Below are 461,373 nucleotides of genomic sequence, written 5' to 3' on the forward strand. Positions count from 1 at the left end.
CAATCAGCGGCGCTGGATGAGTGAACGCAGCTACGCTGACCTGGTTGCCCTGTGTCAGTTTCTGCCCGGACCCGCGAGCAGTCAGGTCGGTCTGGCAGTTGGCATGTCGCGCGGTGGATACCGCGGCGCCGCGGCTGCCTGGCTGGGTTTTACCATGCCTTCTGCGATCGCGCTGATTCTGGTGGCTCTGGGAATTGGTGTCTACGTCGACGGCATTAACTCGGGCCTGCTTGGTGGCCTCAAGGTCGCGGCAGTTGCGGTCGTGGCGCAAGCCGTGTGGGGGATGGCGCGAAATCTTTGCCCGGATACACCACGCATTACCTTGATGGCGATTGCTACCTGCCTGATGCTGATCAGTCAGACCGCCTGGTCGCAGGTGGCCGTTATCATTGCTGCGGGCGTGACCGGATTGTTTCTGTTCAAAGCCGACACACAGAGTTCGGTTGATGATGGCTTGCAGGTTTCGGTAAGTCGACGAGCCGGTATTTTCTGGCTCATGCTGTTTTTTGTTCTCTTGCTGGCGCTACCGGTGCTTGCAGGCACGATGTCATCCCAGACGCTGGATATGATTGATGCCTTCTATCGAGCCGGCGCGCTGGTCTTTGGTGGTGGCCACGTGGTGTTGCCGTTGCTGCAGGCTGAGGTGGTGCCGACTGGCTGGGTTAGCGAGGACAGTTTTCTTGCCGGATACGGAGCCGCGCAGGCCGTGCCGGGTCCCTTATTCACATTTGCAGCATTTCTGGGTGCGGCAATGAATCAACTTCCTACGGCTTGGCTGGGCGGATTTATCTGCCTGCTGGCGATATTTGTGCCATCCTTCCTGTTGATCGCCGGCGCACTGCCATTCTGGCAACAGCTGCGCCAGAGTCCGCGCATTCAATCAGCCCTGATGGGAGTGAATGCTGCCGTGGTCGGCTTGTTGCTGGCGGCACTTTATGACCCGGTGTGGACCAGCGGCGTCAGCGACGCCGCCGATTTTGGTCTGGCACTAATGGCGCTGGTGGCACTGGCAATCTGGCGCCTGCCACCGTGGCTGGTGGTGGCAAGCTGCGCCGTTGCTGGCTGGGCAATCAGCCTGGTCTGAGTCAGATGGCAATGTGGCCACCAGACTGCTTCAGTCCAGTGGCAGTATGCCCAGCGCGTTGTTGTTGTTCATCGGAATGATGATCTGGTTTTGCACAGAGTCGTAGCAGATTGAAGCGGCACTCGGGATGCCCTGCGCAATCACCTCAGCCTCTTCGCCCGGACGAATACGGGAAATGCTGCCGAATCGCACACTGCTGACGTACTTGGTGCCATCCTCAGTCACTATCACACCGTCATTGCCGGCTTCCACGGCATATTCAGTCTGCAGAAGTTCGCCAGAGGGGGCGAATGTCATCACATGGTTGTTGCCGATATTGATGACAACAATATTGCCATCATTGTCGATCGCCACGCCATTGGGTGCCATCAGCGGGCTGCCATCAATAAACACAGAAGTGTCGCCATCCGCTGTAATACGATAGACGCGCTGTGGATCACGGGTGTTGGAGGCGTAAATCGTGCCGTCTTCCGTCACACCAATGCCGTTGAGCATGCTGGCGCCGGCTTCTGCAACAGAGAAGGCCTCGAGGGGCTGACCACTGGCCAGATCAAACGTGCGCACGTGATCCATATCTGCCACATACAGCACGCCATTTCGAATCGCGCTGCCCAGAGGATGGTTCAGTGTCAGACCGTTGCGATCATTGCCAATCCACTTTGCAGTGTGCACGCTGCCATCGGGATTGATCAGCGAAACATAGCCGTCATTTGGCTGCATGTCTTCTGAAACGCCGGCGTTCATGGCCAGAATCAGATTTCGCTCTGGATCAAAGGTACAGCTCTCGGCAAAGCGGAAGCTGCCAAAGACTTTGACGTTGCTGGACATCGGCGTGGCCTGACCGGCCTGATTGACTGTACCCAGGGGCTCTCCAGCCTGAAAAGACCCGGTTTGTGCGACGACCGCTGAACTGGCCGCTATTGCAAGCACACTAAAAATGGTACGAAAACTCATAAGCGTTTCTCCTTAAACAGGACAGTTTGTATACTGTGCCAAACGTTCGGCCCAGTTTACTTGATACTGGCCGCCTCGATACAGGTATCATCGTCATTACTACGCAATTCATCGTTTCTGTGTTTCTGTTTGCCCTGGCAGCCGCCATCACCCCCGGTCCCAACAATGTCATGTTGATGAGCTCGGGCGTCAACTTTGGTTTTCGGCGCAGCGTGCCGCTTCTGCTGGGTGTGTGTATCGGTTTTCCGGCCATGTTTCTGGCTATTGGGTTCGGGTTGGGCACGGTATTCCAGCAATCTCCTCAATTGCACGAAATCATCAGCATCATAGGCATTGTGTATCTTTTGTACCTGGCCTGGCGCATTGCCCGATCGGGCGAGCCAGAGCGGGCGCGCGACATCAAGCCTTTGACCTTTCTTCAGTCTGCCGCCTTTCAATGGGTCAACCCCAAAGCCTGGGTGATGGCTACCGGCGCCATTGCCGCCTTCACGACAATCGAAGGGAACATCTATCTGCAGGTGATCAACCTGGCACTGATTTTTATTACTGCAGCCGTGCCAAGCGCGCTCACCTGGCTGTTCTTTGGTCTGGGATTGCAGGCCATGCTGTCCGATCCGAAGCGCCTGCGGCAGTTCAATTATGTGATGGCGGGCTTGCTGGTGCTGTCCATGGTCCCGGTGATTATGGATCTACTGGAATAAAAAAAGCGGCGTCTCCATCGGGAGATACCGCTCTTTATCAGACTATTGCTGGATCAAACGATTAAAAATGCCCGGCCTTGCAGAGCCAGACCGGGCTATTATCAATCAGTGCTGCGGGAAGTTGTCAGGCAGCAGACGGGGCACAAACTTGGTCATACCCTGCACCGGTCCTACTTCGCCAGCGTAGATATTGCCGTTTCGATCAACGGTCACACCTTCACCCATGGCACCAATGCCACCCATGCCGGTAGGACGCTCGGACATATGCTCCGGGATGTAGTACCAGACCTCGCCAGTGCGAGCACTGCCGATACGCAGACCTTTGCGCCAGCCCGGGTTGTAGTTGGCATCAGACTCGGAATCGATGGCGTACAGCACGTCGTTCTCGTCGATGAACATGCCGCTGATGCGGCTGAACTGATACCAGGTGTCCAGGTGATTGCCGTCCTGATCGAAAATCTGGATACGGCGGTTGCCACGATCCGCTACAAAAATGCGACCTTGAGAGTCCATCGCCAGCGCGTGTGGTGATCTCATCTCACCTTCACCGTAGCCCCAGGTGCCCCAGCTCTTCACGAATGTACCATCAGGTGCAAACTTGGAGATGCGGCTCAGGGCGCGCGGGCCTTCTTCATCCATAAACTGTGCACTGTGTGTCTCAGCCACAAAAATGTGCCCATCGGGTGCCACCAGTACATCATTGGGCTCAGTAAAGTGGGTGGGCGGGTTGCCAGTTTCGCCGGGCGTACCCAGCACCATCAGCACTTCCCCTTCAGGGCTGAACTTGATGACCTGGTTGCCACCTGAAATATTGGGATTCTCGGCCAGTTCCTGTGCATTGGGCAGGCGTGCGTCGGCAATCCAGACATTGCCTTCCTGATCCACTTCGATACCGTGTGGCCAGACAATCAATCCGGCACCGAAACTCTGCACCACGTTACCGTTCTGGTCGAGTTTCACAATCGGATCGACATCTGACAGCGCGCATGAGTTAGTTCCACAGCGATCGCCAGCCCAGATGTGAACGCCGTCGACATCTACATGGACTGCACTGACTGAACCCCAGCTGCGTCCGTCGGGCAGCGTACCCCAGTCGCGCATTGTCTCGTATGGGTTGGGCAGATTATTGATCGGGGCCACATCGGCGTGTTCCTCGGGACCAGTCGCGCCCGGTTGAGCCAGGACTGCCGGGGCGGCCACAGCCAGCAGAGAGCCGGCCACCAAACCTGTTAACAGGCTGCGTTTGTTCATTTGCTGATTTCTCCTTTTCTCTGGGTTGCGGGGCTGTGCCTCGCGATTCAGGACGCCGTTACAGCGCCGTTTCAAATATGGCGAGCATACGGCTCCAGGCTCTCTCGGCCTGTTCCTGATGGTATACCGCCGAATCAATTACACACCAGCCATGCATGGCATCTTCGTATACTTCGATCTCTGCGGGCACATTTGCAGCAGCAAAGGCTTCGCGCAGCACTTCTTTGGATTGTGGATCACGTTCGTCGTCATTCTCGGCGACCGCAATGAGCATGTGAGCATCCATGTTTGGAATGCCCAGGTGCGGACTATCGGGATTGTCGGTAACAAGCCCTCCACCATGGAATGAACCGCCCGCGCCGATCCGGTCAGGCAAAGCGGCAGCCGTGCGCATGACAATCGGGCCGCCCATGCAGTATCCCATGGTGCCAATCTTGCGGCCGGTATCCACAGCAGACTGCTGATCGAGCCAGGCGACAAAGGTTTCTGCATCAGTAACGTGAGTACGTGCATTCAATTGACCTGCCATCGGCAGAACAATCTCGCGGATAGCCGGATCCTGAAAGCTCGCACCCTCGCCGACGACTGGCGACGGTGCGCTGCGATAGAAGGGGTTAACGACCAGTACGGAATAGCCCGACTGGGCCAGCCGTTTACCCATTGCACGGAAGGCTGGGCGCAGGCCCAGAATGTCAGGCCACATCAGGACCGCCGCGTGGCTGCCGCTGGACGGGTGGACAAAATAGCAGTCGGCCATACCATCAGGTGTTTCAATCATGACGTCAGATTCGGTTACGTCCTGAGCATTGAGTACCGGTGGCAGCATGGCAGCCAGCGCGGCGCCAGCAGTCAGTTTGCCAAATTGACGTCGGGACAACTGACCCTTTTTACGCATGAATAAAATATCGTCTTCGAGGGTATGCTGGTCACACATTATTTTTCTCCTGAGTTGGAAGGCCTGCACCGTGACGAACCAGACACATGCTAATGCAAAGCATTCAGCAGCGCAAAGCCCGCCGTAACGGGCGATGACGGTTAACTTGACGCACCGGCTCCAGGTGCCCATAGTTGAGTAAAACGCCGGTTTATTGCTGTATGCATGACCGGGTTAGATAAAAAGGAGTTTCATTGATGAAAAAACTACTGGTAGGACTGTTGGCATTGGCCGTGATTATCGGGGCAGGGATGATGCTGTTGGTCAGTAATCTGGACAGCATCGTCAAACGAGCGGTGGAAAGCGCAGGTACCGATGCGCTTGGTACGCCGGTACGACTGGAGTCGGTTGCCATCGACCTCCGCGCTGGCACCGCCAGCCTCTATGGGTTTTCGGTCGCCAATCCGCCTGGCTACAGCGACCAGGATATGATTCGTGTTGATGAGTTAAGTGTCGCGATCGATATTGCCAGCCTTAACAGTGATGTTATCCGGATCACCAGTATCCGCTCGGTCAACCCCTATGTGCTGTACGAGCTGCAGGGTACCCGCGGTAATCTCAATGCGATCATGGACCAGTTCCCGCCAGCGGCCGAAACACAGGAGCCCGCCGGCCCCCTGCCAGTGATTGCAATCGACGAAATCAGTGTTAATGGCATCCAGGGCTCATTGCAATCCGCCCAGGTCAACAGAGCCGTCGACATCAATCTGGGCAATGTCCTGGTGACCGGCGTTCAGGGCACACCGGATGAACTGGCCACACAGATTTCGCGACCGTTGATAGCTCAGTTGGCCCGCAATGCGGCGGCGGCGCTGAGCTCCGCGATTGCTTCAGGCGCACTGGAAGGAGAACTACAGCAGCGTGCTTCAGAAGCGGTCGACGATCTGCGATCGGAAGCCGCCGACCAACTGGAACAGGCGGAAGATGCGGTACGTAGCCTGCGAGACCGCCTGTTGAACAACAACTGATCTTCCGAGGCGGGGAGCCTGGCTCTCCGCCCTGTTACGCATAGGGGCATGGCGCTACTACTGGCGCGGTTTGGTTTTTGCAGTCGCGACAGCTGTGGCTGGATCCTCTGGCCAGGGATGTTTGGGGTAACGGCCTCTCAGGTCCTTGCGTACATCAAAATAGCTGGTCTGCCAGAAACCGGCGAGGTCCCGTGTCACCTGAACCGGGCGCCGCGCCGGAGACAGCAAATGAACCAGTAGCGGTACTCTGCCTGCCACGATGGCGGGCGTTTCGCCCTGACCGAACATCTCCTGAAGCTTGACTGCCAGTATCGGCTCGTCCCCACTGTAGTCGATGCTGATGTTCGATCCGCTTGGCACTTTGATGTGAGTGGGTGTTAACTTATTTAGAGCATCCTGTAGCGACCAGTCCAGGCTTTCCAGCAGTATTTTTCCCAATGGCAGACGATCTACCTGATCCAGCCGATGCAGGCCGACAACATGGGGCGCCAACCATTGCTCAAGGGATTCGAGCAAGAGAGTCTCTTCTACCTCTGGCCAGGGATCGCCCACTGTGTTGTGCAACAGTCTCAACCGGCCCAGTAACTGGCGGTCTGCATCCGACCAGCGCAGGAATCCTCGTCGGCGCAGCCCCTGCAGCAATGCATTTGCAACAGTGTCAGCAGGCAAAGAGCTGACGCTGACAGTGCCGGGCCGAGTCGCCAGGGTGAGTTCACGGTGGCCAAGCCTCAGGCGGCGACACTCGTTGGCTACCAGCCTCTCGGCTGACTCATCCCAGAATGCCTGCGGCACCCAGTGCATCGATTCAGGATACTGGTGGGCTAACGTCGCTTCAGGTAGCGAAACCGCACTGAATATTCGTGCATTGGATGGTTGTCCATCCAGCTCCAGAGCCAGTAGCAAAAGCGACTGGCTGAGAGGGTGCTGCTGCGGCAGACTGGCCTGGCCCCCGGAGAATAATTTGTATCGACCTTCACCCTGACTAAGAGCTATCCGGTCTGGATACGCCTGCAGCAGTAACATCGGCGCCACCGATTGCATGGTTGTCATATTGGGCTGAGGCAAGCTGATTCGCAGCCGCTGCGCCCATTGTCTGGCCGTCTGCTCCAGTCGCCGCTGCCGATGTCCAGCAGATTGACCAGCCTTGATCATCGCTGCCAGGGCGCCCAGCGCATCAGGTTCCGATGACTCTGGCCGTTCCTCCAGCCAGGACAGCAACCAGCAGGCGATCCCTTTACAGTCGAGACTGTCCTGTTTGTCAGCGAACTCCAGCAGGCGCGCAAGTCTTGGATGTGTCGGCCAGCGCGCACACTGCCTGCCCAGCGGGGTCAGTTGACTGGCATCCTGATGCTGCAGTAACTCGAGCATCTGCAATTGTTCCTGGCTGCTTCTGAAAGCGCCGGGAGGAGGGGGTGTCACCCAGTTCAGACTGTCTGGGTCGCCGGCACCCCAGCGGGCCAGTTCAAACACCAGTCCGGCGAGATCAGACTGCTGGATTTCAGGCTCTCGGTGCGAGGCCAATACCGTCTCCTCTGACCACAGCCGGTAACAGAATCCCGCCGCTTCACGCCCCGCGCGACCTCGGCGCTGGTCGGCACTGGCACGATTGACCAGTCGGGTAGTCAACCGTGTCAGACCACTGCGGGGCTGATAGATTGGCACTCGCTCGCGGCCGCTATCGACGACAATTCTTACACCGGGGACCGTCACACTGGATTCGGCAATCGCAGTAGATAGAATTATTCTTCTGCAGCTTTGGCGGCTGGCGCTTAATACTTCCTGTTGTTGGGCAAGCGGAAGCTGTCCGTACAAGGGGCTGACTTCGATTCCTTCAGCAAGCCTGCTGGCCAGCGCATTATGCAACTCGCGGATTTCGCGTTGACCAGGCAGGAACACCAAAATGTCGCCGTCATGCGCGGCCAGAGCTTCTATGATCACATTAGCCTGGTGCGTGACTGGTGGCGTTTGAAGTGAGGCATTGCGGTAGAAGGTTGTTACTGGCCATTGCCGTCCAGGGCACTCGATGAGTGGTGTCTCGGGGCCGAGCAGATCCAGCAGCGCTCGGGTGTCCAGCGTTGCCGACATGATCAGGATTTTCAGGTCCTCGCGCAGCACCTGTTGCGCTTCAATCATCAAGGTCAGTCCCAGATCCGCATCCAGGCTGCGCTCATGAAACTCATCAAAAATGACGCCAGTTACGTCGCTGAGGGTGGGGTCGTCCTGCAGCATGCGGATCAAAATGCCCTGGGTGACCACTTCCAGGCGTGTCTGGGAGCTGGTTTTGCTGTCGCCCCTGACGCGGTAGCCAACAGTGTTGCCGACGGATTCGCCGAGTTGATCTGCCAAAAACGCTGCAGCGAGCCGTGCCGCAACTCGACGCGGCTCCAGTAACAGCCATCGACCGCTAGGTGGTGTATCTTCCAGCAGAGCCAGTGGCACGCGAGTCGTCTTGCCCGCGCCGGGCTGCGCAACCAGCAGGCAATTTGCATTCGCTGCCACGGCTGACCGTAGCGCTGGCAGGACTGTTTCAATCGGCAGCGTGCCGGACATCAAATTCCCAGCCTTGCACCTGCGCCCAGCAAAGTGGCGATACCCAGTGCAGCGAAGATGATGGCCGCGACGATGTGTATGGCTCTCACGGGCAGGCGGTCAGCCAGCTTGTCGCCAACATAAACAGCAGGGATGTTGGCGATCATCATGCCCAGTGTGGTGCCCAGCACAACCCAGACGAGCGCTTCGTACTGCGCAGCCAGGGCAACGGTGGCGATTTGTGTCTTGTCACCTATCTCAGCCAGGAAAAAAGTGATGAAGGTAGTACCAAAAACGCCAAATGAAGTCGTTTTGGTTTTGGTATCTTCCAGAGAGTCCGGGATCAGCACCCATACCGCCATGGCAATAAATGACACACCGAGGACCCAACGCAATGCCTGGGGTTCCAGCAGCGCATTCAGCCAGCTGCCTATCAGTCCGGCGACACCATGATTGGCAAGCGTTGCCAGCAAAATTGCCAGAATGATGGGTGCCGGACGGCGAAAACGCGCTGCCAGCAGGAACGCCAGCAATTGAGTTCGATCACCGATTTCAGCCAGCGTCACCAGTCCGGTGGACACCAAAAACGCATCCATCAGGAGCGCTCGTTGAACATGGCGGTACGACCACCATCAACAACGATGTCCTGGCAGTTGATATAGCTGCCTTCATCGCTGGCCAGAAACAGAGCAGTGTAGGCAATGTCCTCCGGCAAGCCGGAACGCGGGGTCGGCGTTGCTTTGGCGAGATTGCCCTGCAGTTTGGCCATCTTGCCAGCGTTCTCATCATCACTCAGCGTTTCCGCGCGTGACGAGCCACCCCAGAAAATAGGTGTGGCAATTGCGCCGGGAGATATGGCATTGACGCGAATATTGTGAGGTCCCAGTTCCACGCCGGCCAACCGGGTCAGGTGAGATACGGCGGCCTTGGCGCCCGAGTAAAGATAGCCGCCCTGGTTGATTCGGTGAGCAGCGATGCTGGCATTGTTGATAATGCTGCCACCGCCGCTGGATTTCATGACCCGGGCTGCGTGTTTCATGCCAAAAGTGACACTGCCGACCAGCAGTCGCATCACGCGATCGAACTCCTCTTCTGTAACCGACTCGACTGAGCTGCGCTCGCCCGCACCTGCATTGTTAAACAGGCAGTCAAGCCGACCGAATTTTGCCAGGCAGGCATCTACCAATCCAGCCATCTCGCCCTCGCGGCTGACATCCACGGCATGGAACATGAACCGTGCGCCATATTGTTCCGTAAGACTTTCAACCAGCGCTTCTCCACGCTCTTTGCTGCGCCCGGCAATTACCAGTTGCGCACCGTGTGCCGCAAAAATCCGTGCAGTTGCTTCGCCGATGCCACTGGTAGCTCCAGTGATAATGGCGACTTTGTCTTGTAAACGACATGACATCGTGGTTTCCTTCTCAAGTATTCAGTCACGGGGCATTCTACTGGGTTATTTATGGATAGAAAACGTGCAGTACTTACCGTGTTTTTGATTGGATGGGTCGGTGCAGGGAGCGCTCTCGCGCAGCAGCCACCAATCGACCCAAACGATATAGAACCAAATGTGGTCGGAGTCAGGGACGAATCGGAGATTACCGAAGAGGAGGCAGAAAGTCCGGCCATCGTTGCCGTAGCAGAGTACCGCGACCCGCTGCAGCCACTCAATCGGGCTATCTTTGCGTTTAATGATGTTTCCTACCGGTATGTCATTACACCTGCCGCCAGAGCCTATCGCACTTCTGTACCGCCGCCAGTGCGGACCGGCATAGGCAATTTTTTCCATAACCTGAAAACACCAATTTATCTCGTCAATCATCTGCTGCAGGGAAAACCACGCGAAGCAGGCACGGATGTGGGCCGGTTTTTGATAAACACGACGATCGGCGTACTGGGGTTCATGGATCCGGCCACGACACGGTTCGAGCTTGAGAAAAGAACACCCAGTGCAGGTGATACGCTTGAGGGTTACGGCGCAGGCTACGGAATATACCTGGTGCTGCCATTTATCGGTCCTTCAAACCTGCGTGATGGTGGCGGGACCATGTTTGATTCGATGCTCAATCCCATTCAGTACACGATGGATAATCCAGAGGGGCTCGCAGTCAGAATCTTCGACAACTTCCAGCAGTACGCACCGTTTGCTGAGACCTATTTTGATATCAGGGATGAAAGCCAGGACCCATATATCTTTATGAGAAACCTACATCTTCAGGGATTGGAACGCGATGCAGCCTACGCAGAAGAGTGACAAGCCGACTGGCGGAATCAGGGACAGCATTGTCAATCTGATTATCGCGCAGCCTCTGCTGATCCTGTTTCTGTTTCTGGTGTTGGCCGGGGGGCTGGGATGGCAGGCGCAGAACTTCGAAATAGATGCGTCACCTGACACCCTGTTGACGCGTGACAACGAACTCTATCAGCAGACCCAGCAGGTCAATGAGCGCTACGCTCCGCAGGAATTTCTGCTTCTCACCTACGAACCACTGAATCATCAACTTTACTCGGACCAGACCTTTCACGACATCCTGGCAATAGCGGATGACATCATGGAATTGCCGCGCGTTGAATCGGTGCGACATATTCTGAACGTGCCGGTGTTCTCAGGTGTAGAAGGTGTCACGGAGCTTGATGCTGATCTGTCAGGGCTCTCCATCGATCCGGAAAACTACGACGCTGAGGCATTGCGGGACTCGTTCGACAATCATCCGATTTATACAAATCTACTGGTCAACGAAGATCAAACTGCCACGGCCATGCAGATTCTGTTTCGTGATGTCGAGGGGGAGTACAGCCAGCAGGAGCTGGAGCAGATGCGTGTCGATGAAGTCGATCGCATTCGTGAACTGACAGCTCCTTATGCCGAGCGTGCCAGCATCCATCTTGGTGGCGTACATGTGATCGCGTACCAGCTGATCAATATTATCAGCAGTGATCTCGTTGTCTTTGGCCTGGCTATCGCGGCAATGATCTGTGTGCTGCTGCTTATTCTGTTTCGCGGATTGCGCTGGGTAGTAATTCCGGTTATCTGCTGTGCCTGCAGTGTGTTGCCTACCATGGGTCTGTTTGCCTTGCTGGGCATCAAGGCCACGGTGATCTCTGCCAACTTTATTGCATTACAGCTGATCCTCACGCTGGCCATTGTCATCCACTTGATTGTTCAGTATCGGGAAGAAGCTAATGATGATAGCGGTGACCACAAGAATCGAATTCGTCGGACATTAAAGCACAAGATAGGTCCGTGCCTGTTTGCCGGGGTGACCACCTCAGTTGGTTTTGCTTCGCTGATCTTCAGCGACATACAACCGGTGATCAGTTTTGGCTGGATGATGATCATTGCGATGGGTTTCTCGATTCTGGCCAGCCTGGTGCTGTTTCCGGTGCTGGTCCTGTTGCTGCCGAGAGGCGAGATTCACGACGATTATCGCGGACTGACCGGCCTGGTTGGCGGTATGCGAAAGCTGGCGCTGGGCCAGCCAGTGCTCGTGTGTATTGCTGCCGCGTTGATACTGGCTGTCGGTATAGCTGGCGCGACACTGTTATCTGTGGAAAACAGTTTTATCAATTACTTTCGAACGTCAACACTGATCCACCAGGAGCTTGCATACATAGATCAGGACTTCGGCGGCACCACACCGCTGGATATCACCTACCAGATACAGGAAACGCCTGATAACCCTGATCTGATCATGTCTGCCGAAGCTTCGTTGACGCTGCAGCGCATTCATCAGGTCATGGAGAACTTTGAGGCGACAGGTCGCATTCTTTCGCCGGTCAATCTGACAGACCTGGCCCGTGAGGTAAATAATGATCGACCCATCACCGAGTATGAACTCACAGCGATCTACTGGCTGATGGAGGAGGAATTCCGAGAAGATCTGGTGGGTTCCTTTTTTAATGAGGAGCTACAGGAAGTCCGCTTCAATGTCTGGATACAGGACCTGACACCCGGACTGAATCGTGCGGAGTTTCTGGAACAGGTCAGGACGGATCTGGCGGATATTGGAGTGTCGGAAGACAGCTATCAGCTAACCAATCTGTTCATGCTATATCAGCAGATCATGCAGAAACTGTTCGATTCACAGATAAAGACCCTGGGGCTGGTATATATCGCCATTACCCTGATGTTTATGTTGATATTCCGATCCGTGAAGATCGCGCTGGTGGCAATTGTCCCAAATATTATTTCAACAGCAGCGATATTTGGTGTGATGGGGTGGGCAGGGCTGCCGCTGGACCTGATGACAATCACGATTGCGGCAATTGTAATGGGTATCGCCGTCGACGATACCATTCACTATATTCACCGTTATCTGGAAGAGCGAGAATCCAATGACGCCGAGGCAGCGATTGTTAATACGCATCGCAGTGTCGGCATGGCAGTGCTTTATACATCTGTATTGATTGCTGCTGGATTCTCGATGCTGGCGTTTTCGGATTTTGTGCCAAGCGTGATCTTTGGCCTGTTGACGGCGCTGGCCATGATCATGGCGCTGCTGGCGGATCTCTGCTTATTGCCAGTATTGCTGAAGAAATTTGTTTCTGCATAAAAAAGGCCTGGATCACCAGGCCTTTTTTCGATCATTTTGTCCGATCGTCGTTGCGGGCCATGTTGATATCAACGACCTGCATACGCGAGACTTAGCAGTCTGCGCCACCTACAGCCTCACAGGCTTCTTCTGCGGCGTCTTCAGTCGCGTCCATTACTTCTTCGGCGGCGTTATCAATGTTCTCGCCAGCCTCTTCTGCAGGACCGTCGCTGCATGCGGCAAGTGTCATAAATCCCATAAATGTAAAAATCAGTGCAATCAATCGCATAAATATTTCTCCTGGTTTACGTCCGTGATTTGATCAGTGTGTGAAAGCTCAGTATTGGCTGAGTGTCCATCACTACATGGGAGGTTTGCCTCGCACGGCTCTTGCGATCAGTGCGATCACAAACAGTACGATAAAGACAAAAAACAGGATCTCCGCAATCCCTACCGCAGCGCCAGCAATACCGGTGAATCCCAGCAGGCCAGCAATGATGGCGATGACAAGAAACGTTAACGCCCAACCCAACATGTTACTCCTCCTTCAGACACTAAGTCTTGAGTGATTATTCATGTGGTGCCATTCGATAATGACAAATTTCCCTTTCAATAGCAAAACGGCTGCAAAGCGTTATTATTCCATTGGCTTTCCGTCAGCGATGTGACACAGCGCTTTGCAGTGCCTGTTGCTGAGCCACGAGTGGAGCGACAATCTGGAATTCAATGAGGTCATATAATCGGCCAAGATGGCCGCGGCGAGTGTCGCCGGGAGTGCTGTCAGAGGTCGCCACAACAACCATGTCAAACATGGGCAGTACAAAAATCAGTTGACCTCCGAAACCCCATGCGAGGGGTACCTGCAGGCCAGCCATGTCCCGCAGCCACCAGCCGTAACCGTAAAAGCGGCCTTCGCCGCGCGGTGACTGGGCGTGGGCCTGAAAAGACTCCTGTACCCAGTCGCCAGGGACTACCTGCTGGCCGTCAAAACGTCCCTGGCTCAGATACATCAGGCCAAAAGCCAGCATGTCTCTCGGGCGCATCTCCATATCATTGCCGCCAAAATAAACGCCTTTGGGGTCCTGGCTCCAGTATGCCATCCGAAATCCGAGCGGATCAGCAAGATATCGCTGCGCAAACGCTTTTGCATTCAAGCCAGACGCACGCTCCAGAATTGCAGACAAAATATGAGTCGTGCCGGTGCTGTAAATCATGCGGCTGCCGGGTTCAGCGATCATGGGCATGCGCAAAGCAGCATCGACCCAGTCATCGGAGACAACCCAGCGCCCGTAGTTGCGGCCGCTGGTGCTGGTCAGTCCGGATTGCATAGTCAGCAGGTCTTCCACTGTGATCGACGCCACCGTCGGCGCCAGGTCGGTATTCACGTATTCGGGGAAGAACTCAATGATCGGCTGCTCAACACTGTCGATGAACCCTTCTTCAATAGCGATGCCGATTAATGCAGAGATCACACTTTTAGACGCGGACTTCATGTTGGCAGGCTGGCTGGCGCTGCGACCATTGAAGTAGCGCTCATAAATGGTTTCGCCGTGCTGATGGATGATCAGACTGTGCAGGCGTGGCAATTGCTCTGCAGAAGTCTCGACCGCTTCAAGGTTGAGTGTGTTCGCTGCTGAAGATTCTGTTAGCTGTGCCGATAAGATCTGGGGAAGGGCAGCGCTAAAAGTCAGCCATATGATGACCGCCATGGACCTAGCGTGGAACAAAGTGTCGTCCTCCTGCTTGTTGCGGGTGTTGAGAGAGCATTGCTGAATTGCATCATAAACAATTACAGCCATAAAAAAACGTCTGTCTGAGTCAAGTGATTTACCTGTTCAGACAGACGTCATCGCCCTTCTCTCACTGCAAGTACGCAAACTGGAGTGAGTCGGTTCATTAAACTGGGCTGCAGTTATCATGCCATAACAGAAGCACCCGGTAGAGCGTTCGCCAGATTCACGTAAATTGGGGTTTTTTCGACTGTTTCTTTATTCTTGACGGGGTGTAATAATACCTCGATAAAAAAATCCGCCCACTTTTGGTGCGCAGCCTTCGTGCTAGCGACCAAAACAGGGCCGTGTGGCTTGCCTATATTGATATGACCGAGTCCCAGAACAAAAGTTACAAAATATCTCCATGGACCGCCGAATTTCGGGATCCGGTGATCGAGCGGGATTACTGCCGCACGGTTGAGCGTGACAACGCGCGCTTCCTGCGCGTGGCACTGGTCATCTGGGGCACTTTGCTAATGGTGTTTGTCCCGCTCGAGTGGATCGCATTGGGGAACAGCACGGCATTTTATGTATTGTTCGCCATCAGACTATTGAATGTTACTGCATTGCTGACGCTGGCATTTTTGCTGAGAGCCAGACCACATTGGGTCAGCTGGGGCTGGCCGGTCACCATCGTCACGATTCTAGGCTATCTGTTGTTTTTCGCCTACATGCGCTATATACCGGACAGTGGACCACTGGGTCTGGCAGTGCTGATGCTGTTGCTGTTCAGCCTCTATGTCTTTGTGCCCAACCGCATTCCGCTGAACAACCTGATCGCTGTTGTTGGGATCAGCACCGTGATGGCGTCCTCAATTATGGCCGGACTCGACGCAGTCAGTTTACTCTACATGGCCATATTGCTGATCTGGCCGGCAGGAGTAGGCTATTTCACCGCGCTCCGGATCAGCACGGGCAATCGACGGGCATATCACCTGTTGCAACAGGCCGAACAGAGTAACTCAGAACTTCAGCGTGAAATCCGGCGGCGTCAGCAGTTGGAGAAGGAGCTAAAATGGCAGGCTCAAACTGATCCGCTGACAGGTCTGTTCAATCGTCGCCAGTATGAGCTGCTGTTCAATCAGGAGATGGCCAGTGCCCGGCGCAACAAAACGCCCCTGACACTGGGGCTGATTGACCTGGATCACTTTAAGGCCATCAATGACAAATATGGTCACGATCTGGGCGACCACGTACTTTGCCAGGTCGCCGATATTCTTCAGCAACCGCTGCGTGACTCGGATATTATCGGACGGTTCGGTGGTGAGGAATTTATCATCATTCTGCCCAGGACCGACGTGGATCAGGCGCGGGTCGTGGCTGAGCGTATGCGCCTTGCCCTCACAGAAACCATCATCAGCCATCAGGGGCAGACAGTAGTAGTCAGCGCGACATTCGCACTGGCGGAATTGACGCCGGAAGACAAAGATATCAACTCCGTAATCCGTCGAGCGGATGATGCTCTCTACGAGGGTAAAGACAGTGGCCGTAACTGTGTTGTCTGTGTGAGAGCTGCCTGACCCCGATGCGACTTGATAAGTATCTCAGTCAGGCCAGCGGTCTGTCCCGTTCGCAAGCCCGCGAGACTATCAAGAGCGGCGCGGTCAAGGTCAATGACCAGGCGGTTAAACGCGTTGATCATCAGCTTGCTGCAGATGCCATTGTGACCTGGGGTGAGGAACTGGTCTCACCAGGCTCTGCCCGCTACTTCATGCTGCACAAACCGCCCGGATATATCAGTGCCACGCGAGACAGCGATCATCCTGTTGTACTGGACCTGCTGGATGAATACCCGCGGGGATTGTCTGTGGCAGGGCGTCTGGACAAAGACACGACTGGTCTGGTGCTGATCAGTGACAACGGTGCCTGGGTGCATGCCATCATTTCACCGCGGCGTGATTGCGAAAAGGTGTACCAGGCGGAGCTCGATGCTGAAATTGATGACGAGATAGTCGCGGCCTTTGCGCAAGGAATGACCTTGCGCAATGAAGACAAACCCACCTTGCCTGCACAATTAAAAGTTCTTTCCGGCCGTCTGGTCGAAGTCAGAATTCGTGAGGGAAAATACCATCAGGTGAAGCGCATGTTTGCCGCTTGCGGAAGGAAAGTCCTGACATTGCATCGAACACAGATTGGTTCTATTGTGCTCGACCCGTCACTGGCGCCAGGGGACTACCGGGCGCTGACTGAGGAAGAAGTCAGAAGTATAGAAAAAGGCTGACGGTGAGCGGGTTGGACGCAACAGTCATTGGAAAAGGGCCGACCAGAGATCCACGGTGAGAAAAAAGGCCTGCAGGAAACCATACTATGAAAGATGCCAGTCTTGACCAGCTAATGCTGGTGCTCAGCAACGCCCTGCAAAACCGCGAACAGGTACTTTGGGTTGCCGATGAGAATCTGTCCCCTGAGGTCATGATGCAGCTTCGCTCTGATACTGCACTGACGGCGATGACCAATCGTATTGATGTGGCTGATAAGCTGAAGGGCCTGGGTGTTGCTGTTTGTGCGAGTGATTTTAATTTTGACGGTCTGGGAAACTTCGACCGAATTGTGTATCGACTGTCGAAAGAAAAAGCCATTGTGCATCACGTGATCAATCAGTCACTTCAGCACCTGACAGAGCAGGGCGTGCTGACGCTGATTGGTGGCAAGCAGGACGGTATAAAATCCATTGTAAAAAATGCATCGGACACTTATGGGTTGAATGCGAAGGCTAAAAAGCAGGGCATCACCTATGTCGCGGAGCTGCCGGCTCCGAATGTCGATGTCCCGGCGGACACAGCATTACCCGACAGCAACTACGCCAATCTGCGCCAGATCAGTGTGGGTGGCGAAAAGTTCTGGACCAAGCCGGGCATCTTCGGTTGGGATAAAGTGGATCGTGGCAGCCAGTTACTTGCTGAATCGCTGCCTGGCGTTTGCCAGTACATCAAATCAGTTGACAGCATCCTGGACCTGGGCTGCGGCTGGGGCTATCTGATGTTGCAGACTAAGTTTCTGGAGGCAGCCCGTCGAGTCGCCACCGATAACAATGTCGCGGCCGTGCTGTCCGCCGAGAAAAATTTTGCCGAAGCTGGCATGAAAGTTCTGAGTCTTGTCGATGATTGTGGTGCATCACTGCAGGAGCGGTTTGACCTGATTGTCTGCAATCCACCATTCCACCAGGGCTTCTCACAAGGGGAAGCCGTCACGCTGAAATTCCTGCAGGCAGCCAGGCGGCTGAGCCGTCGCAGCACGCGTGCGGTGTTTGTGGTCAATCAGTTTATCCCGCTGGACAGACTGGGTGCGCAGTACTTCTCCCGGATTCAGGCGGTGGCCAGCAACAATGGTTTTACGGTGTACGAGCTGCGCCCCTGAGCGATTCAGATATTCTGACAAAATGAACAAACATTTCAGACTGGTCGCTGTAGCTGGCGTCTAGCGTTTGATCAGGATCTGCATTAAAAGGATTTGATGACGAGTTGTCGTAGACAGTTTCTGCTGTCAGCACTGTGCCTGCCGGCAACAATTTCTCAGAGGCAGCCCGATAGTCCAGCTGCCAGTTGTAATTGAAATTGGCGACGTTTATCAGAGACTCCTGGCGCCCATCCGGATAGGTGGCTGTCAGGTTCATGCTTTTTCCGCGACTGTGGGCGTGCGGTGAATAACTTTCCAGTCGTGCATCCTGTGTCAGCGGCTCGGATCGAAGTGTTTCGATATGATTGGCGGCATTGGCTGGGATATTAAGTTCGGGCTTCTCCAGCATGATGGTTCGCAATTGCCGCGCGGGTGCTTCGTCGTGGAAATACAAACCAATCTGAGAGCGGTCAACTGTTTCACGGCCTGAGGTCAGATAACGCAATTTAAAAGCCAGGTCGCGATCAGCACTCAGCAGAAAGCCGGTGTCATCACCAAACTGGTCACTGTGTTCGCCAGGCACATAAACGCTGATGTACTGCGCATTGTCCCCGGAGATCAGGGCATCCGGATCTGCTTCTGTCACCGATTCTTCCACGGCATAAACCAACAGGCTGTGCAGCACACTGCGATCACCCACCTTGTAAGAGATGGCGCGAAGCCAGCGATCTTCAGTTAAATCCAGAGCAACTTTTTCTACCAGGAAGTCGACATTACCCGTGGCCGGTATCTGTTGTTCCGGGACATCCACAATCAGGTCCGGTTCGCCCAGAGGCCAGTCTTCCATCGGTGCAGGCGGAACAAGCAGCGGATCTTCGCTGCCATCATTGGGCGCACCACGGTCTATCCAGGCAATCAGCATGGCCATTTCGGCATCGCTGAGCTCATGGGTCTGCTGCCAGTTACCGACGGCATTATCGATCTGTCCTGGCGGCATACGACGCGTGATCAGCACTTCTCGCATCATCGGGCTCCACCCCATCACCATGATATGGCGATTCATCGCCCAGGGCGCCAATCCGTTTTCAATGTGGCAGTAAGCACACCGTTGTTGCAACAGGGGCGCAATGTCGTCCTGGTAGGAAATACCACGTTCGTCCAATGCGGCAAGAAAGTGAAAGTCGATGGCCGTTCCCTGCTCAGGAGCCTCGAATCCGGTAATGGCGGCATCCTTGAAATCGACGGATGCGGGGTCCAGCGTGACCAGCTCTCCCAGTCGGGTGAAGCCGAGCGTGCCAGCAACCGTCTGTGAGCCGTCGATCAGCACGGGCAGGTTTCCGGGCGACTCAGCCTGATTACGAATTTCGTCGGCGGAGTCGGAAGCGTTCAGCAGCAGGCAGGCCAACTGTGAGGGTTCAGCCTGATCGCAGGCGTTGGCAAACTGCCGGGCCGCGGCGAGGGATTCAGCATCTTGATACGAGAATGTAAGCACGGCGACAGTCTCCACATTCCTGTACCGGTACAGGTGATGGAACTGGCCGTGCTGGTCAATCAGTCCAAAGTCTGCGGCGCTGGCGCGCGGGCTGGCGGCCAGCAGCAGAGTGGTAACTACAACTGTGATCAGGGCGAATCGCATGGCAGAAAAATCGTTATTGTTGTGTCTGTCTATTTAAGCACAGAGCCGTCACCAGGTAAGCCAGCAACAATACAAACCCTGACGGATTTTCGAATTCAGCGCTATTTTCTGCGCAGTCTGAGTGCGTTAGCAACGACAAACACGCTCGACATGGCCATCGCCCCCGCTGCCAGCATGGGTGACAACAGCAGCCCGGTAACCGGGTACAACACGCCGGCGGCGACCGGAATCAGGCTGATGTTGTAAGCAAACGCCCAGAAAAGGTTCTGTTTGATATTGTTCAATGTGGCCTGGCTGATGCCCAGTGCATTGACGACACCGTTCAGGTCGTCCCCCATCAGCACTACATCGGCCGCCTCGATGGCGATATCGGTACCGGTACCGACGGCAATACCAACATCTGCCGCAGCCAGCGCTGGCGCATCATTGATGCCATCACCCACGAAACTGAGCGTGCCGTGCTGCCGACGAAGGTTTTCCAGGGCGTCTACCTTGCCTTCTGGCAGCACTTCCGCTGCGACCTCATCAATACCGAGCTGATGCGCGATGGCCTCGGCTGTGCCCCGGTTGTCTCCGGTAATCATGGCGACTTTAAGGCCCAGTTCATGCAAACCCTTGATCGCGGCTCGCGCAGACTCCTTGATGGTGTCGGCAACAGCCAGAGTAGCAGCGGGTTCACCGTTGATGGCGGCGTAAAGCGGCGTAGCGCCTTCATTCGCCAGCAGCGCGCCCTGCTTCGCCATTTCAGTCAGCTCCGGGTGCTTTTCCGCCAGAAACCGATCGGCACCCACTTCGACCCTGACGCCGTTGACGAGAGCAGACATACCCATACCCGGCGTTGCCTGAAACTCATCAGCAGGCAATAGCGCGATGCCCTGTTCCCGCGCTGCGCTGACGATGGCACGCGCAATGGGATGCTCCGAGTGCTGCTCGGCGGAGGCGATCAATTGCAATACTTCCTCATGCTGGCGACTGCCGCGCAGAATCAACTCGATCAGTTGCGGCTTGCCTTTGGTCAGCGTGCCAGTCTTGTCGAAGGCCACTACCCGGGTGTCTCGCAGCAGCTGCAGGGCCTGGCCTTTACGCAGCAAGACTCCCAGGTCCGCCGCCCGGCCAATGCCAACCATGACCGACGTGGGTGTCGCCAGCCCCATGGCGCAGGGACAGGCTATGATCAGAACAGCGACCGCATTGATCAAAGCCATGGTGAATGCAGGCTCTGGTCCGACCAGCAGCCAGACCAGAAATGTCAGAGCAGCAATGCCCATGACAATTGGCACAAACACGGCCGTTACCCGGTCGACCAGTTGCTGGATCGGCAGTTTGGTATTTTGCGCTTCTTCGACCATCTGCACGATGCGGGCCAGCACCGTGTCACCACCGACACGAGTGGCGCGAAACGACAATCTGCCATTCTGGTTAACGGTACCACCAGTGAGCTCATCGCCTTCACGCTTGGCGACAGGCATCGCTTCGCCGGTCAGCATCGATTCATCGACATAGGAGTCTCCCGCCAGCACGATGCCATCAACGGCTATCCGTTCGCCCGGGAATACGTGGATGATGTCATCAAGCCTGATGTCTGACAGCGCAACTTCTTCTATGGCACCTTCTCGCTCTACCTTGGCAGATTTGACCTGCAGGTCCATCAGTTTGCGAATGGCGTCACCTGTTTTACCTTTGGCGCGTGCCTCCAGCAGTCGACCCAGCAGAATCAGTGTGACAATCACTGCAGCGGCTTCGAAATAGACATGACGTGTCTGCTCTGGAATGAAACTGCCAAACAGCGTGACAAAAACGGAAAAACTCCAGGCGGCCAGAGAACCGAGTGCTACCAGCGAGTTCATGTCGGGCGCACGGCGCAGCAGAGCCGGAAGACCTGCTTTCAGGAAGCGTCGTCCCGGTACAAACAATACAACGGAAGTAAGCACCAACTGCAGCCACCAGCTAGCAGTCTGGCCCAGTGTCTGCATCACCCAGTGATGGAAGGCAGGCACGATATGCCCGCCCATTTCCAACACCACCACCGGCAGCGTCAACACGGCTGCCAGAATGACATCGCGTTTGAGCTCAGCTAATTCGCGATCGCGGTGCTGTTCCTCCTGCTGGTAGGAGCTTTCCCGTATTGGCCGCGCCTGGTAGCCGGCATCGGTGACAGCGTGCGTGACGGGCTCGATGCTGGCGCCACTTGTCAGAGTGACCTCCGCACGCCCGGTCGCCAGGTTGACCGAAGCCGATTCCACGCCAGGTGCTTTTGCCAGGGCCTGTTCCACGCGACGCACACAGGAGGCGCAGCTCATGCCTTCAATGGCCAGTTGTAGTCGCTCACTCATTTCCAGTTTCTCCAGAGTCGGAAAGCTCATCAATAATGACACAATCAGGCGAATCATCTCCTGCGCACCGCGCAACAAGATCTTCAAGCATGGCCTGCATTTTTTTCAGTACCAGCATCTGCTGGTCCAGCTCCTGCAGATGCTTTTGTGCCAGTTGCTTCACTTCGCGGCTGGCGCGGCGCGGGTTGTCACGCAGTTGCAGCAGGTCGCGAATCTGTGCAATTGAGAAACCCAGGCTGCGAGCGTGTCGGATAAACCCGAGCTGGTCCAGCTGGGCCGGCGAGTACTGCCGATAACCAGCCTCGGTTCGCGCAGCGGGCTGAATCAGACCCACGTCCTCGTAATGCCGTATCATCTTGCTGCTCAGTCCGCTGTGCTGCGCAGCCTCACTGATTCGCATCATGTTGATCAGTGCTCCCTGTCGTTTGCGTATGGTATTAGTTTGAACCTTCCCATAGTGGTAAGGTCAAGCACAGGATGTAAATAGCGGTTAAACTTCGTGACTGATCTGCTGGATTGAGCCTGATACAGGAGCTAAACGGATGAAATTGATACTTAAACCCTTGCTGGCGATGGCGGCGATTGTGCTGCTGACTGCCTGCCAGTCAGCGTATTACGGGGCGATGGAACGATTGGGTGTAGCCAAACGGGACATCATTGTAGACCGTGTTGAGGAGGCACAGGACGCCCAGCAGGAGGGGCAGGAGCAATTTCAGAATGCGCTGGAGCAGTTTCGCAGTGTGGTCAATTTTGATGGTGGTGACCTGCAACAGGTTTATGACCGCCTGGACGCTGAGTTTCAGCGCAGCGAGCAGGCTGCCGACCGTATTCGTGATCGAATCGAGGCAGTAGAGGATGTAGCCGATGCATTGTTTGACGAATGGGAAGATGAACTTGATCTTTATACTAATCAGCAATTGCGCCGCGACAGCGAACAGCAACTTCGTGCAACGCGCGATCGCTACGATCAACTGGCGCGCGCGATGCAGCGCTCAGAAGCAACGCTGGACCCCGTGCTCGACAGCCTGCGCGACAACGTGCTGTATCTGAAGCACAACCTGAACGCCCGGGCGATTGCGTCGATACGCGGCGAGCTCGATACAATAGATGCAGATGTGGACGAATTGATGGCAGCGATGGAAGCCGCCATCGCCGAGTCAGATCGATTTATCGCGCAGATGCGCAGTTGAGCTGTCCTGATAGCTTCAGCAGACCCAGCCTAGCAGGGGCAGCGGCTTACCTTGCCCCCAGAACCGCTGCCATAACGGGCGTCGACGCGGTTTCGGTACCAGGCGGTGTAGTCGAGCGCGGGCATCTCCGGGTGATGCAACTTCATGTGCTCCAGGTATGCCTCGTAATCACCAACGCCAATCATCAGACGCAGCGTCTGGGCTGTCAATGACAGCCCTCGACGCAGTGTTGACGGGCGAAGAAAGTCGCCAGCAGTCATCATGCATACTCCTGAGCTGGAACCAGTTTGGCCGCATCAGGGTTGTTCAGAGACTGGCGTATGGTTTTGATGGCAAAGAACACCATCGCAACCACAATCACCATAAAAAACGCGGTCATGAATGCATTGATCCGATCGTTGAACAGCACCGCCTGCATCTGAACCATGGTTGTAGCTGGCGCCAGAATTTCACCGCGGGCAATGGCAGCGGAAAATACATCAGCATGTGACAGGAAACCAATGGCGGGAATCTCGCTGAACAGTTTCTGCCAGCCGGCGATCAGTGTAATCAGCAGGACCCAGGCCGCAGGCACAGCCGGCACCAGCGCCAGCCTGCCACGACCCATGCGCACCAGAGCCACGGTGGCCAGAATCAGTGCGATGCCTGCCAGCATCTGGTTAGAGATACCAAACAGCGCCCACAGGGTATTGATGCCGCCAAACGGATCAGACACACCCTGGTACAGGAAGTATCCCCAGCCGGACACGACCAGGCTGGTAGCGATCAGGTTGGCAAACAGATTGTTGGTATCTTTCATGGCGGGCACTGCAGTGCCCAGCAGATCCTGCATCAGGAAACGGCATACACGCGTACCGGCGTCCAGTGTGGTCAGGATGAACAGGGCTTCAAACAGAATGGCGAAGTGGTACCAGAACGCCATCATCGCGCCGCCGCCCATTGCCTGAGACAGAATATGGGCCATGCCGACGGCGAAGGTTGGTGCACCCCCGGTTCGAGACAGAATGCTGCCTTCGCCCATGTCATTGGCCAGCTGGCTTAATGCTTCTGGTGTCACTACAAAACCCCAGGAACTGATGGCAGCTGCGGCGCTTTCAACAGTCGTACCGATGACCGCAGGTCCGCTGTTCAGCGCGAAATAGACTCCCGGGTCAAGAACGCAGGCTGCTATCAGCGCCATGATGGCCACGAAGGATTCTACCAGCATGGCGCCGTATCCGATCGGGCGTACATGCCCTTCGTTATCAATCATCTTTGGCGTGGTACCTGAAGACACCAGAGCGTGGAAACCGGACACTGCACCACAGGCGATCGTAATAAACAGGAATGGGAACAGCGAGCCTGAGAACACCGGACCTGTGCCATCGATAAACGGCGTAACAGCCGGCATTAGCAGCGGTGGGTTGACCACCAGGATACCGATAGCCAGGCCAATGATGGTACCGATTTTCAGGAAAGTGGACAGATAGTCGCGCGGAGCAAGCAGCAGCCAGACTGGCAACACTGAAGCAATAAATCCATAACCCATCAACCACAGTGTCAGCGTTTTGCCGTCCAGGTTAAACACCTGACCCCAGTAAGGGTGAGCGGCAACGGTCTGCCCGTAAAGCAGTGCAAACATCAGCATTGCAAAACCGATAACCGAGATTTCTCCCACTTTGCCGGGCCGGATGTAACGCAGATAAACACCCATGAACAGTGCGATCGGAATGGTAGCCGCCAGCGTGAACACACCCCACGGGCTGCCGATCAGGGCCTTTACGACCACCATGCCGAGCACGGCGAGCAGGATGATCAGAATCGCCATGATGCCAACCAGCGCGATGATGCCCGCCACCGAGCCCATCTCGCGACGGATCATTTCTCCCAGTGACGCGCCGTTTCTTCGCGTCGACAGGAACAGAATGATCATGTCCTGCACGGCACCCGCCAGCACCACACCTGCCAGTATCCACAGCGTGCCCGGCAGGTAACCCATCTGCGCCGCCAGGACCGGGCCAACCAGTGGGCCGGCGCCGGCAATCGCGGCGAAGTGATGCCCAAACAGCACCCACTTGTGAGTCGGCACATAGTCCAGGCCATCGCTCATGGTGTGAGCAGGTGTCGGCCGCGTTGGATCGACCAGCAATACTCGATTGGCGATGAACCTGCTGTAATAGCGATAGGCAATCAGGTAAACCGAAATCGAGGCACAGACCAGCCACAGAGCACTGATTGTTTCTCCCCGGTGCAGAGCAAGCACTGCCAGACAGATACTGCCGAACACGGCTATGAACGCCCACATTATTTTCTGCTTCATGATTCAAGACCCCAGGGTCAATTGAAGGTTGAGAGGAAGGAAGTTATGGTTGAGAAAGCGTTGAGAGGAGTGATATTGATTGTCCAAATCCGCGAAGGACCCGCAGCTAGATTTGGCGAAGGCTAACAGTAAAATCAGGAAAAGATAGATGGGTCAAAGAATATTTTTTTGCGAGAGAAAACTGGTATGAGGTTTGCCGGCAGGCAAACGAGTTGAGTAGGAGAAATCGCTGGGATGCGCAATAGCTCTGCAGAAATATTTTTTAAATCAACAGGAAGATTCGGATTTATGCAGCTAATATCAGGCTGTACATCCGAACAACAATAACAAAGATCAAAATATGATGACGGATTATCAGGACGTAGACCCCGCCTACAAAACGCTGCTGCGACTTATCATCCTGATGGACACCGCATTGCTTCTGGTGCTCTGCGCATTGCTGACACGACTGGTACCGATTGTGCCGCTCTGGGCGGGTACTACCATAGCCGGGCTGATAATCCTGCTGGCAGGTACTTACGCGACCTTCTGGGTCAACAAGCGCTATCGTCTGACAGGTTTTCAGGTTCAGCCACAGGCGGTGTATTTTCGCACTGGTGCACTGTGGCGCACGCAGACGGTAGTCACACTGAACCGCATTCAGCATGTAGAAATCACTCAGGGTCCGCTCGAGCGGCTATTGAAACTGGCCAGGCTGGTAATCTATACCGCAGGCGGGCGTGGATCTGATCTGACAATCCCGGGGCTCCCGGTGGCGAGTGCAGAAACCATTCGTGATGGCCTGCTGCAACGAATCGATGAGCAGCCGCGATACGATGAACAGGGAGAGGCGGAGGCGGTCAGTGACGAACACTTATGAACGCGTTTCCCTGTGGGCACTGATCTACTTCATCGGGCGAACTCTGATTTTGTTTCTGCGTCAGGCAGTCAATCTGATTCCGCTGGCTGTGGTGATAGTGACTGGAGGTGACCAGTTGCGTCTGGTCATCCTGTGGCTGCTCGCTACGGGCTTACCAACACTCATCGTGGTGCACGCCGTTGCGTCCTGGTGGTGCTTCCGCTATCGGGCAGATGCACACACGCTGCATGTGCGTGAAGGCATTCTCAAGCGGACTCAGCTGACTCTGGACTACGATCGCATTCAACTGGCGGATATCCGCCAGCCCTGGTATTTCAGACCTTTCGGTCAGTCGATACTCGGAGTCGAAAGCGCGGGATCCGATGGCAAGGAAGTTGAGCTCGCAGGACTTTCATATGACCGGGCTGAGTCATTGCGTCAGGCCATGATGCAGCACAAGGAAAATGCTCAGGGTCTGGCGGCAATTGATTCGCCGGCCGATGACTTCCGAGTCGATATTGATAGCTCAGTCGCAGGCTTCAGATTGACCTTGCCTTTGTCAGAGCTTGTCCGTTATGGCTTGATGCATAATCCAGTGCTGTTGGCTCTTCCCGTTGTGGCTTATCCGCTAAGCCAGCTAGATTTTATTGATGACTGGGTGATCCCGCGAGTGGAGGGTCTGGTAACGCTGATCGAGAGGGGAGGTGGGGTCCTGCAGACGACTCTCTTGTGGGGGGGCGGCGTGCTTGCCGTGCTGGCGTTGTTGGTGGTGGCTTCCGTTTTGCTGTCAATCGTGCGCTACTACGGGTTCACACTAACGGTTACAGGACAGCGCTACCAGACACGGGCGGGCTTGCTCAGTATCGTCACTCGCAGCTTTCAGTATGTGCGGCTGCAGCGGCTGGTCTGGAGTCAGGGCATAATAGCTCGCGCCATGGGGCGCCGGTCGCTTCGCATAGATCAGACAGGCAGGCCGGATACCATGCAGCAGGCCAAGAAGTTTTTTGTTCCTATCCTCAATGCCGAACGTGAAGCAGGTATTAAACAGCAACTAAGACTGACAGACGCAAACTGGCAATCTGTTCACCCAGCCAGCATGATACTGCCATGGCTAATGACGACATCCGCGCTTACTTTACTGGTGGCGCTGTTAACTTCATGGAGTCTGGAGTGGGTGCTGGGATCGCTGTTACTGATCTGCCCTGGTGTAGCTTTGCTTGTATGGGCGAGCTGGCGCCTACGTGCAGTTTATGTCGATGATAACTGGATCGCGCTGCGACGTGGGATGATCGGCCAGCAGCAAAGCTGGATTCCGGCGTACAAAATGCAGACCTTGCGAATTCGACAGGGACCCTGGTTAAGACTGTGGGGAACATCAGCACTGCAAGTGCTTAGCGCAGGTGGTCGCGAGACAATAGCCTGGTTGCCCGTTGCACAGATTGAGGCCCTGCAGTCGCGGCTTACAAAGTGCACGGCGGTCTACCAGGGCCGCTGGATGTGAACATTTATTTGATCAGGAGATCACGCTGTGTACCAGATACATCTTACGCAGCGAATCCACGGTCAACACAAACGGATAGCTGTCGGGCTGACCCATACTGCGGGCCAGCACGTTGAGGACGCTGCTCAGTCGCACCCACTGATTAACCTTTTGCATAAAGCCGTCAGAGAGTTCGGAGTCAGCCATGTGAAATGGAAGCTCTGCAAGATCCTGCTGTGTGAAGGGATCGGTCTGAATGCTCAGTGCATCCGCAGCAATACCAAATTGCTCAGCCGCGCTTAGCGTGTCAGTCATGTGCAGATAATGCGCCCAGGTTTCTGCCCAGTCTTCCCAGGGGTGCGAGGCCGCATAGCTGCTGATGTAATGGCTTTGCCAGTCAGCCGGGGGACCAACATTGTAGTGATTCTGGAGCGAGGCCGTGTAATCCTGACGCTCATCACCAAACAGGCTTCTGTAAACGGGTAACCAATTGGTGTCGCGAATCAGGAGATCCCAGTAGTAATGCCCGGACTCGTGGCGGAAATGTCCCAGCAGTGTGCGGTAAGGCTCCTGCATCTGTTGACGAATCTGCTCACGAAAGGCAGGGTCGGCCTCGGCGATATCGATGGTTATGACGCCAGCTTTGTGACCAGTGACAGGAGCATCCTCTCCTGGCTGCCAGCGCAACAACTCAAAGCCCAGGCCCTTTTGCGGATCCATTTGCCGTGTTTTTACCGGCAGCCCCAACATCAGCAGCTGCGCAATCAGCCGCCGTTTGGCAAGCTCACACAGACGCCAGTAGTCGGGATTTCCAGACTGAGAAAGATCAGGAATGGTGATGTTGGTCGCGCAGGCAAGACACAGGTCGGCAGGCGAATCCTGGTCCAGCGAACCTGTGACAAGCCAGTTGCATTGTGCGGCAGAGTCAACATTGGCGCAGCGTCGATAGCTGGCAATAACGGCTTTGTCGCTGTCGCAGTCTGTCTGCAATACCCAGCGACCTGCCTGCTCGGCAGGCACCAGGCTTTGCAGTTGACCTTGCTCTGGGTGAAAGCCAAGCGCCGAGCCACAACGCAGGCAAACGCTGTTGTCAAAGAATACGACCTGGCCACATTGGCACAACTGCCGGTGACTGTATGAACTGAACAGGATCATCTATGAGGCCTGAGTCTGCACATTATCCTGTACGCGCGCGAAATAGGTCTTTGCCAGCGCGTCGTGAAGCTCACTGAAGTCCAGTTGAATATCGTCGACGAAGGCATGCAGGCGCTCCGGCTCACTGGCCAGCAGCGGGATATCCGCCCTGGAAAGATGCTCGCGGCAGGTCTCCACTTCGTTTAGTACAATCTCATGACGTGGTAGCGTCAATAGTGCATTCGCGAATCGTTCCAGACAGGTCCCGACAGCGCGCGGAAAGCTCCGATTCTGCAACAGGAAGCTCAATACATCCGGGCCCCGGATACGCAGTCGAACATGCTGGCGATACATTTGATAACCGCTGAGTGATTTGAGCACACTCATCCATTGAATATTTTCAAAAGGGGTCAGTTCTCCCGGGCTGCGCGGCAGCAGATTACCTGACCTCACATCGATAATTCGGGTGATCATGTCTGCACGCTCGAGCTGACGTCCCAGCATTAGAAACGTGCGCGCCTGCGTGTAGCTGAGCGTGCCCTCAATCAATCCATTGACAGTCTGGCAGCTGCGAATCACGCGTCTCAAAAATGCGTCGCGCTTGCGTGGTGTGATACCCGATTCAACCTGGTCGCGCACCGCAATAAACAGCTGGTTGACCTCTTCCCATATCTCTCTGGGGATAACGTCACGTGTGGTGCGAAGATTCTCACGTGCCGCTGCCAGTGAGCGGATGATGGAACCGTCATAGCGCTTATCCCCACATATGAAAGTCAGCACACTGACTTCATCACGATTGGGATAGAGCTCGTCAAACAGTTCGGCGTTGCCCGTGATCGCAATAATCTCTGACCAGCCGAGTTGTGTGGCGCGGGGCAGGTCCAGCAACAGGTTACTATTGACACTGAGCAGGCGTGCGGTGTCTTCGGTTCGTTCGATGTAACGTGCCAGCCAGTATATATTTTCAGCAACGCGAGAGAGCATGGTCAGCGGCCCTCCACATCGACAATCCAGGTGTCCTTACTGCCGCCACCCTGGGAAGAGTTGACGACCAGCGAGCCTTTGACCAGTGCCACTCGCGTCAAACCGCCGGTGGTCACGTAAGTGGATTGCCCCGATAGAATGAATGGACGCAGATCAACATGGCGCGGCTCCATCACGTTACCGATCAGAGTTGGAGACGTTGATAGTGCGAGAGTCGGCTGCGCCATGTAATTGCGAGGGTCCGCCTTGATCAGCTCGGCGAACTTCTTGCGTTCTTTTTTATTCACGTGCGGGCCGATCATCATGCCATAGCCACCCGACTCATTGGCGGGTTTAACGACCAGCTTGTCCAGATTGTCGAGTACGTATTTGCGGTCGTCCTCAAACATGCACAGATAGCTGGGTACGTTCGGGATCAGTGGTTCCTGGTCGAGATAATATTTGATGATCTTCGGCACAAAGGCATACACCACCTTGTCGTCTGCTACGCCAGCACCCGGCGCATTGGCCAGCGCCACATTACCTTTACGCCATGCGCGCATCAGGCCTCGGGCACCCAGCGCCGATTCGGGGTTAAACACCTCGGGGTCAAGGAACATGTCGTCAACGCGCCGATAAATGACATCGACTCTCTCAAGGCCGTCCACCATGCGCATGTACACGCAGTCATCATCACCGACCACGAGGTCGGATCCTTCAACCAGCTGCACACCCATTTGCTGTGCCAGGTAGGCATGCTCATAGTAGGCGCTGTTATAGATGCCTGGTGTCAGGATGACTATTGAGGGGTCATCACCAGGGCGCGGGCTCATAGATGCCAGCATTTCGTATAGCTGGGATGTGTAATCGTCGACTGGCTGAATGAAACCGGTAGCAAAAAGCTCTGGCATCACCCGCTTGGTGACATTACGGTTTTCCAGCATGTAAGAGACGCCCGAGGGTACACGCAAGTTGTCCTCGAGCACGTAAAGTGTACCGTCTTTGTCACGCACAAGGTCTGAGCCACAGATATGTGCCCAGATGTTGTGTGGGGTATTGATGCCGACGCACTGGGGGCGGAAGTTTACTGATTGTTTCAGCAATTCGGCGGGGAAGACACCGTCTTTGATGATTTTCTGGTCGTGGTACAGGTCATTGATGAACATGTTGAGCGCCTGTACACGCTGTTTCAGGCCGGCCTCGGTTTTTTGCCATTCCTGCAGCGGTATGATGCGCGGCACAATGTCAAAAGGCCATGCCCGGTCTATCATGCTGCCTTCGGTATACACGGTGAACGTGATGCCCATCAGTTGAATGGCCAGTTCAGCAGCAGCCTTGTGCTCGCCCAGTTCCTTCGCGTCAAGCCGTGCCAGATATTCGCATAGCATATGTGCTTCGGGACGGGGCTTGCCGGGTGCGGCAATCAGCTCGTCATAGAATCCATCAAAACTATAGGTATCCCAGTCTACATTGCTCATTCAGATCTTTTTGTCCAAAACGTGGATAGCGGTTTTCCTGCAATAATTGTGCAATCACTGTACCAGTTCATCACGTTGTATCATGCGGCTGGTTGATCGGCAACTGCGGCATGGTGCGGTTTAATCAAAACAGCTCACATTGCATTAACGGTTGAGTGTTTGTCATTTGCAATTGGCATCGCCCTTGCTATGCTCGATAGACCGTTCTATGAGCCGGACTTCCTGTCATGACGATTCGCGTAGCCCTGAAACACTCCACCCGCTATAACTTTGACAGACCCGTTCAGGTGCATCCGCATCATATTCGCCTGAAACCAGCACCCCACTGCCGCACACCCATCGAGGCCTACAGCCTCAAGATCACCGGTGGTCAGTACTTTATCAACTGGCAGCAGGACCCATTCGGCAACCATGTGGCGCGGCTCGTGTTCCCCGACAAGATGACCCAGCTTCACGTTGACGTGGAAGTCATTGCGCCGATGACGGTCATCAACCCCTTCGATTTTTTTGTGGAGGAGTACGCCGAACATTTTCCATTCAGCTATCCAGAAGCGCTTAAAAAGGATCTGGCGCCGTACCTGGAAACAGGTCGGGCAGGATCAGACGGGCAGGACGGACCCTTGCTGGAGGCCTGGCTGGAGCGGGCCAGAACAGAATTGCTGGGCACAAAAGACCTCTTGATCGCCAGTGCACTGGTGGCACTGAATCAGCAGCTCAGCAATGATATTGAATACCTTATCCGTATGGAGCCGGGCGTTCAGACGCCTGAGGAGACCTTGCAGAAGGCCAAAGGCTCATGTCGCGATTCGGCCTGGTTACTGGTCCATATTCTGCGCCGACTGGGGCTCGCAGCGCGGTTTGTGTCCGGATATCTGATACAACTGAAGGCGGACGTCAAAGCCCTGGATGGGCCATCGGGAACAGACGTTGATTTCACCGACCTGCATGCCTGGACTGAGGTATACATACCCGGTGCTGGCTGGATCGGTCTGGATCCGACCTCCGGACTGTTTGCTGGTGAGGGACACCTGCCACTTGCAGCCACACCTGAGCCATCTACCGCAGCTGCAATCACCGGCTCAACAGGAAAGTGTGAGGTTGAGTTTGACTTCGCCATGAGCGTGACCCGCATTCACGAGGACCCCCGGGTTACCAAGCCATACACAGACGCGCAGTGGGAAAAAATTGATGCGCTGGGCGAGCAGGTGGATACGCAACTGGAAACACTTGATGTGCGATTGACCATGGGAGGTGAGCCCACTTTTGTGTCAATCGATGATATGGATGCACCAGAATGGACCATCGCCGCGCAGGGACCCACAAAGCGCCGGTTCGCCGAGAATCTGCTGCACCGCCTGCGACCACACTACGCATCCAACTCCCTGCTGCATTATCAGCAGGGCAAGTGGTATCCCGGCGAACCGCTGCCGCGTTGGGCGCTTGCCTGTTACTGGCGAAAAGACGGCAAGGCAATCTGGAAAGATGATCGCTGGCTGGCCCGCATGGATCAGGACTATGGAGTTGGCGAGTCTCAATTACGTCAGTTTGCCAGTGTTCTGGTCAAGCGCCTTGCGCTCGACGAAAAGTACCTGATCCCGTGTTATGAGGATGCGTATCACTATCTATGGCTGGAGCGTCAACAGCCGGTTGATATTGATCTGCGCAGCGAAAAGCTGGGCAAGGATGAAGATCGCCTGCGACTCGCACGTTTGCTCGAGCGTGGTATGGACGCGTTGGTGGGTCTGGCACTTCCACTGACGGCAACTTCGGTGCAACAGAGTGAGTCAAAACAGCCGCGGCTGTGGTTGAGCGGCCGCTGGCATGTGCGTCGCGATCATCTGTATCTGATCCCTGGCGATTCGCCAATGGGTTTGCGATTGCCATTGAGTGCGTTGCCAGTCAAAAAGCGTGAAGAAGAGCAGGCGCCTTCCTGGTTTGGGGAGCTGCCACCGCTGGAGGACGAAAACGGCGAGGTCGCCCAGTGGTATAGCGAGTCGCCGCAAATACAGCCGGGGGTCACGCAAACTGGCCTGCATATTCATGGGCGGAGCCAGGAATGGCAGGAACAGATCCCGAATGAGAAAGCGGATGAAACCATCGGCACCGCATTGTGTCTGGAACCCAGAGACGGCAAATTATTCGTATTCATGCCGCCGCTGCCGCTGCTGGAAGACTATCTGGCTTTGCTGGCAGCTATTGAGAACACAGCGGCCGAGCTGAAGTTGCCAGTCTGCATAGAGGGATATCCACCACCTTCAGACCCCCGCCTGCAAAAATTCATGATCACGCCGGATCCCGGTGTCATCGAAGTCAACGTCGCGCCATCGAAGAGCTGGCGCGAACTGGTCACCAATACCCGTGTGCTGTATGAAGAGGCACGGCTGAGCAGGCTGGGAACGGAAAAGTTCATGCTTGATGGCCGGCACACCGGCACTGGCGGGGGTAACCATGTCACGCTGGGCGGGGCAACGCCGGCTGACTCCCCCTTCCTGCGACGGCCGGACCTGCTGGCCAGCATGCTGACATTCTGGCAGCACCATCCCAGTCTTTCCTACCTGTTCTCAGGAATGTTCCTTGGGCCGACCAGTCAGGCGCCGCGCGTCGATGAGGCGCGTCATGAAGCCCTCTATGAGCTGGAGATCGCGATGTCGCAAATGCCAGTTGGCGATGTTCCAGCCCCCTGGATTGTGGATCGCTTGTTGCGGAATTTGCTGACCGATATTACTGGCAACACCCATCGTGCCGAGTTCTGTATCGACAAGTTGTACTCACCGGACTCCGCTACCGGGCGCCTGGGCTTGCTGGAATTGCGCGGTTTTGAAATGCCACCGCATGCAGAGATGAGCCTGATGCAGCAATTGTTGATTCGGGCGCTGGTAGCCAGGTTTTACGCCTCACCCTATCGCAAGCCACTGGTGCGTTGGGGAACCGCGCTGCACGATAAATGGATGATGCCGTACTACATCTGGCAGGATCTGTGTGACGTGCTGGCAGATCTGCGCGATCATGGCTTCGAATTCCAGAGCGAATGGTTTGCGCCATTCCTGGAGTTTCGTTTTCCGCTGGCCGGCGAGGCGCAGTACGACAGCGTGCAAATTCAGCTGCGACAGGCAATAGAGCCCTGGCATGTGCTGGGAGAGGAAGCCAGCGGCGGCGGCACAGCGCGTTATGTCGATTCATCTGTCGAGAGGCTGGAAGTCAAATTGACAGGCTACAACCCGGCACGCCATGTCCTTACCTGCAATGGCTACAAGGTCCCGCTGCAGCCTACCGAGCAATCCGCGCAGGCGGTGGCGGCGGTACGTTTCAGAGCCTGGCAGCCACCATCGGCACTGCACCCGATGATCAAGGTGCACGCACCGCTGGTCTTTGATCTGGTGGATACCTGGAATGGGCGTTCTATAGGTGGCTGTACCTACCATGTGTCGCATCCGGCTGGCAGAAACTACGAGACATTCCCGGTCAACGCAAACGAGGCTGAGGCCAGGCGTATGGCGCGGTTCTGGGCCCATGGTCATACTCAGGGACAGATTGCTGAAATCAAGCGTGTGTCGGTGCGGGAGTACCCGCATACCCTGGACCTGAGGCGCAGCGCAGTCACTGATTCAGATCTGTAGTGCTCTGGCAACTGGCGGTCGCTCAAGAACTTTGCGAACCAGGCAGACTGGACACTAAGCATGTGTACTTGTCAGCCGATACACCGCATGACAAGATCTACCGGTTTTTAATCAGGAACAGGCCAACCCATGCAGTCCGCAAGCCCCGCTGACCCCGTCAAATCCCTGCTGGGCGACTACCCTGGTCATGGTGCTCATGACGAGTTGTACGAGCGTGGGCAGGTCAGGGCGCACTGGCAGCAGCTGCTGACTGAATTTGCAGCGCTGGGCGCAGAGCTTCTCACACAGCGCAGCGACGAAGCACAAAACCTGCTGCACGAGAATGGTGTCACCTTTAATCCTTACGAAGACGACCCCGGCCAGCAGCGCTCCTGGCGACTCGACTGCATGCCCTGGGTCATCAGTACGGCTGAATGGGACGCGCTGGAAAAAGGGCTGCAGCAACGCAGCAGGCTTCTGGCTCACCTGCTGGATGATCTGTACGGTGAACGCCATGTGATTGCTGAGGGTCTGTTGCCGCCGGAGCTGGTTTATACCCATCCCGGATTTCTGTTTTCTGCCGCTGACTCGCCCCCCATGGTTGAACGACCGCTGCTGATTTCCCACGGCTGCGATGTTGTTCGCGATCATGAAGGGCAATGGCTGGTGCTTGGCGACCTGACACAATCACCCTCCGGTGTGGGTTACGCACTGGAAAACCGGATCACACTGTCCCGCGCACTGCCGGGCCTTTACCGTGATGCACCACTGAAACGACTGGCCGGGTTTCTGCAGGCACAGCACCGATGCCTGGCGGCACTGGCGCCGGCGCACCGCGAGCAGGCCAATATCGTCCTGCTGACGCCGGGTCCAGGAAGTCCCGGTTATTTCGAACACGCCTGGCTGGCAAACTACATGAACGTGCCTCTGGTAGAGGGCGACGATCTGGTCGTGCGCGAAGGCCAGGTATGCGTGCGAACACTGGGTGGGCTGAACCAGGTTGATGTCATTCTGCGCCAGATCAATGACCCCTGGTGTGACCCGCTGGAGCTGCGACCGGATTCGCTGCTGGGTGTCCCAGGCCTGCTGCAGGCTGCGCGTGATGGTGAAGTCAGGATCGTCAACGCGCTGGGCGCCGGTGTGCTGGAGCATCCGGCCCTGGCGGCATTTCTGCCGGTACTCTGTGAACGTCTGCTGGGTGAAGCGCTGATGCTGCCATGTCGTGAAACACTGTGGTGTGGAGACAATGATGCGCTGCAGCGCATAAGACAGGCACCGGAAGAATGGATCCTGCGAGACATTACACAACCTGGCAAAGCCTTCAGGGTTGACCAGATGGGGCTTGAAGCTGCACGTCATCTTAGGATGGACCTGAATGCGCGCCCCCATCTGTTCTCTGCCCAGCGTCCCATAAAAACGGCCGTGACACCGGGCTTCAATCCCCGCACCGGTCAACTGGAGCGTCAGCAGGCCTCACTGCGACTGTTTTCACTGCTGGAACCGAATGACATTCCCAAGCCTGTTGCCGAGCAGCATTTCCGCATCATGCCTGGCGGTCTGGCCTGGGTGGGAGAACCCGGCTCAGCGATGATGAAAAGTGCAGTGGTCAAAGACATCTGGGTGCTGGCGCCGGTACCACAGCCGCACATCAGTATGCTCAGGCATGCCGGCGGTCCCATTCTGGTGACACGTGATGGCAAGGATCTGCCATGCCGGGTCGCAGAGAGTCTGTTCTGGCTGGGCCGCTACGGGGAACGCCTGGATGTGCGCGCCCGTCTGCTGCGTGAATCCCTGACCAAACTCCTGCAGGAAGACCCTCACAGCGAGGGCGCGACGCTGCTGCCTGACCTGATGACCGCATTGGATGTGGCACCTGATGCTGATGAACTTGAAGAAATGCTGAAGGAGCTTCCTGAGCATCCAAGATTTTCCAAGGCGCATACGCTGGCGCGGGACCGATTATTGAATTTGCTGGCAGACCAGGGGCCACAGGGTATGCCAGGAATTTTTGCCAGTTTTGTGCGCAACAGCCGTTCCGTGCGTGACCATCTTGGCGACGACCTCTGGCGCTCGGTCAGCAATATTCGCCAGCGCTGCAATGCCATGTCTCGCGCGCGCGGCGTAGTTGCTGGCCAGCGACTGCTGGAAGCCGTGGTATTGGATCTTGCTGCATTTTTTGGCCTTTGCAACGAAACCATGCCGCACCACTATGGCTGGCGCTTTCTGGACATTGGTCGCTTTATCGAACGCATTCTGGGCACGCTGGAATTACTGAAGCTGGCGCTGCTCACCGCCAGGCAGCCTGGCATCCCGCTATGGGAGGTGGTGCTGGCCACGACTGACAATTTCACGGTTTACCGACGTCGTTTCCGTTCACAACTGCATCCATCGGCAATCCTCGATCTGCTGCTGTTTGATGAGACCAACCCGCGTTCGGTGGGTTATATGTTGCGCCGCATTCAGCGGCAGGTGGCGCGTCTGCCGGGCCAATCGCAGTCGTCCTACCGTAACCTGGAGAACCGCCTGATCATCGAGGCGACCAGTACTCTGCATTTGATGGATATCGAGACCCTGGCTGATCTCGAAAACTCCGACTCGGCCCGAGAGGCCCTGACGGATCTGCTGGATCGGATTATTGCGCCGATGTCCGCGCTGTCGGATGCCATCTCGCACAGTCACTTCAGTCATGTTGAGGCGCCGCGCCAGCTGGTCACCATGCAGGTCAGCCCGGGTCTGGACGATGGCAAGACGCCAGCCAGGAGTGAGCGCCGATGAGATATCAGATTCGACACCTGACACGCTACGATTACAGTGGCCAGGCAACGCTCAGCCACAATGAAGCGCGGGTTCTGCCGCGCAATCTGCCCTGGCAGAAATGTCTGAACAGCGAGTGGCAGATCAGCCCGAAACCGGTCCGGCTGCGCGAGCGCAGCGATTTTTTTGGCAATCGGGTTGCCTATTTCTCGACCGAGAGCGTGCACGACAGCCTCGAAGTGGTGGTCGTAAGTGAGGTTGATGTCAGCGCGCGTCCTGCCCAGGACATATTCAGCACCATTACCTGGCCTGATGCGGTATCCGATGTCGCGCAAAGTCACCGTACCGGGAACAGAGAATGTATCGACGCCAGGCTGTACGTGCTGGAGTCGCCATTTGTCCGGCAGCAGCAGACACTTCAGCAGTACGCCGAAGAGTGTTTTGAAGACACTTCAGACCTGATTCAGGGCCTGCATATCCTGAATAAACGCATATTTGATGAATTCACTTATGATCCGGGGGTCACCACGACGGCAACCCCGGTGCATGAGGTTATGGCTGCCAAGCGCGGCGTCTGTCAGGATTTTGCGCATCTGATGATCGGATGCCTGCGCTCTCTTGGGCTGCCAGCGCGCTACGTGAGCGGTTACATGGAGACCCTGCCACCTCCCGGACAGGAGAAACTGCTGGGTGCTGATGCCACCCATGCCTGGATTGCGGCCTTCATTCCGGGTTGGGGCTGGCTGGAGCTGGATCCAACCAACGGCTGCCTGCCGGACGAGCGTTATATCGTGCTGGGCTGGGGCCGTGATTATGCTGACGTGACACCGCTCAAAGGTGTCATGACCGGCGGCGGGGAGCATGAGCTGTCAGTAGCTGTGGATGTCATTCCCAAAGAAGTCGAGCAGACCACAGCCGTGGCCCTGGATTTTGGCAAATAGCGGACGCGCTGTTTGCGACATAATATCCGGCACGCACAAATCAAGAGACAGGAGTCAGTGATGAAAAAAGTGGTACTGGTGACAGGAGCCTCCTCGGGCATTGGTGAAGCGACCGCGCGGAAGTTCGCCGAGCATGGCTTTGCCGTGATTCTGGCGGCCCGGAGCGAAGACAAATTGAAGGCGCTGGCGGACTCCCTGCAATCCGTCACTGATGTCCATGCGGCCCGTCTGGATGTTACCGATCCTGCATCCATTGATGCGTTTTTTCTGAGTCTGCCCAAGGCCTTTCAGCACATCGATGTGCTCGTTAACAATGCCGGTCTGGCGCTGGGTCTGGAGCCCGCACATGAGGCCCACATGGAAGACTGGGAAACCATGGTGCAGACCAACATCATGGGTCTGCTCAGGGTGACCCGGCGCGTGTTGCCAGGCATGGTGGAGCGCAATGTCGGGCACGTTATCAACATTGGCTCAACGGCCGGCAACTGGCCCTATCCTGGTGGCAATGCCTATGGGGCCAGTAAAGCCTTTGTGCAGCAGTTCTCGCGCGGCCTGCGCTCGGACCTGCGCGGCACGCGCATTCGTGTCACCAACATTGAGCCTGGGATGTGTGAGACCAATTTCTCCAACGTGCGCTTCAAATGGGATACTGACAAGGCCAGCAAAGTCTATGAAGGGACTCAGCCGCTCAGTGGCGAGGATATCGCCGACATCGTTTACTGGGTGAATTCAACCCCGGCCCATGTCAATGTAAACACGCTGGAAGTCATGCCGGTGAGCCAGACCTGGGCGCCGTTTCATATCCATCGCGAGTGAAATCACTCAATATTCTGGATCTGCTCGCGCATCTGCTCGATCAGCACCTTCAGCTCCACCGCATTCAGTGTGGTTTCGGCCACAATAGACTTGGATGACAGGGTGTTCGCCTCGCGGTTGAGCTCCTGCATCAGAAAGTCCAGGCGCCGGCCGATGGGCTCTTTGCGGCCCAGCACGCGCTCCACTTCAGCCAGGTGGGTATCCAGACGGTCGAGTTCCTCATCCACATCGGCCTTCTGGGCCAGCAGCACGGTTTCCTGCTCCAGACGTGCTGGATCGAGTTCTGTCTTGAAGGCGTCAAGACGGCTGCGGATGTTGTCCTGCTGACGCTGCAGAATCTCCGGCAGCCGGTCTCGCAATGAGCTGACTATCTCGGCGATGGCAGCCAGACGCTGGCGAATCAGCCTGGCCAGCTCATCGCCTTCACGCTGCCGCGCTTCGTTAAAATCGGCCAGGGTCTCCTGCAACAGCGCCAGCGCATCGCTGTGCATACTGTCGGCATCCAGTTCATGCTCCTGCATGACGCCCGGCCAGCGCAGGACGTCTGCGACGGTCAGAGGGCGCGCATCGCTGATGATGGCGCTGACCTGATCGCTCAGGGATTTTAGATGCTGAACGCGCTCGGTATTCAGGGCCTCCTGCACGGAGACATCCTCGCGCATCTGGTAGCGCAGTGCGCAATCGACCTTGCCGCGCGCGATCGCCTTGCGCAGGGCGTCCCGTACAGCGGGCTCAAGCGACTTGAACATCTCAGGTATGCGCAGGCCCGGCTCCAGGTAGCGATGATTGACGGAACGTATCTCCCAGCTCAGCGTGCCCCAGTCATACTCTTTTTGCTTCCTGGCGAAAGCCGTCATGCTGGCTACCATAGTGTCCCCTTTGTTCCTGTGCGTGTTGCTGCGGTGTGCGAGCAGATTTACATCTGTCGTAAACGATCAAGTGTAACCCAATCGCACAAAGATCGACGAGTGCAATGCCGGGGGGAATGCGGGATAATCACAGGCCGAACATTCATCAGTATTTTGAGGTTACATGTCTGACACTATCCAGAATTCCGTTATCCGTCCCAGTCAGCGCGCTGGCGACCAGCTTCGCGATATCCGCCTGACCCGCCGCTATACCAAACACGCCGAAGGCTCGGTACTGGTTGAGTTTGGTGACACCAAGGTTATCTGTACCGCTAGTGTGGAGGAGGGAGTGCCGCGATTTCTGAAGGGAAGTGGCCAGGGCTGGGTCACTGCGGAATACGGCATGCTGCCACGCTCCACCGGTTCACGAATGGATCGCGAGGCGGCACGAGGCAAGCAGAGTGGTCGCACACAGGAAATTCAGCGCCTTATTGGTCGCTCACTGCGAGCAGCTCTGGACATGTCACTGCTTGGCGAAAATACCATCAAACTGGATTGTGACGTGATTCAGGCCGATGGTGGCACACGTACGGCCTCCATCACGGGTGGCTGTGTGGCATTGCACGATGCGATCACTTTCATGCTTGAGAAAAAACTGATCAAGCAGAACCCGATCAAGCAGTTGATTGGCTCGGTTTCGGTTGGCATGTATCAGGGGATGCCAGTGCTGGATCTTGATTACGCTGAAGATTCAAACGCCGAGACCGATATGAATGTTGTAATGAACGATGCAGGACGCTTTATCGAAGTACAGGGGACCGCCGAAGACGGCGATTATGACTTTGAACAACTACAGCAGATGATCGGCCTGGCGCAAAAAGGAATTGCCGAATTGATTGTGAAGCAAAAGCAGGCGCTGGGGCTGGCATGAGCGACACACACGAGGAACAGGAGATGACTCTGAAACCGTATCAAATGCGTTTTCTGGAGTACGCGATAGAACATAACATCCTGAAGTTCGGAGAGTTCACGCTAAAGTCCGAGCGAGTGAGCCCTTACTTTTTTAACGCTGGTCTGTTTAATACCGGTGAGGCACTGGCTTTTATAGGAAGCTGCTACGCAAGCATGCTGGCCAGCTGTGGCCTTGATTATGATCTGTTGTTTGGGCCGGCCTACAAGGGCATTCCACTGGTGTCAGTGTCTGCAGCGGCCCTGGCATCCGAGCACGGCATCAACAAGCCCTACAGCTTTAACCGCAAAGAGGCGAAAGCTCACGGTGAAGGCGGCAACATCGTTGGATCACCGCTGCAGGGCAGGGTGATGATTGTTGACGACGTGATTACCGCAGGGACGGCGATTCGCGAAGTCATGAGCATGATCAAACAGGCAGATGCCAAACCGGCCGGCATTCTGGTTGCCCTCGACAGGCAGGAGCGCGGCCAGGGCGAACTGTCCGCCATTCAGGAAATCGAGAAGGAATATCATGTGCCGGTGCTGAGCCTGATCAACCTGAACCAGATCATGGATTTTCTACTTTATCAGGACGACGAGGAACTCAAGGCCTTTTTGCCGGCGATTCGCAATTATCGCCAGCGCTACGGTGTGTAACGCTGGCGCGGGCGGGTATTCTAGAAGTTGTATGGGCTGGGATTGGCAGTGGCCTCACTAAACGGCTGCAGCAGGTTCTGTTGCAGGTAGTGCCACTGCTCATCCCAGTGTTCAGTCGGCTTGCGGCTGAATTCGCTGCGGACAAACTGGACCAGGCGGCCTTCAGCGGCGGACAATAGCAGGTTCGCCAGAACCGCAGGTGAGACTGGTGGTTTGAGATTCTCGCGAATCTGCGCTTCCCGCAGTACCTGCTTGAGTTGTGCTTCCAGCCGGTCAAACAACTGGCTGATGCGTGCTCGGAGCCGGTCTGTTTCTCCAGTCAGTGCGTCGCCGACCAGCAGCCGGGTCATCCCCGGATTCTTTTCCGCAAACGTCACCAGCAGAGTCAGAATCTTCTCGCAGCGCTCGGCGGTAGTCAGTTCGTCCTGCAGGATGCGGCTGATGCGGGTGAACAGCGTATCTTCAATAAACTTGATAAGCCCCTCAAACATGCGCGCCTTGCTGGGAAAGTGCCGGTAAAGCGCGGCCTCGGAAACGCCCACCTCTCTCGCCAGTGCCGCTGTGGTAATGCGGGCGCCAGGGCCCGATTCCAGCATTTGCGCCAGAGACTGCAGAATCTGTTCCTTGCGGGATGTTTTTTTGGCAGCTCTGGAGCTGGCGTCTCTGGTCTGCGCAGCGGGTGTATTCATCAGGCAGATTCTCCTGTGGTGCGCGTGTTGCTGATCAATGTGCCGACGCCAGTGTGCGTAAATATTTCCAGCAGTACTGCGTGCTCAACCCGACCATCAATGATGTGCGCGCTACGCACGCCATGGTTCACTGCCTCCAGCGCACAGTTGATCTTTGGCAGCATGCCGCCGTAGATCGTGCCGTCGGAAATCAGCTCATCCACCTGGGCGGTTGTCAGCCCGGTGAGAACATTACCCTTTTTGTCCATGACGCCGGAAATATTGGTCAACAGCATCAGTTTCTCGGCGTTCAGCACCTTGGCAATTTCACCAGCTACTGTATCGGCGTTGATATTGTAGGTGGCGCCGCTGTCGTCAACACCAATGGGGGCGATCACCGGAATGAAATCACTGTGCTCCATCATGCGCAGCACCTCGGTATTGATGCGGGTGACCTTGCCCACCTGGCCCAGGTCCAGCAGTTTGTCGGCCTGGCCGTTGTCACCGGCTTTTTTCTTGAGCAGCTTTTCGGCGCGGATCAGGTTGCCATCCTTGCCGGTGATGCCGATGGCTTTGCCACCGTTCTTGTTCAGCAGAGCCACAATTTCCTGGTTTACAAGGCCGCCAAGCACCATCTCCACCACATCCATGGTCTGACTGTCGGTGACACGCTGGCCTTCGATAAATTCGGACTGAATGTTGAGCCGCTCCAGCAACGAGCCGATCTGCGGACCGCCACCATGAACCACCACTGGATTCATGCCAACCAGCTTCATCAGCACGATGTCGCGGGCAAAACTGTTTTTCAGGGTTTCGTCAGTCATTGCGTTGCCGCCGTACTTTACGACGATGGTGCTGCCAGTGAACTGTTGAATGTAGGGCAGTGATTCAGTCAGTACGTTGGCAATATTCTTGGCGGCTGCTAGGTCCAGGGGCATCAGAAATTCCACTCAATTCGTTGGATTACAAGAGTTTGGCAGTATATAACGACTTACTGCGTTTTAAAAATCAGGCTGTCTGCCAGTGTTGGTCAGAAGCGGGAAGTCCAGGATGGGATCAACTCGCTGCAGCAGGGCCCGGAATTCGCCCTGAATGCGCTGCATGACATCTTCTGTCTCAGCCTCAAAGCGCAGCAGCAGGGCGGGCGTGGTGTTGGACGCGCGAACCAGACCCCAGCCCCGATCAAAGTCAGCCCGAATTCCATCAAGCCGGTTTACAAGCGCTCCCGGAAAATCCGCCAGCTGTTCAAGACGGGCCATCAGTTCAAATTTGTGAGACTCATCGACCTCAATTCTGATTTCTGGTGTCACCAGGCTGGTCGGCAGCGACTGCAACAGGGCGTCAGAGGAAGCAGTACCCGCGGCGAGGATTTCCATAAATCTTGCTGCGGTGTAGAGACCATCGTCGTATCCAAACCATCGGTCCTTTATGAACACGTGAGCCGAAAACTCGCCGCCCACAACTGCGCCGGTCTCCTGCATCCTGTGTTTCATGAAAGAGTGGCCGCTGCGGCTCATTACCGGTTCTCCACCGCAGCGCTGAATGCGATTGATCAGCAGGCTGCTGCATTTTACATCAAACACCACGCTGGGCTTGTGGTCTTCGGCGGCCGAGCAATAGCCGGGCACAATATGATCGACCAGTAACATCAGCAGGCGATCTGTGTCCATCACCCGGCCCTGATCAGTAACCAGGACCACCCGGTCACCATCGCCGTCCAGAGCAACCCCCAGATCTGCTGAGTGAGTCTTCACTTGCGCCACCAGGTCTTTCAGATTGCTGTTGATGGTTGGGTCCGGGTGGTGGTTTGGGAAGGTGCCATCCAGCTGGCAGTACAGCTCGATAACCTCACAGCCAATGGCTCGATAAAGCGAGGGGGCGATCAGGCCCGGTACAGCATTTCCACAATCAACAACCACACGCAGGGGGCGCTTGAGCCTGATGTCCTGACAAATACGATCGATATACGCTGGCATGATGTCCAGCACGCGCCGGGACCCTCGCTGTAGATTGGACCCACGCACCTTGTCGGGTCGTCTGGCGAGAAAGTTGGCCTGCTCGCGAATGCCCTGGATCTCCTCCTGGTTCAGACAGCTGCGATCGCGCACGATCTTGATGCCGTTATAGTCCGCCGGATTGTGGCTGGCAGTCAGCATCACGCCGGAATGGCAATCGGTGGTGTGGGTCGCGAAATAAAGCAGTGGCGTGGGTATGGTGCCAAGATCAATAATGTGGCACCCGCTGTCGAGGATGCCCTCGCTGAGGGCTGCGGACAGGCTGGGGCTGGACAGGCGGCCGTCGGCGCCAAACAGGATTTCGTTGTGGCCATTGCTTTGCGCCAGATAACCAATGGCCTGACCAATGACACGAATATTGTCTTCTGTCAGGTCACGGCCAACGATGCCGCGAATATCGTAAGCCCGAAACATTCTGGCGGGCAATTCGCAGCTGGCGGCCTGCTGTGCCATGTCAGACACGCGTGCCTGTTTTTGCGTTGGCATTCAGCCGCTCCTTGATCAGCGCAAGCATGTGTCTGGCTATCAGATGCTTGTTGCCCGGCCCCAACGATTGTTGCTCCGTACCATCAGCTGAGGGCCAGAGGGCTGTTGCGGCAATTGAGTCGCTATTGAATGTTGCGGTGGCGTCATTGGCAAACAGCAGGTCCAGCTTCTTGCGTTTCAGTTTGTCTTCCCCGTGCTCGAGCAGCTGCTGTGTTTCGGCGGCAAATCCCACCATAAACGGGCGTGTCTCAAGCGCGGCAATGGTGCTGATGATGTCCGGATTGCGGACCAGTTCCAGCTGCAGCGTATCTGCGTTCTTTTTGATTTTATGCGGTTGCTGTTCGGCAACGCGGTAATCAGCGACAGCCGCTACACCAATAAACACATCAGTTTCAGGCGCCGCTGCCAGTGACGCATCCAGCATCTGCTGGGCGCTGACAACATTGACGAGCTGTGCACGCTCAGGCGGTGCCAGGGTCACCGGTCCACTGATCAGTGTGACGCGGGCACCCAGCTGAATTGCCTCGGTGGCCAGGGCATAGGCCATTTTCCCGGAGCTGTGATTGCTGATGAACCTGACAGGGTCGATGGCTTCACGCGTTGGACCTGCGGTGATGGTCAGATGCAGACCACTGAGTATGCCTGTGTCGAACAGTCCCGCGCAGGCTGTCGCCAGGTCGATTGGTTCCAGCATCCTGCCAGGGCCAATATCGCCACAGGCCTGAGATCCGGCGGCAGGCCCGAATACCATATATCCACGTTGTGTCAGCGTGGCCAGGTTGTCCTGAGTGGCCTGATTAAGCCACATGCCCTGGTTCATGGCGGGTGCGACAGCAATCGGCGCCTTGCTCGCCAGTAGCAGCGTGGTGAGCAGGTCGTCAGCGTGTCCGCGTGTGGCTCGTGCCAGGAAATCAGCGCTGGCCGGTGCGACCAGTATCAGATCCGGCCAGCGTGCCAGTTCGATATGGCCCATGCCAGCCTCGGCGTCGGCATCCAGCAGATCCAGGTGGACACGGTGGCCAGAAAGGGCCTGCATGGTCAGCGGCGTGATGAACTCGGTGGCAGCCCTTGTCATGACGACGCGCACTTCGGCGCCGGCCTTGGTGAACAATCGTGTCAGTTCCGCGCATTTATAGGCAGCTATTCCGCCCGTCAGTCCAAGCAGGATGCGCTTGTTGGCCAGCGTTGCCAGCGGGTTTTTCAGCATATCCGATTTCCATTCGCGGAGGGTATGAGGTGCATTCTATGCAAGCGGGCACCCCAGCGGCAAGGCGAGCGCGAAACCAGGGTGCTATAACCACTAGGGCGGTGACATCGCAACGCACATTTTCCAGGGACAGGAGAAATCGACAAGGTGGCAATCAAGGACTGGCCTGCTGGCGAGCGGCCACGGGAAAAACTATTGGCGGATGGCCCCTCCGGTCTGTCAGATGCGGAGCTGTTGGCCGTGCTGCTGCGAACCGGTACACGGGGGCAAACAGCGCTCGATGTAGCCAGGCGACTGCTGGTTGAGTTTGGCAGTCTGTCGGCAATCCTGACGGCCACGCTGGATGAGTTTTGCAGCAGTGATGGCCTGGGTCCAGGCAAATACGTGCAGTTTCAGGCTGTTCTGGAGCTGGCGCGACGCTATATGGCAGAACGGCTGATGGAAGCCGACGCCCTGACCAATTCAGAATTGACGCGCGATTATCTTCGGGCCAGGATGCGTGACTACCCGCATGAGGTTTTTGCATGTCTTTATCTGGATAATCAGCATCGCGTGACGGCAATGGAAGAGCTGTTTAAAGGCACCATCGATGGGGCTGCAGTCTATCCGCGTGAGGTGGTCAAACGCTGTCTGCACAACAACGCCGCAGCGGTCATATTTGCTCACAACCACCCCTCTGGCCTGGCGGAGCCCAGTCAGGCGGACATTGCTATCACCAATCGCCTGAAGCTGGCGCTCAACACCATTGATGTCCGGGTGCTCGATCATGTTGTGGTAGGTCGCGGGGAGGTTGTCTCATTTGCAGAGAGAGGGCTGCTGTGACGATGCTGCTGTCGCTGGAAATAGCCGAAATAAGTTGCCTTTGGGTAGCCGTTTTGGTATAAATCGCGGCTCAAATTTTTCTGCACGGGTTTGTAACGAGGCAAGATCATGTCCAACGTATGTATGGTAACCGGCAAAAAGCCGATTACAGGCAACAATGTTTCTCACGCGCACAACAAGACACGTCGTCGTTTTGTGCCAAATATCCAGACTCACCGTTTCTGGGTTGAGTCCGAGAAGCGTTTTGTGAAACTGAAAGTATCAACCAAAGGTATGCGTACTATCGACAAGAAGGGCATCGATGCCGTTCTGACCGATATCCGTGCCAATGGCGTTAAAATTTAAACATTTCCGGATTCAGGTGGTAATCAGCCATGCGCGATAAAATCAAACTGGTTTCTTCTGCAGGTACCGGTCACTTCTACACGACTGACAAGAACAAGCGTACTACGCCAGACAAGATCGAAATCAAAAAATTCGATCCAGTAGTTCGCAAGCACGTCATGTACAAAGAAGCCAAGATCAAGTAATACCTTTGCCGTCGCGCCCTGCGACGGGCAGCAATCAAACGCTGCGAAGGCCTCCGTTACAAAAACACCCGGTCGACGTCATGTCTACCGGGTGTTCCCGTTTCTGGACCACAAGAGGTCAATCGCCGCCATTTACGCGACGATAAATCTGCTTACTTCTGTTTGCTGAGTGATTTGGCCAGCTTCTGCGTTGCTGCGGCCAGCTTCGGATCGCTGACAAATTCCTTTTTCAGCTTGCCAACGGTTGTTGACACTGTGCCGTAGCGCTTCAGCTTGAACAACTTCGCGATTGCCTGCAGAGTTGAGGCTGACAATTCCTGGCACAGATACATCGCTACCCAGCGCGGAACGTTTTTGGATCCTGGGCCTCTGGCTGCCTGATAGATACTGTCTTCGGTCACTTTGAAGTGCTTGGCAACCGCCGTCACGATCTGCTTGCAGCTCGGCCGCCACTTGGCATTCACGCCTCTGGAAACCCCGCGTGCTTTGGTGGCGCTGCGCTTGCTGGCGGCAAATTTGCGGAATTTCTCATCGCCCATCACGGACGACAGATTCTTCTTGCCGTAGAAGTGAGCCATTTCCTCGTCGACACCTTCGTCGACGTAGGCCGCATAGCGCTGAAAGCGGCGATTAGCCGGACCATCCAGTTGCCCCAGCGCGTCATCGCGCACCAGCCAGACAGGCGGTTTTACTTTATTGGTATACGCCGGGTAGCTGGTCCAGTCGTTCTTCTCCAGGTCCTGTTTGCGCACACCCAGGTGAATGTAGCGTGTCAGTGGCAGCAGGTACTTGTCGGCCTGCACCAGGACAGCTTTGTAGCGACCTTTGAACAGCGAGCCGTCCGAACGCTTCATGCGCTGGTAGCTTTGTGTATAAAGGCCGTCGATCTGCCGCATAAAGCGGCTGAGGTTGCCCTCGGGAGTTTTTATCAGAAGATGGTACTGATCCTTCAGCAGTGCGTAGGCGTGAACCTGCACGTTCAAGCGCTGGCAGGTTTCCTCCAGTGCTTGCAGAAACGCCTCATAGTAGCGAGCTGACGGGAAGACACGCTGGCCTTCCAGCGCTACATTAGAGACGTGATAAACTGCATCCGGATACTCGATTCGAAGTGGTCGTGCCATGGCCTGAGTTCCTTTTTTGCTTACGTTCTGTAGTTTTATTCTTCTTTATTAAATACAGTTGACCCCACTAACAGGTCAAATAGTGAACCACATTGACGCGTCAGGTCAACAGCAATTCCCGGGTTTGCCTCGCAGCTAAAGCTCCACTCGGCGCACGGACAGGCAACGAGACTATTTGTGTGGCACCTCAGCCAGCGTGATTGCACGCTTGGGGCCAGGTAATCCCTCAATGCTGAGGCTGTGATCCTCAGGGTCCAGTCCATCAATCAGCGACTGGAATGGCATCCAGTCGGTGGTGCGCTGCTCCTGTGCGGAGGTCACATTGACATCTACAGTTCGAACGTTGACGAAGCCACAGCGCCTTAGCCAGCTCTCCGTAGTGGCTACAGAAGGCAGAAACCACACATTATTCATACGACAGTAGCGATCGGGGGGGGTTAAGGCATAGCCTTCGGGGCCATCTGCTATCAGGGTTTCAAGCACAAGCTCTCCGCCTGGGCGCAGGCTGTCGAACAATTGAAACAAATGGTCCAGAGGTGAGCGGCGGTGGTATAACACGCCCATGGAGAAAACAGTGTCGAAGGCAGCACTCTTGTCGGGGAACTGATCAAGCGTGACAGGTACCACAAAGACCGGCAGATCACGCAGGAAGTGCTGGATCAAACGGTACTGAAAAAAGTAGGCAGGATGCGGGTCAACACCCAGCACCATCCTGGCGCCTTCGCCCAGAGCGCGATAACAGTGATAGGCGTTGCCACAGCCAACATCCATCACGCGACGACCCGCAAGGGGCGCTATATGGGGCAGCAAGCGGTCCCACTTCATGTCGGAGCGCCATTCACTGTCTATTTCAACGCCAAACAGAGACCAGGGGCCTTTGCGCCATGGTATCTGCGTCCTGGCGGCTTCCAGAATCGTCTGATACTGCGAGTCGCTGCAGTCGGAGCGGTCGCCAATGCGCACTCCGTGTTTCAGATCCAGCACAGAGCGCTGGACATCAGGCAACGCATCGTACATCGCCAGCCATTTATCGGTCAGGCCATGCCCCCGGGAATACAGGTATTCTTCGCTGGCATAATTGGAAATATCCTCCAGCGGTGTGCCCTTCAGCAGTTGCCGCAGTCGTTGATCAGCTGTGGTATCGCGCATCAGCGTACAGCCACCATGGAACAGAAGTTAAAGCATTGAAACCAGACATCGCAGGACTGAAAGCCGGCTGACTGAAGGCGGGTTTTATGGGCGTCGATGGTCTCGGGGATCAGCACATTCTCCAGTGCTGCGCGTTTTTGTGCGACCTCCATTTCAGAATAGCCCTGCGCCTGTTTGAACTGATGGTACAGATCAACAAAAAGCTCATTCATGTCATCATCGGCGAAACGAATCTTCTCAGAGAGAATGAGTATGCCGCCAGGAGACATTCCGTCAGCGATCTTCTGTATCAGCGCCTGACGCTTTTGGGGAGCAATAAACTGAAGTGTAAAGTTCAGTACGACGACCGATGCATTGTTGATCTGCGTCTCGCACACATCTTCGCACAGCACACGGATGGGCAGGCCCTCATGCTCGTCTGTCTGCACCATGGCATTGAGCCGAGTGACCATGGCCTCGGAGTTATCAATGGCGAGCAGCTCGTAGTCTTGATGTTCAATCTGATGTGCCATCGCCAGACTGGCGCCGCCCAGTGAGCAGCCCAGATCATAGATCCGGGTGCCAGGTCTGCAATATCGAGCCGCCAGTACGCCGATCATCGACAGAATGGTCGCATAACCTGGCACCGAGCGATTGATCATGTCGGTAAACACCGACGCGACTTTTGCGTCGAAAACAAAATCGCTGCGCTGTTGTGGGCTGGCAAATATGTTATCGCGCAGCGGCGGCGTGTGCGTCGACTTGCTCATGCGGCTCTTCCGTAAAACTAGTCAGCAGGGACGTGTTGATGCCCGGCGTCGCGCAGGGACTGGCGAATACGAGCGGCAGTCAGGCGCTGGGCCTCTTCGTCACGCTCTTCTGCCAGCGAGAAATTCAGGTCACTGATGGCCTTAATGGGGACCAGGTGAATATGCGCATGTCGCACTTCCAGTCCGGCAATCATCATGCCCACTTTCTCGCAGGAGAACAGTGAACGCATGGTGCGAGATAACAGGCGGCTGACCGTGAAAACATGCTGCGTCAATGCCTCGTCCATATCATCCCAATGGTCAACTTCCTGGTGTGGAATCACCAGCAGGTGGCCTTCGCGAATGGGTTTGATTGTCAGGATGGCAAAGCACGTGCCATCGTTCCACAAAAGGTGTCCGGGTAACTCACCCTGACGGATGCGGGTAAACAGGCTGCTCATGGTGTAGGGCTCCTTTCAGGGCGCTATTATGCTGGATTTCGTGATACAGTCCAATCGCGTCAGTATCAGTGAGTCAGTCTTGATGTTTCTCCGTCGCAAAAGTGCCAAACCCGTCGCCGTTGTTGAAGAGCAGTGGTTGGACGACCTGCCCCTCGAATGCCGTCTGGTCCGCAGTCAGCGCAAGAGTCTGGCCGTGCATGTCAGCCACGACCAGATAGAAGTTCGTGCACCGGTTTTTGTATCAGAGGCCGAGATCAAGCGCTTTCTGGACAAACATCGTCGCTGGGTTCTGCGCAAGGTGGAAGAAAAACAGCAGCGGCATTCAGAGCGACTGGATCTTGGTGATGGCGGCCGCATCCTCTACAAGGCGCGTGACACCCGTGTTGTTCATCAGCTTGCCAGCAGCCCGGCGGTCACCGTTATAAACGAGACAGTTGGTCAGACCCTGCGTATCAGTGGTCAGGGGCTGGAAGCAGGAGCGCCGGACAGCCAGGCAGCGGCGGCCCGCATTCTCCGGCAGTGGCTGCAATCGCAGGCCAAAGCCTACCTGCCTCAGCGCACACAGGCACTGGCAGACTATCTGGGTGTCGGCGATAAACTCAAGGAAGTGGTGTTCAGGAAAACCCGCAGCAAATGGGGGCACTGCACCTCAGCCGGGCGCATACAGTACAACTGGCTGATCATGCTGGCCCCCGATGGGGTGATTGACTACATGATCAGCCACGAAGTGTGTCACCTTCTTCACATGAATCACTCGAAGGCCTACTGGCAGGCAGTGTCTCGTGTCTGTCCTGATTACCAGCGCTACGTGGGCTGGCTCAAGCAGCACGAACACCGACTGTGGTTCTGATCAGTTGGCGGCAGCCGATTGCTGGCGGCGCTGCATGATGGCAATACCCATACCTCCGATCAGCAGCACAGCACTGATGCTGAGCAGCATGGCCTGGCTGTAGCCCAGCATGCCGCCCGAGGGTGCTGCCAGCGTCAGTCCAGATACACATACAAGACCGCGACCGAACAGGCCGATACGACCCTCGCCCAATCTGCCGAAGCCAATCAAGTAGCCCTGCAGGCCGGCTGACAACAACGCCACGCCCAGCAGCGCTGTAGATATCAATAGCACAGCTTCGCTGATGTCGCCCTGCAACAGCAACGCCGGGTTGAAGACAAAAAAGAACGGGATGAAATAAATAATCGCGCCCAGTCGCATCGCTTCCCAGCCAGCGCGCATTGCCGACACCTGGGCGACGGACGCCGCAGCGAAGGCCGCCAGTGCAACCGGGGGCGTAATGAAGCTCAGCATGCCCCAATACATGATGAACATGTGAGCGGCCAGAGGATCCAGGCCAGCATTGATCAGAGCTGGCGCCAGTACGATAGCCAGGAAAATGTAGGCAGCTGTCACGGTCATGCCGATGCCCAGCACAAAACTGGTGATGGCACCCATGATCAGCAGCACCAGCGTGTTGTCACCAGCCAGATAGACCAGGTCGTTTGCCAGAGTGCCGGCCATGCCCGTAACTGCCAGGGCACCAACGATCAGGCCAATGGCAGCCAGAATGCCCGCCAGCTCCGCCATCAGCCGGCCCGTGGCGGCAACCATCAGCATGAACTTCTTAAGATCCATGCGATGGCTGGTGAACTGGTTGATGATCAGCAGGGCAGCGGTAGCAATGAATGGCGCTGTCGCCTCGCGCTGCATATAGACCAGCATCACTGTCAGGATTACGAAGACAGCAATAAAGTACCAGCCTTCCTTGAATACAGCTCCCAGTTTGGGCAGTTCCGGTTTGGGCAGGCCGCGCAGGTCATTGCGCGCCGCGTAGGCATCGATCTGTACAAACAGACCAAAGAAATACAGTACGGATGGAACGATGGCCGCGACCGCGATGGTCACGTAGCTCACGCCGAGAAAACTCGCCATCACGAAAGCCGTGGCGCCCATGATAGGCGGCATCAATACACCGCCCGTGGACGCGCAGGCTTCTACGCCTGCCGCATAACCGCGTGAGAAACCTACGCGCTGCATCGCTGGGATCGACAGCGGGCCAGTGGTCAGCACGTTGGTGATCGGGCCACCACTCATGGAGCCCATCAGACCGCTGGAGAAAATTGCCACTTTTGCCGGTCCGCCACGCATGTGGCCCAGAAGGGCAAACGCCAGATTGATAAAGAACGGGCCGCCACCGGTGTATTGCAGGGAGACACCAAACAGAATGAAGCCGAATACCAGCATGGCAAAGGAGTTCAGGGCCACGCCAAAGACACTCTCCTCACCCAGGACATGGAATATCGCGACATCATGAATCGGCATGCCGATGCCGGCCACCACAGCAGGCATCTTGTCTGCATAGGTCGGGTACAGTGACAGCACCAGCACGATGAAGAAAATTGGCCAGCCGCCAGCGCGGCGTCCGGCTTCCAGAATGATGACCCAGGTAATCAGCGCCAGCACAATGCCTTCCAGTGGTGCTGCATATTCCCAGGCGTCCAGGATGATGCGCTCGGCGTTGAAGGCAAAGTACGAAAAGATCACCGCCACCAGGCCAATAATCACCTTGTCGTACCAGGGCACAAAGGTCAGATTATTTTTGTTCGACGGGAAGGTAATGAACACCATGGACAGCATCAGGCCGGTTATTAAATAGAGATAGCGCCCATCAAGCATGGTGTAGTCGATAAAGAAACCCAGCGCAAAAATCTGGTTGATGGCCAGCAGCGACGCGGCCGCTGTCAGCACAGCCATCACTGCCCGCCAGCGAGTGGCCAATTGCCGGTAGCGCCCGATGGCGGGCAGCTCGGAGGTGTCTTTCTTTTCTTCTGGCGGCGCGATGGGCGGGATAATCTTATCAGTCATGGAATTATTCTTTATTATGGGTCTGTTGGGTGTGTCGGCAAGGTCTCTACTGAGTATCTGACAGCGTTATCAGCCCGCGTGCGGCCAGCGCCTGTTCGCGATGGGCCAGCCAGCCGGCTTCAAAGGAGGCGCGGTCTTCCGGCGCACCAGGCAGGTACTCCTGCCAGGCATCCATCAGGACCTGCTGACGGAAAAGGTTTTCCTGTTGCTTGGCTTCCGCCTCCTCAGTCCAGATACCGATTTCCTTGAAGTAGCGTATGGCGCCTTCGTGATATGGAATAAAGGCATTCTCGAGCTGCTGGCCATTGATGCGCCAGCCATTGGCGCCCGGTGCTGAGGTCTTGTAGTCATCATAGTGAACCGCAATAACCTTGGCGATGCCGTAGACCATTTCGGGGTCCAGATCTTCCATGGCGACCAGAAGTGGATAGGCTGAGGTAAATACTTCAATCCCCTCTGCAGGATCGATCGCCGGGCCTTCTGTGGCGACATGGGGGACATACCAGGGTAATCGGTCCCTGACGCGCTGCACGCCTTCAGCGTTCTCCGGCGGAAATTCCACCCAGTGCAGGCCACGCGGTGAGGAGTCCAGTCGCATAAAGGGCGGCGAGTTGCAGGCGCCACCGGCAATATCAGCACGATCATTGATCACAGCATCAATTGAGGCGTTGTAGCCACCCACTTCCACCATTTCGACGTCGTCCCAGGTCAGCCCGGCATAGGCCAGCAGAGCCGTGGTGGCATTGTTCAGTGATGGCGCGCCCTGCACAAAGGTCACGCGTTTGCCGCGAATATCATCAACGGTGCGGATTTCGACATCGGCAGCAGTTGCCAGACTGAATGAGCAGCTGGTTGAAAAGTTGGACAGAATCGCGCGAATGGGCTGTGGACCCCAGATGCGTGCGGCAAAGTTCAGAATACCTTCCTGTGCGTAAACGGCCTCTGAGCCACCGGCCGACATATTGACCCGACCGGCATTCAGGGTTGCCAGACGCGAGACATCATTGCGGCCCGGCACAACACGTAGATTGACCCCATACTGACGTTGCAGGATATTGCCTATTGCAACAGCCTGGCTGTAGCCGCCGGTGCCAGTCGGGTATGCCGACCAGGCTACGGTCTGCGGCATGTTGAGTTGGCCAGCAGGTGGGTTTTCGGGAAGTTCTTCAGTGTTACAGGCAGACAGGGTGACGGCCATGATACCGGCAGCCGACGCGCGCCTGAGAAGGGTTGCGAGTGCCGGTTGCCAGGGTTGGGCAAAAATTGTGGCCGGTCTTAACATCTGCGTGTCTGCTCCTGAAGGTCGCTATTTTTGAACCAGTCAGGAAGAATAACGCAGGATATTCACCAAAGCCAGAACGACTCCGGTGTGAATCAGGCCAATGGCGGTTGTTGTGGGGTGAACGTGTAGACCAGATCCCAGACGCCATGCCCCAGCCGATGGCCGCGCCGCTCAAACTTGGTTTCCGGGCGGCCGGTATTGCTCGCCCAGACAGCCTCGCCCGCACTGTTGCTTAGCTCGGCATCGGCTTCCAGCACTTCCAGCATGTGCTCAGCATAGTTCTCCCAGTCGGTTGCCAGATGTATGTTGCCACCGGGTTTGATTTTCTGCTTGAGACGCTCAACGAAGCCCGGCTGGATCAACCGGCGCTTGTGATGCTTCTTCTTGTGCCATGGATCAGGGAAAAATATCTGCACTGTATCAATGCTTTGATCGGCGATGCAGTCGCGCAGAATCTCCACGGCATCATGGCAGTAAATGCGGAGGTTGGTGATGCCCTGCTGGTGAATCGTGTGCAGTAGTTTGCCGACACCGGGGCGATGTACCTCAATGCCAATAAAATTCTTTTCAGGACTTTCAACAGCCATCTGAGCCAGCGAGTCTCCCATGCCGAAACCGATTTCGACCACCAGCGGTGCCTGGCGTCCGAATGTCTGCATAAGGTCGAGAGGCGCTTTGGTGTCCTCAATGACATAGGAAGACCAGTAATTCTCAATCGCTTCTTTCTGGGCCGTGGTCAGACGTCCGGCGCGAATCACAAAGCTTCGCAGCGGGCGATGGTGAGCCGTGTCCGGCGTCTTTTCTGTCATGGGTGCGGGTCTGCTTATATTGTCGACAAGGGGATCAGAAAAACGTGCCATCTATCGGCGAGGAAGCGCTGGCATAGAGCTTTCGTGGCATCCGACCAGCCAGCCAGGCTTCGCGCCCGCTCTCCACGGCTTTGCGCATGGCGCTGGCCATCAGCACGGGATTGTTCGCCTCGGCAATGGCAGTGTTCATCAGCACGCCGTCACAGCCCAGCTCCATGGCAATGGTGGCGTCTGAGGGTGTGCCGACGCCGGCATCCACAATTATCGGCACTGCGGCGTTTTCCAGAATCATGCGGATGTTGTAGGGGTTTCGAATGCCCAGGCCGGAGCCGATTGGCGCACCCAGAGGCATGACGGCAATACAGCCGATTTCTTCCAGTCGTTTGGCAATCAGCGGGTCGTCGCTGGTGTAGACCATGACGTCGAAGCCGTCAGCAACCAGCTGCTCGGCGGCCGCCAGCGTTTCAGTAACATCCGGGTACAGAGTCTTCTGGTCGCCCAGCACTTCCAGTTTCACCAGTTTGTGCCCATCCAGCAGCTCGCGGGCCATGCGGCAGGTGCGCACCGCATCGGTGGCGGTGTAGCAGCCAGCCGTATTCGGCAGGATGGTGTAACGGTCAGGAGAAATGACTTCCAGCAGGTTTGGTTGATCCTTGTGCTGGCCAAGATTGACACGCCGGATCGCCACGGTGATCATTTCCGCGCCGCTGGCTTCCAGTGCCGCCAGATTCTCTTCAAAGCTTTTGTACTTGCCGCTGCCGATGATCAGGCGCGACTGGTAGGTTTTGCCGGCAAGTGTCAGTGGCTTGTCAGTATGGGACATAAAGCGTGGTTCCTCTGTGTTCAGCCGCCGCCGATGGCGTGCACAATTTCTATAATATCGCCGTCATGCAGCTGTGTTTCCCGGTGGCTGCTGCGCGGGACAATTTCACGATTGACTTCAACCGCCACGCGTCCGGTGGCCATATCCAGGTGCACCAGCAGATCCTGAATGGTGCAGGGTGCTGTGACGTCGATAGTGTCGCCATTAACTGTCAGCTTCATCAGCTGCGCCCCATCAGCATGGCAGCAGCCAGCAACAACCAGCCTGTCAGAAAAGCGACCCCGCCTATCGGCGTGATGGCGCCCAACCAGCGGATACCGCTCAGGCTGAGGATGTACAGGCTGCCGGAGAAGATGACAATACCAACCACGAAGGCCCAGCCGCTGGCGCGTAACAGGGTGGATTCACCGTACTGCATGCACAGCAGGCCAACACCAAACAGCGCCAGGGCGTGATACATATGGTACTGCACGCCAGTCTGAAAGACTGTCAGCAGATCCTCCGGTAACCGCGCCCGCAGGCCATGGGCGGCAAATGCGCCCAGCGCAACAGCAAGAAAACCATTGATGGCCGCGATGGCTACAAAGACTGCGGGCATGCTGACTCTCCAGGAAGAAAGACGTTTCAGTTAAACGCACATCCATGCGTCATAATAAAAAAGGCCGCTGTGATTAGCAGCGGCGCCTTTTTGCGTCGGGTTGGTAACGCAGGTGGCCGGTCAGGCGGTCAATACGCCCCGGACCTTGCTCATGGCATTCTGTTCAAGCTGGCGGATACGCTCTGCTGAGACATTATATCGCGCGGCCAGTTCGTGCAGTGTTGCCTTGGGTTCGTTCAGCCAGCGACTGGTGATGATGTCACGGCTACGCTCGTCCAGTTCGCTCATGGCTAGATGCAGGCTTTGAGTCTGACGCTCTTCCCACTCGTTTTCTTCCAGTTCGCGAGCCATATCGGAGCTGCTGTCTTCGAGGTAATACGCCGGCGACATGTAGGCGTCGTCATCATCGGCGTCCGGGTCTGCATCAAAGGCTTTGTCGTAGCCGCTCATGCGACCTTCCATCTGACGGACTACCGCAGCATCCACACCCAGGTCATCGGCCACCGCCTGCGCTTCGTCATTGCTCAACCAGCCCAGGCTCTTTTTGGCGCTGCGCAGGTTAAAGAACAGTTTTCGCTGTGCCTTGGTGGTTGCGATTTTGACGATGCGCCAGTTACGCAGAATGAATTCGTGCATTTCGGCCTTGATCCAGTGCACGGCAAAGGATACCAGTCGTACACCCATTTCCGGGTTGAAGCGTTTTACGGCCTTCATCAGGCCCACATTGCCTTCCTGAATCAGATCCGCCTGGGACAGGCCGTAACCGGAATAGCTGCGAGCCAGGTGCACAACAAAACGCAGGTGCGCCAGTACCAGCTGGCGAGCCGCTTCAAGATTGTTCTCGTAGTAGTACTGGTTGGCCAGCTCGAGCTCCTGCTCGGCAGTCAGCACCGGGATGCTGTTAACAGACGCAACGTAGGCCGTAAGGTCACGTCCCGGGACGGCCGGGCCGACCAGTTGTAAACTTCTTCCTGTCGTCATATTCTCTGTACTCATATACGTTCAGTAGATCCTTGAGTAAATCCTGAGAGTCATCTGAATCAATGGCTGGATGATCGCACTGGCGTAGTGACCTGCAGTGGTAAAACGCTTGCGGCGATCACCTCGCCCTTGTCCGATCATCCTACTTCAGACCCTATTTTAGCACTATTTATTGCATGAGTGATGTCCCTATGTCCAGCCTCACATTAACACGCGCCATCCGTCTTGCCACACTGGGCATGGGCCTTGCCCTGTCGGCGGCAGCCTGCACACCAGAGTCAGGCGATACCCCCGCCAGTCAGGCGTCTGCTCCTGCCGAATCGGCAACTGTCGAGAGTTCACAGGCCGAGCTGGGTCTGGGCGTCAATCTCGATAACCTGGATCCTACGATGCGGCCCCAGGATGATTTCTACCGTTATGTGAATGGAGGTTGGGACGACCGCACTGAAATTCCAGCTGACCGTTCGCGGTGGGGCAGTTTTGACGAATTACGCGAGACAGCCGAACAGCGCGTTCTCGACATCATTGCTGATGTAACCGCACCTGGTGGTGCGCAGACTGAAGAACAACAGAAAGTCGCCGACATTTACCAGTCTTTCATGAATCAGGCGCGTATCGAAGAGCTTGGTTTGCAGCCACTGCAGGATGACCTGGATGTTATCAGCGCCATCAGCAGTCATGAAGAGCTGATCGATTACTGGGCCCAGGCGCCGGCTGAAGGCCTGAATGCACCATTTGTATTTGGTGTAGGGCAGGACCAGCGTCAGTCAGATCAGTACATCACAACCATGTTCCAGGCTGGTCTGGGTATGCCGGACCGGGACTATTACCTCAGTGAGGATGCCCGTTTTGCCGAGATTCGCGCCTTGTACCGTGATTATATCGCCCAGTTGCTGGAGCTGGCCGGGCACGCCGATCCCGCGGGTGCCGCTGACCGCATAATCACGACAGAAACGCGACTGGCTGAGGTGCAGTGGACCCGCATCCAGAATCGCGATCGCAACGCCACCTATAACCGCATGACACCACAAGAGTTGAATCTGGCGGCTCCCGGTATTGACTGGCTACGCTATTTTTCAAGTTCAGATCTGCCTGAGATCGAGGCGCTGGTGGTTCGACAGCCTGCCTACCTGGAGGCCGTCGCCGATATGTATCAGGATGTCAGCATAGAAGCCTGGCGCGATTACCACACCTTCCAGCTGCTGAGTTCAGCCGCACCTTATCTGAGCGAAGATTTTGTGCAGGCACATTTTGACTTCTTTGGACAGGAACTGAGCGGCCAGCCAGAGCTGCGCGCCCGCGATCGACGCGCAGTTGACACCGTGCAGTCGCTGATGGGGTTTGCGGTTGGCAAAGTCTACGTGGAGCGGCACTTCCAGCAGGAGTCCAAGGACCGTATGGATGCGCTGGTGCGCAATCTGCTGGCGCAGTTTGAGGTGGCTATCAATGAACTGGAGTGGATGAGCGCCGAGACTAAAGTAGAGGCTCAGGACAAACTCTCCAAGCTCAATACAAAAATTGCCTACCCGGATGTCTGGCGTGATTATGAGTGCCTGGAAACGGCCGCTGACGATCTGGTTGGCAACATCATCCGCGCCACCCGCTGTGAATTCCAACGGGACATGGAGCGACTGGGTGGTGAGGTGGATCGCGACGAATGGTTCATGACACCGCAGACCGTCAACGCCTACTACTCGCCAACCATGAATGAAATCGTGTTCCCGGCGGGCATCCTGCAGCCGCCATTTTTTAACGTAGAGGCGGATGATGCCGTCAACTATGGCGCTATTGGCGCCGTGATCGGCCATGAGATCACTCACGCCTTTGACGACCAGGGGCGTCGTTCCGACGGAGAGGGCAACCTGCGCGACTGGTGGGAAGAAAGTGACGAAGAGCAGTTCACCGAGCGTGCCCAGCGCATGATCGATCAATATGACGCCTATGAACCAATCCCGGGTATGTTCATTCAGGGCGCTCTGTCACTGGGTGAGAATATCGCCGACCTGGGTGGTCTGACCGTTGCATTCCAGGCCTGGCAGCGCAGTCTGGAGGGCGAGCCGGCACCGGTTATCGAAGGATTTACCGGTGAGCAGCGTTTCTTCCTGGGCTATGGCCAGATATGGCGAACGCTGTTCCGTGACGAGGCAATGCGCCGCCAGCTGACGACCGGCCCACACTCACCAGGTATGTACCGCGTGCGGGGAACACTGTCCAATATGCCGGAATTCTATGAGGCATTTGGTGTTACCGAAGGTGATGGTATGTACCGTCCAGCAGCCGTTCGGGTCAAGATCTGGTAAGGGCACGCAGGTGGCGCGAAACAGAGAGTTTTGCGCCCAGCCACCCAAGGCCGGCGCTGCCCAGCAACAGGGCGGCGGCGCCGATACCACCCAGCCCGATAAGCTGATATTGCGGTCCGTAACTGGCCAGCAGGGTACTTGCCGGCTCTCGCAGCAGTAGCAGCATGCATTGCAGCAGCAGCCAGGCTGCCATTCCCCCAAACAGTCCATACCAGAGCCCCATATAAAGAAAGGGTCGCGCCATATAGCTGCGTGTTGCCCCCATCAGATCCATGACACGGATCTCTGCCTGACGATTGGCAATCAGGGTGCGTATGCTGTTGCCGGTGATAAACAGCACTGCAAACGCCAGAATGATGACCAGTGTCATCACGGTACGATCAATCAGCCTCGAAATGCCAGCAAGCCGCTCCAGCCATCGTTGATCCACCTGAATCTGGTCGACTCCGCTTAGGCCATTCAGCAGCTCTTGCAGTGACACCAGTGTTCCGTCGTCAGCGCTGGTTGGCTGGACTACAAATGCAGCTGGCAGTGGGTTTTCGGCCAGGCTATCCAGCACATCACCCAGGCCCGACCAGCGCGCAAAGTCTTCCGCTGCCTGCTTGGAAGAAATGAAGCGCAGACTGCCGACCAGTTCACTGTTGTCCAGTGCCTCGCGGATCTCGCTGATGCTTTGCTCGCTAATGTCCGGCGCCAGGTATACCGTCAGTCGATTGGTTGCCTCGAGGCGGTCTGTAAACTGCCCCAGGTTACTGCCGGCCACGTACAGCAGAGCCGGTAGCAGTAAAGCGATGCCAATAACGGCCAGGGTCATCAGGGTCGCGACGGGTTGGGCCAGCATGCGGCGGATTGTATCGAGCGCGCAATCTCTGTGATTGCTGGCCCAGGCATTGATGCGGATACGACGATCGCGCTCGCGGCGCGCCCCTTTGGTGTTGGCAGGCCTGTTCATCCGGCAGTTGCCCCGCTGCGGCTGGGGTGGTGCTCGTCACGGATCAGCTGGCCGTGGTCCAGCGTCAGAATGCGATGTCGCAGCCTGGTGATCAAGGAAAGATCGTGACTGGCAATCAGCATGCTGACACCGATCTGATTGAACTGTTCAAACAGGGCCATGATTTCGGCGGCCAGTTGCGGGTCCAGGTTGCCGGTCGGCTCATCGGCCAGCAGTATCTGCGGGCGATTCACCACTGCGCGGGCGATGCCGATGCGTTGCTGCTCCCCGCCGGACAGGGTCATGGGGTTGAGTTTTTCCTTGCTGAGCAGGCCGACCTTGTCCAGCGCGGCTCTGACTCGTCGCGCGGCCTCATGCTTGTCATAGCCGTCAATCTGCAGCGGCAGCGCGACGTTGTCGTATACGCTGCGGTCAAACAGGAGCTGGTGATCCTGGAACACCACACCGATGCGACGACGATAGTAAGGGATTTTGTTGGCAGGCAATCGGTGGATATTGCGGCCACCGACCAGAATCTGTCCCTGATTCAGTGGCTCGGAAAGCATCAGAAGTTTCAGCAGGGTGCTTTTGCCAGCGCCCGATCGACCAGTCAGGAAAACCATTTCGCCGCGATTCATGTCGAACGAGACCTGCTTCAGGGCTTCGTGCCCGCCCGGGTATCGTTTACTGACATCATCGAAGCGAATCATTTAGCGTTCGACCGGACCAAACAGAGCTGCGACAAACTCGTCTGCGTCGAAGGGACGCAGGTCTTCAGCCTGCTCGCCAATGCCGATGAACCGGATCGGCAGCTGCATGGCCTTGGCAATGGCGAATACCATACCGCCTTTGGCTGTACCATCCAGCTTGGTCAGACAAAGGCCGGTCAGATTCACTGCGTCATTGAAGGCTTTTGCCTGACTGAGAGCGTTCTGGCCCGTGGTGGCATCCAGCACCAGCATGACTTCATGCGGCAGGTCTGGATCCTGTTTCTTGAGGACCCGGACAATTTTCTCCAGTTCCTGCATCAGATTGGCTTTGTTGTGCAGGCGGCCCGCCGTGTCGGCAATCAGGACATCCATGCCGCGTGCCTTGGCAGACTGGTAGGCATCAAAGATGACTGACGCGCTGTCTGAGCCGGTTGCCTGCGCGACAACCGGTACCTTGTTGCGCTCGCCCCAGGCCTGCAGCTGCTCTACTGCTGCGGCGCGGAAGGTATCCCCGGCGGCCAGCATGACCCGGTGATTCTGGTCCTGAAAACGCCTGGCCAGTTTGCCAATGGTGGTGGTCTTGCCAACGCCATTCACGCCCACGATCAGAATCACATAGGGTTTCTTGCTGGTGTCGATGACCAGCGGTGCCGTGCAGGGATCCAGCAGCGCCCGCAACTCCGCACGCAGCTGGGTCATGAGTGCATCGGCGTCACTCAGCTGCTTGCGTTTCAGCCGCGCCGTCAGGGCGGAAATGACCTGTTCGGTTGCCTCGATGCCGACGTCTGCCGTCAGCAGCTGCATCTCGATGTCTTCCAGCAGATCTGCATCAATTTCCTTGCGACCGCCCACCAGGCTGGCCAGGCCTTCAGCAAGGTTGTCGCGGGTGCGGCTCAGCCCGAGACGCAGGCGGCCAAAAAAGCCTTCCGTCCTGGGCGGCTCGCCAGTGTCTTTTTTGCTGTTGGCAGCCGACTCTGCCCTTACTTTGGCTGCTGTCTCGGCCGCAGGTTCGATGTCGGGCTCAATGGCAGTTGAAACCGGCTTGTCGGCTTCATCACCGTTCTGCTTTCTGTCGTCGGCGTCTTTGGATTTCTTTCCAAAACCAAACATATGTACTTCCTGAAATGCGACTGTGTGCCATACACGGCAATTCGGTGTCTGACTAATTCTTGATTCGGAGCGGCAGCTCACCGCAGCGGGGCGCCTAGTTTAGCATCCCTGTGCACATCTGTGGGCTGAGTCAGTACAATGCAGGTTTAATTGCCTGCACCTGTAAGCGTGGAAACCCCGGTGCAGCGTGGGCTGACACTGAAATGGAATAGCAGATAATGGTTCGGCAATTCGGCGGTAAACAGAGGGCACGAGGACCCAGTGTAAATGGCACGGGGTCGCTGCGCATCATTGCTGGTGTCTGGCGGGGGCGTCGTATCACGTTTGCTGATGCGCCGGGATTGCGGCCGACGCCTGACCGGGTTCGGGAGACTGTATTCAACTGGCTTCAGGCGCTGGTGTCCGCGGAAGATTGTCTGGACCTGTATGCTGGCAGCGGTGCCTGCGGGTTGGAGGCGTTATCACGAGGTGCTCGCTCGGTCACCTTCGTGGATGCCGCCCGTGTAGCAACCGATACGATCCGCCAGCATCTGGTCACGCTGGAATCTGCGCCCGGTTTCGAGGGTCGCTATCAACTCGTTAACGCGCGTGCCGAGCAATGGCTGGTGACACAGTCTGCTGCAGCGCAAGGCACCAGTTTCGGGCTAGTGTTTCTGGATCCCCCGTTTGCGGATAACGTGCTGGTCGCGCAGTGCCAGGCGCTGGAGCAATCAGGGCTGTTGAAACCCGTCAGCCATGTATACCTTGAGTCTGGCGATCCATTGCCCGCGCCCGGCATCACGGAGCAGTTTCCGGAGAACTGGCAGCTGACTAAAAGCGGTCGTGCCGGAGCTGTGCATTTTGGCCTGTATCGGCGGGAGGCACCGTGAGTCCGCTTAATGTCAGAGAGCCACTGCGGTCTTCAGATCAACGTATCGACCTTGGCGATGAGTATCAGTCACCCTGGTGGTTGCCGGGCGGTCACCTGCAGACTGTCTGGCGAAAATTCGGCGCTCAGCCGCCGCTGTCCCGGCGTCGCCAGCGTATTGAGCTGAATGACGGCGATTTCATCGATGTCGATATCGCCGAGCCGCAGCCGGGGACCGTCGGCAGGTATGCAGGTGATCTGCCGCTGGTTTTGTTGCTGCACGGACTGGCAGGTTGCTCTGGTTCTCCTTACATTCTGGCCATGCAGGCGCTTTTGCAGCAGCAGGGAATTCGCAGTGTTGCCATGAATCTGCGTGGCTGCAGTGGCGAATTCAATCGCCTGCCGCAGGCTTACCACTCTGGTTGCTCGGACGATGTGGAGCAAGTGGTTACTACGCTGTTGGATCATGAAAATAATGATTGTCGGATCTGTGTTATCGGATACTCACTGGGTGCCAATGTGTTGATCAAATGGGCGAGCGAGACCCCTCTAGCATCGCGTCTGCAGGGGATGGTCAGCGTGTCCAATCCGTTCTCACTTGATACCTGCTGTAGGCGCATGGACTCGGGTCTGGCGAGTCTCTATGGACGATACTTTCTACGCCGCCTGCGCAGAGACCTGATTGCCAAGTATGAACACTTTAAGGCTCAGGGCTATCATGAACACACTGCACAGATAGATGCTCTGGGCGATCTGTCACAGTTGACGACCCTGCGTGAATTTGATGATGCGGTGACTGCGCCGCTGCACGGTTTTGACGGCGCAGAGGATTATTATGCGCGCTGCAGCAGTCGCCAGTTCCTGACGCGGATCAAAGCTCCCGTTTTGCTGGTGCATGGTTTGAATGACCCGATTATCCCTCCCCAGGCGCTGCCGGATCCGCACGAACTGCCCGTCGGTGCTATGTGGGATCTGCATCCCGCCGGCGGACATGTAGGATTTGCGGTGAATCGACAGAAAGACTGGCTGGAGCGGCGCGTACTGCGATTCATTGAGCTGACATAAGTTGATACGTGGTGTACCTTATCGTCTCCATTACAGGTCGCCTTCTGAATAAGGCAGACGCAACAGGACCCGTGTCTGTATGAAAACAGCCGTTTACCCAGGAACCTTCAATCCAATCACCAATGGACACACTGATCTGGTCGAGAGAGCCTCGCGCCTGTTCGATCACGTGATTGTCGCGATTGGCGTAAACAAACAGAAAAGCACGTCACTGTCGACTGAGCGGCGGGTGGAACTGGCCCGCAAGGTGCTGGGGCATCTCGATAATGTCGAAGTATGCTCGTTTGACACACTTCTGATCGACTTTGTCCGCGAACGTGGTGCCAAAGTCATCCTGAGGGGGCTGCGCACAGTGGCGGATTTTGAGTACGAATTTCAACTGGTGGGCATGAACCGGGCGCTGGATCCCAAGATCGAGACCATTTTCCTCGCCCCGGAGGAACACCTGTCCTACATTTCATCAACGCTGGTGCGCGAAATCGCGTCATACGGTGGTGATATTTCCCGCTTTGTACACCCGCTTGTCAATGAGGCGATGATCCAGCATCTTGCCGAGCAGTCCCGCTAGCGCTGGCATCGACGGCAGAACACAGTGCTGCGCTGACCGACCCGCAGTTCGGTAAGTGTCCCGCCGCAAACCAGACAGGGCTGTCCGCCGCGGCCGTAGACATTCAGGGATTGGCGAAAATAGCCTGGTTGTCCGTCCCCACCCACGAAGTCCCGCAGCGTCGTGCCGCCAACCTCAATTGCTCTGGCGATCACCAGCTTGATTTGTTCGGCCAGACGATCGCATCGCATTCGCGATAACTTGCCAGCCTCGGTCAATGGTCGTATTCCCGCCAGAAACAACGCTTCGTTGGCGTAGATGTTGCCCACCCCCACAACAACCTGACTGTCCATAATAAAGCTCTTGAGAGGAACCTTTCGGCCGCGGCTGCGTCTGTATAAATAGGCCCCGTCGAAATTTATTGACAGTGGTTCGGGTCCAAGATGGCTCAGCAGTGCGTGTTGCATTGGGTCTTCTGCGGTCCACAACATGGCACCAAAGCGTCGAGGATCGTGATAGCGAACTGCAATGCCGTGTTCGAAAATCAGGTCTATGTGATCGTGGACACGCGGTGGTTCCTGGGGATCAACTATTCTGAGGCTGCCTGACATACCCAGATGCACAAGCAAAGTTCCCGCATCGGTATGAATCATCAGGTACTTGCCACGCCGTGAGGTGTGGGTGATCTGAAGTCCTGGCAGGACAGTGGTGATCTGTTCAGAAACAGGCCAGCGTAAACGATTCTGACGCACTACCGTGCGAATCACGCGGCGCCCACTGATGTGGGGATCGATGCCGCGGCGGCTTGTTTCAACTTCGGGCAACTCGGGCATGATGTCTACACTTGCAAATTTGACGGGACATTATAGAGTTAAGTCAGGCTTAGTCCACCGAACGCCCAACAATAAGAAACGGAGTGCATCATGGCTCACCGATATGGCTCAAAAGGTGTATTGTTAGTCGCGCTGGGCATCTGCATGCCTGGTCTTGCAGTTGCTCAGGACGAGGTCGATGCAGGACTGGCACTGGTGTCCGATCATGAACAGATGATGGCTCGCGTGGAGCAGCTGCAACAGGAGGTGTCGAATCGCGAGTTGCCAGGCAACAGCTGGAATGCAGATGTTGCAGAGGCCCTGATTACGCTCGGGCAGGCATTGCAGGAAGCCAACGATCATCAGACAGCGCTGGAACACCTGGAGCGCTCGGTTCACATCAACAGAATCAATCACGGTCTGTTCAGTCTGCAGCAGGTACCGGCGCTGACGCTGCAAATCAAAAGTCACGAGGCCCTGGGTCAGTGGGAAGATGCGGATGGCCTGCGCCAGTATGTTTTTTATGTGCAGAGCAAGTCTCATATAAACAACAACCCGGAACTTATACCCGCCCTGGTTGACTACGCGAACTGGCACCTTGATGCATTCGCTGACCGGCGCGGCACCGAACCTACCACGCGATTACTGGATGCTTACCAGTTGTACGCTGTGGCGCTGAGCACCATCGAGAAGCAGCCAAACCCTGAGGCGTATCCGAAAGAGGAATACCTGCAACAGCTGGCATTCATTTCGTGGCTGATGCATCAGACTCGCACACTCAGCCGAATGGAGCTGCTGTATCACGAAGAGCGCAAAGTAGATGACAGCTGGGCTGATCTTAGGACTGACAAGCAATACCATGGCCGCAACAACGCCTATCTGCGCGGGGAGCTGGCGCTGCAACAGATCATCGATATCAAAGCCGCTCATCTTGCCGAGGCAGATCCTGGTTCTGCCGTTCATGATGAGCTGTTGAAGCAGTACGTAGAATCAATGCTGGACCTGGCAGACTGGAATCTGTTGTTTGAGCGACGCAATGGCGCGTCCCGTCAGTATGAGGCGGCCTGGGATGCCCTCGCAGACACGAACCCTGAGCTGGTTTCCGAGGTCTTTGATCGTGTTGTGCTGCTGCCGCGCTTTGAGCCGCGCGTCGGGCCCTCGCAGTCCCAGCCGCAGCAGGCAACAAGCAGCGTGGCGGCAGCAACAAGCAGCTATGCGTCGACCTCATTCGCGCCCACCTACAATGACGTGGTGGAAGACCGCATCGCGCAGCAGGACGAACTCGGCTACGTCACAATCGAATTCGACATTAATCGTTTTGGTCGTGCCACCAACATCTCCTTGCTGGAGTCAGATGCCAGCGACGTGGATGACGAGATCAGTCGCAGAATGGTCAACGCCCTGCGCTATAGTAAGTTGCGCCCGCGCATCCGGGACGGCAAGGCCATCTCTGTCGAGGGACTGGTCTATCGTTTCCCTTATGAGATAGCAAGTGACGAGGCTGCTGCGCAATAATGGTGACAAGGCTCAGGTCTATTTAATAGTGCCTGACGATACACGTACGTCCAACTGCCTGACATGGCTGGAGTTGTAGAAGATGGACAGAACGGTGATTAAGACATTGACGACGCTTGCAGCGGCAGCATTGATTCTGAGCGCCTGCGAAACCACGCAGCAGACCCAATCGAGCATGCCGCAGATGCCCTCGATGCCATCGAGCAGTTCTTCCATGCCTTCTTCCAGTAGTTCCAGCGGTTCAAGCGGTTCCAGTGGGCCCTCAATGCCTTCTTCAGGAGGTTCCAGCGGTTCCAGCAGTGCCTCGATGCCTTCAGGTGGTTCCAGTGGTTCAAGCGGATCTTCCATGCCCTCAATGCCGTCCGGCGGCGCCAGCGGCGGTGGCAGTGCCTCAATGCCCTCGGGCACAGCTGGAACATCAGGTGCCTCGTCGTCCTCCGGCTTGCCTGATTTTTCCAGCGGACGCCGCCCGGCATCGTCAGGCGGCAGTTTTCCCGGCGGACAGACTGCCGGTGGGGGGCAGGCCAGTGCCGGCGGCCAGGCAGGTTCAAGTCAGGGCGGAACCTCAGGACAGGGCAGCGGCCAGAGTGGCAGCGGGCCAACCTTCCAGGTGGGCACCAGTGGTATGGGTTTTCCTGACGTAATTGGTGGTTCCATGCCCGGCGGTGGCAGCAGCGCTGGCGGCAGCATGCCCGGTGCGCCCTCAGGCAGTGGTATGCCAGGATCAGGCTCAATGCCGGGCTCAGGCAGTATGCCTGGCGCAGGTTCAATGCCGGGTTCCGGCAGTATGCCAGGTTCCGGCACTATGCCGGGTTCGGGGTCCATGCCAGGTGGAGTTGCAGGATCAGGCAGTAGCGGCACCAGTGGTGGCATGGGCACAGGTACCATCGCCGGCGGTGGCACCGGCAGTCGCGCAGGTTCGGGGACCGGCGCGGGCACTGTGAGTGGCACCGGACAGGGCGCAGGAACCGGCAGCAACCCGGGTTACGGGGGTGGCACCGGCAGTTATGGTAGTGGCTCGGGAGGCTACGGCAGCGGGACAATGACTGCCAGTGAGCGAGTCGCTGTGCTCGACGGTCAGCTGGGCAGCGCCTATGAAGATTTTGACGGCATGATTCTGGCTGAGCGCGGGCGCGCTCAAAGACAAAGCAACGAAGCAGGCGCTGATCCTGCCGGCCTGTATGACGAAGGTGGGCAGGGCGCTGGCGGCGGCTCGCAGACCGGGCCTGGTGGCGGGGGACTGCCAGGTGTGGTTGCAGCCGGGCAAGGCAGCATTACAGAGGGACAGGGTGGTGTGATCGCCTCGAATGGCGGCGGCCAGGGTCCGCAGTCGGGAGGCTCCGGCGGATCGGTTGGTGGTCTGAACGGTGGCAGTGCGGGGGAGCAGGGTGAATATCCAATTCCTGACGATATACCCCCCACTGACCGTGGCGACGATGTGGTCGCGCGTCAGATTCGCGAGGCCGCGATGCGGGAGCCCGATCCGGAATTGCGCGAGGCGTTGTGGGATGAATATCGCCGCTACACAGGTATCGGCGAATAAGGGGAGAGGTAACAGCAATGCGAGCACTGAAGTCCGTTATGGCGCTTGGCGCAGTCATGATGCTGGCGCTAACTGGTTGTGCGACCACATCAGTCAAATCCACTGAGTTTGTCCCGATTGAGCAGGGCGTGCTCCCCGCCGACGACAACCTGATCATGGATGTCGCTGTCAGGGTTTTCGACCCCGGTATTGATGAAGTGGAAGAAGATGAACTCGACCGGACCAACTTTGAGATCCGCCGTGCCGAATCACGTTACGCGCCGTATTTGATGGCTGAGACACTGCAACGCTCCGGCAACTGGGGCGTGGTGCGTGTTGTGCCCACTGAGCGCAGCGTCATGGATGTCATTGTCGAGGGCCAGCTGCTGCTGTCTAACGGCGAAGGCATGATCATTGATGTCACGGTGACAGATGCGACCGGCCGGCAGTGGTACAGCCGCGAGTACGAAGAGCACATCAGCCAGTACAACTACGATCCCACGCAGCGGCAGTCACATGACCCCTTCCAGGTGATCTACAACACTATTGCCAATGACATGCTCGAGTTCCGGCGCCAGAACCTGAGTGCCGAAGAAATTCGCAATATACGCACAGTGGCCGAGTTGAAGTTTGCCGCCGAGTTTGCCCCCGAGATCTACGGTGACTATCTGGCGACTGATGAGCGCGGCATCACACGTCCGGTCCGGCTGCCAGCCGACAACGACCCAAACATGGCGCGTATCCGCGACATCCGTGAGAGGGACAATCTCTTTGTTGACACAATTCAGGACTACTATGCCACTTACGTGCGCGAGATGCGTGGCCCATACGATGCCTGGCGTGAAGTCAGTTACCGGGAAACGCTGGCGCTGGAAGAAACCGAACGCTCTGCACGACGTCGCTTTCTGCTGGGTGCCGCTGCCATAGCCGGTGGTATTGCGGGGGTCAGCCAGAACAGCGCTGCGGCCCAGACAGCCGGCATCGTTGGCGTGGGTGCAGGAGCCTATCTGGTTCGTAGTGGTTTTGATCGCTCAGCCGAGGCCAGCATGCACATTGCGGCCTTGCAGGAGATTGGTGAATCGCTGCAGAATGAAGTGGCACCCAAGGTGATCGAACTGGACGACCGCACTGTGATGCTGAATGGCACTGTTGAAGAGCAATATGAACAGTGGCAGGACATCCTGATGGAGATTTATCGAACGGAGACAGGCGGGATCTGATGGCAGTAACGAACAAGGATAGAATTTCCCCCTGGGTGTGGGTCGCTCTTGCAGTCCTGTTCCTCCTGGCACTTGCCGTTATTTTTGTTCTACCCAGAGTTGTCGAACAGTACGAGCTGCCGCTGACCGCGCGAGTGGAGCAGACGGCTGCTCCTGCGCCCGCCAACGCCCCGTCACGTCCTGCCGGAACCAATGTTTCCCCCTTCGAGGAAGCGCAGCTGGCGCGACAGCGCCGCGAAGCGCAGGACATTCTGGCTGAATTACTGCGCAAACAATCCGAACTCGAAATGCTGGGCGTCGAACAATGGGCGCCAGACCGCTTTGCATCCGCTCTGACAACGGCTCAGGAAGGCGATACCTTCTACCGAAACGGCGAATTTGACGCGGCGACCCAGTCGTATCAGCAGGGTGATCAAGCGCTGGATGCGCTGCTGGAACAGGTCGATGATGAATTCGCGCGAGCGATGGAAGCCGGCAATGCTGCGCTGGCCGCCGTTGATTCAGGCACTGCCCGCGAACAATTCACCCTGGCCGCAACCCTGGATCCAACCAGTGAAGAAGCTGACCAGGGCCTGCGTCGTGCTGAAACGCTGGATGAAGTCCGTGGCCTGCTGGACCAGGGAATTGCCCTGCAGCAACAGGGTGATCTGACGGGTGCTCAGGATTTGTTTGAACAGGCCATCGCGCTGGACCCGCTGCATCAGGAGGCAGACAGTCTGTTGGCAGACAACCAGCAGCGCCAGACGGATGCCCGCTTTACGGCCATCATGTCAGAAGGTTTTGCCTATCTTGAGAACGACCAGGCTGATGCCGCGATCGCGGCCTTTGAGCGTGCCCTGCAGGTCAGGCCCGGATCAGAACAGGCCGCCGAAGCCATTCGCCAGACTCGTGAAGAATTGACACTGGATTCAATTGCGCGACTGCGCAGCCAGGCCGAAACTGCCGAAGAGAATGAACAATGGCAGCAGGCCATTGATCTCTACACGCAGGCGCTGGCACTGGATGCCAACCTGGTGTTCGCCACCGAAGGTAAGGATTATTCAGAGCGTCGTCTGCAACTTGATGTGCTGCTGCAGACGAACCTGGACGAACCACTGCGTCTTTCTGATCCGGCAGCGCACCAGGAAGCCATAGATGTGTATCGCATTGCATCCGAATTGGCGGCTGATCTGCGCGCCGACGGCGTGGATCCTGGTGAGCGCCTGGAGGCACAGATTGAGCAGACCGGCCAGCTACTCGACATGATGCAGGAGCAGCATCCGGTCACTCTGGTATCTGATAATGCGACCGCTGTGACGATCTACCAGATTGGTGAGCTCGGTACATTTCAACAGACCTCGGTAATGCTTCGCCCGGGCCGCTATGTGGCTGTGGGTACCCGCCCCGGATACCGTGATGTCAGACAGGAATTTGTTGTAGGATTTGGACAGGCACCTGGCACGGTCACCGTCAATATTCAGTGCAACGAGCAGGTCGCAGGCACTTAGCGAGCGTTAACTTCATGCAGGATTCGCGCAATACCCCTGATCACGATGATGATATCGATATCATCACTCCGGTCGACTTTACACCGCCGCCCGCTGCCGGGCGCCGTATTGGGTTGCGCCTACGCTGGTATCACGTAGCTCTCATGGTGGCCCTGCTTATAGTGGCTGGTGCGGCCTGGTTCGTGCTGACTGCGCGTTCTGTCTTCATCGATACAACACCGCCCATGGCAAGTGTGGAAATAACTGAAGGTTTCGCTGTACGAGTCGGACCCCGTTACCTGATGCTGCCAGGCGATTACGGTGTGACCCTGAGCGCCCCTGGTTACCATACCAGCGACACCAGCGTGACAGTGGGTGAGCAGCAGGCGCAGACACATCCGTTTGAACTGCAGCCCATGCACGGCTTCGTCAGTATCAGTGTCAGCGGGGAACAGCAGCAGCCACTGCCGGGTGCGCGCGTGACACTGGATGGTGTTGATATCGGTGAGACACCTCTGATCAACGTAGAGATCGAGCCGGGCGAGTATCAGTTGCAGATCCGCATGGATCGTTACCTTCCCTACGATCAGCCTATTCAGGTCACTGGACGCCTGGTGGAACAGTCACTGACTCCAACGCTCGACCCGGCATGGGCCAGTATCAGCTTTAATACCACACCAGCAGGCGCAGACATCATTGCCAATGGTGAGCTGCTGGGTGTTACACCCGCTACCATAGACCTTCTGCAGGGTGTTTATGACGTAACGCTGAAGCGCGCTGGCTTCAAGGCCTGGCAGGACGACCTGCAGGTCAGTCCCGGCGAGGATGTTGCCCTCCCCGATGTAGCGCTGGAAGCCGCTGATGGGCTGGTTTTCATTCGCTCGGAGCCAGGCAATGCCAATGTCACGATCAATGGAGAGTATCGCGGGCAGACGCCACTGGAAGTCTCTTTGCCGCCCGGTGAGACACATGAGGTCCGGCTGTTCCGGACCGGGTTCGAGACGGCCGTTCGCCGTGTCACAACCAGTGCTGAACAGGAAAGCGATATCACCATCGCTCTGGAACCGGTAACCAGTCTGGTAAGAATCATCGCCCAGCCTGCTGATGCTGAACTTTACGTGGATGGTGAGTATCGGGGCAGTGCCAATCAGACAGTCGAACTGCTCGCCGCCAGTCAGCGCATCGAAATTCGTAAAGAAGGCTACGTCGCCTATACCAGCAATTTCACCTCGCGCCCCGGTCTGGATCAGGAAATTCGCGTCCAGCTGAAAACCGAAGAACAGGCCCGGCTGGAGTCAATCGAGCCCGTCATTACCACGGTCGCCGGACAAACCCTGGATCTGCATTACCCGTCGCGATTCACGATGGGCGCCTCGCGCCGCGAGCCGGGTCGTCGGGCCAACGAGACCCTGCGCGATGTTATTCTGGAAAAACCATTCTACCTGTCGCGCAACCTTGTCACCAACGAACAGTTCAAGCAGTTCCGCCCGGACCACTCCTCCGGTGTGATCCAGGGTCAGTCGCTGGACCTGCCGCGCCAGCCGGTTGTGCAGGTCACCTGGCAGGATGCGGCACTGTACAGCAACTGGCTTAGTGAACGTGAAGGGCTGGACCCGTTTTACACGGTAGTAGACGGGCAGGTAACGGGCTTCAATCCGCAGTCCACCGGATATCGCCTGCCTACCGAAGCGGAATGGGAATGGGCTTCGCGCACTGATGAGCAGGACAATAGTTTTCGCTTTCCATGGGGCGATGCCTGGCCGCCCAGCGAGCAGATCGGCAACTTCGCTGACGAATCGACCAGCGCGTTCCTTGGGCAGTACCTGCGTGGCTACAACGACAGCTATCTGGCTTCCTCCAATGTCGGCTCTTTCCCGGCCAACGCGCGTGGTCTGTATGATATGGGTGGCAACGTGTCAGAATGGATGCACGATGTATACGGGGCGGTCAGTGGGCTCAGCTCTCAGGTTGACGTCGATCCACTGGGGCCTGAGGAAGGCCGCTACCGCACCATCAAAGGCTCAAGCTGGATGCACGGCTCCATCGTGGAGCTGAGGGCGTCGTATCGCGATTTTGGTGAACAGGCTCGCAATGATCTTGGCTTCCGGGTGGCGAGGTATCTGGGCGAATGAACACAATCTACACTGGTCTTAAATCCCTGACTGCGCTGGCCTGCTTATGCCTGCTGCTGGTCACGGCAGTTAATGCCCAGCAGCAGCCTGCGCAGCAGGCGGAAGGCCAGGATGATTCCCAGTCCTCGCAGCAGGCTTCAAGTGACGGGGATGTCGCCGATGAACCGAACGCCGAGATGCCGGACATTGATAGCCAGCCAATAGAACCGGCAGAGGGCGGCGGGCCAGGACGCTTTATTCCCTCCGAACAGATTTCTCAGGACCTGGGCGTCTCGTTTCCGGTCGACATTTAACTGACTGCAGGATTGCTGAATGAAACAAAAATACCTGTCTGAAATTATCTACCAGATCTTTGCCCTGATCATTGTGGTGATCGTTGTGCATGCCGTCTATGTGGCGGTCATCAGACCCAACGCCGACATCATTCAGCAGCAGCAGACCATGATGCAGGAGGCTGACGAGGACTACGTGCCTGAGCGGTCTTTGTATATTGTTCTGCGCGATTTTGAACAGGAAACCTGTATTATCCTGTTCCTCTGGGCCCTGTCCATTGTGGGCATGAAAATGGTTCGCACCATGCGGGAAAGAGCTCTGCTGGATCGCGAGATGCTACAGGTCAGCGACGGGACCAGTATCCTCCCCGAGGACGCGCGGCAGTATGCGCGACCTGTTCAGGCGCTACCGGACAGAGAAAAGGGATACCTGCTACCCAGGGCTTTGCTGGCGGGCCTGCACCGCTTCGGCACAACGCGCAATGTCCAGGATGTTTCAGCAACCATTCGAGATGTCTGCGACAGCGAGGCTGAGCGACTGGAAAGTGAACTGGCGATCGTGCGCTACATTGCCTGGGCCATCCCGTCCATCGGCTTCCTCGGAACGGTGCGCGGCATTGGTACTGCACTGGGTCAGGCGCACCAGGCTGTCAGCGGCGATATCCTGGGTGTAACTGTCAGCCTGGGTGTAGCGTTTAACTCCACCTTCGTTGCATTGGTGACCAGCATCATGCTGATGTTTGTGCTGCACCAGTTGTCGCTGATCCAGGATCGCCTGGTGCTAGACACACAGACTTACTGTGACAACCACCTGATCAACTACCTGCAAGTACCGGGTCGCAACAATAGCCGACCACTTGCTGGTGATGAAGTGCTGGAGCCTGCATGAGTGCAATTCTGGAGCTGAATGACCAGGCGCTGAACCTGTACCGTGATGGCCAGCTGGTGGCCAGCAGTCCGGGGTATGCGCTGGTCCACGGCAAAGTTCCAGTTTTTGGTGACGAGGCGGCCGCCCGGAGTCGTCTGCACCCAGTCAACAGTTACAATGAGTTCTGGTATCGGCTGGGCATGGATCCACTGCCGCGGCAGGTCGCCAACTTCCGGCACCATGCTGACATGGCTTATGCCCATCTGATGCACCTGTCGGAACTGAGTGGTTATCAGGGCGAGCTGGTGATCGCAGTTCCGGGCAGCTTCTCGCGCGAGCAGCTGGCCGTGCTGTCCGGAATCGCCCAGCAAAGTCCATTTGCCCCCCAGGCAATGGTCGACACTGCTATTGTGGCCACCACAGCAGCGCCGTCAGATAGTGAGCAATTGGCCTTTATTGATCTGCAGCTGCATCAGGCCACGATCACTGTGATTCGTAACGCAAATGGTCGCTTGCAGCGAGACCAGGTGGTTCGCGTGCAGGGCGGAAGCTGGCACGGCATGGCAAACTCACTGGTACAGACAGTCAACGACGCTTTTATTGAGCAGTGCCGATTCAATCCGCAGCACAGCGCCGAATGGGAGCAGCAGCTTTACAACGAAGTGCCGGACTGGCTGCGTGCCATTAACTCCGCAGCACCGGAAATATCCATCGAAATAGAGACTGACAAGGCACGTCACAAAGCAACGGTGCAGACGGCAGATATACTGGGTGACCTGCAGATGATGCAGTCGCGTATTGAGCAGCAGCTTGCTGGCCTTGCGTCGAGCATGGGCGGTTCACTGCCGGTTCTGTTGTCATCGCGAGCGGCATTGATGCCGGGGTTGAAGTCAACATTACAGGCCGGCGGCTACTTGGCCGCCACAGCAGTCGTGAGCGGCGAGCAGCTTGCCGAGGCAGCCTTGCGTCTGGCAGCCAACGCACCTGGAGGCCAGTCGGCTGTACCTTTCATCCAAAGTGCACGGCTGCAGCAGTCGGCTTCTGAAAATACGGCCACCCACAGACACGAACCAGCCACGCATGTATTGCTCGATGGCCTGGCATGGCCGCTGTCGCATCAGACATGGATTGCCGCCGCTGAAGTTCCGGCAATCATCGCAGACAACCCACCGGGTACAGTGCTGGAGAGGGCTGGCAAGCGCCTGCAGTTAATCAGGGTGCGACATGGCGGGTAAAAAAAAACGCGGCTCATTTAACCCCCTCAGCCTGGCCTTTCTGGATGTGATGTCCTGTGGCTTCGGGGCCGTCGTTTTGCTGTTTCTTATTCTTGACCATACCGCCACCGAGGCGCGCAACGAGGCAGACCCCAATCTGACGGCAGAAGTGAATCTGCTGGAAGACGAAATCGTGGAAGGTCAGGAAAACCTGTTCCAGATTCGCAATACGCTGGATCGCGTCAGTCTGGAAGTGGTTGAAGCACAGGGGCTGGCTGACCGGATTCAGAGTGAGATTGATGACTTTCTTGCGCAACTGGCCGCGCTGGAAGGTGACTCAATGGCCACCGAGGAAAGCGTCGAAGCCCTGCGTGCTGATATACAGGCCCTTGAGGAAGAACTGTTGCGGCTGCAGTCGACGGCCGAAGCCGAACGGGGCCAGAGCAACCGCCAGTTTCTCGGCGACGGCGATCGTCAGTATCTGTCAGGGATGCTGCTGGGGGGCAATCGTATTCTGATTCTGCTGGATACGTCAGCCAGCATGCTGGATGAAACACTGGTCAATGTGATACGCACCCGCAACATGTCGGATACTGTGAAAAAGCAGACCGCGAAGTGGCGCCGCGCCACGCGAATCGTCGAGTGGATCAGCGCCCAGTTGCCGGTAATCAGCCAGTATCAGGTGCTGACATTTAACGAAACCGTACAGCCGGTTTTGCCTGGCAGTGAGAACATGTGGCTGGAAGTAGCCGATCAGGACCAGCTCAATGAGGTCGTACGGCAGGTGCAGGAACTGGTTCCCGAGGGGGGCAATAACCTGCAGGCAGCGTTTCAGGCGGTCGCCAGCATGAACCCACTGCCCGACAATATTTATCTGATTACCGACAGTCTGCCCACGCGCAACAATCGTGAACCGCGCGGCAGCACCATTTCGGCGCGCGACCGGCTCAATCTGTACGCCGAGGCAATTGAAAGTTTACCCCGGAATATTCCGGTCAATACTATACTGCTGCCGATGGAGGGTGATCCCGCTTCGGCGGCCGCATTCTGGCAGCTCGCTCATTTGACGAGCGGTTCATTCATCACACCGGCGCGGGACTGGCCATGAGCAGACGCAGAAAAAGAAGCGAAGAGGACAGCTCCAGCATCTCCTTTCTGGACGTGATCTCATGTGGCTTCGGTGCCATCATTCTGCTGTTGATGATTACCGAGAGTTCCGCTCCGGTCAGTCTGGAAGTCACTATGGACCAGCGTGATCAGCCGGTTGCGGATCTGCAGCAGACGCTGTTCGAAATCCGCGGCGAAACCGATGTGGTCAACCGGGAATTGAACGCCAGGCGGGAACAATTGTCCGCCTACCGTGAGCGAATTGCCCGGCTGGAGCGTGAAATGTCCAATATTCGCGGCCGCTTTCAGACCTCTAACGAACTGTCTGAGGATATGAACGAGGAGGAAAACCGGCTGGCCATCGCACGGCAATCCCTGACAGCTGAAATGCAGCGACTGCTGGGGCAGAATTTCGAGCGCAGCAATAATGTGATAGGTGGCATTCCAGTCGACAGCGAGTACATCGTTTTTATCATCGACACCTCAGGCAGTATGTTCTACAACGCCTGGCCCAGGGTGCTGGAAATGATTACCGAAGTGCTTGATGTGTACCCCGAAGTACGGGGCATTCAGGTGATGAACGATATGGGCGACTATATGTTCCCTGCCTATCGCAATCAGTGGATTCCGGACACGCCAGCACGCCGCCAGGCCATCATTTCGACACTGCGCAACTGGTCGCCATTCAGTAACAGCAGCCCGGTAGAAGGCATCACCCGGGCGATCAGCACCTTCTACCAGCCAGGCCAGAAAGCGAGTATCTACGTATTTGGTGATGACTTCCTGCCTGGAGGGTCGATCACACAGGTCGTTCAGACGGTCGACCGTATCAATCAACCGAACGCAGATGGCGATCGATTAGTGCGTATTCATGCGGTAGGTTTTCCGGTATTGTTTGATCTGGACCCGAGATTTCATGAGAGTGTCTACCGTTTTGCCACACTGATGCGCGAGCTGGCTGAACGCAATGGCGGCAGTTTTGTCGGGCTTAACGCTTATCAATAGCGGTGACATCCAGATGACACATTCATGGATGGTCCCATAGGTTATGCTAGGGGCAGTTTTGCAAGTTTAAGAGAGGTGACAAGGTGATCGGCAGCATTAACCCAGTTCGCGTCCTGATAATGATGATGTTGGCCACACTGTGTGCCTGTGCCGCCAGTACGGTGGAAGTCAGAGGCAGTTACCCCAGTCCGACGATTCAGCGCATTCCTTTGACCCTTGGCGTCTACTATAGCGACGCATTACGCAACTATACGTACACAGAGCGGTCTCAAACAGGAGATGATGAGTATTATGTGGAGTCTGGACAGACCCACATGGAACTGTTCAACACCGTACTGCCGGCGATGTTCGAGAATGTTGTCCTGCTGGACGACCCGGCGCAGGCTGATGCCATGGGCGTAGACGCGATATTCATGCCCAGCATCGACGAATTCCAGCTGGGAATGCCGCAAAAGACCAGGCTGGAGGCGTATGAAGTCTGGGTCAAATACAATATGCGTTTGACCGGAACGGATGGTTCTTATATCGCTGATTGGGTAATGACAGCGTATGGAAATGCCACGGTAGGTGGTCTGAGTACCGCTGAGAGTGGTATCAATGATGCAGCGGTCGCAGCACTACGCGATCTTGCATCGAATTTCTCGATCAGCTTTACAGCTGTACCAGATGTCAGGGACTGGCTGGCGCGGCGCACGTGAAATGGCGTAACTGATACTTCAGGAGTCAGCATGAATACAACTAGAAAAGGGTGCACGCTGGCGCACTGCCGAATATGGCCAGCACTATGTGTTTTGCTGTTGGCAGGTCTGAGCGCGTGTACCAGCACGACAATCGATGAGTTCCGGCAGGCAGAAACCGGCATAAGTCATGACGAGACGGTCGTCATCCTTGGGCGACGTCAGGGCGCAGGTTATGAAACCGCTGCCGACTTTGTGCAGTGTGTAGGTGACCGCATGGGCCGCGGCAGAGACGGGTTAAGCGTTGTGCCCGAGCAGCAGTTCGTCGATGCCCTGTTCCCCTGGTTTGAGCCGCGCACCGCCCCTTTGCGCAGTGACGACCTGCAACAGCTGATGGCGCAGCCGATGGTCAGCGAGAAAATGAGCCAGTTTGGTATCCGTTACATTGTCTGGCTGGATGGGCAGACAGAAACCACCAATCGTATGGGGTCAATCTCCTGCACGGTGGGGCCGGGTGGTGGCGGCTGTTTCGGGTTTGGTTCCTGGGAAGATGATTCAAGTTTTGAGGCCCGCATCTGGGACGTATCCTCACATACCGCAGTAGGCACCATCAGTGCAGACGCCAATGGTCAGTCCTACATGCCGGCGGTATTTGTTCCCATTCCGTTGCTTGCCAGGGTTGAGGCTAACGCCTGCAACAGCCTGGCGGATCAATTGAAGCTGTTTGTGCAAGGCGGCTGAGGCGCCACAAGTCAGTATTTACAGGACGGGGCAGTTCATGAAGCCATTCGCAGTAGTTGGCAAGACAAAGATAGCAATTCTGGGGGCTCTGCTAGCAGCGGCCAGCCTGCAGGGCTGTGCCATCAACCCGGCGACGGGTCAGGGCAACCTGGTTTTGATGACTGAAAACCGGGAGCTGGAAATTGGCAAGGAAGAGCATGAAAAAGTGCTGGCCTCCATGCGTGTCATGGAAGACGAAGCTCTGAACGCCTACGTCACCGAAGTCGGGCAGCGTGTCGCCGCGACCAGCCACAGGCCAGACCTGGAATATACCTTCACCGTTATCGACAGCCCGGAGATCAATGCCTTTGCCTTACCGGGTGGCTACGTTTACATCAATCGCGGACTGTTGCTCTATCTGAAATCTGAAGACGAGCTGGCTGCAGTCCTGGCCCATGAGATTGGACACATCACGGCGCGGCACGCCATTCAACAGCAGGCACGCGGCCGGCTCGCAAACACTGCCGCAACAGTAGGTGGCGTCGTTGCTGCGGTTGCCACTGGCAGTGGTTACATCGGCTCCGAACTGGCGCAGATTGGTTCTATCTGGGCGGCAGCCGGTGTCAGTGGCTTTGGCCGCGAGAACGAACTGGAGGCCGACAGTCTGGGTGCCGAATATCTTCGCAATGCCGGCTACAATCCGCGCGCCATGATCGATGTACTTTCCGTGCTCAAGAACCAGGAAGACTTCAATGTGCGGGTGGCTCAGCGCCAACCCACCTACCATGGTCTGTTTACCACGCACCCGCGTAATGATATTCGACTGCAGCAGGCGGTTGCACAGGCCGGAACGGTGGATGATGCGCAGCTTCGCGAAAGTGATCCCTCGGTTTTCCGCCAACAGATAGATGGCCTGCCGTTTGGTGAAAACACGGTTCGCACAGGCGATCGCAATCGTTATTACCAGGATCTGCTCAGCTACACCATGGTCTTTCCCGATCAGTGGGAGATTCGCGAGACACCTACTACAGTGCAGGCAAGCGCCGCTGACGGCTCAGCCAGCATTCGTGTCGAAGCCCAGCGTATGCAGGAGAGCAAGGAGCCACGTCTCTTTATCCGTGAGAATCTGGGCATTGAAGACCTGCAGCGTTCTGAGGCGCTGTCGCAGTATCGCCTGCTGGGTTACACCGGTACGCATACCAACGAATCAGGCCATCACGAGCGGGTTGCAGCCATTTATCTGGGGCCACGAGTATTCGTCTTCAGAGCACAGGTGACAGACCCTGAAAAAGTCGATGAACTCGACCGGCTATTACTGTCCTCTATTCGTACGTTCCGCGCCATACAGATGAATGAGCGTGCCGGCAGTACCGGACTGCAGGTCCGCTACGTACAGGTGACCACTGGTTTTGACTGGGCGGCACTGGCGGCGCGCAGCCCGATCAGTCAGTATCCCGAAGAGACGCTGCGGCTGTTGAACGGTTACTATCCGATTGGCACCCCGGAGCCGGGCGAATGGATAAAAATTCTGCAATAAAAAAGGTTCTTGAGAGCCAGGGATTTGACAATGACAACAAGAAACTGGATTAAGGCATCGCTATTCGGCACTTCGGCAGCAGTATCTTTGCTGGCATTGATCAGTATCAGTACTGCGCAGGATGGCTCTCCGACTGGAGCCATTACCACCCGAACGCACACATTCACTCCCATCAGGGATGACATCTATCACGTAGTCGGCACGGGCACAGTCAACGTGATGAGTCACGCCATGCTCATTGAAGGCGAGCATGATCTCCTGGTGGTCGACTCTCATGTCACACCCAATGCCGGCATGGCGCTTCTGGATGCGATCAAGTCGGTCAGCGACAAGCCGGTGCGCTACCTCGTCAATACCCATTATCACTTTGATCACGCACACGGCAATCAGGTATTTCCGCAGGAAGTGGAAATAATCGGACACCCCTATACGCGACAGAAACTCTCCGGCGAACTCGGCAATGTGCTGGAAGAGTCTACCTTCCTGAGTTTTACTGAGAGCGTGCCGGACCAGATTGAAAACATGCGCGCTGAGCTCGCGCAGACAAGCGACCCGGCGCGTACCGAGGAGTTGCGTGCTCGCATTTCCATGCAGCAGGCACACTATGAATCGTCTCAGGAGATAGTGCCAACACCACCGAACATTACGGTTGACGACAAAATGACCATCTACCAGACCGTCGATGGTGGCGGGCGGGAAATCCAGATCGTTCACCTGGGTCGGGGACACACAGGTGGCGATGTTGTGGTGTTTCTGCCAGATGAGCGACTGGTTTACACAGGCGATCTGATGGTACCGGGTATTCCTTATATGGGTGATGCCTACCTCAATGAGTGGCCGGATGCACTGGAGCGTCTCAAGGCGCTGGATTTTGACACCATACTCCCCGGTCATGGGCCGGTTGTTCAGGGCAAGGATCGCATTGATGATCTGCAGGCTTACATGCGCGATCTCTGGCAGCGAACTGCCGAACTGAAAGCCCAGGGCCTTTCGTTCGAGGAGGCCGCAACTGCCATCGACCTGACGGGACACAGCAACAACTACCCTCAGTTGCGCGAGCCCGGTGCGGACCCGCGCGCGATACGCCGTATCTATCAATTGCTGGATGAACAGGATGGCCAGCCCTAAGAATATTGCAGTATCAGGTGTAGCCTCTGTAAACAGGGGCTACACCTGACATCTGCTGTCCAGTTGCACCTCTGTTCCGTGATGGCTATTCGTAGGTGAGCTCAGAAGTTTTTCCGCGAAAAATTCGGTAGACAAAGAATGTGTAGCCAAGAATAGCTGGCAGCACGATGGCAGTTCCCCAGAACGTGAATAGCAGCGACGGAGTGCTGGCGGCCGATTCCCAAATCGTCATCTGGCCGATAATGATGTCGGGCAAAATGCTGTAGGCCAGTCCAAGTGCGGCCAGCAGACAGAGTACGATCAGTCCCGCGAACAGTAGCCATTCGCGGCCCTCACGCAGCGCGTGTTGTCTATACAGCAAAAACATCATCCAGCCATAAGTCAGCGTACTCAGCACCGGAATGGGCAGCAGCATCAGTCCATTGGGGTAGCTGAACCACTTGTCAGCGATTGTCTGGCTGACTAGCGGTGTTGCGATAGACACCAACAGCAGCGCAACACCCATCGGCAGAATGGCTCGTGCTGCCCAGCGCATGGCCTTGTCAAACAGTTCGCCTTCCGTCTTGATCAGCAGCCAGGCAGCACCCAAAAGCACATAAAGCGCGGGCAAGGTAAGTGCAATCAGTATCGAGAAAAGCCAGCTCAGGCCGGTTTCAGCCAGTCCAGTGATATAGGTGCCCAACATCCAGCCTTGTGAGCAGGCAGTGATCAGTGAGCCCACAGAAAATATAAGGTTCCACATATCCTTCTTGTCGGATACCGCCTTGGCACGAAAGTCGAAGGCAATGCCGCGCAACACCAGGCCCATCAACATCAGAGTCACTGGAATGTACATGGCCGTGAGTATCTCGCCATGTGCCTGTGGGAAGGCAATTAACAGAATGCCAATGCCCAGTACGATCCAGGTCTCATTGGCATCCCAGAAGGGTCCTATTGAAGCAATCATCAGATCTTTTTCACTATCACTGGCCAGCGGCAACAGCAGGCCTATGCCCAGGTCATAGCCATCCAGGATTACATATATCAGAAGGGCAAGGCCCATGGCACCTGCAAAGAATAAGGGCAGCCAGGTTTCCATATTACGCCTCCTGTCTCTGTTGGTTGGCTTCGTATCCACCCAGTTGCCTGAGTGCCAAAAGCGAGGCAGCAGGTTTGGTAGCCATATACCTCAAGGTGGCGATGTATGAGATCATGACGAATATGTAGAGGGCTATGTAACCCATGAAAGTGCCAAGCATGACACCGCTGCTGTGGTCTGCAACCAGGTCGGCGGTGTTCAGCATCCCGTAGACTATCCACGGTTGCCTGCCAATTTCGGTGACATACCAGCCTGCCAGAACAGCTACCCAGCCAGAAAATGTCATTACGGATGTTGCTGTCAGCAGAGCGGGGCCGGGAGAGCGGCGCTGTTTGAACAGCACCCACCCGGCCCACCAGGCAACTACGATCATCAGCACTCCCATGCCCACCATGACGCGAAACGCCCAGAACACGGGTGCCACTGGCGGGTGTTCGCCAGCAAATTCATTGAGCCCCAGGATCTCGCCGTCGAGGTCGTGCGTCAGAATGTAGCTGGCGGCTCTGGGGATTTCGATGGCAAAACGTGTGCTGCTGGTTTCTTCATCTGGAAAACCGAACAGTGTTAACGGCGCGCCACGCTGTGTCTCCCAGATGCCTTCCATAGCGGCCACTTTGGCCGGCTGGTGTTCCAGGGTATTCAGGCCGTGCAGGTCGCCAACAAGGACCTGAAGCGGTGCCAGAACCATCGCGGTCGCCACCATGGCGCGGAAGATCTTGGCGGTGGCCGGGCCGTCAACTTTGCGCTTCATGCGCCAGGCGCTGATCCCCATTACCAGGAAGGTGGCGGTCAGCATGGAGGCGATCATCATATGCGCCAGGCGATACGGAAACGATGGATTAAAAATGACAGCCAGCCAGCTCTCGACATGGAAGACGCCATCAATCATCGTGTAACCGGTCGGAGTCTGCATCCAGGAATTCAGGCTGAGTATCCAGAACGCCGACAGCGTAGTGCCGACCGCTACCAGCGCGCAGGCAATGACGTGCATGCGATTGGAAACCCGGCTCTTGCCAAACAGCATCACGCCCAGGAAGGTTGCCTCCATAAAGAATGCTGTCAGCACCTCGTAACCCAGTAGTGGCCCGGCAATGTTACCGGCACGTTCCATGAAGCCGGGCCAGTTGGTGCCAAACTGAAAGCTCATCGTGATACCAGACACAACGCCGATGGCAAACGACAGGGCAAATATCTTGACCCAGAAGTGGTAAGCGTTCTCCCAATGCTGGTCGCCCGTGTATGTGTAGCGCAGGCGAAAGAACAGCAGGATCCAACCCAGGCCGATGGTGATGGAAGGGAACAGGATATGAAAGCTGATATTAGCCGCAAACTGGGCTCTGGCTAGCAAGTATGGGTCAAATTCAATCATACGCGTCGCCTTCGGTGTGCGTCTGACATGCCTGCCAGACGTGTGGGGGAGGTCTCTTGGTGAGTATGCCAATAATTCTGGCGATATGAAATTCATAGACAGCTTGCGGTGTAGATGTAAAAGCTGCGGAGCCACACAATAACGGTGTACGATCCCATGAGAAAACCGACTGGTGAGTAAGCGACAGACACGGACATCCGGTATTCCTTCATGAAAGCAACCATCAACGCGCAGGCAGCTGTTCGTCACCTGAAAAAGGCCGACCCGGTCATGGCAGGCCTGATCAAACAGGTAGGGCCGCTGCGGGTCCCGGTCAAGCAGGTGGATGATCTGTTTGGCACCCTGGTCGATGCGATCACCGCACAGCAGCTGTCAGTCAAGGCGGCAGCGACAATCTATCGACGCTTCTGTGAGCTGTACGGTGACCCGGATCAGGCACCGGATCCCGTGCGTGTACTGGAAACACCCGAAACCTCTTTGCGTGCCGTCGGCCTGTCGCGAGCGAAAGCACTGGCAGTGGTCGATCTTGCCCGCAACGTAGTGACCGGTGCGCTTCCGCCATTGCCCGAGCTGATCGACATGGACAATGAGCAGGTTGTGCAGTCTTTGGTCAAGGTACGTGGAATCGGGCGTTGGACGGCAGAAATGTTTCTTCTGTTTCAACTGGGCCGGGCCGATGTGCTGCCGGTAGATGACCTGGGTGTCCGCAAAGGATTCATGCTTGCCTATCGATTGGCTGAGATGCCTTCCCCGCGGGATTTGCTTGAGCACGGGGAATGCTGGCGTCCACATTGCAGCGCAGCAACATGGTATCTGTGGCAGGCGACGCGCCTGAATGAGCTAAGGCAGCCGGGCTGAGTCAGTCGCTTTTTGTTCGGGAACTGACGCGTAACGCGCTCTTCACCCAGTTCGCTGCGAGGTGAGTATCAGTGATGCGGGCAGGCCTGTCTCGGGGTTTAACGGCTCGCGCACGGAAACCAGTCTCAAGCCGCCCGTATTGACCAGCGCGACCCAGCTTTCCAGGGTGCGGAAATACCAGGGTGCCGGGTCCGTGAAGGTCTTATCAAAGCCCAGCCATGAACCCTCGCGCCAGCCATCCTGATAGGCGGCATCGCCACAGGCCATCAGCGGATGCAGAGTCTGTATCACCAGATGCCGGCCAGGTCGAAGCAGCGTCTGAGCGGCAGTTACGACTGCACTGCCTGACTCCTTGCCAAGCAGCGAAAAGTTGCAGACCATCAGGTCTACCGTGAGCTCCAGGGCTCCGCTGGCCAGTTCATCATATGTCATGACCTCAAAGCGATGGGCAGAGTGACGTCGTGCTTCTGCTATCAGTTCGGGAATGGCATCAATGCCGGTAACGCTGCCAACCAGCGGGCTGAGCTGGCGTGTCAGCCAGCCTTCGCCGCAACCTGTGTCCAGTACCGACGTCGGCTTGCAGTCCAGCACCGCACTGATCACGGCATCATTTGTCACCAGGCGGCGACTGGCGATCGTCTGTGCTTGCACCGCACGAGCCCACGGCGTAGCATTTTTGCGCCAGGAGTCGATAATGCGGGTTTCGTGAGATTCCTTCATGCGTGGCACTATATCACCAAAAACAGCACCAAAAATAAGAGCAAAAAAGGAAACCAGTGATGACTCGACGCCACCTCATGACCACCCTGTCTGGCCTGTTGCTAACGCTGGTCGTCACATTGACGGCGGTGGTGCAGCCCCATGATGCACACTGGGTGACTGCCTGGACAATGAGTCCAAGCACCCTGCTGCCGTCACCAGATGCGGAAGATGCTTTTCATAACCAGACCCTCAGGCAGATTGTCAGGGTGACTGCTACGGGGGAGTCCATCCGCCTCCGTGTGTCGAATGTGCATGGCAATAAACCTCTGGCGATTGGTGCGATGACCGTCGCCCTGCACGCGGGCGATGGCGCGTTAAGGCCCGGAACCTTGCAAGAAGTGACCTTCTCGGGAAACTCCCATTTTAATGTGGCACGTGGTGCGGTGGCGATCAGTGACCTGGTTGGGCTTAACGTGAGCGATCTTGATGAGCTGGCGGTCAGCATCTATTTGCCGCAGGGCTCAGGCAATGCCACCACCCATCGCGTAGGCCTGCAGACCAACTACCTGCTTGCGGGTGATGCCACCACAGAACTGCAACTGCCCGATGGTGCAGAAACCTTTGAAGTCTGGCATTTCCTGAGAGCGATTGACGTGCTTGCCGATGAATCGGTCAGCACCATTGTCACCGTCGGCGATTCGATTACTGATGGGGTTGGTTCAACACTGGATGCCAATCTGCGCTGGCCGGATCAGTTTCTGGCCCGCCTGCGAGCCGATAGCGACATGCCGCAGTATGCAATTGCCAATGCCGGCATTAGCGGCAATCGAGTGTTGCATGAGCGCGCTGAAATATTCGGTGAAAACCTCCAGGCAAGATTTGAACGCGATGTGCTGGCGCTCAGTGGTGTCAGCCATATTGTCTTGCTGGAGGGCATCAACGACATCGGTATGTCAGTCAGTCTTGCCACGGATCAGGAAGTTACCCCGGAACAGATCATTGCCGGTTATCGTCAGATCATCGCGCGTGCCAAAGCGCGTGGCATAGTCATTATTGGCGCAACGCTGACGCCGTTTGCCGGAGCCGGGTATTACACGGAAGAGGGCGAGGCCAAACGCCAGCAGGTGAATGACTGGATTCGCAGCTCCGGCGCCTTTGACGCCGTAATTGATTTTGATCGGGCGATGGGAGACCCGCAGAATCCGGGTCGATTGCCCGCCAGCTTCACGTCGGACAACCTGCACCCCAATGATGCAGGGTACAAGGCGATGGCCGACAGCATCGATCTGGGCATTTTCAGGTAAAGGCTCGTTTGTGTTTACCCAGAGGGCACAGGTACCCAAAGGGCACTTGTACCCCCGGGCGTCACAGGGTAACTTGCAGATATTCCTAAAATAAAAGTCGGAGAATTGTCTATGCGCAACGCCTATCCAGGACTGACACTCTTGTTGGCCGTCGGGCTTGTTGCCTGTTCGGAGCCAACGGAGACAGTGATCTCAGGCAGCGAGGAAACAACTTCAGGTGCTGTCGATGCTCTGCAGGAGGCCACGCAGGAAGCGGCCTCAACTCCCCAGATGGCAGCGCAGGAAGCGTTGAATGTAGAGATTTCTCTGGGCAGTGCCGTCAAGCGATTGTGCTCATCAGTGCTGGTCGGTGGAAGAGCCATTGAACATGTGATGGCGCAGGAGCTGAGCAATGCTTCTGCCGCAGGTGTGGATTTTACTTTCTCGATTGATGGCGACCTGGTGACGGGTGCGGGTGCAGGACAGACTGTACAGGCACTGTACCGGGAACACCTGGGTTGCACGCTGGTTAAAAATACCTCTGTTGAAGTACTGCAGGCGCAATTCGACCCGGCACTTTATCCCGAAAAACCTGCCGCCTCGGACGCTGAATGGCCCCTCGGTGATAGCGTGGTGCTGCCCGCAGCGCTGCCCGGGGTGGATCTTGACGCCATCAATGCCGCCGTTGACCAGGCCTTTGAGGATATCGAGCCGAATCAGAACATCAATACTCGCGCCGTGCTGGTCATTCACGAAGGCAAAATAATCGCCGAGCAGTATGCCGAGCCGTTTAATGCACAGATGCCGCAACTGGGCTGGTCCATGACCAAGACTGTCACTGCAGCACTGAGCGGAATGCTGGTTGAAGAAGGTATTTTTGATGTTGATGCGCCCCCGGGCATTCCAGAATGGCAATCCGCAGATGACCCGCGCCGCCAGATCACGCTGGAGAATCTGCTGCAGATGTCCAGCGGTCTGGAGTACTCCGAAGTCTACACTGCCGGATCAATGTCTGACGTCATTCTGATGCTCTATACAACAGGTGATACGGCAGCTTATGCAGTCGATCAGCCACTTGCACAAGAGCCCGGTAGCACTTTTTATTATTCCAGCGGCACAACCAATATCATCGCACGTACACACCGCCAGGCCTTCGATGGCTTTCAGGAGTATTTCAACTTTCCCCAGGAGCGACTGTTCAGCAAACTGGGTATGCGCTCGGCGGTGATTGAACCCGATGCCAGTGGCACCTTTGTGGGTTCGTCCTACATGTACGCAACACCACGTGACTGGGCCAAGATAGGCCTGCTTTATCTGCAGGACGGGCGGTGGAATGGTGAGCAGATTCTCCCCGAAGGCTGGGTCGACTATAGCGTGACACCTTCAAGTTCAGCTGACCAGGGGCAGTACGGTATTCAGCTTTGGCTGAACGCAGGCGCGCCCGATGACCCGGCGGACCGACCCTTACCCAATCTGCCGGCCAATACCTATTATCTGTCCGGGTTTGAAGGACAGAATGTAGTCGTGGTCCCGGATCACGATCTGATTGTTGTGCGCATGGGGGTGACCACCAGCGGGCCCCGTCCCATCTGGCAGCTGACCGAGTCTGTGCTTGATGCAGTTTCTCAGGGGGCGCAATAATCTTGATCAGCTCGCTTCCCCGGGAGTTGCTTGCAAAACTTCCACCATTCCTTGTGTACTGGGCTGTCAGTCTTCTGGCATGCCTGGTGTTTCTGCCTTTTCTGTCCTGGGTCGTTTTCTCAGGTGATGACTCCCACCTGATGCGTGTAGCGCTGGACTACGGTGGGCTTCAGCCATACCTGCAGCCCGAAGTCTATCGGGAGCTGTCCGTGGCAAACTACACGCCCTTCCCGATGACAATTTATCGCTGGGTATCCCTGCTGTTTCCAATGCGGCCCTTGTTCTTCCTCGCCTTCATGGTGGCCTGTATGAGTCTGGTTATCGCATTGGCAGCTACGTTAGCGTCACGGCTCACACATAATGTTGAAGCTCAGTCTGATGGGCACAACACACAGGCAGGCTGGTTGACGATTCTGCTGATGACATCCTTGCAGTCACTGCCCACCCTGCTGAGTCGTTTCTACACCATGCACTACCTGATCGGGGGAATATTTGCGCTGCTGGCTCTGCTTGTTCTGATTAGAAAACCAGCGTCTGAAAAATCCGACTATCTTTCGTGGCTGGCGGTCTGTGGATTGCTGTTTCTTGCGCTGCTATCCAAAGAAGTCTATCTGATGCTGTTGCCCGTCATACTGCTGCTGGCCTGGCAGCGCAAGCAGTGGGTCCTGGCGGGCGGCGCATTGATGGTCACACTGATTTACTGGCTGTGGCGCGGGCACATGCTGGGCATGCAACTGGATGTTGGCGGAGAGGGCAGTTACTTTGCAGGCTTCTGGAATATCGGTGCGGGTGCCTGGCTGGAATTTATTGGTTTCTACCTCAGCAGTCGCTGGCTCATCCTGTTGGCATTGCTGATTGCTTTCATCAGCGATGCACGGCTGTCATTAAAGCTGGTGGCGCTGGCTTTGTTATTCGGACTGCCAGGTCTGGCGGTAACCCACGGCATCGCAGAATACCAACTGCACTCTGATCGAATTTTCTTTGCCATGGATGTTGCTCTCGGAATTGTCGCTGCGGTTGTCATCTGTCGTGACCATCGCGCGCGTGCGATGTTCAAAACTGAATATGCTGCTGCGGCATTTGTGTTTGTGTTTTTTATTCAGGTGCTGGCTGTTCGCGACTATCGTCAGGAAGTTGTGACGCAGACGGACTACAAAATCACCCGTTATCTGCTTGACCGCTTTGCGGCCGTGGCAGATCAGACTGCGCTGGTACCAATGAACTACATCCAGGGCGATCTGATGCGGGTCAGTGAGCGTCTTGGCCTGAACTGGGTCTCGTTGACACAAAACTGTCTGGACGCGCAGCAGATTCCCGGCGATCAGCTGCTGATTTTTAATGATGCAGGCGACCTGATGCCACGAGGGGAGCTGCAGGCACAGTGCCAGTCAGCGACAGGGCTCACCGTTGATGTAGAGACGGCGCCGCAATACGACAGCGGCCTGCTGAGTTGGCAGCTTTCTGCCGCGCCAGACGTTCAGACGGGGGTACTGTTTGTTGACCGTGCATTCGCTGTTCCACTGCCAGCCTTCAACAGTCAACTGGTCAAGCCCGCACCTGACGAGCGGTACCAGCTGTTCGCACGCCAGGGCAATCAATGGTGGTTCTCTGAGCCGCGCCTGATCGAAATCCGCTAAGAGGCGTGCAGTGAGTGAAGCTGAAAAAGCGTCCTGAAATAGCCGGGGTCCTTGATCAGCACATCTGACTGCGCCGGATGTGTGCGAGCGTATTGTTCCCTCGATACCCAAAAGCGCAATGCCGCCAGCTGCAAAACCTTTGGCCAGCAACGTGTTTCTATAGAGCTGAGCGGGCGTATGCGCGAATAGGCATCAAGCATCGACTGCACATGCAATGGCTGGAAAATCAGTTCGCCTGAATCGAGCGCTCTGGTGCACCAGTCGTTGGCGCAGATCGCCAGATCCATGATCATCCACCCGGTGGCTGCATTGTAGAAATCGATCACGCCCGTTATCTGATTATCGATCAACATTGCGTTGTCACGAAACAGGTCACCATGAATGACAGTCTCGGGCAGTGTAGGCGCGGAATTGTACCAATGCTGCAGCTCCGTCAGTACGGGCAGCAGCCAGGGCGTTTCGTTCTTCCAGTGGCTGACTGCCAGTTTGCCAGCCTGTTGCAGCACCCAGCGCGGTCCGCGGTCGTTATCGCGCTGCAGAGGACTTTGCGATGTCGCCTGATGCATGCGCGCCACCAGCTCGCCCAGTGCGGCGCATTGCAGCGGCGAAGGCTGCGAGGGGTGTTCGCCCGGCAGGCGTGGCTGCAATAGCGCCGGGCGATTTTTCAGGCGGTGCAGTGCGCTGCCATTGCGATCTGCTACCGAAAACGGTACGGGCAAACCGGCCGCCTGCAGGCAATCCAGTAGTTCGACAAAGAATGGGAGCTCGTTGACCGGGCCACGCTCTACAAGTGTCAGCACAAAATGGCTGATTTCGCCATCGTGCCCGCGGGTGTCAACAAAGTAGTTGGTGTTTTCACTGCCGCCCCTGATGCCCTTAAAGTGTGCCAGTTCGCCCACGTTAAACGGTTCAAGAAAGGAACGTATATCCTCTTCGCTCAGCGGCGTGAAAACTGACATTCAATCGCTCTACTCGTACTGCGCCTCTATGTCCATCAAGGCCTCGCGAATCGTCGCTGCCCAGATGTCATATCCTGTCTCATTCAGATGCAGATTGTCTTCCACAAAAATGTCAGTGCGCACGGTGCCGTCCGCTTTCAGGAAGGGAGTCGCCACATCCACAAAGTGTATGCGTGGGTCACTGGCAGCGAGAGCGCGATAGCGCTGATTCAGTTCCGAGGCAATCTGCCAGCTGTCGACCCGTGCCACACTGGGTTTGACAGACAACACGTAGATCCGGGTGTCCTCGCGCTGCGCATGAATGCGATCAATGATCGTCTCCAGTTGCTGCATGATCTGCTCATTGGGGATGTTGTTGCGGCCGGTGTCATTGTCGCCTTCGTAAATCAGCACGGCGCGGGGCTGGTACTTAAGCACCACGCGATCCAGGTAATGCACGACGTCGTTCATGACGCTGCCGCCGAAACCGCGCGGGATGACAGTCAGTGGCGCCAGGTCAGCTGGTGCATCCTCGTTCCAGTACATGATGGACGAGCTACCAGTCAGTACGATGGCATCCTCGGGAGGAGGGTTTTGCGCATCGGCTGCTTCAAAACGTTCGATGGCCGCTTCAAAGCGGGTCGGGTCTGGCAGTTCCTGTGCCCAGCCATTGCTGGCAAACAGCACGGCAAACGCCATCAGGGCGGACTTACAGGTTTTTGTCACTAGGGTTCCTGGCACGGGTGCATCCTCGCTTATTAGTTTTTTATGATTGTAGCGCGTCTGCCAGCTGCCGCCTATGCCGGGCCGCAAGCAGTCATGTGTCAATTCACAGATCATGAGCTGGCTGCCATTATCCATCTCCGTTATGATTGTTCGCTCGATCCTTATTCAAAGTAATAACGCTCAAAACTACAAGGAGCTCCCTGCTATGCCTCGTCTGCCCAAATTTGTGCTGATTGCGGTTTCCGTTCTGATGACCGCATTGACTTCCTCCCTCGCGACTGCCCAGAGCATCGACCTCGGCCGAGGAGAGCTGCCAGTCACTGTGCCCGAGGGCTACTCGTCAGACACTCCCGCGCCCCTGATCGTGCTGCTGCATGGCTACACATCCAGCGGCACCGTAGCCGACCGCTATATGGGGCTCAGCGCGATTGCTGATGACTACGGTTTCCTGCTGGTCGCACCTAATGGAACGCGTGAACCGGGTGGTGACCAGAACCCCTACTGGAACGCTTCAGATGCCTGCTGCAACTTCTTCAGTACGGACGTCGACGACAGCGGCTACCTTATGTCCGTCATCGAGCGCATGGAGTCAGAGTACAACGTCGATCCCAAGCGCATCTATCTGGTGGGCCACTCCAACGGTGGTTTCATGTCCTATCGCATGGCCTATGAGCACTCGGACAAGATCGCGGCCATCGTCAGCCTGGCGGGCGCCAATCATCTGGAACAGCGTCCGGCCCCCGAGCATGCGGTGAACATTCTGCAGATCCACGGCACCGCGGATCAGACCATTGCTTATCAGGGCGGTGAGATTCAGGGCAATCGCTATCCGAGCGCCATGGGTTCCGTGCAGCGCTGGGCCAGCTACAACGGCTGTATCACCCAGGGCCGCGCCCGCGAACAGCGAGATCTGGATGCCAGCCTGCCGGGTCATGAAACCGGGGTGATGACTTTTGATGTTGGTTGTCGTGCCGGCGGCGCAGTAGCGCTGTGGACGATTTCTGCCGGTACCCACGTGCCGAGCGTGTCAGATACTTATGGCGCGCAGCTGGTGGAATGGCTTTACGACCATCCCAAGCCCTGATGGTCGAAGCCCGGGGCGGTCATCACTGACGATGCAGCCGCCCCCGGGCGAGTGAAAATGCGATGCCGGGCAAACAGACCAGTCCGGCTATCGCAAAACACACATCGATAGCGCGCGACAACTGAGGGATGCTGTCCTCGTTAATGACGGTATTTCCCACGATCAGGCTCACCACCAGCGCTACCAGCACCATGCTGTTCAGCTGACCCACCATTCGCGTCGTGGCGACCGCCGCCGATGCGCTGCCATAGTGACGTCGTTCGACAGAACCCATAATGGCGTTCACATTGGGTGACGAGAACAGCGCAAAACCCCCACCAGTGAATAACAGGGCGATGACCACACGGGCCGTGCTGCTGTCCGGGTGCAGTGTGGCCAGAATGAACAGGCCGCAGGCAGTCAGCGCCATGCCGGCCGACGCCAGCCAGCGCGGTTCAATACGGTCCGAGAGACGGCCCATCATCGGTGATCCGATGGCCATGGTCAGCGGCTGCACCATCATGATCAGGCCAGCCTGACTGGCACTCATGCCTTTTACCGACTGCAGATACAGACTCATCAGCACCACGTTAGCGTAGGTGGCGCTGTACATGATTAATGCGGACGCGGCCGACAGCGTAAACGTGCGATTGGTGAAAAAAAGGTTCACGTCCCACAGTGGATGCGGTGAGCGGCGCGCATGTCGCAAAAACAGGGTGATGGTGACGGCACTTGCGGCCAGCAGGGCGACGCTGTCCCAGGCCGGCAGCCGGGAGATGGCCAGGCAGAACAGACCAATACTGGCGATCCAGCCCAGTGCTCCGGGCACATCAAAACGGGTGTCCGTCTCACCATGCCATTCGTCGTGTACAAAAAACAGGCCCAGTCCCAATACGGCCAGCACCAGCGGCAGATGAACCAGAAACGAAGCCCGCCAGCTGACATGGTCAACCACCAGACCACCCAGTAAGGGACCCACTGACAGCCCGATATAGATCGATGCGGTCACCAGGCCGATGTAGCGCCCTCTCTGATTGGCGGGGAATGCCGAGCTGACAATGGCCATTTGCGTTGCGTTCAGCGCCGCTGCGCTGACACCCTGCAGAAAGCGCGCCGCCAGCAGCAGTTCCCCGGTTGGCGCCAGTGATGTCAGTATCGAGGACGCAATGACAGCCGCCGTGCCGATCATGAAAATGCGCTTGCGACCCACGCGGTCGGAGAGGCGACCGAATATCAGTACAAACATCGTACTGGCCATCAGAAATGCCATCGGCACCCAGCTCATTGCGACAGCTGTCATGGTCAGATCTTCACCCATGGCCGGCAGAGCGACGTTGGCAGCCGATAACATCAATGGCACCGCAAAGGAGTTAAGAAGGACCATGGCCAGGATGGCGCGTGACTGGGGGTGCTGTGACAAAACGCGGATTCCCTGCTGTCGGGCGGATGGCGGCAAACTGCCAGCGCGTATCATAACACCTCTGCCAGTACAGTCGATTGCAGCGCGCCTCGCAGACAGCGTGTTATAGTCCTGGGCAAAGAAAAACGGAGTTATTATGGAAATCATTTCTCTCAAGGATCGCCCGGAACATTTGATGACGCTGGCAAAATGGCATCATGCCGAATGGTCCTACCTCAATCCGGAACGTTCTTTCGAAGCCCGTGTCGAAGAAATGCAGTGTGACTTGCGCGGTGATGTCATCCCGATCACATTCGTCGCGGAGCGCGACGGTGAGTTGTTGGGTTCCGCCTCCATGCTGGCCGAGGACATGAGCACGCACCCCGAGCTGACACCCTGGCTGGCCAGTGTTTTTGTGGCACCGGCACATCGCAAACAGGGTATCGGTAGCGTTCTGGTTAAACGAATAATGGATCATGCGCGCGACAACGGCGTGAAGAAACTGTATCTGTACACCCCTGACCAGGAGCAGTTGTATGCCGGGCTGGGCTGGCAGATACTCAGTCGCGAGCCATACAACGGTACGCCAGTAACCATCATGAGTGTGGAATTTAACTGAGCTGATATCGCGCCAGGTCAGCAGACACAGGCAGCTTGAGTGAAATGGACCCTCACAACATCGCCCCGCAGGCTACCGCATATGTGATTGAACAGGTTTATCGCCGCGAGCGACGGCGGGCAATGGCAACATTGATCCGCCTGCTCAATGGTGATTTTGATCTGGCAGAGGATGCCCTGCATGAAGCGTTTACTGCTGCGGTCGCACAGTGGCCTGCTGACGGAGTACCCGAAAACCCGCGTGCCTGGCTGGTGACGGCGGCAAAGTTCCGCGCCATCGACCAGATTCGCAAGCGGCGGCGGCATGACGATGCCAGCGACGAACTGGTAAGAATGCTTGATGTTGCTGATGATGAGCAGACAGACGACCTTTCTATTGAAGACGATCGGCTCAGACTCATCTTTACCTGTTGCCACCCGGCCCTGTCGCCTGAAGCGCGTGTGGCACTGACGCTGCGCGAAGTCTGCGGTCTGACGACTGAGCAGATCGCAGCGGCCTTTCTGATACCCACGCCCACACTGGCGCAACGCATTGTGCGGGCCAAGAACAAAATCCGCGACGCCCGCATCCCTTACGAAGTACCCCAGACCCGCGATCTGCCAGACCGGTTGGGCGCAGTGCTGCAGGTTATCTACCTGGTTTTCAACGAAGGATACCTGTCATCGCAAGAGGATCCCGATCAAAGTCGGGAAGCGCTTGCGGTCGAAGCGATTCGCCTGACCCAGTTACTGCAGGACCTCATTCCGTCCAGCGAGGTGACAGGTCTGCTGGCGCTGATGTTGTTGCATGAGGCCAGGCGCGCATCACGCTACAACGAATCAGGCGAACTGGTGCCACTGGACGAGCAGGACCGCAGCCGCTGGGATAAACACCAGATTGCTCAGGGTTGTATGCTGGTCCGCAAGGCACTAACGCAGGGGCCGGCTGGGCCTTATGCAGTGCAGGCAGCCATCGCTGCGCTGCACGCCGAGGCCCCAAGCTCTGAAGATACCGACTGGCATGAGATCGCGGGTCTGTACCGTGTACTGCTGGCGCTGCAACCGTCGCCTGTGGTTGCACTCAATCACGCTGTAGCTATCGCGATGCGTGACGGTGAGGCGGCCGGGCTGGCACGCATAGACCAGTTGTGCGCAGATGGAGCGCTGGACAGTTATCACCTTCTGCATGCCGCGCGGGCCGATTTACTGCGTCGTCTGGGTCGTCATGATGAAGCCCGGTTGTCCTATCAGTCAGCCATTGAGTTAACCAATGCCAGTGCAGAAAAACGATTTTTACAGCGCCGCCTCAATGAACTGGGCACTCCTGACAGTATTTTGAAATAAACACAGTGTTAACTGTCGAATCGGACAAAGCTGACACGACAGGCATATAAAGACACATCAAAAACACTCAAAACAGGAGCACGTGTTTATGTCATACATTGACGGGTTTGTTCTGGCCGTACCAAAGGCCAATCGCGAGAAATTTATTGCTCATGCCAGGACTGCTGATGAAATATTCATTGAGGCGGGGGCCATTCGCGTGCTGGAGTGCTGGCAGGACGACGTACCAAAAGGCAAAGTCACGGACTTTTACGGGGCTGTCAAAGCCAATGAAGATGAAGTGGTCTGTTTTGCCTTTATCGAATGGCCAGACAAGGATGCCCGCAATGCCGGCATGAAAAAAATCGAACAGATAATGCACACTGATCCTCGCATGGATCCTGAAAAGAACCCGATGCCATTTGACGGCAAGCGCATGATATTTGGTGGCTTCGAGACTGTCGTCAAACTCGGGAATGATTGAGATGTTCCGGGCTCGATTTATCAACTAAGGAAAGGAGCAGAAAATGCAGAACAAACACGGAGATTTTGTCTGGTATGAATTGCTGACACCTGATGCAAATGCCGCGCAGGCGTTCTACGGGCCGATGCTGGGCTGGGAGTTTGTTGACAGCCAGATGCCGGATATAAGCTATCACCTGGTGTCAGCCGCCGATGTAGATGGTAATGGTCGACATGAGGTGGCAGGCGTTATGACCCTGACTCCTGAAATGGTAGAAGGTGGCGCCCGTCCTGTTTGGCTGGGTTATATCGCTGTAGAAAATGTTGATGAAACAGTTGCCAGTATGCAGGCCAATGGCGGACAGTTATTGATGCCGGCTCAGGATATTCCCGGTGTGGGGCGCATGGCCATGGTGGGCGATCCCGATGGCGTGCCGTTTTACGTGATGACAGCTGCCAGCGACACACCCAGCTTCGCCTTTGCAGCAGACAAGCCGCGCCCCGGCCATTGCGCCTGGAATGAATTGTGTGCTGGAAATCAGGCGGGCGCCTGGGACTTTTACGGAAAGCACTTTGGCTGGAAGAAAGACGGCGAGATGGATATGGGCGACATGGGCACTTATGACTTCATCCGACATGGTGGCATGATTGGCGCCATCATGCAGAAATCACCTGACATGCCCATGCCGACCTGGAGCTACTACTTCCGTGTGGTTGATATTGATGTCGCAGTGAAACATGTGAAGGCGGCGGGCGGACAGTTGATGCATGGCCCCGAGGAAATCCCGGGTGGCGAATACGTGATTGTCGGTGCCGACCCACAGGGCGCCGTGTTCTGTCTGATAGGCGTGAGGAACGCGGCATGAAGTACCTTTGCCTGGTGTATTACGACGAAAACATCATGAATCAGATGTCGCAACAGGAATGGGATTCGCTTAATCAGGAATGCATTGCCTGTGTGGGATCATTGACGTCGAATGGCCATTTCCTGGATGGAGCGCCTCTGCAATCAGTGAATACCGCTACCACTGTCCGGGTTCGCAACGGCAAGGCGGCTTTGACAGACGGCCCTTTCGCCGAAACCAAGGAGCAGCTGGCCGGTTTTTACATGCTGGAGGCGCGCGACATGAATGAGGCCATCAGGCTGGCGGAAAAAATCCCGCCGGCCCGCTATGGCAGCATTGAAGTCCGCCCTGTACGTGAGCTCAGAGAGGCGGAGAATACCCGCTAGTCACTGGCTTGGCTGGCCTGCAAACTAGGGTTATAGTGCCTCAGCTACCAAACTGACTTGCTGCAGGTAACTGAAAGATGACGCAACACTCGGTATTTACCCGGATGCGGCTGGCCGTCCCGCTGGCCGCGACACTTCTGTTGATGGCGTGCGGCAATGAAGAACCACCGGCACCAGTCGAGGTCCGCGCCCCCATCCAGGCGATTTCGCAAATACCCTTGCAGGACATGGTGGCCTGCGCCGAAGACGCGGCACCGCTGGTCAACAATACCGGCACCTTCAGTCGCTCCATCAACACCGGCATGGAGCTGGCGCAGGCTTATTTTGACCAGGGGCTACGGCTTACCTACGGATATTATTTCCCTGAAGCGATCGCCTCTTTTAATGCGGCACTATGCCTCGATCCCAATAACGCCATGATTCACTGGGGCAGGGCACTGGCCATGGGGCCCAACCCCAACAGCCGCTATGCAGGCGTTACTGACGATCCGGCCGGCGCTGGCAAGGCCGCCATCGATCGTGCCATGGCCATGGCTGACACGCTGCCACCGCCAGAGCGCGGGCTGGTGGAGGCTTTGGCGGTCCTGTTTGATTCAGAGACTTACCCAGATGCCATGGCGCGTACCAACGCATTTGTAGAGGCGGCTGAAGCCAACTACCAGACTCACAGCGATGATCTGGAAGCTGCCTTTCTGGTGCCGCACGGCATCATGATGACAACGCCCTGGACCTATTTCTCAGCAGAAGACGGCAGTGCCTTGCCCGGTGTCGCCCGCGCTCGCGATGTCATCGAGCAGGGCATGGCACAGAATCCCCGGCACCCGGGGCTGACGCATCTGCATATCCACCTTCTGGAGGCTTCATTTGAGCCGGAGGCAGCGGAAGCCTCTGCCGATCGGCTGGAATCCCTGACGCCCATGATCGGGCACATGGTGCACATGCCCGGCCATATTTATATGCGGCTGGGTCGTTACAATGACGCTATTGCTACCAACCAGCGCTCGCTCGAGGCAGATGAATTCCTCCAGCAGGCCTGGGGCAATCGAAGCCTGCCGCGCAATGGCACCTATTTTCTGTCAGCAACCAATCACGGCGGCCATGCGCGCATGTTCATTCACTGGGCAGGCCTGCTGCAGGGGAGTTTTGAGCGTGCTACCAGCGTTTCTGCGCCAATGGCGGCAATGGTTGATATAGAGGCGCTCAATCGCGGTTCAGGCTTGAGAGCACCGGTAGCGCACTGGATGACACTCAAAGCCTTCGGTCGCTACGACGATTTGCTGGCGCTACAGAATCCGGCTCCCGAGCAACCCTATCTGGCCGGCATGCTGCACTGGGTGCAGGGTTCCGCACATGCTGCTAACGGTGATCTTGCTCAGGCGCAGCAAGCATTGACGGCCCTGCAATCGATCAGACAGTCAGCTGCAGGGCTGGATACCATGCGTGCCAGCGTCAACACAGCAGAAGATCTGCTGGCTATCGCCGAACACATGCTGGCAGGCGAAATTGCCAACGCACAGGAAGACTATGCGGTTGCTGTGGGTCATTTTGAGCAGGCTGTTGCTCTGCAGGATGCGCTGCGATACATGGAACCACCAGACTGGTTGCAGTCGACCCGCTTGTTCCTGGGACAGGCGCTGATCAACGCAGGCCAACCTGAACAGGCCGTTTCCGTATTCGAACGTGATTTGTTAATGTTGAATGAAAACGGCTGGGCGCTCCATGGGCTTGCACAGGCTCTGGATATGGTCGGGCGCAGTGACGAAGCAGAGGCCGCGCGTGAAAGGCAGGCGCGGGCATGGGCAGACGCAGATGTGATGTTAAATGCGGCTCACTTTTGAAATACAAAACGTATTCTTATGAGAGTACACCGATGAGTAATGCAATTGAAAAACTGGCGGAACAGGTTTCTGATGCCAGTAACCTTGAAGAGCTGACACAGCCCATTCTGGATGTGCTGCAACGTGTTACCCACCTGGAAAGCACCTACGTGACAACCATCCACGAGCAGGAGGGTGTGCAGCGCATTCTCTATTCGCGTAACAGTGGTGAATTGCAGATCCCGGAAGGCCTGGAAGTGCCATGGAGTGACACGCTGTGCCGGCGCGCACTTGATGAGAAACGTTTTCTGACAACTGATGTGCCAAGCGTCTGGGGTGACTCTGAAGCAGCTGCCGCGCTTGGACTGAAAACCTACCTCAGCAATCCCATCTACACCGATGAAGGTGAGCTGTTCGGCACCTTATGTGGCGCCAGTGCCAACACTGTTGAAGTGAGTGACGCTGCCCTGGAAGTGCTGGCGCTTTTCTCGCGCATGATTGGACACCAGGCAAGTCGTGAGCAGTTGGCGCGTGAAGCGACGGCCCGCGCGCACGCCGCGGAAACGCGCGCCAGTGATATGCAGTTTGTGGCTGAAATTGGCGCCTTGTGCCTGTCGGGGGAAGAGCCTGATCAGGTACTTAAGGCAGTCAGTCAGAGCTTCAAGTCGCGTCAGGCATGGCAGTACGCGGCGCCATTCCTGTTGCCAGAAGTCAGTCCCATCTCCCTTGATCAAACCGTCAATGGTATCGACGCATCACATCTGACAACACCGGAAATGCTGGCCACCGAAGATGACCCGATGCTGCCGCTGCTGATAGAAATGTTAAACATGGCTCGTTACAGCGAAGGTTATGCGCCCACATTTTTAAGCCCACAACACAGCTCGCCAGAACTGCGTGCAGAAGCCGAACGCAGTGGTATTGGGAGTGAGTGTGAACTGTTCGTATTGACACTGGCACATGGCACTGACCTGATGGGGGGCGTGCTACTTATCAGTCAGCCCGGCGGTCTGGACGCTACCGAAAAAACCATGGTGCAGAGCTGCTGGCAGACACTGACTCTTTTCGCTGAACGGGAAGTTGAGCATGAGATGCTGGAAGTGGCCAATGCACAATTGACCCTGCACGCGCGGCATGATCCGCTGACTGGCCTGCCCAACCGTCGCTACCTGGTTGAGGAAATGCGACGTATGTTGTCTCATGCACAGCGTGCTGGCGAAGTGGTCTATGTGGCATTTATTGATCTGGATGGTTTCAAGAAAATCAATGACCAGCATGGCCATGATGTCGGTGACGATTTTCTGGAGGCGATGGCACACTGTCTAAAAAAAGCCGCTCGCACCGGCGACCTGACTGCTCGCTATGGCGGGGATGAATTTGTCATGGTGGCGGTTAACGATGAGCCGGCTACTGAACAGGCACGACAGGCAATTGCAGTTCGCATCGAACAGGCCATGAGTGGCGTGCTGAAGTTGCCAAGCTTGACGCTTGATTACCCGGGCCCCAGCGTGGGTGTTGTCGCGTGGCAGGGCGACACAGTTCCCGACGCCGACGAACTGATCGCCAGGGCCGACAAGGCAATGTACGTTGTTAAACAGGCGCGTCGCGCCGAGCGTGCCTGATACGTAAGCTTTTAATACGGGCATTTAGTGTGTGGAGGTCTATGCAAGCATTCAAACGCCGCACCCTGGCGCCCACCAGCTTGTTCGCGACCCTGATGTTGGTAATCAGCGGCTGTGCCTACCAGCCGCCGCCTGAATTGGTCGGACAGGATCTGCTGCGCAGCTATTTTCAGCCTGGTGTCTATGCAGGTATCGAGCAGACCCGCATCAGTCGCGACTGCGTCGCCTTTCATCCCATCAATATGAACGATGAACGACACCCCATTGTGGTCTGGGGCAACGGCACTTATGCCAGTCCTGCCTCCTATCGCCTGATGCTGGAGCACTGGGCGAGCTGGGGGTTTGTAGTTGTTGCAGCGATGACGCCCAATGCCGGCAGCGGCCGTGAAATGCTTGAATGTCTCGACGATATCCGCAATGAATATTCGCGCCGCGAGAGTGTTTTCTTTGGCAAAGTGGACACCACACGAGTCGCAGCAGCAGGCCATTCGCAGGGCGGCGGCGGTGCTCTGATGATGGGTCGTGATCTGCGTGTGGATACTGTCATTGCCATCCAGCCCTACACGCGTGGTCCGCGTTTTGTTCCCCAGGTCATCAGCGATCTCAAGGGGCCATTGCTGCTGTTGTCCGGTGCCGAAGATGTCACCGCTGCACCGGATATCCATCAACAGCCCGTTTTTGAGCAGTCGCCGGTCGATACAACATGGCTGAACCTGCGCGGCGCCACACACCTGGCACCCATGCAGACCGGCGGCAGCTATCTGGGGCCGATGACGGCCTGGCTACGCTGGATCCTCTGGGATGACCCGGTGCCGGCGCCGCTTTTTGAAGGTGACAACTGTGTCCTGTGTCAGCAGGATAACTGGACTGTCGAACGAAAATAGTCAGCCAGGCTTAGAGCCAGTGGAACATGCCGGCCGATTTACCCAGCACCTCGATTGAAGCGTTAGAGTCACTGGCACGACCAGCCATCGCGACACAGACATGCAAGGGCAGCAGGTGCTCCTCACGCGGGTGGCAGAACCTGGCATAAGGTGCCTGCTCCCACTCGATCAGCTTCTTCCTGCGTTCGCTCTCGCTCAGTTCCTCAGTGCTGCATAGTCTTGTCAGCCACTGTTCAAATGCGATGTTCATTTCTCTGGCTGACCTGTCATCCGGCGCCCGGAATGCCGTCATGTTGTGAAACGAAAAGCCTGAACCAATCACCAGCAGCCTGTCGACCTCCAGTGACCGCAGTGCCTCGCCGATACGCCAGTGCAAAGCTGCATCCAGGGTATTGACCAGCGACAATTGCACGCAGGGTATATTGGCCTGTGGGTACATCAGCTTTAGTGGCACAAACACGCCATGGTCCAGCCCTCGCTCGCCATCCATGTGTGCGTCGATGCCTGCCTCCTGCAATGCCTGTGTGACCTGCTGCGCCAGTTCGGGCGAACCGGGGCAGGGGTAGGCAATTTCGTAGGACTCGCGTGGAAACCCGTAATAGTCGTAGATCAGTTCAGGTTGCAGGGCGGAGGTTACTGTTGGCGAGTCTTGCTCCCAGTGTGCGCTGATGACCAGAATCGCGTCTGGCTGGTTAAGCTTGCCCGGCAATGCCTGCAGGTAGTCCACCAGCTCCCTGTGTCCAGGGTCGCCCAGCAGTGGCAGTGGGCCACCTCCGTGCGACAAAAATACAATCTGTTTTTCCATGGGTTTCTCTCCCGCTCAGATCTGAACCTTGTGACTGGTTGAGCAGACAATGGCGTCTACCCGGCCACTGCCACCCTCTTGCGTTATACAAGTTAGTGGCAGAGTGGCGATGGTCTTCATCTCACACCAGCCTGTTCAGCAGCGCACGGTCCAGGCTCAATGTACCTGCACCCTGAATCGCAAGTGCCAGCGTGGCTGCGAGCAGTGTCAGCGCATATTCATAACCGTTGTTGGACATAAAAAGACCGTTGCCAATGTGTGCGCTGAACATCGCTACCGCCATCGTGAATGCCGAAACCACGGCAGCGGGGCGTGTCAGCAGGCCCAGCAACAGAGCGAGCCCGCCGAAAAACTCGGCACTGCCGGCCAGCAGCGCCATCAGATAACCGGGCTCCAGCCCCAGGCTGCTCATGAACTGGCCGGTTCCCTCCAGGCCATAGCCACCAAACCAGCCAAACAGTTTTTGTGCACCGTGGGCCAACAGGATAATACCAACCGGTACTCGCAGCACCAGTGCCGCCAGACCGGCGTTGCTGTTCAGTGTTCGTTGAATCAGTGCGTTGTTCATGTCATGCCTCCATATCAGTCACTAATGTCGCCTGCCCGATGCAGGCGCGATGTTTATGATGTTTACTTTACTGTGAACAGATGTGGAGATTAAGATGGCATATATTGCCAAACTATCAACGCTGTGTTGATAATAAGATGGAAGGTCACAGAACTTGGACAAAATCGATACCATGCGGGCGTTTGTGTCCGTTGCCCGGCACAGTAGTTTCAGTCAGGCGGCTGATCGACTGCAGCTATCGCCACAGCTGGTCAGTAAATACGTATCCCGGCTGGAAGAAACCCTTGGCGTGCGCCTGCTAAACCGCAGTACACGGCGGGTCAGCCTTACAGAGGCTGGCCGCGTCTATCTGCTGCGCGCCGAAGAGTTGCTGGAAAGTTTTGATGATATTCAGTACCAGCTCGGCGACCTGCAGACTTCGGCCCGTGGTGAATTGCGCATCAGCGCCCCGGTATCTTTTGCCAGCCGGCACATGGGGCGATTGATTGCCAGCTTTCAGGCAGCCCACCCAGGGGTAACGGTAGACCTGCAACTGAATGACCGCAAAGTGGATATTGTTGATGAAGGGTTTGACGTCGCGATCCGCATTGGCCGGCTCAAAAGCTCCTCGCTTATTGCCAGATACCTGGCGCCGGTGCAGCTGGTGTTTTGTGCATCACCCGACTATTTGAAGGAGCATGGTCAGCCGGAGACACCGGTTCAATTGCAGACCCACCGCTGTCTGGGCTACAGCTATATGGAGCAACCACCGGATATATGGCCGGACGCCGGCAACGTTATCAGGTCCAACAATGGTGACCTGCTTGTGCAGTGCGCGATTGAGGGAGCCGGCATTGCACTGCAACCCACCTTTATCGCTGGCGATGCGCTGGCCGCTGGGCAACTGGTATCGATTCTGGATGAATTCAAACCGGAACCGTTTGGACTGTATGCGGTATACGCGCACCGCACCCTGCTGGCCAGCAAGGTGCGCACCTTTGTAGATTTTATGGGTGGTTACTTTGGCGAGATACCTTATTGGGATCGTTACTGATAACTGCTTCTGTAGCTGCCAGGCAGCCTCAGACCGGGCAACTCATCACACGGTTAACGCCTTGATATCCAACAGTGGATAACGTGCTATCGCTGCTTCATGACAGAACCTGAACACCTGACGCGACAAATTGATATTCCACAATCGGCTCGGTGACCGTCGCGGGATCGCCGCCAGCGTCTTCAATCAGGTGTTTACTGTCCTCCAGGCTCAGCTCAGTTTTTTCCATCATTCCTTCGACACGCACCTGCTTGCCCCGGATAGAAAACGGTACAAAAAAGCCGTAGTCCTTAAAGGTCACCCGGACGTCGCCAGCATCGCTGGAAAAGCCCAGCCAGCAGCCTTTGGCCTGGCAGACCGAGGTTACCTCAGCCTCCAGCAGCATGACATCCTGACTGCCAGCGTCGACAGCAGCGATTGCGTCAGGGACGGATTTAGCGGGACCGCTACCGACAGCGGCGCCGTATTGCTCCGCATGCGAGAAGTTCGAGCAAAGGAGTAACAGACTTGCAATAACGACCAGATTTTTCATGACAGCCTCCAGAATGTCCGGATTATAAATTGCCATTCTATGGCGATGTTGTAAACAATTATCATTAGCGGCCAATACACCGACGACACTCACGCAATCACCCAGGTGCAAGCAGTCACGTGGCGCTTTGCGCATGCAGCAAGTTTGATATAGTGCGACGACAGCACCCATCGGAAACCTTGTCCCATGATTCTTGCCGACTATCAACTGGCACTTAATCTGACCGCCGCCCTGGCCATCGGTCTGCTGGTAGGGCTGGAGCGCGGCTGGCGCAACCGTAACGACGAGGAAGGCAGCCGTGTCGCCGGTTTGCGCACATTTTCAATCATCGGCCTGTTGGGTGGCGTGTCGGCGCTGATGGCCGATCTATGGGGGCCGGTGATTGTTGTCATTGTGTTTCTGGCAGTTGCCTTGCTGGTCGCTGCTTCGCACGTGATGGAAGTCAGAGTCAACCAGGACAGGGGCACCACCACCGCCTTTGCGATGCTGTTGACCTTCATGCTTGCAGCCTGGGCCGCCTCAGGCCAACCAGTTACTGCACTGGCGGTAGCAACGGTACTTGTCGCCATTCTGGCCTACAAACGTGTGTTGCACGGCTGGCTGCGGAACGTCACCGAGCAGGAAATATCCTCAAGTATTACCTTGCTGTTGATCTCCGTGGTGATGCTGCCACTGCTGCCCAACCAGGGCTATGGGCCCTGGGAGGCGCTGAACCCCTACTGGATCTGGTGGATGGTCGTTCTGATCTGCGGTCTGTCCTTCGTTGGTTACATTGCGGTCAAACTGACTGGCGCACATATGGGTGTCCTGATCACGGCACTGGCCGGGGCACTGGCGTCATCCACAGCCGTTACCGTGACGCTGGCCAATTTTTGTCGACAGGCAACTCGCAAGCAACTGTATATCGCCGGCATTCTGCTCGCGGGTAGCGTCATGTTTGTGCGGGTGCTGATCGAAGTGTTTGTAGTGAACGTAGCGCTGCTGCCGCTGGTGGCTCTGCCACTGGGTCTGATGGCTTCCGGCATGGTCATCACGGCGGGCATCTTCTGGCGCAACCACAAGCAGGCGCCCGCAGATATGTCAGAAAAATTTAACCCGCCGAATCCACTGCAGCTGATAACCGCGATCAAGTTTGGCCTGTTGCTTGCTGTGATACTGCTGCTGTCGCGCGCTCTGGTGGACTGGTTCGGTGACAGTGGCATTTATCTGCTGGCGCTGGTGTCCGGGCTGATGGACGTGGATGCGATTACCCTGTCTCTTTCGCGGATGGCGCAGGAGGATATTGCGCCTGAGGTGGCGGCCACAGGCATACTGATCGCTGCAGTCACGAACACACTGGTGAAAGGCGCCATCTTTGCGTTTATTGTCGGATTCAAACAGAATCTCTGGCTGATCGGTGTGCTGCTGATGGCTCTGGCTCCGGGCCTGCTGGTGGGGTTATTGCTTTAGCTGGACGTTGTTATCGACACAAATAAACCAACAAAAATAAAGAGAGCGCCATGGACAATCGACTCACGCCACGTAATGCTTTTGCACTGACATGCTTGTGCGCGAGCCTGTGCCAGACCGCCCTGGCCCAACCTGTAGCAGAACTGCCTAGCCAGGCGCAGGCCGCAGACGCCACTTACATCACCTGGCGTGAGCACCTGATTGACGATCCGGCGGATGTTGATTTTGTCCTTAGTGGCGGCGATGGCCTGGTCATGGCTGACATTGATGGTGACGGTTACAACGATTTCATCTCCGTTCACGAATCCGATTCCAGTTACGACTCGGCCAGTTTTACGCCGGGTTTTGAGGCGCCACCAGAGGGCTATGTTCGCATAGCGTTCGGTGCCGCCGATGCTCAGCAATGGCAAAACATTACTGTCGCCGAAGGCCTCGATGCCGCCGCCCCGGAGGACGTCGCGGTAGCGGACATCAATGGCGATGGACATCCCGATCTGGTGGTGGCTGCTGAACTTTCACATATCCTCTATCTGCAGAATCCAGGTGGCTCTGATAGCCGCAGCACAGTCTGGCCACGCTTGAAACTTCCCATGACCGAAGGGCGTGGCAGCTATATCCGCGTATTTGCGGCTGACCTGGATGATGATGGCCAGCCCGAGCTGATCGCACCCAACAAGGGCGCCCAGATTCCCGGACCGGATGATTTTGCAGTCTCACATCCGGTGTCCGTATTTAAAGTGATGGGTGACCCGTTACAGGGAGAGAACTGGCAGGAGATCGAACTGGGTCGCTACAGTATCCCGCAAAACTCGGAGCCGGTTGATCTGGATGGTGACGGCGACCTGGACATTGTCATAGGCACCCGTGGCGAGGACCGACTGGCCTGGTTCGAAAACCCCGGCGATGGCTCGCTTGATTTTACCGAGCACGCCATTGGCATCAATGGCGCGCGCATGGCGGGGTTCAATCTGGCCTACGCCGACCTGAATCAGGACGGCCGACTGGATATCATTGGTGCAGGTGTTGGCAGCGTCGGCAACGGCCTTGTCTGGATCGCCCAGCCGGCGCGTAAAGGTGATGCCTGGAACGCACATTTTATAGGTTCGATCGCACCGGATACATTGATCAGCGTGACCGCCGCTGATATCAACAACAACGGGTCGACCGACTTTCTGGTTGGCAGTTACAGCCGCGGTGCCCGCGAGTCGGATGATGCCAACACCACTGTCAATGACCCGCTTGGCCGACTGGCCTGGTTTGAGAGCCCGGAAAACGTGAACGATCGATGGATCCATCACGACATCTCACGCAGAAAACGTGGCATGTTTGACAAGTTCATTCCAGTCGATATGGACAATGACGGTGATGTCGATTTTGTCGGCACGCGCGGTAACAGTTATCCCTATGACGGTGTCTTCTGGCTGGAGCAACAACGCGCTGCGTCGCCTGCGCAACGCTTTGTTCAGGCGCGCGAGCAGGACAGTGATGAAGTGGGATTGCCGGACTGATTACACTTGATAACAAATCAGCATAAAATCCCATACAAATTCGGGTAGCCAGAGTGGATACACTGTGCCCGTGATCCATTATGCCTTCGCAAGTGAGCCATCTTGACACGATTTTTGTTCTTGTTTGCCCCATCGGTACTTTGCTGCACGCTTGGCCGCTGTGCCACATTCGTATGGCACAGCGGCGTTTTTTGCGCGCTGAGTCTGGCTCTGGCGCTGCCAGCTGCCGCACAGACTGCGGTCGATGGCGCAGGTATCGATACCGACAGCCCGTGGACGCTTGGCGTTGCCGCAGGTTACGGGCGACGTGACAATCCTTTCGTTGGCTCTGACGATATCAAACTGAATGCCATTGTAGACCTGGCCTGGTATGGAGAGCGCTGGTTCTTCGATAATGGCGATATCGGCTTTACGCTGAACCAGACAGAACAATTCTCCGCAAATCTGCTGACCACCTTCGACAACGAGCGCAATTACTACAGTTACCTCAGCAATGGCAGCTCGGGCCTGGATCTGTCCAGCCTCAGAGAGCTGGCAATTGATAAGGGCTTCGGGATGATGGGCATCGCCGGTGGCGAGGGTGAAGACATTGAAGCACTGGATACTGAAGAACTGGAAGAGCTTATCTTCAAAGATCAGGACACTGCACTGCCCGAGCGAGACTTTGCCGTAAACTCAGGGATTGAGCTTCTGTATATCAGCCGATGGGGTGACCTGCAGGCACAACTGCTGACGGATGTCAGCGGCACTCACCACGGGGAGTCAGCCTGGCTCGCCTACTCCTACCCATGGATAACACGTAACAGCGAATTCAGCCTGACACTGGGCATGGAATGGAAAAGCCGTGACCTGGTGGACTACTACTATGGTGTGACACGCGATGAAGCGATAGATGGCCGCCCAGCCTATACAGGTCGCGCAGAAATAAACTCAGTCATTCGTTTTTCCGCCAGCCGCGCCTTGAGCAAACGCTGGCGACTGGTTGGCGTTGTTGAGCAGGAATATCTCGGCAAGCACATAAGGAGCAGTCCCATTATCGAGCGAGGTCGCGTGAGCACGGCGTTCATCGGCATCTATTACAAATTCCTGTAATCCTGCTTCAGCATGATGAGCATATTCGCATGTCGCAGGGTGAGTGCAGACACGGTCAGCAAAACTGTGGACTTTGTCTCGTCTGCAAAAACACTCAGCGTATTGTGGACCTGGCTTTTGTTACCAGTATCCATCCCGGCCGTGGCAGCAGAGGCGGGTGTGACACTGGAGGCACATCCACAGTTATGCGTGATTGCACCAGGGGAAGAGCTGTGTGTTGCACAGATGCATCTACAGTGGACAACTGCAAGAGAGCGAGATGTCTGTATTGGTTTTGCCCACCAGCCAGATTTTCTGCAATGCTGGGTGGGGCAGCAACGTGGCGACCATCGTGTTGACCTGGCATACGATGAAAACATCACGGTGCGCCTGCATGATGCGCAAAGCGGGCAGATTCTGGCAGAGCTGGATATCCCGGTTATCAAACGCGACCTGCGCGACACTCGTCGCCGACGTCGTCATGCCTGGAGTATTTTCTGATGAAACCTGACAGCCTTGAAACTCAGGCAGCTGCCTCTGAACATTCCTCTGCGGTCCGCCTGCTATTAATCGAAGATGATCTGCGACTGGCCAGTCTGGTTCGCGACTATCTGGCGCAGGAAAACTTTGCAGTCACTGTGTATCACCGGGGTGATGCGGCTCTGTCAGCTTTTGACGCCAGCCAGGTTGATATTGTGATTCTTGATTTGATGTTACCCGGCATGAATGGTTTGCAGATCTGTACCGAGTTGCGAAAAACCTACAGCGGACCAATTCTGATTCTTACCGCCAAAAGCAGCGACATCGACCATGTGATGGGACTTGAACTTGGCGCCGATGACTTTGTCACTAAACCCATCGAACCACCTGTACTGCTCGCACGCCTGCGCGCCTTGCTGCGACGCGCGTCGAAAACCAATCAACCAGCATCGCAGAACGTTCTGGTGTTCGGCACATTGCAGATTGACCTTCAATCTCACCGGGTCGTGCTGGCCGGTGAAGATATCGACCTGACCACTCAGGAGTTCGAATTGCTTTGCTATCTGGCGAAAAATGCCGGAACGGTACTCAGTCGCGATGATATTTACACTCAGATCCGTGGTATAGACTATGACGGCCTGGATCGTACAGTCGATGTTCGCATTTCAAAGTTGCGGAAAAAGCTGAACGATAATGCAGACCAACCGTTCCGGATTCGCACGATCTGGGGAAAGGGTTACCTCTTCGTCGCCTCAGCGTGGGCATAAGCAGGCCATGAAACAACAACTCACATCCTGGTATCTGATCCGCTCCTACAGTGTGATCGCTGCCGGTATCCTGATTATTGCGCTGGCACTGGACAGCCTGATGTTGTGGGTATTGCCTGGGACTGAGCAGAGCAGCTCAGAGCGCTATGCCACAGAGTTCGCGCTGATCGAACTGCTGTTGACGGAATCAGGCAGCGAAGCGGCAGGCCTGGCAGAACGTTTTGCTGAATTGTCGCAACAGATCCAGTCAGCTGCTGGCGTGCCTGTCCGACTGTATGAAGCGAGCGAACTTGCGGGCCAGGCAACGTTTCTTGACGCACTGCGTGACGGTTCAGTTCAGTCATTCCTGGATGGCGACTCGCGCGAGATTCTCTACCGGATGCTGTCAGAGAATGGCCCCATCATTGCGCTGGGACCTTTGCCACAGGTTCCAGCATCAACTGCTTTCATCGAAACGATGGTGATAGTCAGTTACTACCTACTGGTTGCTCTGCTGTTGTTCCTGTGGATCCGCCCCTTCTATCGTGACCTGAGCTCCTTGCGTCAGGCAGCGAGTCAGTTCGGGCGCGATGATTTTCAGACACGCGTGGCTGTATCCAGCAAATCCAGCATTCTGCCAGTGGCAAACTCCTTCAACAAAATGGCGGAGCGCATACAGTATCTGGTGACTGCTCACCGGGATCTGACCAATGCCGTTGCGCATGAACTACGCACGCCGCTGGCGCGCTTCAAATTTGGTCTGGAAATGATCCCGAAGATGCCTGCCGGTGAGCGCCAGGCAGAGCACCTCGACGGTATGAAGGCAGATGTGCAGGAGCTCGAGACGCTGATTGATGAGATGTTGTCTTACGCAAAACTGAGTGAGGACAATCTGCAATTACCGTTACACGAAGTTAACCTGACGGCCTGGCTGCAACAGCAGGTTTTGCCGTATCGGGACGCGCAGCCAAAAGTTGTCCTGATCAAAACACCCGACAGCGACACAGGACCAGTGGCGTTTAATCCCGATCTGTTGTCCAGGGCACTCAACAACGTCATCCGCAACTGTCTCCGGTATGCGGCGAGCGAGATTAGCGTTTCCTGCCAGATCGATTCTCAGACTGCCACGCTGCGCGTTTGCGATGACGGTCCCGGCATCGCCGAGAGTGACCGCGAGCGGATATTTGAACCCTTCGCCCGCCTCGACACCAGTCGCGACCGTCAGTCAGGTGGCTACGGTCTGGGGCTAGCCATTACCATGCGTATCATGCAGCGCCATGGAGGCCAGATTCACGTGGAAAGCAATGATCCACACGGCGCCTGTTTTGTAATGCGCTGGCCGTACAATTGATCACAATTTCAGTACAATCCTTCAACAGCTAATTCTCCCGCCTGCTTGCAAACTACGCTCAATTTCCGGCAATCGTGCCGGAAAGCATCGGAAGCATTTAGCAGGAGAGATCGGGATCATGAAATTCAAAACATTGAAACTGTTTGGCGCACAACTGCTGGTATCCGGCCTGATGGCCAGTATGCTGCACACCGCCAGCGCGCAGAGTGACAGCGTGCTCTACAAGGATGGTGAACTCACAATCAATGACGCAATCGTGGTGGAAGCAGGGGAAACCAAGTATTACTCGGGAGTGCGGCTGGCGCCAACCGCCAATGGTGACTTCCGTATCGTTGCGGCTGCTGAAAAGCAAATGGCTTACATCAATGAGCTGTCGGTGGCAGTTTCATTCACCGATCCGGTAGAAGTCGAGCTGGGCGTAGTCGGCTACATGTCAAACCCCTGTGTGGACATGAATATAGCTGTCAGCCGCAAAGGTAATACGTTCCATGTCGCAGTAGGTGAAACCCCACTGCAGACACTGGTCGCTTGTGCCCAGGTAACAGAGCCCTTTGATATCACCTTCCCGCTGGACGTAAAAGGACTGCCAGCCGGTGATTACCTGGTAGTTGTAAACGGCGATGAAATTGACTTCACGCTGGAGTAAGCAAGGAAGCCTTTAGATCCCGCGCTGGTACCACGCAGTTTAGTGGTGCCGGCGCGGTCTTTTAGAGGTGCAGCCGCAATGCGGGTACAAAATGCCGGATAAATAGCGCCATGGCCACAATTCAGGATACACTCAGTTCATTGACGACGAGTGGTACCCGATGCAGGACACCCTACAACAACGCATTCCAGACGCGCTGGCTCAGATCAATCGCGCCATTCTGGGCAAGGACTCGCAGGCTCGCCTGTCACTGTGCTGTCTGCTGAGCGGTGGGCATCTGCTGCTGGAAGACCTGCCCGGTATGGGAAAAACCACCCTGGCACATGCACTGGCGGGTGTGATGGGGCTCAGCTTCCGACGCATACAGTTTACCAGCGACCTGCTGCCTGCCGACATTCTGGGCGGCTCGGTATTCGACCCGGCGACCGCGACATTTCACTTTCACGAAGGTCCGGTTTTCTGTCAGGTGCTGATGGCTGACGAAATCAACCGTGCCACACCGCGGACTCAGAGTGCATTGCTGGAGGCAATGGAGGAGGGGCAGGTATCACTTGATGGTGAAACCCGTTCCCTGCCAGAACCATTTTTTGTCATTGCCACTCAGAATCCGTCCGAACTGGCGGGGACCTATCCCTTGCCGGAGTCGCAGACAGACCGCTTTTTGATGCGCCTGTCCCTGGGATATCCGTCAGCCACTGCCGAGCGTGAACTTCTGGCGCAGCCCGACCAGCGCCTCAAACCACTCAATATGACACCCTGTCTCAGTGTCACTGATTTGCAGGATTGGCAAAAGCACCTGTCCGAAACCCATCTGAGTGAGTCCGTTCTGGACTACATCCAGCGTCTGATCGACTTCTCCCGACAGAGCAAACGCATTCAGCTCGGACTGTCTCCCCGCGGCGGTCTCGCCATAGTACGTGCCGCCCGCTGTTATGCGCGTATGGCTGGTCGCGACCATGTCACACCGGATGACGTGCAGGCGATATTCCCGGCGGTCGCTGATCACCGGCTGCGAGCAGCTGACCACGTTGTTCCAGTGGGCGATTCTTCTGACAATTCAACGGCCCATCACCGAACAGTGGCGCAATGGATACTGGATTCAGTCGACGTGTTGCAGGGCTGACTCGAGTCATTCGACGCCCAGATGTCCGCTGGCGCGAACGCAAGGCGGAGAAGCGTACACCTGTCGTCGGCAAACTGCAGCTGGGCCAACGTACCATCTACATACTGCCGACCGTTCAGGGAGCCCTGTTTGCCTTGGGCGCGACTACCATCCTGCTGGTGGGTTTTGCCGATCGCAACCCAATAACCGTGGTGCTGGCCACCGCCATGCTCAGTCTTTTTCTGCTGAGCCTGGTGTTGTGTTATCGCAATCTCAGCGGGCTGACTTTACAGGCCTCAGAAGCAACCGAGCCCGGCAATCCCAGCGCACGCTGTTTTGCCGGTGAGCAGGCAAGCTTCATGCTCACCCTGTCGGCCGCCGGTCGCCGCCGTGCGCACAGGGATTTGTTGCTGGGATTCTCGCCTAAAGATGTGCAGCCGCTTGAGGTGGCACCCGGCGCTGTCACATCGGCTACGCTGACGGCGCCCGCCGAAAAACGCGGACTGATGGCTGCACCCCGTTTGCATCTGCGGACACGTTATCCAGCCGGGCTATGGCAGGCATGGAGTCGGCCCGATCTGGCCATGCATTGCCTGGTTTATCCCAGGCCGCAGCAGTGCAGCCTGCCTCTCAGCGCACTGCGTGTTCCGGCCCATACCGAGGGGCAGCAGTCGGGTGCGAGGAAACAGGGCGTTGATGACTTTCTGGGGCTGCGCAGCTATCAGTCTGGTGACAGTCGTCGCCTCATCGCCTGGCGTTCGCTGGCGCGTGGGCAGGGTCTGAAAACCAAACAGTTCTCCCAGGAAGCCGATCCGGAAGTGCATCTGTCCTTCGAGTCCTTTAAAGGTCGTGAGACGGAAGATATTCTCGGCTGCCTGTCGTTTCAGGTGCTGCAACTCAGCCAACAGCAAAAACGCATTGGCATGACACTGCCGGCGACGCAGGTGGGCGACGAAAAGTCGAATGCCGACAGCACACACCGGATAACGCGGCCGCGGCATATCAAGGCCGACCAGGGCGAAGCCCACAAACACTCCCTGCTGCAGGCGCTGGCACTATGGACATGAATACACAGGCAGCCGGAGCCCAGCCCAATCAGGCCGACCTGGTCATACCCGCGACCCTGATGGCTGCCATCATGCTGATTCTGCCGCCATTGCAGGCACAACCCTGGTGGCTGGTGCTGCCCTGTCTGATCTGCCTGATCCTGCGCTGGCCACTGTTTGCGTTTGCATTGCTGTTTGGCGCCATGACCTATGCCGACAGCTGGCTGGTTGCAGCGTACTACCTGGGATTGAGCCTGCTGCTGTTGATGCGTATGCATAGCAACAAACAGGCCTCCAGTCTGCTGCTGTTTGGCAGCGCCGTGCGCCAGGTGCTGCTGGCTGTGCCCATTTTTGCGGTCCTGTTAGTGTTGCTGATCGCCGCCGGGGCGCGCTGGTCAGACCGCAGCAATGTGAATAGTGCTGCCACTGGCGTTGGTGAAACCATGACACCCGGCGCTGTCAGCGAGCTGGTGAATGATCGCGACCTCGCCATGCGCGTACGCTTTACCGAAAGCGCGGCCAGTGCCCAGCTCGAAGCGAGCGACCTGTACTGGCGTGGCCTGGTGCTGGAAGACTTCGACGGCCGGACCTGGTCACGACGCATTCCGATGCAGCTGACACTCGACCCGATTCCGGGCGACGTGCCCTTACAGGATCGTCTGCAGTACCTGGTCGCGCTGGAGCCATCATGGCGGTTCTGGTTATACGGCCTGCATCAGGCCTACACCATGTTGCCCCAGACCTATCGTGACGAGCGCGGAATACTGGTCACCGACATCATGGTGCGCCAGCGTCTGCGCTATCCCGTTACCTCCATACCGCCGCCCCCCGAGCTGCAGCTCGACAGACGTACCCGCGAACGTAATCTGGCCTTGCCGGACGACAGTAATCCGCGAACCCGTCAATGGATTAACGAGTTTCGCAGTCAGTATATAGACGATCGGTCATTTACTGGTGCTTTATTGCAGCGGTTCAATGAGCAGGAATACTTCTACACACTGACCCCGCCAATCACCAGCGAGCACAGCGTCGATGATTTCATGTTCGATACTCGCCAGGGCTACTGCGAACACTACGCCGGCGCGATGACCTTCATGCTGCGGGCCGCTGGCATACCCGCGCGTGTTGTCACTGGTTATCAGGGTGGCCAGTACAACCCGATCACCGGCCACTGGTCTGTCTACGAATACAATGCGCACGCCTGGGTAGAAGCCTGGTACCCAGACATTGGCTGGCAACGACTCGATCCCACCGCCGCGATCGCGCCAGAGCGCATAGAGCTGGGTATGGACGCCTGGCTGTCATCCCTTGGCAGCGAGGCACGTTCAGAACTTGATACAGAAACACGCATCAGACTGACACTTGCCGAGATTCCCGGCTTCCAGTCGGTGCGCTCGGCTTTGGACGCCCTGGCGTTTGGCTGGTCACTGAGCATCTACGACAACGAAGGCAATCTGCGCACCGAAGACGCCAGCGACTGGCTGGAGCAACAGGGTCTGGGCAACCTGCCACTGTGGCTGCTCGCCCTGCTGCTGGTGGCCGTTGGCATCCGCGCCATGTGGGGCAGTAATCTGCGCCGCCAGCGCCAGTCCCCGGCAGTCAGAAGCTATCTGCGGTTAAATGCCAGGCTGCAGAAAAAGGGATTCGGTCGGAAACCCGGTGAGACCATAAAAGCGCATCTTGAACGGGTCGGTAAGAACCAGCCAGAAAATCTCGACCAATGGCGGAATCTGGGTATTATGTTATCGGATGCTGAGTATGGGCATCAGGATCTGGCAGCGGCAAAGTACCAGATGGCTGAGCTTTTGCAGACGTTGAGACGCACTAGCCAGTTGGCTAATTGACTTGGGTCTGGGGCGGGTTAGTTTGCATGGATTGTTGTGGATAGTGTGTGTGCGCGGTAAATTGGGAAGTCGTGCTGGAACTCTATACAAGTGTTATGCATAAAAACGAACAGAGTAGCTGATGGCTAATAATTGGAACATTCCAGCCTGGCTGGAAAAAGAAGTTCGAGAGAGGGATAAGGAGTGCGTGTATTGCGGCAGTCAATTCGTATCGCCCAAGGTGTCGGTTAGGTCTTCGGCTAGCTGGGAGCACATAATCAATGACGCTAAAATAATCACCAGAGAAAATATTGCGTTATGTTGTCGTGGCTGTAACGCGAGCAAGAGCCAAAAATCCGTTTCGGCGTGGCTGGCTACGAAGTACTGCCAAGAGCGTGGAATTACAGCCCAATCTGTAGCTCCAATAATTAAGCAGGCAATTTCAAATGGTCAGTAATTTTACGCATAACAAAGCGCAGCAGTTCGCGCCTTCGGCGCCGGACGCCCTTTTCGCTGCGCTACAAGGTCGCCGCTGTGCGCGGCGTTAAGCGGTAAGGTTTATTAATCGAGATAAGAATATGATCAAAGAAGAGCTGAAAGAGATATTTCTGCAGGCTCATGCGGGACCTTTCCTTTTTGTTGGTTCCGGATTTTCTAGACGCTATCTGGGGCTGGAAGACTGGGGCGGGTTACTTTCTAAATTCTGCGATGGTCTAAGGCCGTTTGAATACTACCTTTCAAAGGCAAATGGGCAGGTGCCTATGGTAGCCACGCTAATGAGCGCAGATTTTAATGAATACTGGTGGTCAAGCGAGGCATATGAGGCAAGCAGAACTAAGAATAAAGGAAAGATCAAAGATCAAACATCTGCGCTCAGAGTGGAAATATGTGAATACTTAAAATCTGCATCAGTAGGGAAATATAAAGATTCTGAATACTCAGAAGAGTTGAATCTAATAAGTCAGCTCAATGTGGATGGCATAATAACAACAAATTGGGATCGATTGTTGGAGGAGTTATTTCCGGACTATAAAGTATATATTGGACAGCAAGAGCTACTTTTCTCTAACCCGCAGTCAATAGGTGAGATATACAAGATACATGGCTGCAGCAGCAGGTCCAAGAGTTTGGTTCTGACTGATGAGGATTATATCGATTTCAATGATAGAAATGCTTATCTAGCTGCAAAATTAATAACAATATTTGTTGAGCACCCGATCATATTCATTGGGTACTCAGTTTCAGATCAAAATATAGCATCTCTACTTTTATCAATTGCGAAGTGCATTGGAGAGCGTGCAGCTGAGCAGCTGAAGAATAATCTAATCTTCGTGCAAAGGCTGAAGGAGGGAGAGAAAGAAGGACTTTCTGAAACATTTTTAACTATAGATGGTGTGAGGATTCCCATTATCGTAGTGAAATCGGAAACTTTTTCTTCTGTTTATGAAGCTATTCATGAAACTAAAAGAAAAATACCCGCGAGAGTGTTGAGGTATTGCAAAGAACAATTGTATGAGATTGTCAAAACACAGAGCCCCGAAGAAAAAATATGTGTAGTAGATATTGATCAGGTCGAAAATAAGGATGATATTGAATTTGTCGTTGGTGTTGGTGTTGTAAAAGAGCGTGCAGAGCAGGACCAGGAAGAGGTTGGGCAGTATGGCTATCAAGGCATTAAATCTATAGACCTATTTACCGACTTGCTGAGAAATAATGGCGGCTTTGACGCAAAAAGAATCATTGAGTACACAATACCTAGTATAGGGAAGGGGTCGTCTTATATTCCGGTATACAAATATCTAAGTGAAGCCGGGATAGCTTCTCAAGCTGATTACGAGCGGTCTGGGTATGATCTTTCCAAATGGCTCAATAGAAAGGACGATGCGTTTCATACTAAAACACATGCAAGGTCCTTTGTGAAAAATCACAAAGAGAGCACAGCACAGGAAATTGTGGACAGCTGCACACCCGAGAACGCAGCAATATTCTTAAGCTTCTTAAAGCCTGATAAATTTGATGCCAGTGTCGTCCGCCAATTCTTGGATGAACATATTGATAAGTTTGATTATAAGGTTTGCTCTGGGTCTAGCTACTTTAGAAAATTGTCATGCTACTACGACCAAACCGTTTATGGCTGGTAGGTTTCGCTTAACAAGTTGCTGTACTCGGACCCACTACGCGCCGCAAGCTTGTGGTTTGCTGCGCAAACTTACCACAAGCTTGCTCTGCTCCGTCGGGCCGGTAAGCGGCGTTATGAAACCTGAGTGAAAGTGATGCTGAGAATCCGCCTGATTTTATTCTGGTATCGGCTAACCCTGCCATTTCGGCATTGGCGGGCGGCCCGATTGAAAACTGTCGAGCCTAATGTCAGGGGCGGTGAAAGATTTGAATTAACGCAAGAAAGAGCAACTCATGGTTTAACCTCATGGCGAGCATCTTTCACTGGTGATTTTGAGTGCAGAATTCCTAAGGGAACATTGGTAGAGGTTCTTTATGACTCAGTTCCGCATGCGGATGGATTTACTTGCAAACCTGTTGAGTACGCGAGATTTGAAGCGGATCATGTGCCAGAGTCAGAGCGAACAGACTCCAGATATGGCGGTTACTATTTTGTTTTTAAGAAAAGCGATATAGGCACCTTATTAAAGCAGGTTTATAACAAGCACCTTCAAAGTGACGCGCACGCGCGCACTTGAGATGAGCGTTATGTGGCTAAGATCAGCACTACAGCATTGGAAGTTTATCGAATATAAGCAAAATATAAAAAAGACCAAAACTCCAAGAAGCACGTCAAGAATTCTATATTCGGCAAGAAAAAAATTGTCAGTAGCGACACAAAGTATCACGCACTCAAGGTGTGTCTGGAGGCACAATGATTTTTAGCAGATTAAGAAGTTACCTGAGAGAACGGAAATACGGCGTTCTTTTCTTAGAATTTATTATATTAGTTGTTGGTGTTTTTCTTAGTTTGCAGGCCAATCAATGGCAAAACAACCGGCAGAACAGAGCGATAGAGCAACAATATTTAGTTAGGCTTGAAAAAGACTTTGAGAGAAGCAGTGCTGCACTCAGCGAGAGTATTGCAAGAATAGAATTGTCCATAGAAAAATTGGAGCTCAGCCTGGCCATACTCAGCAAGGAGGCGCGTGAGGAAGGGGACTATCAGAAGCTTTTTGATGCAATGCAGAGCTCCAGCATTATGGGAAGTTTTGAGGTGTATTTGGCAACGTTCGAAGAGTTAAAAGACACAGGATATATGCGTCTTTTAGAATCTACTGAATTAAGGGAGAGCCTGGGGAATGTATGGCAGAAACACGTTACTATATTGAGAGTTAGTGAGATCAGGGATATGCTACGAGGTAATGCGCTTCCTATCATGGCTAAGTATGTAAAACCGCTAAGCGGTAATAAGCTCACATTTGATGCAGAATTGTTGGAGAAAGATCCCCGCGAAATTTATGTTGCTATGAGCATAATTCGCTCCAATCTCCGCTATGATCTAAATGATTCTGAGCAGTTGCTAGCTCTAATTGATCAAACACTGGACCTTGTTCACACGCAGATAGAATGAAAGTTAATTTCTTATAGCAAGCCACAATGGTTTTATATCCACATTTGGAAAGGCACTAAAATTATTGGGCAACTACAGTTTAGAAGCATATATAGCGCACAGAATACTGGATATATAAATTTGGACTATTTGGCTCCAGCGTATAGAGGCAGAGCTTACGGAAAACGCATTCATTCGTATATTGTAAAGTGTCTAAAGAATACGCAGTGTTCTACTGCAGTTATTTCCATCAGCAGAACTAATAAGCACGCTGTAATTTGTATAAAAAGCATGGTTGGGCATATTTAAAGTCTAACCCGAAGCATGAACTAACAGATTTTTATCAACTAAAATAAACACATTACAAGGCCAGGCAGCAGGGACTGCGCAAACTTAGTTTGCTTGCCCCTGGTGGCGGCGTTATGTACCCACAGCATGACGCAAAGAAAGAGGCATAAGGAGCATGGGTGATGATTGAGCTGAGGGGTTACGCAGCTAGCGATGCCGAGCGATTAACTGAGCTGGCAAATAGCGCCAATGTGTCGCAGTTCCTGGTCTACACTTTCCCCTACCCCTATACGCTTGAAGATGCAGTTTGGTGGATCACTATTGGATCGCAAGAAAACGGAGCGATAACCAAAGCTGTCGAATACCACGGCGAATTAATCGGAAGCGTAGGGATCACTCCGCAAACTGGTTGGAAAAGTCACACGGCAGAAATTGGATACTGGCTAGGTGAGCAGTTCTGGGGGCGCGGAATAGCAACGCAAGTGCTAGAGCGTATGACAAATGAAGTCTTTGCGGACGGACGGTGGGATAAGCTATTTGCTCCAGTCCTTTCTCCTAACCAAGCGTCTGTACGCGTGCTTGAGAAGAACGGATATCAGTTGGAAGGCATTCTCAAAAACGAAGTAATAAAAAACGGGCAACTTTTTGATGTGCATCATTATGCCAAACACCGCACATAACAATAGCAAACAGTTCGCGCGCCTTGCGCCCGGGCGCTTACTTCGTTCGCGCCGCTGTTGAGGGGTGTAATAAGACCAGTCAGTCACCGATTAATATTCAGGAATTAGTAGGGGATACATGAGCAAAGGAGGAGGATCGATCTTGGGAAATATTTGGAAAGGATTAGTCGGGGACGTCTTTATATTCGGCACGGCATTGTTATTAATGAGTGCTTTCGCCTTCACTTCCATTTCCAATGCATATCTCATAGTTCTATCAGTGGTGGCAGTCATCGTAGTAGCATTTGTGGTTCACAGAAGATCTGGAAATAAAGCGCGAGAGACGATCGCAGCATGCGGTGGTTCAGTCATGGAGGGAGAGTGGAGCAACCCTGTTTTCAAGATCTGCAATGTTAAAGATCCAGAAGGTAATCATATTCAGATTCGTGAGTTCAAGTCATAACAAACGCGCGTAATATGCCGCAAGAACGCGGCCGTACGTCCTATGCTGCGCTCTGTGCGTCGTTGGTGCTGGCTATAGGTGTACTGGAGGAGGGTCATCATGAGACTCAGACCGAAAATTAAAGATAAACCAACAGGTGATGGAATCAGCTCGCAAATTATCAGCCAGTGGGTGGCCATGGGTTTGTGTTTTGGAGTCACTGTTGGTGCTCTGACTGACAATGTTGGTTTAGGTATATCGCTGGGAATGTGTTTTGGGGCTGCTATCGGCTCTGTGATTTCCGAATATAGGAAGCGGGAAAAATCGGAAGGAAGTTAAGCTAAAAAGTATTTCCGCAGCAGTCTTATTGTTACAGGCGTTATGAGTAGCTGGGTATGGAAGATATTCTAAACAAAATGACAGGTTGTACGCTCGCATTGAGAGATGATTTAGAGCGCACATTGTAATAGCCGAAAACCGGATCCATGGCTGGTCAATGCTATCCGGCGACAACGGGCAAAGGGTTGCCAGAAAATGGCTGGCGTTTATTGAGGCGGCAGGAGTCGAACTTTGATAAACATGACAAGCAAATCAACATTGTTCACTGCGTCCTCCAGTCAGTAGAAACTAAAGGCAGCGCCATGTTTAAAAAATTCTGGTTATTCGGTCCGCTCACCGGCTTTACATTTGCCTCCATTGCGGCACTTATATTTACGATGTGGGACTGGCTGGAAAATCCTGGCGGGATATTTCGTGACGCGAACGGTACAAACTGGAATTTCGTCTACGACACTGCAGTAAGCTGGTTTGTGCCGACATTTATTACCGTGGCGATAATCGCCTCAGCCGGCCACATCCTGTTCTCCGCTTTGCTCCTGGCCTATAGAAAGCGCCTTTCAGCTAAACATGATAGATTCAACACATAGCATTGGGTGCGGCTATCGCAACCACAAAGGCCAAAAAATAAGATGTTGGTTCTGATGAGTGAGCTGCAGCCCGTGGTGTCTCTCCAATTGATCCTAACAGCCTGAAAAAGGAAGTATATGTCACTTACAAGTCTAATCGTTCCTACCTACACGCAGATGCTCGGCTCACTTTCTCGCTGGCTCTCAAAGGCGCAGCAACAAATGCCGGGAGACGACGCCGAGGCGCTACTGTCAGCGCGTCTGGCACCGGACATGTTTCCACTTTCCACGCAGATTCGCTTTGCCTGCGTTCAGGTTCATGAAGCGATCAGCAGGCTCCAGGGAGAGCCGCTGGCTCCAGTTGTCCAGGAGCTGCTGGAAGAGGGGCGTAATGCGGCGGATAAGCCTGGAACCCTGGCGGATGCGCAGGCCCTGATAGATAAAACTCTGTCGGCACTCAAGGAGCTCTCGGCAGATGCTCTGGACGTAAACGCAGGCAAACCACTTGTGCATGAGCTGCCGAATGGCATGATTCTGGATCTGACTGCCGAGCAGTACGCGCGCGACTGGTCACTCAGTCAGTTTTATTTCCATGTCATGATCGCTTATGCAATCTTGCGCAACAACAATGTGGAAATAGGCAAGGCCGACTACGTCGCGCACATGTTTCCGTATATTCGGCCAGAAACGATACCCAAAGGCTGACAGCCTTGCATTGCTGGAGTCGAACGATGAAAGGACTGCTCGCGATAACATTGCTGCTTGTATCAATGGCCAGCCACTCAGAGGAATGTGTGATTCTGTTGCATGGCCTGGCCAGAACGGCCTCGTCAATGTCAGATATCGAAGACAGGCTGACCGATGAGGGATACAAGGTTGTAAATGTTGATTATCCCTCGCGGGACGGCACGATCGAAGAGCTGGCTGAACTGGCAGTCAGTGAAGGTCTGGCTCACTGTAATAGCGCGGAAAGTTCCAGCATTCATTTTGTGACCCACTCGATGGGTGGGATTCTGGTACGGCAGTATCTGTCGCAGAACACAATAGAAAAACTGGGCCGCACGGTCATGCTTGGGCCTCCTAATCAGGGCAGCGAAGTTGTCGACAAGCTTGGCGAAATGCCCGGTTTCGAATTCATCAATGGTCCAGCCGGTATGCAGCTAGGCACAGGCACACATGATGTTCCGCAGTCGCTGGGACCAGCCAATTTTGAGGTGGGCATCATCGCCGGGACACGCTCAATCAATCTGATCCTGTCAGTGCTGATACCGGATACGGATGACGGCAAGGTTTCATTGGAGAGCGCCCATCTTGAAAACGAAACCGACTTCATTGAAATGCCGGTGACGCACCCCTTCATGATGCACAACGAAGAAGTGATTGATAACGTCGTTCATTTTCTGAAGAACGGCGTATTCATGGACTCGCAGGTATAAACAGCTGGTTAGAGAAACCAATGTGCTTTTCTCTAACCCGCAGATAGACGGCGCAATGGAGTGCAACTTGCGCCAGATGTTTAGAACACGTAGATAAAGCCTATGCCCACTTCCGCTTCATAATTATTGCGTGAGATTGGGCTGTCCTTGACGTCGCTGCCATACAACTCGTAAAGCACTTCGCCGAAGATCTGCCAGTTCTCGTTAATGTAGTTGCGGTAAGTGTAATTGAGTCCCAGCGAGCGGAAGCCGCTGTTCAGTTGCGTCTGAGGCAGTCCGGATGCCGCTGCCTGCTGTGTGGTGATACCAAAATCGGTATTGGCCCGGTCGCTGTCATGGATCACGGCAACGACACCCAGTTCAGATCCGGTGCCATCTGTCTGCTCTCCGAAGCGGCGTCCAACGCCAAAGATGCCCAGCGTACCGTTGTCTCCCGTCACCACGCGGCCATCCAGCCAGTACCGCCAATCGGAGCTGAATGCGCGGCGTGCTTGCAGCACAACCTCAAAACTTTCTTCGGCGTTGCCGAGGCCATTCAATCGGCCGTCATCGGAATCGCCTTCTTCGCGGCCTTCTTCAAAACCAATAGCGGCGTCGAAGAACCACGTGTCAGCACGGCGGCCGCGCCAGCCCAGCGCCTCACCTGCAAAGTAGAAAATGTTGTCGCCGCTGCGCCACTGCACTGAGCCCGCCGGATCGACTTCGAGCCCGAACTCGTCCGAGCCTTCGTACGCAGTCTCATACTCAACACCCAGGCCCAGTCCGAATGCCCAGCCATCTTCACCCCGGGTGAAGTCGTCGATTGAGGGCAGGGGCACCAGGGCTGTATCTCCCCCCTGTGCCAATGCCGATTGAGATATGAACAGGCTGGTTAAAGCTGTCAGTAGTAAACCTGTAGATTTGCTCATATGGATCCGTGCCACCTTAAGCTGATGCAGAGTGATTAGTGAGATGGCAAAAATACGCAAACTTTTCTTGTGCAGATCACAGGCAGAAGGCTCAACCAGGCTGGATGCCGGTGGCGCAGTGTGGGCGGCTGCAGTACCCAAAGCAATTTGCTCGAGTTTTGGAGATGGTTATCGCCAACACCTGGAATAAACCCTCGCCGTATTCGTTAAACAACCGTCAATACTACAAAATGGGAGGAATTGACGATGCGTAAGACGAATATTTCAGATGTATTCAAACCTTCAATGCTCGCGCTGGCTTGCGCGGTGGCAATTGGTGCACCGGCAATTCATGCGCAGGACAATGCCTCTGGCGCTTCTGTAAACGCTCAAACAAATGTATCGGTGCAAGCCGAGTCAGACACAACGGCCTCATTCGATACTGCTTCTGAGCAATCCACCGCTTCAGTAAATAACAGTAATTCGGTTGAAGCCGAGGCAGAGGCTGACGCCAGCGCCGATGCAGATACCCGCAGCGCGACTGACACTGCAGGTGAAATTGCCACGGCAGCAGAATCATCTGCAGCTCAAGCGGCAGGCACAGTAGAGGCGGGCCTGAGCACGGCTGCAACACAGGCAGAGCAGGTTGCTGTCCAGGCTCAGGCAACGGCCAGTGCCAATGTAGAACGTGCTGAAAACCTGGCGGTGAGCGCCCAGCAGCGTGCAGAAACGGCGGCCATGCGTGCTGAAGCCGCTACTGATTCGGCGAGAGTCGCTGTCATGGCGACTGCCGAGGCAGGTGCTAATGCAACTGGGCTTCTGGTTGCTGAGGCAGCCCAGCAGGCGCGAGAGGAAGTTCGCAACACAGCCGACGAAGCCACTCGCGAGGAAGTGCGGGGTGCAGTTGGTGCTGCGGTGAGCACCGCGGTCACTTCGACTACCAAGGCTCAGGTCAACGAGTCCGTTCAATCTGACGTCGGCGCAACTGTGTCCTCAGCGGTCCGCTCTGAAGTGTCGCAGAGTGTTGCTGAATCGGCACGCGGAAGCGTCGCGGCCAGTGTGCGTGAGAATGTACAAAACACCGTCAAGGAAGATGTGCGTGGCCAGGTTGGCAATGAAGTGAGTCAGCAGGTCAGCAGCCAGGTTAACAGCTCTGTGCGTGAGAGTGTGCGCGGCAATGTCCGTAACACGATCACTGGCATTGGCAGCTAAGACTGGCGTATGTACGGCCGGCGCCTCCCTGGCGCCGGCTTTTTCCTGAATGGTGAGAGTCATGAAGAAGCTGAAAACTCCAAAATTGAAAACAGAATTCGTGGCACTGCTGGCCAGCGGGCTTGTAGCCGGTGCCGCAATAGCGCAGGACGATGCACCACTGACTTTCAGTGGAACTCTCTCAGCCGGTGCTGAATACAACAGCAACGTCAGCGTTGCGGAGCTGGAAAGCGCCAGCGGGCAGTCCGATGTGGCTGCCATTGTTGATGCCGGGCTGGATGCCGACTGGCAGGTCAGCGACCAGCTCAATATCAATGGGGGCTACAGTTTCAGCTCCCAGCGATACCAGGATTTTGATGCTTTCGATCTGGACATGCACATGCTCTTCGGAGACATCAGCTACGATTTTGAGGCATTCACAGTGGGCACCAGTCACTATTTCGCCGATGCCGATCTGGGTGGCAACGAGTTTCTGCAGCTGAACCAGACGTCAATTTACGCCGGCAAGCTGCTGAGTGAACAATGGTATCTGCGCGGTGCTTTCAACATCGTCGACAAGTCGTTCACCGGATTTGAAGCTCGTGACGCCGATACAGAAGGCGTCAGCCTGGATGCATTCTGGTTCTTCAACCAGGGCCGCAGCTCGCTGACATTCGGTTATGCCTACGATGATGAGAGCACACGTGATCCAGCATTTGCCTATCAGGCGGATACGGTGCGGGTGCGCTACAGCAACGCGTTCTCCCTGTTTGGCAAAGACAGCGAAGTGGAGCTGGGCCTGCGGAATCAGCTGCGGGACTATAAGGCCAACACGCCATCTATTGGTGCGCCGCGAGACGACTCGCAGCTGTTTGTGGACGCCAGTCTGAAGATGGCGGTGCTGCCACGTCTGGCAGTGGTTGGCAAAATCGAACGCGGCGATTTTGACTCACGCCTGGCCAGTGCCAACTACTCGGAAGAGCGCGCCAGCCTCAGCCTGGAGTACGATTTCTAACCACGCTGTAACTGCGGGCAGGCCAAGACCTGCCCGCAGTGCCAACTCCCTGATTATGAGCTATTATCGGACGTGATATCTAAATCTGTCCGCATAAATCCGCTGATTTCAGGAGTCGTTGCAGTGAAAAAAGCCCTGTCCGTATTGAGTCTGAGCGTTTCAGTTTTGTTGGGTACCCAGGCATGGGCCCAGGACGACACCGTCCGTTATGAATGGGATCTGACCGACATCTATGCCGATGTGCCGGCCTGGGAATCCGCCATGGATACCATTTCGGAACGCATCGATAATCTCTCTACCTTGCAGGGCACGCTGGGCGACAGCTCGGCGTCAATGCTGAGCGCACTGCGTGAAATCTCCGCTACGAACAAAGAGGCTGTGCGGGCATACGTCTACACCTCGCTGGAACGCGACGCCGACCAGCGTGTGGCGGAAACCCAGGAACGCTTTGGCCTGGCCCGCCAGCTGTTTACCAATCTTGGTGAAGCGACCTCCTGGATCAGCCCGGAAGTGCTGGAAGTGGGCGAGGAGCGGGTCAACCAGTTCCTGGCCGAAGAGCCGGGTCTGGCTGACTTCGAGTTCATGTTGCGGGACATACTGAGACGCGCACCGCATACGCTGGATCAGCAAACCGAGGCAATTCTGGCGCAGGCGGGTCTGGTGCTGTCTTCGCCGGAGCAGATCTACGAAAACTATGCCAACGCTGACATCCCCTGGCCGACCGTCACACTGAGTGATGGCCAGGAAGTAACGCTCAGTCAGGCAGGCTATTCACGCTGGCGCACCGCCGAAAATCGCGACGACCGCAAGCTGGTCTTCGATACCTTCTGGAATACCTGGAATCAATATGCCGATGGTATGGGTGCCACGCTGGCTTCCGAGGTACAGTCCAATTTGTTTACCGCCCGCGTGAGAAATCACGAAAGTGTGCTGGCTCACAATTTGTTTGACGATGGTCTGCCACCGGAGATCTACACGCAGCTGGTGAGTCAGGTGAATGACGCACTGCCGGTGTTCCATCGTTATCTGCAATTGCGCGGTCGTATGCTGGGTGTGGACGATCTGCGCTACTACGATATCTATCCACCTCTGGTTGAAGTTGATACCGGCGAGTTCGGCCTCAAGCGTTCCGAAGAGATCACCTTTGCCGCGCTGGAGCCATTCGGTGAGCGCTATCTGGAGCTGCTGGCCTACGGGCTGTCGCAGGACTGGATGCACAGCCATCCGCAACCTGGCAAGCGTTCCGGTGCCTACATGAACGGCTCTGTCTACGATGTGCACCCCTACGTGTTGTTGAACCACACCGACGACTACAACGCGATGTCCACCTTTGCGCATGAATGGGGTCATGCCGTGCATTCGCTGCTGGCCAATGAAAACAATCCTTACGAGACTGCCGGCTACTCCACCTTTATCGCCGAGATGGCGTCCACCATCAACGAGATTCTGCTGGAAGAGTATATGATCGCTAACGCAGAAACCGATGAGGAGAAACTGTTTTACCTGGGTGGTGCATTGGAAAGTATACGTGGCACCTTTTTCCGGCAGACCATGTTCGCCGAGTTTGAACTGGCAATTCACCAGGCCGCCGAGCGTGGTGAGCCGCTGACCGGTCCACGCCTGACAGAAATCTACGGCGACCTGCTGAAACGCTATCACGGTCACGACGAAGGGGTTCTGACCATCGATGATGCCTATGCCGTGGAATGGGCCTTCATTCCGCACTTCTACTATGACTTCTATGTGTTCCAGTACGCTACCTCCATCTCTGGTGCGGCCTGGTTTGCTGAGCAGTTCCTGGCAGGAGATACAGAAGTGCGCGATGACTTCATTCGTGTGCTCAGCGCCGGTGGTTCCGACTATCCGCACGAGATCCTCTTGAACGAAGCCGGTCTGGATATGACGCAGCCCGAAGCATACGGCCCGGTGTTGCGTCGCATGACAGATCTGATGGACCGGATTGAGGCGCTGCTGTAGATTTGTGGAAAACAGTCCCGACAACAACAGGGTCAAGAAAGCCAGAGAGGCCATTAAAGAATGCCAGGTCCTCGAGCTACTCGAGGGCTACTCACCAGTAGTGGTCAGTACCATATTTGTGGGATTGGACACAGAACAAAGCGACATCGACATAGTCTGCCAGTACGATTGTCAGAACACCTTCGCATCGACATTTCTGGGAGCGTTCGGGCAATCAGAGCACTTTGAACTGAATCTGAATGACGATTATCTGGTTGGTCGATTTCACAGTCTGGGATTTTTGGTCGAAGTGTACGCGAGTCCCATGCTGGTGAAATCGCAGGCGGCGTTTCGGCATTATCAGGTTATGGAGCGTCTGGTGCGGCTGGGTGGCCCAACCATACAGAGGTCGATCCGGACACTGAAACGTCGTGGGTTGAAAACGGAGCCTGCCATTTGTCAGGTGCTGGGGCTCAACGGGGATCCTTATCAGGCAGTTTTGTCGCTGTCTTCATCGACAGACGGGCAATTGTTTGAATTGCTCCAGAGCCACTACAATAAAACGAAAAAGGGGGAACAGGAATGCCCGTATACGCACTGAATCTTTTCGATGTCTCAAACAAAGATGAATACATTGCCTACTCCAAACGCTCGGTCAAAGAAGTGCAGGCGCATGGAGGAAGGGTTGTTTCACTGGGCAAATTCCGTCAGGCCGCCCAGGGTGACATCAAGCCACGCACGGTCCTGATCCTGGTTGAATGGGAATCCATTGAGGCGTTTGAGAGCTACAGAAATGATCCCGCGCTGGCTGATCTGCATCCTCACCGCGAGAATGGCACCGAGAACTATATCTGGCACCTGTTCGACAAGCTGGAAGACTTGCGACCCATTTTGAAGGAATAGGCACAGCACAGGAAATTCAACATGCAGACGGCGGATGTACTAAAACTGATCGAAGCCGAGAGTGATGAGCGAGGCATCGCGCACTGGGACAATCTTGGTGAGCGCCGGGGTGGCCTTCGAAGTTTTGGTATTGGCCTTACGAAGTTGCGCAAGCTGGCAAAGCAGATTGGCCGCGACCGGGAACTGGCGCAGGCGCTTTGGAAAAGTGATATCTACGAAGCGCGTATCATCGCCCTGCTGATCGATGACCCCAAAAAGATCACCCGCGAACAGGCGGAGCAGCAGGTTGATCAGCTGCACAGCGGCATGCTGGCGCATGTGTTTTCGTCCTGTGATGCCACGCTTGCCAAAACGCCCTTTGCCATAGACCTGGCGGACCAGTGGATTCGCCACGGTGACCGAGCGCGACGCGGAAGTGGATACGGCCTGCTGTATGAGACATCCAAGTTCTCGGAAAAGAAGGCACCCAGCGATGAGTTCTTTCTGGAACATGTGGCGCTAATTGCGCAGACCTTCAATGACCAGCCCGAAGGCGTACGCATGGCCATGGGCCTGGCACTGATGGGCATTGGAAAACGCAATGCTGTTTTGAATGAGGCTGCGCTCAATGTTGCGCAGACCGTTGGGCCAATTGAATTTACATCCGCCAGCGGCACCTGTGAACCGTTTGATGTGGCCAGGCACCTGACCACCGAGCGCCTTAGAACAAAGCTTGGTATCCTTAACAATAACGATTCTACTCTCTACAACGCAACACTCTAGTTCTCTCCGGGAGACATCTTGAACTTCAGTTCTTATCTTAAGCGCGTGGCTATTGCGATCGGCGCGATACTGGCTGTGTGTGTTTCACTTTTCCTGCTGGGCGTGGTTTGGCCTGTCAGGTCGCCAGCTCCTGCGCATTCTGAGTCCCCGATCGCGATTGTTAATGTGTCGGTTGTTGATGCACAGGCGAACCAGGTAGTGGCTGGGCAGACAGTACTGGTTGAAGGCGGGCGCATCAGTGCGGTGGGCGATGCCGCAATGGTCGAACTGCCCGAGAACGTTCGTATCGTCAATGGCAGCAGCCGATACCTGATACCAGGCTTGTGGGATATGCACACCCACATTTACGCAATCTCACCACTTCTTGATTTGCCTTTGCATATTGCCTATGGCGTGACCAATGTTCGCGACATGCAGGGCTGTCCGCAGGAAGGTGACCCGTTTATTGCCTGTGCCGAAGACAAGCGCCGCTGGAGCGACGAAGCCATCGCCGGGCAACGTGTCGGGCCGCGCATTATGGCGACGACCAGTTTCATGGCAAACGGTTCCGTTATCCTCGACCGTATCGCTGGGCTGCCGGCATACTTTGCGACTGAAACACCAGAACATGCTGCAGCATTTGTCCAGCATTACGCAGATCGTGCGGATGCCATCAAAGTGTATGACCGTATATCCCGAGACGGATACGTCGCACTGGTGGAACAGGCACGACTGGTGGGAATGGACGTGGTGGGTCACCGGCCTCTCGCCGTCAGCGCGATCGAAGCTGCCGCAAATCAGAAGAGCATCGAGCATGCACGGTTTATTCTGCATGAGTCTTTTGCCGGCAGTGAATCGCTGCGTCAGCTTGCTGGCACGCCTGAATGGGCCGAAGACCGCCGGCGCATGCTGGATGAGCATGATCCTGAAATGGCGAGCTCGATTTTCTCAGCCATGCGTGAAGCAGGAACCTGGTATGTACCCACACATTTGACGCGCTGGGCGGACGCCTATGCTGACGACGCCAGTGTGCGGGAGGATCCACTGTTACGTTATCTGCATCCATTGATGAAATGGCAGTGGATGGAAGACGTGAACGGCCTGCTGGCTCAAGATCCATCGCCAGAGGCGCGTCAAACCTATCGCGAATTTTATGAGAAAGGTCTGGCGCTAACGGGCGAGGCCCATCGTGCGGGCGTGAAGACACTGGTTGGAACGGATTACATCCTGGCCGGTGCCTATGTACACCGTGAGCTGGAGCAATTGGTGATGGCCGGTCTTACACCGGCCCAGGCGCTCAATGCCGCAACACTGGCGTCTGCTGAATACTTTGACCTGCAGGCAGAGTACGGAACAGTCTCCGCCGGAAAGGTCGCTGACCTCATTCTTTTGAATGCTAATCCCCTGGAAGATATTACCAACACACAACAAATCGAGTCCGTTGTTTTTAACGGGAATCTGTACGACAGCGAGGCGATACACCAGATATCGCGACATGTGCAACGCCAGGCTCGAAGCTGGGCCGTTGCCTGCAAGATTCTGTGGCGGTTTATTCTTAATCCGGTGTCATACTGAAGGGGCAGTGCCCGACAGGCAAGTTGAGCCTGCCGGGCGACAGAGACAGGTCATTCCAGTGTCAGTATGACCTTGACTGAACCGTTAACGCTGGCGGCGTCAACATAACCGATGGCATCCGGATTCGCCGCCACATGCTCAAGCATGGCAGCTTCGTTTGCCAGTTCTGCGGGTGGAGTACCTTTGCCAGTAAATACCAGTTTGGACCAGTATGCCTTGAGCTGGGCAGAAGCGCGACCTGCGCCTTTCTCATCAAACTCGGAGCGGATCGGCATGCCCTCGGCAAGATTGACTGCGGTCAACGCTGATGAGCGGCCAGTGTAGAGTCGATTGAGCTCATCGATATCAATGGCCGCTGTATTGCTTGGGTGTACGATAACAGCGATATCTGCATAGGCTGGCCATGCGACAGTCAGGCAGATCAGTAACAAAATTCTGTTCAACATGGTCGTTCTCCTCAAAATACCAGATCGATGCCGACAGAGATCAATGAACGGCGGTCGCCAGTCAGCTGATTGTCCTGATCGGTAAACTGAGCCTTGAATGCGGCCGACGGATGGAAGTCATATCGGAAGCCCAGGTTCCAGGTGTCATTGTCTGCGGCCTGACTGTCCACCAGGCCTTTGACTGGCACGAACAATTGGGCCGGCAGTGTGGACTGATACGCAGAGTAGGCATCTACCTGTGCGGTGTTGTCATCTTTCTCGTAGGAGATATAAGGCGTGAAACTGCCAAAGCGATGACCTACAGACAGGTAGTAACTGTCCTGTTCCGCGATAAAGCTGTTATCGACTTCGATATTGGTGATCTCAGACACAATGATCCAGTCACCGTTGTCATACGTCACGCCAAAACCCAAAAAGCTTGAATCGTCTTCCTGGATGGCAAGGTCAGCGACCAGTGCCGAAAGACCAACCTGTTCAAGTGTACCGAACAGGCCGCCGAGTGTTACGCCCGGTGCCAGCTGTACAGGCGCTGTATCGAATGTGGTCTCTCCAACCAGGTAGGCAACGCGTCCGCTCAGTGAACCCTGGGTCAGTTCCCAGGTCGCGCCAACGATGCTGTCGATTTGGGCGTCGATTTCGGTGCCGGAGAATGAAGTTGTTGAATCATAGTTGCCCAGTACAAACTGCAGGCTCGAGTCCATGCGGCCAAGCTGGTCGGTACGGTACAGAGAGACACCTTCGATGTTCGCAAAACCCAGACCATAGACGCTCTGTGGTGGTCTGATCCAGTCGTAGGCGTATCCCACATCAAGGAAGTCAGAGTACTTGAAGAATGGTGTGCGCAGTCTGCCAGCGCTGACACGAGTCTGGTCATTCAGTTCGTATGACAAAAACGCCCATTCAAAGTCGACATCAAAATCATCAGCACCGCGGCCCAGCAGCTGACCCGTGACAGACAGTTTATCGCCAAGGTCGGATTGCAGCTGAATGGCAAACAGGCTTTCGTTTTTGAGCTCAAACTTGTCATCGTAGCCGTAAAGGCTTTCGTTGCTGCCAGTGGTCGCACCCGCATTGATGGATGCAAAGCCGTTGATTGTTACATCCGCGACTGCTGCCGAAGAGACGGCAGACGCGACAACAGCCGCACAAATAAACTTGATCATGCTTTCCTCTACTTTACTGAAGTTAAATCCCGATGAAGGAGATGGTGGTGATTGCTGATATCAGGTCTCGAACTTGGAGCTTACGGAAACCAGCGAGTCAGAAAGGCTGCGAAGTTTGTCGGAAATGTCGTAAACAGAAACCTGAATGGTTTTAGCCTCGACAAACGAAGATGTCATTTTATTGGTATTGGCGACAATCTGCTCCGTAGCCATGGATTGCTGCTCTGTAGCTGCAGCGATCTGTGCGTTGAGCAGACTGATCTGCTCGATTTCATTATTGATTTTCAGAATGTACTGTCCGGCATCGTTGGCCAGCGATTCTGATTGCTGGGCAACATCAACGGCCGATCGCATCATTCCCACAGCCGACGAAACGTTGTCATTCAATTGCTTGAGCACGTCCTGGATCATGGTGACCGAACTCGATGTTTTCACTGACAGGCTTCTGACCTCGTCAGCGACAACAGAGAAACCGCGACCCTGCTCGCCGGCGCGAGCTGCCTCGATGGCTGCGTTTAGTGCCAGGAGGTTGGTCTGGTCAGCAATATCGTTAATGCTTTTCAGAATCTCGGTGGCGTCTTTGGTGCGATCTGCCAGGTCTGAAATCACCGATTGAGTCTGCCGTATTTCATTGGACAGCTTCTGGGAGTACGAGACAACAGTCGACGTTTTCTCCTGTCCGATCTGCGACAGGTCGTGGCCGCTTTCGGCATTGCGTGCGGCATTGCTCGCCGACTGACTGATGTCGCGAACCGACAGCTGCAATTCAGACATGCTCTGAGTAACGATCTGCGAGTCTGAAGTCTGCGATTCGGTCATCGCGTCCAGTCGGTCCATCCCTTTGGACAGATTATGCGCGCTGGCGGTCAGTGGTTCGATAATGCTGGTCAGGTCCTTGAATGAGGATTGCAGCATGGTAATGAACTGGTTGAATTCGGTGGCCACGACGCCGAGTTCATCGCGGCCGTGGACTGGCAGCCGGCTGGCCAGACTGCCCTTGCCACTGGCAAGCTCGGCCAGCGAGTCACCCAGTTCGCGCGCGGATGAACTGATACGGTTGGCGGTATAGTGTCCAATGCTGATGGTCAGTGCCAACAGCACGCCGCCGAGAACCAGCATGAATACCAGCGCAAAATTCATGTTCTCAGACAGGGCTTCAATGGCCATTGAGAACTGCGAGTCGGCATTTTCCTCAAACTCGTTGAACTGTTCGTTGAGGCGTTCGAACAGTGCAGTTTTTGTTTCAATATCGGACCCGACGGTGGTGAAGTCGACGATGCCGTCAATAAAGTCCTGGGCAATGTCCGCTGAAATCTCGGCATACTGTGCGGCATCTTCCTGCAGAGATCGGAGTTGTGTCGCGCGCCCTGGATTCAGTGTTATCAGCCGGGAGATATTGGCCAGCAGGGCTTCGTTATTCTGTTGTGCAGTTGCCAGCAGGTCGGGATCCGACAACGTGACAGCCTGGGTAAAAAACTCATCAACGGCACGAAATTCAGTTTTAACTTGAGACGCCAGTTTGGAAGTCTCATACATGAATTCCCCCATTTCCTGGGTCGTGATATTGTTTCTGGCAGTAAAAAACACGCTTACTGCAACGACTGTCGAGAACGATATTACTGACAGGCCGAGTACAAGCCATACTTTCTTGACGATCGATAAATTTTTCATAACGTTTATAAATCTGAGCCTTGAGCAGCTAAAAGGGGCCCGTGAACAGATGAGACACATGCTCACCGCCGCGCGGAAAGGGGGCGGGCGGCGCTTTCGATTCAGCGGTATACCGGTTAATCGACGGACGCAGCCAAGACTTTAGGAGTTTTTGAATAATCTTTACGGGTGGGCGGGCTAACTGTCTGATTCCTATGGCCAGAGTCGCCATGTGAGGCTGCAGCGCGTACAATCGAACAGGTCAATTAACGATAGGGAACAACAATGATCAAACTACACGGCTTCTCCGCCAGCAACTATTACAACGTGCCCAAGCTCGCTCTGCTGGAAAAGGGCATCCCCTTCGAAGAGGTGCTGTCCTATTCAGGGGCCGGTCCCAAATACAAACCTGAATATCTGGACAAAAGTCCGCTGGGCAAGGTGCCGGCGCTGGAAACTCCGGAAGGCTTCATCAGTGAATCGCGGGCCATTCTTGATTACATCGAGCGTAGTTACCCGACACCGGCATTACTGCCAGACACGCCTTTCCACGTCGCGAAAGTTCAGGAGTTGGCCCAGTTCATTGAGCTGTATTTCGAGCTGGTTGCACGTCGCCTGATTCCAAGCCTGCTGCTGGGCACCAAGCCCGATCCAACTGCGCTGAAAGAGGTAGAGAAAGGCCTGGAGAAAGCCGTGACGGCACTGCCAAAACTGTCCAGCTTCGAGACGTTTGCCTATGGTGATCAGTTCACGCTGGCTGATATTGCTGCCATTTTGAACCTGCCGATTGTGCGTAATGTGGGCAAGGCCTTCCTGGGCGGCGATCCACTGACCCAGGTGCCCAACCTGGATGCCTATTGTGCGCGAATGGAGGAGCGTCCACACGTCAAAAAGGTGCGTGCTGATGCCGCTGCCAATCGCCCCGACTTCATGGCCCATCTGAAGGCACTTTACGGCCTGTAAGTATTCAGATCAGTTGCGTGCTTCATCAAGGAGCACGCGTAACTTTCTCAGAATGGGCAATGCCGATCGGGCATCTTCGAGTCCAAACTGTGGAATCAGCTTCATCACATCAGCTGTGATGTTTTCGACAGCCCGACTTCTTAACGAGCGACCGGCGTCTGTCAGATAAATCAGCTTGCCGCGCCCATCCTGGGGGTTAGGTACCATTTCTATCAGACCGCGCTTTTCCAGCCCTGCCAGTGTGTGAGACATGCTGGTCTTGGGCACCTGAAAGCCAGTAGACTTGATGCAGACGACAATCGAACAGGACAGACAGGCCAATGACCTTTATCCAGCCCATCACTCTGAACGCGAATGGCATCGTGCTGACACCACTCGACCACCACCATGAAGCTGGCCTGCGTGAGGCAGCGGCGGATGGAGAGTTGTGGAACATACGGGTGACTTCAGTGCCTGCACCGGGTGAAACCGATGCCTACATCGAGAAAGCTCTGGAAATGCGCAGGCTGGGTACCCGGTTTGCCTTTGCGGTTATCGAAGAGGCCACGGGTACAGTACTGGGATCGACCAGTTATCACGACATCCTGCCGGAAGTGAAACGTGTGGAGATAGGTTATACCTGGTACGCCCAGCGGGCACAGCGCACACATATCAATACCACCTGCAAGCTGATGCTGATGACACATGCTTTTGAGACACTGAACTGCAACATCGTGGGCTGGCGCACCGACAATTTCAATTTCGCCAGCCAACGCGCGATCGAGAGGCTCGGGGCTAAAAAGGACGGCGTGATCCGCGGCAATAGTCTGCGCCGCGATGGCACGATTCGCGACACGGTCATGTACAGCCTGAGCAACGGCGAGTGGCCGGAAGTGCGTGCGCATTTGCAGTATCTGTTAAATCGCCCTCTTTAGTCGTTCAGGAATCTGCGGTATAAGAACCCAATCATTACGCGGGGGACAACATGACAACCGTTTCGCCATGGACCGAGGAACGCCTGGCCAGTCTTGACCAGCACGGACGCTTTCAGCTTCGCGGGGGCAAGGTGACGCGGCTGGAAACCTTTGTCGATGCAGCGTTTGCATTTGCCGTGACCATGCTGGTCATTTCTGTTGACGACGTACCGCAGAATTACAATGAATTCATCGACGCCCTGCTTAGCGCCCCGGCATTTATCGCCAGCTTTTTTCAGGTCATCATGTTCTGGCTGGGCCACCGGGCCTGGAGTCAGCGTTATGGGCTGGAAGATGGAACAGCGCTGTTTTTGTCGCTGGTACTGGTCTGCTGCATCCTGATTGTTGTCTATCCACTGCGTGTCATGTTCGCAGCCGCCTTTGGTTATTTCTCTGGAGGTTGGCTGCCATTTCCCTTTACCTTGGGCTGGGAAGAAATGCGCGCGGTGTTTGCCATTTATGGTTTTGGCTTTTTTGTCATGTGCATGTTTATCAGTGCACTCTACATGCATGCCTACCGTCGCCGCGACTGGCTTAATCTGAATGCAGCCGAAGTAATCGAGACACGTAACGAAATTGAGGCCTGGCTGATTCCGGCACTTACCGGCCTGACTGGCATGGGCATTGCCCTTGTTGCTCAGGGTGAATGGCTTTTGCTGGCCGGGTGGGTTTATATAACCATGTGTGTGAGCCTGCCGCTGCATGATCGTTTTGCTGCGCGCAGACACAGCAAAACGTCAGCCTGATGGTGATACTTCACTGTACCGTTAACATATTAAATTAATCGGATCTCAAGACATACCACCCGCCCTGATCACAATAGACATGCAGAGGGGGCACGGCCTCGCCGAAGGCAGGCGACAGAAATAATCCAGACGAAGAGCAGACGATTCGCCAGCTGCTGGCTGCATGGCGCGAGCGCCAGTGGCCTGTCTCCTCCCAAACCGCCTGAGTCCCGACTTTTCTGGACAAGGCTCTGATTTTTTTAGTAATCTTCCTGGCTTTTGTACCTGAAGGTTTAGGGTGCAGTGGGGCGTCAGGCTGCCAGGAAAGGATACATCTGCCGACATTCCGATTGCGTACAAAAACAAATTTATTCAGTTTTTGGAGGATCAACAGTGGTCGGCAAGCCAAGTCAGCGCAGTTCGCGAAGTATCTGCACGAGTATCATTCCCGCCCTTGTTGCGCTGACGCTGGGGCTTTCTGCTCACACTGTCGTTGCCCAGGATCCCGTTGTCACCACCGAAGTTCGTCCCACCATGCAGGCTGCGCGGATGCCGCAAGGGGCGGAAATTGAGCTGGACGGCCGACTGGATGAGTCGGTATGGGCGCTGGCGACGCCGATCACCGAGTTTCGGCAGCAGGAGCCGGTGGAGGGTGGCGTCCCAAGTGAGCCGACCGAAATACGCATCCTTTATGATGACGACGCGCTGTACATCGGCGCCATGCTGTATGACTCCAACCCGGAAGGAATTCTTGCCTATCAGTTGCAGCGTGATGCCGGCCTTGGCACTGATGACCGCTTTATGTGGATTATCAGCACGTTCAACGACAATCGCACCGGCTACTTCTTCGAAACCAACCCGGCCGGTTTGCTGGGTGACGGCCTGATCGAGGGTGGTGGCGGCTTTAACAAGCGCTGGAACGGCATCTGGAATATCCGCACCGAAATTCACGACAATGGCTGGTCAGCCGAGGTCCGCATTCCTTTTTCCACGCTGAACTTTGACCCGTCGGCCGACTCCTGGGGTATCAATTTCCAGCGTACCATCCGTCGCTTTAACGAAGAGATTTTGTGGAATGGCTGGCGCCGTACCGAGGGGCTGTTCAGACCCGTCCATACCGGGCGGCTGGAAGGGCTGGAAGACATAAGCCAGGGGCGTGGCATTGAGCTTAAACCCTTTATCAATGCCTCAACCAATAGCGGACCTGCGGCTGGATCCAGCCGCGGCAGTGACACTGAGGTCGGTATCGATATTACATATTCCTTCACGCCTTCTCTGCGCGGTGCGCTGTCACTGAATACCGACTTTGCCGAGGTCGAAGTGGATAACCGGCAGGTCAACCTGACCCGTTTTCCGCTGCGCTTTCCGGAGCAGCGCGAGTTTTTCCTGGAAGGCTCAGGGGTATTTTCATTCAACTGGGCAGATCCTTTCTTCAGTCGTCGAATTGGTCTGGTGAACGGCCAGGAAGTGCCGATAGATTTTGGTGCGCGCCTCGGCGGACAGGTCGGTGACTACGAGCTTGGCCTGTATCAGGTACGGACCGGCGATACCACGCTGGATAATGGAGACGGCACCGTCCGGCCATGGGGCGCGGAGGACTTTACCGTCGGTCGCGTCAAACGCCGTCTGTTTCAGCAATCGCATGTGGGTCTGATTTATACGCGAAGAGCCTCAGAATCGGTAACTGGCGGTCCGATGCTGGACGATCGCCACACGATCGGTGCGGATTTCGACTTTTATACCTCGCAGTTCATGGGGCGTTATAACGCCCAGATTGAAGGTTTTATGGTCTACCACAACGACCCCGTACCCGGTGGCACCAGCAGTTCGTCGGACCGACGCTCTCAGGGCCTGCGCTGGTCCTTCCCAAACGACTTCTTGCGTGTGCACTCGTCCTATCGTGAATTTGGCGAGGCATGGGATCCCGCTGTGGGTTTTGTTGAGCGTCGTGGTTTCCGTCGCCACCAGCCCACCATCACCATTGCCCCGCGTCCGCAAAGCTGGCCATTGGTCAGGCAGACTGAGCACGAAGTGTTCTTTGAGTACCTGACCGATCTGGATGACCGCCTGCTGACCCGCAACCTGAATATCACGCCGCTGCAGCTGAATTTTGAGAGCGGTGACCGTCTGGGTTTTGAAGTCGGTCAGAATTTCGAGCGACTGGATCGGGCGTTTGCTGTGTATAACACCAGCGATGAGACCATTATCATTCAGCCCGGCGATTACGACTCCGATAAGTGGTCAATCAGCGGCAATACCGCCGGACGTCGCATGCTGTCGGGTAGCTTTGAGTACGAACAGTCCGAGTTCTGGGGTGGTGATCGCACCAGTCTTGATCTGCAGGGTACCGTTCGCTCACGCCGCGGCATGTCCCTGACAGCCAATTATCAGCACAATGAAGTGACGCTGCCGCAGGGCGACTTCGACACCAATCTGGTGCGGCTGTCCTGGGCCTGGAATCTCAACCCTCTGGTCTCATTTACCGGCAATGTGCAGTATGACGACATCTCCGAGGTCGTTGGGCTGTACGCGCGACTGCGCTGGATCATTCAGCCCGGCAACGATGTGTTTGTGGTCTGGAGCAACAACTGGCTGTACGACGATGGCCCGCTGCGGGACAGCCGCTTTACCCGACTGACCAGTGGTGGCGCGATAAAGGTCAACTACACCTTCCGCTTCTGACGTAAGAGCGCGCTGCGACACAGGGTGCGACACTGTGTCGCATTCTCCGTTGGACACCCAGCCACTAAAATGCCCCGCATATCAAAAGATTGTTGGTTTGCGAGGAATTATTTAGGTGTCTATACAAAGAGCAAAGTCTGTTTTTACCCGTTCAGCACTTTATAGTGCGGTATTACTGTCCATTTCCGGCACGCTGCACGCCCAGCAGGATGCTGCTCCCACGGCTGAACCTGCACCCCAGGTAGAAGAAATCATGATCTGGGGCCAGCAGCTTGGCCAGCGCAGCGACCTTTCGCACCCGGCCAGTGTGTTGACCCAGGCAGATCTGGTCAGCATCAACATTGCTACCACCGAAGATATCGTCAAATACGAGCCCAGCCTGGTCATTCGTCGCCGCTTTATTGGTGATTCAAATGGCACCATGGGGATGCGCGGCGCCAATATGTTCCAGACCTCGCGCTCGATGGTGTTTGCGGACGGTGTGCCTCTGCATTATCTGTTGCAGTCGCGCTGGAACGGTTCCCCGCGCTGGACGCTGGTATCTGCCAGCGAGATCGCCCAGGTCGAAGTACTCTACGGTCCGTTCTCCGCCCTTTACAGCGGTAACTCCATGGGTGGTGTGGTCAATATCGAGTCGGCGATTCCGCAGGAGCGCGAATTCCATTTTGACAGCTCCTTCTTCTCGCAGGACTTTAGCGCCTATGGTTTTGAGGATCGCCTGAACGGCTACAAAACCTTCTTCTCCGCAGGCGACAAAATTGGCGACTTCAGTGTATATGCCTCGTTCAACCGCCTGGAGAACGATGCACAGCCGCAGACTTTCTACAACGGCGCACCATCATCTGCAACCAATGCGACAGAAATCGACGGCGGTGTTGCCGGTAATGACCAGATGGGCATCAATCGCCTGTGGCTGGGTGATACCGGCGTAGTGGATACGGAAACCAACAACTACAAACTGAAGCTGGGTTACGATCTGAACGAGTGGTCGGCTCTGCTGAATCTGGCTTACGAAGATCGCTATTCCGACAATGCCCCGAACAGCTACATGCGCGCCACGGATGGCCGTACTATCTGGGGTGGCACTGTCCGTCAGGATGGCCGGACCGTTTCGGTACCCGCTTCGCGATTCAGTGTTGGCGAGCAGGATCGCGACAGCCTGTCGACAGGCCTGCGGATCCGCGGCCCGGTGCTGGCGCGTTCCGAGTTGGAGCTCAACCTGAATCACTTTACTATCCTGCGCGATGAGTCACGCAACTCGCAGCGTAACCCCGCTGATCCTGCACATACGCTGGCTGGCGAAGTCACAGACTTTGGCGACACCGGTTGGGAAGGTGCGGAGCTTAAACTGGTCAGCCCGCTGAATGACGACGAAACGCTGACGCTGACCACCGGTCTGCGCCACGACAGCTATGAAATGGCCATCGCGGTGTATGACTCCAATAATTATCAGGCTGGCGCCAAGTCATCGCTCTCCAGCCGCAGCGGCGGTCAAACTGCACTGCAGGCCGCCTTTGCGCAACTGAACTGGCTGCCGCATGAGCAGTGGGAAGTGCAGATCGGTGCGCGTCAGGAGTGGTTCCGCAGTCACGACGGCTTCTTCAGCAATGGCAGTGGTGCCGGTCTGACGCTGGAGAGTGTACCCGAGCAGAAGCGTAGTTCCTTCTCTCCCAAGTTCAGCACCTCGTACTCGCTGAACGACCGCTGGACGCTGAGCTACGCGGCGGCCAAAGCCTACCGTTACCCGATTGTTGAGGAGCTGTTCAGCCAGTATCAGGCCTACAATGCTATCAACCAGTCCAATCCTGAACTGAAGCCGGAAGATGGCCTGCATCACAACCTGGGTCTGGAGTACGCGATCACAGGTGGTTACATTCGTGTGAACGTCTTTCAGGAAAGTATCGAGGATGTGATCGAGTCTCAGTCGGAGACGCTGCCGGGCGGTCTTTCTGTGCGCACCTTTGTGCCGATAGATCAGGTCGACACACTGGGTACGGAGTTTATTTTTAACGCCAGTGGTCTTCTGGATGACAGACTGGATGTGCGCTTCAATGTGACCTACACGGACAATGAGATCGTAGAAAACCGTGTCGACCCCAGCATCGAGGGCAACGTCTATCCGCGTATGCCTACCTGGCGCAGCAACTTGATGGCAACCTATCGCATCAGTTCGCGATTTGATGTGGGAATCAATCACCAGTACGCTGACAGCAGCTTTGGTCGTAATGACAACATGGACATCGCGCAGGGTGTGTTTGGTGCGCAGGATGGTTATTCGCGTACCGGGTTCAAGAGCAATTATCGCTGGGACAACGGCTTTACAATGAGTGCCGGTGTGGACAATATTGCCAACGACATCGACTATGTTGCGCACCCATGGCCGGGTCGTACCCTGTACCTGAATGTGTCTTATGACTGGTAATAATCGGAGTGATTGATGCGGATTTTTTATAAGACTCTGGTGTTGGTTAAGGCGGGGCTGCTGGCATTTACTGGCAGCCTTGCCGTGACTGTCGCAACCGTTAACGCAGCTGCGTTGGAGCCCTGCGATGTGAGTAATCCCGGGTTGGTCCATTGCGGGTCGGCGCCGAGTGCCACATTTTCAGAAGATGGTACGCTTTGGGTTGTTTTTGAGTACCAGCAGCATGTCTGGTTGACTCAGTCCAGCGACAGCGGTCGGCAGTTTGCAGTTGCCAAACGTGTAACAGACGAGCCAGAAAACATAGAAATCAATGGCGAGAACCGTCCGAAGATTATCATCGACGAAGATAGTGATTCACTGTTTGTTTCCTGGACGCAAAAAACTGAAGGTATGCACACCGGTGATATCCGCTTCACCTATTCACCGGACATGGGCTCGACCTTTGAGTCAGTCAGAACCGTCAATGACGATGGTCTGCTGACCAGCCACCGTTTTGAGAGCATGCTGCTGACCGACGAAGGTCGGCTCTACATTACCTGGCTGGACAAGCGTGAGCTGGAGTACGCTAAAGAGCGTGGTGAAGAATACCGAGGCAGTGGAGTTTTCTACACGTTCTCCGACGACCATGGGCGCAACTTTGCACCCAACCAGCAGATTGCCGACCATAGTTGTGAATGCTGTCGAATCGCCGTAGCTCCACACGGCGACAATGGTATGGCACTTATGTGGCGCCATGTGTTTGATGTTAATACGCGCGATCATGCCATCGCCACCGTTAATGGCGCAGAGGTCACACCGGTAGTTCGCGCAACAGTCGATGACTGGCAGATCGATGCCTGTCCGCATCACGGGCCGTCAATGGTGCCGGCTGACTCGGCGGAAAATTATCACATGAGCTGGTTCAGCGCTGGCGACACGCATCGCGGCTTGTACTACGGCCGTCACAATGTTGCATCCGGAGAAACTACGCTTGTGCGTCAGATGGATGCGCGTCCAGGTGCCGGGCATCCCTCTTTGGCGGCTGCCGATGATGTTCTGCACATGGTCTGGAAGCGATTCAATGGTGTCGCCACCGACCTGATCCATGTCAGCTCAACGGATGGGGGGCAGAGCTGGAGTGAGGAGTCGGTACTGGCCAGCACCGAAGGTGGATCCGATCATCCATTGCTGGTTCAGGGCCCGGAAGCGCTTCATGTCAGTTGGATGACGCATGAAGATGGATACCAGTTTGTACGTGTTTCCGATGCAAAGCCTGACATCCGAGCCTTCACAACCACAACACTGGAAGACATCAAGGCGCAGCGTGACGGTGAGCCCTTTGTGCTGGCACTGTGGTCAGTAACCTGTCCGCCCTGCATGGTCGAACTGGAAATGTTTGGTGAGCTGTTGAAGGAATACCCGGACCTTCCCCTGGTACTGGTGTCGACCGATGACATCGCCGGTCTGGAGGATGCTCTGGACTTTCTGTACGACTACGAACTGGAAGGTATTACCTCTTGGATGTTTGCCGACTCGTTCACCGAACGCCTGCGCTTCAGCATTGACCCAAACTGGTTTGGTGAGCTGCCGCGCAGCTACTACTATGACCCAGCACATCAGGCCGAAGCCCACAGTGGCATTCTGAAAGAAGAGCAGGTGCGTGACTGGCTTGGCCTGTAATCAGATCGTTTCAGGCGGTGTCTGACAGGGGTTGCAGCCAATATCACCTTGTGTGACGATGGACTGACAACCCCTCTCTGGAGTCCACTGATGCGAAACAGCCAGTGCGCTACCCAATCGGAACCCGCCTCCCGTCCAGTTATCTGGAAACGTTCACTTCTTGTTGCTTTGTTGTTGGTTTTGCAGGCCTGCGCAGCCAGACCTTACGGTGATATTGATACTCTGCTGGCCGATCTTGCTGACTTGCATGGAAGCAGACCAGACATCGTTACACCAGATGATGTGCACTATTTGACCGATCAGCAGAAAAGTGAATTTCTGGATTACTTTAACCGTCTTGAACTAAGTGCTTATCCAGCGCACCAGCGGCTGTATTTCTACATGAAGGATAAAGAGTCGGGGTTCAATTACCAAACCGAGACGTTGCCGGCAGCTGAGACGCTGGAGACAAACAGTGGGAATTGCCTTTCACTTGCCATCAGGACAACAGCACTGGCGCAGCTGGTTGGGCTGGATGTTGGCTGGCAACTGATGAGTGAAGCGCCGGTCTATGACCTGACTGGCCCCTATGTGGAAAAAGGCGTACACGTGAGATCAGTCGTCTATTCGCTTGAGCACTCTCAATCTGACGGCGATGATAGGCTGAATCCATTTAACAGGGGCATTACAATCGATTATTTTCGCTCTGGTCGGGAGCGCTTCGTGGCCAACCTGAGTTACGAAAGTTATGTTGCGCTGTTTTACCGCAATGTGGCAGTGGAAGCTCTGCGTAAAGGCGATGTGGACCTGGCCTACTGGAACGCTGTTGAGTCGCTGAGATTTGCTCCGGATCACCCCGATGCCCTAAACACACTGGCGGTGATCAATCGACAGCAGGGCCGTTATGACGAGGCCGAGCAGATATACCGCTATGCCATAAGCCATGCTGACGACAAACTGACAGTATTGAAGAACTATCGAAGCCTGCTGGCCATTATGGGGCGTGAAGCGGACGCGCGGCGTATTGAGAGACAACTGATGTCCATGCCGGATAGCAGCCCGTTTCACTGGTACCAGGTGGCGCAGTCGGCCATGGAGGAAGGTGATTATCCGCGCGCGATCGAGTTCTTTTACAAAGCGTTGGAAGTGGCGCCCTATCTGCACGAAGCCTATGCAGGCATTGCGAGTGCGAACTACCAGCTCGGCAATATCCACTCAGCCCGTCTGGCGCTGACCGAGGCCATGGAACAGGCATCGCGCCGCAGCGCCCAACGAGTCTATAAATCCAAAATGGCAGCCTACTATTCAGATTGAATATCCATTGAACGTCATTTTCAGGCCCACTCACATCGCGTCTATTTCTGCTGCCACGTTCTGCAGCATGGTATCCAGTGCTTCACGATCATAGTACTGTTTTCCCATAAAAACGGCCTCAATCGTCATCGAATTACTGATGTCTTCCAACGGATTGGCGCGCAAAAGGATAAGATCGGCTACCTTGCCGATCGTTAAGTCGCCGTAGTCATCCTGCATGCCCAAAAACTCGGCAGCGGAAATTGTCGCCGCCTGCAGCGCCTGAGCAGGTGTCAGACCCGCCTTGACCAGCTCCTGTAATTCATCATGCGCGCTGGCGCCGAAGTACGAATAGCTGTCCCCTGAGTCGGTGCCCATCAAAATCCGCACGCCCGCGTCCTGCGCCTGGCCGGTCAGCTCCAGCCCTTTCTGATAGAAGCCGGCGACGATGGCTCGCTCCTCTGATGATGGTGCCATGGCCAGCATATTGTCGGCATCCGCATCCCAGCTTTGCAGCACTTCTGGCCAGATGTACTGGCGGCGCGGATCATTTCTAAAAGCGCTGTCTCCCGCCATGGCATCCATGCGTCGGGTGACATGCGTGGGGACGTACCAGGTGTCATTATCAGCCATGGTCTTGAGAATCTGTTCGCACTGTGCGCTGTTGTGTTCGGTTACCATGCGTTGCAGCCAGTCGACCGAAGGGTTCTGGGTGCGTTGCGTGCTGCGGAACTCCGACGAGCCCGGAAAGCAGTCGAATAACAGGTCACGGGCATGCTCCAGACTGTTAAGTCCGACCTGCACAGCTTCTGTCACGGTCATCGGCACAGGCAGATGCCCACTGACCATCAGCTCACGTCTTCCAGCTTCATCCGCCAGCCAGCGGAAGGCTTGTGGGCTGAGTCGAAAATATGTTTTGATCAGGTCAACGCCACGATTGTCCATTTCGGCGACCAGGCCACGGATCTGTTCCTCTGTGGCCTCATAGTCCCAGGGCGGATTGACAGGGAAACTGCTAAGCGCCAGCAGGCGAGGTCCGACAAGCTCACCGGCGTCAATCTGTTGTTGCCAGGTCTGCATTTGCTGCAGGCAGGGCGCGCCTGGTTGCGGGCCATCGCATTCAGAGTTCATCTCCCGTATGCCCGTCACACCATTGGCTACAAACTGTGGAAATATCAGTGTGGCTGCCAGTGGGTGTCGAATATGTGCATGCATATCCATCAGGCCAGGCATCAGGTATCCGTTATTGCTGTCTATTCGAAGAACTTCGGCATTGGGGTCGACGTTGTCTGCCACAGATTCACCAATAGCCACGATACGGCCGTCCCGAAGCAGAACCTGCTGAATGTCACTGACAGTCCCAGCTGTCACATCGATAATGTGCACTGAGTCGAGCAGGATGGTCCCGGGGTTTTGGGCTGTGGCCCGTGACTGGGCAAAGGCTGGCTGCAGAACTGACAGCGTTACAACGATAGTAAAAAGCAGTTTATTAATCCTGGTCATAAGCGTGCTCCTTGTCATTTGCCTCGAGGGCTTTGTTGTTTGTCGCCATTTGCCTGGCGTTGTGCCGAGAGACAATCAAAAATCGGACCAATTTCTATCTCTTTGAAAAGTAAGAATATATTGAAGATGATGATGGGGCGCGACTCAAATCCTTAGGCTATCTGACTATTAAGTGGTGCATTTGTTAAGGTATTTATATTGAATTTCTGAACGGGCAAACAGTAAAGTTCGACATCATCCAGCATCATCGTTGTTCATGCTGGCGAGACTGATGCAAAAAAGGCCTGCAAATTGCGGAATACGTAAGCAAAGGACAGCAGAGAAGGAGAATCTCAATATGACCAATAATATTACACTGCTTGTGGCCGCCACTCTGGCGATGGTCCTCCTGACCTTTCTGGTCGGCGCCAGACTGCTTTACACGCGGGTTACCGAGATGCGCCAGAAGCGTATCCACCCGCAGGCGGTCGCGACCTCATCCAAGATGGCTGCCAAGCTGGAGAACGTCCAGACGGCTGACAACTTCCGGAATCTGTTTGAAGTGCCGGTGCTTTTCTATGCATTGGTGGCTGTTTCTCTCTCCGTGCAGCATACGCCAGTCTGGCTGGCTTATGGGGCCTGGCTGTTTGTGCTGCTGCGTATGGCGCACAGCATCATTCACTGCGGCTATAACCGGGTGATGCACCGCCTGGTGGCATTCCTGGGCAGCTTCCTCGTTATTGTCTGCCTCTGGTTGACGTTTTTCCTCTCTTTACTTGGCCGGACTGCCTGAGCAGCCCGGTCTCTGCATGGTAGGTGCCGCGTATTTAATTTTTAGAAACTGACTGAGCAGTCATAAAAAATTAAAAATAATAATCATTGACGCAGCCCCGGATTGCTGTAGACTGCCACCTATGCCGGAATAAAGGCTATATCTATATCTGCAATACGAAGTGCCGCACGTAGACCCCTCGTCCTGTAAATGTATTTGTAATCGTCGTTTTCTGCTGACCGAAGTTAATTTCGGTGCGTATCTAATTTAAGTAATTTTTAAGGAATATTTTATGTCTACAGTGACAGGTCAAGTGAAGTTCTTCAACGAATCAAAAGGTTTTGGTTTTATTTCCCAGGACGGCGGAGAAGATGTATTCGTACATTACAGCGCCATTAACTCCAGCGGATTCAAAACCCTGACTGAAGGTCAGCGTGTTGAGTTCACGGTCACCAAAGGCGCCAAAGGCCTGCAGGCCGAGAACGTCATCGCTCAGTAATCACCTACTGACGCGGTAAACAAAAAGGCTGCCACGAAAGTGGTGGCCTTTTTTTGTTTCCAGTATTATCTGCAGTGTGGGGGCAGGGTCACCTTGGCGTAATCGTAAGGCGTGGCTACACTGAATGTCCCAGCCAACTGCGCCTGTGAGGCGGCTTGGGTGAACTGGAAACGTGAAGATTAAGAATACAGGCGCAATCTGGTTGCTGCCGGCAATAGTCGCTTTTATTGCGCCTGTTGTCGCAGGGTTCTGGTATGCGCGCGACGAGGCAGTCGATCAGCAGAATGCAGCACTGGCATCTGCCGCCGGTACCGTGCTTGCCCGCGCAGAAGACGTTGCTTACCAGTTTCGTGCCGCCACAGAGGGCCTGGTACCATTTGCCACAGAGCCCTGCGGTGATGAAGCGCTGAGAGCCATGCGGCTCAGCTCCCTCTCGTTTCGCTATGTTCAGTCTGCACTTTACATCGAAGGCGATAGTTTACGTTGCTCCAGTGTAGAGGTACATAGTCCGGCATTTGATCTGGGGGAGTCCACGGGTCGAAACTTTCGTGGTGCCGAAATTTGGATAGATGAGCAGCTACCCTGGGCTGTGGCATCCGCCCCTTTGATGATCCTCAAACAACCCTCAGGCTTTGGCGTTGCTCTCAACGCAGATGATATCTTCTATGGTTTTGAACCTGCGGGCACAGCTCTGGTTGTTCTGGAGTTTACAGAGAACGGCCCGGCACCCCTCGCGGAGTTCGGAGACATTCAGCCCGACCTGGCAATGATTGAGTATGTTTCTGGACAGGGTAGCGGTACCTATCCGTACAACGAATACGTGCTTCACTATAAGGCCAGTGAAGAGGATCTCACCATTGGTGTGCTGGTTATGGCGTTGCGCAGTGCAGCGAATGCAAGCGTGCTTCAGCAGATCTACCGGGTACTGCCGTTCGCTATTGTAGGCGGTGCGGTGCTGGCTGGTCTGGCCACGCAATTGTTCTTCCGTCGAAGGTCGTTTCGCAAAGACATTGAGGCCGGCATCAGGCTGCGTGAGTTCTATCTGGAATACCAGCCCATCATGGATATTCAGCAGCAGCGCTGCATTGGCGCCGAAGCACTGCTTCGCTGGCGCCGCAATGGAGAGCGAATTCAGCCTGATGTGTTCATTCCTCTGGCTGAACGCGAAGGTGTCATCCATGCGATCACTGACGAAGTTCTGCGCCTGATCGCCCGCGACATGTCATCCTTTTTGCAACAGACTGATGACTTCTACGTGTCGATCAATATCAGTGGCTACGATCTGGCCGATCCCAAACTGCCGGATCGCCTGTCGCGGCTTCTGGAAAGCTCTGGTGCTGATGCCAGTCGCTTTCTTGTCGAGATTACCGAGAGCAGTTTTGTCGACCGGCTGACAACACGCGAGGCCATTCAGGCGCTTCGAAGAATGGGATTCCAGATTGCCATCGATGATTTCGGAACCGGGTTCTCCAACTTTGCCTACCTGCAGCTCTACGATATTGATTACCTGAAGATTGATCGCCTGTTCGTAGAGACGATCGCTCAGGACGAAGTGAAAACACAGCTGGTATTCCATCTAATAGAACTTGCAAACAAGTTGAATGTAGAGGTGATTGCAGAGGGGGTCGAGCAGCAGATTCAGGCGGATGTGCTGCGGGAGAAAGGCGTCTGCTGCGCGCAGGGCTGGCTGTACAGCAAACCGGTCAGAAGCAGGAGGCTGATTGCTCAGTTGCAGGGCGAGCAGCCAGCCTCTGGCTGATGGTTTCAGGTGTTAAATGCAGACACCAGTGAGGTCATCTTTTTCGCTGACTTGTCCAGATCGTCCGCCGTGCCCGAGGACTTTTCAGCGGCGACGCGAGACTTCTGGGCCTGTTCTACCGCCAGCAACACATTGCGGTTGATTTCATCGGTAGCGTAGCTCTGCTCCTCGGCCGCCGTGGCAATCTGCGTGATCATGTCCTTGATCGACGCGATGGCCTGACCAATTTCATTCAGCGCCTGCTGTGAATCGCTTGCCAGCGTGACCGCCTCCGATGTTTTGGTCTGCCCGTGCCGCATGGCATCGGCCGCCGCACTCGCGCCATTCTGAAGCTCACTGATAATGCGCTGAATCTCGGTGGTGGATTCCTGCGTGCGCTGCGCCAGGGCCCTTACCTCGTCAGCAACCACAGCAAAACCGCGACCCTGTTCGCCGGCTCGGGCTGCTTCGATGGCAGCGTTCAGGGCAAGCAGGTTGGTCTGTTCGGCGATCGCCTGGATAACGTCCAGCACCGTCCCGATGCTACTGGTGTTTTCCTGAAGACGGTTCATCAGCGTCGCAATATGCTGAACATCGGTCGACAGCGAGTCGATTGCAGTCGATGTGCTGGTCATCAGTTTGATACCACTTTGTGCGCTCTGATCAACCTGTTCGGCAGCGCTGGCCGCCTGTACGGAGTTACTGGCTACTTCCTGGATGGTCTGACTCATCTCGGTGATGGCAGCAGCCACCTGATCGGTGTAGTTTTCAGAGTCTTGAGTGCGCACATTGATTTCTTCAGAGACTTCATTGATATCACCGGAAGCGGCGGCCAGCGTCGCTGCCTCGCTCTGCACCGAGCGAATAATGCTGGCCACTTTGTCCTGCATCTGCGAGAGCTCGGTGCTCAACTTGCCGAGCTCATCCTTGCGGTTGGATACAATCGGCTCTGCAAAGTCGCCATGTGACATCCGCTCCACGACCTTGCCTATGTCCAGCAAAGGCTGAATGAAGCCCCGGCTGATGACCAGGTGCGTGATCAGCAGCACCAGACCGGCGATCACGCAGATAGCCAGGTAGGACAGCAACACCAGACGTTCACTGCTTGCCGACAATGAGGTGGCAGACTGTTGGCTGGCAGCGCTGAGTTCATCAACCGCTTCCTGAAGCAGACGAGTGGGCTCGCGGTCGATGCCAGATACGGCCTGATCGCCAACCGTATGGTCGAAGCCGCTGAAGACAAATGCATTCAGTCCGCTCTGGTAAGCGTCATACAGCTCCTGGTGACGCTCACGAAAGTTGCTGACCAGCTCACGCGCATCGCCCGGATGCATTCGCTGCAACAGGCTCTGGCTGCGTTGCTGAATGCTTTCATGTAACTCGGTAAACCGTGTCCAGTATTGATCCCGCCGCTCGGCATCTGCGCCTCGCAGAAGGACGTTTTTCCACTCCTGAACCTGAATTTTGAAGTCCAGATTGATATTTTGAACATCACGTTCTATTGCTACCTGGTCAACAACCAGTTGTTCGTATGCAGCAATGGTTCGCTGCAGCATCGTAATGGCAATAATGCTGGCGACCAGGAAGGCGGCGAGGCCGATTGCCACAACAGTCATCAGTCGTGCTTTGATAGAGTTCATGTCTTTGCTGTCTTGGAAACTAAGTAGAGGAAATGTGTCTAGTCAAAATCAAGAAGCGGCAGTTCGGCGCAGTTCTTTAGGAAATGCGCGACGTTGTCACCAAACTGTCACATTTTTGGGAGGCGCACGACACTTTGTGCACTATTCGGGTGCAGTGCCGGCGTTTTCCGCGCAGATCACCCGGTTACGGCCACGATTCTTGGCGGCGTAAAGGGCATCGTCGGCTCGTGCCATAATGCTGATGGTGGTGTCCCCCACTTGATAGGCGGCAATACCCAGGCTGAGCGTTAATGAAATGCGAGCATCAACGGTGTTGATGTCCATACTGGCGACCTGCTGTCGCATGCGTTCAGCAAGCAAGCGGGCCTCTGACGCATCGGTGTTGAGACAGATAACGGCAAACTCTTCACCACCCGTGCGTGCCACCAGATCGCCAGAGCGAGCGCAGCCAGCCAGCGCTGAAGCCACCCCTTTGAGTACCTCGTCCCCCACCAGGTGGCCATACTGATCGTTCACGCGTTTGAAGTGGTCAATATCGATACTGATCAGCGCCAGGTTGCACTGGCCACGCGCGGCGCGGCTCAAGTCGCGATCAAGGCTTTCGAGGAAAAGACGCCGGTTGGAAAGGCCTGTCAAGGCATCGGTTCTGGCGTCCGATTCAGCCTGATGCCGGGCTGCTTCCAGCTCGCGAGTCCGCAGCGCAACCAGTGCTCGAAGACGCCATACGTGCAGCGTAAGCAGAGCCGCCAGGATTAGCGCTGTGGTGGCAGCAAGTGCGAAGCGGTAGCGCATTAGCAGGGACCAGAGACTGTCCTGCTGCGAGGGCACGTAGACAAAACCCGCGAGATCGACCGGAACGTCCAACAGTCCCTGCTCCCTGAATATGTTTTCGATGCGCTGCCAGCGCTCCAGGTTCATATAACCAACAGGCACAACGTTGGACAGTATCAGGCGTGCTGACTCCCGTGCTTCGAACATCAGGTGTTCCCTGGATTTCTGTTGGGTGTTGTAGTCGGTCATGATCAGGTCAACCATCTCTTCAATGTTGGCAACAGCATATTCCCAACCCCGAATTGTGGCCTGTCTAAAGTTGGCGACGACCTCAGGCTGTGTGTTCAAAAGCGATTCGCGTGTGATCAGGATGTCGCCATAAAAATCGACGCCGTAGTCCTGCGGCAGGAATACCCGAAATGGGACATTGCGCTGTTCCAGCATGTAGGGCTCATTGGTAGTGTAGCCGTTGTAGGCATCAGTCCCGCCGTTGATGAGTACATCGATAGAGGTGTTGCCAGGCACTAGCGTAAAGTCATTGCTGGTGATGCCAGCCTGCCGCAGCATTGACATCAGTTCGGCATTCATAAAGCCGCCGGCCAGCATTGCGCGCCTGTTGCGTAAATCGGCCAGGGTGTTAATGCCGGTGTCAGCTCGGGATATTAAAGCAGATGGCGAGTGCTGAAAGATGGCAGCCAGCACCACGATTGGGACACCGCTTGCCCGGTAGAGCAACGCGCCCGTGTCCGCGACCGCAAACTCTACCCGACCACCCATGAGCTGGTCGATAGGAGTGAGACCAGGCAGATGTTCAATCAATGTGACATCCAGGCCGGCCTCTTCGTAAAAGCCCTGATGAAGCGCAGCATAGTAACCGGCGAACTGAAACTGATGCGCCCACTTCAGTTGCACGCTAATGTGCTGCAGTTCTGGGTTTTGTTGAGAGTGACTGATGTTGGGCAGACTGGTCAGCACTGCAGCAGTGAGCATTGGCAATAAGATGCCACGTGTCGCGCGCATCGGCATGCCGCCGCATCGCAACAACACACCATGAAAGTTAAACAATATGCTGTCCCGCATTTGTTTTCTTGTCCGATCATTTTTTGCGCATTGTGTCTGGCAGTATACACACCGTTTATGTGGTCTGGGTATACTGACGGGGTGGTAATGCAGAGGATTACCCCATACAGTTAATGGTTAGTGAGTAATCGGGGGCAGGGTATTCAGTTATGCGAATGTCATACAAAAACACTCATCAACCGTTGAAGGCATTCCTGTCAGTAGTGGCACTCGCGGCGTTGCTGCTAGCGTGCAGCCAGGAACAGAACTCCGCGCCTCAATCATCGACGATGGAATCGAATAGTGCCGCGACGGAATCAGCGCCCACGGATCCGACCTTGCGGTCAATCGCTCAAGGCGAGCTGCGCGGCGCGGTGCAGGCGGATGGCAGCCTGGCATGGCGCAATATCCCCTACGCGCAGCCTCCCGTTGGGGATCTGCGCTGGAAGTTACCACAACCACCTGAGCCTTGGACGGGCGTGTATGAGGCAAGTGAAACAATCCAGCCCTGTGTGCAGTTCAGCTCGTCCTTGAGTGCCGGTATTGCGGATCCTGATGGCGATGGCATCGTGGGCAGCGAAGACTGTCTTTATCTGAGTGTTTATGCGCCTTCAGACATCCCGGAGGGAGAGCAGCTTCCGGTGATGTACTGGATTTTTGGTGGCGGCAACAACAGTGGTTACGCAGGTGACTACAATGGCGGTGAGCTGGCGCAGTCACAGGATGTGATTGTTGTGACGGTCAATTACCGGCTTGGCAGTCTGGGCTGGTTCTATCACCCGGCCATTCTGGAACCGGGCGCCAGCGGAGCCGCGGCCAGTGGCAACTGGAGTACAGTCGATACTATTGCTGGCCTGCTCTGGGTTCAGGAAAATATTGCTGCCTTTGGCGGTGACGCCGATAACGTCACAATATTTGGTGAGTCAGCGGGTGGTGGAAATGTCATGAGTCTGGTCACATCGCCAATGGCGGAAGGTTTGTTCCATCGGGCCATCGTGCAGAGTGGTGGTATCGATACAACACCACTGGCGGAAGGCGTGAACTATGTCGATGACGATGTCCCGGGGCACGAACACAGCTCCCGCGAAATCATCAACAAGATACTGGTGCGGGACGGACGCGCGCCTGATCGCGACAGCGCCAAAGAGTTGCAGGGTCTGATGAGTGATGAGGAGATCAGAGAGCTTCTTTACAGTCAGGACGCTGCATCCTTCCTTCAGCTCTATAACCCGGAAGCTGCCCGCAATTACCCGGCGCCCAAAAAGTTCATGGACGGTACGGTGTTTGTCGAGCAGGATCCGCTGGATCAACTGGCTTCGGGAGATTACAACCAGGTGCCGATCATTCTCGGCACCAATCGCGATGAGCGCCGTATCTATCTTTATGCTGCGATGGCAGACCTGATTCGTAACGATCCTGACGAATACATTCGCTTCGCACATTACCCGTCAATCCAGTGGAAATGGCGTGGTGTCGACAACCTGGCACGTCGCATGGCACCAGCGCAGGATGCCCCGGTGTATGCCTTCCGCTTTGACTGGGATGAACAGCGAATCAGCGACGCAGGAATGGATATGTCGATTGCTATCGGCGCGGCGCACTCGACGGAAATGGCATTTATTTTTGGTGACTGGGATGTTGGTTTCATACCCGGAGACGCGCTCTATCACGAAGCGACCAACCCGGGACGCGATGAACTGTCAGCGGCAATGATGTCCTACTGGTCAAATTTTGCCTATACGGGTGAGACAGACCGTGGGCGCGACGGCGACCTGCCGGTATGGCAGCCCTGGCAAAATGGCGAAGGCAATCCAAAGACATTGATCCTCGATTCGGCCAATGACGGCGGCATTCGCATGATGGATGAAGAAGTCACGCTGGAAAGCATCAAGGCGCAGTTTATGGCCGAGACCTGGAGTGATCCGCAAAATCGTTGTCGAACTTATCTGTCCACGTTTGGCGGCACTGAGGCATTTGATGCCGACGAGTACGCGGTATTAATCGAAGGCGGGTGTGCGGTGCGCTAATTAAACCCGGCTGGCCGACGCGGTTGTCTGACACAGGGAGTAATGGGGTTATGGCCAGAAACGCAATGTGGTATCTGATGCTGTTTGCAGCCTTCGGAGTCAGTGCTTATGCGCTGGCGCTCGGATTTGTACCAGCAGTCAGAAACAGTTTTGTCAGCGATATTGTGCTGCAGGCGCCCAGTGCCTCAGTGCTGCATTTTTTGGGTGGCGGAATTGTTCTGCTGGCAGGAGCCAGCCAGTTCCACGCCGGCCTTCGCAAAAAATACACAAAGCTGCATCGATGGCTGGGACGCGTCTATGTTGCCGGTGTCCTGGTAGGTGGTATCGCTGGCTTCACGCTGGCTTTTTATTCGGTAGGTGGACTGGCAGCCCAGGCGGGATTTCTGGTTCTGGCGGTATGCTGGTTGCTCAGCACCGGTCTGGCCTTTCGTTACATCCTGCGGCGTGACATCGTCGCACATCAGCGCTGGATGATACGCAGCTATGCGTTGACGCTGGGAGCCGTAACCCTGCGAATCTATCTGCCATTATTTTTAATGCAGGGTATCCCGTTTGAACAGGCCTATCCGGCGATCGCCTGGCTGGCCTGGGTTCCCAATCTGATCATCGCTGAGTGGGTGTTTGTTGCAGCCTTGATACCGCGACGCTGAGGCCCGGTTTCATCTGTGGTAGACTCTGCGGCTTTTCCGGAAACCGTAACTCATGTCAGTGCCTGTCAATCGACCGCCCATTTACCTGTTGGTTCCGATCAGCATGCTGTGCACGCTGGTGGCGGTCGTGTTTGGTCGACTGGCATACGGGCTGGTGCTGCCGGTCATGCGCGAAACCCTGGGGCTGACTTATACCCAGGCGGCCAATCTGGGCACGGTCACAGCGCTGGGATATCTGGTATTGCTGCTTTATGCGGGTGTGTTTGCAGGCCGGCACGGTGGCAAACGGTCGATTCTGCTGGGTCTTTCTCTCGCTGCCTGTGGTTTTGCGGGCCTGAGTCAATTCTCGGCTTATCCCTTGCTGATGCTGTGCATGACTCTGATGGGGTTCGGCACGGCCTTCACATTCACACCGCTGGTTTCGCTGCTGGGCGCCTGGTACCCCGAGCGTCGTGGCATGGTGATCGGCTTTTCCGGCAGTGGCGTCGGAATTGGCATATTGCTGGCAGGCTCGCTGGTACCGGTTATTACCCAGTCCGGCGAAGAGGCATCCTGGCGTATGATCTGGGCCGGATTCGCCGCTATCGCGCTATTTGTTATTGCCATGGTGGCAGTCTTTCTGCGCAACCCGCCTCAGCATGAGATGCCCGTGTCCATGGTGCAGGGGCTGAAAACCGTTTATCGAAATCCCCACGTGGTGCGAATGGCCATGATTTACGGCATAGTTGGTCTTACCTATATTGTCCAGGTGCTGTTTATGTACAGCTTTGCGCTGGATGCTGGTGTGCCAGCGCCAACGGCGGGTCGGCTGGTGGCGGTGATGGGCTTTATGTCAATTTTCTCCGGGCCAATATGGGGCTGGCTGGCAGACCGGGTAGGGCATGGGCGCGCGTTGACCTTCTGTATGTGTGTCGCCATATTCGCAACGTTACTGCCGGTAGTCTGGCCAGTCACTCTGGCATTTACGGTTCACTTTGTGCTGACCGGCCTGTCAGTTTCTGGACTGTTTACTTCCGTACTGGCCGCGGCAACAAGCACCGTTAAACCGCAGCATGCCGCCATGGCGGTCAGTTTTGTGACCGTATTTTTTGCACTGGGGCAACTGGTGGGTCCGGCGCTGGCGGGATTGCTGATAGACTGGCAACAGGACTTCAGACTGACGTTTGCGTTGAGTGCCGTCCTGATGCTTGTGGGTGCCGTCGCCAGTTATGGCAGCACGGCGGTTGCCAGGACACAGGCCCGCGCAGAATAAAGTTGTTGTTCGGCACCAGGAACATATCCGTGTAGAGGAACACCATGAACCCGCTGTTCTCCGCAATTGGCCGCGGCCTTGCCAATTACCTCAGCAAACCCCGTCCCGGTTACGAGCGACTCAGCCGCACCTCTTTGCAGGAGGTGATGGATGTACTGCAGCCCGGTGACATTCTGCTGGTCGATGGCAACAGCCGCATCAGTACAGCAATAAAATATCTCACACAGTCCACCTGGTCACACGCATGCCTGTATGTCGGCGCCAGTAAATGTGATCCTGATGAGCCATCGCTGATCGAAGCAGATCTGACACAGGGGGTCATCATGGTGCCGCTGAGCAAATACGAACAGTACAATGTGCGTATCTGTCGCCCCGTTGGTATCAGTGACACCACACGCGACACGATTATCAATTTTGCCCGCGAGCGCCTGGGTCACGTCTACGATCTGCGTAATATATTCGACCTGGCGCGATACCTGATTCAGAAGCCGGCTGTTCCCAATCGATTGCGACGGGAACTCATTACATTCGGCAGCGGTGAGCCCACCCGAGCTATATGCTCAACCCTGATCGCTGAAGCATTCCTGTCAGTGGGTTATCCCATTCTGCCAGAGTTCATCCGTGTGGAAGACCGCAAAGGGCAGCAGGTCACCATACAGCGTCATTACACGCATTATGTGCCGGGTGATTTCGACCTGTCGCCGAACTTTCGTATTGTCAAACCCACACTGGAGCGCGGCTTCAGCTTTGAGAAACTGCGCCAGTCCATGGCTCGGGATGTAGAATTTGATGAGGTGACGCAGTCATGAATACAGGACACAAGATCTACTCGATGCCGTTCGCCAAAGTCTATCCAATGTACGTCCAGAAGGCAGAGCGAAAAGGACGCACCAGGGCCGAGGTTGACCAGATCATTGAGTGGCTGACGGGTTACGATCAGGCCGGCCTGCAACAGCAGCTGGACAGGCAGACAGACTTTGAATCATTCTTTGCACAGGCGCCCGCCATGAACCCGGCCACCGCCAATATAAAGGGAGTGGTTTGCGGTGTACGTGTTGAGGATATCGAAGACCCTCTGATGCAGCAGATCCGGTGGTTGGACAAACTGATAGACGAACTTGCCAAAGGCAAGGCCATGGAGAAAATTCTCAGGCAGATGTGAGCCCATGAATCAACTCAACCCCAAGAAACTGCTGCACAGCAAATGGACTGCCTGTCACCCTGTCGAAAAGCAAAAGCACTTTGAGGTCACCCGTGTGGTTTATGATGCCAGTGGGCAGGTCATCGACTGCCGTATCACGGCGGTTCATGGTGGGCAGGCCCGGTCGATTGACTGGCGTGAACTGCAGTCATCGGAACACTGGTTGCAGGGCTGGAAATAATAGTGCGGTGATCGTGTTATATGACCCTTAAGCAATATCTGGAAAAGCGCCGCTGGTATGAAGTCGCGGCCTTTGTCGCAATGACCACCCTGTTCGGTCTGGTCAATGCCACGTCCAAGATTCTGGAGCGGGTGCGGGAAGGCATGTCAGCCGACTGGATACCTGCCCTGGTGTCTGAGCTGACTGGCACCCTGGCTGTGCTGCCACTGATCCCGCTTCTGGTATGGTTTATTGAAAGGCTGAATCTCTCCTGGTCAAATGTTCGCTGGCGCATTCTCTGGCATGTTCCTGCAGCCATAAGTTTCAGCCTGGCGCATGTTGCCCTGTTCGTCGCCATGCGCAAGATTTTTTGGACGCTGGCGGGCGGCAGTTACCAATTCGGGCCGTTGCTGCTGGGTCTGCTGTACGAAATGCGCAAGGGGCTGCTGGTATACCTGTGTATGGTTCTGCTGATTGTCAGCTACCGCTTTATACTGGAACGCCTGCAGGGAGAAGCGGGGTTTATAGACGCTCAATCCGATCCGTCGCCGGCGTTCAGGCACCAGTTTTTGGTCAGCATGCTTGATCGTTCCTATCTGGTGAAGTCAGAACAGATAGACTGGGTGCAATCGGCGGGTAATTACGTATTACTGCATTGCGCTGATCGCAGCTATCCGATGCGGATGACCCTGTCGGGTATGGTGTCGCAGCTGGATCCCGCGTTGTTTTTGCGCATACACCGCACAGCCATCGTCAACCTTTCCCGGGTTTCCGCCCTGAAAGAGTCCGGCGAGCTGCAGCTTGAGCTGACCAATGGCACACTGGTCCCGGTCAGCAAAACCTACCTGCCGGCATTGAAACAGCAGCTGTCCGGGCAAGCCGCCACCATTCATCCCTGAATGCGTGGGTTTCGTCACAGCATCCGTCCCCAGGCCACAAAGTAACTACACTGCACCTACTACTGGGTATTATCAGCTCACTGACTGTAGTGCGGAGCGCTGTTCATGAGCCCTGAAAGAATCCTGAAAACTGTTGTGCTGCTGGTCGTGTCCGGCATTGCGATGACGATGACGCATGCCCAGCAATGGGACCGTTATGGTGGCCCTGGCGGCCAGCAGTTTACGCACCTGACTGAAATAAACGCGCAGAACCTGCAGCAGCTGTCGCTGGCCTGGACGTATCGCACCGGCGACCTTAATGAAGGGTTTGTGTACAAAGGGCATTCCTTTCAGGCTAATCCAGTCATCTGGAAGGGGACACTGTATCTGAGCACCAGCGCCAATCAGGTGGTGGCAGTGGATGCTGCAAGCGGCGCAGAACGCTGGCGCTTTGATGCTGGCATTCCGCGTGATATCGCGTATTCGGAAAGTGCCTCGCGCGGTGTCAGCATATGGCACGGAGAGTCTGTGGCATGCCCGCATCGAATTTTCCTTGGGACACTGACCGGATTCGTTCACGCGCTTGATGCCGAGACCGGTCGGCCCTGTGCGGATTTTGGCAACAATGGCAGAGTGGACATGCGCGAGGGCGTGGGCAACCACGACAACCTTGCTGGTTACTATGGCATTACCTCACCGCCAGCGGTAGCTGGTGATGTGTTGATCGTTGGATCCGCCATTGGTGACAATCAGGAAGTTGCCTCGCCGAGGGGGATCGTCCGCTCGCTGGATGCTAGGAGTGGAGCACTCAACTGGATGTGGGATCCATTACCAGGTGGCGAGTCAGGCTCTGCCAATGTGTGGCCTCCCATCTCGGTTGACGTGGAGCGCGGTCTCGCGTTTTTGGCTACATCTTCACCCAGTCCGGATTTTTACGGTGGTGAACGTCCCGGCGACAACCACTATGCGAACTCTGTGGTGGCGCTTGCGCTAGACTCAGGTGAAGTGGTCTGGCATCAGCAGTTCGTCCATCACGATATCTGGGATTATGACGTACCGGCGCAGCCCGTGCTGACCAGTTTGCAACGCAATGGTGAGCTCGTTGATGCCGTGTTGGTCGTTACAAAAACTGGAATGATGTATACCTTTGATCGGTCAAACGGTTTACCCATTCATGCCATCGACGAGCGGCAAGTGCCTGCCAGCGATGTTCCTGGCGAGCAGGTATCGCCGAGCCAGCCTTTCTCTGCTCTGCCACCTCTGGTCGAGCACCGGGCGCTGACCGAGGATGACGCCTTCGGTATCGCCTGGTTTGACCGACTCAGTTGCAAGAAGACAATCCGGGAGTCACGCAACGAGGGTATTTTCACGCCGCCATCGTTGCAGGGCACCATCCTGTATCCAAGTTATGCCGGGGGTTCCAATTGGGGAGGTGTGGCAGTCGATGCAGAACGACAGATCGCCGTCGCCAATGTGAACCAGGTGCCTGCGATTGTCCGGCTGATACTCCGTGATGATCTGACTGCTCTGATTGACGGTGGAGAGCTTGAAGGTTGGCAGGTTTCCCCGCAGCGCGGAACTCCATACGCGATGGCTCGAAAAATTTTTCTGTCACCTTTGGGCCTGCCGTGCACGCGTCCGCCATGGGGCAAGCTTGTGGCGATGGATTTGCGGGCTGGCGACATTCTCTGGGAAATTCCACTTGGCTCTATTCGAGACCTGGCACCAGCGCCTGTGCCCAATTTTGATTGGGGAGTGCCTAATATGGGCGGCCCACTGGTCACTGCTTCCGGCCTGGTCGTCATAGGTGCAGCAGCAGAGAATAACCTGCGCATCTTTGATCTGATGAGCGGCGCGCAGCTTTGGGAGTATCGACTTCCCGCGCCAGCCATGGCGACACCGATAAGTTACGAAGTGGATGGCAGCCAGTACATCGTTGTGGCTGTTGGAGGTCATGGGCAACTTGGCACAGAGATTGGCGACTATGTGATGGCTTTCCGGCTGGAGTGACCGCAATGGTGTATTCAATTGAGCAAAGTGATGCGTTCACGAGACACATTCTGCCGATTTAATTTACTTGTCACCTCCATAAAAAACTTCTTTGGTCCTGATGTGCAGTGGTTTCGTAGCTTCCTCGCGAACCCAAATTAATCATATTTTGCGGCTGACATGCCAACAAACATCAATTAAGTTACTACTGTCACTTGTGTTGCCTGGCCATCGCGAGCCACTATCAGGCAAACACTGAGCGAAAGAGTCGGAACAGAACATGAATCGTCTGGGAAAAGCTGTAGTTATTGTTGTTGCACTGGTCGCAGTTGCTGCTGTTTATGTAATGAATCCGAACCTGCCAACACCGGACGGAGCGATCAGCGCTAGCTTGTACTCGCCTGGCGAGTTGGGCATGCGCCGGGAGTCGATCTCTCTTATAGACAGCTCTCGGCCAACCAGCGCCAATGGCGATTATGCGGGTGACCCGGCGCGGCAATTGGACGGGTTCGTCTGGTTCCCGGAGGATGTGGGGCAGGCGCCATTCCCGCTGATCGTATATAGCCACGGTTTCATGTCCTCGGTCGGTGAGGCTGACAATCTTGCCGAATTTCTGGTGCCCAAAGGCTATGTGCTGGTCGCCGTCGACTATCCGCTCAGTAATGGCGGTGCACCGGGTGGCCCCACTGTCACTGATGTGATTAATCAGGCGGGAGATGTCTCCTTTATTATTGACTCGATGTTGGCGCGTAGCATGGCGACAGACGACGAGCTGTCTGGCTTGATCGATGAGGAGCGGATAGCCGCAGTTGGCCTGTCACTGGGTGGTCTTACCACACAACTGGTCACCTTCCATCCGAGTGAACGGGACAGCCGCATCAAGATGTCGGTGTCGATTGCAGGCCCGAGTGCGATGTTGCAGTCCGGTTTCTTCGATAACGCCGATGTTCCCTTCATGATGATCGCCGGCAGCAGCGATGCCATCGTTCCTTACCAGGATAATGCCGCCAGTATTCCTGAGAGAGTGGACAATAGTTTACTGGTAACACTGGACCAGGGCAGTCATGCCGGATTCGCCGGTATCTCGAGCACTTTCATGCGCTGGTTCGAACATCCTGATGAACTCGTCTGCCCCATGCTGGTCAGCGGACTGGAACGGGATCAGGAAGAACAGGATTCGATTCTGGAAGCCAATCTTGCCGCGGGCATTACGGCGACGGTATCAACGCCTTGTGCCATGGAAAGCTTTCCGCGCGCCATGCGGCCAGGTCAGCAGCAGATGCTGACAAGGCTGGCCGTTTACGCATTTCTGGAAAGCTCATTTGCGGAAGAGTCGTCGCGCCGTCAGGCCATGTTGCAGTATCTGCAGCAGGACCTGGCGGCGGAGAATTCGCCGGACTTAAGCGTCACGGCGAATCAGTAATCAGCCTTACTGGTTCTGAACGGAAGAAACCCACTGGTCGACTCGACGCTCGAGCAGGTGCAGCGGCATGGCGCCGCCGAGCAGGATGGCGTCGTGGAAACCACGAATGTCAAAGTCTTCACCGAGTTGCTCGCGAGCTTCGGCACGCAGCTCCAGTATCCGGTTCATGCCGATTTTGTAGGAAGTGGCCTGTCCCGGCATGACGATGTAGCGACGGATTTCGGAACGGATCGCGGCAAGCGGTACTGAGGAGTTAGCCTGGAAGTAGTCGACGGCTTCCTGCTCGGTCCAGCCTTTGGCGTGCAATCCGGTATCGACGACCAGGCGAATGGCGCGCCACATTTCCGAGGTCAGTCGGCCAAATCGTGAATAGGGATCTTCATAGGTGCCAGGCATTTCACTCGCCAGATATTCAGAGTAAAGCCCCCAGCCTTCCGAATAAACCGTGAATCCAGCCTGGGTGCGGAACATCGGCATGTCTTCCAGTTCCTGCGCAATGGAAATCTGCATGTGATGGCCCGGCAGACCTTCATGGTAGGCAATCACTTCCAGCTCCGACTTGGGCATGGCCGTCATGTCGGACAGGTGCGCGTAGTAAACACCGGGACGACTGCCGTCAGGCGTGCCCGGGTAATAGTGCTGTGCGGCACCATCCTGTTCCCTGAATGCTTCCACGCGGCGTACAACCAGATCAGCCTGGGGCAGGGTTGCGAAATAGTCAGGCAGCACAGACTTGATATTTTCTATCGCTGCAGTGGCTTCATCGATGTAACCCTGACGACCTTCGTCGGTATTCGGGAAGTAGAAACGCTCATCGTCCCGGGTTTCACGCAGCATGACAAAAAACTCCTGCAGCGTGCCATCGAAGCCGACTTCATTCTTGATCTGTTCCATCTCGCCACGCAGACGTGCCACGTCAGCCAGGCCGATTTCATGAATTTCATCAGCAGTCAGGTCGGTGGTTGTGTAGGTAGACAGCAGGTAGTCGTAGTAGGCAGCACCATTATGCTGAGCGACCAGACCGGTGGAGACCTCAGGAACGTTTTCCTGTTCTGCCTGCGCCCAGTCAATGACGCGCTGGAATGCCGGGGCGAAATCATTGATCAGAGCATCCTGGGTGCTGTCCAGCAGCGCATCGGCGTCAGGTTGTTCCAGTTGGCCGGCTTCTACCAGATTTGCTACCTGTGCTTTTGCGTGAGCCCAGATGTCTGAATCATCGCCGGCCTCTGTAAAGGGCGCACCAGTGATCACTTTCTCGGATTGTTCGATGACACCATCGAGCGCAAAGCCGGGCATGATCACACCACGGTCACCTGCCTCAATGGCACGGTCCAGCAGTTGATTCATGGCGCGGCCGGCCTGGCTGATTCGCGAAACCAGTGCTTCGTAGTCAGACACCGATTCCACGTTGTGGAAGCTGATGAGGAAGGTGGGAAGGAAGCCCTGGGCGCCATTCATCTGGTCAAAAACAAAACCATTGTAACGAAACTCGGCAGCACGCACCGCCTGATCGGCCTGGTACATCCAGATGTCCCAGGACGTCTGGGCTTCCTGGTTCAGGTCATCGTAGTTGAACTCGGCATCGAGCTCTTCGACGCTGGCCAGCAGCCATTCAAGCTGCGCTTCTTCAGCGGCGACAGACATATCATCGAGGTCACCATAGCGCTCCTTGCGACCCAGGAAGGTCAAGTTGATTGGGCTGAACTGTAGTTGCTCTTCGTATTTCTCATCGAACCAGGCGTTTAATCGCTCCGATTCGGTCTGGGCTGTTTCTTCGATGGCTTCAGCCGGGGCAGTCAGATCTGCAGATGTTTCCGTGCCGGTGGTCGGCGCAGGCGTATCCGGTTGTCCGCAGGCGGCAAGTAAAAATGACAGCGACAATAGCAGTAGCAGTTTATACATGGCGGGTAAGTCCTTGGTTAGCGCAGCGTTCTTTTAAAACGCCACATCATGTGTTGTTGACGGGTAAGTCTGCGGCAAGTATCGCCGAATCGACTGTTGATCTCAAGGCAGCTAATGCGGGACCCGATGCAGATGCAACGTGGTGGAGTCTACAAAAGCCGGGTACACTTTCCAGACGGCCCGGCATGTGTGGCCCGAACAAGACGGAACTTTTCTGACGAGCGTAAGATAAAGGGCCTGGCATGACGGATTATCTGTTTCTCACTTTTCTATTCCTCATCGCAGGCGTGATCGCTGTGCCACTGGCCTCACGCCTGCAACTGGGCTCTGTTCTGGGTTATCTGATCGCGGGTATCGCCATCAGCCCTGTGCTCGGCCTATTCAACGTGGATGTGGTTTCTCTGCAGCACTTCGCCGAGTTCGGTGTGGTGATGATGCTGTTTCTGGTAGGTCTGGAACTGGACCCTCATCGTTTGTGGCAGTTGCGGATGCGCCTGCTGGGTCTGGGTGGATTGCAGGTGGGGTTAACGGTGCTGGCTGTGATGGGCATCGCACTTGCCCTGGGGCTGAACTGGTCAGTGGCTCTGGCCGTTGGTCTGGTGCTGTCACTGTCATCAACGGCAATCGTATTGCAGACACTTACAGAAAAAGGCCAGTTGCGTTCCGATGGCGGTCAGGCCGGGTTTCTGGTCCTGTTGTTCCAGGATATTGCAGTCATTCCGATGCTGGCGCTGTTGCCGTTGCTGGCTTTACCAGAATTGCAGAGTGCAGGTGGTGCTGATCACCACGACGCAGGCATGAGTCTGGTCGCACATCTGAACGCGTGGCAGACGGCTCTGGTGACCCTGGCTGCGATCGCCGTTGTTGTGTTCGGCGGTAGCTGGCTGACTCCCCGGCTGTTTCGTTTTATCGCCATGGCACGGCTGCGTGAGCTGTTCACCGCCTCGGCGCTAATGCTGGTGGTTGGTATCGCCCTGTTGATGTCGCTGGTTGGCCTTTCTCCAGCACTGGGTACTTTCCTGGCTGGAGTTGTGCTTGCAAACAGTGAATACCGCCATGAGCTGGAATCGGATATCGATCCGTTCAAAGGGCTGTTACTGGGCCTGTTTTTCATGACAGTAGGAGCGGGTATCAACTTCGGATTGCTGGGCGACAATCTGCTGTTGATTGTCTCACTTACGCTGCTGCTGATTGCTATCAAAGTTTTGGTGCTGTGGCTGGTAGGCAGTCTGTTTGGATTGCGTGGCGCAAATCTGTGGCTCGTGGCACTTGGTCTGGCGCAGGCAGGTGAGTTCGGATTTGTGCTGCTCTCGTTCACCGTTAGCAGCGCTGTGATACCGGTTACGTTGGCAGACCAGCTGCTGTTGATTGTGGCCTTGTCCATGCTGCTGACACCTCTGCTGTTTATTATTCACGAGCGCCTGATAGCGCCGCGTTATCTGCGTGAATCCGAACGGCAGGCTGATAATATTGATCAGGCCTGCAAGGTGATTATTGCAGGACACGGTCGCGTGGGTGGCATCGCTAACCGGATGCTGCGTGGCGCCGGCTTTGAAACCACCGTCATCGACTACAGTTCGGCCCAGCTGGAAATGCTGCGTGCTTACGGCATCAAGGTTTACTACGGCGATGCCACACGTCCTGACCTGTTGAATGCGGCCGGGATTGCGAATGCCGATCTACTGGTGATTGCCATCAACGATAAAGAAAAGATCACTGAAATGACGCGGTATGCCGTCGAGCATTTCCCGAATCTGCACGTTGTTGCGCGCGCAGTGGACCGGCATCATGTCTACGACCTGTGGGCGGTTGGGTGCCGTGACATTATTCGCGAAACCTTCGACAGCTCCCTGCGCATGGCGCGTTCAGCCTTGATCGCCCTGGGCATTTCGGAAGAGCGGGCGCGGGACATTTCAGCGCAGTTTGAAACAGTGGATCGACGTTATATGCGAGAGATGGCAGATCTGTACGATCCCAAAATCCCCAGCCACGAGAACCAGCCTTATGTCACCAAGGTGCGCGAACTGAATGCAGAGTGGGCCAGACAACTTAATGCTCGACAACAACAAGAAGAGGAGTGATACCGATGTCAGACAAGGACACAAGCGCAGGTCCTCAGAACGATTCGTACCGTCAGCCTGAATTGGCTGGTAGTCCGCTGCTGTCCAGGCGGGCCCTGTTGGCGAGTGCGACGGCCGTTGCAGGCGCAGCCATCTGGCCGGGGCTTAACAGTCACGCACAACAGTCTGCAAATGGCAATAACGGTACGGTTGTGTTCACCAATACGACGGTAGTGACCAATGATGCTGAACGACGCACGCTGCTGAATGTGGCGCTGGCCGTGCAGGGCGATCGCATTGCCGCTATCGGTGACACCGCCGAGATCATGGCCCGTTTCCCAAATGCAGAAGTGTACGACGGCAGTCGCAAGGCCATTCTGCCGGGAATGATCAATTGTCATGCGCACCTGGCTCAGGCGCTGGACAAGGGCTTTAATGAAGACTTCGGTTTTCCCAACAGTCTGCAATTGCCAGAAAACCCGGCCAGCCTGATATCGCCCGAAGAGTCCACGTTGATGTCCATGGTAGGCGCGCTGGAAGCCCTGCGTGGCGGCACAACGACCGTGGTGCAGAACGTCGGTGGCATTGCACGTGATGCCGCAGCGCTGGCATCAACCGGACAGCGTTGGGTGTTTGCCGAGTCGGTACGCGATATCGAAACCGTCGACGGGCCGATGTCACCGCCGCGTCTCGCGAACAGCGTTCCGCCAAGATACTCCGATCGATTACGGGAGGAGGGCATACAGCGCATCGCCGACCTGCACAGCGCCTGGCATGGACATGACAACGGCCGCGTGCAGGTGTTTCCCGCGGCAGCATTGGTGGAACTTTCTTCCCCGCAGTTGCTGCGCGACGTCAAGGCTTTTGCCGATCAGCACAATCTGGGTTACACCATTCACATGACCCAGTCGCAGCCTGAGGTCGACTTTATGCTTCGGTATCATGGTGTGCGCCCGGCTATCTTTCTGGAGCAACAAGGATATCTTGGGCCGCGTCTGTTTGCAGCCCATGCCCGCTATTGCGACGATACTGAAATCGCTGCATTGGCGCGCAGCAACACGATTGTCAGTCATCAGGCAGCGATGGCGGCCAATCGCGGAGTGAATCCGCCTGTCACTGCTCTGCGCGAGGCAGGCGTTCGAATCTCCATGGGCACTGACAATAATAACAATGACATGCTGCACGTCTTAAAGACGGCCATTTCCATGGAGCGCATCCAGCGCAATGATGAGATACCTGGCACTCTTCCTCAGCCGGAGGACATGCTGCATGACTGCTGTACCAATGGTGCGCACGCCGTGAATATGGGCGAAAGCCTGGGTTCGCTGGAAGTGGGCAAGAAGGCGGATCTGTTGGTGCTGGATGTCATGAAACCGCATCTGACGCCGTCGGGCCGGATCCTGTCGGCCTGGATTCACAATGGTCAGCCGTCCGATATTGAATCAGTAATGGTCGATGGTCGTTTCGTCATGCGTAATCACCGTGTGTTGACGGTGGATGAAGCAGCACTGATGGAAGAGGCCTATCAGATCGGACAGCGGGTCTGGGGTCGAATCCTGCGTGACGGGCCAGTACCATTACCCAGATTCTGACTACCGCCAAGGCAATCTTCTTGCGAGATAGTTGACTAATCAAATATAAGTCAATATAGTTGCGCCCTCAACTATCTCGCAAGGAGAATCGCGATGACCGCAATTAAACAAAGCACTTTGTTGATCAGTCTGATCAACCTGAACACTCGACTGGAAAAATCCCTGAGCGGTCCATTGTCTCTGCATGGTATCAGCCTGACCGAATACATGGTCCTGCGGCAACTGGCGCAGGCGCCCGAGCAGAAGCTACGGCGCATCGATCTGGCCCAGCAGGTTGGTCTGAGTGCCTCCGGTGTAACACGCCTGCTCAACCCGATGGAAAAGACCGGTTTGATAGACAAGGAGCAGGTTGAGCGTGATGCGCGTGTCAGTCTTGTCACGCTGACGTCGGCAGGCAAGAAAATTCTCGCAGATGCGGGCACGACCTTCGATCAGTCCGCGCAGTCGATGCTGGCGCCACTAAAGCCGGCAGAGCAAAACACCCTGCAGGCACTTATCAGCGCTCTGCTGTGAATCCATCGGTGCCTGGTGTAATGTAAGCGACTGTTGTGGTTGGGTAGTTGCTCCAGGTTTACATGATGAAAACGTTAATTGTCATGCTGCTGTTGGTCGCGACAGCAGCATCTGCCGCCGAGCGGGATGTATCAACAGCCGACTGGCACGAGTCGGCTGCGGTGGCCGCGCTGTTTCAGGATGCCGGTGTTGAAGGTGCCTTTGTCCTGTTCGATGTGACTGAGCAGAACATGCAGGGATTCAACCTGCGTCGGGCCAATCAGCGCTACGCACCTTCAGGAACATTCAATATTGCTCACACGCTGATTGGTCTGTCGACCGGCGCCGTTGCCAGTCTCGATGAGATTGTTCCGTACCGGGGTGGCGATCAACGCGTGGATGCCTGGGAGCGGGACATGTCCCTGCGTGAAGCATTCACCCTGGCCAACGACGCCTTTTATCAGACCATGGCGCGTGAGATCGGACCCAGTCAGATGCAGCAGCATATTTCGGCGCTGATTTACGGCAATCGTGAATTCGGCTCGACACTGGATCCGTTCTGGGAAGAGGGCATTCTGCATATCAGCGCCGTCGAACAGGTGAGGTTTCTGTCATTGCTGGTGCGTGACGCCTTGCCGTATCCCCGCGAACTATTGTCCACCGTACGTGAACTGATGTTGCTGGAGTCCGGCGAGAACTGGCAGCTATACGGCGACACTGGTTGGGAAAACGCCCCTGAAGCGGGTGTCGGCTGGTGGATAGGCTGGCTACAAAAGGATGGTCGCTGGTACACCTTCGCCCTGAATATGGATATCGAAGAACCCGCCGATGCGAACGAACGCCTGAGCCTGGGTAAAGCCAGTCTGCAGGCGCTCGGCTTACTCTGACGCAGATCAGGATCGATTTCAGCCTGGCAGCGGTGCCAGCGCATCATCCAGCTCTGTGGCACGTTTGTGAGCCGGGCGGGCCTGGATGCGTTCCACGTATTCAGAGAACACTGGGCGGGGCTCTATGGTCTTGAACTGCATGCCCCAGCCGAGATTGCTGGCCAACAGCAGGTCGGCCACTGTGAACTGATCACCACAAAGATACGGACCTTTCTTCAGCGCGCTTTCCAGGGTGCTCATGACATCAATCACTCGACCACTGCCAATCGAGGAGGCGGACTTCTCCGTGATCTCCCAGTTAAACGCGGTAGCGGTGGTGGCCATTTCCAGCGGCCCGGCGATAAAAAACAGCCAGCGGTAGTAGCATCCCCGCAGCGGACTGTCGACCGGCGGTGCCAGGTTTTTATCAGGAAACTGATCGGCCAGGTAAGTGCAAATGGCCGCGACTTCCGTGATCACCATGTCCCCATGTTTCAGGGCTGGTACTTTACCCATCGGATTGATGGCCAGGTAGTCCGGTGATTTGATGTCCTTTTCATAGCTGATAACAACGGCCTCGTAAGGCTGGCCAATCTCTTCCAGCATCCAGCGTGCGATCCGGCCTCGCGACCAGGGGTTGGTGTACAGCGTCAACGTGCTCATACCTGTCTCCTTGTTGATATTTCTGGTTCGCGAGCAGCTTACGACGTATATAGGTTATATTCCGCCCTATATAAATGGTAGTTTTGTAACTATCTTTCCTGACCTGACTTACCCGTCCCACGGAGGCGCCCATGTCCGGCCCGACCACGCGCGTACTCGCCCTGCTGGAACTGCTGCAGACCCATGGTCGCCTCAGTGGCGCGGAGCTGGCGCAGCGTCTGCAGGTCGACCGGCGTACAGTAAGACGCTATATCACCGTACTGGAAGATCTTGGCATTCCCGTGACCACCGAGCAGGGTCGTTATGGCGGCTACATGCTGGTTGCCGGATTCAAGTTGCCGCCGATGATGTTCACTGATGAGGAAACGCTGGCCGTGTCGCTGGGTCTTCTGGCCGCTCAGCAGCTTGGGTTGGTGGAGGCGGCGCCGGCCATCGCCAGTGTGCAGGCAAAGCTGGAACGTGTGATGCCACCCAGGCTAAAACAACGGGCACGGGCTGTTGGTGAAACCACACGTGTAATCCTGCCGCGTGTCGAAGGCAGCTTCGACAACAATGCGCTGCTGACGCTGACACATGCGGCGCAGTCTGAGAAACGGGTTTTTCTGCGTTATCACACACCCGATGGAGAGGTGCTGGAGCGCCAGGTTGATCCCTATGGGCTAGCGTTCTTGAGGGGGCGTTGGTATGTAAGTGGTTACTGTCACTTGCGTAAGGATATGCGCTCATTCCGGCTTGATCGCATCAGTGGTGTCAGGCAACTTGCCATGCCGTTCAAGCGCCCCGCCAATTTTGATGCCGCCGAACATCTGCGCAGCAGTATGTCGAAGCTGCCCCGTACCATGCCGGTCGAGGTGCTTCTGCAAACCGACGAAGATACGTTAACGCGCACAGTCGGGTTCTGTCCGGGCACCACCAATGTGTTTACGGAAACGGATAAGGGCTGGCTGATGCAGACGCGCACTGACAGTTATGACTGGTTTATCTGGTGGCTGGTCCAGCTGCGGATTCCGTTTCTTGTCAAAGGCCCCGATGGCCTGCGCGATGCCTTTCGCAGTTATATTGGCAAGCTTGGGGAAGCATTGTAGGCTGCAGGAATTACAGGAGAATACTCAATGCCGCAATCAGCACAGAACGTACTGGACTTCTGGTTTCGTGAAATAGAGCCAGCCATGTGGTGGAAAAAAGATACTGACTTCGACGCCACCATCGAAAGCCGGTTTGGCGACACGCTGCGGCGTGCAGCGCTGGCGGAGCTTTATGAGTGGCGCCGTGATGCCCCGGGCCGACTGGCGGAGATCATCGTGCTGGATCAGTTTTCACGGAATGTTTATCGGGAGACACCACAGTCATTTGCGCAGGATGCGATGGCTCTGGTGCTGGCGCAGGAAGCGGTAGCCAATGGCGCGCTGCAGGAATTGAATGAGAATGAGCGAACCTTTCTGCTGATGCCCTACATGCACAGTGAGTCAGCTGTCATTCATCAACAGGCTGAACAGCTATTCCTGGAGCATGCGCCCAAGCAAAACTATGAATTCGAGATAAAACACAAAGTCATCATCGACCGCTTCGGGCGCTACCCGCACCGCAATGAAATTCTGGGGCGAAAATCGACGGACGAAGAGGTCGAGTTTCTCAAGCAGCCCGGCTCAGGTTTCTGACTGCTTCGCTTTGCGGTCCACGTGTCCCAGGTCGCGATCCGGCGCAATGACATCCCGAACTTTCTGTTTAAGCACAGTAATCTCCGGAAACCCGCCATCATCCTTGCGTGACCAGACCCGTTGACCATTGGCATGCACCTCGAATATCCCGCCAGTGCCCGGACGCAATGTCAGCTCATCAATTTCCTGGTCAAAAGTCGTCAACAGCTCCTGAGCCATCCAGGTGCTGCGCAGCAGCCAGCGACACTGTGTGCAATAAGTTATAACGACATGATTACTCATACACAAAATCTCCGCGCCAGGATGGTGACAGGCATCGCAATTCAGGACTCGGGCGTCGGGAATATGCCCAGATTGCGCACGCTGTCGAAATAGCCAGCGACACGCAGCTGGATGACCACTTCCTGGTCGCTGTCGTTTCTGAAGTACCAGCCATGTTCACCGGTAACCGGGGCGACCAGGCTGCCGTAAGAACTGGTAGCAGCTTCCTGCTCCTCATAACGGTACCAATAGGAGTCGTCATCCGGGTCGTGACCGTGAAAGTCTACATACACCGGCGACAGCGAGTACCACTGGTACATCATGACCTGATCTTCTGCCATGACGGCCTTGAATTCAGTACGCTCAGTGGGCTGCAGCACAATCTCTACCTGCTCGCTGCGAAACGGGCCTGAGTGGCCTTGATAGTCCGCGGGATCAGGCATGGCGATGGGGTCGTCCGATGAGCCACCGGAGCACGCGCCAAGAATCAGCAGGGCGGCTGTCAGAAAACCAGTAAGGCGCATGTATCCATTCATTATTTGTGCTTCTCCAGTAACCAGCGGTAAAGTTGGATTCTATTGAGTTTGGACGGTGCTGACCATGGTTAAACTGGCAATACTGGATACTGATATCCTTTATGACCCCTTGCAGGAAAAATTTGATAGCTACGGAAAGATGTTCAAGGATCTGCTGCGCAGTGTCGGTGTGGCGGACGCTGGTTGGGAGCTGGCAGTATATCCCGTCATTAGCGGCAAATTCCCTGTCTCGCCCGATGACCATGATGCTTACCTCATTACTGGCAGCAAGTACGACAGTTTCTCTGATGAAGAATGGATTGCGCAGCTGAGAGACTATGTTCGCGAACTGTATCAGCTCGGCAAACCCATGGTGGGCGTCTGTTTTGGTCACCAGCTGCTGGCGCATTCACTGGGTGGTCATACCGATCGCAGTGATGCGGGTTGGGGGCTCGGGGTCATGGCCTATCAGGTTAATCCGCAGGCCTGGTTCACACCAGTGCCGGAAACCGTCAGTCTGATCGCCAGTCATCAGGATCAGGTCAAAAAGCTGCCGCCAGAAGCGCAACTGCTGCTCAGCAATGATTTCTGCCCGTTTGCCGCCTTTCATATTCCTGAAAAAGTTCTGGCCATCCAGGGGCACCCGGAATTCACCGTCGACTATACTCGAGCCTTGCTGGACTATCGCGCTGAAAAGCTGCCCGCAGATGCGCTGGGAAAAGCGCGCGAATCACTGGCCAATCCGCACAATGGCCGCCTGGTCGGCCAGTGGATCCGCGAGTTTGTGGAGCGAGCCGTCTGAGGGCCAGCATGTTTGTTTGCTGGACCAGATGGAACAAAATCCGCATGCACCGGGTCTGATTAGATAACAGGCTGTTGCGAACTATCGCAGTGCAACAACCTGCCGGACTGAAATCATTTCTGTGGGCCATCGCTTGATGCCTGGAAAATAGCAGTCAGTGCAGGGCGGTGTCCCTCTTGTTATCAGGAGGCGCCCATGCGCGTGCAAACTGATAGTGCAACACATGCTACGCAACAATCCTCTCTCGACGCTAACGAGCGCTTCGGTCTGCGCGACATCAAAATGGCTGACCTGCGTGAAGCCCTGCGCCGGGGAATGGACGATTTCTTTGCCAGCCCGACTCATGGTGTCTTTCTGACGATCATCTATCTGTTGATTGCTGCAGTCGCTGCGATTGCGGGCCTGGGCGAGAATCCCCTGCCATTGATATTTCCGCTGATTGCGGGTGCGGCGCTGATCGGCCCGCTGGCCGCCTGCGGCCTGTATGAACTGAGTCGGCGGCGTGAGAACGGCCAGAATTACGCCTGGTGGCATGTCTTTGATGTATTCCGAACACCCTCGCGATGGGCCATCGCGGGGATGGGCGCTATCCTGGCCTTGCTGTTTGTAGCGTGGATGCTGACCGCTGCAGCCCTGTACGGCACGTATTTTGGTGCCGTGCAGCCGGCCAGTATGCGGGCCCTGCTGGAACAGGTTTTAACCACAACGGCGGGTTGGCAGATGCTGATGAGCGGCGTGTTTATTGGTTTTTTCTATAGCGCTGTCGTTTATGTGGCCACCGTGGTCTCTCTGCCACTGATGATCCACCATAAAGTTGGTTTACCAGAAGCGGTTGGCCTGTCGATCAGTGCCGTGCTGCGCAACTGGCGTCCGATGGTGGCCTGGTACTTCCTGGTGGTCGCCCTGATGATAATCGGCAGCCTGCCCCTGTTGCTGGGGCTGGCTATCGTGGTGCCGGTGCTGGGTCATGCCACCTGGCATCTGTATCGGCGAGTTTGTCAGTCAGGGACGCAGTAACTGGCTTACGACTTCAGGGTTGCCATCGTTGTCTGCTGGCGTAATGCCGAGGATGGCAGCCATGACGTTATAGAGATCGACCATACTGATATTGTCGATAGCATGTGGCTGTCGAAACGCCGGACCATGGGCGATAAACAGACCCTGCATGTCCGCTGCCTGATTGTCGTAGCCATGGCCGCCACGGACCTGCTCAATAGTTCCGTCGCTCAGCATTCCCTCCAGCCAGCTGCGGCGCAGCATTGCCCAGCCGGGCTCAGCCAGCACCAGTACCGGTGCGATACGGTGATGACCTGAGAAACGAAAACGTTCCGGCAGTGTTTCCTGGGTGTAGACCTGTGCCTGTGGTGGCAGGTTTTGCTGCAAAGTCGCAACAATGGTGTCCTGTTGGCCTGGCTCCGGGAATATGCTGACCAGCTCGCGGGAATACAGCGCCTGCTCGGCCAGAGACGGATCGAACGCCTCGTCTATAATGATGTGATTATTTAAATCTACTGCCGCCATACCGTGATCTGAGGTCACCATCATGTTGACCTGGTCGAACAGTCCGCGAGCCTTCAGTCCAGCAATCAGATAGGCAATCTCGGTATCCACGGCATGCATGGCCTGAGCGACCTGCTCTGAGGCTGGCCCGAAGTTGTGACCGGCAGTGTCCACATCACTGAAGTACAGAGTAATGATCTGTGGCCGTTCAGGATCTGGCATCTCAAGCCACTCAAGTACTGTCTCAACCCTTGTCCGGTTGGTGATGCTTTCGTCATAGGTAAACCAGTATGTCGGGCTGATGCCCTGGATGGCTGCCTCGGACCCCGGGAAAAAGAAGGTACCTGACACCATATCATTGTGGGCAGCGGTCACCCAGATAGGTTCACCCTGCCACCAGTATGGGTTCTGCACCTGTTCCCGATTACCAAGACTGAACCGTTGCTGCGTCTGCGGATCATACATATTGTTGTCGACGATGCCGTGTCGCGCCGGATAAAGCCCGGTCACCAGCGTGTAATGGTTGGTAAATGTTTTAGTGGGAAACACTGGCTGCAGCGTATGCGCCTGCAGACCCATGGCTGCGAGCTCCGACAGCGCGGGTGCCTCGTGCAACCGCAGATAATCGTGGCGGGCACCGTCGATGGAAATCAGAATCAGGGTTGGGTCAAGGTCCTGATTGTCCGGGTTCCCGTTGCGCTGCGCTGCTGCCGTAACAGGCGTCAGGCAAAAACAAAGCGCCCAGGCCAGCAGGGCGCTGGCCATGATAGACATGCGCCCCCAGGTGGTCTGGAAATTCGAACGGTCACGGCTTGTCGAGCTGTTGTCCCTGTAATGTGTCATCTCGCTATCCTGTCAATGCAATGGCAAAGGGAGATAACACAACTATGTGACAATGCCATGTATGCGCCCTGCCGGGCATTCAACAGTTGACCGCGATGCTGTCGGGCCGCCTGCCTTATTCGGCGTCCTCGATCGGCGCTGGAATCCAGCGGTGTATCTCGGAAATGGAGCAGGCCGGCGCGCGATCGTTGTCAAAACCGATGCGGTCACCCGGGCTCAGGCAGACGCCTGTTCGAGACTCTACCGAAATTGTTGCAAAAGCCTCTGACGGCTGGCACGCGCCGACCAAGTCGACCAGATAATACTCGTCGATATTGGCGCGCAGGATGACAGACGTGGCGCTGTGCTCGCGCCAGCTGTCGATATTGCGACTGAAGCAGATGGAGTTGACCTGCTCGCCCGCCGTTCCATTTCTAAGCGCTTCGTTCTGCGGAGAGCTGCCGCAGGCACTGAGCGCCAGTGCGAGTGTTGAAGCAAAAGCAATGCCTGTAGTCCTGATTATCTTGACTGACATAAGAATCCTCCTGATTGCTGTCTCGAAATGCCTTGAGCAACCAGCTGTCTGACTCATTCCCTGCATCGATGGCAGTACTGGCATGCACAAAGCGTTTACAAGTTCATAAAAACATGTTGCTGCGGGCGAATCAATTTCCAGGCGGCTTTTGTGTGGCTCTGGTCACACGCAGAGCGCGACACAATGTCAGGCTCACAGCAATGCAGTACGTTCCTGTGGCGTCATGAAAGGCACCGGGTTACCGCTGCGATGGCCGTAAATGACCGCGTATACCAGAACGTTCTGTACGTAACCGCGAGTCTCGAGGAAGGGGATCGTTTCAATCCACACATCAATGGGGACCGGATTGTCTTCTGTGCGTCGCAGCCATTGTTTGACACGGTTCGGACCAGCGTTATACGCAGCAGCGGCCAGAATACGGTTATTGTCAAACTCTTCCATCAGGCTGGCCAGATAGTGGCTGCCCAGCGAAATATTGACGTCGGGTGTATAGAGATCATCACTGCTGATCTGCAGTCCCAGCGAGCGCCCCACCTCTCTGGCGGTGGCGGGCATTAGTTGCATCAGACCGCGCGCTCCGGCTGGTGAGCGCACGTCATGCATGTAGGCACTTTCCTGGCGGGTAATGGCAGACAGAAATTGTGGCTGCAGGCCTAGTTGCGCAGCAGCGGAGTTGAAATGATCCGCGTAGGCCAATGGGAAGCGCAGCTCAAGGTCGTCCCAGTGCTGCAACTGAATCATGGCCTGTATGGTATTGCGATGCCAGCCCCAGTCCAGCGCCAGACGTCCGCTGGCACCAATCTGTTCCGGACTCATGCGGGCAGTGGCGTGTGCCCATTCATTGCGGGCATTGATTTCATCGCCGATATGATACAGCTCATGTGCTCGGACAATCGCCGGCATGTCATACAGGGCCTGCCGCTGCGCCTGGCTGGCGGCCACTGGAATGTCTGTCATATCGTAGGGCTGACCCAGTCGGTCGGCTGCCAGATAACCATAAAAACTTCGATTGCCTGCCAGTGACTGATAGATGCCCTGCGCCTCGGCCTCGGCACCGTCATAATTCAGCATCACAATGGCTCTGGCGCGCCAGTACTGCCAGCGCTCCGAGGCCCGGTCTTCTTCGGGCAGGTATGTAAGCAATCGGTACAGGCCCGGCCAGTCCTGATCCCGCAGTGCATCACGTAGCAGCCAGCTCACCAGCGTCTCGGTTGCCAGGCCGGGCGTGTTGCGCATCAGGGTTTCAGTTTCTTCATCAAAGCCCTGTACCAACAGGCGCATGGCAATGAAGCGCTGCAGTTCCAGCATGACCTCATCATCAAAATTCTGGTGCTCATGATGCTGATTGAGCAGCAGCATCGCCAGCGGCGCATCGATTCTGGCCAGGCGGCGCACACCATGCAGAATGATTTCTCTTACTTCAGGTGTTCGGGCGCTGAGTGAATCCAGATTGCGCAGGCGCTCAGGCTGCTGATCAATTTGCAGGTAAAGCTGGGCCAGCTGTTGCTCGCGATCTGGCATCAGTGTGCTGATGTAGCGTGCCAGTGATCGGTTGCCAGCCTGAATATTTTTGCTGAAGCGCTGCCAGGCAATATCGGGTGTCAGATATCCGGCCGCCATCCAGGCCTCAAAAACCGGGTCGCACTCATTAGGCTGCGAGCGGGCTACGTTCCAGAGCTCACCTGCTGTCGCCAGCTGGCTGTCGTCGCCGAGCTCCAGCCAGGCACGATGGGCGTAGCAGGTCAGGCGGGTGTAGGTGTTGTCCGGATTGTAATAGCGGACGATATCTTCCCAGCGGCGTTCGTCAGCCAGTCGGGCAAGCCATTCGCGTTCCAGGCGTTCGGCCAGATAGGATCCGGCATAGCGTTCCAGGAATGTATCAACGTCATCGAAGGGCAGGCGATTCAGTCGGCGGCTGAGATCGGCATAGTCGATGTATTGCACCAGCGGATAGTCATCAAGCTCTGCGCGCAGCGCCTGGTACTCCTGCTGGCGGTTAAGCTGCAAAGCTTCGCGCGCCGAGAGGTAACGCTGGCGCTGTTCATTGATATTGGTGCCATAGTGAGGCGCCTGGGCAAGTGCGGCAGGCAGGGACAGTCCCATAAGCATTGCTGTAACGACAAGATTGCGAAGCATTCTTTGGCTGTCCATGTTGGTCTCTGTTGTTATCGTTGCTGCTAAAGCAGACCCAGTAGCAGTGTGATTCGTTTCATGGCGGATTAGCCTGCGCGCAATGCTGGTGGCTAGCGCGCGGGCAGGCGGCCATCCGGGTGATCCTGCCAGAACTCACGCAGCTCATGCAATTGTTCTGCAGTCCAGTTGTCGGGTTCGCTCATGGCCAGCCACACGTCATGATAATGCGCTGCCGCGTACCAGTGTCCAAAGCCACGTGGTGCGGTGCGGTTGGTCATATCGGCGGCAAGCTGCAGCATGGTGACCACGGGATACCATCGCAGCGTGGGCAATACGTCGGGACCGCGCTGAGCGCTCATCCAGGGCGGTTCGCGGTAAAAATACATCGGGTCAAAGAAGGTGATAGGGTCGCTGGCGTACTGAAGAAAGGCGATGCGAAACGCGCCCCAGGAATCCTCTGGATAGTTGGGTGAGCCGTATTGATTAAAGAAACGCACAACCGCGCCATCACGAAAACTGGGCCGCCAATGTGGCGTATCTGCATCGCGGCGCTGAGTGACATCGCGCCAGGTTTCGCTGCTGAACGGCGGGCCGCTCCAAAGCGCGCCATGAAACGGGTCATCAATGATGTCGTAGAAATCAAAGGACAGATCGGAGTTGCGGGCGCCCAGACTGAGCCCTGTCAGATAGAGTTTTGGGCGGGAGTCGGCAGGCAGCTCACTCCAGTAGCCGTATATGGTCTGGAACATCTGGCGAGCCTGCTCGACGCCATACTCACTCTCTGACAGCAGGGCCAGGGGGCTGGACAGGTAGGAGTATTGGGCCGCTACGCTGGCGACACTGCCGCGATGCAGAAATTCCAGCGGAGTCACACTGGCCGGATCAATCCAGCCGTCACCGGTCGGTGTGACCAGCAACAGCACGTCCCGGTCGAAGGCGCCGGTGCGCTGCAATTCGCGAAGTGCGAGATCGGCTCGGGCGGCATTGGATGCCGCGGAATTAAGCCCGACATACACGCGAATCGGGCGCATGGCTGGCGCGCCCGAAACCGATGCAATCTGCTCAACCGTCGGCGTTGCACTGATGTATCGTCGGCCCTGCCTGCCCAGAGATTCCCAGGCGATCAGTGATTGCGCGCTACCCACTAGACCCGCATCCAGGGGCTGGGCTATTTCTGGTTCGATCAGCTCGTCTATCTGTTGATAGGACCGGTCAGCAGCCTGAAACGCCCGCGTAAAAAAGACACCGTCAATGATGGACCAGAACAGGGCGAAGGCCAGCAGCAGGCCAATAAGATGAGACACCCGGGCTGGAACAAAGCGTTGCAGGCGCGCGGAGAGAAAACGAAAGGTTCGCACAAACAGATGTGCCAACGCTAACAGACTGAGAAAGACGAGCAGAGCAACCAGGCCGATCGTGCTGATTTGCACGCCACTGATTTCATTCATGCCCATCAGGCGTCGCAGCTCATTCTGCCATTCACCGGCCTGCCAGATAAAAAGTACAGCAATTGCCAGACAGATGGCGCCTGCCAGCCACTGCAGCCGCCACAGAACTCTGGCGTTGAAACGCGGCAGATGAAAGTAGACCCACAGATGATACAGCGCCGCACCGATGCCGTAGCCGGCCAACAGGGATAGTCCTGACAGCAGCCCCTGCATGGCACCCATGCGGGGCACCAGCGAGGGGCTGAGCGACAAGGCAAAAAACAGCGTGCCCAGCAATAAGCCAGTACTGTGAAAATAATGGCCTGCGCGGCGCAGCAATCGCCTGATGGTCCAGCGATTAATCGGCATGGTCAACAACTACCTGACTGTCCATAAAACATTACACGGGGTGGTTCAACTGATGAATAAAGCAGTATGCTTGAGCATTATTCATGCTACACGCCAGTATTGCGCACATAGATCCTGGGAGATACAGAATGCCAGCAAGATACCTCATCCCGACGGGAATTTCCCGGGCCCTGTTAACACTTTTTGTACTGAGTGCACCGCTGGCTTTTGGCAACGATGATGATCCGCGCGCGCGTGAGGTCGGTGTGGCGCCTGGCATTTACGAGCCAGGTCGACTCAATGCCATCACGGATGTGGCGGGCGTCAAAGTGGGGCAGGTGTCCATCATCGAGGGGGATGATATTCGCACGGGCGTCACGGCGATTCTGCCGCATGGCGGCAACCTGTATCAGGACAAAGTGCCGGCCGGTTATGCACAGGGCAATGGTTACGGCAAAATGATGGGCACCACTCAGGTGATCGAGCTGGGTGAGCTGGAGACACCAGTGCTGCTAACCAATACCCTGTCCGTTGCCGAGGCAGCAGCTGGCAGTATTGAATGGACGCTGGCGCAACCTGGAAATGAACGGGTCCGCTCGGTCAATGCCGTAGTCGGTGAAACCAATGACGCCAACATCAACAATATCAGGGCGCGAGCGGTGCAAGCTGAGCATGCCATCGAAGCCATTTCCGCGGCCACTGATGGCGCAGTGGACGAGGGTAGTGTGGGGGCCGCCATGGGCACCGTCACCTTTGGCTGGAAAGGTGGTATCGGCACCAGTTCGCGCGTGCTGCCCGAAGCCGATGGCGGATTTACTGTAGGTGTGCTGGTGCAGACCAACTATGGTGGTGAGCTTCACATCATGGGTGTTCCCATGTCGCCGGACGCGCTGGCATCAGCGACCCAGCGTGTGCCACAGGATCCAACACCTGACGGCTCCATCATGATCATCATCGCCACCGATGCGCCGTTGTCGGACCGCAATCTGCACAGACTGGCCAGTCGTTCATTCCTGGGGCTGGCACGGACCGGTTCCGCCATGTCCAATGGTTCGGGCGATTACGCTCTCGCGTTCTCCACAGCAGAGGCCGTGCGGAGGACGCCGCAACGGCGGGAGCAGGGCCATAGCATCGAGGCCTGGCCCAATGACCTGATGACACCGTTGTTCCAGGCGGTGGTAGAGGCGACTGAGGAGGCCATTTATAACGCGCTGTTCAAGGCAAGTGATGTTCGGGGTGTGAATGGCGATCAGCATCCGCAGTTGCCGGTGGGTGGTGTTATCCAGATTCTCCGCGAACGCGGCGTTATTGAGTAAAAAACTACCATCGTTGCGATTGCTTCGTTAAAAGCAGGCTCAAAATGCTCATTTACTACTCGTAAATTGCGCTTTTTCGCCAGCTTTTGCCTCGCACTCGCGGCCTCGGCTACGTTTTTTCCTTTCAATAAGCAGCTCATAATGTTTAGTAATAAGGCTATAAATTGGCAAGAAAACCCATATTGGAAATTCATTCCTATTCATGCCAGATTAATTTTTAATTTAAATACAGTGTGTTATGGGGATGGCTGCGAATTGGCCCGGCATTTGCAGTGCTTAGCTGGTGTACGATAAATAAATAGAAATTAGCAAGGAGCTTTACCGTGAAAATGACCGCCTGCCTGGCACTGGCCGCCAGTATCGTTGCCCCCGCCGCATTGGCTGATGATTGTCGTTACAGCAAAGACATTGATCTTGAATTTGATTCTGAAGATGTTGCCCGTCTGATTGTCGAGGTGGATTCGGGATACCTGAATGTCCGTGGCGCTGGCAACGGTTCCCAGCTGGTGATCCGGGGCCGGGCCTGCGCTGACGATGAGGACAAATTGGACGGACTTGATCTGGTTTCAGATCAGCGTGGTAGAGATCTTGAGGTTCGCATGGAAGCTGAATCGAATACCGGTAATTTGAATTTCAGTTTTTTCAATACAAGCTGGTCTACTTACGCCTACATTGACGTCGACATTGATATACCGGCTGGTATGGCGCTGGAAATCGATGATGGCAGCGGGTCAATTGATATTCGCGACACAGTCGGTGACCTGCGTATTGACGACGGCTCAGGCAGCATCAACATCCGCGGTGTTGCCGGTAACGTCGATATTCGGGATGGCTCGGGCGGAATCGAAATTCGGGATGTGACCGGGTCCGTGCGTGTTAATGACGGTTCGGGCAGTATTACGATTCGTGAGGTGTCAGGGGATGTCGAGATCCCTGACGATGGCTCGGGTTCAATCGATATCAGCAATGTTGGTGGCAGTGTCGTCATAGACGATGATGGCTCAGGCAGCATTGATGTATACGATGTAGATGGTGACTTCATCGCCCGCAGCACTGGCTCGGGCGGGGTCGATTATGGCCGCATCGGTGGCCGGGTCGACGTGCGCGATTGATCGCAGCTTAGATGTCGGGGGTTGAGCGCAGGACTGCGGGTCTGTCTATGATAGACCCACTGCTTGACCTGCCGTAGCGACCGTCGTAGTCTGAAGCCATGATCTCTGCAACCTTTTCTTACGGGTTCTCTGGTTTGCAAACTGCCTACCAGGGAATGACCCGATCAGCCCAGGACATTGCCAGCGCCAATACAGTGGATGCGGCGGGTGTGCGAGATAGCGCCACCGAGATTAATGCAGGGCTGACCGGTACAGCGGACACCAACACCGCCCTGATAAGCCTCAAACAAAACCTTCATCTGTTCGATGCCTCTGCCCGCGTGGTCAGCATCGCTGATCAGCAGATTGGCAGTCTGCTGGACATCACGGCCTGACAGGTCGCCGTCCGGCGGTATCGTCGACATAAACGTTTTACAAAAAGCATTCATCATAAGTCGGGTCTACCGAGGAACGAGTTATGTCTGCTACCGAGCCGGTGATTATTCGCCCTGAAACCCACGCCGATATCGAGGCGATCGAAGAAGTCATAGTGGCGGCCTTCGAAGATATGCCGTACTCGGACCACTCCGAGCAGTTGATAGTGCGTCAGCTGCGTGATGCCGGTGCACTGACGGTTTCGCTGGTGGCGGAATCGGAAGACGATGTGGTCGGGCATGTTGCGGTTTCACCGGTTGAAGTCTCTGACGGCTCATCTGGCTGGTATGGGCTGGGACCGATTTCCGTGTGGCCGTGCTGCCAGGGGCAGGGGATAGGTTCACGGTTGATGGATGCAGCGCTGCAGGCCTTGCGCGAACAGAACGCGCAAGGTTGTGTACTGCTGGGTGAGCCTGAGTATTATGGCCGCTTCGGATTTGTTGCTGACTCCGGGCTGGTGCTGCCCGACGTGCCGCCCGAGTACTTTCAGGCGCTGTTGCTGAAGGGAGAAATCCCTGGTGGTACAGTCGCCTATCACCCCGCATTCATGCAGGCCAATCCCTGACCCGTAAACCCCTGCATTTGTCACTTAGCTGTCATAGTCTCCGCCGGCGGAATTGCGCATAATGCGGCTTTGCCTGATGCCGAGCGTCTGACAGGACCATTGAGTGAGCCACAATCCTGACCTTATCACTATCGTTGCCATCGGCGGCGCCTCCGCCTCTGGCAAAAGCCGTTTTGCCGCCCAGCTTAAACGTCATCTTCAGGCACATTGGCCGCATCGCGAAGTCGCGCTGATTCCCGAGGATGCCTACTACCGGGATCAGCAGCATCTGAGCTTCTCTCAGCGACTGCAGACCAATTACGACCAGCCCGAGGCTTTTGAACACGCTTTGCTGGCGCAGCATCTTTGGCAACTGCGCCAAGGGGAAGCCATTGAACTGCCTGCCTATAATTTTACTGAGCATACACGCCAGCCTTATACCACACCCGTAGGGGTGCCAAACGTGGTGCTGGTGGAAGGTATCCTGGTGCTCAGTAACCCGGCGCTAAGGGAGGTTGTCGATCTGTGTATTTACATCGACACGCCATTGGATATCTGTCTGCAGCGCCGAATCCGACGCGATATGGCCGAGCGCGGCCGGACGCGCGAGTCAGTGATTGCGCAGTTCGAGACGACAGTGCGGCCCGCGTTTGAACAACACATTGAACCCTCAAGGCAATATGCTGACGTGGTTGTCGCTGGCAATGGTAGTGTGACTTCCGCCATTGAACATATCGCCAGTCGCATCATGGCGTTGCAAAAACCAGAACAATTAAATACAACGCAGGAGCGCGCCTCATGATGGCACTGGTCGGCATTGCCTTGCTGCTGTTGATTGCATATCTGGTGTGCAATGACAAAGCGCACATCAACTGGCGCACGGTGGGTGGTGCGTTTGCCATTCAGTTACTCTTGGGTGCCTTTGTTATCTATCTGCCCTTTGGGCAGGCGGTGCTGTTGCAGGTCACGCAGGTGGTCAGTAACATCATCAGCTACGCCAATGACGGCATCGTGTTTGTGTTTGGGGAAATTGGCAATTTTTCGCAGGGTTTTATTTTTGCTGTGCACGTGCTGACAGTGATCGTGTTCTTCTCTTCACTGATCGCGGTGCTGTATCACCTGCACATCATGGGCTGGATGATCCGGTTGATCGGTGGAGCTTTGCAAAAGCTGTTGCAGACCAGTCGTCCGGAATCCATGTCTGCAGCTGCCAATATTTTTGTGGGTCATACCGAGGCTCCGTTGGTGGTGCGTCCATTCATCCCCAGCATGACACGCTCCGAGTTGTTTGCCGTTATGGTGGGCGGACTGGCTTCTGTCGCCGGTTCGGTCCTGGCCGGATATGCCGGTCTTGGCGTTGAGCTCCGGTATCTGATCGCCGCCAGTTTTATGGCGGCGCCAGGTGGCTTTTTAATGGCCAAGCTGATTCTGCCTGAAACCCAGCGCACCAAAAACGATCTGGCAGAGGTGGTTGATGACGAGCGCTACACCAATGTCATTGATGCCGCAGCCACCGGCGCAGCCAACGGCATGAAGCTGGCGCTGAATGTTGGCGCGATGATACTGGCCTTTGTAGGCCTGATTGCGCTGATCAATGGCATGCTGGGCTGGCTGGGTGGCCTGGTCGGTTTCGAAGGCATCACACTGCAATTGCTGTTTGGCTATCTGTTTCAGCCACTGGCATTTCTGCTGGGCGTGAGCTGGGATGAAGCGCAGCAGGCTGGCAGTTTTATTGGTCAGAAGCTGGTGATCAATGAGTTTGTTGCCTACCTGAACTTTGTGCAGGTTCAGGAACAGCTAAGTGAGCATACGCAGATCATTGTCACGATCGCTCTGTGTGGTTTTGCCAATTTTTCTTCGATTGCGATATTACTCGGTGGCCTGGGCGGCATGGCGCCCAATCGCCGGCAGGATATTGCCGAGCTTGGCATGAAGGCATTACTGGCAGCGACGCTGGCCAATCTGATGAGCGCCGCGATTGCCGGCTTATTCTTCTCTCTCTTGTAGCGGGTCAGGTGACGCAGTATGTCGACAGCCGTACCAACATTAAACATTCAGGAACTGGACAGCGACACTGAGCGCTTTGTGGAAGCCCTGGGCAAGGCCTACATGCAGTTTGGATTCTGTGGCATCACCGGACACGGCATCCCCCCCAGTCTGATCAAGGAAAGCTACAGGCAGGTACAGACCTTTTTTGATCTGCCTCTGGCAGACAAACAGAAATACCACATCCCTGGAGTTGGCGGCGCCCGCGGCTACACGGCATTGGGCATTGAAACTGCCCGTGACAGTCAGCATCCCGACCTCAAAGAGTTCTGGCATGTCGGTCTGGAGCTTGATGGTGACGCGCCACACCAAAGCCTGTATCCCAATGTCTGGCCTACGGAGGTCCCCGGGTTTGAACCGGCTCTCAAACAATTGTATGCAGAGCTCAAAGGACTTGGCGAACGGGTTCTTCAGGCGCTGGCGCTGTTTCTGCAACTGGATCGAGACTACTTTGCCGACAAAGTGAATTATGGCAACTCCATCCTGCGGCCCATTCATTACCCGCCGGTACCCGGTGATACCGGGGGATCCATCCGGGCCGGACAGCATGAAGACATTAATCTGATCACGCTGCTGATTGGTGCCAGCGATGCGGGCCTTGAAATTTTGCGACCGGACGGCAGCTGGTTGCCAATTACCACTCAGGGCGACACCATTGTCGTCAATATTGGTGACATGTTGCAGCGATTGAGCAATCACGTTCTGCCCTCGACCACGCACCGGGTGGTGAACCCGGTGGGCGACGGCGCTACCCGCTCACGCTACTCACTGCCTTTTTTTATGCACCCCAACCCTGACTTTGAAATTCGTACGCTGACTACCTGTGTCAGTGAGGACCGCCCGGAGCTCTATCCGCTGCCCATCACTGCAAATGACTACCTGCTGGAACGACTGGCCGAGATTGGTCTGCTGAAGTAATATCCATCAGGTTGGTTTCAAAAGTGTTTTCGGAGGGTGTCATGCTTTTTGTTCGTCGGTTTGCGGCGCTCGCCGCATTATTGCTGCTGCCACTGAGTTTGCAGGCGCAGTATCTGAATACCACGTTCCACTTTGCACCGCAGGGTATGGCGGGAACAGACGCGCTGGTGATGCTGGTGCCTGCGGAAAGCGAACAGCTGCAGTTGTCCGGCTGGTCCCAGCAGACAGTTGCCCAGATAAGCCGGGCCATGGCTGCCGCCGAGTTTGATGGGGCCGTCCGTCAACGCCTGGAAATCATGGCGCCCGCCGGCCTGGACGTCGACCGGCTGATTCTGCTCGGCGTTGGCGATCCCGCCAGTCTGCAGCGTTCGGTAGCGGAAGAAATTGGCGCGGCGCTGAGTGCACACATCAACGGCAGTAATGCCCAGGTCATCGAGATTCATTCTGAGTTGATCGCTGACAATGCGCGTGCCGTAGACATCATGGCGTCCGTCGCGCACGGTGTAGATCTGCGTAACTATCGCTTTGATCAGCTCAAGAGTGAGCCTGATGATCGTCCCAGCCAGACCTATCATTGGGTCTCGGCTGCGACCGGAGACCTGCAGCAGCGCTATAACGCTTTGCGCGCTCTGGCGGAAGGCGTTTTCACCGCACGTGAGCTGACCACACTGCCCGGTACCGATGGCAACCCGGCTGCGTTTGCCGAGTATGCCGCCAATACACTCACACCCCTGGGCGTTGACGTTACTATCCTGGGGCCTGAAGAAGTGCTGGAAGCGGGTCTCGGATCTCTGTACGGCGTCAGCAAAGGCAGCCAGCACAAAGCACATTTGCTGATCGCACACTGGCGCGGCAGCGATGATCGTCCCATCGCACTGGTCGGCAAGGGCAATACCTTCGACACAGGCGGATATGATCTTAAAACCACCGACTCTATCCTGGTGATGCAGACAGACAAGGCCGGTGGCGCCGCGGTAGTGGGTGCTGTCAAGGCACTGGCGGGTCAGCAGGCTGCTGTGAATGTGGTGGGTGTTGTGCCTTTGTCGCAGAACTCGATTTCTGGTGAGGCAATGCTGCCGGGAGACGTGCTGACGGCCGGTGATGGCACCACTATTGAAGTGGCTTCCACCGATGCCGAAGGGCGACTGATTCTTGCGGACGGTATCTACTACGCCCGCGACCGTTACGACCCGGCAGTCATCGTAGACATTGCGACGCTGACCGGTGCCAAGTCTACGGCATTGGGCAGCGAGTTCTCTGCTATTTTCAGCGAGCATGATGATTTGATTGCAACAATGACCGAGGCGGGTAACATGACCGGCGAGCTGGTCTGGCGTCTGCCGCTTGGTCCTTATCCTGGCATTATCGACAGTCGCATCGCCGATATCCGTAATACGGGATCACCGGGTGCGCAGGCAGGTGCCGTGTTTCTGCAGCACTTTGCCCGTGATACACCCTGGCTGCACATAGACATGGCGGGCCAGGCGATTGTCAGCAGTCCCAGTGGGGTGCACCCGGCCGGTGGTACCGGTCACGGTGTACGATTATTGACTGAATGGGTCAAATTATACGCAGGTCAACAATGATTCCTATCCCTCGACAAGAAGATATCGTAAGCGGTCCGCATCGCATCGAGAAAGACCTGCTTGGCCCGCTGGCAGTGCCGGCTGATGTTTATTATGGCGTACAGACCCAGCGGGCGCTCGAGAATTTCATTCTTACTGGTGTGCCGCTGTCACACTTTCCCAAGATGATCATCGGCCTGGCCATGGTCAAGAAGGCTGCGGCGGCAGCCAACCATGACATCGGCTTATTGGATCCGCAACGTTTCAAAGCGATCGATTACGCCTGCGATCGATTGATCAATGGTGAATTCCACGATCAGCTTGTGGTGGACATGATTCAGGGTGGCGCAGGTACCTCCACCAACATGAATGCCAATGAAGTGATCGCCAATATTGCGCTTGAATATCTGGGACACAAAAAAGGTGAGTACAAGCACCTGCATCCGAATAATGATGTGAATATGTCTCAGTCCACTAACGACGTGTACCCCACGGCCATCCGTGTGGGTCTGCAGTTGTCTCACTCAGAGCTTGTCGACAGTCTGGCGGCGCTGCAGGCTGCGTTTGCCACCAAGCGCGATGAGTTCAAGGACATTATCAAAATGGGGCGCACGCAGCTGCAGGACGCTGTGCCGATGACACTGGGCCAGGAGTTTGGTGCCTATGCCACGACACTGGGTGAAGACATCGAACGTATCGGTGGCATGTATGACCTGCTGCTGGAGGTCAACCTGGGAGGCACGGCCATTGGTACGGGCATCAATGCTGATCCTCGCTATGCCGTGCTGGCAGTGGATCATCTGGCGCGGATTGCGGGCTACCCGATGCGACTGGCCGCTGATCTGATTGAAGCAACATCGGATATGGGGGCATTTGTCCTTTTTTCTGGCATGACCAAGCGACTGGCGGTGAAGCTGTCAAAGATTTGCAACGACCTGCGTCTGCTGTCAAGTGGACCACGCACCGGTCTGTTTGAGATAAACCTGCCGCCACAGCAACCCGGTTCGTCCATCATGCCAGGCAAGGTGAACCCGGTGATCCCGGAAGCGGTAAACCAGGTGGCTTACCAGGTCATTGGTAATGACCTGGCTATCACCATGGCCGCTGAAAACGGCCAACTGCAGTTGAACGTGATGGAGCCCCTGATTGCCTACAAGATCCTGGAAAACATGCGCCTGCTGCGCCGTGCCATGGATATGCTGCGTGAGCGTTGTGTAGTCGGCATCACGGCAAACGTCGACCGCTGCCGGGAGCTGGTGAACAACTCGATAGGATTGATCACGGCGCTCAACCCCTACATTGGTTACGAGAATGCCACGCGTATCGCGGCGCTGGCCCTGCAAAGCGGGCGTGGGGTGCTCGACCTGGTGCGCGAGGAAGGCCTGCTCGACGAAAAACTGCTGGAAGAAGTACTCAAACCCGAAAACATGGTCAATCCACGCCAGCGATCGAAGTGATCGCTGGCGTGACAATCATTTAACAGCCGTTTAAACCATACGCTGTGTCACGCCGTCTAACGCTACAAACAACGGACTTTGTTTGTAAATGTCTCAGCAACTTGATCTTGTCGTGGTGCGCGCCCAGCGTGGTGATCGGCAAGCCTTTTATCAGATATATCAAGAGCATGTCGGGCGCGTCTATGCGGTCTGCTGGCGCCTGCTGGGTGATCGGCAGAAGGCGGAAGACGCGGCGCAGGAGATATTCATCAAAGTCTGGGAGGCGCTGCCCGACTTCAAGGGCGACAGTAGCCTTGCGACCTGGCTGCGCAGTATTGCAACACGGACAGCCATCGACCTGTGGCGCAAGGACAAGCGCCTGCATTTTGTGGATGCGCAGGACTTTGTCGCGGACATAGACAGGCAGGGCGGCGAGCAGGGGATGGACGGCGAAAACCGGGATCTGGAGATGGCCATCCTGCGACTGCCGACCCAGGCCCGGGCGGTTTTTATCCTGTGTGCCCTGGAAGGCTACCAGCACAACGAAATAGCGGCCCTGCTGCAGATTGCAGAAGGGTCCAGCAAGGCCCAGTACCATCGGGCAAGAACATTGTTAAGGGGGTTTTTGAGTGAAGACTGAAGATCAGCTTGATCAGGCGATTGCCGGTCTGCGCCAGGACATCCAGCCCAAGCGGGATCTGTGGGCAGATCTCGAGCAGCGACTGCCGGATCGTGAAACCGCGTCGGCGCCAAAGCGCAACCGGTTTGCGGAGGGCGGCCGGTGGGCAGCCGTCTTTGCCATCGCTCTGGTCGGCACGCTGGCCCTGCGACTGGACTGGCTGCCGGATCCGGGGCTGGCACCGGGTAGCAACGGTGTGCAGATGGCTGAGACGGAAGGCCTCCCCCCGGAAGCCCTGATTGCACAGCAATTTGAAGCGGAAAAAGCCCGCCAGCTCAGCGAGCTGGGCGAGGTGAGCGACGATTTTGGCGACTGGCGTTACCAGATGGCGGTGTGGGACCAGGCGATCGGTCAGGTACAGCAGACCATGAACTATTACCCGGATGACCCGGCCTTACTGAACCAGATGGAAGGACTGTACCGACAACAGCTTGATTACATTCAGCTGATTGCCGTAACCGATACCAGCGGATATTGACCATTAGACTGCGCTGACGGCCACAACACAGACACATAAAGGTTTAAACAGGAGAGAGACGATGAAAACATTACTGACATTTATACAGGCAGCGGCGCTGATAGTATTGATCACCGCGCTGAGCATGGTTGAGGCAATTGCCCAGCAGGTATCCATTGATGAGATGCGAGAGGTATCCACCAATGAAAAAATCCGTATCGACGTGATGCGCGGCGATATCACCATAACCACCAATACGGACAATCAATTCACTGTCCGGGGCATGCTGGATGAAGATGCAGAGGGGTTTGAGCTCGACTCGGCGCGTGGTTTTACCGATTTTCGGGTGCAAATGCCACGGCGCCTGAATGGGCGTTCTAACAGTCGCGGATCAGAGCTGGTATTTACGGTCCCCGTCAACAGCGATATCGAGTTCACCGGTGTCAATGTCGAAGTCAGCGTCGATGGCGTGCAGGGTGGCAGTCGCATCCGCACCGTCAACGGTCCGATTGATGCACGTAATCTGGCCAACTTTGTGGAGCTGGATACCGTCAACGGGGAAATCACGACCATCGACAACCGTGGCCGGGTCACGATCACCACCGTTAATGGCGAGATCGAAGAGCGTGGCACCATTGGGCGTTTGATGGCGCAGGCCGTCAATGGAGAGATTAATGTCGACAGCCTGGCGGAAATTGTGGCGCTGAACGTCGTCAATGGGCGCATCCGTGGCCGTGTGCAGGGTGTACAGGAGCTTGAGATCGAAACCGTCAACGGGAGCATTGAATTGCAGCTGCCTGACAGCCAGGCGCCACGTGTCAGTGGTAGTAGCGTGAGCGGCTCCATGGTGCTAGGCTTTGATGCCAATGTCGACGCCCGGTTTACGCTGCGCAGCAATGCTGGTGGCAGTATCCGCAATGGCTTGACCGATGATGAGCCCGTGCGGGGCAGCTTCGGGCCATCGCGTCGGCTTGAGTTCACCACAGGAAATGGGGAAGGTGATGTGACGCTGACATCACTCAGTGGGCGCCTGGAGGTGGAGCAACAATAAAAACTGAGGAGTATCACATGGTTCGAATGTTCAGAGTGTTAATGGCAGCCATGCTGCTATTGCCAGTGGCCGGCGTGCAGGCGCAGGACGAACCGCTGGCAGTACTGGTGCCGGGTGGCGGAGATTACAGCCGCCCGACCTCACTGAGTAACCCACAGGCGCAGGCATTTTTCGATCAGGGCCTGCGCATGGCCTGGAGCTTCTACTTCCCTGAATCCATTGCATCCTACCAGGAGGCTGCCCGACTCGAACCGGATAATCCCATGCCTTACTGGGGTCTGGCACATGCCGCCGGCCCCAATCCCAACAGCCGCTACGCCAATCTGCCCGATGACCCGCAGGGCGCGGGTCTTGAGGCTATCCGCCGCGCGCTGGAGCTGTCCAATAACGGCACCGCCAAAGAGCGTGAAATGATCAACGCGCTGTTTGTGCTGTACAACAAAGATGCCATCCCCGATGATCGCGAACGCGATGCCGCCTACGTCAGCGCCATGGCCGATCTGCATGCAAAATATCCGGATGATCCGGACATCGCCACGGTCTACGCCGAGGCCTACATGAACACCACGCGCTGGGATTACTGGAATGCCGACGGCTCCGCCAAGCCAGGTACCGCCAATGCCCAGGCCGCCCTGGAGACCGCGATGACGGCCTCGCACGACCACCCCGGCGCCAACCACCTGTATATTCACCTGATGGAGGCCTCCTCGCAGCCCGAACTGGCCATGCCGGCTGCACAAAAGCTGGAGGCCACCGTGCCGATTTCCGGCCACATGGTGCACATGCCCGGGCACATCTATCTGCGCGTTGGCGAGTATGAAAAAGCCGTCAGCACCAATGAGCGCTCACAGATTGTTGACCAGCAGTTCGCCGAAATCTGGGGCGAGACCAACTTCCCCACCGTTGGTACTTACAACCTCTCGCATAAATCACACGCCGGTCACGCACTGGACTTTGTGCGCTACGCCAATATGCTGCAGGGCAATTATGCCAACGCTTCGGAAGCTGCTGCCCGTAATGCCGGTAACTCCATGCCAGGCATGGGCCGTGGACAGAAGTTCATCGCGCATGAGTGGGTGATGGACAAGGTATTTGGTCAGTGGGACAAGATTCATGCGGAAAATGCCGCGCGTCGCGAGCGCGCCACGACACCTTATTTGAGCGGCATGCTCAGCTATGTGATGGGTAGTGCCCACGTGGCCATGGGGCATATGGATGCCGCCCAGCAGGAGCTGGACAATATCCGCACCCAGATCGCTGCTGACAACGTCAATGAAGGTGTCGGCCCGACTCCGGCGGACCATGTCCTGACGCTGGCCATGCACGCGCTGATGGGCGAGATGGAAGAGGCCAATGGCAATCTTGACGCCGCCATCGGCCACTATCAGCAGGCGGTTCAGTATCAGGACAACCTGAACTACACCGAACCACCGGACTGGTCGCACTCCATGCGTCTGTACCTGGGCGCTGCACTGATTGATGCCGGCCGTGCTGAGGAAGCCGAAGCGGTTTACCGCAAAGATCTGGAATGGAACCAGCAGAATGGCTGGTCTAATTTTGGCCTGGCACAGGCGCTGGCAGCTCAGGGCCGCGACGCCGAGGCGCAGATTATATTCCGTCAGTTTGAGGACCAGTGGCGCAATGCGGACGTCGAGCTGGAACGCTCGCGGCTGTGACCTGAATGCTTTTTGGCTAGCTGCGGTAGTAAATCCCGGCCGGTGCTAACTCCAGGCCGGGTCCGCACGAATGATGCCTCATTCATGCAGAAGTTCTGCTTGTAACACATGGACATTCACTGGGTGCAGCGCTAATCTTTGTTTTAACGACAACAAGATTCGCGGCAGACGCGTGCGCACCGAGTCCAAAACTCATGCAAAATCCCCTGTTTTCCTGGCTGCATGTCAATCGTTCCATTCGGCGCAAATTTCTTGTTTTCACCGTAGGCCCTATCGCACTGCTATTTGCCCTGTTTCTTCCCCTTTCCCTGCAAGAGCTGGAGCGCGCAACCGCGACGCAGATCCATGCTGATCGCACGACTTTGGTCACGTTGAACTCCTCCGATATCAATCGCACATTTACACACCTGGCTGATGTTGCTGAATTGAATGCGGCGTTTATGGAAACCGCGCCGCAACTCGATGAAGAAAGCATTTACACCCTACTAAGGCAGACGCTGGAGCTCAGCCCGCATGTCTTCGGCGCCACAATTGCATTCGCGCCATTTGCGTACCAGGATGATATGCGGCTTTTTTCACCGTTTGCGTATCGCGAGAGTGGCGATATCGTCACGATGAATATAGGCAGTCAGTCCGATGGACGGGGTTACGACTACACAGACGGCAACTGGGAGTGGTGGTCCGGATCAGTGAACGCTCGCCGGGCGGTCTGGACACAGCCTTATTTTGATGAAGGCGCCGGCAATATTCGAATGATTTCTCATACGGTACCGTTCCGACGTGATGGTGAAATAGTCGGTGTCGCAACTATTGATGTGGCACTGGATTCGATCTTTGAAGTACTTGGCGAAATGCCCGCAGGCTTTGATGCGATTATTGATATGCAGGGTCGCTGGATCTACAACCCGCGCAGAACAAGTGACAGCGGCGGATTCCGTGATATGACCGACCAGTTTGATCTGGAGACCATTGAGGAGTTGCTTGTTCGCGTCGATCAACGAGAAAGTGGCCGGATCAGAGCTCAGCGCCATACTATCCCGGACTCGCCGGACGCGCTGATCACTGATCGTGTGATCTGGTGGTACTTCGCCCCCATTCCCACAACTGAGTGGTCCTATCTCTACTTCCAGTCAGAGAATGCGGTACTGGCTGCGGCGCGAGCGCAATGGCGTGCATTGGGTATGCTGTTTGCCCTGGTCGTCGTTCTCGTCATTGTCATCATCTGGTTTATTTCAGGCCGATTGACACGGCCCATAATTGAACTGCACGGTGCTGCAGAAAAAGTGTCACATGGCGACTACGAGATTTCGATCAAGTCGAAAAGCCCGGACGAACTTGGAAATCTGACGCGGGTTTTTAATCGCATGGCGGCGTCCATGAAAACACGCAATGAAGACCTGGAACGTGAAGTGCAGACACGGACGGAGGCATTGGAGTCCACCAAAAAACAAATAGAGCTGCAGAACAAAGAGCTGAAAATCGCCAAAGATGCAGCAGAAGCGGCAGCTGAGGCCAAAGCCAGCTTTCTGGCATCCATGAGTCATGAAATTCGTACACCGATGAATGGTGTACTGGGAATGGTTGAACTCATGCGCTATACACCGCTGAATGATGAGCAGCGACACATGATTGCGACGATTCATGACTCCGGCCAGGCCTTGTTGACAATTATTAATGACATTCTGGATTTATCCAAAATCGAAGCTGGCAAGCTGCGCCTGGAATGGGTGCCATTCTCGATGCAGGAACTGGTGGAGGGTACCGCAGAGACATTGATTCGGCCCGCCCTCGACAAACAGTTGCGGCTGGTTCCTTATGTGGATCCTGCCATACCTGCCAACTTGATAGGCGACCCTGCCCGTTTGCGACAGATCCTCGTCAATTTGATTGGTAATGCAGTGAAATTTTCCGAAACTGGAGAAATATCGGTGGTGGCGCAACTGGTTTCAGCCAGTAAGGCGACGCGTCCAGCCATTCGATTGTCAGTTCAGGATCAGGGCATGGGCATATCGCCGGACGTTCAAAAACAGTTGTTTCAACCTTTCACTCAGGCAGAGTCGTCAACGACACGTCGATTCGGCGGCACCGGCCTGGGGCTTTCCATCTGCCAGCGCCTTGCCAGCATGATGGGTAGTGTGATCAAGGTGGAGAGTGCGCCAGGGCAGGGCTCCGAATTTTCGGTTGTGCTGGAGTTTGATATCGGTGATCAGGCCGCTGAAGCACAGAGCCATGACAATTTTTCAGACGTCCACGTTATGGTCTTGTCGGCAAGCCCTACCGAGCGTCGGGCCTGTAGTGCGTATCTTGGCTACTGGGGTGCCAGAGTAACCGTGTTCGAAAACGAGGCTGAACTTCAGGTTGCCTTGCGCGAGGATAATGCACACATAGTCGTACTGGGCTCGACACTATCACCCGATGCGCAATCCAGTTGTATCCGCCAACTTGTTGAGCTGCCTGGTGCCAGCCAGACGAAGTTTTGCCTTCTGCAGTCGGGTCGCAGGGTCAAGCCGCGCTTGCAAAATGAAAAGGCGATTCTGGTGGACGCCAGCCCGTTACGCCGGGTAAATCTGCTGACCACGGTCTCTATTGCCTTGGGCAGACAGAGTCCCGAAGTTCAGCATGACACAGCGATTCATGCTGAAAATTATGTGGTCCCGGACCTCGAAGAGGCTATGGCTACCAATAGCCTGATTCTGGTGGCAGAGGATAACCCAACAAATCGTGATGTCATTGAGCGTCAATTGCGCGCATTGGGATATTGCTGTGAGCTGGTCGAGGATGGTGAGTTGGCACTGGAAGCCTGGCACAGTGGGCGTTACGCATTGCTGTTGACTGACTGCCACATGCCGCATCGTGACGGGTTTGGCCTGACAGCCGCCATTCGTGCGAAAGAGCAGGGCAGCGACCGGCGCTTCCCTATTATTGCCATCACAGCGAATGCACTGGAAGGCGAAGCCGAACGATGTCTGGCGGCTGGCATGGACGACTATATGTCAAAGCCAATAGAAATGAAGACACTGGCGGAAAAGTTGCAGACCTGGATGCCACATTACCGCCCACGCGAGCATTCTTCAGCTGAAAGCGAAAGGAAGGATCCGGCAGATCCGTCGGATAAATCTGCGGCGCAGCCGACAACCCTCGACACCAGCATACTTAGAGAGATGTTTGGCGACGATGAAGAAACCATCCACGAAATACTGCTGGCATTTCTTGAGCCTTCCCGGGCAATTGTTGAGGAAATAAAGCAGGGTGTTCAAGCGCATTCAACTGAGCTCGTGGCTCAGGCCGCGCACAAGCTTAAGTCGTCTGCTCGCAGTATTGGCGCTGTGGAACTGGCCGATCTTTGTGTGCAGTTTGAGTCTGCCGGAAAGTCGGGTGATCTGGCGCCTGTAGTCAATAAACTGGACAGGCTGGAAATGCTGATGTCTCAAATTTATGACGACATCACTAAGCTGGAGGGTCAGTGAGGGCCGGTCCAGCTGTTCAATAATTCGGTAAGCTGCTCGCCGCTGATGGGCTTGCTGCAGTAATAGCCCTGCACGTAGTCACAACCGCTTGTCTGAACGAGGTCCCAGTCTTCCCGGGTTTCGACGCCTTCAGCCACTATGGACATTTGCAAGCGTTTACCCAGCGCAACACTGGTTTCCAGAATGGCACGGGCGCTGTCGCTTTTGGCGGCGCCATTGACAAAGGAGCGATCAATCTTCAGTTCCGTGAAGGGTATGTTCATCAACTGCGACATTGAGGAGTTGCCAGTGCCAAAGTCATCGATTGACAGGCCAAATTTCTTAAGTCGCAGCCGCATCAGTATCTGTGTGCAGTTCAGGGCGTTTTCCATCACTTGTGTTTCAGTTGCCTCCAGGCACAGGAAGCGCGTTGGCAAGCCCTGATCTTCTGCCTCCTGGACAAGAAAGTCAGAGAACCCGACCGTTGCGAATGAATTGATGGAGATATTTACGGAAGTCGCCAAGGGGAAACCCTGGCGATGCCAGATGACTGTCTGCGCCACTGCCTGACGGTAAATCACTTTTGTCAGTTCGTCTATCAGGCCCGAGCGTTCAGCGACCGCAATGAAGGCGTTTGGGCCAAGCAATCCATAGTCCGGATGTTGCCAGCGCGCCAGTGTTTCAACGCTGGTGATTTCACCCGACGCAATGTTCACTTTGGGTTGGTACACCAGCACGGGATGGCAGTCTGTTGATCCTGCGATGCCAGCGCGTAAATCTTCGTGGCTCAATTCATGTTGCGGCCTGTTATTGGAGCTCCGCCTGTGAGGCTTGATACGCTGCAACAGGGCCAACAGTGGTTCAGGCTTGAGTGGCTTGGAGATGGCACCCAGGACATTCAGGTTTTGCGCCAGTACATGCCCAGAGGCGGTTTCCAGCATACGTTGATCTTCACCGCTCAGCAGAATGATTGCGCCGAGATAGTCCAGATTTGCAAGTTCCTGCAGAAACTCCAGGCCGTCCATCTCCGGCATATTGAGGTCACAAAGGATGAGTTGAAATGGTTCATTGGCAGTATCAATCGCCTGCAGGGCGGTGCTGCCACTGTTTGCAGAAGTTATGCACTGGTAACCCAGTTTGTTTAGCATCCTGGCTGCAAGGGTCAGCGCGAACGACTCATCGTCCACAACAAGAATGGGGGCGTCAAAGGCGAGTGGCGAGTTCATATTGTTCCTTGCCTTAAAGGCTGACCTCCTGTGCCATATGCTCAGTGTCCTTATAGCCAAACTGTCAATCAATTACAATTGCAAATCGTCGACAAGTCTTTATAAACGATCAAAAAGATGGTGCTGCCGACAATCAGTTGATACCCTGACAGGACAACATACAACGCAAGGGACTGCGTTTGTCCGTCCAAGATCAATAATAATGATTCGGGGGTAGTTCTGTATGCGTCACCTGTCCGACTTGTCGGCACGTTCTGTGCTGGCTGTTCTGCTTGTCCTGTCGTCCTCAACCGCACTTGCCCAGACACTGGAGCCCACCGGGCCCATGCCCTACGACATTGTCGAAAGCTGGGCCAAACCCTTTGCCGAGCGTGGTTACTCGTGGGGCGGCAACTCCGGCATTCATATCGAGAACGAGGATCGCATCATCATCGTTCAGCGCGGTGAGACCGAACTGCCTGATCCCATTCCACCGGAATACACCAACTTTCCCGGCTCAATGGGCTGGAATGTCATTCAGGGGCAAGGCCGGACCTGGCAGAATCTGCTTTATGTCATGAACAGCGAGGGTGAAGTCCAGGAGGTCTGGAATCAGTGGGATCATCTGTGGAAAGGCACAGACGGCCCCGGCCCGCACCGGCTGCGTGTCAGTCCCTACGATCCTGAGCGACGTATCTGGGTGGTCGAAGAAACCGGTCATGTCATCTATGTATTCTCCCAGGATGGCCAGCATCTGATTCGCATGCTCGGTGAAAAGAATGTCTCCGGCAGCGATGAAACGCATTTCGGCAAACCGCAGGATGTCACCTTCCTTCCTGATGGTCATGTGCTGGTAGCCGATGGCCTGGAAAACGCACGTGTTGTCATCCTGAATAATGAGGGACTGTACGTCGGTGAATTCGGCTCGCGTGGCGAAGCGCCCGGTCAGTTCCAGAGTGTGCACGGCATCGCCATGGGGCCGGACAACAAAGTTTATGTGGTCGATAGAGACGGCCTGAATATTCAGGTCTTTCAGCAGACCAATCCAGGGCAGGGTGAAGTACCCAACTTTGAGTTTGTCGATCGCTGGACGGGTCCCAACTTCCCGCTGGATATCATCGTCAGTGAAGAGTACGCCTGGGTCACTGACATTCGCCCGCCCAAGATCCTGCAGTTCGATCTGGAAGGCAATCACGTCTACACCTGGCTGCTGCCTGGCGAGGGCCCCACTGCCTGGCTGGAGATGCATTCATTTGCGGTGGATGCAGAGGGAAATCTGTACGGCACCGACAACCAGTATGCGCGACCTCAGAAACTGGTGCCGCGTGCGGATGCCGATCCAAAGCATCTGGTGCAAAGGCAGTATGTGCCGTGAAACTCGGTCAAGCCTGGAGTGTCAACGGCCTTGCATCAATGTGCAACGCCGTTGGCCGGGCTCACTTCTAGAATCAGCCCTCTACAAACACGTCTAGAACGCTGCAACCGAGCGGGCGCTCATGTATAGTGGCAGGCGTAACTTCCATCCGATAATCTAAGAGGAATGACACAACCATGTTCAGCCATGTCATGTTGGGTGCCAACGATATTGAACAATCAAAAAAATTCTACGATGCGATTCTGGGCACGCTGGGCGTCAAGCCTGGCTTTATTGATCCGAAAGGACGCTGTTTTTATCGCACCAGCGCCGGTGTATTCGCGCTGACCAAGCCTCTTGATGGCAATCCGGCCAGCCATGGCAATGGCAGCACACTTGGCTTCGCGGCGGAATCTCCTGAGGCTGTTGAGACCTGGCACAAGGTGGGGCTGGAAAATGGTGGGGTTGCCTGTGAGGACCCGCCCGGCATTCGCGAGGGTAACGGGATGAAGCTTTACCTGGCATATCTCCGGGATCCGGCCGGCAATAAAATCTGTGCGATGCACCGGGTTCCGTGATCTTAGAGAATAGCTAGCACTAGTCAGTTAGCTATCCACCGGCCAGAGCTCAGGCTCTGAACTTTGGCCGGTGGGTACTTCCCCAGAGACGGGAATGACGGAATCGACCGTTTGACCTTCGTCCAGCCCGGCCCCGCCACTCGTTTCCCGCCAGATTATGAAAAGACCGAGCAAGGCAATCAGCACCAGTTTGATCTGATGGGACCGCTTCACGGGGTTCAGCCCCTGGGTGGCATCGGTATCAGCACCGACGTACGCTGCTTGTAAGCCTGGTACTCGGCCTCGTCACCCCAGCGTTTGTCCGCCTTTTTCTCCAGCAGAGGCACACCACTGATTTTTGTCAGCAGAACGGTGACAAAGATCGGCGAAATCAATGTAGCGAACTGCCAGCCGCTGAGCACGGGCAGTGCGATCAGCGCCACACCGAACCACAGCGTAATTTCACCGAAGTAATTGGGATGCCGCGACCAGGACCAGATACCCGAGGTAATGAATCGACCCTTGTTATCCGGGTTGGCTTTGAACTGTCGTTTCTGAATATCTGCGGTCATCTCGATCAGCATGCCGACTACCCAGACCGCCAGACCCAGCCAGGCCAGCGCGCCGAGTGGTTCGCGGATGCCATTGGTGATAGCCGCCAGCGCCGCCGCACTGGTAACAAAGACCCACAGGCCCTGCAGCGTCCAGGTAAGAAAGAAGCGGCTGAAAACTGGTTTGATGGTATCAAAGCGGGTGTCTGCACCATCTTTCTTGATGCGCAGGAAGAGAAAACTGCCCAGGCGCAGAGTCCACAGAAGGATAAGCGCGGCCAGCAACATGCCGCGGGTGTCCAGATCGGGGGTCACCATCAGGGTTGTTAGCGTCACGGTGATAAAGCTCAGGCTGCCAGTCAGGTCGTAGTAATGCTCAGTCTGGGCCAGATACGAAGGCAGAAACACCAGCCAGTTGATGCCCATGGCAATAGCGGCACACAACATCAATATTGGCACGTCCAGTCCTGCCACAGTGGTTGTGTTGCCGTTCTGGCTGCCGGCGAAAGCGATAAGGCCTGTAAATGCCGCAGCCACCAGGCTGTAGAAAAACAGTTTGCCGTGTTCAGGTTTGTCTTGTTGCTGATCTGCCATAAGGATACTCCAGCGTCGTCGTCGAGCGTCATGTTGTTCGGGCAGGGTGAGTATCTGCTCGCTTAAACCGGATATACGCCTGTTTATCAAAATCAGTTTATCAGATCGAATAAAGTAGTTTGGCCGGTGTAGTATCCAGAAGGAACCAATCAGAGACGAATGCAGGTGCAACAGGAACTTTCAAAGGACTTGATCAGGCGGTGCCAGACGGGGGATCGAAGCGCCTTCTCAGAGCTGGTTGGCCAGCTGATGCGCCCGGCCTACTTTCAGGCACTGGCGCTGCTCGGCAACGAGGATGATGCCCGGGAAGTCTCCCAGGAAACCTTTGCCAGAGTCTGGCGATCGATCGGTCAGTATGATGCGGCACAGCCGTTTTACCCCTGGTTTTATACCGTGTTGAGAAACCTGGCAATGAATGCCCTGCGCAGCCGGCGTCGACATCCGCAGGTGGGCGGGGATTTTGCGGACGCCTGGCTGGAAACGGCTGCTGATCAGGCCGGTCGGGAGCCAGAGCAGGAATTGCGGCGACAGCAACAGGTGGCGCGCGTCAATGCGGCCCTGATGCTGCTGTCGGTCAGTGACAGGGAGATCATCAGCCTGAAAGACATGCACGATTATGCTTATAAGGACATTGCCGACCTGCTGGGTATTCCGATTGGTACGGTCATGTCGCGGCTTTATACGGCTCGCTCCCGCCTGCGGAGCCTGCTGGAGGAGGATGGTGATGAACAGCCCTGAGAAAAATGGGGACACATCAATCAGCGCGGACAATATCCATCAATGGCTGATGGCTGAACTGGACGGCGAGGTCAGTGACGCCCAGCGCATTGAAATACAGCGCTGGCTGGAATCTGACCCTGCCCTTCAGAAGGAATACGAAGCCATGAAACGAACACGGGAGCTCACTGTGACAAGCAGATTCAAAGAACCCTCACCCGAAGTATGGGATAACTATTGGCAGGGTGTATTCCGTCGGGTAGAGCGTGGCATTGGCTGGATCCTGTTTTCAATCGGTGCCATTGTACTGATGTTCTACGGTGCCTGGGAAATTGGGCGCAGCTGGTTTACCGACAGCAGCATTCCGCTTTGGATTCGCCTGGCTGGCGGCAGTATGGTGGCGGGTGGCACTATTTTGATGGTGTCGATTATAAGGGAGCGACTGTTTTTGCACAAAAACGAACGATACAAGGATATTCAACGATGATCATCGCAACGTCAGCAAGCATAGCCGGTCGGCCGGTTACCGAAACACTGGGAATCGTGCGGGGCAACACCATTCGCGCGCGTCATGTGGGTCGCGACATTCTGGCCGGACTCAAAATGCTGGTTGGTGGTGAGATACACGACTACACCAAAATGATGGCGGAGTCGCGTGAGCAGTCGATTGACCGGATGATTGCCGAAGCACAGGCGCTGGGCGCTGATGCCATTGTCGAGGTGCGATTTTCAACCAGTTACATCATGACCGGTGCGGCCGAGATACTGGTTTACGGAACAGCGGTAAGACTGGGCGCAAGCTGAAGCAGGTGCAGCTGAGGACGAGTGTTATTCGTCCTCAAGCGCCTGCCATTGCTCAAACAGCTGATCCAGTTTTTCCTGCAGGGCCGCCATTTTATCCAGCGTCGGCTGAATTTTATTCTGCGGCTGGTCGTAGAATCCCGGCTCGGCCATGCTGTCTTCAACGGCCTTGATTTCCTGTTCGGTTTTTTCGATCTGACGCGTCACCTGATCCAACGCCTTTTGTTTCTGTCTGTCGATTTTCTGATTGGTTTTCTGTTCGGTGCGCTGTTCCGTTTTTTGGATTGATGCCGTATTGCTGGTGGCTGTCTTCGTGTCCTTCTGTTTGCGCTCATCTGTCAGGAAGGACAGCATTTTGCCGCCCTGATCCAGCCAGTCCTGATAGCCGCCAACATACTCCTTCACGATGCCAGGACCTTCAAAAACGATGGAGCTGGTCACCACGTTGTCCAGGAATTTCCGGTCGTGGCTGACGACCAGCAGCGTGCCACTGAAATCCAGCAGAATTTCTTCCAGCAGTTCCAGCGTTTCCATGTCCAGATCGTTGGTCGGTTCGTCCAGCACCACCAGATTGGCAGGTTTGCTGAACAGTTTGGCAAGGATCAGACGGTTCTGCTCCCCGCCAGAGAGTGACTTGATCGGCTGGCGCACGCGCTTGGGCGGAAACAGAAAATCCTGCAGATAGCTAATGACATGTTTCTGCTTGCCATTGATGTCGATGAACTCACGACCCTCGGCCAGATAGTCGATGATGTTCTGTTCAAGGTCGAGCTGGTTGCGCAGCTGGTCGAAGTAAAGAATCTCCAGGTTGGTGCCCAGCTTGACCTTGCCGCTGTCGGGTACAATCTCGCCCAGCAGAATGCGCAGCAGCGTGGTTTTGCCACTGCCGTTGGCGCCAATCAGACCCACGCGATCGCCGCGCAGAATTTTGGTGGAAAAGTCCTTGAGTATGAGTTGATCACCGTAACGATGATGCAGTCCCTCGGCTTCCACCACAATTTTGCCGGAGCTGCCGGCCTGTTCCAGTGACATGCGCGCCGGGCCGCTGAGCTCGCGGCGCTGTTTGCGCTCTTCACGCAGTTGTTTAAGTGCCCGGACACGCCCTTCGTTACGGGTGCGTCGTGCCTTGATGCCCTGGCGAATCCAGCGCTCTTCCTCAGCGAGTTTCTTGTCAAACTCCTGGTTGGCTTTTTCTTCTGCTTCCAGTTGCTGTTCGCGAAACACCAGGAAGCGCTCATAGCCATATTCCCAGCTGCGCAGACGGCCGCGATCCAGCTCGATAATGCGATTGCTGATGCTCTGCAGGAACTGACGATCGTGGGTGATCACCAACACGGCGCCGCGGAATTCATTGAGCGTATTCTCCAGCCACTCAATGGTGGGGATGTCCAGATGGTTAGTGGGCTCGTCCAGCATCAACAGGTCGGGCTCGGCGATCAGCGCGCGGCCAAGTGCGGCGCGTCGTCGGCTGCCGCCCGACAAAGTTTTCATTTTTGCCTCGGCTGTCAGCTTGAGCACATCCAGCATGGCTTCGATGCGATGCTCCACCGCCCAGCCATCTACCTGTTCGATCTGTTTCTGCAGACTGGCCATGCGATCCAGCACCTGCTGATCGCTGAAGTCGGTGTTGCTGTCCCGCGTCAACTGGTGGTACTGACGCAGCAGGTCGCCCAGGCCTTCCAGACCGCCAGCAATGTAGTCGTACAGCGTCTGCTCGTCACGCTCCGGCAGTTGCTGGTCCAGATAGGCGACCTTGATGCCTTCGGCACGCCACAGCTCACCGCCATCCGCGTGTATTCGGCCCAGCAGAACCTTCATGAATGTGGACTTGCCCGCGCCATTGGGGCCGAGAATGCCGATACGCTCCCCTTTGTGGATGGTCAGCGATACCTGGTCCAGCAGTGGGTGGTCGCCAAAGGCGAGCGACAGATTGTTGAGTCTGAATAACAGCATGATGTCCAACAGTGTGAAGGCCGCGCTGGTCAAGCGCGCGGCTTGTATTTGAAGCGCTGCAGTATAAACTTAACTGCCTGGCCCAAACAAAGGATTACTGTGCTAATTACCGATCATCTCCCCGACGCCCTCAAACCCGTTCTCGAGCGATACTGGCAGCGTTTCCAGGAAGGCAAGCTACCCTCATCGCTGCTGCAGCGCCTGGAAGACCAGCCGGGCCTGCTGCGCGAGCTGGCCCAGGTCTGGGCCGCCAGCGACTACGCGGCTACTGTGTGCATCCAGCATCCGGAGTTACTGCTGGCGCTACTGGATTCGGGTACATTGCACCACCCACTGGGTGACGAATATCAGCAAACGCTGGTGCAGGCGGTGCAGGCTTCGGCAGAGTCTGAGGCAGATGTCACGAGCCTGTCGATGGACACACTAAAACAGCGCTTGCGATTGAATCAGCAGCAGCAGATGCTGCGCCTGATATGGCGCGATGTCACCCAGCAGGCCTCCATGCGCGATACCGCAGCGGAAGTGTCAACGCTGGCTGAAGCAGCGCTGGATGTGACTCTGGAGATCCTCTATCAGCAGACAGTTGCCGAGCTCGGCGTGCCGATTGGTGCGCGCAGCGGCGAACCTGTCCAGATGGTGGTGATTGGCATGGGCAAGCTGGGGGCAGGTGAACTGAATCTGTCTTCCGATATTGATCTGATGTTTGCCTATCCGGAGTCTGGCGAGACCACTTCTGAGAATGGCAAAGAGCCCATCACCTGCCAGCAGTTCTTCCTGAAACTGGGCCAGCAGCTGATTGACGCCCTGGATGCGGTCACAGCGGATGGCTTCGTATTCCGGGTGGACATGCGCCTGCGCCCCTATGGCAGCGAAGGTGTGCTGGTGTGCAGCTTTGATGCCATGGAGAACTATTACCAGTCGCAGGGGCGTGACTGGGAGCGTTACGCCATGATCAAGGCACGCGCCGTGGCGGGCGATATCAAGGCCGGCCAGGAGTTGCTGCAGCGACTGCGACCCTTCAGCTACCGGCGCTACCTGGATTTTTCGGCGATTGAGTCGCTGCGTGCGATGAAGCTGCAGATCAACAAACAGGTGCGCAAAAAAGGCATGGATCAGGATATCAAGCTGGGCGCCGGCGGTATCCGTGAAGTCGAGTTTATTGTTCAGGCGCTGCAGATGGTGCATGGCGGGCGCGACAAACGCCTGCAGCAGGAGTCACTGTACAAGGCCATGGATGCGCTGGTGGCCGGCGAGTATCTGTCAGCAGAGACCGTGCAGTCACTGCGAAATGCCTACAATTTTCTGCGCGATATGGAGCACAAACTGCAGGGCTTCGCAAACCAGCAGACACAGGCTTTACCCAGCTTAGAGCAGGAGCAGCTGCGGGTGGCCATCGCTATGGGCGTGCCTGACCTGAAAAACGCCTCATGGTCGACTCTGCTGGATGTGCTGGAGCAGCATCGCGCCATCGTGCGTGAGCATTACCGAGACGTGATTCAGGTTGATGACGAGGATGACGCGACCCGTCACGATGTCGATGACGCCGAACTGCTGGCGCTGTGGCAGCAGGAGTTGAGCGACGAGGCCGCCGTAGCCGAATTGCAGAATCTGGGTTTCGAGCGGGCAGAGGCCAGCTGGCAGACGCTGTGCGAGTTTCGCCAGGATCGGGTATTCCGTACTTTGCCAGCGGACAGCCGGCAGCGCTTTAACCGCTTCATGCCGCTGCTGCTTGCCACACTGGCCCACGAAGACACACCCAGTCTCGGACTGGAGCGGGTGATGAAGCTGGTTGCAGCAGTCGCCCGCCGCACCGCTTACCTGGTGCTGCTGTCAGAAAATCCTTCCGCCATGCGGCAGTTCGTTCAGCTGTGTACCGCCAGCCCTTTTATTGCCGACTTCATGAGCAAACATCCGGTACTGCTGGATGAGCTGTTATCCGTAGTACGGCAGCCGCCGGAAAAGTCCGAGCTGCAGGAAGAGCTGGTGCAGGGCCTGATGCGAATCAACGAAGACAATTTTGAAGAGCAGATGGAATTTCTGCGCTATTTCAAACAGTGCCATACCCTGCAGGTGGCCGCCGCGCAGATCACCGGAACCATGACAGTGATGAAAGTCAGTGACTACCTGACCTTCACTGCCGAGGCCATTCTGGAACAGGTGCTGGCACTATGCTGGCAGCACCTCACACGCAAGCACGGCTTCCCGGTCAACAGTCAGGGCAAGCACGGCGAGATGGATTTTGTGGTGATCGCCTACGGCAAACTGGGGGGCATCGAGCTTAGTTATCTGTCGGACCTGGATCTTGTGTTTGTACATGACGGTACGCTGGAGCACGACACTGTTGCTGCGGAAGGGCAGAAATCCATCAACAGCAGAGAGTTCTACACACGCCTGGCGCAACGTGTAATTACCATGCTGGGGACACACACCATGTCCGGCAAGCTGTATGAAGTCGATATGCGGCTGAGGCCCTCCGGCGAATCCGGATTGCTGGTGACCACCTTGCCCGCGTTTGAAAATTATCAACGCAAAGAGGCCTGGACCTGGGAGCATCAGGCGCTGGTGCGCTCGCGAGCAGTAGCTGGCTCTATGGTCATGGCCGAACAGTTTGAGAGCCTGCGTGCCACGCTGCTGAGCGAAGCGCGAGACATCGACAGGCTGGCAGCTGATGTGATCAATATGCGCAAAAAAATGCGCGATGAACTGACCCGTAAAGCGGGTCGCAAAGCGAACCAGCCTGCTTTTGTCATCAAGCAGGGGTTGGGCGGTATCGTTGATATTGAGTTTATCGTTCAATTTCTGGTGCTGTCGCAGTCTCAGGACTGCGCCAGTCTGACGCGCTATTCGGACAATATGCGCATACTGGAGTCCGCTGAGCAATGCGAGCTGTTGTCGGATCAGGCCATCAAGAACCTGATGGCCGCCTATCTGGCACTGCGCTCAACCCTTCACGAATTTGCCCTGCAGCAGACCGATGCCAGTGAGCTCAGTGAAGAGCAGTGTGAGGCAACCCTGGCCCCGCTGGCTGAATCGCGTGAACAGGTAGCGGCTATCTGGCAGCAGGTGTTTGCCCCTTATATGAAGTCGACTGAAGCTTCACCCACCGGAGTACCTCAGTGAGTACGCCACAACGCATTCTGATTGTTGGTCCCTCCTGGGTGGGCGATATGGTCATGGCGCAGTCGCTGTTCATTGAGTTGCGCCATCGTCATCCGGGGGCAGTTATCGACGTGCTGGCGCCGGCCTGGAGCCGTCCATTGCTGGCGCGTATGCCACAGGTCAATCAGGCAATCGATCTGCCGCTGGCGCATCGCGAGATTGGTCTTGGCAAGCGCTATCGATTGGGCCGCAAGCTGGCGGAACAGCGCTATGACCTGGCCATTCTATTACCCAACTCCTTTAAGTCCGCACTGGTTCCGCTGTTCGCAGGCATTCCCCTGCGTACGGGTTGGCGCGGCGAAAAACGCGGCTGGGTTTTAAATGACTGCCGCGACCTGGACAAACAGGCGCTGCCACTTATGGTGCAGCGATTCGTGGCGCTGGCGTTACCGGCAGACACGGTGTTGCCGACTGACCTGCCAGATCCATTGCCGGTGCCGCAACTGCAGGTAAACCGGGAGCAGGCCCGACAGGTATGTGAGCAGTTTGCTTTACCGCCAGATCAGCGTTTACTGATGTTGTGTCCAGGTGCTGAATTTGGTGACGCCAAACGTTGGCCCTGTGAGCACTATGCCGAAGTTGCCAGAGACCACATCAACAAAGGCTGGCATGTGGTGCTGATGGGTTCTGCCAAAGACCAGGCAGTGACGGGTGAGATTGCGGCGCTGGCAGGCAGTGACGCCTGTCATGACCTGGCCGGCAAGACCTCGCTCGATCAGGCCATTGATGTACTGTCGCAGGCAACTGCCGTAGTCAGCAATGATTCGGGACTGATGCATATTGCAGCCGCGCTGCATCGTCCGCTGGTCGCGGTTTACGGTTCCACGTCGGCAGACTTTACGCCACCGCTGTCTGACCAGGTAGCGATCCTGAATACAGACATCGATTGCAGACCCTGCTTTCAGCGGGAATGCCCTTTGCAACACAAACGTTGTCTCACTGAACTTGAGCCGTCACGCGTCATCAAGGCGCTGGAGCGGCTGTCCGCCAGTATCATAGTGGGAGACATGCAACCTTGCGTATCCTGATTGTCAAAACCTCATCGCTCGGTGATGTTATCCACACATTGCCGGCCCTGACTGACGCCATGCGGGCCATTCCCGACCTGCAGGCAGACTGGGTCGTCGAGGAAGCATTTGCGGAGATTCCGGGCTGGCATCCTGCTGTTGTTGATGTGATACCGGTTGCTATTCGCCGGTGGCGCAAGAACTGGTGGCAGTCACTGACCGGTGGCGAGTACAGGCGTTTTCGTCGTCAGCTCAAATCACAGCGCTATGATGTCGTGATTGACGCTCAGGGTCTGGTCAAAAGTGCATTGATTGCCTGGCAGGCCAGGGGGCAGCGTGTCGGCCTTGACCGGGACAGCATCAAGGAACCGGCCAGCAGTTTCCTGTATCAAAAGCGTATGGCAGTGCCAAAAGGTGGTCATGCTGTGCAGCGTGTGCGTCAGCTTTTTGCACAGGCAATGGGCTATAGCTTTGATCCCGAGGCAATCGACTACGGTATCCAGCCCGGTTCCCCGTTACCTGCGTCCGGCGACAGGCCAGCGTTGATGTTTTTGCATGGCACAACCTGGCAGAGCAAACACTGGCCCTTGCCGTACTGGCAGGAGCTGGCCCGGCTGGCAGTGGCGTCAGGATACGAGGTCAGGGTTTCCTGGGGCAATCTGCAGGAGCAGGAGCGTGCCGAAGCTATCGCTGATGGCCTGACCGGTGTCACTGTGCTGGACAAACAGAGCCTGACCGGACTTGCACAGCAGCTGCAGCAGTGCCAGGGCGTAGTCGCGGTGGATACTGGTCTGGGACACCTGGCAGCGGCGCTGAATATACCAACGGTTTCTATGTATGGAGCCACCAATCCGGGTCTGTCAGGAACGTTTGGCTACCATCAATTGCACCTGAAGGCAGACCTGGCCTGTTCGCCCTGCATGCGGCGCGAATGCAGTTATCGTGGTCAACCGCTGTTTGACACAACTGAGCGAGAGGGTGAGTTTCAGGTGCAGCCGCCGTGTTACCGATCGCTGGCGCCTGACATGGTTTTCTCTCATCTTTGTCGCATGATCACGGAAGCGGATACGCAGGGTGAGCAGCCGTGAAAATCGCCATGCTCATTTATAAGTACTATCCTTACGGCGGGCAGCAGCGCGACTTTATGCGCATTGCGTTGAGGTGTCTCGAGGCTGGTCACCAGGTCGATGTCTACTGCCTGTCCTGGCAGGGCGATGTTCCAGACGGTATTGTGAGACATCTGGTCCCCGTGTCTGCAATCAGTCGGCATGTTCTGTATCAACGTTATACCGAGTGGACCCAGGCGGCCTTGAAGAAACAGTCCTATGATGTGGTGGTGGGCTTCAGCAAAATGCCGGGACTGGATGTTCATTTCGCCGCTGATCCCTGTTTTGCGGAAAGGATGCGCCGGGAGAATCGCTTTATCAGCCGTTACCTGCCACGCTATCAGCACTTCCTTCGCTATGAGCAGGCGGTCTTTGGTGCCGACCGTCGCACTCAGGTCATGATCCTGTCGCCGCAACAGCAAAAAGATTTCACCGCGCACTATCCCGGCTGTGAAGACAGATTGCACATGCTGCCACCGGGTATCAGCCGTGATCGCTTGCCTGGCGACGACACTGAAGCCGTCCGCACTGCAGTTCGCGATCAATACCAGCGTACCCCGGACGAACTGTTAATTCTCCAGGTCGGCTCCGGATTTCGTGTCAAAGGGCTGGATCGTTCGATTCGTGCGCTGGCGGCGCTACCAGCGGCACTCCGGCAGCGGGCTCGACTTCTGGTCATTGGCCAGGGTCGTACTACAAAGTATCGACGCCTGGCCCGTCGCCTCGGGGTTGGTGACCGAGTGGAGTTTCTGGGTGGTCGTGACGACGTTCCCAGGTTTTTCGCCGCCTGTGATCTTTACCTGAATCCGGCTCACTATGAAAGTGCCGGGTACACCATAATAGAGGCTATCATCAATGGCATGCCGGTATTGACCACCGATGCCTGTGGATATGCATTCCATGTGCGTCAGGCTGGCGCCGGCCAGGTCTGCCCGTCGCCGTTTCGGCAAAAGGATCTGAATGCCCGACTGCACGAAATGCTCATCTCCTCCGACCGACATAACTGGCGCAGCAACGGGCTGGCATATGTAGACAAGGTCGACGTGTTCGGAATGGCGGATACCGCTCTGGCAATCATCGAGTCGGCGGCGAGGCTGGAGCAGGTGCCAGTATGAAGCAGAACCTGCAGATGCGCGAGGATATGCGATTGCACCTCGGTGACAGGGAAGTCTTCACCCAGGCTATGAATTTACAGGGTGACATTTACCGTCAGGCGCCCGGGCGACGGACTTTGCGATTCGAGGTGAATGGTCACGCTTATTTCGCCAAGATTCATCAGGGAGTCGGCTGGGCAGAGATACTCAAGAACCTGTTGACCTTGCGTATGCCAATCATCGGCGCGCGTACCGAATGGCAGGCCATCACGCATCTGACCGAACTGGGTGTGCCTACCATGAAAGTGGCGGCTTTTGGGGAGCGTGGCGCCAACCCGGCACAGCGCGAATCATTTCTGATCACAGACGAAATTGCACCAAGCATCAGTCTGGAGACCTATTGCGAACAATGGGCCAATGACCGCCCGCCGCGTCACTACCGCTGGCAATTGATCAGTGCAGTTGCTGAGATCGCGCGTCGCATGCACAGCAGTGGTATGTGTCACCGGGATTTTTATCTGTGCCATTTTCTGCTGAACTGCCGTAAGGACGGCAGCGTGGCTACCGACGCCGCACCGGTCCTGTCAGTCATTGATCTGCATCGCGCTCTGATCCGTCCGGCGCTGTCCAGGCGCTGGATCGTCAAGGATATTGCTGGACTGTATTTTTCGAGTGAGCCCGCGGGGCTAAGCCGCACAGACTGCTTTCGCTTTATTCGCGATTACACCGGACAGTCACCAGCACAGGTGCTTCGCGGAGACGCTGATTTCTGGCGCCAGGTCATGATCAAGGCAGGGCGCGTCGCCCGCCGGGACCGGCTGAAACCATTGCGCCGGATGGTATCTACGCTCTACCGCGATGGGCCGGACATTGCCCGGCAGCAGGACTTCGGGCGAGTAGCGCTGTTTCATCGCAGCGGTGACTGCGCCGCTCTTCAGCAGTTCATTGCTGATCCTGACGCAGCGATTGCTGAAGGCAGACTCCTTAAAGATGGTGACTCAACGACAGTCGTGAGCCTGCCATTGGGTGGCAAAACCTGTGTGGTTAAGCGGTATAATCTGCGCAATCCGGGCTACCTGCTGCGGCGCCTGTTTCGGCCAAGTCGCGCGTGGTACTGCTGGCGAAACGCGCACTGGCTGCAGCAGATGGGACTGAACACACCCAGGCCGGTTCTGATGCTGGAACATCGCTGGGGTCCGCTGCGGGGCGTTGCCTACTTTGTCACTGAGATTTCGGAGGGTACGGACTTACTTTCCATGCTGTCACAGGATGTGGAGTGCGAAGTGTGGACGGACGTGTTGCGGCAGTTCCGACGTCTTTTTGCGACGATGAAACAGTACCGGATGATCCACGGCGATATGAAAGCGAGCAATTTTCTGTATCATCAGGATGAGCAGGGCGGCAAGCTGATCACACTGGATCTGGATGCGATGCGGCGCGAAGGGCTGACGACGCGTTTTCACCGGTATTTTGAACGAGATGTGGAAAGATTTCTTGCCAACTGGCGCGATAAACCCACCGAGCAGCAGGCCGTCCGTTCGCAGCTTGGTGCTTCGATTACATTAAACAAGGCCGATTGATATGCCTGTGATCACATTGGGACTGTCTGGCGAACTGGGATACGACGCAGCCGCCGCATTGTTTATTGACGGCGAGGTGGTCGCAGCCGTAGAGGAAGAGCGTCTGGTCAGGCGCAAACACGCCCGCGGCATGATGCCAGTCAATGCCGTGCGCTACTGCCTGCGCTCCGCAAAACTCAAGCCCCGGCAGATCGACCAGGTCGCCATATCCTACGCACCAGTTTCCATCTTCGGACGCGCACGCTGGCACTACGCCGCGCGGATGTGGTACGCGCCTGATCGCGCACTCGATGCGCTGTTTAATGGTAATCGTCGTTATCGCCGCTACGTTAAACGCGTCAAGGCCATGCTGGCTGAACTGGCGATTCCCTGGGAGAAAGTGCGGTTTGTCCCGGTTGAGCATCAACTTGCACATGCCGCGAGTGCCTACAATCTCAGCGGCTTCAAAGGCAAAACCGCCATCCTGAGCCTGGACCTGCGTGGAGAATACGCCACGACACTGTTCGCTTATGGCGAAAACGGGCGCATCCACAAAATCAAAGAGCTTTATGAGCCTGACTCTCTTAAAGGTCTGTATGGTGCCATGTGTGATTACCTGGGTTTTGACTCGCTGGATGGTGAAACCAAAGTTATGGGCATTGCCACTTACGGCAACGCAGAAAAATACGACCTGTCGTTTCTGGCCGATTACAGTGGCAAGGATTTTCGCATCAACACCCGCATGATCCGCACTGTCGGTCTGCGGCGCTACAAGCAGCGCAGTGTCGGTTACCCCTACAGTGAAGATTTTATCGACCAGCTGGGCCCGCGCCGGGCTGGTGACGTGTTCCAGGATCCCTATGTGCACTACGCCGCCGCCATGCAGAAGTTGCATGAAAAGATTACAACCGGACTGGTCACCCATTATCTGGCAGATGTGCTGAAGGAAAACGGGCAGCTGGTGATCGCGGGTATGGGCGCGTTTAACGTTAAATTGAATAGGCGCCTGCTGGACCTGCCCTGGGTCAAACAGCTGTATGTACAGCCGATGGCAGGCGACGCGGGCACAGCCATTGGTGCTGCTGCCTACGCTATCAGCAAACAGAATATTGAGGTTGGCAAACTGCGGCATACCTACCTTGGTCCGCGCTTCACTACCGACCAGTGCATACGTGCTTGCAAGGCCCATCGCGATCGTCCGGTGTTCGAAATTCTCGACAGTCCTGCAGAAAAGGCTGCGGAACTGCTTGCCGAAGGTCATCTGGTGGCGTGGTTCCAGGGGCGCATGGAGTTTGGGCCGCGGGCGCTGGGTAACCGTAGTATTCTTGGGAATCCGCGCATCTCCGGCAGTGTTCAGGAGATAAATCAGAAAGTGAAGTTCCGCGAAAAGTGGCGCGCATTTTCACCCAGCATGCTGGAGTCGCTGGCCAAACAAATGCTGGACCTTGATCATGCAGCCGACTTTATGACCATTTCGTTTGACGTTGTGCCTGAATGGCGCGAGCTGTTTCCAGCTGTTGTGTACAAAGATGGCACCACGCGTGCCCATGTGGTGCGCAAGGCAAGCAATCCACGTTTTCATGCCGTGCTGGAGGCGATGGAGAAAAAAACCGGCTATGGGATTGTGCTGAACACTTCACTGAACCGTCCCGGTGAAGCGATGATCTGCAGCCCGGAGGATGCGCTGGACATGTTCCATGGGTCTGACCTGGAATACATGATCATGCAGGACGTGCTGGTTACCAAATCGGACGACGAGGTACAGGGCTGGTAGTCCGCTAAACGCCACGCTGACAGTCAGCGCTATGGCAGTTCCTTTTCAAACACCAGCAAATCTGCGCCGCGCTCGGCACTGAAGCTGCGGATCAGTCGCAGGGCGCCGCGATTGATCTCTGCCTGCAGTTGCTGATCAAAGCTGCCACGCGGTGTCAGGGCGAATATGGTGCCAGGCGAAGCCTGCATCAGTAGTTCCGGCTCCATCTCCCGGCGCACCACATCATAGTCTTCAACGCGGCCTGTTTCGTAGGCCAGATATATTTCATTGGTGACCAGTGGCGCATCGCGGCGCGTGCTCTGTTCAATCCATGCTGTGGCTTCCTGCAGGTGGCGCTTGGGATCCCCAAAAGAAATGTGTGAATCAATAAACGCAAACAGCAGCAGAAAAATCATCAGCCCGGCGAAACGTCTGATCCGGTTTTCGGCCGCAGCAATACGCCAGCTGCGATCGACAATAAACGGAATGAAGATCAGCAGTACTGTGCAGAACATCAGCGCATAGCGGGTAGTGATAAATCGCGTCAGCAGGATGAAGGCCAGCAATATCAGCAATGATGTGCCGGCCCATATCAGCAGCACGTTCATCGCCGGATGCTCAAGTTTTACCAGACGTTTGAGATAACCGTAGGCCAGCAGGGGCGCGCCGACCAGTCCCAGGCTGTCAATCAGGCAGGCGAGCAGTACCGCCAACAGTCCAACAAAAAGGAATATACCGGAATACTGGCCCACGAACTGCGCACCGTAGTCGCCGAACACTGCTGCATTCAGTGCAGCGTCGGGCTGAAAAATATCCTGCAGATTGTTGAGAAAAGGCTGGTAGATCAGCGCGAAGTTTTGCAGTTGTTGTTGCAGCTCGACCTGGCTGAACGCGAACACAATCAGCAGCGGCGCGATGGCCAGCAGGGCGATGATTTCCAGACGCAGGAAACCGCGCCGGCGATTGTTCTCTGACAGTGATTTGTTCATCAGCAGCGTGACAGGTGACACATACATCAGCAGCAGTGCCTCCGGTCGGAACAGGGCGGCAGCCAGACTTGCGGCGACAAACAGCACGGCATGGCGCAGCAGCAGGGTGCGATTGAAGTGGATCAGCTGCAGCATGGCTATCAGTGCAAAACCCAGAAAGCCAATGTCACGAATAATGTAGGCCCGGAACTCATTGATCAGTGGGAAACTGAGGATGACCAGCATGGCAAGCCAGACCACGCGGCGGGTGGGTGCCAGCGCCGCAACCAGATTGACAAAGGCAAGGCTCATCAAAGCGAAGGTAAGTGCGTTTAATAAATAGGCTGCCTGAAACATGCTCAGCCCGGTAATTTTGTGGATCATCGCGATCACAAGTGACATGTGCGCCCACTGATAGTGACCGTAGGCGGCCGACAGGCCCTGCTCAAGCGCGATCTCTGCCGTTCGAACGTAGATGTATGCGTCAGTATTGGGCTGCGCATTCAGGGTCACCGCCAGCCACGACAGCAACAGGCTGGCGAGCACAGTGATCAGTCGGATCAGGGTCAGTGGCGGGAGATGGGGCCTGTATGCCGGGTTCATGGTTGCACTCAGTGACGATCGTGGGAAGGAGGCAGCTGCCTGCTGTACAGATCCGGGCTGCCTTCGGGCCGCGTCTTGAACCGTCTGTGCAGCCAGATGTACTGTTCGGGTGCTTTTCGAATGGCAGCTTCGATCAGTGTATTGATTCGTTTCACGTCGGCGTGGTCGTCGCCCGTCGGATAGTCTTCCAGAGGTTCGCTGAAATACAGGTGATAACCACTGTTGTCGGCGTTGCGATAATGCGCCAGAAAGATGACCAGCGAATTATTAAACCCGGCGTATTTGCTGGTCGCAGTGATGCTGGCGGCAGGTATGCCAAAGAAGTCGACAAAGATGGAATGTCTGGGCCCGTAGTCCTGATCGGCGGCGTACCAGAGCACATGGCCTTCCTGCAGGCGGCGTAGCGCCCGACGTACTTCTTTGCGCTCAACAACGGCGCCGTAGAGACGCTGTCGGCCGCGTTTCATCAGGGCATCGAATAATGGATTCTTGTGGGCGCGATAGGTTACGTCAATTGGGTAAAGCAGCGACATCAGACTGCCAACAAACTCGATGGTCGAGAAGTGAGCGCTGACCAGCAGTACGCCGCGGCCCTGCTCATGTGCCTTGATCAGGTTTTCCAGTCCGGTGGACTGCACCATGTGTTTGAAATCGGCAGGTTTGCGGCACCAGGCCAGACCGATCTCCATGACACCCACGCCATTGGACTTGAAGGTTTCGCGCACGAGTTTACGCTGCTGATCCTTGCTCAGTTCGGGAAAACACAGCTCAATGTTGCGTTGACAGACCCAGCGACGGCTGCCCGCCAGCCGGTACATCAGCAGCCCCAGTATCTCGCCGATCCAGACCTGCAGGCGATAGGGCAGATGTGCAATCAGCCAGATAAACCCATAGGCCAGCCAGGTCGGCCAGTAACGCGGCCCCAGATAGTCGCGTGGATTGTCGCTGTGTTGCGGTCGCTGCCTGCTCACACTTTACCTGTCAGTCTGATTATTGTCAGGCCGCATTGTAGCAGGAACCGCGGCAGGCATGACAAACCGGTGTCCTGCCCGGCAGGATGTCCGGATGGCGGGCTGTGCTATGATGGCCGCCATTGATTGTGTGTATCGCCGACGGGCGACAGGACAGTGAATCCTCATGAATATCGATTTACCGCAATACCCCCTGGCTCGTGTACTGGTGGCCGGTGATGTGATGCTGGACCGCTACTGGCATGGCAAGGCTTCGCGTATTTCGCCAGAGGCGCCGGTGCCGGTTGTCAAAGTGGCAGCCAATGAAGATCGCCCCGGAGGCGCCGCCAACGTGGCCCTCAATATCGCAGCGCTGGGTGCCGCCGCCTCGGTAGCTGGCATCACAGGACGCGATGAAGCTGCTGACGAGCTGCAGGGCAAGCTGCAGGCCGCCGGTGTCGATTGCCAGTTCACATCAACAGACAATATTCCGACCATTACCAAGCTGCGCATCATCAGCCAGCAACAACAGCTGCTGCGGGTCGATTTTGAAGAGGCCTTCCCGGCAGAAGCAGTGGATGCCATGCATCAGCATGTCCAGCAGGCCCTTGAGGCGACCCAGGTGCTGGTGCTGTCGGATTACGGCAAAGGCTCGCTGGCACAGACGCGCCATCTGATCCAGGCAGCCAGAGAGCGCTGCGTGCCGGTCGTGGTCGATCCCAAGGGGACAGACTTCAGCAAATATCACGGTGCTACTGTTATTACCCCCAATCTTTCGGAATTCGAGGCGGTGGTGGGTGCCTGTCACAGCGAGGATGAGCTGATCGAGCGCGGGCAGCGGCTGCGGGAAACCCTGGCGCTGGACGCTGTCCTGGTCACTCGGGGCGAAAAAGGCATGACATTGTTGCAGGCCTCGCGTGCCGCGCTGCACCTGCCAGCCCAGGCGCGCGAAGTATTTGATGTAACCGGTGCTGGCGACACGGTGGTGGCTGTACTGGCCGCATCTTTGGCTGCCGGTGAGGACATGGAAAAATCCGTCATGCTTGCCAATCTTGCCGCAGGGCTGGCGGTTGCCCGTCTTGGCACTGCCGCGATCAGTGGCCCCGAGCTGCGTCGCGCCCTGCAGTCACTGCAGGGAACCGGCCGCGGTGCCATGACCGCAGATCAGCTGGTGATGGCGGTCGAAGATGCCCGCGCGCATGGCGAGAAGATTGTGTTTACCAATGGCTGCTTCGACATCATTCATGCCGGTCATGTGGGATATCTGGCACAGGCCCGGCAGCTTGGCGATCGCCTGATTGTCGCCATCAATGACGACGACTCGGTGCGCCGACTCAAGGGCGAAAGCCGCCCCATCAATCCGGTCGAACGGCGTATGGCGGTGCTGGCAGGGCTTGAGGCCGTGGACTGGGTGGTGAGTTTTACTGAAGATACACCGGAAAATCTGTTGACGCGCCTCCAGCCGGATATTCTGGTCAAGGGCGGCGACTACACCGATGAGCAGGTGGTCGGCGGTGATTATGTCCGCAGCTACGGCGGGCAGGTTAAAGTGCTTTCCTTTCTGGATAACTGTTCCACATCAGCCATTGTCGAGAAAGTGAGGCGCGGCTGAATTCATGTATACTCGCGAGAGACCATTTGCTTGTCAGTCTGAAACCAGGGAGTAAAAACAATGTTAAAAAAGGTGTTTGCTATTGGTACGTTGGTATTGTCGTCAGTGCTTGTTGTCACCGTGAGTGCGCAGCAGGATGAGCCCACACCGCAGGAGCGTGCTGCAGCATCGACTGAAACACGTCAGGCTGTTTTTAAACTGCTGGCCTTCAACATGGCACCGATTAGCGGCATGGCCCGCGGTGCCGAATTTGATGCGGCCCTGGCCGAGCGCAATGCGCGTCGCATTGCCGAGTTGGCTCCGATGATTCCGGAAGTGTTTGCTGCCAACGACACGCGTGAATTCACCGTGGAAACGGAAGCGCTGCCCATTATCTGGGACAATATGAGTGATTTCGAACAGAAAGCGAGTGAGCTGCAGGCGGCCGCGCTGACCTTTGCCGATGTCGCATCAGGCGGTGATCGTAATACCACGATCGCTGCAGTGCGCGCCTTCGGTTCGACCTGTGGCAACTGCCACCGTGAGTACCGCGTCGACTAACAGGCTGTTGAAAAACTATCTGCGTTGCCATTGCTTCGTTAAAAACAGGCTCAAAATGCTCATTTACTCCGTGTAAACTGCGCTTTTTCGCCTGTTTTTGCCTCGCACTGACTGCCTCGATTACGTTTATCAACAGCCTGCAAGCCTGCTGGGGCAATGGCAAATGGCCGGGTCGATAGAGACCCGGCTGTTCACAATCCCCGTTTAAAGAACGCTGCCATGGCTTGCCGGTCCTCATCGGTCAGCCGGCCGGTGTTGTGTTCAATGACCGGTTCCATCTTGCCACCGACATACTCGCCATCGGGTTTCAGTCCGATAAACAGGAACAGCGCCAGGTCGTCCTCAGACCAGTTGGCCAGTGACTCGGCGTCTATTGCTTCAACGTGCCCATCGGGCATTTCCCCGCCAGCAAACTCACGACTCATATCGCTGATGCCCAGTGCATTGCGCGGGGTGTGGCATTCGCCGCAATGGCCCAGATTGCGGCTCAGGTGGGCACCACGGGCAATCATCGGATCGGCGTACTCGGGCAACTCTGGTGTGTTCCAATCGGCCAGTAAGTTCCAGCCGGCCATCTGCCAGCGCATTACCCAGGCCGGCAGCTCATGCTCGGGGGGCTGATTGCTCACTGGGTCCTGCGCCATCAGCCAGGCGGCAATATCCAGTGCCTCGTCATCGCTGATTCCTGAATAGGCGCGGTAGGGAAAAGCGGGGTAGTAAAAACGGCCATCGGGCGAGCGACCATGTTTGATCGCGCGAACCACATCCTGGCCGCTCCAGCCGCCAATGCCAGTTGATGTATCAGGCGTGATATTCGATGCGTAGAAGGTGCCAAACGGTGACTCTATTGCCAGCCCGCCACTGAGTCCGCCAGCGTCCCCCTCATGACAGCTAACACAGCCGCCGGCACTGACGAGGTATTCACCACGCGCAATGGCATCAGACTCGCTGCTGATGTCGTAATCAGGAACAGATGGGGGAGAGAACGCAAAGATGGAGAGTGTAACAAGTAACGCGATGCTCAGGGCCAGGACGACCTCCAGGAGTTTCTTGATCATTGTGCGCTGTGCTCCGGCTGGTGGCTACCGGCAACTGGCGTAGCGAGCATCATGCCCGCCACGCCAGGTGGCACACAACAGACTATATCAGTCTGGCAGTGCCACTGCAGTCAGCTTGCTGCCAGTTTGCAGCATGACGTACTGCTTGCCTTCATGAACGTAGCTCATCATACCGAAATTGCTGGTATCAGGCACTTGTACACGACCAATCTCTTCACCGGTCATTTTATCTACGGCAAACAGGTAAGGTGTACCATCACTGCCTTCGCTGGCGTAGAACAGCATGTTGGCGGTAACCGTCATTGGTGCCAGAGCGCCGGTGCCGGTGCTGCCAATATCCACTCCTGCCAGTGCCGGGTGATCCTTGATACGGTCTGGCGTGTCGCCAACCGGAATCATCCACAGGTGTTCACCAGTGTTCATGTCGATGGCTGTGATGCGGCTGTACGGTGGCTTGTACAGGGGCAGGCCCTGTGGTCCACGTACCGGCAGTGATCGCAGTGCTGCAAAGCGCGAGAAGGTCTGGCCAGTCGGCAGCTCGATCATCGCATCACGTTCCTGTGCGTCAGTCACAACGCGTGAGGAGCAGGCTGAACGCGAAGTCACGTACAGGATGCCATTGACCGGATCAGCGACGGCAGGCCCAGGGATATTGGCGCCACCACCATCACCCGGACACCACAGAGCCGCCATCTTGCCCAGATCATTGTCACGGTGCAGTGGCGGGTTGAACAGCGGTCCAATCTCGTACTGAGCCAGCGAGTCGATTGCCTGCTGACGAAGTTCTGGCGTGAAGTCGATCAGATCTTCGTGCGTCAGGCCCTGCATGTCGAAGGGCGCTGGTTTGGTCGGGAAGGGCTGGGTCGGCGACAGTTGCTCACCCGGGATACGCGACTGCGGTACAGGGCGTTCCTCGATGGGCCACAGCGGCTCACCCGTCAGACGGTTGAAGGCGTATACAAAGGCCTGTTTGGTAGCCTGTGCAATGGCCGGCACCGTGCGTCCGTCGATTTCGACATCCAGCAGCACCGGGGCTGTTGGCGTGTCGTAGTTCCAGACATCGTGGTGAACGAACTGGAAGTGCCAGACACGCTCGCCAGTTTCTGCATCCATGGCGATGATACTGGTACCAAACAGGTTGTCACCGGGAGCATGACCGCCGTAGTAGTCGATCGTCGGCGGGTTGGTCACTGCGTACACAATGCCTGCTTCAACGTCGGCAGACAGCGGTGCCCAGGGCGATACCTCACCCGTCAGCTCTCTTGGGTTCGGGATGCCTTCCCAGGTTTCGATACCGAACTCGCCGGCTTCCGGGATGACGTTGAACTTCCACTTGAAATCACCGGTTGCGGTATCAAAGGCCAGGATGTCCCCTGGGATGTTTTCGATACGCGTCTGGTTATAACCCTGCTCGGCAGAGTTACCCACAACCACTGTGTTGTTGACCACGATGGGTGGTGATGAGGCCGTGATGTAACCTTCTTCCAGCGGAATGCCGTAGTAGGGGTCGAAATCGTAGCCCATGTATTCAGCAATGATGCGCTGCATGTCGACCACGCCGGTCTCAGGAAAACCTTCGATGCCAACCGGGCCGCCGAAGCCTTCCAGTGGGGCGCCGGTCTCGGCATCCAGAGCTGTCAGGAAGAATGCCGGGCTGATGATATAGATGACTCCCCGGCCGTCTACTTCACCGTAGGCAACGCCCTTGCCGTAGTCCTTACGCATGGAATATTCATGACGGAAGGTATGTGGCTCGCGGTAGGACCAGATGGTCTCGCCGCTTTCCGGATCGATGGCGATAACGTGGCGGCGCTCACCAGCAACGGTGAACAGTTTGCCGTCCACGTAGCTTGGGGTGGAACGACCACTGGAGGCATCAAAACTGGCACCATCCCAGATCCAGGCGGTTTCCAGCTGGGTGAAATTGTCTGCGTTGATTTGTGTGGCGGGGGTATAACGTGTGTGAGCGTGATCACCACCGAGGGTTACCCACTCGACGGTCTCCTGGTCCTGGGCGGACAGCGAGGTGTGCGCCAAACCAATACTTATGGCCAGCAGACCTGCCAGCCGCAACGGGTGTGCAGCTCGACCAGTCCCGGCCGGACGTGTGATTTTCATTGTTGTTACTCCTTGATTTTTATTATTCCCGGAGAACCGGAGAGCCTGAACTCCGACACGCAGGTTATGCCTGATTGCACAATGCTGCAAGTGGCAATTTTTACAGTGCGTGGATTCGTCATATACTCAGTGAATTGTGATAAAAACTGAACCAACTCAGGAATCTGCCATGTCAAATGAAAACAAGGACCTGCTTGATGTTGTGATTGTAGGGGCAGGTCTGTCCGGGATAGGCGCCGCCGTGATGCTGCAGCAACAGTGCCCAGACAAGCGCTACTGCATTATCGAAGCGCGGCAGTCACTGGGAGGGACCTGGGATCTGTTTCGTTATCCGGGTATCCGCTCGGACAGCGATATGCACACACTGGGTTATCGATTCAAACCGTGGCGCGATGCCAAGGCGATTGCCGATGGGCCGTCCATTCTCCGTTATGTCAAAGAAACTGCTGCCGAGCACGGTGTCGACAAACAAATCCGCTACGGACAGCGCCTGGTGGCGGCCAACTGGTCGGATGTGGATGCCTGCTGGACGCTGGAGCTTGAACAGGCTGATGATTCGGTCGTGACTCAGCGCTGTCGAATGCTACTGATGTGCTCAGGTTACTATCGCTATGAAAAGGGGCATACACCGGAGTTTGAGGGACAGGCCGATTTCAGGGGGCAGCTTGTGCATCCTCAGCACTGGCCACAGGATCTGGACTACAGCGATAAGCGCGTGGTGATTATCGGCTCGGGTGCCACCGCCATGACGCTGGCGCCTGCCATGGCGGACAAAGCCAGCCACGTTGTCATGCTGCAGCGCTCCCCAACTTATGTGGTTTCCATGCCGGATCGTGATCGTGTAGCCAACGCGCTGCGCAGGGTTCTGCCGGACACCTGGGCCTATGCTCTGACGCGTTTCAAGAATGTGCGGTTCCAGCAATGGGTATACCGGCAGTCGCGACGCAAGCCGGAAAAACTGAAGAAGCGCATTCTCGACATGGTACGTAAAGAGCTTGGGCCAGACTATGATGTCGCGAAGCACTTTACGCCCTCCTACAATCCCTGGGATCAGCGCCTGTGCCTGGTGCCGAACGCCGACCTTTTTCAGTCCATCCGCGAGGGGCGCACTGAAGTGGTCACCGAACATATAGACCGTTTCACCGAAAACGGCATTCTGCTGAAAAATGGCCAGGAACTGGCTGCCGACATCATCGTGACGGCGACGGGTCTGAATATGCAGATCATGGGCGGTGCGCAGTTCAGTCTGAACGGCAAACCTTTGGATTTCGCTGATACCTGGGCCTACAAAGGCCTTATGTATTCAGGCGTGCCCAATCTGGTCATGACATTCGGGTATATCAATGCGTCATGGACTTTGCGGGCTGATCTGACGGCAGAATTTTTCTGTCGCCTGATCAATTATATGGATGAACATGACGCGCGCGTCGTGCGCCCGACGCTGCGTGAGGAAGACCGGGGAATGGAGGCTAGACCGTTCATTGATGACTTTTCGGCGGGCTATATGCAACGCATGATGCATCGCTTCCCCAAACAGGGTGACCGGGCACCGTGGCTGAACACGCAGGATTACGGCAAGGACCGCAAACTGCTCAGCCGTGACTCACTGGACGACGGCGTGTTGGTGTTGGGGTGACTGTAGCCGCGCTGTAAGGCCTGCCAGTGCTCTTTGTTAAAGTGGAACGTCGCTTCGCGCTGTTCCCATTTGCCGAGTGAGCGGCGCAGGCGGTTGAGGTTGTCACGCCGCCAGCCCTTGTGCCGTCCGCGGCGGATGGCACACTTATCAAAGTCTATCAGGTAGATTTTTCCCGATCGGGTCAACAGGATGTTGCAGGCGTTAAGATCGGTATGGTCGATATTGTGGTGGTGGAAGCGCTGGATGATTCGCCCAATGGCTTCCCAGGTGGTGTCTGACAGGTTTTTTTCGCTGAGGACTTCTGCCAGTGTCTGGGCATCTGCGATACGTTCCGTGATCAGGTCACCCTGGTAGCATAATGGCGAGGTTCGCACACAGCGTGTTGCGACCGGGCGAGGGACGGGCAGCCCCAGGTCCCGCATCTGCCCAAGCAGCAGGAACTCGCGCCACATTCGGCTGCGTTCAGTGCCACTGAATAGATAGGAATTTTTGATCATGCGGCCCAGCAGGCCGCCACGGTGGTAGGTCTTCAGCACCAGCTGCAGGCTGTCATGTTCATAAAACATGACATTACCGCGCCCGCGCGAGCACGTGTCATGTTGTTCGCGCGCGAGTGTTTCGCGGCAGAACAGGCCTGGCTGGTAGTCGGCCAATACCTTCTGGTTGATCAGTACCGAGGCATTTTTGTCTTTATAGTGTTTATATTGCATGTGACCACTCTACGCGAAGGTCATTGTCATCTTCGTGACGTAGATCATTGTTCTTATGTACCAGACCGAAGATTACCGCGCCTGTTTTCGATAATATAGCGTTTTTTGAAAAATATGGTGCCTCATGAGCGAATACCCAGTCCCCCCGTCGCGCTGGTATGACGGCCTCTACGGCCGCTTCCTGCGGCTTGCCGCCGGTGGCATGGTGTCTCCGCGCTGGTTTCAGCGTGAGCTGCCGTCTCGCGAGCAACTGACTGCCAGAACAGGTCGGCTGCACCTGGAGATCGTGAGTCACTGCTGGAATTACGCGCATATGCAGACCTATCAGCTCAGTTCGCTGGTACTGTTCCCGCCGACTGACATGGATGTCACGATGACGGTGTTTTACGGCGAAGCGGATACTGAGACCGTGAAACTGCTGAATTTCTTCAGGCAGCAGAAAATTCCGGGCATTCGATGGAACTGGCGCCCTCTGCCAAAGCAGGCACTGTTCCGACGCGCCATTGGTCGCAATCTGGCAGCCAAAGAGACGACTGCCGACTGGGTCTGGTTCACCGACTGCGATCTGCTGTTCCGCGAGGGCTGTCTGGATGGTTTGAGCAAGGCGCTGCAGGGCCGTCAGGACGCGCTGGTGTTTCCATCGTCAGAATACTGCACCGATCTGCTGCCACCGGATGCACCCCTGCTGTCGCCGCCGATGGATCCGCCTGAGGTGGTGGATATCGACGAGGCGCTGTTTCAGCGATTCACCCGGGATCGCGCCACCGGGCCGCTGCAGATAACTCATGGGGACATGGCGCGCGCTGTCGGCTACTGCGAAGCGCTGCCCTACTACCAGCAGCCTTCGGACACATGGTGCAAGGCTTACGAGGACAGGGCGTTTCGCTGGTTGTTAAGGACTCAGGGTGTGCCGATAGAGGTGCCCGGCGTTTATCGCATCAAGCACCAGGCCAAGGGCAGATATACGGGTGGTGCCCTGAACACGGGCGTGCGCAGTGCGCTGCGGCAGGCTGCCGCGAAAGTCAAAAGCTGATGTTGTCGATGGAGTTTGCCGACTGATGGATCAGTCGGCTGGTTCGTTGTGGTAAAAACGCAGCCCGACGGCATCGCCATCATCAAACCCTTCCCAGGGATTGTCGCCCGCGCCGTCAGTCGGCAGCTCCAGATAGCGACGCTGGTTTTCATCCCCTTTCAGGTACAGATTCAGGAAGGCTGTCGCAAAATGCTGCAGGATATTGTTCATGCGCAGCGTGTCCCAGGCCGGGTCCGTGTAATGGCCTGCGCCAGCGGTATCTTCACGACCCAGAAATTCGGCAGGCAGGGGGATGGGGGCCGCCACGCTATGGCCGGCGTTCTTGAACACCAGCATATAACGCGGATCGGCATTAACGGCGCCATTGTAGGCTGCCTTGACGCCATTGTCGTAACCTGAAGTCTGGTCAGCATCGCCGGCCACAAACAATACCGGGCCGGTCAACCCTGCCAGGCCTTGCGCCTCCCAGAAACCCATGTTCATGCCCCAGGGCGCAATCGGAATGCCTGCCTTGATGCGCGGGTCGCGCAGGCTGGCAAATTCCGCATTGCTGGCGGCAAGCTCGTGCAGCAGGCGATTTGGGGGCGCACCAATAAAACCCACGCCCGCATCGCTGTAGCCGGCGCCCAGATTGTTTAGCACGCCGTAACCGCCCATGGAATAACCAATCAAGGCCGTATTGTCGGCATCGGTGCTGGCGCTGATAAAGGCGGCCTCGCTCTGGCCGCTGGCGATGGCATCCAGCACAAAACGCTGGTCCGGCGCCCGGTTGTAAAGCGTGCTGCTGAAGTTCTGCTGATCCTCATAGGTGCTGTCCCGATGGTCAATGGACGCAACCACATAACCCTTACTGGCCAGATTTTCACCCAGGTGGCTGAGCAGGTAACGGTTGCCCGGATAGCCGTGTGACATGATGACCAGCGGGAAGCGCTCAGCTGTTTCAGGTTCTGCATCACGAACCGCGCGCCCATGCAGCGTGGCAATGATGGCCGGGTTGCGGGTTGTGGTGGTGTATTCGGTGCCTGTCTGCGTACTCTGGTCCGCCGTGGCCGGATACCAGACTTCAACGGTCAACTCGCGATCGTAGTAGCTGATCTCTGCTCCGTCGCTGGCATTGAGAACATCCGGCCTGTCCGTGTCCACCAGTCGGATGGTACGTACGCCAATCGGATGATCGCCAAACACCGCCAGCGCAGGTGCGTCGGGACGGGTCAGGTCTATGCGATTGATGGGGTCGCGGTCTTGCGCGTGTGCGGAGGAGAAACTCAATGTCATCACCAGAATCAGTAGTCTTTTCATAGAATAATCTTCATTATGAAGCTAACAGGGCAGATGTACCAATGCCCAATTCTATCTGACTTTTAGTACACTCTGCCCGGGTCTCTGGTGAATAATCCGGGCAGAACTTCGCATTGCGACAGCTTACGTCACGAACGTTGCAGAAATATTACGTCACCAGGACAGCCACAGTGCATGCGGCCAGCGATTGACCGGCCTGCAAGGATCGACTAGTTTTAAAAAAGACCCATTGACATGATAAGGCGTCGTATTGCGGCGCGATGGACACAGAGCTCATGGACAAACTTCAGGCACTGAAACAGATGACCACCGTCGTCGCCGACACTGGTGATTTTGCGGGTATCCGGCGTTTTGAACCCGAAGACGCAACCACCAATCCCTCTCTGTTACTGAATGCTGCGAAGCAGGAGCAGTATCAGGAGCTGGTGGCCGATGCAATTGCGCATGGTCAGCGCACGGGCGCCAGCAAGGAGTCTCAGATTGATGCCGCCATGGACAAACTGGCCGTCAATTTCGGGCAGAAAATAACTGAAGCCGTGCCGGGTTATGTATCGACAGAAGCGGACGCCTGCCTGTCGTTTGATACAGAGGGCACGATACGCAAGGCACACGGACTGCTGGATCTGTATACCCAGGCTGGCGTTGACACCTCGCGAATCCTGATCAAGATTGCTGCGACCTGGGAAGGTATTCAGGCCGCCCGGCAACTGGAGCGCGAGGGTATCAAGTGCAACCTGACGCTGCTGTTCGGCTTCAACCAGGCTGTTGCCTGCGCGGATGCAGGCGTGTTTCTGATTTCTCCCTTTGTGGGGCGCATCCTCGACTGGTACAAGGCAAGTACCGGGCAGGAATACACGGCAGAGACCGACCCAGGCGTGCTGTCCGTGAAGCGGATCTATCGTTATTACAAAGCCAACGCGTATCAGACGATTGTCATGGGCGCCAGTTTCCGCAATATCGGTGAGATAGAAGCGCTGGCCGGCTGTGACCGTCTGACTATTTCTCCAGCCCTGCTGGAACAGCTGCAGGCCGATCAGGGTGAGCTGCCGCGACAGCTCGATCCGCAGCAGGGCAGCGATGATCCGCGGGGCAGCCTGACAGAGTCCGCTTTCCGCTGGCAGTTGAATGAGGACGCCATGGCCAGCGACAAACTGTCAGAGGGCATCCGTAAATTCCACGCAGATTATCTGGCGCTGCGTGAGGTGCTCAGTCGCTCTGTTTAACAGCCTGTTAGCATTTGCGGTTAAAGGCTACGGAAGAAGGCCCGAACATCATCAAGCAATAATTCGGGTTCTTCCATGGCGGCAAAGTGCCCGCCCCTGGGCATAAGCGTCCAGCGCACGATGTTGTACTGCTCCTCGGCCCAGCGTCTGGGCGTCAGGTAAATCTCCTTGGGAAAAATGGCGCCGGCAGTCGGCACTTCGACATAACCCAGTGGCTCTGCTGCCGGAAAGTTGCGGTTTTCGTAGTAGATGCGCGCAGAGGACGTGATGCTGGCGCTGAACCAGTAAATGCTGATGTCCGTGAGCAGGTCGTCTTTGCTGAACCTGGTGTCCAGACCATTGACGCTTTGCCGGTCAATATCGCTCCAGCCGTGGAATTTCTCAACGATCCATGCCGCCAGTCCCGCCGGTGAGTCATTGAGTGCAACACCCAGTGTCTGTGGTTTGGTGCCCTGAATCTGCTGATAACCGACTTCATCGGCCATGAAGGCCTGTCGCTCCCTGCGGGCCGTCATCTCTTCTTCTGTCACGTCGTCCCGGATGGCAGGATCCTCCGGAGGGCTGGCCAACACAAAATTGGAATGCAGGCCCAGCACTCGATCAGCAAACTGATGGGCATGAATCCTGTTAATAATCGCTCCCCAGTCTCCACCCTGCAGACCGTATTGATCATAGCCCAGCCGTTGCATCAGGGCGGCCAGTATCTGCGCCATGCGCTCCGGGTTAAACCCTCGCTCCTGAGGCTCTCCAGAAAATCCAAAGCCAGGCAGGCTGGGTGCGATGACATGAAAGGCGTCCTCAGCATTGCCGCCGTGTTGCTGGGGTTCTGTCAGTGGACCAATAATATGGCGAAACTCGGCGATGGAACCTGGCCAACCATGTGTGATCATCAGCGGTGTAGCGTCTGGGTTGGAGGAGCGCTGGTGTATAAAATGAATCGGTACGCCATCAATGGTGGTCACGTACTGATCCAGGGTATTCAGCTGACGTTCCTGTTCCCGCCAGTCAAACTGGTGTTGCCAGTAATCAACAAGCTCTGTCAGGTATTGAGCGTTGGTACCATATTCCCAGCCAGTGCCCGGGATCTGCGCCGGCAGCCTGGCGTTGGCCAGGCGATACCTCAGATCGGCAATTGCCTCGTCAGGGACATGAATCTCGAACGGCATAATGGCTGAATCGCCGGCAGGCTGAGCCTGCAGTGTGGTGCAGGCAATGCAGAGGCAGAGAGTGTTGATCAGGTGACGTATTGTTCTTGATACGGGCATTTTAATACCTCTGAATTTTATGCTTTTGAAAGGCTTTGCTAGTCGCTCAGCTTAGCGCGTTTTTGCCCTTCATAGCTGCTTCTGTGTCTGTTATTCGCGGGAGTGGTGAGGTGGGAATGGGGCCGATGATACGGCTACCGGCAGTGTTAGAGAACAGGAAGAGTCAGGGTTTGATGGAGAGAGAAGCCGGAGCGGCTTCTCTCTGTTGCTGCTATGTCCACTCAGCGGGCGCTGAGTGAAGTCCTCAGGCAGTCAATTTAGCGGCAATTTCTGCGACGCGTTTGCCCTGGTGACGCGCGATGGCCAGTTCACGATCATCTGGCTGGCGCGCGCCGTCGCCGCCGGCCAGAGTAGAGGCACCGTAGGGCGTGCCGCCGCTGACTTTGGAGATATCGAACATTTCACCAGTGGTATAGCCCAGCGGTACAATCGTCATGCCGTGGTGAGCCAGGGTTGTCCACGTGGATGTGATAGTCATTTCCTGACCGCCACCTGTCGCTGTCGATGTAAATACACTGCCAACTTTGCCAGCCAGTGCGCCTTTGGCCCACAGACCACCGGTCTGGTCCAGGAAATTGCGCATTTGCCCGGACATATTGCCGAAGCGGGTTGGTACGCCAAAGATGATGGCATCATAGTCAGCCAGTTCGGTCGGGCTGGCGATGTCAGCAGCCTGATCCGTCTTGCCGCCAGCCGCCTTGAACGCCTCTGTCGGCATGGTTTCCGGGACCCGTTTGATGGTAACCTCAATCCCTTCAACGCTGCCTGCGCCCTGCGCTACAGCGTTAGCCATCGTCTCGATGTGACCGTACATGGAATGGTAAAGCACTAAAACGCGTGTCATGAATCTGTCCTCTTGTGTGAATTGCGACTGCGACGTCAATAATCAGCATAGCTGGGAAGATTCCGATGAATGGTGCAGTTTTTCTGCGCGATAGATCGAATTTTTTAATGAATTGTTAGGAGATCACTGATGCGGCGATTTTTTTCGGGGCTGGGACGCCTGATCGACGGCCTGATGACCATTACTGGCAGAATCATTTTCCTTCTGGTTCTGGCTTTCGTTCTGTTGCTCATTTTCTCCAGTCCGGCGACCGTTACCGTCCCGTCCACCAGTGCCCTGGTCTGGGCACCTACCGGTGTCATCAGTGAACAACGTTCACCGGCGGCAGCCAGCGACCTGATGTTTGGAACCGGGCTGCCGCAAAACAGTCTGATGCCGGAACTGCTGGAGTCGCTGGCAGTTGCAGAAAATGACGGGCGTATTGGCGCGCTGGTGATAGATGTCAGTGAACTGCTGGGCGTCAGTCCGGCCCAGCTGGAAACCCTGGGTGATGCCCTGCAGCGATTTGCGGATACCGGCAAACCCATCTATGCATTTGGCGAATACTTTACCCAGGCTCAATACGCGCTGGCCTCCTACGCGGATAACATCACGCTGCACCCTATGGGTAATCTGATGGTGACCGGCTTTGGCGGTAACCAGCTTTACTTCCGCGATCTGCTGGAGCGCCTGAATGTTCAGGTTCACGTGTTCCGCGTTGGCGAATTCAAATCTGCTGCCGAACCATTCTCTCGCATGGACATGTCTGAAGAGGCGCGTGCCGACAATCAGAATCTGTTGAATGCACTCTGGTCGCGCTATCTGACGCGGGTGGCGGGCAACCGTGAAATGAGTACGGCCCAGTTGCAAAGCTATGCCGACAATTACCCGGCATTGCTGGAGGCGGCGAATGGCAATATGGCGCGCGTCGCCTTTGAACAGGGTCTGGTGGACAATATCGCGGATGCCAACAGTTTCCGGCGCCAGGTCGCGGCCGAGGTGGGCGTCAGCAATGGCAGTTTCTCGCAGATACACTACCTGGACTATTTGAACGCGACATTTACGCCACAGGTACCGGGTACCGATCAGGTCGGTGTGATTGTTGCGGAAGGTACCATCATGCCGGGTGAGCAGCCGCTGGGCATGATTGGAGCGGACAGCCTGACAGCGCTGATTCAGCAGGCGCAGCAGGATGCCTCCATCCGGGCGGTTGTCCTGCGTGTTGACTCTCCCGGTGGGTCGGCGCTCGCATCTGAACAGATTCGCGGGGCGCTGGATCAGCTGCAACTCTCCGGCAAGCCTCTTGTTGTATCGATGGGTGGCCAGGCGGCCTCGGGCGGCTACTGGATATCGGCCAGCGCCGACCAGATCTGGGCCTCACCATCCACAGTGACTGGCTCAATTGGTGTGATTGGCATGATCCCCACTTTTGAACGGGCACTGAGCGAGCTGGGTGTGGGGGTTGATGGAGTTGGCACAACCGAGTTGACGCGTGCCGGCGACCCCTTGAGCGGCCTGAACGAACCCATGCGGCGGGTGTTCCAGTCGAGCATCGACGATACCTATGCGCGCTTCATCAATCTGGTCGCAGAGGGTCGGGACCTGCCCCGTGAGGATGTTGAGAATATCGCTGGCGGGCGCGTATGGAGCGGTGAGCAGGCGCTGGAGATTGGTCTGGTGGACCAGCTGGGTGATCTGGATCAGGCGATTGCAGCTGCCGCCGAGCTGGCAGAACTTGAGGACTATGAGCGCGTTTATCTGAGCCGCCCACTGACCTTTGGGGAGCAGTTGCTGTTACAGCTGGCCGACAGTATGGGTGGTGCGCAGATCCTGTCGAGTATGATGGCAGCTCAGAATATGCCTGCGTCGTTCAGCGGCCTGGCGGCTGTTTTGCCGGCGCTGTCAGCCGAACAGCGCCTGCGCTTGCAGTCCCTGCTAAATCTGGTTTTGCCTGCCAACCACCGGCCGGATCAACTGCGTACCCTGATGTTGTGTGACGACTGTCTCGCGATAAAGTAGTCGAATCCAAACCCTGGTGCGCCGGTCTGCGTCTAAGCAGATACAGACTCTAGTTTATTGGTCAGCACCATGAGCACCAGCCAGACTGACAGCCACCGCCATGAGCCAGCTCAGGCCGGGTCACCGCCCGGTCCGCGCTCGCCGTGGTCAGCATTCTGGCTGACGGTGCTCGCCGGACAAAGCCTGTTGCTGGCGCTGTTGTACTTCCTGCCGTTACAAACCGTATCGCAGCCCGCGGCAATCTCGATGGTGCTGGGACTGGCAGCGCTGATCTATGCCTATTACCTGCCATTGCGTTTTGTGCGTCGCCGGGCGCTGCTGGCACATATAACTGTACAGCAGAGCATGATCAGAAAACTGCTCTGGAACAGTGCTCTGCTCAAATTCACGCTGGCAATCAGCTCGCTGGCGTTGGCGGTGCTGATGCTGGTCGCCGTTGCAGCCTTGAAGCCTCTGGACTGGATGGTCATGACCGTTGGCATTCCGTTGGCTGTGCTGGTGTTTCAGCTGGCTCGACGGCTGCTAGGTCCCCAGTTCAACAGCGTCTATCAATTCCCCTATGCCATTCGTGTCAGTAATCTGCTGTTGGTCGCTCTGTTGACCATCATGCTGGTGATCGTGAATCTGTTTTTGGTGGAGGTGCCTGATACGCGCTCGGCGGACATCGTTGTGCTGGCACAGCAGGCATTTGCCAATGCTCAGTCACAGGCCGCATTCCCTGCGGCGGGATGGCTGCTCGGAGCAAGTGCCGTGGTGGACCAACTCGGCTGGCATCTGATGCAGCAGCTTAGTGGCGCTGTGGCAGCAGACGGCTGGCTGAAGCTTTTGGCATGGCTGGCGTTCCTGCTGCTGAATGCCACGAAAGCAGGCTTGATCTGGACCGCATGCAGCGGGCTGACCATGCTGGCGAGGCCACTGGCGATCCAGGTCAGGGAGACTGGAGCGAGCGATTCTGCCGGCCTGCCGCCGACATTGCGATCTTTTGCGGTTATGGCAGCTGTCCTGGTGTTTGGCGGCTGGCTGAGTCAGCAGGGGATACAGGAAAGCGCCGCTCCTATGCGACTGACAACGCTGATTGATCCCTGCCGCTGGCAGGCGCCCCAGCAACAGCAGGAGCTGATCCAGGCCTCGTCCCAGGCGCTGGACAACCATCATCAGAATCTGGATGCTGTGATGCAGCAACGCATCGCGGCGGAAGTTGATGCGGCATTCGCCGCCGCACAGCCGGGTATCGAGAAATTCCTGGACTGGAATTACAGTCTTGGTGGTCAATACACACAACTGGCTTATCTTGGGGCCACCACACTTGGTCTGCCAGGCCTCGAGTACGCCAGTCTCGAAGAGCTGCTGGATGCACGTATCTTCGAGGCCTTTGGGCATCCACTGGATCAGTCGACGCAGCTGGCACTGGTGCGGGTTCATGAGACCTATGACCAGCAGGCCGGGCAGCTCCTGGCCAGTCAGACTGCCTTGCTGAGCCAGCTTGCGGCGCAGGCGGACTGTCTCAGTACGCCAACCACGTCCTTTTCGCTGCAGGCGTTTGCGGATAAATCGGCCGTCGGGGCTGGGGCGCTGGCAGGTCTTGCTACCGTCCGGCTGGCCAGTCGGGCTGGTGTCAGAGTCATTAGCGGCGCAGCTTCCAGGCGGGTTGTGTCGGCGGCTTCGGCACGCGCGGCCAGCAGCGCGGCCACGGGTTCCAGCGGTGCGCTGTGCGGCCCGATGGTCGTAATTTGCACGCCGGCACTGGCGGCTGGCGCCTGGTTGCTGACCGATCTAGCCCTGAACAGCATTGATGAAGCCAGGAACCGAGACGAGCTGCGCCAGCAGATCCTGATATCACTGGAGTCTCAGAAGGAACAGCTGAAGGCAGAGCTGACCGATCATTACGCCATGGCGTCCCGTCAGATGGTTGCTGCAGTGGACGGTTATCAGCAGCAGCGATTCAGGGTCTTGCGGGACGGTCTCTGATCCCTTTCAGGCTTTTTTGAATTCCTGTGTTGCCATCTCCCTTTGTGCACTTGTGCGGCGCACCACTCGCGCATCGTTGGTGCGCATGCATTTTTGCAGGGCGTTCCATAAGCGGCCTGATTCTTGCTCAGAAATAAACTGCACCAAAAACAGCCACTGAAACCCGGTTTTCAGCGCATCACTGCACCCATCAGGTGCGCATCGGGAATATTGGCACCATAAGAGTGCAAAAACCAAGATCAAAAACAATCCGGGAGAAAAGCTATGAAGATGATCGTAGCAATCATCAAGCCGTTCAAGGCGGACGATGTGCGCGAGGCCCTGAGTGAGCTGGGCGTCAGCGGCATGACCGTCACCGAGGTAAAAGGTTTCGGGCGTCAGAAGGGGCACACTGAGCTGTATCGGGGAGCCGAATATGTCGTTGATTTTTTGCCGAAAACCAAAATAGAGGTCGCCGTCTCTGACGACGTGGTAGAGCGTGCTGTCGAAGCAATCTGTCAGGCGGCAGCCACAGGAAAGATAGGCGACGGCAAGATATTTGTGCAGGCGCTTGAACAGGTGGTGCGGATCCGCACTGGCGAAACTGGCGATTCAGCAGTGTGACGGGGAGACAGATGCAAATGATCAATAGAACAATAAGCAAACTGGGTGTGGCAGCTGCTGCACTGGGCCTGCCAGCCACCGCGCTGGCGCAGGAAGCCATCAACGGCGCCAACACTGCCTGGATACTGACTGCGACCGCACTGGTACTGTTCATGACAGTGCCGGGTCTGTCGCTTTTCTATGCCGGGCTTGTGCGCAGCAAGAACGTCCTGTCAGTGCTGATGCAGTGTTTTTCGATTGCTGCAATCATTTCAATACTGTGGCTGATGTTTGGTTACAGCATTGCCTTCGGTCCGGGCGACACCGGGTTCTGGGGAGGGCTGAGCAAGGTCTTCCTGAACGGCATCACCGTTGATTCTGTCTGGGGCGACATCCCGGAGCCATTGTTTGTCGCATTCCAGATGACCTTCGCCATCATCACACCGGCGTTGATCGTTGGTGCATTTGCCGAGCGCATGAAGTTTTCATCACTGGTGATTTTTGTTGTGCTGTGGGCAACCCTGGTTTACTTCCCGGTCTGCCACTGGGTATGGAACAGCAATGGCTGGCTGTATCAGATGGGTCTGATCGATTTCGCTGGTGGCACAGTGGTTCACGTCACGGCAGGCGTGGCGGCCGTTATCATGGCCATCATGCTGGGCAAGCGCCGTGGGTTTCTTACCGCACCGCTGATGCCGCACAACCTGACCATGACCTTTACCGGTGCTGGCATGCTGTGGGTCGGCTGGTATGGCTTTAACGCCGGTAGCGCACTGGGTGCCTCTGGTGGTGCCAGTATGGCATTGCTGGCGACCCATATGTCAGCCTCGGCTGGCGCGCTGACCTGGATGGGCATTGAATGGGTGCGTCACGGCAAGCCGAGCGGCCTGGGTGCAGTCACCGGCATGGTTGCCGGTCTGGCGACAATTACACCGGCAGCGGGTTCGGTTGGACCGGCTGGCGGCATGGTGATTGGTATCATGGGCGGTGCGCTGTGTTTTGCGGCCACCAACTTCCTCAAGCATCGTGTGAAAATCGATGACTCTCTGGACGTTTTCCCGGTGCACGGTGTTGGCGGTATCCTTGGTACGCTGTTGGCAGCTGTGTTTGCCTCGCAGGAACTGGGTGTGTTCAGTGGCAATGGTTATGCCGAGGGCATGACCATGGGTTCACAATTCGGCGTGCAGGTCATTGGTGTGCTGGCGACCGGTATATACACGGCGGTTGTGACCATCGTGCTGATGAAAGTCGTTGGCGCGCTGACCTCCGGTAACCGCGTGACACCAGAGCAGGAATTGACCGGTCTGGATATCACCGATCACGACGAGAAAGGCTATTCCATGTAAGCATTGCCTGGCGCACGAGGGGTCAAATGGCCCTCGTGCGCTGACTGGCTTTTAGTCTAGACAGGCCCGGACGTTGTCGCGCAAGTGATGGGGGTTGATCGTGCCCACCACAACCGCGCTGACGCCGGGCTCCTGTAGCGAGAATTGCAGATTGCTGCGCACCGGGTCGGCGCTGCTATCCACGACAGCATGACCGCTGGCAAATGCCTTTTTAATCAGCACACCCTTGTTAAGCTTGCAGGCCTGCTGAATGACCTGTCGTTCTTCCTGTTGGTCTGGATTGAAGGTCACCATCACGACATCGCTGTGCTGCAGGGCGAGCAGCCCACCCTCGACGGTTTTGCCAGACAGGCCAAATGCGCGAATGTTGCCTGCCTCTTTTAACCTGGCCAGGGTTTCGAAGCAGTCGCTGTGTTCGATAATCTCACGGTCGCGCCCATCAGAATGGACCAGCACAAGGTCCAGATAGTCTGTGTTCAGCCGTTTCAGGCTGCGGTGTATACTGGCGCGCGTATGCGTGGCGCTGAAGTCGAATCGCGACTGGCCATCGACGAACTCTTCGCCAGTTTTTGTGCAGATGACCCATCGCTGCCTATCCCATAGCAACTCACCAAGACGTTGCTCGCTGATGCCATAGGCGGGTGCGGTATCGATCAGGTTGATGCCAAGCTCAGTTGCTGTCGCCAGCAGATTCAGAATGTGTCTGTCATCCGGAAGCTCAAAGCTTGAGGGATACTTGACGCCCTGATTTCTTCCAAGCTTGACAGTTCCCAGGCCCAGGCAGGAGACATCGATGCCAGTGCTGCCCAGCGTTCGTTTTGGAATCATCAGAACTTCATTCATCGCAGCGCCTCCCAGGGGGCAGTGGCGAGCGATGCTGCTGGCAGAGACTGCAACAGGGGAGCGGCATCCTGCCCGGCTGGAGTAAGCGTTTCGGCGACCTGCTTCAACACCGTATCTCCAAGGTCAGGACACAGCGTCAATTTGGTCGGCCAGCACACCAGCAGTGAATCGCAGCGCGATACATGTGCGGTATCGGGGCGGCGCAGGTCGGCAATTGCCGGTTCTGCGCGGTCGACATGTATGCTCTGCCAGTTTGCCCCTGATGTATTTACCCAGGGGAACAGCCGGTTCAGCTCCTGTTCGGCGCGCTGATGCTGTTGAGTATCCGGTAACCCTACGCCCGACTCTGCCAGTTCACCACCCAGGTACCAGACCCACTCATTGGTTTCTGGTGTTTTAACAGGGTGACAGGTGACAGTCAGTCGCGGTGTCATGCCAAAGCTGTCACCGACGCAGTGCACATAGGCGGGAAGGGGATGGTCGAGTCTGACAGCGACCATGTGCAGAGGGCGTCGCTGCATGGCGGGTTTGTTGACCTGGGGGGCTGCCGACCAGGACGCCAGCAGTGCCTCGTTACCAGCACCTGCGCACAGGATTGTCATCCGGCAGCGCAGAACTGTCTGCTCATCGCCCTCAGTCAGGCGGAGCAGCTTATCGCCCAGCTCAATGCGCTGGCATTGGCGGATACGGTCACTGTGAGCACTGGCAAGCGATTCAAGCAGGCTGGGGGTGTCGACAACAAAGTCAGTCAGCTGATACAAAGTGCCGCGTGTCCCGCCTGATGCTGCCTGTTGGAAAAACGCAGGATAGTCATCAGGTTTTAAGGCATCGATACGGCCGCGTAATGCCTTGCTGCCCAGGAATGTCTTGAAGCGCGAGCGCACCGAACCGTCTGACCACATATAGTAATTGGGTGACAGGACGCGCACATTACGAAGATCCAGTTCGCCCGTGCCGTCCAGGCAGGATCGCCAACGGTCCGGCATGTCGGCAATTGCGCTGCTGGCAGGGCTGAGTACACCATTAAGTGCATACTTCAGGCCGCCATGGATGATACCTTGCGAGGCAAGCGTCTGACCCTGCCCGATCTTTCCCTGTTCTACAAGCACACAGTCGTACCCAGCCTTCTGCAGGCGATTCAAAACCCACAGGCCGGCAATGCCGCCGCCAACAATGGCAACCTGTACTTGCTGTTCACTCATGAATTACCACCATCGTCGCCATTTAAAATATAGCAGCAGGCCGCCACTACACAGGGCCATAAAAAACAGTGCGGCAGGGTAACCCCATTGCCACTGCAGTTCCGGCATATTTTCGAAGTTCATGCCGTAGATGCCAGCAATGAAAGTCAGCGGCATGAAAATGCTGGCGAACATGGTCAGCACTTTCATGACTTCATTCATGCGCTGGCTGACGCTGGATACATACAGGTCCAGCAGACCCGCCAACAGGTCGCGGAGAGTTTCGATGTTATCAATGATGTGTATGGTGTGATCATAAACATCGCGCAAAAACATGCGAATCTCGTCGCTGAGAATGACACTCTCGTCACGGCTCAGGCTGCTGAGTACTTCCCTGAGCGGCCAGATGGCCTTGCGCAGCAGTAACATCTCGCGTTTGAAATGATGTATGCGGTTGACCGTATCCTTACTGGGCTTATCCAGCAGTTCAAACTCCAGGTCCTCAATCGCATCGCCGAGTTTTTCCAGAATCAAAAAATAATTGTCGACCAGCGCATCTATCAGGGCATAGGCCAGGTAGTCTGGACCCAGTCGCCGGATGCGGCGGCCACTGCGCAGCCGTTCGCGAACGCCGTCAAAGACATCGCCCGGTTTTTCCTGAAACGACAGTACGTAGTCGTCGCCAACCACCAGGCTTATTTGTTCGAATTCAATGTCGTGCGCCTGGTCATTGAACTGCAGCATCTTGATGACGATATACAGGTGTTTGTCGTGGACTTCGATTTTGGGTCGGTGATCGGTGTTCAGGATGTCTTCCTGAATCAATGGGTGCAGCTCGAAGCGGTCGCCAATTTCGCGAATGATGTCCGGATTGTTCAGTCCGTCAATATTGAACCAGCTGGTGATGTCCGAGGCTTCTGGTGGATGGCACTGTGCCGGGTCCGAAAGCTGGAATTCTTTCAGGCTGGATTCGTTATAAGCAATGAGCCGGATATTGATATCGGTGTTTTTTGTTTCACCGACGTGGATAAGGGTCCCGGGCGCGGCGCCCACTTTTTTGCCGCGTTTTTTGATCAGCTTTGCCGAGTGGTGTACACGATGCGGTTTTGCCATGTGCGCTCAACTTTATTTGATTTGCACGGGTGCCGGAATCCTGTAATCATTCCCGCCAGAACGGCGCTATGGTACCACGCCCGGGCGCTGACTTGTCATAAACGTCGCATTGACGCGTGTGTCCTCGCAGCCCCGGCCAGTCCCGAATCGGGCGTGATACCTGGCGTATTGCAGGACAGGAAAGGGAGTCTGAGTGAACAGGACTGTTTATAACCTGGCATTTTATATGGTGCTGCCACTGATCGTGTTGCGGCTGCTTTGGCGCGCCCTGTTTTTGCCTGCGCCCGAGTATGCCCGGCGCTGGGGCGAACGACTGGGGTTTGTTGACAAGGCGCGCGCCGGCCGACAGGAACGGCGGTGGATATGGGTACATGCAGCGTCCGTGGGCGAATCGGTTGCAATTTCACCACTGGTCAAGCGGCTCAGGCGTCTGAATCCGCACTGGGGTATCGTGGTAACCACGATGACGCCAACCGGTTCGGAGCGCGTACGCGAGTTGTTCGGCGACGACATTTGTCATGTCTACGCGCCCTATGACTACCGTGGCGCGGTCACACGCTTTTTGCGTGCTTTTAAGCCAGCCATGGTGATTCTGGTTGAAACGGAATTGTGGCCCAATCTGGTCCACTACAGCAAGCGCAGCGGCGCGGCCATCATGGTGGCCAATGCCCGCCTGTCAGAAAAGTCATTTCGCGGCTACGAGAAGTTCTCCGCGCTGGGTAAACCCATGCTGCAGCAGATCGATCTCATTGCTGCGCAGACTGCAGACGATGCCGAACGCTTCCGAAAGCTGGGTGTGCCAGATACGGCGCTGCGCGTTACCGGCAGTATGAAGTTTGATATCGGGCTGCCAGCCGATCTGCAGGCGCGTGTTGATCAGATGCGACTGCGCCTCGCACACTCCGACCGCCCGATCTGGATCGCTGCCAGTACCCGTGAAGGCGAAGATGAAAAAGTGCTGCGGGCCTTTGAGCTGATAAGAAGATCAATCCCGGATGCGCTGCTGGTTCTGGTGCCGCGCCACCCGGAGAGATTCAATTCGGCTGCCAGGATCTTCGAGAGCGCCGGTTACGAGGTTGTTCGCCGCAGCGAAGACACAAGCGTCAGTGCAGAGACAGCCGTTTTTCTGGGTGACAGCATGGGTGAGCTGCCCGTCTACATGAGTCTGGCGCAACTGGCTTTTGTCGGCGGCAGCCTGGTGAATACTGGCTGTCAGAATGTGCTGGAGCCCGCTGCGCTGGGGCTTGCTGTAATCACCGGCCCCTCCCAGTATAACTTTCAGGCCATTTGCGAGCAGTTGCAGGAGCGGGGTGCCCTGCTCACAGTGCACGATGAAACGGCTCTGGCAGAGCAGGTGATTAGACTGCTTCAGGATCGCTCTGCACGGGAGCAGATGGGACTGGCCGGCCAGCAGGCGATTGCAGCCAACCAAGGGGCGCTGGATCGCGTCTATGATCTGGTGCTTGAGCATCTGCCGAGCGTTTAATCGGGCAGCGGCCGCATGGTCAGATTGTGTGGCTGACCATTATTTATCCAGATATTGTCCTCAATCCGTATGCCGCCATATGGCAGCAATTCGTCTACCAGTTTCCATTGCACAAGACCCACGTGATCGCCAGCGCGTGCTTTGTCCAGCAGCATGGGGATGAAGTAAACACCTGGTTCGATAGTGAAGACCATGTTGTTCTGGATAGTACGCGTTGTCCGCAGGGCCGGAAACTGAGGTGGTGGAGTGGCGATGGTGCCATCCGGCGCGGTCATGCGCCCGCCGACATCATGGACCTGCAGGCCCAGCAGATGGCCAAGGCCATGAGGCAGGAATGTGGTCGTCAGGCCAGTCTCAAAAACCTCTTCAGCCGTGCCGATACAAACGCCGGTATCGACGAGCAGCCGAGCCAGCAGGCGGTGCGAATGGACGTGCAGATCGATGTAATTCATGCCAGGTTTGATGGCTTCGATCACCTCGCGTTGCAGTGATTGCACGCCGGCCAGCAGGGCTTTGAACTCGGGGTGACAATCAGGGCGAACCCAGGTGCGGGTAATGTCCGAGCAATATCCCGCACTGCGACAGCCGGCATCAATCAGCAATACCCGGTTGTGGCTCTGATCGGCTGAGGAACGGCGTTGCTTGTGCTGATAGTGCAGCGTCGCGGCGTGTTCATTAACCGCAACAATGCTTGGATAGGGAAGGTCCTGATCAAGCGCGCGGCAGGCACGCAGATAGGCCATGTGAATATCGTACTCATCGCTACCGTCCAGAAAGGCGTCATGGGCTGCCTGGTGACCGGTAAGAGCCAGCGCATTGGCGTTTGCGACTCGGTGCACCTCGTAAGCAGTTTTGAACGCCCGTCGAAAGTCGAGCTGGCTCAGCAGCCGCGGCGGATTGATGGCTTGCGGTGCGATATCCAGTGATTCGGCCAGTGCTATGCCTTCACCCAGAAACACAAGTTTTTCATGTGTATCAAGCCTCGGGCGTAGCTCTCTGGCGAGTTGTGATAAATCACTGAGAATCACGATCTCGAATTCTTTTGCCCACCACAAAGGCATATCCACATGCTGGTCATGCCAGAAATCCTGGGGAATGACGGCAAAGAACACGGGCGTTTTGCCTGGGCGAATCAGTACCAACTGATCGGGACGGTCGACGGGTAACCAGCGCAGGTAGTGGCCCCACGCGCGAAACGGCATGGCATGGTCGTCTGCGTAGTGGTCATGCGACATACCGCTATGGACCAGCACGCTGTGTTCAGCCAGTTTTGCTGCCTGAAGCGCCTCAGAGTATTCCGCTACCAGGCACTTCAGGTGTTCGGCAAATAATTCTTCGGTCTTCATGCTGTGTGATAATACGCCTAATAAGTGTCAAGTGACAGACCATGAACGCATTCAGTATTCGAAAGATTATCCATTGTGATTGCGATTGCTTTTACGCGGCCATCGAGATGCGGGATAACCCCGAACTGCGCGGCAAGCCTCTGGCCGTCGGTGGTTCAAGTGAGCGCCGCGGCGTCGTGGCAACCTGTAACTACGAGGCGCGCAAATATGGCATTCATTCTGCCATGCCTATGGCAACCGCACTCAGGCGTTGTTCGCAGTTGCGCGTAGTTCCGCCACGTATGGATATATATCGGCAGGTATCTCGCCAGGTTCAGGCCATTTTCAGCGACTACACGGATCTTATTGAACCATTATCGCTGGATGAAGCCTATCTCGATGTATCCGAGGCTCAGGCCTGCCGTGGCAGTGCCACGCTGATTGCATCGGAGATACGTCAGCGGGTCCGGGAAACGCTGGGTATTACGATTTCTGCCGGTATCGCTCCGAATAAGTTTCTGGCCAAGATTGCCAGCGACTGGAACAAGCCGGATGGTCAATATGTCATCCGTCCACAGGAAGTCGATGACTTTGTCCGCCAGTTGCCGGTAAAAAAACTCTTCGGTGTTGGCAAGGTGACAGCAGGGCGCCTGCACTCATTGGGGATCTCTACCTGTGAGGATCTGCGTGCTTACAGTGAGCAGGCCTTGCTGGCTCAGTTTGGCAGCTTTGGAGCGCGATTACATCAACTTTGCCGGGGCATAGACGATCGGCCGGTCAAGGTTGAGCGGCAACGCAAGTCACTTAGTGTGGAAAACACATTTGCGGCTGATTTGCCTGACCTTGACGCCTGTTTGCAGCATATTGATGAACTTTATCAGCAAATGCAGCGACGATGGCAGTCAATCCATTCACGTTACCGGGTATCGGGTTGCTTCGTGAAGCTTAAATTCAACAATTTTGTCTCAACCACCGCTGAGCACCTGGCTGATGATATGCATCGTGACTGGTTCCCGGGATTGATGGCCCAGGCCTGGCAGCGTCACCAACGCCCGGTGCGATTGATTGGACTTGGGGTGCGACTGAAACCGCGCGACCCGGAGACGGAAGTCGATCAATTGCAGCTGGCGCTGGACGACTGACAGGGTCTCAGTCGCGCAGGCGAATCAGACCTTCCTGACACACTGATGCCACCAGCACGCCGTCTCTGGTAAAGATATTGCCGCGGTTAAACCCGCGCGCCTGCGACGAAGACGGGCTGTCCTGGCTGTAGAGCAGCCACTGATCCATGCGGAAAGGGCGATGGAACCACATGGTGTGGTCAAGGCTGGCGATCTGCAGCTTGGGGTCGAACAGGCTCTGTCCATGCGGGCGCAGACTGGTCTGCAGCAGCGTCATATCGGACGCGTATGCCAACAGGTGTTCATGGTAGGGGTAGTCTTCAGGCAAATCGGTATTGATGCGGAACCATACGCTGGTCTGCGGCGCTTTTGGCGTGTTGTCGAACAGGCTGTTGATATCGACATGGCGCAGGTCCACTGCAAACTGCCTGGAGAAGCGGTCAAGCAGCTCATCCGATATTTTACCGCGAAACTGTTCAGCCATCTGTTTGCGATCGGCACATTCCTCAGGTGGCGGCACATCAGGCATATCGACCTGGTGCGACAGGCCTTCTTCGCGCACCTGAAATGATGCGGACATGTTAAGAATGGCTTTGCCGTGCTGGATGGCAACGATGCGCCGGGTCGTGAAGCTGCGACCATCCCGAATGCGATCTACCTGGTAAATGACCGGGTGCTTAAGGTCCCCAGGGCGCAGGAAGTAGGCATGAAGTGAGTGTACGTGACGATCCTCGGGAACGGTGTGAGTGGCACTCAGCAGCGCCTGAGCCAGTACCTGGCCGCCATACACACGGAACCATCCCTCATTGTTAGAGGAGGTTCGATACAGATTCTCATCCAGCTTTTCCAGAGCCAGATGATTCATAAGTTGTGTCAGTTGTTCGTTGTCGCTGCTCATTGTTGCGTTCCTGCTTGGCGATTATCAATGCGATATTACCGGTAGTTTACCAGTTTGCACGCAAGTCTACCGATGCATCTTGCCAGTCGACCGGGCAGAGAGCGCAGCTTTCTTTACCAGGCGACATGCCAGGCGTATGATTCAGGAACTAAGCAAAACAACAATAATCAAGATTAAAGGAGAGAGCAGATGCGACGGACATTGATGGGGGCTGCGCTGGTATCGGCCGCAGTTCTGTTAGCGGCAGTTTGGTCCAATGGATCGGCAGATGCAGCCCAGGATGACGCGCTGATGGCAGTCAAACAACAGTTTATTGGCCACTACGAACTGGTCAGTTTTGTCAGCTTCCCGGCCACTGGTGGTGAAGTCGACAATAACTATGTTGGCCGCATCATGTACGATGAAAACGACCAGATGTCCGCTCAGGGAATGCCCAAGGATCTACCTGAACGTGCTGCGCAGACCACAGAGCTGGTGCGCGGAGGGTTTGCATACTGGGGGCCTGTCACCTGGGATATCTCCCAGAACAAAGTCACACACCACGTTGAAGGTTCGCCTACGCGCGGCAGCTGGGTGGGTGAAGACAATGTGCGCTACTACGAGTTCACCCCGGAAGGCTTGTTGAAACTCTCAATTCGTGATGAGAACGGTCGTACCACCGGTACCCTGACCTGGCGACGTATCGAAGACTGAAGACGCTACAGAAAGCCTCCTGTGATGGCGGCATTCTGATTAAAATTCGATGCTGTCCCGGTAAGCAGGTATTTCGGCTCGAATGCCCTTGTCCTGCTGCAGCCGGTCGGAGAGTGCCTGCAGCGCCTCTGTTTCGCCATGGACCAGCATGACACGTGGGCGCTGGGTTTCAGTGCCGGGTGACTCTTTGCGGAAGCGATCAATCCAGTCGATCAGTTCATCCTGTCCGGCATGCGCTGACAGACCGCCGATGGTCTCGATACGCGCGCCGACCTTGAAATCGTCACCAAACATCTTGAACGTTTCGACGCCATCGACCAGCATCCTGCCCAGCGTGCCGCGTGCCTGAAATCCGATAAAGATTACTGTGTTTTCGCGTTTCCAGATCCGGTGTTTGAAATGATGGCGAATTCGCCCCCCGGTACACATTCCGCTACCTGCGATGATCAGGGCGCCCTGCTTGATGGCATTGATCTGCATCGAATCTTCGGCCGAACGGCACAGTTTGAGAGTCGGCAGAAACTGCGCCAGTGACTCACGGTTGGCGTCGCTAAGGCAGCGAATGTCTTCGTCGTCCAACAGATGTAGCCAGCGGTCATAGATTTCGGTTACCTCAATGGCCATCGGGCTGTCCAGAAATACCTGCCAGTTATCCAGTTCACCACTGTGATGCAGGCAACCCAGGTAATAGATCAGCTCCTGTGAGCGACCAATCGCGAAGGAGGGAATCATGACATTGCCGCCTGCCTCCCAGGTCTCGTGAAGAACCTGTCTGAACTGCTCGAGTGTCGCATCGTGGTCGCGGTGATTGCGGTTGCCATAGGTGCCTTCCATCAACACCAGGTCGGCCTCGTTAACATATTCTGGATCATTCATCAGGGCGGAATGGCGGTTGCCGAGATCGCCTGAGAATACAAGAATTCTCGGTTTGCCGTGCTCAATGATCTTCAGGTGCACAATCGCTGAACCAAGAATATGACCGGCATCCAGAAAGGTCAGCTCAACATCCGCTGCAATACCGAATGGTTTTCGGTATTGCTTGCCATCGCAGAGGCGAAGCACCTTTTCCACATCATGTGCTGTGTATCGAGGCTCAATTAATGGGCGACCAGCACGCTGCCGACGCAGGTTATCCCGTTCCAGGTCTCGCTCATAAAGGCCGCGCGCGTCCTCCAGCAGCACGCGAAGGAGCTGACGGGTAGCCTGAGTGCAGTAGATTGGGCCGTCGAAGCCCTGATTTACCAGTGTCGGCAGCAGACCGGAATGGTCCAGGTGACCATGCGACAGAATCACTGCGTCAATCTCGGCTGGATTAAAGGGGAAACTTTCCTCATGAACGCGGTCAACCGCATCGCCGCCCTGATGCATGCCACAGTCAAGCAGGATTTTGCCAACAGCTGGTGATTCCAGCATGTGGCAGGACCCAGTCACTTCCTGGGCGGCACCATAAAATGTCAACTTGGCCATAAGACTTTCAGATCCTTTAATAGGTGCATCATTTGCTTACGTCGATAACAACACAATGGTCAGCACCGTTATGATCACCAGCAGAGTACTGCTCAGATTCACCGTACTGCCATGCCACAGACGGTTCCAGCGTCGCTCCATGTTTCGCAGTGAGCGTGTGTCGAATTGCCAATCGGGAGTCTCCTGCGTCAACCTGCCCAGTGTTCTTTTGAGTCGCAGTGACATTGGAACCATCAGATTCGGCAGCCACCGGCCCATCCTGTCTGCCTCAAACGGCAAGCGACTCCCCAGCGCATACATCACCATGGCGATACCCAGCGGCCAGCAGAGCGCCCACAGATTGCTCGCGCTCAGGCTGTAGAGAATCGACTCACGCATGCTGGGCCACAGCCATGGCAGCACAGCCGGGCAGCTGGCCAGTACAATCCACGCGGACAGTTTGCGGATACCTGGCGGCGCAGTGTCGGGCTCTGCATTACTGTGTGATGATAAGCGCCGGAACAGCACCAGTGCCTTGATCATGATCAAGGCACTGGTGATTGAACCAGCAATAATAAGATTGCGCCAGATCGCCAGCTCGTCAGTTGCCAGCGCGGATTTAAGCTCACTTTTCACCGCTGCGCCGGAGGTCAGCGGAAGGCCAGCGATTGACAGAGCAGTTGTCAGTAGAAGCACGGCCAGCAGAGCCTGTAACCACGCTGTCGGGATGCGGTGTTTGAAAAGGTCGGCTGCCAGAAACAGTGTGCCTTTGGCCAGGCCATGATGCACGCCGTATAGCATCAGGATGACGGCAATCTCTGAGCGCTGCCCGGGCAGGTGCCAGCTCAGGCCCACCAGAAACAGCAAAAAACCGATCTGGCTGATTGATGAAAACGCCAGTAACTGTTTGACATTGCTTCGCGTCAGACCCATCAGTGCGCCATAAAACGCACTGAATACAGCCACAGACATGACTGGTATGGCCCATTCCTGCATCAGCGAAGCAGCAGGCAGAATTTTCCACAGACCAAGAATGCCGGCCTTGATCATGACGCCGGACAGGACCGCGCTGGCGGGCGCCGGCGCCGCCGGATGTGCTAATGGCAACCAGACGTGCAGAGGCCAGAAGCCCGCCTTGAGGCCCAGACCGGCCAGCACGAGCGCTGCAGGCAAGGGATTGATATCGCTGCCCTGCCAGGCGGCAAACTGCACGGCACCGCCAAGCTGATAACTTATCATGATCAGACCGGATAACAGCGCCATTTCGCCAAGGACAGCAAGCTGCAGATAGATGCGACCCGCCCGGCGAGCGACGGGAGTTCTGTCGTGAACGACCAGACCATAAGCCGCCAGGCTCATCATGGAAAAACCGATGTAAAAGCTCAGGGCATCCTGCGAGACGATCAGCAGCAGGTTGCCTGCCATTGATACAAGCCAGAGGGTCCAGAATACGGGGCCCCGTATTGATCCCGCCGCATAAACAGATGACAGCAGCCACAGTGCCGCTGTAAACAACAGCCACGCAGCATCAAGCGGTCCCTGAATGCCAATCAGGGCGTCTGGCCAGAAACTGTCGAGTGGCATCGTCATGTTCACAGGGCAAACTCCTGGCTGATGATGAATTCCGTCCAGCCCAGCGGGCTGGCCAGGCTGCCCGCAAAAATGCCGGCAAGCAGGGACAGCAGCGCCGTGAACAGTGGTGGCAGCAGCATCATCCAGTGAGTCTCAAAGCGTGATTTCTTGAAGTTGTCCTCAGGCCACCCCGCTGTTGGCGGCTGAGCAAACCAGCCGCGATATATCAGCGGCATGAAATACATGGCGTTCAGAATTGATGAGCCAATCAAAACCGCCAGCATCGCATCATTGCCTGACTCGAGTGCCCCCAGCCCGAGATACCATTTGCTGAAGAAGCCGGCAATCGGTGGCACACCAATCATGCCAAGCGCACCGACTGTAAAGGCGCTCATGGTCAGAGGCATGCGTTTACCCAGACCATCCATCTCCTGAATTCTGTGAATGCCAAGAGTCTCCGCCATGTTGCCGGCACAGAAAAACAGCGTGATCTTCATCAGGCCCTGATGCACCAGATGAACTACTGCGCCGATAGCCGCTGTCGGCCCTGCCATCGCAACACCAAGCGTAATGTATGACACCTGGCTGACTGTAGAGAATGCCAGCCGGCGCTTGATGTCAGTCTGTCGCAGAGCCTGAATGGAGCCGTAAAGAATGGTGAATGCGGCAGCCAGCATCAACACCGGAGTCAGGCCGAGTGCAATGCCCGTTTCCACACCAAATACATCGTAGACCACGCGGATTATGCCAAACGCGCCAGCCTTTACAACTGCTACCGCGTGCAGCAATGCGCTGACTGGCGCCGGCGCTACCATGGCTCTGGGCAGCCAGCCATGCAGGGGGAACAGTGCAGCTTTAACTCCCAGTCCCACAATCATCAATGCGAATGCCGCCATCAACGCAAAGCGGTTTTCTTCTACCGCGCCGGAAACATAGCCGCCGGGTATAAAGTCACTGGTACCTGTGATTGAGTGCAGCAGTGCCACGCCCATCAGCAGCAAGGTACCGCCAGACAGGGTATAGACCAGATAAAGCCGCCCGGCCTTGAGTGCCGCATCGGTGCCGCGATGAACAACCAGTGGAAACGTTGCCAGCGTCAGCAGTTCAAAGAACAGCAAAAACGTAATCAGATTGCCTGACAGTGCGATACCGACAGTAGCACTGACACATAGACTGAAGTATCCAAAGAATCGCGACTTGAGTTGCGATTTCTGCAGGTAGCCGATGGCATAGATAGTTGTAGCCAACCACAATATTGACGAGAGCGTTACAAACTGCAGAGATAGTGCGTCGCCCTGCAGAACCAGGCTGGCGCCGGGCAGAAAGTCCACTTCGAATCGAAAGCGCAGTCCCTGGCTGACTCCGAGCAGCATCAATAGAACCAGGCAGAGCTTGATGACAATTCCGCCCAGGTTGAGGATGGTGCGCCGTCTGGCGGCGTTTTCTGGCGTGGCGAATATCAATAGCGCCGGGATCAGAGAGCTCAGTATGATCAGCACCGGCAGCAGGCTGGTCCAGCGCATCATTTGCACCAGGATCATACGCCACCTCCGGCCAGCAGTCCGATCAGTTGTTCACCCAAAAGTGCCATGCCCCACACAATAAGTGCTGGCAGCAGGGCCAGCCAGTGGCCCATCAAGTGCGGGCGCGTGTCTGGTGGGTTGATAGTTGCGCGATCAAACGCCAGGACCACAACGCGAAAAATATATGCCGCTGATACCAGCGTGCCCAGCAAGATGCCAAAGGCCCACGGCCAGTTCTGTGGCTGGCTGAGAATGGGTTCCAGCAGTACCCACTTCGCCAGAAAGCCGCCACTGGGAGGCAGTCCGATCAGACTGCCACCGGCAACCGCAAAGGCGAACATGGCTATCGGCACGGTCTGCGTGGCGCCACGCAGACCAGTCAGGCGGCGCGTGCCCAGCGTGCCCTGCATCTCGCCGGCCGCCATGAACAGGGAGGCCTTGGCAAGACCATGAGCGATTACAAACAACCACAGGGCAATATGCATCTGGGGAATTTGCCATGACATCAACAAACCCAGCGCCATCAGCGCGTAACCAAGCTGCGCCACGGTCGAATAGGCCACCAGAACCTTGATGTAGGGTGATCGCATCGCCGCCCAGCCACCGGCGACCAGTGCGATCATACCGGCCGTTGCAACCATGGGGCCGACCTCACGGGCAAGATCGGCGGGTGCCACTTCAGTCCAAACCAGCCACAGAATGAACAGCGGGCCTTTGACCACAACGGCAGATAACAGGGCACTGACCGCTGCGGGTGCGCCGGCATGCGCTGCCGGCAACCAGAGATGCAGTGGCCATAGTGCACCCTTTAGCATCAGGCCAGCAGTAATCAGGGCCAGCGCCAGACGTGTCCTGGCACTGTCGGCGCTCACGGAGGCTAGCTGCATGACATCCAGCGTGTGGTACTCACTGTACAGAAAAACCACACCCAGCAAATAAATCATTGAAGCTGCCAGTGAAAGCAACAGATAGTCAGCAGCAGCCTGATAGGCTTTCGGGCCGCTAAGCGCAACCATGGCAACAGCGGCCAGCCCAATCAACTCCAGTGTGATATACAGATTGAACAGATCTGCTGACAGCCACAGTGCCGCCAGCGCGGTGTGCAGAAATGCGCTCAGCACCCAGAAGTCGTCGCCGGAGGCAAAGCGGCTGAATCGGGCATACAGCCCTGCCAGCAAGTGAATCAAGGCAGTAAAAGCCAGCAGCAGGGCACTGAGTGGAGACAGGCGCAGTCGAATGGCGAGGCCATCTTCCCAACCGCCAAGATTGAGTGTCTGTGTCGCTCCACTGGCGGTCACTGTCTGCAGGGCGAGCAGGGCTGCTGCGAAACTGAGCGCGCTTCCCAGCAGCACGACCACGCTGGCCCGTCGAGGTGTCATCGCAGGGCCGGTCAGTACAATGAGCGCTGCCACCAGCGGGGTAACCAGACTTAGCAGGGCGTCATTCATCCTCTGCCTCCGTGCTGCCGCTCGCGGCTGCCTCCCGGGACTCGCGGGCAGCCAGAATCAGACGCAATGCAAAGGCGGTCGCGCTGATGGCAACAACCAGGCCTGTCACAACCAGTGCATGAAGAATGGGGTCAGGTGGATCCTGTCGGCGCGCGAATGCGATCATGGTCAGGAACGTGCCCGATCCCATGATATTGATTGCAATCAGACGGCGAATAGGGTCCTTCAAAACCAGCAGACCATAAAGACCCAGCATCACCAGTGCTACAGCAACCAGCAGGTAAAGAATGATGCTGTTGGCTGCCAGTGAGCTCATGAGCAGAGATCCTTGCGTTCACCGGCAACCAGCAGGGTGAGAATGATGGCAATTGACAGGGTTGCCAGCGTCTCGATCATCAGAATCAGCGTGCCGGCATGGGCCTCCGGATAGTCCAGCCAGCCGGCACCCAGCGAATGCGTCAACACCGCAGTACACAGGAATAGCAATGTGCCGGCACAGACAGAGCCGCGAACCGCGAACGAAGACCAGTGCAGCGGTGGCAGCATGCCGGTGATCCTCAGCATCACACAGCCTGCTGCCAGCAGGGCACCTGCCTGGAATGCACCGCCCGGACCGCTGGAGCCGCGCCAGAGTAGATAACCTCCCACGAGCAACAGCAAAGGCACCAGTGTTCGTGTCCAGGACACCAGTAATTGCCAGGTACGTGCCGGTTCAAGAGATTCCTTTTCGATCGGGAAGAGTTGTCTCAAGCCGGTAATGGCAAATAACAGAACCAGAAGTTCCAGAAATGTGTCCCAGGCGCGGAAGTTCAGGAGCACTGCGGTGACTTGATGACTGACGCCTGAATCAGACATGGCGGCTGCGACCGGAGAGTCGATATTATTGGCAGTGATGTCTGCGGGTGAGGGCAGAATTATTGAAACAGCAAAACCGCTGACAGCAACAACAATGAATGTCAGCGCACCCAGGTGACGACGATAGTCGAAACGACGTGCCGACGAGACGGGCAGCTTGCGCGCGGCACGCAGCAGCAGCACGCCGGTCAATCCTGCGCCAATTGCCGCTTCAGCCAGAGCCAGGTCTGGTGCGCCCAGGCGCGCCCAGACCAGGGCAACGATCATGCCGAAAGCCACAAACAATGCCATGGCATCGCGACGTGTGGAAGCGAACAGGGCGCTCCATGCCACAACCAGCAGCAGAACGCACAGCACCAGGTCGGGCAGCAGTTCAACTGTCATCTTTGGACTGCTCCTGTTCGAGTTTGTAGCGGGCGAGTAACTGGCCGTTGACGGCGGCTGATGCCATGGCAATCAGATAGATTAGAAAAATGTAACACGCTGTGTGCAGGGAGCCGGAGGCAATAGCCAGGCCCAATGCCAGGAAACCAAGGCCCAGCGTGTCGGTCTTGGTCACGGCGTGCAATCGGCAATAAAAGTCAGAGAAACGGAGCAGCCCGAGGGCCCCGGTGAGATAAAAACATATACCTGCTGCCATCAGCGTCCAGGACAGTATGTCGACCAGTGTGCCTGGCGTCATGGTACCTCCGGCTCTGAGGTCTTGCGAAGCAGCTGCACCAGCGCCGCCGTGATGACAGCAGCCAGCAGCGCCAGCACCAGGGCGACATCGCGCCAGGTGTCTGATTGCTGCCACTCCGCCAGCAGCAGCAGGACGGCGATGCCGGTGCTGCCCAGCATCTGCAGGCCCATCAGGCGTTCAGCAGTGCTGGTTGCCTGGCCCAGGCGCCACAGGCCGGCACTTCCGGCAATCAACAGCAGCGTGGTCATCAAGATCATGACGAGCCCCCCTCGGGAGTTCCAAGCAGTTTGCTCAAATGGCGTTCCAGAGTGGCCACTTCGCTTTTCCAGTCGAGTCGCTTATCAAGTACGTGTATGAGTAATTGATCTGATTCGATTCGGGCGCCGAGTGTGCCTGGCAGCAGCCCAATCAGCGCCGAGAGCCCAATGCGGGTGTTCAGGGCCGGGCAGGTAAACGGATAGTGGACCCAGGCGGCATGACTGCTTGCATCGCGCTGGAAACTGCGTTTTGCTACATCCATCCCGCCCAGAAGCTGGCGGCTGACAAAGTAGGCAATGAAGCTGGGTAGATGCTGAAGGCGAAATGCGAGAGATGGGGGCTGCAGAATGTAACTCAGACCGGTAGCCAGGCAGATGACGGGAATGCCTATGTACCAGCCCTGGCCTGAGCTAAGCAGTGTCCAGATCACGGTGTATACAAGTGCCCAGAGCAACACTCTGACGATTCGGAGTCCCTGCTGCTGCGAATTTTCAGAGCGCTTACCGCGGGTAGCCGCCATTGCTTCTCCCTAAATTAACGTCTACAGCCGAATGCCAGTCTAACGCAATCGGGTGCAGTCGTCAGGAAGTATCAGCTAGAATGACCCAATCACTTGCCAGGGGTTGTGAGGATTGTCAGACAAGCAGGCTAGTTTCAAGGCGCGATGGCAGGCGGAGGCGGTGCGACTTCTGCAGGGGGCCGCGTCCGATCTCCAGGCTGAGGCAGGGGCTCGTGAAGGCGCGGCGACTGAGGCTGAACAGCGAGTGCTGCGCTGGGCGGCGATTATTGGCGCCCGACACCAGTTGCCGGAAATCCAGTCCGCCTGGCGACGTCACTGTATCCTGATCCTGATGGTCATCAGCGTTCTGGCGCTGGCTGGTGGTTTCACAACGGCGCTTACAGTTCTGGGCGACGGTACGCAAGCAGTCAATATCCCCTGGGCGCTGGGCGGTCTGCTGGGTCTGAATCTTCTGATGCTGATATTCTGGCTGCTGGGAATGCTGGCGCGCTCCGATGGTGCCCTGCTGGGTCGCCTGGTGTTCCAGTTGACACATTATCTGCCGGGTGAACACCACAAAGCCTTGACCCGGGCTTTTGCCACTCTGAACCAGCGTGCTGATCTGATGCGCTGGTGGCTGGGCCTGCTGAGTCACACGGTGTGGCTGTGCGCGATGCTGGGAGCGCTGTTTGGCCTGTTATGGACACTGGCTCTGCGCAGTTATGCGTTTACCTGGGAAACCACCATTCTGTCGGCCGACGTGTTCACAGCGCTGGTCCATGGGCTTTCGCTATTGCCGCAGACACTGGGTATCTCCATCCCCGATGCAGCAACACTGGTGGGTGCAGACCAATCACAGGCGGACGAGGTGCGACGTCAGTGGGCTGCCTGGTTGACGGCATCGGTTGCCCTCTACGGGTTGATGCCAAGGCTGGTGTTGATCCTGATCAGTTCGATCCGGTTGCTGGTTGGTCTCCGACAACTAAGGCTGCAAACTACGGCGCCAGAGTGGGCGCCACTGGTGCAGCGATTGACGCCCGATCTGAATGAGCGGCATGTGACTGATCCCGCCCCGGAAGCCGGACAGGCGGCACGAATAGTTCCGGTCTCCAACCCACGGCCGGGTACCAGCGTTCTGGTTGCCTACGAACTGACGGCCATCAAGCCCTGGCCACCGGCTGAATTGCCGGAGCACACCCAATGCCTGGAGGTGAACAGCCGTGGGCAGCGTCAACAGAGCCTGAGTGCGCTGGCCGAGGCGCGCCCTGGCACCCTGATGGTCATCTGCGATGCGCGACTGTCGCCGGACCGGGGTACCCTGCACTGGCTGGTGAATGCCGGCAGTCTGGCCGGGGTCACGCAAATTGTTTTGCACAACAGTGAACAAAGCAGCGACGAGCGTCTGACAAGCTGGCACGATTCTTTGCGCGATATCGGCGTGGACATCGCCCATATACATCACGCGATGACTGAAGCGCTGAACCAGCTGGGGGTTCATAATGGTTGATAGCCTGAAAATTTCGGTGGTAGGGCATACCAATACCGGCAAGACCTCGCTGTTGCGAACCTTGACGCGTGATGCGCGATTTGGTGAGGTTTCTGGGCGACCCGGCACTACGCGGCATGTTGAAGTGGCGCGCCTGAATGTTCAGGGGCAGACGCTTCTGGAGCTCTACGACACGCCCGGCATCGAAGATGCGATAGACCTGCTGGATTTGCTGGATCAGCAGAGTGCGCAGGTCGAGCAACGTGTTGCTGCCAGGGAAGATGGTCCGACGCGCATTGAACGTTTTCTGCAGTCGGCTCCCGCCGCCGAGCGCTTTGAGCAGGAGGCCAAGGTATTGCGGCAGATGTTGCGCAGCCATGCTGCGCTCTACGTGATCGATGCGCGTGATCCGGTCCTGTCCAAGCACCGCGATGAGCTGGAAATTCTTAATATGTGTGGTGTGCCCCTGTTGCCTCTGCTGAACTTTGTTGCCGGGCAGAAGACCAATGAGACCGAATGGCGTGAGATGCTGGCCGGGCTTGGACTGCATGCCATTGTACGGTTTGACACCGTAGCGCCTGCTCGAGACGGCGAGAAGACACTCTACACAAAACTGGCCAGTCTGCTGGATGCCCATGGTGCGACACTGCAGAGACTGATCCGCAGCCACGAGTCGGACGCCCAGCGACGCCACACAGCTGCGCTCAATCTGATTGCAACTCTGCTGGTAGAGACTGCGGCACTGAAACTGCGCATCAGTCGTGATGAGCAGTCACTGCAACACGGGATGGAACGTCTCAACAAAACCGTGCGTGAGCACGAGCAGTCGTGTGTCGCACAGCTGTTGAGTCTGCATCGATTTTACCCTGACGACATTGACGCAGATGGCTTGCCTCTGGTCGACGGTCGCTGGGAACAGGATCTGTTTGACCCCTACACTCTACAGAACATGGGCATACAGCTTGGCAGTGGTGCAGCTGCCGGTGCAGCAGCAGGGCTGGGCATTGATCTGATGGTGGGCGGCATGACACTGGGGGCTGCGGCAGCCACGGGTGCGCTGCTGGGCGGCGGGTTTCAGACTCTGCGCCACTATGGCAGCGACCTGATGGCCCGCGTGACAGGTGAAAAAACCTTGCGCGTTGACGATAGTATTCTTAACGCACTGGCAACCCGGCAGGTAGACCTGCTTGCGGCCCTGGAGCGACGCGGACACGCCGCCCAGCAGAAGCTGGCGCTGGCGCGACTGAGTGATATGGGCGGCGATAGTCGGGAACCACTGTTTGTTCGCAATGAGTTGCCTGAAAGTCTGCGTCGCGCGCGATCCCAGTCGGCCTGGGTGAGGGACAGTGACGCCGTCATGGGCAGCTCAGGAAAGCACCAGGCAGTGCAGCAGCTGTCGAAAAATCTTCAGGAGTTGATGGCCAGCCGTTACAGCGATGAGCCAGATCAGCGTTGACTAATCAGCCCCGAAGGATCTGTCGATCCTGGCCGTCATCAATTGGGATTCCTGTTCTAGGGGGCGGAGGTTAAAGCAGGTATACTCTCGCCCTAAACACAAAAACCATCAATACGCCCAGGCGAATCAGCACTATTCAGGGGAGATCACCATGAGACTTGAGTCTTTGGCACTGCATCACGGTTACGAATCCGAAGCGACCACAAAATCTGCAGCGGTACCCATTTATCAGACCACGTCCTACACCTTCGACAATACACAGCATGGTGCCGACCTGTTCGATCTGAAAGTGCCCGGCAACATCTATTCCCGCATCATGAATCCGACCAATGACGTGCTGGAACAGCGTCTGGCACAAATGGAAGGTGGTATCGGCGCACTGGCACTAGCATCCGGTATGGCGGCGATTACTTATGCAATTCAGTGTATTACGCGTGCGGGCGACAATATCGTCAGCACCAGCCAGCTGTACGGCGGCACTTACAATCTGTTCGCACACACATTGCCGAATCAGGGCATCGATGTACGCATGGCGTCCTTCGACGACTACGAAAAGCTGGAAAGCCTGATTGATGACAAGACCCGCGCTGTGTTCTGCGAGTCGATTGGCAACCCGGCGGGTAATGTTGTGGATCTGCAGCGCCTGAGTGAGATTGCACACCGTCACGGCGTACCCCTCATCGTCGACAATACCGTTGGTACGCCTTACCTGTGCCGTGCCTTTGATCATGGCGCTGACATTATCGTGCACTCACTGACCAAATACATTGGCGGCCATGGCACCACGGTAGGCGGCATCATTATCGACTCGGGAAAGTTTGACTGGGTCGCCAACAAAGCGCGTTTCCCGATGCTGAATGAGCCAGATCCGTCTTACCATGGTGTTGTTTATACTGAAGCGCTGGGACCAGCGGCATTTATCGGTCGCTGCCGTGTTGTGCCGCTGCGCAATACCGGTGCTGCGCTTTCACCACATAGTTCCTTCCTGATCCTGCAGGGGCTGGAGACGTTGGGGCTGCGTATCGAGAGACATTGCGACAACGCGCTGGCCGTTGCCCGTCATCTCAAAAAACATCCAAAAGTGGCCTGGGTTAACTACGCCGGGCTGGATGACAGCCCCTACCACGAAGTATGTCAGAAGATATGCGGCGGGAAAGCGTCAGGTATCCTTAGTTTCGGTATCAAAGGCGGCCGTGAGGCAGGTGCCAGATTTATCGATGCGCTGCAGATGATTCTGCGGCTGGTGAATATTGGTGATGCCAAGTCACTGGCCTGCCATCCGGCGACAACCACCCATCGTCAGTTGAATCCGGAAGAGCTGGCACGCGCTGGCGTCAGTGAGGATCTGGTCCGTCTGTCGGTAGGCATCGAACACATCGACGACATTATTGCCGACATTGATCAGGCGCTGTCGAAGGTATGAGTCTCATCGCGCATCATCCAACGCACAGCCTGGCAACTCGGGGCGGAGAAGCAGGTGACCATGGACAAGCCTGAAGGAGTCAACGATGGCATGGGTCACTGGGTCGCCGGTGCGGTCGGTGCGCTGGTCTATATTCTGATCGCCAGTGTTGGTCAGTCACCGGTGGCCTGGTCGAGTGTCAGCTATTTTGTTTTGGGCTGGCCCATCTTGTGTGTGGGTATCTGGCTGATTACACGACAGTTTCCGCAGCGCAGCTGGCGCTGGCCGCTCAGCATGATGCTGGGGCAGGTGTTTGCGTCCATCCTGTATGGCAACGGTGCAACGATCCCGATTGCGATGATCTACGTAACTGTGCTGTCGCTGCCGCAGTTTGCGGTGGCGGCACTGGTCAGCTCGCGCCACGCCGGCAGCCTGCAGTCTGATGCGGAGGCCGGGCTAGACACTGGTGATGAGCAGCAAAAGCAGGATAAACAGTCATAACACAGTCTGAATATTGACTGGGTTTCGTTCGAGTTCGAGAGAGACAAAGCATGAAATTCACGGGCAGTCCGACTTTTACGCATCGGCAACAGGACAAGATAGGCGTTCTGGTCACTAATCTGGGAACGCCGGATGCACCTAAAACTTCAGCCTTGCGACGCTACCTGAAGCAGTTCCTGTGGGACCCGCGAGTGGTGGAGGTGCCGCGACCAGTCTGGTGGCTGATCCTGCATGGTGTCATTCTGAATATCCGACCGCCACGATCGGCCAAGGCGTATGCTACGGTGTTTACCGAGCAGGGTTCGCCATTGTTGTTTCACACGCGCAACCAGGCGCAGGCGCTGGCCAAAAAGCTGAATGAAAATGGCCATGACAATCTGGTGGTGGATTTTGCCATGCGATACGGCAACCCCTCCATCACTTCGGTATTGCAGAAGATGATGGACCAGGGCGTGCGCCAGCTGCTTGTGTTGCCTCTGTATCCGCAGTATTCGGCCTCTACGTCGGCGTCCACGTTTGATGCCATCGCCCAGGATTTCGCAAAACGGCGCTGGCTTCCGGATTTTCGCTTTGTCAGCCACTACCATGATTTTGATCCTTTTATTCAGGCCGCTGCGACGCGCATTCAGGAGCACTGGCAGCAGCACGGTCGTGCGGACAAACTGCTGTTTTCCTACCATGGTGTGCCCAAGAAGTACCTGCTGAATGGCGACCCCTATCACTGCGAATGCCACAAGACTTCACGTTTGCTGGCGCAGGCTCTGGATCTGGGCGACGATGAGTGGCAAACCACATTCCAGAGCCGGTTCGGCCGCGAAGAGTGGCTGAAGCCCTACACCGACGAGACACTGAAGGCTATGCCAGCGCAGGGCATCAAGTCAGTACAGGTATTCTGCCCCGGTTTTTCCGCTGACTGCCTGGAAACCATTGAAGAGATTGGTGAAGAGAACCGCGAATACTTCATGCACGCTGGCGGCGAGCGTTACGAGTACATCTCTGCGCTTAACGACAGACCCGAGCACATCGATGCGCTGGCGACGCTGGTAGAGAAAAATCTGACCGGCTGGTCAGTTGAGACGGTAGACGAACATCGTCAGCAACTTGCGCAGGCGCAGGGCGCCAAAGACTAGCAGGCTGCTGAAAAACTATCAGCCTGGTTGGTAAGTCGGGGGGGTGCGTTTGGCATGGCGACAGTAATTTGTCGCCATGCCGGTTGCGATAGGATTACTGAGCGGAGGCGGCCTCGGCCTCAAGCCACTCATTCAGGTCGATCACGTCCTGCGGTGTCAGTACACCGGCAGTGCGCTTCAACTGCAGTGTGTCGATCACGTAGTTGTAACGTGCATCGGAGTAGTTGCGCAGCGCCACGAACAGTTGCTGGCGCGCCAGTACGACGTCAACAATGTTCCGTGTGCCCACTTCATAGCCGGCTTCGATAGCGTTCAGAGCAGCTTCGGCTGACACGATGGCCTGCTGACGTTGCGCAATTACCATGGCGTCGGTGTTGACGCGTCGAAACGCGTTGCGGATATCCTGGGTTACCTGACGGCGAGCCAGATTGGCAGATTCCTGCTGAGCGACCAGATCGTACTCAGCCTGCTCGCGGCGCGCGGTGGTGGCAAAGCCTGAGAACAACGGCACACTGACTGTCAGTGACACGCTGGCGCCCTCGATGGCACCGGCGTCACGCAGGCTGCCGTCAGCTCCCCGGGTGGAGTTGGATTCAGTATTCTGGTAACCACCCTGCAGGCTGACAGTCGGCAGGTGGTCAGAGCGACGTGCCTTGGCAATCAGCGTCTGGGCGTCAACACCGGCAAGAGCAGCCTGCAGTTGCGGGTTGTTGTTCATTGCTTCGCTGACCCACTGTTCAATATCGCCTTCGGCGGGTGTCACCGGGAAGTCTTCGCGGAGCACATCAATGTTCGGATGCGGCTGTCCGGTAATGGCTTCCAGTGCCTCGTAACTGCTGGCCAGGGTATCTTCGGCCAGAATGGTGTTGTTGCGCGCCAGGTCGTAGGCTGCCTGGGCCTCGTAGACTTCGGTGATCGCGACCAGGCCGACTTCCTCGCGCTGCTGAGTACGTTCGAACTGGCGCTGGGACGCCTCTTCTTCCTGGCGACGGGTATTCAGATCGTCGATCGCGCGCAGCACATTAAAGTAGGCTGAAGCTACACGGATGATCAGATCCTGTTCCTGAGCCTGAAAGTTGAACATACGGGCCTGATCAGCTTCCTTGGCGCCCTGGTAACTGTACCAGCTGGCCAGATTCAGTAGTGACTGGCTGACGTTGATACCGTAACGCGTTGTTTCCTGGTCAAGGTCTGTCAGGGTGACATCGCCTTCGGGGCCAGAAGCCTGGCGTTGTTCGGTGAATGAAGCGCTGGCCTGGGGCAGCAGGCTGGCGCGGGCCTGAACGACCTGTTGCTGGCCGGACTGTAATTGGGCCTGGGCCTGCCGCAGCGCCGGGTCATTGCGCATGGCCAGTTCCAGTATGGTCACCAGATCGTCAGCCACGGCCAATTGAGAGGCAAATACCAAGCCCGCCGCGAGAACTGTTTTGCGGAAAAAACGTTGCATATTCAGAAGTCCTGTTTCATTAATCATTGGCTGAAAAAATGCCAGCTGTGAAAGCGGCCTGGATTCAGCCAGAGAGGGCCCGCAGAGCATCGATCATTCTACACAGTGTTACGAAACTATCCAATTAACAGATTGTGAAGAGATTGTGTCGCTTGACATTACACTACCTGCCGCAGGCGGTAACACTTTGCCTCGCTTTAAGGCATAATGAGCGGCTCTGAACCGTGCCTATAAATTTCTATACAGCAGGCCCTATAAGGCCTGAGAGCAGGATAGACCAATGAGTGCCAAGCCCGAACACTTTCTCGACAGGATTACCGAACTGGACGACAGAACCCGATATTCGTTCAGCGGATCGCATAAAGTGTATGTATCCGGCAGCCGACCCGACCTGCGTGTGCCCATGCGTGAAATCGTGTTGGCAGATACCCAGACCGAAAAAGGCCTAGAACCCAACGTGCCGGTGCGTGTTTATGACACCTCGGGTGTTTACTCGGACCCGGAAGTAGAAATAGATCTGCGCACCGGTCTGCCGGCTATCCGTGAAGCATGGATCGAAGAGCGTGGCGATACTGAGCAACTGCCCGGCGTCAGCTCGGAATTTGGCCGTCAACGCCAGGCTGATGTACAGACAGCCCATCTCCGCTTTGAGCATATGCGTCGTCCACGCCGCGCCAAAGCCGGGACCAATGTGACCCAGCTGCATTACGCGCGGCAGGGCATCATCACTCCGGAGATGGAGTACATCGCCATCCGCGAGAACATGAGCATTGCCCAGATGCGCGAGCAGCAGCTCGGTGGTGGTGATGTCAATGATCTGGGATTCCAGCACCCGGGTCAGTCTTTCGGCGCTGCCATTCCCAAGGAAATAACCCCCGAATTTGTGCGTGACGAAGTCGCACGCGGTCGCGCCATCATCCCGGCCAACATCAATCACCCGGAAATTGAACCGATGATCATCGGCCGCAACTTCCTGGTGAAGGTCAATGCCAATATCGGCAACTCGGCTGTTACATCTTCAATTGAAGAAGAGGTGGAGAAGCTGACCTGGGCTGCGCGCTGGGGTGCAGATACCGTGATGGATCTGTCGACAGGCAAGAACATTCACGAAACACGTGAGTGGATCATCCGCAACTCCATGGTGCCGATAGGTACTGTGCCTATTTACCAGGCGCTGGAAAAAGTCGGCGGTGTCGCCGAGGACCTGACCTGGGAGATTTTCCGCGACACGCTGATTGAGCAGGCCGAGCAGGGTGTGGACTATTTCACCATTCACGCCGGCGTGCTGCTGCGTTATGTGCCGCTGACCGCCAAGCGCGTGACCGGCATTGTTTCGCGCGGTGGTTCGATCATGGCCAAATGGTGTCTGGCGCATCACAAGGAAAACTTCCTGTACACGCATTTTGAAGACATCTGCGAAATCATGAAAGCCTATGACGTCTCCTTCTCGCTGGGCGATGGCCTGCGTCCCGGCTCGGTGGCAGATGCCAATGACGCAGCGCAGTTTGCCGAGTTGGAAACGTTGGGTGAGCTGACCAAGATTGCCTGGAAACACGACGTACAGTGCATGATCGAAGGTCCAGGACATGTGCCCATGCACATGATCAAAGAAAATATGGACAAGCAGCTGGCAGTTTGCGACGAAGCGCCATTTTACACGCTGGGGCCACTGACCACCGACATCGCGCCGGGCTATGATCACATCACCTCGGGCATTGGTGCCGCCATGATCGGCTGGTTTGGCTGTGCCATGCTGTGTTACGTGACTCCCAAGGAACACCTGGGACTGCCAGACAAGCAGGATGTAAAAGAAGGACTGATGGCCTACAAGATTGCAGCCCATGCTGCCGATCTGGCCAAAGGGCATCCGGGCGCCCAGCTGCGAGATAATGCGCTGTCCAAGGCGCGTTTTGAATTCCGCTGGGAAGACCAGTTCAATCTGGGTCTGGATCCGGAAACGGCGCGGGCCTTCCATGATGAAACACTGCCCAAGGACTCCGGTAAGGTGGCGCATTTCTGCTCCATGTGTGGTCCCAAGTTCTGTTCCATGAAGATCAGCCAGGAAGTGCGTGACTACGCCGCAGCACAGGATGCTGAGGAGCAGGCTGCGCTGGAAGGCATGCAGAAAATGGCAGAGGAATACAACAGTACAGGGCGCAAGCTCTACCACAAGGTTTAACAGGCATGACAGATATCAAAGCAGACGATCTCAACATAGAGTCCATTGACACATTGATGACCCCGCAGCAACTCAAGGAAAAGATGCCACTGCAGGGGGCGGCGCTGGAATCCGTTCGCAAGGGTCGACAGACCATCTTCGACATTCTGGATCGAAAAGATCCGCGACTGTTTGTGGTGGTTGGTCCGTGTTCCATCCATGACCCGAAAGCGGCCATGGATTACGCCGAGCGCCTGAAGCAGCTGGCGGACGAGGTGCAGGACAGCCTGTATATCGTCATGCGCGTCTATTTTGAAAAGCCGCGTACCTCCGTTGGCTGGAAAGGGTTGATCAATGACCCGTTCATGGACGACACATTCCAGATTGAAGAAGGCCTGAAGATTGGTCGCAAGCTGCTTCTGGACGTCGCCAGCATGGGGCTGCCGGCATCGACCGAGGCGCTGGACCCGATCTCTCCCCAGTACCTACAGGATCTGATTGCCTGGTCCGCTATTGGTGCTCGCACCACCGAATCACAGACGCACCGGGAAATGTCCAGTGGCCTGTCATCAGCAGTTGGTTTCAAAAATGGCACCGATGGTGGTTTGACAGTTGCTGTCAACGCCATGCAGTCAGTCAGCCATCCGCACCGCTTCCTCGGCATTAACAAGGACGGTCAGGTAGCTGTGGTACGCACCAAGGGCAATCCCTACGCACACGTTGTGCTGCGTGGTGGCTCAGCCGGCCCCAACTATGATTCGGTACACGTGGCGAAAGCCGAGGAAGCACTGAAGAAGGGCGGAGTGAGCACCAATATCATGATCGACTGCAGCCACGCCAACTCCAATAAGGATCCGTCCATCCAGTCACTGGTGCTGAAAGATGTCACGCACCAGATTCTGGAAGGCAATGAGTCGATCATCGGTGTCATGCTGGAGAGCAACATTAACTTCGGCAACCAGAAGATCCCCAAGGATCTGAAGGAGCTGAAATACGGTGTATCAGTGACAGATGCGTGTATCGACTGGGCAGAAACCGAACGCAGCATCAAGGAAATGGCTGCCAAGCTGAAGGATGTGTTGCCCAAGCGCAGATAGTCCAATTCCCCGTCAAGGCCGGCGGCGGCAATGCGCCCGCTGCCGCCTGTTCCTACCCCCTTGAAATCTAAAGATATAGCCCGTACCCTGAAAGTGAACTTGATGATTCATGAATAGAATCAGCCATGGACGATGACCGTGGCGAGGAGACTAAATATGAAAACGTCAATTCACCATAAGTCAGGCATGACGGCTATTCTGGCAGCTGCGGCAGCGTTTATCGCCGCTTCTTTTGCAGGGCAGTCTTACGCGCAGGGTATGACAGACTCTTATCTGGAGTGGCAGGCCCGCATGCAGGCTGGTCCCGACGAATATCTGTTTTTCGAGGACGACCGCAAGCAGGTTGTCTCCTACTCTCAGGAGCGCATTGTGCGAGTCTGCACAGGTGAAAGCTCGATTGTGACACCGCTCAGCATTGAGTACGACGACAAAGAAACACTGGTGATGCCGGGCGACTGTATCCGGGTCGAGGCCATGGAAGTGTATCTTGAGCCTGAGGACACGCTGGAGCCCAACACATTCCTGCGGGTTCAGGTTGATACCTTGAGTTGATCTCAACGATCAATTATCGATACAGGCCGGTACTAAGAGTAGAGAGAGCGTCACCATGTGGCGCTCTTTCTCGTTGGGCGAATGTTGCTGGCAGTAAGGAAATTCAAGACGAGGGACATCATGGAAACGAAGAAAGAGAAAAAGGTCCGTCGCCGTCGTGGCAATATTGCGCTGGCGGTTGGACTTGGCTTGAGTGCAGGTGTCGGATTCGGGCTGGTGCTGGCCAGTTTCGTGTTTGGCGTGCTCGCGGCCGTCATTCTCGGCGGTGGGCTCTGGGTTGCCGGCGTGGGTGCCCGCAAAGAAGTCAGCCAGAAGTGAGCGCTTGATCAGAATGCGGAACACTTGTAGAGACACCAAAAAAAGCAGGCCACAAGGGCCTGCTGAAGATTCACGATGGCAGGGCGATACGCAGCCCCACGCTGACGACTACCCACACTAACAACTACATATTGCTGACTATTCCGAGTGATACCTGCTCGTTGCGTTCCGCGCGCCCCTGAGCTACCCAATCCTTAACCCAGGGGTTGCTCAGGAGGGTATCTGCATAGCGTTGTGCCGGAGCGCTCAGGACGGCGCCATAAGCGCGAAACGTGACGGCGACGGGAGCGTACATACAGTCTGCAATCGAGAATCTGCCGAACAGATACTCGTCGCCGGCGCCGTATTTCCGGCGACAGCAGCTCCAGATGGCGTCAATACGTGCGATTTCGTTGGCGATGTTTTCAGATACGTTGAGGTCTACGCTGGCCTGACAGTTCATTGGCCAGTCGTGCTTCAAAGCCGGGAATTCAGCGTGCACCTCTGCGCAGACCGAGCGTGCAGTCGCGCGCTTGCGCGGGCTCGCTGGCCAGCCGCGGCCATCCAGAAAAGTCTCGTTGATATATTCACAGATGGCCAGTGATTCCCAGACAGTGGTTTCCTGGTGGATTAGCGCCGGTACCTTTAACGAGGGCGACAGTGGACCGAGTTTTTCCGCGGTATTGCGTTGGTACAGGGCAACGTTTACTTCCTCGAAAGGTATCTGGAAGTTTTTCAGCAGCAACCATGGGCGCATGGACCATGAGGAAAAGTTCTTGTTGCCGATCACCAGTTTGATGCCACTCTTGGTGAAGGGTGTTGTGTTCTGGGGTGAATCCATCTGATCAGACTCCTGCGTGTCAGTCGGCTTGGTTACGTCAGCACAAAGTTGGCAACGGTGGCGCGCTTTGTGCTTTCCTTACCTGTACAGCCTGTCGATATTTTTGTTATGTCACCGATTAGACCGCAGGTTTATTGCAGCGTCAGGCATAAACCCGGGCTTTGTCCTGACTAATTGTGGCAAAATACTGACAAGCACAGATGGCCACCAACTGACGGATTAAATGCCTCGTCTAATGCGTTATAGTCGGCGCAGCAGTCAGGCTGCTCGTGCACGTGTATTGAAGGTGATCTATGGCAAGACGTATCGCGATCGTAGAAGATGAAGCCGCCATTCGTGAGAACTATGCCGATGTTCTGCGCAAGCAGGGCTATGAGGTGCAGACGTTCCCAAACCGCCGCGAGGCAATGAAGGCTTTTGACCTGCGTTTGCCGAATCTGGCAATCATCGATATCGGCCTGGAAAACGAAATCGACGGCGGTTTTACGCTTTGCCAGTCGTTGCGCTCGATGTCGGAAACCCTGCCCATCATCTTCCTGACGGCAAGGGACAACGACTTTGATACCGTCAGCGGCCTGCGTATGGGTGCGGATGATTACCTGACCAAGGATATCAGTCTGCCGCACCTGTCGGCGCGAATTGCCGCGCTGTTCCGCCGCCAGGATGCCCTCAATCAGCCGACCTCTCCGGAAAACCTGCTGCAGCGCGACAAGCTGCTGCTGGATATTGGCCGCCTCACAGTGCAGTGGGCTGGCATCTCGGTGCCACTGACAGTGACTGAGTTCTGGATGGTGCACGCATTGGTCAAATTTCCCGGTCACGTAAAAAGTCGCCAGGTGTTGATGCAGGAATCCAAGATTTTTGTGGATGGCAGCACCATCACCTCCCATGTCAAACGCATACGCAAGAAGTTCCTGCAGGTTGATCCTGACTTCGACTGTATCGAAACGGTGTACGGCATGGGGTATCGCTGGAATATCCCGGCGAGTTCGGCCAGCGCCGAATAATCAGCCGTCGCATAATAACTTCGGATCGCTCTTATGGCCCGGGCATTGAAAACCCCCTTCGGTATTCGCTTCAAGCTGGTTTTCCTGTCCAGCTTTCTGCTGGTCATACCCTGGCTGGGTTATCAGTACATTCTGGAGATGGAGGATTATCTGCGTCGCGGTCAGGAGCAGGTTGTGCTCGGTACCGCCCGGGCGCTGGCGACCGCTCTGAATGAACGGCCTGAACTGTTCGATGAAGGTACCTTCAGTCCCACGCTTCGCCGCAGCGATAACCTCTATGTCTATCCGATCTATTATCCATTGAGCCTGGACGATGAATCACTGGTCGACTGGCGTGACTATCAGCGTTACGAACTGCCCTACGGTCGCGCCAATACGATTGCCACTCAATTGAACCCGCAAAGCGAGTTCTCGCGCTATTACCACAACGACGAGTCGCTGAATTTTCGCCTGCTGGTCGGCGAGCACAACCGCTATCTTTATGCCTACATGAAGGTTGTCGACAACCAGCTGGTGTATCGCTCACCAGACAGCCTCAGTATCCATCGCAGCGACTTCCTGCAGATCTCGCTGGTGTCGCCGGAAAATGAATTGCATCGCTATGTCATTTCGCCGCGTGGTCCGGAATTCATCTATGCCTACGAGATTGGCAATGACCTGCGGGACATAGGTGCGCTCACGCACGAGGAAAGGATCAGCGGTCAGTGGTATGAAACTGAGGACGGTTATGTGGTCGAGCTGCGTTTACCCTTGACGATGCTCGGGCAGCGGCTTGGGTTTGCCATCTATGATGTGGATGATCCGGAAACCCGGAATGTCACAGCGGTAGTGGCCACCTCTGATGTGAACCAGCGAAGTGAGGTTGGCAATCTGCTGCGACCGACACCCGAGATCGACAAGATCGTGGAAGGCATGGGACATACCAACTCGCGCATCCAGGTTGTCGACCGTGGCAGCCGAGTACTGCTGAGTGTCGGGGACATCCAGTCAGCCACAGGGCTGACGCTGGCTGCAGAAGAAACCGAGCGTGGCCGCAACCGTTATTGGGCGTGGATGGAAGATAATGTTCTGCATCCGCTTTATTATCAGATCCTGACCAAACCTTCGAATGACTTTATTGACGACCTGTATGTCGGCAGCACGCTGGAGGGGGCGCATCTGAGTGCGGCGCTGGACGGAGAGTCGATGACGCAGTTCCGCACTATTGATCCCAGTCAGACCCGCATTCTGGAAGCTGCCTATCCGATCTTTGCCGACGGCGAGGTGATGGGGGCGGTGGTGGTTGACCAGAACATGAACGGCTTGCGCACCTTCCGCAATCAGGCGCTGGAAACACTGTTCAATACAATCCTGGGTGTGATGCTGCTGGTGGCTTTCGGGCTGTTCTTTTTTGCCTCACGCATCTCCGCCCGCATCCGCGCACTGCGCAACCAGGCGGAAAACATTATCGATGACCATGGCCGCTTGAAGAACACCATCGTGGCCAGTCGCAACTCTGATGAGATTGGTGACCTGTCGCGCAGTTTCTACAACATGGTGGAGCGCCTTGGACAGTACACCAACTATCTGGAAAACATGTCCTCACGCCTGTCGCATGAGCTGCGCACACCCGTGACCGTGGTGCGCTCCTCACTCGAAAACCTGGGCATGACCGTGCACGATCGTGAGTCGGCGGTCTACATTCAGCGCGCTGAAGATGGCATCAACCGTCTCAACCTGATCCTGACCAATATGAGCGAGGCAACGCGGCTTGAGCAGATGCTGCAGACCTCGGAAAAAGAGCGCATCGACCTGGCCAAAGTGGTGGCCGGCTGTGTTGAGGGTTACCGGCTTGCATACCCGGACGCGGTGATTGAGGATGATCTGCAGGGGCCGGTCATCGTGAGTGGTGTGCCGGAGTATATTGCCCAGTTGATGGACAAACTGATTGCCAATGCGGTGGAATTTACCTACTACCGTAAACCCATCACTGTGTTCTGTAGAGCCATCAAAGGGCGTGCAGTGCTGCGAGTGACCAACTACGGCCCCTACCTGCCTGAGGAAATGAAGGGGCGTCTGTTTGACTCAATGATCTCGGTGCGGCCGCAGGAAAAGCAGCGCGAACCACACCTCGGCATGGGTCTTCATATCGCGAGACTGATCACCGAGTTCCACCAGGGGCATATCCGCGCCGAGAACATTCAGGAATTTGAAGGAGTCGCGATTACGCTGATTATTCCTTTGTTGCAGGAGTAGTGGCGTCAGTGGCGATTGTTGCGCTGGCACGTTCGCTGCGCTCCGCAGGCACGTAGTAGTCAGGTGCGTTCTCTTTCACGACCGGTGAAAACTCCGCCCAGGCATGGCAGGTATTGAGCACAAACGGTTTGCCGGCAGAGCGACGGCTGTCCGAGTCGGCCAGCTTGCGCCGGTGATTCTGCAGCGGCCGGATGGTCTGAATGGCCACAGTCGCCATTGGAAACAGCAATTCAGTCAGGTGTGTGCAGCCCTGAATGCCACCGACTTTCTGTCGGACTGCCTGGCGCCAGCCGGGCCCCATGGTCAGCCCTTTTAATGCTTTGTAGGCCGGCGTGATATCGGGACACATTGCGAACGGACTGTGATCGGTCGAAGCCTCGACGTCCTGCACAACGAACTTGTCATCAATGGTCACGCGTAACCACATACCGTGAATGGGCACGCCTGGCTCAATATTGCCGCGCCAGTTATTGGAGAAAGCATAGGACTTGGTGTCTGTCAGGTGAGCTTCGATGTCAAACATACCATCGTCGCGTTCGTAGCCTGCAAAATCGATTTTCCGGGTATGAATGTGCTGGCGCTGCGCCGGTGTCGGCAATGGCATAACTGGTCCTCCGCTTCAGGCGCAGGATTATAACGTAAAAGCGGGTGCTCGTTTTATTTAATAATATTCAAAGGTAATCAGTGCGTTGCGCGATTCGCCCTGCTCGTCGCGTAAGTTGCTGATGCCGTTGAAGACGCGCAAGCGCTGGCTCTGCGGGTCATAGCCAATTGCGATCGGATCGACAAACCAGCTGACTACGCGCAGAAAACCTGCCGGACGAATCAGAAAACAATGCACCTCGCCCTCGGGTTGTGCGCAGTCCTCTGTATCCGTGCGGCTGATACCGATACGTACCTTGTCGAGACGGGCAGGGACCAGAAAGTCAGCGGTCACTCTGTCGCCCTGTACCAGCGTGTCCCAGTTCTGTCGGATAAAAACATCAAAGCCTGCGTCGATAATGAGGTTGTCGTCGCTACTGATACGCACCTGTTCAGCCTGCTCGGCGTCGTGACCGCGATAATTGACCTCCACAGTCAGCTCGTCGCCGGATGCAATTCGACTGATCTGGATCCGGGCGTTATTGCGCAGGTCCTGCTGGTTCAGCTCGGGGCTGGCCAGTGGCTCCTGGTAGCTGAGCTGCTTTTCTGCAAACAATTCGCCATCCGGGTAACGGTATTCCACACGAGTTGTCAGCTCTCGCTCCGCATTGGAAAAATGAAACTCGTAGTACTGAATCTCATTGCCATCAGGCGTTCGCGCCGTTCCCACTGCCCAGACGTCATCCGGGATGGTGATTTCCCCGGTGTTATTGCTGAAAGCGGCGGAGGAAACGCTGCCAATAAGAATACCCAAAAACAGCCCGGTCGCTTTTCTCATGATTCGACTCCCGCAGGACGGATGGCTTGAGTGTACAAATGAATCACCAAGGGAAAAATCAATGCCCAGGAAAGGCCGATGATCAACAGGCCCAGCCAGTCCGGTTGCATCAGGGCAACCCCCGCCATCTTTGCTCCACCAAAATAGGAAAGCGGTGCGAATAGTCCGCCGCCCAGCGCTGAAAGCACCATGCGATGGTGAAACAGACGCATCGGGTAACCAACGGTGGTGGCGAATAACACCCAAAGGCAGGTCAGCCAGGCGGGCGGCAGCGTGCCGCCAGTCGCCAGCACACCGGTCTGTACAAAAAGCCAGTCACAGGTAAAACCTATCGCCAGCACCTTGCCGATATACTGCAGCTCAGCGCGGGCATTGTTTACCAGTGTCAGGTGCAGCGCCACCACAGCGACGGTAGTCAGCACAGCAACCAGCGAGCCGAACCACACGCATACCAGCCAGGCGACCTGGAAGACGACCGCGTTGAGCACAATATGTTGACGTTCGCTCAGACCGCCCGCCATTAGCGAATCAGGTGCTGCCATGATTCGCCTCAGGCTCGGCCTTGACCCGAGGTGCCTGCCGGAATGCGGGCATGCAGGGGCGCCAGTCGATACTCAGGTTTTGCCATGAGAATCTGCGCTGTATGGATGACCCGCTCCATGAAGCCGCCCTGGCAATAGGCCAGATAGTAGTCCCACATGCGAATGAAGGCTTCATCAAAGCCCTGAGCACGTACACTGTCGAGTTTGCTGAGGAAGGCGCGACGCCAGTGATCGAGTGTCATCGCATAGTCTCGAGTGATGTCCTCCAGCCCGACAATCTGCAGATCGGTATGCTCAGCCACCTGGCCGGCAATGATCGCATTACACGGCAAACACCCGCCCGGGAATATGTAGCGCTGAATGAAGTCGACCTGCTGCAGTGATTTTTCGTAGCGCTGATCGGAAATCGTAATGGCCTGAATCAGCATCAGACCATCGGGTTTCAGCAACGAGGCACATTTTTCGAAGTAGGTGGCGAAATACTGGTGACCGACTGCCTCGATCATTTCGATGGAAACCAGCTTGTCATACTTACCCTGCAGGTCCCGGTAATCACTCATCAGCAGCTCGATCCGGTCTTCCAGACCTTCCTCTGCGATACGCTGACGGGTGTACTCGTATTGCTGCTTTGAGATGGTGGTAGTGGTCACACGGCACCCATAATGCTTGGCGGCGTGGATGGCCATACCGCCCCAGCCGGTGCCAATTTCAACCAGATGGTCGCTGGGCTTGAGTTGCAGTCTTTCGCAGATATGCGTCAGCTTGGCAGTAGATGCCTCGTGAAGCGTCTGAGACTGGTCACGGAAAATAGCCGCTGAGTACATCATTGTCGGGTCAAGAAACAGCGAAAAGAAGTCGTTACTCAGGTCATAGTGGGCAGCAATGTTTTTGCGCGAGCCGCTGACCGTATTGCGATTGGCTTTGTGCGCAAACCAGTTGAGCACGCGTGCACCCATTGATTTGCCGCGATCCATCCCCTGTAGAAAACTGAGGTTCAGCACCATGATGCGAACCAGCGCCACCAGATCTGGCGTATGCCAGTGCTGCTGCATATAGGACTCCGCTCCGCCGATGCTGCCATTCCATGCCACCGCGCTGTAGAACTCAGGATCTGTCACAACGACGTTGGCATGGACCGGGCTGGTGCTGCTGTCACCAAAGTGAAACTGTTCGGTCCCCTCGGTGATGGTCAACATGCCGCGCGAAAGTCCCTTGAGCCGTCGAAACAGCAGATTGCGCGCCAGCTGCTGGCTTCGGGTGCCCTGAGCCGGTTGAGTCGTGCTGCTGGCGACGGCGCCGGTGTTGACCAGTCCTGCCTGATAGTTGCCGGGTGATTTCATGGTTTGATCTAGCTCCTCATCATCATCCGCTTGGGATGGGGGACAAACGGTATGCGTTTCAAAAATATCCGCAATGCCTGCCAGTAAATGGCGGCGGCGACCTGCAAGGTCATCAATGGATACGACAGCAGGGTACGAAGCAGATTGCCGGTCGTGACAGGTCGTGAGGTAAGAGAGAGGCTGGCATTAAACGCCTGTTCGCCGTCACGCCAGTTCTGCAGGTTGATATTCAGGCGATCGGCGGGTGTAGTGGCCCGCCAGTGATACTGCATGTCCATCGGCATGAAGGGCGAGACGTGCATCTGCTTGTCGAAGGTATGCAGGGTGTCGCGCTCCGGATAGCAGGGAATCACGTAGATGGTAGTTTCACGCCAGGGTGTGTTGGTTACTTCGGCGACAATGTGTTGCAGATTGTTTTCCTGGTCGAACACGTAGTAGCAACTGATCGGGTTGATCAGATATCCAAAGTAACGAAGGTTGGTCAACAGTCGGACTGGTCCGGTCGGTCGCTCACCAGTCTCCTGTTCTACTCGATCATAGACCGCCTGTTTGAGCGGGACGTTGGCAGGGCCCAGATAGTCCGAGCGCCGGAACCAGGCCGGTGCGGGTCGTTTGTGCGACCAGATCCAGCGCCTGCCGAATACCTCGTCAAGTTCATCGAGGTCGAGATACATCATGAAGACCGGGTAGGAGAAGTGGTGGCGCTTTGGCTGCAGGCGACGATGACGGACCCGGCCACTGTAGATCGCGCTGTGCATCGGCACTAACCCCCGATCCGCCTGTTAACCAGTCGCAAAACGGACCCCAGTAGCGGAATGTGCTGATACACGGCTGAACCCATGTCGAAGAAATCTTCCTGATAATAAATACGGTCTGTGTAACGTATCAGAGTGATGCCTCTTGATTCAAGCACCTGATTTGGCTTGATTTTTTTGTGTCTAAAACGCATCTTCCAGACCAGGGTGGCGCTGTTGTCGCTGATTTGCTCATCTTCGCAGATCATCTGCACGCTGTGTGCCTGAGATAAGAGGCCACGCAGCTGGTTCTTGACGGCCAGCCTTCCGTACAAAGAACGGACCGGGTCGTGGAATTCGATGTCCTGGGTGTATATCCGGTCCAGCCCATCCAGCTTGGACAAGGAGGGTTCGCGATAGAATTCCTTGAAATCGCGCAGTAATGCGGCGCGCAAATTCTCCGTAACGGAACTCATGTTCGTGGCCATAATTGTATATCTCACCTGTTGCGCGTAAGCTTGCCTTGAGGGCAGGTCACAACTTAACGAATGTGGAAATGCCATAGCGTCTGCGCGTGTAAACTCTGTCTTCCTGGATGTAGGAAGTCAGACGGCGTTAGTGCTAATGGGTGTTACGCACCCTGCCGACTTGCGGATCAATCATGCAGGCTTGGGCAGGAACCGCAAACGTCAATCAGAACCAAAAATTGTACCGGCTTGGTGATCCAGTGTTGAATCCGGTCCGTAATTCACCTCAAACGCATGGACACTATGTGGATAACAACGACGATATGGAAAATGCAGCCAGTGCAGTAGTGAATCGCCGCAATGAACCAGATCCGTGGGCGGAGCTGGTTAGATTGGTCGCGCACAAGCGTGACAGATCGGCATTCCAGCGGCTTTATCAACATTACACACCAATGATCAGGGCGTTTCTGCTTAAAAGCATGGGCGCTTCCGCTGACCGGACAGAGGCGGAAGAGATCACTCAGGAAGTACTGATAAAGGTCTGGAACAAGGCGGCTTCATTTAATCCGTCCAAGGCCAGTGTGAATACGTGGATATTCACCATTGCGCGGAACACACGAATCGACTTTATCCGTCGTAATGAGCGAAACGACAGGAAGATTGATGTCGAAGATATCTGGCACGACGCCGAGTCACCGGAACCACTGGTAGATCTGCAGCAGCGTCGAGCTGAACAAGTTATCAAGCAGGCCATGCAGACTCTGCCCGATGAGCAGCTGCAGGTGCTGTATAAAGCATTTATGGAAGGCAAGTCGCACAACGAAGTGGCAGAGGAAATGGGTTTGCCGCTGGGTACCGTCAAGTCACGTATCCGGCTGGCATTAAGCAAAATGCAAATTTTGATTGACCGCTGATCTGATCGATCCCAGAAAAATTGCAGCGGTAGACAAAGCTTACGCGAACAACAGGTATCAACATGGTTACATTTCATCCAGATTCAAGATTTCTGACCGATTATGCGGCGGGTACACTGCCGACATCGGAGGCGATTTGCGTGGCAGCGCATCTGGAATTCTGTGCCAAATGCAGGGCGCACGCCCAGCAGCTGAGTGATCTCGGCGCACAGATCATGGCAGCCATGGAGCCAGCAGTGGATGCGGATTCCTCGTCGCAGGATGATGACTTCATGCGTCTTATGAACAAAATTGATGCACGAGCTGCCGATGCCAGCAAAAAAGCCGACATAAGCGTGCCGGACTCTGCCAGGACCATGCAGTCGGACAATCACAGTGCAGCAATGTCAGGCATGCCACGAATTCTCCAGAAATTGACCCAGACACCACTTGAGTCAATGCGCTGGGTGCAGCTGGGCAAATATCTGCGAGTTGCCCCTGTCGGGCTGGGCAGTGCCGGTCGTGACATTGCGCTTTACGATATCAAAGCCGGCGGTCAGATGCCCGAGCATGAGCACCACGGCGAAGAAATTACAGTACTGCTGAAAGGCAGCTTCTCGGATGCGGAAGGCCAGTACGTGCGAGGCGATTTTGTGGTACGCAATGCCGGCGAGAAGCATCAGCCAACAGCGACCATGGACACAGATTGTCTGTGCCTGGTGAGTCTTGAACAACCGATTCGTCCAACATCCATCTGGTACCGACTGTTGGACCCTCTGGTCAACATGCGCCTGTCCAGCGTCACTAACTGACAGACGCTCGCATCCTCGTCACCTTGCGGGCTCGATGCCGGCAAGGTGGCAGACAACCTTCCTCTGCGGCATAATGGCCACCTTTTGAAAGCCTGCTTTTTCGATTGAGGGCATCTGCCGTTCATGACATACAAACCTGTTTTCAGCCGCTCTGATGTAGAAATTGTTGCGCGCGAAACGGCGTTTCAGGGATTTTTCTCTGTGCAACGTCTGACGCTGCGTCATCGCCTTTACAAGGGCGGGTGGAGTGAATCCTTTACGCGAGAGCTGTTTTGCCGAGGCAGAGCTGCTGGTGTCCTGTTACATGATCCGAAGCGCGACCAGCTGGTGCTGGTGGAACAATTCAGGGTCGGGCAGATTGATGAGACCGATCGGGCGCCGTGGGCGCTGGAGCTTGTTGCCGGCATGCTTGATGCGAACGAAAGCATCGAACAGATGGCCATGCGAGAGGTTCAGGAAGAAACCGGTCTGACTATCAGCAATCTGCGCTTTATCTGCGATTATTACAACAGCCCCGGCGGCAGCGATGAGCGTATCAGTGTTTTTTATGCCCAGGTAGACGCGGCGAATGCCGGCGGAGTCTTTGGGCTTGACGAAGAGCATGAAGACATCAAAGTGGTTGTACTGTCTGTGTCTGAAGCGATAGAGCTGCTGTCGCAAGGCGTGATCGACAATGCCATGGCGATCATCGCCCTGCAATGGCTGCAGCTGCATCACAGCTCCCTGCTGAGTGGTGGCAATGAGGTTTCAGGTAGTGAGTAACAGCTTCTATCCCTCTTTGGCGGATCCTGAATTTCGACCGCGATATCGCGTTGATCTGGCCGCGTACATGCGTACCTGTGATCGCAATTTTAGACGTTTACTAACGCTGATGCCTGATCTAGAATCGAGTAAAGAGGGTCGCGTGTGGAAGCACCGTCTGGGCGACGATTTGAACGTGATGTTTACCCTGACAGAGTCTTTTCCCTACACGGCGACACTGCAAGTGGCGCTGGCTAATGGACGGTCGGCCTGGCCTGCGAGACTCAGTATGCCAGTCATCGATGTAAGGCTTTACTTCGATGCCAGAACCGCCGAGCCAGTGAGTTATCAGGGACGACGGCGCATACCGGCACGCAGCGCAGTACCGAATGCGGATATGTATCATCAGGATGAAAAGAGGCAGATTAATGAATTTCTTGCGCAATGGTTGCAGCTGTGTCTTGCCTCTGATGCCGATGCGCGTCCGTCCAGTCTCCTTTCCATTGACTGACCTGGTTTTGTGATCTCGCTTATGCGAATACTGCAGATCACAGATACACACTTGTTTGGCAATTCAGAGCAGGCCCTGCTCGGAATGAACACTTCGGTCAGTTTTGAACGCATCATTTCAGATATAGCCAATGATTCATTGTCGGCAGATCTTATCGTAGCCACCGGCGATATCGCTCAGGACGCATCAGAGCAGGCCTACCTGCATTTCGACGCCGCCGTTCGCAAACTCTCATGTCCTTACTACTGGATACCCGGCAACCATGATGATCGGGAGGTGATGACCTCTCTTGCGCTTGCCGACAACCCCTTCGTCGGCGATGCGGCCCTTGGTAACTGGCTGTTGATCATGCTTGATACCAGCGTGCGGGGCAGTGTGCACGGTCTCTTGCCGGAGTCGGAATTGCAGCGCCTTGCTCAGTTATTGGAGTCCGTCGAGCGAAACAAGTCTCTGCAGCACAGTCTCATCTTTTTGCATCATAATCCTATTCAGGGCAACGCCGGGTGGATGAGCGATATTGGCCTGCACAACGCCGATGAGTTTCGTGAGCTATTGGCCCGCTATTCATCGGTCAGGGCTGTTGTTTACGGTCATATCCATCAAGAGCTGGACGCGGTCTACGACGGCATTCGCTATATCTGCACTCCATCGACCTGTATCCAGTTCAAACCTGGTGTGGAAGATTTTGCGCTCGACAGAAAAAACCCTGCCTATCGATGGTTGGAACTGCAGGACAATGGTGAAATCAATACCTGGGTGCACCGTCTGGAAAACTTCAAGATTCAGATCGACGAGCGAGCCGCCGGTTACTGAATCCAAAACAAAAATACAGTCTCGAACGCAGAGAACGAGTAGTCTATGAGTAGTAGTTATAACGCAGATGCCATTGAAGTACTGACTGGTCTGGATCCGGTCAGGAAACGACCCGGCATGTACACTGACACCACCCGACCCAATCACCTGGTCCAGGAAGTACTGGACAACAGCGTCGATGAGGCGCTTGCGGGTCATGCCAAAACCATCACCCTGACCCTGCACAAAGACGGTTCTATTGAAGTCGAGGACGATGGTCGCGGCATGCCTGTCGACATTCACCCGGAGGAGAAGGTGTCGGGCGTGGAACTGATCCTCACGCGCCTGCACGCAGGTGGCAAGTTCTCCGACAAGAACTACAATTTTTCCGGTGGTCTGCACGGCGTGGGTGTGTCGGTAGTCAACGCACTGTCGCATTATGTTGAGGTCACCGTGCGCCGCAATGGTGGTGTCTACCAGATGCGTTTTGCGAATGGCGACAAAGACACTGAGCTGAAAGAGATTGGCACGGTTGGCAAGCGCAATACAGGCACGACTTTGCGCTTTTTGCCCGATGAGAAATATTTTGATTCGCCTCGCGTTTCCATTCCGCGACTGAAACACGTACTGCGAGCCAAGGCAGTGCTGTGCTCCGGATTGCGCGTTATCTTTATTGACGACACTGTCAGTGAAGACAAAGCGCAAAGTGAGGAGTGGTGTTTCCAGGAAGGCCTTACCGACTACATTCTGCAGGGAACGGGTGATTATCTGACTCTGCCGGTTGAGCCATTCACTGGTGATATGAAAGGCAATGATGAGGCCGTTGAATGGGCCGTGCTGTGGCAGCCCGAGGGCGGTGAACTGCTGCAGGAAAGTTACGTCAACCTGATTCCGACCGCGCAGGGTGGTACTCATGTCAACGGTCTGCGGACCGGCCTTCTTGATGCCATGCGCGAATTTTGCGAGTTCCGAAACCTGCTGCCTCGCGGGGTCAAACTGACGCCTGATGATATCTGGGATCGCTGCAGCTACGTGCTGTCGATCAAAATGAAAGACCCGCAGTTCTCCGGTCAGACCAAAGAACGCCTTTCATCGCGTCAATGCGCGGTGTTTGTCGCAGGCGTTGTCAAAGATGCTTTCAGTCTTTGGCTGAACCAGCATACTGATGATGCGTTGGCGCTCGCCGAGCTTTGTATCAACAATGCGCAAAGCAGAATGAAGGCGAGCAAGAAAGTGGCGCGCAAAAAAGTGACATCTGGTCCTGCACTGCCCGGAAAGCTGGCAGACTGCGCGACCCAGGATGTGATGGCGGGCGAGTTGTTTCTCGTGGAGGGTGACTCGGCAGGTGGCTCAGCCAAGCAGGCGCGCGACCGAGAAACCCAGGCCATCATGCCATTGCGCGGTAAAATCCTGAACACCTGGGAGGTTGATTCCAATGAGATTCTGGCGTCTCAGGAAGTGCACGACATTGCCGTCGCACTAGGGGTGGACCCGGGCTCAAACGATTTAACCGGTCTGCGGTATGGCAAGGTCTGTATTCTGGCTGACGCCGACTCTGATGGTCTGCACATCGCAACCCTGTTGTGTGCTTTGTTCGTGCGACACTTCAAGCCGCTGGTGGCGGCCGGACGTGTCTTTGTGGCGATGCCGCCGCTTTACCGTATCGACGTAGGCAAGGATGTTCACTATGCGCTGGACGAAGATGAAAAAAACGGCATTCTCGACCGAATCGCCGCCGAGAAAAAATCTGCTCGCCCCAATGTGCAACGATTCAAAGGTCTTGGTGAAATGAATCCGCTGCAATTACGAGAGACAACAATGAGTCCGGATACGCGGCGACTGGTTCAACTGGTTGTGCCAGAGGACGACCGACGTGCTGGCTACAGCGAAACCGAAGAGGCACTGGACATGATGCTCGCCAAGAAGCGTGCAGCGGACCGCAAAAGCTGGCTGGAGGAATACGGCAACCTGGCGGAGGTGGTCTGAATTTACTAAGGGAGGCGCAAGATGGAAGTCTTTACATTTATCGTTCTGATCGTTCTTATTACTCAGTTTTTTGAGTATCGCAAAAGTATGGCCAAGCTCAATGCGAAGATGTCAGAAGTTAATGAAAGTGCCGTTCAGAAGGAACTAGACGCGGTCAAACAGCGTCTTGTAGTGCTCGAAAGAATTGTGACCGACAAGGGGTATGAGCTGCGCGAGGAGCTCGGCCGCATAAAAGGTGAATGAGTGCGAAAAATAAAAATACTGGCGGCAACTCTGGCAATGCTTTGTTGCTCAGCTGACTTGTACGCCCAGCAAAACACCGGTATTCCCGGCCGCATTGATCGCATGTCCATGGAGGATCGCATCAACAGCGGGCTGGTTTTTCACACGCATCAGTCAGAACCTGTTGAGCCTTTTCGTATTATCGGCAACGTCTATTACGTGGGTGCACTTAACCTTGCTTCCTATCTTATCGCCACTCCTGAAGGCCACATACTGATCGATACCGGTGTGCATGATATGCCGGTGCAGATACGCGACAGTGTCGACAAGCTGGGATTCAGGGTCGAAGACATAGAAATCATTCTCTCCAGCCACGCGCATTTCGATCACATTCAGGGCCACGCCATCATGAAGCGAATGACAGGCGCGCAGGTCATGGCCTCTGATGCGGATGCCGATGCACTTGAAGCAGGGCAGGATCTTTCTCCACTTGCTTTCGAGGGCTGGGAGCCGGTGGTTGTTGATCGACGCCTGCAGGATGGTGAGTCGATTGCGCTGGGTGGCGTTACACTGACGCCTACGGTAGCGCCAGGTCACACCCCCGGGTGCACGGTCTGGAGTCTGGACGTGGAAGACATGGGACAGACCTACACCGTTGGTTACTTTGGCTGCAATGGTCCGAACGCAGGTGTTCAGCTGATCAATAACCCGCGCTTCCCATCGCTGGTAGAGGATTCCCTGGCAGGATTCGACAATATGGCGCAACTGGACCTGGATATTTATATTACAGGTCACCCGGAGCAACCTTTCGAAGGCATAGAACATTCGATGCGTGTTCAGGTGCGTCCACACCCATTGCTTAATCAACAACCCTGGGCTGAGTTTATTGCTGAACGGCGCGCTGACTTTGTCGGGCGGGTAGAGGCAGAAAGGCAACTGCTGCAGTCGCAGTAAACCAGCTCCCTGATCCGGGAGCCCAAGATGCAAAAATCACTGGTAGTATTTGGTGCGACAAGTTTTGTCGGACAGATTCTCTGCCGCTATCTGCATGAACTCAATCACGATGGTTCGCTGAAGTGGCTGATGGCAGCGCGCTCTGAAGAGCGATTAAAGACGCTGCAAAGTTCACTGGGCGGCCCCCATACGCCAGATTTCCTCATTGCCGACGCCAATGATGATGCCAGTCTTCGTGTGCTGTGTGATCAGGCAAGTGTGATTATTTCTACGGTTGGCCCCTATGCACTCCACGGCGATCCGCTGGTCAAAGCCTGTGCCGAGACTGGCACCGATTACTGCGATCTGACCGGCGAAACGCAGTGGATACGGCGCATGATTGAGCGCCACGAAGAGGCAGCCAAAAAGAGTGGTGCACGAATCGTGCATTGCTGTGGTTTTGACTCCATCCCTTCCGATCTTGGTGTGCTGTATACCCAGCAACAGTCGCAACAACAACTCGGCGAGCCCTGCCAGCACGTCAAAATGCGCGTCAGAAAGTTCAAAGGTGGGTTCTCTGGCGGAACCGTTGCCAGCATGATGAATGTCGCTAGAGAGGCTGCCGCAGATCCGGCACTGCGTCGCGAGCTGCAGGATCCCTATTCAATCTGCCCGCCTGACCGTAAGCCAACGGTCAGGCAAAACAGGATCACCGCTGTCCACGAGGAAGATGTCGACAGCTGGATTGCGCCTTTCGTCATGGAAGGCATCAACACGCGGGTCGTGCATCGTTCACACGCACTGCTTGGTCATCCATGGGGGCAGGACTTTCTTTATGATGAAGCCGTCATGACTGGGAACGATAGTAAAGGCAAAGCGCGGGCCAGACGCACGGCACGTGGCCAGTCATTGATGATGCTGGGTTTTGCGCTGGCGCCAACTCGCTGGCTGATGAGTCGCTTCCTGCCAAAGCCGGGTGAAGGGCCCAGCCCGGAGATGCAGCGCACCGGCTTTTTCGATCTGGTGTTTGTAGGGCACACCCGCAGCGGTGAAACCGTTCGCACTAATCTTTATGGTGAGCGTGATCCCGGCTACGGCGCCACAGCGCGTATGCTGGGACAGGCCGCTATTTGCCTGTCACAGGACATAGACCGTAGCGAGGTGGCGGGTGGTTTCTGGACGCCAGCCTCTGCGATGGGATCCAGATTGATCGAGCGGCTGCAGCAGCATGCGGGTCTTCGTTTTAGTACAGTGCTGGAAACAAAGACCCCGCCTAGGCGGGGTCTTTAGTGTTACAGAATAATGCCTGGCTGACTTAACCGACGTCTTCGGCTACACCTATAACGGTGATGGTGACAGTATTGGTTGTACTGGCGCTGGCACCATCCACATCGTACTGGTACGTCAGATCAACAGTTTCGCCCTCATCCAGGAAGTCGACACTGCCCTTGTCAAAAGACAGGATGCCGTTGCTGTCCACATTGGCATTAACGGCAGGGCCACCGACCTGTATCAGGTCACTCACGCTCAGAATGCCGCCGTCGGGATCGCTTGCGCCAGACAGTAGATCGAAGCGGAATGTGGCGCCACCCATTTGATCAAGCGTATAGCCCAGGAAGTCGTCACGGTGCTGCGCGCCCAACTGTGCCAAATCGAAGCCCCATGTGGCGGCCACAAACGTACCCGGGTCATTGACCACGGCAATGTCGTTGCTTGAGTTATAGGCGCCCCAGTTTGGAATCTCCATCAACATCGACGTTGTTGACCCAATGGCATTGAATGCCGACAACATCGTCCCGCCGTATGTGCCACCCGGATATGAGTTCAAAGTGTAACTGCCATCAGGCCCCACAGCGGAGTTCAAGTTGGAACTGATCGTTGGCATATTACTTTGATAGTTGGAAATACCCAGGTACTGACTGGCGAAGCTTGAAATATTGGGCTCGCTATAGACACTGTGCCCGCCCGCGTACAGAAGCTTGCCACCCTGTTGCAGGTAGCTGGTCAACGTACTCACATTCTGGCTGGTAAGGTTGGTGTACGCTCTGTCCCCGACAGACCAGATAACAAGATCATAATTATTCAAGTCTTGAGAGGGGTTGTTATTGACCCCGATCGTAGTCTGGTCGTAGTCATATCCATTAGCGTCGAGAGCAGAAAACCACAAAGACTTCCAGCTTCTGCCGTTGGAGTCATCGACGAAAAGAATGCTTGAAATCTCCCCGTCAATCTTTTTCTCACTCACTGTAACGCTCAGTGGTGCAATGGTAGGAGCCGACGGGTTTTCTGCCCCAGTAACCGTAATGCTCAGCGTTGCCGTATCTGAATTGCCCAGGTTGTCGGTGACGGTATATTCAATCACCTCAGTATAAGTGTCACCTTCAGGCAGGGTAGTGAACTGACCCTGATCATCGTAAAAATAGCTGCCATCCCGATCCACTTTGAGAATGGCGCCAGACGCCAGCGTCAAAGTAATCGAGTTGCCCACAATGGCGCTGCCGTTAACATTGCTGACTTCGAATGTCGCTGCGGTGCCAAGGTCATCATTGCTCAGTACATTTCCGGAAACCGTCGCAGATTGGGCAACACCATAGGTGCCGATGGTGAACGCGTTCCAATTTTCATCGGCCTGGCTTTCCCAGGTCAGGGAGTCCAGTGCGTTGTTGATGGCCAGCACACCATGGAACTCTGTTTGACCGTATACTCCGGTGACAGTCGAGTCGGTGCTGATGCCGTAACGACCTGGCTCCGGGTTGGTTTTGACCCAGGCATCGGTCCATCCGAAATAACCAGAGTCTGAGCTGCTGTCGGCACTGGAGACCACTTCGAAGTCCTGGTCGAAGATATATCCATTTCTGTTCATGCTGACGATGGCAAAGAACAGGTTTTCGACCGGTTCGGAGAATGTCAGCGTGCGAGGAGAGTCCGCATGATTCAGTCGGATTATGTCGTTGTTGGTAGGTCCGTTAGCAACCTCAGCAGAAGTGTATACTCCGACGCCTTCGGTGCTGGTAATCACGCCCCCGTTCTTGGTGACATAATAGTCTTCACTGCCGGCATCGTTAAACTGGACACCTGGCACAGAACCCCAGGGCTCGGCAGCCTGACCTTGATACGTGACACCAATAGTCCGGTCACTTAGTGTAATGGTTCCCTGCACCAGATAAGTGGGGTTTCTACCACCGACCTGAGAGACAAGCGTCGCGCTGGTCCAGTCAACCCAGTAAACCGTGTTGTCAGTATTGGTTGTTGCTGCACTGGCAGTCAGCGCATTGCTGTCGTCTTCAGCGGTTGGGCCATCAGGGGTGCCGGTGATGTTGACGGTCACGGTGCTGGTTGTACCGTCAACACTGCTTACAGTAAAGATATCAGTGACCAGCTCGCCTTCTTCCAGGTCGTTTAGTGCACCATCGGAGGCGAAGCTCCAGTTACCATTGGCATCGATACTGAAACTGCCATAGGTGCCAGCAGTATTTGTTTGGGCATTGAAGAACGCCTCGCCATTATCGACATCAGTTATCGACAAGGTGCCAGAAGCAGTGAGCTGAGAATCTGTCTCGGTCAGGTCGACCACTGCGTTACCCAGCTCGGCAACATCATTGGCGCCTTCAATTGTGATGCTCACGGTCTGGGTGTCCGTGCCACCCTTGCCATCGCTGACAGTTACTACAAATTCCTGCTCCGCCGTTTCACCCTCGGCAAGCGATTTGAGGCTCTCCTGTTCTTCTCCACTGAGCTCATAGGTCCAGGCGATGTTGCCACCAGTGCCATTGCCGGTTGTATCAGTTGTCACTGACGCCGTCAGAGTGCCGACCGTGCCGCTGTTGGCAGCATTGGTGCTAACGCTGTGAACGTCAGTGAGGTCGACGTCTTCAAAATTAAGCGTGCCATTGGCCGTCAACGTGCTGTTACCAACATGCTGATAGATACCAGTGGAGTTTTTGTAGCTCAATTCCAATGATGCTTCGCCACCACCCTCATAGAAATACAGTTCAAGCGGATAGATGCCGGGCTCAAGATACTTGGTGCCTTCGAAGGCTGTTTCCGCGAAGTAACCTGAATTGCTGATGATGTAGTCATTGTTAACTGACAAAAACACACCATCATCGTTGAACGTGCGGAAGGTGTATGTGTCGGCCTCTGTGATCAGGATCTGCGTCGTTAGTCTGGCGAAGAAGTTGTTGTTGATACCACCCGTTGTGCTTTCACCCGTGGCCTGCGCCGCTGGCCATGGGGTGCTGCCGGGTATCTCTCCGGCAAAACCACCTGGGTCATCCGTGTAGTCTACGACACTGGTGTATACAGTATAGTCGGGTAAATTGTTGGCTGCGTAGGTCTGCAGATTCGACAGTTTGTCGGAGTTGTAACCGACCCATTGCTCAACCTTGAATGGCGCCTGAATCGGGTTCATCGTAACCGTTGCACTACTGTCGCCGCCGGTTATCTCCGGTGCGTCATTAACACCAGTGACAGTCACGGTGACGGTATTGGTAGCGCTGGCCCCGTGTTTGTCCGTGGCCTGAACCTGAAGATCAACAGTGGTGGTTTCACCCTGCGCAAGAGACTGGAAGTCACCGTCCGGGTTAAAGCTGAGTACCGAGCCATTAACTTCAGTACTGCCACCGGCAGGCGTATTGAGAACCACGTAGTCCAGCGTGCTGCCGTCGTCATCACTGTCGATATCATTGCCGAGTGCGGCCAGGTCCAGCGTAACAGCAGAGCCATCTTCTGTAGCGGCGATAGCTGAGGCTGCCAGCGTAGGCGCATCATTCGCGCCCGTGACCGTTACAGTGACGGTGTTGCTTGTGCTGGCACCCCGGGAATCGGTTGCCTGTACCTGCAAATCGAAGCTGGTAGCCTGATCTTTGGCGAGATTCTGGAAGTCTGTACCGGGGTCAAAGCTCAGTACGCCGTTTGCGTCGATGGAAGCCGAGCCGCCGGGCGCTGTGCTGAGCAGGCTGTAGGTAAGGGAGCTGCCAGTGTCTTCGCTATCTACGTCATCACCCAGTGTGGTCAGGTCCAGCGAAGCGGTATTGCCATCTTCCTGCGCAGCAAGTGTAGCTGCCGCAAGCGTCGGCGCATCATTAGTGCCGGTGACGGTGATAGTGACATCGTTGCTGGCGCTGGCACCGTGGGCATCAGTAGCTGTTACACCAATGACAACCTGACGCGTTTCACCCTCGTTCAGGTCCTGGAAGTCGCTGCCAGGTGCAAAGCTCAGGCTGGTACCAGTGATACTGGCGCTGCCTTCTGATGGAGCCCCGCTGATGCTGTAGCTGAGATTGCTGCCGTCATTGTCGCTGTCGACATCAGCGCCCAGCGCGGACAGATCAACGGCGATCGCGCTGCCGTCTTCGGTAGCTGTGCCGGTGCTGGCAGCCAGCGTCGGATCGTCGTTGATGCCAGTTACATCGATCGTCAATGTCGCTGGCGCTGACACCGCACCTTTGTTATCGGTGGCCGTGTAGGTCAGTGTTATGGTGGTCAACTCGTTTTTAGCCAGGCCCTGGAAGTCGCTGCCCGGATCAAATGTGAACGTGCCATCGCCATTGTTGGTCAGCGATCCGGCAGATGGACCGCCGATAATGTTGTACTGCAAGGTGCTGCCGCTGTCGTCACTATCGACGTCGTCACCAACGAATGCGCCAGTGACCGTGTTACCGTCTTCAACGGCTGCCACTGAAACTGCCTCAACAGTTGGAGCATCGTTTTTGCCGGTGACGGTGATGGTGACATTGTTGACGGCGCTGGCGCCATGTGTGTCGGTTGCGGTTACTTCAACGATGACGTCGCGAGTCTCGCCTTCGGCCAGGTTCTGGAAATCATCATCAGGGGAAAATGTAAGGCTGGTGCCGCTGATGCTGGCGCTGCCTTCGGCTGGCTGGCCGGTAACCGAATAGGTCAGGCTGCTGCCGCTGTCGTCGCTGTCGACGTCATCGCCCAGCGGCGCAAGGTCGATACTTACGACGTTGCCGTCTTCATTGGCTGCACCCGCGCCGGCGCCGAGCGTCGGCGCATCATTGACGCCGGTCACGGTGATAGACAGTGATGCCGGATCAGAGACTGCGCCATGGCGGTCGGTTGCGGTATAACTCAGGGTGATGGTAGTAGGCTGACCCTGGGCAAGACTCTGGAAATCGCTGCCTGGGTTGAATGTAAAGGTGCCGTCGCCATTATTGGTCAGCGTGCCGGCATTTGGCCCGCCAACAATGGTGTATGTCAGGTCATTGATGTCATTGTCCGAATCGACGTCGTCGCCCTGGAAAGTGCCGGAAACAGCCGATCCGTCTTCAATTGCTGAGATAGCTACAGCTTCAACGGTTGGGGTGTCATTGACACCGGTCACTGTCACTGATGCCTGGGCCCAACTTAGCGTGCCATTGGACATGCGGATAGCGTAAATGAAACTATCGGTCAGCGTGTCGCCCAGTGCCAGTTCGGTCAGATCCGCGGAGGGCTGGCCAGTGATGCTGCCGGCATCGTAGGCGATTTTACCGTCAGTAGTAATCCAGATGTTGGCTCCAAACTGACTGGTGTTTTCAGGCAGCCCTGCGACGCCAGCGTCGTCTTGCGTCAACAGATCGCCTGCTTCATATCCTTCCATGGCGCCGCTGTCATTGACGCCGTCGTCGACTGACCAGAGCCACTTGGCATTGCCGGCCAGGTCATTGTTCATCACATCCAGATAATAAACTGAGTCCTGATAATCAATCCGTCCGGACCCGGTTCCGAACAAATCGTCCTTTGCCTGGGGCGTGTTTCTGAAGGATTGTTCGGTGCCCCCGCCTGTATTCTTGGAGTTGCCTTTGCTGCTGTTATCGCTGGTTTCGGCAGTCTGTTCAGCGTTGCCTTTGTTTTTACTCATTTTTTTCTCCTTGGCTGACGGGGAATTACACATTTTCAATCTTAGGCCGATATTACTGGGTTGACCATCAACCCAAAGGTTGAATCTCTGTAACAAAAAGTAGAGCTGTCAGTCTGTTAGCAAACATTCTGGTAAAATTGGGGCAGGCTTAAATAAGGTTCGAGACTGAAAATTGAAGATTCTGCTGATTGATGATCATGTGTCTTTTTGTGAGGGGCTGAAGTCTGCCATACTCGCTGCGAGCAATGAGTATCAGGTGGAATTTGATGCCAGCGCAGAATGGATACCTGACGCATTAATGGCCAGCAATGACTATGACTTGCTCATTATTGACCTGATGATGCCTGGCATGGGTGGCATTGAATTGCTGCGCTACCTTCAGCAAAGCCACAATTCTACGCCCGTCATGGTGTTGTCCTCGGTTGAGGATCCTGCAGTTATCCAGCATGTGATCGAGCTCGGCGCCATAGCCTACCTTCCCAAGTCCTATAGCGTTTATCAGATACTGGATGCCATAGAAGAGTGTCGACAGGGACAGATTCATCTCCCCAGGCACTTGATGGTCGATGCGATTGACACTGCTACTGACGCAGCTGCCGACTCGTTACTCATGGGCGGCCTGACACGACGGCAGCTGGAGATCGCCGGACTAATGGAGAAAGGTCTGAGCAACCAGGAGATTGCAGACCATCTATGTATCAGCAAAGCGACCGTTAAAACACATGTGAATCACATGTTCAAGAATTTTAATGTCAGTAACCGGATCAGCTGCCTGCGCGCGATCAAGGAGCGCCAGCGCGAGAATTCAGTATCAGGCTGATGCCCTCATATGCAGCTTGCGATGGATCAGCGAACGGAACTTCATGGGTGAAATTTTCGCGTCTATGACAAGGTGGCTGGCGGATCTCAACCGGCTGGCAGGAAGGGTTTCATCCGCTGCCGTGACAACTATCACTGATGTGTTTTCCAGCACGTTCATCCAGGCTTGACCGCTCAGGTACGCAACACTATCAATCACGCAGATACTGGCTCCTTTGGTAGCGCCATTTATCGTTGACAGGTCATTGTTGTCAGAAATGTGGGTCACGCTGGCGCCCCAGCTGGTAAGATACTGATGCAATGGTGCGAGGGCGCCTCGGTAGTCGATCACCAGCACGGATATACCCTCGAGTGAGGTTATCAGCTGTTTGTGCGGGAGGCTTTCTTTTTTGTGTGCGGCCAATTCTGACTGGTGCTGATCTGAGGTCGCTGATTCCAGTGTCAAGGTAAAACGGGTGCCATACCCGACGGTGGATGCCACATCAATACTGATATCCAGCAGGTTCGCAAGTCGCTTCACTATCGACAGGCCCAGTCCTATGCCTTTGCCCGACTGCCCCTGGTAAAAGGCTGTAAAAATATGCGGTAGTCGGTCCTCAGGGATGCCAACCCCGGAATCTCTGACCGACAAAATAACCTTTGAGCCTCTCTGACGCGCGGACACGCGTATTTCCCCACGCTCAGAGTACTTCAGGGCGTTGTCCAGGAGGTTGCGCAAAATCTGACTCAGGCTGATGCGGTCAGTGAATACAACCGCTGCTGTATTTTCCATGATAAGCGACAGTTTCTTGCTTGCAGCTCTGGGGCTGAATTCTGACTTCAGTTCCATCAGTAATTGTTCCAGCCTGACAGCTTCGAGCACCGGGTTGCTTGCCTGGCGCTCGACACGGGAAAGCCTGATCATGTTGTCGATCAGCTCTGAGACGTTTTTCACGTTCTGATCGATAGCGTCGAGATCGCGATCATGGTGATTGGGTTGTTTCAGTCGGAAGGCTTCGGTGTAATGACTGATCGCCTGGATTGGGCCGCGCAGGTCATGGCCCACAGCAGAGACAAAATTGGACTTGGCATGTTCAAGATCATGAGACAGGCGCAAGCTTTCTACCGCCTTTTGTTGTGCCTTGATGCGAGAATGTTGTTCACTGCGCATGGTGTACGCGATCAGCGCTGACAAAACAATAGTGTCCAGCAGTGTGGCGAGCTGCGCCAGGTGGTAAGGTGCGATGCGCAGGTCCAGCGAGCTGTTCATCAGCATTGGCCAGGCAGCCATCGCCCAGGTGTGGATCGTCACTGCCGTAAACCAGAATCTCACCAGCAGGGACTGGCGCCAGTGTGTGGACAGTGTATAAATGTAAACCAGCTGACTGATCAACCAGACACCCGTCAGAATACTGAATGTGATACCAATACCATCAGTCGAATAACCGCCATCACGCGCCAGATACATGATAAGTGGCGTTACACAGATGTTGATTGCCAGCACGGCAATCCACATACGATACAGGCGGCTGTGGCGATCGCTTATATTGAGCAGGGACATACTGAAAATCGCCGCTGTGATTCCGATAAGCCCCTGGAACAGATACGCCAGCGGAAGAGATAGCGGGAATGGGTTTTGAAGGCCTACAATCAGTGACAGACCCGAGCCGATATAGATCATGCCCGCACTGGCAAAAATGAACAGGCAGAAATACAGGTGCATGTTGCGACGCAGTGCGATGTACAACAACAGATTGTACAGAATGAGCGCAATCACAAGACCGAAATAGGCACCATCCAAAAGTGTTTGCTGCAATCGCACTGCCCGGAATCCATCGTCATCCCAGAGAGTGAAGGTCGCGTATTTTGCCTCTGTGACTGTCATGGCAACGATATGCAGTCGATACGGGTGGTTCGGAACCAGATTGAGAGGCATCACGGCCTTGGTATCGAAAACGGGTCTGCCACCCTGGGGTGCCGAGAAGTCGTCCCAGTGGCTGATGGTTTCGCCAATGTGGTTGACGTAGACCCAGCCAACGCCATCCATACCGGTCATATCCAGCATGAACTGCTCGGCTTGAGTGCCCCGATAGATCAGGTCAACAACAATCCAGTTTAGTCGGCTGGGGGCATCCAGAAGCAGTTTGTCACTGGAGTTGAAGGACCAGTCCTGCGCTGCGACATTTGAGCCTGCAATTGATTGGAGAGCAATGTCCGAAGGGAATTGGCTCAACAGTTCTGCGAATGTGTCGGCTGGCGCTTGCAGCCACCGATCGAGAAATTCTTCTGACAGATGTGAGGTCAGCGCCTGCTGCCCAAGCAACAGGCGCTCTGTGTCACTTCTTACGGTTGTCTGAGCCTGAACGCCGGCGCAGACGAAGCAAAGAGACAGGACAAAGCCAGCTAGCCAGACTGGGGGCTGCCTGCAGGGGCGCTCTGTAATTGGTTGATTCTGGTGCATCGATATCGTCGTTACTGAATGCTATTGCCTTTGTTGGTTTAATTGTCGCCAGGCGGTACGACGATATCCGCGTATTAACCAGAATCATACACCTATGGCGGCCCCACTGGTAGGCAGACAGTCCGGCTGTGGCGATGAGCTGGCTGCAAGCGCCGGCACAATCTGACCGCTGTCGATATCCCAGGCGTAAAGCGACATCCAGCCATTGCGCACAAGCTGTTCAATGGCCGTGTGACGGCTTGCGATCTCAGCAATGATTGCTGCAGGGGCTGCGATGTAAACCGCCAGGCGAACCGGCTGATGTCGCCATTTCTTACCATCGTGCAATGACTGCCTGGCCAGGCCAATGCGCAGGTCACCGCCGTTACCCTCGAAGACACCAATATGTTCACCAACCACATTGTGCAGCAGCTTGTTGCCGCTGCCATACAGTCTGTTATCGACTGTGGAGGCGTAATACTGCAGATTGATCCAGTTAGTGACAATCATTGGCCCCGACATGATCAGCTCAAGCGTTTTGTACTCATCATCCTTGTGCCAGTCGTAGTCATGCAAGAATGTACGGCCCTGAAGGTTGAGGTGACGCGTTGCTGCTCGTGGTGCAACGATGAATGCGGCATTATTTGCCAAACCCCATTCAGGCTGGATCTCCGACCAGTTGCGACTGCGTCTGGTCAGTTCACTGGCCAGATTTTTTACATCTTTGATGCCCGGTAAGGTAGCAGCACGCTGATGTTGGGCACTGGCTGTCGCCTTCGTCAGAAGCGATGTGATATCGCTGTATGTGTTGAGTGCATCGCCGTAGCAGTGGATATTGTCAGTAGTGGTGTTATGCAGGCCAGCTACGAACCGCGTATCTGCGGGGATAAGCAGGCCTGTTGCGGCCAGCCCTCGTCTGATGGCCGGGTCATTCAGCAGCTGGGCCAGTACTTTTACATTGACCTCTCCAGTCTGTCCGCCACAGGCACCGCAATCCAGGCTGGCTGCCTGGGGATTGTTACTGGTTTCGCTGCCATGACCCAGAAGTAATACAACTGGCGCGAACTTTTCTGTCAGGCCCATGTGGCGCAGTACTGTCGCCGCCAGTTCTGTGAGTTCAGCAATGCTAAGCTCCCGACCCTGCTTGCTGAGCACGAACGGCCGCATATCGCACATGTCATTGACAGGGTGCTTCGGTGAATCTGGCATCAGGCTGCTGCCCAGCAATGACAGCGATTTGACCGCGCCAAGCATTTCCACCATGCCAAAACTGGCGGACGGCGTAGCAAAGCTTTCTGCCTGCGCATGAGCGTGCCTGTTCTTAAGAGTCAGACGCCTGGATGGTCTGCCTGTCTGTACGGCTTCGATGGCGGGCGCCAGAAGTCCCGGTAATTGCGGGCGCTGGTAGCTGTGTCCTGATTGTCGATATGACAGTGGCAATCCGAAGAAGCCCGCGAAACCGAGTGTCTCGATGTCGGGGTGTTGTGCTTCAAGTGCCCGGCGCATGGGCTCGGATCGGACATCGATACAGAAAGCGGCCTGTAGCAGTGGACGGGATTCTCGCGGCACGACTGTGCTGTTGCTCAGCATGTTCTGCAGCGGCAATTGATAGGAAAGTTCAAGCGCACGTTGCCACACCCACAACATTGATTGCTGGTTTTGATGATGTGCTCTTATGGATGCCATTTGTGAAAACTGGTCAAAGAATCGCTGTTGTGTGCGATCACCGGTTGATGCCGCCTGTTGTTCGTTGTGTCGCCACAATGCCAGTTCCCAGGCCATACGGATTGCCAGTAGCTGAGCAACCCAGTCATTGTTGACGCTTTTGAATGCCTCCTGCCACTGTTGATACGCGCCCCATGATGCCCACCCGTGGATATCAAGCAGCAAGGCAAACGCGTAGTCTGCAAAATTCTCCGGGCAGCCCAGCGCCTCCATAAACTCATGACAAAGCAGGGCAGGATCGTCTGGCAGCTGTTCGAATTGACGGTGCAGACCATGCGCGGCCGTCAATACTTCGATGCCCACATCACCTCGGGTAATTTCAAGCCAGTTACGGTATAGCGCAACCGTCGAGTCCTGATGCTCAGTAAAATAATGTTGATACTGGAAATACAGGCCACAGAACTGACTGATCTGCTGCACGATTTCATCATGCCAGGAAATCTTTCTGCGTCTGTCTGGCAGGGCATCCAGTAGTTCACTGTAATTGTGCCAGTGCGGGAGCACTTGCTCTGGTTGCGACAGAAACTCGACAAGCTGCTCCTCGGACCACGGCTCGTTTCTTTCCTCAATGGCGGCTTGAAGGTGCTCTGGTTTGATGACAGTCTGCCATTGCTGCCTGTAGTACTCCCGGCGCATCAGGCAGTTCACCTGGCCCAGCGCCTGAAGTTCGGCGGCAACATCTTCAATGGGCTGGTCGCGCAGCTCCCACCAGGGGTTGACTGCGATGGACTGATCCAGAGGCCAGACGGGTGCTATACGCTGGCAGGCAACTCGAACTGACTGTGGGTAGTCGGGCACAACAGTTTTCATACTGAACCTCCCAATTGGGTTTCTATGGCTGTGGCAGACCTCGATTGCAGGTGCTTGCGAAGGTTTGGTTTGTGTCTTAGCGGATAAAGCCACAGCGTGACGCGGCTGGCCCACTCATCCAGATAGAACCCGGCGTTCATGATCACAAACAGACGTCTGGCAAGTGGCTGATGTGAAGCGTAGTACACGAACAGGAACAGTCCGAACTGGCTGATGAACAGGGTACTGATCCAGAGATCTGCGGACACTGATGCCAGAGGGTATGGTGACTCGCCGTCTGGATAAGCAATGTGAGCCGCGATGGTTGTCAGGGCGATGTAAAGCAGCGGCGCGGCGGCGGCCAGCAGCAAGCCGCGCGCGGTACACCCAGCCCGCCCGTAACTGAAGTGCCATGCCAGCACAGTGGCACAGGCGATACCAATCAATATCCAGGGACTGATCAGCGACATCGGTGACAGCCATGGGCTGACGGCCAGCGCGGCCGCGACAGTGATGGCCATGGCCATCAGCCAGTGCTGCAGACGCGGCAGTCTGTAACCCGCTGCCTGGCCGGACAGATAGCTGGCGACGGCGGTTCCCGAAGCCAGAAACGCGTGCGCTTTGTAGAAGGAGTGCGCGACCAGATGAAGCAGTGCCAGGTGATACAGACCCAACGCGCACTCAACCAGCATCAGTCCCATTTGCGCTACAGTGGACCAGGCCAATCTGACCTTGATACTGATTCGGGTCATCATAACCAGAGCAGCCAGCACACAACTGAGGCCAGCGACAATCAGCAGTAACCACCGCGCCGCATCGGCAAGACTGATCAGAGGCGCAAACAGCAGCAGCAGGAAACCACCCAGGTTGACGATGCCCGCATGCAGCAGGGCTGAGACAGGCGTTGGTGACTCGACGACCTGAATCAGCCAGCCATGCAGAGGCATCTGTGCGCATTTGATGAGCGCAACCAGCGCTAGCAATACCGCGACGCTCTGGTCCTGCAGTGTGAGCGTGTCCACGGTTTGGTAATGTAGGATTATCGACTGGATATTAAGCGTTTGATGCTGCAGCCAGAGCAGCAGAAATGCCACGATAAGCAGTGCCTCGGCCATCCGGGCAAACAGAAATTTTTTGTGTGCGGCCAGCACTGCTCGCGATCGATCAGGGTAGAACAGCAACAGCTGATGCAGGCTCAGGCTGACGCAGATCCAGCCCAGGGCAAACAGGATCAGGTTGTTGCTTGCTACTGTGACGACAACGGCTGCCATAGTCAGAACCATGGCCCGCATGAACCGGCGAGCCGAAGCTTCGCCCCGCATGTTGTCGTGAGCATAGCGGAGCACGACCAGTCCGAGCAGACCAATCAGCGCAAGAATGGTCGTTGATAGCGGAGAGATGTGAATCCAGTAGTTGCTGAACCAGGCGTCAGTCAACGCAGATTCGAATCCGGAAGTGGCGGTCCAGGATGGCCAGGGCATAGCTGAAGTCTCTCAGTTGTGAATGTGGCGCTATTCTGAGAGATAGAGTTCGTTTAGTAAAATAGATATAAAAGCACTTAATGTTCTGTATTTAAGAACAAAGATCAGGTGTAGCGCGCCAGCAGTGAACGCACGCGCGGGTGCACGAGCTGGCGCTGGATACTGACGGCATAAAAGTTTTCGAACACATTCGGCAGGGTCAGGTACTGACACAGCAGTCCGGATGCTAGCTCGTCCCTGACCACAACATGAGGAATGACTGCCAGAGCGCCGCTGTCGCGAGCGAGCAGTCGCAGCATGGGCATGTCATCGGCTTCGGCCTGAACCTCAGGTTCCAGTTGGTGTTGTGCGGCCAGTGCATCGAACGCAGTGCGGATGGTACTGGAGGTAGGCGGCAGTACCCATCGGCGTCCTATGTACTCAGGCCCAAGACGGTCTGGCAACTGCTGGTCGGGTGGTCCGATCACTGACACAGGCTGACTGTCCAGCAATTGGCAGTGCCAGATCTGCCGGCCGCTGCCCTGTACTTCGGCGTTGGTCAGTGCCAGGTCAATCTGGTGATTGGCCAGCGCGTTAAGCAGTCCGGTCTGACTCATTGAGGTCAGGCTGTAGCGATCATGCTCACTGTCGATCAAGGGGCCGATGAATGCCTCGATGAAGTTTCGCGACATGGTGGCCAGTGTACCGATTCGAACAATGGCATCTTCAGGCTGATGACCTTCCAGCAACAATTTTTCCAGCTCATTGCCACGCGTAAAAATTTCTTCGGCGATCCGCAGCGCCTGATGGCCACTTTCAGTCAATTGAAGTTGGCGACCTGTTCTGTCGAACAGCTGCACCTTAAGCGAATCTTCCAATTGGCGAATCTGTGAGGAAAGTGCAGACTGTGCGACATGCAACTGATCTGCTGTGCGGCTCAGGTTGCCGTTTTTTGCCACCTGCCAGAAATAATACAGGTGATGATAATTGAGTCTGCTCATTCGCTTGCAGCGCCTGTCACTGGAATTCCGGACCAGTATAGCGAATACTGGTCCCAGAGGAGGGGTATTCCCATGAAAAAGCTAACAAAAGTGGATAGAATCCGTCACTCGAAGTTAATTGATGTGCCCAGGCGTTGGTCGGCACTGATGCTGTTGACCGCTGCCGCTACCATTTCAGCGTGTCAGACTTCCATGCCGGAGCAACGCAACCAGCTGGCTAATGGTGCTCAACTCGCTGGTGCCAGCTGTGGGGCATTTGGCGGCGATATTTCCAGCCCGGCTAACGCCACGGAACCCAACAGTGGTCGACAGTTCCACCTTGAATATCCCTGTGACCTGGGGCCATCCGAGCCGGTTGTACTGGTGCTGAATCTGCACGGGGCAGGCTCATACGAACAATGGCAGCGTCTCTATTTTCCGATCACCGATTACGCGCAGGACTATCGCATGGTGGTTGCCACACCTACCGCTCTGACGGCGGAACCGATTCGTGTCTGGCGCGAGGAGGCCGATGATCAGTACCTGCAGGACGTGTCGAGCCTGCTGATTGATGCAATCGGTGAGTCCAATGTTCGCTCCTTCTGGCTGACCGGGCACAGTCAGGGCGGTTTGACTTCCGATCGCATCGTCTGTTCTGACTATTTTAGCGATAAAGTCGACGGTTTTGTCAGCCTGGCCGGTGGACGGGTCGGCGGCCGCCATGAACTTCAGGGCTGCGATTTCTCACACATCCACACTACTGGTGAGCTTGATACCGCCGGAGTAGCTGGTATTCCGGATACTTCACCGCTGGCCGATCGCTACAGCTGTGGACCACAAACGCGCCTTGCAGACATCGTCGATACGCAGCCAGGCAAGGTTTACGATTCCCGCACAGAGGAGAACGGCCGACCCACGCGTCCGGGCTGGGGCGGCATGCCCGGGCCAGGTGTAGCAGAGGTCCTGGTATTCCCGAATTGTGAAGACAATCGAGTGGTCGCTGATATCGTGCGTCTGGACAAGGGACACACGGAGGGACTGGAACCCCAGGTAACCCGCTACATCGCCAGAATGATGGCATCCATTCCTGGTGGTAAGCTGCGCGGGCAGTAGTCCAGGCTTCCCGCGCACACAGCTGGGCGTCCTGTGCAATCGCAGGGTGACCCGGTCGTGTCGAAAGCGTCACACAAATGCCACAGCTTGTTCACCTGCTTGTCATGCAAGCGCCTTATCGTTGCCCGGTAGCCAAATTTCTGCAGGGGAACGGATATGTATTTTTCAAAACTCACGATAAAGAAAAAACTGCTGGTCACATCAGTGTTGGTCGGGCTCGGCCTGTCAGCGCCAGTCTGGGCGCAGGATATGACATCAGCCATTCGCGGTCGCATCAGCGGCACCGATGGAGCTCCACAAGCCAACGCCACGATAGTTATTGAAGACACCCGCACCGGCGCCACGCGCACGCTGCAAACCAATGACTCTGGAACTTTCTATGCGACCAACCTGTCGGTGGGTGGTCCGTATCGTGTGACGGTAAATGGCGGCAGATCCGTTGTCGTCAACTCAATTTCCCTGGGTGATATCTACAACCTCAGTATTGATCTGGGTGCGGCGCAGGTAGAAGAAGTGCTGGTGCTGGGTCGGTCCGGCAACTTTGTGGATGTGGCTTCTGGCCCTGCAGCCACTTACTCCACATTTGACCTGGAAACATCAGTCGCCTTCGATCGTGACATCAAGGATGTGTTCATCTACGATCCGCGACTGAATCTGGACACAAACTCTGCAATTAACTGTGTCGGAAAACACCCACGTTACAACAGCATCAGTCTGGACGGTGTCAGCCAGAACGACCGTTTCGGTTTGAATGACAATGGTTACTCAACCGCAACAGGTATGCCGTTTCCCTTTGAAGGAATCGCTCAGGTTGCCGTCGAACTGGCACCTTTTGATGTCACCTATGGTGGCTTCACGGCTTGTAACATCAATGCGGTGACGCGCTCAGGAAGCAATACCTGGACGGGTACCGCTTTCTATGAGTTCAACAACCAGGATCTGCGCGGTGACTCGCTGACTGTTGACGGTGTCGAAACGAAGTACGAAAGCCAGGATTACGAAGAAGAAAAACGAGGCTTCAGTTTTGGTGGTCCCCTGATGCGTGATCGCCTGTTCTTCTACGGTGCCTACGAAGAAACCGAAGAGCCCGAGTTTATCGCACAGGGTTTCTCCGGTTCAGGCAATGGCGTTGAGCGACCCTGGCTGAGTCAGACAGACTTTAATCGAATTTCTGACATTGCATCGCGCATCTACGACTACGACGCTGGCGGCATGCCGGCTGATGGCGCGCAGACCGAAGAGAAATACATGTTGAGGCTGGACTGGAACATCAGCGGGCAGCACGATGCGTCAGTGATTTACAACTTCTATGACGGTATTGAAGATCGCGCCTCAGACTCGGACAGCAACGAGTTTGAGTTTGCCAATCACTTCTATCGCAAGGGTGCCGAGTCAGAGACTCTGACGTTTAAACTGGCTTCGCAGTGGACCAGCGAGCTCTCTACCGATCTGTTTGTCAGTCGCAACACAATGGACGACTCTCAGGTCACGGTGGGGCCGCAGGATTTTGCCGAAGTTCAGATTTACATGGGTAGCAACACCGTCTATCTGGGTGCGGACGATTCGCGACAGGCCAACAACCTGAACACCGAGTCGGACTTCATGAAGTTCACGGCTGAGTACCTGTGGCAGGATCACGTCATTACCGCTGGTTATGAGCGTGAAGACCTGTCCATCTTCAATCAGTTTGTCCAGCATGCACGCGGCGGTGAATACCGGTTTGAAGACCTTTCGGCCAATAACCCGGCTTTCTGTGCGGGGCTGACAGCAACAGGCCGACAGAGCAATCCTGCCTGCGGTCTTACCGGCATCGATCACTTCGAACTGGGTATCCCGACAGACATATACTACGGTAGTGGCGGTGGTACCAACAACGCCGACGATGCCGCCGCAAGTTTCAGCAATGTACTGAACACTCTGTACATTCAGGACGAGTGGCGCCTTGACGAATACGCCCTGACACTGGTTGGTGGTTTGCGCTACGACTGGTTCACCAGCGACGACCGTCCTGCATTTAACCAGGCCTTTACTACACTCAATGGTGGTCTGCGCAACGATGCCAATGTCGATGGCCTTGACCTGTTGATGCCACGTATCGGTTTTACCTGGGAAGCCATGGATAACCTGACCATGCGAGGTGGTTTTGGCCTCTACTCGGGCGGTAATCCAAACGTGTGGCTGTCCAATGCCTGGAGTAACGATGGGATCTCCAACGTTCAGGTTCGCGACCGCAACAACAATAATCAGTCAATCCTGACTGACTATCAGTTGAGTGGCAATCAGCGCCCCGGCTACGATGTGCCGCAGGCATTGAAGGATCAGGTCGCCGCGACAACCGCAGCGAATGCCTCCAACAGCTTCCTGGTGCTGATCGATCCGGATTACGAACAGCCTTCAGAATGGAAATTTGCACTGGGTGCAACTTACACGCTGCCTACCGGCATGATTCTGGAAGGTGATTACCTGTACTCCGTGCAAAATGATCCAGCCTACTATGTGGATGTTGCACAGGATGTGACCGGAACTACGGATGCCGGCCAGCCCATCTACAGCAACGTTCGTGGCCAGAGCAACTTCATGTTGACCAACTCAGGTGAGTCACCGAAGAGCCATTCCCTGTCACTGCTGGCCAAGCAGACTCACGACTGGGGCCTCGACTGGACCTTCGGCTATGCATACACCCAGGCAGAAGACGTAAGCCCGATGACCTCGGCAGTGGCGAGTTCAAACTTCTCCAACCTGGCGCTGTATGATGTCAACAATCCAGTTTCTGGCACATCGAACTATGAATCGCCGCACCGTTTCACAGCGCGTGTGAGTTACGGTCGCGAGTTCCTGGCTGGCTATGAAACCCGTGTTACCGCGCAGTGGTTCCGCGCCAAAGGCCAGCCACAAAGCTGGGTGATGAGCAGCCGAGGACTGGAAGGTTCCAACAGCAGCAACCGTCGCCACCTGTTGTACGTACCAGGACCAAACGACTCCAACGTAATTGCTGGTCCAAACTTCGACGTCCAGGCATTTTCGGACTTTGTTGCCGCTTACGGCCTGGAGCAGGGTTTTGTGACGCGGAACGATCAGTACTCGCGCTGGACCTCACGCATGGATCTGCGTCTGGATCAGGAGCTGCCAGCCTTCTTTGATGGCGCCAAGGCCCGACTGTACGTCAAGGTCTACAATTTCCTTAACATGATCAACGACGAGTGGGGACATCAGTATGATGCGCAGTTCTTCTCGCCAGACGTTGTGACCCAGTCAGTGAATGCGCAGGGGCAATACGTGTTCGAGCGCTTCAACAATCTGTCGGTCAGCGACCTGCAGGAGACACAATCACTGTGGCAGGTACGATTGGGTGTGCAGCTGGAGTTCTGATCCTGTTGCAGTAAGACCGACAGGATGAAAAGAGCAAGCGGGCCGACAGGGAATGTTGGCCCGCTTTTTTTTTTGGACAGTCATTGATCGAATGTGTAAAGCTGTGAGCCTGATCGAACGCAAATGTTAAAGACAGGCGACCGCAATGATGAATAACAAAAAATATAATGTAGTTGCACTTTTACTTTCGTCTCTAATCGGAGTCAGTTCGGGTTTGTCAGTCGCTCAAACCAAATCAGGGCCGATACCGACTGAAGGTGATCCCGAGGACTTTATAGGACACAGTGAACCCCTGCGAGTTGTCCATATTCTGGATGAGCCGCGGCACCGAACGGTGTTTAAGGGCGAGAGATTCACGCTGCTTGATGTCCAGATCAATCCGGGCGATACCACGCTGCCACATACCCACGATGGTCCGATTCTTTACACATTCATCAGCAATGGCCAGGGTTACCTGGACGGCCGTCTGTCCAGCATCACCCGATATCTGGACAAAGCCTACACGCACCGTGTTACCAATGCCGGTCCCGGTCTGTTCAGGATCATTGCGTTGGCCAGTTTCGGCCCCGGGCTGAGCGAGCCGTCTGATGATCTGCCAACAGGTCTTGAGGCATCCGATATCGAACTGGAAAATCCGTGGTTCCGCGCCTGGCGGCTTACGCTTGAACCTGGCGCCCGGCACACAATAATTTCACACATCAATCCAGCCTTTGTGGTGCAGGTGTCGCCGGCCGGCGCATTGCATGTGAAGCGGCAGGATGGGGTTACTCACGAGCTCAATGCGGCCGGCGACTGGGCGGCCCCGATGCAGGGCTATGAACTGTACAACCCCGGGAGCGAGGCAGTGACATTGGTGATCAAAGAGGCGCGCCAGGCGCTTTAGAATTCACTCATTACATGCGTGTTGTTGGTCAGCAGTTGCAGTATCAGTAGTCTGTTGAAGGATTAAAAAAATGGAGTCGTCATTTTCATGACGACTCCCAAAATCCAACGCCAGTCGAAAACTAGACAGTTGGTTGCCTTACAGAACTGAAGATATCGACGAAAGTCGGAATTCTTTCGATCTTGATCGGGATATGCAGGCGTCTTGCTACTTCATTAGCTGAAATATATCCGCGTATGTGATCTCGTGTGCGGTCAACGACAAGGCAGTGTGGCTGTCCTGATCGTTTCAGTGTTGTAACAAGATCGTCGATGCTGCATTTCCTTAGCTGTTCCAGGTCCAGGGCCGGAATGGAATGTTTTGGACACATCATGTCGCGAACGGTTATTTCCTGCAGACGTTCGCCATTGGCAACCATGATGAGAAATCTTTCCTCGTTCAAATCATCCATGTTTAGCGTGCCTATGAACTCATTACGGGAGTCCACTACGAGTATTATTTTCACATGGGCTTTGCGCATCAGCATTTGCGCATCAACTGCGGGGGTGGATCCTTCGATAGTCAACGGATGATGTTTGCGGAAATCCGTAAAGAGCTCCACAGCAGGTGAGCTCATCGTGAGGTCGTCAAATTCATCGGGCTGCACCAGGTGGGCTACCCGGTCAACAGCGAATAGGGTAATACCGCGCATAGTATGCTCCTGCAAAATCTGAAAAATTGTTTAGAGATCTTTAAGATCAACCCGGGCGCAACATGAGAGTCATCCAAAAAGACGAGGATGCGTTGCTGCTTGCCGGGAACAACAGGTTTACTGCGGAGATGCGGTGGCGGGAGGTCCGCGGATATGATGGGCGGTGCAGCGTTGCGGCGCGGTGGCCGGAACAGCCTGTGATGCGATTGCATATCGCGACTTCTGAACATCAGGGATGATGATTTCTTCGTCATGGAGATCGTCGGAATCATCAGACGAGCTTCGCACGCAAATGAAATCTGTATACGCCGAATAATTCGTGACGCCACTGCCGTCCAACGGACCGAGGTCTTTGGCGTTGGAGAAAGAAACGGTCAGTAACAGGACCGAAATCAGGATCAATGCTCTATGCACAATGCATGTCCAACAATGAAGATAAGGGCAAGCTCACAATCATTCTATTCCTTCCTTTGCAATTGTCAAAGGAAGTCACGGGTACAGGAAAAATATTTACGCTACAGTAATACCTGAGCAGTATTGTTGCCCGGATGGCGAATAAAGCCATCGCTACCTGACTCGACATCGATGTCAACAATAAAAATACCCTGGCCCCGACATTCGTGTCAGGTCGGGCGCCGGCTGAGGCGCTAGACGCTCTTCGCGATATTCCTGATTGTCAGCACAGTGTCAGTACCACAGGGCAGTGATCAGAGCCGTATACTTCATTGAGTATTTCGGCACTTACGATACGCTGTTGCATGGCTTTGGAAACCAGAAAATAGTCCAGACGCCAGCCCACGTTTCTGGCGCGTGCACCACCACGCATGCTCCACCAGCTGTACTTGACGGTCTCGGGGTGCAGGTGCCGGAAGCTGTCGATAAAGCCGGCGTCGATCAGGCTGTTCATGCCATCGATTTCACGCTGGGTATAACCCGCGCTTTTGTTGTAGTTCGCATCCGGCCGGGCGATGTCTATGGGTTTATGACACACGTTCAGATCGCCACAGATGATGACCGGCTTGTGTTTTTCTAGCGACAGCACATAGTCGCGAAAATCACGATCCCATTTTTCCCGATAATCCAACCGTTTCAGTTCGCTGCCAGAATTGGGTGTGTAAACCGTGACCAGGAAAAAGTCCTGATACTCGGCGCAAATAACACGTCCTTCCTGATCGTGCTCCTCAAGTCCTGTGCCAGGTGTGACAGATTCGGGCTTGCTGCGACTCAATACGGCCGTACCTGAATACCCGGGACGGACCGCCGAGCTTGTGTAAACGTGATAACCATCAAGCTCGGAAATAGCTGCAAGCACCTGTTCGTCCTGTGCCTTGGTTTCCTGTATACACAGTACATCTGGCTGCATGTCCGCCACCGCCTGCAGGAAGTCTTTCTTCACTGCTGCGCGGATGCCGTTGACGTTCCAGGAAATCAGTTTCATTGCGGTTCGACTCCATGCCGGTGAATATTGACTGGTGAAGATTAGAACATATCAAATTGAGTGGGGGTACCGGCGTTCTCACTTTGTCTGGCCGCAGGTACTGAAGTCGGGCGTCTGAACAGGCTGCAGTCGAGGCGACCAAAGTCAGCAGTGCGTCTTTCGGACAGACGGGTTTTGGCGATGATGGCGGCGTAACGTTTTGCTATCAGCTCTGCCCACAAGCCCTCGCCGCGCATACGGCTGCCGAATGTGGCGTCATACTCCTTGCCGCCGCGCATGTCGCGAATACGGTTCATAACGCGCTCAGCGCGGTCGGGCAGGTGTGCCTGCAGCCATTGTTGAAACAGCTCATTCAGCTCCCAGGGCAGCCGCAGGATGATGTATCCCGCGCTGCTGGCGCCGGCATCAGCCGCAGCCTGAATGATTCGCTCCAGATCCTGATCAGTCACAAACGGAATGACTGGCGCCACATTAACGCCGACCGGAATGCCTGCCCTGGCCAGACGCTCAATGGTCGCCAGACGTCTTGAGGGTGAGGCCGCGCGTGGTTCCAGGGTTCTGGCAATGTCATGATCCAGCGTCGTAATGGTGATGGTGGTGGCAACCAGGTTTTGGCTTGCCATGTCGGCCAGCAGGTCCATGTCCCGTTCTATCATCGCGGACTTGGTGATGATGCCGACCGCCTGGCGACACTCATGCAGGACCTCCAGCAGCTGCCGGGTGATCCCCAGCTTTTTTTCACAGGGCTGATACGCGTCCGTATTGACGCCCAGCGCAATCGGTTCGGTTTGCCAGCCGGGCGCTGCCAGCTCGCGGCGCAGCAGCTCGGCCGCGTTCACTTTGGCGAACAGGCGTGTTTCAAAATCCAGACCGGGCGACAACTCCAGATAACTGTGTGTAGGCCTTGCAAAGCAGTATATGCAGCCGTGTTCACAGCCGCGATAAGGATTCAGCGATACATGAAAGGGCAGGTCTGGTGACCGGTTGCGAGTAAGAATGGTTTTGGCCTGCTCGTGCGTAACAATAGTGCTGGGCCGACCTTCGCGGTCTTCATCGTCATCGCGCGGCCAGCCGTCATCAAAGGCTTCCAGCTGTTGAGTCTCGAAGCGCCCCTGTGGATTGGATACGGCACCACGGCCCTTGATCATTTCGGAGGTGTATTTCATGATACTTAATCTGATACTGTATATAAGTACAGTATTTGAATGTCACAGGAATGTCCAGCACTGCACTACAGGTCAGCCGCGCGAATATGCTATAACGACGCATCCGTGTTCCACCTACGAGAGACTCGCAGAAACCGTATGACCATGAACATCACCATCAACCAGGACGGCGTCGAACAGATTGCCCTGGGCAGCTACACCCGTCAGGCTTACCTGAACTACTCCATGTACGTGATCAATGACCGGGCGCTGCCGCATATCGGCGATGGTCTCAAGCCAGTGCAGCGACGCATCATTTACGCCATGTCCGAGCTCGGGCTTAAGGCATCTGCCAAGTTCAAGAAGTCAGCGCGAACGATTGGTGATGTGATCGGTAAGTTTCACCCGCACGGTGATTCGGCCTGCTACGAGGCCATGGTGCTGATGGCCCAGCCATTCAGCTATCGCTACCCGCTGGTGGATGGGCAGGGCAACTGGGGCTCGCCGGATGATCCCAAGTCTTTTGCGGCAATGCGTTATACAGAGTCGCGCCTGCAGAAATATGCCGAGCTGCTGCTGTCCGAACTGGGGCAGGGCACGGTTGAATGGAAACCCAACTTCGACGGCACGCTGGATGAGCCGGCCATGTTGCCAGCCCGCGTGCCCAATGTATTGCTGAATGGTGGTAGTGGTATCGCGGTAGGTATGGCCACTGATATTCCACCCCACAACCTGCGCGAAGTGGTCAGTGCCTGTATTCGCCTGCTGGACGAACCAAAGGCCGGGCTGAACGAACTGATGGAGCACGTCAAAGGCCCTGACTTTCCGACGGAAGCAGAGATCGTCACCCCGGCAGAAGATCTGCGAACACTTTATGAAACAGGGCGCGGCTCTCTGAAGGCACGCGCTGTCTATCGAGTGGAAGACGGTGACGTCGTCATCACCGCGCTACCCTACCAGGTATCCGGTGCCAAGGTGCTGGAACAGATTGCGGCGCAGATGCAAAAGAAAAAACTGCCGATGGTCGTCGATCTGCGCGATGAGTCGGATCATGAAAACCCGACACGCATTGTAATCGTACCGCGCTCCAACAGAGTCAACGCAGACGAGCTGATGTTGCATCTGTTTGCAACGACGGATCTGGAAAAAAGCTACCGCGTCAACTTCAATATGATTGGCACCGACGGCAAGCCGCAGGTCAAGGATCTGCGTACTGTGCTGTCAGAGTGGCTGGTATTCCGCACGGAAACAGTCAGACGCCGTCTGCAGTATCGCCTGCAGAAAGTGCTGGATCGCCTGCATATCCTGGAAGGTTTGCTGACGGCATTTCTGAATATTGATGAGGTCATTCACATCATCCGCACCGAGGACAAACCGAAGCCGGTGTTGATGGAGCGTTTCGCGCTGACCGATACCCAGGCCGAAGCCATTCTGGAACTGAAACTGCGACATCTGGCCAAGCTGGAAGAAATGAAAATTCGCGGCGAGCAGGACGAGCTGGCCAAAGAGCGCGAAACACTGGAAGCGCTGCTGGGCTCTGACCGCAAATTAAAAACACTGATTAAAAAAGAGCTGACCGCGGATGCTGAAGAATACGGCGACGACAGACGTTCGCCGCTGGTGCAGCGCTCAGAAGCACAGGCCTTCAGCGAGGTCGAACTGATTTCCTCGGAGCCGGTCACAGTCGTTCTGTCCAAACATGGCTGGGTGCGATCGGCCAAGGGCCATGAGGTGGACCCGGAAGCACTTCAGTACAAATCGGGCGATGGATTTAAGGCGGCCGCGAAAGGCAAGAGTAATCAGTCAGCGGTGTTTATCGACTCTACCGGTCGCGCCTACAGCCTGCAAACGCATACCTTGCCGTCGGCGCGTGGGCAGGGCGAACCTTTAACGGGACGCCTGGCGCCTCCATCGGGTGCGGCATTTGAAGGCGTATTACTGGCGGATGACAAGCAGCCAGTCCTGATGGCCAGTGATGCCGGTTACGGTTTTATTGCCAGTGTGGGCGACCTGCAGGGCAAGAACAAGGCCGGCAAGTCAGTGCTGTCATTGCCCAAAGGTGCCAGGGTTTTGCCGCCAGTGCTGGTCTCCAATCCTGAAACTGATCTGTTGGTAGCCGTCACCAATGAAGGTCGCATGCTGTGCTTCCCGGTTGCCGAGCTACCGGTGCTGGCGCGTGGCAAGGGTAACAAGATCATTGGTATTCCATCAGGGCGGGTTGCTGACCGGCTGGAGTTTGTTGTGTCAATGACCGTGCTGCCGGCAGACGGCTCGATTACAGTCTACGCTGGCCGACGACACCACAACCTGAAAGCGTCTGACCTGGAGCATTATCGTGGTGAGCGCGGTCGCCGGGGCAACAAACTGCCTAGAGGCTTTCAGAATGTGGATCGGGTTGAGGCAGGCTGATCCGTTGCTCCTGGAACAGCCCGAACTCCAGTAAGTCACTGGGCTGTTGCAGGCAATTGCCCTGCACAAAGTTGATGTTGGCCTGCCACAACAGTGGCAGCAACTCGACATCTTCTACCATGGGCGCGATGACGCGAATGCCCTGCGCATGCAAATGGCGAATGACTTCCTGCAAGCGTTCGCGTTGCTCAAGGTCGATGTCGATCTGTTGCCAGAGAGAACGGTCCAGTTTGACAAAGTCCACTGGCAATTGACCCAGCAGGCGGAACGGATCGAGGCTGCAGCCAAAATGCGATAGCGACAGTTCAAAGCCCAGCTCACGCAGGCGTTGACAGAAAAGCCGGACCTGATCCGGTGAGCCCATCACGTCCATTTCGCTGAACTGCAGAATAAGACTCTTGGCGCTTTGTTCCTGTCTTTTTAGCTCTTGTGCCAGCCACACCGCAAAGGTCTGGCTGAGCAGCGTGTTGGATGTCAGGTTGACGGTCAGACACAGCTGCGGGTTTTTCTGGTTGTTCAGTGTTCGCAGAGCATGACTGATGACATAACGGTCAAGGCGCTCACCATAACCATGCTGGTTGGCGATCTGCAAAAACTCGTTGGGGTAAATCATCCGGTCGGCGATGGGCACGCGGATGCGTACCTCATAGAACTCCTTGGGATCGGTGCGCAGGCTGACAGTTGGTTGATACACCAGCAACAGGTTTTCATCGCGCAGGGACTGCCGCAAGGGCGTGAGCACGTCGATCGAAACTGGCCCGTTTGTATAAACCTGGTGCTGGCGAATAATCTGGTGCTGGCGTGCGCGAATAAGGAGAGTCTCGGCGTCCGGCGCTTCATCAGTGACCATGGCGGCGCCGCTTCTGAAACTCAGCGACAGCCCCTGGGGTGCCATCGCCTGCAGCGCCGTCTCCAGGGTATCCAGCCGCATTAGCGTTGACTGGCAGGCCTCAGTATCAGCATCCGGCAGCAACACGGCAAAATCGCCGTCATCCAGTCTGCCAAGTATGGCGGGTTCCGGGCACTTGGAAGCCAGCACAGAGGCGATATCGCGCAGCAGAATATGTGTGTCGGTTTTGCCAAGCACTACGGAGATTTCGGCGAGTTGTGGCGCCGTCATCAGAATCAGTGCACTGCTACGGCCCTGATAGACGGCACTGCTGATGGCCTGGTTGATGACCTTGTGAAAGCCGCGATCATTCAACAGCCCACTTTGCAGATCCTGGCTCATCGCCTCGCGGACGGCGTTCTGATGTGTGGCATTGCCGAGTGCTGCCTGCACCATCAATTGCAGAGACTGTTCCCCATTGACGCTGATAGATGCGGAGTCCAGCGCGGTCAGAATCTCACTGCCGTCGCGCCGGATGGCCATGAACTCGCAGCGCTGCATACCATTGTTAAATGGCTGTCTCATGAAGGCTCGCACGCGGTCCGCGTCTTCGTCTGCGACCAGATCCAGAAACGGTGTGGCATGCAGCTCGGTATGATTGCGAAACCCAAAATAGGAAAGCCAGGCGTTATTGGCATACTGGTGCAGGCCACCCTGCAGTGTCGCCACCGCGTCGGTGGTGTGATCAGTAAACAGCTGCAGCCGCTGGTGCAGCTCTCGGATACTGCTGCTGGCCCGGCGGAATTGCCGGCGCAGGTTAAGGTGTTCCAGCTCGCGTTTTATCTGGTAAACAAACTGCACCTGGCCGGTGGGCGTCTCAAGCTGTGTTTCATTGATCAGCGCGGCAGCTCCCAGACTCAACATTGAAAGCCAGCGCGACGGTGAACGGCAGATCAACAGGCAGGGAATATCGCGCCGGGACGACTGCAGCTGGCGCAATAGCAGCTCGCAGTTTTGCCCAGGGCTGTCGGTGAACAGCAGAATCAGGTCGTGCGAATCACAGCCGGGAACGTCGTCAGGCAAATGGCCGGTCGTCAGCTCTTTGGCGCGAAACTGAATGCCAGCGCGTCGCAGCAGATTCAGGACCGCCTGCGATCGCGGACCCGCGCTGTGGTTGATCAGAATCTGGTACGTGTTGGAATCCATATCGCTCATACTGCTATTGTAGTCCGGTCTTGGAGCTGGCGCCGGGAACCTCACGCACCAGCCTGGGTACCAGATATCCTGGCAGTTTTTCCTTCAATTCAGCCATAAGTTGCAAGGCGTACGTCTCGCTGACATCAAAATGTGCGACTCCCTGCACGCGGTCCAGTACGTGCAGGTAGTACGGCATTACCTGAGCATCCATCAAACGCTCGCTCAGGTCAATCAGCGCAGCTGCACTGTCATTAACGCCTTTCAACAGCACGCTCTGGTTGAGCAGCGTGACACCTGCCCGCCTGAGATTCTGCAGGGCTTCAGTCACTTCCGCGTCAATTTCATTGGCGTGATTGACGTGTATCACCATCACTTTCTGCAGTCGACAGTCTGACAGCCAGGCCAGCAGCTCATCATTCACCCGCGCAGGAATCATCACCGGTGTACGGGTATGTATACGTAATCGGCCGATATGGGGTATTTCTGAAATACGATTTGTCAGCCAGGCAAGATATTTATCACTGGCAGCCAGTGGATCGCCGCCACTGTAGATGACCTCATGAATCTCTGGCTGTCCGGCCAGCCACTCAAGACTCTGCTCCCAGGCCTGACGACCGGGTGTATTTTCCTCGTAGGGGAAGTGCCGCCGAAAGCAGTAACGGCAATGAACCGCACAATGGGGCGCGACCAGGGCCAGCACGCGGCCATGATATTTGTGAAGAATGCCGGGCTGAGGGTTGAAATCGGACTCTGAAAGTGGATCGAAGTCGAATCCGGGGGTATCATCCCCTTCTTTGTCGCTGGGCAGCACTTGCAGCAGCAATGGATCGCTGGGATTTCCAGCCTGCATCCGTGCTGCAAAAGAGCGCGGCACCCTCAGCGGGAATTGTTTCAACACCTGGGCCGAAACCGACAGCTGAGAGGCGTCCAGATTCAGGGTTCGCAACAGTTCATCAGGATCGGTAATCACGTCTGACAACTGCTGCTGCCAGGATCCGGCGGTTGATGCGATCAACATGTTAATCAGTTTTCCTGCGCTGGTATCTCGATAAAAAGCGTATCTCGGTAAACAAGGTCGGCCATGGTAAACCGAAGGCAGATGTTTACAGAAGTATTATTTAAGAGAGGTTACAGATGGCAAGTTTTTCTACCAACGAAATCAAACCCGGCATGAAGGTGCTGCTCGATGGCGACCCCTGTGCCATCGTAGACAATGAGTATGTGAAACCCGGTAAAGGGCAGGCCTTCAACCGCATAAAACTGCGCAATTTGATGAACGGCCGGGTCTGGGAGCGTACATTCAAGTCGGGTGATTCGCTGGAAGCCGCCGATGTGCTGGAAACCGACATGAGTTACCTGTACACCGACGGTGAGTTCTGGCACTTCATGAAAACTGACGGCAGCTTTGAGCAGTTCCCGGCCGACAAGGCGGCGATGAGTGATGCGCTGGACTGGCTGAAAGAAGAAGAGAGTTACGTGGTAACGCTGTTCAATGGCAATCCCATCAATGTCATGCCACCAAACTTCGTTGAACTGGAAGTTGTCGATACAGATCCCGGTATCAAGGGCGACACTGCGCAGGGCGGCAGCAAACCTGCGACTCTGAGTTCAGGCGCTGTGGTGAAAGTCCCCCTGTTTGTGAACATCGGCGATGTACTGCGTGTTGACACCAGAACACGTGAATATCAGAACCGGGTGCGCTGATTGATGTCAGCTTCATGGCGGCCTACAGCGTCGCTTGATCTGCTGCGACAGCGGGCTTCACTGCTGAACTGTATCAGGGCTTTTTTTGCGCAGCGGCAGGTGCTGGAAGTGGAAACGCCGCTGCTGTCGCAGGCCACCGTGACTGATCTGCACCTGGACAGCATGGTAGTTGAGTTGCATGACTCAAAGCGCCGGTTTCTGCAGACCTCTCCCGAGTTCGCCATGAAACGTCTGCTTGCCGCGGGCAGTGGACCGATTTATCAGATATGCAAGGCGTTTCGGCGCGATGAGGCAGGGCAGCGGCATAACCCTGAGTTCACCATGCTGGAATGGTATCGGCCCGGTTTTGACGACCAGCTATTGATGGCTGAGATAGAGGCGCTGGTGTGCACCTGTGCTGAGCAGTCTGACAACGGATCGTCCGATTGGGCGGTATCTGGATTTGAGCGAATCAGCTATCGTGATCTGTTTCTATCACGGCTGGATATTGATCCATTTGCCGCCAGTGATCAGCAACTGATCGACCTGGCCCGACAGCAGACTGCCAGCGACCATCTGACACTGTCCCGCGATGATGCATTGAACCTGCTGATGGCTGTTGTCATAGAACCAGCGCTGCAGGCGCCGGTATTTGTAACCGATTTTCCTGCCAGTCAGGCTTCGCTGGCTGCAACTGAGCTGACTGATGATGGGCATCGGGTTGCCAGGCGATTCGAGCTGTTCATTCGAGGTATGGAGATTGCCAATGGTTACCTTGAGCTAACGGATGCTCAGGAGCAGGCACGCCGTTTTGCTGCGGATAATCAGCGTCGCGAGCAGGTTGGTCTGCCTGTGCAGCCGGTAGATGAATTCCTGCTCGCGGCGCTTGCCTCAGGTTTGCCGGATTGTGCCGGAGTGGCGCTCGGTTTTGATCGTCTTCTGATGCTGATAAGTGACCGTCAGCGCATAGCCGAGGTCATCAGTTTTGACGACAACAATGCATGAGCCCGCGAGCTCATGATAGGCTCTCAGTGCACAGCAGCATTATGGAGATACAACAGTAGATGAACCCTTCCGAACAGGAGCAGTATGGTCCCCAGCTGCTGCAGATCAAACGGGCGCGCAGTCGCCTGATGGTGTGTTTTTTAACGTTTCCGCTGTACGTCGTTGGTGTTACCCAACTGCTGAACAATGGCCAGGATATCACCTGGCTGATGCTGGTCTACATGGCCATCTATGCCGTGTTTGGTATAGGCATGTCGTCCCGGCGTTGCCCGCGGTGTAACCAGCACTTTTTTGTAAAGCACTACTTTCTGAACCCGTTCCGGCGTAACTGCGCACACTGCGGGCTATCTTTTGTTGCGAATACCGGGGAACCTCAATAGCGGCTTATTGCCGGTCGCATCATTCCGTAGTTAACCATCCCATAATCTGGACGATCCGGTCATTGATCGGGTAACGGCCCGTGGTCCAGCCCAGCCGGACAACAACGAGATCCTGCGAGGGCAGCACAGTTACCGATTGCTCGCGATTGCCATTGGCCGCGTAGGCGTCTGGCGGCAGATCCGGCCAGCGCTGGTCGGCATTGCCGCGATTAAGCCAGAACTGATAACCGTAGGCGCGGTTGTTGCGCGAGCTGTTGGGTGATGTCGCCCGTTCCACCCAGTCTTCACTGACGATACGATGTCCATTGAGGACGCCGCCATTGAGCATCATCTGACCGATTCGCGCCCAGTCTCGCGCTGATGCGTAGAAATACGAGCTCCCGACCAGAATGCCTGCAGCATCTGGTTCGAAAACAGTGTGCTGAAAACTCAAAGGCGTTGCGATGTGTTCCCGGTAGTCAGCCAGACTGTCAGCCAGCGTTGCCCCAGTGTGATTAAAATAAACACGGGAAAGTATGTTTGCTGTTCCGGAGCTGTAGTTGAACTGCGTGCCTGGGCGCTGCGCGACGGGGCGCCTGATGGCGTAATCGGAGCCGGAGGCCTCGGTGAACAGCATGGCAGTTGCGTCGTCGCCAGGATTGTAGGCCTCCGAAAAAGCCAGACCATCGGTCATCGTCAACAGGTCTGTCAGTTCGATATTGGCGCGCTCGTCATCAGCCCACTGTTCAACCACCGGAGTTGTGGTCGGATCCAGCAGTCCCCGGTATTCAAGATTGCCCAGCATGATGGCCATCAGGCTTTTGGCCATTGACCAGCCCAGCAGTGGCGTTTCGGCATCCGCCTCGCCAGCGTAGGACTCAGCGATGATCTGACCATTGTGCACAATCAGCAGTGCGCGTGTGTCCAGGCCCTCTGTGTTGTCAGCTGCGATCATAGCGTCGAGCTGCGACTGTATGGCGGAGTCGATCGTTTCTACTCGCGTGCCGTGCGGCCAGCGGCTGCTGAAAACAGGCATTGGGATTCTTTCTTCAGCAGCGTAGTCTGCCCGTTGCTCGAAGCCCTCGTAGTCGGCGTAGCAGCCGATGCCATCAACATGGGTGGCTGTGGTTGTGGCAAGGCCAAGGAAAGAGGTGGTGACGCGCTCATTGCTGTCATCAAACTCTACGCTCAGATAGTCCAGCAGCGGTGAGTACTTAACGAGATCATCCAGCGCCTGCTGTTGACTGAAACCGCTGACATAGCGTCCGCTGCAAAGCAGTTTGGCACCAATTCCTGATGCAACGCCCGGCGCGCTGGCCACATAAGCGGGAGTAATGCCATTGGCAAAGGCAATGCTGAGCACCGCGACGATGGCCACAGTGACTATTATTTTTTTCATAAAAACTCACATGTGATGGCAAAAATGAGACGCTGCTCACGATTATGTCACAAAGAAATTGGCGGGGGCCATGTCAATATTCTAGACTGCAGCGACTAGTGGACATCCGCAAGGACTGCCGATGATAGATGCTCGACGGGCGCGGGATCTGATCACGTTGCTCGAGCAAACAGCGTCCGCTTATCCGACGTTGGCGTTATACAACTTTATAGCCGCAATGCCAGGCGCGGTGCAGGCGATGACCGGCAGTGATCTGCTGCACCGTGCTCAACTTCTCGCTGGCAGCCTTCAGGCTGTGTCCGGGCGTCGTCGACACGTGGTGTTGATGTATACCAATGACGAGTTGCGCGAGCTGGTTGAGGCATTGTTCGCTGTAATCCTGTCGGGCCATGTGCCGGTGCTGGTGAGGGCCAATCTGCCTGCCGATCGGCACAGCCTGCTCTCAACCATCACCACGCTGGAACCTGCCGTGGTACTGGTTTCCGAGCAGCGATTGCGAACGCTGGCCGACTTGCTTGCTCATCACCGCCTGCCCTTAACCCCCCATGTGGCTGCACTATCGACTCTGAAGCGCGGCCCCTGGCAGCGCCCTGCATTGAATGGCAGTCATGTCGCTCTCAAACTGCCCGCCAAAACAGGCGTGCGCTCCGGTGCTGAGTCCAGTTCCGCAGCCGGATTCAAGGCCTACACGCATGCCGATGTGTTGAACTCGCTTCGACACCTTGATAAAGCCATGGCTCTTCGGGACGACGACAGATTGTTTGCCTGGCAGGCCATGAACGGAATTCGGCCCCTTCTCCTGCATGTCCTGATGCCCGTTTACGCGGCGCTGCCAAGCTATCTTGGCATGGCTGCCGGGGTGCCAGTGACCCCTGAACGCTGGTGGTCGGCGATCAATCAGTATGGCTGCACGGTGGCCGGAAGCTACACCACGTCGCTGTTGTCCGGGAAAGATTCGTCCGTTGTGTTGGCTGGTGGCAAAAGTACATTGCGTTTGTATTATGAAAGTGACCGTCTCGCAAACCCGGTCCTGCTTAAGCGGATGATGGCGTGCTTTCGTCGCCAGCAAATACAGCCGCCGAAGCTCTGTTTTCTTTATGAGCCTGCGCTGTTCGATGGCGTCATTCTGGCCAGGCAGGACATCAGCACCATTAGCATTGCAGGTCGCAGGCTGCTTGGTGTCGGTGGCGAATCGGGCTCACATCGCTGGAATCTGCAGCGCTTGCCAGAAGGCATCGCCCGAAATCTGGTGCCTGTAACAGGCGATGCCTGTCTGGTCAGCTGGACGCGCGCCGGCGCTGGAAAAGCGGTCCGGCAGACGCCAGTGCAGGACATTGTCGTGGTGCGAAATGACACGCTGTATATTCTTGGGCAGTTCGATAACCTGATTCAGTGTGGCAGTCAGCTTGTTTGCGCTGAGCATCTGGAAGCGCTGATCACGCAACACTTCCTGAAGCGTCATATCAGCCATTGCATGGCGATTGGCGGGAATCACCGCCAGGAGATTGTGCTGATGGTGGAATGTGCCCGCAAGGCGCCGGCCGAAACCTGGCGGGGCCTGGTGCCGGACATTGTAAAGCTGATGGCGGAGGTACTGGGACTGCCGGCACCGAGGGTTTTGCTGTTGCGACCGGGCAGTCTGCCCAAGACGGATGCTGGTACATTGCAACGAGCGCGCTGCCGGGAACTGTTTCAGTCTGGAGCAATCATGACGCGGCTGCAGCCAGTGAGGGGCAAAGCCTGAACTCAGCTGCCGCGCTGGCCAAACAGGGCCGTGCCGATGCGGATGATTGTGGCGCCCTCCGCGATGGCGGCCGGGAAGTCTCCACTCATGCCGATGGACAGTGTGTCCATCGTTGCATGACGTGTGCACAACTCGTCGAATAGTTCTTTGAGAGGGCGAAACGTCTGACGCTGCTGCTCGTAGTCAGAACTGACCGCTGGAATCGCCATCAGGCCTCTGAGAACCAGCCGGTCCATCTGGCTGATCTCCTGACAAAGTGCTGCTGTCTCCGCGAGTGAGACGCCTGACTTGGTATCTTCATCTGACAGGTTCACCTGAACGCAGACGTTTAATGCTGCCTTGTTGGCAGGGCGCTGCTCGTCAAGCCGGCGGGCGATTTTGACACGATCAACGCTGTGCACCCAGTCAAATGCCCCGGCTATATCCCGGGTCTTGTTGGACTGTACCGGACCGATGAAATGCCAGTTTATTGCCAGGGAGTCAGCCTGAGGTCCAGTCGTAGCGGTGGACGAAACAGATTCCGGCGTTAGCGCAGTAATTTTTTCCAGCGCTTCCTGCACGTAGTTCTCACCAAAGTCACGTGCGCCGGCATGCCAGGCTTCGCGTATCCGGTCTACGCCATGCGTTTTGCTGACCGCCAGCAATAAGATGCTGGCGGGGTCGCGACCGACCTTGAGGGCTTCGTCGCGTAATTGCTGCAGCAAATGCTGGTAGCGGCTGGCAACCGATGAGTCGTTCTGTGTGTTTGCTGTCATGACGTGAATAATACCACGCCTTGCAAGACTTGATTAACGGGCCAGCTGAGACCGTTCCTGCTCCGGCTGCAAAGGGCCATTCACCATCAGGGAATCCAGTATCTGGTCAATGCTGGTCGCACTTGATGTAGCCGTCTGGTAGGTGGCTCCGGCCGCGTCAGTACTGATTGTCATTTCGGCGACGTTCAGCCACTCGTTGTTGGCTCGACAGACCACGCCCTCGCGCTGTTGTTGCGGGCTTTCAAGCAGGTAATGTCGACACAGGCGCGCACCAGCATCTTCAAAGCTAAAACTGATTTGCAGCTGCTGATTACCGGGCAGGCTGACAGACTCGCCACTTGCGGCGCTGCTGATTGCTGCCAGAAATTCTGCCTGGCTGCCAGACCGGGTCTGTGCGATATCTGTCTGCATGCCACTGGATGAGCTGCCACTGCCAAGCAGATAACCGCCAGCCAGCCCCACAGCCAGAACCAGACAGGCTGCTTTGGCAAGATGTTGTTGAGCGTTGTCTGACAGTGTCTGGATGGATTTGCGCCACGCAGACATCTGAACGACATTGTCGGTCGAAGTGGTCTGCGTGTCCTGCAGCATGGCGAGAACCGATGCCGGCATCGGGGTGTCGTCAATCAGCCTTGCGTGACGTCGCACCAGCTCATCAGCCTGTTTCAGTTGCGCCAGCCGCGCTGCCAGCTCGTTGTTCGCTGCAAGCTGCTGCTCCACCTCGCGCTTCTCGGCGGGGGACAATTCGCCATCAATAAAGGCAGACAGTGTTTCGTCGGTTATCGTCATGGTTTCGACTCCGTAAGCCGATTGCTCGGGCGGACTGTGAAAAAAAACATCTCAATTCGTTAACTGCAGCGAGCTGGCGAGTCGTGCGCGTGCCCGGGATAGCCTGCTCATCACGGTGCCGATCGGAATTTCAAGTTCGTCGGCGACCTGTTGGTAAGGAAGGCCCTGAATGGCCACCATGGTCAATACTGTCTGCTGGTCTTCGGGCAGATGCTTGATAGCTGCCATGACACGCTCCAGTTCCATCTGCGAGTGGACATCGCTCTCACCATCCACCTGACCGGCTTCGTAAACTTCGGGCTCAACATCCACATTGCGTCGAATTTTGCGGGACCGGTATTCATCGATCCACAGATTCCGGCAGACGGTAAATGCCCATCGCGCCAGCTCAACGCCGTCGGGCACACCTTTCTTCAGCAGCCTTTCGACAGTTGCCTGCAGCAGATCGTCCGCATCATGCACGGACTGGGTCAGTGACCAGGCAAAGCGTCTCAGCGCTGGCAATAGCTCCAACAGCTCAGCTTTCATGGGGCTTGTTTTTCTCCTTCCTTGTGTCGATAACGAACAATCGTGTAGTTTATTCCGCCTGTAATCCAATTCCGAGCATATCATGTTGTTCCAGGCTCACCGTTATTTCTTTAAGCGTGTCAGAACCATTGGTCTGGCGGCCCTGATCGCCATGCAGCTGGGCGCCTGTGTACCGCTGACGGCCGTGGTTGATGAGGCCCAGCAGGCCTATGAGCGACTTCGGGACCACAACGTGGTAGCCGCCAGGGAACGCAGGGAGCAGGAAGAAAGTGAGCGCTTACAATCTGGTTCGGGCGGTGGAGCAAATGAGAGCGTCGGCCAGAATGTTCAGACAGCACCTTCGCGTGGTCGAGCAGCAACAACATCTGATGCCTCTGCCGCCGTCAGCGGAGACATCATGCGGCGGGTTCAACAGGGTCAGATCGAGGTGACCAGTGCCGGTTTAACCACGCAGCCGTTTGTTGGCCCGGTCCGCCGCGCGGCGCCAGACACTGAGGGAGCGCCGCGACCTTTGCAGGGACCGCCCAGAAATCCCGTTGGTCTGATTCCGCCTCTACCGGACAGGCTGCAATTACCCGTTAGCGGCGGTGTACCTCTGGCGGAAATTGAAGTGGCGCCCAACGTGCGCGCCATCGAGCGGCAGTGGGTCATGGTCGTGAATCCCGAGCAGCGCATCCAGCTGGAGATCCAGGCGCCTGTGGTCCTGCAGTTCATGATCAGGGAGCATGAACTCAATGCCATGAACCGGGATGTACTGGTATTTGATGTGCCGGCAGAGCTTGATGCTGATGATGCCATTTTGCAACTGTTGCCAGATAGCCTGCGACCATTAATGGATCGCAATCATGTATATCAGGCACAGACTGGTCCCGTGCCAGCGCGCGGCAGCAGTGTGTCCCTGCCAGTGCCGCTGGCCGCTATCTGTCAGGCACCGGTCTCTATAGGCATTATTGATTCTGCCGTAGATAACAATCATCCGGCACTGGCATACAGGGGACGTCAGGCACCTGTAGTCAGCCGCAGTTTTATCGAAGAGGGGCTCAGCAGTCCGCCCGCGCATGGCACGTCAATAGCAGGTGTACTGATAGGCCAGGGTGATGAGCTGGCACCTGTGGTGCCGAATGCCACTCTTTATAGTGCAGCGGTTGTATACAGCCAGGATAACTATCGTCAGGGGGCCAGCGCCTCCAGCATCATGCAGGCGCTTGACTGGCTGGCAGGTGAGTCAGCCGTCAGCGTTATCAACCTCAGTCTTACCGGGCCGGCCAATCGAGTCCTGGAGCAGGGCGTCAATATTGCTGCCGACCAGGGCAAGGTACTGGTTGCCGCTGCCGGTAATAACGGACCTTTTGCGCCAGAGCAATATCCATCGGCTTATGACCCGGTTGTTGCGGTGACTGCCGTTGCGGTCGATCGCAGCATCTATCGTTGGGCTAACCAGGGTAACCATGTGGAATTTGCTGCGCTGGGTGTGCAGCTGCCAACGGCGGGTAATGACGGCCGGCTGACACGCCAGTCTGGCACCTCTCTGGCGGCTCCTATTGTAGCGGCCTTTTTTGCCTGCGAGCTGTCACGCAATGGAGGCAGTATTGCTTTGGCGCGGGAAACTCTGCAGGCCCTGGCCGAAGACCTGGGCGACATCGGACGTGATGCTGTATTTGGATACGGCCTGTTGCATCCCTGGCCAATACCCCAACGCTAATGTGGAGCTGTGCAGGCGATGGCGCAGACTGGCAGCAGAGCCGCTATAAACACTTTAGTGTGCGATTGATTGGAGTTGCTGTCGTTTTTCTTTTTTGTTGAAGAATAGGTAATGATTTAAATGGATATAACCAAGCTGCTGACCTTCTCTGTAAACAATGGAGCATCGGATCTCCATCTGGCGGCGGGCATGCCACCATTGATCCGCGTTGATGGCGATATGCGCAAAATCGATTTGCCTTTGATGGACCACAAGACGGTGCAGGGGCTGATTTATGAAATCATGTCCGACCGGCAACGCAAAGACTATGAAGAGTTCATGGAAACGGATTTTTCATTCGCGATATCGGGTGTGGCCCGTTTTCGTGTGAACGCGTTTACGCAGAATCGGGGCGCTGCGGCTGTTTTCCGGACCATTCCGGACAAGGTGCTGACAATGGAGCAGCTTGGGATGGGCAAGGTGTTTGAAACCATCGCCAGTCTCAGCAGAGGCCTGGTACTGGTTACGGGTCCAACGGGTTCGGGCAAGAGTACTACGCTGGCAGCGATGATTGATTTCATCAACAAGTCGCGCTACGAACACATCCTGACCATAGAAGACCCCATCGAATTTGTGCATGAAAGTCACAAGTGTCTGGTCAACCAGCGTGAAGTACAGCGTGATACCCTGGGATTTAACCAGGCCCTGCGCTCAGCACTGCGTGAGGACCCCGATATTATTCTGGTGGGTGAGTTGCGTGATCTGGAAACCATCCGTCTGGCACTGACGGCTGCTGAAACAGGACACCTGGTATTTGCAACACTGCATACCAGTTCTGCCGCCAAGACCATTGACCGTATTGTGGACGTTTTCCCGGCTAGTGAGAAAAGCATGGTGCGCTCGATGTTGTCAGAATCCTTGCAGGCCGTCATTTCACAGACGCTCCTGAAGAAGAAAGGTGGGGGCCGTGTCGCCGCTCATGAAATCATGATGGCCACACCCGCCATACGTAACCTGATTCGAGAGGACAAGATCGCGCAGATGTACTCGGCGATTCAGACTGGCGCCGGGGTGGGCATGCGCACACTGGATCAGTGTCTGAAGGAGCTGGTTACTGCCGGTACTGTCGAAGTCGAGATTGCGCGCAGCAAGGCGAAGATGCCGGATAATTTCTAGTTCAGATCACGTGCATGCTGCCCGGAAACTGTCTGCAGGCCTGGGGCAGCTGCTGCTTTATTCGCTGGACGTCCGGGACGACTGCGGGATAGACGCCTGCAGTCGATCCACCTTGTCATTCAGTTCACGAATCAGCACCAGCATTTCTTCGCGCTCGGCGTGCGCGGCACTTTCCTTTTCGTCGCGGCGGCGATTCTCTTCTTCGTAGTGACTTTCCTGCATGGTGCTGACGATGATACCGATAAACAGGTTCAGGACAACAAAGGCTGTGATCAGTACAAAGGTGATAAAGAACATCCAGGCATAGGGATAAACTGCCATAACCGGTCGTGATACACCTTCTGACCAGCTTTCCAGTGTCATCACCTGGAACAGCGTATAGAGTGTGCGGCCAAGCGTTCCAAAGTCGTCAGGAAAACGTTCGGCAAACAACTGCGTGCCCATAACGCCAAAGATGTAAAACACCATCGACAGCAAAAACAGAATCCAGCCGATGCTGGGAATCGCGCGCAACAATGACTCGATGATACGGCGGAGCCGATCAATTTTGGTCAGCAATCTCAGTACCCTGAGGATACGCAGCGCACGCAGTATCGCCAATGGCCCGGTGGCAGGCAGCAGGGCAATGCCAACTATCACAATATCAAAGACATTCCAGCCGCTGCGGAAGAAACGGTGCCCGTATGCGTAGAGTTTCAGCGCAATCTCGGTGACAAATATCGCCAGTACAAGCTGCTCGATTATTCTGAGCGGTTCGCCAGCAATACGCATCACGCTGGCGGAAGTTTCCAGGCCCAGCGTAATCGCATTAAAGATGATCACCCCAATGATAAAATTCTGGACTATCGAGCTTTCTATCCAGCGTTCAACGCGCTGACGAAACGACTGCTTCATGACACAACCTCAAGACCTGGCGGGCAACATGCGTTCGCCAGGCTCTTATGTGTAGTTCTCAATGGCCGGACATGCACAGAACAGGTTTCGGTCGCCATAAACGTTGTCGATACGATTAACCGCGGGCCAAAACTTGTTGTCACGCAGTGAGTCGACTGGGAATGCCGCTTCCTGCTTGCTGTAGGGACGGTCCCAGGCCTCGTCCATAATGTCGGCAAGTGTGTGCGGTGCATGTCGCAGCATGTTGTTCTCGGCGTCCAGTTCACCAGAGGCAACCCGGGCAATTTCCTTGCGGATGCAGATCATTGCCTCAATGAAACGGTCGAGTTCTGCTTTGGGTTCGCTTTCTGTCGGTTCGATCATCAGCGTGCCGGGCACCGGGAAAGACATGGTCGGAGCATGAAAGCCGTAGTCCATCAATCGCTTGGCGACGTCTTCTTCGGTGATACCGGTGGCTGCCTTTAAGGGACGGAGGTCGATGATGCATTCGTGAGCGACGCGACCGTTTTTGCCAGTGTAGAGAACCGGATAATGCGAGCTGAGTTGGCGCGCAATGTAATTGGCGCTGAGAATCGCGACCTGTGTGGCTTTCAGCAGGCCGGACGCACCCATCATGGCGATATACATCCAGGAGATTGGCAGAATGCTGGCGCTGCCCCAGGGTGCCGCAGACACGGCGCCACTGTCTGGCAGGGGGCCGTCCAGCTGCACGACCGGATGGTTGGCGACAAAAGGAGCCAGGTGTTTCTTGATGCCGATTGGCCCCATGCCGGGACCGCCACCACCGTGTGGAATACAGAAAGTTTTGTGCAGATTGACGTGGGAAACATCGGCACCGATATCGCCAGGGCGTGATACGCCTACCTGAGCATTCAGGTTGGCACCATCCATGTATACCTGGCCACCGTGATCGTGCACGATCTGACAAATGTCCTTGACCGACTCTTCGAACACGCCGTGTGTGGACGGGTAGGTGATCATCAATGCTGCCAGGGTGTCACTGTACTGCTCTGCTTTTGCTTTCAGGTCATTGATGTCGATGTTGCCATTTTTATCGCAGGCGACTACTACAACTTTCATGCTCAACATTTGTGCGCTGGCCGGGTTTGTCCCGTGGGCCGAGCTCGGAATCAGACACACATTGCGGTGCTGCTGTCCCCGACTGTCCAGGTAGCGGCGTATGGCCAGCAGCCCGGCGTACTCGCCCTGAGCGCCGGAATTTGGCTGCATGCTGACGGCGTCGAATCCACAGATTTCGGCCAGCATATCTTCAAGCTCGCCTATCATCTGCAGGTAGCCTTTAACCTGCTCACGTGGCACAAATGGGTGTGGCTTGCTGAATTCTGGCCAGGTCACAGGTTGCATTTCTGCTGTTGCGTTCAGCTTCATGGTGCATGAGCCCAGCGGGATCATCGCGTGCGTCAACGACAGGTCGCGGTTCTCCAGACGTTTCAGGTAGCGCAGCATGTCGGTTTCGTTGTGATAGCGGTTAAACACCGGGTGCTGCAGGTACTCAGACTGGCGTTGCAGGGCAGCAGGAATGCCAGCGGCGTCATCCAGGCTGGCATCGATATCACTGACGTTCAGATTGCCTGCTTTATCGCCAAGGAATACCTGCCACAGCGTGACAAGGTCCTCGACACTGCTGCATTCATCGAGGCTGACACCCAGTGTGTCTGCATTCGTGTCACGCAGGTTGATACCTGCCGCTTTGGCACGTGCCAGCACTGCCGCACGTTCACTGCTTTCAAGGCTTATTGTCAGTGTGTCGAAAAAGCTGCTGTTCAGTTTCAGTCCGCTATTGGCGAGACCGGTCGCCAGGATTCGTGTGAGTCGGTGAATACGCAAGGCTATTTTGCGGATACCTTCAGGGCCATGGTACATGGCGTACAGGGCCGCGATGTTGGCCAGTAAAACCTGGGCCGTACAAATATTGCTGTTGGCCTTTTCCCGGCGGATATGCTGCTCACGGGTCTGCAGCGACATACGATAGGCCTGTTTGCCGCGTGCGTCGACAGAAACACCGATGATGCGGCCGGGGACCGCGCGCTTGTAGTCATCACGGGTAGCAAAGTAAGCAGCATGAGGGCCGCCCATGCCCATGGGCACGCCAAAGCGCTGAGTATTGCCAACGACCACATCGGCGCCCAGTTCACCCGGTGAGCTTAACAGAGCCAGGCTCATCAGATCGGCAGCGACACAGGCAATCGCGTCGCGCTGATGCAGTTGCTCGATAATGTCGCGCAAGTCCACCGCTTCGCCATTGCAGTTGGGATACTGGAAAATGGCGCCAAATACATCATGTTGCGCAGCCTCGGCAGCAGGTCCAACAACGATGTCGAATCCGAAACAGCTGGCGCGAGTCTTGATCACATCAATGGTCTGCGGGTAGCAGCTCTCATCGATAAAAAATACATTGGCCTTTTTGGCTTTGCTGACACGCTTCGCCAGCGCCATTGCTTCGGCTGCTGCAGTCGATTCATCCAGCAGAGAAGCGTTGGCCAGTTCCATTCCGGTCAGATCCAGGACCATCTGCTGATAGGCCAGCAAGGTCTCCAGTCGACCCTGGGAGATTTCCGGCTGATAGGGTGTGTAGGCAGTGTACCAGCCCGGATTTTCCAGCACGTTACGCAGGATTACCGGGGGCGTCACGGTGTCGTAATATCCCAGTCCGATGTAAGAGCGGCACAGCTGATTCTGCTGTGCCAGTTGCCGCAGTCGTTGCAGTGCCTGTTGTTCACTGGATGGGGCGTCAAGTGCCAGCGGCCTGTCGAGCGCAATCGCTGCTGGCAGCGTTGCGCTTATCAGGGCGTCCAGTGAGGGGTAGTCCAGCTCGGCCAGCATGGCCTGGATGTCATTCTCATCCGGGCCGATATGGCGAGCAATAAAAGACTCAGAATCGTGCAGCGAGCTCAGCGGCGACTTCAGGTTCATTCACACATTCCAGCGTAGGTGTTGGCATCCAGCAGCTCTTCCAGTTCAGCCGGGTTGCTTGGCAGTATTCGGCAGATCCACCCTTCGCCGTAAGGGTCAGCATTCACAGTTTCTGGCGCATCGGTCAGGTCTTCGTTGACAGCAATGACTTCGCCAGAGATCGGTGCGTAGATATCCGAGGCAGCCTTGACTGATTCGACGACACTCATTTCGTCTTTGGCTGAGACGGTGGCGCCTTCTTCCGGCAGCTCAATGAACACGATGTCGCCCAGCAATTCCTGCGCATGATCGGAGATGCCAATTGTCACGCTGCCATCCTCTTCAACGCGTACCCATTCATGGGTGGCGGCGTATTTCAGTTCATCAGGAAAATCACTCACGGGTCGATCCTCATAGTTTTGACTGTAAACTTGGTTTGATTATCAAGGCTTGCCGGCATCAGTCGAAAATCTGTTTGCCGTGGCGGACAAAGCCGGGTTTGACGGTGCGCACGGGCACAAGCCTGCCACGAATCTCGACCGCACACTGCGTGGTACCAGTCGGGATTCTAGCCAATGCAATAGCATGCTTCAATGTAGGTGAGAAGGTGCCGCTGGTGGTGATGCCATCAGCAGTGCTGCCGTCTTCCAGCGTACAGACAACACGCATGCCTTCGCGCAGAACACCGCGTTCTGTCATCACCAGGCCGGCCAGCACCGGCAGCGAGCCATCGGTCAGTTGGTCAGCGTGCAGTGCGACTGCGCTCCGACCAACAAAGTCACGATCCTCAGGTTTCAAGGCAATCGTCCAGCCCATATTTGCAGACAGCGGTGAGACTGACTCGTCCATCTCGTGTCCGTAAAGGTTCATGCCGGCTTCCAGGCGCAGAGTATCGCGGGCGCCCAGGCCAATCGGGCGCACGCCGGCTGCCAGCAGGGCATCCCACAACTCGGGGGCCTGCGACTCCGGCAGGATGATCTCGACACCATTCTCACCAGTGTACCCGGTGCGCGCCACCAGCCATTGATCGCTCTCGGCAGCGGTGAAGGGTTTTAGCGACTGGACTGCATCAGCCAGTTCAGGCTCGCCGCGACTGCGGAGAATGTCATCAACAATTTTCAGGGCCTTGGGGCCCTGCACGGCAAGAATCGCCAGTTCGGGGCGTTCTGAAAGCGTTGCCTGGTGAGACTCGATATGCCCCTGCAGCCATGCCAGGTCCTTCTCGCGGGTGGCACAGTTGACGACCAGCCGGTAGCCGTTGCGCAGGCGGTATACAATCAGGTCGTCAATTACGCCGCCCGTGTCGTTCAGCATCGCTGTATAGAGGGCCTGGCCAGGCTGGCCGAGGCGCGCGACATCATTGGCCAGCATCCAGCGCAGCCAGGGTTCGGCGTCGTCGCCGGCCACATCCACGATTGTCATGTGCGAGACATCAAAGACACCGGCATGCTGGCGCACGGCGTTGTGTTCTTCGATCAGGGAGGTGTACTGGATAGGCATGTCCCAGCCGCCAAAATCAACCAGCCTCGCCCCTGCGGTGCAATGGCGGTCATAAAGAGCGGTTTTCTGTCCCACAGCGGCCTCCGGAGGCGCATTCACGCCAAAACGCAATATTTTACGGTGAAGCGAAGGGATTTAACAGGGGTAAGCGAGTCAGTCCAGCTGCGCCATAAATCGTCCGGCCCTGGGCTTGAAATTGTGCTGGCTGTCCAGCGAGAAAACCACCGAACTGGATCGGCCGACCAGCTGATCCCGCGGGATGAAGCTGTACAGGCGGCTGTCTGCACTGTTGTCGCGATTATCACCCAGCACAAAGAAGTGGTCGGCAGGGACTTCGGCAGGGCCATAGCTGCGTGTCGACCGGCGTCCGTAGCCATTGGTGATCAGGGCCTGATGCGAGTCATCTACCAGGTGCTCAACGATGATGGTGCCTTCCTGGTCTTCACCGAGAACTTCATAGTCAACGATGTCACCATTGAGAACCAGCATGTTATTGCGCATGTAGATTGTGTCGCCAGGCACACCGATGATGCGCTTGACCAGACGCTTGCCGGCTGCCTCAGAGTCGATGATGACGATATCACCGTGCTCGGGATCAGACAGGCTCAGTAGAGAAATATCAGTAAACGGTATGCGGACATCGTAGGCAAGTTTGTTTACCCAGACTTTGTCACCATCCAGCAGCGTGGGTTGCATGGAGCGGCCGGAAATTGAATTGAGATCAGCCACTGCGCTCTTGAAACAGACAATGGACGCGAGGATCAACAGAAACTTCTTGTTTTCGCGCCAGAAAATGGCAAGGTATCGTTTCATGCAGGCCAGCTTATCCTTCAGACTTCCGGGGTTATCGGACATACAATAAATGTCCGTTTCCCAAAGGTAGCCATATCTGATGAATCGGTCAACCGCCTGCGATGAATCGAGTGTAATCAGCGGTTCAGGTGCCCGGCAGCGGGTCTGTCGGGCAAGAGTGGCTCTCTGAAATACGGGCTTACTGCTGGACAATGCCTGTATAAAACAGTGGGCGCGTCACAATTACTGCTCCGTCCCGGTCTTTGATGATCAGGTTGCCGTTCAGGGCGCCATCGATATCGATTTCTGCCAGAGACTGGTCGAAGAACAGCTGGCAGACAAATCGTTTGGCAGGCGTCTCAATGCAGGTGCCTGTCACCGGTGTTCCGGCAGTCTGGGGAGCCGAGCTGCCCAGTACACCGTTGACCCGAATGTAGCGCTGAGTGAATGCCACATCCAGCTTGATGCTGTTGTAGCTCTTGTTCTGTACCGTAAACGTATTGACGCCCCAGTCGATGCGCGACTCGGTAGCAGCTGTAGCGTTGCTGGTCAGGCACAGTAAGGCGATGAAAAACGATGTAAGGTATCGCATTCCAGATATCTCCGGGAGGATTGTTGTGACATGCAGGATACGGCCGGTTGAACGCGGCAATACTTTGATCCTGCTATAGACTCCTGTCAATACGACTTAAGTACTGGTCGGCGCTGTTCACGCATCATGGAGCGGCGTATACTGAGCTGTATGTATACACAGTAGCCAGCTGTTGGAAGCCATGCCTGGCACTCAACAGCCAGAGGCGGAAACTGGACAAATTGAAGGCGAACAACCACTGACATGTCGACTTCTTCTGTACTTTCAAATTTTCATCCGGCCAGTCGTGCCTGGTTTGCCAGCACTCTGGGCCAGCCGACGCCGGCGCAGGCCGATGCGTGGCCGGCCATTCAGGCAGGAAAGCACACTCTGATTGCAGCCCCCACCGGTAGTGGTAAGACACTGGCTGCTTTTTACGCTGTCATTGACCGTATGGTGTGTGAGGCACAACAGAAACAGTTGGTGACTCAGACCCGGGTCCTTTATATCTCGCCACTAAAGGCCCTCAGTAACGATATCGAGCGCAATCTCAAGCAGCCGCTGGCGGGCATTGAGGACGAGCTGTTCCTGCAGGGTGCTCATCCGGCTGACATCCGGATCGCCGTGCGCACCGGTGATACACCGCAGGCAGAGCGACAGAAAATGCTCAAAAACCCGCCCCACATCCTGGTGACCACTCCCGAATCCATCTATTTGTTGCTGACCAGTGCGCATGGCCGCAACATGCTGCGCAGTGTCGACACCATTATTATCGACGAGATTCACGCCATGCTTGGTGACAAGCGTGGCTCACATCTGGCCCTTTCGCTTGAGCGCCTGCAGGCCCTGACCGGGCGTCCGCTGCAGCGCATCGGCCTGTCCGCAACGCAGAAACCGATGTCTCTGGTCGCAAATTATCTGGTTGGCGCAAGGAGCGGAGAGCCTGCCGCCGCGCCGGTCATCGTGGATACAGGGCACCGTCGCACGCTGGATATCAATATTGAAGTCCCGGCCTCGCCTTTGACCGCTCTTATGAGCAACGAGGTATGGGGTGAGTTGTACGAACGGCTGGTGGAGCTCATTCAACAGCACCGTACAACCCTGGTATTTGTTAACACCAGACGTCTGTCCGAACGTCTGGCGCTGGCGCTGTCTGAGCGACTGGGCGCCGACAGCCTGTATGGCGAGGCTGGCGCGTCCCTGGTCAGCTCCCACCATGGCAGTATGAGCAAGGAGCGGCGCCATAACGCTGAGCAGCAACTGAAGGCGGGTAAACTGAAGGTGCTGGTGGCCACAGCATCCATGGAACTGGGCATCGATATTGGTGCTGTGGATCTGGTGGTTCAGTTCTCGTCGCCACACAGCATTGCGACATTCCTGCAACGGGTAGGCCGCAGCGGCCACCATGTCGGCGGCACCCCTAAAGGCATTCTGTTTCCGCTGACGCGAGACGACCTGGTGGAATGCAGCGCCCTGGTGGACAGCGTACGGCGAGGTGAGCTGGACCGCATCATCATGCCTGAGCAGCCATTGGACATACTGGCGCAGCAGATTGTTGCTGAGCTGGCGGCGCGGCAGGACGAAGATGTATCAGCACAGCCGCTGGATGAACTTTATCAATTGATGACGCAAGCCTGGCCTTATCGTGCGCTGCCCCGCGAGCAGTTTGACCAGCTGGTAAAAATGCTGGCAGATGGATATTCAACCCGGCTGGGGCGCCGTGGTGCCTGGCTGCATCTGGATCGTATCAATGGAAGAGCCAGTGCCCGTCGGGGTGCCCGACTCACGGCGCTGACCAATGGCGGTGCAATTCCCGACATGTTTGACTATCAGGTGGTGCTGGACCCTGATGACATTGTGGTGGGCTCACTCAATGAGGACTTTGCATTGGAAACCTTGCCCGGTGACATATTTGCACTGGGCACCCATGCATGGCAGATGGTGCGTGTGGATGGGCTTAAAGTCCGGGTACGCGACGCGCACGGTCAAAAATCCACCGTGCCGTTCTGGCTGGGCGAAGGGCCGGGGCGTACCACTGAGCTGTCGGAAGCGGTATCCAGGCTGCGCGAAGAGATCGACGAACGGCTGATAGATGATGGGCCGGAGGCGGCCATCCAATGGCTGGTCAAAGAGGTCGGGCTGCCGATTTCGGCAGCGTCCCAGCTAGTCGACTACCTCAGGGCTGGACGAAATGCCCTGGGCATGATGCCGACACGTGACCGCATTGTGATGGAGCGATTTTTTGACGAAGTGGGTGACATGCATGTTGTGATACATGCTCCGTTTGGGAGTCGTCTCAACAAGGCCTGGGGGCTGGCGCTGCGCAAACGCTTCTGTCGTACGTTCAACTTTGAGCTGCAGGCTGCTGCCAATGAAGACAGTATTGTTATCTCGCTGGGTTCAGTACACAGTTTTCCGCTGGAAGAAGTGTTCCACTACCTGCACAGTAATTCGGCAACCGATGTGCTGATCCAGGCGCTGCTGGATGCGCCAATGTTTGAAGTACGCTGGCGCTGGAATGCGACACGGTCACTGGCGATTCAGCGCAATCGCAGTGGGAAACGGGTTCCGCCGCAGTTTCAGCGCATGGATGCTGAGGACCTGGTGGCGCAGGTGTTTCCGGATCAGATTGCCTGTCAGGAGAACCTGACAGGCAAACGCGATGTGCCGGATCATCCACTGGTTGTGCAGACCATCAATGACTGTCTGACCGAAGCCATGGACATTGAAGGTTTGCTGGCGCTTCTGCAGCAGATGGAAGCCAGCCAGGTCGAGCTGGTGGCACTGGACTTGCGCGAACCCTCACCGTTTGCACAGGAAATCATTAACGCCAGCCCCTACGCATTCCTTGATGATGCGCCTTTTGAAGAGCGCCGCACGCTGGCCATTCGCAATCGAAGCTGGGTGGATCCCGCCGAGTCAGATGCCTACACCCGACTGGACGAAGCCGCCATTGCGCGGGTCAAGAATGAAGCCTGGCCGCTGGTTCGCGATGTTGATGAATTACACGATGCCCTGTACTGCGCAGGTTTCATGACTCGCGATGAGTTAGGCCGGATTATTGGTGGCGATCGCCTGTACCGGCAATTGCTGGAGCAGGGGCGTGCCTGTGCTATCAAGGCAGAAAGCATGCCGGGCGAGCTTTTGATTACGGCAGAAATGCTGCCAGTTTTCCGGCAGGTATTCGAGTCGCTGCAGAGCGCACCCGAAATTGAGCTGCCGGCAGACATGCTGACAGAGGCAGGGTCTGAAGAAGATGCGATTCAGACCATCATTCGACGCCGGCTGGATGTCCTCGGGCCGGTCACCGCAGTCCGCCTGTCCGATAGCAGTGGTATCGCTGTTAATCAGGTAGACATGGCACTAATGGTGCTGGAGCGACAGGGCTTTGCCTTCCGTGGCCGGTTTACACCTGGCAGTGTCGCAAATAACGACCCGGCAACACTGGAGTGGTGTGAGCGCCGCCTGCTGCAGCGCATTCATCGTTACACTCTGGATGCTCATCGCGAAGCCATTAAACCGGTTTCACTGCAGGCCTATACCTGTTATCTGTTCGAGCATCATGAACTTAGACAACAGACACTGCAGCCGCGGCCGCAACCATTGCCGTCAGCAGCGGCTGCGCAGGCCATACTGGAAAGAACCCTGGAACGTCTTGATGGTGTGGCAGCACCCGCGGCGGCTTGGGAGGGCGAAATCTTCCCGGCCCGGATGGCGCTGTATGACCCAGGCTGGCTGGATATCCTTTGTACTTCGGGGCGGTTGACCTGGGGGCGCTATTCACCACCCGCTCAGTTAACCGCAGTCCGGGCCGACAGTCGACGTGCCGCAGGTCCCATCAAGACCACGCCGATTACTTTGTCGTCGCGTCAGTTGATGGCCAGCTGGCAGCAGTTACATGGTGGCGCCTGGCAGGATCAGGCCCGGCTCAGCAGCAATGCCGAGCGTGTCCTCGACGACCTGAAACAGCGCGGCGCCAGCTTCTTTCATGAAATACGGCAGCGTACCGGCCTGTTGGCAGCCCAGCTGGAGCAGGCCTTATCTGAACTTGCTGCGGCTGGCAAGCTGACCAGCGATGGCTTCACCGGATTGAGGGCGCTGCTAACCCCTGATGCACGTAAACCATCCACCAAAGGCAGGCAGGGTCGCTCGGGACGCAGCCGGTCACGTGGCTACAGTGTCGAAGATGCCGGACGCTGGTCTTTGCTGTATCCACCCGATGCAGGCCCGTTGAATGACGAAATGACTGAAGAACTGATCATGGTATATTTGCTGCGCTGGGGTGTGATCAGCCGGCAAATTGTGTCACGTGAAAGTGCGGCCCCGGCCTGGCGCGACCTGTTGACAGTGCTAAGGCGACTGGAGTTGCGTGGCACCTTGCGTGGCGGGCGGTTTATCGAAGGCCTGGGTGGCGAGCAGTTTACGCTGCCAGAGAATGTTGCTCCTCTGCGTGAGCAGGCACGCAAGCTGAGAGAGCGCGACACGTCAGACTGGTCGACGGCTGACTACTGCAGTCTGGCAGCAACTGATCCGGTGAATCACCTGGCGCTGTTTTTGCCGGAAATGAAGCTTGCCAGAACCAGTCGCAACCGTGTCTTGTATAAAAACGGTGTACCTGTCGCTGTTCTTGATGGCGCCAAGGTAAAGTTCCTGCGTGAAATACCCGCTGAACACCAGTGGGCGCTAGAGCAATTATTGCGTCGTCAGGAAATCAATCCGCGGCTGCGATCCTATCTGGCCAACAGTTGAATGTAGGTTGCAGGCGAGTACTGATCCTGACCTGTAGCGATTAGCAGAACCAAAAACAAGGAGAACAAGCGCATGTTGTCAGTTACGGAATCCGCGCGCCGCACTTGGCGCACGATTGGCTTGCTGGTTTGCTGGACGATGGCGGCAGGCCTTGGCTCGCTTGTTCATGCGCAGCCAGAGTGGGATGCAGAGACCAGCCAGACGCTGGATGGTGCAAGTTTCCACGAAGGTTATTTCGATTATTACTACCAGCCCGCAACCGGGCGGCTGTTTCTGGTGGTTGATCGCCTTGATCAACAGTTCCTCTATGTGAACTCATTATCGACCGGTGTTGGCTCCAATGATATAGGCCTGGATCGCGGACAGATTGGCGACAGTCGTGTTGTACAGTTCGAGCAGCACGGCAATAAAGTTTTCCTGAAGCATATCAATCTCGATTTCCGCGCCGGTTCCGATAGTTTCATGGAGCGACTGTCTGTTCAGGAGGCTTTTGCCGAATCGATTCTGGCTGGCTTTGAAGTGGTAGACAGTCAGGATGGCGTAGCCCTGATCGACATGACAGACTTTCTGCTCAGCGACGCGCACGGTGTGGTGACGACGCTGCAGAATTCGCAGCAGGGTAATTACAGTCTCGATAAAGCGCGCTCTGCCATTTATCTGGAGCGGACCAGAAACTTTCCATTGAATACCGAATTTGAAGCGCAACTGACGTTTGCAGGCAACTCGCCTGGCGCCTGGGTCCGCTCGGTAACACCAACGCCGCAGGCCATCACAGTCAGACAGCATCACTCGTTTGTGCAACTGCCTGACGATAATTACCAGCCGCGTGCTTTCCACCCTGCATCGGGATTCTGGTCGCGCGGATTTCAGGACTTTGCAGCACCAATTAACGAGGACATGACCCGTCGCTTCATACCACGACATCGTCTTCAGAAGCGCAATCCCGACGTGGCTGTCAGTGAGCCCGTGACACCGATTATTTATTATCTGGATCCTGGCGTACCCGAACCGGTACGCAGTGCATTGCTGGATGGTGCACGCTGGTGGAATGCTGCCTTTGAGGCAATCGGTTATGTCGATGCGTTCCAGGTTGAGTTGCTGCCAGAAGATGCCGACCCCATGGACATTCGCTACAACGTGATTCAGTGGGTGCACCGGTCCACGCGTGGCTGGTCCTATGGCTCCAGTGTTGTTGACCCCCGCACCGGCGAAATCATCAAAGGCAAGGTAACGCTCGGCTCATTAAGAGTCCGGCAGGATTACCGGATCGCTCAGTCATTGGTTGGTCTGGCATCTGAAGGTTCTGATCAGGCCATTCAGGAACTTGCGCTGGCCAGGATTCGGCAATTGTCGGCACATGAAGTCGGCCATACGCTAGGCATCGCCCACAACTTTGCGGCCAGTGTTAATGATCGAGCCTCCGTCATGGACTACCCGCATCCACTGCTGGATATCACTGATCAGGGCGTGCTCGACGCTCTGGAAGCTTATGATGTCGGTCTTGGTGCCTGGGATTTTCAGACTATAAAGTATGGTTACTCGGAGTTCGCCAGCGAGGATCAGGAGGCGCAAGGTCTTGCTGCCATTCTGCAGGAGAACAAGGACGCCGGTCTGTTGTATATCACCGATCTTGACAGCCGTGCCGCCGGTGGCGCGCATCCCCTGTCGCATATGTGGGACAACGGGGCCGATCCTGTAGCCGAACTGCAACACCTTCTGGATGTGCGCGGATCTGCTCTGCAGCGCTTCAGCGCCGCCAACCTGAAACCCGGTCAGCCTTACGGTGAGCTGGAGGACATTCTTGTTCCCCTGTATCTGCTGCACCGTTATCAGGTTGAGGCAGTCCATCGGCTGGTGGGCGGCACTTACTACGAGTACTCAGTTTATGACGGGCAGGTCGCCGAATCAGAGCAGGTCATTCCGGTCGCGGCGGATATGCAGCAGCGTGCTCTGGATGCGTTGTTGCTGACCCTGACGCCAGAGCAATTAATGCTGCCACCCGAGATACTGGCGCTGATTCCTCCGCGGCCTCCAGGTTATGGCCGGACCCGCGAAAGTTTTCCACTGCGCACTGCGCTTGGCCTGGATTTCCTGAGCATCGCCGAGACGGCGGCGGACCACACGGTCAGCGGGATTCTGCAACCGCAGCGGCTGGCGCGAATCAACAATCTCAACATGCTGGACGACTCACTGCCCTCTGTACATGATGTGCTGACCCGTTTGCTGGAAGGTACTCTCTATCAACAACGTCAGGCCGGGCAGTCTGGTGCCGTACAGCGGGCTGTGGATCACGTCGTCCTTTATCATCTGCTGTCTCTCGCAGCAGATGACCAGGTTGGCAATCAGGTCAAAGCAGCCATTCACCTGCAGCTGGAAACACTGGAAGAGTGGCTGGATGATGCGGTGGACCAATCCCGCGATCGCGACTGGCAGGCGCATTATCAATTGAGCCTGGATGCGATTGATAGCTGGCGTGACAGTGGTGGTGAGACTATGCTGCTGACCGCGCCGCTGGCGATGCCACCGGGCGCCCCGATATGAGATAACATGGTGAGATCAGGTTTCCGACTTGAGAGAAAAGCCTGTGGTCCTGTCACAAGGTGGCTAAACAACTGAGCAACGTAAAACAACAATGAATGTGTCAGTGTTTATTTAATAGCCAGACAGGAGGGTAGCAAGATGAAAAAAATGGTCATCGCAATTATAGCGGCTTATGCCGTGTGGACAGTTATCTGGCTGGTGGGCAATGCGACACTGTTTGCCGATGTGGCGGCGCAGTCTGCAGATGGCACACCGGTGACGGCAGTCGGCGTGCTGCTGGGAATTCTATTGCTGAGTATCATCTGTTCGCTGGCAGCCGGCGTGGTAGCCGCCCGCCTGGATCGTGCAAACGCGTTTCGGGCAGTGCTGATCACTGGCGTGCTGCTGGTGCTCACTGGGGTTGGTGTTCAGGCAAGTGTCTGGGCATTGATGCCAGTGTGGTATCACCTCAGTTTTTTGATTTTGATTGTGCCGGTTGCGCTTCTGGGTGCCCGGCTGGTAAGTGGCTCAAGTGCCGCCGAGTGAGAGAATAAAAAATGAAAAATCTGTTTGACCTGACCCTGCCATCGATACCCATCGTTGATAGCGATACCCGTTTCCCGGTGAATCGCGTTTTTTGCGTTGGTCGCAATTACGCCGACCATGCCCGGGAAATGGGCGCGGACCCAAGTCGTGAGGCGCCGTTCTTTTTCAGTAAACCTGCCTGTGCGGTCTGGACGCCTGATGGCGAAGTGCCTTATCCCCCGCGAACCCAGGACCTGCATCACGAGGGAGAGCTGGTGGTGGCGCTGCGGCAGGGTGGCAGCCGACTGTCATTACCACAGGCGCAGGCTGCCGTTTATGGTTATGCCGTCGGTGTCGATTTTACGCGACGTGATTTGCAGGCAGAGGCCAAATCAAAGGGCAGACCCTGGGATGTCGCCAAGGGATTCGACGCTTCTGGTCCAGTGTCGCCAATAACGCCTGTCAGCGACACGGGCTGGCTGGAAAAGGGGGCGATCCGGCTGTCTGTCAATGGTCAGCTGCGCCAGCAGGGCGACCTGGCAGACATGATCTGGAAAGTTGATGAAATCATTGTGGAACTGTCGACGCTGTTCACTCTGCAGCCCGGCGATCTTATTTTCACTGGAACACCCGCTGGTGTCAGCGCAGTGCTGCCTGGCGATCAGGTTGAAGTGACAATTGATGGGCTGCCTGAACTTTCGTTCAGGATGGTGTAGCGGGTGATACGGCTGGCAATCCGGCCAGCCAGCTCTCCACGATCAGGCGCGCGGCAATACTGTCGACGGCGTCGTCACGATTGCCTCGCAGTATTTCACCCCGTGCGACGAAGGATGTCAGCCGCTCGTCAATACCAAAGCAGGGTTTGTGCAACTGCCCTTCCAGGCGTTTGCCAAACTTGCGTGCCCGTAGCAGTAAATCACTCTCGGAATCATCCATGTTGTAGGGAAGTCCTACCACAAATACATCGGGCTGCCAGCGCGTGACCAAAGCCCGCAGCATGTCCCAGTCAGGGATACCATCGCGGGCGGGAATGATGGGCAGGGCCTGCGCAGTCCCCGTCAGTGACTGGCCGACAGCAGCGCCGATACGTTTGGTGCCAAAATCAAAACCCAGGACTGTCAGGTGTTTCTGGACGCGAGAGGGGTAGCTGTTCATTGCGTCAGGAATGTCCAGTCAGAGACGATAATTGATTCAGGCTCACGCCCAGAATGCCGGCCGCTGCTTTGGCCATATTGTCAAAGTCTTCAGAGAACAGAATTTCAGGGTCGGCCGGCACCGTAAGCCAGGCATTGTCCGAGATTTCCTGCTCCAGTTGTCCGCTTTCCCAGCCCGCGCATCCCAGCGCGATCAGATAGCGGTCCGGTCCTTCACCGCGTGCGATGGCCTGCAGAATATCCTTGGACATCGAAAGGCTGACATCATCATTGACGCGCATGGTGTATTCCCACTCATCCGTCGTAGGGTGCACGATAAAGCCTTTGCTGCGTTCCACCGGGCCTCCGGCCATCACTTTTTTCTCGGACAGTCTGGCAACCATGTCATCGCTTACGGTTATCTTCAGCTCACTCATCAGGTCTGAAATAGGCAGTCGCGAGCAGCGGTTGATGACAACGCCCAGTGCGCCGTTATCGTCATGGCGCCACAGGTAGGTGACGGTACCATTAAAATTGGGGTCGCGCAGCTGAGGCATGGCGATCAGAAAATGGTGTTCAAGACTGGTGGCGTTTTCTTCGATTGCTTTGTGCATACTGCCCATGAATACGTCTCCTGGTTCATTGACTGCTAAAAGCATTTCCGGGTCTGAATCGCCATGTGCGGATGATTTCCAGAATATCAACCTCGCCTCGCAACTCTTCTGGAAAAGGATCGAACGGCGCAGCCAGTTGCACGATTTCCACCGCAGCCATGTCCAGCAGCTGATGGCCTGATCCCTGCAGTATGCGGATTTCCGCGACACTGCCGTTCGGGCGCAGCGCGACCATCATGCGCAGGCTGCCATAAATGTCATTCTGACGTGCTGCTTCAGGATAGTGCTGATTGCCGACCAGCTCAATGCGTTTGCGCCAGTTGTCGAGATACAGCGCATCATGTCGCTGCTGCGTGGATGCCGAGGAAATGGTGTAGCGCCGGGGCCGGTTGGCATAGGCCTGCTGCTGATGATCAAGCTGGGCCTGCAGGCTGGCGATGGCCATGGCAATTTCTTCGGGAGATGAATCTTCGGAGATCAGTCGCGAGTCCTGTTCATCGCGCGCTTCCAGTTGCTGGCTCTGCTGCTGCTCAGCATCGGTACTTGTTACAACACGAACATCCTCGCGCCGCTGTGCGGCAGGCGCTGGCGTCGGGATGGGTTGTACCTGCTGTATCGACTCATCGTAGATGGGAGATTCAAAGGGTGTTGCCGGGGCCGCCGTATCTTCCAGCGAGCCGCTGCCCTGCTGATTCGCCTGCGCGATAAAGTCCGCCTGCTCCGGTGCCTGCTCACTTTGAAACTGCGCGAGGGTTATCTCGATGGCCGGTGTCGATGGTCGTTCGCTCAAAAAGCTGAAACCGACACCGGCGATCACGATGACGTGAAAACAGGCCGAGATAAAGATCGTGAATCCGAAGCGTTCTTTTTCCATATCAAACTACAGCTGAACGTGGTCAGAATCAGGCCTGGCCCAGACGTGCAGCGATGACGTCCATCAGGTCGCCTGCAATATCAAGGTCGTGTGCCGCGTTAATTTCGCGTACGCAGGTCGGGCTGGTGACATTGATTTCCGTCAGGTAATCACCAATCACATCCAGTCCCACAAACAGCAGTCCACGTGCCTTGATGCTGTCACGTACCTGTTCGCAGATCCAGCGGTCGCGATCTGACAGTGGCTGCGCGATGCCACTGCCGCCAGCTGCCAGGTTGCCACGGCTTTCGCCTATCGCAGGAACTCTGGCAAGCGCATAAGGCACAGGTTCGCCATCGATCAGCAGGATGCGCTTATCTCCTTTGACGATTTCGGGTATGTAGCGCTGCGCCATGATCGGGCTGCGGCCGTGCTGGGTGAGCATTTCCAGAATCACACTGATATTGGTGTCGTCATTACGCACCCGAAAAATGGAGCTGCCGCCCATGCCATCCAGGGGTTTAAAAATCACATCACCGTGGGATTTGTGGAATGCCTTGAGCTTGTCGGCCCTGGCGCTGACCAGAAATGGAGGGCAGCATTGGGGGAACTGGGTAGCAAACATTTTTTCATTACAGTCGCGCAGAGCCTGCGGTTTGTTGACGATCAGCGTGCCAACTTGTTCTGCCCGCTCCAGCAGATAGGTAGAGTAGATATAGTTGCTGTCGAACGGCGGGTCTTTGCGCATCAGGATGACATTGAGCTCAGACAGCGGGCGCTCAACCGCTTCACCCATTTCGTACCATTTATTGGGGTCGTAGGCGACTGAAAGGGGGCGCATATGACCCATGGCAGTTTCGCCCTGCAGATACAGGTCGCCCTGTTCCATGTAAAAAAGCTCCCAGCCGCGCTCCTGAGCGGCAACCAGCATGGCAAGACTGGTGTCCTTTTTGTAGCTAATCTGGCTGATGGGGTCCATCACAATGCCCAGTTTGATCTGCATGACGCGAAAGTCTCCAGTGATAGTGCGATGGCCCATCATAACATGATTGCCTGACTGCCCCGCGTGGTGCTGCACACACTCTTTTTGTCTGCTAAAACATTGAGGAGAAGTGTCACGTACAGAAGCGCGATCAGGGAGGATCGGATGAACCAGCAAAGCAGGGTGGCAGACGGGTATCAACAGCAACGGGAAGGGGCGCCGGCGCAGGCGGCTGAGCCTCTGAAGATACTGCTGGCCGAGTCAGCGGGTGCCACCCGCCAGCGCATGCAGCAGGTGCTGAGAGGCCACGATTATCATGTCACCTGTGTGGAGGATGGCTTTGAAGTGTTGTGTCGATTGCCAGAACTTCGGCCCGATATTCTGATGATGTCCTGTGCGCTGCCACGTCTCAGTGGCGCGCAGGTGTGTACATTGCTACGCCAGTCACCCGACTTTTCGGGGCTGCGTATCGTGCTGCTGTCCGAGCAGCCAAATTTCCTGGATTCCGTCAATGCAGAGCGCGTGGCTGCGGATGGCTGCCTGCCCAAGCCGTTTCGCAGCAGTGAGCTGAGCGCTGTGCTGAGTGGATTGGCGGGCAGAGCAGAGGCGGCCGTACTGTAGTGTCGCTGATACTGCTTATTGACGACAATCAGCATACGCGTTTGACCACCACCGAGTTGTTGCAGGCACAGGGTTGGGCGGTGGTCGCGGCAGATACCCTGCAGGCTGCCAGGCGACTGCTGGTTACTGCCGGACGCACGCCCCAGCTGCCCGATCTGTGCCTGGTAGAGCTGGTGCTTCGCAGGGGTAACGGCTTCACGGCAGGAGCCTTGCTCGCCAGGCACTGGCGAGACCGGATTAATGCCGTGCCAACGTTGCTGGTCAGTGATCGGCTGCAATCTGCGGATGTGGCCTGGGCGCGAGCGCGTGGCATGTACGGTGTTGTTTCCCGCTGTAGCGGGCCCCGGGGGATGGTCAGACAGATCAGCCAGTATCTGCAGGGACAGCCCGAATCCAAGACCCACGACCTGGTTGCCGATACGCAAAAATGCGATGCTGAATCAGGGCCGGGTGGCGCTGATGATTGTGTCGCGGCACTGGCAACGCTGATCCTTGCATCATTGCGGCAATTGCTGGCTCAGGCCATGCAGATACCACCCGAAAGAGACAAACCGATCGCAGAGTGGCGACAGGCGGCGATGACGTCATTGCAAGGGATCTGGCATTGCTGGTGTTTCCTGCCAAAAGCTGTCTCTTTCGGACAACAAGGGCGGGTGAATGAGCTGCACCTTGCCGACGCCAGAGCGCTTTGTGGCATGGTGCTAGAGGCAGTTGAAACACTGGCCTCGTTTGTTAATTGTCGCCAGTCCTGTGACTGGATGGGTCCACGGCAACGTTGCAAGGCAGCACTGGCGGAGCAGCTGGAGCTCTGTCGCGAAAGGAACAACGACGGTCAGCAAAACGCTTCACTGACTCACGCGGCGCGGGCCGCACTTGGCTTGCACGCAGTGGGAGTGGCCAATACTCGAGGCTGGCTGCTGCAGGTACTGAAAATGCTCTACTTTCCCAACGTAAGGAGTGCGTCCACCTGGCAAAGATTGTCAGCCGCACTTCAGACAACTGGCATATTTGCGCCGCTTGACGGGGCAGTGCAGGACTCCGCGGATCTTCTTTCCTCTGCGGATATTGCAGAGCGACTGCAGCAACATGTGTCCAGCATGCTGACAGAGTCCCGGGCGCAGCTACCTGCCCGGGCTGAGCAGGCCGAATTCTGGTACAAATTGTCCGCGCTGATGAGAATGCAGGAAAGACAGCCCGTGCTTTTGATTGTGATGGCAGACAGCTGGTACCGACAAACAGCGCTCACCCGACATACGATGAAATCTGGCTTTACTGACTCATTACGCTGCTTTCAGTCACTGCTTGATCCCGGCTTATCCGAGATTGAGAAAATTGACCAGGCTTTGACTGTCGTCAGGCGTAGCCTCGCCAGTACAGGCGCTGAGCTCGCCCTGAGCCAGAGCGAGCAGCTGGAACTTGCATCGAACCTGTACTGGCTACCGCATTCCCGGGATTGGGCGGCAGGCTTGAGTGCGGAGCAGGCGGACCTGGATCTGTTTGTCGAAGAACTGGGGCGTGAGCTTAACACCGTCTGCGAGGCGGCTGCCCGACTTGAGATTGCTCCACTGGGGTCGTTAAGTCTTGTGTTATTACAATTCTACCGGGCAATCCAGTTGCAGCCTGCTCTGTTAAATCAGACGACTATTCGCCGTCCGCTGATCATTGCCCAGCATCAACTGTGCAAAATGCTGGATCGGGTCGCCGCGTGGCAACAGGCCGATCCCGTTGGTCGTCTGGTGGAGCGTCTCTATCGTCTTCTGGAGCCGGGCGCAACAGATTCGATCAATCCGTGTGCATCTGGCGGGCAATCGGCGACGTATTCAGTGCACGAGTCTGAACCCCGGGCGGCGCAGGGCTGGGCCGAGTTGGACGCAGGCAATCAGCGCCTGTGGCGATTGTTGAACAGCTCTGCCGACTCAGCCGGCCTGAAGCCTGTTTTGCTGGAACTGCTGAAAATGCAGCGCGACACAATCAAGCGCCATCTTGCCTATCAGCCGCCCGGCTAAGTGGCTATAATGCGGCCTTCGTCTGCAGAGTCGATTAAGGCCATCAGGGTGCATTGGCGGTAAGGTTGCGTTTGCAAGAGGCAGTAAACAGGTGAGAGCGTTAGGTTATATCTGGGGAATCGGCGGCATCGTGCTGCTGCTGTCATTTGCGATTGTCCGCCTGGGCGGTGTTGCGCTTGAGCTTGATCCGGGTGCCTTGCAGCCGCAGCACTGGGCAGTCATGCTGGCCTGGCTGATTTATATGATCTGGGCAGAGGGCTACAAAGGATTTCACAAGGCTTTTGCGCCTCGTGTGGTAGTACGCGCCAACTATCTGGCTGATAACCCCCGTATCTCGCATTTGCTGCTGGCACCGTTATTCTGCATGGGCTATATCCATGCCACGGCGCGCCGACGCCTGCTGTCAGTGGGATTGACCACCATGATAATCAGTTTCGTTCTGCTGGTTCGCCTGCTGCCACAGCCCTGGCGTGGTATCGTTGACGTCGGCGTGGTGGCAGGCCTGGTTGTGGGTGTGCTGTCGATTTTCTATTACGTTCTGCAACTGAGACAGAGTGGCGCGGCCAGTCTGCCGGTGGCTACCGATGTCCCCATCCAGGCCTGATCAGAACGCCCAACGTCTGACACCATCGCAGTGCTGCGCGATTATTGTCACCTGGCAACCTCAGATAACCGACCTTGTTGCCCTACTGGAATCGCTGAGTGCCCAGGGCTGTGCCAGCATAGTCATTGATAACGGTTCAGCCAATGCCGAGGCCCTGACCCAGGCGCTGCATCCAATGCGGGATGACGTCACCCTGCTGTCCTGGTCTGAAAACCGGGGCCTTGCCGCCGGCATGAACGCTGGCATATTGCAGGCCCGCGCGCAGGGCTATCGATTCGTATTTTTGTTTGATCAGGACAGCTGCATCGGCGGCCGATTTTGTCAGTCTATGCTGGCGGCCTGGGGACAGGCCGTCAAACTGGGGTATCCGGTAGCAGCAATCGGACCACGTCTCCAGGACCCTCAAAGTGGTCGCAAAACGCCGTTCAAGTGCTTCCGCCTGTTGGCGCGCAACGATATACCCGCAGCGCCCGGGCTGTTCGCAACTGATTTCCTGATTTCTTCAGGTACACTTCTGCCATTGTCTGAACTGTCACGCATAGGCCTGATGAAGGAAAGTTACTTCATAGACAATATTGATCTGGAGTGGTGTTTCAGGGCGCGCTCGCTGGGCTACGCCCTCTACGGAACTGATCGGACCGTGCTGTTTCACCGGATCGGTGAGGACAGTCAAAATCCGCTGGTCGCGGCAGGAATCATGGTGTCACACAGTCCGCTGCGCAGCTATTACTCCACGCGCAATCGCCTGCATCTGCGCCGCCAGTCGTACGCCCCGAGAGACTGGAAGGTGCGCGACCTGATCAGGTTTGCCATCAAAACAAGCTGGCTGCTGATATTCAATCGCCGACGGCGCGAATATCTGCAACAGATCCGCCGCGGCATCAAGGATGCGGGAGATTTGCGTGACTGACACTCAGGCGGCCACTCAACTACCGCTCATCGTTATTGTGCTCCCGGTATACAACGGTGCCCGCTGGCTGGGTGAACAGCTTGATTCCATCATCGCACAGACCCACGGCCGCTGGCTGTTGCTGCTGCGTGATGACGGCTCAACGGATAATTCCAATGATCTTATTGCACAGTATGCCCTGGTGGACAGTGAACGCATAAAAGTGACTCAAGATGATCGTGGTAATCTCGGCGCTGCGGCATCATTTTCACTGTTAATGGAGAAGGCACTGACAATTGTCGAGTCAACGCCGGAACCGGCTTACGTGGCGCTGGCAGATCAGGATGATGTCTGGGCGCCGGAAAAGCTTGCCGTGTGTCTGCAGCGCATGCAGACGGAGGAGCAACTGGCCGCCGCGACCAGTGCAGAACGAGAAACGCCCGTGTTGATCCACAGTGATCTGCGAGTTGTCGACAGCGCTGGCCAGGTGCTGGCCGAGTCACTGTTGAACTACCAGGGGCTGGATGCAGATCGGCACGACTTTTCCGCACAATTGCTGAGCAATACGGTCACTGGTTGCACAGCCTTGCTGAATAGAGCCCTTTTGCGCCAGGCCCTTCCTGTGCCGACTGGGGCGATGATGCACGATTGGTGGCTGTCCCTGGTAGCCAGCAGGTTTGGTCGTCTGCGCTGCGTTGATCGGGTGCTGGTTGATTACCGGCAGCACGGTGCCAATACAATTGGCGCCAGGCAGCACACTCCAGGCAGTCTCAGCTGGAAGACATTTCTCAAGCTGTTCCAGTTGCGCAAATCAGCTCAGGCGCAGGCCCTTTTCGAAGGCAGCGCAGCACAGGCACTGGCCTTTGAGCAGCGGTTTGCAGATCAACTGAATGAGGCAGACAGGACCTTGTTGAAACAGGTACAGCGAATGCCCGATCTTGGTCTCTGGCGGCAGCGCTTGATGTTTCGTCAGTTGCGCCGCTGATTCACCCCAGCTTTCGGCGCAGCCAATTGCGCAGTCTGTTCACATTGTTCTGCAGTGCTGGCGTATCTTCGGCGCTCTGCTGGCTTACTGGCGGGCGCATTACCCATTCACCAGGCTTGATCCATTCCGGATTGCGAAATGCCAGTTTGCCTGGCTTGCTGTGCATCGGCGTATAGTATTTGCAGTTGTCGAAGAAATAGTGCGTTACCTGAGAGTGTCGGGTGCGCCGATGATCGTTCTGTTTGGAGCCACCATGCAGAAGATTGGCGTGCCAGATCAATGCATGCCCTTTGGGCATATAGCCGTATGCTGGCTCAACACCCAGTGACTCCAGATGTTTTGCGATAAAAGCCTCGTACTGCGGGTAGTTGTGATAACCAGGCTCCAGACCGGCATCTTCCATGGTAATTTCTGACAGCTTGTGAGTGCCGGGATAATACTTCAGAGGCCCGTTGTCCTCGTCTATATCTTCCAGGGCGACCCACACGCCCGCCATGTAGCCGGACGGCAGGCTGTTGAAATGAATGGTGTCAGAATGGGTTGCCTGCTGAGTGCCAACCGGAAAGTTCAGAGTCTGGAACGGTAGTGGTTTTCTACCAAAAAGCTGTTCCAGGGCGCTGAGCACATTGGCGTTGGTCGCAAGCTCGTGGGATGGCTTCACGAACTTCCAGGCATCCTGTATGCGGGCACCAAAAGCCGGAGCCTGCAGGTGTTCAGGGTTATAGTATGGATGCAGTGTCTCGATCAGTTCATCAATCTGCTGTTGCGTAAAACCGAAATCAACGATGACATAACCATCATCATTGAATTTCTGAATCTGCTCTTGTGTCAGATACCCGGCCTGTTCTGAGACGGACGACATAAGCCTAACCTCTTATCATTATTGTGTTGTCAATTCAGCGCGTCTGCGAATGTCCCTGCAGTCGCCTTTCGATATTCTGTAGTCGCTGCTGCATGCGTTTGCCGATAGCAATGGCAGAGAATTCGCTGATGATTGTCTGTCTGGCCCTGGCTCCCAATGCGGCTACCCGCGCAGGGTTCTGTGCCAGGTCGCGCATCTCGTCTGCAGCATGGCTGATGTCAGGCTCAGCCCAATGCTGGTGCGCTTCGTAGGGGCCGTAATCCTTGCCGAGTGTTTTCAGTTCGTAGCGAATGGCCACGCAATTGTCATTGCGCATGTATTCGGTATTGCCAGACCAGCCTGTCAGCAGAGCTACCTTGCCCATGAACATGGCTTCAGCCGGTCCCAGCCCAAAACCTTCGGCGTGATGCAGTGAGACATAACAATCACTGCAGTTGATCAGCGAATCAATCTGCGCACGATCGAGATGTGAGTCGATAAGAATAATATTCTGATAGTCAGCGATACACTCTTTCAACACTTTGATGCTTGCCGCATCGGCATTGTTTATCTTTATTACCAACTGTACCGCCATGTCATCAGCTGCGAATGCCTGCTGAAACGCGCGTATCGAACCGAAGGGGTTTTTTCGTTTGGCAATACTGTGTGTATCAAACATGCTGATAAACACAAACGCGTCTTCTTTGATGCCAAACCACTCGCGCTGATACTGACAGGCCCCTGTCATGTCTACGTCGATCACGTGAGGTATAGTGACAACTGGCACAGGTGATTTGACTGCGACTGCCTGATTGACATAACTGGAGGGGACCCAGACCTCATCGACTATCTCAAAACTGGGCAACCACCGGTCAGGAAACTCTGGCATTTCCCATGCCCAGAAACCGATGTTGTAGCGGCCAGCGCTGCTTGTACTCTTGAGATCACCCATGACGGTTGGCAGATGGTCGGCATTAATGTGCCAGAGATTGATTGCAAACCTGCTGCGTTCGATCTCCAGTTTTTGCCAGCGCAGGTTGTCCATGCGCGATGGATTTCCGCGCTCGTAGTTGATGATGCCAAACGGTATGCCAGATGCATGCAAAGCCGATGCGTTGCCCCGGGAGGCTTCTCCGACGCCCATGCTTGCACGAATGTAGGCGATCAGGTTGACACCAAAATCTGGCTCACTGCGGGTGCTGGATTGCCTGATGAGAAGGCTGCTCTGATGTTCAGTCAAACTGCTCAGTGTGCAGTCTTCACGGGTCAACGACAACGCAGGATTGTAGTAAGGGTCACCGCCTTTAAAGCGATGTCCCCAACGTTCCCACATGGTGCGTTCATCCTGCCCGATGGGGTTGGTTTTGCGGCTGACACTTTCGTGATGAATCAGTTCGCTGTGCGGTGTCCAGACATTGCGCTTGCCAGCTTCCAGGCAGCGCAGACACAGATCAATATCGTTTCCAACAATTGCCAGATTTTCATCGAACTGTCCCAGTGACATGAACAGTTCGCGTCGAATCATCAGGCATGCGCCGGTGTTTGCAGATACCTCGCGCACGCACTGATCCAGGTGCTGGTATATGCCCCGACCTGGCAGCTGTTTGTGAAACAGGTGGCGTGCGCCGCCACCGTGATCGACCAGAAACACGCCAGCGTGCTGCAGAGTTCCGTTTGGGTAGAGCAGGCGTGCGCCAACCGTGCCGACATCAGACCTGATGGCGTGTCGTACAAGTTGTGTCAGCCATTGCGGGTGCATGACTTCAATGTCGTCATTCAGGAATAGCAGTATTTCACCCGAGCTATTGGCAACGCCGATATTGTTCAGTCGCGACCAATTAAAAGGCTCATTGCACTCAATCACCCTGGCGCCCTGGTCATGGGCAAACTGGATACCTTCCCGGTGTTCGCCGCGACCGTTATCGAGGATGATGATCTCGAAATCCTGATAGTCCGTGCTTGCAAGCGTTTCGAGGCAGGGTCGCAGATAGGTCAACTTGCCTGTGGTGGGAATGATGATCGAAACGCGTGGAAAATTGACTGGCAGTGGGGCGTACGTCTGGGCGGAGTCTACGGCCGGTAGAGTTTCCTTTGCTGGCTCACTCCACAACACTTCAGCTACGCGTACAGTGTTGGTCAGCGTTAATTCCGGCGCTACTTCCAATAGAAGCTGGTGGCGCCAGTCTGCTGCGTTCAGGTCTTCTACTGCCTTGGTGCTCAGCGCCTGCTGTGCCAACCGGCTGTCGATGGCGTAAGTCGCACCGATATAGTCCTGGCTGCGCAACAGATCAGGTGCCCATGACCATGTAAACCATGGATTCTGTCGGTAATCGCCAGCGAGTTCGTCATGATCTGTGTAAAGCAGCCTGGTATCAGGAAGCGCCCGGGTAGAAATTCGCGCGACGTAATCCTGGTTGAGCAAGGTACCTGGTTTCAGCAGAACCACCATGGTCGGACAGCTTTCAAGTGCAGCCAGCAGCGTGGGGTGAGTTTCTGTATTTTTTTCAGCAATGTTCGCCAGTATGTCCACTGACGTTGGTTCGCCCACAATATGAAGGTGCCAGCCGGCGTCTGACTGCTGTTTAAGTGACAGGAGTGTTGCCAGTGACTCGCTGGACGGGCGGTTGTCAATTTCGCTGGCCAACATCACAAAGCATGTGGTGCCAGGTAACCCTCTATCAGGGTGGTCTGCCTCTGACTGCTGATCGCTGGCGTTTGCAGAATGAGCCTGCAACCAGCGCATGTACAGGTGTTGAGGGTTCTGCACAACAAACTGCTGCTGCAGCTGTCGCGTGTTGCCAGCCTTGTCTACGATGCTGACAATCAATTCATGGGGGCCTGGTGACAGATTCGCAATCGGGACCAATGTAGCGAATCCAGTACGCTGGGCGTCTTCAGCAGTTCCATGCTGGCGAATCGCGGGTGACTCCGCATGCTGCCAGTCGACCAAAACCTCAACAGATTGCAGGCCATCCGGCGCCCAGGCCCAGGCCTGCAAGGTCAAATCTGAGCTGAATACCCGGCGTTCCAGAGTCGGTTGCAGTATGCCTGCCTCAATCGGGCCCTGATACACAGTCTGCTCGCGCTCACCCGTTTGCTGGAGGTGCGACGGACTGTCTGATGACAGGGCGACTGATGTAGAACCGTTCCTGGTCGCGGGCTTTAACTGACTGTTCAAGCGATTAACGAAAGGCCCGATCACTCGATTGAGACGGTTGCGCATATAACGATAGGGACCGGTCACGCGCCAGGAAAATGAATTGAGTATTTCGCGTACGCCCTGGTCCAGTTGTTCATGAGCCAGGTTCAGTTCAATATGGGCTGACTGCAGCATGGCATACTGCTGCTCTGTGTCATTGAGGCGAGTCTGTGTCTGCTGCAGGCGAGCTTCAGTCTCGGCAAGCTCTTCGCTGAGCGCATGAGTTTTACTCTGCAGTGAGTCGATCTGTCGCTCATGAACGGACTGGATGTTGTGTGCGGCCTTCAGCTCGGTGTGCAATTGCTGGACGGTCACAGACTGATCCAGCAAACCCATGACTGCGTTGATTTCGGCACCTGACCAGCGCAACCGCCACTTATCCAGCACCTGCGCGCGCGCATCGGCCATCGGATGCCCCGCCTGGTAGCGGGCGTTGTGCTGTTCCAGCATGGTCTGCGAATCACCGCCCTCGCGGTAAAACGCCCCAACATGCTCGGTCAGGCAGAAATCCGTGTGTTCGGCACATTGCAGCCAGAAATCCCAGTCTTCATAGACTGCCAGGCTGGTATCGAAGTACACGCCATGCTCCAGCAATCGGCGATTAAACAATGCGGCATGAATCGGGATGAAGTTGTCGCGGCGCAGCACAGTCCGATCAAAACCCACCGCAATCACGTCGTCACTCAGCTGACCATCCGCGCTGGCCTTACGGGTGGCGCTGTAGACGACCTGGCACTCGGGATGCTTTGCAGCCGCTGTGAGCAGCTTTTCTATGTGAGAGTCCGCGATCCAGTCATCATCATCGAGAAACAGCAGGTAGTCACCGGTTGCATGATCAAGTCCGACGTTGGCGGCTTCGGGCCGATCAAGTGGCTTGCCGAGATTGACCAGCTTCAGTGTGACATGGTCTTTCAGCGGTACAGGGCAGGCGAGACCGTGACCAGAGGCATCAATGAGTACCAGCTCCAACGCCTGCCAGCTTTGTCGATTGACGGATTCGAGCGCCTCTGCCAAAGAGCTGCGTCCCACAGTGCGGCATAAGATGGAAACGAGCGGGGGTCGGGCTTTTGCGTTGGTGTCGGTCATTCGGAGGGCGGCTTGCCTGTGAGTGGTCAAGGATCGAATTGTACCGGCTTACAAGGCGCCGCGTGAAGCCAAAAACCCCCTCTGAGGGAAAAATTCCCATAAAAAACACCCCCGGCAGGGCCGGGGGTCAACAACAGCCGGCTGTGGGGGGAAGCCCGGTACGTGGCTTCACCTGCAGGGGCTCCGGCTGTGAGCTTCGGAGGTCTCCTGCAGTTATAACGTTTGTTAACGGTGATTATTCCCGTCAATTACAAAGCTGGCGCACCGAGGTGCCTGAGCGTGACTACTTGCGGGGCGTAGTTCGCTGCAACCGGTCGATCAGGGATGCCAGTACCTCGCGAATGAAGTCCAGGAACAACGTGTCCAGCTCATCGCTGAAATAGTCCTGGGCGTGATTGCCGATCACCAGCACAGCCAGCAGGCTGTTGTGGTGGATAACCGGGCACAACGCCACAGAGCGGATCGTCGCGCTGGCTTCAGGGAATAAAAACTGACTTCCGGACTTGTCTATGACCTGAGTGATGACACTGCGGCTGCGCATTGCAGCCGGGAACCGGTTCTGTAAATCGGCAGCTGCCTGTCTTTCGTCCAGCACGATTAACCGACAGGCATCAATGCCTGGCTGAGTCATCAGATTGGATTCAGTGACATGTGTCAACTGCGAAAGGGTATCTTCTTCAAGCAGGCTCAGGATGAGGTGACGAGTGACACTGAACAGCTGGTCATTGTAGCGGGCGTTTTCCAGCAGCGAGTTCAGCGTATGTCGCGATTCGATGCTGCGCTCACGAAGTATCTTTACCTGGCGTTCGAGCAGGGAGATGGCTTTGCCGCTCTCGTGAGGTACTGTCATCTCCGCCAGCAGGCCGTCACGGTCGGTGAAAAAATCAGGATTCTCGCGAAGGTAGCTGGCGACGTCATCCGCAGAAATTGCCAGATTGTTTTTTTTCTTGGCCTGAACGCTATCAACCGTCATGAGCAAGTTCCTGTCATTGCCTGTTTTTGATGTCTATTTATCGCCGGGTGATGCTGGCGCCAAAGGTGTTTCGATTGAGATGCTGCCTTCATAAACAGTTTCGGCTGGCCCGGTCATCAACACTGAACTGTCGCCACCCTGCCATTCGATTGTCAACTCACCTCCGGTCAGCAGGGCTTTTGTACTATGGTCCAGCAATCCGGCCTGAATGCCACAAACGACGGCGGCGCATGCGCCCGTGCCACACGCTTCTGTTTCGCCCGCACCTCGTTCAAAAACACGTAAGCGGATGGTGTTGCGGTCGATGATCTGCATGAATCCCACATTCACCCCCTGGGGGAAGGCAGGGTGTGAGCACAGGGTTTTTCCCAGCGTTCCAACAGGTGCCTGTTCGCAGTTGTCGGTTAGCAGTACGATATGTGGATTGCCCATAGAGACCGCGAAGAAACGGGCCGATACGGTTGCCTCTCCGGAAACGGGCGCCACATCAAGAGAATATTCGTCTGCCTGTTCTGCCGTAAACGGCAGCGCTGCCGGGTCAAAATCCGGTCGTCCCATGTCCACCTGTACCAGGTCACCGTCTTTGAGGTGCAGTTCCAGTAGCCGGTTTTTGGTTTGCACGCGCACCGGCGCCCTGGCAATGAGACCGCGGTCAAGGACATAGCGGGCAAAACATCGCGCGCCGTTGCCACAATGTTCGACTTCGCTGCCATCCGAGTTGAAGATGCGGTATGTGAAGTCCGCGTCCGGACGTTTGGGAGCGTCGATCACCAGTAGCTGATCGAAACCGATGCCGCGGTGGCGGTCGCCCAGCCGCCGAATCTGCTCCGTATCCAGCGAAACAGGATTGGAGATCATGTCGAGCACAACAAAGTCATTACCGAGGCCGTGCATTTTAGTGAACGGCAGACGGTTGGCATGGCCCGTGTCGGGCTGCCTTCGTCGTTGTCCGGCAGCATCACGATTGCGTGGTGAGCGGCGGCGGTTTTTTTTCGGTTGACGGGTACTCATTGCTTATTCCGGCAATAGACTTTCCAGCTTCAACTGGTCTTCAAGAGTTTCGCGTTGACGGACCAGGTGAACCTGGCTGCCATCGACCATTACTTCCGGCGCTCGATTCCGCGTGTTGTAATTGGAGCTCATCACAAATCCGTAAGCGCCTGCCGAGCGCACGGCCAGCAGGTCACCAGCGGCGATATTGAGCTCCCTGTTTTTGCCAAGAAAATCGCCAGATTCACAAACAGGACCGACCACGTCATAAATATGTTGCTCACGCGCATCGTGTGGTCGTCGGTCGACGCTGACAATGTCTTGCCAGGCCCCATAAAGTGAGGGCCGCAACAGGTCGTTCATGGCGCCATCGATGATCGCAAAATGCTTGTGATCTGTGTGTTTCAGGAACTCGACCCGCGTCAGCATGATCCCGGCATTGGCTGCTATGGAACGACCTGGTTCCATGATCAGTGTCAGTTTGCGGCCTTGCAGTTTTTCCCTGACGGCGGCAATCAGTGCGCCTGGCGCGGGTGGTTGTTCGTTGTTATATGTGACACCCAGACCACCGCCAATGTCGATGTGCTCAAGATGAATCTCATGCTCCGCCAGCTGGTCAGCCAGCATCAGCACGCGGTCCAGCGCATCCAGAAATGGCGCAATCGAAGTCAATTGTGAGCCAATGTGGCAGTCCACACCTGTGATTTGTAGATGTGGCAGGCTGGCGGCCAGTTGATAGACTTTCAGGGCGCGGGCGATATCGATGCCGAACTTGTTTTCCTTCATCCCTGTGGATATATAGGGATGAGTGCCTGCGTCCACATCAGGATTGACGCGCAATGAGATGCGGGCTTCAAGGCCAAGTTGCCCTGCGACGCAATTGATGCGCTCCAGCTCCGGCTCTGACTCGACATTGAAACACAATATCCCGGCCTGTAATGCCAGTTTGATTTCGCTCTCAGTTTTGCCCAGTCCCGAGAAAATGACTTTGGCAGGATCGCCGCCAGCCTTCAGGACGCGGTTCAGTTCGCCGCCTGACACAATGTCAAAACCTGCACCGCGACGCGCCAGAACATTCAGTACGGCGAGATTGGAGTTCGCCTTCACAGCATAACAGGTGAGGTGATCCACGCCGGACAGAGCGTCCTCGTAGGCTTGCAGATTCTGCTCAAGGGCTGCGCGGGAGTATACGTAGCAAGGTGTCCCGAATTGTTCAGCAATGGCGGTCAGTGGCAAGTTTTCAGCATAAAGCTGATCGTTCTGGTAATGAAATGCTGTCATGAGATCCTGATTCGGTAATCGCTGACAAAGCGCCGTATTCGGCCACCTGTTGAGTGTCGGGACGTTGCAGCGGGCCTTTCTGGCCGCAGGCACACAGTCCCAGCAGGCAAAACACGACTGTGATCAGAAGCATTGGCACGCGCGTTCGCATGTTCAAATGACCCGGTTGAAGCTCTGTAAGCTGTAAATTTTGAACGCGATTATACAGAGGAATGCTCTGGGCAGCTAATTTCTGTACATGTCAGCTTTTGTGCTGTCAGTATCGGTATTTCTCTGGCTCACCTACCCATTTGGGTAGTCGTGTTGCTATCCCATATGTGCCAAAGTCCTGAATCTACAAATTTCCTCACAACAACGGTATGCTAGACAGGATGTAGATATGGCGGCGGCTACAGCAGCAACGACGGATGGGAGAGCGCGGGTGCGCATATTGCTGATCGACGATCATGACCTGTTTCGCGAGGGACTGAAGTACCTGCTGCCCGTGCTCGACAGCAAGGTTCAATATTTTGAGGCGGGTACGCTCGATGATGCCCTGCAGCTGAAATGCGAGGAAGGGTTTGATCTGATCCTGCTGGACTATTACATGCCTGGGGTTAATGGCATGGATGCACTGGAGAAGTGTCGTCAGACGTTTGAAAGTGCCACCCTTGTTGTAGTTTCCGGAGAGGAAGATCCGCGCATCATCCGCCAGTCAATAGAGCAGGGTGCCTCAGGGTATATACCCAAGTCATCGTCACGTGACGATCTGGTCGAAGCGCTGCGACTGGTGCTGGCCGGCGGGACCTACCTGCCCAGCCATGCCTATCGGCCTGTCAGTCCGGCAATCAGTTTTGCAGTGCAGCAGTCCGACGCGGGCAATGAGATCATGATCACCAAGCTCTCGCGCCGCCAGTTCGAAGTATTGATGAAGGCCGTGCAGGGAAAGTCGAACAAGACCATTGCCCGCGAACTGGATATCTCTGACCATACCGTCAAGGCCCACTTATCGGTTGCGTTTCGTACCCTGGGTGTCCAGAACCGCACAGAGGCCGTGTATGCGGCTGCCAAACTGGGTATCCAGCCCGGGCAGTCAATCCGCTACGAGGAGGTTGCTCAGCAGTGACGAACTGGCTTTCCGAGCCTGTCGAGACACTGCTTCTGAATAACGATTACCCCTTCGAAGACCCTGAGGCGCAGTCCCGATTCCGGCTACAAACTGATGTTCTGGTCATTGGTTCTGGCTATGGCGCGGCGATGGCAGCGCTGGCCCTGCTTGAGCCAGACAGACAGGGCAGGCGGATCTCGCAAAAGCTCTGGGTGTTTGAACGCGGCAACGAATACGTGCCGGATGACTTCCCGAAAACCATGGCCGATCTTCCCGGATTGATTGGCACTGACAGGATCAACCCTGCCGGGCTGTGGGATGTACGCGCAGGTGATGGTGTCGTGACCATTACTGGTCGTGGTATTGGCGGCACCTCACTCGTCAATGCCAACGTGGCCGCCCGGCCTGCTCCGGATGTTGTCGATCGCTGGCCGTCCAAACTCAACAGTACGCCATGGTCACAACGCCTGGCTACTCACTATCCCAAGCTTGAGAAGTTGCTGGGTGTGTCAGTGCAGCCAGATGTGGACCATTCGGTATCCTTTCGAGCTTTGCGTGGCAGCGCCGATCGGCTGGGCAGCGTGGCCGCTGCCGCACCCGTGACAATCAACTTCAGCGGACCCACTGAACACAGCGCCGATCATGAACCATGCAATCTGTGTGGCAACTGTGTCATGGGTTGCCATTCAGGTGCCAAGGGCTCACTGAATATGAATGCCTGGCCGCTGGCGAAGCAGCTGGGCGCTGCGCTGTACAGTGGTGTAACCGTAAGCAGTATTCAGCGCGGCGAAAACGGCCGATGGCTGGTTCAATGCCATGTCAGTGCTCGAGATGAGCTTGCGCTTGTAGTTGATGTTGGGCATGTCATTGTTGCTGCAGGTACGCTGGGCAGCACCGAGATCCTGAGTCGCTCGCATGATAAGCACGGGCTGGCACTGTCGTCACAGCTTGGTAAACGGTTCTCGACCAACGGTGATGCGCTGGTGTTTGCGGCCGGACAAAATGCCGTTGTCAGCCAGGATGCATCGATTCCTGGAGAGCAGCCGCCTGCCTCCCAGCCAGGACCCACCATCAGCGGCATGGCCATGATTGATCTCGCCGACCCCCAGGGCAGTGCCAGCGCAGTGACCCTGGAAGACGCTGTCATCCCCTATGCGTTGCGCGAGGTCTGGCAGGAAATGCTGGTCAGCCAACTGTTGCTACGCAGGTTTGCGGATGGCGCAGTAAGTGCCTGGCATCACAGTAATCAGGAGCATGACCCACTGGCCCGGTCAAAAGCCCTGGGAGAGCACAGTCAGGCGCTGTTGATCATGGGGCTGGACGAGAGCAATGGCGAACTGGCCTGGGAAGGTAAGCAGTTGCGACCAGTGTGGCGTCGCGATGGCAGTTCAGATTACTTCAAGCGACTGGATGAACGCTTCAGGTCAGACGAAAAAACAGTCTTCGATGGAGGACTGTTTGCGCAGAACATGGTTTCACAACCTTTGCCGCCCGGATTTGAGGGTGTCGTTGAGGGTGCCGACGAACTGGCCGGGCAATTGCTGTCTGTGCATCCCCTGGGTGGATGTGCAATGGCCGAATCCGCCGAGACAGGTGTTGTTAATGAGCTCGGTCAGGTGTTCTGCGGCGAAAGCGGTGAGGATGTTTACGAGCACCTGTACGTTCTTGATGGGGCGATCATTCCGGGTGCCATTGGAACCAATCCCCTGCTGACAATCGCAGCTGTCAGTTACGAGCTGGCCGGTCAGCTGCGAAGCATGCTGCCTGGTGATTCGGTTAGTGAAGCCGGCGAGTCATTTCCACCACTTCAGGAGGCACATCGCAAGATACCGCCGGGTGCACTCAAACATATACCTGTCCCCTCTGAGCTAAGTGTCGAAGCGGATTTCAGTGAGCGCATGGTATTGCACCTGTCGGACAGCAAGCGCTCGATGTATCCCTGGAGTCGTCCGGTGTCTGTCGGAGTCGATCAACTGAATCGGCTGTTCTCCGGGCGCCTTTCAGGCATTGACCGGCTTCCTGAGACAACCCGCGCCATGGCGCTGGATGTGGTATTCAGTTTTTCGGGTGAGCAGTCACTTGATAAATGGCTTGAGAGTCCGCGCCATCCATTGCCGGCAGCTGCCGTTCTGTCGATGGATACGGTAGGAGGCATTCTGACAACGGCTGACGCTCACCTGACTCAGGTTCTTGAGCTGAAAGGCGAGGTCAGGCTGGGTGCATTTCAGTCGGTTGGGCGCGTGAGGCAAGCGCTGCGCACGGTGTCAGCGATACTGCGATATCTGCGCTACCGGGGAATGGATTTGTGGGTGCGATTACCAAAAGGGCTGGCTCGCTGGCTGTTGCCTGCTCGCACCTGGCAGCTACGATACGGTGAGAGTGCCCAGTCCGTGCGTAAGGAAGCGTCGATGTTAAAGGAGATCCGCACGTTCTGGCGTATTGGCAGTCTTCAGGCGGAAAGGCGATACCTGGAATATGAGTTCAAATCCGCCAACGGTGTTGTTATTTCAGGGCACAAGACGCTGGCATACGGGCTGGGGCTCCCTGACCTGCTGAAAGGACTGCTGGTGTTACCGGTCACAATTTCGGCAGGCTCCCGTAGTTTGAAGGCCGCACTGGAGCTGGATGTGCAACGCATTACCAATGGCCCTTCTGTCATGCAGATAACCAGGTCACCCAATTTGCCGACATCGGTGCTGGCCATGGGCGGCTTTGCGATGTACTTCCTGCGCATGATCATGTCTACGCATTTCTGGTCTTTCGGGGCACCTTCTTACGAGCATTTCGCTGTGCGCCGACAACTGGAGATATCTGAGCGACAGGGACGATTCTACGAGCCACCTGAAGTTATCTATTATGGGAGAGGCGGTGCCGGGCGGAGCACTCCGCGAGAAAAGTATGAAAGGGCCGGGTTTCGCAATGGTAAACCCTCGCCGGTATCCCGCCTGGTACGTTACCAGCCTGGTTCTGGTGACACGGCAGGTCGGCGCAGCATTCTGCTGGTTCATGGCCTGGCTCACAGCAGCCGGGTATTCTGGACTGATACCATCGCCTGCAATTTTGTTCAGTACTTTCTCGATAACAATTACGATGTATGGATTCTCGACCACCGCGTCAGCGCCAACTATGTGCGTGAGGTCGATCCGGCGCATACCTGGGATGATATCGCCCGCAATGACATTCCATGGGCAGTAACAACGGTATTCAATCAGATAAACCGACTCTCAGTACCTGGCCAGGAACGTGGTGTCCACATTTTTTCACATTGCATTGGCGCCGGAGCGGTCGCCATGGCAGTGCTTGGCGGACATCTGAATCACGAGTACCGAAGTGCCAGTGGGGACCTGGTCAAACGCAGCATGGTAGCGTCACTTGTGCCACATGCTGTCACGCCCTGGCTCACGACATCAGGTGAGAATCGCACCCGCGCCAATCTATGGAGCCTGGTGAAAGAGTTTGACCCGATTCGCATCATCGAGCCCTTGCCGATGCGCAATCCGGCTCCGCTGGAGATGATTTACGATCGACTGGCCGCTCTCGCCGTGACTGCTGATGAGCGCCGACAGTGGTCGTCCTGGCGGGAGTATCGAGACTGGCGAGGGCCTGGCTTCGCCCGTACGATCTACACGCGCTACACCATTTTCTGGGGTCGACAGTGGCACAACGCGAACATCACCAAAGATACCCGTTACGAATTTGCCGGCATGATCGGTCCTGTGCCGATTGGTGTGATTCAGCAGGTTTACTTCTCGCTGACACGCGGATTGCTGGCGGACAACGACGGTGGCAACAGCTACGTGAAAACTGAAAACTTTGCCAGGCACTGGACCTTTCCTACTCTGTTCCTGCACGGCAACCGCAATACCGTATTTGACATGGAGTCGTCGAGGCATTCTGCAGACCAGTTGACCCGGCTGAGAATGCAGGGCAGCACCGGGCAATGGCCGGCAGGTCAATTGCGGCCGACGGATTACGCGCGACAAAAGGTGTGGATAGAGATGCTGGATGACTATGGTCACATGGACATGATATTCAGCAAAAGCGCCGCCCGTGATGTTTATCCCAGACTGCACGAGTTCTTCGTGAGCGCAGACAGGGATAACATGGAGGAGCACTATGCAAACCGCTGCCAGTCCGAGGCTTCGCTGAAGGATTTTCAAAGACGCTGTGCGAGCAACAGTCATCCATTGCCTCCCGCCACGCTGTTGACGGGGCCCATCGTTTCATCGCCGCGCAAGCGCAATGGCGGCGAGTGGCAGGTGACAATCTGGGGGGAGGCACAGGACTATACTGCGCAGTCACCCAGCGCCATGTCCGTTGTTCACGATCAGGTAGTGACTCAGTCACATCAACATCTGGATCACGAATTCTGGCGCAACAAGGTGGTTGTCAGTCAAGACCTGAAGTCGCCAATGCATCTGCGCCTGGATTATGACGGCGTTGCCAATGACAATCATGATGTGCACCGCAGGACCGCCTTGCATTGGCAGCAGTTACCCTGGTTCAGGCGCCTGCAGGAATCCTCCGGACCGGATCCGCGACCTCTGACTCTGCTGCTGGGGTCCTGTCTGTATCCCGGCATGCCTTTCGATCGGGATCTTGCCATGTCGATATTCTCCGGCATGGCGAAACACATTCCTGACCAGTCCATGCGTGGCGCAGATTCAGTACTGCTGCTGGGGGATCAGATATACGCAGATGCCACCGCCAACCTGTTCGATCCCAAAGTACCCTACGAGCGTTTCCGAAACCCTTATCGAACAGCGTTCGGACACCGGTTTACCCGGCAGCTGTTCAGCCAGATTCCAGTGTACTTTGCAGTCGACGATCACGAGTTTCGCGATAACTGGCGTGGTGACAGCGCTGAAGCTGAAATCAATTTCCAGTATTCGCGGGAAATGGCCTCACGGTTCCAGATGCACAGCGACTCGGCCTGGCAACAGACGACACCAAAGCTCTGGCATCAGTTTGAGTGCCAGGAGTATCCCTTTTTTGTATTCGATACCCGCTTTCAGCGACGACTGATTGCTAATGGCAAAACAGCGCTTCTGGATCAGGAGCAGGCGACCGCTTTCGGGCGCTGGCTGGATGACAACAGGGATGCGCCGGTGTTGTTTCTGGTAAGTGGGTCGCCACTTGCGCCACTGAGCAAGGATATTGCAGGTCATCCAGCACGCGCCAGCACGGATGACAGTCTGCTCGCATATCCTCGATTCCTGGAACAGCTGCTTGGCTTGTTGTCCACAGTGCCTGCTGAGACCCCGGTTGTCTGGCTGACAGGCGATCCGCATTTCTCCTGCTTTGCTGATGTCAATCTGTGCGCTGGTTCACAAAATCGATCAGTGGTACAGCTGTGCTGCTCTGGATTGTATGCGCCGATGCCTTTTGCCAATGCTAATATTCACAACTACGACTGGGATCAGACCGTGAGTGTCACATTGCGCCATCACGGTGTTGAGCCCGTCATCATCAGTGCACGGCAATATCTGCTGAGTCACAGCCTGCAGCATTTCATACGACTTGATCTGCAGCCCCAGAATTCAGGGTTCCGTTTGCGCATGCAGGCATTCGACGCTCAGGGTCGGCCCTGCGGCCCGGCATGGAGGACAGGAGGCGGTATTGCGGAGGTCGAACCATGAGGTTGTTTGACTACATTGCAGGCTTCTCACGTTATGACCAGGAGCTGGATCCGCGGCTGTTGAGCCTGACATTGGAGTCGCAGCGAGTTCGCGTCCACCAGTCACACAAGGCCTTATGGCTGGTGCTGGGTGCAGGGCTTGTTTATCTCTATGGTCTCTGGGACGAGGTGCCGCCAGCGTTGCTCAGTGCCTGGATAGGGCTGATCATACTGTTCGCTGTGATAAGAGTCTTTGTCTGTCGGCGCGTCGAAAGCAAGCTGCCCAATGCAAGCGTACCGACTCTCTATTACAACGAAGCCATGCTTTATGTGACCTCTGTCGCCAGCACACTGGCGGTGGGGTCCGGGTTCTGGTGGGTTGGTCTGTCCGGACCTGATCGTGCTGATTTTGCTGTGATCATGTTGAGTCTGATATACGCGATTGGTACCACCATTAATTCTTCGATTCATATCCGTGGTTTCTCATGGATGCTGATTGCCAACCTCGGGCAGGCGTTAATATTCCTGTTGTTTTTTACTGAACCTGTTGCTCTGGAGAGTGCCGCCGCCATGCTGGCCATTCTCATTCTGCTGATTGAGTTTGGCAGGCGAAATGCTGATGTCTTTGCAGAGTCCATTCGAATCAGGGACGAAAACCGGGAACAGAATGCGAAGCTGGAAAAAGATAAAATCATCATTGAAAAGGCGCTCAACCTGGCTCGCAAGGCCAATGAAGAAAAAAACCGCTTTATGGCTGCGGCCAGTCACGACCTGCGCCAGCCATTGCACGCCATGACCCTGTTTCTGGGGAGTCTGCGGCATATCAGCACCGACGAGCGCATGATCGAGCTGGTCGACAAAATAGACGAGACCAGCACCCTGCTTCACGAGCAGTTCAACAGCCTGCTGGATCTGTCAAAGTTCGACGCCGGTGTTGTTGCCGCAGATCTTTCTGATTTCAGGCTGGATGTATTATTGAAGAATATTGTGGACGCGGCCAGGCATGAAGCGCAGCCTAAAAATCTTGCCATCCATCTATATGCGACGCCGGTGACAGTTCGCTCAGACATGCTGTTGATGGAACGCCTGCTTCGCAATCTGGTGATGAATGCTGTCCGCTATACAGATCGCGGTTCGGTGAGTATTCAGACACGACGTCTGCGGCAGGGCCTGAGTGTTTCAATCATTGATACTGGACTTGGTATCGCGCCAGAGGATCAGGAAAAAATCTTTCAGGACTATTATCAGGTCAGCAACAAGGCACGGACCAAGGGCAAAGGCTCAGGTCTGGGGTTGGCAATCGTCAAACGAATTGGCGCCTTGCTGGATCTGAAAATAAGCCTGAAATCCGAAGTCGGTGTCGGCAGTCATTTCACAGTTTTGATCCCGGCCCGTTCGGTGCAGGAAACTGAGGAGCCGGAGGTCGAAGCCAAGCTCGATGTGCTTGACGATTCGCGGCTGCGTGACAAAGACATACTGATTATTGATGACGATGCATCAATCCTTGATGCGATGGCCGTGTTGTTGCAGACCTGGGGTTGCCACACGATTCGTGCCTCGTCACCCGATCAGGTTGATCGCCTGATGAGTCACGGCGACCCTTTTGATCTGGTCCTGCTGGATGACATGCTGGACGACCGTCTGTCGGGGCTCGATATCGCCAATAAACTGGCAGCCATTATGCCGCGACGGCGCATTATCATGGCGACCGGTAATGCCAACAGTGCGCGTATCACCGAGATTCGCAATGCCGGGTTCAAGGTGTTGATCAAACCGGTTGAGTACACCGTCCTGCTGAAAAACCTGCTGGAGGCCCTGGAAGACTGACCAGGGGCCCAAATCTAACCCATATGGCTAATATCGCACCGCCGTCCCGCTGTGCCACACTGGGCACGCTGACGACAACAATGGACGTTGTGGGAGGGGATGGACCCTCTCCTGGCAGCAGGGTGTGCTGCCAGCAGCACTCAGCGCTGTTGAAGCAGGATGCGATAATTGGCAGCTGCTGCCCGCACCTGATCGGGTGCTGTGCCACCAATATGATCACGCGCCTGAACGGAACCTTCCAGAGTCAGAACCGCAAACACGTCATCTTCAATTTTGTCTGAAAAAGCTTTCAGTTCATCAAGGCTGAGTTCGCTCAGATCTTTCTTGTGCTCAATGCCATAGGCAACCGACTTCCCGACCACTTCGTGAGCATCTCGAAACGCCATGCCTTTTTTCACAAGGTAGTCAGCAAGATCGGTTGCTGTTGCGTAGCCTTTTTTGGCTGACTGGTACATATTGTCGCGCTTGGCTTCGATCGCCGGCACCATGTCGGCATAAGCCTTAACGCAGTCACGCAGTGTGTCCAGCAGGTCAAACAGGGGTTCTTTGTCTTCTTGATTGTCTTTGTTGTAGGCCAGTGGCTGCGATTTCATCAGTGTCAGCAACGAGATCAGGTGGCCATTGACACGACCTGTCTTGCCTCGTACCAGCTCGGGCACGTCCGGATTTTTCTTTTGCGGCATGATCGATGATCCGGTGCAGAACCTGTCAGGCAGATCGATGAAATCGAACTGCGCTGATGTCCACAGCACCAGCTCCTCAGAGAACCGTGACAGATGGGTCATCAGGAGGCTGCCGCAGGCGGCCAGCTCGATGGCAAAATCGCGGTCGCTGACCGAATCCAGTGAGTTGCGGGTGGGTGCGTCAAAACCCAGCAACTCTGCTGTGTAGTGGCGATCAATCGGGAAACTGGTGCCGGCCAGCGCCGCTGCGCCCAACGGTGAGACGTTCAATCGTCGTCGGCAGTCCATCAGACGACTGTAGTCTCGGTCGAGCATCTCGTTCCAGGCCAGCAGGTGGTGACCCAGAGTGATAGGCTGCGCCGTCTGCAGGTGCGTGAAACCAGGCATGATGGTATCGGCTTCTTTTTCTGCGAGGTCAACCAGGGCATATTGCAGGCGAATCAGGTCCGATGCCAGAGCGTCAATTTCGTCCCGTACATAGAGGCGAATATCAGTCGCCACCTGGTCATTGCGCGAACGACCTGTGTGCAGTTTCTTGCCGACGGGGCCAATGCGCTGAGTCAGTGCCGACTCAATGTTCATGTGCACATCTTCAAGCTCAACTGACCAGGTGAACTCGCCATTGCGGATGTCGGTACGAATCGCTTCCAGGCCGCTCTCGATTGCCTGCTGTTCTTCGTCTGTCAGGATGCCGGCTTTGGCGAGCATGCGTGCATGAGCTATCGAGCCATTGATGTCCTGATTGTACATACGCTGATCGAAGCTGACTGAGGCTGTAAAGCGTTGTACAAAGGCGTCAGTCGGTTCAGAGAAGCGGCCACCCCATAATGTATGGGTGTCTGCACCGGCGGTTTTGTCTTTCTGGCTCATGAGTATCACCTGCAAGGAAATCAGGGGCGCGATTATAGCATGGCCGCTTTGCGGGGCGCATTTGTGCTGCAATTGCCGTAGAATGGCGCCATTACATTGTCTTTAAACAGTTAGCGGATATCTTATGAATTCAAAAGTCATTCGCATTGCTACGCGCCGCAGCCCGCTGGCGTTATGGCAGGCGGAATTCGTGCGCGACGAGCTGATGGCGCGCAATCCGGATTTGCAGGTGGAACTGGTCGGCATCGCCACGCGCGGTGACAAAATACTGGACACCCCCCTGGCGAAAATCGGCGGCAAAGCCCTGTTTGTGAAGGAACTGGAAGTCGCCATGCTGGAGGGCGAGGCTGACATCGCCGTCCATTCCATGAAAGATGTGCCGATGGAGTTTCCTGAAGGCCTGTTTCTGCCAGTTATTTGTGAGCGTGAAGACCCGCGCGATGCTTTTGTCTCCAATCACTACCCGGACGTTCTGTCGCTGCCACCGGGTGCGCGCGTTGGTACTGCCAGCCTGCGCCGTCAGTGCCAGCTGAAGTCTCTGCGCCCGGATCTGCAAATAGGCACTCTGCGAGGTAATGTACAAACCCGCCTTGGCAAGCTGGATGCTGGTGAATTCGATGCCATTGTGCTGGCCGCCGCAGGATTACTGAGGCTGGAGCTTCACGAGCGCATAGCACAGTTCATCCCCACGGATTTGTCTTTGCCAGCAGGCGGGCAGGGTGCTGTTGGCATCGAGTGCCGCAGTGACGATCAACGCGTCATCGACATGCTTATGCCTCTGCATCATCTTGACACAGCTGATCGCGTCATTTGCGAGCGCGCCCTGAACCGCCGCTTACAGGGTGGCTGCCAGGTACCAATCGCCTGCTACGCCGAACTGAACAATGACGATCTGCACCTCCGCGGTCTGGTGGGCGAACCTGATGGCAGTATTGTGTTGCGAACCGAGCAGCGCGGCCACCGACGTGATGCAGAAGCCATGGGAATAGAAGCTGCCGAACACCTGTTGGCTCAGGGGGCTGACAAAATACTGGCAGAACTGTACGCTAATTCCTGAGGTCACACTGACCGGTTTGACTGATTGTGCTGCGGCTAAACTACTAAGCGGCCTATTGGACTGAATATGAGTGCACAGTATGATCTGTCTGGCTTGAATGTATTGCTGACACGGCCTGCCGGTCAGTCCGACAGTCTGAGCGATACCATCAAATACTGCGGTGGCAGTGTCTGTGAATTGCCATTGATCGAAATTGAGCCAGTCACTGACCCGGATGCCTGCGAACGGATCAAGTCGCGTATTCTGAACCTTGATCAGTATGTCGCAGCGATTTTTATCAGTACCAATGCTGCCAGGTTGGGCATGAGCTGGATAGACCGTTACTGGCCGCAGTTGCCCACCGGTCTGACCGCTTACGCTGTGGGGCCTGGCACGGCGGCAGTACTGGGCGAGTTTGACTGGCCTGTGTACTGTTCCGATCAGGGTGTGACAAGCGAGCATTTATTGGCATTGCCAGGCCTCAGGAATGTCGCCGGGCAGCGCGTCGCCCTGTTTCGCGGCGTTGGTGGCCGCGAGCTGATTGCCGAGACGCTGCGCGAGCGCGGTGCCCAGGTCGATTACATAGAGCTCTACCGCCGCAGGACGCCTGATTATAACGCCGATATAGTGGCTGAGATGGTGCGTGACAGAAAGGTGAATGCGCTGGTGGTTACCAGTGCGCAGATACTGGATGTGTTGCTGCACTTTGTGCATAACGATCCGGCTGTGGTTGGGTCTGTCCCGGTCATCGTGCCGTCTGCACGGGTCAGGGATCGGGCGCTGCAGGCGGGGTTCAGCAGTGTGATCAATGCAGGTGGCGCCAGTGACGCGGTCATTCTGGAAAGTCTAGGCGATATCGCCAACGCAGTGAGGTGAGCAATTGATGTCTTCAGATAACGACAAGTCGGCCGCAGACAATGCAGAGACCTCTGACATCATGCCGCAGGAAGAATACGTTCACGATCCGAAACCAGCTGGTGGGTCGCAAAAACAGCAGGCTGAATCGGTAAAAAATGACACAGGACCCTCAGGTCCTGATGCCGGGCAGGAAAAATCCTCGACTGCGCGGCAACATACCCCCCAGTTTCTGGATGAAATCGATCGCAGGCGCGGACGCGGCGGTTCGGGTCGCCGTCAGTCGCGCTGGCCGGTATTTCTGTTATTTCTTCTGCTCTGCGGTGTGTCGGCGGCTGGTGCCTGGTTTGGCTATCAGCAGTGGATGACCCAGCAGTCTCAGGCGCAGACCATAGCGCAGCTTAGAGACGAGCTTTCACAAAATGCCAGCCAGCTGGAGCAGCAGATGTCGGCAGCACGCGATGAGTTAATGGCCGGTGTCGAAAGCGAACTGGCAGGTCTTGCGGCGCGAGAGTCAGAGCTGCAGGAAGTCCTGGCTGAGGTTGAAGCAGCTGGCACGCGCGACGATCAACGTTTTGCCCGTCTGCAGCAGCAGGTAGGGCGGGATATGCAGGATGTGTCAGATCTGGTGTCGGCGCTGCAGACACAAATGGCAACAATGCAACAACGAGATGCCCGCTGGCTGAATGCCGAGGCGGCCTATCTGATGCGACTGGCACAGCGGAAGCTGACACTGGAGGCGGACATCAGCTCTACCGTCATGCTGCTCAACTCAATTGATTCACTGCTCTCGCAGCAGGACAGTCTGCTGGCGAACACTGCACGCCAGAATATCCAGCAGGACATAGAGCGACTGGAATCCCTGCGGCTGCCAAACCGTGTGGCACTGGCCGAGCAGTTATCTGCATTGAGCGATCAGCTGCGAGTGGTTTCGTTTGCCTCGTCGCGTCAGGACGCCTATGTCGAGTCTCTGCAGGATCGCTGGCAGCAGGGAGCTGGCAGTGGTGAAGGGCAGGAAGCAACCTGGTGGCAGGCGACGCTGGATCTGCTGCGAACGGTGTTTGTATGGCGAGAAGTTGACCGTTCAGAGCCAGCATTTCTGCAGCCTGATCAGGAACAGCTGCTGAAGCAACAGATGCTGTTGCAGATAGAACAGGCCCGGCTCGCGGTCGTGCAGGCGGATCAGGCCATGTTCCAACTGGCGCTGGAGCAGCTGGCAAGCATCATCAATGAATATATGAATGATGAGAGTGGACAGACACGCAGCCTGTTGTCAGAGATTCAGCGTCTGCACGATGTAAGGATTACCGCCGAGCTGCCGTCGCTGGACGGCTCTGCCGATCTGATCAGGCAGCTGGGTGCCAGTGCCTCAGGACGGGTGGAATAAGGCCATGAAAAAAACGTTCATACTCATTCTGCTGGCACTGATAGCGGGTGTTGCACTGGCCATTCAGCTGGCGCGTGATCCTGGTTACCTGTTGATAGCTTACGGCGACTACACCTTCGAAACCAGCCTGTTCGCATTGCTGGTGGCGATAATTCTGCTGTTGATTATCGTCAAGCTGATACTCAGCCTGTTCCGCTGGCTTAACCCGATGCGACTGTTTAGAAGTGGCGACAGTCGGCCATCAAAGCGCTCAAGAAGCTCACTCTGAGAAGTCGCGTTTAGATACCCAGCTGATCCCACAGCGCATCAATACGTGCCTTGACCTCCGGGTCCATGGAAATGGGGGTGCCCCATTCTCGATCTGTTTCACCTGGCCACTTGTTGGTAGCATCCATACCCATCTTGGACCCCAGGCCCGACACTGGCGAAGCGAAGTCCAGGTAATCAATTGGTGTATTGTCGATCAGCACGGTGTCGCGTGATGGATCCATACGAGTGGTCATCGCCCAGATCACATCGTTCCAGTCACGGATATTGACGTCATCGTCAGTCACAATCACGAACTTGGTGTACATGAACTGTCGCAGGAACGACCAGGCACCCATCATCACGCGCTTGGCGTGACCGGGGTACTGCTTGCGAATGCTGATCACTGCAAGCCGGTATGAGCAACCCTCTGGGGGCAGATAAAAATCCACGATCTCCGGATACTGTTTTTGCAGCAGGGGCACAAACACTTCGTTCAGAGCCACGCCCAGCATGGCGGGCTCATCTGGCGGGCGACCGGTATAGGTGCTGTGGTAAATCGGGTCTTTGCGGTGCGTAAGCTTCTTGACCGTAAATACCGGGAAGCGCTCCACTTCGTTGTAGTAACCAGTATGATCCCCAAAGGGACCTTCGTCGGCCATCTCTTCTGGCTCAATGACGCCTTCCAGAACAAACTCAGCGCTGGCGGGTACCTGAAGGTCATTGGTGAGGCACTTTACTACCTCGGTTTTGCTGCCGCGCAGCAGGCCCGCAAAGGCATACTCGGACAGTGTGTCAGGCACTGGCGTCACGGTAGCCAGGATGGTTGCCGGGTCGGCACCAATGGCGATGGAAATCGGGAATGGTTCGCCCGGATGTTTCAACTGCCAGTCGCGAAAGTCGAGCGCACCGCCGCGATGCGACAACCAGCGCATGATCAGCTTGTTGCGCCCCAGAAACTGCATGCGGTAAATGCCGAGATTCTGCCTTTCTTTGTCCGGGCCGCGCGTAATGACCAGCGGCCAGGTAACCAGAGGTGCGGCATCTCCGGGCCAGCAGGTCTGGATGGGCAGGAACGACAGATCGATGTCATCCTCTTCGATCACCACGTCCTGGCACGGTGCGTTTCTTTTGACGTTCGGCGCAATATTGAGCACCTGTTTCCAGGTGGGAAGATTCTCCCAAAGATCGCGCCAGCCTTTTGGCGGGTTCGGTTCTTTCAGGAAGGCCATCAACTTGCCTACATCCCGAAGACCTTCGGTGTCCTGCTGCCCCATGGCCAGCGCAATGCGCCGCGTATTGCCAAACAGATTGCCCAGCAGGGGAATCGATGATCCTTTCGGGTTTTCGAACAACAGCGCCGGCCCGCCAGCACGTAGCGTGCGATCGCAAATCTCCGTAATCTCCAGATTCGGGTCAACTGGCACACTTATCCGCTTCAGCTCACCCTCAGCCTCCAGCAAGGCAATAAACTCCCGAAGATCCTTGAATGCCATCGATGTATGTGCTCCGTAGTCGTATGCCTGGGTCAGTGAAGTTGGTTTTTCGCCAGGTGAAAGTAATACATTTTCGATTACGTTTGTCGTTCGTTAAAGGATTCTTTTTCTAAGCCATTTAAAGAAGATAGTTGAAGCGTAGGCGAGGCAGCAGTAGCGAGACAAAAAAGGCCGGGAGAGCGCAGTTTACAAGTAGTAAATGAGCATCGACCGGCCTTTTTTAACGAAGCTAATGCAACGACGCTAGCTTCAACTATTTTCTTTTCATCATGTTGAAGAATTCTTCATTTGTCTTGCTGTCTTTCAACTTATCGATAATAAACTCAGCGGCCTGCACATCTTCCATGGCGCTCAGAATCTTGCGCAGAATCCACATACGCTGCAGTTCTTCTTCGCTGGTCAGCAGTTCTTCACGGCGTGTGCCGGAGCGACGAACATTAATGGCTGGGTAAATTCGTTTCTCGGCAATCTTGCGGTCAAGATGGATTTCCATATTGCCGGTGCCTTTGAACTCTTCGTAAATCACTTCGTCCATCTTGGAGCCGGTTTCTACCAGGGCTGTGGCGATGATGGTCAGGCTGCCGCCTTCTTCCAGATTACGTGCGGCACCGAAGAAACGCTTGGGGCGCTCCAGGGCGTGGGCGTCCACACCACCGGTCAGTACTTTGCCTGATGAGGGCACGATTGTGTTGTAGGCACGCGCCAGACGTGTGATGGAGTCGAGCAGTATCACTACATCTTCTTTGTGTTCCACCAGGCGTTTGGCTTTTTCGATTACCATTTCTGCGACCTGGACGTGACGCGCGGGCGGCTCGTCAAAGGTACTTGCGACCACTTCGCCGCGCACTGAACGCTGCATGTCGGTCACTTCTTCCGGGCGTTCGTCGATCAGCAATACAATGAGTCGGCATTCTGGATTGTTGCGCGTAATGGATTGCGCAATGTTTTGCAGCAACAGCGTCTTACCAGCTTTGGGCGGTGATACGATCAGGCCGCGCTGACCTTTGCCAATGGGGGCTGTCAGGTCAATGATTCGTGCACTCAGGTCTTCGGTGCTGCCGTTGCCCAGCTCCAGACGCAGTCGCTCTGTCGGGAACAGTGGTGTCAGGTTTTCGAAGAGGATTTTTTGCTTTGAGTTTTCGGGTTTTGCGAAGTTTACTTCGGAGATCTTGAGCAGGGCGAAGTAGCGTTCGCCGTCCTTCGGGGGTCTGATTTTGCCCGCGATTGTGTCCCCCGTTCGCAGGTTAAATCGCCGAATCTGGCTGGGAGACACATAAATGTCATCAGGACCTGCCAGGTAAGACGAATCAGCCGATCTCAGGAATCCAAAACCATCCTGAAGAATTTCCAGAACACCGTCACCACTGATGTCCTCGCCATTCTTGGCGTGTTTTTTCAGTATGGAAAAAATGATGTCCTGTTTGCGGGTTCGGGAGAGGTTTTCAAGGCCCATTTCCTGGGCGGTTTCCAGCAGTTTGGCAATGGGTTGCGTTTTGAGATCGGTAAGGTTCATAGGCTAAGGTTTAATTGATTCTGGGTACAGAAGATCTGGGAATTGGCAACACAGCCGGGTCAACAAATACAGAGGTATTGATACAGGCCGGGATGCCGGTTGGTTTAAAAGATTCGGGTTTAAGCTAAGGATTCAGGCTTAGTGTCAGTCAGGTATGAGACTGGAATCCGCACCGCTTTCGCGGGGATGCGACTGAATATAATGACTTCTGAAACCGGTGTCTAGTAAAAAGTGTATTTATTTGTGCCCCGGGCAGTCAGGCCGTCCGGGGCACTTTCCTGATCGCGTATCAGATGACGCTGTCGATAAATGCGGCCAGTTGCGACTTGGACAGCGCGCCAACCTTGGTGCCTGCGACCTGTCCGTTCTTGAACACGATCAGTGTTGGAATGCCGCGAACACCGAAGCGTGGCGCGGTTTCTGTATTAGAATCGATATTCAGCTTGCAGATGGTCAGCTTGCCGGAATATTCATCCGCCAACTCGTCCAGTACGGGGGCGATCATCTTGCAGGGGCCACACCACTCTGCCCAGAAATCAACCATCACAGGGCCATCAGCCTTCAGTACATCTTGTTCAAAACTGGCGTCGGTGGTGTGAACGATTTTGTCGCTCATAAGTAATTCCTTGTCATTACGTCTGGTGGTGCCCGCTACGGCCATGAAAGTTGACAAGCTGTTAACGGACGATGAGATCTATCATAAGGCCTAAAAATATCGTTTCAAGTGCTTTGCAGCAGCCGGGCCACCTTTTTGGCAAAATAGGTCAGGATGGCATCGGCACCAGCGCGCTTGATGGAGATCAGCGATTCCATCGCCACGGCGTCTTCGTCCAGCCAGCCATTCGCGGCGGCAGCCATGTGCATGGCATACTCGCCGCTAACCTGATACACCATGGTCGGGGCCCCAAATTCATCCTTGACGCGCCGCACGATATCCAGGTAGGGCATGCCGGGTTTGACCATGACCATGTCTGCACCCTCGGCCAGGTCGAGACCCACTTCGTGCAGGGCTTCGTCACTGTTGGCGATGTCCATCTGATAGGTGTATTTATTGCCTGCGCCCAGGTTGCCGCTGGAACCCACGGCGTCGCGGAACGGGCCATAGTAGCTGGACGCGTACTTGGCAGAGTAGGCGAGTATGCGGGTATAGATGTGACCCTCGGCCTCCAACGCCTGACGGATTGCGCCAATACGTCCATCCATCATGTCGGATGGTGCCACAATATCGGCGCCGGCTTCTGCATGCGAAAGTGCCTGTTTGACCAGCGCCACTACTGTCTCATCGTTGAGCACATAACCACTGTCGTCGATGATCCCGTCCTGACCGTGTGTCGTATACGGGTCCAGTGCAACATCGGTAATGATACCCAGTTGCGGGTAGCTGGATTTCAGGGCACGGACGGCACGCTGCACCAATCCGTCCGGATTCCAGGCCTCTTGCCCGTCAAGGCTTTTGGTGTCCTGGTTGGGTGACGGAAACAGGGCTATGGCGGGAATGCCCAGATCTACCAGCTCCGCGGCCTCTTTCAGCAGCTCGTCGATGCTGAGGCGGAAAATATCAGGCATTGAAGCGATTGGCTGTCGTTGCTCGCTTCCCTCGACGATAAAAATCGGGAAGATCAGGTCGTCAGTCGACAGTCGCGTTTCGCGCATCAATCGGCGGCTGAAGTCGTCCCGTCGCATCCGACGCATGCGGGTGGACGGAAACAGGCGCCCATTGGGCCGTGGTGAGGTATGATCAGACACTTTATTCACTCTGGGTGGTGATGAAAAAGAGCAAAAACTATAGCACAGCACCCAAATCATTCAAAAGTCGGCAGGTCCGGCAGCTGTATAATCGAGGTATGTATGTCAAAACTGAGACTGGCCATTGTCCTGTTGATCGGGCTCGCTTTCGCCGCCTATTTTTCGCTCGATCTGGGCCAGTATCTCACGCTCGGTTTTGTTCAGTCGCAACTTGATGTGTTGCGCGACTACAGTCAGCAGGAGCCGTTACTCAGTTCACTGATTTATTTTGGTGTTTATGTGTTGATGGCAGCGCTGTCCATTCCTGGCGCTGCCGTCATGACTCTGCTCGGTGGTGCCATTTTTGGTCTGGTCTGGGGGCTGGTGCTGGTCTCGTTTGCCAGCACGCTGGGCGCGACGCTGGCATTTCTGGCATCGCGCCTGTTGCTGCGTGACTGGGTGCAGGCACGGTTTGGCAATTCGCTAAAGACCATTAACGCCGGTATCGAGCGCGATGGTGCTTTCTATCTGTTTACGCTGCGCATGATTCCGGTGTTTCCGTTTTTCCTGATCAATCTGGTGATGGGCCTGACGCCGCTGAAAACGTTTACGTTTTTCTGGACCAGTCAGACCGGCATGCTGCTCGGTACTGCGGTGTATGTGAATGCCGGTGTCGAGCTCGGACAGCTTGATTCGCTGTCGGGCCTGCTGAGTGGATCGCTTATTGTTTCGTTTGCATTACTGGCACTGCTGCCCTGGGTGGGACGCGCAGTGATCAACATCATTAGACGCCGGCGCTGGTATAAGGCTTACAAAAAGCCAGCTCACTTTGATACCAATGTGGTAATTCTGGGTGCCGGTTCGGGCGGACTGGTCGCCGCCATTATCGCGGCTGGTGCCAAAGCCAAAGTAACGCTGATCGAAAAACACAAAATGGGCGGGGATTGCCTGAACACTGGCTGTGTGCCCAGCAAAACGCTGATAGCCAGTGCCAAGGTAGCCGAAACCATTCGCAAGGCTGCGGACTATGGCATCAAGGGTGCCAGTGGCGAAGTCGATTTTGCAGCGGTGATGGATCGCGTGCGCGGTGTGATCAAGACCATCGAACCCCATGACTCAATTGAACGCTTTACCAGTCTTGGCGTCGACTGTGTTACGGGCCATGCGACAATCAGGTCTCCCTGGGAAGTTGAGGTCGATGGGCGCGTGATCACCACCCGCAGTATTGTGGTTGCCACCGGAGCGCGCCCGCGCGTGCCAGATATCCCCGGATTATCGGATATGGATTATGTCACCTCAGACACCATGTGGGACTTGTCTGAACTGCCGAAGCGACTGCTGGTGCTTGGCGGTGGCCCCATTGGCTGCGAGATGGCACAGAGCTTCTCAAGGCTGGGGTCTGAAGTGACAGTCGTGGATCAGGCCGGGCAGCTGATGTCGCGCGAGGATGAAGATGTTGCACAATTAATCGAAAAGCAGTTTAGCGGTGCAGGCATCCGTCTGCTTCTTTCGCACCAGGCACATGAGTTCGGCAGTGACGACGACGGGCAGTATGTCATTACCGAAACCAGCGATGGTGAGCGCTGCAAAACCTATTTTGACAAGCTGCTTGTAGCACTTGGGCGCAAGCCGAATGTCGAGGGTTTCGGTCTCGAAGAACTTGGGGTCGAAATTAACCAGAGCGGTGCCATCGCCGTGGACGACACGCTCCGCACTTCCTGTCCCAATATTTTCGCCTGCGGCGATGTCGCCGGCCCGTACCAGTTCACCCACATGGCTTCATTCCAGGCCTGGTATGCTGTGCTGAACGCGCTGGTTGGCGGATTCAAGACATTCCGTGCCAGTTATCGTGTTGTGCCACATGCTACTTTCACAGATCCGGAGGTAGCTCGAGTAGGTATGAATGAGAGGGATGCGAAAGAGCAGGGTGTCGAGTATGAAGTAACCAGGTACTCCCTTGATCATCTGGACAGGGCTCTGGCAGACGGGCAGAACCTGGGCTTCGTCAAGGTGCTAACAGTGCCCGGCAAGGACCGTATTCTGGGCGCCACGATAGTTGGGCCGCATGCCGGCGAGTTGATCGGCAGCTTCGTTTTTGCCATGACACACAACATGGGGCTGAAAACTATCGGTGCAACCACGCACATCTACCCGACGCTACAGGAAGCCAATCGCTTCGCAGCCAATGCCTGGCGCAGCGCACGCGTGCCACAAAAACTCCTGCCGGTCGCTGAAAAGTTTTTTGCCTGGCAGCGCCGTTGATTTCTTGCAAGCAGCCTTGCTCCGGCTGGAGGAAACTCAGCGCTGCAGGACGTACGAGGTGAAGTACAGCTCCAGAATCTGGTCGGCAACAGACGGCGTCTCGAGCATCTGCAGTGCATGTCTGATCTCGACCAGAGCCTGCTGGCGCAGCGCTTCCTTGCCCTGAGTCGATTGAAGGGTTTCTTCGAGCTGACCGGAGAACAGTACCACCAGGCGATTACGGATATAGGGCAGGTGTCGCTCCAGGTAGGGCTGGGCTGTCAGACGTGCCAGCACAGAAATATCGGCCTTGAGGTATTTCAGGCGTCCAGAGCCGTCGTAGTTGGTCACAAAGCTTGGGCCAAGCGTGAAGTACTGCATAGCCAGTTCAGCCGCTTCGGGGTCATCCGGCGAAACACCAGGCGGCAGAATGAACTCAGGCTCTGCCTGAGGGGCGGCAGCAGCGTGTACAGATTGATTCAACAGGCTGAGACAGGCAATCAGTGCCAACGCGGCATACTTCATTAGCTACAACTCCAGGTCTATTTGTAAGCCTTATCGGCATCTACTGGCGATACTGTAGCAAGGTTTGTTAGGATTGCGCGCGATCCTACGGCAAACAGCAGAGTTACGACGTGACTGACGACTTCCTTTTGAGACTGCCCCTGCCGCCGCTGGTCAACGAGTGGCTGGCCAGTTACCCCTGGCTGTCAACTCTGGCCGTTGCGCTGCTTGTCCTGCTGGCTGCCTGGTTACTGGACCTGTTTACCAGGCAGATTCTGGTTAACTGGCTGATGCGGCGCCTGCAGGCTCCCGCAGAGCGTTCTTCAGACTATCGAAAGTTCAAGTTTATTCCGCGACTGGCGCATGTGGTGCCTGCGCTGGTCATCACCTTCGGCGTAACGCTGGTGCCCGGCCTGCCAGAGGGTGTCATCGTGCTGGTGCGCAATGTCGCCAATGCATTTATTGTCCTGACCCTGGCGCTGGCATTGTCGGGTGTGCTGGACATGATCAATCATGTTTACAGTCAGCGCCCGGATGCGCTGGATCGCCCCATCAAGGGTTATCTGCAGGTCGCCAACATCGTCATATTCGCGGTTGCAGTACTGCTGATGATCGCGACGCTTCTGGATCGCTCGCCGCTGATACTGCTGTCAGGCCTGGGCGCGCTGGCCGCCGTGCTGATGCTGGTATTTCAGGACACCATCCTCTCATTAGTCGCCAGTGTGCAAATTACCTCCAATGACATGATCCGCGTGGGTGACTGGATAGAAATGCCCCAGCTCAATGCAGATGGCGACGTGATTGATATAGCACTTCACACGGTCAAGGTGCAGAACTGGGACAAAACGATCACGACCATTCCCACCAAGCGATTTATCAGTGACTCCTTTAAGAACTGGCGCGGTATGGAGGAATCGGGTGGGCGCCGCATCAAGCGGTCGCTGTTTCTGGATCAGACCAGCGTCACCTTTCTCGACAGTGAGCAAAAAAGTCATTTGAGCCGGTTTACCCTGTTGCGGGATTATCTGGCGACCCGCCAACAGGAAATCGACGAGTGGAACGCGGCGCTCAAGGAGCATGGGCAGGTAGCTGCCAATACCCGGCGAGTCACCAACCTGGGTACTTTCCGAGCATATGTGGCGAACTACCTTAAAAGCCACCCGCGCCTGCGCCAGGATATGACACAGATTGTGCGTCACCTGTCGCCGGGGCCTGAAGGCCTGCCGCTGGAGGTTTACTGCTTTACCAATACAACGCAGTGGGTCGATTATGAGGGCATACAGTCGGATATCTTTGACCATCTGCTGTCAATCCTGCCAGAATTCGGATTGCGCGTTTTTCAGGCACCCAGTGGCGTCGACATGCGGGCGATGACGGAAAACTTTTTTGATCGCGAACAATCGCGATCGCCAACTGATACAGGAAAAGGATCATGATCGACCGACTGCTGGCGCTGATGCCCAACTCCAGGCTGCTCAATCTGCTCATATTCATAGCCACCGTGCTCATCATTGGCGGGGCTTTGTATATGGAGCACGTCATGTTGCTGGAGCCGTGTGGTCTTTGTATTACCCAGCGAGTCTTTGTTGTGGCGGCCGGTCTGGTGTGTCTGGCAGCAGCGATTCATAATCCTGGTGTGCGTGGTCGCCGCAATTATGCCCTGGGGGCGGCAGCCATGTGTGTGGCGGGAAGCTATTTTGCCATTCGGCAAATCTGGCTGACCTATCTGCCCGAAGATCAGGTGCCGGCCTGCGGACCAGGGTTCAGTTACATGGTGGAGAACTTCCCCCTGATGGATACGCTGAGTTTCCTGCTGCAGGGTGATGGTAACTGTGCTGAAGTGCACTGGCGTTTTCTGGGAATCCTTTCCATTCCCGAACTGGCTCTGATCGGGTTCATCGCGCTGTTTTCCCTGTGCCTGTTCCAGGCCTTCCGACGCTAGACCATTGTCATCAATCTGAGCCAGCCCTCAGTGCGCTGGCTCAGATGTGATAGTCGTTCCAGCGCACCAGAAACTCATCGAAGCTGCTGTCTTCCGCGGCTTCGCCAGCTGTGTGTTCGTCTACTGAGTGTTGACTGGCCGCTTTGAATTCGGCCAGCCTTGCTGCGTCAATCGCACTTTCCTTGAAAAACTTCTGCGTGTTTTCCGAAGCCTGCATGCCAAATTTGCAGAACGGCATCTGTTGCGCTTTCATCATGGCGAGGATTTTGGCTGATGGCGTATTCTCAGGCTCGTCCACCTTGGCCTGCTGCTGGCTCAAGGCTGAATTGTAAGCGGCAGTGTCATGCGCTGAGTCAAGCAGGTTGGCGCTATGCCGTATATCGCCAAGGAGCTGTGTGGCCCACTGTTGCAGTGAAATTGCTTCGCCCTCGCGGGTCAGCATCAACCCGGGCTCGCGCCCCCTATTCACTGTCAGTGACAGATTCTTCTCGATCTCCCGGTTCTCGGCCTGATGGCACTCGGGGCTTTCCGCGAGCAGGCAATACAGCAGAAATGCATCAAGGAAATGAATCTGCTCGGCATCAATGCCAAGTGGCAGAAAGGGATTGAGATCGAGTGCGCGGACTTCGATGTACTGGATGCCGCCTGCCTTGAGCAATTGCAGGGGGCGCTGACCGCCTTCGCCGACCCGCTTTGGTCGAATGGTTGCATAGAACTCATTCTCGAGCTGCAGCAGGTTGGTGTTCATCTGCAGTCGCTTGCCGCTGGCATCAGTTGCGCCGATCTGCTCGTAGGGCGGGTAGGGCGTAATCAGTGCGCTGTACAGGCTGTCGATATAATTGTTCAGGTCGTTGTAACACACGAATATCGAACGCTGCGCATCACTTTTGTAACCCAGGTCGCCCATCCGCAGGCAGGTGGCATGGGGTTTGTAAAGTGTCCACTCATCGAGTTCCTGTAAATCATGCGGGCGATCTTTGGTAAAGCACTTGCACACTGCCGGGGACGCACCGAACAGGTAAACCAGCAACCAGGAGTAACGGTGAAAGTTGCGGATCAGATGCAGGTAGTTCCGGGTGCGGAATGTCTGCAGATCTTCTGAGCTGCCCTGCATTTCCCGGTACTGTTCCCAGAAATTGTCTGGCATCGAAAAATTGTAGTGGATGCCGGCGATGGTCTGCATCAGTCGCCCGTAGCGGTGACCCAGGCCCTCCCGATAGAGAGTCTTGAGTTGCCCCATGTTGGAGCTGCCATAACGGGCCAGCGGGATCTGCTCGTCGCTTTCTATAAGGCAGGGCATGCTGGATACCCACAGCCGTTCACCGTCAGGCAGATTGGAGTACACATATTTGTGCAGATCGCCCAGGAACGACAGGGTCTCGGTAATGGAATCCGAGACGGGTGTAATCAGCTCCAGCAGCGCTTCTGAATAATCCGTGGTGATGTACGGGTGCGTAAATGCCGAGCCCAGCGCGCGAGGATGTTCCGTCTGGGCCAGGCGACCGTCTGGTGTCACGCGCAGGCTTTCTTTTTCGATGCCGCGATGGATATTGGCCCAGGTGGACTTGAAGGCCGGCAACCTGAAACGATCTAGGGATTCCTGCAGTGTATCGGACAAAATATCAGCCTCTTCTGCGCCAGTAATGCGCTGGCGCCGTATTATAGACCACCTGATGCCTGCTTTGGCTAGCTCGCCTGCGGGCCGGCTGACACAATGGCTTCCGAAACCTTGAACCGCTTGAAGTTGTTGCGGAACTGATCAATCAGGTCGGCCGCCTTGGCATCGTAACGTGACGGATCTGCCCAGGTGTCTTTCGGGTTCAGCAGTGCACTGTCGACTCCGGGTACGGATGTCGGAATGGTCAGGTTGATGCCATCGAGATGTGTGGTTTCCGCATTTCGCAGGGCACCTGTCTGAATGGCATGCAGAATCGCACGGGTAACAGGAATTTTGAAGCGCTTGCCAACGCCGTGAGGGCCACCTGTCCAGCCGGTATTAACCAGATACACCTGGCTGTTGAACTCGGCAATGCGTTTGATCAGCAGCTCAGCGTAGACGCCCGCCGGTCGTGGGAAGAAAGGCGCGCCAAAACAGGTTGAAAAGGTGGACTTGATGCCATCACCTGCACCCACTTCGGTGGAGCCAACCAGGGCGGTGTAGCCGCTGAGAAAATGATAGGCGGCAGCTTCTGGCGTCAGGATTGACACTGGAGGCAGCACGCCCGTCAGGTCGCAGGTTAAGAATACGATCGATTTGGGTTCACCGGCACGGTTTTCTGCCACGCGCTTGGGGATATGGGTCAGCGGATAACAGGCGCGGGTATTTTGAGTCAGGCTGGTGTCGGCATAATCAGCCTGACGCGATTTCTCGTCGATGACAACATTCTCGATCACGGATCCGAACTTGATCGCATCCCAGATAACTGGCTCATTTTCCTGGCTCAGATCAATACACTTGGCGTAGCAACCACCTTCCAGATTGAACACGGTGCCTTTACCCCAGCCGTGCTCGTCATCACCAATCAGGTAACGTGCTGGGTCTGCAGACAGGGTGGTTTTGCCGGTGCCAGACAGTCCAAAGAACAGGCAGACATCACCGTCTTCACCGACGTTGGCAGAGCAGTGCATGGGCAACACGTCTTTTTCTGGTAACAGGAAGTTCTGTACCGAGAACATCGATTTTTTCATCTCGCCAGCGTAACGCATGCCTGCCAGCAGCACCTTGCGCTGTGCAAAGTTGATGATTACTGCCCCGTCCGAGTTGGTGCCGTCGCGGCCAGGGTCACAGACAAATTCCGGTGCGCTGAGAATCTGCCAGACTGCCTTGTCTTTCGGGTTGTAGTTGTCCGGTGATTTGATGAACAGCGTGCTGCCAAACAGGCAGTGCCAGGCATACTGCGCATTCACCTGTACGGGAATGTAGTGTTCTGGGTCTGATCCGACGTGCAGATCCGCAATAAAAACGTCTTTATCCGACATATAGTCACTGACACGCTGCCACAGGGCGTCAAACTTTGCCGGATCAAAGGGCTGGTTGACGGCGCCCCAGTCGATCAGGCCTTCTGAGGCTGACTCTTTTACGATGAAGCGATCCTTGGGGCTGCGGCCAGTGCGCTGTCCTGTCGTGACCACCAGGGCACCATTGTCGGCCAGCGTGCCTTCATTCCGCTGCAAAGCAATTTCGATCAGTCGGGCGGGAGCGAGGTTTTTGTAGATCGTGCGTGTAGCGTCCTGCGTAATGTCCTGCGTAATGGTAGTCATACGTTACCTTCCTGGACTGCTTGCATCGGGATGAGGGATCGTCGGCATTATGCCAAAAAAGCTCAGGTGATCATACTGTGATTATCATGGGTCATTCACGCCGTATCGCGTCAGCGCAATGGCCTAAAAGCGGCCCTTCATGGCCTGTCGCAGGCGACGGTCTTTTTTGTTGGGTTTTTCACTTGAGAAAGGTCCGGCTGACTGCATTTTTCGAAGCTCTGCCAGGCGCTGGCGCTCGCGAATACTTTCTTCGGTCTCCTCATAAAGCTGCTGCGCCTCGGGAGCACCTCGCCGTTGTTCGGAAAGCTTGAGCACTGTCATGATGCGATCATCCCAGCCCTGACGCACCTTGATAATCGTACCGACCCCTATTTCCTTGCCAGGCTTGGGTTTCTGGCCGTCAATTTCCACTTTGCCGCCTTCTATGGCGGTTTTGGCAAGAGCCCGTGTTTTGAAAAGTCGCGCGGCCCACAGCCATTTGTCCAGTCTGACTTTGGCGGGCGCGTTGTTAACCTGGTCTGACATGGATATTAGTTTTGTCTCTATTGCTGATCAGTTGGCAGAAACCGCTTCAGTTGCCTGAGGCATGATATCGATAAAGTGGCGTACCTGGTAGAACTCGCCCTGTTCAACGGGCGGGCGCTGACTGTCTGGCTGCTCAATGGCATACAGATGCGCTATGCCCTCTCGCTGGGCCTGTCTCAGCACATTGAGATTGTCATCGAATAGCGCGGTGCGTGCAGGCAGGAATGGGTGTTGCTGGCGCAACTGCTCCCAGAAACCGTGGTTCTCTTTGGCTTTGCCCAGGGAATGTGAGCTGATGGTTGCGTCGAAGTAGTCACCTATTCTGGTGTGATCGAGCTTCAGGTTTAGGCTGCCAGGGTGCGCATTGGTGACCAGCAGCAGTTGTTTTTCCAGTTGTTTGAGGCGTTGCAGGAATTCGGGAACGTGCTGCCGTACCGCAATCTTGTGACGCAGCTCGTCTTTCATCTTCTGGATGTCCAGCTGCAGGGTGCTCGACCAGTAGTCAATGCAGTACCAGTTGAGCTGTCCGTGCAGGTTGCGGTATTGCTCGCTTAGTCGTGCCCACGCCTCCTGCTGCGACAGGCCGATTCGGGCGCCCCAGGTGGCAGGAACCAGATGTTCCCAGAAATAGTTGTCAAAGTGCAGATCGAGCAGGGTGCCGTCCATGTCGAATATGACAGTATCGATGTCTTGCCAGTTGATCATAGTACTTGCTTGATGGTTCGTTTGGAGTTGTACACCATTTAATGACATGGGTGCGCCAGTTGCAAGCATGGCGATCTCCCGCAGCGGTGCGCCGAATGGGAATTGTTAGCAATACATTTGTAACAGTCGGTTGAGTATTGCTTGAATCTGTAACACCCAAGGAATATAGTCAATTTCGGTCATGACAGTCAGCAGTCGTCGTCGATTCCACGCGGTAGCTGTATCAGTGGTGCTTTACGGACCATTCGAGTAGAAAAACAATAACTACAGGAGCGTGACCACATGCAAAATGTCTACAAAGGCAGGCGTCATTCTTTGGCGCTGGCCATCATGCTTGCGAGCGCCGCGGTCCCGATCGCTGCCCAGGAAGCAGAAATCGAAGAAGTCATCGTAACAGGTTCACTTATCAGGGGAACCCCGGTTGACACCGCACTGCCCGTTGAGGTCTTCTCAGCAGCCGAACTTCTGGAGACCGGTAGTCCCACAGCTCTCGAATTCGCCAAAACCCTCACTTCAGGTGGTCCCATCACCGGTGAGGCGTATTATTTTGGTGGTTCAGGCAATACCGGTAATGTCAGTTTCAACCTGCGAGGGATTGGCTCTGACAAAACTCTGACCCTGTTTAACGGACGCCGGACCCCACAGAACTCCTCACTGTTTCCGTCATCAGTGACCTCTCGCATAGAAATACTGAAAGATGGCGCTGCCGTGACTTACGGTGCGGACGCCACCGGTGGAGTCGTCAACTTCATCACCGAAGACAGTTTTTCGGGATTTGAGCTGAGCTCATCCTACAAAGGCGGATTCGATTCCGACGGTGACTGGAATGTCACTGGTAAAGCCGGCTGGGATGTTGGTGACAGTAATATTCTGGTGGCAGCTGAGTGGGATCACCGCTCACGCTTACAGACCAAGGACAGGGATTTTTCCAGCCTGCCTTACGGTGTTAACCCGGCGCCATGGTCGGGGCTGACCAACCTGGCGGGCTGGGTGCCCAGAGCGACGCTACCCTCTAATCCTGGCCTGACGGCAAACTCGGAGTGGGGCACGCCGCTGGGGCTGGTGTCAGACTTTACACCAGAGTCATGTAATGCGGTGGGTGGTATTTACGTCAACGCATTCACTTGTAACTATGGCTATATTCCGTATTACAACGTGGTTGAGGAAAACGAAATCTATCGCCTGTTTGGCCAGGTAACCACGCAAATGTCGGACAATCTCGAGTTCTACGCGAGAGCAGCGTATGGCCGGGTTCACACGCCAGAGGCCTATGGCTCACCATCGCAGCCAGTAGTCCGCGGGCCGGCACAGACCTCAGGTCTGACCTATCAGCTATATGTGCCAACCACCAACCCATTTGTACAGGAGTTCGCACAGCGCACTGGCTGGGCCAGCAACCCCCTGTTTGGTTTGACGCGCGGCTTTACACCCATCACCTATCGTGCCTTTGCGCACGGTGGTAATGACACCTGGGCGGGTCCCGGTCTGCACAGTACACCGAACGAAAACGAAAGCCGAAACTGGCATATCTCGACCGGCTTTACCGGTGAGTTGGCTAACGACATAAGCTGGGATCTGGCCTTTACCTACAACCAGTCGGATATCCGCAGCTCTGCACCGGACATCATGGGTGCAAGAGTACAGCAGGCGCTGAACGGCTTTGGTGGGCCGAACTGTAATGCGCCGGATCTGGACCCTAACCGCCTGGGAACTCAAAACCCTGCGCTGGCCGGTGTTGGCGACTGTATGTGGTACAACCCGTTTGCCTCCAACTTTGCCAGTCAGCCCGAGCTGGGTCTGCCGAACCCGGCATTTGATCCATCTCTGCAGAACCCGCTGGAGCTGCGTCAGTGGCTGTTTAATGATCGCTACGGAGAAACCACTGCCTGGAGCGCCACAGTAGATCTGGTATTCAGTGGCTTGACGCCCATTGAGCTGCCCGGCGGTAATATTGCCTGGGGTGCCGGTGTTCAGTACCGGGACAGCCGCAACCGTCAGACAGTGCCAGACCCCATCTATAACGGCGCTATGCCCTGTTTCTGGGATGAGCAGACACCACGGGATCCAACTGATCCTGAGTACAATGGCTGTACGCCAGATGGTCCTGGCCCGTTCTTCTTCTTTGGTATCAACCCGCCAGACTCCACCAGCCAGCAGCAGGAATCGGCGTTTGCTGAATTCAGCCTGCCACTGCTGGATCGTCTGAACATGACTGCAGCGGTTCGTCACGAGCGTTTCAGTGGTGACCTCGATGCAACGGTGTACAAGGTTTCAGGCAAGTACGATATTACCGATAACCTGTCGTTCCGCGGATCATACGGCACCAACTATCAGGCGCCAGGCGCAGGTCTGAACCCGGGTGAAGTTAACGTAGGTGTCAACAGCTACACGATTGCGGGTGGTGACTGGCGTGGCGCGACCACGGTGACGGCGACCGGTATCGAGCCAGAAACTGCAACGGTATGGAATACCGGCTTTATCTGGCAATCGGAAGGCTTTGATGCCGGCCACGACTTCCAGTTCATTGTGGACTACTTCAGTATTGAAACCGAAGATGAACTTGGCCTGCTGGCATCAGCCAACACTATTGCCAGCTCGGTGTTCAGCATCCCGCCACCCGGACAGACCAATGTGCCCAGCAACCGGACGGCGCTGGCGGACTGTTCACACCCATTGATCGGGCGTGTTCAGTTCAATGGCGGCACCTGTACCCAGGGTGTCACGACAGCCAACGACTTCGCCGCGATTACTACCGAGTTCGGTAATGGCCCAGGCCAGCTGACAGAAGGCTTTGATGTACAGGCGAACTACAGCTTCCCGGCTTTTGCTGGCGACATGCGGCTCGGTCTAACGCTGACCAAGGTTGAGAAGTTTGAGTTTGGCGAAACCACGCTGGACGGTTTCCTGCTCGATCCGGGCGATGACCGTCTGGGAACATTGAACTTCGCAACCATTGCGCAGGCAGCACCTGAATGGCGTGCCAACGTCAACATCAACTACGGTCAGGGAGACCATAACTTCCGTCTGGTGATCGGCTACATTGATGGCGTCAAGGATGAGCGTTACTACAATGCTGATGGCACCATTAACGAGGCGGCCCTGGTTCCCAGTGGCTTCCAGCCAGGTACTACGACGCCGTTTGAGCCTTCCTACTATGGTGTTGATCCGGGCGGCTGGCTGGCCGGTGATTTCCACTGGATATGGGATCACGAATGGGCAAGTTTCACTGCGTCCATCAACAACATCACAGATGAAGATCCGCCGGCGTCACGTCAGGAGTTTGGCTACGATCCGAGGATCGGTAACCCGCTGGGCAGGACGTTTGAGGTGGGTATACGTAAGACGTTCTGATGTATTGATCGAGGGAAAAGCGCAGCTTCGGCTGCGCTTTTTTTTTTCTGTCTTGCTTTCGAAACCTGATCGAGTCAGCCTGTTACCGTCAGCTACGGTGTTAAACTCCGCTTGATAGGGTTCGATGGGACGTCTACTTTACGGGAGAGGTTTACCATGACTGCCGAGTCACTTTTAGTCAGGCTATCTGTCTTGCTGTTTTGCTTGTTTCCGAGCCTTGCCACGGGACAGGATCAGTTCGATGGCGTAGAGCTTTCATCAATACACGTGGCGGGTAGTGTCTATATGATTCAACGACCTGGGGGTGGTGGCAATGTTGGGGCCATGGTCGGCCCGGAGGGTGTGCTTTTGGTGGATTCCCTGTTCGCGCCGCTATCCGATAAGCTCGTGGCAGCTGTTCAACAAGTCAGCGATGCTGAGATTCGCTTTCTGATTAACACACACATCCATATTGATCACATTGGTGGCAATCAGAATCTGGCCGAAATGGGCGTGCTAATCTTTGCGTCCGACAATACCCGGCACAGGTTTCTTGAGCAACGAAATCGATTTCCAAGAAACGGGGGGACATTCATCCCGGCACAACCGGAGGCCGCAAGGCCCGTCGTCACATTCAATGACCGGCTCAGCTTTCATCTGAACGGCGAAGAGATTCAGGCTTTTCTCGTTCCGCCTGCGCACACCGATGGAGACATATTTGTCTACTTTCCACAGTCGGATGTGCTCCACTTGGGTGATGTGTACAGGACAACCAGCTACCCCATAATCGATGTCTATAACGGTGGCAGTCTTGCGGGTACTGTTGAAGCGATCAACATGGCCATACGGCTCGCTGGTCCAGATACAAAGGTCATCCCTGGCCATGGGTTGGATGTTGTTGGCCGGGAAGCTCTCAAAGAGTTTCGCGATATGATTGTGGATATACAGGATCAGGTGCTAAATCTGATCCGCGATGGCAAAAATCTGGAAGAAGTGATCGCAGCACGGCCCACGGCTGAATATGATGCGGAATGGACCAGTGACCCTGGTTGGGGAGTGGAGGATTTTCTTCCAGTGGTCTACTCAGAGCTCGGTGGGTCTGGGCGGCTGCAGGACAGGTGACTGCGAGTAGCTGCGACATACAAAAAAGCCCCGCTAATGCGAGGCTTCGGAATAGGGCAGTGGTTTGGTTTATGGGGCGGAAGAATCAGAAACAGCTTGGAGCTGTTTCTGACCCTTCGGGCTTCGCGCTGGCGCGCTCGTTGCAAACTACTGCGTAGTTTGTCGAACCAGGCGGTGGTTCTCATCCAGCCCCTGGACGCCACATACAAAAAAGCCCCGCTAATGCGAGGCTTTTTGTATGTGGTGCCCAGGGGCGGAATCGAACCACCGACACGAGGATTTTCAATCCTCTGCTCTACCGACTGAGCTACCTGGGCGTAATTTGGCTGTCGTATGGCGACAAGGCGCGTATTAAAACCGTTGCGGCTGCCGGAGTCAAGTCTCTGAACGGGATTTGATGGGCAATTTTCTATTCCGGCGCGACGTACCCGCTGGCAGTATCAAAGTCTTCATTATTGAAAAATTTGTCCATTTGCGCCTGCAGGTACTTACGGTCGTCGGCGCTGGCCATGCTCAGGTGTTTTTCGTTGATCAGCATGACCTGCTGCTTCTGCCAGTCCTGCCAGGCCTGGGCGGAAACAGACTCGAATATCTCCTGGCCTTTGGGACCCGGATAGGGTGGCATTGCCAACCCCTGAAGTTCTTTCTGGTACTTCTTGCAGAAAACAGTGCGGGACATGTTGTTCCTCTATGTCTTTATGATCTGAATAATCGTTTTCACGTCAGCTGCTGCAATAGCTTCTTGACTGGTGCAGCCAGACCAACCTGGGGCGTCTGTGTCTGGCTGTGATACCAGATTATACCTGCAGAATCTGCGACCCCGCGGCCCGGTTGGCCAGCGTCGATTGAACCAGTGACATGCACCGGGGTGATGTGCAGACGAAAATGACTGAATGTGTGGCTGACCTTAGGCCAGATGCTGCCAATCTGCAACTGACGATCGTGCAGCCACTGATCCAGGGAATCCCTGTCTTCGCACTCGGGGAAACTCCACAGGCCACCCCAGATGCCGGAGGCCTGTCGCTGCTGCAGGAATATCCGGCCATCGGCGTCCTGCCACATGATCATATAGACAGACTTCTCCGGTAAGGGTTGGCGTGGTTTGCTGGCCGGAATTTGCGACTCAATACCCTGCTGTCTGGCCTGACAGTGTTTGACGAGTGGGCAATGCAGGCAGGCCGGCCTGCTGCGCGTGCAGAGCGTTGCACCCAGGTCCATCATGGCCTGTGCGTAGTCACCAAAGCGTTGCGCCGGAGTCGAGGCGTCGGCGAGCTCCCAAAGTTGTGCCAGAGTCTTGCTGTTGCCGGGCCATTCGGAAATCGCGTAATAACGGCAAAGAACGCGCTTCACGTTACCGTCCAGAATGACGCCACGCCTGTTCAGCGCCAGAGCCAGAATGGCGCCGGCGGTGGAACGCCCGATGCCGGGCAGCGATTCAAGTAATTCAAGCGATACGGGAAACTCGCCGTCGAATTCGCTAACTACTCGCTGGGCCGTTTTGTGCAGGTTACGGGCCCTGGCGTAGTAACCCAGGCCTGTCCACAGGTGCAGCACTTCATCGAGGGGCGCTGCAGCCAGCGCTTCGACTGTCGGGAAGCTGCCCATAAAGCGCTGGTAATAGGGGATGACCGTGCTGACCTGAGTCTGCTGCAGCATGATCTCTGAAACCCAGACGCGATAGGCCGTTTGATCATGCTGCCACGGTAAATCATGCCGGCCGTGGTCATCAAACCATTCCAGGATCACTCCTGAGTCCAGGAGTGGCGGATTTTTCCTTGCTGCTGGCACTATCAGTTGTTCTGGAAAAGTTCGCGCACGCGGTTACGCAGGCGCTCGACCTGCTCGCCTATGGCCTCGCTGGCGCGGCGTTCCACTTCATTGCGAGCCATTTGCGCAAACACCTCGCGCACGCGTTGCAGATCGGGGCTGCAATATTGCAGACCGGGGTCCGCGAAGGCGGCGTCGCATCGAATGGGCCAGGGGATATTGTGATAATTCGGGTTGACTCGTATTGTCTGAGGTGCCGGCTCGCCCAGAATAGTAAACTCTACGCTGTAATCAAATTCACCTTGATCCAGGTTGATTCCGCCGGTACCGCTTACATCAAAATTATCCAGTCGCACGCGCAATTCCTGATTCTCATCGAGACCGTCGTTAAACAGCAGGTATGCCTCGACATTGTTGAAGCGAACGGTGTCAGCCCACTGCGCAGCGAGATTGCCATCGGGGTTGAGCACCGAGATGGCTGCAAACACCTGTTTCAACATAGTGATGTCCACCGAGCTGTTGGCTACCTGCATCTGGCTCGCACCAGAGATGCTGTTGAGCAGGGCGTCAACGGTATTGCCCTGCATGGTATGGCTGGTGTTGGCGTTAAAATTACCAGTGAAAAAGCCCAATCTGGGTTTGTCCTCAGTCAGTGCTGCAGCACTGACATTCTCAAGCTGAGTCTCGATCTCGACACGCGCAGGCCTGCTGCTGGCATTGACGGAGGCGGTCGCAGCCAGCGTGCCGTCGTAGAAACCTGCGGGCTGGCTGACCAGATTAAGCACGCCATTCTGGATTTGCAGGGTGGCACTGACTGGTGCCAGACGCAGACCAGAATAGCTAATGGAGTCAAAGGAATGGTTGCCGCGCAAATCCAGTGTGTTCAGGATCTCCAGTGGCAGCTCAGTTGCATTGGCGGTGGATGTGCCACCACTGGTACCAGAGCCTGGGGCAGAGACTTGTCCTTGTTCGGAGGCAGGCAGCCAGTCGTCGAGGTTGATGTCGCCGCCGCGCAATTCGTAGCCAATCATCATGCGACGGTTGCCGGTGGCGAACAACAGGTCGCCGGTCAATTCCACGCTGGTGTCATTGAGTCCCAGCAACAGCTCCTGCAGTGTGACACCTTCGGTATCACCGTTGACCCGCAGAGTCTGAACAGTAATCTGCTGCTCGTCTGGCGCTGGCATGCTGTCTTCTGGTAACGCCATGAAGTTTTCCAGCAGGTAACTAAGATTAAACGGCTGACTGCTGAGGTCAGCCTGCCAGCTCAGATCGTTGCGGAAGTTGTTGATTTCGGCTGAGCCGGTAATCAGCAATGGGCTGAGATTGAATCTGATGTCACTCAGTGCAATGTCACCAGCGTCCAGGTCGATGGATGTGTCGCTCTGCAGATTCAGGTCGAGACGCCGATTGGTGGTCTGATCAATCAGCTGAGTGCTGATTTCCAGCGGAAACTGCTGGCCCTGCAGGTTGGTATTCGAGCCCGACAGGTTCAGACGTCGCAGGCTGGCATTGAGCCCCTGTTGCTGATCCTGTATGTCGATACTCGCATTATTGAGGGTCACCTGCGCAATGTTGATATCGACCGGTATGCTGCCGGCACTGCTGGTCTGGGCAGGTGCCTCACTGGGTGGCAGGTCCAGCAGCCAGTTGGTCTGGCCGTTGCTGTCGACGGTCCAGTTGATGTGCAGGTCTTCGGCAATGAATTCCTGAAGGTTCAGCTCTCCCCGGAACAGGCCTGCTGGTTCCAGCCGAAGTGCTACGTTAGAGAAGGAAGCCAGCTCCTGCGGTGTCACGCCATTGCTCAGGCGCACATCCTGCAGGCTGAGCCCGAAAACCGGCCTGAAAGTCCAGTTCATGTCCCCGGCAATCTGCAGTTGCAGGCCTGTCTGACTGGCGACCAGGTCCTCCAGCACGGGTCGGTACCGATTGGGGTCGATTACCACAAATAGAATCAACGCCAGCGCAACAACAAAAACAAGCAGGCCGGTGATAAAAAAAGTCAGGTACTTCAATAACTTTGACATGGATTGCCGCATCCCCGGAGCAGACTGAACATGGCCTTTGATTGTCGCACGAAATCGGATGGGTGCAAAATTTGCGAAGTTTGAGGAGGTTCTGGCGGGAGGTCAGGCGGTAGTTGCAGGGAAGCAACTCTGTGAGACAGCGAAGCGACGGCTGCCTGGCAGCAGCCGTCAGTGCTGCGCTTAAAGAGACCCCTCAGGAGTTGGCTTCAATGGCGGTCTCCAGCTCCTGCAAAAGTGCCGGGTCTGCTGACGCCATCTGAATGATCTGATTGTACTGTTGAATGCTCAGATCATTGGCTTCAACGGCCTGCTGCATTTCTCCCTGCGCAGCCTGCTGCAGGGTGTTAGCTTCAGCTTCATCAGTTACCGACTGCAGCTGCTGTGCATACCGCATCTGGATTTCCATGATGTCAGTGTAGGCTGCCACAAAGTTATCCTTCAGCTCGGCTGTCAGTTCCATTTGCGGCGCACTCTGTGGCGCGGCCTGCGGTGCTGGCTGGGCGTGAACGGGTGCAGCGAGGAAGGCAAGAGCGCAGGTCAGCGGCAAGAAAATCAGCTTCTTCAACATGATGGGTATCCTCCATAGTGTTCATGTGTCATGCTGTTATTCAAGCATCATGCCAGTCTGTGGCTTTGTCTAATTCACTGATATTGTTAGTTAAATGATTTTCGATTGAGGCTTGCCTGGTGTGTCAGAGTGGCGCATGTGCCTGTGTGGGTGTGTCAGATGGCCATTCAGGCACCAGTTCCGCCAACCCAGGCGCCGCCTTGTCGGCACACTGATCCAGTCAACTGTCATCGCCAGTTTCCGCATCTGTGTCATCTCCAAGCTTGCGATACAGCGTTCTTCGACCAATTCCAAGTGCGTTGGCGGTTTGCCGCTTGTTTCCTTTGAAGCGCTGCAGGGTATAGTCAATATAGGCCTGCTCCAGCACAGGCAGTGAGATCCATTTCTCCGGATCCGGCTGGCTGCTCTCAAGGCGGTTGATCAAATCCAGAAATACGGATTCCCGCGACACCCTGCCACCGATCTTTGCCTTGTCTGCATCACTGAGTTTGGGTGCCGACAGTGTTGAGCTTGCGTGCCGCAGGCGCTCCGGCATGTCCTGTAGTCCTATTTCGCTGCCCTGACAGAACGTGACGGCTCGCTCGATGGTGCTGGCGAGTTCGCGCACATTGCCGGGGAAGCCGTATTGACGCAGCCGCAACAGGGCGGACTCTTCGATCGCCGTTATGTTTTTGTTCTGCTGCAGGCTGACGCGCCGGATGAAATGTGCAATCAAAAGATCAAGATCATCGTCCCGATCACGTAGCGCGGGCACCTCGATAGCGAAGGTCTGCAGGCGAAAATACAGATCCTCACGAAAGCGCCCGTCGTTTACCTCCTGCTCCAGCTTACGGTTGGTGGCGGCAAGAATACGGACATCCAGCTGTTTCTCCTGATCAGCCCCTACCGGTCGAATACGACCATCCTGCAGAATTCGCAGTAACTTGGCCTGCATCTCGACAGGCATTTCACCAATTTCATCCAGCAGCAGACTGCCACCGTCTGCCTCGGCAAACAGGCCCTGACGTGCCTTCTGGGCACCCGTAAATGCGGTTGCGGTGTGGCCGAAGAGCTCACTTTCCAGCAGCGCTGGCGGGATGCCCGCGCAATTGATAGCAATGAAAGGCGCGTTTTTTCGATCGCTTTCGGCATGAATGGCGCGTGCCACGAGCTCCTTGCCAGTGCCACTTTCACCGGAGATCAACACCGGACCGCCCGCTCGCGCGACCATCCGGATATTGTTGAATAACTGCTGCATGGCCAGACTGCGGCCCAGCATGCCGTGAAACTCCTGGTCGTCAATCAGAGCCTTGTAGCGTGCCAGTTCTTCCTGGAGCCGGCGACGCTGTATGACCCGTTCGGCACTGATTCGCAAGTGATCCAGTTTGATGGGTTTGGTTAAAAAGTCATCGGCCCCCTGCTTGAGAGCGTCGACGGCCTGCTCTACGGTGCCAAACGCAGTAACCATGATAAACCCTGGTCCAGGGCTGTTTTGCTGAGAGCTTGTTGCCCGGATATGACCCAGCAGATCCAGTCCGGTGTCCCCGGGGAGACGCAGGTCGCTGATAATCAATTGCACGTCATGCTTCTCCAGCATCAGCGCGGCTTTGCGTGCATCACTAACAGCCATCACCTGGTAGCCGGCATCCGTCAGCTCTTCGGTGAGCAGCTCGCGCAGTGACTCATCGTCCTCGACAATTAAAACGGTGTCTTGTGTGATGTTGTCATCCATTCGATGTCCCGGTGCGTTTCCTCTGGTCGGTTCATGGGCGGTCAGGGTGCGTCAGGCCTGAGGGGCTGACGCAGGCAGATGGATCGTGAAGCAGGCGCCGCCCAGACTTTCGGAGCGCGCCACCGAGATATGTCCTCCGTGGTCAGCAACGGCTGCGTGGGCAACAGCAAGTCCCAGCCCCGTGCCCTGACCCACTGGTTTGGTCGTAAAAAATGGGTCGAACAGATTTGGCAGCTCGTCTTCGCTGATTCCGTCCCCATCATCCTCGATCATGATGCGGGTTGATTGCGACCCTGATTTGTCCACGACATCCCAGCTGATCCTGATCTGAGACTGGCAGGCATGAAGCGCATTGCCGATCAGATTGCTGAGAGCCTGGTCGAAGCGCATCGCGTCCACTCGCACACGAAGGGGGCTGCCCTCGACCTTGATAGTCGGCTGGCCGTGGCACAGCGAGTCCCTGGCGCTGAGCGCTGCTGCCAGCGCATGGTCGGTGGCCTGTTCGACCAGCTGGCTGATTTCCAGGCTGACACGCTGCAGCGGGTTATCGCGGCCATAATCCAGCAGCTGCCGGATGATGACTTCCATGCGCTGGGCCTGGGAACGAATCTGCGTCAGACAGCGACCGGTCCTGGACTCGCTGTCCGTTTCCCGCAGGGCCTGCTGGGCTTTGCCGTCCAGAGCCGCCAGCGGGCTGCCGAGCTCGTGAGCGATACCGGCAGACAGGCGCCCAATTGTTGCCAGTTTTTCTGAGCTCTCTATGCGGTCCAGCATGTTGTTGATGCTGCCAGATATATTCCTGACTTCTGCGGGGCCTTCGATCACGAGGCGGGCCTGGGAGTCTTTGCTCCTGATCTGCTTTATCCCCTCCAGCATCCGGCGCAGTGGTCTGCCCAGTGCATAGTGATGACCTCCGATCACGATAATGGCCAGTAGCAGGCAGAGGCCGGCAAGCGCAAACCAGGCGGTGGCGCGCACCATGGCGATGTAGTTACTGAAGTCGCTGCCGCGCCGGGTCAGTTGCAACAGCCCGTTGATGCGACCACCGGCATCGGTCAGAGGCACGAAGTAGGAGAAAATTTCCTCATTGCCTGCCTGAGAGAATTCGCCCAGCTGATCGCCAGAGGCGGCCAGTGATGCTGCCTGATCGGTCGCCACGCGCGCCGCGCGGCGGCCACTGCGGGCTACTTCTTCACCATTTTCGTCGTAGACATAGGCGCCGTAGACTACGTCGATGGTGAATGCGGAATTTAATGCCTGGTTGATCGAACCGATGCGATCCCGTTCAAGCGCATGACTCAAGGGCAGGCGGATGGCATGTGCGATCAGCTCGATATCCTGCTGCATGCGCTGATTTACCTGATCTTCCAGCAGGCGCAGCGACCACGAGCCGGCCAGCGCCACTACCAGCACAACCGGGATCAGCACGCCAGCCAGCAATGCCAGACGCAGGGTATAGAGAATTTTGACCGAGCCGGGAATCTGCATGTTTTTTTACTTTAGCAGTCCGGCCGGCGGATGGGAAACGCGCTACTGGCTGGCAATGGCCTTAAAGGCGTATAATGCGCGCGCAATTCAGACTTTTCAGGATAGGTTGATGTCTACATCGTCAGAGCAGGGCCGTCAGGCAGCAGTCGAGCGCAATACCAAAGAAACGCAGATCAAGGTTTCAGTTAACCTGGATGGCAGTGGCGTATTGAAGTGCCAGACAGGCTTGCCGTTTCTGGATCACATGCTGGATCAGATTGCCCGTCACGGCCTGATCGACATGGATATTGTCGCCAATGGTGATCTGGAAATTGATGCCCACCACACCGTCGAGGACCTGGGCATCACGCTTGGTATGGCATTCAACAAGGCGCTGGATCGTAAGGGCATTCGCCGCTACGGACATGCCTATGTGCCACTGGATGAAGCCCTGTCGCGGGTTGTCATCGACTTTTCCGGCCGCCCTGGTCTGGAATTCCACGTGCCGTTCACCCGCGCCTCTGTGGGTGGTTTTGATGTGGACCTGTTCCACGAGTTCTTCCAGGGATTCGTCAATCATGCGCTGGTAACCCTGCATGTCGACAATCTGCGCGGGCACAATACTCATCACCAGATTGAAACCGTATTCAAGGCCTTTGGACGTGCGCTGCGCATGGCCATGGAAATTGATCCACGCAGTGCCAACGTTGTGCCCTCCACCAAGGGTTGTCTGTAAGCCATTGAACGACCGGTCGACACGCGTATGAATAATGTAGCTGTTATCGACTACGGAATGGGCAACCTGCATTCCGTATCGAAAGCCATGGAAAGCCTGGGCGACGATGTCCGGGTAGAAATTACCAGCGATGCATCGCGCATTCTGGCAGCCGACCGAATCATTTTTCCTGGCGTCGGCGCCATACGTGATTGCATGGCCGAGATCCGCAGACTTGGCGTTGATGCTATCGTCAGTCAGGCTCTGGCAGCCAGCAAACCCGTACTGGCCATCTGTGTTGGCATGCAGGCCTTGATGGAAAGCAGCGAAGAAAACGGGCACGTCGAGTGTCTGGGATTGCTGCCAGGTACGGTTAAACGCTTTGGCGGCGAGACTGGCAATGGCGTTTTGCTTGATGTTGACGGCAAACGTCTCAAAGTGCCGCACATGGGCTGGAACCAGGTACAGCAGAGGCAGGCCCACCCACTATGGCAGGGCATCGAAGACAACAGCCGCTTCTATTTTGTTCACAGCTACTTTGTGGCACCAACGGATGCGTCACTGTGTGCAGCGACCACAGATTATGGGCATACATTTGCATCCGCGTTGAGCAAAGGCTCTCTGTTTGCCGTTCAGTTTCACCCTGAAAAAAGCCAGCACAGCGGCCTGCAGCTGCTGCGTAATTTTCTGGCCTGGGATGGTCGCGCCTGACCGGCGGCTAACTGCAGGTGTTTGATTTTCCCAAAAGAAGACAATTTTTTGCAAGGTTTTGACTCATGCTGGTGATACCCGCGATTGACTTGAAAGACGGCCAGTGCGTTCGCCTGCGCCAGGGACGTATGGAAGATTCAACTGTTTTCTCCGACAACCCGGTCCAGACAGCTCAGCACTGGAAGGAACAGGGTGCCAGACGATTGCATCTGGTCGATCTGAATGGCGCGTTTGCTGGTGAGCCGGTCAATGGAGCCATCGTTGAGGCGATCGCCAAAGCCTACCCTGACCTGCCCTTGCAGATCGGCGGCGGTATCCGTGATCTGAAAACCATCGAATACTATCTGGGTGTTGGTGTCCAATACGTGATCATCGGTACACAGGCTGTCAAAGAACCTGTGTTTGTGACGCAGGCCTGCCGCGAATTCCCTGGTCGGGTAATTGTGGGTCTGGACGCCAAAGATGGCTGGGTTGCAACGGATGGCTGGGCGGAAGTATCAACCACCAATGTAGTAGACCTGGCACAACAGTTTGCTGATGATGGTGTTGAAGCGATCATCTATACAGATATCGCTCGCGACGGCATGATGCAGGGCGTTAACGTCGAAGCCACTGTAAGGCTGGCAAGCGCGACGCGCGTCCCGGTGATTGCGTCGGGCGGTGTCAGTCGTATGGAAGATATTGCCGAGCTGGTTTCTGTCGCCAAAACGCCTTCAGGTGGCGGTATTATGGGTGCCATTACCGGACGTGCAATCTATGAGGGTGCGTTGGACCTGGCGGCAGCGCAGGCATATTGCGACAGCCACTGAACTCTGGCGTAATCATTCAGGATGACTATTAGGAATTAAAGGCGCATGGCACTAGCAAAACGAATCATCCCCTGCCTGGACTGCGACAAGGGACGGGTTGTCAAAGGCGTAAAATTCGAAGACATCCGTGATGCAGGTGACCCGGTCGAAATATCGCGACGTTACAGCGATGCAGGTGCCGATGAAATCACGTTTCTTGATATAACAGCCTCCAGTGAAGGGCGCGAAACAACCGTTCAGACTGTAGAGGCGATAGCTGGTCAGGTGTTCATTCCGCTGACAGTTGGCGGTGGCATCCGAACTCTGGAAGATATCAGAACCATGCTCAATGCCGGCGCCGACAAGGTGTCGATCAATACCGCCGCTGTGGTAAACCCGGAGTTTGTACGCGAGGCTGCAGCGCGATTCGGGTCTCAGTGCATTGTGGTTGCGGTGGATGCCAAGAAAGTAAGCGAGGCCGGTGAGCCTGACCGCTGGGAAATATTCACGCATGGTGGACGCAAACCAACCGGCCTGGATGCCATTGAGTGGGTCAAGCGCATGGTATCTTACGGGGCAGGAGAAATTCTTTTGACCAGTATGGATCGTGATGGCACAAAAATCGGATTCGACCTGGCCCTGAATCGTGCGGTCAGTGACGCGGTTGATGTGCCTGTCATCGCATCAGGTGGTGTGGGTGAGCTGCAGCATCTGGTAGATGGTGTGCTGGAAGGTGGCGCTGACGCGGTATTGGCTGCCAGTATCTTCCACTTTGGTGAATACACAATCCCGCAGGCCAAACAATACATGGCCGAGCATGGCATTGAGATGCGTCTATAGTCTGCTGCTGTCCAGCAGCGTGGACACCAGCACCAGCTGCACACTGCCTAACGCCTGAAGCTGCGGCAGCCTCTCTTCAAGATAGGCGAGAGTTGCGGGGTAGGGGTGGCCGATGGCAACGGCTAATCCGCTTTGCTCAGCAATGCCTAAAGCACGCTGCATTTGCGCATCGATCGCCGACTCCTCGGCAACATTATCCAGAAAGACATGGCGCTTAAGCACCGGAATACCGTTCGATTTTGCCACGGTGGCTGCCACGCTCTGGGCGCTGGTCATGCTGTCAACAAAATACAGATCGTGCAATTTCAGTTCTTCCATCACCCACTGCATCGATTGAGTGACAGCAGTCAGTTCGCTGCCGGTATGATTATTAATGCCCTTGAGGTGCGGGATGTCAGCAATCGCACTGCGAAGTGCCGCTATCAATGATGTCTGGTCCTGTTGGGCAGTCAGTGCGCCAGGTCCCGGGTCGCTACCGGCAAGATTACTCATTGGGGCATGCAGCATGATTTCCTTGCCTGCCTGGTGTCCCGCTTCGGCAAGTCCGTGTGCATGTGGGGTGAATGGAAGAATGGCCAGCGTGACAGGGCCGGGCAAGTTCACTGCCTGTAGTCCAAGCTCCAGATTGTTGCCGATATCATCCAGAATAATGGCGAGGCGCGGAACCGCTCCATCGAGTGCCGGGCTGGCCGCTGGTTCCCTGGGTTCAGCAATTTCCTTGGGTTCAGCAATCTGTGCCTCAGATAATGCTTCACCAGTCTCGGTGCCAGAAAGCGGCGTGTCATCTTGAGTGACACCAGACACCTCCGTCACTGCAGCTGTTTGCAGTTCTGCAACCTGAAGGGCAGGATTTGCCGTCGAAGTTTCCTGATTGGCTGGTGCGGAGGGCTCCAGAACCAGAATCAAAAGGCCCAGAAGAGTGATGGCGATAAGAACATGCTTGTTTGCATAGGGCGCTGCGCGAGCAAGCAGCGCGCGCAGCCGGGTCGTGCCAGGTGATGGGCTCATCGGCGTGATCGCTGCATGATGTGCCAACCTTTCAGCAGTGTGAGCGCCTCATTCAGCTGATAGTCGCTGACCACAATCTGCTCGGACGATGTCACCGGGCGCGGGCCGGATGGTTCCGGGTCACTGTTTTCATTGACGCCAGGCAGGTGTCCCTCCAGGTCGCGCTCCGAATAGATGCCGCGGCGTTCCAGGCTGCGTGTGACCAATGCCTCATCAACGCTGATATCCGGTTCGATACCAAAGGCCTGAATGGAACGGCCACTGGGTGTGAAATACAGCGATGTTGTCAGCTTGAGTGCACGCTCATTGTTGATTGGCAGCACAGACTGAACAGAGCCCTTTCCGAAACTGCGGGTGCCCATGATCACGGCACGCCCCTGATCCTGCAGCGCGCCCGCCACAATTTCGGCTGCCGAGGCGGAACCGGTGTTGATCAGCACTACCAGAGGTACACCCTGACTGGGGTCGCTGGCAGTAGCCTGATAGGTTTCATTTGATTCGTTCATGCGTCCTTCGGTGTAAACGATCTGCCCATCAGTCAGGAACGCATCGGCGACTGCCACTGAAGCTTCCAGAACGCCACCCGGGTTGTTGCGAAGATCCAGTACCATGCCGTTCAATGGGCCACCATTGTTTTCAATCAGGGTCTCCAGTGCTTTCACCACTTCCTCGCCGGTATTGACGCGGAACTGGGCGATACGCAGGTAGGCATAACCCGGTTCGAGCATCCGATGTCGAACACTCTCTACCGAAATCACCTCGCGTGTCAGGGTCAGGTCAATCGGTTCTGACTCGTCATTGCGCATCAGCGTCAGGTCGATGGTCGTACCTGGCTCGCCGCGCAGCATTTCAATGGCGTCGTTGACGATCATTTCACGCAATGGACGGCCGTCGATCTCGACGATCAGGTCTCCGGCCATAACGCCGGCCCGATCAGCCGGTGAGCCGTCCAGAGGCGTGATCACCTTGATGTATCCATCTTCTTCGCCAACCTCAATACCCAGGCCACCAAACTGACCTTCGGTGCTTTCCTGCAGTGAGTCGTAATCATTGGCATTCAGGTAGGCGGAGTGCGGGTCGAGGCCAGCCAGCATGCCGCGTATGGCGTACTCGATCAGAGTCTGGTCATCGATGTCCTGCACATAGGCGCTGCGAATGGCCTCCAGCGCCTCGGCAAACATACGTACTTCGTTGATCGGCAACGGTCTTGTGTCAGCGGTCGGCTGCCCGGCCTCCGGGTTATCCATGACAGGCTGCGCAGACGTGGATACAGATGCTGTGGTGAGTATCAATCCCAGCAGTGCACCGAGCACGGAGCCGGCTGAGCGCGTAACAGATCTTGCGGCACGCCTGTCTGTGACAGTTGCCGACGCATCATGGGAATGTAGTGTGTTCATGAACTCTCCTCGTAGTGCTCAGCAGTTTAGCGCACTGTTTCAAGCCATTCGACCGGATTTAGTGTCTGACTGTTGCGGCGGATCTCGAAATACAGGCCAGGCATGCCCATGCCCGCATCCGTTCCGGCGGTTCCGACCGGTTCTCCGCGGTTTACCCAGTCTCCGCTTTGTTTGTTTAATGACTGCTGATGCGCGTAAAGGCTGAGATAGGCATTGCCGTGGTCGACGACAATCAGATTACCTGATCCGCGCAGCCAGTCGGCAAACACAACACGTCCGGGGTGAATGGCGCGAACCGCAGAACCTGCTTCCGCAGCAATGATGATGCCCTGGCGCTGAAGGTTGCCATCACTGTAGCGATCTCCATAGCGCGCCAGCAACTCACCCCGTAGGGGCCAGGGCATGCTGCCGCGCGAGTCTGCGAATGGCATGAGATCTTCAGGTGCCGGGATGTCTTCGACGATGCGATTGATCTCGTCGATCAGCTCCTGCAGCTCCTGGCGATCCTGCTTTAGTTGACTGAGCTCATCGCCACGTTCAGCCAGTTGTACATCCAGGCTGGCGATGATTTCCCGCCGTTGCTGCTGTGCCTCTGCCAGGGCACTCTGCCGGGCATTTAACAGTTCCGACTGTTGAGCGATGGCCACCTGAGCAGTGCTCAGTTCATCCGAGTTGGAATCAATCTGTGAAAGGGTTTCGCGCCACTGCCTGATCTGCTCCAGTCGATCCTGGTTTATGTGCTCAAAATATACCAGCATACGCTGGGTGGTTGCAGGGTCCTGCTGGTTCAGTAGAAGTTTTAGCTGGCTGTCGCTGCCTGCTTTGTAGGTGGCGCGCAATGCCTCGGCAATCTGCTGGCGCTGAGCGTCGCTGCGCTGCAACAACTCGCGGCGCTGAGATTCCAGGGTACGCAACTGGTTATCCAGATTGGCGAGCTGCTGCTCGTTCTGCGCGATCAGTTGTGACAGGTCTCTTGCCTCAGCGCCAAGACGATCCAGTTCAAGCTCTTCGGCGGAACGTTGCTGCCGGGTCTCCGACACCCACTGTTCAATGGCCGAAATGGCATTGTCCAGCTCATTCAGCCGGGTCTGATTGTCGTCCTGGGCGCTCGCCTGTGTTGCCAAAAACAACCCGGCCACAAAGACTGCAACGGCAACACAGTCAGGAAGCCGCAGAGGTCGCTGCTGCCAGCCCGAGCCAGCAGGCCGATCCGCTGTCGCGTCCCACTCGATTGCCATGAATTCAGTCCAGATTCAGGGTGCCATCAGCACGTGGCCAGTCATTTCTGGCGGAACATCCAGATCCATCAGCTTGAGCATGGTAGGCGCGATGTCGGACAGCGCACCCTCCTGTGTGAAGCGCCACTCGCGCGGACCCACATAGACAAGAGGCACAGGGCCAGAGGTATGTGAGGTCAGTGCCTGGCCTGACTCTGGATCCAGCATCTGCTCGACATTGCCATGGTCCGCAGTAATCAGCATTTGTCCGTCGGTGGCGCGAATCGCTTCTACCAGGCGGCCCAGGCATTCATCAAGTGTTTCCACAGCTTTTACCGCGGCGTCAAAATCGCCCGTGTGACCCACCATGTCGCCGTTGGCATAGTTGCAGACGATGGCGTCGAATTGTTTGTTGCTAATGGCTTCCACCAGCTTGTCGGTCACCTCTGGTGCGCTCATTTCAGGCTTCAGGTCATAGGTGGCCACGTCCGGCGAAGGGATCAGAATACGCTCTTCGCCGTCGAAGGGCTTCTCGCGCCCGCCGCTGAAAAAGAAAGTGACATGCGCATATTTCTCGGTTTCGGCAATGCGCAGCTGGCTGCGATTCTGGTTTGCCAGGTATTCACCCAGACTGTTGGTCAACTGCTGCGGGGGATAGGCACAGGCCGCGTATTCGTTAAGATCGGCGGCATATTCGGTGAGCATGACAAAGGCGCCGAGTGTGGGCTGAGCTTTGCGCACGAAACCGTCAAAGTCCGGATTGACCAGGGCATGCGCCAGCTGACGGGCCCGGTCTGCACGGAAGTTCATGAACACCACTGCGTCACCATCGGCAATTGCTACCGGGCTTTCTCCCTCGGCAGCGATGGCAGTGGCCTGCACGAACTCATCGTCTTCATCCCGCGCGTAGGCATCGGCCAGTGCCTGTTCGGCAGTGGGAGCAACGAATTGGCCCAGGCCTGCCGTGATGAGGTTGTAGGCGGTCATCATACGGTCCCAGCGCTTGTCCCGGTCCATGGCGAAATAACGGCCGACAACAGACACGATGCGGCCCAGGCCCTTTTGGCGCAGGGCTGCATCCGCCTTTTGGATGGATGTCAGGGCGCTACGTGGCGGCATGTCACGCCCATCAAGGAAGGCGTGGAGATAGATGCGCTTGACGCCTTTCTTATCGGCCAGTCTGATCATGGCCAGGATGTGGTCTTCGTGGGAGTGGATGCCGCCCGGCGACAGCAGCCCCATGATGTGCAGGGCGCGGTCTGAATCGGCGGCTTTCTGGGCGGCAGCGCACAGTGCCTTGTTGTCGTAAAAGCCTCCGTCAGCGATGTCCTTGTCGATCATGGTCAGGCTTTGATACACCACCCGTCCGGCACCCAGGTTCATGTGCCCAACTTCGGAGTTGCCCATCTGGCCGCCGGGCAAACCAACGTCTATTCCTGAGGTCTTGATAAGGGTGTGAGGGCAGTGCTGCCACAGTGAGTCCCAGACAGGGGTGTTGGCGGCAGCGATGGCGTTGGAGTCAGTTTCCTCCCGATGACCCCAGCCATCCAGAATAAGCAGCAGGGTGGCGGGGCGACTGGTAGTGTTGGTCATTGCTGTAGTCCTTGTGGTCTCTAGTCTGTAGCAGGTCGTTGACTTCGCCATTATCGCGGAACCGAGGCAAAAGTACCAATAGACATAAGGCCCGTGTATACTTCGCGGCTTGGTAGATTAGAGTAACGGGCTTGAAGGCATGGCACAGTTTATCGAATTCGTGGGCAATCACTGGATGCTGTCAGGATTGTGGATGGCGCTGTTGGTGGCGTTCCTGTTCCACCGCAGTAAAACCAATGCGCGCGCGGTTGGCACTCAGGAAGCTGTCATGCTGGTAAACAGAAAAGATGGTGTGATGCTGGATATCCGTGATAAAAAGGAATTTGACGCAGGACACATCGTCGATTCGATCCATATTCCCGCCAACAAGCTTTCAGAGCGATTGGCTGAGCTTGAAAAGTATAAATCCCGTCCCATTATTGTTGTATGCAAGCTGGGGCAGCATTCCGCCGACAGTTGCAAGATCCTGTCGAATGCAGGGTTTGATCAGGTCGTCAGGCTTCGCGGTGGTATGGCAGAGTGGCGTGGTCAAAACCTGCCAGTCGTGCAGAAAAAGTAGCACGAAACTCTACTTTACAAGTTAATTTACGCTAACAGCGTACTTCACAAACAGACAGCAAGAGAGATAGTCAGATCATGGCAGAGAACGAAAACAACCAGAATGGAAACGGCCAGGCAGCTTCACAATCAGCACAGCAGGCTGGTCAAGAAGGTCAACAGGGACCAATGTTCGCGCTGCAGCGCATTTACCTGAAGGATTCATCATTCGAATCCCCCAAGACGCCGGAAGTATTCCGCAGCCAGTGGGCTCCGAAGATCACTTTCAACCTGAACACCAGCAACAGCAAGATCGCTGACGGCGTTTACGACGTGGTCTTGAAACTGACTATCGAAGCCAAGCAGGACGACAATATTGCCTTCCTGGTGGAAGTGCAGCAGGCCGGTATTTTTACCTGCAATGGCTTTGCAGAAGCAGATCTGGAGCGCGTTCTGGCAACAGTATGCCCTAACATCCTGTTCCCATACGCTCGAGAAACCATTGATGCGCTGGTAACGCGCGGCAGCTTCCCGGCCGTCATGCTGGCCCCTGTTAACTTTGATGCAGTGTATGCGCAGTCCAAGGCGCAGCAGCAAGGTCAGAGCGGCGAACAGCCCGCTAGCTGATCGGCAACGAAACTGCCTGCCGGTCATCATCTTGAGATCGGCAGGCAAATCCACCTCATTCTGCATGTTCCCATCATTTCTTGAGTTTTCATGACTTTTGTCGTGAAACCGCGAAAATTTACAACAAATCTGGGAAGTCTTTTTGTCTAAGCGCTTCGTACAAAGCAATAGCCACCGTATTGGACAGGTTCAGGCTCCTGCTGTTGGCCTGCATCGGCAGGCGCAGTTTCTGACTGGCAGGTAGTGCGTCAAGCAGGTCCGGCGGCAATCCGCGGGTTTCGGGCCCGAACAGTAGTCCATCTCCTGCGTTGAAGGCAGCTTGATGGTAGTGTCGGCTACCCTTGGTCGTGAAACCATAAAGCAGGTTGTCAGGATAATGAGCCTGAAAATGCTGCTCGAATGATGCCCAGTCTGACCAGCGTGTGACCTGGCTCAGTTCGTGATAATCAAGGCCGGCACGGCGTACTTTCTTTTCATCCAGGTCAAAGCCGAGTGGCTCGATCAGATGTAGCGACGCACCGGTATTTGCGATTAATCGAATGATATTGCCGGTGTTGGGAGGGATTTCAGGTTGATACAGGATGATTTGAAACAATGTCTTGTCGCTGAGCCGTTAAAACGTCCCCAAATATACCCCTGAAGGGGGCTTTTTACTATAGAAATTGGTAGTTTGACGCTTATAATTCAACATATTATTAAATTGGCCGTCATAGTAGCTAGTTAGCTCAAAAGCGGTCTTCTGAGGTTGTGTTAGTGCTGAAATGGTTGGGGCGCAAGAATCGGGTCGATGGTCTGGTGGGTTTGTCGATAAATGATCGGCGGATCTCGCTTGCGCATGTAAGCCGTCGACGCGATGAAGTAGTTCTGGAGCACTGCCTGCACGAGGATCTGGCGCAAAGGAGTCTGCGGGACGGACTTATCCAGCTAGTCGATGAGCAACGCCTCGCGGGGGCTGATACCAACCTGGTGCTGGCGCCAGGCGACTACAGCGTCTACCTGGTGGATATGCCTCAAGTAGAGTCTGCAGAAGTGGCTGCGGCAGTCCGTTGGAAGATCAAGGACCTGCTGGATATGCCGGTTGAAGATGCGGTGATCGACGTGTTTCCATTGCCGGACGATGCTTTTCAGGCGCGCAAGCAGATGGTTTATGCAGTCGCGGCCAATCGTCCAAAGCTTGAGCAGGCTATTGAAGTGGTTGAGCGAAGTGGTCTGTCGTTGAGTAGTATCGATATCCCGGAAATGGCCATGCGCAACGTGACCACGCAATTCGCGGACGATAGCAATGGGCTGGCATTTATCGCCCTCAAGGCTAGTGGCAGCATGATGAATGTGACCAGGAATGGCGAGCTGTACCTGACACGTAAAATCAACACGCCGGTTGGGCCAGATGCGCTGCTCGAGGTTGATTGGGAGATGGTCAGGGACCGGCTTGCATTGGAAATTCAACGCTCTCTTGACTATTTTGAGAGCCAGATGGGACAAAGCCCTATTACACAAATCATGATTGCACCGCGTCAGAAAGACACTGAGTCAATGATGAATTCGCTTGCTGATGCGCTGGCGTCCCCAGTGGGCATGCTGGATTTTTACAATGACCTGGACGCGCCACAGGAGATTACTGCGGAAACCAAGGGTGCCTGCATGATGGCAATTGGCGCGGCACTGAGAACTGATAGCGTGGGGAGCGCCTGACACGTGGCCAGCAATAGCCAACAGATCAATCTTTATCTGCCAGAGCTGCGGCCCAGGCGTGATCTGGTAACTGCAGTTAGAGCAGTTCAGCTCCTGTCAGTGCTGTTTGGTCTGGCATTGTTGGTGTCGCTGTTCCAGTGGTGGCAGACCCGCAGCTATGAGAACCGACTGACAGAAGTCGAGCTGGCGCTTCAGGAACAGACTGCTCGCACTGAGCGGCTGGAAGCAGAAGTGGCCGCGCGTGCTACCGACCAGGCGCTGGTCCGCGAAATGGATACACGCGAGCTGAGGGTCCAGCAGGCTCGCGAGCTTTACGATTTTATGCAGGGAACGACCCTGGGCAATCTTGTCGGTTATTCACAGCATCTGAAAGACCTGTCGCGTGCCTCGTTCACAGGTCTGTGGCTGCAGGAGTTTCGTATCGTAGGTAACGCTGACCAGGTGATGATTCGTGGTGTGGCCCAGGAACCGGCTATGTTGCCTGACTACGTGGGACGCCTTAGTGGCGGTAGCAGTGCAATAAGCACCCGACGATTCAATCGCCTGATCAGTTCACGCGATGATAATCAGCAGTCCCTCTACGAGTTTACGCTGGAGGCCAGTGAATGAGTCTTAAACGGCGCCTGAAAGCAGCGGGGGACTCATTTGATCGACGCCCAGCTGCAGAAAAGACCATTCTTGCCGTGCTCGGTCTGGGTATGCTGGTCTGGTTGTATACGATTTTTGTGTTTGATCCATTGAGCCTCGCTCGTGATGAGGTTGCCCGCCAGCTAGCGACTACTGAGGCCCGGTTGGGGACCATGCAGCAGCGCGAGCGGACCGCAGTTATTATGGGGAACGAAGATCCCAATCAAGCTGTGCGGCAGCGCATTGAACGAGCCATGGCCAATCAGCAACAGCTGCAGCAGCAAATCGAATCCCTGGCCGGCAATCTGGTGACGCCTCAATCCATGACACGATTGCTGACTTCCATGCTGGAAAGCCGCGAGGGTCTGGAATTGATTCGGGTTGAAAACCAGATGCCTATTCCGATGCGCGACAACCTGGCTGAGAGCAGTGGCGAGGGCGGTGCCTCGCAGACGGATGACGCTGAGCGCCTGCAAATTTTCAAGCACGTTCTGAGGCTCGAGCTGGAAGGCGATTATTTAAGTCTTATCAGTTACTTGCGAAGCGTTGAGGCGTTCTCTGAGCGATTCTTCTGGGATGAACTTCATTTTGTTCAGACTACCTGGCCTAATGCCCGTATCACGCTGCAATTGCACACTCTGAGCGCTGAGGAGGGGTTCGTTGGTGTTTAGGCCTCGCATTATGACAGGATTGATTAGATTTGTGGCGCTTCTGGCGGCTGTGACAATAGGCAGCAGCCTGACCGCGCAGACGCTGACTATTGATGGCGAGGTTTTTCGCGACCCGACTCAGCCGCCGCCAAGTGGAATTGCAATGCAGGCCGCTGAAGCGATGGCGGTAGTTGCAGGTGGGCCAGAAATCGCAATCAATAACACTAATTACGTGGTCAGTTTTGTCAGAACAGGCGGGAATCGACCCATAGCAGTTATCAATGATCGTCAACTGACAATCGGTGATATTGTTGACGGTGCCGAAATAATGGATATTCGCAACGGGGAAGTTGTGCTGTCAGCCGCAGGCAGAGATTACGTGTTAACAGCTTTTACGCGCTCAATCAGGGAGCCGGTTGAATGAGTTTCGAATTAAACCAGCAGACAAATGTCAGATGTCGTGAGCTGCGAATTTTGTTCGTGGCCGTGGCTTTTGCCATGCTTGGTGGCTGTGGTAGTGCGGCGGTAACCAATCAGCCCAGCACCGAAGTACTGGGCACCATGCAAAATGTCCTGAATGAAGCCGAGTACGGTTATGATGATGACCTCGCGCCACCGCCTGACGCCGACATCGTCAGAAATCTGATGCCCGGGCTGTCGCTAAACGATGACGTGCTGATCGAAGTCGAAGAGCGCTTCAATATTGTGGCAAATCGAGAACAGGCCCGAGATTTTTTTAATGGTCTGGTCGCCGGCACAGAGTATGGTATGACGATCAGCCCGGATGTGGAGGGCGAGATTACACTTAACATGCCGAATACTACGATCGAAGAGGCTATGACAGCTGTTGCTGACACTTACGGCTTCCAGGTCACCCGTAATGGCAGCACCTGGCAGGTTCGCCAGCCTGGCATGGAAACCCGCATCTTCACCATAGACTATCTGAACGTCAGTCGCAGTGGTAATTCGAGCGCTTCGGTATCGTCCAATAGTAATAGTGGTGGCGGTGGTGGTGCCGGTTTGGGCGGACTGGGTGGAGCCGGAGGCTTTGGTGGCGGTCTCGGTGGCGTCGGTGGCTTTGGTGGTGGCTTTGGTGGTGGTGGCTTTGGTGGCGGCGGACTCGGCGGTGGGCTTGGAGGCGCAGGTGGTTTCGCAGGTGGCGGTTCCGGTGGCGGCGGCGGGCAAGTAACCACGCAGACAGAGACAGACTTCTGGAGCGATATTCAGCAAACCCTTGAAGGAATGCTGGGGCTCAGCTCAGTCTCCCGCAGTAATAACCAGACATCCGGCCTGGGTAACGGGACGGGTCTTCTTTCAGGGTTAGTATCAAACGCGCCTCGTGCTAGTGCGGCAACAGACGAAGATGGTCGGTCTGTGGTTGTCCAGCCTCAGGTCGGCCTTGTCATGGTGACGGCAACACCACAAGAACTGGAGCGTGTAGCCACCTATATCGAGACGGCTCAGGACATTCTCGGACGGGAAGTAACTATTCAGATACAGTTCCTCGAGGTCATTCTCAATAAAGGATTCCAGTCAGCGATAGACTTTGACACCTTCGGGCCCGGTGGCAGCAGCAATTCGGACAATCGGATTGTTGGACAGTTTGGAGCCGGCGAACAGTCCAGCAATATTGACGCCATTTCCAACCCATTGTCGATAACTACCAATTTTACCGATTTCGATGCGGTACTCCGATTGCTTGAGTCACGGGGCACGACGCAGGTATTGTCCAGTCCCAGTTTGAAGGTGCTAAACAACCAGAAGGCAGTCTTTCAGGATGGCGATCAGGAATATTTCCAGACTAATGTCGGTTCAAACGTCGTCAGTAGCGGTGGCGCTGTCACAGAGTCCTCGTCAAGCAACCTGGAACAGTTCTTCTCAGGTATTTCAATGGATATTACCCCGCAGATCAGCGCCGCAGGCGAGATAACGCTGCACGTGCATCCGACCATCACGACAGTCAGCGAGCAGAACAAGTCAGTAGATGGTCAGCAGGTGCCGTTGGCACGGACCACCGTGCGCGAACTGGACAGTGTTATACGCGCCCGCGACGGCAGAATCGTCGTGCTGGGCGGTCTTGCTTACGAACGCAGTATAGACACTTCCGCAGGTGTGCCTGGATTGAACGACATTCCTGTAGTTGGTGCCGCCTTCGACCAGCGTCGCCGTACTACGGTTAAAAGCGAGTTTATCATTCTGCTGCGGCCGATTATTGCCAATCCGCAGTCAGAGCAGCAGTTGATTCGCGAGCGCAGTGACAGGCTGCGTGCATTAGGGCAAGATATCAACCCATTCGCGAATCAATAGCCAGAGGGTTGGTAGGCGCCATGTATCTGGAACATTTCGGTCTGCAGGAATCTCCGTTCTCGCTGACACCCAATACCGAGTTCTTCCTGAACATGGCGAGTTATCACGAAACCTTCAATATGTTGATGGTTGCGATCGCCAATCGTGAAGGGTTCATCAAGGTTGTTGGAGAAGTCGGTACGGGCAAGACCATGCTGTGCCGCAAGGTGCTGAATACACTTGAAGAAGATGCGCATCGCTACGTAACCGCTTATATTGCGAATCCGGTATTGAGCCCCAAAGGTCTATTTCTGGCCTTCGCCGAAGAACTGGGAATCGAAGTCGATAATGATATCGGGCATCACAGTCTGTTAAAAAAAATATCGCGCACACTGATGGAGCTTTCAGCGGAAGGGCGACAGGTCATACTGTTTATTGATGAAGCGCATGCAATGCCTCAGAAAACGCTGGAGGCACTCCGACTACTGACCAATATAGAAACTGAAAAGTCAAAGCTTTTCCAGGTAATCTTGTTTGCTCAGCCGGAGCTGGACGATATGCTGCGCGACAAATCATTGCGACAGTTACTGCAACGCATCACGTTTTCGTATCGGCTTGAAAGTCTGGACCGGGATGGCGTAGAGCGCTATGTATCACACCGAATGGCGAAAGCTGGCTACAACGGACCAGCCGTTTTTTCGTCCAAAGCGCTTGATGACTTGACTTCGGCTTCGCATGGAATTCCCAGGCTGATCAATATCCTGTGTCATAAGGCCTTGATGGTGGCATTCGGTCGAGGCGATCGTAGTGTCGAGCGTGACCATATGCAACGTGCCATCGCCGATACAGAAGGGGTTGAATTACAGCCACCGTCGCCCAGCTACCTGCGCCGCATCAGCGCGGTCATGGCCGTCATGGCGATTGCGCTGGCGGTTTACATGTTTAATTATTATTTGCGGTAGTTTGTCATGAGTTTAATCAACGACATGCTCAGAGACCTGGACGCACGGCGTCGCGATGCGCCGAGTCACGGAGCTGGGTCGGATAAACTCGTTCCAGCCACTCCCAGTTCGAGCTATCGTTCAGCAAAGCGCTCTGGAGTTCAGCCATGGTGGGTCGCGGTGGCAGCGCTGTTAATAGTCGCAGCCGCCACTGCCTTCTGGTTCCTGCGAGGTGCGCCAGCAGAGCAACGTACGTTGGCCCCTGTCTCTCTTGCAACGCCCGGCAGTGTCGCAAGCGCAGTCCAGGATGCGCCACAGGCTGAGTCGGATGCTGAAGCTGAGATGATTCGTGAACTTGAAAGGCGTCTCCAGGATCTTGAACGGCAGAATGAGGTCTTGGCGAATCAACAGGAAAATCAGTCGCTATCGTCGCCGTCAATGACAGCCAATTCGATCCGTTCGGATTCAGCCAGTGCCGTATCGATAGTGACAAGCAACGCTGGTCAGGCTCAAGCGGCCAGCAGCTGGCAGCCTCGTGACTGGGAAGTAGAACAGCAAAGCAGGCAACAGGCAGCAGCGCCCTCGCAGCAGCCCCAGTCTGGAACGTCCTCGCCGCAATCGGCTGATGGAGACGCGTCAATGGTGTCGGCTGCTACATCTGCGATATTGGCACCTGATCAATCGGGCGCGAGCGTGTCATCCGCGCCTGCTCAGTCAGCGGGGATAGTTCGCGAGCAGCAGCCACTGTCGCTCGGCGAACGAGACCGGCGTGAAGTCCAGACCGCCCTTGAGCAGTGGGCTGACGGCCAACGTATGGCCGCACTGCAAACGCTCGACAGCTTTATTTATCAAGAGCCGGAGGCGCATCTTGCACGAGAGATGCTGGCAAAACTTTTGATTCAGCAAGGAGAGCCAGAAAGGGCACTTCAGGCGGTTGAGCTGGGCTTGCGTATATCGCCCAATCAGGCCGCCTATAAGAAAATTAAGGCCCGCTTGCTGGTAGATGCTGGACAGGCACAACAGGCTGCAGATGTGCTCATGCAGCGCCCGCCGGCGATGTCCGCCGACGTTGAATATCACGATATGTTGGCAACCGCGTTACTGGCCAGCCAGAATTTTCGCGAAGCCATTAGTGCCTATCAGGCGTTATTACGCGAAAACGACTCAGTTGGGCGCTGGTGGTATGGCCTGGCAGTTGCTCTCGATACAACTGGCCGACGGCCTGAGGCGGCTGATGCTTACCTGCAGGCTGCCCGTCGTGACGACCTTCCAGCAGTACTACGTGAACAAAGCCGGGAACGGCTCGCGCTGATCAGAGCCGCCCAATAAGAAGCAACGGACACCCTTATGGCCGTTAGACAGAAAATCAGAATCGGTGACCTGCTGGTTAAAAATGGTGTGATCACCGAAGAACAATTGCAGCAGGCGCTCGCCAAGCAAAAAACGACAGGTCTGCGCCTTGGCCGTACGTTGATCAATCTGGGTTTTGTACAGGAAGATCGCTTCCTTGAGTTCCTTTCTGAGCAGCTTGGTGTACCTTTTGTCGACCTGCGCCGCTACAAGTTTGATCCTACCGTCGTCCAAAGACTTTCAGAGACTCATGCACGTCGTTTCCGTGCGATCGCCTTGTCTGAGAAGGGTGGTCTCCTGCTGGTGGGCATGGCTGATCCCACTGATATCTACGCGATGGATGCCCTGGAGCGATTGCTGCAGCAGCCCATCGAGGCAGCCGTTGTTCGCGAGAGTGAGTTGCTGGCGACTCTGGATATGGTGTATCGCCGTACTGATGAAATTGCCGGTTTTGCAGAGGAGTTGGACGAGGAGCTGACCGACGGTCAGTTTGACCTTGCCGCGCTAACGCCAGCAGATGACGACAGTGACGCGCCAGTCGTCAAACTGCTGCAATCACTGTTTCAGGACGCCGTACAGATTCGAGCCTCGGATATTCACATTGAGCCGGATGAAACGGTATTGCGAATTCGCCAGCGGATAGATGGAGTGCTGCAGGAGCAGATTGTCAAAGAGCGACGGATTGCGCCCGCACTTGTGTTGCGCCTTAAATTGATGTCTGGTCTGGATATCTCCGAGAAACGTCTGCCTCAGGACGGTCGCTTCAGTCTAAAGGTCAAGGAACGCAAGATCGACGTGCGTCTGTCGACCATGCCGGTTGAATACGGTGAATCCGTTGTAATGCGTCTTCTTGACCAGACAGATGGTGCTGCGGATCTGGATCAGGTGGGCATGGCACCCGAGATGCTGGAACAGTTCCGGCGATTAATCCACATGCCGCATGGCTTGATACTGGTCACGGGTCCTACCGGTTCTGGTAAAACTACAACTCTGTATGGTGCCTTGCAGGAACTGAATGATGCTGGCAAAAAAATCATTACAGTCGAAGACCCGGTGGAATATCGGTTACATCGTGTCAACCAGGTTCAGATCAACCCCAAAATCGGCTTGAGCTTTGCTCGTGTCCTGCGCGCTGCGTTGCGTCAGGACCCCGACATACTTCTGGTTGGTGAGATTCGCGACCAGGAAACCGCTGAAATTGCGCTGCGCGCCGCGATGACAGGTCACCTGGTGCTCTCAACATTGCATACCAATGACGCCGTTTCCAGTGCGATGCGACTGGTCGATATGGGGGCTGAGGGCTTCCTGGCGGCTACCGCAATAAGGGCAGTCATGGCGCAGCGACTGGTACGCAAGCTGTGTGATAACTGCTACATTGATTACACGCCGAATTCGCGTGAGCAAGCCTGGATCAAACACACCTTGGGCGATCGCGCTCAAATCAGCGTGTCCCTCAAACAGGCCAGTGGCTGCCACCGATGCAATAATACTGGCTATCGAGGCCGAATCGGTGTGTTTGAGCTTTTGGTGCTGAATGACGAAATGGCCGATGCATTGCGCCGCTCAGATTCCTCGGATTTTGTTAAGGCTGCAAGGCGAAGCAAGGGTTATCGTCCGCTTGTGGTCAGTGCTATGTTGGAGGCGCTGGATGGTATCACCAGCCTGGAAGAGGTTTATCGCGTCGCCGAGCAGATCGACGAAAGTAGCGACTGGATGCAAATCGAGCAATCTGATGTGAGTGAAGATATCAATCCTGATTCCGGTGAACAGGCGCAAGACAAACACACCATTGCCTGGGACGAAGGTAGCTGATTATGGCTTACTTTCAATACAAGGCCCGAAATAACCAGGGCTCCTTAATTTCTGGCAGCCTGGAGGCCGTCAATCTGGATGCCGCCGCGAGTGAGCTGCTGGGGCAGGGATATACACCGATCGATATTCAGGCTGCTCGCGGGCGCAGCGCCAATTCCAAACGGGAGGCCGAGCCTGGCAAACCCCAAAGCCGTCCGAGACCGACTGGCAAATCAAAGCCGGGTGGCAAGGTAGACCTGAATGCAGATGCTTTTCAGGTGCTCAATGCCGCGCTAAAAAAGCGCAAGATTACCCTGGACGACCAGATTATATTTGCTCGCCAGATGCAGAGTCTGACCAAAGCGGGCATGCCTCTGGACCGAGCGCTGAAAGGCCTGCAGGCTTCAAACAAGAATCCATCGTTTCAGGCGATCCTGAAGCAGATTCAGCAAAGTCTTGAGTCAGGGCAGACCTTGTCTACAGCACTTGGACATCACCCAAAGATATTTTCTACCTTGTTTGTATCGCTGGTGGATGTGGGAGAAAACACAGGGCGACTGGATTTGGCCTTCGAGCAGATCGTTCGTTACCTGGAGTTGGAAAAGAACACACGCAAACAAGTAAAGAGTGCGACGAGATATCCCACGTTTGTGATGGCGACAATTGCGGTCGCGCTGGGCGTAATTACTTATTTTGTAATTCCCGCATTTGCCGATACCTTCGCGCGCTTGGGTGCCGAGCTACCGCTGGAAACCCGAATTCTTGTGGGTATCTCCAATTTCGTGGTCATGTGGTGGCCTGTGTTGCTAGGTGGAGGTGTTACTTTGCTGGCTGCTTTCAAGATTTGGTCCGGATCGCCCAAGGGTGGTTTGATGTGGGATGAAAAAAAGCGCATGTTGCCCTTGGCGGGCAAGGTTATCGAAAAAGTAGCACTGGCGCGTTTCGCGCGAACGTTTTCAATGATATTGAAGTCTGGTGTACCCATCGTGCACGGTATGGGCGTAGTTGCTAGCACGGTCGGTAACCGCTTTATTGCAAAGCGTATTATCAAGATGCGAGAGGGCATTGCTCGGGGCGAGACGTTATACAATACAGCTGTCAACGCTGGCATGTTTTCGCCGCTGGTGTTGCAAATGATCGCTGTTGGCGAGGAAAGCGGCACCATCGACCAGTTAATGGAAGATGTGGCCGAATTTTATGATGCTGAAGTGGAATATGAGCTCAAGCGTATGGGCGAAGCTATCGAGCCTATATTGATAATTGTTATAGCAGGTATGGTCTTGATCCTAGCCCTGGGTGTGTTCCTGCCAATCTGGGATCTAAGCACGGCGACTCGCTCCTGATGTTCAGTATTATCCTGATTGGGAACATTCTGGGACAAATTACTATCTGTTTTGGTGCATTTGGGGCTGATAAAGACATCTCGCTCTAGTCTGTGCTGAAACTGCCTGATAGTCTCTGCGAAAGATCGCGATAGAGCCAATCGAGCATTAAATGAAGGAAACCCGAGGTCAACGCATAGCTGCCGGGGCACGACAGAGCGGTTTCTCGCTGTTTGAGATGACGGTCTACATTTTGGCCGCGTCAATATTGTTCGCTGCAGCCTTCAATCGATACCAGGCTTTTCCTGGCGAGGCGGAGCGTGCGAACTTTCTGGCGGTGCAGGCCCAGCTCAATGCGGGAATCAACCTGCAGATGATGCGATTAATTGCCTCGCAGGACTGGCACAACGCCCAACGGCTCGATGGCATGAATCCGATGGAGCTGATGCTGACGCCGCCGGGCAATTATGTTGGTGAGATCGTTGGCGCAGACATTACAAGCCTGCCAAGGCGTATCTGGTACTTTGATCGCAGTCGTAGTGAGCTGGTTTATCTGGCAGAAAATGCCGAAAATCTCTACCTGCTCAACAATGGACAACGTGTCCCAACTGAGCGACTAAGTTTCAGAGTGAGCAACCGCTACTCTGGCAGCGGAAATTGGGAAGGCATTGTACTAGCGCCGGTGTTGCCTTATGAATGGCAATCCGTGCCACTGGAAGTGCCGACAGCACCGCCGGTAGGCGGAATCGTAGAAAATGGACTGCCAGACGGAGTTTCGGTGGGCCAATAAGGGAAGAAAACGGCTAAGGTGGCCATAAAACGCTGGCTGGCAAGTGGTAGAAAGGGACAAAAAGGGGTAAAAAAGGAAAAATTGGGGAAGCTTAGGGCGCAGGCATCTAGTTTGACGATAATCGCGCTGCTACGATGACTTCCAAGCTAGTAAGCGAGCGATTGTTCCTGCAATAGCAAAATAGACTAACAGTCGTGGAATACACCAGTTGTAAAAATACGTAACGAAAAGAAATGCTGAGTGATCATTGAACGTTTGCGGTAGATCGAAAACTTTTAACCAATTAAAACTTGATTAACGCTGGAACGGGATACGGAAAGGCGAGAGCTGATACCAGACCCACTATTTAAGGAGTGAGGAAATGAATATTCAACTTAAATCGAAACAACAGAAAGGTTTCACAATCATTGAGCTGATTGTGGTCATTCTGCTTCTGGGTATCCTGGCTGCAACTGCTCTGCCGAGATTCCTGGATGTTACTGATGAAGCCCACGATGCAGTTGTCGACGGTCTGGTCGGTGGTCTGAATACTGGCGCAGCCCTGTTCAGAGCTACCTGGGTTGCTCAGGGCCAATCTGTGACTGAGGACGTTGATGGCTTTGGTCTGGGAACTTTGTTTGCAAATAGCAACGGCTACCCGGTAGGCACTACAACCTCAGCTAACATGACAGCTACCAGCTGTGAAGCAATCTATAACGGCTTGTTACAATCAGGTCGTCCAGAAGCCGCTGATGTCACAGTGCCCTTTGCCGACATCGCCTCCGCGACCGCAATTTCAGAAGACATCGATACAGCAGCTGGCGCAGATGCCGATATGCAGGTTGCAGCAGTCACCATCCCCGATGCTGGCGGTTATGACGATGCCGTTGAATGTCGCTACTACTACATTGGTCAGTTCCGTCGCGCACCTGCCTCAGATGCAACCGCTGCGACAATCCCGCTTCTGACATTGAGTCTGACAAATGGCGAAGTCACCGTCTCTGACTTTACTTACCAACTGCCGACTCCATAAATCCGAGCAGTTAATGTGACGTCACAGGGCGTCGCTGAAATACAAAAAGGCCTCAAGCCAGCGCACGGCAAGAGGCCTTTTTGTATTAAAGTCTGCGTAAAGGTACCGATAGCTGCAAATCCTCGGAGAGGCCGATGCATAAAAACAGTCCAGAGGCCGGGTTCACAATCACCGAAATAGTTATTGTGATTGTTTTGGTGGGCATTATTGCAGCCCTGGGCATGTCCCGTATTCTCCGCTCAGACACTTACAATGCCATCATTGTCCGTGACCAGGTTGTATCATTGTCCCGCTCTGCACAGCAACGCGCCATTGGCCGCTCGGATGTAGTCTTGACCCTGCGTCCCGTTGGCAGCAACCTGGAAGTTGAAGTCGAGGACGATAACGGCGTGATGCAGAGAGCTACTCTGGGCCTGGATAGTGTCTTGCTTAGCGCTGATGTGAACGAACTCGATAGCTGTGGCAGCACGACAGGCTCGACAACGTTAACAACTTCCAACGAACTGGTTTTTGAGTTTGATGAATTGGGCGATCTGCTGCGCGGCGGGGTAACGGGTTCGCCTGGCTACCCGGTCACAGTGACAAACGGAGCTCGCTTATGCATCGACAACGATCCGCTCATGTCCGTTTGTTGGTCGACCTCCGGCTACGCCTATGTGGGGGACTGCATTGAATAACCATCCAGCCATAGCGCACCAGCGAGGTGTCACACTAATCGAGCTGATCACCGTTATAGTCATTATGGGGGTGGCCTTGATAGGTGTGACTACAGCTATCTCATCAGCAGTGTCACGAAGCTCGGATGTCATGCTTGAAACACGGGCGCTGGCGCTTGCCCAGAGTTATCTGGACGAGATTCTGGCGCGGCGCTTTGATGAGAACTCCGCGCCGCGAGGTATCCCGCCGTGCAGGGCCAATTGCACAGCGGAGGGCAGTTTTGGGCCGGATGGAGGGGAGACTGGCCGCGAGGACTATGATGATGTGGATGATTACAACGGCCTCGACGAGGGTTACGAACAGCCTAACCCGTTACGTGATGCTGAGGGTAATACCCGAGAAGGGTACGAAAATTTCAGGGTTCAGGTCTCAGTCCGCTATCTTGAGCTGGGCAGCGGGGGAACGGAGGAAAATCTGGCCAGTGAACCTAATGACCTGGACGATGAACAGGACGCTAAATTAATCACGGTCACTGTCAGCCATGTGAGTCGTCCAGAAGGGTGGGATTACAGCGCCTACAAGGCTAACTTCTAATATGAATACTTACCGAAACAGAAGCCAAGGCATCAGCTCATCACGAGGTTTTACGCTTATTGAACTCGTGATCACCCTCGTTGTCTCCGCGATTCTGGCTATCGGAATCGTTGGTTATATCGGAGATGCAGTGGAAGGTTTCTCGGCAGCGGGCAATCGCAATAAACTGGCGACCTCAGGCAGAAGCGTAATCGACCGCTTGACCCTGGAAATGCATAACGCAGTACCCAATAGCATTCGAGCTTCAACAGCCCAAGGCACTGGCGACCAATGTCTTGAGTTTGTCCCATTTATCGGTGCCTCAAGTTACCGCGATGCGCCATTTACCGGCAGTGGCGCTGCCGAATTCGAAGCGATCGACTTCAATCCGGCGTTAACACTAGCATCTCCGGCCGGGCGCTACGCCGTCATTTACCCTATTAGCACTCAGGCTTTGTATGACGGAGGCTCACCCGGGCCACGCGCGTTAATTGACGAAATCGAAGACACCGGTGGCAATGATGGAATAGTCACGGTTCGACTTGACGCACCGCATCGTTTCTCTCGTCGCTCTCCAGTAGACCGCTTCTACGTCGCTGAGCAACCAGTGAGTTTTTGTGTGGAAGGCGGGCGCCTGTTCCGCTACGAAAATTATGGTTTTCAGTCCAGCCAATGCACGCCGGATACCGTCTCCTGCTTACCTGAGACGGCGCCTGATCGCACGCTTATCAGTCTGAGTATCGATAACGCAACGTTGACAGCGTTTGAAATCATGCCTGAGACATTACGTCGAAACGCCATTATTGCGATTGATTTGAATTTTAGTGACTCAGGTGATGACGTGCGGATAAAACACGAGGTGTTGACGCGAAATGTACCCTGATCATCACATACAACTTTGGGTAACGAGCAAAACAGGACGAGCAACTGGGCTAGTGCACGGGCGCCCGCTGAAGCCATTTCCTTATAAGCAGCGGGGCATTGGTCTGCCTGCCGCGATTTTTGTTATTACCTTGATGGCCGTGATTGCGGTCAGTATCAACTACCTGGTCTCGCAAAATGCTGAAACCTTCGAAGAAGAAAACCGCCTTACACGCGCCTTTTACGCGGCAGAATCAGGGGCTGGCTTCGCAATGAATGCCCTGTTCCCACCAGAAGAGTTTCCCAACTACGACACCACTGCGATATGCCCGGAAAATGCCGGGAGCCCGCGCGAGTACGATTTTGAGGCTGATGGCCTGTCAGCTTGCAGTGCCGCAGTCAGCTGCGTAACCGACGCGACAGTGGATGGTCGGGATTATTTCACCATCACCAGTGTCGGCAGTTGCGGGGATGTAACCCGCACTGTGCGGGTTCGCACCAGCTTTGATGCCGATTAAGCTGTTGCTAAATCAAGGCATCAAAACGTACTAGATTGCACCAACGGCAACAAAGATGGCGAGTACCACGAGTATCGTCAATACTGCAGTAACGCTGTAAGTGACAGCATTGCTGGGCCCTACATGGCAGCGGTATGGGTCCAGTTGCCGGGTGTGGTCACTGTCGCGCTGAGCGATGTCGCGTTGCAGGCGGATTTTGAAGTTGTCGAACTTCTCAACGAGTTGCCAGCCCGCCTGAGCTTCTTCGTGCAGGGTCTGTTTCAGATTGGCGGGTTTGGCAAAGTAGGGAACGGTCGATTGAATGACTTTGTATTCCAGGTCCATGGTCGTCTCCGCAGCCGTTGAGGATTTTGTAAATCAATTTTGTGGCCAGCCGGTCTATTATGCAACGACTCGTGCGGCTAGAGTGGGACAAATTGGGGCATTTTTGTGGGCCGAAAGATACGACAGATCTGAATTAAGCCGCCATATTAGATAGAATGTGTAAGTTGATAATAATGCATTATTTATTCAGGTGTGACCTCCAATGCGAGACCAGCGGCTAACGCGGCCTCCACATACAAGCAAGGCCCCTGACTGTCGTCGGGGTAAATCTGCTGGCCGACAGATGCTCGGCTGGGGCGCACGCCTGCTCGCAGCTGTTGCTGCTGGCACTATGGGAGTCAGCCTGGTGATCGCCCAGACACCAGGGCCGCTGCCCGTTATCGGCACCGGCGGCAACACTATTCAACAGGTCACTTCACCACTTTTTGGCACCGGCGGAAATTCCCAATATACCCAGGGCGCCTATCGTGTACATGTATTTACTGGTAGCGGCACATTCACGCCGCCTCAAGGTCTGACGCAGCTTGATGTGCTGATTGTAGGCGGTGGCGGTGGTGGTGGTGGCTTCCGTGACGGTGGCGGCGGCGGCGGTGCCGGCGGTTTGCGCTGGGAAACCGGCGTGACAGTCAATCAGTCAAGCTACAATATTGTCGTCGGCCCCGGTGGTGCTGGAGGCAATAATACCAACACTGCCTCTGGCGACGGCCAGGCGGGTGGCAATTCCTCGTTCGGCGCCCTGACAGCCACCGGTGGTGGCGGTGGTGGTCGTGGTGATGGTAGTGCAACCACGTCGGCTGGCAAAAACGGCGGTTCGGGCGGTGGCGGCGGTTCAACCAACCAGAACAATAACCCCAGAGCGGGCGGTTTGGGCACGTCGGGTCAGGGTAATAATGGTGGTCAATCCAATACAAGCTCCAATAATAACAACCAGGCTGCCGGCGGTGGTGGCGGTGCCGGTGCGGCAGGTGCTGCCGGTAGCAATGGCGCAGCAGGTAACGGTGGTATAGGTCAGGACTTCAGCGCTCAGTTTGGCACGGGTGTAGGCGCCAGCGGCTGGTTCGCGGGCGGTGGTGGTGGTGGCAAGCGGAATAGTCAGTCTGCAGGTACCGGTGGTCAGGGCGGCGGTGGTAATGGTAATAACCAAAATGGCGGCGGCAGCGCTGGACAGGCCAATACCGGCGGTGGTGGTGGCGGCGGTGGTGGTGTAGGCACGTTTAACGGCCAAAACGGTGGCAGCGGTATAGTTATCGTGCGCTACATTCCACCCACAGAGAATTTCGTTGTTCACAGCTTTACCTCCAGTGGAACATTCGTCCCGCCACCAGGCGTCAGTTCCGTAGACGTGCTGACTGTCGCCGGTGGTGGTGGCGGTGGTACCTCGCGGGGATTTGGCACGGCGGGCGCCGGTGGTGGTGGCGCGGGTGGTCTGGTATACCGAACCGGATTTGCCGTGTCCGGTTCCGTGCCAGTTACTGTCGGTGCTGGCGGTGCGGCAGGCGCAGGCGCTGCCAACCAGAGCGGGGGTAATGGCGGCAATTCTACGTTTGGTTCATTAACTGCTCTCGGTGGCGGTGGTGGTATTGGCGGCAATGGTCAGGGTAACGCCGGTGGTTCGGGTGGCGGATCCCGGGGTGCTGCAGGTGGTCTGGCGCAACAACCAGGGGCAGCGACGACGGGTAGTGGATCGGCCGGCGGCACCAGTGGTGGTTCTCCTGGGGGCGCTGCTGCCACAGGCGGTGGTGGTGCGGGCGGCGCCGGCCAGAACCTGGCGGGTACCAGCGGCGAAACGGGCGGCAACGGTGGCGTCGGTCTGTCTTATAACATCAGCGGCACATCAACCTTCTATGCCGGAGGTGGTGGTGGTGGTGCAGCGCAAAACCTTGCGGCCGGCGGCACCGGCGGTAATGGCGGCGGTGGTAATGGTGGTAACGACGCTACGCCCCCAACTGCGGGTACCGCCAACCGTGGTGGCGGTGGTGGTGGTGGTAATAACTCTGTAGACGGTGCGGCTGGTGGCAGCGGTATTGTGATCGTTCGTTACCGACCGCCGAGCGCTTCAATCACCACGCAGCCGTCAACATCAGCCATCAGTGCTACGCCCTTCAATCAGCCAGCCGTGGTCACGCTGCTGGATGCCAGCGGCAATCCTGTCGTGGGCAGGAATGTCACAGCGAATATTGAGACTGGTGGTGGTACGCTTGGCGGCACCACTACGGTGGCGACCAATGGCTCGGGTCAGGCAGTGTTTACCGATTTGACCATCACGGGCTCGGCGGGCGTTCGAACGCTTGGATTTACCCCAACCGGCACCAATACAAAGTTGATATCGAACAACGTCACTTTGATCTCCTATCACTTTGAGATTTCGCACCAGACGAGCAATGGGCGTTGTAGTGCGTTTACACCCATCACCATCAGCGTTGTCGACTCCAACAATAATCCGGTCACCAACTTTGCCGGTACCTTCACCCTCAACAACAGCTCTGTGGGCAGTTACGCGCTTGCCGCTGGTCAGCAGGGATCAGTAAACGACGCGACGCTGAATGATGGTCAGGCCCAGGTAACCATGGTTGCCGGCAACAATGGCAGCATTGTGGTCAATTTCTCTACCAGTGTGGTTCAGACCTATCAGTTCAATGCCAGTGCGGGCTCTATTGGAACGCAGAACTATGCCATATCATTGACCATTGAGGATTGTGCGTTCCGTATTTTCCACGATGGTGCGAGCAGCGCCTGCACGGTTGAACCGATTACCATTCGTGTCGTTACCGCATCAGGTACCACAGTGGCAGGTTATACAGGCAGTGTGAATATAAGCACAGCAGGAGTTACCGGAGGCAACTGGAGTAAAACCAGCACAGCCAGCGATGCGCTGGGAACCTTGACACCCGGCACAGCGAATACCGGTGCCGCCTCGTACACGTTTGTCGCCGCAGATAACGGCGAGATTATTCTAAACTTTCAGAACAACAGCATAGAGACGGTCAATTTTAATATTGTGGCGGCGAATGTGTCGCAACCGTCTGGCCAGTACGATCCGAATTTAACCAATACCGCCTGTACGTTTCGGGTAACGCATAGCGGCAGCTCGGACGTCTGTTCCATTGAGCAGATAACCCTGACGCTGGTCAACAATGTTGGTACACAGATCACCAACTACACTGGCACTGTCAATTTGAGCACCAGTACCGGCTTTGGTACCTGGGTTGATATAGGGCAGAGCGATGGCAGCCTGGTCGATCCGGTAAACGAAGACGGTAATGCCACTTACGCGTTTCAGGCGTCGGACAACGGCCAGATTGTCCTTGGGTTCCGGCATAGCTCCAATACCGGACCAGTCAATATCAATGTCTCTGATGGCGTCTCGCTGGATCCCCGCAGCTCTGCGAACATGTACGACCAGAACATCCAGATTGCGCTGTGTACTTTTGAAATCTCCCATGGATCGGCGGCCAACGCCTGCGAAATCACGCCAGTCACCTTTACGGTACGTGACAGTAGCAACAACATTGCGACCGACTATATCGGAACCATGCGGATCAGTAACAACACCAATGCAGGTGACTGGTTGCTGTCCGGCACTGCCGAAGGCTCCATCACTGCACCATCCGGCGTCAATACCGGCATCGCAGACTATACGTTTGATGTGGATGATCAGGGACAGGTCATTTTGAATTTTACCAGCACGATAACCGGCATTATCAATTTCGATGTCGAGGACGGATTGATAGTCGAAAATGGGGCATTTGACCCCAACCTGTTTTATAGTGGCTGTTTTCCATCAATATTTGATGGCGCCCAGTGTACCAACCCCGGTACCTCAACATCGGTAAGTATCCCTGCTACAAACACCCAGGCATCACTTAAATCGCGGATGGTGCTGATGGCCACCATGCAGATTGGTGATTCCAGCCCGGGCACCTCCGCGACGTTTGCAGGTGTGCCCATGACGCGTGTAATTCGTGTTGAGAATGATGACCAGGCGCTGGGCGTTACGACGGAGATCTGGGCCATTTTTGACGCCGATCTGCCATCGGCAGCGGGATCTTACGCTGGCGTATTTAGTGGGGGGGTAAATAATCCTTCCATCTGTATGATATCGGTTACCGGTGTCGAGCAGGGTATACCTATCCCCGCGGCGACTCCCAGCCAGGGGCCAGTTAACGGCAATACCTACACTGGCCCCTTTGTTAATGGCCAGCATACGGTCTCATCAGGTATCACCACGGATACGAATAACTCCTTTGTCTTTAGCGTGGTAGCCAACGATACCATTCTGTTTAACAGCTTCAACTCCTGGTTCTTCCGACCCTCTCAACCACTGTCGACCTTGAGCGGAATTTGGGGAGGGTACATCTCGAGTGGCAGCCCGCCCTTCAGGGAGGCGCCTACACAGTCACGGCCGAACCAGGCGCCGGTGGGAGACGATGATCCGAGGGGTGCGTCGGCGGGCTCAGCCGGTGTGTTGAGTGCCGCCGGTTTTATCGAAGTGGTCGAGCCCTTTGAGGGCTTCAGCTTCCAGGGCCCGACCATGAACGCGATGGCGGTGGCAGCATTCCGGCCATTGATCAACGGGGAGCCGCTGGCTGACGACTACGTGCCCGTCACACTATACGAAACCTACTCAGGCTCCATGTCCTATGTCGCACTGGGTAACTCCATGAGGCTCAATGGGTCGAGAGCTGACCTGGTTCCCGATCCCTCTGTGGATTGTACTTTCGTTGCCGAGGGTACCGGCACTACAGGTACGCTTTCCCTGCCCGCAGGCTCTACCGTGACAGCAGCCTATCTCTACTGGATGGCCTCAGGCGACGAGGAAGATGCTGATAATCAGGTGTCATTCGGTCCTGACGGTAGCGAAGTTGCGGTGGTTGCAGACCAGATGTTCCAGGCGGTCAATGTGACTGCCGTGGATGCCGGCTTCTTTGCCGGTTATGCGGAAGTGACCTCGCTGGTCTCGGGATCGGGAACCTACCGGGTCAAGGACCTGGCTGTGCAAAATGGTGGCGTGTGGGATGATAACGGTACCTGCGCTGGTGGATGGGCCATGATTGTAGTTTATGAACATCCGGACGAGCGTTTGCGTGTGCTGAACCTGTTCCATGGACTGCAGCCCTTTCAGTATTCGGCATTCACACTGGTGCCGCGTAACTTCCGTATGGCTACTTATGATTTTGCTGAAATATTACCTAATGGTCAGGTAACCCACATTACTCTGGAAGGCGACGAGCAGCTATCCACGGGGGATGAATCTCTGGGAATACAGACAGCGCCCAACGCGACAACATTCAGTTCGTTGCCGAACAGCTTCAATACATCAAGCAATGAATTTAACTCAACCGTGACGCGACCGATTTACGCGGTTGGCGGAACCGGATTTTTTGAATTCCAGTCCACAGCAGGCATTAATGGCGATGGCTACCAGATCGACTTCCCAGGGCCTGACGCACAGGAATCGGGGCGCAGCGGTAATCAGATTGGCTCAACCTGGGGTATTGACGTTGATACACACTATCTCAGTCCCACCGTATTGCAGAACTTCTCTCAGCCAAACGCCGAGGCTGAGGAAATCACCACGCGTTATAGCGCAGGCCAGGACGTCGTGCTGCTGGTCTCCGAGGTTATCAGTGTCACCAACTTCCCGATCGCGGATATGGAAGTGTTCCTGTCGCAAAGCGGTACACTCAAAGTCAATGGAACCGCGAATTACCAGGTGACCGTTACCAATAATGGCAATGGGTCGGTATCCGGTGGTGATGCCAATGGTGAAGTCACCGTCGCCATGAGGCTGCCGGCAGGCATGAGTTTTACCTCAACAGGCGCGGTTAGTGGCACAGGCTGGACCTGTAGTGTTACGTTGTCACCAGGCGCATTCACATGTACCTATGATATCGCCACGACCTATTCCGGCGGGCAACTGCCCTCCGGTAGCAGTTTGCCAGTTATCAACATCAACGCTCAGATCGGCAGTCCCACAGACTTCCCACTGCTGGATAACACCACACCTGTCGTTGTAAGGATGCAGCACACCGGCGGTAACTGTACTGCGGAAGCCAACGGTTATATCCCCGACCCGGAAAGTTGTGATCGAGCACCGCAGTTTGATAACCGAAACGACCTGCAGGGTGGCGTGATTGACATCGATGACCTGAATCAGAAGTCATCCAGCAACAATAATGTGGATCGCGTTGTAAGTTCCATTCGTGGCCTCGAAACCAATCTGCGCATGCAGAAGTCTGTAATCGGCACGCTTGAGACCGGACAAACAGGCCAGTACCAGCTGATTGTTACCAACCTGGGGCCGGATCCCACATCAGCGACAATCACGGTGACAGACAGTCAACCAACTGGTGTTCAATTTACGAGTGCGTCAGGTGTGGGCTGGACCTGTGGCACGGTAAGTCCGACCCTCAGTTGCACCTATGCAGGGTCGCTGGCAGTCAATGCCAGCGCGACCATTCTGTTGAATGTTGATGTAGTGGGCGGTCAGGGCTTTAACGTAACGAATACGGCGCAAGTCAGTATCGGTACCGGAAACTTCGATACCGTGCCCAGCAACAATGCCGCAACTGATATCACCACGATTGTGGGACCACCAGTAGCTTCACAAGAGCGATTCCTGCTGTCAGTGTCGACCCCGGCGAATTCGACAAGTATTGGTGGGCTTGGACCGTTCGAGAATCACGACCTGATTATCTACGACCCGGCGACGGATCAGGCCACAATGTTTTTTGATGACAGCCTGGTCAATAGTGGACGAATCGATGACATTAATGCGGTGCACTTGCTCAAAAATGGTCATCTGATTCTTTCAGCCAATGGTTCCAGCACGATTGGCAGCAATAACCTGGCCTTTGGTCCGTCTGACCTGGTGCGATACGACCCTATTCTCGATCAGGCGACCCTGTTCCTGGATGGTGACACTGTTTTTGCGGATCCCAATAACACCAATATCAATGGTGTGTACGTGATGGATGACTGCAGCGCCAACAATAATAATGAAAGCTGTAGTGTACTGTTCACTACCACTACAGGTGGAGTTGCCGGTACCAATAACCTGGCATTTACCAGCTCGGATATTGTCATTTACTATCGTTCCGGTCCTCTGGCTGGACAGGCAGCGATATACCTTGAAGGCAGTGATTCGGATGTATTTGGTGCAACCGAAGGCAACGGCAATGTAAACGTAGATGCGTTTTACCTTCGTGTTGATCCAAACAATCCCAGTGGTGTGATCGATACCTTTGTGCTTTCGGCTGACAACGCGACCGCTGTCATTGGCGAAGGCCTTGATCCGGTAACGGGTACCTTATTCACGCGAGATGATGTCACGGAGCTTGATAGAACGGCAGGTGAGACACAGAATCTTTTTGTGGGTGACGAGCAACTCGGCGTTTTTGAGACCTCGAACAATAACCGTCGCCTGGATGCTTTGCACCTGATCGAAGATGGCTATATCGGGCACTTCAGGGTTCGACAGGACCAGGGCGGCAGTGTGTGTGAAGCGGGCGTCATTCGCATCAGCAAGCACGACGGTCTGACCCATAATCTTGATACAGACTATTACGGGTCGGTACGCATCAGCACCAGCACAAACTACGGTACCTGGCAATTGCAGACCGGGAATGGCACTTTCACTGACCTGGGTAACGGTGATGCCCGTTACACGTTCGCTTCATCAGATGGCGGTGAGGTAGTGCTGCGACTGCTGCACGACCAGGCAAATACCGTCAATGTAAACGTTACCAACGGGATTGCGACCGAACTGGCGGGCAGTGAAGACCCCAACTTTACATTCAATGATGTCCTGACCCCCATTACCTGGTTCGATACCTTCACCACGTCTGCGTTCACAAACAATGAGGGTAGCCGCAACTGGTCTGGCGCGTGGACAGAAGTTGACGGAGTGTCTGGGACAGTTGGCAGTGGAGCAGGTCCGGGAACCGGTAATATCCAGGTCATTACGGCCACTGGACGCCTGCGTCTGACCAGCAGTGTAGCAGCAAATAACAACAGCATTTCACCGTCACTGACTCGCGTGTTTGACCTGGACGCAGTGCCTTTCAGCGAAGATGTGTTCCTGAATTTGCGGTACGGACACACGGCGCTTGCTGCCAGTGACTCACTGGTCGTCGAGGCCCGAGGGTCATCCAGCGACCCCTGGTTGTTGGTCAACAATTTCACAAACATCACGGCCAACCAGGCCAACTCGTCAATTCCAGTGTCGTACAACCTGAGCACGATTCTGGGTAATGGTTCCCAGAGCTTCTCTGCCACCTCGCAGGTCCGCTTCCGCGTAAACAGTGGATACGAGCTGGAACGCTACTTCTATGTGGATCAGATCGAGATAGCGACCGCAACTAACGAGTGTGGCTACACAGGCACGGGTTCGCTGGACCACTACGCTATTTCTCACTCGGGCTTTGGTATCTCCTGTGTTGGATCGACCATCACTATAACAGCGCATGACTCGCAGGATGATCCGATTGATGCGGGCGGTGAAACGATAAACCTGAGCATCGCGCCTGCCAAAGGCGTCTGGGCTCGTGTATTGTCTGGCGCCGGTGCACTCACCAGTATTGCTTCACAGACCGATAATGGTGTCGCGTCGTACACATTTGCACCTGGAGAACAAAGTGTATCCCTGCTTTTGAACTACACGGTACCAGCAGGTGCCTCGCAGCCGGTCAATATCAACGTGCAGGGTGTAACCAGTACCAAAACAGAGATTGAGGATCCAACCCTGCAGATATCTGAAGCCGGCTTGCGTTTTTACAATGAGACTCAGTCAAACGAAACCATTCCGTATCAGATCGCAGGTAAGCCTTCCAACGTGAACCCGCTGGCGCAAATACTGACTTTGCAGGGTGTTCGCAGCTCGGATGACAATCCGCAGCAGTGTGTGCCGCTGTTCGATGCGGGCCAGACCCTGACAATTGGCGTGGCCGCAGAATGTAAGAACCCGGGCAGCTGTCAGGCTGGAGAGTCGTTCAGCGTTAATGGTGAAACTGTTTCCCTGGTAAACGATAACAGCACCGACGGAGCTACAACCTACACTGATATCGACTTGAATTTTGTCACGCAATCCAGTGGTGCACCGGGTGCTACACTGGTGCTGAATTACTCCGATGTTGGTGTAATGCAGTTGCACGGTCGTTTCGACATTCCGTTTGGTTTCTTTGGTACGCCATCGCCGGATAATCCGCTGACAGCGCCTGGCTACTCAGGAGACCTGATGGTGGGCAGCAGTGAAGAGTTTGTTGTAAGACCATTCGGTTTCGCCATCGACTTTCCCGGCGCGCAAGGGCTGGACCGGGCTGGCAGTCTGCCAGCAAACAATTTTGCTGACCGCAACGGCGCCACTGCAGACTCCTATGCCGCGGACCAGGACGGCAATGTTTTTGTAAATGCTGGTGAGGGTTTTGATCTGGTTGTGACGTCAATGGGATGGCAGGCTGGTGACGACGTGGATCAGAATGGTCAGCCAGATGCGGGTGCCAACCTGCATGATAATCGCGCAACACCCAATTTCTACTATGACAGTGATGGCGTCAGTGATAACTATCGCATCAAACTGTCGGTCACAGAAAACCAGGTGGAAGCTCTGGGCGGCGTGCGTGGGACGCTCAGCCAGGATATTCTCAATTACAATAGTTTTAATAACTACGCGGTTGCCGCAACAGGGTTTCTGAATACCAATTATAATGAAGTCGGTATCATCGACTTACAGGCGCAATTGGTCGACAGCAATGAAGACCCGGTCACTTACCGCGGAACTGATGTGATTAATGGTGCAGTCAGTGACGTTGGACGCTTCTACCCGGTTCGTTTCGAAGTGACCAGTGATATGTTGCTGCCACGTGTTAACGCCACGTGCAGTCCGCCATCCGTATTTACCTACATGGATGAGCCTTTCGGTGTCGAAGTAGAGCTGGTCGCCCGCAATGTGCAAGGCGACCCGACTGTGAACTACCGAAATGTCTTCGCAAAGCTGGGCGCATACAACGACCTAAATTTCCGGGCGATCGAGGAAAGTAACCCCGGTGACAATAATAACCTGACGACGAGACTGGCAAACAGCAGCGTGCCAACTAATTTCCAGACTGACTGGGGGTCCATACAGGGTGGCGAGCTGGTGCTTGATGGCAATCTGATATTCCAGCGGGCCAACCCGGCTGACCCAGACGGCCCATTCTCTGGTCTGATCATTGCCATGGTACCGATTGACAGTGACGGCGTGACGCTGGATGCTGGCGATCTTGATGCCGAGATAACGGACGGCGACCCAGAGTTCTTCGAAATTGACAGACATGATTTCCGATACGGCCGTTTGCTTGTAAACAATGCCTACGGTCCGGAAACCGAGCCGCTCGCCATTACGTTACAGGTCGAATACTTTGATGGCAGCCGGTTTATCATTAACAGCGACGACAACTGTACATCGATAAACGCCGCAGAGTTGGACCTGCTGTCGGGCACCTATACCGGCAATCTTGATGACGGTGAGACAGCGATCACTACACCACAGACCTCCACTTTCCATGACGGCCGCATACAGGGAGTTCAGGCAGCTACCAACCCAACTGATCCAACGCTGGAAGCATCAGCGCCAGGCGAAGACAATGGTGGCACCGTTGATGTGGAGTTGGATCTGGACGATCTGGGGCTGCAGTTCCTGCAGTTCCGCTGGCCGCATCAGGATGTCAATTACAATGAGAACCCGCGTGCACAGCTTGAGTTTGGTCAGTTCCGCAGCCACGACAGGGTCATTAACTGGCAGGAGCTTTATAACGGGCCGTCACCCTGACGGCCCTTGAAATTGGTCTGGGCAGCTACCATGATGAAATGAGTATGTTTCTGTAGCAGGATCGCCCATGAACACGTTTTCAGCCCGATTGACCCGCTTGCTGGCTGCCTGCTGTGTGCTGGTCTCGTCCATCCTGGTTCTGGCACCAGCGCAGCTTGCCGCGCAGGCAGCCCCCGATTACACAGCCTTTCGCACCAACGATGAAGACAACAACATTGAGGTCTTCAAGAAAGCCAGCCCATCGGTGGTATACATCACCAATTCCCGACTCGTGCGGCGTTCGTTCCTGTCGCTGAACCCGGAGGAGATACCTCAGGGCAGCGGCTCAGGTTTCGTATGGAATAGCGATGGTTATATTGTCACCAATTTCCATGTCATTCAGAACGCATCACGCCTGACGGTTCGCCTTCAGGATGGTACTGCCTGGGACGCGCGAGTGGTGGGCGTTGAGCCCGACAAGGACCTGGCGGTGCTGCATATTGAAGCGCCTCAGGATCATCTGGTTCCCGTTGAGCTGGGAGACTCCTCATTGCTGGAGGTCGGGCGCAAGGTCATCGCCATTGGCAACCCATTTGGTCTTGATACCACTCTGACCGTTGGCGTGGTCAGTGCATTGGGTCGCGAAATCGATTCAGTGACGCGGCGTCGGATCCGGGACGTCATTCAGACAGATGCTGCCATCAATCCGGGCAATTCGGGTGGACCACTGCTGAATTCCCTGGGCCAGCTGGTCGGCGTGAATACTGCCATCTATAGCCCCAGTGGAGCCAGCTCTGGTATCGGTTTTGCGATACCGGTTAACACCGTCAAAAAAATTGTACCTGAGCTGATTGAGTTCGGACGTGTGCAGACGCCAACGCTGGGCATTGCCATGTTCCCGCCTCAGTATGCTGATTATTATCGCAGCCGCTGGGGTATCACTGGCGTGATTGTGCTGGATGTTATCGAGGGCGCCAGTCCCGAACGCGCGGGCATGCGAGGTCTGACCGAGACCAATCGCGGTATCCTGCTTGGTGATGTCATTATCGAGGTGGATGGTGAGCCGATCGCTGACGAAGATGATCTGCTTAACGTGCTGGAGAATCGCGAGGTCGGCGACATCATCGAAGTTATTTCAATGCGTGATAATCAGCGGGTAAGTTACCGTATTGAGCTACGGGCCAGCCGGCAATGACAGGATAAGACCTCTGGCAGCTGATGCCCTGCTTGCATCAGGGCACTCAGATCAGTCCGTATCCTCCAGAAGCGCACTTTTTTCCAGCCAGGCTTCTTCGGCCTGGCTTAGTTCCGCGCTGCAATATCCCTGCTGACGCACCAGGTCGGCGAGCTCGTCGCGGCGACTGTCGTCATACAGTCCAGGGTCAGCCAGTTTGTCTTCCAGTAACTTCTGCTCGGCACTCAATCGGTCTATGGTTTTTTCCAGCTGTTTGACTTCACGGCGCAGGGGCGCCAGCTGTTCACGTTGCTGGGCCGCCTGGCGTCGCAGTTCTTTTTTGTCGCCCGACGAGCGGTCCGCGCTGGAGCCTGCTGATGCCGCGTTGCTTTTTCCTGATGCATTACCAGCCTTGCTGTCCGTTTTTTCGGTAGCGGCTGTAGCAGGCTTGGCTGCTGGGGCGTCAGGGTTCTGCATCCAGGCGGCGTAGTCGTCCAGGTCACCCTCGAATGTGTCGAAACGCCCGTTGTGGACCGTATAAAACTCGTCGACCGTGTTGGCTACCAGGTGGCGATCGTGAGAGACCAGCACCAGCGCTCCCTCAAAGCCCTGCAATGCGACGGTGAGTGCGTGGCGCATCTCAAGATCCAGGTGGTTGGTGGGTTCGTCCAGCAGCAGTACATTGGGCTTTTGCCAGACTATCAATGCGAGCGCCAGTCGTGCCTTTTCTCCACCTGAAAAGTTGATGATCGGCTCAACAACACGATCGCCGCGAAAATCAAAACCGCCAAGGAAGTTGCGTACTTCCTGTTCGCGCACTTTCGGGTCATGTTGCTGTATCAACTGCAGGGGGCTGGAGCGCAGGTCTATGACGTCGACCTGATGCTGTGCAAAATAACCGATACGCAGATGTTTGGAAGCGACTGTCTCACCATCCAGCCAGGGCAACTGGCCTGCCAGTGTTTTCAAAAGTGTGGACTTGCCCATGCCATTGAAGCCAAGCAAACCGATTCTTGTCGTGTCCATCAGCTTAAAACTGATGCCTGAGGCGACAGGTGTCTCATAACCAATCACTGCTTTCTTGACGCTTAGTAAATCGCTGGCCGTCTGTGGTGGCTTGAAAAACTCAAAGCGAAACGGTGAGTCAATGTGCGCCGGAGCAATGTCCTGCATGCGGGACAATTCTTTCAGACGACTCTGTGCCTGGCGGGCTTTGCTGGCCTTGGCCCGGAAACGCCGCACGAAATCTTCAATTTCAGCCTTGCGTCGCTGCTGCTTCTCAAACTGCGCCTGCTGCTGGGCCATACGCTCCGCGCGCTGTATTTCATACGCAGTAAAATTGCCGCGATACATGAACAGGGTCTGTTGCTCAAAACTGATGACGTGGTCGATCACCTTGTCCAGGAAGCTGCGATCGTGAGAGATCAACAGCAGTGTGCCTGGATAGCGATTGAGCCATTGCTCCAGCCACAGGGTGGCTTCCATGTCCAGGTGGTTGGTTGGCTCGTCCAGCAGCAACAGATCGGAAGGTGCCATCAGTGCGGCTGCCAGGTTCAGTCGGATACGCCAGCCTCCTGAGAATGACTTAAGCGGCTGTTCAAACTCGGCTACCTTAAATCCGAGGCCGGAGAGCAATTGTTCGGCACGAACGCGGATGCTGTAGCCGTCGATTTTGTCGAGCTCGTTGTGAAGGCTGGCTATCGCATGTCCATCGTGTGCTTCCTCGGCCTGTGCCAGCTTCGATTCGATTTGCCGATACCGTTCATCGCCATCTATGACGTGATCGATCGCCGAACGCGCCGAACCTTCTGTTTCCTGCTTCATCCAGGCACAGCGCAGACCATCGGGCATCAGCAGATCGCCAGCGTCGAGACCGATCTGTCCGGTCAGGCAGGCAAACAGGCTGGATTTACCGGCGCCATTGCGACCGATGATGCCGGCCTTCTGGCCTTTGTTAATGGTCAGGGTCGCGCTTTCCAGCAGCACGTGTTCACCGCGCATCAGGCGCGCATTTGTCAAATTGATCATGATTGGCGTTCGAGTCTGCGGGAAAAAAGGCGTATTATACGTGACTGCGGCCGACTTGCAGGCCTGCGCGTGTTTTTATCAGATTGATTTATCCTTGGCAAATTCGTAAACTCCCGCGTTATGAAACAAATCCTGATTATTGACGACGACGAAAAACTCGGCCAGCTACTGACGCAGTATCTGGAGCGCTACGATATGCAGGTTACTGTGGCGCACACGCCGTCGAAGGGATTTGAACTGCTCAAGCGCTCCAAGCCGGACCTGCTGATTCTGGATGTCATGCTGCCAGAGAAAGACGGCTTTGAAATATGTCGCGAAATCCGCGCAAAATCCTCTGTCTACGGTCACCTGCCCATCATGATGCTGACAGCGCATGGCGAAGTGACTGACCGCATCGTGGGTCTGGAGCTGGGTGCAGACGACTATCTACCCAAACCCTTTGAACCCCGTGAGCTGGTCGCCCGGATTGCCAACATTCTGCGCCGAGCTGGTGATGATACGCGACCCAGCAGTGACCTGCCATCAATCGAAGGGCTGGAGGTTGATACAGCTCGCCGGACTGTGCATCTGGACGGTGAACTGATCGAGCTGACCACGATGGAGTATGAACTTCTGGTGCTGTTCATGCAGTCGCCCAACAAGACCTTTACACGTGACGAGCTAATGAATCGCCTGCGTGGTATTGATGCAGAACTGTTCTCTCGCGCTGTTGATACGCTGGTCAGCCGATTACGTCACAAACTCAAGGACACCTCCAAAACGCCACGCTTCATTAAAACTGTCTGGGGGCGCGGCTACACGTTTGTCGGCCAGTTAAAATGAAGTTCCGCCTGCCGAAAGTCACTGAGTCGCTGTACTTTCGACTCTTTCTGATCTTTTCCGGCACTGTGATTTTCTTCCTCATCACGATTACCCTGTCTCTGCGTCAGATCGACGAAAACTGGCGCCGCGAGCGGCTTAATCCGCTACCCGTTTTTTATCTCGACAATGTTCGCCTGATCATAGATGCCATTGGCATTCCTCCCAATATGGAGCGTGCAGAGCAACTAGCCGAAGATCTGTCGCTGACCATCATTATTCGCAGTCCCTACATCAACTGGCAGTCAGATGATCAGTCGGATCTGGATATCTCGGCTGCTGAGTTTGTGCGGCGCCTGTCAGAAGATGCGGAGATGCTTGCCGTTGGCAGTGAGCAGGTGATACGTGTCGCCCGCGGTGGTTATGAGTATTTCCTGAACCGGAAGTCGCCCTCCCTGAGTGACTTCGATTACCTGGTGATTTACATCGGCCTGGGTTTTGCGATTGTCATACTATTCTCCAATTACCTGCTGGTCCGGCGTTTGATGGATCCGGTCGGACGCCTGCGTCAGGGAGCGGAAAAAATCTGCGAGGGTGATCTCGGCTATCGCGTTGAAGTCGCCCGTAATGACGAGCTTGGCGAGCTGACGGAAAGTATCAACCACATGGCTGATTCGCTGCAGTCCATGCTGGAGGCAAAGCGGCAGTTGCTGCTGGCGATCAGCCACGAGCTGCGCACGCCCGTGACCCGAGCCAAACTGCAACTGGAGTTCATGGACGAGGGCGATCTGAAGGAAGCCTTGAGCGAGGACATCAATGAGATAGACCTGCTCATTTCCGACCTGATCGAAGCAGAACGCCTGAGCACGAAGCACTCGGCACTGACTTCGGACGATGTGGATTTTGCCGACTATATCGGCATGCTGTCGGAGCAGTACCGTGAATACGAAGGCGGGCTGGTGGTCGAGCTGCCTGACGACGACAGGGCCATGCATATCGACAAGCTGCGTATACGTCTGTTGTTTGCCAATATCGTCAACAATGCCATGCGGCATGGCCGCAACCGCCCTGTTGTTGTTCATGTGGAGTTTTCAGATAACGAGGCGCTGCTGCAGATCTCTGACTCCGGAGAAGGTATCTCTGCTGAGCACCTTAAACACGTCAAGGAACCCTTCTACCGGGTGGACAACTCCCGTACGCGTAATACCGGCGGGTTTGGGTTAGGACTTTATCTTTGTAATCTGATTGCGGAAGCGCATGGTGGTCGTATGTTGATAGACAGCCGACCCGGAGAGGGCACCCGGGTCAGCATCTATCTGCCTATCCACTAACGGACTGTTGAAAAACTATCTCGGCTTTGGCGTCCTGCGTCGCCCTATCTCCTGCATCCATGCAGTCGTGTGTTGCCATTGCTTCGTTAAAAACAGGCTCAAAATGCTCATTTACTCGGTGTAAACTGCGCTTTTTCGCCTGTTTTTGTCTCGCACTGACTGCCTCGATTACGTTTTTCAAAAGCCCGTCTCGCAGGCTTAGCGTGCGTGCGCGAATCGGCGTCGGCGACGCGACTTCAGCAGTGACACTGTCAGTACGACAATAATCAGCAGTGCTGGAATCAACCAGGTGTTGATGATCTGCAGCACGGTGCCCAGTCGATCGATTTCCTGATTCAGGCGGAACTGCACGTCTCTCAGTTCGCGGCGGGTCTCCAGCTGCAGCTGCAGGAACTGTTCAATTTGGGCTTCCTGCTCCGGTGAAATACCGGTAGACCCTTCCTGGTTCAGCGCCATCAATTGCTGCTCGGTTTGCGACAGGCGCTCCAGCAGACGGGTTTCTTCCGCACGCAGCCGCTCGTCAGCTTCACGCTGCAGATCCAGTACCCGTGTAAATGGGCGTGCGTAGCGTCCGCGGCTGCGGATGTTGACCAGTTCGGTGCTGCCGCTGAGATTGTCCAGCGCATTGATCATGAAGTCGCCGTTGCTGGCAAAGGCATTTATGACACGCTGACCGGCAATTTGTTGTGACTGCGCCCACATGCGATCCGCCAGCACGTCGCTGTCCGCAACCACGATAACGGCGATATCGCCATCGGACTCGCTGAGGTGGTTGTCTGGCATGCGGTAGGTCACTTCTGCCTCAGCGGGCTCTTCGGTTTCTTCCGCAGCGCTCAGGGGGTCGTCGGAGGCCTCGGTCGCTGGCGCACCAATGGTCACCGGAGCAGGCTCTGGTTCAACCGGCACACCCTGCGGGAAGGCTGTCTGGGCGGGGCCTGATACGCGCGCGGCAAGCGTGTGCCGTCGGTTCTCAGACTCAAACTCATCGATCAGCAGAGTCGGGTCACCCATTTCACTGAAGAAACCGGGCGCCATCAGCATGGTCTGTTCCGATGTCTGAATCAGTGGATCGAATGTGGTGCTGGCGCTCTCAATCGGTGAAAGTGAGCCAGTGGATGACATGTTCATCACTTCCAGCTGTCCGCTGACGATATCGTCAGCAAAGCCTTCGCGCTGAATGCCCAGCATGCCGTAATGTGCAACCGGACGCTGTCCTGCCTGAAGGGTCACGTAAAGGGCGAGTTCGCTATCGGTGACAACCTGTTCCGGGTTGTAGTCAACTCCCCAGGCTTCCAGCAGGCCCGGCAGGTCCGATGCCATGGTGTCGCGGAAGCCACCACCGCTCATTGCGATCTGTGTCTGTGTGTCGGAATTGGGATCAACAAACACAATCGCGCGACCGCCACGCAGCACAAACTGATCAATGGCGTACAGTGTCTGTTCGGGCAGATCCTGAGGATGGACGATCATCAGGATATCGATATTCTCGCCAATCTCCTCGACGTCCAGCTGCAGACGTTCCACGTCATACATATAGCGGACGGTATCCATAACCGCCCAGGCACGACTTGCCTGGTTCGTGGCAGGGTTGAAGCCACCATCGATGTCCAGTGAAGTGATAAGGCCCACCACGGTCGGGTCCGGGTCAATGACGCGAGTAATCAGACGCGCAAATTCGTATTCCAGGAACTCTTCCTGATCCGGGCGGATTAGCGGAATCGTTTCATAGACACCGGGCTCACCATCTTCTGCGGTGCTGGGGTCAGATGCCACAACACCAAAGTAGACTGATTCCCGGCCCTGTGCCAATGGTACGGACTGTATGCCGTAGGCTGTGGCGAGATCCTCTTCCGCGGAGAAGGGCTCCGGATCAATCATTTCCAGACTCAGCATGCCATCACTGGCAATGACGATCTCGCGCAGCATTTCCTGGACGCGTTGTGCATAGGTGCGCACCTGAGGCACCTCGGAGGCGGCTTCTTCCGAGTAGAAGAAAGTCAGTTCCAGCGGGCGGTCAAGATCGCTGACGATGTCGCGGGTTGCATCACTGAGGGTATAGAGATTCTGCTGGGTCAGGTCCAGTCGCAGTCTGGGCAGCAGACTGATCAGGGTAATGACAATAATCAGGCCGACTGCGACAGTAGCCAGCCCGGCAGGCGAATAGAGTGCTTTGTTCTTCATGGCCGGCTGCTCCTAGTTGGCTTTCTTGATTTCAATGACGATGGCCGATGCCATTAGCCAGGCACCAATGACAGCTGCAAAGAACAGCATGTCGCGGATATCCAGCACGCCTTTACTGATGGCATCGAAATGCGTCAGAAAACTCAGGCTGGCGATGGCGTTGGTCAGAAACTCTGGCGCCCATCCTGAGAACGCGTTGAGCACAATGGCAGAGCCAGAGGCTACAAAGGCAAAACAGATCGCCACCGTCAGAATGAAGGCAATCACCGCATTACGGGTCATTGCTGACATGCAGGAGCCGATGGCGAGGAAGCCGCCGGCCATAAGCCAGCTGCCGATATATGCCGCCAGGATGACGCCATTGTCCGGATTACCCAGGTAATTGACGGTAATCCAGATCGGGAATGTCAGCAGCAGGGCAACGCCACTCAATACCCACGCAGCCAGGAACTTGCCGAGTACGGCGTCGCGCAGTTTGATGGGCAGTGTCATCAACAATTCGATGGTGCCAGTCTTGCGCTCATCGGACCAGAGTCCCATGGCCAGTGCCGGGATCATGAACAGATACAACCAGGGATGGAAGTTGAAAAATGGCTGCAGGTCAGCCTGCCCACGAATAAAGAAACCACCCAGGTCGAAGGTGAATATGCCGTTCATCACCAGGAAGATGACGATAAACACATAAGCCAGAGGCGTGCTGAAGTAAGCCATCAGCTCGCGTTTGAAAATAATGCCGGTTTTGCCGAATAGTGAGTCCATGCTGATCAGGCCTCCTGCGCTGTGACACTGCGGAAAAACGCTTCGAGGCGTCCCGGTGCTGTCGGCATGTCGGCAGCATCGGTAACCGGGGCCTGCGCTTCCAGTTCGTTAGGTGTGCCATCGGCAACAATACGGCCATTGGCGATAATGATGGCGCGTGTGCACACGGCACTGACTTCTTCAAGAATATGCGTCGAAACGATGACGATCTTGTCTTTGGCCAGGTTGCGAATCAGTTGGCGAACCTGATGCTTCTGATTGGGGTCGAGGCCGTCCGTCGGTTCATCCAGAATCAGGACCTTGGGATCATGCAGGATAGCCTGTGCCAGTCCTACGCGCCGTTTGAAGCCCTTGGACAGGGTATCGATGGTCTGTTCGCAAACGCTGCTCAGGTCAACGTCATTCAGGACCTTTTCGACACGCTGCTGCATTTCTGTGCCAGAGTAGCCGCGAATCTGTGCGATGAACTCAAGGAACCCCAATACAGTCATATCGGGGTAGCTGGGGGCGCCTTCTGGCAGATAACCAATGAGCTGCTTGGCAGCCAGCGGATCGGTGCGAATATCATGACCGTCTATGGTCACGGTGCCCGAAGTGGGAGCCAGAAAACCGGTGATAATCTTCATGGTCGTGGACTTGCCCGCGCCGTTTGGACCGAGGAATCCAAGTACCTCGCCTTCGGACACGGAGAAACTGAGGTCGTCCACCGCCGTAAAATGTTCAAACTTCCTGGTTACGTGACTGATTTCAATCATATTCTTATTGGCCTGTCATGATGTGCGGACTTGTGTCCAGCCTGGGCAGGACATCACATGGTTGGCTGAATATAGGGGCGCATAGGCGATTTTTCAACCGCTGTCACCCGCTTGTTTTTTCCATTTTGAAACAGGCGGAGCCGGTGGGGGTGATCTGTTCGACATTTACCGGTTTGCCCTCGCTGTCGAATTCGACGTAACCCATGCCGGAGGCGTTGAAAAGCCGCTCGCCGCGTGAAGCTCGCCGCGACGGTAGTAATTGTATTCACTGTCGAACAGCTCTTTGCTGTTGTTGACCAGAGCGCCTTCGATGGTTTCGGGGTACAGGCCAAGTTTATTGATCAACTGATGGATGGCGGTAAGCATGGGGCCGGCGACATCATCCACATAAACCTGGTCGCCAGACAACAGCAGGGCGCCCGGCCACTGATCTGGCTGTTCGCTGCGCTGCGCCAGCCAGTTTGCTGCCGTGACCATGCCGCCATCGGATGCGTGATGTGGCTTGCGACAGGAGCCGTGCAACAGTTTGTCCGTTCGGCTGCGCAGCACAAATCGTGGCAGAGACTGTCCTGGCTGTGCAGCATCCGCAGCCCATTCAGTCAGGACATGCCAGTCCTTTGTGTGCCCGTCCAGCCATAGCAGGTCGTACTCTATGAACCGATCTTGCGGCAAAGGTGCTGCAGGTGTGAAGCTCAACAGGTGGAGATAACAATGTTCGCCTACCCTGACCGGGTGGTGCGTGACAGGTAGCACGGATTGCCATTCATCGTGGTCGACGGACAACTGTAGCCGGAAATCAAGTGGGGACTGACTCGCCAGCCAGATGACCAGCCGCCCCGGTTCCATCCTGCGTAGTATGGGGCCTGCCAGTATCTGCTGGCGTTGTTCTGTGGTGTTGGGCATGCCCCGATTATAGCCACAGACGAGGGCGTCGCGTCCACGCCTGAAGCTACACAGGCAGAGCTAGCAGGCGCGGGGCGAGAGATCAATCTTCGTCAGCGTCGCCGCCCGAATCCTCGATCTCCAGCTCCTTGATCTTACGGGTCAGGGTGTTGCGACCCCACCCCAGTAACTGCGCTGCATCCCGGCGCCGACCGAGAGTGTGTTTCAAAGCGACATTGATCATGGTGCGCTCAAACTCCGGTGTAGCCTGATCGAGAATGGCCGAGTGCCCCAGATTCAGCTCCTGGTTTGCCCATTCCTCCAGCAACTGTGTCCAGCTGCCTGAACCGCTGCTTTGTGCCTGATGATCCATCAGTTCTGGCGGCAGGTCGTCAATGCGGACTTCGCGACTGGAAGCCATCACGGTAATCCAGCGGCAGAAGTTTTCCAGCTGACGGACGTTGCCCGGCCAGCTAAGCCCCGTAATGTATTTCTCGGTTTCCGGGCGCAGCACTTTGGCTTCAGCATCCAGCTCCTCAGCGGCCCGTGCCAGGAAGTGGCGGGCCAGACGTGGGATATCCTCGCGGCGATCACGCAACCTCGGAATGTGAATGCGGATCACGTTCAGGCGGTGGAACAGGTCTTCCCGGAACAGGTGCTGGCCGACCAGCTTTTCCAGATTCTGGTGTGTTGCCGCGATAATTCGTACATCCACTTTGATTGGCGTTGTGCCGCCAACTCGATAAAACTCACCGTCAGAAAGAACACGCAACAGGCGAGTCTGCGTATCGGCGGGCATGTCGCCAATTTCGTCAAGAAACAGTGTGCCGCCATTGGCTTGCTCAAACCGGCCGGTGCGGTGAGTCGTGGCGCCGGTGAAGGATCCTTTTTCATGGCCGAACAGTTCGGATTCAATCAGATCCTTGGGAATGGCGGCCACGTTTAGAGCAATAAAGTGCCTCTCCCTCCGTGGGCTGTGCTTGTGCAGGGCATGAGCGACCAGCTCCTTACCTGTGCCGGACTCACCGTTAATAAGTACCGTGATATTGGACTGAGACAAGCGGCCAATGGCCCGAAAGACTTCCTGCATCGCTGGCGCTTCGCCGATGATTTCCTTGCTGTTCTCCAGCGTGGGCGCAGGAATGTCCATGTGCTGTTCACGGGCATGCTCCAGAGCGCGCTGAGTCATGGCAACCGCTTCATCAATGTCAAACGGCTTGGGCAGATATTCAAATGCGCCGCGGCTATACGATGAGACAGCGCTGTCCAGGTCAGAGTGCGCCGTCATGATGATGACCGGAAGACTGGGGAAGCGAGTATGTACCGTCGACAGCAAATCCAGGCCGTTAATACCAGGCATCCGGATATCACTGATGATGGCATCAGGTCGGTCTTTTTCCAGGCGGTGCAGCAGGTCGTCGCCGTTATCAAATGAGTGTGTACTGACTCCCGCGCGACTCAGAGATTTCTCGAGAACCCAGCGGATGGACTTGTCGTCATCCAGAACCCAGACCGTGTTGTGTTTGTTCATGACATATTACTCCGTCAAGGCTACTTGCCAAACTGGCCACTGCCGATGTCGTTGGATGGAATGGTCGGCGTGTTTACCGGCAGGTAAATGGCAAAACACGTGCGGCCAGGTTCGCTCTTGCATTCGATAATGCCTTTGTGTTGATTGACAATTGAGTGTGCAATAGACAGGCCAAGTCCAGTGCCTTCGGCCCGGCCGCTGATCATCGGGAAGAAAATATTGTCTTTTAGCTCTGCTGGAACGCCCGGGCCGTTGTCGATGATATCGATACGCGTCACCAGTCGGTGATAAACCGTGCCGATGGTGATATTGCGCATGATACGGGTGCCCAGTTCGATGATGCCCGAGCGATGTTTTACATGAGGACTTTCCAGGGCCTGTACGGCATTGCGCACAATATTTAGAACGGCCTGTATCAGCTGCTCAGAGTCACCCTGAATTTCCGGAATGCTGGGGTCATAATTGCGAACCACGGTGATATCCATGTTGCGTACTTCAGCCTCGACCAGGTTGCGCACACGTTCGAGCACTTCGTGAACGTTAAGCGTACGGAACTCCATGGGCTTTCTCGAGCCAACCAGGCGATCGACAAGCTTGTGCAACCGGTCAGCCTCTTCGATGATCACACTGGTATAGTCGGTCAGGTCGGTATCGGCAGGCAGTTCAGAGGCCAGCAGTTGCGCAGCCCCGCGAATGCCGCCAAGCGGATTTTTAATTTCGTGCGCCAGGCCGCGAACCAGTTCCCGGGTTGTTTCATGTGTAGAGATCAGGTTCTCATCGCGACTGATGCGCTCAGCATAGTTGATGCCCTGAATTTCCATGACCAATGCAACTTCATCCATATCGGTCATGGGTGTGATCGTGTAGTCCACCTGCAGGGTCTTGCCGTGCAGAAGGTGAATCTGGGTTTTGCGTTTGGTAAAGCTGTGACCCTGCTGAAGGGCCGTGCGAATATCCGCGATATCCTGATCGCCATTGACCATGATGTCGCCGATAAACGACTGATTGAATTGTCGGCCGCTGATGGCCAGCAGACTTTCCGCTGCAAGATTCAGGTAGCGCAGCCGCAACTGATCATCCATCACCAGGATGGCCGTGGACAGTGTGTCCATCAGTCGGCGGTATAATTTGGTGCTACTCAGCATGAAATGTCCGTCAGTCAGTTAATCGTGGGACTCATTAACGCAGAGATCCCTTCGCGCTGTTCCAACAAAAACGCCTGGCTGGGGAGCCCGGCCAGGCGCTTTGTTTTAACCATCAGATGATAGTGACAAGCAACCCTTACAGGCTGTAGTACATATCAAACTCGACCGGATGCGTTGAGCTGTTCAGGCGTGTGCAGTCCTGACGCTTCAGTTCGATGTAACCATCTATCAGGTCGTCACAGAATACGCCGCCTTTCTTCAGGAACTCGCGATCCTGGTCCAGAGCATCCAGCGCTTCGTCCAGAGAGAAGCAAACGCGTGGAATTGCTGCTTCTTCTTCCGGCTCCAGGTCATACAGATCTTTGCTGGCTGGGTCGCCAGGGTGGATCTTGTTTTCGATACCGTCCAGGCCAGCCATCAGCAGGGCTGCAAAGTACAGGTAAGGGTTGGCTGTGTTGTCACCAAAACGCACTTCGATACGGATCGCTTTCGGGTTGCCGCCCAGTACGTATGGGATACGGATGGAAGCGGAACGGTTGCGTGAGGAGTAGGCCAGCAGTGTTGGTGCTTCGAAGCCTTTTACCAGACGCTTGTAGCTGTTGGTTGAAGCGTTGCCGAAAGCATTCAGTGCCTTGGCGTGCTTGATGATACCGCCAATGTAGTACAGAGCAGTTTCTGACAGGCCAGCGTAGCCGTCGCCTGCGAAGGTGTTCTTGCCATCTTTGGAGATAGACATGTGAACGTGCATACCAGAACCGTTATCGCCTACCAGTGGCTTGGGCATGAAGGTTGCAGTTTTGCCGAAAGCGTGTGCTGTGTTCAGTACGCAATACTTGAGGATCTGTACTTCGTCAGCTTTGTAAACCAGAGTGTTGAACTTGGCACCAATTTCACACTGACCAGCGTTGGCCACTTCGTGGTGGTGCAGTTCGATGTCCAGACCCATGGCAGTCATGGTGTCGCACATTGCGCCACGCAGATCGCTCAGTGAGTCGACTGGAGGAACGGGGAAGTAACCGCCTTTGACGCGAGGACGGTGACCCAGGTTGCCGCCTTCAATGCTCTTGCTGCTTGACCATGCGGCTTCTTCACTGCCGATCTTGAAGAAAGAGTAGTCCATGCCAACGTGCCACTTGATTTCGTCAAACACGAAGAACTCGTTCTCAGGGCCGAAAAACGCCTTGTCACCGATGCCGGTAGACTTCAGGTATTCTTCTGCACGGCGTGCAACAGAGCGTGGGTCACGGTTGTAACCACCCATGGTGCGTGGCTCAATGATGTCGCAGCGCAGGTTCAGTTGTACTTCATCAGAGAAGGGATCGATGACGGCAGTAGTGTCATCCGGCTTCAGGATCATGTCTGACTCGTTGATGCCTTTCCAGCCGGCTACGGAGGAACCGTCGAACATCACGCCGTCCATGAAACCTTCATCGACTTTGTCGGCCGGGAAGGTAACGTGCTGCTCTTTGCCCTTGGTATCGGTGAAACGGAGATCAACCCATTTCACGTCATTTTCTTTAATCATTTCTAATGTCTTAGACATTCCTGATCCTCCGAGTGATCGAGAATTAATAGTGGCCTCCCCGATCTGAAGTCGGGTGCGGACACAGGTTAAAGGTCTTGCAATAATCTGCTCTCAACAAGCAGGGGAATCGGCACTATAATGTTTTGGTTGCCGCCTGACCCCCAGTGCACTGAGATGAGCAAGACTCATGCCACAATGGAAGGTGTGGTCAGGCCTTGAATATCAAGCAGTTAACACATGCGTCCTGTTTGTGATGCACCAAATAAGTGCATTGTGCAGCTACATGCACTGGTATAGTGCCTATCGCCCTGTTTTAAGGCAAGCTTTTACTGACAATCCTAGTTTTGTCTCATATTCCCCAAAATCCAGAGGTAGTTAATGCTTTATGTAGTACGTTTTTTTCCAGAAATGACCGTCAAATCACGACCTGTGCGTATGCGACTGGTCAAGGCGCTGCGCCGCAATCTGCGCATTATCCTGCAGCGACTGGATGAGAAGATTTCTGTGGTTGGCAATTGGGACATTCTGGAAGTTGATACCGGGGACCTGGACCAGGCGCTGGAAAGCGGCGTCCTTGATGCATTGCTGAGCACGCCGGGCATATCAGTGGTAAGGCCTGTGGAGAAGCTCCCGCTGCCGGAGAGCATCGAAGAAATTGCAGAGTCTGTGCTGCTGCACTATCGTGGTGCATTGGCCGGAAAAACCTTTGTGGTGCGCTGCAAGCGTACCGGCACGCATGACTATTCATCCGGCGATATCGAGCGTCAGGTGGGTGGGTATCTGTTGCACAACAGTGATGCTAAAGGGGTAGACCTAAATAATCCCGAGATCACGGTTCGAGTCGAAATCCGTCACAAGGTTCTTTACGTCGTCAAAGAACAGATCAATGGCCTGGGTGGATATCCGCTGGGAACTCAGGAGCAGGTGCTGTCACTGATATCGGGCGGATTTGATTCAGCAGTTTCCAGTTTCATGACAATGCGCCGCGGCCTGCAGACACATTTTGTTTTCTTCAATCTGGGTGGCAGGGAACACGAGTTTGCGGTGAAAGAGGTTGCGCTTTATCTATGGATGAAGTTTGGCTCTTCACATCGCGTGAAGTTTGTCAGCGTACCGTTCGAGGGCGTCGTGACGGAGATTACACAGAAGGTCGACAGCGGCCACATGGGCGTCATACTCAAACGGCAGATGCTGCGTGCAGCAGAGCGCATAGCGATTGGTATGCGGCTACGAGCACTGGTGACAGGGGAGGCGATTTCTCAGGTCTCCAGCCAGACGCTGCCTAACCTGAATGTCATTGATCGAGTCTGCGACATGATGATCCTCCGGCCATTGATCGTCACTGACAAGCAGGAAATCATCAATACAGCCCGAGCGATAGGCACCGAGCCCTTTTCAGTGAATGTGCCCGAGTACTGCGGCGTCATTTCAGTGAAACCTACCACTCACGCCAAACGCAGCCGTGTAGAGCACGAAGAGCGTCAGATGGATCCGGCGGTGCTGGATGCTGCCATCGAAGCCAGTGAATACCAGAGCATTGACCGGGTTGTCGAGGTGCTCAACAGGCGTGATGTCGAGCCTCCAGAGTTTTCTGTGGCGCCCCCGGAGGCTGTGGTCATCGACATCCGCCACCCCGACGAGCTGGAGCGGGCACCATTTGAGCTTTCAGGTCATGAAGTGCTGCAGGTGCCGTTTTTCAGGCTGGCGAGTCAGTTTGCGACAATGCCACAGTCACGCCAGTACCTGCTGTATTGCGACAAAGGCATGATGAGTCGACTGCACGCCTCGCATCTGAAAGATGCCGGCTATGCGAATGTTGGTGTTTTCAGGCCCTAGGACAATACCGGTACCGACAGTGACAGCGAGCGTTCCAGAAGCCACAGTACACCAAACACGGTGATGACCAGGCCGGCGGTGCCGAGCGCAAGCCGCCGGCTGAAAGTGGCCCTGCCCAGCAGGGCCAGTATTGGCACCAGCACCAGAACAATCGCGATCTGCCCCACTTCGACGCCAATATTGAAGCTCAGCAGGCTGCCAAAAAGCAGCTGTTGAGGTAGAGCGAGATCGCCCAGCACGCCGGCGAATCCAAAGCCGTGAATCAAGCCGAATATGAAGGCGAACTGCCAGGCACGTGTTCTGAACAAGGGATAGAGTATGTTGATGCCTGATATCGCCACAGATAGCGCGATGACCGATTCCACAAATCGCCCGGGCAGGGAAACCACCTCAAGTGTGGCCAGTATCAGTGTTATGGAATGTGCGATTGTGAAAGCGGTAACAACTTTGATGACGTCGTAGAAATACGTGCTGAACGGTACATTCGCAGGTTGTTGCTGGCCGGTGGCGCCTGGAGTTTTGACCAGTACGATGGCCACCAGAAGGGCAAGCAGAAAAAGGATGTGATCCAGTCCGATCCAGATGTGCCAGATGCCCTCAATGAAAAAGGTCCATAGATATTCGGCATCTGATGGAAGTTCAGTGTCAATCTCATATGTCGCAGTGTCGGGTGAGAAAACCCTGACATAAGTCTCATCGTTGCTCCGCAGACTGAGTATGCCTCTGTGTGCAGAGTCGATGTCGAACATCAGGCTGTAACTCAGGGTGACTTCCGCGACGCCATTGCACAGACCGGTAATCGGCAGGTGAACAAAAGGACCCGCATTCAATTGCTCGATCATCAGCGTGCCAATTTCAAGGGAGCACGGCTGGCCGTCGGACGCCATGGTGAGGCGGGAAGCTGCGTATTCTCTGATCTGTGAACGGTGCTGGCTAATTTCACCCCATGTAATGGCTGAGTCGGCGTTGCCATCCAGGCCAATTGCCAGTTCGAGGTCCTCGACGGCAATCAGCCAGTGACCCGAAACACTCTGCTGATCCAGTGAAAGGTTCAGGTAGCTGTCACTCAAGGTGTGCGCGCTGAGATTGCCCGACGCAACAAGGCACAACAGCGGCAACACAAATATGGACATCAGTCTGCGTTTCATGATTACCTCGCGCTGCCAGTAGCAATGAGTGTGTCGAGAGCTGCGTACTGCATGCCAGTGCTGTCCGTCCAGTCACGCAGGTTTTCTATAACGTCCTGACGCGAAGCGGCAGCTGCCGCTTCGGCCAGCAGCAAAGCATCAGAGGGCTCTTTCTGGGAGGTCCAGTTTTTCATGGCTGCCTCCAGTGCGGCTTCAGGACGGCCCTGAATGTCCAATGCGAAACGGGCAAACTCCTTAACGGGCAAATTCTCTCCTCGCCGGTAGGCAGTCTCAAAATAAACCTCCAGTTCTGCGATCAATGACTCTGCGCGGTTGCTGTTGGCCGCATCCGGTGAGGAAAGCAGTGCGTTTGTCAGCATCACGCCAAGTTCTACATTACTTGTTGGATCCGGTTCTGATCCCAGCAGCGCGATCACGTCGCGGTATCTTTCCTGCTGGAGCAACCACTGTGCATAGTTGTTCAGCAAATAGGTGTTATCTGGCGCCATTGTCAGAGCTGCAAGGTAGTGCTGGCCAGCCATATCATTTTCACCCAGCCGGTGTGCTATTGTGGCGATCGTAATATGTACTTCCAGCAAGGCCTGGCGACTCATCGGGCGGCCGGAGTCAAGTTCCTGCGTCAGTGTGTCTAGTGCCGTATCAGCCTTGCCAGTGACCCCGTCTAGCTGTGCCTGACAGTTAATCTGGAATGCTCGCTCCACGCGGTCTACAAGTGCATCGCAGCTTTTCTGTGTCAATGGGTAGTGAGCCGTTACCAGGCCTATCTGTGCCTGAATCATTAATGCCTGTGCGTTACCTGGCTCTTCTTCCAGAACGCTACGAAGTTCATCCAGTGCAGGCGCGAATTCATGATTGTGTTGCAGCACGGCCGCAGCAATCAGCCGCAGCGACACCGGTTTGCTAACGTTGTCTGGCCACTGTTCAATGATCGCCAGCGTTCTACCGTAAGCCCTGGGATCCTGCTCGCTCAGCGCCAGTTGATAGGATCGATATGCCTGGGCGAACAACTCTTGAGGATTGTCATTGCGGCTGCCTTCAGTGGCGCGCAATTGTTGGGACATCGCCACCACTGCGCTCGGCAGGCGCGTGATGATGGTGTTGTCGTTGTCTGGTATGTACGGTGCGGCTTGAGCGGCCATGGCGCAGCAGGAAATGCCCAGCAAAAGGGTTTTTCTGAGATTTGGAGCAAAAAGTTTCTGCGCATTTCTGAAAACCAACATGTACCTGCCCTCGCAGCTTGAGAAGTATTCTGATGAGTTCTGAGTGCATAAGAATTCGCCAGACAGGGGTGATCCTGCCTGGCGAACAGATCGCTTACTGAACCGCTGAACCAGGCAGAGGTTCATTCAGGTAAGGGAATGAGGTTTTAAAATCCCCTGCAGATACGGTCGTCTGATCCGTGAACGGTGCAGTTCGGTTGGGCGCTACTGCAGGATCACTGATCAGGGCGCCCATCATTACTCGCAGGGCAATGTCGACAACATCGTCACCCGGGCGGCGGCCGTTCGGGAAGCCAGCGTTGTCACCGGCCAGTACGCCCATGTTTTGCTGCTGTGACGGCATGGCAGGCGCAATGGAGGTGTTAAGCCGCAGCATCTCACTCCGCGGGAAGGTGCCGTCAGCGACTGATGCTGGCAGGTTCAGGCCAGGTACACCAACAACGGCATCTACCAGGTCACTGCGCGGTGAGTTGGTTGGAGCCACTGCACCTGCATCCTGGAACAGTACTTCCAGTAAGTAGGGCAGCGTCGGTTTTTCCACGTAGGCGGCGAACTGCGCGTCGTTGACGGGATGGCTGCTGTTGAACTTGTCCTTGTCAGGCAGGCCGATGATTACCTCGTTCACCAGTGGGAAGCCCAGGCGTGATACCTGCATGGGTTCGCCGCCGGCCATATCCAGGCTGGCAGTGGTCCATGCGCCGATAACAGGATCCTGATCAACAAGACAGTTGGTGGGGATTTCAAGCGCCAGGGAGGTGACGTTGGTATCACCAATCGGGTTGGCAACGGCATCAGCGGCGCCAAGCGGGTTCAGGTTGACCAGGTCGAATACCTGTCCCAGATTTACTGCAAACCCTTCTTTACGCTGGCCCACAAACACGCGTCCCTGGGTCTGGCAGCCCGGAATGCTGATGGGGTAGATATGTGCACTGGCGTAATCGGCATAGTTTGGGATGGATTTGGTGCCGATATTGTCTACTGGCTTCCGGAAGGTCGTGGTTTGCGTGGTAACGTTGGTTACCGCTTGAGCGGTACCAGTCCTGGCGTTGCCGCGAATGACGTCCAGAGTATACTCCTGCCGCGAATTGACCGCGCTGGTGTCAGTTGCTCCCGGCCCGATGGCACCGGCGTTGATCAGCGGAATTGGAATGTTTTCGCCGCCGACTGGGACAGCAGCACCTGCCAGGATGGTTGAGAAATCAAAGCGAAAAGTGATGTCCTCCATGGAGTCACCGGTGTTGTCGATGTGGATCTCATAGATTCCGGCTGTCTCCAGGTCGAAATAGTTTGGCCCGCCGTAGGCCGCCTGTAGCGGAAAATAGTTGGCAATCAGGGTGATGTAGTCCTGGCGGCCAGTCTCATAACTCCTGAACATGTACAGGTCTGTGGCATCCAGGCGGGGCAGGCCGGCAATCATGGGTGCCTCACGGTGGCTTGACGCATAGCCTAAAGCCGAGCAGCCCAGCAGTGCCGCTGTCAGAGCGCTGACCTTCAGGCGCATGTATTTGTTACTTTCTCTTGTCTTGCGGTTATGTCTTTGCATGTTGTGCTCCCATATATGGTTGGGTCGTTGCGTGAGTGTTCACTCAAATCCGTGTGAAAGCGTCGTCGTGTAAAATTTCTATGCTGCTTTCTTTCGGTCTTGTTCCCGGGCTTACGGCCTGGTCTCTCAGCTGGACCTGATAAAAAGTCTTTGCTTGCAAGGCAGTGTCATGATCTGTGACGTGCATCCCAGTTCGGTGAGGAAATCGACTGATTTTGTGAACTGGTTCCGGGGCGGGTAGGTGCAGCTATTGAGCTGACTACAAACTCTGTCGCGCCAGCGTCATGGTAATCAAAACTGTCGTGGTGTATAATTCGCGGCCATTTTTACGCGTCCGCATAGGGCGCTCCAGTCCCAGCGACGCGCTCGCAACCACAGGTAATCCGCAGTGATCGAGAAAATCCGCAACATCGCCATTATTGCTCACGTTGACCATGGCAAGACCACCCTGGTTGATAAACTTCTGCAGCAGTCCGGAACGCTCGGAGATCGCGGGAGCGCGGTTGAGCGTGTGATGGACTCCAATGATCAGGAAAAGGAACGCGGCATTACGATCCTGGCGAAAAATACCGCCATCAACTGGAACGGTTATCACATCAATATCGTCGACACGCCCGGACACGCTGATTTCGGCGGCGAGGTGGAGCGTGTAATGTCCATGGTGGACAGTGTATTGCTGCTGGTTGATGCGGTTGACGGCCCGATGCCGCAGACGCGTTTTGTGACCCAGAAGGCATTCGCTCAGGGCCTGCACCCAATTGTTGTCATCAACAAGGTCGACCGTCCCGGATCCCGTCCGGACTGGGTGCTGAACGAAGTATTCGACCTGTTTGACAAGCTCGGCGCAACCGACGAGCAGCTGGATTTCCCGGTGGTTTACGCATCTGCATTGAACGGTATTGCCGGTCTGGAAGCTGATGAGCTGGCCGACGACATGACACCCCTATTCGAGACAGTGGTCAAACATGTACCGCCACCGCCGGTAAACGCCGCGGCGCCATTCAAAATGCAGATCAGTGCCCTGGACTACAACAGCTATGTGGGTGTTATCGGTATCGGCCGTATCACCGGTGGTGTGGCTAAACCCAATATGCAGGTTATTGTTGTCGATCGTGAAGGCAAGGAACGCAAGGGCAAGATTCTGCAGGTGAAAAACCACCTTGGCCTGGAGCGAGTAGACGTGCAGGAGGCCACGGCTGGCGAGATCGTCTGCATTACCGGTATCGACAAGCTGAATATTTCCGATACGCTATGTGATCCTGATCATGTTGAAGCCATGCCGCCTCTGACTGTCGATCAGCCCACGATCAGCATGACATTCCAGGTCAATGATTCGCCTTTTGCGGGTCGTGAGGGCAAATTCGTCACGACACGTAATATCAAAGAACGGCTGGAACGTGAGTTGATCCACAACGTGGCGCTGCGTGTTGCACAGGGCGAAAGCCCCGACAAATACAAAGTATCCGGCCGTGGTGAGCTGCACCTGTCCGTATTGATCGAAACCATGCGTCGCGAAGGCTTTGAGCTAGCCGTATCACGGCCGGAAGTGATCATGAAGGAAATCGATGGTGTGCTCAGCGAGCCATTCGAAACACTGGTTATCGACTGTAACGAAGAGCACCAGGGTTCCGTGATCGAGGAGCTGGGTCTGCGTCGCGCCGAAATGCAGGACATGTTGCCTGATGGCAAGGGTCGTGTACGCCTGACCTTCGAAATTCCAACGCGCGGCCTGATCGGTTTCCGCTCGCAGTTCCTCAGCCTGACCTCGGGCACCGGTATGATGAACCACGTGTTCGATCACTATGGTCCGGCCAAGGCAGGTGATCTGGCCAAGCGTAAAAACGGCGTGCTGGTCTCGATGGTGACCGGCAAGGCGTTGGGTTATTCGCTGTGGGCGTTGCAGGAGCGCGGCCGTCTGTTTATCGATCCTAACGTGGAAGTGTATGAAGGCATGATTATCGGCCTGCACAGCCGCGACAACGACCTGGTGGTGAACCCGATCAAGGGCAAGCAGCTGACCAACGTGCGTGCATCGGGTACGGATGAAAACATTGTCCTGACGCCGCCAGTAAAGCATTCCCTGGAGCAGGCCATGGAGTTTATCGATGAGGATGAGCTGGTGGAAATTACACCTGCCAACATCCGGATTCGTAAAAAGCACCTGACTGAGAGTGACCGCAAGCGCGCCAGCCGTGGCGGTGCCGCTCGCGGCTGACAGACTGGGCTGGATTGACGGGGGAGCCTCTGCATGATTGCACTGATTCAACGCGTCAATCACGCCAGCGTCAGTATTGCAGGCAGCGAGTACAGCCGCATCGGCAAAGGATTGCTGTTGCTGCTGGGTCTGGAGAAGCATGACACGCTGGCCGATGGCCAGCGTCTGCTGAGCAAAGTGCTGGACTACCGGGTCTTCGCCGATGCTGAAGGGAAAATGAACCTGAGTTTGCGGGCGATTGATGGCGAGCTGCTGCTGGTCTCACAGTTCACTCTGGCTGGCAGCACGGACAAAGGCCTGCGCCCATCTTTCTCGTCGGCCATGGCGCCAGGTCCTGCCCGCGAGCTTTACGATCAGCTGGCCGACTGGCTGCTGCAGGCCCACTCTGCCACAAAAACAGGGCAGTTCGCTGCCGACATGCAGGTCAGTCTGGAAAACGACGGACCGGTGACCTTCCTACTTAACTCCTGAGCAGGCCTTGGGAGGCTATTCTATCCATTGCCAGAGCCACTGGTGGCGCTGCTTCCTCTGCCTGGCCTACTGATTCTCTGACGCTTCCTGTTCAGCTTTTTTGCGCAGGAAAACCCGGCCGAAATAAATACCGGTTTCAAACAGCATCCACATCGGAACGGCAAGAATGGTTTGAGTGAAGGGGTCGGGTGGCGTCAGCAACATCGATATGACAAAACAACCAACGATAACGTAAGGGCGTTTAGCCTTCAGATCATCCGGTTCGAGTATGCCTGCCCAGATGAACAGGAATACCGCGATAGGTATTTCGAATGCGAAACCAAACGCAAAGAATATCTTAAGGACAAAGCTCAAATAGCTCGCAATGTCGGGTGCTACTGCTATGCCCTCGGGTGCCACCGATACAAAAAAGCTGAACACGATGCCGAACAAAACAAAATACGCAAAGGCCATGCCAGCATAGAAAAGTAAAACGCTGGAAACGAACAGAGGAATCGCCAGTGACTTTTCATTTTTGTAGAGGCCGGGCGCGATGAATGCCCATAATTGATAAAGAACGTAAGGCGCGCAAACAAACAGGGCGGCGTAGAACGTTAATTTAAATGGTGTAAAAAACGGCGATGTCGGATCGATGGCGATCATGCTGGTATCAGGCGGCAGCACAGAGACCAGCGGGGCAGCAACGTAGGCGTAGATATCATTGGCGAAATAAACCAGGCCCAGAAATACCAGTAATAGCGCGGCCACACACTTAAGAATTCGGTCGCGCAATTCGACCAGATGGCCGATCAGAGATAGCTCTTTCTGATCATCGTGGATGGGGGTGTTTTCGCTCATGATGATTTGCTGTCGTCGGCGTCGGGTTTGTCAGAGTCAGGCACAAACCGTCCACCCTGAGTTGTGATACGGCCGGTTGGCGGCGTATTGTAAAAATCCTGTTTGACCGGTTTGGGTTTCGGTGTCGGATCCGCTGACTGCGATTCGTGAGATGCTACGGAAGACTCATCTTCAGGCGTAGAAGTGTGTTCTGCTGTGGTGGACGTCTCGCTAGTAGAGGTATTGTAACTTGATGAGGTCTCTTTACTAACAGAGGACTCTTTACTAGCTGAGGACTTTTTATCAGCTGAGGGCTCTTTATCAGCTGAGGGCTCTTGACCAGCTGAGGGCTCTTTATCCGCCGGGGTAGCCTTGGCGGTGGGCTCTGTTGGGACGCCCTCTTCGGCACTGCTGGTGACCGGTGTTACCCCGCGCGCATTGTCCAGAGCCTGCTTGGCCTTTTCACTGCTTTCCTTGAAGTCCTTGCGGGTATCTTCGACCAGTTTGTTGGCGTTCTTTTTGGCTTTTTCGATATCGGCAAGAATAGATTCGTTATGCAGCTGACGCCGGATGTCGTCTGCATTGAGTTGCTGTTCTATCTCGGCTTTGGCCTTGTTAAAACTGCGCTTGGCACGACCGACCCAAAGCGCGCCTGTACGAATGGCACCTGGCAGCTTTTCGGGGCCCAGCACCAAAAGTGCTACGACGCCGATAAGCAGCAGCTCCATAAACCCAATATCAAACATCGCTCAGATCCTGTGGTGCTGCCCGCCAGGGCATGCAGCTTACTTGTCCTGCGTTTTTTCGGTGCGGGCACTCGTGGTTGCGCCGGTCTGTTCCTTGTCTGCTTCCAGCTGCTCGGGCTTTGAGTCCTCGTCGCCATCCTTGTCTTCGTCTTTCATGGCATTTTTGAAGCCCTTCAGCGCGCCGCCAAGGTCAGTTCCCAGGTTGCGCAGTTTTTTGGTGCCGAACAGCAGCACGATGATCAACGCGATGATTAAAAGTTGCCAGATACTGATACCGCCGATTCCCATACTTCCTCCGAAGGTTCTGTCTGCGTGATAGCGTCAGGCGACAGACCTGTTATCGTTACTTACTGTTGCGATCTGGCTGCCTTTTCGTCCAGACCAGATATGTTAAAACGCTTTGCCAGTTCTTCCAATACCTGCTCGTGGCTCAATCCGAGGTGGCTCAGCATCACCATGCTGTGAAACCACAGGTCTGCCGTCTCGCCTATTAGTGCCTGTGCATCTTTGCCGGCCTCGACATCCCGCGCGGCGAGAATGGTCTCAACAGCTTCCTCGCCCACTTTTTCCAGGATTTTGTTCAGGCCCTTGTGATGCAGTGAAGCCACATAGGATGAATCCGGAGTCGCAGATTTGCGCTGCTCCAGCACCTTTGCCAGTTCTGTCAGTGTGTCTGAAGTGGTTTGAGTCATGCCACGCCTTTACTGCTTTTTGTACAAGGACGCAGGGTCAATCAGGACCGGGTCAATAACCTGCCAGTCAGCCTGCTCATTGTCACCCTGCAGCTGTTTGTAAAAACAGCTCTCACGTCCGGTATGACAGGCCACGCCGCCGACCTGGTCAACCAGATAACAGACTGAGTCGCCGTCACAATCCAGCTGGATTTGACGAATGTGCTGCACATTGCCGGACTCTTCGCCCTTGCGCCAGATTTTCTGGCGTGAGCGTGACCAGTAAACTGCGCGGCCTTCCTGCTGGGTCAGCCACAAGGCTTCGCGGTTGATCCACGCCAGAGTCAGCAGTCTGCCGCTGGTGGCGTCCTGAGTGACGACGGGGACCAGACCGTTACTGTCCCACTTGATCTGGTCCAGCCATGCTGCATTTTTCATCAATTCAGTATGCTCTTTCATCGGCCAAAATACAAAGCTGCCAACAGGGCGCTGGCCATGACTATGATAGCGAACATGGCCCTGCGCTCGCTGCGTCGCTGTCGCTCCTCGCGCGCGCGCTGCTCAGTCAGCACGTGGGAGAGCGTGTTGTTCAGCGCTTCCACCTGTTTGTGCTGATTCAGGCTGTCCAGCACCAGTTGTGGCAGGTGCGGGGCCTGTTCAACCCAGTCAGGGACATTCTGTTTAAGCTGCTTCCACAGCCAGGAAGGCTGCATGCGCTTGCGATTCCAGCGCTCCAGAAATGGTAGCGCAGTCTGCCACAGATCAAGCTCCGGGTATAGCTGTCGACCCAGTCCCTCGACGTTGAGCAGGGTTTTCTGCAGCAGCACGAGAGACGGTTGTACTTCCATATTGAAGCGACCGGCCGTGCGAAACAGCTGGACCAGCAGATATCCGAAAGAGATGTCTTTTAAGGGTTTTTCAAAGATCGGTTCGCATACCGTGCGCATCGCCGCTTCGAATTCAACCACTTTGGTATTTTTGGGAACCCAGCCACATTCCACATGCAGCTCGGCGACTTTCCGGTAGTCACGCTTGAAAATCGCCAACAGGTTGCGCGCCAGATATTGTTGATCGTCGCGGCTGAGTGAGCCAATGATGGCGCAGTCTATGGCGATATAACGCGGATTCAGGGGGTTATCTGCATCCACAAATATATTGCCGGGATGCATGTCGGCATGGAAGAAGCTGTGTTCAAAGACCTGTGTGAAAAATATCTCTACACCGGTCTCAGCCAGCTTTTTGAGATCAACGCCGCGTTCCCTGAGAGTGTCGATATTGGAAACCGGTATGCCATGTATACGTTCAGTGACCAGCATGTTGTCGCGACTTATATCCCAGTAAACGCGGGGCACATACAGCAGTGGAGAGTTCTCGAAATTACGTTTTAGCAGGGTGGTGTTGGCACCTTCCGCGGTCAGGTTCAACTCATTCAGGATCACGTGCTCGTAGTCGTCGATTACTTCACGTGGTCGCAGGCGGCGTCCATCGGGTACATACCGCTCGACCAGCCGCGCTATCCATTTAAGCACGGCGATATCCTGACGTATTATTTCGCCGATGCCGGGGCGAAGCACCTTGATGACAACCGCGGTTCCGTCAGGCAGTGTGGCAGCGTGCACCTGAGCGATGGAAGCGGACGCCAGGGCATCTGTTTCCACGCTCGCGAAATGTGACTGCCACGGCGACTCCAACGTCTGTTCAATTACCTGCAGGATACCGGGCTCTTTAAAGCCTGGTACTTTGTCCTGAAGGCTCTGCAGCGCTTCACTGACCTCGTAAGGCAGGAAATCGCGGCGGGTTGACAGCAGCTGGCCAAATTTTATGTAAATCGGTCCGAGCTCTTCCAGCGCGCTGCGCAGTCGCACCGGGGCTGGCAGTTTTCGCACTGAAGAGAATGCCCAGGGTAAAGCCAGCAGGCCCATCACCAGGCGCAACGGGATAGATTTGGCCGTCAGTGGGCTAAGGTGATGCAGTCGGTACTTGGCCGCAACCGAGATGATCCTTATCAGGCGTGGCAGGTGCGACACAGGCGTTGCCTCAGAGGCGGCGGGTCAGCGTTTTCATGACCCCTGCCATCAGTTTCATGCCAGTGCGCACGGGAAGTGGCAGTTCTGCGCCACCGGCTGCCATGGCTGCTTCGCCGTGTTTTTGCTCGTCTGTCATCATCTGCTGCACCACAGCACGGCTACGGTTGTCATTGGCAGGCAGCTGATCCAGATGTTCACCCAGGTGTTCGCAGACCTGGCGTTCGGTTTCGCCAACAAACCCCAGGCTCCAGCGATCACCAATCAGGCCGGCTGATGCACCCAGGCCAAAGGACAGCGCGTAAAACGCCGGATTGAATACACTCGGACGGCTGTCCAGCTCTTTCAGTCTGTCCTCGCACCAGGCAAGGTGATCGATTTCTTCCTGGGCGGCATGATTCATCGACTCGCGCACCTGCGGCAAACGCGCCGTCAGCGCCTGGCCCTGATAAAGAGCCTGAGCGCAGACTTCGCCGGTGTGGTTGATGCGCATCAGACCCGCCGCAAGCGCTCGTTCAGTTTCGGTCAAATCGCCGTCGTCCACCGAGCTGGCGGGCGAGGCCCTGTCAGCGTGGCTGCTGCCGGGAACCAGTGTGTGGAGTGCCTGGTCAAGTTGCAGCACCAGACGATCAGCCAGGCTGTAGTGCTCTTGTTGCATGCGACTCATCCCTTGTTACTGCGAAATTGTTATCGAGTAAGCACCAAGCTTATTCGAGATTGTCAGCAATTACGATTGTTAAGAACGACCCTGTTCGCGCGCTATGGCCCGATGGCCAATATCGCGTCGATAGTAGAGTTTATCCCACTCAATCTTTTCTGCCAGTGCATAGGCGGCCTGCTGGGCCTCGGTGACAGTGTCGCCAAGCGCAACAGCACACAGTACGCGACCGCCGCTGGTTACTATGCGTCCATCTTTCAGGGCAGTACCGGCATGGAATACTTTGCCACTGTCGGACTCGACGGCTTTATCAAGACCCGATATGACCGCGCCCTTGTCATAGGCATCAGGGTACCCACCACTGGCCAGCACCACACCGATACTGGCGCGGGTGTCCCAGTTTGCCTGCGCCTGATCCAGGCGTCCCTCGACAGCTGCCAGACAAAGTTCGGCGAGGTCTGACTGCAAACGCATCATGACAGGCTGCGCTTCGGGATCACCAAAACGGCAATTGAACTCAATGACATTAACTTTGCCGTCAGGAGAAATCATCAGGCCAGCATACAAAAAACCAGTGTAGGGGTTACCTTCTGCGGCCATGCCCTCGACAGTTGGTCGAATGACTTCGGCCATGATCCGTTCATGCACTTCGGGGGTTACTACGGGCGCGGGAGAGTAGGCACCCATGCCGCCGGTATTGGGGCCACGGTCGCCGTCGTCACGCGCTTTATGGTCCTGTGAAGTAGCCATCGGCAGTACGTTCCTGCCGTCCACCATTACAATAAAGCTGGCCTCTTCGCCGTGCAGGAAGGTCTCAATAACAACACGACTGCCAGCGTCACCAAAGCGATTGCCTGACAGCATATCGCGAATGGTCGCGGCGGCTTCGTCCTGCGTCTGCGCGATGATCACGCCCTTGCCGGCGGCCAGACCATCGGCCTTGATGACAATGGGTGTGCCCTGTTGCTGCACGTATGCAATGGCCTGTTCAGCGTCGGTGAAATTCTGGTAACTGGCCGTCGGAATTTTGTGACGGGCCAGAAAGTCTTTGGAGAAAGCCTTGGAGCCTTCCAGCTGGGCCGCGCCCCGGCGCGGACCGAAACACTTGAGGCCCTGCTCGGTGAAGTAGTCAACAACACCTGCCACCAGTGGTGCTTCCGGGCCAACAACGGTCAATTCAACGGCATTGGCTCGGGCGAATTCTACCAGCGCCGGAAAATCCAGTGGATCAATCGCTACGTTCTCAAGGCCATTCTCAGTGGCCGTTCCCGCATTGCCGGGCGCCACGAATACCTTTTTAACCGCAGGGGACTTGGCGAGTTTCCATGCCAGGGCGTGCTCACGACCGCCGCTGCCCAGTACCAGTACGTTCATATAAGTGTTCTCTGTTTCTGTGGTGGCTATCAGTGACGGAAATGGCGGATGCCGGTGAAGACCATTGCCATGCCAGCTTCGTCGGCCGCGGCGATGACTTCTTCATCACGCATGGAGCCACCGGGCTGAATGACCGCTGTAATGCCAGCTTTGGCTGCTGCATCAATACCGTCGCGGAACGGGAAGAATGCATCTGACGCCATCACAGAGCCGGCTACCGCCAGGCCTTCATCTTCTGCCTTGATGCCTGCGATCTTGGCGCTGTATACACGGCTCATCTGGCCGGCGCCTACGCCAATGGTCTGTTGTTTGCGGCAATACACAATGGCATTGGATTTCACGAACTGTGCGACTGTCCAGGCAAACATCAGATCTGCCAGTTCCTGCTCCGTAGGCTGGCGCTTACTGACTACTTTCAGGTCGCTGTGACTGATCTGGTGATTGTCCCGATCCTGAACCAGCAAACCACCATTTACGCGCTTGTAGTCCCAGGCGTCGGCAGGTTTCTCTGGCCACTCACCACAGGCCAGGACGCGCACATTTGGTTTAGCTGACAGCACGTCCAGCGCTTCGTTGTGTACGGAAGGAGCAATGATCACTTCACTGAACTGCTGCTCGATAATGGCCTTGGCCGTAGCCGCGTCCAGCGGTCGGTTGAACGCAATGATGCCGCCAAACGCCGACGTCGGATCGGTCTTGAAAGCCAGTTGATAGGCCTGTTCGATAGTTTCGGCAAGCGCGACGCCGCAGGGGTTGGCATGTTTGACAATGACACAGGCGGGTTGAGCAAAGCTCTTCACGCACTCCAGCGCAGCATCCGTGTCAGCAATATTGTTGTAGGACAGCTCTTTGCCCTGCAACTGTTCAGCTGTGCTGACACTGGCTTCCTGCGGGTTTTTCTCGGTGTAGAAGGCTGCATTTTGATGCGGATTTTCGCCGTAGCGCAGATCCTGCTTTTTGACAAACTGGCTGCTGAAGGTGCGCGGGAACTGGCTGCCAGTAATGGTCTTGCCGAGATAGTTGGCAATCGCCGCATCGTAAGCTGCAGTGTGTTCGAAGGTCTTGGTTGCCAGATCAAAGCGCGTCTGTTGTGTCAGACCGCCGTTGTTCTGCTTAATCTCCGAGATGATGGTCTCATAGTCAGACGGGTTGACCACTACGCCCACCCAGGCGTGGTTTTTGGCGGCAGCGCGCAGCATGGTCGGGCCGCCGATATCGATGTTCTCGATCGCCATATCAAGATTGCAGTCAGGACGTGCCACCGTGCTTTCGAACGGATACAGATTGACCACCACCAGATCGATGGGCGGTATGTCGTTTTCGCTCATGACTTTGCCGTCGATATCGCGTCTGGCCAGAATGCCGCCATGCACTTTTGGATGCAGCGTCTTGACGCGGCCATCCATCATTTCCGGAAAGCCTGTGTAATCGGCAATTTCCGTGGCGGGAATATTGTTGTCCTGCAGCATGCGGTAAGTGCCGCCAGTGGACAGGATTTCTACACCTGCCGAGTGCAGGTCGCGTGCAAATTCAACAATACCGGTTTTGTCCGACACGCTGATAAGGGCGCGACGGATGACTGCTGTGTTCTCAGTAGACATAAGCTCGATTTCTAGGTTTATAAGCGGGTGGGAAAGGGCGGATTAACGGCATTACACGCGCAATCCATATTGCCTGATTTTCTTGCGTAGAGTACCACGATTGAGCCCCAGCATGGTAGACGTGCGGCTCTGGTTACCTGCGTTGTGGTCAAGAACTGCCTGTATCAGAGGGGGCTCGACCTCGCTCATTACCAGGTCGTAAAGATTGGCGACCAGGTTCTCGTCTTCCTCATCAATATCCGACAGATACACTGCCATCGAGCGCTCAACAGCCTGACGCAGGCTGAATGGTTCGGCGATATCGGTGGGTGTGGGTGCGCCCATCTGTTGCTCAGTGGTATCTTTTTTCATGCGAGTCTTATTGTGTCAGGCTGAAACTGGCTAAATTCTCGTGGTAGTCGGCAAGTATATCACGCTGTTCCATGACATCACGGCTGTCCATGAAGCGGGATTTGAGCTCTGCGCCAGCTGGCAACTCCTGGCTGTACCAGTCGATGTGTTTGCGCGCGAACAACGCCCCTTTGAAGTCACCATAAAAAGCGTGCAGGGCGCGGATGTGATCAACCATTAGCTGGCTGATAGCCTGGGCCGGGGGACGTTCGGTCGTTTTACCGGATTGCAGAAAGTCGTGGATCTGCCGGAACAGCCAGGGACGTCCCTGCGCGGCCCGCCCGATCATTACACCGTCTGCCTGCGTGTAGTCCAGCACAAACTTTGCCTGCTCGGGAGACGTGATGTCGCCGTTGGCGATCACCGGAATGCTGATTTCCTGCTTGATGCGGGCAATGGTGTCGTATTCTGCATTGCCTTTGAAGCGGCATTCGCGTGTACGTCCGTGAATGCTCAGCATGGCGATCCCGCAATCCTCAGCAATGCGGGCGATCTGCGGTCCGTTCCGTTGTTCGCGACTCCAGCCGGTGCGGGTCTTTAGAGTCACTGGCACTGGCACCGCGGCTACCACAGCGCGCAGTATTCTCTCGACCAGCTCGGGATCCTGCATCAGAGCCGAGCCAGAGGCACGTTTGAGCACTTTCTTGGCGGGGCATCCCATGTTGATGTCGATTATTTCAGCACCCATCTCGACATTCTTTCGCGCCGCATCGGCCATCATGTCCGGATCAAAACCGGCAATCTGGACAATCTCCGGCCCACATTTGCCTGAGCGTTTCAGGCGCAGGCGGTTTTTTTCGCTCTGCCAGACCTGTGAGTCGGCAGGCACCATTTCGGCAATGGTTAAAGTCGCACCCTGCTGCAGGCACACTTCACGAAACGGCAGGTCGCTGACACCAACCATGGGCGCCAGAATGACGGGCTGCTGCAGAAAGTGTTTGCCCAGGTAGAACCCCTGCGGCATGGTGTCGGCATTAAGTCCGATGGCGCTCATGGCTGAATCGCTCGTGGCAAGGAAGCCGGTTTAACAAACTGAATGTCGTAGTTTACGGCATTGCTGCCAGGTTCGGTAAACTCGATCCGGGCAGATGCCACCTCGCCGGGTTGCAGCGGGGCGGGTTCTGAGTCCGTGTCCAGGTAGTCGCTGGCTGACAGCTGGTCGCTGACCAGCAGGTCTCCCGACATACTGCTGAAACGGACAACGACGTCTGGCATGGGTTGCGCATAGCTGCCGCGATTCTGGAAACTGAACTCGAGCAGGGCCGTGTCAGCCAGAAACGGGTGTTCCCGGTAGTCGAGCCCGCTTATTTCGAAAGCCTCTGGATCTACCCGAGTCGGCAACTGAAAGGGGCAGCGATCAAGGCATGCTGTTTCGAGCCAGTCGTAAAAAGCAGGATGTGTCGCAGTCAGCTGTGGGCGGAACAGGAGCAGCTGCACAGGAATGGCCAACAGCAGACACAAAGCAGCCAGGAATGAAAGAGTCGTCCCAAGTATCCTGCGTGCGCGAAGTTTCCGTTCGGGCCGGGTTGGCCGGGCGGATGACTCCAGCTCCAGAGCTTCATCGATGACCGGAAGCTCGATTTCTGGTTTGTCTTGTTCAATGATGGTCCACATAGTCAGTTCGACAAGTCTCTATGCCAGATGCTGATAACCGGTTAACAGGACGGCCTGCCAGGCTAACGCCGGACACCGCTTATTCGCACCCACTCATCCTGCAGAACTGGTGGCTGCATTTCAAATGTTTCCCGGTAGGAACTCAGCAGTGCCTCAGTCTGCTCCGACAATACCCCTGACAGCACCAGTTGTCCGTTGGGCAGGGTCAAATGCGAGAGAATCGGTGTCAATTCTACCAGCGGTCCGGAAAGAATGTTGGCAACCACGATAGGGGCAGGGGTATCGTATTCGCCGGGCAGGTAGACCGGCAGGCGGTCCGCAGCAATCCCGTTGGCGTCACGATTGGCCGCCGTGGCGATAAGGGCCTGCGGGTCATTGTCGATGGCGATGGCCCGCTCCGCACCCAGCAGAATCGCAGCGATGGCAAGAATGCCCGAGCCGCAGCCGTAATCAATGACAGTCTTGCCTTTCAGGTCCTGCCCATCCAGCCAGGCCAGGCACAGTGCCGTTGTCGGGTGTGTGCCAGAACCAAATGCCAGCCCCGGGTCCAGCATGACATTGACTGCGTCAGGCTCCGGTGGTTCGCACCAGCTCGGGCAGATCCAGAGCCGCTTGCCAAACTGAATGGGCTTGAAGTCCTGCATCCAGGCGCGTTCCCAATCCTGGTCC

At 55.7% G+C, this 461,373-nt stretch carries 395 protein-coding genes, 1 tRNA gene and 4 pseudogenes (2 of these 400 cut by a window edge); 225 read left to right on the forward strand and 175 right to left on the reverse strand.

All coding sequences use genetic code 11. From position 1 onward, the window contains the following. A protein-coding gene (gene chrA / locus LVD14_RS03350; RefSeq protein ID WP_237132614.1) for a chromate efflux transporter crosses the window boundary here: on the forward strand, positions 1–1,084 show its 3' portion. 134 nt of this gene lie to the left of the window's left edge; only the last 1,084 of its 1,218 coding nucleotides appear in the window; its start codon lies off the left edge, out of view; its stop codon occupies positions 1,082–1,084. A 30-nt stretch (positions 1,085–1,114) separates the two neighbouring features. Here chrA and LVD14_RS03355 read toward each other — a convergent pair whose 3' ends face one another. Continuing rightward, positions 1,115–2,038, reverse strand: coding sequence for an SMP-30/gluconolactonase/LRE family protein (locus LVD14_RS03355; protein ID WP_237132615.1), 924 nt, complete (start codon positions 2,036–2,038; stop codon positions 1,115–1,117). Positions 2,039–2,073: 35 nt separating this feature from the next. On the opposite strand from LVD14_RS03355, the gene LVD14_RS03360 reads away from it, so the two are divergent. Continuing rightward, positions 2,074–2,739: a LysE family translocator gene (locus LVD14_RS03360; protein ID WP_317622179.1), complete on the forward strand. Its 666-nt coding sequence runs from the start codon at positions 2,074–2,076 to the stop codon at positions 2,737–2,739. A gap of 105 nt (positions 2,740–2,844) precedes the next feature. Here LVD14_RS03360 and LVD14_RS03365 read toward each other — a convergent pair whose 3' ends face one another. Continuing rightward, positions 2,845–3,990 (reverse strand): peptidyl-alpha-hydroxyglycine alpha-amidating lyase family protein, encoded by a 1,146-nt coding sequence (locus LVD14_RS03365; protein WP_237132616.1) that lies wholly within the window; start codon positions 3,988–3,990, stop codon positions 2,845–2,847. Positions 3,991–4,048: 58 nt separating this feature from the next. Further along, on the reverse strand, positions 4,049–4,924 hold the full coding sequence (locus LVD14_RS03370) for a dienelactone hydrolase family protein (protein ID WP_237132617.1): 876 nt from the start codon (positions 4,922–4,924) through the stop codon (positions 4,049–4,051). Between the two features lie 197 nt (positions 4,925–5,121). Between LVD14_RS03370 and LVD14_RS03375 the strand changes: the two genes are divergently transcribed. Continuing rightward, complete coding sequence (locus tag LVD14_RS03375) at positions 5,122–5,892, forward strand: hypothetical protein (protein WP_237132618.1); 771 nt, start codon at positions 5,122–5,124, stop codon at positions 5,890–5,892. Between the two features lie 57 nt (positions 5,893–5,949). Here the strand turns inward: LVD14_RS03375 and hrpB are convergent, their stop codons facing one another. The 3 genes from hrpB to LVD14_RS03390 are packed head-to-tail and all read right to left on the reverse strand — an operon-like array spanning position 5,950 to position 9,829. After that, positions 5,950–8,442, reverse strand: a complete 2,493-nt coding sequence (gene hrpB, locus LVD14_RS03380) for an ATP-dependent helicase HrpB (RefSeq protein WP_237132619.1) — start codon at positions 8,440–8,442, stop codon at positions 5,950–5,952. Further along, positions 8,442–9,020, reverse strand: coding sequence for a TMEM165/GDT1 family protein (locus tag LVD14_RS03385; RefSeq protein WP_411268264.1), 579 nt, complete (start codon positions 9,018–9,020; stop codon positions 8,442–8,444). Before LVD14_RS03385 ends, hrpB begins: the two co-directional genes overlap by 1 nt. Then, complete coding sequence (locus tag LVD14_RS03390; protein WP_237132621.1) at positions 9,017–9,829, reverse strand: SDR family NAD(P)-dependent oxidoreductase; 813 nt, start codon at positions 9,827–9,829, stop codon at positions 9,017–9,019. Before LVD14_RS03390 ends, LVD14_RS03385 begins: the two co-directional genes overlap by 4 nt. 51 nt (positions 9,830–9,880) lie before the next feature. On the opposite strand from LVD14_RS03390, the gene LVD14_RS03395 reads away from it, so the two are divergent. Together LVD14_RS03395 and LVD14_RS03400 are read left to right on the forward strand one after the other, a co-directional pair. After that, positions 9,881–10,672: a VacJ family lipoprotein gene (locus tag LVD14_RS03395; protein WP_237132622.1), complete on the forward strand. Its 792-nt coding sequence runs from the start codon at positions 9,881–9,883 to the stop codon at positions 10,670–10,672. Then, positions 10,650–12,971: an efflux RND transporter permease subunit gene (locus LVD14_RS03400; protein WP_237132623.1), complete on the forward strand. Its 2,322-nt coding sequence runs from the start codon at positions 10,650–10,652 to the stop codon at positions 12,969–12,971. The genes LVD14_RS03395 and LVD14_RS03400 overlap by 23 nt, the downstream gene beginning before the upstream one ends. 91 nt (positions 12,972–13,062) lie before the next feature. Here LVD14_RS03400 and LVD14_RS03405 read toward each other — a convergent pair whose 3' ends face one another. The 3 genes from LVD14_RS03405 to LVD14_RS03415 form a co-directional block, all read right to left on the reverse strand. After that, positions 13,063–13,239: a hypothetical protein gene (locus tag LVD14_RS03405; RefSeq protein WP_237132624.1), complete on the reverse strand. Its 177-nt coding sequence runs from the start codon at positions 13,237–13,239 to the stop codon at positions 13,063–13,065. Positions 13,240–13,311: 72 nt separating this feature from the next. Beyond that, on the reverse strand, positions 13,312–13,485 hold the full coding sequence (locus tag LVD14_RS03410) for a DUF1328 domain-containing protein (RefSeq protein WP_237132625.1): 174 nt from the start codon (positions 13,483–13,485) through the stop codon (positions 13,312–13,314). A gap of 121 nt (positions 13,486–13,606) precedes the next feature. Beyond that, complete coding sequence (locus tag LVD14_RS03415; protein WP_237132626.1) at positions 13,607–14,749, reverse strand: serine hydrolase domain-containing protein; 1,143 nt, start codon at positions 14,747–14,749, stop codon at positions 13,607–13,609. A gap of 299 nt (positions 14,750–15,048) precedes the next feature. On the opposite strand from LVD14_RS03415, the gene LVD14_RS03420 reads away from it, so the two are divergent. The 3 genes from LVD14_RS03420 (at position 15,049) to LVD14_RS03430 (ending at position 18,079) form a co-directional block, all read left to right on the forward strand. Then, complete coding sequence (locus LVD14_RS03420; RefSeq protein ID WP_237132627.1) at positions 15,049–16,242, forward strand: GGDEF domain-containing protein; 1,194 nt, start codon at positions 15,049–15,051, stop codon at positions 16,240–16,242. A gap of 5 nt (positions 16,243–16,247) precedes the next feature. Next, positions 16,248–16,943, forward strand: coding sequence for a pseudouridine synthase (locus LVD14_RS03425; protein WP_237132628.1), 696 nt, complete (start codon positions 16,248–16,250; stop codon positions 16,941–16,943). Positions 16,944–17,029: 86 nt separating this feature from the next. After that, positions 17,030–18,079 (forward strand): methyltransferase, encoded by a 1,050-nt coding sequence (locus tag LVD14_RS03430; RefSeq protein ID WP_237132629.1) that lies wholly within the window; start codon positions 17,030–17,032, stop codon positions 18,077–18,079. Here LVD14_RS03430 and LVD14_RS03435 read toward each other — a convergent pair. From LVD14_RS03435 to cueR, 3 genes are all read right to left on the reverse strand, one after another. Continuing rightward, positions 18,054–19,694: a hypothetical protein gene (locus LVD14_RS03435; RefSeq protein ID WP_237132630.1), complete on the reverse strand. Its 1,641-nt coding sequence runs from the start codon at positions 19,692–19,694 to the stop codon at positions 18,054–18,056. The two genes, LVD14_RS03430 and LVD14_RS03435, sit on opposite strands and share 26 nt — an antisense overlap. Positions 19,695–19,795: 101 nt before the next feature. Then, positions 19,796–22,114 carry a heavy metal translocating P-type ATPase gene (locus LVD14_RS03440; protein WP_317622672.1) on the reverse strand — a complete coding sequence of 773 codons (2,319 nt, stop codon included), beginning with the start codon at positions 22,112–22,114 and terminating at the stop codon, positions 19,796–19,798. Then, positions 22,020–22,430 carry a Cu(I)-responsive transcriptional regulator gene (gene cueR / locus LVD14_RS03445; RefSeq protein WP_317622673.1) on the reverse strand — a complete coding sequence of 137 codons (411 nt, stop codon included), beginning with the start codon at positions 22,428–22,430 and terminating at the stop codon, positions 22,020–22,022. Before cueR ends, LVD14_RS03440 begins: the two co-directional genes overlap by 95 nt. A 139-nt stretch (positions 22,431–22,569) precedes the next feature. Here cueR and LVD14_RS03450 point away from each other — a divergent pair, with 139 nt between their 5' ends. Then, positions 22,570–23,217 (forward strand): DUF2959 domain-containing protein, encoded by a 648-nt coding sequence (locus LVD14_RS03450; RefSeq protein WP_237132631.1) that lies wholly within the window; start codon positions 22,570–22,572, stop codon positions 23,215–23,217. 29 nt (positions 23,218–23,246) lie between these two features. On the opposite strand, the gene LVD14_RS03455 is transcribed toward LVD14_RS03450, so the two are convergent. Continuing rightward, positions 23,247–23,480 (reverse strand): YbdD/YjiX family protein, encoded by a 234-nt coding sequence (locus tag LVD14_RS03455; RefSeq protein ID WP_237132632.1) that lies wholly within the window; start codon positions 23,478–23,480, stop codon positions 23,247–23,249. Continuing rightward, positions 23,477–25,516, reverse strand: a complete 2,040-nt coding sequence (locus tag LVD14_RS03460) for a carbon starvation CstA family protein (protein ID WP_237132633.1) — start codon at positions 25,514–25,516, stop codon at positions 23,477–23,479. Before LVD14_RS03460 ends, LVD14_RS03455 begins: the two co-directional genes overlap by 4 nt. A 340-nt stretch (positions 25,517–25,856) precedes the next feature. Here LVD14_RS03460 and LVD14_RS03465 point away from each other — a divergent pair, with 340 nt between their 5' ends. Together LVD14_RS03465 and LVD14_RS03470 are read left to right on the forward strand one after the other, a co-directional pair. Then, entirely contained in the window at positions 25,857–26,375 is a 519-nt protein-coding gene (locus tag LVD14_RS03465; protein WP_237132634.1) for a PH domain-containing protein, read from the forward strand. Next, positions 26,359–27,855 (forward strand): PH domain-containing protein, encoded by a 1,497-nt coding sequence (locus tag LVD14_RS03470; protein ID WP_237132635.1) that lies wholly within the window; start codon positions 26,359–26,361, stop codon positions 27,853–27,855. The genes LVD14_RS03465 and LVD14_RS03470 overlap by 17 nt, the downstream gene beginning before the upstream one ends. A gap of 12 nt (positions 27,856–27,867) precedes the next feature. Here LVD14_RS03470 and LVD14_RS03475 read toward each other — a convergent pair whose 3' ends face one another. From LVD14_RS03475 to LVD14_RS03485, 3 genes are read right to left on the reverse strand one after another with little or no spacing between them, the layout of a single operon-like run. After that, entirely contained in the window at positions 27,868–28,989 is a 1,122-nt protein-coding gene (locus LVD14_RS03475) for a putative zinc-binding metallopeptidase (RefSeq protein ID WP_237132636.1), read from the reverse strand. Beyond that, a complete protein-coding gene (locus LVD14_RS03480; RefSeq protein WP_237132637.1) occupies positions 28,990–29,952 on the reverse strand; it encodes an alpha-E domain-containing protein in 963 nt (320 codons plus the stop codon). It lies immediately after the preceding gene. 2 nt (positions 29,953–29,954) lie between these two features. Further along, on the reverse strand, positions 29,955–31,409 hold the full coding sequence (locus LVD14_RS03485; RefSeq protein WP_237132638.1) for a circularly permuted type 2 ATP-grasp protein: 1,455 nt from the start codon (positions 31,407–31,409) through the stop codon (positions 29,955–29,957). Positions 31,410–31,636: 227 nt separating this feature from the next. Here LVD14_RS03485 and LVD14_RS03490 point away from each other — a divergent pair, with 227 nt between their 5' ends. The 4 genes from LVD14_RS03490 to LVD14_RS03505 all read left to right on the forward strand — a co-directional run bounded on the left by LVD14_RS03490 (position 31,637) and on the right by LVD14_RS03505 (position 39,516). Continuing rightward, entirely contained in the window at positions 31,637–35,026 is a 3,390-nt protein-coding gene (locus LVD14_RS03490) for a DUF2126 domain-containing protein (protein WP_237132639.1), read from the forward strand. A 129-nt stretch (positions 35,027–35,155) separates the two neighbouring features. Next, the gene (locus LVD14_RS03495) at positions 35,156–37,780 is read left to right on the forward strand and encodes a circularly permuted type 2 ATP-grasp protein (RefSeq protein WP_237132640.1); all 2,625 of its coding nucleotides are present in this window, start codon (positions 35,156–35,158) and stop codon (positions 37,778–37,780) included. After that, positions 37,777–38,700, forward strand: a complete 924-nt coding sequence (locus tag LVD14_RS03500) for a transglutaminase family protein (RefSeq protein WP_237132641.1) — start codon at positions 37,777–37,779, stop codon at positions 38,698–38,700. Before LVD14_RS03495 ends, LVD14_RS03500 begins: the two co-directional genes overlap by 4 nt. A gap of 60 nt (positions 38,701–38,760) precedes the next feature. Further along, the gene (locus LVD14_RS03505) at positions 38,761–39,516 is read left to right on the forward strand and encodes an SDR family oxidoreductase (protein ID WP_237132642.1); all 756 of its coding nucleotides are present in this window, start codon (positions 38,761–38,763) and stop codon (positions 39,514–39,516) included. Between the two features lie 2 nt (positions 39,517–39,518). On the opposite strand, the gene LVD14_RS03510 is transcribed toward LVD14_RS03505, so the two are convergent. Continuing rightward, the gene (locus LVD14_RS03510) at positions 39,519–40,385 is read right to left on the reverse strand and encodes a YicC/YloC family endoribonuclease (RefSeq protein ID WP_237132643.1); all 867 of its coding nucleotides are present in this window, start codon (positions 40,383–40,385) and stop codon (positions 39,519–39,521) included. Positions 40,386–40,548: 163 nt separating this feature from the next. Here LVD14_RS03510 and rph point away from each other — a divergent pair, with 163 nt between their 5' ends. Next, the gene (rph, locus tag LVD14_RS03515) at positions 40,549–41,295 is read left to right on the forward strand and encodes a ribonuclease PH (protein WP_237132644.1); all 747 of its coding nucleotides are present in this window, start codon (positions 40,549–40,551) and stop codon (positions 41,293–41,295) included. Between the two features lie 29 nt (positions 41,296–41,324). After that, complete coding sequence (pyrE, locus tag LVD14_RS03520) at positions 41,325–41,972, forward strand: orotate phosphoribosyltransferase (RefSeq protein WP_317622695.1); 648 nt, start codon at positions 41,325–41,327, stop codon at positions 41,970–41,972. Positions 41,973–41,992: 20 nt separating this feature from the next. On the opposite strand, the gene slmA is transcribed toward pyrE, so the two are convergent. The 4 genes from slmA to coaBC form a co-directional block, all read right to left on the reverse strand. Beyond that, positions 41,993–42,661, reverse strand: a complete 669-nt coding sequence (gene slmA / locus LVD14_RS03525; protein WP_237132646.1) for a nucleoid occlusion factor SlmA — start codon at positions 42,659–42,661, stop codon at positions 41,993–41,995. Continuing rightward, entirely contained in the window at positions 42,661–43,578 is a 918-nt protein-coding gene (argB, locus tag LVD14_RS03530; protein ID WP_237132647.1) for an acetylglutamate kinase, read from the reverse strand. Before argB ends, slmA begins: the two co-directional genes overlap by 1 nt. Positions 43,579–43,641: 63 nt before the next feature. Then, the gene (locus LVD14_RS03535) at positions 43,642–45,141 is read right to left on the reverse strand and encodes a phosphomannomutase/phosphoglucomutase (protein ID WP_237132648.1); all 1,500 of its coding nucleotides are present in this window, start codon (positions 45,139–45,141) and stop codon (positions 43,642–43,644) included. Then, positions 45,110–46,333, reverse strand: coding sequence for a bifunctional phosphopantothenoylcysteine decarboxylase/phosphopantothenate--cysteine ligase CoaBC (coaBC, locus tag LVD14_RS03540; RefSeq protein ID WP_411268265.1), 1,224 nt, complete (start codon positions 46,331–46,333; stop codon positions 45,110–45,112). The genes LVD14_RS03535 and coaBC overlap by 32 nt, the downstream gene beginning before the upstream one ends. 162 nt (positions 46,334–46,495) lie before the next feature. Here coaBC and radC point away from each other — a divergent pair, with 162 nt between their 5' ends. The 3 genes from radC to rpmG all read left to right on the forward strand — a co-directional run bounded on the left by radC (position 46,496) and on the right by rpmG (position 47,700). Continuing rightward, positions 46,496–47,170: a RadC family protein gene (radC, locus tag LVD14_RS03545; protein WP_237132650.1), complete on the forward strand. Its 675-nt coding sequence runs from the start codon at positions 46,496–46,498 to the stop codon at positions 47,168–47,170. Between the two features lie 108 nt (positions 47,171–47,278). After that, positions 47,279–47,515, forward strand: a complete 237-nt coding sequence (rpmB, locus tag LVD14_RS03550; RefSeq protein WP_237132651.1) for a 50S ribosomal protein L28 — start codon at positions 47,279–47,281, stop codon at positions 47,513–47,515. Between the two features lie 29 nt (positions 47,516–47,544). Then, positions 47,545–47,700: a 50S ribosomal protein L33 gene (rpmG, locus tag LVD14_RS03555; protein ID WP_237132652.1), complete on the forward strand. Its 156-nt coding sequence runs from the start codon at positions 47,545–47,547 to the stop codon at positions 47,698–47,700. A gap of 152 nt (positions 47,701–47,852) precedes the next feature. Here rpmG and LVD14_RS03560 read toward each other — a convergent pair whose 3' ends face one another. From LVD14_RS03560 to LVD14_RS03575, 4 genes are all read right to left on the reverse strand, one after another. Beyond that, positions 47,853–48,821, reverse strand: coding sequence for a helix-turn-helix domain-containing protein (locus tag LVD14_RS03560; protein WP_237132653.1), 969 nt, complete (start codon positions 48,819–48,821; stop codon positions 47,853–47,855). Between the two features lie 171 nt (positions 48,822–48,992). Continuing rightward, entirely contained in the window at positions 48,993–49,970 is a 978-nt protein-coding gene (cmoB, locus tag LVD14_RS03565) for a tRNA 5-methoxyuridine(34)/uridine 5-oxyacetic acid(34) synthase CmoB (RefSeq protein WP_272907158.1), read from the reverse strand. After that, positions 49,970–50,719 (reverse strand): carboxy-S-adenosyl-L-methionine synthase CmoA, encoded by a 750-nt coding sequence (cmoA, locus tag LVD14_RS03570; protein WP_237132654.1) that lies wholly within the window; start codon positions 50,717–50,719, stop codon positions 49,970–49,972. The genes cmoB and cmoA overlap by 1 nt, the downstream gene beginning before the upstream one ends. 17 nt (positions 50,720–50,736) lie before the next feature. Beyond that, the gene (locus LVD14_RS03575; RefSeq protein WP_237132655.1) at positions 50,737–51,159 is read right to left on the reverse strand and encodes an HIT family protein; all 423 of its coding nucleotides are present in this window, start codon (positions 51,157–51,159) and stop codon (positions 50,737–50,739) included. A gap of 28 nt (positions 51,160–51,187) precedes the next feature. Here LVD14_RS03575 and LVD14_RS03580 point away from each other — a divergent pair, with 28 nt between their 5' ends. Continuing rightward, complete coding sequence (locus LVD14_RS03580) at positions 51,188–52,009, forward strand: M48 family metallopeptidase (protein ID WP_237132656.1); 822 nt, start codon at positions 51,188–51,190, stop codon at positions 52,007–52,009. Here the strand turns inward: LVD14_RS03580 and LVD14_RS03585 are convergent, their stop codons facing one another. From LVD14_RS03585 to rpoH, 7 genes are all read right to left on the reverse strand, one after another. Next, complete coding sequence (locus tag LVD14_RS03585; RefSeq protein WP_237132657.1) at positions 52,010–54,016, reverse strand: TRAP transporter permease; 2,007 nt, start codon at positions 54,014–54,016, stop codon at positions 52,010–52,012. Between the two features lie 46 nt (positions 54,017–54,062). Next, a complete protein-coding gene (locus LVD14_RS03590) occupies positions 54,063–55,298 on the reverse strand; it encodes a TAXI family TRAP transporter solute-binding subunit (protein ID WP_237132658.1) in 1,236 nt (411 codons plus the stop codon). A 92-nt stretch (positions 55,299–55,390) separates the two neighbouring features. Further along, positions 55,391–56,107, reverse strand: coding sequence for a tRNA (guanosine(46)-N7)-methyltransferase TrmB (gene trmB / locus LVD14_RS03595; RefSeq protein WP_237132659.1), 717 nt, complete (start codon positions 56,105–56,107; stop codon positions 55,391–55,393). Between the two features lie 34 nt (positions 56,108–56,141). Beyond that, on the reverse strand, positions 56,142–56,930 hold the full coding sequence (locus LVD14_RS03600) for a thiazole synthase (RefSeq protein ID WP_237132660.1): 789 nt from the start codon (positions 56,928–56,930) through the stop codon (positions 56,142–56,144). A gap of 20 nt (positions 56,931–56,950) precedes the next feature. Continuing rightward, positions 56,951–57,151 carry a sulfur carrier protein ThiS gene (thiS, locus tag LVD14_RS03605; protein ID WP_237132661.1) on the reverse strand — a complete coding sequence of 67 codons (201 nt, stop codon included), beginning with the start codon at positions 57,149–57,151 and terminating at the stop codon, positions 56,951–56,953. Then, positions 57,151–57,528, reverse strand: coding sequence for a DUF423 domain-containing protein (locus LVD14_RS03610; protein ID WP_237132662.1), 378 nt, complete (start codon positions 57,526–57,528; stop codon positions 57,151–57,153). The genes thiS and LVD14_RS03610 overlap by 1 nt, the downstream gene beginning before the upstream one ends. 120 nt (positions 57,529–57,648) lie before the next feature. After that, positions 57,649–58,509 carry an RNA polymerase sigma factor RpoH gene (rpoH, locus tag LVD14_RS03615; RefSeq protein WP_237133411.1) on the reverse strand — a complete coding sequence of 287 codons (861 nt, stop codon included), beginning with the start codon at positions 58,507–58,509 and terminating at the stop codon, positions 57,649–57,651. A gap of 191 nt (positions 58,510–58,700) precedes the next feature. On the opposite strand from rpoH, the gene LVD14_RS03620 reads away from it, so the two are divergent. Continuing rightward, complete coding sequence (locus tag LVD14_RS03620; protein WP_237132663.1) at positions 58,701–60,809, forward strand: M13 family metallopeptidase; 2,109 nt, start codon at positions 58,701–58,703, stop codon at positions 60,807–60,809. Here the strand turns inward: LVD14_RS03620 and ftsX are convergent. From ftsX to ftsY, 3 genes are read right to left on the reverse strand one after another with little or no spacing between them, the layout of a single operon-like run. After that, positions 60,796–61,761 (reverse strand): permease-like cell division protein FtsX, encoded by a 966-nt coding sequence (ftsX, locus tag LVD14_RS03625; protein ID WP_237132664.1) that lies wholly within the window; start codon positions 61,759–61,761, stop codon positions 60,796–60,798. The two genes, LVD14_RS03620 and ftsX, sit on opposite strands and share 14 nt — an antisense overlap. Further along, a complete protein-coding gene (gene ftsE, locus LVD14_RS03630) occupies positions 61,758–62,450 on the reverse strand; it encodes a cell division ATP-binding protein FtsE (RefSeq protein ID WP_237132665.1) in 693 nt (230 codons plus the stop codon). Before ftsE ends, ftsX begins: the two co-directional genes overlap by 4 nt. Next, positions 62,451–63,560, reverse strand: a complete 1,110-nt coding sequence (gene ftsY / locus LVD14_RS03635; protein WP_237132666.1) for a signal recognition particle-docking protein FtsY — start codon at positions 63,558–63,560, stop codon at positions 62,451–62,453. 218 nt (positions 63,561–63,778) lie between these two features. On the opposite strand from ftsY, the gene rsmD reads away from it, so the two are divergent. The 3 genes from rsmD (at position 63,779) to coaD (ending at position 66,040) form a co-directional block, all read left to right on the forward strand. Continuing rightward, the gene (gene rsmD, locus LVD14_RS03640; protein WP_237132667.1) at positions 63,779–64,429 is read left to right on the forward strand and encodes a 16S rRNA (guanine(966)-N(2))-methyltransferase RsmD; all 651 of its coding nucleotides are present in this window, start codon (positions 63,779–63,781) and stop codon (positions 64,427–64,429) included. Then, positions 64,426–65,472, forward strand: a complete 1,047-nt coding sequence (locus LVD14_RS03645) for a YheT family hydrolase (RefSeq protein ID WP_237132668.1) — start codon at positions 64,426–64,428, stop codon at positions 65,470–65,472. The genes rsmD and LVD14_RS03645 overlap by 4 nt, the downstream gene beginning before the upstream one ends. Before the next feature lie 79 nt (positions 65,473–65,551). After that, a complete protein-coding gene (gene coaD, locus LVD14_RS03650; RefSeq protein WP_237132669.1) occupies positions 65,552–66,040 on the forward strand; it encodes a pantetheine-phosphate adenylyltransferase in 489 nt (162 codons plus the stop codon). Here coaD and mutM read toward each other — a convergent pair. Beyond that, positions 66,037–66,852, reverse strand: a complete 816-nt coding sequence (gene mutM / locus LVD14_RS03655; protein ID WP_237132670.1) for a bifunctional DNA-formamidopyrimidine glycosylase/DNA-(apurinic or apyrimidinic site) lyase — start codon at positions 66,850–66,852, stop codon at positions 66,037–66,039. The genes coaD and mutM overlap by 4 nt on opposite strands. A 90-nt stretch (positions 66,853–66,942) precedes the next feature. On the opposite strand from mutM, the gene LVD14_RS03660 reads away from it, so the two are divergent. Next, positions 66,943–68,346, forward strand: coding sequence for an energy transducer TonB (locus tag LVD14_RS03660; RefSeq protein ID WP_237132671.1), 1,404 nt, complete (start codon positions 66,943–66,945; stop codon positions 68,344–68,346). A gap of 18 nt (positions 68,347–68,364) precedes the next feature. Here the strand turns inward: LVD14_RS03660 and LVD14_RS03665 are convergent, their stop codons facing one another. After that, the gene (locus tag LVD14_RS03665; protein ID WP_237132672.1) at positions 68,365–68,754 is read right to left on the reverse strand and encodes a hypothetical protein; all 390 of its coding nucleotides are present in this window, start codon (positions 68,752–68,754) and stop codon (positions 68,365–68,367) included. Between LVD14_RS03665 and LVD14_RS03670 the strand changes: the two genes are divergently transcribed. The 13 genes from LVD14_RS03670 (at position 68,741) to LVD14_RS03730 (ending at position 83,214) form a co-directional block, all read left to right on the forward strand. After that, positions 68,741–69,889, forward strand: a complete 1,149-nt coding sequence (locus LVD14_RS03670; RefSeq protein WP_237132673.1) for a hypothetical protein — start codon at positions 68,741–68,743, stop codon at positions 69,887–69,889. The genes LVD14_RS03665 and LVD14_RS03670 overlap by 14 nt on opposite strands. A gap of 17 nt (positions 69,890–69,906) precedes the next feature. Continuing rightward, entirely contained in the window at positions 69,907–71,088 is a 1,182-nt protein-coding gene (locus LVD14_RS03675; protein ID WP_237132674.1) for a hypothetical protein, read from the forward strand. After that, the gene (locus LVD14_RS03680; RefSeq protein ID WP_237132675.1) at positions 71,088–72,575 is read left to right on the forward strand and encodes a hypothetical protein; all 1,488 of its coding nucleotides are present in this window, start codon (positions 71,088–71,090) and stop codon (positions 72,573–72,575) included. Before LVD14_RS03675 ends, LVD14_RS03680 begins: the two co-directional genes overlap by 1 nt. A 14-nt stretch (positions 72,576–72,589) precedes the next feature. Next, positions 72,590–74,686 carry a PEGA domain-containing protein gene (locus LVD14_RS03685; protein ID WP_237132676.1) on the forward strand — a complete coding sequence of 699 codons (2,097 nt, stop codon included), beginning with the start codon at positions 72,590–72,592 and terminating at the stop codon, positions 74,684–74,686. Beyond that, a complete protein-coding gene (locus LVD14_RS03690) occupies positions 74,683–74,979 on the forward strand; it encodes a hypothetical protein (protein ID WP_237132677.1) in 297 nt (98 codons plus the stop codon). Before LVD14_RS03685 ends, LVD14_RS03690 begins: the two co-directional genes overlap by 4 nt. Before the next feature lie 19 nt (positions 74,980–74,998). After that, entirely contained in the window at positions 74,999–75,847 is an 849-nt protein-coding gene (locus LVD14_RS03695) for a MotA/TolQ/ExbB proton channel family protein (RefSeq protein WP_237132678.1), read from the forward strand. Beyond that, positions 75,844–77,061, forward strand: coding sequence for a hypothetical protein (locus LVD14_RS03700; RefSeq protein ID WP_237132679.1), 1,218 nt, complete (start codon positions 75,844–75,846; stop codon positions 77,059–77,061). The genes LVD14_RS03695 and LVD14_RS03700 overlap by 4 nt, the downstream gene beginning before the upstream one ends. Beyond that, positions 77,051–78,148 carry a vWA domain-containing protein gene (locus LVD14_RS03705; protein ID WP_237132680.1) on the forward strand — a complete coding sequence of 366 codons (1,098 nt, stop codon included), beginning with the start codon at positions 77,051–77,053 and terminating at the stop codon, positions 78,146–78,148. Before LVD14_RS03700 ends, LVD14_RS03705 begins: the two co-directional genes overlap by 11 nt. Beyond that, positions 78,145–79,152 carry a VWA domain-containing protein gene (locus tag LVD14_RS03710; RefSeq protein ID WP_237132681.1) on the forward strand — a complete coding sequence of 336 codons (1,008 nt, stop codon included), beginning with the start codon at positions 78,145–78,147 and terminating at the stop codon, positions 79,150–79,152. The genes LVD14_RS03705 and LVD14_RS03710 overlap by 4 nt, the downstream gene beginning before the upstream one ends. Before the next feature lie 83 nt (positions 79,153–79,235). Beyond that, positions 79,236–79,850, forward strand: coding sequence for a hypothetical protein (locus tag LVD14_RS03715; protein WP_237132682.1), 615 nt, complete (start codon positions 79,236–79,238; stop codon positions 79,848–79,850). 30 nt (positions 79,851–79,880) lie between these two features. After that, positions 79,881–80,570 (forward strand): hypothetical protein, encoded by a 690-nt coding sequence (locus LVD14_RS03720; RefSeq protein ID WP_237132683.1) that lies wholly within the window; start codon positions 79,881–79,883, stop codon positions 80,568–80,570. A 37-nt stretch (positions 80,571–80,607) separates the two neighbouring features. Next, on the forward strand, positions 80,608–82,086 hold the full coding sequence (locus LVD14_RS03725) for a M48 family metalloprotease (protein ID WP_237132684.1): 1,479 nt from the start codon (positions 80,608–80,610) through the stop codon (positions 82,084–82,086). Positions 82,087–82,116: 30 nt separating this feature from the next. Beyond that, positions 82,117–83,214, forward strand: a complete 1,098-nt coding sequence (locus LVD14_RS03730) for an MBL fold metallo-hydrolase (protein WP_237132685.1) — start codon at positions 82,117–82,119, stop codon at positions 83,212–83,214. 85 nt (positions 83,215–83,299) lie between these two features. Here the strand turns inward: LVD14_RS03730 and LVD14_RS03735 are convergent, their stop codons facing one another. After that, on the reverse strand, positions 83,300–84,292 hold the full coding sequence (locus LVD14_RS03735; protein ID WP_237132686.1) for a cytochrome d ubiquinol oxidase subunit II: 993 nt from the start codon (positions 84,290–84,292) through the stop codon (positions 83,300–83,302). A gap of 1 nt (position 84,293) precedes the next feature. Beyond that, on the reverse strand, positions 84,294–85,661 hold the full coding sequence (locus LVD14_RS03740) for a cytochrome ubiquinol oxidase subunit I (protein WP_237132687.1): 1,368 nt from the start codon (positions 85,659–85,661) through the stop codon (positions 84,294–84,296). Positions 85,662–85,871: 210 nt separating this feature from the next. On the opposite strand from LVD14_RS03740, the gene LVD14_RS03745 reads away from it, so the two are divergent. After that, a complete protein-coding gene (locus LVD14_RS03745; RefSeq protein WP_237132688.1) occupies positions 85,872–86,519 on the forward strand; it encodes a DNA-3-methyladenine glycosylase family protein in 648 nt (215 codons plus the stop codon). A gap of 42 nt (positions 86,520–86,561) precedes the next feature. Here LVD14_RS03745 and LVD14_RS03750 read toward each other — a convergent pair whose 3' ends face one another. Further along, positions 86,562–87,239, reverse strand: coding sequence for a class I SAM-dependent methyltransferase (locus tag LVD14_RS03750; protein ID WP_237132689.1), 678 nt, complete (start codon positions 87,237–87,239; stop codon positions 86,562–86,564). Between the two features lie 59 nt (positions 87,240–87,298). On the opposite strand from LVD14_RS03750, the gene LVD14_RS03755 reads away from it, so the two are divergent. The 3 genes from LVD14_RS03755 to LVD14_RS03765 all read left to right on the forward strand — a co-directional run bounded on the left by LVD14_RS03755 (position 87,299) and on the right by LVD14_RS03765 (position 91,782). Beyond that, positions 87,299–88,525: an SGNH/GDSL hydrolase family protein gene (locus tag LVD14_RS03755; RefSeq protein ID WP_237132690.1), complete on the forward strand. Its 1,227-nt coding sequence runs from the start codon at positions 87,299–87,301 to the stop codon at positions 88,523–88,525. A 111-nt stretch (positions 88,526–88,636) separates the two neighbouring features. Then, positions 88,637–90,145, forward strand: coding sequence for a serine hydrolase domain-containing protein (locus LVD14_RS03760; RefSeq protein ID WP_237132691.1), 1,509 nt, complete (start codon positions 88,637–88,639; stop codon positions 90,143–90,145). Positions 90,146–90,147: 2 nt separating this feature from the next. Beyond that, positions 90,148–91,782, forward strand: a complete 1,635-nt coding sequence (locus tag LVD14_RS03765) for a hypothetical protein (protein ID WP_237132692.1) — start codon at positions 90,148–90,150, stop codon at positions 91,780–91,782. Here the strand turns inward: LVD14_RS03765 and LVD14_RS03770 are convergent. Together LVD14_RS03770 and LVD14_RS03775 are read right to left on the reverse strand one after the other, a co-directional pair. Beyond that, entirely contained in the window at positions 91,779–92,741 is a 963-nt protein-coding gene (locus tag LVD14_RS03770; protein WP_237132693.1) for a homoserine kinase, read from the reverse strand. The genes LVD14_RS03765 and LVD14_RS03770 overlap by 4 nt on opposite strands. A 9-nt stretch (positions 92,742–92,750) precedes the next feature. Next, entirely contained in the window at positions 92,751–93,446 is a 696-nt protein-coding gene (locus LVD14_RS03775) for a GDSL-type esterase/lipase family protein (protein ID WP_237132694.1), read from the reverse strand. A 205-nt stretch (positions 93,447–93,651) separates the two neighbouring features. On the opposite strand from LVD14_RS03775, the gene LVD14_RS03780 reads away from it, so the two are divergent. After that, a complete protein-coding gene (locus LVD14_RS03780) occupies positions 93,652–94,530 on the forward strand; it encodes an alpha/beta hydrolase family esterase (RefSeq protein ID WP_237132695.1) in 879 nt (292 codons plus the stop codon). 22 nt (positions 94,531–94,552) lie between these two features. On the opposite strand, the gene LVD14_RS03785 is transcribed toward LVD14_RS03780, so the two are convergent. Further along, a complete protein-coding gene (locus LVD14_RS03785) occupies positions 94,553–95,929 on the reverse strand; it encodes an MFS transporter (protein ID WP_237132696.1) in 1,377 nt (458 codons plus the stop codon). Between the two features lie 136 nt (positions 95,930–96,065). Here LVD14_RS03785 and LVD14_RS03790 point away from each other — a divergent pair, with 136 nt between their 5' ends. The 8 genes from LVD14_RS03790 to LVD14_RS03825 all read left to right on the forward strand — a co-directional run bounded on the left by LVD14_RS03790 (position 96,066) and on the right by LVD14_RS03825 (position 103,844). After that, the gene (locus LVD14_RS03790) at positions 96,066–96,527 is read left to right on the forward strand and encodes a GNAT family N-acetyltransferase (RefSeq protein ID WP_237132697.1); all 462 of its coding nucleotides are present in this window, start codon (positions 96,066–96,068) and stop codon (positions 96,525–96,527) included. Positions 96,528–96,571: 44 nt separating this feature from the next. After that, a complete protein-coding gene (locus tag LVD14_RS03795) occupies positions 96,572–97,849 on the forward strand; it encodes an RNA polymerase sigma factor (RefSeq protein WP_237132698.1) in 1,278 nt (425 codons plus the stop codon). An 88-nt stretch (positions 97,850–97,937) separates the two neighbouring features. After that, a complete protein-coding gene (locus tag LVD14_RS03800; protein WP_237132699.1) occupies positions 97,938–98,312 on the forward strand; it encodes a DUF1428 domain-containing protein in 375 nt (124 codons plus the stop codon). A 43-nt stretch (positions 98,313–98,355) separates the two neighbouring features. Further along, a complete protein-coding gene (locus LVD14_RS03805; RefSeq protein ID WP_237132700.1) occupies positions 98,356–99,156 on the forward strand; it encodes a VOC family protein in 801 nt (266 codons plus the stop codon). After that, positions 99,153–99,521, forward strand: coding sequence for a YciI family protein (locus LVD14_RS03810; RefSeq protein WP_237132701.1), 369 nt, complete (start codon positions 99,153–99,155; stop codon positions 99,519–99,521). The genes LVD14_RS03805 and LVD14_RS03810 overlap by 4 nt, the downstream gene beginning before the upstream one ends. A gap of 77 nt (positions 99,522–99,598) precedes the next feature. Further along, positions 99,599–101,359, forward strand: coding sequence for a hypothetical protein (locus LVD14_RS03815; protein ID WP_237132702.1), 1,761 nt, complete (start codon positions 99,599–99,601; stop codon positions 101,357–101,359). 32 nt (positions 101,360–101,391) lie between these two features. Further along, positions 101,392–102,960 carry a sensor domain-containing diguanylate cyclase gene (locus tag LVD14_RS03820; protein WP_237132703.1) on the forward strand — a complete coding sequence of 523 codons (1,569 nt, stop codon included), beginning with the start codon at positions 101,392–101,394 and terminating at the stop codon, positions 102,958–102,960. Positions 102,961–103,001: 41 nt separating this feature from the next. After that, positions 103,002–103,844 carry an alpha/beta hydrolase family protein gene (locus LVD14_RS03825; protein WP_237132704.1) on the forward strand — a complete coding sequence of 281 codons (843 nt, stop codon included), beginning with the start codon at positions 103,002–103,004 and terminating at the stop codon, positions 103,842–103,844. Between the two features lie 10 nt (positions 103,845–103,854). Here the strand turns inward: LVD14_RS03825 and LVD14_RS03830 are convergent, their stop codons facing one another. After that, complete coding sequence (locus LVD14_RS03830) at positions 103,855–104,649, reverse strand: DODA-type extradiol aromatic ring-opening family dioxygenase (protein WP_237132705.1); 795 nt, start codon at positions 104,647–104,649, stop codon at positions 103,855–103,857. 121 nt (positions 104,650–104,770) lie between these two features. Continuing rightward, positions 104,771–105,217 (reverse strand): DoxX family protein, encoded by a 447-nt coding sequence (locus LVD14_RS03835; RefSeq protein ID WP_237132706.1) that lies wholly within the window; start codon positions 105,215–105,217, stop codon positions 104,771–104,773. 154 nt (positions 105,218–105,371) lie between these two features. Here LVD14_RS03835 and LVD14_RS03840 point away from each other — a divergent pair, with 154 nt between their 5' ends. Further along, positions 105,372–106,250: a LysR family transcriptional regulator gene (locus LVD14_RS03840; protein WP_237132707.1), complete on the forward strand. Its 879-nt coding sequence runs from the start codon at positions 105,372–105,374 to the stop codon at positions 106,248–106,250. Positions 106,251–106,347: 97 nt separating this feature from the next. Here LVD14_RS03840 and LVD14_RS03845 read toward each other — a convergent pair whose 3' ends face one another. Continuing rightward, positions 106,348–106,782: a DUF4920 domain-containing protein gene (locus tag LVD14_RS03845; protein ID WP_237132708.1), complete on the reverse strand. Its 435-nt coding sequence runs from the start codon at positions 106,780–106,782 to the stop codon at positions 106,348–106,350. 186 nt (positions 106,783–106,968) lie between these two features. Between LVD14_RS03845 and LVD14_RS03850 the strand changes: the two genes are divergently transcribed. From LVD14_RS03850 to LVD14_RS03945, 20 genes are all read left to right on the forward strand, one after another. Then, positions 106,969–108,231, forward strand: coding sequence for an MgtC/SapB family protein (locus tag LVD14_RS03850; protein WP_237132709.1), 1,263 nt, complete (start codon positions 106,969–106,971; stop codon positions 108,229–108,231). Between the two features lie 50 nt (positions 108,232–108,281). Further along, positions 108,282–109,739 (forward strand): FG-GAP repeat domain-containing protein, encoded by a 1,458-nt coding sequence (locus tag LVD14_RS03855; RefSeq protein ID WP_237132710.1) that lies wholly within the window; start codon positions 108,282–108,284, stop codon positions 109,737–109,739. Between the two features lie 102 nt (positions 109,740–109,841). Continuing rightward, positions 109,842–110,831 (forward strand): MipA/OmpV family protein, encoded by a 990-nt coding sequence (locus LVD14_RS03860; RefSeq protein WP_237132711.1) that lies wholly within the window; start codon positions 109,842–109,844, stop codon positions 110,829–110,831. 39 nt (positions 110,832–110,870) lie between these two features. After that, positions 110,871–111,311 (forward strand): DUF3019 domain-containing protein, encoded by a 441-nt coding sequence (locus LVD14_RS03865; RefSeq protein ID WP_237132712.1) that lies wholly within the window; start codon positions 110,871–110,873, stop codon positions 111,309–111,311. Beyond that, positions 111,311–112,057 carry a response regulator transcription factor gene (locus LVD14_RS03870; RefSeq protein WP_237132713.1) on the forward strand — a complete coding sequence of 249 codons (747 nt, stop codon included), beginning with the start codon at positions 111,311–111,313 and terminating at the stop codon, positions 112,055–112,057. The genes LVD14_RS03865 and LVD14_RS03870 overlap by 1 nt, the downstream gene beginning before the upstream one ends. A 7-nt stretch (positions 112,058–112,064) precedes the next feature. After that, the gene (locus tag LVD14_RS03875) at positions 112,065–113,387 is read left to right on the forward strand and encodes an ATP-binding protein (protein ID WP_237132714.1); all 1,323 of its coding nucleotides are present in this window, start codon (positions 112,065–112,067) and stop codon (positions 113,385–113,387) included. Between the two features lie 118 nt (positions 113,388–113,505). Continuing rightward, positions 113,506–114,033: a hypothetical protein gene (locus LVD14_RS03880; RefSeq protein WP_237132715.1), complete on the forward strand. Its 528-nt coding sequence runs from the start codon at positions 113,506–113,508 to the stop codon at positions 114,031–114,033. A gap of 160 nt (positions 114,034–114,193) precedes the next feature. Further along, on the forward strand, positions 114,194–115,156 hold the full coding sequence (locus LVD14_RS03885; protein ID WP_237132716.1) for an AAA family ATPase: 963 nt from the start codon (positions 114,194–114,196) through the stop codon (positions 115,154–115,156). Next, on the forward strand, positions 115,120–116,202 hold the full coding sequence (locus LVD14_RS03890) for a DUF58 domain-containing protein (RefSeq protein ID WP_237132717.1): 1,083 nt from the start codon (positions 115,120–115,122) through the stop codon (positions 116,200–116,202). The genes LVD14_RS03885 and LVD14_RS03890 overlap by 37 nt, the downstream gene beginning before the upstream one ends. After that, complete coding sequence (locus tag LVD14_RS03895; protein ID WP_237132718.1) at positions 116,193–118,025, forward strand: transglutaminaseTgpA domain-containing protein; 1,833 nt, start codon at positions 116,193–116,195, stop codon at positions 118,023–118,025. The genes LVD14_RS03890 and LVD14_RS03895 overlap by 10 nt, the downstream gene beginning before the upstream one ends. Positions 118,026–118,582: 557 nt before the next feature. After that, positions 118,583–120,145, forward strand: a complete 1,563-nt coding sequence (locus LVD14_RS03905; RefSeq protein WP_237132720.1) for an SIR2 family protein — start codon at positions 118,583–118,585, stop codon at positions 120,143–120,145. A gap of 204 nt (positions 120,146–120,349) precedes the next feature. After that, positions 120,350–120,700, forward strand: a complete 351-nt coding sequence (locus tag LVD14_RS03910; RefSeq protein WP_237132721.1) for a hypothetical protein — start codon at positions 120,350–120,352, stop codon at positions 120,698–120,700. 176 nt (positions 120,701–120,876) lie between these two features. After that, positions 120,877–121,575 carry a hypothetical protein gene (locus LVD14_RS03915; RefSeq protein WP_237132722.1) on the forward strand — a complete coding sequence of 233 codons (699 nt, stop codon included), beginning with the start codon at positions 120,877–120,879 and terminating at the stop codon, positions 121,573–121,575. Positions 121,576–121,617: 42 nt separating this feature from the next. Then, positions 121,618–121,863, forward strand: a complete 246-nt coding sequence (locus LVD14_RS15625) for a GNAT family N-acetyltransferase (RefSeq protein WP_411268266.1) — start codon at positions 121,618–121,620, stop codon at positions 121,861–121,863. 161 nt (positions 121,864–122,024) lie between these two features. Next, on the forward strand, positions 122,025–122,522 hold the full coding sequence (locus LVD14_RS03920; RefSeq protein WP_237132723.1) for a GNAT family N-acetyltransferase: 498 nt from the start codon (positions 122,025–122,027) through the stop codon (positions 122,520–122,522). Positions 122,523–122,640: 118 nt separating this feature from the next. Next, positions 122,641–122,964 (forward strand): hypothetical protein, encoded by a 324-nt coding sequence (locus LVD14_RS03925; RefSeq protein ID WP_237132724.1) that lies wholly within the window; start codon positions 122,641–122,643, stop codon positions 122,962–122,964. 99 nt (positions 122,965–123,063) lie between these two features. Next, positions 123,064–123,282 carry a hypothetical protein gene (locus tag LVD14_RS03930; RefSeq protein ID WP_237132725.1) on the forward strand — a complete coding sequence of 73 codons (219 nt, stop codon included), beginning with the start codon at positions 123,064–123,066 and terminating at the stop codon, positions 123,280–123,282. Positions 123,283–123,428: 146 nt separating this feature from the next. Next, a complete protein-coding gene (locus tag LVD14_RS03935) occupies positions 123,429–123,869 on the forward strand; it encodes a hypothetical protein (protein ID WP_237132726.1) in 441 nt (146 codons plus the stop codon). A gap of 117 nt (positions 123,870–123,986) precedes the next feature. Further along, complete coding sequence (locus LVD14_RS03940) at positions 123,987–124,553, forward strand: DUF1993 family protein (RefSeq protein ID WP_237132727.1); 567 nt, start codon at positions 123,987–123,989, stop codon at positions 124,551–124,553. Positions 124,554–124,579: 26 nt separating this feature from the next. Continuing rightward, positions 124,580–125,284: an alpha/beta fold hydrolase gene (locus LVD14_RS03945; protein WP_237132728.1), complete on the forward strand. Its 705-nt coding sequence runs from the start codon at positions 124,580–124,582 to the stop codon at positions 125,282–125,284. Between the two features lie 80 nt (positions 125,285–125,364). Here LVD14_RS03945 and LVD14_RS03950 read toward each other — a convergent pair whose 3' ends face one another. Further along, positions 125,365–126,192 (reverse strand): MipA/OmpV family protein, encoded by an 828-nt coding sequence (locus tag LVD14_RS03950; protein ID WP_237132729.1) that lies wholly within the window; start codon positions 126,190–126,192, stop codon positions 125,365–125,367. 246 nt (positions 126,193–126,438) lie between these two features. On the opposite strand from LVD14_RS03950, the gene LVD14_RS03955 reads away from it, so the two are divergent. The 7 genes from LVD14_RS03955 to LVD14_RS03985 all read left to right on the forward strand — a co-directional run bounded on the left by LVD14_RS03955 (position 126,439) and on the right by LVD14_RS03985 (position 133,552). Next, positions 126,439–127,383, forward strand: a complete 945-nt coding sequence (locus LVD14_RS03955) for a hypothetical protein (RefSeq protein WP_237132730.1) — start codon at positions 126,439–126,441, stop codon at positions 127,381–127,383. 61 nt (positions 127,384–127,444) lie between these two features. Then, on the forward strand, positions 127,445–128,377 hold the full coding sequence (locus tag LVD14_RS03960) for a surface lipoprotein assembly modifier (protein WP_237132731.1): 933 nt from the start codon (positions 127,445–127,447) through the stop codon (positions 128,375–128,377). Between the two features lie 123 nt (positions 128,378–128,500). Continuing rightward, on the forward strand, positions 128,501–130,354 hold the full coding sequence (pepF, locus tag LVD14_RS03965; RefSeq protein ID WP_237132732.1) for an oligoendopeptidase F: 1,854 nt from the start codon (positions 128,501–128,503) through the stop codon (positions 130,352–130,354). Between the two features lie 4 nt (positions 130,355–130,358). Beyond that, positions 130,359–130,934, forward strand: a complete 576-nt coding sequence (locus tag LVD14_RS03970) for a DUF4269 domain-containing protein (protein WP_237132733.1) — start codon at positions 130,359–130,361, stop codon at positions 130,932–130,934. Continuing rightward, the gene (locus LVD14_RS03975; protein ID WP_237132734.1) at positions 130,916–131,236 is read left to right on the forward strand and encodes a DUF1330 domain-containing protein; all 321 of its coding nucleotides are present in this window, start codon (positions 130,916–130,918) and stop codon (positions 131,234–131,236) included. The genes LVD14_RS03970 and LVD14_RS03975 overlap by 19 nt, the downstream gene beginning before the upstream one ends. Positions 131,237–131,257: 21 nt before the next feature. Then, complete coding sequence (locus LVD14_RS03980; RefSeq protein WP_237132735.1) at positions 131,258–131,998, forward strand: DNA alkylation repair protein; 741 nt, start codon at positions 131,258–131,260, stop codon at positions 131,996–131,998. Between the two features lie 18 nt (positions 131,999–132,016). After that, on the forward strand, positions 132,017–133,552 hold the full coding sequence (locus LVD14_RS03985) for an amidohydrolase family protein (RefSeq protein ID WP_237132736.1): 1,536 nt from the start codon (positions 132,017–132,019) through the stop codon (positions 133,550–133,552). 50 nt (positions 133,553–133,602) lie between these two features. Here the strand turns inward: LVD14_RS03985 and LVD14_RS03990 are convergent, their stop codons facing one another. Genes LVD14_RS03990 through LVD14_RS04000 form a run of 3 tightly spaced genes read right to left on the reverse strand, consistent with a single transcriptional unit; the run spans position 133,603 to position 136,832 of the window. After that, positions 133,603–133,998, reverse strand: a complete 396-nt coding sequence (locus LVD14_RS03990) for a phosphate ABC transporter substrate-binding protein (protein ID WP_237132737.1) — start codon at positions 133,996–133,998, stop codon at positions 133,603–133,605. 11 nt (positions 133,999–134,009) lie between these two features. Next, on the reverse strand, positions 134,010–135,161 hold the full coding sequence (locus LVD14_RS03995) for a porin (RefSeq protein WP_237132738.1): 1,152 nt from the start codon (positions 135,159–135,161) through the stop codon (positions 134,010–134,012). Between the two features lie 60 nt (positions 135,162–135,221). Continuing rightward, a complete protein-coding gene (locus LVD14_RS04000) occupies positions 135,222–136,832 on the reverse strand; it encodes a methyl-accepting chemotaxis protein (protein ID WP_237132739.1) in 1,611 nt (536 codons plus the stop codon). Between the two features lie 264 nt (positions 136,833–137,096). On the opposite strand from LVD14_RS04000, the gene LVD14_RS04005 reads away from it, so the two are divergent. Beyond that, the gene (locus tag LVD14_RS04005; RefSeq protein ID WP_237132740.1) at positions 137,097–137,774 is read left to right on the forward strand and encodes a glutathione S-transferase family protein; all 678 of its coding nucleotides are present in this window, start codon (positions 137,097–137,099) and stop codon (positions 137,772–137,774) included. Between the two features lie 9 nt (positions 137,775–137,783). Here the strand turns inward: LVD14_RS04005 and LVD14_RS04010 are convergent, their stop codons facing one another. Further along, positions 137,784–138,041: a MarR family winged helix-turn-helix transcriptional regulator gene (locus tag LVD14_RS04010; protein WP_317622696.1), complete on the reverse strand. Its 258-nt coding sequence runs from the start codon at positions 138,039–138,041 to the stop codon at positions 137,784–137,786. A gap of 53 nt (positions 138,042–138,094) precedes the next feature. Here LVD14_RS04010 and LVD14_RS04015 point away from each other — a divergent pair, with 53 nt between their 5' ends. The 6 genes from LVD14_RS04015 (at position 138,095) to LVD14_RS04040 (ending at position 147,508) form a co-directional block, all read left to right on the forward strand. After that, positions 138,095–138,688: a GNAT family N-acetyltransferase gene (locus LVD14_RS04015; protein WP_237132742.1), complete on the forward strand. Its 594-nt coding sequence runs from the start codon at positions 138,095–138,097 to the stop codon at positions 138,686–138,688. Positions 138,689–138,738: 50 nt separating this feature from the next. Further along, positions 138,739–139,473 carry a DUF1211 domain-containing protein gene (locus LVD14_RS04020; RefSeq protein ID WP_237132743.1) on the forward strand — a complete coding sequence of 245 codons (735 nt, stop codon included), beginning with the start codon at positions 138,739–138,741 and terminating at the stop codon, positions 139,471–139,473. Between the two features lie 372 nt (positions 139,474–139,845). Then, positions 139,846–142,134, forward strand: coding sequence for a carbohydrate binding family 9 domain-containing protein (locus tag LVD14_RS04025; RefSeq protein WP_237132744.1), 2,289 nt, complete (start codon positions 139,846–139,848; stop codon positions 142,132–142,134). 115 nt (positions 142,135–142,249) lie between these two features. After that, complete coding sequence (locus LVD14_RS04030; protein WP_237132745.1) at positions 142,250–144,556, forward strand: TonB-dependent receptor; 2,307 nt, start codon at positions 142,250–142,252, stop codon at positions 144,554–144,556. A gap of 15 nt (positions 144,557–144,571) precedes the next feature. After that, the gene (locus LVD14_RS04035) at positions 144,572–146,215 is read left to right on the forward strand and encodes a hypothetical protein (RefSeq protein WP_237132746.1); all 1,644 of its coding nucleotides are present in this window, start codon (positions 144,572–144,574) and stop codon (positions 146,213–146,215) included. A gap of 90 nt (positions 146,216–146,305) precedes the next feature. After that, entirely contained in the window at positions 146,306–147,508 is a 1,203-nt protein-coding gene (locus tag LVD14_RS04040) for a tetratricopeptide repeat protein (protein WP_237132747.1), read from the forward strand. A 30-nt stretch (positions 147,509–147,538) separates the two neighbouring features. Here the strand turns inward: LVD14_RS04040 and LVD14_RS04045 are convergent, their stop codons facing one another. Continuing rightward, entirely contained in the window at positions 147,539–148,990 is a 1,452-nt protein-coding gene (locus LVD14_RS04045) for an amidohydrolase family protein (protein WP_237132748.1), read from the reverse strand. A 337-nt stretch (positions 148,991–149,327) separates the two neighbouring features. On the opposite strand from LVD14_RS04045, the gene LVD14_RS04050 reads away from it, so the two are divergent. The 3 genes from LVD14_RS04050 (at position 149,328) to LVD14_RS04060 (ending at position 151,999) form a co-directional block, all read left to right on the forward strand. Next, positions 149,328–149,762: an MAPEG family protein gene (locus LVD14_RS04050; protein WP_237132749.1), complete on the forward strand. Its 435-nt coding sequence runs from the start codon at positions 149,328–149,330 to the stop codon at positions 149,760–149,762. 271 nt (positions 149,763–150,033) lie between these two features. Next, positions 150,034–150,240, forward strand: a complete 207-nt coding sequence (locus LVD14_RS04055; RefSeq protein WP_237132750.1) for a cold-shock protein — start codon at positions 150,034–150,036, stop codon at positions 150,238–150,240. A gap of 172 nt (positions 150,241–150,412) precedes the next feature. Next, positions 150,413–151,999, forward strand: coding sequence for an EAL domain-containing protein (locus LVD14_RS04060; protein WP_237132751.1), 1,587 nt, complete (start codon positions 150,413–150,415; stop codon positions 151,997–151,999). A 5-nt stretch (positions 152,000–152,004) separates the two neighbouring features. Here LVD14_RS04060 and LVD14_RS04065 read toward each other — a convergent pair whose 3' ends face one another. Both LVD14_RS04065 and LVD14_RS04070 read right to left on the reverse strand, forming a co-directional pair. Further along, positions 152,005–153,618: a methyl-accepting chemotaxis protein gene (locus LVD14_RS04065; protein WP_237132752.1), complete on the reverse strand. Its 1,614-nt coding sequence runs from the start codon at positions 153,616–153,618 to the stop codon at positions 152,005–152,007. Positions 153,619–153,759: 141 nt separating this feature from the next. Continuing rightward, positions 153,760–155,469 (reverse strand): GGDEF domain-containing protein, encoded by a 1,710-nt coding sequence (locus LVD14_RS04070; RefSeq protein ID WP_237132753.1) that lies wholly within the window; start codon positions 155,467–155,469, stop codon positions 153,760–153,762. A gap of 155 nt (positions 155,470–155,624) precedes the next feature. Here LVD14_RS04070 and LVD14_RS04075 point away from each other — a divergent pair, with 155 nt between their 5' ends. The 9 genes from LVD14_RS04075 (at position 155,625) to LVD14_RS04115 (ending at position 165,028) form a co-directional block, all read left to right on the forward strand. Beyond that, positions 155,625–157,475: a carboxylesterase/lipase family protein gene (locus LVD14_RS04075; RefSeq protein ID WP_237132754.1), complete on the forward strand. Its 1,851-nt coding sequence runs from the start codon at positions 155,625–155,627 to the stop codon at positions 157,473–157,475. Between the two features lie 50 nt (positions 157,476–157,525). Then, a complete protein-coding gene (locus LVD14_RS04080; protein ID WP_237132755.1) occupies positions 157,526–158,125 on the forward strand; it encodes a DUF2306 domain-containing protein in 600 nt (199 codons plus the stop codon). Positions 158,126–158,177: 52 nt separating this feature from the next. Beyond that, a complete protein-coding gene (locus LVD14_RS04085) occupies positions 158,178–159,377 on the forward strand; it encodes an MFS transporter (protein ID WP_237132756.1) in 1,200 nt (399 codons plus the stop codon). A 44-nt stretch (positions 159,378–159,421) separates the two neighbouring features. Beyond that, positions 159,422–160,186: a YiiX/YebB-like N1pC/P60 family cysteine hydrolase gene (locus tag LVD14_RS04090; RefSeq protein ID WP_237132757.1), complete on the forward strand. Its 765-nt coding sequence runs from the start codon at positions 159,422–159,424 to the stop codon at positions 160,184–160,186. After that, on the forward strand, positions 160,183–160,539 hold the full coding sequence (locus tag LVD14_RS04095; protein ID WP_237132758.1) for a DUF2200 domain-containing protein: 357 nt from the start codon (positions 160,183–160,185) through the stop codon (positions 160,537–160,539). The genes LVD14_RS04090 and LVD14_RS04095 overlap by 4 nt, the downstream gene beginning before the upstream one ends. Positions 160,540–160,543: 4 nt before the next feature. Continuing rightward, the gene (locus tag LVD14_RS04100; RefSeq protein ID WP_237132759.1) at positions 160,544–160,759 is read left to right on the forward strand and encodes a TIGR02450 family Trp-rich protein; all 216 of its coding nucleotides are present in this window, start codon (positions 160,544–160,546) and stop codon (positions 160,757–160,759) included. Between the two features lie 20 nt (positions 160,760–160,779). Next, the gene (locus LVD14_RS04105; RefSeq protein ID WP_237132760.1) at positions 160,780–161,637 is read left to right on the forward strand and encodes a LytTR family DNA-binding domain-containing protein; all 858 of its coding nucleotides are present in this window, start codon (positions 160,780–160,782) and stop codon (positions 161,635–161,637) included. A gap of 105 nt (positions 161,638–161,742) precedes the next feature. Then, positions 161,743–163,626, forward strand: a complete 1,884-nt coding sequence (locus tag LVD14_RS04110; RefSeq protein WP_237132761.1) for a pyrroloquinoline quinone-dependent dehydrogenase — start codon at positions 161,743–161,745, stop codon at positions 163,624–163,626. A gap of 259 nt (positions 163,627–163,885) precedes the next feature. Next, on the forward strand, positions 163,886–165,028 hold the full coding sequence (locus tag LVD14_RS04115; protein ID WP_237132762.1) for an alpha/beta hydrolase family protein: 1,143 nt from the start codon (positions 163,886–163,888) through the stop codon (positions 165,026–165,028). 6 nt (positions 165,029–165,034) lie between these two features. Here the strand turns inward: LVD14_RS04115 and LVD14_RS04120 are convergent, their stop codons facing one another. After that, entirely contained in the window at positions 165,035–166,930 is a 1,896-nt protein-coding gene (locus LVD14_RS04120; protein WP_237132763.1) for a DUF885 domain-containing protein, read from the reverse strand. Between the two features lie 242 nt (positions 166,931–167,172). On the opposite strand from LVD14_RS04120, the gene LVD14_RS04125 reads away from it, so the two are divergent. The 4 genes from LVD14_RS04125 (at position 167,173) to LVD14_RS04140 (ending at position 171,961) form a co-directional block, all read left to right on the forward strand. Continuing rightward, a complete protein-coding gene (locus LVD14_RS04125; RefSeq protein ID WP_237132764.1) occupies positions 167,173–169,011 on the forward strand; it encodes a monovalent cation:proton antiporter-2 (CPA2) family protein in 1,839 nt (612 codons plus the stop codon). A 5-nt stretch (positions 169,012–169,016) separates the two neighbouring features. Then, a complete protein-coding gene (locus LVD14_RS04130; protein ID WP_237132765.1) occupies positions 169,017–170,582 on the forward strand; it encodes an amidohydrolase family protein in 1,566 nt (521 codons plus the stop codon). 93 nt (positions 170,583–170,675) lie between these two features. Then, on the forward strand, positions 170,676–171,095 hold the full coding sequence (locus LVD14_RS04135) for a MarR family winged helix-turn-helix transcriptional regulator (protein WP_237132766.1): 420 nt from the start codon (positions 170,676–170,678) through the stop codon (positions 171,093–171,095). A gap of 62 nt (positions 171,096–171,157) precedes the next feature. Then, a complete protein-coding gene (locus LVD14_RS04140; RefSeq protein WP_411268253.1) occupies positions 171,158–171,961 on the forward strand; it encodes a penicillin-binding transpeptidase domain-containing protein in 804 nt (267 codons plus the stop codon). A gap of 18 nt (positions 171,962–171,979) precedes the next feature. On the opposite strand, the gene LVD14_RS04145 is transcribed toward LVD14_RS04140, so the two are convergent. Continuing rightward, positions 171,980–172,603, reverse strand: a complete 624-nt coding sequence (locus tag LVD14_RS04145; protein WP_237132767.1) for a glutathione S-transferase family protein — start codon at positions 172,601–172,603, stop codon at positions 171,980–171,982. Between the two features lie 131 nt (positions 172,604–172,734). Between LVD14_RS04145 and LVD14_RS04150 the strand changes: the two genes are divergently transcribed. Next, positions 172,735–173,688 (forward strand): helix-turn-helix transcriptional regulator, encoded by a 954-nt coding sequence (locus LVD14_RS04150; protein WP_237132768.1) that lies wholly within the window; start codon positions 172,735–172,737, stop codon positions 173,686–173,688. A 27-nt stretch (positions 173,689–173,715) separates the two neighbouring features. Continuing rightward, entirely contained in the window at positions 173,716–174,261 is a 546-nt protein-coding gene (locus LVD14_RS04155; protein ID WP_237132769.1) for a DUF924 family protein, read from the forward strand. Here LVD14_RS04155 and LVD14_RS04160 read toward each other — a convergent pair. After that, positions 174,250–174,543, reverse strand: a complete 294-nt coding sequence (locus tag LVD14_RS04160; RefSeq protein WP_237132770.1) for a SelT/SelW/SelH family protein — start codon at positions 174,541–174,543, stop codon at positions 174,250–174,252. The genes LVD14_RS04155 and LVD14_RS04160 overlap by 12 nt on opposite strands. 41 nt (positions 174,544–174,584) lie before the next feature. Continuing rightward, the gene (locus LVD14_RS04165) at positions 174,585–175,058 is read right to left on the reverse strand and encodes a hypothetical protein (RefSeq protein WP_237132771.1); all 474 of its coding nucleotides are present in this window, start codon (positions 175,056–175,058) and stop codon (positions 174,585–174,587) included. Positions 175,059–175,122: 64 nt separating this feature from the next. Between LVD14_RS04165 and LVD14_RS04170 the strand changes: the two genes are divergently transcribed. After that, entirely contained in the window at positions 175,123–175,839 is a 717-nt protein-coding gene (locus tag LVD14_RS04170; protein WP_237132772.1) for a glutamine amidotransferase-related protein, read from the forward strand. A 195-nt stretch (positions 175,840–176,034) separates the two neighbouring features. Beyond that, complete coding sequence (locus LVD14_RS04175; protein WP_237132773.1) at positions 176,035–176,856, forward strand: DUF2189 domain-containing protein; 822 nt, start codon at positions 176,035–176,037, stop codon at positions 176,854–176,856. Here the strand turns inward: LVD14_RS04175 and LVD14_RS04180 are convergent. From LVD14_RS04180 to LVD14_RS04195, 4 genes are all read right to left on the reverse strand, one after another. Continuing rightward, positions 176,842–178,182, reverse strand: a complete 1,341-nt coding sequence (locus tag LVD14_RS04180; RefSeq protein ID WP_237132774.1) for an ectonucleotide pyrophosphatase/phosphodiesterase — start codon at positions 178,180–178,182, stop codon at positions 176,842–176,844. The two genes, LVD14_RS04175 and LVD14_RS04180, sit on opposite strands and share 15 nt — an antisense overlap. A 115-nt stretch (positions 178,183–178,297) precedes the next feature. Continuing rightward, the gene (locus LVD14_RS04185; protein ID WP_237132775.1) at positions 178,298–178,696 is read right to left on the reverse strand and encodes a DUF6491 family protein; all 399 of its coding nucleotides are present in this window, start codon (positions 178,694–178,696) and stop codon (positions 178,298–178,300) included. Between the two features lie 192 nt (positions 178,697–178,888). Beyond that, positions 178,889–180,847, reverse strand: coding sequence for a transglycosylase SLT domain-containing protein (locus LVD14_RS04190; RefSeq protein ID WP_237132776.1), 1,959 nt, complete (start codon positions 180,845–180,847; stop codon positions 178,889–178,891). A 92-nt stretch (positions 180,848–180,939) separates the two neighbouring features. Continuing rightward, positions 180,940–182,625 carry an alpha/beta hydrolase gene (locus tag LVD14_RS04195; RefSeq protein ID WP_237132777.1) on the reverse strand — a complete coding sequence of 562 codons (1,686 nt, stop codon included), beginning with the start codon at positions 182,623–182,625 and terminating at the stop codon, positions 180,940–180,942. Between the two features lie 128 nt (positions 182,626–182,753). On the opposite strand from LVD14_RS04195, the gene LVD14_RS04200 reads away from it, so the two are divergent. From LVD14_RS04200 to LVD14_RS04265, 14 genes are all read left to right on the forward strand, one after another. After that, positions 182,754–183,920 (forward strand): P1 family peptidase, encoded by a 1,167-nt coding sequence (locus tag LVD14_RS04200; protein ID WP_237132778.1) that lies wholly within the window; start codon positions 182,754–182,756, stop codon positions 183,918–183,920. 323 nt (positions 183,921–184,243) lie between these two features. After that, entirely contained in the window at positions 184,244–185,032 is a 789-nt protein-coding gene (locus LVD14_RS04205) for a hypothetical protein (RefSeq protein ID WP_237132779.1), read from the forward strand. A 98-nt stretch (positions 185,033–185,130) separates the two neighbouring features. Then, a complete protein-coding gene (locus LVD14_RS04210) occupies positions 185,131–185,406 on the forward strand; it encodes a hypothetical protein (RefSeq protein WP_237132780.1) in 276 nt (91 codons plus the stop codon). 83 nt (positions 185,407–185,489) lie between these two features. Continuing rightward, a complete protein-coding gene (locus LVD14_RS04215) occupies positions 185,490–186,011 on the forward strand; it encodes a GNAT family N-acetyltransferase (RefSeq protein ID WP_237132781.1) in 522 nt (173 codons plus the stop codon). Positions 186,012–186,114: 103 nt separating this feature from the next. Then, positions 186,115–186,792, forward strand: a complete 678-nt coding sequence (gene udk, locus LVD14_RS04220) for a uridine kinase (RefSeq protein WP_237132782.1) — start codon at positions 186,115–186,117, stop codon at positions 186,790–186,792. After that, positions 186,789–187,997, forward strand: a complete 1,209-nt coding sequence (locus tag LVD14_RS04225; RefSeq protein WP_237132783.1) for a NupC/NupG family nucleoside CNT transporter — start codon at positions 186,789–186,791, stop codon at positions 187,995–187,997. Before udk ends, LVD14_RS04225 begins: the two co-directional genes overlap by 4 nt. An 18-nt stretch (positions 187,998–188,015) precedes the next feature. Further along, positions 188,016–188,954 (forward strand): isopenicillin N synthase family dioxygenase, encoded by a 939-nt coding sequence (locus tag LVD14_RS04230; RefSeq protein ID WP_237132784.1) that lies wholly within the window; start codon positions 188,016–188,018, stop codon positions 188,952–188,954. 41 nt (positions 188,955–188,995) lie between these two features. Continuing rightward, complete coding sequence (locus LVD14_RS04235; RefSeq protein ID WP_237132785.1) at positions 188,996–190,540, forward strand: leucyl aminopeptidase family protein; 1,545 nt, start codon at positions 188,996–188,998, stop codon at positions 190,538–190,540. Then, complete coding sequence (locus tag LVD14_RS04240) at positions 190,537–191,976, forward strand: aspartate ammonia-lyase (protein WP_237132786.1); 1,440 nt, start codon at positions 190,537–190,539, stop codon at positions 191,974–191,976. Before LVD14_RS04235 ends, LVD14_RS04240 begins: the two co-directional genes overlap by 4 nt. Before the next feature lie 88 nt (positions 191,977–192,064). After that, positions 192,065–192,595: an RNA polymerase sigma factor gene (locus tag LVD14_RS04245; RefSeq protein WP_237132787.1), complete on the forward strand. Its 531-nt coding sequence runs from the start codon at positions 192,065–192,067 to the stop codon at positions 192,593–192,595. After that, positions 192,585–193,112 (forward strand): hypothetical protein, encoded by a 528-nt coding sequence (locus LVD14_RS04250; protein WP_237132788.1) that lies wholly within the window; start codon positions 192,585–192,587, stop codon positions 193,110–193,112. Before LVD14_RS04245 ends, LVD14_RS04250 begins: the two co-directional genes overlap by 11 nt. 61 nt (positions 193,113–193,173) lie before the next feature. Further along, entirely contained in the window at positions 193,174–194,142 is a 969-nt protein-coding gene (locus tag LVD14_RS04255) for a DUF4097 family beta strand repeat-containing protein (protein ID WP_237132789.1), read from the forward strand. A gap of 17 nt (positions 194,143–194,159) precedes the next feature. Then, positions 194,160–195,818: a hypothetical protein gene (locus LVD14_RS04260; protein ID WP_237132790.1), complete on the forward strand. Its 1,659-nt coding sequence runs from the start codon at positions 194,160–194,162 to the stop codon at positions 195,816–195,818. Positions 195,819–196,012: 194 nt separating this feature from the next. Next, positions 196,013–199,285: an ATP-binding protein gene (locus LVD14_RS04265; protein ID WP_237132791.1), complete on the forward strand. Its 3,273-nt coding sequence runs from the start codon at positions 196,013–196,015 to the stop codon at positions 199,283–199,285. Here the strand turns inward: LVD14_RS04265 and LVD14_RS04270 are convergent. Continuing rightward, the gene (locus LVD14_RS04270; protein WP_237132792.1) at positions 199,279–200,490 is read right to left on the reverse strand and encodes an EAL domain-containing protein; all 1,212 of its coding nucleotides are present in this window, start codon (positions 200,488–200,490) and stop codon (positions 199,279–199,281) included. The genes LVD14_RS04265 and LVD14_RS04270 overlap by 7 nt on opposite strands. A gap of 223 nt (positions 200,491–200,713) precedes the next feature. Here LVD14_RS04270 and LVD14_RS04275 point away from each other — a divergent pair, with 223 nt between their 5' ends. Together LVD14_RS04275 and LVD14_RS04280 are read left to right on the forward strand one after the other, a co-directional pair. Then, positions 200,714–201,844, forward strand: coding sequence for a hypothetical protein (locus tag LVD14_RS04275; protein ID WP_237132793.1), 1,131 nt, complete (start codon positions 200,714–200,716; stop codon positions 201,842–201,844). A gap of 176 nt (positions 201,845–202,020) precedes the next feature. Further along, complete coding sequence (locus tag LVD14_RS04280) at positions 202,021–202,401, forward strand: VOC family protein (RefSeq protein ID WP_237132794.1); 381 nt, start codon at positions 202,021–202,023, stop codon at positions 202,399–202,401. A gap of 27 nt (positions 202,402–202,428) precedes the next feature. Here the strand turns inward: LVD14_RS04280 and LVD14_RS04285 are convergent, their stop codons facing one another. Both LVD14_RS04285 and LVD14_RS04290 read right to left on the reverse strand, forming a co-directional pair. Further along, positions 202,429–202,614 carry a hypothetical protein gene (locus LVD14_RS04285; protein ID WP_237132795.1) on the reverse strand — a complete coding sequence of 62 codons (186 nt, stop codon included), beginning with the start codon at positions 202,612–202,614 and terminating at the stop codon, positions 202,429–202,431. Positions 202,615–202,619: 5 nt separating this feature from the next. Beyond that, positions 202,620–203,525, reverse strand: coding sequence for a DUF1295 domain-containing protein (locus LVD14_RS04290; RefSeq protein WP_237132796.1), 906 nt, complete (start codon positions 203,523–203,525; stop codon positions 202,620–202,622). 159 nt (positions 203,526–203,684) lie between these two features. Here LVD14_RS04290 and LVD14_RS04295 point away from each other — a divergent pair, with 159 nt between their 5' ends. From LVD14_RS04295 to LVD14_RS04305, 3 genes are read left to right on the forward strand one after another with little or no spacing between them, the layout of a single operon-like run. Continuing rightward, entirely contained in the window at positions 203,685–204,263 is a 579-nt protein-coding gene (locus LVD14_RS04295; RefSeq protein WP_237132797.1) for an RNA polymerase sigma factor, read from the forward strand. Next, a complete protein-coding gene (locus tag LVD14_RS04300; protein ID WP_237132798.1) occupies positions 204,250–204,729 on the forward strand; it encodes a DUF4880 domain-containing protein in 480 nt (159 codons plus the stop codon). The genes LVD14_RS04295 and LVD14_RS04300 overlap by 14 nt, the downstream gene beginning before the upstream one ends. Next, positions 204,726–205,046 (forward strand): YbjQ family protein, encoded by a 321-nt coding sequence (locus LVD14_RS04305; protein WP_237132799.1) that lies wholly within the window; start codon positions 204,726–204,728, stop codon positions 205,044–205,046. Before LVD14_RS04300 ends, LVD14_RS04305 begins: the two co-directional genes overlap by 4 nt. Positions 205,047–205,070: 24 nt before the next feature. Here the strand turns inward: LVD14_RS04305 and LVD14_RS04310 are convergent, their stop codons facing one another. Further along, entirely contained in the window at positions 205,071–206,996 is a 1,926-nt protein-coding gene (locus tag LVD14_RS04310) for an ATP-binding cassette domain-containing protein (protein WP_237132800.1), read from the reverse strand. Between the two features lie 99 nt (positions 206,997–207,095). Between LVD14_RS04310 and glnE the strand changes: the two genes are divergently transcribed. From glnE to LVD14_RS04340, 6 genes are read left to right on the forward strand one after another with little or no spacing between them, the layout of a single operon-like run. After that, a complete protein-coding gene (gene glnE, locus LVD14_RS04315; protein WP_237132801.1) occupies positions 207,096–210,116 on the forward strand; it encodes a bifunctional [glutamate--ammonia ligase]-adenylyl-L-tyrosine phosphorylase/[glutamate--ammonia-ligase] adenylyltransferase in 3,021 nt (1,006 codons plus the stop codon). Further along, positions 210,113–211,183 carry a lipopolysaccharide heptosyltransferase II gene (gene waaF, locus LVD14_RS04320; RefSeq protein WP_317622674.1) on the forward strand — a complete coding sequence of 357 codons (1,071 nt, stop codon included), beginning with the start codon at positions 210,113–210,115 and terminating at the stop codon, positions 211,181–211,183. Before glnE ends, waaF begins: the two co-directional genes overlap by 4 nt. Further along, the gene (waaC, locus tag LVD14_RS04325) at positions 211,171–212,250 is read left to right on the forward strand and encodes a lipopolysaccharide heptosyltransferase I (protein WP_237132802.1); all 1,080 of its coding nucleotides are present in this window, start codon (positions 211,171–211,173) and stop codon (positions 212,248–212,250) included. The genes waaF and waaC overlap by 13 nt, the downstream gene beginning before the upstream one ends. 8 nt (positions 212,251–212,258) lie before the next feature. Continuing rightward, positions 212,259–213,383 carry a glycosyltransferase family 4 protein gene (locus tag LVD14_RS04330; protein ID WP_237132803.1) on the forward strand — a complete coding sequence of 375 codons (1,125 nt, stop codon included), beginning with the start codon at positions 212,259–212,261 and terminating at the stop codon, positions 213,381–213,383. Beyond that, the gene (gene rfaP / locus LVD14_RS04335; protein WP_237132804.1) at positions 213,380–214,942 is read left to right on the forward strand and encodes a lipopolysaccharide core heptose(I) kinase RfaP; all 1,563 of its coding nucleotides are present in this window, start codon (positions 213,380–213,382) and stop codon (positions 214,940–214,942) included. The genes LVD14_RS04330 and rfaP overlap by 4 nt, the downstream gene beginning before the upstream one ends. Position 214,943: 1 nt before the next feature. Continuing rightward, positions 214,944–216,695 (forward strand): carbamoyltransferase, encoded by a 1,752-nt coding sequence (locus tag LVD14_RS04340; RefSeq protein ID WP_237132805.1) that lies wholly within the window; start codon positions 214,944–214,946, stop codon positions 216,693–216,695. A 29-nt stretch (positions 216,696–216,724) separates the two neighbouring features. Here the strand turns inward: LVD14_RS04340 and LVD14_RS04345 are convergent, their stop codons facing one another. Both LVD14_RS04345 and lpxL read right to left on the reverse strand, forming a co-directional pair. Then, a complete protein-coding gene (locus tag LVD14_RS04345; protein WP_237132806.1) occupies positions 216,725–218,245 on the reverse strand; it encodes a hypothetical protein in 1,521 nt (506 codons plus the stop codon). Positions 218,246–218,253: 8 nt separating this feature from the next. Then, positions 218,254–219,216 carry an LpxL/LpxP family Kdo(2)-lipid IV(A) lauroyl/palmitoleoyl acyltransferase gene (gene lpxL / locus LVD14_RS04350; RefSeq protein ID WP_237132807.1) on the reverse strand — a complete coding sequence of 321 codons (963 nt, stop codon included), beginning with the start codon at positions 219,214–219,216 and terminating at the stop codon, positions 218,254–218,256. 166 nt (positions 219,217–219,382) lie between these two features. On the opposite strand from lpxL, the gene hldE reads away from it, so the two are divergent. Next, the gene (hldE, locus tag LVD14_RS04355; protein ID WP_237132808.1) at positions 219,383–220,807 is read left to right on the forward strand and encodes a bifunctional D-glycero-beta-D-manno-heptose-7-phosphate kinase/D-glycero-beta-D-manno-heptose 1-phosphate adenylyltransferase HldE; all 1,425 of its coding nucleotides are present in this window, start codon (positions 219,383–219,385) and stop codon (positions 220,805–220,807) included. Positions 220,808–220,867: 60 nt separating this feature from the next. Then, positions 220,868–221,347, forward strand: a complete 480-nt coding sequence (locus LVD14_RS04360) for a c-type cytochrome (RefSeq protein ID WP_237132809.1) — start codon at positions 220,868–220,870, stop codon at positions 221,345–221,347. A gap of 191 nt (positions 221,348–221,538) precedes the next feature. Here LVD14_RS04360 and LVD14_RS04365 read toward each other — a convergent pair whose 3' ends face one another. Beyond that, the gene (locus LVD14_RS04365; protein ID WP_237132810.1) at positions 221,539–222,405 is read right to left on the reverse strand and encodes a cytochrome c; all 867 of its coding nucleotides are present in this window, start codon (positions 222,403–222,405) and stop codon (positions 221,539–221,541) included. Positions 222,406–222,492: 87 nt separating this feature from the next. Beyond that, entirely contained in the window at positions 222,493–224,523 is a 2,031-nt protein-coding gene (locus LVD14_RS04370) for a PQQ-binding-like beta-propeller repeat protein (protein ID WP_237132811.1), read from the reverse strand. A gap of 169 nt (positions 224,524–224,692) precedes the next feature. Here LVD14_RS04370 and LVD14_RS04375 point away from each other — a divergent pair, with 169 nt between their 5' ends. Further along, positions 224,693–226,159 carry a flavin-containing monooxygenase gene (locus LVD14_RS04375; protein WP_237132812.1) on the forward strand — a complete coding sequence of 489 codons (1,467 nt, stop codon included), beginning with the start codon at positions 224,693–224,695 and terminating at the stop codon, positions 226,157–226,159. On the opposite strand, the gene LVD14_RS04380 is transcribed toward LVD14_RS04375, so the two are convergent. Then, positions 226,093–226,869 (reverse strand): 3-deoxy-D-manno-octulosonic acid kinase, encoded by a 777-nt coding sequence (locus LVD14_RS04380; RefSeq protein ID WP_237132813.1) that lies wholly within the window; start codon positions 226,867–226,869, stop codon positions 226,093–226,095. The genes LVD14_RS04375 and LVD14_RS04380 overlap by 67 nt on opposite strands. Positions 226,870–226,993: 124 nt before the next feature. Between LVD14_RS04380 and LVD14_RS04385 the strand changes: the two genes are divergently transcribed. Further along, entirely contained in the window at positions 226,994–227,902 is a 909-nt protein-coding gene (locus LVD14_RS04385; RefSeq protein ID WP_237132814.1) for a glycosyltransferase family 2 protein, read from the forward strand. Between the two features lie 30 nt (positions 227,903–227,932). Here LVD14_RS04385 and LVD14_RS04390 read toward each other — a convergent pair whose 3' ends face one another. Continuing rightward, positions 227,933–229,201 (reverse strand): alpha/beta hydrolase family protein, encoded by a 1,269-nt coding sequence (locus tag LVD14_RS04390; protein WP_237132815.1) that lies wholly within the window; start codon positions 229,199–229,201, stop codon positions 227,933–227,935. 275 nt (positions 229,202–229,476) lie between these two features. Here LVD14_RS04390 and tal point away from each other — a divergent pair, with 275 nt between their 5' ends. Beyond that, a complete protein-coding gene (tal, locus tag LVD14_RS04395; protein ID WP_272907162.1) occupies positions 229,477–230,424 on the forward strand; it encodes a transaldolase in 948 nt (315 codons plus the stop codon). Positions 230,425–230,444: 20 nt separating this feature from the next. On the opposite strand, the gene LVD14_RS04400 is transcribed toward tal, so the two are convergent. After that, complete coding sequence (locus LVD14_RS04400) at positions 230,445–231,689, reverse strand: epoxide hydrolase family protein (RefSeq protein WP_237132817.1); 1,245 nt, start codon at positions 231,687–231,689, stop codon at positions 230,445–230,447. A 244-nt stretch (positions 231,690–231,933) separates the two neighbouring features. Beyond that, entirely contained in the window at positions 231,934–232,533 is a 600-nt protein-coding gene (wrbA, locus tag LVD14_RS04405) for an NAD(P)H:quinone oxidoreductase (protein ID WP_237132818.1), read from the reverse strand. Between the two features lie 129 nt (positions 232,534–232,662). Between wrbA and sppA the strand changes: the two genes are divergently transcribed. From sppA to LVD14_RS04425, 4 genes are all read left to right on the forward strand, one after another. Continuing rightward, complete coding sequence (gene sppA / locus LVD14_RS04410) at positions 232,663–234,531, forward strand: signal peptide peptidase SppA (RefSeq protein WP_237132819.1); 1,869 nt, start codon at positions 232,663–232,665, stop codon at positions 234,529–234,531. 69 nt (positions 234,532–234,600) lie between these two features. Beyond that, positions 234,601–236,499, forward strand: a complete 1,899-nt coding sequence (locus LVD14_RS04415) for a hypothetical protein (protein WP_237132820.1) — start codon at positions 234,601–234,603, stop codon at positions 236,497–236,499. Between the two features lie 264 nt (positions 236,500–236,763). Next, positions 236,764–237,102, forward strand: coding sequence for a P-II family nitrogen regulator (locus LVD14_RS04420; RefSeq protein WP_237132821.1), 339 nt, complete (start codon positions 236,764–236,766; stop codon positions 237,100–237,102). Positions 237,103–237,119: 17 nt separating this feature from the next. Further along, positions 237,120–238,427 (forward strand): ammonium transporter, encoded by a 1,308-nt coding sequence (locus LVD14_RS04425; RefSeq protein WP_317622126.1) that lies wholly within the window; start codon positions 237,120–237,122, stop codon positions 238,425–238,427. Between the two features lie 51 nt (positions 238,428–238,478). Here the strand turns inward: LVD14_RS04425 and LVD14_RS04430 are convergent, their stop codons facing one another. The 3 genes from LVD14_RS04430 to corA are packed head-to-tail and all read right to left on the reverse strand — an operon-like array spanning position 238,479 to position 241,564. After that, positions 238,479–239,270 carry an aldo/keto reductase gene (locus LVD14_RS04430; RefSeq protein ID WP_237132823.1) on the reverse strand — a complete coding sequence of 264 codons (792 nt, stop codon included), beginning with the start codon at positions 239,268–239,270 and terminating at the stop codon, positions 238,479–238,481. Continuing rightward, on the reverse strand, positions 239,267–240,472 hold the full coding sequence (locus LVD14_RS04435) for an FAD-dependent oxidoreductase (RefSeq protein ID WP_237132824.1): 1,206 nt from the start codon (positions 240,470–240,472) through the stop codon (positions 239,267–239,269). The genes LVD14_RS04430 and LVD14_RS04435 overlap by 4 nt, the downstream gene beginning before the upstream one ends. Positions 240,473–240,475: 3 nt before the next feature. Next, a complete protein-coding gene (gene corA, locus LVD14_RS04440) occupies positions 240,476–241,564 on the reverse strand; it encodes a magnesium/cobalt transporter CorA (protein WP_237132825.1) in 1,089 nt (362 codons plus the stop codon). A gap of 193 nt (positions 241,565–241,757) precedes the next feature. Between corA and waaA the strand changes: the two genes are divergently transcribed. Then, a complete protein-coding gene (gene waaA / locus LVD14_RS04445) occupies positions 241,758–243,050 on the forward strand; it encodes a lipid IV(A) 3-deoxy-D-manno-octulosonic acid transferase (RefSeq protein WP_237132826.1) in 1,293 nt (430 codons plus the stop codon). Here waaA and pepQ read toward each other — a convergent pair. Next, positions 243,047–244,396: a Xaa-Pro dipeptidase gene (gene pepQ / locus LVD14_RS04450; RefSeq protein ID WP_237132827.1), complete on the reverse strand. Its 1,350-nt coding sequence runs from the start codon at positions 244,394–244,396 to the stop codon at positions 243,047–243,049. The genes waaA and pepQ overlap by 4 nt on opposite strands. A gap of 56 nt (positions 244,397–244,452) precedes the next feature. Between pepQ and dinB the strand changes: the two genes are divergently transcribed. Beyond that, positions 244,453–245,517: a DNA polymerase IV gene (gene dinB / locus LVD14_RS04455; protein ID WP_317622697.1), complete on the forward strand. Its 1,065-nt coding sequence runs from the start codon at positions 244,453–244,455 to the stop codon at positions 245,515–245,517. 7 nt (positions 245,518–245,524) lie between these two features. On the opposite strand, the gene tesB is transcribed toward dinB, so the two are convergent. Next, positions 245,525–246,394, reverse strand: coding sequence for an acyl-CoA thioesterase II (tesB, locus tag LVD14_RS04460; protein ID WP_237132829.1), 870 nt, complete (start codon positions 246,392–246,394; stop codon positions 245,525–245,527). 189 nt (positions 246,395–246,583) lie between these two features. Between tesB and LVD14_RS04465 the strand changes: the two genes are divergently transcribed. Continuing rightward, positions 246,584–247,087 carry a lipocalin-like domain-containing protein gene (locus LVD14_RS04465; RefSeq protein ID WP_237132830.1) on the forward strand — a complete coding sequence of 168 codons (504 nt, stop codon included), beginning with the start codon at positions 246,584–246,586 and terminating at the stop codon, positions 247,085–247,087. Between the two features lie 39 nt (positions 247,088–247,126). Here the strand turns inward: LVD14_RS04465 and LVD14_RS04470 are convergent, their stop codons facing one another. Genes LVD14_RS04470 through LVD14_RS04510 form a run of 9 tightly spaced genes read right to left on the reverse strand, consistent with a single transcriptional unit; the run spans position 247,127 to position 255,391 of the window. Continuing rightward, positions 247,127–248,554: an MBL fold metallo-hydrolase RNA specificity domain-containing protein gene (locus tag LVD14_RS04470; RefSeq protein WP_237132831.1), complete on the reverse strand. Its 1,428-nt coding sequence runs from the start codon at positions 248,552–248,554 to the stop codon at positions 247,127–247,129. Positions 248,555–248,590: 36 nt separating this feature from the next. Further along, a complete protein-coding gene (locus tag LVD14_RS04475; RefSeq protein WP_237132832.1) occupies positions 248,591–250,123 on the reverse strand; it encodes a complex I subunit 5 family protein in 1,533 nt (510 codons plus the stop codon). A gap of 2 nt (positions 250,124–250,125) precedes the next feature. Further along, positions 250,126–251,646, reverse strand: a complete 1,521-nt coding sequence (locus LVD14_RS04480) for a proton-conducting transporter membrane subunit (RefSeq protein WP_317622125.1) — start codon at positions 251,644–251,646, stop codon at positions 250,126–250,128. Beyond that, positions 251,643–253,076 carry a complex I subunit 5 family protein gene (locus LVD14_RS04485; protein WP_237132833.1) on the reverse strand — a complete coding sequence of 478 codons (1,434 nt, stop codon included), beginning with the start codon at positions 253,074–253,076 and terminating at the stop codon, positions 251,643–251,645. Before LVD14_RS04485 ends, LVD14_RS04480 begins: the two co-directional genes overlap by 4 nt. After that, complete coding sequence (locus LVD14_RS04490; RefSeq protein WP_237132834.1) at positions 253,069–253,392, reverse strand: NADH-quinone oxidoreductase subunit K; 324 nt, start codon at positions 253,390–253,392, stop codon at positions 253,069–253,071. The genes LVD14_RS04485 and LVD14_RS04490 overlap by 8 nt, the downstream gene beginning before the upstream one ends. Then, positions 253,389–254,315 (reverse strand): hydrogenase subunit MbhD domain-containing protein, encoded by a 927-nt coding sequence (locus LVD14_RS04495; RefSeq protein ID WP_237132835.1) that lies wholly within the window; start codon positions 254,313–254,315, stop codon positions 253,389–253,391. Before LVD14_RS04495 ends, LVD14_RS04490 begins: the two co-directional genes overlap by 4 nt. Beyond that, on the reverse strand, positions 254,305–254,613 hold the full coding sequence (locus tag LVD14_RS04500) for a cation:proton antiporter (RefSeq protein ID WP_237132836.1): 309 nt from the start codon (positions 254,611–254,613) through the stop codon (positions 254,305–254,307). Before LVD14_RS04500 ends, LVD14_RS04495 begins: the two co-directional genes overlap by 11 nt. Further along, on the reverse strand, positions 254,610–254,870 hold the full coding sequence (locus tag LVD14_RS04505) for a monovalent cation/H+ antiporter complex subunit F (protein WP_237132837.1): 261 nt from the start codon (positions 254,868–254,870) through the stop codon (positions 254,610–254,612). Before LVD14_RS04505 ends, LVD14_RS04500 begins: the two co-directional genes overlap by 4 nt. Further along, positions 254,867–255,391 carry a Na+/H+ antiporter subunit E gene (locus LVD14_RS04510; RefSeq protein WP_237132838.1) on the reverse strand — a complete coding sequence of 175 codons (525 nt, stop codon included), beginning with the start codon at positions 255,389–255,391 and terminating at the stop codon, positions 254,867–254,869. The genes LVD14_RS04505 and LVD14_RS04510 overlap by 4 nt, the downstream gene beginning before the upstream one ends. A 112-nt stretch (positions 255,392–255,503) precedes the next feature. Here LVD14_RS04510 and LVD14_RS04515 point away from each other — a divergent pair, with 112 nt between their 5' ends. The 5 genes from LVD14_RS04515 to hemH all read left to right on the forward strand — a co-directional run bounded on the left by LVD14_RS04515 (position 255,504) and on the right by hemH (position 261,345). Continuing rightward, positions 255,504–256,877, forward strand: coding sequence for a DUF2868 domain-containing protein (locus tag LVD14_RS04515; RefSeq protein ID WP_237132839.1), 1,374 nt, complete (start codon positions 255,504–255,506; stop codon positions 256,875–256,877). Further along, a complete protein-coding gene (locus LVD14_RS04520) occupies positions 256,870–258,312 on the forward strand; it encodes a GTPase/DUF3482 domain-containing protein (protein ID WP_237132840.1) in 1,443 nt (480 codons plus the stop codon). Before LVD14_RS04515 ends, LVD14_RS04520 begins: the two co-directional genes overlap by 8 nt. Before the next feature lie 151 nt (positions 258,313–258,463). Next, on the forward strand, positions 258,464–259,735 hold the full coding sequence (locus tag LVD14_RS04525) for an O-acetylhomoserine aminocarboxypropyltransferase/cysteine synthase family protein (RefSeq protein WP_237132841.1): 1,272 nt from the start codon (positions 258,464–258,466) through the stop codon (positions 259,733–259,735). A 60-nt stretch (positions 259,736–259,795) separates the two neighbouring features. Beyond that, complete coding sequence (locus tag LVD14_RS04530) at positions 259,796–260,215, forward strand: hypothetical protein (protein WP_237132842.1); 420 nt, start codon at positions 259,796–259,798, stop codon at positions 260,213–260,215. 50 nt (positions 260,216–260,265) lie between these two features. Beyond that, the gene (gene hemH / locus LVD14_RS04535) at positions 260,266–261,345 is read left to right on the forward strand and encodes a ferrochelatase (RefSeq protein ID WP_237132843.1); all 1,080 of its coding nucleotides are present in this window, start codon (positions 260,266–260,268) and stop codon (positions 261,343–261,345) included. 94 nt (positions 261,346–261,439) lie between these two features. Here hemH and LVD14_RS04540 read toward each other — a convergent pair whose 3' ends face one another. Then, complete coding sequence (locus LVD14_RS04540) at positions 261,440–262,792, reverse strand: TolC family outer membrane protein (RefSeq protein WP_237132844.1); 1,353 nt, start codon at positions 262,790–262,792, stop codon at positions 261,440–261,442. Between the two features lie 280 nt (positions 262,793–263,072). Between LVD14_RS04540 and thiC the strand changes: the two genes are divergently transcribed. The 4 genes from thiC to LVD14_RS04560 all read left to right on the forward strand — a co-directional run bounded on the left by thiC (position 263,073) and on the right by LVD14_RS04560 (position 266,917). Further along, positions 263,073–264,971: a phosphomethylpyrimidine synthase ThiC gene (gene thiC, locus LVD14_RS04545; protein WP_237132845.1), complete on the forward strand. Its 1,899-nt coding sequence runs from the start codon at positions 263,073–263,075 to the stop codon at positions 264,969–264,971. 5 nt (positions 264,972–264,976) lie between these two features. Continuing rightward, on the forward strand, positions 264,977–266,047 hold the full coding sequence (locus tag LVD14_RS04550; RefSeq protein WP_237132846.1) for a 3-deoxy-7-phosphoheptulonate synthase: 1,071 nt from the start codon (positions 264,977–264,979) through the stop codon (positions 266,045–266,047). Between the two features lie 156 nt (positions 266,048–266,203). Further along, a complete protein-coding gene (locus tag LVD14_RS04555; RefSeq protein ID WP_237132847.1) occupies positions 266,204–266,599 on the forward strand; it encodes a hypothetical protein in 396 nt (131 codons plus the stop codon). A 120-nt stretch (positions 266,600–266,719) separates the two neighbouring features. Next, positions 266,720–266,917 (forward strand): hypothetical protein, encoded by a 198-nt coding sequence (locus LVD14_RS04560; RefSeq protein ID WP_237132848.1) that lies wholly within the window; start codon positions 266,720–266,722, stop codon positions 266,915–266,917. Between the two features lie 124 nt (positions 266,918–267,041). Here the strand turns inward: LVD14_RS04560 and LVD14_RS04565 are convergent, their stop codons facing one another. Then, the gene (locus LVD14_RS04565; RefSeq protein WP_237132849.1) at positions 267,042–267,737 is read right to left on the reverse strand and encodes a glutathione S-transferase family protein; all 696 of its coding nucleotides are present in this window, start codon (positions 267,735–267,737) and stop codon (positions 267,042–267,044) included. Between the two features lie 293 nt (positions 267,738–268,030). On the opposite strand from LVD14_RS04565, the gene pdsR reads away from it, so the two are divergent. Together pdsR and pdsS are read left to right on the forward strand one after the other, a co-directional pair. Beyond that, the gene (gene pdsR / locus LVD14_RS04570) at positions 268,031–268,744 is read left to right on the forward strand and encodes a proteobacterial dedicated sortase system response regulator (RefSeq protein WP_237132850.1); all 714 of its coding nucleotides are present in this window, start codon (positions 268,031–268,033) and stop codon (positions 268,742–268,744) included. A gap of 33 nt (positions 268,745–268,777) precedes the next feature. Then, on the forward strand, positions 268,778–270,979 hold the full coding sequence (gene pdsS / locus LVD14_RS04575; RefSeq protein WP_237132851.1) for a proteobacterial dedicated sortase system histidine kinase: 2,202 nt from the start codon (positions 268,778–268,780) through the stop codon (positions 270,977–270,979). On the opposite strand, the gene LVD14_RS04580 is transcribed toward pdsS, so the two are convergent. The 6 genes from LVD14_RS04580 to LVD14_RS04605 are packed head-to-tail and all read right to left on the reverse strand — an operon-like array spanning position 270,957 to position 275,491. Then, positions 270,957–271,583 carry a DUF2889 domain-containing protein gene (locus LVD14_RS04580; protein ID WP_237132852.1) on the reverse strand — a complete coding sequence of 209 codons (627 nt, stop codon included), beginning with the start codon at positions 271,581–271,583 and terminating at the stop codon, positions 270,957–270,959. The two genes, pdsS and LVD14_RS04580, sit on opposite strands and share 23 nt — an antisense overlap. Positions 271,584–271,640: 57 nt before the next feature. Next, the gene (locus tag LVD14_RS04585) at positions 271,641–272,399 is read right to left on the reverse strand and encodes a hypothetical protein (RefSeq protein ID WP_237132853.1); all 759 of its coding nucleotides are present in this window, start codon (positions 272,397–272,399) and stop codon (positions 271,641–271,643) included. Then, on the reverse strand, positions 272,396–272,941 hold the full coding sequence (locus LVD14_RS04590; protein ID WP_237132854.1) for a DUF2878 domain-containing protein: 546 nt from the start codon (positions 272,939–272,941) through the stop codon (positions 272,396–272,398). Before LVD14_RS04590 ends, LVD14_RS04585 begins: the two co-directional genes overlap by 4 nt. An 8-nt stretch (positions 272,942–272,949) precedes the next feature. Further along, the gene (locus LVD14_RS04595) at positions 272,950–274,281 is read right to left on the reverse strand and encodes an SAM-dependent methyltransferase (RefSeq protein ID WP_237132855.1); all 1,332 of its coding nucleotides are present in this window, start codon (positions 274,279–274,281) and stop codon (positions 272,950–272,952) included. A gap of 8 nt (positions 274,282–274,289) precedes the next feature. After that, positions 274,290–275,039: a DUF1365 domain-containing protein gene (locus LVD14_RS04600; protein ID WP_237132856.1), complete on the reverse strand. Its 750-nt coding sequence runs from the start codon at positions 275,037–275,039 to the stop codon at positions 274,290–274,292. 5 nt (positions 275,040–275,044) lie between these two features. Then, positions 275,045–275,491, reverse strand: a complete 447-nt coding sequence (locus LVD14_RS04605) for a nuclear transport factor 2 family protein (protein ID WP_237132857.1) — start codon at positions 275,489–275,491, stop codon at positions 275,045–275,047. Positions 275,492–275,787: 296 nt separating this feature from the next. On the opposite strand from LVD14_RS04605, the gene LVD14_RS04610 reads away from it, so the two are divergent. The 9 genes from LVD14_RS04610 (at position 275,788) to LVD14_RS04650 (ending at position 283,662) form a co-directional block, all read left to right on the forward strand. After that, the gene (locus LVD14_RS04610) at positions 275,788–276,396 is read left to right on the forward strand and encodes a sigma-70 family RNA polymerase sigma factor (protein ID WP_237132858.1); all 609 of its coding nucleotides are present in this window, start codon (positions 275,788–275,790) and stop codon (positions 276,394–276,396) included. A 62-nt stretch (positions 276,397–276,458) separates the two neighbouring features. Continuing rightward, complete coding sequence (locus LVD14_RS04615; RefSeq protein WP_237132859.1) at positions 276,459–277,187, forward strand: ChrR family anti-sigma-E factor; 729 nt, start codon at positions 276,459–276,461, stop codon at positions 277,185–277,187. Between the two features lie 123 nt (positions 277,188–277,310). Beyond that, entirely contained in the window at positions 277,311–277,949 is a 639-nt protein-coding gene (locus tag LVD14_RS04620) for an NUDIX domain-containing protein (protein WP_237132860.1), read from the forward strand. A gap of 67 nt (positions 277,950–278,016) precedes the next feature. Beyond that, complete coding sequence (locus LVD14_RS04625) at positions 278,017–278,439, forward strand: DUF1249 domain-containing protein (protein ID WP_272907227.1); 423 nt, start codon at positions 278,017–278,019, stop codon at positions 278,437–278,439. Between the two features lie 21 nt (positions 278,440–278,460). Continuing rightward, positions 278,461–279,252, forward strand: coding sequence for a 3',5'-cyclic-AMP phosphodiesterase (gene cpdA / locus LVD14_RS04630; protein ID WP_237132862.1), 792 nt, complete (start codon positions 278,461–278,463; stop codon positions 279,250–279,252). A 45-nt stretch (positions 279,253–279,297) separates the two neighbouring features. After that, positions 279,298–281,217 (forward strand): DNA topoisomerase IV subunit B, encoded by a 1,920-nt coding sequence (gene parE, locus LVD14_RS04635; RefSeq protein ID WP_237132863.1) that lies wholly within the window; start codon positions 279,298–279,300, stop codon positions 281,215–281,217. Between the two features lie 21 nt (positions 281,218–281,238). Then, positions 281,239–281,460, forward strand: a complete 222-nt coding sequence (locus LVD14_RS04640) for a hypothetical protein (protein WP_237132864.1) — start codon at positions 281,239–281,241, stop codon at positions 281,458–281,460. Next, a complete protein-coding gene (gene bla, locus LVD14_RS04645) occupies positions 281,461–282,393 on the forward strand; it encodes a subclass B3 metallo-beta-lactamase (protein ID WP_237132865.1) in 933 nt (310 codons plus the stop codon). It abuts the gene before it with no gap. Between the two features lie 27 nt (positions 282,394–282,420). Beyond that, positions 282,421–283,662, forward strand: a complete 1,242-nt coding sequence (locus LVD14_RS04650; protein ID WP_237132866.1) for a saccharopine dehydrogenase family protein — start codon at positions 282,421–282,423, stop codon at positions 283,660–283,662. A gap of 25 nt (positions 283,663–283,687) precedes the next feature. On the opposite strand, the gene LVD14_RS04655 is transcribed toward LVD14_RS04650, so the two are convergent. Further along, positions 283,688–289,237 carry a VCBS domain-containing protein gene (locus LVD14_RS04655; protein ID WP_237132867.1) on the reverse strand — a complete coding sequence of 1,850 codons (5,550 nt, stop codon included), beginning with the start codon at positions 289,235–289,237 and terminating at the stop codon, positions 283,688–283,690. A gap of 172 nt (positions 289,238–289,409) precedes the next feature. Here LVD14_RS04655 and LVD14_RS04660 point away from each other — a divergent pair, with 172 nt between their 5' ends. Continuing rightward, the gene (locus LVD14_RS04660; RefSeq protein ID WP_237132868.1) at positions 289,410–290,057 is read left to right on the forward strand and encodes a response regulator transcription factor; all 648 of its coding nucleotides are present in this window, start codon (positions 289,410–289,412) and stop codon (positions 290,055–290,057) included. On the opposite strand, the gene LVD14_RS04665 is transcribed toward LVD14_RS04660, so the two are convergent. From LVD14_RS04665 to LVD14_RS04680, 4 genes are all read right to left on the reverse strand, one after another. After that, complete coding sequence (locus LVD14_RS04665) at positions 290,049–292,496, reverse strand: sensor histidine kinase (RefSeq protein WP_237132869.1); 2,448 nt, start codon at positions 292,494–292,496, stop codon at positions 290,049–290,051. The two genes, LVD14_RS04660 and LVD14_RS04665, sit on opposite strands and share 9 nt — an antisense overlap. Positions 292,497–292,580: 84 nt before the next feature. Next, on the reverse strand, positions 292,581–295,010 hold the full coding sequence (locus tag LVD14_RS04670) for a YbcC family protein (protein WP_237132870.1): 2,430 nt from the start codon (positions 295,008–295,010) through the stop codon (positions 292,581–292,583). After that, on the reverse strand, positions 295,007–296,470 hold the full coding sequence (locus LVD14_RS04675; RefSeq protein ID WP_237132871.1) for an NADH-quinone oxidoreductase subunit L: 1,464 nt from the start codon (positions 296,468–296,470) through the stop codon (positions 295,007–295,009). The genes LVD14_RS04670 and LVD14_RS04675 overlap by 4 nt, the downstream gene beginning before the upstream one ends. A gap of 104 nt (positions 296,471–296,574) precedes the next feature. Beyond that, positions 296,575–297,450, reverse strand: a complete 876-nt coding sequence (locus LVD14_RS04680) for a LysR family transcriptional regulator (RefSeq protein WP_237132872.1) — start codon at positions 297,448–297,450, stop codon at positions 296,575–296,577. Positions 297,451–297,522: 72 nt separating this feature from the next. Between LVD14_RS04680 and LVD14_RS04685 the strand changes: the two genes are divergently transcribed. From LVD14_RS04685 to LVD14_RS04695, 3 genes are all read left to right on the forward strand, one after another. Continuing rightward, positions 297,523–298,542, forward strand: coding sequence for a hypothetical protein (locus tag LVD14_RS04685; protein WP_237132873.1), 1,020 nt, complete (start codon positions 297,523–297,525; stop codon positions 298,540–298,542). Between the two features lie 156 nt (positions 298,543–298,698). Then, a complete protein-coding gene (locus tag LVD14_RS04690; protein WP_237132874.1) occupies positions 298,699–301,911 on the forward strand; it encodes a TonB-dependent receptor in 3,213 nt (1,070 codons plus the stop codon). Positions 301,912–302,056: 145 nt separating this feature from the next. Further along, positions 302,057–302,794: a hypothetical protein gene (locus tag LVD14_RS04695; RefSeq protein ID WP_237132875.1), complete on the forward strand. Its 738-nt coding sequence runs from the start codon at positions 302,057–302,059 to the stop codon at positions 302,792–302,794. Positions 302,795–302,915: 121 nt separating this feature from the next. Here LVD14_RS04695 and LVD14_RS04700 read toward each other — a convergent pair whose 3' ends face one another. The 4 genes from LVD14_RS04700 to LVD14_RS04715 all read right to left on the reverse strand — a co-directional run bounded on the left by LVD14_RS04700 (position 302,916) and on the right by LVD14_RS04715 (position 306,089). Then, positions 302,916–303,485: a CBS domain-containing protein gene (locus tag LVD14_RS04700; protein ID WP_237132876.1), complete on the reverse strand. Its 570-nt coding sequence runs from the start codon at positions 303,483–303,485 to the stop codon at positions 302,916–302,918. Between the two features lie 117 nt (positions 303,486–303,602). Next, positions 303,603–303,899, reverse strand: coding sequence for a hypothetical protein (locus LVD14_RS04705; RefSeq protein WP_237132877.1), 297 nt, complete (start codon positions 303,897–303,899; stop codon positions 303,603–303,605). A gap of 262 nt (positions 303,900–304,161) precedes the next feature. Then, positions 304,162–304,923, reverse strand: a complete 762-nt coding sequence (locus LVD14_RS04710) for an exodeoxyribonuclease III (RefSeq protein ID WP_237132878.1) — start codon at positions 304,921–304,923, stop codon at positions 304,162–304,164. Positions 304,924–304,964: 41 nt separating this feature from the next. Further along, positions 304,965–306,089: a PA0069 family radical SAM protein gene (locus tag LVD14_RS04715; RefSeq protein ID WP_237132879.1), complete on the reverse strand. Its 1,125-nt coding sequence runs from the start codon at positions 306,087–306,089 to the stop codon at positions 304,965–304,967. A gap of 138 nt (positions 306,090–306,227) precedes the next feature. Here LVD14_RS04715 and parC point away from each other — a divergent pair, with 138 nt between their 5' ends. Further along, positions 306,228–308,477: a DNA topoisomerase IV subunit A gene (parC, locus tag LVD14_RS04720; RefSeq protein ID WP_237132880.1), complete on the forward strand. Its 2,250-nt coding sequence runs from the start codon at positions 306,228–306,230 to the stop codon at positions 308,475–308,477. On the opposite strand, the gene LVD14_RS04725 is transcribed toward parC, so the two are convergent. Further along, complete coding sequence (locus LVD14_RS04725; protein WP_237132881.1) at positions 308,437–310,521, reverse strand: EAL domain-containing protein; 2,085 nt, start codon at positions 310,519–310,521, stop codon at positions 308,437–308,439. The genes parC and LVD14_RS04725 overlap by 41 nt on opposite strands. 4 nt (positions 310,522–310,525) lie before the next feature. Continuing rightward, positions 310,526–311,521, reverse strand: coding sequence for an EF-P beta-lysylation protein EpmB (gene epmB / locus LVD14_RS04730; protein ID WP_237132882.1), 996 nt, complete (start codon positions 311,519–311,521; stop codon positions 310,526–310,528). A 116-nt stretch (positions 311,522–311,637) separates the two neighbouring features. Here epmB and efp point away from each other — a divergent pair, with 116 nt between their 5' ends. Genes efp through LVD14_RS04745 form a run of 3 tightly spaced genes read left to right on the forward strand, consistent with a single transcriptional unit; the run spans position 311,638 to position 313,571 of the window. Further along, positions 311,638–312,207 (forward strand): elongation factor P, encoded by a 570-nt coding sequence (gene efp, locus LVD14_RS04735; RefSeq protein ID WP_237132883.1) that lies wholly within the window; start codon positions 311,638–311,640, stop codon positions 312,205–312,207. Positions 312,208–312,210: 3 nt separating this feature from the next. Continuing rightward, complete coding sequence (gene epmA, locus LVD14_RS04740) at positions 312,211–313,191, forward strand: EF-P lysine aminoacylase EpmA (RefSeq protein ID WP_237132884.1); 981 nt, start codon at positions 312,211–312,213, stop codon at positions 313,189–313,191. A gap of 59 nt (positions 313,192–313,250) precedes the next feature. Further along, on the forward strand, positions 313,251–313,571 hold the full coding sequence (locus LVD14_RS04745; RefSeq protein WP_237132885.1) for a hypothetical protein: 321 nt from the start codon (positions 313,251–313,253) through the stop codon (positions 313,569–313,571). Positions 313,572–313,590: 19 nt separating this feature from the next. Here LVD14_RS04745 and LVD14_RS04750 read toward each other — a convergent pair whose 3' ends face one another. Next, positions 313,591–314,949: a serine hydrolase domain-containing protein gene (locus LVD14_RS04750; RefSeq protein WP_237132886.1), complete on the reverse strand. Its 1,359-nt coding sequence runs from the start codon at positions 314,947–314,949 to the stop codon at positions 313,591–313,593. A 121-nt stretch (positions 314,950–315,070) separates the two neighbouring features. Between LVD14_RS04750 and LVD14_RS04755 the strand changes: the two genes are divergently transcribed. Further along, the gene (locus LVD14_RS04755) at positions 315,071–316,693 is read left to right on the forward strand and encodes a hypothetical protein (RefSeq protein ID WP_237132887.1); all 1,623 of its coding nucleotides are present in this window, start codon (positions 315,071–315,073) and stop codon (positions 316,691–316,693) included. A gap of 2 nt (positions 316,694–316,695) precedes the next feature. On the opposite strand, the gene LVD14_RS04760 is transcribed toward LVD14_RS04755, so the two are convergent. The 3 genes from LVD14_RS04760 to LVD14_RS04770 are packed head-to-tail and all read right to left on the reverse strand — an operon-like array spanning position 316,696 to position 318,765. Then, entirely contained in the window at positions 316,696–317,448 is a 753-nt protein-coding gene (locus tag LVD14_RS04760; RefSeq protein WP_237132888.1) for a YggS family pyridoxal phosphate-dependent enzyme, read from the reverse strand. A gap of 33 nt (positions 317,449–317,481) precedes the next feature. Next, positions 317,482–318,237 (reverse strand): anti-sigma factor family protein, encoded by a 756-nt coding sequence (locus tag LVD14_RS04765; RefSeq protein WP_237132889.1) that lies wholly within the window; start codon positions 318,235–318,237, stop codon positions 317,482–317,484. A 51-nt stretch (positions 318,238–318,288) separates the two neighbouring features. Continuing rightward, complete coding sequence (locus LVD14_RS04770) at positions 318,289–318,765, reverse strand: RNA polymerase sigma factor (protein ID WP_237132890.1); 477 nt, start codon at positions 318,763–318,765, stop codon at positions 318,289–318,291. Positions 318,766–318,847: 82 nt separating this feature from the next. Here LVD14_RS04770 and LVD14_RS04775 point away from each other — a divergent pair, with 82 nt between their 5' ends. Beyond that, positions 318,848–320,467 (forward strand): S8 family serine peptidase, encoded by a 1,620-nt coding sequence (locus tag LVD14_RS04775; protein WP_237132891.1) that lies wholly within the window; start codon positions 318,848–318,850, stop codon positions 320,465–320,467. A 120-nt stretch (positions 320,468–320,587) separates the two neighbouring features. After that, complete coding sequence (locus tag LVD14_RS04780; protein ID WP_237132892.1) at positions 320,588–321,622, forward strand: type IV pilus twitching motility protein PilT; 1,035 nt, start codon at positions 320,588–320,590, stop codon at positions 321,620–321,622. Positions 321,623–321,679: 57 nt separating this feature from the next. Here LVD14_RS04780 and LVD14_RS04785 read toward each other — a convergent pair whose 3' ends face one another. The 6 genes from LVD14_RS04785 to LVD14_RS04810 all read right to left on the reverse strand — a co-directional run bounded on the left by LVD14_RS04785 (position 321,680) and on the right by LVD14_RS04810 (position 328,313). Next, the gene (locus tag LVD14_RS04785; protein ID WP_237132893.1) at positions 321,680–322,516 is read right to left on the reverse strand and encodes an ion transporter; all 837 of its coding nucleotides are present in this window, start codon (positions 322,514–322,516) and stop codon (positions 321,680–321,682) included. Positions 322,517–322,561: 45 nt separating this feature from the next. Further along, positions 322,562–325,450, reverse strand: a complete 2,889-nt coding sequence (gene gcvP, locus LVD14_RS04790; protein WP_237132894.1) for an aminomethyl-transferring glycine dehydrogenase — start codon at positions 325,448–325,450, stop codon at positions 322,562–322,564. Next, on the reverse strand, positions 325,447–325,830 hold the full coding sequence (gcvH, locus tag LVD14_RS04795) for a glycine cleavage system protein GcvH (protein ID WP_237132895.1): 384 nt from the start codon (positions 325,828–325,830) through the stop codon (positions 325,447–325,449). Before gcvH ends, gcvP begins: the two co-directional genes overlap by 4 nt. Before the next feature lie 58 nt (positions 325,831–325,888). Beyond that, on the reverse strand, positions 325,889–327,004 hold the full coding sequence (gcvT, locus tag LVD14_RS04800; protein ID WP_237132896.1) for a glycine cleavage system aminomethyltransferase GcvT: 1,116 nt from the start codon (positions 327,002–327,004) through the stop codon (positions 325,889–325,891). Between the two features lie 78 nt (positions 327,005–327,082). After that, entirely contained in the window at positions 327,083–327,784 is a 702-nt protein-coding gene (gene lepB / locus LVD14_RS04805; protein ID WP_237132897.1) for a signal peptidase I, read from the reverse strand. A 136-nt stretch (positions 327,785–327,920) separates the two neighbouring features. Continuing rightward, positions 327,921–328,313, reverse strand: coding sequence for a hypothetical protein (locus tag LVD14_RS04810; RefSeq protein WP_237132898.1), 393 nt, complete (start codon positions 328,311–328,313; stop codon positions 327,921–327,923). Between the two features lie 243 nt (positions 328,314–328,556). Between LVD14_RS04810 and LVD14_RS04815 the strand changes: the two genes are divergently transcribed. From LVD14_RS04815 to LVD14_RS04830, 4 genes are all read left to right on the forward strand, one after another. Then, positions 328,557–333,041, forward strand: a complete 4,485-nt coding sequence (locus LVD14_RS04815) for a DEAD/DEAH box helicase (RefSeq protein ID WP_237132899.1) — start codon at positions 328,557–328,559, stop codon at positions 333,039–333,041. A 72-nt stretch (positions 333,042–333,113) separates the two neighbouring features. Then, the gene (locus LVD14_RS04820) at positions 333,114–335,582 is read left to right on the forward strand and encodes a zinc-dependent metalloprotease (protein WP_237132900.1); all 2,469 of its coding nucleotides are present in this window, start codon (positions 333,114–333,116) and stop codon (positions 335,580–335,582) included. Between the two features lie 138 nt (positions 335,583–335,720). Beyond that, entirely contained in the window at positions 335,721–336,107 is a 387-nt protein-coding gene (locus tag LVD14_RS04825) for a hypothetical protein (RefSeq protein ID WP_237132901.1), read from the forward strand. Between the two features lie 11 nt (positions 336,108–336,118). Next, entirely contained in the window at positions 336,119–336,802 is a 684-nt protein-coding gene (locus LVD14_RS04830; protein WP_237132902.1) for a fumarylacetoacetate hydrolase family protein, read from the forward strand. On the opposite strand, the gene ruvX is transcribed toward LVD14_RS04830, so the two are convergent. The 4 genes from ruvX to gshB are packed head-to-tail and all read right to left on the reverse strand — an operon-like array spanning position 336,789 to position 339,689. Beyond that, positions 336,789–337,241, reverse strand: coding sequence for a Holliday junction resolvase RuvX (ruvX, locus tag LVD14_RS04835; RefSeq protein WP_237132903.1), 453 nt, complete (start codon positions 337,239–337,241; stop codon positions 336,789–336,791). The two genes, LVD14_RS04830 and ruvX, sit on opposite strands and share 14 nt — an antisense overlap. A gap of 4 nt (positions 337,242–337,245) precedes the next feature. After that, positions 337,246–337,842 (reverse strand): YqgE/AlgH family protein, encoded by a 597-nt coding sequence (locus tag LVD14_RS04840; RefSeq protein ID WP_237132904.1) that lies wholly within the window; start codon positions 337,840–337,842, stop codon positions 337,246–337,248. Between the two features lie 16 nt (positions 337,843–337,858). Further along, a complete protein-coding gene (locus tag LVD14_RS04845) occupies positions 337,859–338,707 on the reverse strand; it encodes an energy transducer TonB (RefSeq protein WP_237132905.1) in 849 nt (282 codons plus the stop codon). A gap of 28 nt (positions 338,708–338,735) precedes the next feature. Further along, positions 338,736–339,689, reverse strand: coding sequence for a glutathione synthase (gshB, locus tag LVD14_RS04850; protein ID WP_237132906.1), 954 nt, complete (start codon positions 339,687–339,689; stop codon positions 338,736–338,738). Positions 339,690–339,833: 144 nt separating this feature from the next. Between gshB and LVD14_RS04855 the strand changes: the two genes are divergently transcribed. From LVD14_RS04855 to LVD14_RS04875, 5 genes are all read left to right on the forward strand, one after another. After that, positions 339,834–340,289 carry a PleD family two-component system response regulator gene (locus LVD14_RS04855; RefSeq protein ID WP_237132907.1) on the forward strand — a complete coding sequence of 152 codons (456 nt, stop codon included), beginning with the start codon at positions 339,834–339,836 and terminating at the stop codon, positions 340,287–340,289. Next, complete coding sequence (locus LVD14_RS04860) at positions 340,289–342,295, forward strand: response regulator (protein WP_237132908.1); 2,007 nt, start codon at positions 340,289–340,291, stop codon at positions 342,293–342,295. Before LVD14_RS04855 ends, LVD14_RS04860 begins: the two co-directional genes overlap by 1 nt. A gap of 91 nt (positions 342,296–342,386) precedes the next feature. After that, entirely contained in the window at positions 342,387–342,899 is a 513-nt protein-coding gene (locus tag LVD14_RS04865; RefSeq protein WP_237132909.1) for a hypothetical protein, read from the forward strand. After that, a complete protein-coding gene (locus LVD14_RS04870; protein ID WP_237132910.1) occupies positions 342,880–343,809 on the forward strand; it encodes a glycosyltransferase family 2 protein in 930 nt (309 codons plus the stop codon). The genes LVD14_RS04865 and LVD14_RS04870 overlap by 20 nt, the downstream gene beginning before the upstream one ends. Next, positions 343,802–344,773: a glycosyltransferase family 2 protein gene (locus LVD14_RS04875; RefSeq protein WP_237132911.1), complete on the forward strand. Its 972-nt coding sequence runs from the start codon at positions 343,802–343,804 to the stop codon at positions 344,771–344,773. Before LVD14_RS04870 ends, LVD14_RS04875 begins: the two co-directional genes overlap by 8 nt. A gap of 1 nt (position 344,774) precedes the next feature. Here the strand turns inward: LVD14_RS04875 and LVD14_RS04880 are convergent, their stop codons facing one another. From LVD14_RS04880 to lptM, 6 genes are all read right to left on the reverse strand, one after another. Then, positions 344,775–345,635 (reverse strand): phytanoyl-CoA dioxygenase family protein, encoded by an 861-nt coding sequence (locus tag LVD14_RS04880; RefSeq protein ID WP_237132912.1) that lies wholly within the window; start codon positions 345,633–345,635, stop codon positions 344,775–344,777. 34 nt (positions 345,636–345,669) lie between these two features. After that, positions 345,670–349,899 (reverse strand): glycosyltransferase, encoded by a 4,230-nt coding sequence (locus LVD14_RS04885; RefSeq protein ID WP_237132913.1) that lies wholly within the window; start codon positions 349,897–349,899, stop codon positions 345,670–345,672. A 283-nt stretch (positions 349,900–350,182) separates the two neighbouring features. Beyond that, positions 350,183–350,872 (reverse strand): DUF484 family protein, encoded by a 690-nt coding sequence (locus tag LVD14_RS04890; RefSeq protein WP_237132914.1) that lies wholly within the window; start codon positions 350,870–350,872, stop codon positions 350,183–350,185. A gap of 33 nt (positions 350,873–350,905) precedes the next feature. Continuing rightward, positions 350,906–351,766 (reverse strand): diaminopimelate epimerase, encoded by an 861-nt coding sequence (gene dapF, locus LVD14_RS04895; RefSeq protein ID WP_237133415.1) that lies wholly within the window; start codon positions 351,764–351,766, stop codon positions 350,906–350,908. 120 nt (positions 351,767–351,886) lie between these two features. After that, positions 351,887–353,143, reverse strand: a complete 1,257-nt coding sequence (lysA, locus tag LVD14_RS04900; protein ID WP_237132915.1) for a diaminopimelate decarboxylase — start codon at positions 353,141–353,143, stop codon at positions 351,887–351,889. Further along, the gene (lptM, locus tag LVD14_RS04905; RefSeq protein WP_317622675.1) at positions 353,103–353,294 is read right to left on the reverse strand and encodes an LPS translocon maturation chaperone LptM; all 192 of its coding nucleotides are present in this window, start codon (positions 353,292–353,294) and stop codon (positions 353,103–353,105) included. Before lptM ends, lysA begins: the two co-directional genes overlap by 41 nt. A gap of 228 nt (positions 353,295–353,522) precedes the next feature. Here lptM and LVD14_RS04910 point away from each other — a divergent pair, with 228 nt between their 5' ends. The 4 genes and pseudogenes from LVD14_RS04910 to LVD14_RS15635 all read left to right on the forward strand — a co-directional run. Further along, positions 353,523–354,248 carry a response regulator gene (locus LVD14_RS04910; RefSeq protein ID WP_237132916.1) on the forward strand — a complete coding sequence of 242 codons (726 nt, stop codon included), beginning with the start codon at positions 353,523–353,525 and terminating at the stop codon, positions 354,246–354,248. After that, the gene (locus LVD14_RS04915) at positions 354,245–359,869 is read left to right on the forward strand and encodes a GMC family oxidoreductase N-terminal domain-containing protein (RefSeq protein WP_237132917.1); all 5,625 of its coding nucleotides are present in this window, start codon (positions 354,245–354,247) and stop codon (positions 359,867–359,869) included. Before LVD14_RS04910 ends, LVD14_RS04915 begins: the two co-directional genes overlap by 4 nt. 728 nt (positions 359,870–360,597) lie before the next feature. Continuing rightward, positions 360,598–361,230 (forward strand): annotated as a pseudogene (locus LVD14_RS15630) (sensor histidine kinase); the annotation flags it as partial. A 102-nt stretch (positions 361,231–361,332) separates the two neighbouring features. Then, positions 361,333–361,674: pseudogene (locus LVD14_RS15635) on the forward strand (response regulator); the annotation flags it as partial. Positions 361,675–361,814: 140 nt separating this feature from the next. On the opposite strand, the gene argH reads toward LVD14_RS15635, so the two are convergent. Next, positions 361,815–363,227 carry an argininosuccinate lyase gene (gene argH / locus LVD14_RS04925; protein WP_237132919.1) on the reverse strand — a complete coding sequence of 471 codons (1,413 nt, stop codon included), beginning with the start codon at positions 363,225–363,227 and terminating at the stop codon, positions 361,815–361,817. Between the two features lie 124 nt (positions 363,228–363,351). Between argH and hemC the strand changes: the two genes are divergently transcribed. The 4 genes from hemC (at position 363,352) to LVD14_RS04945 (ending at position 366,773) form a co-directional block, all read left to right on the forward strand. After that, positions 363,352–364,284 (forward strand): hydroxymethylbilane synthase, encoded by a 933-nt coding sequence (hemC, locus tag LVD14_RS04930; RefSeq protein WP_237132920.1) that lies wholly within the window; start codon positions 363,352–363,354, stop codon positions 364,282–364,284. Between the two features lie 66 nt (positions 364,285–364,350). Next, the gene (locus tag LVD14_RS04935) at positions 364,351–365,139 is read left to right on the forward strand and encodes a uroporphyrinogen-III synthase (protein ID WP_237132921.1); all 789 of its coding nucleotides are present in this window, start codon (positions 364,351–364,353) and stop codon (positions 365,137–365,139) included. A 7-nt stretch (positions 365,140–365,146) separates the two neighbouring features. Beyond that, positions 365,147–366,505 carry a uroporphyrinogen-III C-methyltransferase gene (locus tag LVD14_RS04940; protein ID WP_237132922.1) on the forward strand — a complete coding sequence of 453 codons (1,359 nt, stop codon included), beginning with the start codon at positions 365,147–365,149 and terminating at the stop codon, positions 366,503–366,505. 4 nt (positions 366,506–366,509) lie between these two features. Further along, complete coding sequence (locus tag LVD14_RS04945) at positions 366,510–366,773, forward strand: heme biosynthesis HemY N-terminal domain-containing protein (protein ID WP_237132923.1); 264 nt, start codon at positions 366,510–366,512, stop codon at positions 366,771–366,773. Positions 366,774–366,783: 10 nt separating this feature from the next. Here LVD14_RS04945 and ubiD read toward each other — a convergent pair whose 3' ends face one another. The 4 genes from ubiD to hemB form a co-directional block, all read right to left on the reverse strand. Continuing rightward, positions 366,784–368,247 carry a 4-hydroxy-3-polyprenylbenzoate decarboxylase gene (gene ubiD, locus LVD14_RS04950; RefSeq protein ID WP_237132924.1) on the reverse strand — a complete coding sequence of 488 codons (1,464 nt, stop codon included), beginning with the start codon at positions 368,245–368,247 and terminating at the stop codon, positions 366,784–366,786. A gap of 253 nt (positions 368,248–368,500) precedes the next feature. Continuing rightward, positions 368,501–369,760, reverse strand: coding sequence for a transcription termination factor Rho (gene rho, locus LVD14_RS04955; RefSeq protein WP_237132925.1), 1,260 nt, complete (start codon positions 369,758–369,760; stop codon positions 368,501–368,503). Between the two features lie 289 nt (positions 369,761–370,049). Further along, positions 370,050–370,376, reverse strand: a complete 327-nt coding sequence (gene trxA, locus LVD14_RS04960; RefSeq protein WP_237132926.1) for a thioredoxin TrxA — start codon at positions 370,374–370,376, stop codon at positions 370,050–370,052. Between the two features lie 104 nt (positions 370,377–370,480). After that, the gene (hemB, locus tag LVD14_RS04965) at positions 370,481–371,506 is read right to left on the reverse strand and encodes a porphobilinogen synthase (protein ID WP_281131816.1); all 1,026 of its coding nucleotides are present in this window, start codon (positions 371,504–371,506) and stop codon (positions 370,481–370,483) included. Between the two features lie 102 nt (positions 371,507–371,608). Here hemB and LVD14_RS04970 point away from each other — a divergent pair, with 102 nt between their 5' ends. After that, entirely contained in the window at positions 371,609–373,747 is a 2,139-nt protein-coding gene (locus LVD14_RS04970) for an FAD-dependent oxidoreductase (RefSeq protein ID WP_237132927.1), read from the forward strand. Positions 373,748–373,783: 36 nt separating this feature from the next. On the opposite strand, the gene fliL is transcribed toward LVD14_RS04970, so the two are convergent. Further along, the gene (gene fliL / locus LVD14_RS04975) at positions 373,784–374,251 is read right to left on the reverse strand and encodes a flagellar basal body-associated protein FliL (RefSeq protein ID WP_237132928.1); all 468 of its coding nucleotides are present in this window, start codon (positions 374,249–374,251) and stop codon (positions 373,784–373,786) included. Positions 374,252–374,361: 110 nt separating this feature from the next. Between fliL and LVD14_RS04980 the strand changes: the two genes are divergently transcribed. Both LVD14_RS04980 and LVD14_RS04985 read left to right on the forward strand, forming a co-directional pair. Continuing rightward, complete coding sequence (locus tag LVD14_RS04980; RefSeq protein WP_237132929.1) at positions 374,362–375,666, forward strand: mechanosensitive ion channel family protein; 1,305 nt, start codon at positions 374,362–374,364, stop codon at positions 375,664–375,666. Continuing rightward, positions 375,663–376,172, forward strand: coding sequence for a disulfide bond formation protein B (locus LVD14_RS04985; protein WP_237132930.1), 510 nt, complete (start codon positions 375,663–375,665; stop codon positions 376,170–376,172). Before LVD14_RS04980 ends, LVD14_RS04985 begins: the two co-directional genes overlap by 4 nt. A 40-nt stretch (positions 376,173–376,212) precedes the next feature. Here LVD14_RS04985 and gshA read toward each other — a convergent pair whose 3' ends face one another. From gshA to yrfG, 4 genes are all read right to left on the reverse strand, one after another. Then, positions 376,213–377,790, reverse strand: coding sequence for a glutamate--cysteine ligase (gene gshA, locus LVD14_RS04990; RefSeq protein ID WP_237132931.1), 1,578 nt, complete (start codon positions 377,788–377,790; stop codon positions 376,213–376,215). Positions 377,791–377,858: 68 nt separating this feature from the next. After that, positions 377,859–379,433 carry a phosphoenolpyruvate carboxykinase gene (locus LVD14_RS04995; RefSeq protein ID WP_237132932.1) on the reverse strand — a complete coding sequence of 525 codons (1,575 nt, stop codon included), beginning with the start codon at positions 379,431–379,433 and terminating at the stop codon, positions 377,859–377,861. 123 nt (positions 379,434–379,556) lie between these two features. Next, on the reverse strand, positions 379,557–379,958 hold the full coding sequence (locus LVD14_RS05000) for an RNA-binding S4 domain-containing protein (protein ID WP_237132933.1): 402 nt from the start codon (positions 379,956–379,958) through the stop codon (positions 379,557–379,559). Between the two features lie 27 nt (positions 379,959–379,985). Further along, entirely contained in the window at positions 379,986–380,663 is a 678-nt protein-coding gene (yrfG, locus tag LVD14_RS05005; protein WP_237132934.1) for a GMP/IMP nucleotidase, read from the reverse strand. Between the two features lie 282 nt (positions 380,664–380,945). Between yrfG and LVD14_RS05010 the strand changes: the two genes are divergently transcribed. Both LVD14_RS05010 and LVD14_RS05015 read left to right on the forward strand, forming a co-directional pair. Further along, positions 380,946–384,014, forward strand: coding sequence for a TonB-dependent receptor domain-containing protein (locus LVD14_RS05010; RefSeq protein ID WP_237132935.1), 3,069 nt, complete (start codon positions 380,946–380,948; stop codon positions 384,012–384,014). A 156-nt stretch (positions 384,015–384,170) separates the two neighbouring features. Then, positions 384,171–385,115 (forward strand): MBL fold metallo-hydrolase, encoded by a 945-nt coding sequence (locus LVD14_RS05015; RefSeq protein WP_237132936.1) that lies wholly within the window; start codon positions 384,171–384,173, stop codon positions 385,113–385,115. 241 nt (positions 385,116–385,356) lie between these two features. On the opposite strand, the gene LVD14_RS05020 is transcribed toward LVD14_RS05015, so the two are convergent. The 7 genes from LVD14_RS05020 to LVD14_RS05050 all read right to left on the reverse strand — a co-directional run bounded on the left by LVD14_RS05020 (position 385,357) and on the right by LVD14_RS05050 (position 392,676). Then, a tRNA-Phe gene (locus LVD14_RS05020) sits at positions 385,357–385,432 on the reverse strand. 92 nt (positions 385,433–385,524) lie between these two features. Then, positions 385,525–385,794, reverse strand: a complete 270-nt coding sequence (locus tag LVD14_RS05025; protein ID WP_237132937.1) for an oxidative damage protection protein — start codon at positions 385,792–385,794, stop codon at positions 385,525–385,527. A gap of 38 nt (positions 385,795–385,832) precedes the next feature. Next, a complete protein-coding gene (gene mutY, locus LVD14_RS05030) occupies positions 385,833–386,873 on the reverse strand; it encodes an A/G-specific adenine glycosylase (protein WP_411268267.1) in 1,041 nt (346 codons plus the stop codon). Positions 386,874–386,905: 32 nt separating this feature from the next. Next, positions 386,906–388,909, reverse strand: coding sequence for an AsmA family protein (locus LVD14_RS05035; RefSeq protein ID WP_237132939.1), 2,004 nt, complete (start codon positions 388,907–388,909; stop codon positions 386,906–386,908). A gap of 193 nt (positions 388,910–389,102) precedes the next feature. After that, entirely contained in the window at positions 389,103–389,477 is a 375-nt protein-coding gene (locus LVD14_RS05040; protein WP_237132940.1) for a DUF4168 domain-containing protein, read from the reverse strand. Positions 389,478–389,697: 220 nt separating this feature from the next. Then, a complete protein-coding gene (locus LVD14_RS05045; protein ID WP_237132941.1) occupies positions 389,698–391,188 on the reverse strand; it encodes a sigma-54-dependent transcriptional regulator in 1,491 nt (496 codons plus the stop codon). Positions 391,189–391,239: 51 nt separating this feature from the next. After that, a complete protein-coding gene (locus tag LVD14_RS05050) occupies positions 391,240–392,676 on the reverse strand; it encodes a sensor histidine kinase (protein ID WP_237132942.1) in 1,437 nt (478 codons plus the stop codon). Between the two features lie 109 nt (positions 392,677–392,785). Between LVD14_RS05050 and hisB the strand changes: the two genes are divergently transcribed. The 4 genes from hisB (at position 392,786) to hisF (ending at position 395,709) form a co-directional block, all read left to right on the forward strand. Further along, the gene (gene hisB, locus LVD14_RS05055; RefSeq protein ID WP_237132943.1) at positions 392,786–393,391 is read left to right on the forward strand and encodes an imidazoleglycerol-phosphate dehydratase HisB; all 606 of its coding nucleotides are present in this window, start codon (positions 392,786–392,788) and stop codon (positions 393,389–393,391) included. A gap of 27 nt (positions 393,392–393,418) precedes the next feature. Continuing rightward, positions 393,419–394,081, forward strand: coding sequence for an imidazole glycerol phosphate synthase subunit HisH (hisH, locus tag LVD14_RS05060; protein ID WP_237132944.1), 663 nt, complete (start codon positions 393,419–393,421; stop codon positions 394,079–394,081). A gap of 65 nt (positions 394,082–394,146) precedes the next feature. Then, the gene (hisA, locus tag LVD14_RS05065) at positions 394,147–394,890 is read left to right on the forward strand and encodes a 1-(5-phosphoribosyl)-5-[(5-phosphoribosylamino)methylideneamino]imidazole-4-carboxamide isomerase (RefSeq protein ID WP_237132945.1); all 744 of its coding nucleotides are present in this window, start codon (positions 394,147–394,149) and stop codon (positions 394,888–394,890) included. A 45-nt stretch (positions 394,891–394,935) separates the two neighbouring features. Continuing rightward, complete coding sequence (gene hisF / locus LVD14_RS05070; protein ID WP_237132946.1) at positions 394,936–395,709, forward strand: imidazole glycerol phosphate synthase subunit HisF; 774 nt, start codon at positions 394,936–394,938, stop codon at positions 395,707–395,709. Here the strand turns inward: hisF and LVD14_RS05075 are convergent. Genes LVD14_RS05075 through gpmI form a run of 4 tightly spaced genes read right to left on the reverse strand, consistent with a single transcriptional unit; the run spans position 395,704 to position 400,924 of the window. Further along, positions 395,704–396,717 (reverse strand): divergent polysaccharide deacetylase family protein, encoded by a 1,014-nt coding sequence (locus LVD14_RS05075; RefSeq protein ID WP_237132947.1) that lies wholly within the window; start codon positions 396,715–396,717, stop codon positions 395,704–395,706. The genes hisF and LVD14_RS05075 overlap by 6 nt on opposite strands. Then, positions 396,714–398,114, reverse strand: a complete 1,401-nt coding sequence (locus LVD14_RS05080; RefSeq protein ID WP_272907164.1) for a S41 family peptidase — start codon at positions 398,112–398,114, stop codon at positions 396,714–396,716. Before LVD14_RS05080 ends, LVD14_RS05075 begins: the two co-directional genes overlap by 4 nt. Before the next feature lie 26 nt (positions 398,115–398,140). After that, complete coding sequence (locus tag LVD14_RS05085; RefSeq protein WP_237132948.1) at positions 398,141–399,352, reverse strand: murein hydrolase activator EnvC family protein; 1,212 nt, start codon at positions 399,350–399,352, stop codon at positions 398,141–398,143. Positions 399,353–399,367: 15 nt separating this feature from the next. After that, positions 399,368–400,924, reverse strand: a complete 1,557-nt coding sequence (gpmI, locus tag LVD14_RS05090; protein ID WP_237132949.1) for a 2,3-bisphosphoglycerate-independent phosphoglycerate mutase — start codon at positions 400,922–400,924, stop codon at positions 399,368–399,370. Positions 400,925–401,063: 139 nt separating this feature from the next. On the opposite strand from gpmI, the gene LVD14_RS05095 reads away from it, so the two are divergent. Both LVD14_RS05095 and secB read left to right on the forward strand, forming a co-directional pair. After that, entirely contained in the window at positions 401,064–401,483 is a 420-nt protein-coding gene (locus LVD14_RS05095) for a rhodanese-like domain-containing protein (protein WP_237132950.1), read from the forward strand. Between the two features lie 77 nt (positions 401,484–401,560). Continuing rightward, positions 401,561–402,088, forward strand: coding sequence for a protein-export chaperone SecB (gene secB / locus LVD14_RS05100; RefSeq protein ID WP_237132951.1), 528 nt, complete (start codon positions 401,561–401,563; stop codon positions 402,086–402,088). Positions 402,089–402,206: 118 nt separating this feature from the next. Here the strand turns inward: secB and LVD14_RS05105 are convergent, their stop codons facing one another. Continuing rightward, positions 402,207–402,683, reverse strand: a complete 477-nt coding sequence (locus tag LVD14_RS05105; protein WP_237132952.1) for a tRNA (cytidine(34)-2'-O)-methyltransferase — start codon at positions 402,681–402,683, stop codon at positions 402,207–402,209. 158 nt (positions 402,684–402,841) lie between these two features. Here LVD14_RS05105 and LVD14_RS05110 point away from each other — a divergent pair, with 158 nt between their 5' ends. From LVD14_RS05110 to LVD14_RS05180, 15 genes are all read left to right on the forward strand, one after another. After that, complete coding sequence (locus tag LVD14_RS05110; protein WP_237132953.1) at positions 402,842–403,780, forward strand: hypothetical protein; 939 nt, start codon at positions 402,842–402,844, stop codon at positions 403,778–403,780. 3 nt (positions 403,781–403,783) lie between these two features. Beyond that, the gene (locus LVD14_RS15535) at positions 403,784–404,389 is read left to right on the forward strand and encodes a PilN domain-containing protein (RefSeq protein ID WP_237132954.1); all 606 of its coding nucleotides are present in this window, start codon (positions 403,784–403,786) and stop codon (positions 404,387–404,389) included. After that, positions 404,386–405,078, forward strand: coding sequence for a hypothetical protein (locus tag LVD14_RS05120; RefSeq protein WP_237132955.1), 693 nt, complete (start codon positions 404,386–404,388; stop codon positions 405,076–405,078). The genes LVD14_RS15535 and LVD14_RS05120 overlap by 4 nt, the downstream gene beginning before the upstream one ends. A gap of 10 nt (positions 405,079–405,088) precedes the next feature. Continuing rightward, the gene (locus LVD14_RS05125) at positions 405,089–405,481 is read left to right on the forward strand and encodes a hypothetical protein (RefSeq protein ID WP_237132956.1); all 393 of its coding nucleotides are present in this window, start codon (positions 405,089–405,091) and stop codon (positions 405,479–405,481) included. After that, entirely contained in the window at positions 405,478–407,364 is a 1,887-nt protein-coding gene (locus tag LVD14_RS05130; protein ID WP_237132957.1) for a type II secretion system protein GspD, read from the forward strand. Before LVD14_RS05125 ends, LVD14_RS05130 begins: the two co-directional genes overlap by 4 nt. Positions 407,365–407,384: 20 nt before the next feature. Then, a complete protein-coding gene (locus tag LVD14_RS05135; protein WP_237132958.1) occupies positions 407,385–408,305 on the forward strand; it encodes an ExeA family protein in 921 nt (306 codons plus the stop codon). Between the two features lie 6 nt (positions 408,306–408,311). Further along, positions 408,312–409,613, forward strand: coding sequence for a tetratricopeptide repeat protein (locus LVD14_RS05140; protein WP_237132959.1), 1,302 nt, complete (start codon positions 408,312–408,314; stop codon positions 409,611–409,613). Positions 409,614–409,631: 18 nt separating this feature from the next. Continuing rightward, entirely contained in the window at positions 409,632–411,446 is a 1,815-nt protein-coding gene (locus LVD14_RS05145) for a GspE/PulE family protein (RefSeq protein ID WP_237132960.1), read from the forward strand. 2 nt (positions 411,447–411,448) lie between these two features. Further along, positions 411,449–412,768: a type II secretion system F family protein gene (locus LVD14_RS05150; RefSeq protein WP_237132961.1), complete on the forward strand. Its 1,320-nt coding sequence runs from the start codon at positions 411,449–411,451 to the stop codon at positions 412,766–412,768. 151 nt (positions 412,769–412,919) lie between these two features. Next, positions 412,920–413,537, forward strand: a complete 618-nt coding sequence (locus tag LVD14_RS05155; protein ID WP_237132962.1) for a type II secretion system protein — start codon at positions 412,920–412,922, stop codon at positions 413,535–413,537. Between the two features lie 361 nt (positions 413,538–413,898). Then, positions 413,899–414,549, forward strand: a complete 651-nt coding sequence (locus LVD14_RS15440; protein WP_272907165.1) for a type II secretion system protein — start codon at positions 413,899–413,901, stop codon at positions 414,547–414,549. Positions 414,550–414,683: 134 nt separating this feature from the next. After that, a complete protein-coding gene (locus LVD14_RS05165; RefSeq protein WP_237132963.1) occupies positions 414,684–415,226 on the forward strand; it encodes a prepilin-type N-terminal cleavage/methylation domain-containing protein in 543 nt (180 codons plus the stop codon). Beyond that, on the forward strand, positions 415,219–415,800 hold the full coding sequence (locus tag LVD14_RS05170) for a type II secretion system protein (protein WP_237132964.1): 582 nt from the start codon (positions 415,219–415,221) through the stop codon (positions 415,798–415,800). The genes LVD14_RS05165 and LVD14_RS05170 overlap by 8 nt, the downstream gene beginning before the upstream one ends. Position 415,801: 1 nt before the next feature. Then, on the forward strand, positions 415,802–416,662 hold the full coding sequence (locus LVD14_RS05175; protein ID WP_237132966.1) for a prepilin-type N-terminal cleavage/methylation domain-containing protein: 861 nt from the start codon (positions 415,802–415,804) through the stop codon (positions 416,660–416,662). Positions 416,663–416,714: 52 nt separating this feature from the next. Then, on the forward strand, positions 416,715–417,158 hold the full coding sequence (locus LVD14_RS05180) for a hypothetical protein (RefSeq protein ID WP_237132968.1): 444 nt from the start codon (positions 416,715–416,717) through the stop codon (positions 417,156–417,158). 30 nt (positions 417,159–417,188) lie between these two features. On the opposite strand, the gene LVD14_RS05185 is transcribed toward LVD14_RS05180, so the two are convergent. Continuing rightward, the gene (locus LVD14_RS05185) at positions 417,189–417,482 is read right to left on the reverse strand and encodes a hypothetical protein (RefSeq protein ID WP_237132970.1); all 294 of its coding nucleotides are present in this window, start codon (positions 417,480–417,482) and stop codon (positions 417,189–417,191) included. Positions 417,483–417,765: 283 nt separating this feature from the next. On the opposite strand from LVD14_RS05185, the gene LVD14_RS05190 reads away from it, so the two are divergent. Then, positions 417,766–428,289 carry a DUF11 domain-containing protein gene (locus LVD14_RS05190; protein WP_237132971.1) on the forward strand — a complete coding sequence of 3,508 codons (10,524 nt, stop codon included), beginning with the start codon at positions 417,766–417,768 and terminating at the stop codon, positions 428,287–428,289. A gap of 67 nt (positions 428,290–428,356) precedes the next feature. After that, positions 428,357–429,463: a S1C family serine protease gene (locus tag LVD14_RS05195; RefSeq protein ID WP_237132972.1), complete on the forward strand. Its 1,107-nt coding sequence runs from the start codon at positions 428,357–428,359 to the stop codon at positions 429,461–429,463. A gap of 51 nt (positions 429,464–429,514) precedes the next feature. Here LVD14_RS05195 and LVD14_RS05200 read toward each other — a convergent pair whose 3' ends face one another. Continuing rightward, positions 429,515–431,470 carry an ATP-binding cassette domain-containing protein gene (locus LVD14_RS05200; protein ID WP_237132973.1) on the reverse strand — a complete coding sequence of 652 codons (1,956 nt, stop codon included), beginning with the start codon at positions 431,468–431,470 and terminating at the stop codon, positions 429,515–429,517. A 120-nt stretch (positions 431,471–431,590) separates the two neighbouring features. On the opposite strand from LVD14_RS05200, the gene LVD14_RS05205 reads away from it, so the two are divergent. After that, positions 431,591–432,292 carry a response regulator transcription factor gene (locus LVD14_RS05205; RefSeq protein WP_237132974.1) on the forward strand — a complete coding sequence of 234 codons (702 nt, stop codon included), beginning with the start codon at positions 431,591–431,593 and terminating at the stop codon, positions 432,290–432,292. Beyond that, positions 432,289–433,599 carry a sensor histidine kinase gene (locus tag LVD14_RS05210; protein WP_237132976.1) on the forward strand — a complete coding sequence of 437 codons (1,311 nt, stop codon included), beginning with the start codon at positions 432,289–432,291 and terminating at the stop codon, positions 433,597–433,599. Before LVD14_RS05205 ends, LVD14_RS05210 begins: the two co-directional genes overlap by 4 nt. Before the next feature lie 198 nt (positions 433,600–433,797). Here LVD14_RS05210 and LVD14_RS05215 read toward each other — a convergent pair whose 3' ends face one another. The 7 genes and pseudogenes from LVD14_RS05215 to glnA all read right to left on the reverse strand — a co-directional run bounded on the left by LVD14_RS05215 (position 433,798) and on the right by glnA (position 442,395). Continuing rightward, positions 433,798–435,780: a Gldg family protein gene (locus LVD14_RS05215; protein WP_237132977.1), complete on the reverse strand. Its 1,983-nt coding sequence runs from the start codon at positions 435,778–435,780 to the stop codon at positions 433,798–433,800. 12 nt (positions 435,781–435,792) lie between these two features. Further along, a complete protein-coding gene (locus tag LVD14_RS05220; RefSeq protein WP_237132978.1) occupies positions 435,793–436,539 on the reverse strand; it encodes an ABC transporter permease subunit in 747 nt (248 codons plus the stop codon). A 65-nt stretch (positions 436,540–436,604) separates the two neighbouring features. Then, a pseudogene (locus LVD14_RS05225) lies at positions 436,605–437,294 on the reverse strand (ABC transporter ATP-binding protein); the annotation flags it as partial. Positions 437,295–437,459: 165 nt separating this feature from the next. Next, positions 437,460–438,197, reverse strand: a complete 738-nt coding sequence (locus LVD14_RS05230) for a hypothetical protein (RefSeq protein WP_237132980.1) — start codon at positions 438,195–438,197, stop codon at positions 437,460–437,462. Between the two features lie 82 nt (positions 438,198–438,279). Further along, a complete protein-coding gene (glnG, locus tag LVD14_RS05235) occupies positions 438,280–439,707 on the reverse strand; it encodes a nitrogen regulation protein NR(I) (RefSeq protein ID WP_237132981.1) in 1,428 nt (475 codons plus the stop codon). Positions 439,708–439,727: 20 nt separating this feature from the next. Beyond that, positions 439,728–440,852 (reverse strand): nitrogen regulation protein NR(II), encoded by a 1,125-nt coding sequence (glnL, locus tag LVD14_RS05240; protein WP_237132982.1) that lies wholly within the window; start codon positions 440,850–440,852, stop codon positions 439,728–439,730. Positions 440,853–440,988: 136 nt separating this feature from the next. Further along, positions 440,989–442,395 (reverse strand): type I glutamate--ammonia ligase, encoded by a 1,407-nt coding sequence (gene glnA, locus LVD14_RS05245; RefSeq protein WP_237132983.1) that lies wholly within the window; start codon positions 442,393–442,395, stop codon positions 440,989–440,991. 360 nt (positions 442,396–442,755) lie between these two features. Between glnA and thiI the strand changes: the two genes are divergently transcribed. Then, positions 442,756–444,213 carry a tRNA uracil 4-sulfurtransferase ThiI gene (gene thiI, locus LVD14_RS05250; RefSeq protein WP_237132985.1) on the forward strand — a complete coding sequence of 486 codons (1,458 nt, stop codon included), beginning with the start codon at positions 442,756–442,758 and terminating at the stop codon, positions 444,211–444,213. Here thiI and LVD14_RS05255 read toward each other — a convergent pair. From LVD14_RS05255 to LVD14_RS05265, 3 genes are all read right to left on the reverse strand, one after another. Further along, on the reverse strand, positions 444,210–445,361 hold the full coding sequence (locus LVD14_RS05255; RefSeq protein WP_237132986.1) for a HupE/UreJ family protein: 1,152 nt from the start codon (positions 445,359–445,361) through the stop codon (positions 444,210–444,212). The genes thiI and LVD14_RS05255 overlap by 4 nt on opposite strands. Positions 445,362–445,363: 2 nt before the next feature. After that, the gene (locus LVD14_RS05260; protein WP_237132987.1) at positions 445,364–446,581 is read right to left on the reverse strand and encodes a hypothetical protein; all 1,218 of its coding nucleotides are present in this window, start codon (positions 446,579–446,581) and stop codon (positions 445,364–445,366) included. A gap of 94 nt (positions 446,582–446,675) precedes the next feature. Continuing rightward, positions 446,676–448,124 (reverse strand): DUF4331 domain-containing protein, encoded by a 1,449-nt coding sequence (locus LVD14_RS05265; protein ID WP_237132988.1) that lies wholly within the window; start codon positions 448,122–448,124, stop codon positions 446,676–446,678. A 388-nt stretch (positions 448,125–448,512) separates the two neighbouring features. Here LVD14_RS05265 and typA point away from each other — a divergent pair, with 388 nt between their 5' ends. Then, positions 448,513–450,339: a translational GTPase TypA gene (typA, locus tag LVD14_RS05270; RefSeq protein WP_237132989.1), complete on the forward strand. Its 1,827-nt coding sequence runs from the start codon at positions 448,513–448,515 to the stop codon at positions 450,337–450,339. Positions 450,340–450,372: 33 nt separating this feature from the next. Further along, positions 450,373–450,810 (forward strand): D-aminoacyl-tRNA deacylase, encoded by a 438-nt coding sequence (gene dtd / locus LVD14_RS05275; protein ID WP_237132990.1) that lies wholly within the window; start codon positions 450,373–450,375, stop codon positions 450,808–450,810. Positions 450,811–450,876: 66 nt separating this feature from the next. On the opposite strand, the gene tatC is transcribed toward dtd, so the two are convergent. From tatC to prmA, 13 genes and pseudogenes are all read right to left on the reverse strand, one after another. Next, the gene (gene tatC / locus LVD14_RS05280; RefSeq protein ID WP_237132991.1) at positions 450,877–451,647 is read right to left on the reverse strand and encodes a twin-arginine translocase subunit TatC; all 771 of its coding nucleotides are present in this window, start codon (positions 451,645–451,647) and stop codon (positions 450,877–450,879) included. A 517-nt stretch (positions 451,648–452,164) separates the two neighbouring features. Continuing rightward, a pseudogene (gene tatB, locus LVD14_RS05285) lies at positions 452,165–452,372 on the reverse strand (Sec-independent protein translocase protein TatB); the annotation flags it as partial. A gap of 39 nt (positions 452,373–452,411) precedes the next feature. After that, a complete protein-coding gene (gene tatA / locus LVD14_RS05290; protein WP_237132992.1) occupies positions 452,412–452,660 on the reverse strand; it encodes a Sec-independent protein translocase subunit TatA in 249 nt (82 codons plus the stop codon). A 59-nt stretch (positions 452,661–452,719) separates the two neighbouring features. After that, positions 452,720–453,064, reverse strand: a complete 345-nt coding sequence (locus LVD14_RS05295; protein ID WP_237132993.1) for a phosphoribosyl-ATP diphosphatase — start codon at positions 453,062–453,064, stop codon at positions 452,720–452,722. A 9-nt stretch (positions 453,065–453,073) separates the two neighbouring features. Next, positions 453,074–453,481: a phosphoribosyl-AMP cyclohydrolase gene (gene hisI, locus LVD14_RS05300; protein WP_237132994.1), complete on the reverse strand. Its 408-nt coding sequence runs from the start codon at positions 453,479–453,481 to the stop codon at positions 453,074–453,076. A 17-nt stretch (positions 453,482–453,498) separates the two neighbouring features. Then, positions 453,499–455,070 carry a ubiquinone biosynthesis regulatory protein kinase UbiB gene (gene ubiB, locus LVD14_RS05305; protein ID WP_237132995.1) on the reverse strand — a complete coding sequence of 524 codons (1,572 nt, stop codon included), beginning with the start codon at positions 455,068–455,070 and terminating at the stop codon, positions 453,499–453,501. A gap of 10 nt (positions 455,071–455,080) precedes the next feature. Next, the gene (gene coq7 / locus LVD14_RS05310) at positions 455,081–455,725 is read right to left on the reverse strand and encodes a 2-polyprenyl-3-methyl-6-methoxy-1,4-benzoquinone monooxygenase (protein ID WP_237132996.1); all 645 of its coding nucleotides are present in this window, start codon (positions 455,723–455,725) and stop codon (positions 455,081–455,083) included. Between the two features lie 78 nt (positions 455,726–455,803). Then, positions 455,804–457,099 (reverse strand): phosphoribosylamine--glycine ligase, encoded by a 1,296-nt coding sequence (gene purD / locus LVD14_RS05315; RefSeq protein WP_237132997.1) that lies wholly within the window; start codon positions 457,097–457,099, stop codon positions 455,804–455,806. 29 nt (positions 457,100–457,128) lie between these two features. Further along, positions 457,129–458,700, reverse strand: a complete 1,572-nt coding sequence (gene purH, locus LVD14_RS05320; protein ID WP_237132998.1) for a bifunctional phosphoribosylaminoimidazolecarboxamide formyltransferase/IMP cyclohydrolase — start codon at positions 458,698–458,700, stop codon at positions 457,129–457,131. Positions 458,701–458,751: 51 nt separating this feature from the next. Further along, a complete protein-coding gene (locus LVD14_RS05325; RefSeq protein ID WP_237132999.1) occupies positions 458,752–459,051 on the reverse strand; it encodes a helix-turn-helix domain-containing protein in 300 nt (99 codons plus the stop codon). Between the two features lie 7 nt (positions 459,052–459,058). Beyond that, on the reverse strand, positions 459,059–460,084 hold the full coding sequence (gene dusB, locus LVD14_RS05330; RefSeq protein ID WP_237133000.1) for a tRNA dihydrouridine synthase DusB: 1,026 nt from the start codon (positions 460,082–460,084) through the stop codon (positions 459,059–459,061). After that, positions 460,081–460,704, reverse strand: a complete 624-nt coding sequence (locus LVD14_RS05335) for a DUF3426 domain-containing protein (protein WP_237133001.1) — start codon at positions 460,702–460,704, stop codon at positions 460,081–460,083. The genes dusB and LVD14_RS05335 overlap by 4 nt, the downstream gene beginning before the upstream one ends. A gap of 62 nt (positions 460,705–460,766) precedes the next feature. Next, a protein-coding gene (gene prmA, locus LVD14_RS05340) for a 50S ribosomal protein L11 methyltransferase (protein ID WP_237133002.1) crosses the window boundary here: on the reverse strand, positions 460,767–461,373 show its 3' portion. The gene runs 269 nt beyond the window's last position; 607 of the gene's 876 nt are visible here — the last part of the coding sequence; the start codon falls outside the window, past its right edge; it ends in the stop codon at positions 460,767–460,769.

Source organism: Pseudohongiella sp. O18, from assembly GCF_021729085.1.
In the GTDB taxonomy this organism is placed as follows: domain Bacteria; phylum Pseudomonadota; class Gammaproteobacteria; order Pseudomonadales; family Pseudohongiellaceae; genus Pseudohongiella.

Coding starts and splice junctions, on each gene's coding strand:
- LVD14_RS03355 (WP_237132615.1), bottom strand. CDS start 2,038: ATGAGTTTTCGTACCATTTTTAGTGTGCTTGCAATAGCGGCCAGTTCA.
- LVD14_RS03365 (WP_237132616.1), bottom strand. CDS start 3,990: ATGAACAAACGCAGCCTGTTAACAGGTTTGGTGGCCGGCTCTCTGCTG.
- LVD14_RS03370 (WP_237132617.1), bottom strand. CDS start 4,924: ATGTGTGACCAGCATACCCTCGAAGACGATATTTTATTCATGCGTAAA.
- LVD14_RS03375 (WP_237132618.1), top strand. CDS start 5,122: ATGAAAAAACTACTGGTAGGACTGTTGGCATTGGCCGTGATTATCGGG.
- hrpB (WP_237132619.1), bottom strand. CDS start 8,442: ATGTCCGGCACGCTGCCGATTGAAACAGTCCTGCCAGCGCTACGGTCA.
- LVD14_RS03390 (WP_237132621.1), bottom strand. CDS start 9,829: ATGTCATGTCGTTTACAAGACAAAGTCGCCATTATCACTGGAGCTACC.
- LVD14_RS03395 (WP_237132622.1), top strand. CDS start 9,881: ATGGATAGAAAACGTGCAGTACTTACCGTGTTTTTGATTGGATGGGTC.
- LVD14_RS03400 (WP_237132623.1), top strand. CDS start 10,650: ATGCAGCCTACGCAGAAGAGTGACAAGCCGACTGGCGGAATCAGGGAC.
- LVD14_RS03405 (WP_237132624.1), bottom strand. CDS start 13,239: ATGCGATTGATTGCACTGATTTTTACATTTATGGGATTTATGACACTT.
- LVD14_RS03410 (WP_237132625.1), bottom strand. CDS start 13,485: ATGTTGGGTTGGGCGTTAACGTTTCTTGTCATCGCCATCATTGCTGGC.
- LVD14_RS03415 (WP_237132626.1), bottom strand. CDS start 14,749: ATGGCTGTAATTGTTTATGATGCAATTCAGCAATGCTCTCTCAACACC.
- LVD14_RS03420 (WP_237132627.1), top strand. CDS start 15,049: ATGACCGAGTCCCAGAACAAAAGTTACAAAATATCTCCATGGACCGCC.
- LVD14_RS03425 (WP_237132628.1), top strand. CDS start 16,248: ATGCGACTTGATAAGTATCTCAGTCAGGCCAGCGGTCTGTCCCGTTCG.
- LVD14_RS03430 (WP_237132629.1), top strand. CDS start 17,030: ATGAAAGATGCCAGTCTTGACCAGCTAATGCTGGTGCTCAGCAACGCC.
- LVD14_RS03435 (WP_237132630.1), bottom strand. CDS start 19,694: ATGCGATTCGCCCTGATCACAGTTGTAGTTACCACTCTGCTGCTGGCC.
- cueR (WP_317622673.1), bottom strand. CDS start 22,430: ATGATGCGAATCAGTGAGGCTGCGCAGCACAGCGGACTGAGCAGCAAG.
- LVD14_RS03450 (WP_237132631.1), top strand. CDS start 22,570: ATGAAATTGATACTTAAACCCTTGCTGGCGATGGCGGCGATTGTGCTG.
- LVD14_RS03455 (WP_237132632.1), bottom strand. CDS start 23,480: ATGATGACTGCTGGCGACTTTCTTCGCCCGTCAACACTGCGTCGAGGG.
- LVD14_RS03460 (WP_237132633.1), bottom strand. CDS start 25,516: ATGAAGCAGAAAATAATGTGGGCGTTCATAGCCGTGTTCGGCAGTATC.
- LVD14_RS03465 (WP_237132634.1), top strand. CDS start 25,857: ATGATGACGGATTATCAGGACGTAGACCCCGCCTACAAAACGCTGCTG.
- LVD14_RS03475 (WP_237132636.1), bottom strand. CDS start 28,989: ATGATCCTGTTCAGTTCATACAGTCACCGGCAGTTGTGCCAATGTGGC.
- LVD14_RS03480 (WP_237132637.1), bottom strand. CDS start 29,952: ATGCTCTCTCGCGTTGCTGAAAATATATACTGGCTGGCACGTTACATC.
- LVD14_RS03485 (WP_237132638.1), bottom strand. CDS start 31,409: ATGAGCAATGTAGACTGGGATACCTATAGTTTTGATGGATTCTATGAC.
- LVD14_RS03490 (WP_237132639.1), top strand. CDS start 31,637: ATGACGATTCGCGTAGCCCTGAAACACTCCACCCGCTATAACTTTGAC.
- LVD14_RS03495 (WP_237132640.1), top strand. CDS start 35,156: ATGCAGTCCGCAAGCCCCGCTGACCCCGTCAAATCCCTGCTGGGCGAC.
- LVD14_RS03500 (WP_237132641.1), top strand. CDS start 37,777: ATGAGATATCAGATTCGACACCTGACACGCTACGATTACAGTGGCCAG.
- LVD14_RS03505 (WP_237132642.1), top strand. CDS start 38,761: ATGAAAAAAGTGGTACTGGTGACAGGAGCCTCCTCGGGCATTGGTGAA.
- LVD14_RS03510 (WP_237132643.1), bottom strand. CDS start 40,385: ATGGTAGCCAGCATGACGGCTTTCGCCAGGAAGCAAAAAGAGTATGAC.
- rph (WP_237132644.1), top strand. CDS start 40,549: ATGTCTGACACTATCCAGAATTCCGTTATCCGTCCCAGTCAGCGCGCT.
- slmA (WP_237132646.1), bottom strand. CDS start 42,661: ATGAATACACCCGCTGCGCAGACCAGAGACGCCAGCTCCAGAGCTGCC.
- argB (WP_237132647.1), bottom strand. CDS start 43,578: ATGCCCCTGGACCTAGCAGCCGCCAAGAATATTGCCAACGTACTGACT.
- LVD14_RS03535 (WP_237132648.1), bottom strand. CDS start 45,141: ATGCCAACGCAAAAACAGGCACGCGTGTCTGACATGGCACAGCAGGCC.
- rpmB (WP_237132651.1), top strand. CDS start 47,279: ATGTCCAACGTATGTATGGTAACCGGCAAAAAGCCGATTACAGGCAAC.
- rpmG (WP_237132652.1), top strand. CDS start 47,545: ATGCGCGATAAAATCAAACTGGTTTCTTCTGCAGGTACCGGTCACTTC.
- LVD14_RS03560 (WP_237132653.1), bottom strand. CDS start 48,821: ATGGCACGACCACTTCGAATCGAGTATCCGGATGCAGTTTATCACGTC.
- cmoB (WP_272907158.1), bottom strand. CDS start 49,970: ATGCGCGATACCACAGCTGATCAACGACTGCGGCAACTGCTGAAGGGC.
- cmoA (WP_237132654.1), bottom strand. CDS start 50,719: ATGAGCAAGTCGACGCACACGCCGCCGCTGCGCGATAACATATTTGCC.
- LVD14_RS03575 (WP_237132655.1), bottom strand. CDS start 51,159: ATGAGCAGCCTGTTTACCCGCATCCGTCAGGGTGAGTTACCCGGACAC.
- LVD14_RS03580 (WP_237132656.1), top strand. CDS start 51,188: ATGCTGGATTTCGTGATACAGTCCAATCGCGTCAGTATCAGTGAGTCA.
- LVD14_RS03585 (WP_237132657.1), bottom strand. CDS start 54,016: ATGACTGATAAGATTATCCCGCCCATCGCGCCGCCAGAAGAAAAGAAA.
- LVD14_RS03590 (WP_237132658.1), bottom strand. CDS start 55,298: ATGTTAAGACCGGCCACAATTTTTGCCCAACCCTGGCAACCGGCACTC.
- trmB (WP_237132659.1), bottom strand. CDS start 56,107: ATGACAGAAAAGACGCCGGACACGGCTCACCATCGCCCGCTGCGAAGC.
- LVD14_RS03600 (WP_237132660.1), bottom strand. CDS start 56,930: ATGTCCCATACTGACAAGCCACTGACACTTGCCGGCAAAACCTACCAG.
- thiS (WP_237132661.1), bottom strand. CDS start 57,151: ATGAAGCTGACAGTTAATGGCGACACTATCGACGTCACAGCACCCTGC.
- LVD14_RS03610 (WP_237132662.1), bottom strand. CDS start 57,528: ATGCCCGCAGTCTTTGTAGCCATCGCGGCCATCAATGGTTTTCTTGCT.
- rpoH (WP_237133411.1), bottom strand. CDS start 58,509: ATGACGACAGGAAGAAGTTTACAACTGGTCGGCCCGGCCGTCCCGGGA.
- LVD14_RS03620 (WP_237132663.1), top strand. CDS start 58,701: ATGTCCAGCCTCACATTAACACGCGCCATCCGTCTTGCCACACTGGGC.
- ftsX (WP_237132664.1), bottom strand. CDS start 61,761: ATGAACAGGCCTGCCAACACCAAAGGGGCGCGCCGCGAGCGCGATCGT.
- ftsE (WP_237132665.1), bottom strand. CDS start 62,450: ATGATTCGCTTCGATGATGTCAGTAAACGATACCCGGGCGGGCACGAA.
- ftsY (WP_237132666.1), bottom strand. CDS start 63,560: ATGTTTGGTTTTGGAAAGAAATCCAAAGACGCCGACGACAGAAAGCAG.
- rsmD (WP_237132667.1), top strand. CDS start 63,779: ATGGTTCGGCAATTCGGCGGTAAACAGAGGGCACGAGGACCCAGTGTA.
- coaD (WP_237132669.1), top strand. CDS start 65,552: ATGAAAACAGCCGTTTACCCAGGAACCTTCAATCCAATCACCAATGGA.
- mutM (WP_237132670.1), bottom strand. CDS start 66,852: ATGCCCGAGTTGCCCGAAGTTGAAACAAGCCGCCGCGGCATCGATCCC.
- LVD14_RS03660 (WP_237132671.1), top strand. CDS start 66,943: ATGGCTCACCGATATGGCTCAAAAGGTGTATTGTTAGTCGCGCTGGGC.
- LVD14_RS03670 (WP_237132673.1), top strand. CDS start 68,741: ATGCCCTCGGGCACAGCTGGAACATCAGGTGCCTCGTCGTCCTCCGGC.
- LVD14_RS03675 (WP_237132674.1), top strand. CDS start 69,907: ATGCGAGCACTGAAGTCCGTTATGGCGCTTGGCGCAGTCATGATGCTG.
- LVD14_RS03680 (WP_237132675.1), top strand. CDS start 71,088: ATGGCAGTAACGAACAAGGATAGAATTTCCCCCTGGGTGTGGGTCGCT.
- LVD14_RS03685 (WP_237132676.1), top strand. CDS start 72,590: ATGCAGGATTCGCGCAATACCCCTGATCACGATGATGATATCGATATC.
- LVD14_RS03690 (WP_237132677.1), top strand. CDS start 74,683: ATGAACACAATCTACACTGGTCTTAAATCCCTGACTGCGCTGGCCTGC.
- LVD14_RS03695 (WP_237132678.1), top strand. CDS start 74,999: ATGAAACAAAAATACCTGTCTGAAATTATCTACCAGATCTTTGCCCTG.
- LVD14_RS03700 (WP_237132679.1), top strand. CDS start 75,844: ATGAGTGCAATTCTGGAGCTGAATGACCAGGCGCTGAACCTGTACCGT.
- LVD14_RS03705 (WP_237132680.1), top strand. CDS start 77,051: ATGGCGGGTAAAAAAAAACGCGGCTCATTTAACCCCCTCAGCCTGGCC.
- LVD14_RS03710 (WP_237132681.1), top strand. CDS start 78,145: ATGAGCAGACGCAGAAAAAGAAGCGAAGAGGACAGCTCCAGCATCTCC.
- LVD14_RS03720 (WP_237132683.1), top strand. CDS start 79,881: ATGAATACAACTAGAAAAGGGTGCACGCTGGCGCACTGCCGAATATGG.
- LVD14_RS03725 (WP_237132684.1), top strand. CDS start 80,608: ATGAAGCCATTCGCAGTAGTTGGCAAGACAAAGATAGCAATTCTGGGG.
- LVD14_RS03730 (WP_237132685.1), top strand. CDS start 82,117: ATGACAACAAGAAACTGGATTAAGGCATCGCTATTCGGCACTTCGGCA.
- LVD14_RS03735 (WP_237132686.1), bottom strand. CDS start 84,292: ATGGAAACCTGGCTGCCCTTATTCTTTGCAGGTGCCATGGGCCTTGCC.
- LVD14_RS03740 (WP_237132687.1), bottom strand. CDS start 85,661: ATGATTGAATTTGACCCATACTTGCTAGCCAGAGCCCAGTTTGCGGCT.
- LVD14_RS03745 (WP_237132688.1), top strand. CDS start 85,872: ATGAAAGCAACCATCAACGCGCAGGCAGCTGTTCGTCACCTGAAAAAG.
- LVD14_RS03750 (WP_237132689.1), bottom strand. CDS start 87,239: ATGAAGGAATCTCACGAAACCCGCATTATCGACTCCTGGCGCAAAAAT.
- LVD14_RS03755 (WP_237132690.1), top strand. CDS start 87,299: ATGACTCGACGCCACCTCATGACCACCCTGTCTGGCCTGTTGCTAACG.
- LVD14_RS03760 (WP_237132691.1), top strand. CDS start 88,637: ATGCGCAACGCCTATCCAGGACTGACACTCTTGTTGGCCGTCGGGCTT.
- LVD14_RS03770 (WP_237132693.1), bottom strand. CDS start 92,741: ATGTCAGTTTTCACGCCGCTGAGCGAAGAGGATATACGTTCCTTTCTT.
- LVD14_RS03780 (WP_237132695.1), top strand. CDS start 93,652: ATGCCTCGTCTGCCCAAATTTGTGCTGATTGCGGTTTCCGTTCTGATG.
- LVD14_RS03790 (WP_237132697.1), top strand. CDS start 96,066: ATGGAAATCATTTCTCTCAAGGATCGCCCGGAACATTTGATGACGCTG.
- LVD14_RS03795 (WP_237132698.1), top strand. CDS start 96,572: ATGGACCCTCACAACATCGCCCCGCAGGCTACCGCATATGTGATTGAA.
- LVD14_RS03800 (WP_237132699.1), top strand. CDS start 97,938: ATGTCATACATTGACGGGTTTGTTCTGGCCGTACCAAAGGCCAATCGC.
- LVD14_RS03805 (WP_237132700.1), top strand. CDS start 98,356: ATGCAGAACAAACACGGAGATTTTGTCTGGTATGAATTGCTGACACCT.
- LVD14_RS03810 (WP_237132701.1), top strand. CDS start 99,153: ATGAAGTACCTTTGCCTGGTGTATTACGACGAAAACATCATGAATCAG.
- LVD14_RS03815 (WP_237132702.1), top strand. CDS start 99,599: ATGACGCAACACTCGGTATTTACCCGGATGCGGCTGGCCGTCCCGCTG.
- LVD14_RS03820 (WP_237132703.1), top strand. CDS start 101,392: ATGAGTAATGCAATTGAAAAACTGGCGGAACAGGTTTCTGATGCCAGT.
- LVD14_RS03825 (WP_237132704.1), top strand. CDS start 103,002: ATGCAAGCATTCAAACGCCGCACCCTGGCGCCCACCAGCTTGTTCGCG.
- LVD14_RS03830 (WP_237132705.1), bottom strand. CDS start 104,649: ATGGAAAAACAGATTGTATTTTTGTCGCACGGAGGTGGCCCACTGCCA.
- LVD14_RS03835 (WP_237132706.1), bottom strand. CDS start 105,217: ATGAACAACGCACTGATTCAACGAACACTGAACAGCAACGCCGGTCTG.
- LVD14_RS03845 (WP_237132708.1), bottom strand. CDS start 106,782: ATGAAAAATCTGGTCGTTATTGCAAGTCTGTTACTCCTTTGCTCGAAC.
- LVD14_RS03850 (WP_237132709.1), top strand. CDS start 106,969: ATGATTCTTGCCGACTATCAACTGGCACTTAATCTGACCGCCGCCCTG.
- LVD14_RS03855 (WP_237132710.1), top strand. CDS start 108,282: ATGGACAATCGACTCACGCCACGTAATGCTTTTGCACTGACATGCTTG.
- LVD14_RS03870 (WP_237132713.1), top strand. CDS start 111,311: ATGAAACCTGACAGCCTTGAAACTCAGGCAGCTGCCTCTGAACATTCC.
- LVD14_RS03875 (WP_237132714.1), top strand. CDS start 112,065: ATGAAACAACAACTCACATCCTGGTATCTGATCCGCTCCTACAGTGTG.
- LVD14_RS03880 (WP_237132715.1), top strand. CDS start 113,506: ATGAAATTCAAAACATTGAAACTGTTTGGCGCACAACTGCTGGTATCC.
- LVD14_RS03885 (WP_237132716.1), top strand. CDS start 114,194: ATGCAGGACACCCTACAACAACGCATTCCAGACGCGCTGGCTCAGATC.
- LVD14_RS03890 (WP_237132717.1), top strand. CDS start 115,120: ATGGATACTGGATTCAGTCGACGTGTTGCAGGGCTGACTCGAGTCATT.
- LVD14_RS03895 (WP_237132718.1), top strand. CDS start 116,193: ATGGACATGAATACACAGGCAGCCGGAGCCCAGCCCAATCAGGCCGAC.
- LVD14_RS03905 (WP_237132720.1), top strand. CDS start 118,583: ATGATCAAAGAAGAGCTGAAAGAGATATTTCTGCAGGCTCATGCGGGA.
- LVD14_RS03915 (WP_237132722.1), top strand. CDS start 120,877: ATGATTTTTAGCAGATTAAGAAGTTACCTGAGAGAACGGAAATACGGC.
- LVD14_RS03920 (WP_237132723.1), top strand. CDS start 122,025: ATGATTGAGCTGAGGGGTTACGCAGCTAGCGATGCCGAGCGATTAACT.
- LVD14_RS03925 (WP_237132724.1), top strand. CDS start 122,641: ATGAGCAAAGGAGGAGGATCGATCTTGGGAAATATTTGGAAAGGATTA.
- LVD14_RS03930 (WP_237132725.1), top strand. CDS start 123,064: ATGAGACTCAGACCGAAAATTAAAGATAAACCAACAGGTGATGGAATC.
- LVD14_RS03935 (WP_237132726.1), top strand. CDS start 123,429: ATGGCTGGTCAATGCTATCCGGCGACAACGGGCAAAGGGTTGCCAGAA.
- LVD14_RS03940 (WP_237132727.1), top strand. CDS start 123,987: ATGTCACTTACAAGTCTAATCGTTCCTACCTACACGCAGATGCTCGGC.
- LVD14_RS03945 (WP_237132728.1), top strand. CDS start 124,580: ATGAAAGGACTGCTCGCGATAACATTGCTGCTTGTATCAATGGCCAGC.
- LVD14_RS03950 (WP_237132729.1), bottom strand. CDS start 126,192: ATGAGCAAATCTACAGGTTTACTACTGACAGCTTTAACCAGCCTGTTC.
- LVD14_RS03955 (WP_237132730.1), top strand. CDS start 126,439: ATGCGTAAGACGAATATTTCAGATGTATTCAAACCTTCAATGCTCGCG.
- LVD14_RS03960 (WP_237132731.1), top strand. CDS start 127,445: ATGAAGAAGCTGAAAACTCCAAAATTGAAAACAGAATTCGTGGCACTG.
- LVD14_RS03975 (WP_237132734.1), top strand. CDS start 130,916: ATGCCCGTATACGCACTGAATCTTTTCGATGTCTCAAACAAAGATGAA.
- LVD14_RS03980 (WP_237132735.1), top strand. CDS start 131,258: ATGCAGACGGCGGATGTACTAAAACTGATCGAAGCCGAGAGTGATGAG.
- LVD14_RS03990 (WP_237132737.1), bottom strand. CDS start 133,998: ATGTTGAACAGAATTTTGTTACTGATCTGCCTGACTGTCGCATGGCCA.
- LVD14_RS03995 (WP_237132738.1), bottom strand. CDS start 135,161: ATGATCAAGTTTATTTGTGCGGCTGTTGTCGCGTCTGCCGTCTCTTCG.
- LVD14_RS04000 (WP_237132739.1), bottom strand. CDS start 136,832: ATGAAAAATTTATCGATCGTCAAGAAAGTATGGCTTGTACTCGGCCTG.
- LVD14_RS04005 (WP_237132740.1), top strand. CDS start 137,097: ATGATCAAACTACACGGCTTCTCCGCCAGCAACTATTACAACGTGCCC.
- LVD14_RS04015 (WP_237132742.1), top strand. CDS start 138,095: ATGACCTTTATCCAGCCCATCACTCTGAACGCGAATGGCATCGTGCTG.
- LVD14_RS04020 (WP_237132743.1), top strand. CDS start 138,739: ATGACAACCGTTTCGCCATGGACCGAGGAACGCCTGGCCAGTCTTGAC.
- LVD14_RS04035 (WP_237132746.1), top strand. CDS start 144,572: ATGCGGATTTTTTATAAGACTCTGGTGTTGGTTAAGGCGGGGCTGCTG.
- LVD14_RS04040 (WP_237132747.1), top strand. CDS start 146,306: ATGCGAAACAGCCAGTGCGCTACCCAATCGGAACCCGCCTCCCGTCCA.
- LVD14_RS04045 (WP_237132748.1), bottom strand. CDS start 148,990: ATGACCAGGATTAATAAACTGCTTTTTACTATCGTTGTAACGCTGTCA.
- LVD14_RS04050 (WP_237132749.1), top strand. CDS start 149,328: ATGACCAATAATATTACACTGCTTGTGGCCGCCACTCTGGCGATGGTC.
- LVD14_RS04055 (WP_237132750.1), top strand. CDS start 150,034: ATGTCTACAGTGACAGGTCAAGTGAAGTTCTTCAACGAATCAAAAGGT.
- LVD14_RS04065 (WP_237132752.1), bottom strand. CDS start 153,618: ATGAACTCTATCAAAGCACGACTGATGACTGTTGTGGCAATCGGCCTC.
- LVD14_RS04070 (WP_237132753.1), bottom strand. CDS start 155,469: ATGCGGGACAGCATATTGTTTAACTTTCATGGTGTGTTGTTGCGATGC.
- LVD14_RS04075 (WP_237132754.1), top strand. CDS start 155,625: ATGTCATACAAAAACACTCATCAACCGTTGAAGGCATTCCTGTCAGTA.
- LVD14_RS04080 (WP_237132755.1), top strand. CDS start 157,526: ATGGCCAGAAACGCAATGTGGTATCTGATGCTGTTTGCAGCCTTCGGA.
- LVD14_RS04085 (WP_237132756.1), top strand. CDS start 158,178: ATGTCAGTGCCTGTCAATCGACCGCCCATTTACCTGTTGGTTCCGATC.
- LVD14_RS04090 (WP_237132757.1), top strand. CDS start 159,422: ATGAACCCGCTGTTCTCCGCAATTGGCCGCGGCCTTGCCAATTACCTC.
- LVD14_RS04095 (WP_237132758.1), top strand. CDS start 160,183: ATGAATACAGGACACAAGATCTACTCGATGCCGTTCGCCAAAGTCTAT.
- LVD14_RS04100 (WP_237132759.1), top strand. CDS start 160,544: ATGAATCAACTCAACCCCAAGAAACTGCTGCACAGCAAATGGACTGCC.
- LVD14_RS04105 (WP_237132760.1), top strand. CDS start 160,780: ATGACCCTTAAGCAATATCTGGAAAAGCGCCGCTGGTATGAAGTCGCG.
- LVD14_RS04110 (WP_237132761.1), top strand. CDS start 161,743: ATGAGCCCTGAAAGAATCCTGAAAACTGTTGTGCTGCTGGTCGTGTCC.
- LVD14_RS04115 (WP_237132762.1), top strand. CDS start 163,886: ATGAATCGTCTGGGAAAAGCTGTAGTTATTGTTGTTGCACTGGTCGCA.
- LVD14_RS04120 (WP_237132763.1), bottom strand. CDS start 166,930: ATGTATAAACTGCTACTGCTATTGTCGCTGTCATTTTTACTTGCCGCC.
- LVD14_RS04125 (WP_237132764.1), top strand. CDS start 167,173: ATGACGGATTATCTGTTTCTCACTTTTCTATTCCTCATCGCAGGCGTG.
- LVD14_RS04130 (WP_237132765.1), top strand. CDS start 169,017: ATGTCAGACAAGGACACAAGCGCAGGTCCTCAGAACGATTCGTACCGT.
- LVD14_RS04135 (WP_237132766.1), top strand. CDS start 170,676: ATGACCGCAATTAAACAAAGCACTTTGTTGATCAGTCTGATCAACCTG.
- LVD14_RS04140 (WP_411268253.1), top strand. CDS start 171,158: ATGATGAAAACGTTAATTGTCATGCTGCTGTTGGTCGCGACAGCAGCA.
- LVD14_RS04145 (WP_237132767.1), bottom strand. CDS start 172,603: ATGAGCACGTTGACGCTGTACACCAACCCCTGGTCGCGAGGCCGGATC.
- LVD14_RS04150 (WP_237132768.1), top strand. CDS start 172,735: ATGTCCGGCCCGACCACGCGCGTACTCGCCCTGCTGGAACTGCTGCAG.
- LVD14_RS04155 (WP_237132769.1), top strand. CDS start 173,716: ATGCCGCAATCAGCACAGAACGTACTGGACTTCTGGTTTCGTGAAATA.
- LVD14_RS04160 (WP_237132770.1), bottom strand. CDS start 174,543: ATGAGTAATCATGTCGTTATAACTTATTGCACACAGTGTCGCTGGCTG.
- LVD14_RS04165 (WP_237132771.1), bottom strand. CDS start 175,058: ATGAATGGATACATGCGCCTTACTGGTTTTCTGACAGCCGCCCTGCTG.
- LVD14_RS04170 (WP_237132772.1), top strand. CDS start 175,123: ATGGTTAAACTGGCAATACTGGATACTGATATCCTTTATGACCCCTTG.
- LVD14_RS04175 (WP_237132773.1), top strand. CDS start 176,035: ATGCGCGTGCAAACTGATAGTGCAACACATGCTACGCAACAATCCTCT.
- LVD14_RS04180 (WP_237132774.1), bottom strand. CDS start 178,182: ATGACACATTACAGGGACAACAGCTCGACAAGCCGTGACCGTTCGAAT.
- LVD14_RS04185 (WP_237132775.1), bottom strand. CDS start 178,696: ATGTCAGTCAAGATAATCAGGACTACAGGCATTGCTTTTGCTTCAACA.
- LVD14_RS04190 (WP_237132776.1), bottom strand. CDS start 180,847: ATGGACAGCCAAAGAATGCTTCGCAATCTTGTCGTTACAGCAATGCTT.
- LVD14_RS04195 (WP_237132777.1), bottom strand. CDS start 182,625: ATGCCGATTAATCGCTGGACCATCAGGCGATTGCTGCGCCGCGCAGGC.
- LVD14_RS04200 (WP_237132778.1), top strand. CDS start 182,754: ATGCCAGCAAGATACCTCATCCCGACGGGAATTTCCCGGGCCCTGTTA.
- LVD14_RS04210 (WP_237132780.1), top strand. CDS start 185,131: ATGATCTCTGCAACCTTTTCTTACGGGTTCTCTGGTTTGCAAACTGCC.
- LVD14_RS04215 (WP_237132781.1), top strand. CDS start 185,490: ATGTCTGCTACCGAGCCGGTGATTATTCGCCCTGAAACCCACGCCGAT.
- LVD14_RS04225 (WP_237132783.1), top strand. CDS start 186,789: ATGATGGCACTGGTCGGCATTGCCTTGCTGCTGTTGATTGCATATCTG.
- LVD14_RS04230 (WP_237132784.1), top strand. CDS start 188,016: ATGTCGACAGCCGTACCAACATTAAACATTCAGGAACTGGACAGCGAC.
- LVD14_RS04235 (WP_237132785.1), top strand. CDS start 188,996: ATGCTTTTTGTTCGTCGGTTTGCGGCGCTCGCCGCATTATTGCTGCTG.
- LVD14_RS04240 (WP_237132786.1), top strand. CDS start 190,537: ATGATTCCTATCCCTCGACAAGAAGATATCGTAAGCGGTCCGCATCGC.
- LVD14_RS04245 (WP_237132787.1), top strand. CDS start 192,065: ATGTCTCAGCAACTTGATCTTGTCGTGGTGCGCGCCCAGCGTGGTGAT.
- LVD14_RS04255 (WP_237132789.1), top strand. CDS start 193,174: ATGAAAACATTACTGACATTTATACAGGCAGCGGCGCTGATAGTATTG.
- LVD14_RS04260 (WP_237132790.1), top strand. CDS start 194,160: ATGGTTCGAATGTTCAGAGTGTTAATGGCAGCCATGCTGCTATTGCCA.
- LVD14_RS04265 (WP_237132791.1), top strand. CDS start 196,013: ATGCAAAATCCCCTGTTTTCCTGGCTGCATGTCAATCGTTCCATTCGG.
- LVD14_RS04270 (WP_237132792.1), bottom strand. CDS start 200,490: ATGAACTCGCCACTCGCCTTTGACGCCCCCATTCTTGTTGTGGACGAT.
- LVD14_RS04275 (WP_237132793.1), top strand. CDS start 200,714: ATGCGTCACCTGTCCGACTTGTCGGCACGTTCTGTGCTGGCTGTTCTG.
- LVD14_RS04280 (WP_237132794.1), top strand. CDS start 202,021: ATGTTCAGCCATGTCATGTTGGGTGCCAACGATATTGAACAATCAAAA.
- LVD14_RS04290 (WP_237132796.1), bottom strand. CDS start 203,525: ATGGCAGATCAGCAACAAGACAAACCTGAACACGGCAAACTGTTTTTC.
- LVD14_RS04295 (WP_237132797.1), top strand. CDS start 203,685: ATGCAGGTGCAACAGGAACTTTCAAAGGACTTGATCAGGCGGTGCCAG.
- LVD14_RS04300 (WP_237132798.1), top strand. CDS start 204,250: ATGAACAGCCCTGAGAAAAATGGGGACACATCAATCAGCGCGGACAAT.
- LVD14_RS04305 (WP_237132799.1), top strand. CDS start 204,726: ATGATCATCGCAACGTCAGCAAGCATAGCCGGTCGGCCGGTTACCGAA.
- LVD14_RS04310 (WP_237132800.1), bottom strand. CDS start 206,996: ATGCTGTTATTCAGACTCAACAATCTGTCGCTCGCCTTTGGCGACCAC.
- LVD14_RS04330 (WP_237132803.1), top strand. CDS start 212,259: ATGCTCATTTATAAGTACTATCCTTACGGCGGGCAGCAGCGCGACTTT.
- rfaP (WP_237132804.1), top strand. CDS start 213,380: ATGAAGCAGAACCTGCAGATGCGCGAGGATATGCGATTGCACCTCGGT.
- LVD14_RS04340 (WP_237132805.1), top strand. CDS start 214,944: ATGCCTGTGATCACATTGGGACTGTCTGGCGAACTGGGATACGACGCA.
- LVD14_RS04345 (WP_237132806.1), bottom strand. CDS start 218,245: ATGAACCCGGCATACAGGCCCCATCTCCCGCCACTGACCCTGATCCGA.
- hldE (WP_237132808.1), top strand. CDS start 219,383: ATGAATATCGATTTACCGCAATACCCCCTGGCTCGTGTACTGGTGGCC.
- LVD14_RS04360 (WP_237132809.1), top strand. CDS start 220,868: ATGTTAAAAAAGGTGTTTGCTATTGGTACGTTGGTATTGTCGTCAGTG.
- LVD14_RS04365 (WP_237132810.1), bottom strand. CDS start 222,405: ATGATCAAGAAACTCCTGGAGGTCGTCCTGGCCCTGAGCATCGCGTTA.
- LVD14_RS04370 (WP_237132811.1), bottom strand. CDS start 224,523: ATGAAAATCACACGTCCGGCCGGGACTGGTCGAGCTGCACACCCGTTG.
- LVD14_RS04375 (WP_237132812.1), top strand. CDS start 224,693: ATGTCAAATGAAAACAAGGACCTGCTTGATGTTGTGATTGTAGGGGCA.
- LVD14_RS04380 (WP_237132813.1), bottom strand. CDS start 226,869: ATGCAATATAAACACTATAAAGACAAAAATGCCTCGGTACTGATCAAC.
- LVD14_RS04385 (WP_237132814.1), top strand. CDS start 226,994: ATGAGCGAATACCCAGTCCCCCCGTCGCGCTGGTATGACGGCCTCTAC.
- LVD14_RS04390 (WP_237132815.1), bottom strand. CDS start 229,201: ATGAAAAGACTACTGATTCTGGTGATGACATTGAGTTTCTCCTCCGCA.
- tal (WP_272907162.1), top strand. CDS start 229,477: ATGGACAAACTTCAGGCACTGAAACAGATGACCACCGTCGTCGCCGAC.
- LVD14_RS04400 (WP_237132817.1), bottom strand. CDS start 231,689: ATGCCCGTATCAAGAACAATACGTCACCTGATCAACACTCTCTGCCTC.
- wrbA (WP_237132818.1), bottom strand. CDS start 232,533: ATGACACGCGTTTTAGTGCTTTACCATTCCATGTACGGTCACATCGAG.
- sppA (WP_237132819.1), top strand. CDS start 232,663: ATGCGGCGATTTTTTTCGGGGCTGGGACGCCTGATCGACGGCCTGATG.
- LVD14_RS04415 (WP_237132820.1), top strand. CDS start 234,601: ATGAGCACCAGCCAGACTGACAGCCACCGCCATGAGCCAGCTCAGGCC.
- LVD14_RS04420 (WP_237132821.1), top strand. CDS start 236,764: ATGAAGATGATCGTAGCAATCATCAAGCCGTTCAAGGCGGACGATGTG.
- LVD14_RS04425 (WP_317622126.1), top strand. CDS start 237,120: ATGATCAATAGAACAATAAGCAAACTGGGTGTGGCAGCTGCTGCACTG.
- LVD14_RS04430 (WP_237132823.1), bottom strand. CDS start 239,270: ATGAATGAAGTTCTGATGATTCCAAAACGAACGCTGGGCAGCACTGGC.
- LVD14_RS04435 (WP_237132824.1), bottom strand. CDS start 240,472: ATGAGTGAACAGCAAGTACAGGTTGCCATTGTTGGCGGCGGCATTGCC.
- corA (WP_237132825.1), bottom strand. CDS start 241,564: ATGGCAAAACCGCATCGTGTACACCACTCGGCAAAGCTGATCAAAAAA.
- pepQ (WP_237132827.1), bottom strand. CDS start 244,396: ATGAAGACCGAAGAATTATTTGCCGAACACCTGAAGTGCCTGGTAGCG.
- tesB (WP_237132829.1), bottom strand. CDS start 246,394: ATGAGCAGCGACAACGAACAACTGACACAACTTATGAATCATCTGGCT.
- LVD14_RS04465 (WP_237132830.1), top strand. CDS start 246,584: ATGCGACGGACATTGATGGGGGCTGCGCTGGTATCGGCCGCAGTTCTG.
- LVD14_RS04470 (WP_237132831.1), bottom strand. CDS start 248,554: ATGGCCAAGTTGACATTTTATGGTGCCGCCCAGGAAGTGACTGGGTCC.
- LVD14_RS04475 (WP_237132832.1), bottom strand. CDS start 250,123: ATGACGATGCCACTCGACAGTTTCTGGCCAGACGCCCTGATTGGCATT.
- LVD14_RS04480 (WP_317622125.1), bottom strand. CDS start 251,646: ATGATCCTGGTGCAAATGATGCGCTGGACCAGCCTGCTGCCGGTGCTG.
- LVD14_RS04485 (WP_237132833.1), bottom strand. CDS start 253,076: ATGAATGACGCCCTGCTAAGTCTGGTTACCCCGCTGGTGGCAGCGCTC.
- LVD14_RS04490 (WP_237132834.1), bottom strand. CDS start 253,392: ATGAGCTCACTGGCAGCCAACAGCATCATTCTTTACCTGCTGGTTGCT.
- LVD14_RS04495 (WP_237132835.1), bottom strand. CDS start 254,315: ATGACAGTTGAACTGCTGCCCGACCTGGTGCTGTGCGTTCTGCTGCTG.
- LVD14_RS04500 (WP_237132836.1), bottom strand. CDS start 254,613: ATGACGCCAGGCACACTGGTCGACATACTGTCCTGGACGCTGATGGCA.
- LVD14_RS04505 (WP_237132837.1), bottom strand. CDS start 254,870: ATGATCTTGATGACCACGCTGCTGTTGATTGCCGGAAGTGCCGGCCTG.
- LVD14_RS04510 (WP_237132838.1), bottom strand. CDS start 255,391: ATGGCGGCTACCCGCGGTAAGCGCTCTGAAAATTCGCAGCAGCAGGGA.
- LVD14_RS04520 (WP_237132840.1), top strand. CDS start 256,870: ATGGTTGATAGCCTGAAAATTTCGGTGGTAGGGCATACCAATACCGGC.
- LVD14_RS04525 (WP_237132841.1), top strand. CDS start 258,464: ATGAGACTTGAGTCTTTGGCACTGCATCACGGTTACGAATCCGAAGCG.
- LVD14_RS04530 (WP_237132842.1), top strand. CDS start 259,796: ATGGACAAGCCTGAAGGAGTCAACGATGGCATGGGTCACTGGGTCGCC.
- hemH (WP_237132843.1), top strand. CDS start 260,266: ATGAAATTCACGGGCAGTCCGACTTTTACGCATCGGCAACAGGACAAG.
- LVD14_RS04540 (WP_237132844.1), bottom strand. CDS start 262,792: ATGCAACGTTTTTTCCGCAAAACAGTTCTCGCGGCGGGCTTGGTATTT.
- thiC (WP_237132845.1), top strand. CDS start 263,073: ATGAGTGCCAAGCCCGAACACTTTCTCGACAGGATTACCGAACTGGAC.
- LVD14_RS04550 (WP_237132846.1), top strand. CDS start 264,977: ATGACAGATATCAAAGCAGACGATCTCAACATAGAGTCCATTGACACA.
- LVD14_RS04555 (WP_237132847.1), top strand. CDS start 266,204: ATGAAAACGTCAATTCACCATAAGTCAGGCATGACGGCTATTCTGGCA.
- LVD14_RS04560 (WP_237132848.1), top strand. CDS start 266,720: ATGGAAACGAAGAAAGAGAAAAAGGTCCGTCGCCGTCGTGGCAATATT.
- LVD14_RS04565 (WP_237132849.1), bottom strand. CDS start 267,737: ATGGATTCACCCCAGAACACAACACCCTTCACCAAGAGTGGCATCAAA.
- pdsR (WP_237132850.1), top strand. CDS start 268,031: ATGGCAAGACGTATCGCGATCGTAGAAGATGAAGCCGCCATTCGTGAG.
- pdsS (WP_237132851.1), top strand. CDS start 268,778: ATGGCCCGGGCATTGAAAACCCCCTTCGGTATTCGCTTCAAGCTGGTT.
- LVD14_RS04580 (WP_237132852.1), bottom strand. CDS start 271,583: ATGCCATTGCCGACACCGGCGCAGCGCCAGCACATTCATACCCGGAAA.
- LVD14_RS04585 (WP_237132853.1), bottom strand. CDS start 272,399: ATGAGAAAAGCGACCGGGCTGTTTTTGGGTATTCTTATTGGCAGCGTT.
- LVD14_RS04590 (WP_237132854.1), bottom strand. CDS start 272,941: ATGGCAGCACCTGATTCGCTAATGGCGGGCGGTCTGAGCGAACGTCAA.
- LVD14_RS04595 (WP_237132855.1), bottom strand. CDS start 274,281: ATGAAATCACCCGGCAACTATCAGGCAGGACTGGTCAACACCGGCGCC.
- LVD14_RS04600 (WP_237132856.1), bottom strand. CDS start 275,039: ATGCACAGCGCGATCTACAGTGGCCGGGTCCGTCATCGTCGCCTGCAG.
- LVD14_RS04605 (WP_237132857.1), bottom strand. CDS start 275,491: ATGAGTTCCGTTACGGAGAATTTGCGCGCCGCATTACTGCGCGATTTC.
- LVD14_RS04615 (WP_237132859.1), top strand. CDS start 276,459: ATGGTTACATTTCATCCAGATTCAAGATTTCTGACCGATTATGCGGCG.
- LVD14_RS04620 (WP_237132860.1), top strand. CDS start 277,311: ATGACATACAAACCTGTTTTCAGCCGCTCTGATGTAGAAATTGTTGCG.
- LVD14_RS04625 (WP_272907227.1), top strand. CDS start 278,017: ATGCGTACCTGTGATCGCAATTTTAGACGTTTACTAACGCTGATGCCT.
- cpdA (WP_237132862.1), top strand. CDS start 278,461: ATGCGAATACTGCAGATCACAGATACACACTTGTTTGGCAATTCAGAG.
- parE (WP_237132863.1), top strand. CDS start 279,298: ATGAGTAGTAGTTATAACGCAGATGCCATTGAAGTACTGACTGGTCTG.
- LVD14_RS04640 (WP_237132864.1), top strand. CDS start 281,239: ATGGAAGTCTTTACATTTATCGTTCTGATCGTTCTTATTACTCAGTTT.
- LVD14_RS04650 (WP_237132866.1), top strand. CDS start 282,421: ATGCAAAAATCACTGGTAGTATTTGGTGCGACAAGTTTTGTCGGACAG.
- LVD14_RS04655 (WP_237132867.1), bottom strand. CDS start 289,237: ATGAGTAAAAACAAAGGCAACGCTGAACAGACTGCCGAAACCAGCGAT.
- LVD14_RS04665 (WP_237132869.1), bottom strand. CDS start 292,496: ATGCACCAGAATCAACCAATTACAGAGCGCCCCTGCAGGCAGCCCCCA.
- LVD14_RS04670 (WP_237132870.1), bottom strand. CDS start 295,010: ATGAAAACTGTTGTGCCCGACTACCCACAGTCAGTTCGAGTTGCCTGC.
- LVD14_RS04675 (WP_237132871.1), bottom strand. CDS start 296,470: ATGCCCTGGCCATCCTGGACCGCCACTTCCGGATTCGAATCTGCGTTG.
- LVD14_RS04680 (WP_237132872.1), bottom strand. CDS start 297,450: ATGAGCAGACTCAATTATCATCACCTGTATTATTTCTGGCAGGTGGCA.
- LVD14_RS04685 (WP_237132873.1), top strand. CDS start 297,523: ATGAAAAAGCTAACAAAAGTGGATAGAATCCGTCACTCGAAGTTAATT.
- LVD14_RS04690 (WP_237132874.1), top strand. CDS start 298,699: ATGTATTTTTCAAAACTCACGATAAAGAAAAAACTGCTGGTCACATCA.
- LVD14_RS04695 (WP_237132875.1), top strand. CDS start 302,057: ATGATGAATAACAAAAAATATAATGTAGTTGCACTTTTACTTTCGTCT.
- LVD14_RS04700 (WP_237132876.1), bottom strand. CDS start 303,485: ATGCGCGGTATTACCCTATTCGCTGTTGACCGGGTAGCCCACCTGGTG.
- LVD14_RS04710 (WP_237132878.1), bottom strand. CDS start 304,923: ATGAAACTGATTTCCTGGAACGTCAACGGCATCCGCGCAGCAGTGAAG.
- LVD14_RS04715 (WP_237132879.1), bottom strand. CDS start 306,089: ATGAAATACACCTCCGAAATGATCAAGGGCCGTGGTGCCGTATCCAAT.
- parC (WP_237132880.1), top strand. CDS start 306,228: ATGACCATGAACATCACCATCAACCAGGACGGCGTCGAACAGATTGCC.
- LVD14_RS04725 (WP_237132881.1), bottom strand. CDS start 310,521: ATGAGCGATATGGATTCCAACACGTACCAGATTCTGATCAACCACAGC.
- epmB (WP_237132882.1), bottom strand. CDS start 311,521: ATGTTGATCGCATCAACCGCCGGATCCTGGCAGCAGCAGTTGTCAGAC.
- efp (WP_237132883.1), top strand. CDS start 311,638: ATGGCAAGTTTTTCTACCAACGAAATCAAACCCGGCATGAAGGTGCTG.
- epmA (WP_237132884.1), top strand. CDS start 312,211: ATGTCAGCTTCATGGCGGCCTACAGCGTCGCTTGATCTGCTGCGACAG.
- LVD14_RS04745 (WP_237132885.1), top strand. CDS start 313,251: ATGAACCCTTCCGAACAGGAGCAGTATGGTCCCCAGCTGCTGCAGATC.
- LVD14_RS04750 (WP_237132886.1), bottom strand. CDS start 314,949: ATGAAAAAAATAATAGTCACTGTGGCCATCGTCGCGGTGCTCAGCATT.
- LVD14_RS04755 (WP_237132887.1), top strand. CDS start 315,071: ATGATAGATGCTCGACGGGCGCGGGATCTGATCACGTTGCTCGAGCAA.
- LVD14_RS04760 (WP_237132888.1), bottom strand. CDS start 317,448: ATGACAGCAAACACACAGAACGACTCATCGGTTGCCAGCCGCTACCAG.
- LVD14_RS04765 (WP_237132889.1), bottom strand. CDS start 318,237: ATGACGATAACCGACGAAACACTGTCTGCCTTTATTGATGGCGAATTG.
- LVD14_RS04770 (WP_237132890.1), bottom strand. CDS start 318,765: ATGAAAGCTGAGCTGTTGGAGCTATTGCCAGCGCTGAGACGCTTTGCC.
- LVD14_RS04775 (WP_237132891.1), top strand. CDS start 318,848: ATGTTGTTCCAGGCTCACCGTTATTTCTTTAAGCGTGTCAGAACCATT.
- LVD14_RS04780 (WP_237132892.1), top strand. CDS start 320,588: ATGGATATAACCAAGCTGCTGACCTTCTCTGTAAACAATGGAGCATCG.
- LVD14_RS04785 (WP_237132893.1), bottom strand. CDS start 322,516: ATGAAGCAGTCGTTTCGTCAGCGCGTTGAACGCTGGATAGAAAGCTCG.
- gcvP (WP_237132894.1), bottom strand. CDS start 325,450: ATGAACCTGAAGTCGCCGCTGAGCTCGCTGCACGATTCTGAGTCTTTT.
- lepB (WP_237132897.1), bottom strand. CDS start 327,784: ATGTCCGATAACCCCGGAAGTCTGAAGGATAAGCTGGCCTGCATGAAA.
- LVD14_RS04810 (WP_237132898.1), bottom strand. CDS start 328,313: ATGCGATACCTTACATCGTTTTTCATCGCCTTACTGTGCCTGACCAGC.
- LVD14_RS04815 (WP_237132899.1), top strand. CDS start 328,557: ATGTCGACTTCTTCTGTACTTTCAAATTTTCATCCGGCCAGTCGTGCC.
- LVD14_RS04820 (WP_237132900.1), top strand. CDS start 333,114: ATGTTGTCAGTTACGGAATCCGCGCGCCGCACTTGGCGCACGATTGGC.
- LVD14_RS04825 (WP_237132901.1), top strand. CDS start 335,721: ATGAAAAAAATGGTCATCGCAATTATAGCGGCTTATGCCGTGTGGACA.
- LVD14_RS04830 (WP_237132902.1), top strand. CDS start 336,119: ATGAAAAATCTGTTTGACCTGACCCTGCCATCGATACCCATCGTTGAT.
- ruvX (WP_237132903.1), bottom strand. CDS start 337,241: ATGAACAGCTACCCCTCTCGCGTCCAGAAACACCTGACAGTCCTGGGT.
- LVD14_RS04840 (WP_237132904.1), bottom strand. CDS start 337,842: ATGGGCAGTATGCACAAAGCAATCGAAGAAAACGCCACCAGTCTTGAA.
- LVD14_RS04845 (WP_237132905.1), bottom strand. CDS start 338,707: ATGGAAAAAGAACGCTTCGGATTCACGATCTTTATCTCGGCCTGTTTT.
- gshB (WP_237132906.1), bottom strand. CDS start 339,689: ATGCAGATCAAACTGGGCATTGTGATGGACCCCATCAGCCAGATTAGC.
- LVD14_RS04855 (WP_237132907.1), top strand. CDS start 339,834: ATGAACCAGCAAAGCAGGGTGGCAGACGGGTATCAACAGCAACGGGAA.
- LVD14_RS04870 (WP_237132910.1), top strand. CDS start 342,880: ATGTCCCCATCCAGGCCTGATCAGAACGCCCAACGTCTGACACCATCG.
- LVD14_RS04880 (WP_237132912.1), bottom strand. CDS start 345,635: ATGTCGTCCGTCTCAGAACAGGCCGGGTATCTGACACAAGAGCAGATT.
- LVD14_RS04885 (WP_237132913.1), bottom strand. CDS start 349,899: ATGACCGACACCAACGCAAAAGCCCGACCCCCGCTCGTTTCCATCTTA.
- LVD14_RS04890 (WP_237132914.1), bottom strand. CDS start 350,872: ATGACGGTTGATAGCGTTCAGGCCAAGAAAAAAAACAATCTGGCAATT.
- dapF (WP_237133415.1), bottom strand. CDS start 351,766: ATGCACGGCCTCGGTAATGACTTTGTTGTGCTCGACATGATCTCCAAT.
- lysA (WP_237132915.1), bottom strand. CDS start 353,143: ATGACAGCATTTCATTACCAGAACGATCAGCTTTATGCTGAAAACTTG.
- lptM (WP_317622675.1), bottom strand. CDS start 353,294: ATGCGAACGCGCGTGCCAATGCTTCTGATCACAGTCGTGTTTTGCCTG.
- LVD14_RS04910 (WP_237132916.1), top strand. CDS start 353,523: ATGGCGGCGGCTACAGCAGCAACGACGGATGGGAGAGCGCGGGTGCGC.
- argH (WP_237132919.1), bottom strand. CDS start 363,227: ATGAGCCAGAAAGACAAAACCGCCGGTGCAGACACCCATACATTATGG.
- hemC (WP_237132920.1), top strand. CDS start 363,352: ATGAATTCAAAAGTCATTCGCATTGCTACGCGCCGCAGCCCGCTGGCG.
- LVD14_RS04935 (WP_237132921.1), top strand. CDS start 364,351: ATGAGTGCACAGTATGATCTGTCTGGCTTGAATGTATTGCTGACACGG.
- LVD14_RS04940 (WP_237132922.1), top strand. CDS start 365,147: ATGTCTTCAGATAACGACAAGTCGGCCGCAGACAATGCAGAGACCTCT.
- LVD14_RS04945 (WP_237132923.1), top strand. CDS start 366,510: ATGAAAAAAACGTTCATACTCATTCTGCTGGCACTGATAGCGGGTGTT.
- ubiD (WP_237132924.1), bottom strand. CDS start 368,247: ATGGCATTCAAGGATCTTCGGGAGTTTATTGCCTTGCTGGAGGCTGAG.
- rho (WP_237132925.1), bottom strand. CDS start 369,760: ATGAACCTTACCGATCTCAAAACGCAACCCATTGCCAAACTGCTGGAA.
- trxA (WP_237132926.1), bottom strand. CDS start 370,376: ATGAGCGACAAAATCGTTCACACCACCGACGCCAGTTTTGAACAAGAT.
- LVD14_RS04970 (WP_237132927.1), top strand. CDS start 371,609: ATGTCAAAACTGAGACTGGCCATTGTCCTGTTGATCGGGCTCGCTTTC.
- fliL (WP_237132928.1), bottom strand. CDS start 374,251: ATGAAGTATGCCGCGTTGGCACTGATTGCCTGTCTCAGCCTGTTGAAT.
- LVD14_RS04985 (WP_237132930.1), top strand. CDS start 375,663: ATGATCGACCGACTGCTGGCGCTGATGCCCAACTCCAGGCTGCTCAAT.
- LVD14_RS04995 (WP_237132932.1), bottom strand. CDS start 379,433: ATGACTACCATTACGCAGGACATTACGCAGGACGCTACACGCACGATC.
- LVD14_RS05000 (WP_237132933.1), bottom strand. CDS start 379,958: ATGTCAGACCAGGTTAACAACGCGCCCGCCAAAGTCAGACTGGACAAA.
- yrfG (WP_237132934.1), bottom strand. CDS start 380,663: ATGATCAACTGGCAAGACATCGATACTGTCATATTCGACATGGACGGC.
- LVD14_RS05010 (WP_237132935.1), top strand. CDS start 380,946: ATGCAAAATGTCTACAAAGGCAGGCGTCATTCTTTGGCGCTGGCCATC.
- LVD14_RS05015 (WP_237132936.1), top strand. CDS start 384,171: ATGACTGCCGAGTCACTTTTAGTCAGGCTATCTGTCTTGCTGTTTTGC.
- LVD14_RS05025 (WP_237132937.1), bottom strand. CDS start 385,794: ATGTCCCGCACTGTTTTCTGCAAGAAGTACCAGAAAGAACTTCAGGGG.
- LVD14_RS05035 (WP_237132939.1), bottom strand. CDS start 388,909: ATGTCAAAGTTATTGAAGTACCTGACTTTTTTTATCACCGGCCTGCTT.
- LVD14_RS05040 (WP_237132940.1), bottom strand. CDS start 389,477: ATGTTGAAGAAGCTGATTTTCTTGCCGCTGACCTGCGCTCTTGCCTTC.
- LVD14_RS05045 (WP_237132941.1), bottom strand. CDS start 391,188: ATGGATGACAACATCACACAAGACACCGTTTTAATTGTCGAGGACGAT.
- LVD14_RS05050 (WP_237132942.1), bottom strand. CDS start 392,676: ATGCAGATTCCCGGCTCGGTCAAAATTCTCTATACCCTGCGTCTGGCA.
- hisB (WP_237132943.1), top strand. CDS start 392,786: ATGTCTACATCGTCAGAGCAGGGCCGTCAGGCAGCAGTCGAGCGCAAT.
- hisH (WP_237132944.1), top strand. CDS start 393,419: ATGAATAATGTAGCTGTTATCGACTACGGAATGGGCAACCTGCATTCC.
- hisA (WP_237132945.1), top strand. CDS start 394,147: ATGCTGGTGATACCCGCGATTGACTTGAAAGACGGCCAGTGCGTTCGC.
- hisF (WP_237132946.1), top strand. CDS start 394,936: ATGGCACTAGCAAAACGAATCATCCCCTGCCTGGACTGCGACAAGGGA.
- LVD14_RS05075 (WP_237132947.1), bottom strand. CDS start 396,717: ATGAGCCCATCACCTGGCACGACCCGGCTGCGCGCGCTGCTTGCTCGC.
- LVD14_RS05080 (WP_272907164.1), bottom strand. CDS start 398,114: ATGAACACACTACATTCCCATGATGCGTCGGCAACTGTCACAGACAGG.
- LVD14_RS05085 (WP_237132948.1), bottom strand. CDS start 399,352: ATGGCAATCGAGTGGGACGCGACAGCGGATCGGCCTGCTGGCTCGGGC.
- gpmI (WP_237132949.1), bottom strand. CDS start 400,924: ATGACCAACACTACCAGTCGCCCCGCCACCCTGCTGCTTATTCTGGAT.
- LVD14_RS05095 (WP_237132950.1), top strand. CDS start 401,064: ATGGCACAGTTTATCGAATTCGTGGGCAATCACTGGATGCTGTCAGGA.
- secB (WP_237132951.1), top strand. CDS start 401,561: ATGGCAGAGAACGAAAACAACCAGAATGGAAACGGCCAGGCAGCTTCA.
- LVD14_RS05120 (WP_237132955.1), top strand. CDS start 404,386: ATGAGTCTTAAACGGCGCCTGAAAGCAGCGGGGGACTCATTTGATCGA.
- LVD14_RS05125 (WP_237132956.1), top strand. CDS start 405,089: ATGACAGGATTGATTAGATTTGTGGCGCTTCTGGCGGCTGTGACAATA.
- LVD14_RS05130 (WP_237132957.1), top strand. CDS start 405,478: ATGAGTTTCGAATTAAACCAGCAGACAAATGTCAGATGTCGTGAGCTG.
- LVD14_RS05135 (WP_237132958.1), top strand. CDS start 407,385: ATGTATCTGGAACATTTCGGTCTGCAGGAATCTCCGTTCTCGCTGACA.
- LVD14_RS05140 (WP_237132959.1), top strand. CDS start 408,312: ATGAGTTTAATCAACGACATGCTCAGAGACCTGGACGCACGGCGTCGC.
- LVD14_RS05145 (WP_237132960.1), top strand. CDS start 409,632: ATGGCCGTTAGACAGAAAATCAGAATCGGTGACCTGCTGGTTAAAAAT.
- LVD14_RS05150 (WP_237132961.1), top strand. CDS start 411,449: ATGGCTTACTTTCAATACAAGGCCCGAAATAACCAGGGCTCCTTAATT.
- LVD14_RS05155 (WP_237132962.1), top strand. CDS start 412,920: ATGAAGGAAACCCGAGGTCAACGCATAGCTGCCGGGGCACGACAGAGC.
- LVD14_RS15440 (WP_272907165.1), top strand. CDS start 413,899: ATGAATATTCAACTTAAATCGAAACAACAGAAAGGTTTCACAATCATT.
- LVD14_RS05165 (WP_237132963.1), top strand. CDS start 414,684: ATGCATAAAAACAGTCCAGAGGCCGGGTTCACAATCACCGAAATAGTT.
- LVD14_RS05175 (WP_237132966.1), top strand. CDS start 415,802: ATGAATACTTACCGAAACAGAAGCCAAGGCATCAGCTCATCACGAGGT.
- LVD14_RS05185 (WP_237132970.1), bottom strand. CDS start 417,482: ATGGACCTGGAATACAAAGTCATTCAATCGACCGTTCCCTACTTTGCC.
- LVD14_RS05190 (WP_237132971.1), top strand. CDS start 417,766: ATGCTCGGCTGGGGCGCACGCCTGCTCGCAGCTGTTGCTGCTGGCACT.
- LVD14_RS05195 (WP_237132972.1), top strand. CDS start 428,357: ATGAACACGTTTTCAGCCCGATTGACCCGCTTGCTGGCTGCCTGCTGT.
- LVD14_RS05200 (WP_237132973.1), bottom strand. CDS start 431,470: ATGATCAATTTGACAAATGCGCGCCTGATGCGCGGTGAACACGTGCTG.
- LVD14_RS05205 (WP_237132974.1), top strand. CDS start 431,591: ATGAAACAAATCCTGATTATTGACGACGACGAAAAACTCGGCCAGCTA.
- LVD14_RS05210 (WP_237132976.1), top strand. CDS start 432,289: ATGAAGTTCCGCCTGCCGAAAGTCACTGAGTCGCTGTACTTTCGACTC.
- LVD14_RS05215 (WP_237132977.1), bottom strand. CDS start 435,780: ATGAAGAACAAAGCACTCTATTCGCCTGCCGGGCTGGCTACTGTCGCA.
- LVD14_RS05220 (WP_237132978.1), bottom strand. CDS start 436,539: ATGGACTCACTATTCGGCAAAACCGGCATTATTTTCAAACGCGAGCTG.
- LVD14_RS05230 (WP_237132980.1), bottom strand. CDS start 438,197: ATGCCCAACACCACAGAACAACGCCAGCAGATACTGGCAGGCCCCATA.
- glnG (WP_237132981.1), bottom strand. CDS start 439,707: ATGAACAAACACAACACGGTCTGGGTTCTGGATGACGACAAGTCCATC.
- glnL (WP_237132982.1), bottom strand. CDS start 440,852: ATGCTGAGTAGCACCAAATTATACCGCCGACTGATGGACACACTGTCC.
- glnA (WP_237132983.1), bottom strand. CDS start 442,395: ATGTCTAAGACATTAGAAATGATTAAAGAAAATGACGTGAAATGGGTT.
- thiI (WP_237132985.1), top strand. CDS start 442,756: ATGCTTTATGTAGTACGTTTTTTTCCAGAAATGACCGTCAAATCACGA.
- LVD14_RS05255 (WP_237132986.1), bottom strand. CDS start 445,361: ATGAAACGCAGACTGATGTCCATATTTGTGTTGCCGCTGTTGTGCCTT.
- LVD14_RS05260 (WP_237132987.1), bottom strand. CDS start 446,581: ATGTTGGTTTTCAGAAATGCGCAGAAACTTTTTGCTCCAAATCTCAGA.
- LVD14_RS05265 (WP_237132988.1), bottom strand. CDS start 448,124: ATGCAAAGACATAACCGCAAGACAAGAGAAAGTAACAAATACATGCGC.
- dtd (WP_237132990.1), top strand. CDS start 450,373: ATGATTGCACTGATTCAACGCGTCAATCACGCCAGCGTCAGTATTGCA.
- tatC (WP_237132991.1), bottom strand. CDS start 451,647: ATGAGCGAAAACACCCCCATCCACGATGATCAGAAAGAGCTATCTCTG.
- tatA (WP_237132992.1), bottom strand. CDS start 452,660: ATGGGAATCGGCGGTATCAGTATCTGGCAACTTTTAATCATCGCGTTG.
- LVD14_RS05295 (WP_237132993.1), bottom strand. CDS start 453,064: ATGACTCAAACCACTTCAGACACACTGACAGAACTGGCAAAGGTGCTG.
- hisI (WP_237132994.1), bottom strand. CDS start 453,481: ATGAAAAATGCAGCATGGCTGGACCAGATCAAGTGGGACAGTAACGGT.
- coq7 (WP_237132996.1), bottom strand. CDS start 455,725: ATGCAACAAGAGCACTACAGCCTGGCTGATCGTCTGGTGCTGCAACTT.
- purD (WP_237132997.1), bottom strand. CDS start 457,099: ATGAACGTACTGGTACTGGGCAGCGGCGGTCGTGAGCACGCCCTGGCA.
- purH (WP_237132998.1), bottom strand. CDS start 458,700: ATGTCTACTGAGAACACAGCAGTCATCCGTCGCGCCCTTATCAGCGTG.
- LVD14_RS05325 (WP_237132999.1), bottom strand. CDS start 459,051: ATGAAAAAAGATACCACTGAGCAACAGATGGGCGCACCCACACCCACC.
- dusB (WP_237133000.1), bottom strand. CDS start 460,084: ATGAGCGCCATCGGACTTAATGCCGACACCATGCCGCAGGGGTTCTAC.
- LVD14_RS05335 (WP_237133001.1), bottom strand. CDS start 460,704: ATGTGGACCATCATTGAACAAGACAAACCAGAAATCGAGCTTCCGGTC.